The organism is Lacibacter sp. MH-610, from assembly GCF_045780045.1.
Lineage (GTDB): Bacteria > Bacteroidota > Bacteroidia > Chitinophagales > Chitinophagaceae > Lacibacter.
In genome coordinates, this window is sequence record NZ_CP116002.1 from 2,303,958 (window position 1) to 2,765,330 (window position 461,373).

The window sequence follows — 461,373 nt, forward strand, 5'->3', positions numbered from 1 at the left end:
GCGGTGTTTTCAGGAGACAGGAGCCCCTGTACGTTTCCAACAAATACGAGGTTGTTGGGGTCTTGTGCCCGGAAAGCGTACACATCTGTAATATCAGTAGAAGCACCTGTTACAGCCGGTGCATCCACGTGATCGGCAGCGTACATAAAACCTCCTGTTACAACTGCTGCCACGGCAAGTGTTGCCAGAATCATTTTTGTCTTTTTCATTTTTGTTCTTTTTAAGTTTTGGAAAAAATGGTGTATGCGCTTTTTGGATCCGGTGTTTTTGTACCCTTGTAAAACACATACCCTACTATCTACGTAAACTGAAAGTGCCCGGATCTGTGGTTGGAATAAATTGTTTTTAAGCAGTACTGTTGCTGGCGGAAAAGGATGGAAATGCTTTCAGAAAATCTTTTTATAAAATACCATCCCGCAGGTATTGCAGTTTTGCAGAAGTTTTGTAATTCGCAGTAAATTGATTGTATGACCCGAAAAACGATGCTTGTTTTACTCCTGGCTTTGGGCCTTTGTACCCATGCACAAAAAAGAAATGCGGCCAATGCTTTAATTACTGCAGCAGGTGAACCCGCCAACACAGACAGGAATAACAAAGGAGAGACTACGTTCCGGTTTGTAAATGCCCGTAAAGTAATGGAAGTAAAAATTCCGGAAGGCGGTGCCAACGGGGCATCTGTTGTTTATCACCCCAAAGAAAAACTCTATTATGCAGCACAGGCCGGCAATGCTTCATTTCCGCTGGTGATTTTTGATGAAAGCGGAAATGTGGTTTCCCCAGTTGAGCAATCAACCTTGATTGATATCCGTGGTTTGTGGTATAACCCAAGAACCAAAGACATTGGCGGAAACGGGTATGCACAAAACGGATGGTTTAGTTATGAACTGGACAAGAAAGGAATGGTGGAGTCTATTAATATTTTTAAGAAAGGCCGGTATCAGCCTGATGATCACAGTCCCGGCGTATTGAACACGGAGGAGAATGAAGTGCTGTTCTTAAACGGATTGAATATTGACTGCTATACAACGGATGGTGAAGAAAAACGAAAGACAATTCAATTGTACATCGGAAAGAAAACACCGGCTGATGCGGGAACAGGAAACAGTTTTGAAAGTAACTACAACACACGCTCTCTTATTTATACCGGTAAACAGGGTGCTGAAATCGGTTTATTGAATGTTACCGAAAAGCAGGTGGAACTTTATAATATTAAAACAGGATACATGACCAGGATTGTAAAACTGCCATTGAGCTTTAAACCGGAATCCTTCTTTAATTTCTCTTACAGCAATGATACGTACTGGGTTTTTAATAAGAACACCCGATATTGGATAGGATTCAGGGAGGAGTGAGGCGGGAGGTAGCAAGTAAGAAGTAAGAAGTAGGAAGTAAGATGTTGAATGGGTTTGATAATAATTAAATATAAGAACCAGTTGACTTGAAGACTATATGAAAAAACCCCGCAATTAGCGGGGTTTTTTATTTAAAGTGATTCGATTAACTGATCGAATGTCTGGCTTTAGCCAATGTTTTATCTTTTTCAGGCTCACCCAAAGGCTTGTCTTTTGCAAAGTCAATAAGGATGGGGGCAGCTACAAAGATAGAAGAGTAGGTACCGGTAACCACACCAATCAACATCGCAAAGGCGAAACCTCTTGTTACTTCACCACCAAAGATGAAGAGGATTAACAGTGTTAAGAACACCGTTAAAGAGGTCATGATAGTACGGGCCAGGGTATCATTAATAGCTTTATTCAGAATGGTTGTTTTGCTTTGACCAAACATGGTGCGGCTGTATTCACGCACACGGTCAAATACAATCACCGTATCGTTCATAGAGAAACCAATCACCGTTAACACCGCTGCAATAAAGTGTTGATCAATTTCGAGAGGGAACGGTACCACGCCTTTAAGGAACGAGAATACTGCCAGCGTTACCAATACGTCGTGCAACAACGCCACAATTGTACCAACTGAATATCTCCAGTCACGGAAACGGATGAAGATATAAGCCGTAATTACCAGCAGTGATACAATGGTTGCCCAGAGAGCACCTTTTTTCAGGTCATCAGAAATGGTAGGTAATACCGTTTGTGAACTCTTCTTATAAACTTTATCAAACTGCTCAGCCGTAGTTCCTGCGGGCAGGAATTTCTGCAATCCTTCAAACAATTTCTGCTGTACTTCTGAAGTAACAGTTTGTCCGGGTTTATCAATCAAGTAGTCCGTTGTGATATTTAATTGATCAGGACCACCCACTGTTTTAATAACAGGGTAGTGACCAAAAGAAGTTTTAAGAGCTTCACGTACTTCATCACTGTTCATGTTTTTATCAAACTTCACTGTAAAGCTGCGGCCTCCTTTAAATTCCACACCGTAATCAAAGCCGTTGAACACAGAGGCAATACCTAAGATCAGTACTACCACAGAAATACCATAAGCAATCTTTCTGTACTCAATGAATTTGTAAGCTGCATGTTTAAAGATGCGGCGGCTGATAGGCGTGAAATATTCAAAGTGACGCTTCTTATTTGTCCAGAAATCTGTAATCAATCTTGATACAAGAATTCCGCAGAACAAAGAAAGAAGAATACCAATAATCTGCGTAGTTGCAAAACCAAGTACAGGACCCAAACCAAAATAGAAAAGGATGATGGCCGTTAACAAGGTAGTTACATGCGCATCCAGTACAGGAGCGAGTGAACGTTTATAACCATCTTCTACTGCTAACTGGTAGCTCTTACCCTTGGTTAATTCTTCTTTGATACGCTCAAAGATGATTACGTTCGTATCTACCGCCATACCGATGGTTAATACCAAACCGGCAATACCTGCAGCAGTTAAAGTGGCACCGAGTGAACTTAGTACACCTACTGTAAACAATAAGTTTAAGATCAAGGCAATATTGGCAACCCATCCGCCGGTATTATAATAGATGAGCATGAGGATGAAGATCACCACAAATGAAATAACGAAGGACATGGTTCCACCTTTGATGGCTTCAGCACCAAGCGTAGGACCTACTACCTGTTCCTGAACAATTTTAGCAGGTGCAGGCAGTTTACCTGTTTTAAGGATATTCGCTAAGTCCTGTGCTTCCTGAATTGTAAAGCTTCCGCTGATAACAGAGTTACCACCGGCAATAGCCTGGTTTACACGGGGAGCAGAGTACACATAGTTATCTAATACAATAGCAACAGCACGACCGGTATTATCACCTGTTAACTTTTCCCATGCTTTTGCACCTTTATTATCCATACCCATGGTAACCTGTACTTCACCATTTCTTTGATCCACATCCTGGCCAGCTTGAATTACTGATTCACCACTTAATTTAGGTTTATCGCTTCCGGCAATGGTTTTGATAGCGAAAACTTCCAGCAAACTTTCGCCAGCTTTATTCTTTATTGGTTTGGCACCAAAATAAAAACGTAAATCAGAAGGAAGTACAGAACGTACAGTTTCCAAATTAGTATAAGTAGAAAATTTGCCGGTATCTCTTACTAATACAAATCCCAAAGTAGCCATGGAACTGGGGTTAACCGTTCCGCCGGGCTGCTGCAACAAACTGGTAAACGCATTGTCGTTACCGGTTAAACCCGTCTTTGGCAACTGTGTTTTAGCAGTAGTGTCATTTGCTTTGGCTGTGGTATCAACAGTTGTAGTATCAGTTGATTTAACACCGTTAAGAAAATCTTTTACTTTGGCATCAATGGGAGCAATGTATTGCACAAAGAAATTCTGATCTACTGTATAGGTTTCCCAGAACTCCAGGTTGGCTGTTGCCTGTAAGTATTTACGCACACGCTCAGGATTATCCTGAACACCGGCTAATTCCACGTTAATGATTCCTTTATTCTGATCCAGGTTGATATTAGGCTGGGCTACACCAAACTGATCAATACGGGCACTTAAACGGTCGTAGGTACGTTTTACCGCCAGGTTCGCTTCTTCACGAATTACAGCAATAACATCTGCATCAGAAGAAGTAACTTTTATACGGCTGTTTTGCGAAGCTCCTGCAAAGAAACCGGCTAACTTACCATTCGGATTCTGTTCTTTAAAAGCATTGAGGAACAGTGTTACATAATCTGCATCGCTGTTTGCTTTTAATTGAGTAGCTCTTTCAAGCGCCTTATTCAGAACAGGATCTTTCGGGTTGTTGCTCATGGAACGGATCAAACCATCCAGACCAACTTCCAGCGTTACGTTGATACCGCCCTGCAAATCCAGACCAAGATTCAATTCCTGCTCAATTGCTTTTTGATAAGTAAGCTTTGAGTACAGGATCGGGATATTCATGATCTGCTTTTCCTTGAGGCTGTCAAGATACCTGCGGTACACAGCGTTCAAAGCAGAGTCCTGTGTTTCCTTAGAAGCAGTTCCAAAGTTGGTTTTTACAAACCGTTTTGCTTTGTCTAACTGTTTGTTTTCAAAATTCTTTACAATCCAGGTAAAGCTTAATTGGTAAAGCGATATCAGAATCAGCATAATCGCAAAAAACCTTACCAAACCTTTCAGTGCCATAATTAATAAATTGAATTTGGGTTTCGTTTAAATACGTATTTCCTGCAAAGCACCCCGCTTCGCAAGGCGGGCAAAGATAGGGGAAATGGGCTGAAAGCGAACAGCCGAAAAGCACCGGTTATCCTCTATTTTAAACCCATGAAGGATAGCCTGAAACGCTTATTTTTGGGCATGTTCCGATTCTCCTTTTTAGCCGCCTGTACACTCATGGTTTTATCGTTAGTTCAAAGTTGTAAAACAAGCCGGACGGCTGTTTCCAAAGAGCCGTTCCTGGAACAGCTCATGAGCGGGAATCCTGCTTTTGCCAATGCTTTAAAAAGCCGGGACAGCCTGCGCATCCAGATCATTTACACCCAGATTGACAGGGATGCCAAAAACCGTCCCCGGTTTACAGACCATTATTTTAATGTGGATAAGAACCTGTATTTCTATCCGGCTTCCACTGTAAAAATGCCCATCGCTTTCCTGGCGCTGGAGCGACTGAACGAACTCAAAATCAACCGTAGTGCTACCATGATTACCGAAAAAGGATATGCTGGTCAAACGGCGGTTTACAACGATCCTACCAGCGCTGATGGCCGGCCTACAGCAGAGCACTATATTAAAAAGTTGTTCCTTGTAAGTGATAATGACGCCAGTAACCGGCTGTATGAATTGCTGGGGCAGCAGTATATGAATGACCGGTTAAAAAGCAAAGGATATAAAGAAGCACAGATTCTTCATCGTCTCGGTATCAGTATGCCGGAAGAGCAGCACCGCAATACAAATCCCGTAAGTTTCCGTGACAGCAGTGGTGCCATCCTGTATCAGCAACCTAATATCGCCAGCAATTATGTGTATCAACCCCGTACTGATTTTGTAGGGAAGGGTTATATGAGTGGCGATAAGCTGGTAAACGAGCCGTTCAACTTCAGCCGTAAGAACAGGTTTTATTTAACGGATCTGCACCAGCTGCTCCGTTCAGTTATTTTCCCTGAGTCAGTACCCAAGCAACAACGGTTTAATTTTACAGAAGATGATTACCGTTTTCTCTATCAATACATGAGCCAGTTGCCAAGTGAAACAAAATATCCTGATTATGATTTGGCGGAGCATTACGATGGTTATGTGAAGTTCTTTATGTACGGCACTCAAAAGAAAACTTCCATCCCAAAGAACATCCGCATCTTCAATAAAGTAGGTTGGGCTTATGGGTTCTTAACGGATGTGGCTTACATTGCAGATTTTGAAAAGAATATTGAGTTTATGCTCAGTGCTACCATCTATTGTAATGAAGATGGTATTTTAAATGATGACCGTTATGATTTTGACACCGTAGGCATGCCTTTCCTGGAAACATTGGGCAAGCTGGTATATGATTATGAAACGAAACGTCAGCGAAAAGTAGTTCCGGATTTAAGCAGGTTTAAACTCACTTATGAAAAGTAATTTATTTACAGGTATATATCATTTTTGTGAATTGTTCATTTTAAAGAAGTCCTTTCTCATGAGGTTTTTTAGTTTATTACTTGTGATGTTTGTTTTGATAGCCTGTAAAAAGGATAAAGTAAGCAGTACTACGGTGCGTTTGCTGGTTGTAAACGCATCACCCAACACCAATGGTCTTTCATTACAACAGAATTTAAAACCATTGGGCACTTTTAATTACATCAACGGCATTACACCATCAGCTTCATTTGTTACTATAGACAGCGGGTTTCAAAACTATAAACTCTTTAATGGGACAGCCGAAATAGCTTCCTGGGTGTATGCTAATGATGGTTTGAACTATAGTTTTTTCATGTATGATTCTGCCGTTGCAGGCCGCATCAAATATTTTTTTGTAAAGGATAATCTGGATACAGCCGGGCTTGGTACAAGGGCTTATATCCGATTGATTCATCTGAGTCCGGATATTGATTCAGTAGAATTGGTCACCAATAAAAAAAACAACTCTGCTGAAGATTCTTTACTACTTACAAATCCTGTTGTTTACTATGGAACCTATAGTCAATCCGTATTAAGTGGATCGGGTGCTTTTACACCTGTTTCAGGAGATACTACACTTACTGTAAAAATTAAGCGGCGGCAAAATAACACTGTAGCCAAAACTTATCAGATACGATTTTCAAAACAAAAAATATATTCATTGGTGTTAAAAGGTTATCAGGCAAGAGGCGGAAAAGATTCATTAAGTCTTTCTGTAGTGCCGCACAACTAACAAGCAATAGCAGTGAATCCAGTATTTTGCATGCAAGGACTACAACACAAATAAAACAGTAACAACCGCAATGAAATTTTCTTCTTTACTCGACAGGTTTGCAGAACCTGAAACATTGAAAATGGCCAAGCTCGGCCGTGAATTGAGAGCCAAAGGCATTGATGTAATTGATCTGAGTTTGGGCGAACCTGATTTTGATACGCCTCAACACATTAAAGACGCTGCTAAAAAAGCTGTTGATGATAACTTCAGTCACTATACTCCTGTTGCCGGTTATTTAGATTTAAGAGAAGCAGTATGTATAAAGCTGAAGCGAGACAATAACCTGGATTATAAACCTGAAAACATAGTTGTATCCACCGGTGCCAAGCAAAGCCTGGCGAATATTATTTTATCCGTAGTGGATGCAGGTGATGAAGTAATTATTCCGGCACCCTTCTGGGTTACTTATTCTGAACTGGTGAAGATTGCTGGTGGTGTTCCTGTGATTCTCACTACCAAACTTGAAAATAAATACAAGATTACCGGTGCTGAACTGGAAGCAGCCATCACACCTAAATCCAAACTGTTTTTGTTTTCATCACCCTGTAATCCTTCCGGTTCTGTTTATACAAAAGAAGAATTAAAAGCATTGGCGGATGTGTTTACAAAATACCGGGAGATATTTATTATTTCAGATGAAATTTATGAGTACATCAACTTTGTTGGTAAACATGAAAGCATTGCACAGTTTGATGCCATCAAAGACCAGGTGATTATTGTAAATGGATTGAGTAAAGGTTTTGCAATGACGGGTTATCGTTTGGGTTATATCGCAGCACATGCAGATGTAGCGAAAGCCTGTGAAAAAATACAAGGTCAATTTACCAGTGGTGCCAATGCGGTAACACAACGTGCAGCGATTGTAGCATTAACCGCTGATTTGAAACCTACCTATGAAATGACAAAGGAATTTGAACGTCGCCGGGCAAGGGTATTGCAGTTGATTGATGAAATTCCGGGTTGGACCTGTGCTGAACCCGATGGTGCTTTTTATGTGTTTCCGAATGTGAGTAGTTATTTTGGTAAAGCAAACGGAACAGAAACGATTCATAATGCAGATGATCTTTGCATGTACTTGCTCAACACGGCTCACGTATCCACAGTTACCGGCAGGGCTTTTGGTACACCGGATTGTATTCGTTTGTCCTTTGCTAATAGTTTAGAAAAAATTGAAGAGGCGTATAAGCGTATTAAAACAGCCCTGGCAGCGTTGAAATAAAATTCTATGCAGTTTGAATTGCTCCGTTACTTGTGTTGCCCCGTTTCCAAAACGGAACTGGAGTTTCAACTGATTGAAGAATTTGATAAAGTTTATGACAGCAGCACGGTGAGAGAAATCAAATCCGGGCTGCTTTTTTCTTCCCTTGGTTTTATTTTTCCTGTGATCGATGGTGTTCCAAGGATGCTGGTGGAAGCTGTGTATGATTACAGCAGCTTTTTGCAGCAGCATGTTCCCGATTTATCTAACAGGCTGCAGCAACTTGAAGCTGCATATGGACAACTCCTGAAAGAATGTGTGACTAAAAACAAGAAGACAAAAAAGAGTTTTGAATGGGAATGGAACTTCCTGGATGCGGAGAAGAAAGATAAAATCTGGGAGAAGGATATTACATCGCTGAAAGATGTTTTTTTGAGTGAAACCGGGTTAACGGCGGAATTGGCAGTTCATCAATTTTCGATTGATGTGGGAAGCGGTCATGGATTCATGACAAAAGCAATAGCTGATACAACTCAAATGCACACAATAGGGGTGGAGTTGAGTAAAGCTGTTGAAGCTGCTTATTCGCACAACCAAAATTCCAAAGCCTGGTTTGTGCAGGCCGATCTGCAGTATTTGCCCTTTGCTGCCAATACCTTTGATTTGCTGTATTCAAGCGGTGTGATTCACCATACCAATAACACTTTTGAATCATTGAAACGTATTGAAACTACGTTGAAACAAAACGGGTTGCTCTGCATCTGGCTCTATCACCCTCAAAAAAACCTCTACCATAGAATCGCATTATGGTTACGAAAGTTCATCAGCAAATTGCCCATTCAACTGGGATTCATCACTATTACTCTGTTTATTTTCCCTTTTACATTCTTGATAAAAAAAATCAGGAAGAAACGTCCTGTGAATTACCGGGAAGAGTTGATTTATTTATTTGATTCGTTTACACCAGAGTTCAGGGATGAAGTGCCGAAGGAGAAAGCGATTGGTTGGTTCAATGAACTGAAGTATAAAGAGGTGAAAGTAACTACAACAGATCAGTACGGGTATTCTTTAGCTGCCAGGAAAGATTAGTAAGGTTATTAATTCAACAGATTCCGGGAATTTGATGGAGGTTCAGGGATTTGATTTCCAAATTCATCAAAGAAAATATTTGTATCATTAAGACTATTCCAATACCTCAAATATTCAGCCCCTCCAGCAATATCAGCAGCAAATTTTGCTTTTTTGACCAGGTATTCAATTCGTTCGTTATCGGATTTAAATTCTTTGTCGATTGAATGAATTCCTCCGATTAAAAAAGCTTTCATAAACTGTTCGCTTGAAGCAGCACAAACAAAAGTTTTTCTCCCGTAAACAGCATAGTCTATAGCAATAATTTCGCCGCTTGCTTTATCAATTACTAATAAATCTTCTCTGGACCATCCAAAGTGAATGTAATTGTCATCTTCAATCACTTCATTATTAAATGAAATGTGACTGATCAAATTAAACGCAGAATCGTATTCATCTATGAACTGAAGAATTAAATCATTGCTTTTAGATATACTTTCCTTTTTGTTCGGAAAAAAGATGGAGATATAATCTTCCGCTTCTTCCTGAAGTTCTTCAGATAAATCCTCTAACTTAAATGCAGTTTTGTTTAATTCAAGAATAAAATCTTGCAGCGTCATCTTAATGAAGATTGATTTTACTTCTTCTTCGCCGCCTTCTTCTTAACCGCTGCTTTCTTTTTCACCGCTGTCTTAGCAGGGGCTTTCTTCGCTGCGGCCTTCGTCTTTTTATCAAAAGCGCCGGGCATTTGCACCACAATCATTTTCTTGATATCATCCACCGGCATCATGGCCAGTTCATCAGCCGTATATTTTTCGCCATCCTTTTTCTTATCCACCTTCAGCATTTTTTTACCAAAGCGGATGAAAGGTCCCCAGCGTCCATTTTCTACTGCAATATTTTCATCGGGCCAGCGTATGATAAAGCGGTTGGCTTCCTTCGCCACCTTGGCTTCAATCAACTCGTTGATATCATTTTCACTCAGCTTGTCAAAATTATACCGCTTGGGTACATTAATAAACATGCCATCCCACTTAATAAACGGACCAAAACGTCCCTTGCCCTTGGTTACCGGTTTGCTTTCATAAAAGGCAACCGGTGCATCGGCGTTTTGTTTTTCTTTAATTAACTCAACTGCACGCTCCAGTGTTACTTCCATCACATCTTCACCACGGGGAATGGAAATAAACTGATCGTCCAGTTTTACATACGGACCAAAGCGACCCACATTCACACTTACTTCTTTGCCTTCAAACACACCAAGCGTTCTGGGCAACTCAAACAACTTCATCGCTTCTTCCAGCGTAATGGTTTCAATGCTTTGATCTTTACGTAATGCTGCAAAGCGTGGTTTTTCCTCATCATTCACATCGCCAATCTGTACCATCGGGCCAAAACGACCCATCCTAGCCACAATTTTTTTACCGCTGCTTTCTTCTGTACCCAATTCCCGTTCACCTTTAATACGCTCTGCGGTTTCTATGGTTTTTTCTACATCCTTTTTAAACGGTTTGTAGAAATCTTTCAGCATCTTATTCCACTTCAGCTTTCCTTCCGCCACTTCATCAAACTCTTCTTCAATACGTGCCGTAAAGCTGTAATCCATAATATCATCAAAATACTGCTTCAGGAAATCCGTCACTACCAAACCCAGATCGCTCGGAAACAGTTTCGCCTTTTCAGCACCGGTAGTTTCCTGTTCCATGCCCTTGCTCACCACATTGTTCTTTAACTGCAGCACACGGAAATCTCTCAACACACCTTCTTTATCCCGTTTTTCCACATAACCACGTTTTAAGATGGTGGAAATAGTAGGAGCGTAGGTACTTGGTCTGCCGATACCGAGTTCTTCAAGTTTCTTTACCAGTGAAGCTTCCGTATATCTTGGCAGCGGACGGGTAAAACGTTCTGTGGCATTCATTTCTACCAATGGTAATTTTTGTCCCACACTCAATTGAGGCAACATACCTTCCATGGCTTCCTCTTCCAGGTCATCATCATCCCGGTCTTCACGGTACACCTTTAAGAAGCCATCAAACTTCAATACTTCACCTTCTGCTTTCAGTTCTTCTTTATTGGTAGAGACTTCAATCGTTGCGGTGGTGCGTTCCAGTTCAGCATCTGCCATCTGGCAAGCCATGGTACGCTTCCAGATCAGTTCATAAAGGCGACGCAAATCTTCATCTTCCACACTTGTATTTTCCATGTAGGTGGGACGAATAGCTTCATGCGCTTCCTGTGCACTTTCGTTCTTGTTTTTGTACTTGCGGAACTGATGATACTTATCGCCATACATACCTTTAATCGTACGTGTTAAATCGCCAAGTGCAGTATCACTCAGGTTCACACTATCCGTACGCATGTAGGTGATCTTACCGCTTTCATATAATTTCTGTGCCAGCGTCATGGTACGGCTTACACTGTAGCCGAGTTTACGACTGGCTTCCTGTTGTAAGGTAGAAGTTGTAAAAGGAGGAGCCGGTGATTTTTTGCCGGGCCGAACTGCAATATCGGTAACAGTGTAGTCAGCGCCTTTGCAACTGTTCAAAAATTTCTCCGCATCATCCGCCGTGTTTGCTTTTTTACCTTCTGCTTTAAAAGTGACGTTGCGGTCGCCCATGTCTTTGGCAGTGAACAACGCTTCTATTTTAAAGGTCGAGGATGCAACAAAGGCGTTGATTTCTCTTTCACGCTCCGCAATTAATCGTACGGCCACACTTTGTACACGGCCGGCACTTAAATTGTTGCGCATACTCATCTTGCGCCATAACACAGGGCTGAGTTCAAAACCAACAATACGATCTAATATGCGGCGTGCCTGCTGTGCTTCCACCAGGTTCATATCCACAAAACGAGGATTGTTCACGGCTTTTTGAATGGCAGGTTTGGTTATTTCATGAAACACGATGCGTTTGGTATTGCGTGGATCAAGACCCAGTACTTCACATAAATGCCAACTGATGGCTTCTCCTTCACGGTCCTCATCCGTTGCCAGCCATACTTCATCACTTTTTTTAGCCAGGCTTTTTAAATCGCTCACCACTTTCTTTTTTTCATCGGGAACGATGTAACGTGGTTCAAATTCATTCTCTACATCAATACCCATTTCATCTTTTTCGAGGTCACGGATATGGCCATAGCAACTCTTCACCTCAAAATCTTTTCCAAGGATTTTTTCGATGGTTTTTGCTTTTGCAGGGCTCTCAACGATCAATAAATTCTTTGCCATAATTAGTTGTTGCAAACCGGTTTTTTGGAGGACATCGGCGATGCAATATTATAAAATCATTCATAAATCAAAGAAAAAGGAGGAATTATGGATAATGAGTTAATGGATAAATGATAATGTTTCAGACATTTTTTGAAACAAAAAGCAAGGCTTAAAAAGTGAAATATTTTTTTTTATAACGGGCATTTGTACAAATGGCATCGTTCCTTGCCACGCTCGTTTCACAGCATGTGCATGTGGCATCTATGGTTTCAATTACAGCATTGCTTAGTAAAAGATGCAGGTTAAAGTTCATGGTTCACTATCAACTATCATCTAACCAATTATCCATTTACAAGAACTCCATCACCGCTTTCTTCACCTTATTATCCCTGTAAATTTTCCGGTGACCTAAACCTTTGGTTACCATAAATTGAAAATTAGGATGTGCATCCTGCATTACTTTCTCCGCATCTGCCCACGGCGTTTGTAAATCGTCTTCATCATGAATCCACAACACTTCAGCTTTAATATTGTGAGCTGCTCTGCGGATGGAGTACCATTCCGGCCACTCCTTTCTTTTTTCATAAATCACCTGCCTCATTTCTTCTTTTACGTCTGCATCAATGCGCAGCAGTTCACAAAATGAATCTAATGCGGAGGAGGTTTCTGTAGCCGGTGCAATTACTACCATCTTTTTATGATCCTGGTAGCGTTGCCGTTCCATAAATAATGCCAGCGCTAAACCGCCAAAAGAATGTGCCGTAAAGCTTTGAAACGGACCAAATTTTTCATACACCGTTTCAATCATCTGCATATAACTGAGTACATTAATCCGTTTACCTTCGCTTTCACCATGCGCCGGCGCATCAAAAGCCACCACTTCATATCCTTTCTTAACTAATGGCATTACAAAATGATCAAACTTCTTAATGGTGCTGGAAAATCCATGCAGTATCAGCACTTTTTTGGGTTGCGGATGGTTCCAACGATAACCCACCAGTTTCAAACCATCCATACGCACATGCAGTTTTTCAGCTTTTTCAAAGATGGCCGGTGTCTTTCGTGGAGCAGAGGGAACAGGCTTGCAAAAAAGATCAAATGCTGTCTCAGCTGCTTTGCGTTTGGATAGCTTACTCCAAAGTTTAAACTTGGTGCTGTAATAACCGATCACTAATTTTTGTGCAAAGTTCATGGGTTGATTATCTTGTGGCTGCAAGTTACTTGATTCCCCTTTCATGAATATAGTGATACTCGGCAGCGGGCATGCAGCAACCGTACTGGCACAACTCATGCACTCCAAAGGCCACACCATCTTACAGGTGTGGAGCAGAAACACTGTGCATGCACAGGAGCTTGCGTTAAAAGTGAATGCCAAGGTTCTTACTGATTTGCAGGAGATCGACAGATCTGCTGATCTCTGTGTTTTATCAGTAACCGATGATGCCGTTGCAGGTATTGCTGCTCAACTGTCCCTTCAAAAAAAAATACTGGTGCATACAGCAGGTGCTGTAAGCATGAATGTTTTAAAAGGCGCTTCACCTAACTATGGAGTGTTGTATCCTTTACAGAGTTTGCGGAAGGAGCTTCGTACAATTCCTGAAATCCCTTTTTTGGTTGATGGAAATTCGGAAGAAGTAAAAGTGTTACTGGCTGATTTTGCAGCCACACTTTCTACGCAAGTTCTGGTGGCGGGTGATGATGAACGCATGCAGTTACACCTTGCTGCGGTAGTCGTTAATAATTTTACCAATCATCTGTATGCTGTAACAGAGCAGTATTGCAACGGGCATCAATTGTCTTTTCAAATGCTGCATCCTTTAATTATGGAAACAGCCGAACGATTAAAGACTGAAGCTGCACGGCAACTGCAAACCGGCCCGGCCCGCAGGGGAGATGAACAAACCATCCAGAAACATCTGCAACTGCTCAACAATGAACCGGAGCTGCAGGATCTGTACAAAACAATTTCAAACAGCATTTTAAAAATGTATCATAAAAACAAGGAACTTCGTTAAATATTGATACGTATGAATTTATTAGAGCAGTTTCAAAACATAAAAGCATTTGTTTTTGACCTTGATGGTGTTCTTACGGATGGTTCGCTGCTTATTTTGCCGGGCCAGGAGTTTGTACGTACCATGGATATTAAAGATGGCTATGCATTACAGCATGCGGTAAAAAAAGGATATCATGTTGTAGTCATCAGCGGCAGCAGTTCAAAAGCCTGTGCAGAAAGACTGGAATACCTGGGCATCCGTAATGTGTACATGAAGGTAAAAGATAAAGAAGAAGTGCTGGCTCAATACCTCTTAGCTCACAACCTGCTGTGGAACCAGGTGTTGTTTATGGGTGATGATATTCCTGATCTGGAAGTAATGAAGCAGGTAGGGTTGCCCTGTTGCCCGAATGATGCTGTCAATGATATCAAGACTGTTTCAAAATTTATTTCCACCAAAAGCGGGGGCAAGGGTTGTGTAAGGGAAGTGATTGAAAAAGTATTGCGGCTTAATGATGATTGGGTACTATCCTCAACGGATACAGCCGCTGTATAATTATAAATATGTTTCATGAGTGCATTGCTTGGTTTTCTGAAGTTGGTTCGCTGGCCTAACCTGCTGTTCATACTGCTCACACAGGTATTGTTTTTTTATGGCGTAGTAGAACCGGTTTTGTTTAATGGTATTTACATGCCCCGTGAATTCAGAATTCTGTTTTACCTCTTATGTCTTGCTTCTATTCTTATTGCAGCTGCCGGTTATATTATCAATGATTACTTTGACCTGAACATTGACCTTGTGAATAAGCCTTCACGCATGGTGGTAGATAAAACAGTAAGCCGCCGCTGGGCTATTTTTCTGCATATGTTTTTTTCCATGGCCGGTATTCTTATCAGTTTTTACATCGGCCTGCAGAGTAATAACTGGTTTATCGGGTTTGCCAATATTGTTTGTGTTGTGGTGCTTTGGTTTTACAGTACTACGTTTAAGAAAAAACTGCTGAGCGGAAATATTCTCATCTCTATGCTCACAGCATGGACGGTACTGGTAGTTTATTTTTTTGCGCATAATTATATGGGCGGACTTTTCAGGGAGCAAACAACAGAAGCCGCTTCGCACAAGTTGTTAAGACTTGCTTTACTTTATACTTCTTTTGCTTTCATCATTACACTCATCCGTGAAGTAGTAAAGGATGTAGAAGATATGGAAGGCGACCGGAAATATGGCTGCCGTACGATGCCTATTGTGTGGGGTGTTGAGTTTTCGAAAGTGTTTGTAAGTATCTGGATGATTATCCTGCTGGCATTATTGCTCATCGTTCTTTTTTATATTCTCCAGTTTTCAATGTGGGTGCCAGCAGCCTATAATTTTTTGCTGATCATCGTACCCGCTGCTTATGCACTCTTTCTTTTAATGAAAAGTAAAACGCCCCTTGAATTCGGAAAGTTGAGTACCTGGATTAAAGTGGTGATTTTTACCGGCATTTTATCAATGATACTTTTTAAATTTTTCGGATGATGGAACGCATCATACTGGCATCACAATCTCCCCGCCGAAAGCAATTGCTGGAATGGGCTGAAGTTCCTTTTGATGTGATAGTAAAAGAAACAGATGAACTCTATCCTTCAACACTTGCAATTGAAAAGGTGCCCGTTTATATTGCCCGCAATAAAGCACTGGCTGTAAAAGATGAGTTGAGTCATGACCGCATCATACTTGCTGCGGATACCGTGGTGGTGCTGAAAGATGAAATCATCGGCAAGCCATCTAACAGGGAAATGGCGATTGAAACACTGGCCAAACTTTCAGGACAAACCCACCGGGTTATTACTGGTGTGGTGCTACTAAACGGAACAGAAGAACTTTCTTTTGAAGATATTACAGAAGTAGAGTTTCATCATCTCACCAATGAGCAGATTGAATATTATGTAGATCATTATCAACCATACGATAAAGCCGGCGCTTATGCCATCCAGGAATGGATAGGTGTGGTGGGTATTAAAAAAGTGGCAGGTGATTTTTACAATGTAATGGGTTTACCCGTGAGCAGGGTAATAAAAGCATTACGTCAATTTGAAGACTAAGCAGTTGAAGACCTGTCTACCAACAGGCAGGTTTGATAACAGAGTTTGCATTTTTATAATCTCTTTCTTAATTTGAAGCAGGTTGTAGTCGCATCTTCTGATTTCCAAATCTTCAATTCCAATTTATGAACGAACGCCTGCTGCAATTTATCTGGCAACACCAGTACTTCAACAAAGACCATCTGCTTACAACCACCGGCGAAACAGTGGAAGTACTCTTTGCCGGCACACACAATACCAACCAGGGCCCTGATTTCACCAATGCACGCATCCGCATCAATCAACTTCAACTGGCAGGTACAGTAGAACTGCATCTCCGCACCAGCGATTGGCAATTACACGGACATACAAACGATGTGCATTATAAAAATGTAATTCTCCATGTTGTTTGGCAGCATGATGGCCCGGCTAATGAAACCGTACTGGAGTTAAAAAGCAGGGTAGCACAAAGTTTATTGAACCGATATGCTGCATTGATGCAGCAGCAGGAGCAGATTCCCTGCAGTTCCTTCATCAGTTCCGTACCTGATCTTGTATGGCTGAGTTGGAAAGAGCGGTTGATTGCAGAACGCATACAACAAAAATCCCAACATATCTATCAATTGCTGGAGAAAACCAACCGTCATTGGGAAGAAGTGTTCTGGCGGCTGATTGCCCGTAATTTCGGGATGCCGCATAACACTGATGCCTTAGAAGCAGTGGCACAATCAGTACCCATTACCTTACTGGCAAAACATAAAAACCAGATTCATCAGTTAGAAGCATTATTGCTGGGGCAGGCAGGTTTGCTGGAACAAACATTTACAGATGATTATTCGGTGTTGCTGCAAAAAGAATATCAGTATCTCAAAAAGAAACACAGCTTGCAACCCATCCATTTTCCACTTCACTTTTTAAGAATGCGGCCTTCCAATTTTCCAACTCTTCGTCTGGCACAGTTGGCCATGTTGGTGCATGAAAGCAGTCATTTATTTTCAAAAGTGCTGGAAGCTGCTTCTATTGCGCTAATTAAAAAGATGCTCAATGTTACCGCCAATGATTTCTGGCACACGCATTATACATTGCAGGAGCCATCACCTTATAAAGTAAAAAACCTGGGTGAAGTAATGGTGAACAACCTGCTCATCAATACCATTATTCCTTTATTGTTTGTGTACGCAGCAGAACATACACGGCCGCAGGTGCAGCAAAAAGCTTTGGAATGGCTAAGGCAGCTGCCCAAAGAAAACAACCGTATAACCCGGTTGTGGCAGGATACACAGGTGCCGCATAACAATGCGCTGGACTCACAGGCATTGCTTTATCTTAAAAAACAATATTGTGATGTAAAGCGTTGCCTTGAATGTGCAGCCGGTAATGCACTCTTAAAACGCAACTGATATTTACCAGTTAAACACAACCTTTTGCTCAATATCCGGATGAATGCTTTTGGCAACCGGGCAGGTAAGTGCAGCATTTTGCAGGATGGTTTTTTGTTTTTCATCCAATGCCAGGGTTGCCGGAAAATGAAAGGTTACTTCCACGCCGCCCACTCTGCGGGGATCAGCTTTCATGTGTTTCTGAATGTCGATGGTTACGCCTGTTAAATCAATATTCATATCCCTTGCCTTAATGCCCATTAGGGTCATCATACAACTGCCCAGCGATGTTGCCAGCAGATCAGTAGGGGAGAACCGTTCACCTTTGCCCTGGTTATCTACCGGTGCATCTGTTTCTATGGGGGTATTACTTTGCAGGTGAGTAGCTGTTGTTCTTAATTCGCCATTATACACAATACGGGATGTCATATGAGAGTTATTAGTTTGATAAAATTCCTGAATCCTGAAACTCAGTGGAGTCTCTTTGGTTTAATTCTGTAAATTTACTTTCGAATGCAAATAAAATTACTTGTGAAGCGACTATTTCTTTTTATAACTGTTTTTTCTTTTGCCGTATTTGCCTCCGCCCAGGAAAAAAAACAAAGCCCGAGGCAAATGGCAAAAGATGAAAAGCGCCAGGATCGCAGACAGAAAATTGATAATCTTATCCGTCAGCAGGAAGAAGGGGCACTTGTGTTTAACAAGCAAAATGTATTCGGCATCCGCTTGAATACTGACGGTTGGGGAATGTTTTTTGAAAAAGGATATATGAAGAGCCCCAAAGTAGCCAATCTCTTTGCATTGGAATTTTCTGAAAAGAAACATCCTAAGGAAAAGAAGCTTAGCTATGGAGTAAATAATGGACCGTTCCTGCAATTCTCCACACCTTATGTTTATGGCAAGCAAAATATTTTTTACCAGTTAAAACCCACTTTCGGTCAGCAGCGGATGATTGGTGGTAAAACCAACAAGAACGGGATATCTGTTCACGCCATCTATGCCGGAGGTATTTCATTAGGTATTGAACGGCCCTATTATATTACTGTTGCAGTTTCTCAAAATCAAACTAAAAACTTAAAGTATTCAGTGGCTGATAGTGCTGCTTTCTTATCACCCGGCAATATTATCCAGGGTACCGGTTTCCGTTACGGATGGAGAGACATGAAATTTGTACCGGGTGTACATGGTAAACTGGCGCTTCGTTTTGACTACGGTCGTTTTAATGAAATGGTTTCTGCCATTGAAATAGGCGTAAATGCAGAAGTTTATTCCCGTGATATCAATCAAATGGTAAATGTTCAGGGTTTTATCGCTCCCAGCCGTACTTTCTTTAACAGCTATGTGGCGATTCTTTTTGGTAAAAGAAAGTGACCTACATTTGCACTTTAATTCTTACGCATGAGTTGTTCCGGAGGCAGTAGTACTGATATTTCCACTACCGATAAAGTAAAAAAACCAGATTGGTTACGTGTACGCTTACCCATTGGCGAAAACTACCGTCACGTTCGTAACCTGGTAGATACCCATAAACTTCATACGATTTGCGAAAGCGGTAATTGCCCCAATATGGGTGAATGCTGGGGCGAAGGCACCGCAACTTTTATGATACTGGGTAATACCTGCACCCGTAGCTGCGGCTTTTGTGCAGTAGCTACCGGCAAGCCCGATGCTGTTGATTGGGATGAGCCACAACGGGTGGCAGAAGCGATTCATCTTATGAAAGTGAAACATGCTGTTTTAACTTCAGTTGACAGAGACGAATTAAAAGATGGAGGCAGTACTATTTGGTATAACACCATCAAAGCAGTGAAAACCCTCAACCCTGATACTACACTGGAAACATTAATACCTGATTTTAAAGGGCAGATGGAAAATGTACAACGTGTTGTAGAAGCTCATCCGGAAGTTGTTTCTCATAACATAGAAACGGTTGAGCGGTTAACACGCCAGGTTCGTATCCAGGCTAAATACTGGAGAAGTATGGATGTGCTGCGTTATTTGAAAGAAAACGGCATGAGGGTGAAGAGTGGTATTATGTTGGGCTTAGGTGAAACAAAAGAAGAAGTAGTGCAAACTTTGCATGACTTATATAACAATGGTGTTGATGTAGTAACAATCGGTCAGTATTTGCAGCCTACAAAAAAGCATTTATCCGTTCAGCGTTTTGTACATCCTGATGAGTTTGCTGAATACCGGGAGATCGGATACAGTATCGGTTTGGATTATGTAGAAAGCGGACCACTTGTTCGTTCTTCCTATCATAGTGAAAAACATGTGATTCCCGGGTATGGTAAACAAAAATGGGAAGCTGAAAAAGCAAATATGGTAATGTAATGACAGGCATAAAAAAAATAGTTACAGGAGTAATGTTGTTTTTCAGCATTTCTCCTTTTTGTTTGGCGCAATTGCGATGGGTAAATGTGGATTCATTGTATGCGCCATTGCCATCATCCATTCATGTGTATAAAACAACTGACAGTGTAGATGGTAAACCCAATATTGCCTTTTATGTAATTGCGGATTTAAACGATAAGCGTCTTGATTTTACAGTGGATACAACCCGCAACAGACGCATCACACCTTCAGCATTTTATGAACGTAATCAGCAGCCATTACTGGTGGTGAATTGTACGTTCTTTTCATTTGAAACTAATAACAGTATTAATGTGGTGGTGAAAGATGGAAAGATGGTGAATTACAACATTCATACTATTCCCTTAAGAGGTAAGGATACATTCATGTATGCCCATCCGTTTCGCTCCGCTATTGGTATCAACAAAAAAAGAGCAGCCGATATTGGCTGGGTATATGCTGATACATCAAAGCGAATTCCTTTTATATCTCAATCCAGTCGTAATTATTATAAAGATTCTTTCCATGTATTTAAATATGTCATTCAATCTATCAGATGCTCAAATGCTTTGCACCAAAACCCTTTAAAAAAGAAAAGTTATGAGCGTGTTTTTAAGAAGTGGAAAGTGGAAACTGCAGTAGGCGGAGGTCCTGTTCTATTGCAAAATGGGCAAATTCAAATAACTAATAATGAAGAAATGATGTTTGCCGGTAAAGCAAAAGAGAATCTGGAGCCACGCACCGCCATGGGCTATACCGCTGATGGTAAATTGATTATTCTTATGGTGCAGGGCCGTTACCCCGGAGTAGCGGAGGGTATGTCATTACCCCAAATGGCTAAGCTATTTCAGGACTTAGGTTGTGTAGAAGCGCTTAACCTTGATGGAGGCGGGAGCAGCTGTATGCTGGTGAATGGTAAAGAAACCATTACTCCAAGTTCAAAGGGAGAGCAACGGCCCGTGCCAGCCGTTTTTATAATTCAGCAGAAAAAGAAATAATTTGCATAAATCTATCAACGGGATGTAGCGCAGTCCGGTAGCGTGCTTCGTTCGGGACGAAGAGGTCGCTGGTTCGAATCCAGTCATCCCGACAGAACAGGACAAATTGGTTTCATTACTGGTTTGTCCTGTTTCATTTTCACCTGAACTGCTGTTTAGTACTGCAATACAGCGAAATACTTCATTAACTTTTTCTGTTCGAAATGCTTCTTTTTTCCTGTCGTAGATTACGCCATCAGGAAAGATTAGATTTTGGATAATTTCTTTTTGATTGACATCTGCAGAACCCCACAGGGACGGGAGTTTCAGGGAAAATTGCAATGCTTTTTCCAGTGCTTCAGTTGTGTTCGAAATACTTGAACCAGCCTGGTCAATATTTCGGAGGATTTGCGCCTTTTCTTCGGTGAGCTTAGCCTGAAACTTTTGATAAGTTTCGTCAGGCATGGACTTCAGAATGAAGTATTGTTCCTCTATTGTATCTATCTTTTTCTGCACTTCATTCAGGTTATTTTTTAAGAGTTTTTCTTCGTCCACTTTTGCTGTTTCCAGTTTGGCAACTTCGTGTTTCATGGCAAATAAAAAAGGCTGCACCAAGTGTGGGACAATGGCGTACTTTGTAAGATAATTAATGAAATGGGTATTGGCTTTTTCAGCGCTCTTGTTATTGCAGCAACCTTTAGAACGGCATTTATAATACCAGCGGTTCCGGCTCTTTACGATATAGCCGGTATAGGGGCTACTACAATCGGAACATTTCATGAAAACCTTTAGAGGAACGTTTTCATGATGCTTTTGATGAAGGATGCCATATTTACCTTTGGCTTCAGCACGGACATTATTTACTTTTAAAAATAGTTCCTGCGAAACAAGTTTCTCATGTTTACCCACAATCAATTTACCTTCCAGCATTTTATTGGAGATTATACCACAGTAAAAGGGATTGGAGAAGATGGCACTTATTTTTTGCTTATAAATTTTTAGCCCTAATGCTTTAAGACGGCTGAGGATTTCTTCGTTTTTCATGCCTTGTGCTTTCCATTCAAAAGCTCTGCGAAGTTTCTTTCCGGTATCATTCACTATAATCTTTCTTTCCCCTTTGCTTCTTTCGTCACTGAAACCTGTTTTATCATAAACAATATCATAACCCATTGGCGGTTTCACGCACCAGATACCCCGCTGTAATTTTTCTCTGATACCCGCCATTGCCCTTTGTCTTCTTAACTGGTTATCGTATTCGCTAAAAAGGAACTGGATATTCTGTTGGAATACGCCACCTGGGTTGCTGGTATCAATGGGCTGGGTAACCGCAATGATGGTGATGCCATATTTTTCCCGCAAGTCTTTAGCCAGTTTAATCGCACCACCACCGGTACGGGAAAAGCGGTCGAGCAGGTACACGAAAATGTGTGTTACCTTTTTATTCTTGCGGGCATAATCCAGCATACGCTGGAACTCTTTACGCCCATCCGTTTTTGCACTTTCATATACACCACCAAAATATTCCAACAATTCAAAATTTTGACGGGTTGCGTATTCTTCAATGGTTTTACGCTGCCACTCTAAAGAGAGGTTAGTATCAAATTGTTCTTTGCTGGAAACCCTGGTATAAACAATGGCTTTACGTTCACCTGATTTTACAATAGCAAGCGAAGGCTTTTTAGCCCATTTTGAAAATAAATCAATACTTGTATTCATGCGGCTTTTGATTTAGTTCGTTTTGTTGGATTCAAATATACAACTTGTTGATTATCAATTATATCTATTTCTTTCGCCTTAATGATCTGGTGGCAGACAGTACTCAGTTTTTCTAGGGTTTTGATAATATTATTAGCCTCGGTTTCTGAGTAATGTTCACAACCGGGGAAGGAGTGAAGGATTTCGGGGTTTAATGGAATGATACAGGGGTTTATATCAACCGCACAAACGCCCAGCTTGTTTTGCTTAGTTTTCATTGGATATGGATTTATTAATTGAAAAATCCGGTTGAGAGGAACCGGATTTTTATGATTGTTAGTCGTTAAAAATATCTATTTCCCCTCCCTGATTAAACCTTCCCATTTGCACAGCCTTTCCTTTCTCCGGCACTTCAATCACCACATCCACATCATGCTGGAAACTTTGAGAGCCTTTAAAATTCCCAAATTTTGTAGATTGAAAAATGTAAATGAAAGATTTGGTTGGGTTAAAGGCTTTCAGCCGGTTCAGGTCTTCAGGTAATAAGCCAAGCCGGTTTACGCTATCCAGGAAAATAAAATCATAAGGGGATAAGCCTTCCGGCAATACAGCCGCAACAAATAAATTCGGGTGTGCCACATCTTTATCATTCAGTTTCTTTTGCAATGTCATATCCAACCCTTCTTCTTTTGCCACATACAGCACTTTTCCATGATTCCTTGCCAGGTAACCGGCGAAGTCAATGCAGAGATATGACTTACCCATTTTGGGTTTGCCAAATACCATTGCGGTAAAGTTGGAGGATGGGTCGCCGATGAGGTCAAACCATTTCCCTTTAAGACCGATGGTTTCAAATTGCATATTGGCAAAATCCATGCTGTTCATAATGGCCGGCATTTCTTCAAAACCGTTTAACGGATTGCAGGCACAGCCCAAAACTCCTTCAATACCATTAAGCTCTCTTTGCTCTATGAGTAATGTCTTTTGCTTTTTATCACTAATAAATTCCCGCAGGTTTTTATATGCCTGCTGCAAAGGGGCTTCATACATATCACCCTTCCTCACTTTTCGCTTTTTAGCCGCTGTTTCCATTTGTTTTACCAGTTTAATGGCTTTTTCTTTCATCCCGGCTTTACCATTCAGGTTGATGTACTTCTTCAATAACTGTATAGAAGGATATATTTTTTCTCCACCTAATAAATCAGTAAACTCTTTTAATGTTTTCGCATTTACTTCCAGCTTTATTTTAGCCTTCATGGTATTGAAAGTCTTAACAAGACTATCCTGGATATATTTTACCTGCACGGCATACGGAGAAGTTTTACGGATGCGTTTTTCCAAAATTGCTTTTTGAAGGCCGTTGATAAAGCGGAGTAAATCATCCTTTGTTTTTGTCTTGCCATTCAGGTTTACAAAGCGGCGGATAAACCGAAGCTCTTCTGGAATCCTTTCCACCAACTGCGGACCATCTTCAGCAGGCATATCTTCATCACTTTTTTTAGACTTGGTAGGCTTTGTAATACCTTGCCTCCGCATAGTTTCTTTGATGACTTCATCATGCTGTTTTCTTTCGCCCTCTTTCTTCGCCTGTTTCTTTTGGGCTTTTGAAGTATTGCTGACAAACTCGTTCAGTTTTGCCAGGTACATATCCACCGTTTTCTTAATCGGCTCACTGGAATGATACGACACCCAGCTTGACCCATTACTGGTTGCCTTTAAAATAAATTCATGGCCTTTTCTTAATGCTTCCGGTAATGATTTTAAATCTAATGAATTGACCTTATTAAAGTAGTTATCTATTGTTATCATAGGATGGATTGTTTTTATGCTGCTAATAATTCAAGTTCAAGTGCCAGGGCTTCTGCTTCCAGTTCAAGGATGGCTACATTGTCCGGAAGTTCTTCTTCCTCATCATCGGGCGGTAGTTTTATTTTTTTCCGGTTGCTGTATCTTCCTGTATCAGACTTGATATTTTTTAGGTCAGATGAATGAATAGTTATAGAACATCCATGAGTAGTCTGTAAAATCTCCAGCAGTTTATCAATATTCTTCTCTGGCAACATGGCCACCATTTTGTCAGATACTTTTTCAAAATTGGTTTTCTCCACCAGCTCAAGGATATTCTTATCTAAATAAATATCGCCGCCCCTTGCCCTGGACGCTGATATTATCAGTTTGAAGTGATTACCTGTCCTGAAAAATGATAAGCCATTATTGGTAATGATTTGAGAGTTCTGCACCAATGATTTTACAATCGGTGCAGCTTTCAGTATTGGCACTACTACTTTATCCTGCACCTGTTCACCAGAGTTCCAGTTCTCCGGCATCAGGATTCCCTTTTTGGTTTCTTGCTTAATTGTTGTATAACTTACCAACTTGCCCTTAAAATCAGAAAAGGCTTGCAGCAGGTTACCGGTGATGATGTGGCGGATACGTCGGTCAGTGTTGTTTTCCTTAGTGTATTTCTCCCACTCATGCAGTAAAACATTCATGCTGGGCTGAGATATATCTGCACTTGCACCAATGATTGTCATTATATCTTCTGAGTAAGATGCCGGGATGGCCAGGTATTTAGAACTGTTGGCAATAGCAATACGCAGTTTGATTGCTGAAGGAGCATAAGGGTTCTTCTTTTTCTTATCAATTACAAATCCTAAAAACACGGCTGGCACCAACTCATTACCGCCATTGTAAGTTTCAATGGGATAACGGATATTACGGCTGATATAGAAAAACCGGAAGGCTTTTTCTATATACTGCTTTCGGTTATCAAAGGTCTTTTTGAGATTTTGTAATTGCAGTTCTTTTGCGCCAGTCAATTCTTTTTCTCTTTCTGCGACAGCCTGCCGCCATGCTCCCTCGCCCTGCTTTTCCAATATCTTCTGAATCTTCTTTTCACCGGGGACATTTTTTATCAGCTCATCATACTTGGCTTCGGTTTCAGCTTCTTCCTCTTTCAATCTTTCCGCCACAGATGCTTCATAATCTTCCACCAGTTTATCCTGTAGTTTATGAGGGTCATTACCTTTTAATGATTCATTGATAAGATTTTCCAGTTCTGTTTTGGAAAAAGGCTTTTTCAACACATTGGCACGGACGGTCTCCAGCGTACTGTCATCGCCAAAGGCGCTGTCACTGCCTTTGCCCATTTTTATTACCTTAGAAGAAACCGTTTCAGCTTCCAGGTTCATGGCTTCCACTTCCAAATCATAATCACCGGTTTGTTTCAGGTACTCTACATAATCATTATAGCGTTCCGCAATCTCATTATAAAAATCCTGCTGCATTTTAGTAGATAAAACAGCTACCCGGCCAGAAACTTTATGTGCCGCATCTTCCAATGTTTGCGATTCACTACTGCCGCTATCAGCCTTGGAATCTTTCAAATGCAATGGGTCGTCCAGTAATTCATTTACATCCTTATTCTCCATTAGGTAGTCCTTCACAATCTTGTCGCCGTATTTATTTAAGAAATCTGGCACATCTAAAATCTTCGTGGATTGCTTTTGATTGGAGGTAGTGTTTGCATCTAATGACTTCAGTTTTTTCTGTAACATCATCATCAACCTTTTTTCAGCCGGGATGGCGGACGTTACATAGTCATAAATCGGTTTTAAGATTTGCCCGGTTCGGTTGACGCGGCCTCTTTTTTGCACTTCCGTATTAATGTCCAGCTCTGCCTGCAGCACAATCATTACCCTTTGCTTTACCTGCTCTTTGGAAACTTTAGCCGTAGGTATGGCATGTGCAGATGCGCCGGTACTGCCGGACTGGTTAATCATCAGCACATCCACTTCATTATTATTGAACTGCCGGAAAGCATCATTGGTATTGATACGTTTTCTTGCCAGTATCAAAGCCTTACTGCCCTTCCAGTTGAGTTGCAGTTCATACTTACGGCCTGTTACTTCGGCGACACTGTAGCCGGCGTCTTTTATTTTCTTGATGATAATATCAATCGGGGAAATAGTAATACCCGTTGAGACGTTATTTATCTTTCCCAGTATTCGGTGGTATTCGGTTTGAGCTTCCGGCGGCAGTTCACTTAATTCAAATTTTTTGTGAATAGCATTGCCGTCCACATCTTTTTCGGAATAACGTAAAATACCATCTAACCCTCTTTTAAGAACTTCACTAAAATCAGCATTGATAGTATCGCCATCACCAACCGGAACGCCCTGTTCATTTTCCATTGATTCAATAAAGCTGCCCATTGTAGAAGCGAAGGCAATCACCGGCTTTTTTCCCTCCTTTAATCTTTTAATTGCCTGGTCAGCGACTGCTTCCGCCTTTAAAGAAAAAAGCATCTGGTTAATTACCTGGAACACTTTGGAAAAATAAGGTTGATTATCAACGCCAGCTTGTGAAGTACCTTCACGCAGTGCAACTTCTTTGCCTTCAGCTACTGCAATTTTATCCAGTTCCTCTACCTGTGCATCCACGAAGTTTGTTTGGAAGGCAATAATATCACGGAGTATATCAGTAATGTTATCTGCAATGGCACGGTGTTCTTCTGACTTAGTATCTAAAGACAAATAATTTACTTCCACTCCTTCAAAACTTCTTTCCCTGCGCACCATTTGTCCCTCAGCAACCAATTGTGAGGATAACACTTCCTGCAATGCCACGCCGCCTCTTGTAATAGCTTCCACCAAATCATCCCTGCTCATATTGCAATCGGCAATGGAAGTTTTCATAGCATAGATGGGCATGTTGTCGGGTCGCTTCGCAAATGTGGCTGACAGGAATACAACACCTTTGGTTTTTGAAACAACACCTTGCAGAAATTCACCCGTATTGGATGAGCCACTGGAATTATGTGCTTCATCCATGATAAAAATATTATCATCAGCAATAGCCCGGAGAAAGTTTGGTTTTTCGGGTTTCTTTTCTGGAGAATTAAACTGCGAATAGGTAGCCAGTACAAAATCATATTGCGCAGATACGGTTCTCGAACTGATAATACTTTGCTGCTCGGTGGGAGACGGTGCCTGGTATATAACTTCACCATCCTCATCTTTTATATCTGTCTTGGATTCCTTGCTGTTTACAATCAGTGGCTTTAAATGTCCTGAACCAATGGCTGATAAATCACGGTAAATGTCAGAGAACAGGTTTGCTTTTTCTGTAAGAAATACCGGCTTGACACCCTGGTTCACTGCATAGCGTATCATAGCAGCAGCAACCCGTCCTTTCCCAATACCCGTCTGGTCGCCGATAATCATGCCCTGGCTTCTTGCTTCAATATTATAAATAGTCATTGCCACCGCATCAATCTGTTCAGCAGATAAAACTTTACACAGCGCAGCTTTATTAGGATATTTTAAGCGGTGGCGAACAAAGTTGTCAATATCTCCGCCAACTTCTTCTTTTATACTTAGTACAGCCTGTCTTGTTTCAAAAGCCATACTGTCGGGCACTTGTGTATTTAATACGACACAACTTTCGGATGCTGGTTCGTAAGGCGCTCCGAGAGCCTCCCCCAACCCCTCCGAAGGAGGGGCTTTAAACAGCTTCATTAAATTCTGTGCTTCCTGTTCTAATGAAGAAATATTTTTTTTCATAGGTTCTGTTTTTATTCCTTCTCCTTTGGAGAGGGTAAGGGAGAGGCTTTCCATCACTCTTTGAAAAAGCTCATCAAAGGCTTTTACTTCATGGTCTTTATCGGGATTGTAAACAGGTGCTGCACCAGATGCTGTTTGTTTTCTGCCATTAATCAAAATCAGGCGGACATCAAAAGATGTTCCCTGTCTTGAATAAAGTTTTGCGCCATCAATATTGATTACATCAGCCACATGATAGCGACTGTATAGGTAGTTAAAGAAAATCCTGTTTTTACCTGCTGTGATTCTGCCTTTGTCATCCCAGGTAGTATGGCCACCAATGATGATGGCTGCCTTACCAGTATCAACCATGCAGTCTAAGGCCCTTAAAGCCATCACATGCTCTAAGGGTTTAATCGGAAAAGTATCAAACATAACTTCCGTTTCCATTTTGCCAAATGGTGGGTTTGTCATTACTGCCATAAATGTGCGTTGCACATCAAAGAAAGGTTTTGTGGCATCTCTTTGCCAGACGTTTGCAAAACCTTGCGTTTTCAGGTTGCGGTTACGAAAACTATCCAGTTCATTTACATATACTCTTTCAGGTTTGGCAGCAATAGTCAATAAGCCATTGCCTGCTGATGGTTCAAAAGCAAAGCCTCCATTGAACTGAAGTTTATCAATCTCACAAAACACACCTGCTAAATAACCAATGGGCGCAGGTGTAGAATATTGCTGCAGTAAAATACTTTGTGAAGTGCGGTGTGATAGATTTACCTGGCTTTGATAGAGTTCAACTATCTGGTCAAATCTTTGCTTCACTGTCCCCCCGCTATGCCCCAGCAATCTTGCCCGGTTTACAATGGCAAGCTCTGTCAGTTCTTTTACGTCATTTTTATCAATGATACCAAATGAAGCAGCCAGCTTTTCTACGGATATTTTATTGTGTGACTTCTTAGTAGCTAAATCAAATTCAATCGCAGCAACAAACTGTTCCTCTTTATTATTTAAGCCATCCAATCCTAATAAACCATCATCGGCAAAAGAATAATAACTGTCCCTTGTTACAATCACATGGTCAAGCAACCGCACTTCCATCATGGCAGCACTTTCTTTAATCTTTGCTGTTAATTGTTCATCTGCTCTTGAAGGTTTTAGGTTGCCGGACGGATGATTATGTGCAATTACCATTGACACTGCTAAACTTTTTAAAGCAGTGGCAAGAATAATGCGAATGTCGGCTACTGTTGCATTAATAGCCCCTTTAGAGTGTTTATAATAACCGATGATTTCATTTGCCTGGTTGAGATAAAGAACGATGAACTGTTCCTGCAATTCTACTTCACCTTCATTGAAAGTATTTCTGATAAAATCAGCCGCATCTTTTGATGAAGTGATTTTACCAAAATCTTTCTGCCTGCTCCTTGTATAAGAAACAGCTAACTCCGGAACATTAACTTCCGGAGTTTCGCCAAGCACAATTTCAGGTATGGTTTGGTATTTCATGGTTTCTTAATGGATGGTTATTCCCTGATAATACCGATACCGGAGTAGTCCAGCATGTAGCGATTTTCCCAAACATTATCATAGTTTTCATTTCCGTCAGCCCACTCATACACAATAATATCATTGGCTCTTGTAACACGCTGGATTGCCCAAACTGGCGCATCAATGGCAGAGCCGATGGCAGCATATCCGTAATAAACCACATTAGGTGTGGATTCATCTATGCGGACAGGCTGCTTAATACCCCCACCTCCGCCGGTATTCATAATTCCTTTCAGGTCGTTCAGCGCACCAAGGATACCGTTCAAAATACCTATTTCGGTGTCCTGTTTTATTTCAGTTGCCCCACCTGCCACATTGCTTAACAGCATGGCGTTAATAGCATCTCTTAACTGGCCTGCATCAGCCAGACCTGCCGGAGTTGTTACATCAGCGAACCTGACATAAATGTTTTTCAATGCCCCTTCACCAATGTCCAGCCGTATCACATCATTACGGATGGTTTCAATAGTCTTAATTTGAATTTTGCTTACCAGGATTACACTGCCTCCGTTTACAATTTTCAGTGAAGGCCCGTTGTTATATATTTCTATTGGCATCTGAATTATTTTTATTGTCCGAACTGTTCTTTTTTATAGCCTCTGCTATACCTTCTCCAAGAAGGGAACCGATAAAACCGCCCACCATCACATAGGCCACTGAGTCTTTATCCGCTTCCTTTGCATAGAGGTAGGATAAAAGGGATGTAACAAATGTGGCAGTAGCTACAATTGTCTTTTCTTTCGCAGCCATGTAAACATTTTGGATTAGTGAATAAGTTGGGAGGCAGCAAACCCGGATATAATAAGCAGCCCCAGGTTTTTTAATTTGCTGCCGAGCCGTTGTCGTTTATATTTTTTCTTGTAGAATTTTGCCTGTTGCTCCAGCAGTTTCTGCTGTTCGATGCTCTGCTCAAATGATTTGTTCAGTTGCTGGTACAGCGAATCTTTCAGCAGGATAACAGAATCTTTTTGCAGAAGCTGCTCATGCAGATTGTCTGTGATTGCGGTTTGTATGCTGTCCTGTAGATTTGTTTCGGTAATTAGTTCTTCAACCCTGTTTTGCAGCGAATCACACCCGGTAATAAAGCTGGCTGTATCAAGCACCTCTTTATAAACTCTCTGCCTGTCAATTAAATCATATACCTGTGTTTGCAACTCAATGTTTTTTCTTTTGGTTTTATCCAATGCGTTTTTTGTTTTTTTAAGGGATTCGTTCAGGGCTTGTGTACGCTGCTGGACAGAATCTATCTTTTGCAGGTACTTTGCTTCTGTATCCTGTGCTTTCTTTTCCAGTTCTGAAGCCTTGCTGTCAGCAATCTTAACCGGAGGATAAACATCGGGGCAGTTTCGGTGAAAGAACTGGCAAAAGGAAAAGCCGATAACGGCACCAATTAAAAGGGTAAGTATTGTTTTTAAGTTTTTCATATCAGATTGTAGGATTGTTATTGTCAATATTTGATTTGCGTTCAATAGAGTAACCAAAGCAACCGGCACCAATCAGGCTTGCAAAAGAGTAAAACATAAATTCAGGAACAGCTTTATTGAAAAACTGCTGTGCTATCCAGCTTGCTATCAGTGCCAGGAGAAGCAATGCGATTGCCAGTTCCCTTAAACTGTAGCAGCCGTTTTTATCTTTAAATAATTCTGCTATAAACTTTCTCATTACGGGTCTTTTACAAGCTGATAAGTAGCGAAGCCCAGGGCTGTGGCAATACCCAGCCCCACCAGGTCAAACATTAATTTTTTTTTGCTTCACGGACTAAAGCCCTCTCATCAATCAGTGTGTAGGTAAAATCATTACCATAAAGCTGTTTATGGCGCTGCGCCAACTGCATCATCAGGTTGAAGTCATTGATATTGGCAAACACCTGGCAACCGGCGGAATGCTTCTCCACAAACTTTGTTGTACCGTTAATGGATGCCCGGTGAATATTGATACCGAATATGCCGGTCTGTTCTTTGCCATTATTAAAGTCAAGTATAGCATCACGGTCATAATCCCGGATTACAGTCAAAGGCCTTTTCTGCGTAAGGGCTAAGTATTTGCCCCGGTGCATACCGATACCGTGTGAGCCGATATACTGTCCCTGCTTCAATATAGCCGTACCCTGGGGGTTCATCAGGTTACGCAGCCAGAACGTGCCAGGGTCAGTTGTTGCCGGGCAGCGGTGGTGCTGCCAGTCACCGGATGAGTTTTTATAAAAGATATTGAGGGTGTCGTCAAAACTATTAGGCACGGTGCTGTTGGCACGAATGCCCACAATATTGAGTTCAAAAGGGCGGCTGTAAATTTTATAGCCTCTTTCAGTCATGGTTTTTAATATAGATTGTAACATAGGGTTGGATTTAAAATGGATTAATTGGTTAACTGGCTTTGGAAAGGTTAAGGTCTGGCTCATAATTTTTTATCCATTCCTTCACACTGAAGCCAGGTGAGATGGAACCCGGTTCCAGTTCATCATGCCCCACAATAGCAGCACCTGGATATTTAATGGAGAGTGCCACAATTTTATTAAAGAGGGCTTCTTCCTGGTTGGGTGTTTTGGTGTCGCCAAGTGTACCGGTTTTATTTCTGCCGCCTGCATAGGCGATATGGATGGCTTCATTATCCACCTTCTCCACATTCTTTATGATAGCGGTATCGCCATGTACTTTTTTTATTTCGCCGGTTCTTTCCACCACATAATGATAGTGGCCATAGAACTGGGAAACCTTTGGGTCAAATGTTGCGGTACTGTGTACAACGATGTAGCGGATATGTCTTTTCATAAATTGAGTTTTATAGTTGTGTTACTGATTTTGTTTGCACTAAAAAATGCTTGCCGTTGTTTTCAAAGAGAGTGTAGTCAAGCCGTTTGGTTACTTCATTGCCGAGTACCATTTTAGCGGGAACTTTTATTGCCTGGTTAGCATTCACCCAAACAGTTGCGGGTTCAATGGTTACGATACTCACCCCGTCAAATCCGTCTAAACTCCATTTCTTGCCATCAAACTGCAGCCCCATCCGCAGGAACTCAAAACGGATAGTCTGCTTCTGGTCTTCTTTGCTGAATGTATTGAGCAGTGCATTAACAAGTGTCTGCCGAACTCCGCCGCCAATACGGTAGTTTTTAAATTCACCGCTTACTTCTTTATAATCATCTTTTGATTTAAGCCGCTTGAGTAACTGAATGGTCTGGTTAAAATCTTTTTTGGTTGCTGCTGCAATAAATTGTTGAGCGAGACTGCCGCTTCCATTTCCACTGCTTATTTTCTGTCCCTGCATCAGTACATTGTAGGTGCTCTGTTCAATCGTTGCAGGAAGTTTCAGTTTCTTTAGTGCAGCGGACATTTCTGGTCCAAAATCACCGTCAGCGCCATAGCGGGGCAATATTTGTTTACCATGTTTTGCAATCAATACTTCCTGTAATGCCCTTACCTTTTCACCCTTGCTTCCCCGCTTGAGTGGAAAACCGTCCTTGCTCACCGGTGGTACTTCCAGGAAAGGGTTATCATAAATTACTTGCGGCTTTGGTCTTGGTTTAATTTTGGGTTTTATCGCCGGGGTATAAGCAGGTGTATCAACATAAACCGGTTTAATATCCTCCGGTTCTTTCTTTTTGAATGATACATCGGGCTCATCGCTGTTCTTCCCTTTTTTCTTTTTGTAATACTGCCAGCCAAAATAACCCAGGATACCTGCTGCTCCCACCGCCAGGGTCGTAATCACAATCCGCTTCCTTTTCTGCTTTTTATTGTGTTGATTCGTTTTCATAGTTTACATCTTCGGTTTTTTGGTAAGGATGCCCATCATATCAGCATACTCAAACACAGTGAGTTCATCTTTTAAGTCGGCCATCAGGTCATCATTATACTCCTTTTTGTATGCTGCCGCCACTTGTGCAAATGCCGACTGTGTAGGTATTTCCTGGAACACTGCTTTTATTGCATCTTCATCCGTTCCATACGGCAAAAATCCCCAGGTGTTCTCATTAAACGCCGACCTTAACCTTTTTGCCCAGGATAGTATCTGTTCACTGGTCAGTTTGGGCTGCTGCAATGTTTTTCCTCTTTCCGGTTTTACCGAAAGGATAGCCAGCATCTCATTGTACTCAGCGGATGTCAGTTCATCCTGCATGTCCTTCATCAGACTTCTTGCATACAGTTTTTGATAGGAATTAATAACTTTTCTGAAATACTCCTTGCTTGGTATTGCCCTTAACACTTTGCGAATAGCTTCTTCGTCAGTTCCCCAGCCAAACCACATATCATTGTCAAAAGCCATTTTCAGTTGTTTGGCATAAGTCGCTTCATTACCTTCCTCATAAGTTTTCTTTTCTTCCGAATAGGACTTAGCCCGGCGTACCAGCTTTCTGCCAATAAAGAAACTCCCACCCAGCACAATCACGCCGAGTATGCCATACTTGATTTTTTCCTCAAGGGTAAATTCGTCCTGTTGGTGGATGGGAGTTTCCTGGTTCATAGGATATTGGATTTCTTATTCCCCCTTTAGGGGGTTAGGGGGCTTAAACGCCGAGATACTTTTTTGCCAAAGCTGTTTTTATCGGGTCATTCATAATGGTATGTGCCAGCTTAGTCAATTCTTTCTGACTGAGTTTTGAAGCCAATGTTATGAGTGCTGTCATCTTTGCATCGGCCTCTGCTTCTGTTTTGGCTTCAATGGAAATGTCGTACTGATATTTTTTCATAGTTATTAAGTTTTTGCGTTAAGTAAATCCGCCACAGGCTCCACCTGTGACGGGTCGACCATCAGTTGATTGAGTATGCCAATCACCGCAACCATTTGTGGTTCATCAAAGCAGTTCTGTAGTTGCTTTAAGGTGGCAATGTATTGCTGTTCTTCTTCTGTTACTGCTGCGGTATCAGTTTTCTTTTGAAAACTGACTTCACCTTGTGGTTGCGGAGTATCTAATTGTTTTTGTTCCTTATTACCGATACCTGATAAACCTAAACCGCTTAACACATCAGCATTCTTTTCAGCCAACCTGCCCAGCACGGCAGAACCGAGTTCTACCAGGTCAATATTTTTTAATTTGTGCTTATCGTTAGCAGACAACTCCAATTTTTCTTCCAGTTCATCAATATATTCTTCCGCTTCTTCCAGCTTTTGTTTGGTCTCCGTCAGTTCCTCCTGCATCCGTTTCACTTCATGTTCTTTATCCCTTGCAGTCAGTTTTTCCTGGATGATGTTTTCTATATCACCGAGGCCGTTCAATCCTTTGTCCTGTTTATGCTGTTTTACATAAAAACAATACTGGTCATTGCGTGGTGATAGGTTAGAGTTATAAATAACAATTCGGATTTTTTCCGTATCATCATTCATGTAATACTCATAGTTTTCAAAATCTTTCGGGTCTTCCGTTTTGGGAACAACTTTCAGGCTGTCCACAAAAACTTCGTAAGGTTTGGCATGTCCTTTTGCTGTCATGTCTTCCAGGTAATGCCGCAGCTTATCAATTTTCAGTTGGTCGTAATTATCGTGTGTTATGGGCATGGTTTGTTTTCGTTTGGTATTACCTGAATAAATCTTGCATGTTGGGTAATGACGGTATAGTTTCTTATCCGTATCTCTCCCCGGTGTTCATAATGCAGTTCATTTACATTTTCGGTTGTAACATCAAATACGCCGCTATCACTTCTTACAGCAATGCTCTCTGATGGTTCAATCAGGATAAACAACTGGCTTCCGGCATGTATTTTCAGCTTTGCTTTTGAAGACAATACAAAATGCCTGAACTGGATGCTGTAATCATCCCCGTAACCAAGCTCCCTCATCCGCCTTGCTATATATTCCAGTGCCAGGTTAATTGTCATTGCTGCTGATTTGTCTTTCTTTCAATCCAGATATAGAGCATTATTTTATAGCTGACATCCATATAAAAATATTCACCAATGGCATCTTTATATTGCCCGTTGATAAAAGCACAGCCACAAATGTTCAAAGGGTCTTCTTCCCGTTTTGCTCCGTGTGTCCAGTGAGTGAAATAATCAAAGCTGTTGCCATCTGGTTGCTCATCCAGTTTTCTTAAGGGGGTTCTTTCTTCTGAAACTACCGGTGGAGGAACAATTTTCATTTCACCAGCACTGATATTAATGTCCCTTTCAAACACCTCCTTTGAATAAAATACATCTGGTTTTCCGTTTGCCCGAAGTTTAACCACACCCATCAGGTTATTTCTTCGCATCAGCATTGATTGCTCGGATGCCGGTATAACATAACCCGGTACATTCAGCAGGTACAAGCCTGTTTCAATACCAATGATTCTATGCGTATCCCTGGGCAGTTTTACCTGGAAGAAGTTTTGCTGACCTCTCTTGCTGATACTTATTGGTTGTATGATAACCTGCTCCTTCATCATTGCAACACACATTCTACATACAGTGAAACACGGTAAGGAGTAAACAGGGCACGGCTATCATTGCTGTCTTTGTATTCTACTTTGATAGCACCGTTGCCTGCTGGCTGATTGCCTAAATCATAGTAGCGGTTGTTGGGTGAAACATTGATACCGGACAAAAGCAACTTGCTCTCATAGTTCTCAGGGAAAATCTCCTCTTTGTTGATTTCTACCTTTTGTGAACCCCTGTAGTACAGCAAATCATCTTTATCAGATGTAAACAATATGCCTTTTACGGCTGTAATGTTTTTATCCAGTTCAAATGTTTTGCTGAATGTTTTACCAGCTTCGGTTACAGCAATGTCAAATCGTTTCTTTACAGTTTGCATAGGGTACGGATTAGTACGGATTATTCAGATTCCTTTTTTAAAAATCAGCTACTACCGGCGGAGAGTTATTACCCATCCCTCTCCGCCGTTTTAACTTTCAGCTTTCGCCTCAAGTTAGTAGTAACTGAAACTCTTAATTACTTTTACGGAGTGGTAATCGTTCCGTGCATGGCCGCATAGATATAGGTGTTCTGCGGTATGCCCTCCATTGTGCCGAGTTCCACTGTCATTTCAATCAGCACATCATCGTGGATGAGGCGTGGATTGGCCAGTTTGTAATAACCCAGCGGTACATTGCGGTTGCTGCCTGTTTTAAAAACAGCATTGCTGGTTTCCGGTACAATTTGTTTCTTGTTGCTTTTCAGGTTGAACTCACCATTTGCAATGGCAGGAAATTCTTCCAGCCCTTTGTAATTAGTGGCAATCACTTTGTCTTTGCTTGCATCGGCAGATGTACCGGCCAGCAGGATAATGCCGCTTGCCAGGAATGCCTGGTTCTTGGGCAATTTGGAATTGCTGATATTACGCAAACCGATTTCTTTATCATCCTGCGTTTCAAACAGCTTGATTGTTTTGGAAGTAACCGGCTTGATGGAATAGATTATACTATCCGCTAAACGCAGGTCGCCTTTTACCAATGCTTCTTTGATATGCACCGGCAGTTCGCCGAAGAATTTTTCCATTTCCGCCCTTGAGCCTTTGCTGGGCGAGCCGGTGTTGGATAATTTGGAAACCATACGCAAACGCTGCACAGGGTTCATCTTACGCAATGCGCCGAGCAGTTCGCCGTCATCTACACCTTCCAGTCCGAGTAATGCGCCCTGGTTATTGTATTCTTCAATACCTTCTAAGAGTCCTAACATAAAATTTGAGTTTACCCCCTAACCCCTGAAGGGGAGTTAGGCGTGATTATTAAATAATTGTTTGTTTAAGTGTTTTTGTTTTACCCCTCTTTAGGGGCGGGGTTAATACAACCTTTCTTCCCACTGGTCATCTTCCTCCATTTCAGGAAGTGCTGCGCCTGTCATTTGCTGAAACTGCATACCGCTTTCTATAAGCTGGTTCTCTATGCTCTCCAAAGCATTCAATCCACCACTCAGGTCATTGTTGTAATTGAAGTATTGCAGTTCACCTATACCGTTGGTTGCTGCTGCGGCTGATTTTTGTTTGATGATTTTGTCTAAGTAGAGCTTTTCAGAAAAGTTTTCTTTGTAAGCCATCAGCCTTTCTTTTACGCCATCCAAACCTTCCAGGCCATTAACGGCTTTGCTTTTCTGAAAACCATTGGCTGCCATCATTCCTATGCCCAGCAAGGTGAGCAAACGGTTTTGCGTGTAGTGACCGGTTCCGGTTGTTACCAAACCAATGGCCAGTGATGGCCTTCCGATAGCAGAGCCTATCAGCCCGCCGCCGAGTACGGCTACCAGTAAATCCTTGCCGGTTTCCAGTACCGTGTTTTTTACATTGCCTTTGGTAGGCAATTCTTCATTCATGCCTTTCAGGAAATTTTTCTTCCGGGCATTTTTCTTGTATGAGTTTTTCGCTTTAGCCATATTGAATTTTGTTTTAAAAGTGTACGGATTGAATCAGAGCAGGGCTACTGATTTTTTCTTTTGTTGTTTGGATTTATTTCGTTTGTGGTTCTTTCGTTTTTTGTAATTGGGTGCGCCTGATAAACCACCACCTTGTGGTGAGGATTTGTTTTGTGTTTTACCGCCTTTCATCATGGCATAGCCAATCCCGATAATGGTTAAGCCTCCCACACCAATAGCAACCGGCTTCAGCCATTTCTTATTCTTTTCCCAAAAACCAGGATTGTCATTGTTGTTGCCAGGATTATCCGTGTTTTGGTTTGTTGTTACATTAGCCTCAGATGTATTGACAGGGACTGTTTCTGATTTAGTCTCCACCATTTGTTGCTCAGTGTTAAACTTTACAACTTCAGTATTACCGGATTCGGACCCTGGTGTTGCTGTTTTCACAATTACTCCCGGAGTTTCTGAATTTTCTTTTACTGTAACCGTTGGTACTATTCCCGGTGTGGCAGTGGTTGGAACTGGCACTGGATTTTCTTTATCTGCCTGTTCATTTTTTGTTTCGTCAAAATCTTCAGATCCTTTTGTTTTCTTCTGAAAAATATTGCCCACATCTTTCAGCATGGCAACAATACCTGCTATCACACCCGCTGCCGCCGCTATGGTGCTCATGGTAATGGGTTCACCGAGTTCACCAAATCCTTCCATGCCATTTACATTTTCATTATAGTAAATCTCAGTACCTAACAGTTCGCTTATGGGTGTGTAAGCATTCATGTATTCCACACCTTCCAGTTCAATCATGCCAAATCCATCCAGCCCATTCACTGCTTTGTCTTTGTTGCCCTTTCCACCGAGGATGGCTTTCTTTAGATTTTTCGGATTGCCGCCTGCACCGAAAAATATCTTTTCTAATTTCTGTCTTGCTGCAATCAGCTTTTGAAATTTTACCGGGTCAATACTTTTTGCCGATGCCTGCTGTGGTGAAAGGTAACTCCAGCGAAGACGGCCTGCTGCATTGCGGATATTCAGTTTCATGCTGGCAAGAATGCCATTACGCAGCAGCACCGTAGCAGGGTTAGCCTTATTCACCACATTCAGCATCTTGCCCAGGAACTTTTTCTTCTTGGGTTTTGGATTTCCGGCAGTTACGGGAGTTGGAGTTTCCACAGGATTGAGGTTGCTCCCTTTGGTAAGCAGCGCCGCTTTCTTTTTCATAAACGGCATTGACTTTTTAACCGGTACTGGTGATTTGGCTTTCAATGGTGAGGGCTTTTTACCACCACCCATTTTACGCTGGATAAGTTTGCCCAGCTCGGCCATGCCATCACCGGCACCATTTATTTCAAAACCATCATCAAAGCCACTGAGATATTGTAAATCCATAGGATAATCTTTTTTTTCACTAAATGGTACTTCATAATTAAAGCGGTCAGTCACACAATCAATGGTGATATAACCATTTTGAAAAGGCACGATGGGGTAGATGTGCTGAAAGTAGTCACGGTGATATTTGGTAATACGCAACGTATGGGCTATGCCGAGATTGGAAAGGATACTGGATATGAAAACCGAGTAACAGTCACAATCTACCCCACTAAAACGGTCGTGCCAGGCTCTTGCCGGGTTTCTTATTTGCTCATAACCCGGTGCATCTTTTTTGTAGTTAATGTGTTCATATACGAAGTGCCAGATATTTTTACAGGTTTCATAGGTATTGTTTGTTTTTAGTTGTTCAGCTAATGATTTGGTTTGATAAAGTGTTTCGTTCACCACTCTCGGTATAAAATCAACCGTATGATAGACATTCGCATTTTTGCGGATGGTGGAATTGCTGCCCTCTGCTATGGGAAACAGGTGGTCATATTCCTTTCCGCTTTTGATATGTCTTTTTTTAGTTGCTTCCACACTTTACTTTTTAATAGTTACTTCATTATTGCTCTCATAAGGAAGTTCTGTCCATCCCAGGTTTACCGTTGTCATCACTTTGATGGTCAGCTTCACCGGCTTTTTGTTCTGCAGGTTTTTCAATACATCACTTGCCACGGAAAAGAAACTGCTGACCGGTATTGTTACCAGTAGTTTACTGATAACCACTTCACCATAAGGGGGAATTTTTATATCCTTGTTCACTGCCTGGCTGCTGCCTACCGTTGTACCATTGCTGATAAGTTTAACAAAGGGGAACTTTATAGAGAAAGTCCCCTTTGTCGGGTTTTTCAACAGGACATCAACACGGACAACGATGGCGTTCCAGGTTAGCTGGTACAGGTTAGCAGTAGGAATGATTTCCAGTTCAGCCTGTGTTTTCTTTAGCTTCTTTACATAGCCATACACAGCTACTACACCTGCGCCTACGAGTGTGCCGGTTAATATTTTTGCAGCAGCACTCATTACTTGCTCTTTCTTTTTCTTTCTAAATAATCAGCGGTAAGTTTAAATCCCAGCCAGATGGCTCCGCCAATTCCAGCTTTTAAGGCATAGTCCAATAGCCCTACAAAGTCAAGGTTGGCTAAGAACACTATCCCCGTGAGCAGTATGCTGCTGGATGTGGTTTCGCTTGTTGTTTTAGTTTCCATAGGAAATATTTTAAACTGCTTGTTTTAATTCTTTTAGTGGTACTACAAGTGCAATTTTTTGTGGTACGCCAAGTGCTGTGAATATGCCCGTTACCTGTTCTATGGTAAAGAACATTTTTGTTTTGTTACTGTAAGCAGGGGCTTTGCTATCAATCCACCGCTTCATGGTTTTGGTACTTACACAGTAAATAGCTGCTAAATCCTTCATGCGGTAGGGACGGATTATCAAATGGCCCTGCTCATCGTAATATGGTTTTGGGGTACGGGTCATTGCTTAGTTGTTGCACAGTTGCTGAATAGCTACTACCTGGAACAGGTTCAAAAGTCCCGGCGTTTGCTTGTCTATAAAATATTTTCTCCAGTATTGATAATTCTGAATCGTTGGTTCTTCGCTGAACTCCAGCACGGCTTCAGCCATTGCTTTCAATTCGTTTTTGTAATTGGGCAATGATTCCCTTACAGATTTGATTTCATCATACCAGGCTTTTGTACCGGCAAAACCGTTTTCGTTTGTGCGGTCAAGCCATACGGATGGCAGGGGAACATAGCGGCTGCTGTTCTTACTGATATAATACCGGGTAAGCAGTACCCGCTGGCAGAAAATGGAAAATGCTTTTTCAGGATGCTTTGCCAGCCGCAGGTATTCTTCAATTTTTTCTTTGGCAGTATCAATTTCCTTTTGAGAGAATTGGGTACAGTTCCAGAGGCTGCTGTAAGCAAAATTCCATGCTGTGTTTACGAGTGGAGCTAATTCGGTTTGTGTGTCTTTCAGCCCTTTTACAACCCTCATCGTGGGTCTTGTTGTTCTTTCTTTTCGTAGTGCCTGTTGTCTCATCTTTTTTATTTTTTAGTTTGTTAATTCCGATTGACAACACAAACATACTATGGGGCAAAGGGGTCACTTTCCACTTTGAGCAAGTTTCAGCAAGTTGTTGAAAGAAGTTGTAAGTATTTGTAAGTTTCGGATGATTTTGTCCGATTCTGTCTAATGAAAGTTTTGCGTGGAACGGGTATAAAAAAAAGCCGCTTTGTAAAAGCGGTGATTAATTACTTCAAAGATTAAACTATGTTGCTTTACGAACTCATTACCTGTAAATCCTGAAATGTAACAATACCTGATTTATAATTTTCAACGAAATAGTATCTGCCGGTATCATTTTTTACGCAGCCAGATAATTCTTTTATTAATGGATACTTTGTAGGCTTGGTAGCAGTAGCAATAATAAAATCATAACTACTTAATTCTTCACTTTTGCGAGGGTCAATAGTAGAAGGCCAGGGAATATCTAAAACACCATTACTCTTTAAACAAGGCTTTTCTTTACCAATCCTAAAAAGTTTCTCATCAAATGCTTTATTCAATGAATTATTCCAAAGTGCAACAAGATTTCTTTTAACTTTTGCCCCATTATGTTTTGGGTTTATCAAGATGCCTAATACACTCCACACATCATCGCCTGCTACGAATTTCTTTTTCATTCCTTCGGCTTCTGATAATTTTTCCGCTTCGTTAATTAGTTGTTTATTACTTTGTATTTGGGATAAAAAAGGTACTACGAAAGCTGTACCCGACTTTCGTTTGCAAGCATTTGAAAATACCATTGTATAAATCTGGCTCTTTTCTGAAAACCTGCCATACCTGATTGGTATTCTGACCTGAATTTTATTAGTAATTGACAACGAATTTGCTCTCCAATTTTTGCGTATATCATCACCTGGTTTATCCAAATAGTCTTGCCACAGCAATGAACCAATAATAAGTACACCGCCTTTTAAGTCAATTTCTTTTTTTGTCATAACTCAAAATTATTTTAATATTCCACTGCTTTCCCTGGCAGTCCCAACCTGTCAAAGATAATTGCTACTTGTTTGGCATTATACAACCTGCCTACCTTTTCACCTATTGCCTCATTATGCCTGACAATCCAGCTTTTCATAGTACGATTGGTTATGCCATAAATGTTTGCCAGTTCTGTCAGGCTGTAGGGCTTTACTTCAATTGTGTTTTCTGTAATACTCATCGTGGTTCGTTTTGTCTGTTAATAAATCCGGGTCAGTAGTTTATTTCCTTTCTTAGCCGTAGTAAGCTAAATAATCTTCATGTTCAATAGCAAGTACCGTACACAATTGTATTACGCCCAACTTTGTTTTACTCATAAAATCAGCCAGTAGCCTTTGCATCAGTTGCGGATTTTCTTTGGGTACGTCTAATTGTTGCGGTTCCCTTCTTCTTATTTTCTGGTCGTTAAACTGTTGCACCAGGTATCTTTTTTGATTCGTGGTAAGCAACCCTAAATCATCAGCCCGGTATAATAATGCAATCATGCTCACTTTCCATTTGCGTTTCAGTTCGCCTAAGAGCGAAAGGGTAACACCGTCTTTAAAGTCTTTCAGAATATCCTTTGCAGGCATTAAGAACTCAGCAGCAAACAGGTTGGCTTCATGGCTTATATCCCGGTCATGCGGCACGGTACAAAAGGTGTGCATGATTAAATGCCCCAATTCAAAAGCCAGTGAAAACCGCTGCCTGTCACCCAGCAGGTTTTTGTTGAGGAAGATGATAGGGTAATTATCATCTGTAAGCATACTGCGGCTGTCCACCCTGTCTGTTCCAAAATCAAAACTGCTGATGATGATTCCTTTTTCTTCCAATATTTTACTAAGGTTCTCAACGGCACCGGCAGGTATATTCCATTTCTTTCTTACCAGAGCCGCTATTTTCTCCGGGGTATTGGTTTCATCCACTTTATACAAAGGCAGTTCAGGAACTAATTGCTCCATAGCACGGGTTACCGTTTGCACATGGCGGCGGATGATGTTCATTTGTGCTTCAATGGGTGTTATAAGTTTGGCGGGTACATTTTTCCGCTTGCGGTAGCTCAGGTTCACCGGCATAATCTCGCCTTTTTGCAAAAAGAAATGCGGGGGATAGTTGGTGGCTTCTGAAAGTGCTGCCAATACTTCCTCATCAACAGCAGTATCGCCATGCTCCAGCCTGGAGATATTGGCCTTGTAACTGTTCAGCTTCTCAGCCAGCACCGATTGGCTGAAGCCTCTGGCTTCCCTGGCTAATAAAATCATGTTTGGATTAATCGTCTGTATCATAGTTCCTTTCTTTTGTTGGGCGACAAACATAAAAATAAATTCTGCATTTTTTTAAAATAAATCTCAAAATGTGAATAAGTTTAGCTAAAAATAGTAGTCTTACGATTGAGAAATAATTAAGGAGCGATTGAGGATTATTTAGGGATGGATTAAGACTGCTTACGGAGGTGTTGTATTAAATTAAGCCATATTTTCGTGTGTAAATGCGATATATAGAGAATCAAAATCAAATACTGTTTATTGGGTCCATTGTACCCGAAAGGGCTTATATGTTTAGGGAAGAATTAAAGACCAGCCTCAGCGTAATCTGGAATACAAAGAAAAATGCAGATTTTGTTATAGATAATCAAAAGATAAGCCTGGGCAAAAATTGTATCTTATTCCTTACCGAATTTCATAAGGTAAAAGAATACAACTTTGATGAACTAAACATTATACAATTTAACCGGGATTTTTATTGTATTGAACAAAACGATAACGACTTAGGTTGTAAAGGTCTTCTGTTTTTTGGAGCATCCTCTATACCCAAAATCATCATACCGCAAAAGAAAATTGAACATTTTTCTATGCTATGGCAAATACTGATGATGGAAATGGAAGAAAATGACAGTTACAAAATGGAAATGCTTGGCGCCCTTTTAAAAAGGTTTCTTATTCTGTGTGCACGGATTTACCGGCAAAAAAATTTCAATATAAGACAAGATGATGCAGGTATAGCTATAATCAGGGAATATAGCTATCTTGTTGAGCAACATTATAAAAAGTACACAAAGGTTTCTGATTACGCCAGGCTGTTGTTTAAATCCCCTAAAACCATCTCAAACATTTTTGCAAAATATATTGATAAAACGCCACTTCAGATAATTAATGACAGAAGGCTTATTGAAGCAAAAAGGCAATTGCTTTATACAGATGAGCCTGTAAGCACTATTGCAGACGACCTTGGGTTTACCGATATACAGGCGTTTAGTAATTTCTTTAAGAAAAGCACAAAACAAAGCCCACTCAAATTCCGCTCCAAACGCAAATGAGTTTCTGCTGCCTTGTAAAATTAAGTGAGCCTTCAATTAAGTAGTGTTTACCCGGCGTCAGGAATAATTTACAAATAACCGTGACCTATGTGCTATCATTCCGTAGCTGCTGTAAAATATCTTTGCAAACAAAAAAGGAGATATTATGCTTAACTGGAATGATGTACTCAACTTTAGCTCTAAAGCTAACCCTGTACCAGATAAAAGGGTGGAAAAAACAGAAGAAGAATGGAAGGAACTTCTAACCCCAGGGCAATTCCGTATTACCCGTAAACACGGCACAGAACCCAGCTTTTCAGGAGAGTATTGCGAAAGTCACTCCCCCGGAAAGTATCACTGTGTATGTTGCGATACCCTGCTGTTTGATAGTGGTGAAAAGTTTGATTCGGGTACCGGCTGGCCCAGCTTTACACAGCCTGCAAAAGAAAATGCTATTAAATACATCAAAGATAAATCATGGGGCATGACACGGATTGAAGTGCAGTGTAATGTATGTGATTCACATCTTGGGCATGTGTTTCCTGATGGCCCTGCGCCAAGTGGCCTGCGGTATTGTATTAACTCACTCTCTTTAGATAAGGAAGTTACCGGTAAGGAATAATTTACAAATAGTAGTGTGCTATGAATTACCCGTTGAGCACTACGGTAAACGAACTTTACACAATAAAAAAAATTGAATAATTGAAAACGGAGTTTGCAACTTTTGGCAAAGGGTGTTACAGTGAGGTTAAAGAATACTTTATTCAAATTCCAGGTGTTATTAAAGTAATAACTGGTTTTGCCGGGGGCATTTGGATTAATCCGGATTATGATGATGTCTGCAGTGGAAGGTCCGGGCATGCAGAGGTGGTAAACGTAGAGTTTGACCCGGAGGTTATATCTTTTGCAACGTTGGTAGATATGTTTTTAAGAGAGTATGGTACTACAGATAGCAGCAATAACTGGAATCCAAAATCACCAACCCGGTCAATTATTTTATTCAGAAACGAACAACAAGAACTGGTGGTAAGAAATAAGGTTAAAGAAAAAATGGAACAGGCAGGTATTGATATTACTACAGAGGTCACTGCATTAGATACCTTTTACAAAGCAGAAGATTATCATTAGTGCTATTGACAGTGGCCCGTTAATTAAAAAACAAAAAAAGAAATGAATACACAATTAGCAACATTTGGTGGAGGATGTTTCTGGGGAGTTGAAAATTATTTTCAAGCTATCCCCGGGGTGATAGATGCTGTGTCTGGTTATGCAGGCGGCACATCTGTAAATCCTACTTACCATGATGTATGCGGAGGAAAAACCGGGCATGCAGAAGTGGTGAATGTAGAGTTTAATGCAGAGAAAATTTCATATAGAGAACTGGTAGAGCTTTTCTTAAAAAAATATGGGACAACTGGAAATGACAATAAAATCTATCCCAAATCCCAGTACCGCTCAATTATTTTATATAGAAACGATGAACAGTATGATGCAGTGAAAGATGTTTACAGCAAAATAAAAGAACAAAAAAACAAAACAATTACAACTGAGGTTGAACCTTTAGAAACATTTTATAAAGCAGAAGAATACCATCAGGATTATTACGGTAACTGCAGAGTACAAGAATAAAAATTTAAAACAATGAAAAATATTGAAATGGCTACATTTGGCGGCGGGTGTTTTTGGTGCGTTGAAGCTGTTTTACAGCGTTTGGAAGGCGTAGAGAAAGTAGTTTCTGGCTATTCCGGCGGCAGTATGCCTAATCCCGATTATCGCTCAGTATGCAATGGCAATACTGGCCATGCAGAAGTAGTACAGGTAAGTTTTGATAAGGACGTAATCAGTTACGAAGACCTGGTTATAGTTTTTATGAGCAGCCACGACCCCACATCCTTAAACAAACAAGGTGCTGATGCAGGTACACAATACCGTTCGGTTATTTATTACCACAACGATGAGCAAAAGCAAATTGCGGAAGCTGTAATAGACGGGTTTCAAACTCATCTTAATAAGAAAGTAGTAACGGAACTTAGCCCGTTAGATACTTTTTATGCGGCGGAAATGTATCACCAGGATTATTATAACCGAAACCCTTATACCGGGTATTGTTATGCGGTTATTAACCCTAAAGTAGCCAAATTAAAAAAGATGTTTCCGGAAAAATTAAAAGAACATGCACATTAAGCATAAAAAAATCTTTGCTGTGTTGCTTGCTCTTAGCTTTTTTGTTACTGAAGCATGTACACAAAAACAAAAAAAAATAAAAGGAGATACAATGACATCTACAAAAAATACTTACGGAATTGGTGGCGCCAAAGCGCCTGAATGGAATGTACCATTATGGGTAAATGGAGAAGGTGAAAAAATTAACCCCATAAAACTTTCAGATTATGACGGAAAGTTTAAAGTGGTGTATTGCTTTCAAAGCTGGTGCCCCGGCTGCCATAGCGTTGGTCTGCCATCGCTGCAACAAATGGTAAAAGCGCTTGAAGGAAATGACAAAATTGTATTCCTTGCTGTGCAAACTGTGTTTGAAGGCAAGGAGGCTAACACTTTTGAAAAAATGCTGGAAGTGCAGAAGAAATACAATCTGCATATCCCGTTCGGCCAGGATAATGGCGATGCAAGTACCCGTAACATTTCCAACATCATGTATAACTACCGTACAGGCGGTACGCCATGGTTCATTTTTATTGATGAGGAAAACAATGTGGTGTTTAATGATTTTCATTTAAACACTGAAAAGGCAATTGAGTATTTACAAACTATTAAATAAATTAATTGTGAAAAGAATAATATTGAAAAACCAGGTAGTTGCCGTTGTGCTGCTTGCCAGCACATTGGCCTCCTGTGGTCAAAACAATGCACAGCAACAAAGTAAGGCAGAAGAAGTAAAAAATATTTTCAGCTTTGCTAAAACAGATTCAGAATGGAAGAAGCAACTTTCGCCAGAGCAATATTATGTATTGAGGCAAAAAGGCACCGAGAGGCCATTTACGGGTAAGCTCCTTTTAAATAAAGAAAAGGGAGTGTATAAATGTGCCGCTTGTGGTAATGAACTTTTTACAGACGATATGAAGTTTAATAGCGAGTGTGGCTGGCCCAGTTTTGACAAAGAAATTGCCGGAGGTAAAATAATAAAGAAAGATGACAACAGCCTGGGTATGCATCGTACAGAGATAATGTGTGCAAAATGCGGCGGTCATTTGGGGCATTTGTTTGATGATGGCCCTACTGCCACGGGTCAGCGATACTGTGTTAATTCCCTCTCTCTTGAATTTGCACCGGTAAATAAAGCTGCCGGAACAGCAGCAGAAAAAGTGTCAAACATTGATACTGTCACCTTAGGAGGCGGTTGTTTTTGGTGTACAGAAGCTGTTTATGAAGAATTGAAAGGTGTTATTTCCGTTGAAAGCGGGTATAGCGGTGGCAAGGTTTCTAACCCATCCTATCATGATGTAAGCAGTGGAGAAACTGGCCATGCTGAAGTGGCTCAAATTGTTTATGACAATACAAAAGTATCATTAGAAGAAATACTGAAAGTTTTTTTTGCAACGCATAACCCTACTACTTTAAACAGGCAGGGAGCTGATGCAGGTACGCAATACAGAAGTGTTATTTTTTACCGTACACCAGAACAAAAAAAGGCGGCTGATGATATAGTATCTGCCCTGAACAAAGAAGTGTATGATGGCAAAATAGTTACAGTCGTAGAACCATTTGTTGCTTTCTATAAGGCCGAAGACTATCACCAGGACTATTATGCAAATAACAAAAACCAGGCTTATTGCCAGATGGTGATACAACCCAAGCTGGAAAAATTTGAAAAAGTGTTTAAAGATAAACTGAAAAAACACCAGTAAGGGCTTTAATAAAAAACTTAAAAAAGAAAGGAATAAATAAATGAAAAAGATAAATGAAGCTGAAGCAAAAGCAATGATTAGTTTGCTTGATGACCCAAGTGAAGCTATATATGAACAAGTGAAAGATAATTTGAAAAAAGCAGGTGCCGAAATTATGCCCCTGCTGCAAACAGCATACGATGAAAGTAACAATGACCTGCAGAAACATCGCCTTAAGGCTCTTATCAATAGCGTAAGGTTAAGAAAACTCAAAAAGGAAATAGATGGCTGGAAAAACTTGAAATCAGATGACCTGCTTGAGGGTATTTTAATAATAGCCAGGTATGCTTACCCAGGCCTGGATGTTGATGCTGTAAAACATTTTATCAGCAAGATGGAAAAAGAGGTGGCAGAAATGATAAAAAACAAATCCGGCGCCGAAGCAGTGGAAGCTATGAATGAAGTGATTTTGCATAAGTATGGCTTTTCGGGAAATACAGAAGACTATTCCGGGGTGCAAAACTCTTATATCAATAAGGTGATTGAAAATAAAATGGGCAACCCTATTATGTTGTGTGTTTTATATTTATTAGTGGCAAGGCGCCTCAATATTCCTTTAATAGGCATTAACTCGCCAAGGCATTTTGTGCTGGCGTTTATTAATGATAAGGAAGATGTTGCTGATATTACCGGCAACGAAATGGATAAAATTGGCTTTTTTGTTGACCCCTTTCACCAGGGTACCACCTATAGTGAAGCTGATTTTATAAAAATGCTGAAATCTGTGGAGTTCTATGACATTTATAAGAAAGCATTGCCTGCTTCAAACATCACCATAATAAAACGGGTATTAAATAATGTCATCTACGCAATTCACCAGGAAGGAAAAGAAAACAGGGCAAAAAACCTGTTGAGGATTGCAGAATCATTGTAACTATTTCAAGTAATGTTAATAGAGAAGCAGGTTAAAATAAATGCAAATTGCTGTTTAAAATATTGTATAATGAATTTTAGAAAAGGAGAAATAAAATGTTCCGCATTAATGAAAAAGAAAAAAAGTTTGAATGGACACAGGATGGTGTAACATCCTTTGTAAGTTATTACATTAAAAACAACAAATATGTACTCTGGCATAGTGAGGTGCCGATGAGTGAAAGAGGGAAGGGAATCGGCAGGAACTTAGTTACAAACACATTTAAATACCTGCAGGATAATAACCTGAAAGCAGGAATTTCGTGCAGCTATATTAATATGGTTGCAATGAGAAACCCTGAGTACAGGTCAATATTTATTCAGGAGGAAGAAAAAAATGAAGCTTAATATAAACGACACTTTCAGCAAGCAATTACCTGCCGACACAAATACAGATAATAAAGTACGGCAGGTAAATGATGCATGCTTTTCTTACGTAAAGCCTACAGCCTCATCCAGCCCTTCATTAATTCATGTGTCTGACGAAATGCTGGAAGAAGCTGGCATCACCAGGGAGAATGCGGCTTCTGAAGAATTTGTAAAAGTTTTTTCAGGCAATTCCATCTACCCAAATACACAGCCTTATGCTATGCGTTATGGCGGGCACCAGTTTGGTTCATGGGCAGGACAGTTGGGCGATGGCCGTGCAATTAATCTTTTTGAAGTTAACAATAACAACCAGCAATGGGCATTTCAAATAAAGGGCGCAGGCAAAACTCCCTATTCCCGTTCAGCTGATGGATTAGCAGTATTAAGGTCTTCTATCAGGGAGTACTTATGTAGCGAAGCCATGCACCATTTAGGGGTACCTACTACAAGGGCTCTCTCAATAATACTCTCAGGCGATGAAGTGTTAAGAGATGTTTTGTATAACGGAAATGCGGCTTACGAAAAAGGGGCAATAGTATGCAGGGTGGCTCCCAGCTTCATCCGTTTTGGAAATTTTCAAATATTAGCCGCACATAAAGAGTTAGAAAACCTGAAAAAATTAACGGATTATACCATAACGCAGTTCTTACCTCACTTGGGCTCACCAGGTAAAAAGACGTACCTGAAATTTCTAAAGGAAGTAGCAGAAAGAACAATGGATATGGTTTTAGATTGGGAGAGAGTAGGCTTTGTACATGGTGTGATGAATACAGATAATATGTCCGTGCTTGGTCTTACAATTGACTATGGTCCGTACGGTTGGTTGGAAGATTATGACCCCAACTGGACACCAAATACAACTGATGCTGGCCGTGGCCGTTACCGGTTTGGTAACCAGGGGCAAATAGCTTTATGGAATTTATACCAGTTTGCAAATGCTTTGGTGCCCCTGATAAATGATGTAGATGCAATGGAACAATTACTGTTAGCAGCCGAGGTGCGATATGAAGAAATGAGATTGAGTATGAAGCTGGCAAAACTTGGGTTAAGCGCTGGTATTGAAAAGGCAGAAAGCTTTATTCAGGAATTGGAAAGGCTGTTACATAAGAGTGAAATGGATATGACGTTGTTTTTCAGAAACCTTTCCTCTTACGATGGAATAGTTTCAGATGCATATATCAAATCCCTGGCAGTAATGAGCTACGCAGATGATTTTTCCAGGTTTGAAAAGGATTGGAAAAAATGGTTTACCATGTACTCCTTATATATTTCCAAAGAAGATAACAGTAACAGAAAAGAGATGATGAACAGTGTAAATCCGAAGTATGTATTGAGAAACTATATGGCACAGTTAGCAATTGATGCGGCTGACAACGGAGACTACAGTGTGGTGGATGAATTATTTCAATTACTGAAAAAGCCTTATGATGAGCAGCCCGAAAATGAAAAATGGTTTGCTAAAAGACCAGATTGGGCGAAACATAAAGTTGGTTGCTCTCAGTTAAGTTGCAGCTCGTAATTTTCTTTTACTGGTACAAGTATTATTAGGCTGATTCATATATCTTTAAACAATAAAAACAAAAAATCATGACACACGAAGAAATCAAGACTGCTGCAAACGGGCTTATCAGTATGGCCCACAATGGAAAAATACTGGAAGCTATTGACAAATATTCCGATGACAACATTGTAACTCAGGAAGGGGTAACCGGAAAGCCAAGTGAAGGTGGCAAAAAAAAGTTACTGGAAAACTATAAAATTTTTCTGGATAACATGACCGAGGTAAACACCTACAAAGGTAAACTTGTGTCTGTTGGCGAAAATGTGTCGGCCATAGAGTGGGAATTAGATTTTAAAAATAACCTGCCCGGTTGGGAAGTAATAAAGCTTACCGAAATAGCCGTACAGGAATGGAAAGATGGAAAGATTACAAGGGAAACTTTTTTCTATAACCCACAATAATTTTAAATATCGCTATGAATAAAATTGGATTAGACACAAAAAAAGCAGACGAAATAGCAGGCAGGCTAAATATTCTTTTAGCAAACTACCAGTTACTGTACACAAATACAAGAGGCTTTCACTGGAATGTAAAGGGAAAAGATTTTTTTGAACTTCATTTAAAGTTTGAAGAAATATATAACGACCTGCAGGTTAAAATAGATGAAGTTGCGGAACGTATTTTGACGCTTGGCAATGCCCCAAAGAACAGTTTTTCAGATTATCTGAAAATTGCTTCTATCAAGGAGGTGAGCAACGAAGCTAACGGGGCCGCAGGCTTACAATATATACTGGATGGCTTTATTATTATTTTGAAAATAGAAAGAGAACTGCTGCAGCTAAGCGGAGAAATTAATGACGAAGGCACCAATGCTTTAATGAGCGGATACATTACCGAACATGAAAAAAGTGTTTGGATGTTCAATTCCTATTTAAATAAATAATTGTAGTATGAAAGAATGGAAAGAAATAACATCTGAAAAAGATGTACAGGAGATTATTGCCGCCTCGGAAACCAGGCCGCAGGTAATTTTTAAGCATAGTGTTAGTTGCGGCATCAGTGCTTTTGCAAAAGAAAAACTGGAAGATGGCAGCCACCAGATAGTGGCCAAAGCAGATTTTAATTATCTGAACCTGTTACGGTACAGGAGCATTTCTAATTTAATTGCTTCTGCACTAAAAGTAACACACCAATCGCCCCAGGTAATTGTATTAAAAAATAAAGAAGTGGTTTACCACAGCTCTCATCATTCAATTGATGCGGATAAAATTGCAGAGAAATTGTAACTTCCCGGGAATATCTTTTTATATTTTTTATTGGGCAGTTAACATTTGCCTTGGAATAAACATTAATATCATGTCATTATCTGAAGTTGCCTTTTGGGGGTTCATCTCTGTTACCGGAATAATAATAGGGTCAGTAATCGGTATAAAACTAAACCTTCAGCACTCTGTTATTTCAAAAATTGTTGCCGTAGCTTCAGGTTTACTGGTGGCTACAGCAACAGTTGAGTTATTTCATAATGCAATCAAAAATATTAACCTGTACTATGGGTTAGTTGCTTTATTTACCGGTGCATTTGCATTTAGTTATGTAAATTCAATTATTGCTAACCTTGGCGCTAAAAACAGGAAACGATGTGGTGTATGTGTGGAACAACCAACAGAACAGGCGCAGCCGGGCAGTGGTCTTGCAATAATGGTAGGCACTGCTATGGATGCTATTCCCGAAGCGCTGGTGCTTGGCCTTTCCTTATGGTCTCAGGGAGTTGATTATGCCTTACTGCTTGCTATTGCATTGGGCAATTTGCCCGAAGCCATTTCAAGCTCTTCTGGCATGAAGGAAGCCGGCCGTAGTGAAAAATGGATTTATACAGTTTGGGGTTTAGTGTCAGTAGGTACTATTGTATTAACTGTTTTAGGATTTTTACTGGCCGAGCAATTATCGCACGAATTTATTGCAGTTTTAGAATTATTTGGTGCAGGAGCTTTAATTGCAATGGTTGCAGAAACGCTTATTCCTGAAGCAACACATGGTACTCCAAAATTCGCAGGAGTTCTTATTGCACTTGGTTTTATTATTTTGCTGTTATTTTAAATGGTGTAGTTGGTATTGAATATTGCAGGTTATCCACTTCATTCTAAACCTAAATACTTGCTAAATTGAAAATTATCGCAACTGCCAAAATTGATGGGCCTGAAGCTAAAGGCACCGCAGAATTAATTCGCAATAATAATAGCTTACTGTTAAGGTTTGCAAAAGGCTTCTGGGTGGAAACCGGCGCACCCGATGTAACGGTTGCCCTTAGCCCAAACCCATTAGGGAAGATTGATATTAAGAATACTGATATTGGAAGATATGAGTATTCTAAAGCTGTAAACGAGTTTACTGTGCCTCTTACTCTTGACCTTGCAAAAAATAATATTGTAGTAGTTTATTGTAAACAATACCAGGCCTATTTTGGGCATGGGGTGTTGTCTTTCACCGGAGATTAAGCAGCTATTTATAGCATCCGTATAATCATTCAATGGCAAACAACTATTATGGCTTTTCAAAAGGTATTAGAATTAAGTGAGCTGCCGGCCGGCACATCAAAAGTGGTAAAGTTGGGTAATAAAAAAGTTGCCCTGTTTAATTACAATGGTAAAATTACAGCACTTGGTAACGCCTGCCTTCATCGTGGCGGCCCATTGGGGCTGGGTTGTGTAGAAAAAAAAAACGATGGCTACTATGTAACATGCCCCTGGCATGGCTGGGAATATAATATTGAATCTGGGGCTGCTCCGCCGGGCTACCACGACCAACAATCTGTTTTTGAAGTAAAAGTAGAAGGCAATGATATTTTACTAAACGATAAAGAACTTGTTGCTGCTAAAAAAGCCAATCATGATTCTCCCTTACTGGAAGATTTGGTAAAGCTTAAGTATCAAACCACACCGGATTCATTGAACATATTGGGCATTTCTGCTACCAATATGAATAATGGATTGCCCCGTTATTCCACATCAGAAGCTGCTTTAGAAGATGTATTGGAATATGCAAAAGAGAAACATAATGCCGCTACAAAGACTTTGAAATTGAGAAATTTGAATTTCAGGCATTGCGAGGGCTACTATTCACAACATGCCCAGGCATGTAACTGGCCGTGCAGTATTACCGAGGCAGAACCTGCCGATGGAATGACACAAATTTATACCGACATGGTATTGTGGGCCGATATTGTATTGCTGGCTACACCTATCCGGTGGGGGCAGGCCTCCTCCCTATATTATAAAATGTGTGAACGGTTAAATACAGTACAAAATCAAATAACCATTAAAGATAAAATCCTTATTAAAAACAAAGTGGCCTCATTTATTATTACTGGCGGGCAGGATAATATTCAACAGGTGTCGGGTCAAATGATGAGCTTCTTTACAAGTCTCGGTTTTGTTATTCCGCCTTTTAGTTTTGTAGGATGGAGCCGTGGGTGGACGGCTGAGGATATGGACAAAAACGTATTACAGTTTAAAAAGAACGAATATGTAAAACGAAGCAGCCGGGAAATGCTGGATAACACCGTGGAATTATTAATGAATATTAAAAAGATGGATTACAAAAAAATTACCGCACCGTTGCCGCACAAAAAAGATTCATTTACCGGCGATATGGAAAACCCTGATATGAATCTATAATGTAATGAAGACGTAGAGAAACGGTGCATTGTCAAATTGTACACCCGATATAATTTAGAAACTACCGCTGCCGATGTATCCTTCCCTGATTTTTTAGCAACATTCCGTCACACTTATTTTACGCAAACGCCGTGATGGACGTTCGTTTCATTTGTCAAATTTGAATTTTAATTATGGTCTTATCGTCGGTTCTAATGCCTTGTTCAATTTCAAGTTGTTCGGCTAACAGTATTATATTTTCAACTGTATTTTCTAAAATGTAATTTGATAATTTAGGGTTTACAAACATTTCTAATCCATCTGAAAAAATGCAAATAGTGTCGTTACTTTCAATATCAAATTCACCACTTTCCATAAAAAAGTCAGCGTTTGCATTGCCATTTAATACTCCATATGCTAACGGATGATTGGGGTTGTTACATATCTCTGTTCTGATTGTTTTACTGTCAAATTTTTGGTTGGATTTTCGTAGCCGCTCTGTCTGCTTGTTATTGAAAATTTTCACATGGGTTTTTCTAAACAATAAGCCAAAGCAGTCGCCTACTGAAACCCACTCTGCCCTGCTTTTCTGAATACGGATTATTAGGGCAACTAAGCCAGGCTTAAAATAACCGGTATAGCCTTTGTTTATTTGTTCTATTTCCTTGTTAGCTTTTTGAAATAAAGTTTTGAGATTGCTTTTGCTGTCGTAGCGCAGCTTACAAAAATTAACAAAGGCTTCTGTCAATGCAACAGAAGGGCTTGGATTAGGATAAACACCATCTTCTCTGTCTCTTGAAACGCCATCAACTACAAGGAAAACATTTTCTCCAATATCAACCCAAATATTGTCTTCATTTGGTTTGTCAGGTAGTTTGTTCTTAACAGTGCTTGAAGTTACTCTCATTTGGTTGTTCTAAAATGATACACAATAAACATGATTTTGTAATCAGCAAAAATATTAACAGGCAATATTTACAAATAACAAGGTGCATTTTGAACAAAACGTTTACTATATTATCTGCAACTTGCGAATTATTATTTAACTTCCGTTTTATAATATAAAACCTTTAAAGTTTATGTTTTTTGTATGCAAAAATAATCTAAATGCCAAACGCAATATTTAACCCCAAAAAGCCTGTTAACGAGCCGGTAAAAGATTACCTGCCGGGCAGTAAAGAAAGAGAAGACCTAAAAGCAGCGCTGCAAAAACTAAAAGCATCGGTTGTTGAAATTCCCATGTACATCAATAACCAGGAAGTAAAAAGCAGCGAAAAAGTCAATATCTATTCTCCACACAATCATAGCCAATTGCTTGGCCATTATTACATGGGCGAAAAGAAGCATGTTACAATGGCTATTGATGCTGCTTTGGCAGCCCGTAAAAAGTGGGCTGATATGCCTTGGGAACAAAGAGCCTCTGTTTTTTTAAAAGCGGCCGACCTCATGACCGGCAAGTACCGGGCAAAGCTTAATGCTGCATCCATATTGGGGCAAGGCAAAACCATTCACCAATCAGAAATTGACAGCATTTGTGAATCGGCCGATTTTTTAAGGTTTAATGTAGATTACATGTCCGAAATCTATAAAGACCAACCCGAATCCCCGGATGGGGTTTGGAACAGGATGGAATACCGTCCTTTGGAAGGTTTTATTTTTGCTCTTACCCCATTCAATTTTACCTCAATAGCCTGTAACCTGCCTACAAGCTGTGCCATGATGGGTAATGTGGTAGTGTGGAAGCCCAGCAATAACCAGATTTACAGCGCCATAGTTCTTATGGAAATTTATATGGAAGCAGGATTACCTGAAGGGGTTATCAACTTAATATATCCCTCCGGGCCTGATGCTGCAGAAGTTGTTTTTGAGCATCCTGATTTTGCAGGCATCCACTTTACCGGCAGTACAGGTGTATTTCAAAATATTTGGCAAAAAATCGGTAACAATATTCACAAGTACAAGGCATACCCCCGAATTGTTGGCGAAACAGGTGGTAAAGACTTTATTATGGCACACAGCAGCGCCAATGTGGATGCATTGGTTACAGCAATAATCAGGGGGGCTTTTGAGTACCAGGGCCAGAAATGTTCAGCAGCATCAAGAGCATATGTACCAGCCAGTTTGTGGCCACAGGTAAAAGAAAAACTAACCCAGCAGGTAAACGATATTAAAATAGGCTCGCCGGAAGATTTGGGTAATTTTATGGGAGCTGTTATTGATGAAAAAAGTTTTGATAAACTAAATGGATATATTAATGCAGCCAAAGCAGACCCTGATGTGGAATTACTAACCGGGGGCGACAACAGCAAGGATGTTGGCTATTTTATTAAACCCACTATAATCAAAACAAACAATCCAAAATACATAACCATGTGTGAAGAACTGTTTGGCCCTGTTCTTACATTATATGTTTACGGGGATAATGAATTTGAAGCTATTTTGGATTTAGTGGATTCCACTTCCATCTATGCACTCACAGGTTCTTTTTTTGCAGATGACCGTGATATTATTAATTATGCAACTAAAAAACTAAATCAATCGGCCGGTAATTTTTATATCAATGATAAGCCTACAGGAGCAGTGGTGGGCCAGCAGCCATTTGGTGGCGCCAGGGGTAGCGGAACAAATGATAAAGCAGGCTCTAAGATAAATCTGATGCGCTGGGTTTCTGCCAGAACAATTAAAGAAAACTTTATACCACCTATAGATTACAAGTATCCTTTTATGAAACCTGAATAGTCAATAATTACATCAAACGCTTAAATAAATTAAAAATGATACAGTTAAGTTTTAAATCATCCCTACCTCTTTTGGCAGTAACTTTCTTAATGTTCACTGCCTGTAATAACTCTGGTAGTAATGAAAAGGCCACTAACCATTCAGCACATCAACCAGACAGCAGCAGCCAAGCACCTGTTGGGTATATTTATACTACTACAAATGGTGAAGGCGAAAACCAGGTGGTAGGTTTTGAACGATATGCTGATGGCAATTTAGGTAATGAAAAAGTGTATGGCACACAAAGCAATGGCGGTTCAAAAAGTACCGACCCTGTATTTGGCGATTACGATTACCAGGGGTCAATACAAATAATAGATAACTACCTGCTTACAGTAAATACAGGCGGTAATACAGTATCGGTTTTTGATTTGAATAAAAAAGATGGCAGCTTAAAATGGAAATCAAATTTTGACAGTAAGGGCCAGCGGCCGGTAAGTATTGGCTATACAAAAGTAGCCGGTAGCGAAACGGAATACTGGGTTACTGTTGCCAACCAGTGGGGCATTCCTACGGCTTTATATGAAGGTGAAAAATTTGTAAGGTTGCCAAATGATGCGTTTTTCAAACAAGACCTGGCTAAGCCGGATGCTTCCGATGAAGTGCGTAACGTTCAGCTGTATAAGTTTGATACAAAAACCGGCACTGTCACTTACAGTGGCCTGGTAGATAAATACACAAGAAAATGGGGTGGCCCGGTGCAGGTGGCATTTAGCCCCGATGGAAAAAAAATAGCTGTTACACTTTGGGGCATTCCTCATTTCTTAACCGAGCACCCTATTTTGAAAGAAACACAACCCAGCCGTGTATATGTGTATGATTTTGTAGATGGCAAGGCTATTAATCCCCGTTATTTTGAAGAAGACGGTGTAATAGGCGCAGTTGGTTTTAATTGGGGAAATGATAACAGCACATTATTTGTGTCTTACTTTAATCTGATAGATACAAAAACAGACCACGGGTTGGTCGTATTGCGGGATGATAATAAAAAACTCATCAAACAAAGCAATCATACTACCAGTGCCACAGGCGATGTAGATGAAGCCTGCTGGACAGCTATGAATGCTGATAAAAGCATGCTGTACGTAGTGAGTTTTTATTCAAACGTAATTACACCTTTTAAAATTGAAAACAACAAGGTGGTGAAAACATTGCCGTATGAAGGGGTGAAAAAGGATAACCCTGTGAATGACTTAAAAGATGTGTACGTTGCACCAGATAATAAAATGCTGTATTGCATTGGGGCTTTAAACAGTTACTCCATCAAGCATTTTATGATTGCAGCCGATGGCAGCCTCAAATTTCATGATGAAAAAGTATTAGATATAACAAAATCAGCCTTAGGCAAACCTGGTGTATACGATTTGTGTGGGTTAGCAGGTTATGATGTTCAATAGCTAATTTTTTATATCTTACGGTAATAATTATTTACAACTCTTGCTTCTGAGTAATGGAAATAGAAAAATTCATTAAATCTGAACATAGTGTTCATAATATGGCACGGATTCTTGGAGCTATTGGCAAGGCGTATATTAATCCCGTTTCAGACTATAGCCATACAAATCTCCGCTGGTGCGAAATAAATCACCACTTAGAAACAAGAAGTTTTACTTTACCCGGAGGTGATACGGTTTGGGTAAGTTATCATCCTGCTCATTTACATTTTCATGTATATGTGAATGATGAAAAAGATAACAAAAAGATGGTGCTGGTTAAGAATAATTCTATTGAATTTGTAAAACAGAAATTTGTAAAAATCCTCAATGACCTTGCTTTGGACGCAAATAAATTTTTGCCGAACCTCAGGTTCAGGCATCTTGAATTGCTGGATGATAATGGAAAATTATTTTTACCTGATAAACCCAGCCTGCACCAGTTTGAAACAATACGCAGCGAAGCAAACCGTATTTTGCAGGAGTATCTTTTGCAGAGTGGATTACAAAGTGAGATACGGGTATGGGAAAATAATTTTGATACAGGTATTTATTGTCAATTCGCAAATGGAACAGACCAATATGCAGGTTATGCCCAGGCAGATAAGGAAGCATACGATAAACCTTATTTTTACAATAGTTTTTTTGTAAACGGAAAAAAAATTATTCCCATTAATTTCAAACAGGCTAAAAACACTATTTGGGAAACCGAAAATTGGGGTGGCGCCATTTTACCAATGGACAGGTTTGAAACTATGGAAGAATTTTTAGCGGCCGCCCCCGCCTTTTTAAATGAAACAACTGAAATATTTTTATCATCAATAAAACAACAATAACACAAAATGAAATTAACAGAAAACAACTTGGTTGGAGCAGTAAAAGAATTAATTGGAAAGGGCTATTCTGATGATTTCAGGATTAAAGAAAATAAACTGGCAGCTACCCAATCGGGTATTGAGTTACAACCAAAAGATTTTTCCATTGATGCAGCCTATAAGTTTGAGGGTGCAGAATCAGAGCTGGATACACAATATTTATTTGCAATTTCATCAACCGATGGAAAAACCAAAGGTTTGCTGATTGATGCACTTGATATTTATCAGGAATTAGAGGATGCTGACATTACTCAAAAACTTAATGTGCAATTTGAAACCTATGTGTTTGACGATAATAAAGCCGAACAGAAATATGGTCTGCCCAAAGTATATAAAACGAAATTTGATGAAAATCCTCACCGCTATGAATTACGTTTGGGTTATCCTGATTTTCCACCATGCCCCTTTGGAAATTCCTTTAGCATGCTGGGATTTGATAAAGACACCAATCAATATGTATGGTTAGTTACAAGCATCATTAAAGATAAAAGGCTTAGCAAAGTAGGATTTAACAAATAATGGACTGGTATCTTCCTATAACAATAATTCCAGGAGTTGGTGTACTGATTGTTTCAACAACCAACCAGATTATTGCTTTGAATATAGATATTGCACAGATGATATCCAATAAGAGTTGTATGGAGCAAATGCGGATTTTTGATAAAAAAAATAACCAGTTAAAAAAGCTGGCAAGAGCTACGGTATTATTTTATATCTCCAGCGCTTTATATGTTTTTTCCGGCTTGTCAGGCGCTTTTATGAGCAGCAGGGGTGTTTCTGAAGTTGTGTTAATTGCTGCAACGGCCTGCCTCTTTGCTGCCTTGGGTTATTTAATCTTTTATGGGCACGACTTAATAAAAATTCAGAAAATACAAGTAGAACAGATTAAAAACACAAAACAATGATTGTAGGAGTATTTAAAAGCAGGGTAAACCCTGATTTTGCTGATGAGTTTTAAGAGACTGTATGCTGAAATGAGCAACCACATTGCCAGAATAGATGGTTATAAAGGCCACAAAATGTATAAAGCAGATGATGGTGAAGCTGTAGTAGTAGTGGAGTTTGAAGATGATGTATCCTTTGAAGCCTGGGACAAACATCCGGCGCATAAAAAAGCAAAAGAAAGAGGCAAGCTTGAAGTATTTGATTTTTATGATGTAATGGTGGGCAAAGTCTTTGAAAGGCATACTAAACCAGAGCAAGAACCTTTTATTCCTCCTTTTTTTATATAGAATATGGCAACAACAGTAAATATTAAAAACATACCCGAGGGTTATCAATCCATTATTACCAATGGCAGGCACAGCATCGTTGGCGATGAACCCGTAAACAGCAAAGGCACAGATTTGGGCCTCAGTCCAAGTGAATTAGTATTAAGTGGCCTGGCCATGTGCAAGGTTGGAACGGTTAGGTACATTGCAAGAAAAAACAACTGGGAAATAGGCAATGTGGAAGCCACACTGGAGCAGGAAGTAAAAAGAGACAGCAGTGGAACACGTACCGTGGTGAAGGTAAATTTAAAAATTGAGGGTGATATTACCGAAGAACAAAGAGCCGAACTTTTAAAGCAGGCTGATAACTGCTATATACACCGCCTGCTAAATGGAGAATGGGATATTCAGCCAATTCAAACAGTGTTAGAAAAATAACCGGGTTTTATTACAGGAAATATATCTATGACAGGATTAACAAAAGCAGAGCTTATTAAGGGTTGGAAGCTGAAAACGATTACCGGTACTGATATACCTGATATAACCGCATTTGCCGGAAAGCCGCTGCTGATTTTATTTTTTAACCTGGGGTGCCCTGGATGTAAAGGAAGGGCCCTGCCTTTTGCCAATAGTATAGTAGTTGATTATGGTAATTTGGTAAATGTTTGCGGCATACACACAAATTTTGAGGGGCTTGACTACTCCGATGAGGAATTAATAAAGGCAAAGGAAACTTATTATATCAGGTTTCCTTATTACAGAGATTTTAATTTCAATACAACCTTTATCAATTATGAAGCAGGAGGAACTCCGCACTGGATACTTACAGACAAAGAGTTAAACCCCGTTTATTCTATATTTGGCTCTGACCCTAATAATGCTTTACTTAGACTTGAATTAAAAATTAAAGAACTATTACAATAACAAATTATGACAAAAGAAGAACTCATTAAAAAAGTTTCATCAGAAGGATACGCTGTAGACCTTACACTTCAGGATGATTGCCTGTATTGCTCTGCCACAGAGGAGAGCTATTTTTTGCAAAATTTTGATGTAGTTATGGAATACGATTTTGATGAAAACGGGCAAACAAAAAAACTCAGAACTGTAGTATCAACCGAGTACGACCTTTCGGGATTTTATATAATCTAAATAAATAAATATTATGCTTAAATGGAATGATGTATTAAAGATTGCCAACAACGGCAACCCTGCTCCCGATAAAAGGGTAGAAAAAACAGAAGAAGAATGGAAAGAACTCTTAACAGAAGAACAATTTTTTGTAACAAGGAATAAGGGAACAGAGCGGCCGCACAGTTCAGAAATGTGCAACCTGTTTGAGCCCGGCAAGTATGCTTGTATTTGCTGTGACACAGAACTTTTTGACAGTGGGGAGAAATTTCAAAGCGGAACGGGCTGGCCTTCGTTTACACAACCATTAAAGGAAAACGCAGTGGCATATCATAAAGACGGCAGCTATGGAATGATCCGCATAGAAGCGCTTTGCAATACCTGTGATGCACATTTGGGTCATGTATTTCAGGATGGACCTGCCCCCTCCGGCCTCAGATATTGTATAAATGCCGTTTCACTAAAAAAAATTAAAGAATAAGTAGGGCTGGGAAGAATTTACAAATTGGAGTGTTCTTTTGTTAATTAGCTATTATCATAAGGAGATATATTTGTAATATCGGGATTAAAATACTAAAAAGCGAAATATAGAGGCATAATAGCTTAATGCCTCCAAATAAACACTTTTGATATGGATAAACTTTTATTGAAAAATAAACTACTTGAGAATGAACGAAACAAAGTAAAATCGTTCAAGGTTAATCTAACTGATTTTATCAATAATACACATATTGACTATCATGAAACCCGTGATAATGACGACCACTCACATCATCACCAGGCTACAACAGATAGTAATATCGGGCATAAACATTTGCATGTTCATGAAGACCATATTGAAGCAATTGAAGCCATTGATTTTTCACCAAGTGCAGTAGTAGAACCCGGCGCCCTGGTGCAGGTAAATGACAGGTATATAGTGGTAGCCGTAGCAGAATCAGCTTTTCAGTTTGATGGTAAGGATATATTATCCATTTCTCCTGAAGCGCCATTATATCAATGTATGAAAGGGAAAAAAACCGGCGATACCTGTACTATCAACAACAATAATTTTGTTATAAAAAATATTTATTAATCATGAAAGCGATATTCAATAAAACAGTAATCGCAGAAAGCGATAATACCATAAGCCTGGAAGGGAATACCTACTTCCCTCCTGACAGCCTGAAAAAGGAGTATTTTAAAGAAACCAATCATCACACCACCTGCCCGTGGAAAGGGGTTGCTTCTTACTATACCATTGAAGTAAAGGGGGAGATATGCGACAACGCAGGCTGGTTTTATAAAAACCCTACAGATGCCGCCAAAGAAATTAAAGACCATGTGGCATTTTGGAGAGGTGTAAGGGTTTCCCAATAGTTTACAGTTATAAGATTCGTATTTTTTGCAATACAGAAAAATCTAATAATGTCTTAAAACATTTTTTTAATAAAAACAGGAGATTAATGAATGACAGCTTTCTCAAAAATAGGATTTGGTGGCAGCTGTCACTGGTGTACCGAAGGCATTTTTGCTTCAGTAATTGGCGTACAAAAAGTGGAGCAGGGATGGATAGCCTCTGAAAACGAGAATGCTTATTTCTCCGAAGCAGTAATCGTTCATTTTGATGAATCTCTTGTGTCGCTTCAAAACCTGATTGAAATTCACCTGCACACACATTCCAGCACTTCCAACCACTCCATGCGGAAGAAATACAGGTCGGCAGTATATACATTTACGGAAGAGCAGTTTCATCAATGTTCGCCCCTTATTAAAACACTCCAATATAGTTTTGACGAATCGCTTATAACAACAGTTTTAAGGTTTGCAGCGTACAAACCAAATACTGACGATTACCAGGATTATTATTATAGCGACCCCCGGAAACCTTTTTGCCAAACAAGCATCTATCCAAAATTACAGCTACTGGCAAAAAAGTTCAGTTCTAATATTAACAGAGATAAACTAAAAGAATATAATATCACTTTATAGATGACAACAATAGGATTAGGTACAGCAGCAATAGGCCGTCCGCAATACATTAATATTAAACAAAAAACCGGTGCAGAAGATGAGCCATTTCAGTTAAGCCAATTCAAGCAGCAAGGCATTGCATTGCTTGAAACTGCTTACCAATCCGGCATTCGTTATTTTGATACAGCTGCCGGTTATGGTATTGCAGAGGAAATGTTGACAGACTGGTTGTCTGGCAAACAGATTTCCGATATTACTGTAGCAACAAAATGGGGCTATACCTATGTAGCGGGGTTTGACCCGAATGCAAAAGTTCATGAAATAAAGGAGCACAGCCTTAAAAAACTTAATGCACAGTGGGAACATTCAAAAAAACTATTGCCCTATCTGTCGGTTTATCAAATACACTCTGCCACACTGGAAAGCGGGGTGCTGGATAACATGGAAGTTTTGAGCAGGCTGGCAGAACTTAAAAATGAGTACCAAATAAAAATTGGTTTAACCACAAGTGGAAGCAGGCAAAAAGAAGCGCTGCTTAAAGCCCTGGATATTGAGGTGGATGGCAAACCGCTTTTTGATGCCTGCCAGCTTACTTATAATGTGTATGAGCAAAGTATTTACGACATTGTCGCTAAAATAAAAAAAGCAAACATCAAAGTTATAGTAAAAGAAGCGCTGGCGAATGGCCGTGTTTTTGCCAATAAAAAATATCCGCATTATCTACCACACTATACCCTGCTCTACGAGCTTGCAGAAAAATATAATACCGGGGTTGATGCGGTAGCAATACGGTATTGCATGGATAGTATTCAACCCAATGTTGTTTTAAGCGGGGCATATAATGAAGAAACCTTAATGCAGAACCTGGAGGCGTTAAACTTTAAATTAGAACCAGAAGAGTTAGAAGACATTAGGACAATGAATATAATGCCTGAATTTTATTGGAATGAACGAACTGCATTAACGTATAATTAGCAATGATAAAAGCAAAATTTAAAAATACAAGATATAGTGCAGAAGGTGCACCGCTGTTGCATATTGCAGAAGAGATGGCAAAAGCGTATGGATATACAGCCAACTTAAAAACTGATAAAGAACTGGCCCAGCTCATCCGCCTGCGGATAGCCACTCTTAACCAATGCAGCTATTGCAGTATTCTCCATCATAATGTTTGCAGGGAGCTGGGTATTAACCAGGAAAAAACAGATTGCCTTGGTAGTTATTGGGAAAGCGAACTGTATTCAGAAAAAGAGAAAGCTGCTTTACTATATGCAGATGCCTTGAATATTGGAAAGGGAAAAACATTTGATGATGCACATCAGCAAATGCTTCGTTTTTTTACTGTTGATGAAATTGCCGAGGTTGCTGCCATTGTTATTAATATGAATTTGTGGACAAGAATAAAACTGGCACAGGGGGTTGTTCCTTATTAAACAAGAAATTTATTTACATTTTGAAAAATCAACTTGCAAAAAAAATTCTGGCTTGCGAAACCTGTATTCAGTTTTTACCCAATAAACCAAAGCCAATATTTCAGTTTAATGAAAACAGCAGGATACTGATTATTGGACAGGCACCCGGGCAAAAAGTGCATGATGCCGGTATTCCTTTTCTTGACAAAAGCGGTGAAACGTTAAGGAGATGGCTGGGAGTAACTGAAGAGCAGTTTTACACCCCATCATTATTTGCCATTGTACCTATGGGCTTTTGTTTTCCAGGAAAGGGAAAAACCGGAGACCTGCCACCACGGCCGGAATGTGCCCCGCAATGGCATGAAAAAATTTTAAAGCAATTTAAACATTTGCAGCTTACGCTTCTTATCGGCACTTATGCACAGAATTATTACTTGCAGGGCAATAGAGATAATTTAACCGATACCGTAAAGAACTATAAGAAATATCTGCCCGCCTATTTTCCATTGGTACATCCATCGCCACTCAACTTCAGGTGGCAGGCAAAAAACCCATGGTTTGAAAGTGAGGTGATACCCGTTCTTCAAAAAAAAGTAAAAAAAATATTAATCAAATAGCAACATTGATTGCATCACTAAAAAATATCAACCTGAGTTTTTCCGGTAAAAAAATACTGGATAACTTTTCTATTGATTTTAATGAAAAAAAAATTACCGGGCTGCTTGGGTATAGCGGTAGCGGAAAATCAACCATCCTTAAAATAATAAACGGGATGGTGATGCCGGATGCAGGCAGTGTGCAGGTTTTTGGTAAGTCCTTTGATTATGCGATGGGAAATAAACTGCGTTTACAAATTGGGTATGCAGTGCAGCATGTAGGTATATTTCCGCACATGACCGTGAAAGAGAATATTACTTTGCTGGCAAATATTACACAGCAGGACAAAAGTAAAATTGATGCAAGACTGAAAAGATTGTTGGAAATGGTACAGTTGCCTCAGAGTTATTTTTCCAAAAAGCCACATCAATTGTCAGGCGGAGAGCAACAACGGGTGGGCCTTTGCCGTGCATTTTTTTTAGAACCTCCTTTAGTTCTGATGGATGAGCCTTTTGCAAGCCTTGACTATCGCACCAAATCCGGCATTTATCACCACCTGCTGCATATTCAGCAAGAAGAACCTACCTCCATAATAATAGTTACACACCAGTTTGAAGAAGCACAAATATTATGCGATGAGTTTGTATGGCTAAATGAAGGTAAAATTTACAAGCAGGGGGCAAAGTCGTTATTAACTACCATTCAAAACGAGTTTAAAGAACAGCACATTTGAAAAGGCTGATTTTAAATATCACTTTTTTGCTATTGGCATTTAATAGCGTAGCTCAACAAAAAATTGTGGTGGGGGCAAAGCATTTTAATGAAGGCTATATACTCAGCGAAATAATTTCGCAGCTTTTAGAACAGGAAGGCTTTACGGTTGAAAGAAAATTTAACCTGGGAGGCACATCTGTAGCCTTTGAAGCATTGCGAACAAAACAAATAGATGTGTACCCGGAGTATAGCGGCACTATCTCATCTGAAATATTAAAGCACACAGAAAGGATTTCTTTAGATAGCATAAAATCAGAACTAGAAAAAAAATATTCACTTGCTGCATCAAGGCCATTCGGCTTTAATAATACCTATGCTGTTGTTGTAAATGCAGTAACAGCCGAAAAATACAGCCTTTCAAAAATTTCTGATTTGGCTTTGCAAAAAAATTTATCCGGGGCAATCAGTTATGAGTTTTTGGAAAGGCAGGATGGATGGAAAAACCTTGCTGCTGCTTATGGTATTACAAATTCGGTAAAGGGTATTGAGCATGGGCTGGCTTACACAGCTTTGAACAGTAACAAAATTGATTTTACCGATGCATATTCTACTGACGGGGAAATAAAAAAGTATAACCTGAGGGTATTACAGGATGATAAACATTTTTTTCCTGACTATGCTGCCCTGGGTTTTTATTCATCATCATTACCGGATAAAGCAAAACTGGCAATAGATAAACTGGGTAACCTTATTACTGAAAATGAAATGCAGGAAATGAATGCCCTGGCCTTATATGCCCAAAAAGATTTTTCAATAATAGCCAATGATTTTCTTAACAAGAAAGGGCTAACTAAAGTTGCAAAAAAACAAACTTCAGGTTATTGGGGCGATTTATTGAAACATCTTTCGCAACATTTGTTTCTCACATTTCTGTCGGTGTTTATAGCTGTTATTATTGCCTTGCCATTAGGATTGTTTTTGTATAGGCGCAAGTTGTTATTAAAGCCGGTACTATACCTTACCGGAATTTTACAAACCATCCCTTCAATTGCGCTGCTGGCTTTGCTTATTCCCCTGTTAGGTATTGGTTCAAAGCCTGCAATTTTAGCCTTGTGTATTTATGCATTGCTACCAATACTTCGCAGCACAATTACCGGGCTTGAAACTGTGGACCCACAACTAAAAAATGTAGCTACTGCTATTGGATTAAATCAAAAACAAAAACTGAGGCTGGTAGAGTTACCACTTGCGTTGCCTACTATTCTTTCAGGTATTAGGATAGCTTCAGTTATCAATGTAGGTACAGCTACGCTGGCTGCATTTATAGGCGCAGGCGGCCTTGGAGAGTATATTGTAACCGGGCTGGCATTAAACAATACTGAATTGATATTGAAAGGCGCCATACCTGCTGCTGTACTTGCTGTTGTAATAGAGCTTTTATTTGAATTGATTACCAAATTGCTTACTAAAAAAACAAATTACAAGTAGATGGAGAGTATTAAAGACAGATTTATACGGATTAGAAAGTACAGTGAGGCTTTGGTAAAGCCAATCATCACCGAAGATTTTTCGGTGCAGCCCGTTGCATTTGTATCGCCACCCAAGTGGCACCTTGCACATATTACATGGTTTTGGGAGCAGTTTGTTTTGCTTGTTTACAAAAATGGTTACAAAGTATATAATGATGATTTTTCTTACCTGTTTAACAGCTATTATAATAATATCGGGAAAAGGGTATTCCGGCCCAATCGTGGGTTAATGACAAGGCCATCGGTAGCAGAAGTGTTTGCGTACCGTGCCTATGTAGATGAACAAATGAATGAATTACTGAGCCAGCCTGTATCTCATGAGGCATTGCAAATTATTGAGATTGGTATTAACCATGAAGAGCAGCACCAGGAGTTATTGGCTTATGATATTAAATTTATTTTAGGGCATCAGCCAACTTTTCCTGTATACGCCGATAGATTCACATTAAAGCCCATTACTGCTCCGCAAAAATTTATCCCTGTAAGTGAAGGTATTTATGAGATAGGGAGCGATGGAAAAAGTTTTTGTTTTGATAATGAACTGGGCAAACACAAAGTATATATCAATGAATTTGAAATAGCAGCTAATCCTGTTTCCAATGGCGAATACCTTGAATTTATAAACGCTGGCGGTTACTCCAACTTCAATTACTGGCATGATGATGGGTGGCACTGGGTTAACAACAATAAAATAACCGCCCCGCTATATTGGCATTTGATAGAGGGAAAATGGCATGAGTATGATTTACATGGTCTGCAGGAACTAAACCTTAATGAACCGGTAAAGCATATTAGTTTTTATGAAGCCTTTGCCTTTGCAGAATGGAAAGGCATGCGCCTTCCTACAGAGTTTGAATGGGAAGTAGCCTCGGCCCATTTTCAATGGGGGCAATTGTGGGAATGGACAAATAGTGCTTATCTGCCATACCCTGGTTTTAATAAGGCTCCCGGTGCGTTGGGTGAGTACAACGGGAAGTTTATGGTGAATACAATGGTGATGAGAGGAGCTTCTGTTGTTACACCGCTTAATCACAGCAGAAATACATACCGTAATTTTTTTCATCCTGATATGAGATGGATGTATGGTGGAATTAGATTAGTAAAATAAAATCGGGTTGCTTTTAGATGAATACAATTAATATCAATATCAAAAATAGAAATGGTGAGACGTTGTCGGCTCACATGGTAAAGCCTTTACAAGGAGCTGTAAAGAACATCGCCATCTTTGCACACTGCTTTACCTGCTCATCAAGCCTGGCTATTGTAAAAAATATATCTAATGCACTTACAAGTAAAGACATCAGTGTTCTTAATTTTGATTTTACAGGGCTTGGCCATAGCGAAGGTGATTTTAGCGAGACAAATTTTTCCAACAATATTTCTGATATTGAAGACATCAACTCTTTTCTTACAGAAAACTATGTAGCCCCCACTATTTTAATAGGACATTCATTGGGTGGGGCTGCTGCAATAATAGCTGCCAACCGCTTACCCAATATACAAGCTGTAATAAGTATTGCGGCCCCATCTTATGCAAGGCATGTAACAAAACATTTTGGAAACCTGGAGGAAACAATTGATAAAAGAGGTTATGCAATGCTTGCTATTGGTGGCAGGCCATTTACAATTAGAAAGCAATTCATAGACGATTTAGAAACCCATCATGTGGAAGATGAAGTGGCGAGGTTAAGAAAACCATTGCTCATATTACATTCGCCACAAGACAAAATTGTAGAAATTGAAAATGCAGCATCCCTCTATCACAAAGCCAAACATCCAAAAAGCTTTATTAGCCTTGATGGTGCAGACCATTTACTTACCAATAAGGATGATGCATTTTATGTGGCAGATGTGATTGGCACCTGGGTAAAACGTTATGTTGCTATTGAAGAAAGCGCCTCATTAAACCAGAAAGATACAAATGGCGAGCAGGTACTTGTTTATCATGAAACGATGGTGCCTTACACCAATCATATCTATACATCATCGCATCATATTATTGGGGATGAGCCCATAGATTTTGGCGGCAATAATTTAGGTGTATCACCTTACGAACTATTAGTTGCTTCTATCGGCTCTTGTACTGCCCTTACCTTAAAACTATATGCACAAAGAAGCAAATGGGATTTACAGGAAGTATTCGTCTATCTCACCTATGCCAAAAAACATGCAGAAGAGATTGGGCTGGATATTGAAGAGATGGGTAAGATTGACCACATCACTAAAAAAATAAAACTGGTAGGTAATCTTACTGAAGAGCAACAATTGAAGTTAAAAGAAATTGCTTCAAAATGCCCGGTGCATAAAACAGTAAGTGGCCCGGTATATTTTACAACACATTTAATAATGGAAAATGAAAACAATTAAATTTAACAGTGCAGACAATGTGGAGGTAACAGCGGATTTATATCAGCATGAGAATAAATCTGCTCCTGTACTATTACTTTGCCACCAGGCAGGATATAGCAGGGGTGAGTATATTGAAACAGCGCCAAAATTGTTATCATTAGGATTTTCTTGTTTAGCACTTGACCAGCGAAGTGGCAACGAAGTAAATGGAGTTCAAAATCAAACTGCTCGTTTTGCACATAGCAAAAATTTCCCATTAAAGTATGTTGATGCGGTGCCAGATATTGAAGCAGGTATCCATTACTTAACACAGCAATTCCCTGCTTCTAAAAAAATCATTTTAGGCAGTTCTTATTCAGCATCGGTTGCATTAGTAATGGCTGCTAAATATGGCGATATATTTTCAGGTGCAATATCTTTTTCACCGGGAGAATATTTTGTGTACGATAAAAAAATTGTATCCGAATGGGCTGCACAAATAACAATTCCTGTATTATGTACCTCATCAAAAGGGGAAGTGCATAGTTGGGAAAAAATATTTAACGCTATACCACATGGGCTGGGTCAGCTATTTATTCCCAAAAATGAAGGACGGCATGGTAGTAAATCACTTTGGGAGGCTACACCCAACTATACAGAATATTGGCATGCGCTTACAATCTTTTTAAACAATCAATCAAATAAATAAAAATGGAAAATCTTAAAAAAGCGTACATCGCAGGTGGCTGTTTCTGGGGTATGGAAGAACTCTTCAGGGTAAGGCCGGGTATTAAGGATACCGAAGTAGGTTATATTGGCGGGCAAAACGAAAACCCTACCTACCGAAATCATCCGGGGCATGCAGAGGGTATTGAACTTACTTACGATGCATCGGTAACAAATTTCAGGGAAATATTAGATTACTTCTTTCGTATTCATAATCCCACAACGGTTAACAGGCAGGGCAATGATATTGGCTCAAGCTATCGTTCTGCTGTCTTTTTTCAGAACGATGAAGAAAAACAAACAGCGGCAGAAATAATAAAAATTGTAGATGACTCAAAGCGTTGGGAAGGCGAAGTAGTAACCACATTGGAGCCCTACTCTACTTTTTGGCCGGCAGAACCAGAGCATCAGGATTATTTGAAGAGAAGGCCTAATGGCTATACCTGCCACTTTGAACGGTTTGGAAGTTTTATTTAATTAGCGTTTTTGTATAAAAATGGATTTACTAAACAAGAATGTACACAAGCTAGCAGGGCTTCTTATTCTAATAGGTCTTACTGCTTGCAGCTTTCAAAATAACAGGGTAATTACAGCAGAAAATATGGAAAAAACAAATCCGCAAAAACAGAATATAGAACTGGGAAAAGTAAGTTGGCACAGGAATTACAAGGATGCTTTGCAAAAAAGTAAAGAAACCGGTAAGCCTGTTTTATTATTTTTTCAGGAAATACCCGGCTGTGCTACTTGCGTTAATTATGGCAGAAATGTTCTCAGCCATCCTTTGATGGTTGATTTAATTGAGAATGAATTTATACCGCTAGCCATATATAACAACCGGCCAGGTAGTGATGCGGAAATTTTAAAACTGTATAATGAACCTTCCTGGAATAATCCGGTGGCACGTTTTGTAGATGAAACGGGGAAAGACATTATTCCCAAACTGGAGGATAACTATGAGCCGGTATCAATGCTTTTTAAAATAAAGGAGACGTTGGCTAATAAAAATATCAAAGAACCGAAATATATTAACCTGCTTGAAAAGGACATTAACCTTTTGTTTGGCTATACAAAAACAAAAATTTATGAAACGCCTTGCTTTTGGTCAGGCGAAACTTCATTAGCACAGCAAAAATCGGTTATCAGTACAGAAGCTGGCTTTGTTGATTCAAAAGAAGTGGTAAAAATTGTATATGACCCAACCATAAGTACAGAAAAGGAACTTGACGAATATGCGAATCAGCAAGGGTTTTATACTATTGAATCTTCAACAGGATTCAGAACTGATAAAGACCCCCAATATTACCTGAAGCAAACAGCATTTCGTTACCTGCCGCTTTCGCCAGCACAGCGTACTAAAATAAACCAGGCAATACCATATGGTGAAAATGTAGAACAATATTTAAGCCCTACACAGTTAGGCTGGTTTAAAAATGATAAGCTGAAAGAATCGGCTGCGCCTGATAATTACACAAAGGACATTATTACCACCTGGGGTAAGCTTAATGAATCTTTACAACAAAAACAGTAGCATAAAAAATTATATAACATGGTTACATACGCAACACTTACACAAGCCATTACTGATTTGAACAAACGGGGCTTTGAATATGATTTCAATTTGCAGGAAAACAGTATTTACTGCCCGGCATTACAAAAGGCATTTGATGCAGAAAACTTTAATGTAGTGGAGTACCACCGTTTTGACGGGGATTCTAACTACGAAGATTTGGCGGAAGCTTTTGCAATAGAAACTACCTGTGGCATAAAAGGGGTGCTTACAGACAGTGCAGGCTATGCTGCAGCATTATCCCCCGCTATCATTGCCAAATTAAAATTCAGGTCATAATATTCTTGAAAATAAAATTTTAAAATAGATACTCAGTATGAAATTATTTGATTCAATAATTATTGGCTCCGGGCAGGCAGGCACTCCATTAGTTTTTTCTTTAGCAGCAAAAGGGAAAAAAGTAGCATTTATCGAAAAAAAGCAAGTAGGCGGCACCTGCCTCAATGTAGGTTGCACACCTACAAAAACCTACGTAGCATCTGCAAGAAGAATGTGGGATTTACAACATGCAGGTGATATGGGGGTAAATTTTGAAGGCAGCTTTACTGCAAATATAAATGCCATAAAAAAACGTAAAGATGACCTGATAGCAAAATCAGTTACTGGCATACGTTCAGGCTTATCAGATAATGAAAACATTACCTTCATTGAAGGGGAAGCTAAGTTTATTTCCAATTACCAGGTTGAAGTAAATGGTGAACAATTAACGGCTCAGCAAATATTTATTAATGTGGGCGGCAGGGCCATTATACCTGAAGAATACCAGGGTATGAATGTGCTTACCAATGAAAACATTTTGGACCTTACTGAATTGCCTGAACATTTAATAATAATAGGCGGCAGTTATATCGGTTTGGAGTTTGGGCAAATGTTCAGGCGTTTTGGCAGCAAGATTACCATTATTGAAAGAGGAGAAAATATTATTAGCCGGGAAGATGAGGAGGTAAGCAAAACCATTCAAACATTTATGGAAGCTGATGGTGTAGAGTTTATTTTAAATGCAACATCAATAGCCCCGGCTTATGACAGCAATACTTATACAGTAACCATAAACAATTCGCAGAAAATTAAAGGCACACATTTGCTCCTCGCTATTGGCAGGTTGCCCAATACTGATTTATTACAGTTGCAAAATACATCCCTGCAAACAGACCAAAGAGGATTTATTACTGTAAACGATTTTTGCCAAACAAGTGTAGAAGGGATTTTTGCTTTGGGCGATTGCAATGGCAAGGGTGCATTTACACATACTGCCTATAACGATTACCAGGTAGTGGAAAATTTTTTATTTGGTGATGGCAGCAGAAAAATATCTGACCGCATTATGACATATGGACTATTTGTTGACCCGCCACTCGGCAGGGCCGGAATGACGAAAAAAGATGCATTAGCCAAAGGTATTAAACTGTTAGAAGGTAAAAGAGAGATGAGTAGAATTGCAAGGGCAAAGGAAAAAGGAGAAACCTATGGCTTTATACAAGTTTTGGTAAACGCTGATACCAATAAAATTATTGGGGCATGTGTGCTGGGTACCGGTGGCGATGAGATAATAACCAGCCTTCTCAACATAATGAGTGCCGGTGTAGATTATACATTAATCAGGGATACGATGGTGCTGCACCCAACCATATCTGAATTAATACCCACAACATTAGAAAATTTAAAGGAGATAAGTTAAAATGCAATTAGAAAGAGAGATATGGATAGCTACAGGGTTAAGAACGCCTTTTGCAAAAGCAGGACAGCAATTAGCCCAATACGATAGCCTCTATTTATCCAGAGAAGTATTGAATGAAATGCACAAAAAGGAAAGCATCAACCCTGATTATGTAATATGGGGTACGGTTATACAAAATGTAAAGTACAGCAATATCGCAAGAGAAGCAGTAATGGATTCTATGCTGGATGAAAAAACTATATCATTCACTACCATCCTGGCCTGTAGCAGTTCTTTAGTTGCTGCTATACAGGCGGCATCTATGATTACAAACCATGAAATTGCAATTGCCGGAGGTGTAGAAAGCCCCAGTAATTTACAGGTTGCAGTTAATGCAAAATTTTCTGCATGGTTAAAAAAATGGAGTACTGCAAAATCTTTTTTTGCAAAACTTAAATTACTTGGCGGTATATTTTCTTTTGGCATTGACTATGTTCCGAGGGTAAACCGCAGTACCGGAAAAAGTATGGGGCAACATGCCCAAATTACCGATTACCGGCTGCATATTTCAAAACAAAAGCAGGATGAATTGGCTGTAGATAGCCATAGGAAATATTTTGCTGCAAAAGAAAAAGGGTTTTATGATGATTTGGTATTTCCAGTTAACAATATTAAAGAAGATAAGATACCCAGAAAAAACACATCGGTGCAATCCATTGCCCATTTAAAACCGGCATTTGACATTGCAGATAAAGGAACAATAACAGCAGGCAATTCATCATTATATACAGATGGCGCTGCCGGAGTATGGGTGGCTGGAAAAAATGCTGTGGGTAAATTAAGCACACCCTATAAGGCAAGATTAATTGATTGGGAAATGGCTGGTGTAAATATTGAGGAAGAAGGAATATTAATGGCTCCCACATTTGCTATACCCCGGCTGTTACATAGGCATGGGTTAAAATATGATGATATAGATATTTGGGAAATACACGAGGCATTTGCTTCACAGGTGTTGGCCACCATTCAAAACTTAGAAGATGCAACCCATCTAAAAAAAGCAGGAACAGATTTTAGTTTTGGAAAATTTCCTATGGAAAAATTAAACCCTAACGGAAGCAGCATTGCCATTGGGCACCCATTTGGTGCCACAGGTGCAAGAATACTTAGCCAGACGGTAAAGTCGCTTCATTTATTGGGCAAAGGAAAAAAAGCAGTAATAAGCGTATGTGCCGATGGGGGCCTGGGTGCTGTAGTGTTAATAGAAAATTGATTAAAGAAATAATAATGCAGGAAAATTTCAGAAAAGATGTGCTTGAAGGGTTAAGCAACAAGCCTCAAAAAAAACTATCATCAAAATATTTTTATGATGCCACAGGCGATGAACTCTTTGTAAAAATAATGGCGCTGCCGGAGTATTATCTCACCAGGGCCGAGATGGATATTTTTCAAGACAAAACCAGTGAACTCATTGCTGCAATGCAGTTAGAAAAGGAGGAAAAATATGATATTATAGAATTGGGAGCAGGAGATGGAACAAAGACAATTCACTTGTTAAGGGAGTTACAGTTACGCAAATTTAGCTTTGAGTATTATCCCGTTGATATTTCTTTAAATGCGTTAGAGGGTTTAGAAAACATGCTTTTAAAAGAGCTGCCTGAACTAAAGGTTAAGCCCATGCACATGGAATATTTTCAGTCATTGAGCAGGCTTAAACAGGATGGTAATAAAAAGATTATTTTATTCCTTGGTTCAAACATCGGGAATATGCCCGATGATGAAGCTACAGAGTTTATTTACCAGTTGGGCGCAAATATGTATCCCGGAGATAAACTTATTTTAGGTGTTGATTTAACAAAACCCAAAGAATTAATATTACCTGCGTATAATGATGCTCAGGGTATAACAGCAGCATTTAACCTTAACCTGCTGCATAGGATAAACAGGGAGTTAGATGGAAATTTTGATGTAAAGGAGTTTGAACATTACCCTGTTTATGATGAAAATGAGGGGATAGCAAAAAGCTATTTACGAAGTAAAAGGTCTCAAGAAGTAAACGTAAGCGGCCATACTTTTTTCTTTACAGAAGGAGAGCTGATACATACAGAAGTATCCAGGAAATATAACGATAGTATTATTAAAAAGATATTATCCAAAACAGATATTACCTGGGTAGAAAAAGTTACAGACAGCAACAATTTGTTTGCTGATTATATACTTCTCAGACATTAGTAATGGAAGAAATTAAGACAGGTATTTTAGGATTGGGTGCTGTTTCAACGCTGCACTACTTAAAAAGGCTTAATGAAGAGTATAGTAAAAAGAAAGGTGGATACAGTACTTTCCCTTCTATTTTAGTAAATGCTGATTTTAATAAAATCAACCCATATCTGCCCAATCAGTTTAAAAAACTTGAAGATGCACTGATGCCATACCTCAATTATTTTGAAGAGGCAGGCGTACTAAATTTGTTGATGCCCAATATCACCATACATGAGACATTGGATAAAATATTGGAACATTCAGTCTTCAGTTTTTCTATTGTACATCCGCTACAGCTAATGGCTGCTCAGTTGCTTCGTCATTCGGTAAAAGAAATATATCTTTTAGGTACAATGTATACAATGGAATCAATGTATATTGCTGATTATTTTAACAAAGCAGGTATTAGCTGCTTGTCAATTAATTCTGAAATAAAACTGATGATTGATAAGTTGAGAACTAAAGTGTATGCAGGTGAGGCAATTGATACAATAGAAACAGAAAAGTATATGACGGCCTGCTTTGGGAGTAAAAAAAAGTTAGTAATAGCATGTACTGAGCTATCTGTGCTATTCTCATTGTTTAAGTCTCTTTCTTTTTATGATATGGCTGAAGAGCAAATCAATTTTCTAATATACACAAAGCAATAAAAATGAACCTTCAGCTTTCCATTACGCAAAGTGTACTGTTGTTCCTCTTTTCCGGGGCAGTAATTTGGTATTTTAGTAACAAGCTTTCGGCTATTGTAGAATTTATTGCAGATGAGTTCAACCTGGGCGATGCTTTTGGTGGTACTATAATGCTTGCCATTGTCACAAACCTTCCCGAAATTGTTATTGTAGTTATAGGTGTTCAAAAAGGTGATACATCATTAGCCTTAGGGAATATTTTGGGTGGCATTGCGATACAGACTGTGTTGCTTGTTTTGTTTGATTTTGCTTCAAGAAAGAATGAAGATAAGCCGCTGTCAACACTTACATCAAACAGAAACTCTATTGCTCAGGGTCTTTTCTTATGTGCTATTTTAGCATTGGTTATTATGGGGTCACGGTTTGATGAAAAATTTGTTATGCAGAATGTCTCCCCTATTGAAGCAATGATATTAGGCTCCTGGATATTAAGCCTTTTCGTTATTAAACAGTGTGAAGCACAAAAGATGCTGCCCAAAATCGAATGTGAAATGATTCATAGAACAAAGCTGACAAAGAAAAGTGCTTTAATACAACTTATAATTGTTGCTCTAATTATTCTGTTTTTTGGTGTACTACTTGCTAATACAGGTGAAAAAATTGCTGCTCATTATAATATATCCGGAGTTGTATTTGGGGCCACCATACTCTCATTAATTACGGCAACACCTGAAATATCAGGTGGCCTGGCTTTTGTAAAACATAAAAGATATCCGCCACTTATCAGTGATATTTTTGGGGGTAATTCTTTTTTGCCTACATTGTTTTTTGTGGCTAATATTTTGGCCGGGAGGTCCATCTTAACAGATGCTCATAATTCAGATATTTATCTAACCTCTCTGTCCATAGTGCTTACGGCAGTTTATCTGCTGGGTATGATAATTCAATCCCCAAAACGAAAATGGGGAATGGGAATTGATTCCTGGATTGCTGTGCTTATTTATATTGGGGGAGTAATCGGATTGTTGTTAATATAAAAATTTAAATATGTTTTGTAAATAACATATCTTCAATGTGATATTAAAAAAATGTCCAATGTTTAAAGTTTATCAATATTTGTAAGATTATAATGACTTTATTAATTTCTGTATCGTTAAATAATTATGTCTTTATTTTATGTTGTAAACTATAATTTAATTTGTTCAAATCTGTAAAAAAATTGTTCGAAATTTGTCTTATTGCCCCGACTTCTTTACAAATAATCTCACTCAATCACTAGCATAATATTAGAACTTAGTTCGTTCCGGATCCCGCAGTGGTGGACTGGTTCGAATCCAATCATCCCGACATTTTACTACCTTTCCCCGCCCATTTTTACACCCGTTTATCCTAAATCTCCTGTTAAAAGCCAATAAATACACGAACGGGTTCGTTATCCCTCCGCATTTATTGCTATTTTTACTCTTATTCATTTATGTCAAAACTCATATCCTATATGTTTAGTAAAAAGAGTTTATTTATACTGTTACTGTTGGTAGTTGGAGGTGGAATTTTTTACGCAGTACAGTCATCCGCAACCCGTAAAATTCCTACGAACCGCTATGAGCGTATTCTTGTACTTGTAGGTGAAATGCTGGAAGAAGGACATTTCAGCCCCAAGAAAATTGACGACGCTTTTTCAAAAGAAGTGTTTCAGCAATTCCTCAAATCACTGGATCCGGATAAAAACTATTTCCTCGCAGCTGATGTGGAGCAATTCAAAAAGTTTGAAACAAAAATTGATGATGAAATTCATGGTGCCCGCCTGGAGTCCTTTTATGCCATCAATGAAGCGTATAAAAAAAGGGTAGAAGAAGTGGCAGCGCTCTACAAGGAACTTTTACAAAAGCCTTTTGATTTTAATGTGGATGAAACGTATGTAGATGATTACGACAAACAGGTGTTTCCAAAAACTGAAGCGGCCCGTAAAGAAGTATGGCGTAAGAAAATAAAATACGAAGTACTCAACCGTTATGTAGATGCCCTGGAAAACCAGGAGAAAAATAAAGGCAAAGAAAACTTTGTTGTAAAAACCACAGCAGAACTTGAAAAAGAGGCCCGTGAAAAAGTGCTGAAGGCTTACGACAAAATGTTTGACCGTTTCAGAAATCGTTTCAAAGATGATGATCGTTTCAGCTTATTGGTAAATACCATTGCCGGAAGTATGGATCCTCATACCAACTATTTTCCACCGGTTGAAAAACGTTCGTTTGATGAAAGCATGAGCGGCGAGTTCTTTGGAATCGGTGCTTCGCTTACTGAAGATGAAAACAACAATATCAAAATTGCAACCATTGTTACCGGTGGCCCTGCTTACAAAAGCGGTGTTATACAAATTGGTGACATTGTATTAAAAGTAGGACAAGGAATTGAAGAACCACAGGATCTTACCGGTTTTGAAGTGCCCGATGCCGTTCGTCTTATTCGTGGTAAAAAAGGTACTGAAGTTCGTTTGACGATTAAAAAGCCCGACGGCTCCATCAAAGTTGTTGTAATGATCCGGGAAAAAATTAACCTGGATGAAACATTTGCTAAAAGTGCAGTGATTACCGGCAGCGGTAACTCAAAAATCGGCTATATCTATCTGCCCGAGTTTTATGCCAACTTCAACGATCCCAATGGCGCCCGTTGTGCAGCCGATGTGGCCCGTGAAATTTCGAAGCTGAAAGCAGAAAGCGTTTCAGGAATCATTCTTGATCTTCGTAATAACGGAGGTGGTTCCCTGATGGATGTTGTGCAAATGGTGGGTTTGTTTATTGAGAACGGCCCTATTGTTCAGGTGAAAAGCCGTGATGAAGCCCCAACTGTATTGCGTGACAGAGATAATAACGTACTCTGGAACGGGCCTTTAGTAGTAATGGTAAACGAGTTCAGTGCCTCAGCTTCCGAAATATTTGCAGCAGCCATACAAGATTACAAAAGAGGATTGGTAGTTGGAAGTACTACTACTTATGGTAAAGGAACTGTTCAACGCAGCATTGACCTGGAGCGTACCAGTTGGACGAGTAATAATCCATCTGAATTGGGCTCTCTGAAATTATCATTACAGAAATTTTACCGCATCAATGGTGGCAGTACACAATTGAAAGGTGTAGCCTCTGATATTGTGTTACCAGATCAATATGAGTATCTCAAACTCCGTGAAAAAGATGAGCCTGCTGCATTACCTTGGGATGAAATTGCAAGCACTCAATACAAAGCATGGAGCAATGGTTACAGCTTTACGGAGATTATTGAACGCAGCAATGAACGCATTAAGCAAAATAAAGCATACACCTCTATCAAAGAATACAGCAACTGGCTTGAAAAGTATAACGACAAAGTATTTTCATTAAAGCTGGATAAATTCCGCCAGGAAAAACAGCAGCTGAATAATACGATCCGAGCTATTGATATATTAACCAAGCTTCCTGCTGAATTAAATATCAGTAATCTCAATGCCGATCTTGCAGCTATTGGGGAAGATGTACAAAAGAAAGAACGTAATACTGCATTCTTAAGAGTACGTAAAACCGATCTGAATCTTGGTGAAACCATCAATATTATGAGTGATATGATTCTGCAGTATCAGTTAGCAATGAACCGTCTTTCAGACAAGGCACAGAATTAATCATTTGTTTTTTGAAATAACTGAACGGGCTCTATTCCACGGATAGAGCCCGTTGTTTTTAATACCTTAAAGCGAACAAACATATCTTCACTATACCATTTTTCTTCTCGTGTTTTTTGAATAATCTCTTTATGATTCTTCATTTTATAAGCAAAGTTTTTCATTTGTTCTTTGCTTTGCCAGAATGATAAAGTGGCTTGCCTTACCCACAGCCATTCACCAATACCCTGCGAAAAAAGAAAGCCATCAGCCCGGGTCATTTCTTCTGCAGCTCCTTCTACATGTGCCCAAAAGCGATGGAGTTTGTTGATACGAATAGAAGCCCTGGTAAGAATAGCAATCGGCCCTTCATAACTGCTTTTAGGCGGCAGGTTGCCAAAAGCTTTTTTACCGTTCCAGGTACCGTGGCCTTCAATCGGTTCCAGTATCACCGTCCAGAGTTCACAACCAAACAAACGATACCAGTCCGCAATAAAGGAACCATAGAGTTCTTTAATCAGTTGCAGGTGATTGATATCTTTTTCAACAAAACGGGAAAGATCTTCCTTTACAACCAGCAAACCCCATTGCTGCCAATCAGGAGCTTTACTGAACGTGCCGCCTTTGCCGCAGCCTAATGTTTTATGAAAAAGAACTGATTTTTTAAACCACAGGTACAGGCTATGGATGCCCATCGCAGATACAGCAAAATAGATAAATCTTTTTTTATAGCGTACAATGGTAATAGCAGCATGCATGGGCTCAAGTTAAAGCAAACAATACAACCAATAACCTTGTATTTTGTTGACGATTATAAATGTTTTTGTAAGTGTCTGCTGAAAGAACAACAATAGTACCTTTGCCCGCATTATAAACGAGATTTGAGTATGCGGGTGTTTCCTGAATCGGCATTGGTTCAATTAGAATTTGAAAAGGTGAAAGCATTATTGCTGGCTCATTGCAGAACGGAGTATGCAAAAGAGAAAGCAGCTCAATTACGCATCCATACCAAAAAGGAGTTCATACAACTGGAATTGCAGCAGAGCTATGAAATGAAACTCCTGCTGGAGCAAAGCCAGTATTTCCCTACTGATTATGTTTTGAATTTATCAAGGGAATTAAAGCTGTTATCTATTCCCGGTGCTGTTTTAAGCGAAGATCAATTAGTAAACATCCGCAAGCTGGCAGAGAATGCGAAAAGTATTTTTCATTGGTTTGATGCAGAGCGGCGAACAGCTTATCCTGCCCTGAGTAATGTAATTGAAGGCAGCTATTATGAAAAAGTGATACTGGAACTGATCAATGATGTGCTGGATGAGAGTGGTATTGTAAAAGATGATGCCAGTGAAGCATTGGGCAGTATTCGTATGAACCTGTATCGCAAACGCAATGAATTGCGTAGAGAGTTTGAAAAGGTGCTTAAAAAATTACAGAAGCAGGGTTATGTAGCAGATATTGAAGAGTCATTTTTAAACGGGCGCAGGGTAGTGGCGCTGTTTGCAGAACAGAAGCGGCAGGTAAAAGGTATTCTGCATGGCGAAAGTGAAACACGCAGAACAGTGTTTGTGGAGCCCGAAGAAACCATTGAGTTGAACAATGATATTTTCAGTCTTGAAAACGAAGAACGCCGGGAAGTGTATCGCATCCTTAGAGAACTTACAGCTTCATTATCTATTTATGCTGCCTTACTATCTACGTATCACAGTATTTTAGGTGAATATGATTTTATCCGTGCTAAAGCAAGGCTGGGTATTGAAATGCAGGCGAATTACCCCATGTTATCTGATGCATCGGTGGTGGAGCTGAAGCAGGCTTATCATCCTTTGCTCAAACTATATAATCAAAAAAATAACAAACCCACCATTCCCACTACCATCTCACTGAATGAAAAAAACAGGATACTCGTTATTTCCGGCCCTAACGCAGGAGGTAAAACAGTTACCTTAAAAACAGTGGGGCTATTACAACTCATGGTGCAGAGTGGTTTGCTGGTGCCCGTACATCCTGAATCAACTTTTGGGCTTTTCAAACAGCTGATGATTCATATTGGTGATACACAAAGCCTGGAATACGACCTCAGCACCTACAGCAGTCATTTGCTGCACATGAAGTATTTCATGGAAAATGCCAATGGCCGTACTTTGTTTTTTATAGATGAGCTGGGTAGTGGCAGCGATCCTAATCTTGGTGGCGCCTTTGCTGAAGTTATTTTGCAGGAACTGGTTAAAAAACATTCGCTCGGGATTGTTACTACGCATTACCTCAATCTTAAAGTAATGGCCAATCATACACCGGGAGTCATCAACGGTGCTATGAGTTTTGATGAAGTGAGTTTGATGCCTTTATACAAACTGTTGATAGGAAAGCCCGGCAGTTCTTATACGTTTGCCATTGCTGAACGTATCGGTCTGGATAAAAAGCTGATTGAACGTGCCCGGCAACTGGTAGATGAAGATCATTTCCGTTTGGATAAACTGCTGAACACAGCTGAAAATGATTTACGACATATTGAGAAGAAAGAAAAAGACCTCAACAGGTTAATCCGTGAAAATGAAAAGCTGAAAAAAGAAATGCAGCAGGTGATGGATAAGGAAAAGCATCAGCAACAGGTAGAACTGTTGAAGCATCAGAATAAAATCACCGAAGAAAAAATGGCTTATTTAAAAGATACAGAGCGAAAGCTCAAAGCCATTGTGCAGGAATGGAAGCGGAATGATAATAAACAGGAAGTAATGAAACAGGTGAATGCATTACTGTTTCATGAGCGGCAAAAACAGGTAGCTGAAAAAAAAGATAAGAAGATCAACGAAAAGTTTGAGGAAGTGGGAGGTGCAGTTAAAGTAGGTGATAAAGTAAAGATGACCAGGAACCGACAGGTGGGTACTGTAAAAGAAATAAAAGGTAAAAATGCAGTGGTGCAGTTAGGTGCCATACCTATTACAGTAAGCTTAAACGATCTAATTGTAGTAATTGATAAACCGGTTGAAGAAAAATAAAAGCCCCGCAGTTGCGGGGCTTTATTTATTTGACGGTTATTTTTCCCAGTTTGATACTTGATTTGCCAAGCATGCTGTTGCGGAAGGCAATTAAAAATAATTCATTATTGCTGAGCATACCATGACGAACCATGGCAATCGGTTCATCATCATTGGTAAAGAGCATTTTCCTGGTAACGGCACCGGTTTCAAGATCTAATGTTACAGTATAGCAACTTGATTTTCTGAAATTATAAACTGCTTTTGCAGTTTGGGATGTTTTAGTAACGGCAATATTTTTGTCATTGTCATTAAAGTAAAACACAAGTTTGTTTTTGTACGGCACACAATTAAAAGAGCTGTAAAATGGAAGGCCGCCACTGATGAAAAGTTGACTTGAAAAGCCAGCCCCGCCACTCATATACGGCCCTGCTCCACGTATCGTCTCAATCTGGCTCTTGGGAATTACATTAATGAATTTAATATTGCCCTGGTTATCAAGTTTGGTAGTCATTATATCGCCGCAGGTATAGCGGTAAACAGTTACGGTTCTGTAAGTCCAGCGGCCATTTACATAGTTTGACTCTGTGTATGTGTAAACATCAAAGCGTTACTTTTCAGCAATTAGCAGAATTGAATTATCCTGTCCTATATAAGCTCTTCTGAAACGGTAATCGGATGAAAAACCATCCAGTTCATCATCATCCGCCGCTTTTTTGGAAGCTGCTTTTGACTGCTTTGTTTCTTTATCGTTGTCATCATCATTGTCATCAATAAAATTTCCGATAAGGGTAGGGTCTATAATTTTTTCAGTAGTCATGATGATGTTGCCGTTTTCAGGATTGATCCTGTTTACAACAATACCATTTACTTCTTTTGAACGGGCATCATTGGAGTAGTAGCCGCAAACAAATAATTCGCCTGATTTATTGGATACAATTTTAGCGCTCAGCATAATCTTGCCTGCACTGGTTGTTGGCAGATCAAATAATTTCTTTCCGGTGGCATCAAATTTTTCAATCGCCAGCTTCTTGAACATTAGCCGGGTTCTTTTCTTCTTTACCTGTACTTCTTCAAACACTTTACCGCTTACTACAATTTTATTGTCAGCCGTTACAAGTATATCATCCAGTTCATAGGTGTTTTTGGCAAACTCGAGGTTGATTATGGTAGATGACTTTTGCTGGAGTGCTTCATTCATCACCAAAACTTTAATGGATGCCTGTTCTTTGTTACTGATATCTGCCACCAATACCATGGCTGATGAATCGGCACTTGGAATAATGCCAAACTCATAATCATCATTTTTGCTTTCACGCTCAAATGATGCAATCTCTTTCCAATCGCCTTTTAGCTTTCCTGAGTTTTTATCTATTTCTGCGGCAAATGTGATGTATCGTTTCTCTTTTTTATCATAGTCATCAGCAAAAATGAAGAGCTTATCTTTAAAGGGAATAATACGGTTGAGCTCTTTACCTTTAAGTTCCTGTTTGAAGTCTTCTTCATATACTTCGTTATAAAACTTATCAAACTTCCTGAATTTCACGCCGGTCATATTGCGTCTGCCGATGGTAAAATACCTTACGCCGCCTTCCTGTACATAAACACCGGTTTTATCTGCAGTAATTATATTCAGTTCGGTAGTGCCCCGTTTGATCTTCATATCATCGCCCCAGAAAATGGAGGAGGATTGGGAATGGGTTAAAACGGATAGTGTTGTTAAAAGGGTAACAAGAAAGAGTTTTTTCATTTGTTTTTTTGCCAAATCTATTATACCAAGTGATTCAAAGTTCAATTGGATATTTTTTTGGAGTAAAAAACTTGTACCCTTACTTTTGCGCCGGAGAGATGGCAGAGCGGTCGAATGCGGCGGTCTTGAAAACCGTTGAAGTGAAAGCTTCCGGGGGTTCGAATCCCTCTCTCTCCGCTGAAACACTATTCAAAAAGTATTAAATCCTTGCAAACTCAATGGTGGCAAGGGTTTTTTATTTTGGGTACTCCCCAAATCATTCAAAAACTCTCAAAGAAAATGGTCTAAATCGAGACCTTTTCACTCCACTTTTCAAGGTCTCGCCAAAACGCTGAAATCCTTTACCAGTCTGCATTTTGTGGATATTTCGTTGGCTTAAAATCCCAATGTTTTTAGTAAATTTATAACCATAAATCGGACGAAAAATGAACAACGCAATGCACCTGTCTTTTCAGGTAAAATCTTCAAAAAAGAACGAGTTTGGCAAGGCTCCTATCTATGCCAGGATTACCATCAATGAGGTAAGAACTGAGTTTTCCCTGAAGCGGTTTATTGAACCGGATAAATGGATAAACAAGGCAGGAGTAGCAAAAGGAAATACGGAAGAAATCCGTGGATTGAATGCCCACATCATGGCAGTTCGTACATCACTTTTTCAACACTACAATCGGTTACTGGAAACCGGCAAAACAATAACTGCTGATACAGTTAAAAACTCCTACTTCGGTATTACTGAGAAAAGTAAAACTATCATGGAAGTTTTTCAGTATCACAACAGCCAGATGAAATCTTTAATCGGCAAGGAATATTCTTTTGGTACACATGAACGTTATGCAACTGCATTAAATCACACCAAAGAATTTATTGAATACAAGTATAACGTTTCCGACTATCCTATTAAGCAGGTTAATCATGAGTTCATTACCGAGTATGAATATTTCTTAAAAGCTGTCCGCAAGTGTTCACACAATACTGCCATTAAGTATCTCACCAACTTTAAAAAGATAATGCGTATATGTCTCGGCAATGGCTGGATAGATAAAGACCCTTTCATTAATTATCGTTTTCGTTTGAATGAAGTTGAAAGAGAAATTTTACATGAGCATGAAATCCAGGCAATCGCTGATAAAGAGTTTGCCACATCAAGATTAGAACAGGTAAGGGATGTATTTCTTTTCTGTTGCTTTACTGGCCTTGCTTACAGCGATGTAAAGAAGCTCACAAGGGACCATGTTATCATTGGTATTGATGGCGAAAGATGGATAAAAGTAAACCGTACAAAAACAGATACCCGTTCCAGTATTCCAATCTTACCATCTGCCCAGGCAATTTTAGATAAGTATGCCAGCCATCCAAAATGCTGTGCAGAAAAAAAATTACTACCGGTAAACTCCAATCAAAAGATGAATGATTACTTAAAAGAAATTGCTGCGGTGTGTGAAATAGAAAAGAACATCACATTTCATATTGCCCGTCATTCATTCGCTACTACTGTAACACTGCAAAATGATGTGCCGATTGAAAGTGTTTCAAAAATGTTAGGGCATAAATCAATTCGTACTACACAACATTATGCAAAAGTGTTAGATAAAAAAGTAAGTAACGATATGGCATTGCTGAAAGAAAAAATGAACCTGGTCAACAGTACAGTTAAAATAAAAATTGCTTAACTATTACTAAATATTTTGTCTAAAATATCAGATATGCCAATTTGTGGAAAAATGCCCGGTTTTATTGGGGAATAGTGAATATTGTGTGGATAAATACTAATAATATTAGCGTCAAAATTGGGTAAATTTGTCTTATCCTTATTAGAGAGGAATTATTGTAACTAAATGATAAAAAACAATGCAGTTAGAGTTAGTCACAAAAAAGGATTTTCAGGATTTAAAGGTAGAGCTTATTGATGAACTCAAAAAGTTTTTAAGCCCTGCTACGGAACAAAAAGAATGGTTGAAAAGCGCCGATGTAATGAACATGTTAGCTTGCTCACCCGGCACATTACAAAACCTGAGAGTAAATGGAACTTTGCCATTTACAAAAATGGGTGGCACTATCTACTATTCAAGAAAGGATGTGATGAAGGTGCTGGAAGGAAACAAGCAGAACGCTGCTTAATAACCTCGCCGTAAGAACCAACAATGATTGCTTCTGCTCAGAAGCCATCCTTTGAAAACTGAAATCAAACCAAAACTGCTGTATGAAGAATGAACAAATTTTGCTTTTAAAAAAGCAAGCGGACGAATAATTTATATACTGACAGTAAAGAAAGAATGAACACGGACTTTAAAAGGACATATCAGCAAGTACCCACAGAATTTGCTACCTACGTTTTCCATCATAAATTGGTAAAACCTTTTCAGGTTTACATGTACCTCAAATGCTGTAATGACGGCATCGTTAATAGAAGCTCAGACGCATTCAAGCAAATGCCCGAATTTTTAGGCTTTAAATCTCACAATACAGTTAATAAACATCTCAGGCAGGCCATCCGCTTAAACTGGATTGGTTATAACGTCATATCCGAAAATTACTTTGTAAGAGGCATGGATAAACTGAGGGCCAGGTATGGTTTTTACAAAAGGCAGTCAGCTTTGTTTCACCTGAAAGATATTCAGGTGATGGAGCCATTTTTGGCATCGGTAATAGTTTGCAGTAATATTCAACACCAGAAATATCATTTTGAAGTAGGATTAAAGAAGAGGTTCAAAACCGCAGTGAAAACAACCGGAGCTGCATTACAAGTTGCGGCCTCTTCTGATTCTACTCAAACTTGGGTTCCACGTAGGGTAATAAATCAAAAAGCTGTAACTAATTCAAAAAAGCAAAAAATTGATAAGCCCGATTATTATGGCTATTGCAATCGTAAAATAGCTGGTTTATTGCAACGTAGCAAAACAACAGCAACAGAACTAAAACAGAAGATGGAGCTATTGGGTTTTATTGAAACAATTCCACACACTCAGGTTATTGCGACCCTTGAAAAAAGAGATTATTCTTACCGCCGCAATTTATACAAAGCGATGCCGGAACTAACAGGTAAGGTGTTTTTCAGGGTGGGCTTATTGAAGAGCAGAAAAAATGTTCGTCCGAAAAAAGTTGTTGAAGTAGTGCAGCAGTTGTATGATGAAATTGTTCCAAAAATTAAATTCACAAGAGTTGCCACAAGGCCGTCCTGGTATGCTAAACAGAAGGTGGCGTAAATTTTTCCAAATTCAAGTTTGAGTTAGTACAGTGCAACGATTTTTCGTCAAATTTTTTGCATGATAAAACGCATGGGCAAAAATTTTTATTTGTGTGCCAATTTTGCACCATTTTTATATTGATTTTGAATAAATTCTATCTTAATGGCTGTTTTTATCGCTACAAAGCAGTAGCTATTGTGCTTATAAATAGCAACCCTCCGGGATTACTAAGTGTCGGATTTTTGACATCAAGTTAGGTATTACAGTATTCGTTAGGTATTACAGTATTCGCAATTGTGGGGAAAACTACATACGAGTTCTGAAAAAATTGTTCAATATATTGCAACATTATATTGCTAAATACATTAGCTTCATAATTCTTAAAGCGGGGGCAACGCTATACAAACTGCACATTGATTATGACAACACAATTCAGTAAGTCAATTAAGGTCGGGGACAAAGTAACTTTCGACAACGACCAAATCGAAGTTTTCAAAGCCGAAACCAGCAGCACTGATAAAGCGGTAAGGCAATATCAACAATTAGTTTTAGGGGGTATAGACCAAGTGGGTGTGGTTAAGGAATTAGGCGGCAACTTAACCACAGTTTCTTATCCTGATGGATGGGACTTACCAGTTCCAACGAAATACCTCATTGTATTGCCGTCAGAATAGAACAAGTATTTTAAAGGCATTAAATATTTATGAATAAAAAGTCCAGGCCAACCGAGCAATATATCCAGGAGAATCGGGAAGTGATTGGCAAACAAATCCGGACGTTCCGGGAAAAGAAAGGATTTAGTCAGGATGAACTGGCAGAGATAATGGAAGTAAACCGTTCCACTATTTCAAAAGTTGAAACTGGCAAATTTGCTATTACCATTGATTATCTGGTAAAGTTTGCCTGGTATTTGGATTTTAATATTTCGGTACTGGAAAAGCAAGGCAAGTAGCATGGCTGATGTACATACAAAAGAAGTCAGGAGCTATAATATGAGTCAAATCCGGTCAAAGAACACAAAGCCGGAGTTAGTAGTTCGTAAATATTTATTTGCAAATGGGTTTAGATACAGGCTGCACAGTAAAGACTTACCCGGCAAGCCGGATATAGTGCTGTCAAAGTATAGAACCGTCATATTTGTTCATGGTTGTTTTTGGCATGGGCATGAGGGGTGTAAATATTTCGTTGTGCCTAAAACAAAAACAGAATGGTGGTTAAATAAAATTGCCAGAAACAAACAACTGGACACTGAGCATATTAAAAAACTGAGGTTGGACAAGTGGAATGTAATAACCCTCTTTGAGTGTAAATTAAAGAAAGGTAATATTGATTCTACTTTGAACACTCTTATTAAAAAACTTAATAAAACATTATCAAAATGATTACTAAAATAGAAACAGCAGATGATGTAAAAGCATTTGCAAAACAACTAATAGCTGAAGGGGTTAGTTTTCACCCTGATGATAATTTCAATGACTATGTAAATTTTAAAGAGAACACACCAACTTATACAAAAGAGGAAGCTGATTTAAGGAACGACTTGATGAATAAGTGTTTTGAAGTTTGTGAAAAAGAAGGAATTGATATTTATGATGTGATGCTTGAAGTATCATTAATTGAAACGGGAATGGATAAGTATATTCCTTTACCATCACAGCCATATCCAGAGAATAACTAAGATGAATTATATAGACCTATTTGCGGGGGCTGGTGGACTTTCCGAAGGATTTATTCGGGAGGGCTTCAATCCTATTGCCCATGTTGAAATGAATAAAGAAGCTGCTGATACTTTAAAAACAAGGCTGGCGTTTCATTATCTGAATGATAGTAACAAAGTCAGCAAATACTACTCGTATTTGAAAAGTGAAATTAGTAGAGATGAATTGTGGAATAGTATTCCAGAGGAAATCATTTCATCAGTTATTAATAGTGAAATCACAAAAAAAACAATTGAGAACATTTTTGATACTATAGACGAACAACTTGGCTCTAAAAAGGTCGATGCAATAATCGGAGGCCCACCTTGTCAGGCTTATTCATTAGTTGGCAGAAGCCGTGACCCCAACAGAATGAGTGGCGACAAGAGAAATTATCTGTTCAGGCATTATGCGGAATTTCTTGTGCGATATAAACCCAAATACTTTGTTTTTGAAAATGTATTGGGTCTTCTTACCGCAGGTAATAAAAAATACCTGAATGAGATGCTTTCTTTATTTGAGGAAATTGGGTATTCGGCAGATTACAAGGTATTAAATGCTGAAGAATACGGCGTGTTGCAAAGAAGGCGACGAGTAATTATTATTGGTCGAAAGGGGAAAACAAAATTTGAGTTCCCAGAACTTGAAACAATTGAAAACCACTGGCAAGTAAAGAAAGATTTATTTGCAGACCTGCCGAATTTACTTCCAGGGCAGGAAATGAATATTGCTAAATACACTAAAAAAATTAATCAGTACCAGCAGGCAATGGAAACAAGGAATGGTATTGACTTTACAACGCAGCATATTACGAGACAGCATAACGAAAGAGATTTAGAAATCTATTCAATTGCAATTGATAAGTGGCTCAACAAAAAAGAACGGTTGAAGTATAATGACTTGCCCAAAAGATTGCAAAGCCATAACAATACAGAAGCATTTCTTGACAGATATAAAGTTGTTGACCCACTTGGACATTCACACACAGTAGTGGCACACATTTCTAAAGATGGTCATTACTATATATATCCTGATGCAAAGCAGATACGTTCGATTTCTGTTCGTGAAGCTGCAAGAATACAATCCTTCCCGGATGACTATTTCTTTGAAGGAGGCAGAACGGCAGCATTTAAACAAATAGGAAATGCTGTACCACCATTAATGGCTCAAGCACTTGCAGTAACCCTTAAAGAACTTCTCTAAACCATGCCGCCACCTATAGATTATTCAAAATACCAAACCGCCCAGGCTATCCCTGAAGCATCTTCAATGATTGAAACTTTCAGGGCTATAGGATATAACATAGAGACTGCTATTGCTGATATTATTGACAATTCAATTTCTGCAAATGCAAAAAATATTTGGGTAAATTTTGAATGGAACGGAGAAGATACTTGGCTGTCAGTAAAAGATGATGGTAACGGAATGAATAATGAAGAACTTATTCAGGCCATGCGCCCTGGTAGCAAAAATCCATTAGACGATAGAAGTTCAAAAGATTTAGGACGGTTTGGCTTAGGTCTTAAAACTGCTTCTTTTTCACAAGCCCGCCGATTAACTGTTTTATCCAAAAAACAAGATTATGCCAGTGTGTACTGGACATGGGATTTAGATTATGTCAATCAAACAGGCAGTTGGGATTTAATTAAATATTTACCGGAAAATTTCAATGAAAATATTTTATCAAATCTCCCATCAGGCACTCTTGTTATCTGGAATGACATTGACAGAGTGGTAAAACATTTCAGGCAGAACGACAATGCAGCACTCGATAAATTTCTATTTATAATGGAGCAAGTGAAAAAACATCTGGCAATGGTTTTTCACAGATTCATTGAAAGCAAAAGAATTAAAATTTTCTTTCAGGATAATGAAATAAAACCTTGGAATCCTTTTTTGCCAACAGAACCGGCCACTCAATCATTTGGTGAAGAACAGTTGCATAATGGTAAAGTAATTATAAAAGGATATGTATTGCCTCACAAATCGAAGATAGATGAAGAAACTTACAGATATGCCGAAGGAACAAAAGGCTGGAATGAGCATCAGGGCTTTTACATATACAGAAACGAAAGATTGTTGTTAGCAGGAGATTGGTTAGGATTGTTTAGAAAAGAAGAACACTACAAGTTAATCAGGATTCTGATTGATTTGCCTAATTTTTTGGACGCTGACTGGCAGATTGATATAAAAAAATCAGTTGCCCGTCCGCCACTTATTTACAGAGACCAGATAAAAAATTATGCCTCTAAAGTCAGGTCACAAGGCATTGAAGTATATCGGCACAGAGGAAAAACAGTAACACATTCCAATGGGCAAAAGTTTGTTCCTTTATGGATTGACCATAAAAGAGGCGACAAATGGTTTTATAAGATAAACAGAGAACATCCTTTACTTGATATTATTCGAAACCAGGTAAAGACAGACCCTGATAAATCAATTGAAACTTTAATCAGATTTATAGAAGAGAATATCCCATCAAAATCAATTTACATTAAGGAAGCAGAAGAACCAGAAGGTCAGGGAAAACCTTTTGAAGGGATAGACCAGGAACCAATCAGGAAGACAATGCAAACTATGTTTGAATCCTTGATAAAGAAAGGGAAGTCTGAACACGAGGCAAAATCCATAATTGCAAACATTGACCCTTTCAATCAGTTCACTCATTTTCTTGAATTTTTATAAACGATTTATTTATGCTTCAACAAGCAATCAAAACTGTCAGAACTTTTTTGCCTCAAACTGGAAGTGTTAGTAGAGCAGAGATAGATACTGCCGTAGATATGGCACTGTCTTTACCATTATACTCCTCTGTAGATAAAGATGCTTTAATGAGAGAGATTGAATCAATCTACAATGTTCGTATTGAGGACTTCAGGGTTATAGAAGATAGTGAAAGGAGGTTACCTTGGATTAATGCAAAGAAAGCTGGAATTGATTTTAAATTTTGGAACAGATACAGGGACTACTTGCAATACGAAAAGAATTTTGCTGATACAGTCTTAAATCAACTTGATAGATTAACTGACCGCACTTTAGATGGATTATTTGACCCGGAAATAAACGCAATCATAAGCAAATATGGTCTTGTCGTTGGACAAGTGCAATCTGGCAAGACTGCTAATTATACAGGGCTTATCTGTAAAGGAGCGGATGCTGGATTTAATTTAATTATTGTACTGGCTGGCATACACAACAATCTAAGAAGTCAGACGCAACTCCGAATTGATGAAGGTTTTCTTGGCTTTGATACACAGCATGAGAGAGCATTCAGAGAAAATAACACCTGGATTGGCGTTGGCCGCTTTAATCAAAATGCAATTGCTCACTCATTAACAACAAGCATCTCTGACTTTAATACTGCTGCTGCAAATTCATCTGGAATTAATTTTGGAATGAAAGACCCTTTGGTTCTGGTTGTAAAAAAGAATGCGACAATATTAAACAGGTTACTGCAATGGCTAAGTTCCAAGGCAATAGACGTAGATGGTCGCAGGGTTATCAGAAGCAAATCATTATTGTTAATAGACGACGAAGCAGACAATGCTTCAATTAATACTAATCGGGACAACGACCCGGCTACAAGAATTAATGATTTAATCCGGAATATTTTACGACTGTTTGATAAAAGCGGCTATGTCGGTTATACTGCTACTCCATTTGCAAACATTTTCATTCCCATAGAAGAAGATAATTTGTTCCCAAGAGATTTTATAATTAATCTGCCTGCACCCTCAAACTACATTGGCCCTGATAAAGTTTTTGGATTCAGGCTTGTGGAAGATGATGAGGAATCTGATGATGTATTACCAATAGTAAGAAGAATAGATGACCATCACAATTTTGTTGACGATTCAAATACACCGACTGAAGTGCCGGAATCACTTAAAACGGCAATCAAATGCTTTATACTAAGCTGTTCAATAAGAAGGTTAAGAGGTCAAGTTGATGTACACAACTCAATGCTTGTTCATGTTTCCAGATTAAGAGCCTGGCAGCACGAACTAAAGTCGCTGGTTGAAAATGTTTTTGACTTTTACCGGCGAGGTATCGAAATGAAAATTGCATCAGTGCTGGAAGAGTTCAGAGAAGTTTTTGAAGAAGACCAGGGAAATTATAAATCTTACACTACAATTAGCTCACAGATTTTAAATTCTCAATTAGCAGGAATTGACGGCCAGATTCAGATACATACTTGGGAAGATGTAAAACAACACCTTCATGAGGCGGCATCAAGAATAATAGTTAAGGAGATAAATATGGGCTCTGCTGATGCTCTGAATTACTATGACCATCCAAATGGCTTATCAGTTATTGCAGTTGGTGGCAATAAACTTTCCAGAGGCTTAACTCTTGAGGGTCTTTCTGTGAGCTACTATTTGCGTACATCCAGAATGTATGATTCTCTTATGCAAATGGGAAGATGGTTTGGCTACAGACCAGGATATGTGGATTTATGCAGATTATTTACAAGCAGACAACTCAATGAATGGTTCTGCCATATTACCCATGCTTCAGAAGAACTAAGAAATGAGTTTGATTACATGAGTGATACTGTAGGAGCAACACCCGAGCAATACGCATTAAAAGTAAGAACTCACCCTGGCGTACTTCAAATTTCGGCAAGTAATAAAATCAGAAGAGCAACAACCGTAACTGTTTCATGGGCGGGCAGACTTGTTGAATCTTATGAGTTTCAAAAAAAGGCAGATGTTATTTCTTCTAACCTGCAAGCAGCAATAGCGTTTATTGACCAACTTAACGGTAGGCCAGTAATAAGAAAAGACAATTATTTATGGTTTGATGTGAACGTTGAAAACATTAAATCTTTACTTCAAGGATTTAGGCTTTCAGAAAATTTAAAACGGGCTGACCCTACTAATCTTATCAGGTTTATCAACTTACAGGTAGCAAATAATGAGCTAACGCAATGGAGAGTGGCTGTTATGTCAAAAAAGAAGGCTGATTTGCGTTACACAATTCAAAAGGGAGAAGATGAACTGGATATTGGGTTATTTAACAGGCGACAAGATGAAAGAAATTCTTCTACTGATAATTACTATATAAAACGTTCACATATTATTAGTCCGGGAGATGAAGTAATAGACTTAACGGATGAAGAACGAAATACTGCATGGGCCAGAACAATTGAATATTGGAGGCAAAGGGGGAAAGATGGTGAGCCGAGTTATATAAGTGGAGAAATAGTTCGAAATGAAATTCGAGACCCTAAAAAGCCTTTATTACTTATCTATTTTTTAAACCCCGAAGAAGCAGGATTGGCATTTGACGGTAATCCAATAGTAGGTTACGCAATAAGTTTCCCTTCCAGCAGGTTTAACGCAACCGTAAGTTACGCTGTTCATGAACAGTTATTATCAATCTTCAATCAGGAAGACAATTTAGAAGAGGAGGACGAGGATGAAGATTAATCAAATATGGGATGAATTGGCAGATGACACTTCATTTGCAAAAGGCCTGCTATTAAGAAGGTTCTCCGGCTCAGTATTACCTGATGTGTTTGTTGCAATACAACAACCAGAAAAGCAACTATGCATTGCCAGTTCAATAAGCGAATCAATTGATGTTAATATTTCTCAATTTGATAATCTACAGGAAATACAAATTGAACTTATTCCTGACCCTAACAAACAAGAAAAACGAATACTAATATTTAAACTCACGAACAATCAACACAGGGATATTTTTTCTGTACTATGTGAAGACCTGATTGCAAATATTGCCACTGAGACCAATGAAAAGCAGTTGGTGAAAACCTTATTAAACAGGTTTGAAAAATGGAAATCTTTATTTACTAAAATTGCATCCGAAGGATTATCACCCGAAGAACAACGAGGTTTGTTTGGTGAATTATATTTCATTCGGAAGTTTATGCAGCATAACCACAATTACTCTGCTGTATTGAATACATGGGTTGGTCCTGCAAGTGAAGTGAGAGACTTTCAGATGGGCAATTGGGCATTAGAAGTAAAAACAACTCATGGCAATAATCATCAAAAAATTCAAATTAGCAGCGAAAGGCAGTTAGATATAACGCATCTTGAAAAGTTGTACATCTATCATGTTTCGTTGGAAAAAGCACAAGAAAGTGGAGAAACGTTAAATCAAATCGTTTCCTCAATAAGCAATTTGCTTGCATCTGATACCATTGCATTAAACCGGTTCCGGTCTAAACTCTATGAAGCCGGATATTTTGAACAACATCTACTACTTTATGATACGATTGGTTATTTTATAAGGCAGGATACATTTTATTCAGTGGAAGCTGCCTTTCCAAGAATACAGGAGAATGAACTCCGAAATGGTGTAGGCGATGTGAAATATTCAATTATTCTTTCGCAATGCGAGGAATTTATTCAAACAGAAGAATCAGTTTTTCAAACCCTAATAATACGATGAGCCTATCTTTTGAAAATATTGAATTAAATAAATTTTATGTTTCACTAATGCAGGACATTGCTGCCATTCAGTCAACAGATGAAGAAGGGGCAATTTCAGAACAGATTTTTACTCAACAGGCAGTTGATTTGCTGGCTGCATCTGGAGAGTCTGAAAATATAGTTGTCAGGTATGATGAAAAAGGATTAGGAACACAGAAACAGCATAAAATAAATGCCTATGCCATATCAGAGAATTACGAAACAGTAGATTTGTTCGTCACAATCTTTAACGGAACGGAAGAAATTTCAAAAGTATCGGGGCAGGAAATAGATACAGCAACCAAAAGAATTTCAAATTTTTTCAGAAAAGCAATCTACGCCGCAGACGATGAGAAGAATAAATATTTCAGAAGTGAATATGCAGATGAAATTGAAGAGACTTCCGAGATATTTCAATTTGCTTATACACTGGCAAAGTCGCAGGATATAAAAGATAACCTTGTTAGAGTGAATGCTTTCATACTCACCAATGGCTCTTATAAAGGAGAATTTCCATCAAGCACAACTATCGCTGGTTATAATTTTTATTACAAAGTATTTGATATTGAAAGTCTTTTCAATATAAGTAACAAGCCACATCTTCCAAATGATATTGATTTCAAATCGTATGGCTTTTCTATTCCGTGTATTCAGTCTCCATCTATTACTGACGACTACCAATCATATTTAGCGATTATTCCAGGGGAAGCTTTGGCTTTTATTTATGAGCAATATGGTGCAAGGCTTTTAGAACAAAATGTTCGTTCATTTTTGCAGGTTGGAGGAAAAAAGTCAACAAATTTTGGCATTAGAAAAACGATAATAGAAAGTCCCGAAATGTTCCTTGCATATAATAACGGACTAACAACTACTGCTGATGAAATTATATTTGAGGAAAATGGCAGTTCGCTGAATATAGCAGCAGTAAAGGATTTTCAAATAGTGAATGGTGGCCAAACCACAGCTTCAATTTATCATACTTTTAAAAAGGACAAGGCTGATATTTCCAAAATCTTTGTCCAAATGAAAATATCATTAATCAAGAATAAAGAAAAATTTAGTGATATTGTTTCTAATATATCTGCGTTCGCCAATACTCAAAATAAAGTATCAGTTTCAGATTTAAGTAGTAACAGGCCATATCATATTGAATTTGAAAAGCTGTCAAGAAGTATTTTCACTCCTTTAACGGACAGCCAGCCAATACAAACTAAATGGTTTTATGAAAGGGCAAGAGGGCAGTATAAAAATGCACGATTGAAGGAGAGTTTGCCAAAGTCCAGATTAAAGGCATTTGATTTAAAGAATCCGAAGAATCAAATGTTCACCAAAGAGGAATTGGCTAAATACATTAACGCTTATCAGGAAATAGCAGATGGAAAAAAAATACCTGTCGGTCCACATTATGTTGTAAGAGGAAATCAAAAAAATTATGTCCAGTTTATAAATTATAACCTTGAGAAGAAACTAAACAATGTTTATTATGAAGATACTATAGCAAAAGCAATATTGTATCGGGCTTCTGAGAAAGTTTATGGTGTAAAACCAAATGCTATTGGTGATTTGCGTTACATTACTGTACCCTACACCATCAGTTTATTAAATTATTTAACTAAAAACCAGTTAGACTTATACAAAATCTGGAAAGCTCAGGATATATCCAGTTCACTTAAACAACTGCTCCATTCAATGATGACACAAGTTGAAGCATTTATTAAGGATATTCCCGGCGGACTTTATGGTGAGTGGGCAAAAAAAGAAGAATGCTGGTTAAAAGTCAAATCACATGGATTCGACTTTGATTTATCAGCGATAGTGCAGGATTTAATTGATAAGAAAAATCCGCCAAAGAGAATAATCATTTCTGAAGATGAAACAGAATTACAAAAGCGGCAGGAGGAACTTGAAAAAATAAAATCCATTCCAACGAGTGTTTGGAAGAAAATTGAAGATTGGGGGCGAGAAACAAAAGCCTTGTCAGATATGCAACAGAATATTGCCTGGAATCTGGCATTGAAAGTTAGAAATGGTTCAAACATTTTGCCAAATGAAATTTCAAATGGAATATCCATAATTGAAAAAGTAATTGTCAATTCACCAGAACTTCTGTTTGAAATTGACGAGTTACTTGAAAGCACTGAGATGAATAATTCTAACCACCCTGAAATAACTTTGGAACTTATCAAGAAAATGGTTGAATGGGATAGAGTGAAAAAACGTTTAAAGCCACATCATTTCAGAATGATGTTCGATATTGTGAATGGCAAAGAACAATTAACATCCCAAACCAAGAAATACTGCTTGATGAATTATCATTTTATTTCAAAGTATGGGTTTAAAGTTTAGTATTATTAGTAAAATAGTTTTAAAATAATTGCAAAAACAGAGAAAACATAATTGCCAACTTTTCAATCTATAGAAGCATTAGATAAAGCGAATATTATTGCGACGAACAATAGGCCAATAATAATTCATGCCTCTGATTTGAATTTCTATTACTGTAAGTATCACTCTAATGTTGGTACTGCTAATAGGTTATTCAAGGAATGGCTTATTGCATCTTTTTTAAGTGATTGGCAATTCAATCGTTCCTCAATCAATTTTATTCAAGCATTACCCGAACATATTCCCAATGATTTAGGAATACCCCGAAACCAATTTGATGTACCTTGTTTTGGATTACAAAAAATTGATGATGCAATTGACCTAACTCAAATATCAGAAGATGCGGTTGTTCGTTCAAGGAATAAAAACAACCTAAAAGCGGATTTATTGAAACTTGCTTTTTTTGATATTTGGACAGCTAATGAGGATAGAAATTCAAATAACTATAATATCATATACAAGCAAGTTGGTGGTGAATACTTGGGTTACCCTATTGACCATGAAGCCTGTTTTAATTTCCAGAATTTTGAAAATGGTTTGGTACAAATTACCTATCAAGACAGTTTGATATATTCCTCATTCTTTGCTAAATTGTTTAAAACCAGCGAATTTAAGAGCAAAGAAAGGGTTGAAAACCTCAAAGATTCTTTCTACCTTTGCAGCCGAAATTGCAGGCAGAATGTTAATGCCTACTTACAAAACATTCCGGCAGGTTGGAACGTTAATATAGTAGCAAAAGAAGCGGAATTGAACCAATTTTTACTTAATGATGAGTGGTTTGAGGAGTGTTGGCATACTTTTTTGGAGTTTTTACAATATTTTACAGGCGAATAAATCAAATGATAACTCAATACAGCATATTATCAGTATTAATTAGACCTGAAATCCAGGAAAAGATTTCAATAGGGCTGTTATTGTTTGATACCAACGATGTTTATTTCAGTTTTTCAAAAAATAAATTACAGGTTTCAAAAGAATTACTTTCAAATTCATCTTATAAAATTCTTAGAGAAATTTTGGAGAGCATTGAGAGAAAAGTTGAAACTGATAATTTGAAGCTGTCTGATAAGAAAAAATTCAAGATATACAAGAACAGGATTACAGATAACACTTTTTCTACTTCCTACATTTCATATTTGAGCAAGTATTCAAATAATGTTATTTCGTTTACAAATCCTAAAGAGATTTATTTGGAAATTAATAGCCAGAATTTCTCATCATTATTCAAGAAGTATATAGATGATATTATTGAAACAGCAGAAGTAGAACCGAAACAAAAGCCGGTTGAATATATCAAAACACAATTTGGTGAGAAGATTAAGGAGCATTACGATTTCAATAAAGAGGTTACACATGAACAAGTTCAAAATCTAATTGCACCTGTTCGTATAGACTTTGCTGGCAGAAATGAAATTGATGTTTATGCTCAAACTGTTGATATGGAAGCAGGGGCTGGAACTGTTGCAAATCATATCAATGCTTTTGTTCAGCTTAAAACGACTTACACAAAAAATAATATCGCAATGAAAGACTTTTTTATTGCGAAAGAACCTGCAAGAGAGTTGTTTCCTAAACAACATGATATGTGGAATCAGTTAAGGAACTCTGATATTTTGAACTATCTTGACTTATCTGAATGTGAAGCTATCATTACTTATGCCGAACAACATGGCGTTGTTCCTATTACAAAATCTGCTGAATAATATTCTCCCTCACAGACCCCACACTGCAAGGTAATAAGGTGTTCCTCATGCCTATTCGGCAAGCAGATGTGCCAAACCAATGCAGCAGCAGCAATGAATCTGTTTATAAACTTTTATGGTATTGCTGCACCTGCATTGCCCTTCGGGTGCTTCGCTACGCTACGCAGTTTGTCACACTTCTTGCAGCTCATACGGCATTCGTCACGGCAGCTACTGTGTCCTTCACGCCACTTCGTTCATTACTTCCTTCGTTCCGCTTCATTACACCTCGTTCGCAGCCCGACCATTTGCTGCAAGGCAGGGCATTCTTGCCTGCACACATAGCCTGATACGAAAGTATGCACCTGCCTTTCCGCAAGCCATCCCTACAATACTCACTGGGTTCCATTTCGCTTCACTACGTCATTCATTCACTTTAGTAGCGTTCAGTCCACCCGCTGCCAATTATTTGGCTCGCCTTGCGTACCCATTTCGGCTGCGTTCACCTTGCGACTGCTAATTGCTCATGTCGTACCTCCATTTCGCAAAGCATCGCTAAGGTTCACTTGCATAGTTCAGCCGCCTTCGTACCCTGACGGGAAATTTACTGCGGCGGCTTCCTATGGAGGCAGCATCGTTGTCAGCCCCTTGGCTTGGCTTCTTTACATTGGCCTGAAAAGGGGCTGCCACTTTACTGCTGCCCCCTCATGGGTGCTCGCAGGCACTTCCGTTCGTTCCTCTCTCCAGTGCCTTATGGCGGCTCGCCACCCACGCTACAGTGTGGACAAGTGTGCCACACGGCCATGCTTCTTTTTTGCCGCAGGCGCTATTACCTTTTGCCAACGCACAGGAATACGTTTCCACAATCAGCATCTGTTTGGAAGAAAACAAATCTTAGAACAAATACAAAAAAAGTACAGCAAGTTAGTCGGCTGGCACAGCCCCATCCTCTAAAAAAACAAGGAACTACGGCATAAACACAGACCCATCGCACAAAGCCATCATTTATTCCGTTCCTCCTTGTTTTTTTAGCCACGCCGCCTGATGTGATTGCTTTCTTTTTTTTCCTTTTTTCTTTTAAAATAAATTTTATTACAATGAAAAATGCAAATCACTTCTTCGGTTCTCACAATGGTTCAGAAAATTTCTATTGCCACAAACCTTCCTTGATTCTTTATACTGATGGTGTGAAAGAGTTAGCTGAAGGCTGCGGTGCTTACTGGCTGATAGATTTAATTGTTAGCTATCAATGCCACAGAGAAATTAATCTTGAACGATTCCAGGTATGGGATTTAAAAAGAGTGCAGGATAATGTTTTTACAATCCTTGCAACAGATGGGAACCATAACAAAGTAACAAGTCAGGAAATTCCTTTCAGTGATTTTCCTTATGACCTTGCAACAATTTGGCTGGTAGATGGATGCCTGATGCTTCCAAGTGAATACTAATCAAAGGCGGTCAGCAATGGCCGCTTTCTTAACATACTTACCGACCTGTTGAATTGATACAGCTTTTGCCAATGTGTTTTTTATACAGCAAAAATAGCTACGGCAGCCTACCGCACAGACCTGACAAAAAAAAACCAAAAGCTTACGGCATAAACACAGACCCGACACACAGAGCCATCTTTTATTCCGTTTCCTTTTGGTTTTTTTATCTGCCTTCGCTGAGAGATGCTTATAAAAATTCACAGTTATGCAAAAGCAGCTTCGTATCATCACCAGTCGTCGTTTGGCAGTTTGTCCTTTCAGCCTTTCATTGGGGCCAGTTCCTCCGTTGCCTGCATGGGTTTTCGGTAAGCATCTCGGCAGGCGTCCCGTTTATTATCGTTACAGTGGCTCCAGGGTTTTCGTTGTGGGTTCGTCAGGCTGGTATCTTCATTGTTCTCCATCAGGCCGTCGTTGGCTGTCAGCATTGCCCTTTTAGGGCTTTGCTGAAATGAAATGCCCCGCCAGGAATGACAGGGCTTTATCGGACTGAAAGAATGAACAATTTTTATTACACGCCACTTACCTTAACAACTGCAAGAGGGTTAAATGCACCATTTTTCAATGAATACATTTGCCCGTTTACTTCTTGGTAAAATTCAATTCCAAGTACAAGAAATAAAGGATGTGTACTGTTTGCAGTAACTGCATTTGAAAGATTAAGTGCGGCAGTTGCAGTTACATCCCAAGGTAATATTGCACTTGCCTGGCTATCCAAAACAAATGTTTCATTTTCAAAATCAACTTCAGCACCAGCAGAAACAATTTTGAAATGTGTAGAACCACCGGGAGCTGCAATCATATTCAAAGGAACAAAAGCAGGAATACTAACAGCAAGTGTACCAGCAACCCTATCTATGGTTGAAGTATAAGGAGCATAAAGGGTAGTGCCCAATTTGCCGCTGATATTAAATTCAAAACCTTCCAGTAATTCGGCTTCGCCATCAATTACATTCCGTTGCCCACGAGGGTTAGTTGCATCTTCCTGGATTACTTCAACCATCTTTTGAGTAAGACGGCTTACCATCCGGCTATCAGAAGCATTTTGCAACATTGCACGAATTGAATTGCGAAGCAGCTTACCAGCTTTACCAGCCCTTCCAAATTCTTCGCCGTTTTCACGGGTTCTTTGAAAGTTCGGGTCATTTGCAATACGGTCACCAGACACACCGCCTTTCTCTCTTGCCAGGTATCCGTCCTGAGATTTATAGAAGGTAATACCGCCGATAGTACCGTCTAATTTGATAATTCCTTTTTGCTTTGCCATTGTAAAAAATTATGAGTTAGTAAAATAATATCATCATTGATACCCGAAATTATAATAGGTTTCTATTGCTTTAAATTCAGCACTACCATTCCTGCCGATATGTGCAGATTATTCCATTATGAGAGCTTATTTCCTCTCTTAAAATGAAGTAAATTTGTGCATAACAACTCTATACATAAAGCATAGATGAAGTATGGATAGAGTATTAAAATGTTAAATGAAATGGAAAGAGTTTGTATTTATCCAAAGGATGTGCAGATTGTTACCGGCAAAAGCGAAAGATGGGGAAGGGAAGTAATCAAAAAGATTAAATCTCATTTCTCAAAGCAACCTCACCAATTAGTTTCTATTGATGAGTTTTGCCAGTACACCGGGCTATCTGTAAACACCGTTATTGAGAAGCTGAGAGCATAATTTTATTGGCATAAATGCCTCTGAAATCCGTATCTTAGCATAGCAGAAAAGTAAAGGAAATGTGAGATTGAAAAGTTGTTTGAAGTGAGACTTTACCGAGACCTGCAAGGACTGAAACTTTGAAATAGTTATTAATAAAGGAGTTAGGAGAATGGTTCGAATCCCTCTCTCTCCGCCCTTAACCGGCATTGCAATCAATGCCGGTTTTTTTATTCTGAGACACATCAACTTTTCTCTTGATTTCAATCATTCAGCATTCTCTGCACTTAGTTTAGCTTGAGCCATCAAAATTCTGGTTATGGTACCGATTGCAGGCGATCAACTAAAGCAGGTGATGGATGCGGTGCACTATCGCCCGGCTGTTTCTGTTATACTACCTTTTCATACAAAATCTAGTCTCAATTCAGAATTTAAACAAACGCTGAAGTTTTCGCTGGATGAAGTGGAACGGAAACTTTTCAGTGAATATCCCCCGGAATTAAGCAGGATTGTAATGCGTAAACTGCATCATCTTTCTGATGGCTTGCCTGTAAATACTACTAAAAAAGGAATAGCTCTGTTTGCATCGCCTGTTTTTGAAAAACTGGTGTACCTGGATGTAGAAGTGGAGCCTAAAATTGTGATTGATGAATCTTTTGAAATCAGAGACCTCGTCTACAACCGTAAAGAGTTGCAACTGCATTACCTGTTATTGCTGATCAGTGTCGAGGAATGCCGTCTCTTTTTGGGCGATCATCACCATTTGTTGCCTGTTAAAATGCAGGTGCCGGCAAAACTGGCTGACTATATACATGATGCACCGGAACGGGTTACTAATTTCTCTGATCCCGGAATGTTTAAAGAGATTCAGGTTGAAAAAATGTTGCGGAGTGTAGATAAAGAACTTACTGATTTGCTGCACGAACATCATTTGCCCGTATTTGTAATGGGTTCAACTCCTGTACTTGGATTGTACCGTACCATTACACATAATCCCAAAGCGATTTTTGAGTTTATTGAAGGCAATTATATTGACCGAAATGCGCATCAGTTGCATCAACTCCTTCAGCCTCACCTGGCAGAATGGAAACACCAACTCCAACTTCAGTTGCTGCGTCAAATTGAAAATGCAGCCAATCAAAAAAAACTGGCAGCAGGTATTAAACAGGTATGGCAACACATTTTTGATAAAAACGGTCGTTTGCTCATTGTAGAAAAAGAATTTATGGTGAGCTGTGAACAGGTGCTGGACGGCAAACTTGTATTTAAAGAAAGGTCAAAAGAACCCGTATTTTCACATGCCCATGATGCTGTGGATGATGCTATTGAACTGATTCTTAAAAACGGGGGAGATGTGGCTTTTGTTGAAAAAGGACTTTTAACCCCTTACGATCATATCGCCCTCATAAAATTCTATGCCTGATAAACAAATTCTTGAGGCTGCTGCTGATCAGTGTAAATCACACTGAAATAAAAGGTTTTGAGAGGCGGAATTATCTTCTGTTGCTTTCTCTTAAATTCCTGCAAGCCTAAGCCATTTTTTGTTTATTTTGCCCCTTCAAGACAATTGATTTATGACTCATCCCTCCCGGCATCAGCAACTCAAGTAAAACCGGGGAAGAACGAAACGGTTACAAATGAAGATTCAATTCTACCTGCGGTTCAGTACTGCTTATGGTGAAAGTTTATATGTATGCGGCAATTACAGCAAATTGGGTAATGAAGATCCGGCAGCAGCATTGCCTATGCAATATCTTAACAATGATTACTGGACGGTGGCCGTTGAACTGGAACATACTGAAACTCCTCTCCGCTATAATTACATTCTTAAAACTGCAGCCGGTGAACAGGTGATTGAATGGGGTGATGATCGTATCCTGCAGTTCCAGGAAATGAAGGCTGAGGAATACACTTTATACGATACCTGGAATCATGCAGGCGAATTTGAGAATGCCTTTTTTACGCAACCGTTTACGCAGGTATTGCTTCCCAAACCTAAAGCGCTCAAAGTAAAATCTTATAAAAATGTAACGCACCTGCTCAAAGCAAAAGCTCCGCTGCTGCTGGAAGATGAAGTGCTTTGCATTGCCGGCAGTAACGATGCGTTTGGCAATTGGGATGAATCTAAATCCCAACTCATGCAACGGGAAGGAAACTGGTGGGTAGCCCGTTTAAACCTGAGCAAAGAAAATTTTCCGGCGGCATATAAATATGGCGTGTTTAATACCAAAACAAAATCTTTTGTACGGTATGAAAGCGGTAACAACCGTATGTTGTATGATGCAGCAGGTGCCAAAAAAATAACTATTCTGCATGATGGCTTTGCTCAACTGCCCAACACCACCTGGCATGGTGCCGGTATTTCTGTTCCGGTGTTCAGTCTGCGTTCCAATAAAAGTTTTGGTGTAGGTGAGTTTACAGATATGAGATTACTGGTAGACTGGGCTGTGAAATTAAAAATGAAACTCATCCAGATTCTGCCCATCAATGATACTACAGCTACTCATACATGGATGGATTCTTATCCTTATGCACCTATTTCTGTTTTTGCCATGCATCCGCAATACCTCAACCTGGAAGCTGTTGCCGGTGATGCCAAACATAAGGTGATCAAATCCATGGCTAAGAAGCAAAAAGAACTCAATGCGCTTTCTGAAATTGACTATGAAGCGGTGATGAAATATAAATGGGAAGCCATTAACGAATTATATGCTGAGCAAAAAGCAGCCATGCATGAAGATGCAATCTTCTTTGAGTTTTTTGAACTCAACCGTTACTGGCTCGTACCTTATGCCGCTTTCTGCTACCTGCGGGATAAATACAAAACGGCCGATTTTACAAAGTGGAAAACCTACAGCTCCTTTAACGAACATGATTTGATTGAACTGGCTGATCCTGCTCAAAAGCATTATGATGAAATTGCTATTCATTATTTTGTTCAGTATCATCTGCACCTGCAATTAAAAGCGGCGGTGGATTATGCACATGCACAGGGTATTATTTTAAAAGGTGATATTCCCATTGGTATTTACAGGAACAGTGTGGATGCATGGATGGCGCCTGAACTGTATAACATGAACATGCAGGCCGGCGCACCGCCTGATGATTTTGCCATTAAAGGACAGAACTGGGGTTTCCCTACTTACAACTGGCAACGTATGGCTGAAGATGGTTTTGCATGGTGGCGTAAACGTTTTGAACAGATGAGCGTGTACTTTGATGCCTTCCGTATTGATCATATTCTTGGTTTCTTCCGTATCTGGAGTATTCCCCTGCATGCTGTAGAAGGCATTATGGGACATTTTGTTCCTGCATTACCGGTACACATCAATGAGTTTGGTCAGCGTGGGTTGTGGTTTGATTATGCCCGGCTTTGCAAGCCTTATATCACTGATGCAGTGTTAAAAGAATTGATGGGCAATGAAGATTACTGGCTGCATTCTTACTTAGATCCAAAAGGTGATGGCAGTTACGAACTCAAAGAAGCATTCAATACGCAACGGAAAGCAGAAGCTGTTTTTGATGCACTGGAAGATACAGCCAATCACCAACGCATTCGTCATGCTTTATATGATCTCATCAGCAATGTGATTTTATTTGAAGAAGAAGGAAGCCAGGCACAGCAGTTTCATTTCCGCATCAGCATGATGAGTACACTTTCTTTCAAGTACCTTGATGATGCTACGAAACGTAACCTGGAAGATTTGTACGTAAACTATTTCTTCCGCAGGCAGGATGAATTCTGGCGCAAACAGGCAATGGACAAACTGCCGCAATTAAAACGCAGCACCAATATGTTGATCTGTGGTGAAGATTTAGGAATGGTGCCGGATTGTGTGCCTGATGTTATGAAGCAATTGGGTTTGTTGAGTTTGGAAATTCAACGGATGCCGAAAGATCCCAAACGAAAATTCTTTCACCCGGCTGATGCTCCTTATATGAGCGTAGTTACACCCAGCACCCATGACATGAGTACCATCCGTGGCTGGTGGGAGGAAGACCGTGCTGCCACACAAAGTTTCTATAATACAGAGTTGAGTCAATGGGGTGAAGCTCCTTACTACTGTGAGCCCAATATTGTACGCAGTATTATCAGTCAGCATGTTTATTCACCTGCCATGTGGAGTATTTTCCAGGTGCAGGAATTGCTGGGGATGAGTGCAGCGTTGAGAAGAGAAAATCCAAATGATGAAAGGATCAACGTGCCGGCTAATCCCAAACATTACTGGCGCTACCGCATGCATCTCAATCTCGAAGATTTAATTGCTAATGATGCTTTTAATGAAGATGTGGGCATGATGGTGCAGTTGAGCGGAAGAGGGTAGAGGATTGCAGATTTGATTCGTATAGATTTATTATTAAACTCTGTTTATTTACACATAATTAAACGTGTCTGACTGCCGAATTATATAAATTCATGATAAGTTAGTAATTTAGAGTTGAAAATAAGTTTCTATGCAATATCTGATTGAAGTAGAAAAGGAAAAAGAAAAATTTATAATTGAAATGTTAAGGCATTTCAGTTTTATAAAAACGCACAAGCTTACCAAAAAAAATCTTCAATTTCTTTACGAATTGCAATCTTCAGCAGAGCAGGTAAAGAAAGCCAAATCCGGAAAATTAAAACTCCAAAGTGTAAAAGAATTTCTGAATGAGTTATAATATTGAGCTCACAGATTATTTTAAACGTCAATTTAAAAGGCTGCTCCGCAAATACCCTTCACTTAAGAAGGAATTGTTAGAATTATCAAATAAGTTGGAACAAAATCCTGAATATGGCACCCCAATCGGGAATAATTGCTATAAAATCCGATTAGCTGTTTCGTCAAAGGGCAAAGGAAAATCAGGAGGAGCACGAGTGATTACTCATGTCTATATAATAAAACGAAAGGTATATCTGCTTTCCATCTACGATAAATCTGAACAGGAAAACATTTCTCAATCCACAATTGATTCAATTTTGAGTTCTATTTGAAATCACTATCAACTGTTAATTTTTCATGCCTTTAACCATCCGCTATAAAAAAATTGAACTCCCGTTTCGTTATCCGTTCACTATTTCTAAAGGAACCAAAACACATCAGCCTGCATTGATTGTGGTACTGGAACACCGAGGTAAAGTGGGCTATGGTGAAGCGCCTGCAATTACTTACTACAATATTCCGGTAGAAAAGATGATGGAAGACCTCGAAGCAAAGAAAAAATTTGTGGAGAAGTTTGCCTTCACTGATCCTGATCGTTACTGGCATTACCTGCATCACCTGTTTCCTCAAAACAATTTCCTCGTTTGTGCTTTGGATATTGCCACCTGGGATATGTATGGTAAGTTGAGAGGAAAACCCCTGTACCAACTCTGGAATTTAGATTACAGCAAAGCTCCTGTTTGTGATTATACCATTGGTATTGACACCGTAGAAAAAATGGTGGAAAAGATGAAAGAAAAGCCATGGCCTATCTATAAAATAAAAGTAGGCGTAGAAGGTGATGTAGAATTGGTAGCTGAATTACGCAAACATACAGATGCAGTTTTTCGTGTAGATGCTAATGCCGGATGGACCTTAGAAGAAGCGCTTGTAAAAATTCCGCAGTTGAAAGAATTGGGAGTAGAATTGGTGGAGCAGCCATTGGCAAAAGATAATTGGGAAGGAATGAAAACTTTGTACAAAGAATCACCTTTGCCTTTGCTGGCTGATGAAGCTTGTGTGTATGAACAGGATGTAGAAAAATGCAGGGATCATTTTCATGGTATCAATATCAAACTCACCAAGTGCAGCGGCATTACACCTGCGTTGCGGATGATTAAAAAAGCAAGAGAGTTGAACATGAGCATTATGATCGGTTGTATGAATGAAACCACCATCGGTTCTGCTGCGATTGCTCATTTGGCTCCATTGGTGGATTATATTGATATGGACGGGCCCTTACTGCTGGCAGAAGATATTGCCACCGGTCTTACTTATGATAACGGAAAAGTAGGAGTGAGCGGTGGATCAGGTTTGGGAATCACAACCAATTTGTTTGATTAAGTAAATCATTAACTGGTCTCACGGTTTGCAACCATACCGACCAGGTGCTTTATTGGTCGGTACGGCCCTAAGGCCGTCAGACCAAATCTCTTCAATAAAAAAGTCAGGCAACAAGTCCTGACTTTTTCTTTATCTGCATAGTTGTGTTTACACTAATGATCCGTTTCCCATACCAATGCACTGGCACCGAGGATAGCGGCATCCGCTTCTTTCAAATCACTGAAGATTACTTTCACTTTGTTTTTGAAAACCTGGATCAGGTTGGCTTCCATCGCCTGTACGGTGGGTTTCAAAATCAGATCACCGGCCTTGGTTAAACCCCCAAAGAGTACAATAGCTTCCGGAGATGAGAACATTACAAAATTGGCAAGTGCTTCACCTAAAATTTCACCGGTAAATTCAAAAATACGGTTGGCAATCGCATCGCCTTGTATGGCACAGTTGTAAACTGTTTCACTGGTGAGTTCATCAATCGTATAGTTGCGTAGCAAACTGGGTGCATCCGGTTCCGCTGTTAAAAATTCAATAGCTGTTTCCCGCACACCCGTTGCACTGGCATAAGCTTCTAAGGAACCATAGGCGCCAGTTCCTTTATGCAGTCTTCCGCCATGACGAACAATCACATGACCCAGTTCTCCTGCAAATCCATCATGACCTACAACGATCTTTCCATCAATCACAATACCGCTTCCTACACCTGTACCAAGTGTAATGGTGATAAAATGTTTCATTCCTTTGGCCACGCCATACATCATTTCGCCCATGGCAGCCGCATTGGCATCATTGGTAAGACGTGTAGGCAATCCAAATTTTTTCTCCACCATATCCGCCATCGGAATAATGCCTTTCCATTTCAGGTTGGGTGCATATTCAATAGTTCCGGTATAAATATTTCCGTTTGGAGCGCCCATGCCAATGCCTTTAAATTTATCAGTACCACCATGATTGGCAATTAAAGGCCAGAGGTTTTTATATAGCTCATCAATAAATTCTTCTGCATTGTCGTGCGCATCCGTACGCATACGACCTTGCTCCAGGATATTTCCTTTGCGGTCAACAATTCCAAACTTGGTATTGGTACCTCCAATATCAATACCAACTGCAAAATCCTTTGTCATAATCATTCAATTATTTTATTCAAATGTATTTCGTACTTATTATTAATGTCCACCGCCGCTCACTTGTGCATCATAATCAATTCCCTGGTTCTTTAAAATTCCTTTCACCGCAAATGCAAAGAACGCTAAGTAAGCAAAACAAACCACAGCTACCCAATAAGAAGAGTGAATACCTACCAGGTCAGCTAACTTTCCTTGAATGGGAGGAATAATACCGCCACCCAAAATCATCATGATCAAAAAGGCTGAGCCTTGTGTTGTGTACTTACCCAGTCCGGCAATGGACAATGAGAAAATACAAGGCCACATAATAGAGCAGCACAAACCTCCACTCAAGAATGCATAAATAGATACGGTTCCTGTTGTCATAATACCAATGATCATTGCCGCAACACCCAAAATACTGAATATTAAAAGTGTTCTTGCAGGTCTGTCCTTACTTAAAAAGAAGGCACCGATCTGTACCGCTACACATACAATATAGAAATACAACGGACTCATATCATATTGTGCAATGGAATTAACACCGATTATAATTCCGAAGGCTACTATCGGTACTATTACCAATAAAAGTTTTTTGGTACTGCTGCTGAATTCAAAGGCACTGATGGCACCTGCCCATCTTCCGATCATTAAACTTCCCCAATACATGGAAATAAATGGCGCTATTTGTGAAGACTGATAACCGCCAAAATCTTTTTGCTTCAACAATTCACCCAGGTTACTGCCTATAGCTACTTCTACACCTACATATGTAAAGATGCCCAGCATCCCCAGCACCAGTTGCGGATATTGCATAGCACCCCATCCTTCACTCTTACGTTTAGCACTTATATTGGCAAACAACAAACCAATCACTACAATTGCTAATGCACCGAATAACCATTTCATCCGGTATTGTTCTAATGGATGACGGATTTCAGCTATTTCATTTTTCTTTTGTTCTATTGAATTGGTAAGTGCAGAAACATCGCCCATTGTAGCAGCTACTTGCTTTTCAATTGCAGCTACTTCATCACCCAAACTCACAATCTTCATAGCTGCTTCACTTTTATAACTTTGAAAAACAGGAGTGAAACATACTGCTAACAATACAGTTATCACCAGCATAGTCAACAGTGATTTATTTTCCCGTTCAATCTTTTCATCATTAATACCGGGCGGTACTTTTTTGGAAAAACCAAATAAGGCAGCGGCAGCAATAAACAAACCACCCACCGCTACATACAGTATAATTACTTTACTTAATGGCAATGCTTTGATTTGTTCATCCGTAATAGCGGCTGCAGAACCAAACAAGGCTAACGCTACCACAATAGGGCCGATGGTTGTACCAAAAGAGTTTACACCACCACCAAGATTTACACGACTGGTGCCGGTGGCAGGATCACCCAAAGAAATAGCAAATGGTTGTGCACTTGTTTGCTGTAATGAAAAACCAAGCGCCACAATAAACAAGCCAAGCAACATACCGTAAAACGAATTGCCATTCACCGTAACAATCATCACCGCTGCACCAATGGCACTGAAAAGCAATCCATACACAATACTTTTTTTGTACCCCCATTTACCCACGGGGTCTTTTCCGGCAAAAGCACCATAAGTAAACAAAATTAATGCGCCGATATAGTACGCTAAATAGAAAGCAAAATCTACAAGCTGGCTTTGAAACTGATCCAGCCCGAACTTATGTTTACAGAAAGGAATAAAGACACTGTTACCTGCTGCAATAAATCCCCAGAAAAAAAAGACGGTGACAAGTGTGCTTAAAGCGCCATAGTTGGTTGGTTGTGTGGTTTTGTTCATAACAATCGTTTAGCTTGTTTGAACGCCCAAAATAAAAAGAAATGCCCTTACTAAAAATTATTTGTTGTTTTTTGGCGTATCAAACATCCTTCCTATATTCAGGCATAATTCCTTCAAACCCAGTTTCATGGAAATAATACACGTTAGTGCCGAATGTTACCCGGTAGCCAAAGCCGGTGGTTTGGGAGATGTGGTGGGAGCGTTGCCGAAATATCTGAACGGAGCAGGACATGTTGCCAAAGTAGTAATGCCCATGTACCGCACAAAATTCTTAGCGGCTAACGATTGGGAGGTAGTGCATAAAGGTCGTACCAACCTCGGCGATTATTTTTTTGATTACACCGTAATTAAAGAAGCTACTAATAAACTCGGTTTTGATTTATACCTCATTGATATTTATGGCCTGCTGGACAGGGAAAAGATCTATGGATATGATGATGATGCCCAGCGGTTCACTGCTTTTCAAATAGCATTTGTAGATTGGTTGAGTGCGTGGCAGCATCGTCCGGATGTAGTGCATGTGCACGACTATCATGCAGGTTTAATTCCTTTCATGATGCAGTATTGTTACCGTTACAATCATCTTGCATCTATCCCTACTGTATTAACCATTCATAATGCACAATACCAGGGCTGGATGGGCTGGGATAAAAGTGTGTGGATTCCTCCTTATGACAGTTGGAAAACAGGTATGATGGATTGGGCTGATACGATTAATCCTCTAGCTAGTGCCATCAAATGTGCAGCAAAAGTTACAACCGTAAGCTGGAGTTATCTCGATGAACTCCGTTATATGAGTAATGGATTAGAAGCTTTGTTTGAATATGAAAGAGGTAAATGCAGCGGCATCCTTAATGGTATTGATGCTGATGTATGGGATCCTGCAAAAGACAGCTACATAAAAGATGATTACGATCTTAAAACTGTAACGGAAGGCAAGGCTAAAAACAAAGCAAGATTGTGTGAGCAATTTGGTCTTGATGTAAACAAACCTCTATTTGTTTTCATTGGCAGATTGGTAGGAGAGAAAGCGGCTGATATATTACCGGCATTGATCGGTGATTCTTTTTATTACATCGGAAGAAGAATGAACTTTCTCATTCTGGGTAGCGGAGAGCCGCAGGTGGAAGCCCAACTAAATGGACTTGCTCCCGTTTCGCAGGGAGATTACAGTTGTTATATCGGTTATAATGAAGCGCTCAGCCATTTAATGTATGCCGGTGCTGATTTCCTGTTAATGCCCAGCAGGGTAGAACCTTGCGGTTTAAACCAGATGTATGCCATGCGTTACGGAACCGTTCCCATGGTGCGAAATACCGGCGGTTTAAGAGATACTGTAAAAGATATTAATATGCCGGATGGTTATGGGCTGGTGTTTGACAATGCATCAGTAGGTGATGTAAGCCATTCTGTGTGGAGGGCGGTGCAACTGTACCAGGATAAAGAAAGGTTTGCACATTGCCGTGAAGTAATGATGAAACTGGATTTCAGTTGGGAGAAAAGTATTCAACAATACATAACTTTATACAAGTCACTCAAATAAATTCTTTACCAAACAATCTACGATTATGAGCATCTCAAGAAGCACACTTGCCATTATTCTCGGAGGCGGAGCAGGAACCAGGTTGTATCTATTAACAGCAAGTCGCAGCAAACCGGCAGTACCCATTGCAGGTAAGTACCGTTTGGTGGATATCCCCATCAGTAACTGTATCAACAGCAACATCAACCGCATGTTTGTGTTAACACAGTTCAACAGTGCATCACTCAACAAGCATATTAAAAACACGTACCACTTCAGTGCGTTCAGTACCGGTTTTGTTGACATTCTTGCGGCAGAACAAACTCCTGATAATCCAGGTTGGTACCAGGGCACGGCAGATGCAGTACGTCAATGTATGCGGCATGTACAGCAGCATGATGCGGATTATGTTTTGATTCTGAGTGGTGATCAGTTATACCAGATGGATTTTCAAAAAATGATTGACGATCATGTGCAACGTGGTGCAGACATCAGCATTGCAACCATTCCTGTAGGTGATCGTGAAGCACCTGAGTTTGGTATATTGAAGAGTGATGAACAAAGCATGATCACTTCCTTTATTGAAAAACCGAAAAAAGATATCCTGGGTGATTGGGTAAGTGATACGGGTGCTGACATGCAGCGTATGGGCCGTATTTACCTGGCAAGCATGGGTATTTATATTTTCAACAGGAAGTTATTGCTGGATCTTTTGATGGAAGAGCATAAAGACGCTACTGATTTTGGTAAAGAAATCATTCCATCTTCTATTGGTAAATACAAAGTAGCCAGTTATCAATATGATGGTTACTGGACAGATATCGGAAATATCTACTCCTTCTTTGAAGCCAACCTTGCGTTAACAGCAGAGATTCCGGATTTCAATTTGTTTGATAACAGCAAGCCTGTGTACACACGTGCACGCATGCTGCCTCCTGCTAAAATCAGCGGAACTACTCTGGAAAGAACCATCATTGCAGAAGGTTCCATCATCTTAGCGAGCAGGGTGGAGAACAGTGTAATTGGTATCCGTACACGAATCGGTCATGGCACTACGGTGGTGAGCAGTTATATTATGGGTACTGATTATTATGAAACGCTGGAAGAAATGCTGCACGCTGCTGAACGTGGTATTCCAAAAGTAGGTATTGGCGAACGTTGTTATATCAAGAATGCCATCATTGATAAAAATTGCCGTATTGGTAATGATGTGCGTATCAACGGCGGTGCTCATTTGCCCAATACAGATCATGCATTATACTCCGTAAAAGATGGAATTGTGGTAGTGAAGAAAGGAGCAATCTTACCGGATGGATTTGTGATATAAACTTTACAAGCCTCGTTCCCTGTAGAGGTTTCGATTATTTTTCATTTAACATCCCCCATCAGGGAAAGGGGTTAACTATCGATTATGGCCGGAGGTTCTTCCATAAGTTCTGCATCATCTGCAGGGCTTGTACCTAAACCACATTTATCTTTCTGGCAAATCTTTAATATGAGTTTCGGCTTTCTCGGAATTCAGTTTGGATTTGCATTACAAAACGGAAACGCATCACGCATTTTACGAACTTTTGGTGCAGATGTTGAACATCTGTCCTGGTTCTGGCTGGCAGCACCAGTCGTAGGTATGATTGTTCAGCCCATTGTTGGTCATTACAGCGATCGCACCTGGAATCGTTTAGGAAGAAGAAGACCTTATTTTTTATCAGGTGCAATTCTTTCTTCCATTGCATTGTGTTTAATGCCCAATGCATCATTGTTTACTGCCATTGCACCTGCCTTATTCATTGGTGCAGGTATGTTAATGATCATGGATGCCTGCTTTAATCTCGCAATGGAACCGTTCCGTGCATTGGTAGCAGATAACCTTCCTGATTCACAACGTACCACCGGATTTTCAATTCAAACATTTTTAATTGGTGTGGGAGCCATTGTTGGTTCAGCATTTCCATGGATACTTACCAACTGGTTTGGTATTTCTAATAAAGCTGATGAAGGTGTTGTGGCAGATAATGTGAAGTGGGCTTTTTACCTGGGAGCATTGGTTTTTATCATTGCCATTTTAATTACTGTTTTTAAAACAAAAGAATATCCGCCCGATGAGTATGAGAAGTATCATGGTAAAAATGAAGATCATGGTGCCGGTTTAAGCAGCATCTTTAAAGACTTTGCCAATATGCCCAAAACCATGAAGCAGCTGGGGCTCGTACAATTCTTCAGCTGGTTTGCTTTGTTTGGAATGTGGGTGTTTACCAATGATGCAGTGGCTACGCATACTTATGGCTTATCCATTGACGATAAAAGTTCAGATGCTTACCGTGAAGCCGGTGACTGGGTAGGAATTTTATTCAGTGTGTACAATTTTGTATCTGCTATCTGGGCTTTGTGTCTTCCGTTTATTGCAGGAAAAATTGGCCGTAAGCGTACTCATTCACTATCGTTAATCTGCGGAGGATTGGGATTGATTTCATTTTATTTCTTTAAAGATCCGCAATTGCTTGTATTATCCATGGTGGGAGTGGGCATTGCATGGGCGAGTATTTTGGCCATGCCTTATGTGATTCTTTCAAGTTCCATTCCTGCAGGTAAGATGGGAATTTACATGGGCATTTTTAATTTCTTTATTACCCTTCCTCAAATCTTAAACGGAATTGTAGGTGGCCCGCTTGTAAAGAATGTTTATAATAATCAACCGATTTATGCCATTGTACTGGCAGGTATATTTATGTTATGTGCTGCGGTGAGTGTGATTTATGTTTATGACCCCGGAGCCATCAAAATCAAAGAAGAAAAAGTATAATCATGAAAAAATTATTGATTACGTTCAAGTTACTATGCCTTGCAGTAACTTTTTCATCTGCACAAATCATGTACAATACCTATCCGGCTAACTGGTGGATTGGTATGAAGTATAATAAAATTCAATTGATGATCCGTGGAGAAGGAGTGGGCAACCATACAGGATTTACTACTACTTATCCGGGTGTAACAATTTCCAAAGTAAACAGGTTTGCTAATAAAAATTATGTGATCCTCGATATGACTATTGCACCCACTGCAAAACCGGGCACTATTGGCATCCGTACACGTAAGGGAAATGATCCTGTCAATTTTGAATTTAACATCAGTAGCAGAAGACCGGGCCGTGGTACCGAGTTTGCACAAGGTGTTACATCGGCTGATCTCATGTATCTCATCATGCCGGATCGTTTCAGCAATGGTGATAAAATGAATGATAAAGTTCCTGGCATGCGGGATCAAACGCTCCGTCGTGATACCGTATTCAACCGTCATGGTGGTGATTTAAAAGGCATTCAAAATCATCTCGACTATTTAAAAGACCTCGGCGTTACATCGCTGTGGCTGAATCCTGTTTGGGAAAATGATATGCCCGAACGTACAGAGCATGGTTATGCATTTACAGATCATTATAAAGTTGATCCTCGCCTCGGTGGTTATATGGGTTTAAAAAACCTGGTGCAGGCCATGCATCAAAAAGGAATGAAGTATGTGAGTGATGCGGTGTACAATCATGTGGGTATTGAACATGTTTTGTACCGTGATATGCCGGACAGCACCTGGTTCCATCGCTGGCCCACATTTACTCAAACCAATTATAAAGACCAGGCCTTGTTTGATCCCTATGCTTCTATGGTGGATAAGAAACTTATGAGTGATGGTTGGTTTGTGAAATCAATGCCTGATTGGGATCACAGCAATAAATTTGTTCAGAACTTTTTAATACAACACGCCATCTGGAGCGTAGAGGAGTTTGGTATTGATGGTTTTCGTATTGATACCTATGCGTACAATGATCTGGATTTTATGAATCGTTGTAACAAGGCACTGTATGATGAATATCCTAAAATCACCATTTTTGGTGAAACCTGGGTACATGGGGTGATTAACCAGGCTTACTTCTGCGAAAATGTATTTAACATCAAATACAAGAGTAACATGCAGGCGACTACAGATTTTCAAACCTTGTTTTATGGTATTACGCCTGCCTGTAATGAAAAATTCGGATGGACAGAAGGAGTGAATAAACTGTACACCACACTGGCACAGGATGTAGTGTATAAAGATCCTATGCGCCAGGTGATCTTTTTAGATAATCATGATATCAGCCGTTTTTATTCCACCGTAGGAGAAGATACGGCTAAATACAAGATGGCCTTTGCATGGTTGCTCACCTGCAGAGGTATTCCGCAAATGTATTATGGTAATGAAATACTGATGACAGGTGTAACATCGCCCAACGATGGTTATGTGCGTTGGGGTTTCCCCGGCGGATGGGAAGGTGATGCTGCCAATAAGTTTACAGCAGCAGGAAGAACAGAAAAAGAAAATTCTATCTTCAACTACATTAAAACACTCGCCAATTTCCGTTTACAATCAAGCGCTATCAAAACAGGTAAGTTTATGCAATACCTGCCCATAGATGGTGTGTATGTGTATTTCCGTTATGATGGTAAGCAAACGGTAATGTGCATCATGAATACAAATGCAGAACCTAAAACCATTGATCTGGCAAGATTTGAAGAACGAATAAAAGGCTATACTGCAGCGCTGGATGTAGCAGCAGGGCAGGTGTTTAAACTGGAGAAAACAATTACGTTGCTGCCGGTGAGTAATTTGGTATTAGAACTGCGTTAAATAATTGAAATTCTTTAAATCAGGATAAATTCAGAACGAAATTATACCGTTCAGTTAGTTTGATTTAATTCATAGAAAGGCGACAGCAATGTCGCCTTTTTCATTTACTTTTAAACAAATGCATTCCCAATGGCAAAAGCATCGAAAAAGACCGGCTCGTCTGAGGAAGTTTTATCATCAAACTCGACTCTACCTCAACGTTACGAAGACTATCACTTTGTAGATACCTCCAAACCCGTCTGGAATTATTCCCGCTTTGAAGGAGATGATATTGCCAATTTTCAAAACGGCACCAATTACCGTTGCTATGAATTGTTTGGTTCTCATGCCATGAAAGTGCTGGACACGGATGGTTATTACTTTGCAGTGTGGGCACCCAATGCATCCTTTGTTTCAGTGATCGGAAATTTTAATCACTGGAATCCTATAAGTCATCCGTTATATGTTCGCCTTGATAACAGCGGCATCTGGGAAGGGTTTATTCCCAATATTGCCAAAGGTGAATCATATAAATATCATATTCATGGTTATGCCGGCTTGAAATTAGACAAAGGCGATCCCTATGCGCACTTTTGGGAAGTGCGTCCTAAAACAGCGTCCATCACATGGGAGTTGAATTATAACTGGCGGGATGAAGCATGGATGAAAAAACGCAAAGACCATAACAAACTGGATGCGCCATGGAGTGTGTATGAAGTACACCTGGCCAGTTGGATGCGGCCCGACCGAAATAATGAAGAAGTCTACCACAGTTATGATTATTTTGCTGATCGGTTGGTGAACTATGTAAAAGAAATGGGATTTACACATGTAGAACTCATGCCTGTAATGGAACATCCGTTTGATGGCAGTTGGGGTTACCAGGGCACCGGTTACTTTGCACCTACATCCCGTTATGGAAATCCACAACAATTCATGAACCTGGTAGATCGTTTTCATGAAGAAGGAATCGGGGTGATACTGGATTGGGTGCCTTCTCATTTTCCTTATGATGCACATGGCCTGTTTATGTTTGATGGTACGCATACCTATGAGTATGCTGATATGCGCAAGGGGTATCACCCTGACTGGAACAGTTATATTTTCAACTACAAAAGGGGAGAAGTAAAATCATTTCTCATCAGCAGCGCTATGCACTGGTTGAAAAATTTTCATGTTGATGGGTTACGGGTAGATGCAGTTTCATCCATGCTCAAACTCAACTATTCAAGAACTGCCGGGCAATGGGAGCCCAATGAGTTTGGCGGTGATGGCAACCTCGAAGCAATTGCTTTCATAAAAGATTTAAACGAAACTATCTTCCGTGATTTGCCCGATGTGCAAACCATTGCCGAAGAAGCCACAGACTGGCCCGGTGTTTCCAAACCTACTTTTGAAGATGGTCTTGGCTTTGGCATGAAATGGATGATGGGCTGGATGCATGATACATTGAAGTATTTTAAACAGGATCCCTTGTACCGTCAGCACCAACAGGATCAATTCACTTTCAGTATGATGTATTACTATGATGAGAATTTCATGTTACCGCTCAGTCATGATGAAGTAGTACATGGCAAGAGTCCTATGCTGTATAAAATGCCCGGCGATGAATGGCAGAAATTTGCCAACCTGCGTTTGATGTACAGTTATATGTTTACACATCCCGGCGGAAAATTTTTGTTTATGGGTGATGAGTTTGGAGCTACCAGTGAATGGAATTACAAGAGTGAGTTACAATGGGAACTGCTTCAATACGATTCCCACAAAGGCATGCGTGAATGTGTGAAGCAGCTTTGTCACCTCCTCAAATCAGAACCGGCTTTGTATGAAAACCAATTCAACCAATTTGGTTTTGAATGGGTGGATTTAAATCACAGAAGCGAATCAGTGATGGTGTATAAGCGTAAAGGCAAAAAGCCTGAAGATGATGTACTGGTAGTTTTAAACATGACTCCGGTAGTTCGTGAAAACTGGGAAGTGCATGTGCAGGGGAAAGATAAATGGCAGGAATTATTTAACAGTGATGATAAACAATTCTGGGGCTCCGGAAACGTTACTAACCCGGAAGTAAAGGTTACTGTAACAGACAAAGAAGAAAACTGGTATAAGTTGAGTCTGAATTTGCCACCTTTAGGAGCTTTAATCCTCAGATAAACACCTAAAAAGCAAAAAACGGCAGGGTTTTAGCTCGTTGTAATTACAGGAATCTTAATTTTAGATACCAACAGTTCTATATCCATGAAATCCTCATTTTCCATTCTCGTTATTTTAGTCCTGGGTCTTTCAGCAAAGGCACAAAACAGGGACAGTTCTGATTTTTATTTATCAAAAGCAAACCAGGCTGTTCAGGAACGCCGCATTCAGCAGGCGCTCAACCTGTTTGAAAAATCCATTCAGTTTGATTCCACCAATGTTGCTGCCTTGCAGGCCATGGGAGCTTATGCCGTGGAAACACGTAATTACCGCCAGGCCGTTGTAGCCTATACAAAATGGCATCAGTTGGAACCGGATAATGAAGCCACTTTTCAGCAATTAGCACAACTCTATTACAATCTTGGCCGCCATAAGGAAGCACTTTCATTTACGGAGCGTTGGGAATCAAAACATAAAGACCAGCCTTTGCACCAGATAGCAGGTATGTGTCATTACTATCTTGAAAATTATCCTTTCGCCATCAATCGTCTTTTGTACGCCATTGAAAAAGACTCGGCAAATGCCATGTTGTTTTACACGATTGGCCGCAGTTATGTAGAAATGGAGCGCTACAAACAAGCCATTCCTTTTTACAAAAAAGCAGCAACTCTTGATACCACCAATGCCCGTTATGTGTATGAAGCAGGAATGGTGTATTACTCCATTCCTGATGATAAAAACGCCATTGCCATGTTTGAACTGGCGGCACAAAGAGGATGGGTGCAAAACGCTGATTTTTATGAGAACCTGGCATACAGCTATATGAACACCGGCAATTTTATAAAAGCAACGGAGCTCTTGCAAAAGTCGCTGGAAAAAAGGCCTTATAGTGTTGCGGTAACCTATGCCCTGGCAGAAGCTTATTATAAAAGCGGTCAATACCAGGCGGCCATTGACAATTGGGATAAAGTATTGCAGTTAGATACTAAAAGCGCCCGTTCCCTCTACATGATCGGCATGTCCTACCAGAAAATGGGGCAAAAAGAAAAGGGCATGGCGTTATGTGATAAAGCCATTGAAATGGACCCTTCGCTGGGCGGTTTAAAGCAAAAGAAAATGGATATCGGCATGTAATTCAAGTCGGTTTCTATCAAATTATACCAGGCTGCCCCTTAAGGCAGCCTTTTTTACTAAAATAAGACGGCACGGGCAGCGTTAAATAGTTGACCCGAATCTCGTAACCAGAACAATGCTATAATCTGACACTCACAGAACAACAACTGATCCAGGGCTGCATCCGGAATGATGTGCAATGCCAGCGGCTGCTGTTTGAGCGGTTTGCCGGCAAAATGCTTACCGTTTGCCTGAGGTATGCTGTGGATAGCATGGAGGCGGAAGATCTGCTGCAGGAGTCGTTTGTAAAAGTTTACCGCAATCTTTCTCAATTCAAATTTGAAGGCTCTTTTGAAGGATGGATCCGCCGCATAGTGGTGAATACGGCTTTGAAACATTGCCAGAAGAAAAAAATACGGTTTGATGAAATAAAGCCGGATGTAACTGTGCAGCAGGGCAGTAGCCTGGAACCGGCTGCTTATACCCATTTAGGCGAGAATGATTTGCTGAGGCTCATTCATAATATGCCGGAAGGATATAAAATTGTTTTTAACCTGCATGTAATTGAAGGTTACAGTCATGAAGAGATTGCTGAAATGCTTAATATAAAAGACAGTACCAGCCGCTCCCAATTGGTTAAGGCGAGAAGATACCTCCAAAACGAAATTTCTAAACTGCAAAAACCGGTGGCAGTATGACGGATAAATTATTTGATGAATTCATTAAATCCAAACTGGAGCGGTACGACTCCGGGGCACCCATGCATGTATGGGAACGGATGCAAAAAGAAAAAGATGACCGTCGTGGTTTCTTTTTCCTGAATAAACGTTATTGGTTCCTGGCCATTGGCGTATTGCTCATGATCAGCACGGGGGTGATTTTGCTGGAAATAAAATCAAAGCAAATCAATCAAACACTTGTTCAAAAAAATACAATTGCTGATGAGCATAAACTTAAAGTTGTTCCGGTTACAACAACTGATGGATCAGTATCCGATAAAACAGCAACTTCATCCAATCAATCTGTAAATACAACTTCAACTGTAACTGCATCAGCAAATGAAACATTGGTACCTGCCTCATCCACCAAAACAGATTTTGTTTCAACTGACAAAGCAAAAAATAAACTATTCAGCAAATCATCAACAGTACAACCCTTTTATTCGAATAAGCGTTTCAATCAATCAACATCAGTTGCCAATACATCTGCAACATCTAATCAGGCATCAACACCTCAATCAGTGCAGGAGCCATCTTCTGATGCGACCAATACGTTACAGCTTACCGGCAGCAGTTTACGCAATCAAAAAAAACCAATATTAAAGCTTGGTGCTATTGCATTGCCGCAAAACAAACCTTCCTGTCCCACCATTAACGGACCCAGAAGAAGAGATTTATATTTTGAATTCTATATTGCTCCGGATTATAATGTAAGAAGTATCAATGCCTCTAACACATCACCATCGTATTTAGCAGAGCGAAAAAACACTGAAGATTACCGCACCAGTTACAGCGCAGGAGTGCGGCTTGTAAAAAACCTGGGTGAAAAGACCTTGATTAAAACAGGCGTAAATTATAGTCAAATCAACGAACGTTTAAAATTAGTTACTGAAAACTCAAGGCAGTTAACCCAAATCATTACTATCCGAACCGTAGTACGTTCGCCCGGCGATACACTGTTTATCCGTGATACCATGTATTATGAGCAAACAGGTACCCGTTACCGCACTACGTATAACCGTTACCGGTTTATTGATTTGCCGGTTATTTTCTCTTATGAATTCGGCAACCCGGAGCTCATGCATTTTGCCATTAATGCCGGGCCTGTTTTTAATATCACTTCTATGTACAGCGGTGAAGTGCTGGACTCTGCATATAAACCCGTTCGTATTTCAACAGCATCAGGCAGCAATGCCAATCACTGGCGGAGCAATATCGGAATCGGCATGTTTGCCAGTGTAAGTATTTATAAACGATTGAATGATCGTGTTCATTTGTTTGGCGAACCTTATATGCGTTACAACTTTAACCCTGTAACACAATCAACCAATTACGTAAAACAACGCTATATCATAACCGGTATGCAATTAGGTATTCGTTATAATTTATTACCGAAAGGGCAGCGTTACCGTTGATACCGGCATCAAATAGTTACGGAAGTTTCAACACCTGGAAAAACACCTTTTTAAATTGATTACACATGAAAACGTATTTTATAACACTTGGCGTTATTCTGTTTCTCCTGGTTTCCTGCCAGAAGGATACAGACATTTTTATTCCTGATCCGGGACAGCAACTGGATAGTGCATGGGTTAATACTTTAAACAGTAATGCCCAGGTGATACAGTTATCTGAAAAAATTTCCGGGAGCTTTACTGTACAGCAGGTAAGCGCTTCTACTGATACTTCAATCCGTACCTCTGCTGGTTTTGTTATTGAAATTCCAAGAACAGCTTTACTTGCTACAGGTGCTGAATATACAGGAATCGTACGTGCTGAATTTGTATTGGTACAAAAGAAAGGTGATTTTATCCGTTATAATATTCCCACCAGTTCCAATCGCTTTCCTTTGGAATCAGGTGGCGCCTTCTTTGTGAAACTTGTAACATCAACAGGTACTGCTCTTACTGTTAACCCCAATAAAAACATTTACATCAAATACCCTGATGAAGCCCCTAAAACAGGAATGAGTTTGTATTATAACAGCATTGCGCCAACCGTTAACGGCTTATTTAACTGGCTGCCTGCTAATGATGGCTCACAGGTGGGTATATGGTCTTCCAATACGGCGCCGTTTTTAAAAGGTTATGCAGTGTCAACAACAAGAACCGGTTGGTTAAATGTAGATCGTCTTTTGGAACCTACAGCACCAAAAACAGAAGTAAATGTGGTATTGCCCAATCTTTTTTCCAATGCTAATACAGCGGTGTACCTCGTGTTTAAATCATTCCGTTCCGTTGTACAGTTAAGTGGCAACAGCAGCCTGCGTACTTTTTCATTCCCGAATATTCCCGTGAACAGTGACGTAAAAATTGTAACCATTTCAAAAGTGGCCGACAGTTATTACCTCGGTGTAAAAGATGAAAAAGTGATTGCCAATTTCAGCACGTTTGTAAAACCGGAACTTTCAAGTCTTGATAAAATTCATCAATTCCTGTCCGCCCTCTGATGAGTTGAGTTTTGTATAAAGCCTGTTTGCATAAAACAGGCTTTTTTATTACCTATCCACAGTTGTGGAAACTGTAGTAATCTTTCTAACTGTTGTTTTTCGGTACATTTGCGGCTATGAGTTTGGCAAAAAGAAAGCCTGTAAAAGTTGCTGTTCTGGATCTGTACAATGGCGTTGCCAACCAGGGCATGCGATGTATCCGTGAAATTCTTAATCTCTTTGGCGAAGAACATCACATTGACCTGAGTTGGGATGAATTTGATGTGCGTGGTAAAAACGAAATACCTGATCTCAGTTATGATATGTTCATTTCATCAGGTGGGCCGGGCAGTCCGTTTGATGGGGAAGGTCAACTCTGGGAAGAACAATATTTCAACTGGTTGCAACAGGTGCTGGATTGGAATCAAAAAGAAGAAGCGGAACATAAAAAGCATGTATTCTTTATCTGCCACTCGTTCCAGATTGCCTGCCGCTATTTTAATGTAGGTACTGTTTCCAAAAGAAAATCAACTGCCTTTGGAGTATTTCCTGTTCATCTCATGCAAACGCTGGTTACAGAACCTGTATTTGATGGATTGAAAGATCCTTTCTATGCTGTTGACAGCAGGGATTACCAGGTGATACAGCCTGATATTAAAGATTTAACACAAAGAGGCATCCGGCTGCTTTGTATTGAAAAAGATCGCCCACATGTACCTTACGAGCGTGCAATCATGGCCGTTCGTTTTAACGAGTATATGATCGGCACACAGTTTCACCCGGAGGCGGATGCACCCGGTATGAGTATGTACCTGCAAACAGATGAAAAGAAAAAAACAGTGATTGATAACCACGGTTTTGATAAATGGCAAAGCATGATTGAGCACCTGGGCGATCCGGATAAAATTATGTGGACCTATGCACATATACTTCCTAATTTCCTGTTCCGTGCCGTTTTTGCACCAGTGCCTGAAACTGTATAATTCTCCGTTACGTTTCAAAGAAACCATCTATTTTTAGAAAGCAAAACAGCGATCTATGGTTTCCAATCTGCGTACACAGTTTAATGAACAATTTACAGTAGAAAAATACAAGGCATTCCTGGCTGATCTTGACAGTAAGCATCCGGGAGATATTGAATTCAGGGTGAGCGAAACGCCGGTATTTGTTGATAAGGCTTTTAAAGAAAAACTTCTGAATGCCTGTGAAAGTATTGTGGATGTGATTTGCGATCCGGATTTTGAAAAGCTTACGGAGAATGCGATCCCACAAGGCGAAAAAGTGCCGCATGAGTCCGGTATTTCACATATGATTTCGTTTGATTTTGGTGTATGTCTCAACGACCAGGGCGAACTGGAACCACAGCTCATTGAAATGCAGGGCTTCCCCACACTGTATGCCTTCCAGGTATATTATCCTGAAATGCTGGGGCGGCATTTTTCCATTCCATCCAGCTACAGTCATTATCTTAACGGTTATACAAAAGAAACCTATCTGCAAATGCTGCGGGAGTTGATTGTGGGTGATTTGCCGAAAGAACAGGTGATACTGTTGGAAATAAATCCAGATGAACAGAAAACAAGAATTGATTTTCGCTGCACCAAAGATTACACCGGAATTGAAACCGTAAATCTTACTGATTTAATACAGGAAGGCCGTGAATTGTTTTATATCAACAACGGTGTTAAAACAAAAGTAAAACGCATTTATAACCGTATCATTTTTGATGACTTTAAAGCCAACCGTGCTTCCCTTGGAAGTGTTGTGGATATTACTGCTGATCTTGATGTGGAATGGTTACCGCATCCTAACTGGTTTTACCGCATAAGCAAATACACCTTGCCGTACATCAATCATCAGTTTGTACCGCAAACATTTTTCTTAAATGAAGTAAAACAACTGCCCGATGATTTAAGCCGCTATGTATTGAAGCCTTTGTTTTCTTTTGCCGGCCAGGGTGTAAAGATTGATGTAACGAGGGAGGATATTGATGCCATCGAAGATCCTGAAAACTATATATTGCAACGTAAGGTAAATTATGCGGATGTGATTGAAACACCTGATGGACCGGCTAAAGTAGAAATAAGAATGATGTATGTATGGAAGGAAGGAGATAAACGTCCGCATGCTGCTATTAACCTGGCACGTATGAGTAAAGGAAAAATGATTGGTGTACGTTATAATAAAGATAAGGAATGGGTAGGAGGGACGGTGGCGTATTTTGAGAAATAAATAGTAATTATGAAGAAGTCTAGCTTAAACTTTTTGAAAATCCTAAAGACCCTTAATAAAAAAATTAGTTATATAGATTCGATTGCCAAGAAGTCTTCTGAAAGTTTAATTAAAATTGAATCTACCATTAGCGAGAATAAATCTAAAAAAGGGTTATCGCTTTGGTTTCAAAGACTTACAGGTTGGGCTTCTATATTATTAGCAATAGCTGCTGTTTATTTTAGCGCTTGGTCAATAAAATTAACATATGAAAATCGTGATATTGTCACAAAAATTGACAATATGGAAGAACTGCTAAGGAAGCAAGACTTGCAAATAAATGTTCTTACAAAATTAGCCGAGAACTCTGAAAATCAAATAGGTGAATTACAAAATTTAATTAAACAAAATAATCAGTTGGTCTCTTCTGCGCAGTCACAAATTTCAATTTCAAATGAAAATTTGAAGACAAATAATGATTTACTTGGTTTACAAGTTAATGACCAAAACAATTTATTGGTATCCAGTTTTTTTGAAATGATAATGTTATCCAATAATCTAAAAATTTCAAATTTAACCTATCGATATTTTTCAACAAGTGCCGGACCTTCAAATGATACCATGTATAACTTAGTAAATTCATTCTTGCCAATACTTGAAAAGGGCAACTCTAATCGTTATTTACTATATGATTCTTTATGTCAAACCAAATGGAACCTACTTTATCAAACTTGCATAGAATTGAAAAAAAATATAAATATTGTTGAAGGTTATGATAAACCGGGATATACAGGAGATTATCCACCAGATAATTCACAGCTAAATAACTATCGAATCAAAATTTACAATCAAAAAATATTATTCAGAAACCAATATGATGACCTGAAGAAATATTTAGAATCAGCGAAAATAAAAATGCCACTTAAAAAATAAACACCCGGTTACCTTTTCGGAAAAATAATTTGAATACCAATCTTACTCATATCCCCGCTAAAAACTGGCTTCCGATATAATCAACCACGGTTGGTAAATGTTTGGTTTGTTCATATACTTTCAACTGTCGGTCAGCACCGGTGCCCTGCTCCAGCATTTTGGGTATAAAATTGATGGCATAACGACAACCTAACTCATCCACCACATCATCTACAAAGTCAAGCAGCTCATAAATCAAACTACGGGTATTGGTTTCTTCTTCCTTGCCAAAATCAATCAGGTATCCATCAATACCATAACGGCTGGCTCTCCATTTATTTTCATTCACCAATGCACGTTGGTATTGAATAAAGTTCATGTTCTTGTTACGCAGTTTGTACAGCTTGGCGGTAATAGCCTGGAACAATGCCGTAATAGCAATGGTTTCCATTACCGTCATGGGCACATCACAAATACGGAACTCAATGGTGTTGAAGAATGGATGTACTCTTAAATCCCACCAGATCTTCTTGGCATTATCAATACAATTGGTTTTAATCAGCAGTGCTACATAATTATCATAAGCTTCAATACTGTCAAAGTATTCAGGAATGCCGGTGCGTGGAAACTTATCAAACACTTTGGTGCGGAAACTCTTGTAACCGGTTAATCTTCCTTCCCAAAAAGGTGAGTTGGTACTAAGTGCATACACATGCGGCAGAAAATAACGGGCGCTGTTAGCTAAATGAATGGCCATCTTTCTGTCCTGCATACCCACATGTACATGCAACCCAAAAATGAGATTGCTTCTTGCAGCTTCCTGCAGTTCATTTACAAGCTGATTATAACGAACATGATCGGTAATCAACTGATCCTGCCAATGGCTGAAAGGATGTGTACCGCTGGCGCCAACTGCTAATCCAATTTCACCGGCAATACCACTGATAGTGCGGCGGAGTGTTGCAACATCAGCGTAGGCTTCATCAATATTGGCACAAATATCGGTGCCCACTTCCACCACGGCCTGGTGCATTTCAGCTTTTACTTTATCCTTGATTACTTTTTGTCCTTCGGTTACAATGCGTTGCTCATGGCTTTTGAGTTCTCTTGTAGCAGGATCATACACCATGTATTCTTCCTCTACACCCAGTGTAAATTGTTTATAGTTAATAGAGCCCATAATGTGTTTTTAAGTTGAAAAAATATCATTGGTATTAACAGCAAACCCAGGAACCGCAACAGAAGGAATCATATCTCCGCTGCCATACAACCGGGCACCATCGTATTTACCGTCTTTATTCAGAATGAAAACAGCTGCATTTTCCTCCACAGGATTTACAATCCAGTATTCTTTTACGCCTGCTTCTTCATACAACTCATGTTTGATGCGAATTTCTTTTTTTGAATTACCAGGTGAAAGAATCTCCACTACGAGATCAGGAGCACCCATACAACCCTTATCATCTAATTTCTGCTCATCGCAAACAACACAGATATCCGGTTGCACTACAGTGTAGATATTAGTGTCATTTGTTTCAGCTCTTTTAGGAAGACGAACATCAAATGGAGCTACATAAACTTTACAGCTTTTTCCTTTCAGATAATTCTTAAACTGAGTGAATAATTCTCCTGCAACCTCCTGATGCTTTCTGTTAGGAGCGGTCATTTTCATGATCCTTCCTCTTATTAATTCTACCCGTTCTTCAAACTTCCATTTCAGGTAATCAGCATAAGAATATTCTAAGGAAGGATCCGGTTCCTCCACCATACTGTATTCATTCTTATCAGGATCGTATTGCGTAAACATATAAACGGCTTAGTACAACTGCTGTTTATTAGCACCTCTTTTTACATATTCACCCCAGGTTAAATTATCCTGTCCGTCTTTTTGCTCCATCGCCCGTTCTATGGCATAAGTAGCAGCTGCTTCCACCACCCAGTCAAAATTTTCCTGTCCCACACTGGCCAGGTCAGCATCAGGAGCGGGGTTACAGAAATCAATGGCATAAGGAACACCATTGCGTAACGCAAGCTCTACTGTATTAAAATCATAACCGAGGTAGTTGTTGATGCGGAGTACAATGTCAGTCATCATCTGCAGTTTTTCAGCACTGGGTTTAAAGTCGGCTACATAACGCAGATGATGCGGGTTGCGTGGTTCATAACTCATTATTCGAACATACTTGCGGCCGATGCAATAACAACGATAATATTCTTCAAACTGAATTTCTTCCTGCAGCAGCATTACCAGTTGACCCGTTTCCGCATGCTTTTCAAAAAACTCTTCCGCATTACGAAGCTTGTATACATTCTTCCAGCCGCCCCCTGCAAATGGTTTCATATAAGCAGGAAAGCCGATGTAGTTAAACATGCCTTCCCAATCCATTGGGTAAGCAAGGTTGGTGAAGGATTCTTCACCGGTATCATCCGGGCGGTCTTTGGAAGGAAGAATCACGGTTTTAGGAACCGGTACATTGATTTTTGTAGCAAGGCAGTTATTGAAAAACTTATCATCTGCACTCCACCAAAAAGGATTGTTGATTACTGCACATCCGGCAATGGCTTCGTTCTTAAGCATGGCACGGTAATGTGGCACATCCTGCGATATACGGTCCACAATAACAGCATAGCCATTTCCTTCACCCTGTACTACTTTTTCAATGCGTACGGGTTCAGCCATGATGCCATCTATTTTTTTACTGTTAATACGCTCAACAAATGCCAACGGAAAGGAGCGTTCTTTACCATGCAGGATGCCGATTTTTTTCATAACAATACAATTTGAGGAGTGAAGGATGTTATTCTTATTTGCTATAATGTTGCATCAATATAGTGCACATTTTGTAAACCCCGTTCACTCCCTCCAAATTTATTTTGCCCTTTTCCTTATTTTTGAAACTATGCATAAGGAAAAGAGTTTGAGTATTCTGGTGGAAGAAAAAGAACTGGAATCAGAGCACCTGGAAAGGGATGTGAAAATTGATTTTTACCTGCCCACACATGTAAAGCATCCTGAGAACATGAGCCTGCTGTTAATTAATGATGGGCAGGATTTACCTAAAATGCCTTTTGAATCCATCCTGGAAGACCTCTATTACTATCATGAAATAGAACCCTTGCTCTGTGTAGGTATTCATTGCGGACCTGATCGGAAAAATGAATATGGTGTAGCCGCTCAAACCGATTATTTAGGAAGAGGGGCCAAAGCAGAAGCCTACACTCATTTTGTTTTTGAAGAATTACTTCCGTTTATCAGGAAAAAATATCATGTACCTCATTTTAAGGAAAAAGCATTTGCCGGTTTTTCGTTAGGCGGATTAATGGCATTGGATATAGTTTGGAATCATCCGCATGAGTTCACCAAGGTGGGTGTATTTTCCGGTTCGTTATGGTGGCGTCAAAAAGCGTATGAAGATGGGTATACGGATGAAGCCGACCGGATCATGCACAATCAAATCCGGAATACAAAAACGATTGCTCCCTGGTTAGAGTTTTTTATACAAACTGGAGCGTTGGATGAAAAGAAAGACCGTAACAACAATGGCATTATTGATTCCATTGATGATGCGCTGGATCTTATTAAAGAATTAAAAGCAAAAGGATATAATGACGATGCCATTGAATATCTTGAACTGGCAGATGGGAAGCATGATGTGCCTACATGGGCTAAGGCTTTTCCTGATTTTTTGAAATGGGGATGGGGAGAGTAGAAGAAACTGATAGTCTATAACCGATAGTTGTTCATAATAAAAAACTCCGCTTTTAAGCGGAGTTTTTATTTTGATAAGAACTTATGTTTTTAGAACAGGTAACGAACACCCACCTGCATACCCCAAACACTCGCAATACTGCGGTTGATCTGGAATGGTTTGGTAGGTAATTGACCTGATACAGTTTGCATACGATAACGGGGAGCACCGGTTGTAGGATCAACACTGTCAAAAATCAACGGTGTTAAATTACCGGTTTGACCGAGGTAGCTAAAGTATCTAACACCCCAATCCCTGTTAATCATATTGGCAAAATTGATGATATCTGCCTGTAAACGGAGCGTATGAGTAGTACCACCTTTTGTTTTAACATAAAAATCCTGTTGTAGCTGGAAGTTTACGTTATGGAGCCAGGGATACAACGCTTCGTTACGGGTTACATACTGACCTCTTCTTTTCTTAAGCGGGCTGTTATCAATAAACTTATTGAAGGCATCCCATTGTGCCTGTGCACTATAGGGAGTTGCACCGGTTATCGGAACAAAAATGATTTCAGACTGGTTACGTGGAACGTACATCAAATCAGCAGCATTACCATCGCCATTCATATCATTCTGATAAACAAAACTGAAGTTGTTTTGAGGACTTCCTTCGTAGAACAGTGAGAAACTGGTAGCAAAATGCTTGGCATACTTTACTGTATAACTAACATTGGCTATGAAGCGGTGAGGAATAGCATTAGAAGCCATACCAAGTTCCAATGTATTTTGAGTATTTGTTGTAGCGTTTGCATTCCATACAGATACTGCTGTGGTTCCCGGGTTAGAGGTTACATCCATCATAGCTGTATAAGTATAGGCAGCTGTTGCAGACCATCCTTTAGCAAATGCTTTTGTTACCTGTGCTGATAACTGTACACCACCACCTTTGTTTGTATTCTCAAGAACTACTGCTGAAGGCAATTCGTTGTAAATACGTCTTGTTGTACTGGCAGTAGAAGAGAAGCGTGGTCTTGTGTCTGCACCATTAAATCTTGCATCAGTAGCTTTCTGGTTGGCATTACGCATTACAATAGCGTTCAGGTCCTTGTTCACCAAACCTTCTAATGTAATTGACCATCCCTTACCTAAACGCTTATCAACTGCAATGTTGAAACGGGCAACCTGCGGAAACACAAAATCAGGATCAATCAACACAGGTTGAGCACCTGTAGGAAGAGGACCACCTGCTACAGATGGGAAGTTACCTCTATAAGCATTTGGATTCGGGTTAAAGAGATAGTTGTTTAAGCCGGAAGTAACTGTTACGTTACCTTGATACATCTGGCTGTTAGACGGCATATTGGTGAGGAATACAAACGGGAAGCGACCGGTAAATAAACCCGCACCACCACGGATGATCATGTTTTTGTCGCCATATACATCCCAACGGAAACCAACTCTCGGACTAAACAGAAATTTCTGAGAAGGCCACTGACCGGTACTGTAGTTAATAGGATTTCCTTCCTGATCAGAGAAAGTATACGCTTTGATAGTTGGGTTTTCAAGAGGTCTTTCAAGATAAATAGCCTTATCAACTCTTAAACCTACTGTTAATTTAAAGCGATCGTTCACAGCAATTTCATCCTGTGCATACAGGCCTAACTGACCTACACGAAGATTGGCAGAATAAACACCACCATTTGCATCTGTTTTACCGGGAACAAGAGAATAAGTGTAGCTGTACGCTGCCGGTGCTGCTCCGTTGATAAAGTCACTTATGTTGCGGAACATGTAATAACTTTGAGAACCAGGCATAAACATGTTACCAACAAACTGTTGCTCATACGTACCTCCAAATGTGAAGGTATGCTTACCGGCAAAAAGATTAAAGTTGTTAGTAATGTTAAAGATGTTATTGGTTACATCATTATTATTAGAAAAAGGTTCACGTCCGAAACTGATATAGTTGTTTCCGGCACCATCAAAGATGTCAACAAAAGGAAACAAAGTGCTGGGAGTTGTACGTGTAGTTTTATTTTGAGTATAAGTTGCAATTAACTTATTAGCCCATACACCGCCTTTAGAACTGTTGATTTCAATAGCACCATTGCGAACGATGTTTCTGAAAGCATACAATGAGTTCTCATAGCTCATTGCAAATGCGCTCCAACGGCCCTGGGGCAGGTTAGTTCTTGTGCCTGTACCACCGGGAACTGAATAGTTCGGGTTATTGGGAATTGAAGTAGCGTTTGTAATGATATCCTGGTCGCCTATCATTTCATTATAACGAACTGTTACACGGTGTACCTTATTAAGGTTCCAGTCAATACGTCCGAAAATTTTGTAGTTCTTGGTTTCAAAATTGCGGAAGTTATCATAACCACCTGTTTCATAACCGTAACGTGAACGGAGGAAGTCAGAAACGGTTTTCAAATCAGAAACAGTAACTCTTGAAATGTTATTTAAACCGGATCCTCCTGCAGGAGTCCAGTTAACACCCAGACGGCTTTCAACTTCATACTCACCACCGGCAAAAAAGAATAACTTGTTCTTGATGATCGGACCACCAAAAGTTCCGCCAAAAATTTTATTGGTTCTGGCAGTAGCGGCAGGCAATTTTGTAGAGGCTACTTTTTCTCCGTTGAAAGATTCATCACGGTAGAACGTGTAAGCGCTTCCACGAAAACGGTTAGTACCACTTTTTGTAACTACGTTGATACCGGCACCGGTAAAGTTACCCTGTGTAACATCATACGGAGCAACGTTTACAGAAATCTCCTCAATGATATCCAACGATACAGGCTGATTACCACCACCGGGAAGGGGGTCGTTACTCAAACCAAAGTTGTTATTAAGGTTGGCACCGTCAATCTGTGTGTTGTTTAAACGGGCATCACGACCGGCAAAGCTGGTTCCGTTTGCCTGGGGAGTTAATCTTGTAAAATCAGCAATTGAACGGTTGATAGAAGGGATGGTAGTAATCAAGCGGTTGTTGATATTGGTGGAAGCACCTGTTTTTTCAACAGTACCTCTTCTTTTACCACCTGTTACCACAACTTCTGTGATTTGTTTTACATCATCACCCATTTCTACTTTAAGGTCATAAGGTTCACCGAGTGACAAATTGAAACCTTCTACTTCGTAGGTTTTCTGGCCCACAAACACTACGGTAAGTTTGTAAGGACCTCCAATGCGGGCATTCGGGATGGTAAATACACCACCTTTCTTGGAAAGTGTTTGATAAACAGTTCCGGTAGGCGTGTGCGTTGCGGTAATGGTAGCACCTTCCAGTGCGTTACCGCCTTTGTCTTTAACTGTACCTGAAATGCTACTGGTAGTAACCTGGGCAACTGCGGCCATCGATACAAACATAGCAAGTACGGGCAGCAGTAATTTTCTGAGTTTTGGCATACAAATTATTATTTACGGGTGCAAAGAAACAACAATCTCCCCTTACAAAGTGCAGGAAATATTAACAATTCTTAAAGTTTCAAGACAGGGTTGCAGCAGCCTATGCTGCAATGGTTTAAAATAAAATGAATCAGCTTGTTACGGGCTGAGAAACATGGCTTTCAACTACCTTTGCGCAAAAAACAGAGATGCTGGATACTATTGAAAGTGCAATTGAAGATATAAGAAACGGAAAAATGCTGATTGTTGTGGATGATGAAGACCGTGAAAATGAAGGTGATTTTATCATTGCAGCCCGCTTTGCCACCCCGGAAGTGATCAATTTTATGAGCAAGTACGGCAGGGGACTCATCTGTACCGCATTGACTGATCAGCGCTGTAAAGAGCTGGAACTTAACGCAATGGTGAGCAGTAACACCTCTCTTCATGAAACCGCTTTTACTGTTTCCGTTGATTTAATTGGCAGGGGAACCACCACCGGCATATCGGCACAGGACCGTTCTAAAACCATCCAGGCCCTCATTGAACCGGAAACAAAACCGGAAGACCTGGCCAGACCCGGACATATTTTTCCGTTAAGAGCTATGAACGGAGGCGTACTCCGCCGGGCAGGCCACACAGAAGCTACTGTTGACCTTGCAAGGCTGGCCGGACTGGAACCGGCCGGTGTACTTGTGGAAATCATGAACGAAGATGGCACCATGGCCCGTTTGCCCCAACTGGAAGAAATAGCCAAACAGTTTAATCTCAAGATCATCTCCATCAAAGACCTGATTGAATACCGTTTGAAAACGGATTCACTGATTGAGGAAATGGTAAGAGTAGATATGCCCACCGCCTTTGGTCATTTTCAACTGGTGGCTTTTAAAGAAAAGGAAACTGCCCAAGAGCACCTGGCACTCATTAAAGGAAACTGGCAACAGGGAGAGCCTGTGTTGGTGAGGGTGCATTCTTCCTGTTTTACGGGTGATATACTTGGTTCCCTTCGTTGCGATTGTGGCGAACAATTGCACAGCGCTCTTCAAATGGTGGAAGAAGCAGGAAAGGGTGTTGTGCTGTATATGAACCAGGAGGGCAGGGGTATTGGCCTGTTTAACAAGCTTAAGGCTTACAAGCTGCAGGAGCAGGGACTGGATACTGTTGAAGCCAATGTACATCTTGGCTTACCTATGGATGCAAGAGACTATGGAGTTGGCGCCCAGATTCTGCGTTACCTCGGCATTACCAAGCTGAAATTAATGAGCAATAATCCTAAGAAGAGAGCAGGTTTGCTGGGTTATGGTTTAGAAATTACCGAAACAGTTCCCATTGCTGTTCAACCCAATGCTCATAATCTCCGCTACCTGGAAACAAAAAGAGATAAGATGGGGCATGATATTCTGAAGTAATCTGTCGCTACTTAAAAATATCTTCAAAGTCTTTTACATAGCTGAAGCTGAGACCGGAACGATTACTTCTGCGTTGCAAATCAAAAATGGTTCTGTAAAAACCAATCAAACGGAGTTTGCCATCAGGGCTCAACAACCACTCAATAGACAAGTCGGGTGTTAAGAGGTTATTACCGTAGAGTGAAGTTGCCTGGCCGGATGTAACCAGGTAAGAACCTCCAGCTTTCAACAATAATTTTCCGTTCAATAATCTGCGGGTAAAACCAAAACCTCCCGTACCCTGAAAGCCCAGTCCCTGCGCCTGTGCTCCAGTAATCATACCAGGTGTAAATGTTACGTAAGGATCGAGTTTAAGTTTATTAACACCGGGAATACTTTTCAAAACCGCATCAAGACCTACGGTTACCTGCTGGGCAATAAACTCAGAAAGTGTTCCTGCAGCACTGGTTAATATGGAAGAAGTGATAGAGTTACTTTGTACACCGGAAGCACTGGAGTTAAATGAACCCAGCAGCAATAATGAAAATACCTGGCGGTTTAATTCGTCCGGGTTATTATACAATTGATTTAAGCCATTAATAGTTACAGGATTGTTACGGCAGGGGTGCCCCTGTGGTAATTCAAAACGGAACGTAATGAGTGGATTATTTAAGGAACCTTTCAGCTTACTGATAACACTCAAATTATAACGTTCATTACTGCAGCCGGTAGTTAACTCAGGCAGCAAGGCAACATTTTCAACAAGATAAGCGGCATCAATATCAATTCTTGCATTGTAAGGATCTCCGGTCCACTGAATGGAACCGCTGTTAATAAGAAATGGCTTTTTAAACAGTGATTGCCAGTTAAAGTTATAGCGCCCTTTTGTTATCTGAAAGTTTCCGTTGATAGTTGTCTTTTCATTAGTACCCACACGTAAATTGATAGCTCCGGTTCCCTGGCCTTCAATAATATCATTGGTGAGTTCATCGAGTATGAGGTACACTTTCGCAAAGGGATTGGCAATTACATTCAGTTCTACATTCAAGGAGCTCAGATCTTTTATTTCCGTTTCAGCCTTCATCTCTTTACCATACTTTCTGAACACAATAAAATCAGCCGTACCGGTAACTCTTGAATCAGAAGTAGGAATGTAAAGTGAAGAACTATCTGTTGGCTCGCCATTCAGCTCCAGCTTCAGTTTGTTAGATGGGCCGCTGATGCTGCCGCTGGCATTGGCCACCACTTTACCATAAAACAAATCATTATCTCTCCGTGTGGTATTTAGTACCAGTAACCCTTTGGCCGGATCGTCTGTTACAAACGACATATCAAAAGACATATTCTTAAAGAACCGGTGATTGAGCGTTCCGCTGAAAGTGGCTTTTCTTCCGGCTGTATCGGAGAGATGAATATCACCAAAATCAATCTGTCCCTCTTTAAAGTTTAATAAAGTACCCTCGGCAATATTGTACCTGCACTTGGTATAATCCAGAATAAAGGAAGCTTTGGATAGTGTGACTGAACCGATGATCTCCGGCGACTCTCCTTTACCTTTTACACGCAATATTCCATTACCTGATCCCTTGAGGTCACTCATAATAACTGACAGGTAGTTATCTAACAGGCTCAATTGTGTATTATCAATTTTAATGATATTATCGGTGACTATGTTTTTAAGATCGGCAATATTGGTGTTACCGTTGATGAGAAATTCATGGCCTTCGTTCTTTGATTCAACGGTGTAATTGATGATACCATTATCCTGGTTGTAGTTAGAGGTAATCATTACTTTCCCGATGGAATCGTTGTTAAAACGGAACTGATCGGCTCTGAGATCAGCATCCACATGAATTTTACCCAGCGGGTTCATCAGATCAATTCTTCCGGTTACAGTTCCTTCCAGCCTCGGATCCGTTAAGAAATAAGGTAAAAGATCGCCAACTTCAAACTTCTTTAATTCAATCACAAGGTCATTATCAGTACCAATGCCCGATGGCTCCGTATAGGCCAGCAATTCTTCATTACCGCTGCTGAGTTTTATACCATTGGAATGAATTTTTCCTTTTCCCACAAACAGATCACTTTCATTTTCAATGACCCATTTCTTTTCATTGAGCAACAATGTTGATGGCTGAAAGGTGATGGTAATTCCATCCTGCGCCGCTTTAAAACGGGCACGCAGATCAGCATCTTTTAAAGTTTGTGTAGCGCTGGTTTTAATTACCACAGAGCCGGTATCATTAGCGGCAGAAATGTTGAAACTTGTATTGGGCAGCCGCAAGCTATCTGTTAATCTTATTTCACTGATAGTGCCAGTTAGACCAACATTGCCGAAGTTTCCGGAGCCTGTAATATTTACCCGGTCAAACAAAACATTTTTATAAGCAAATGCCGGAACATTTACATCCAGTTTGAATTGATTCTGAATGGTATTGATTGTTCCTTTGATTACTGACTGATCAAAACCTTTTACAGGTATATCAAGTATATCAATAAACTCACTGATGTTAAACGTGGTGATATCAAATTCAAAATCCTGGTTGGCCATTTTTACTCCCGGCCGTGGAATATAAGAGGGAAGATAGTTGTGTAAAAAAGCAAGCGCTGCATCCGGTAAATAACGCAGGTTGTAATTACCGGTTAGCCGGGCATCTATTTCATTGCTGCGTATAATGAGTTGTTTTATTGCAGGGGAAAGATTGGTATTACTCAGGTACAGAGAATCAAAAGACAAGCGTTTGCCATTACTCATCAGTTGAGCATTCTGTATAAAAGCTGTACCCGTAAAATCATCAATTGTTTTTACTTTGAAATTAAAGTCAATATCACCGCTGAAGCTGATGTCTTTATTTGTAAGACCCAATGCTTTAAAATCAGACTTGTAAACCATGCCATTTACTTTGTAAACAGGGGTGTCTTTACCAAAATCAATCAGGCCTGTGATATTGAGTGTGAGATTACTGTCATTAATGGCAAGAGCACCATCAAATTTTTTCCTTTCCACAATTCCTTTAGCAGTTATGTTATGATAGTTATAACCATAAACGTAAAATTGACTGATGTTACCATCAATTTCTGCAAAGAGTTTATTCAGATCAAAACTCCTGCCTTTTAAGGAGCCATCCATGGCGATACGGCCAATGGAACTTTCATTGAGGAAACGTCCTAATTCAAAACCGGTGGTTTTAAGTTTACCGGAGTAAATAGGCTGGGCGCCATCCGGTAACTTGAGATTAATATCTGTAACTAAAGTGCCGAGATTCGTTTGAATGGTGCCATACGTAACAAAGTCTTTTATGAAACCTGTAAATGAACCTTTGAAAAATAAATTACTGATTTGTGAAAGTGCCGGCTTCTTTATCTTTTTTAAGTCAGGATAAATGAGCACTGCATCTCCGTAAGTTGTTTTAAACTGATCCGCTTTTATATCTAAAAAAGTATTATTGATATCGGGCAATCCATCCATTACAAAATCACCTTCAAATAAAGTATTGCGTCCGGTTGTTATGGTAATCTTATTTCCTTTAAGATGATCTACGCTTCCGCTTGCTTTACCGGTGATATAGATTACATCATTCCAGTTTTTGAGTTCAGGAGCAAAAAAAGCAATATCGTTTGTATGCACTTTACTGTTTACAAAATCACCCTGCATTCTTACATGGGTGATAAACGATGCCATGTCATGATTGAAGTGATTGTACCTCATGGCAAAGGAATTTCCTAACCTGCTGAAGGGGGTTTCAATCAACATATCAGTAAACTCCATGCCTGTGGGATGGAAAAGAAGATGCGCCTGCATGTTGTTCACTGTAAAGCCACTGCGTTCTTTGGTTTTGAGTTGCAGATCTGCATGAAGTGAATCGCCCTGCAAGGCTACATTTTTGAACCCACCGTTAATACCATAAAAGCGAAGATGTGCTCCATCAAAATAAGTAAACGCTTCCCGTTCTGTTTGAACATCGTTCCTGAATTCTCCGTTTTTGATTTGAATATCAGTTGCAAGAAATTTCCATTTTTCGGGGTTCCACTGTTCTACAGTATCATTTGCCTGGTGCACATCCGGGCTTGGTTTCCTGGGAGGTCTCAACCCGGGATAATTTGAAATAGCAAAGAAGGGATCTTCCAGCAAAAGTTGTTTGATGCGTATTTCTTTGTTGCTGAGATCCATTTTTTCCAACTCCGCATTGAGATAACCGATATTACCCTGCTCAGTAACACCCCGCCATTCATCCTTGCGGATAAACTGAATTTGCTGCAGTGTTAATTTTTTGAGCGTTAGTTCCAGTCCTTTCTTTTTTGAGGAGCCGGAAGAAGGAGAGGAAAAGTAATCAATGAGAAACTGGTAATTCCACACACTGTCTTTCCGGTGCAGGTACACCTGTGTTTGCTCCAGGGATAAATAGCTGATTTCTGCTTTATCTTTTAAAAAAAACCAATCAGTAATGGCTACTCCCAACCTGCCTGCATATAGAAGTGTATCCTTTTGCCGGTCTTTTACCAGCACACCTTCCAGCAGCATTTTATTAAAGAGTGAAAAATCAACATGCTTTACCCGTACTTCCGTGTTTAACTCACGGCTCAGCTTACGTGCCGTTTGCTTTACCAGCCAGTTTTGAACAGGCGTGAATTGAATAAGTATCCATACTGTTATGAGCAATAACAGCAGGGTAAGCAGAATGCGGGATAGTATTTTAACAATGCGGCGCAGCAAAACAGAGATTGTAAAATTAACCAATCAGGTCTTTATGACAAATTCAATACCAAAGTGTTTTATTGCAGCAGGATTGTTAAAGAAGCTTTGGATGATTGCTATCACAGGAAGCTGAACTTTGTTCTGCAACCGTTTACTTGCCAAACCAATAACCAATACCAAGGCTGATGGTTCTGTATTTTAAACGGCCGCCCTGCTCCGTATTGATCATATTGCCCAACCCATGTGCATAGTCCAGCAGAATCCTCAAACCATTTGTTGTTTCATAACCCAGCCCTGCATGAAAATTAGCATCATAGCGGCCATAAGACTGGAAACCATATTTGAGATTACCTTTAACAGGCACATTGTTACCGTCCTGTTTTACCTGTGTTCCCTTCATACCAAAACCAACAGAAGGGCCTAACTGCAGAAAAAAAGTATTATTGCTGCCTTCAGCTTTATTAAACTCTACCTGGAGTAACGGCATTACCCTGATGTGTAGTTCTTTTACACTGCTGAGTTCGTTTTTTTGAAGAGAGTCTGTTTTGGTGCCCCTGTAACTCGCATCTATCTGCGGCACAAAGTAAACACCTTTATCAAAGGGAATTTTTAACATCACACCACCGTAACCACCATGAACGCCTGTAACAGGCAGTTGTTTATTGGTTTTAAAACTACTGAGGTTATAGTTGTAACCGAGTTTTAAACCCCATAGCACGTGACCCATCTCCTGGGCAGTGGTTTGGTAAGAAATAAAACAGCCAACTAAAGTGTAAAAGAATAATTTTTGCATGTAAGCAGTTAGTTTAAGTGGTTAATAAGATTTGTAAGAGGCGGTTGAAATCTTCATTTGTGTGAAGTGCATTTACAACTACCCGGTTTACTTTATCATTTTCCGGTTTTGGATATCCAAATGAAGAAATAAGTATTTGCCGTTCCAGCAGCTTCTCTGCTACTGATGGTTTATGTACTACGAATACGGGTGTTTCTTCATTAGTAACAAATGTATAGGCTGCAATTAACTTACGCAAGTAATTAATATTTGCATTTAGTTTTTTTCGTTGTTCAGCAAACACAGCGCTTCCGTTAACAAAAGCATGTGCCAGTGCCGGCATGGGTGGGGTAGAAGTAGTGAAGTTCACATGCTGTTTGGCTTTCTGTATCCAATAATCGCTACCGCAGATGGCACCTGCATTGAGATGAAAGGCTTTACTCAGCGAAAAGTTCAGCAATAACTCCACATGATCGGGCAGAGAAAGTCTTGAAATAATTCCTTCACCATTTATTCCCAGCCAGCCAATGCCGTGTGAATCATCGAGGATCAATACAATTTTAAACTCCTTTGGTAATGATTGCAGAAAATTGAAATCAGTAAATGCGCCGGGAGTAGGATTGATACTGTCTGCCATCAAACCAAAAGTCCATTCATTGTTTTGTTTGCGTTGCTGGAGAAAATCATCCCAGCTTTCTTCTATAAGGATGGCTTTATGATGATGCGAAGAAGCAGGATGGGCCGGATACTGGTAATACACATTCATTTCTTCGGCCACAACTTCTGTGGCGGTTCTTGCACTTAAGAAACCGGAAGAAAAAACGGCAGCCGATTCATTCGAAGTAAGCAGAACCAATCTTTCTTCAAACTGTGCATACAAATTCAAAGGTGTATTGGAGATGCGTGAGGAAGGATAAACAACCCCATATTGTTGAATTCCTTCGTTGATCAAACGGAGAAATTCTTCATGACAGCCTAATCCCAAATACGAGTAGCCTGAAAAAAACAAATATTCTTTTCCATCAATAATCGTCGTACGTCCCGGCTTTTGTTCTAATTGTATCATCAGGGTTTGTGGTTCATCTTTTCGTTAAACTGCTGCGACTGTCCTTTGGGAATGGAAAGATTCTTCCAGGTTTTACTTTTAATCATCCTTCCGAGGTACACAATTTGACCAATATGATAAGGATAATGTGCCATTTGCCTGTTCAATGCATCTGTAACTGTGTGCTGCTCTGAACGGATGGTGATGAACTTTTCAAGATCAACCTCAGTTAATGATTGTACTGCACCTAAATAACAATCCCAACCTTTTTGCCAGAGTTGCAATAGTTCTTCTTTGCTCATGTGCTGCTCTTCAAATTCAGCATCTCTTTGCCGCCATTCTTTTTCGCCATCTTCCGTTAAAAAGTTGGTGAAGCGGCTGAGCATATTCCCTGCAAGGTGCTGAATAATCATGGCAATACTGTTGCTCTCTTCATTGGGCTGGTAATGAAAATCCAACTTATCCAACTGTGCAAAGGTTTGTTCACCCAACGTTTTATAATACGTAATGCGTTTGATATAAGAACTTAGAAATGAACTCATGTGTAAAGAAATGATCAATTATAAATTTTCAAATTATCAATACTCAGTAACCTTCTGCATGATCATCGCCCCGTTTGTCTCCCACAGCTTCAATACGACCATTAACGATTTTAATTGCTTCAAAGCGACCAATGTTTCCACGCTCCACAATTTCATAACCCATTTCTTTCAGTTTCGTTCTTGTGGCTTGCGGAAAATCTTTTTCTATATAAATCACATCGGGCAACCATTGATGATGAAACCGTGGCCACCAAACTGCATCCTGCAAACTCAAATTAAAATCAACCACATTCAGCAAAACCTGGAATACTTGTGTGGTAATCGTTGTGCCACCGGGCGAACCCAATACCAAATAGGGTTTGCCATCTTTCAACACGATTGTTGGGCTCATGGAACTCAACATACGTTTGCCCGGTGCAATAGCATTGGCTTCGGTACCCAATGCACCGTACATGTTGGGAGTGCCGGGTTTAATGCTGAAATCATCCATTTCATCATTCAATAAAAAACCTGCACCACCCACAACGGTTCTGCTGCCGTAAGTATCATTAAGCGTTGTGGTTACTGCTACTGCATTACCATTTTTATCATACACACTCAAATGGGTGGTTTCTTCACTTTCAGGATTGATAGTACCATGTGTTACAGTTGAACTCCTGCCTGCTTTTTCAGGCACATAATCAGCCATGCGTTGTTGTAAATAATCAGGAGCAGTTAATTTCTTCACGGGGACTTTTACAAAATCAACATCACCTAAAAATTCGGCACGGTCAGCATAAGCACGGCGGATCACTTCCACCATCAACTGTACAGCTTGTGGTGAATGAAAACCCATGGCCCCAATATTATAATCTTTCAGCATGCCCGTCATTTGCTGAATCAACAAACCACCGCTGCTGATGAGTGGCATTCCCACAATGGTATAACCACGATAGTTAGAAAGCATGGCTGTACGCACTGCTGTTTGATAATTTTTTAAATCAGCCAGAGTAAGCATTCCTTTACCACGCTTGATTTCTTCTACAATCAATCGGGCTGTTTCACCTTCGTAAAAACCTTTTTGGCCAAAATCACGAATGCGGATAAGTGTTTTGGCTAAATCTTTTTGAATAAGCGTATCGCCTGCTTTCCATCCACCATACTTTATAAATGCAGATGGCTTGGTGCTGTATTGCACAAAACTTCCCATGGCGTTGTTTAAACCTCTTGCCTCAGCTTCAGTAATTACAAAACCTTTTTCTGCTAAATCAATGGCAGGTTGTATCAATACTTTAAATGGAAGTTTGGCATATTGATGCGTAGTAAACAATCCGGCTACTGTGCCGGGCACACCTGCTGAAAGATGACCCTTTTGACTGAGATTGGTTTGGGCATTACCATTTGCATCCAAATACATATCTCTATGTGCAGAAGAAGGTGCTTTCTCTCTGTAATCCAATGCCACCGTTTTGCCATCGCTCATCACACCCAATAAAAAACCACCGCCACCAATATTGCCGGCACCCGGATATACAACAGCCAATGCCAACTGCGTAGCAATTGCTGCATCAAAAGCATTACCGCCTTTCTTCATGATTTCAACACCCACTTTACTGGCCAATGGGTGAGCGCTTACTACGGCACCATTGGTACATTCCACTCTTTTTTGAATACTGTACTGATACGGATTGATCTGGGCCTGCAGTGATAAAGGAACAAGTAATAACAGTAACCACTTCATACATGAAATTTTGCCGAAATTAAATTTTTAAAATGAAATCCCCTTATCTTCGGAGCGCAATCAAAACCAACTGTATAGCGGCTCTGTAATCAGGGCCGTTTTTTATTTATGTAATATGACCTGCCGCTGATCAAAATTTCTTTACATCCGCCTGCGAATACTTATTTTCGGCATCTCAAATTACAGTATGAAGAAACTATTTGCCATCACCTTTTTGATGATCAGCAGTATCATCGCTGCTGCACAAGTTCAAAGTCCTGAACAGTTTTTAGGTTACAAATTAGGCAGTAAGTACACGCCGCATTGGAAAGTGCTTACTTATTTTCAGCATGTAGCGTCGGCATTGCCTAAGAATGTAAAACTGCAACCATACGGTCAAACCAATGAAGGCCGTGTGTTAATGGTGGCGTTTATTGCTACCGAAGAAAACCTGGCCAACCTGGAAAATATCCGGTTGAACAATCTTCGTTTGGCCAATCTTTCCAGGGACAGGATGGCGCCGCAGGAAAATGCCCCCACCATCACCTGGCTCAGCTACAATGTACATGGCAATGAAACCAACAGTACGGAAGCAGCTATGCTCACCTTGTATAAATTGGTGGATCCTTCCAATACTCAATCCAAAGATTGGTTAAAGAATTCAGTGGTAGTGATTGACCCCTGTATCAATCCTGATGGCCGTGACCGTTACGTAAACTGGTATAATTCTGTGGTGGGTAAAAAGCCCAATGCAAGAATGGACACACGTGAGCACCGTGAACCCTGGCCCGGCGGCAGAACCAATCATTACAATTTTGATTTAAACCGTGACTGGGCCTGGCAAACACAGGTGGAAAGTCAGCAACGTATGAAATTGTACAATGAGTGGATGCCGCATATCCATGTTGATTTTCATGAACAGGGTATTAATGAACCCTACTATTTTGCCCCGGCTGCTGAACCCTATCATGAAGTGATCACACCGTGGCAGCGTGATTTCCAAAACATCATTGGCCGTAACAATGCCAAATATTTTGATGCCAATGGCTGGCTCTATTTCACCAAACTCCGTTTTGATCTGTTTTATCCATCGTATGGAGATACTTATCCCACTTACAACGGTGCCATCGGTATGACCTTTGAACAAGGTGGCGGGGGAGGAAGCGGTGCTGCTGCTATTACCGAAGAAGGTGATACCCTCACTTTGTATGATCGTTTAATTCATCATACAACAACAGGTCTTAGTACTGTTGAAATGGGAAGTGTGCACAACAAAAAACTCATTACAGAATTCCGTAGCTTTTTTAATAAAGGCGTTAGTACCGGTTTTGGTGAATACAAAACTTATGTGATCAAAAACAATCCGAAAGATGCTCAACGCATCAATGCCTTGATTGCTGTATTGGAGAAGAATGGTATCCAGTACGGAACAGCATCCGGTGCATCTAAAGGTTATAATTATCATACAGGCAAAGAAGAAGCCTTCACTGTTGGCAATGGTGATTTAGTGATCAGTGCGGTGCAGCCACGTTCTGCTATGACACAGGCTTTGCTGGAACCGAAATCAAAACTCAGCGACAGTGCTACTTATGATATCACTGCCTGGAGTTTGCCTTATGCCTACGGACTATCTGCTTATGCTACAAAAGATAAACTGGCGGTAACTGCTTACAATAAACCTGCAGCTAATCAAAATAGCCCTGCTGATGTATATGCTTATGTGATTAAGTGGGAGGGATTACAAAGTGCCAAAGCTGCCGGCGAATTATTGCAGCAGGGGGTTGTGTTGCGATACAGTGAATTGCCATTTGATGTAGACGGTCAAAAGTTTGACCGTGGAAGTATTATTGTGATGAAAACAAGTAATAGTGCTGTAAGCAATTTATGGAAACGTGTTACGGATGCCTGCAATAAAGCTGATGTAAAAGCTCATCCTGTTAGCACCGGTTTTGTAAACAGCGGTGGAGATTTTGGAAGTGATGTGGTTCATCCGTTCAAACACAAGCGTATTGTGTTATTGACCGGCGAAGGAGTAAATGGAAATGCAGCAGGTGCTATCTGGCATTTCTTTGATCAGCAATTGGAATACCCGGTGAATCTTGTGAATGTGAATGATATCGGCCGTATCAAATGGAATGAAACAGATGTGATTATTATGCCCGATGGTAATTATCGTTTCCTCAATGATAAAACACAGACCGATCTTTTGAAAGAATGGATCAACAAAGGGGGTAAAGTAGTTGCACTGGAAAATGCAGTGGGTGCTTTTGCAAGATTGGAATGGGGATTGAAATCAAAGAAAGCAGAGGAAGATAAAAGCAAAGACTTGTATGATCCGCTCAAATCTTTTGAAAACCGTGAGCGTGATTTTATTTCATCATTTACTCCCGGCAGTATTTACAGAGTAGAATTAGATAATTCACATCCCCTTGCATTTGGTTATCCCAAATATTATTACACCCTCAAACAGGACGATACTATTTATGAGTTCTTCCAGCCCGGCAGCGGATGGAATGTTGGGGTGGTGAAGAAAGAAGCACAACTGGCAGGATTTGTCGGTACCAAATTGAAAGAGCGTTTGAAAGATGGGTTACTTTTCGGTGCACAGGACATGGGCAATGGTGGTATTGTTTACATCACTGATGATATCATGTTCCGCAGCTTTTGGGAAAACGGAAAGCTGATGTTGTGTAATGCGGTGTTCTTCTAAGACTCACCTGAACAAAACGTTAAACTCTCAATCCCCCGTTTGTACGGGGGATTTTTTATGTAAATGGCTCAAACGCTTCTGTTCATTCCTTTATCTTCGCCTTTACTGATATGAACATGAAGAAATTTTGTTTATTGCCTGCCATCCTGCTTGCTGCATTTGCAGGCATTTCCCAAACCCCGGCCTCACTGAGCAGTTCAGAAATTTTATTGGGACTGAAGAAATTAAAAGTCACCGGTAGTGTGCTGTATGTAGCGGCACATCCTGATGATGAGAATACACGTTTGCTGGCTTACATGAGTAAGGAACGCTTGTACCGCACCGGTTATTTAAGCATGACCCGTGGTGATGGCGGACAAAATTTGATTGGTGATGAACAGGGAATTGAACTTGGCCTCATCCGTACACAGGAGTTATTAGCAGCCAGGCGTATTGACGGAGCCGAGCAGTTTTTTACAAGGGCTTATGATTTTGGTTTTTCCAAAAGTACCGATGAGGCACTGAAAATTTGGGACAAAGAAAAAATATTGAGCGATGTGGTGTGGGTGATCCGTAAGTTTCAACCGGATGTCATCATCACCCGTTTCCCGCCGGATAACAGGGCAGGGCATGGGCATCATTCTGCATCTGCGGTGCTTGCACAGGAAGCGTACATTGCAGCAGCCGACCTCAATCGTTTTCCTGAGCAATTTGCTTACGGTGTAAAACCGTGGAAGGCCAAACGCATTCTATGGAATACATTCAACTTTGGCGGTGGTGCTAATACCACATCCGAAAATCAAATGAGATTAGATGTGGGCGTTTTTAATCCATTGCTTGGAAAAGGTTATGGTGAACTTGCCAGTGAAAGCCGTAGTCAGCATAAAAGCCAGGGTTTTGGTGTACCCAGACAAAGAGGTCAATCCTTTGAATATTTTACACATGTGAATGGAGAAACTGCCACTGCCGATGTAATGGAAGGTGTAGAAACAAGCTGGATAAAATTTCCGGGTGGTGAAACAATTGATTTGATGATTGATCAATTGGTAAAAAAAATATTCTATCACTCATCCTTCAGCATCAGTAAAAGGCTTGGTGGAATTATATAAAGCCATTGAAAAAGTAAAAGATGGTGATTGGAAAATTAAAAAGCTGGAAGAAGTAAAAATGCTGATAGAAGCCTGTGCAGGTTTGTTCATGGAAGCCGTTGCTACAGAACAATATGCGGTACAGGGAGATTCATTGCATGTAAACCTGTTTGCAGTCAACAGGAATACAGCCACTGTACAGTTAATCAGCGCAACACTCAACAACGAACAGGATGCAGTTGTAAAAAATACAAAACTGTCAAAAGATATGTTGTATCGTGACAGAATCAATTTTGTAGTACCCAACAATAAACCGCTTTCACAACCTTATTGGTTAAGTAATACCAACCCGAAAGGAGCTTTTGAAGTGGCCGATCAAAGATTGATTGGTAAAGCGGAGAACGAAGCTTCTTACATGGCAACGTTTATTTTAAACATTGAAGGCGAAGTGTTTCAATTTGAAAAACCGGTGATGTACAAGTTTACTGACCCTGTAAAAGGTGAAATTTATTGGCCGTTGAGTGTTGTGCCTAAAATCTCATTGGAGATAGAGCCGAAAGTTTTTGTATCGAATGGTACAGGATCCAAAACAGCTTCTGTGCATCTCCGTTCCTTTACAACATTTAATACAGATGGTAAATCAGTACAGGGTCAGGGCAGCAATGGAGCCGTAAAAGCAATAGTACCTAAAGGTGAATCGGGTGCAGTAATGACGGTGAATTCCGAAAAAACGGTTCCGTTGGTCATCAACAAAGAGAATCTTTCAAAAGATGTACAGTTTTGGGTAGAAGATAACAAGATTAAGAATGATGAGAGCTATCATGAGATCAGTTATGATCATATCCCACGTATCAATTATTTTGATAAGCCGGTTATTCGCTCGTTTGTAACAGATATGAAGATCACCGGTAAGAAAGTAGGATACATTAAAGGGGCTGGTGATAAGGTGGCAGAAGCGATTCAGCAAATGGGATATGCAGTAGAGTTCCTGGAGGAAAAAGACCTGATAACCTCCAACCTCAAACAATATGATGCCATCGTTACCGGTATCCGTGCATACAATGTACATGCCTGGCTCAGTAATTCGTACGATGCGTTGATGCAATATGTAAAAGGAGGTGGCGTATTGATTGTTCAATACAATACCAGCAATCAAATCGGCCCTGTACGTTCTAAAATTTCTCCTTATCCCTTTACTATTTCCAGGAACCGTGTAACAGAAGAAGATACCAAAGTAACATTCCTCCAACGCAATCATCCTGTATTGAATTATCCTAACAAGATTACTGAAAAAGATTTTGAAGGATGGGTGCAGGAGCGAAGTGTTTATGAAGCAGATAATTTAGACAGCAACTATGTTTCCATCCTCGGCATGAATGATGCCGGCGAACCACAACGCAAAGGAAGTTTGATTGTGGCTGATTATGGTAAGGGACGTTTCGTATATTCGGCTGTGGCATTTTTCCGTCAGTTACCTGCCGGTGTACCGGGAGCTTACAGGTTGTTTGCAAACCTGCTTGCCAAACCATCCGCAACAATGATTTATGACAAAGTAGATAAAGAACCCAGATAAAACCTCACCCTCATTCCCTCTCCTAAAGGCGAGGGAGGCCGAGCTGGAAAGTTTTAATTAAACAAAGGAATTAAGCATTTCAACTGTTACGCAGTCATGAGCAACCAAAATAGAAAACAAACAAGCATCGAAAAAACATTACTCATCGGTTTGGGTTTAGGGCTGCTGATTGGCTTTTTAAGTAAACGGATTGCCTATGGTTTGTTGCTGGGAATCGGTTTAACCTTTCTCATCAGTTATGTAATGAAACCAAAGGCAGACGATCAGCAATGAGTCATCAAAAGGAACATAGCAACTGGAATAACTGGTACATTGCTGTAGCAGTGGTACTGGTACTGCTCATTATATTCTTTTATTTCTTCACCCAACATTTTGCATGAATTTTCAAACTGCAGACTGGATTGTATTATGTGTTACACTGTTGGGTGTAATTGCTTACGGTATTTATAAAAGTAAAGCCTCCCGTAATCTTGAAGGCTATTTCCTGAGCAACCGGCAAATGCCATGGTATCTTGTTTTGTTAGGCATTATGGGTACACAAGCCAGTGCCATAACGTTCTTAACTGCTCCGGGACAGGCCTATACAGATGGGATGCGTTTTGTGCAATATTATTTTGGTTTGCCACTGGCAATGATCGTTATCTGCATCAGCTTTGTTCCCATATTTCAAAAATTGAAAGTTTATACAGCTTATGAATACCTGGAAAACAGGTTTGATCTCAAAACAAGAACACTTACTTCGTTTCTGTTTCTGCTTTCAAGGGGATTGAGTACCGGCATCAGCATATTTGCACCATCGCTCATTTTGCACAGTATGATGGGCTGGGATATTTACATCACCAATATTGTAATGGGCGGGCTGTTGATCATCTATACAGTAACCGGCGGTGCAAGAGCCGTAGCCTATACACAACAGTTACAGTTTGTAATTATTTATGGAGCCATGTTCCTGGCGGCGTGGTATGCCTTAAAGTCATTGCCGGAGGGTGTTGGTTTAACAGATGCGTTACATATTGCCGGCAAAAGCGGAAAGCTGAATGTAATTACCACAGGTGTTACTGAAAAAGGATTTGACTGGAACGACCGTTACAATATCTGGAGTGGTGTAATAGGAGGATTCTTCCTGGCATTAAGTTATTTCGGAACAGATCAAAGCCAGGTGGGTCGTTACATCACCGCCAAAGACACAAGGGAAAGCAGGCTTGGATTATTATTGAACGGATTGGTGAAAGTGCCTTTGCAGTTTGGTATTCTGTTGATCGGTTGTTTGGTGTTTGCATTTTATTGTTTCTTCCAGGCTCCTGTATTTTTTAATAAAGCACAGGAACAGTCGGTGCTCAAAAGCAATTATGCCGGCGCTTATTCTGCGGCTGAAAGTGAATACACATTACTGCAGAAAAACAAATTAAAAACGGTGCAGGAACTGGCTGTAGCGGTAAAAGAAAAGAACGAAGTCATCATTAATGAAAAACGTGCTTCCCTGCAGCAATTAGAACAGGAAAGCATCAGCATTCGCAAAAAAGTAAAAGATATTGTAAGCAAGGCAAACCCCGGCAGTGATGTTAATGATACCAATTACATCTTTCTCTACTTTGTGGGGCAAGTACTGCCAACCGGTCTGGTGGGTTTGATTATTGCCATTATCTTCCTGGCAGCATGGGGCAGTATTGCAGCAGCGCTCAACTCACTGGCTTCCTGCACCATGGTGGATTTTCATAAAAAGTTCTCGAAAAAAGAATTGACAGCAGAACAGGATTACAAATGGAGCAAATTCTATACGTTACTTTGGGGTGTGTTCTGTATTGTGATTGCTTTTTTTGCGTACAACCTGGGCAATAGTTTGATTGAAGCGGTTAACGTATTGGGTAGTTGGTTTTACGGCACTATTCTCGGTATATTCCTGGTTGCTTTTTACCTGAAGCATGTAAAAGGCAATGCTGTTTTCTGGTCAGCCATCATTGCGGAAGTGATTGTGATAACGGTATACCGTATGAACATCATGTCTTTTTTATGGCTGAATCTTATCGGCGCTGCAGCGGTTATCCTTTTTTCGTTGTTATTACAGCAACTGCTGCAAAAGAAATTGGCATAACAGTTGCCCGTTCTGATTGCATTAACATTTTACCTGAACTCAAAATGATGAAAGCTGTTACCTTCGCAGCAGGAAACACCTGCAAAACAGAGAACTGATGCTATTAACAGCAAAATCATTTTGCAGCAGCGGTATAACACTTAACAATTAAGTACATGAAGAATAAAGTTTTAACCCTTGGTTTATTATCTGCACTTGTTTTAATGTGGGGATGCGGAAAAAACTGCAGAGATGCATCCTGTCCTACAGTGGTGCCGGCATTTTTTGCGTTCCGTTTAACCAACAGTGCCGATAAAGATCTTTTAGCAGGCCCGGCAAAAATATATGATACGGCGCAGTTAAGAATCAGGGCCAAACGTAGCAGTACCGGGAATCTGGAACTCATTAACCGTGTGTTTACACAATCCGGCGATACACTGGTACTTACAGGTTTTAACGTGAGCCAGGATTTTTCAGTTTATTACCTGCAGTTAAATGGTGTAACCACTGATTCACTTTTCTTTCAGTATAATAAAAATGTTACAGCCTGTTGCGATCTGAGCAATTTTACATTCAACAGGTTTAATACTACTTCAATAACACCTGCTAAACTTCCGGCAAGTTTTGTTATTAAGAAATAAATGAAAAGACCCGCTTCAATTGAAGCGGGTCTTTTAAAATACAATCATTCAATCTTATTTCAGATCCTTCTGCAGCTTTTCATTCAGTGCTACGTAGTCATCATTCTTTGCTTCACGGGCCAGTTCCATTGATTTTTGAGAAACAGCCATTGCATCTGCTTTCTTACCCAGCTTTGCAAGTGTTCTTGCTTTTTGATAATATACCCAGAACGCTTTAGGGTTCTGCTCAATCGCTTTGTCAAACCATGCTACTGCCTGGTTCAGATCTTTTCCGTTTTCAAGATAATAAACAGCAGCATTGAAATAAGGACGGCTGTCGTTTTTCATAACACCCTCAATCTGCTTCATCACCTTGCTGTCCACATCTGTAGTAATGGGAAGCGCCACCATTGTTTTATCCCAGCCAATCATCAGTTCACAACTATTGTCTTTAATATTTTCAAAAGACATTCCGAAAGTTTCAAAACTCCAGGGTAAATCCATGGGTTTTACTTTAACACGAACTACATCCATCTCCTGTTTGTAAGCAGCCGGGCTGGTTACATCAGTTTGCTTTGTAATGATAATTGTCCATTCTGCCTGACCGGGGATAGATAATAAACCATACTTGCCGGGTTTGATGGCTACGCCACCAATTGTTACTTCATCACTGAATGTTAATGTAGTGGCCTGGTTAGCACCGGTACGCCATACTTTATCAAAAGGTACCAGGTCGCCAAAAATTTTACGGCCTTTCATATTAGGACGGCTGTAGGAAAGTTCAATTGTTCCCAATCCAAAATCCTGTTTTACGAGGGTTGTAGTGGAGGGTTGTGGTGTTCTGAGCTGTTGTGCATCGGTAAAGAGTGCAGCGCTTAAAAAGCAGGCTGCCAAAACAATTTTCTTCATATGACTTATAGTTTAGGGGGCAAAGGTAGGGAAGGCGGGTAAGTGACAAAGAAAGATTTACAAACGGCTAAAACCGGATGGTGAACCTGCTGGTTTCTTTCTTTCCTGATCTTGATTTCCAACGGGGCCCTTCCTTTAGTAAACGGATGGCTTCTTCGTTACAGGATTTACAGTTAGATTCCAGCACTTTGATATTGGTGATGGTTCCGTCAGGATTTACGTCAAAACTGAGTTGTACTTCTTTTGTTGATTGTTGCTTCCGGTTAGTAAATCCTGCACCGGTACCTGTATTCCGCTGATTATTGTAAACGTAGGTATTGTAATTACTCCAACCATCAAGTGGTTCAGCCATCACTTCATCAGTGGTATCCCTGTTTTCATTTTCAAGACGTTTTTTGGAACGTTCATAAAGCGTTTCCTTGGTTGGTGCATTAGCCACAACAGCTTCATCTTTTAATACAATCTTTTGATTGCTGTTACCTTTCAGCATTGCCGTAGCGCCAAGATAACCTAAGGATCTTGTCTGCACATTCAAAACAGTATCTGAAGAGAGCAATACGAAATTTCCATTCACATCAGCATAGGTACCTACGCCACTGTTTTTTTCTGTGATATTGGCAAAGGGCAGTGGGTTGTTGTTTTCATCTACAACCCTTCCCGTAAACTTATTAAGTTTAAGCATTTCATTTGATTGCCGCTGCGCCATCCCTTCCTGCTTAACCGGTTCCTTGATCATTGTTTGATCCCTGGCTTCTGTTGCTACAGGAGGAGGTGCAGCTACTGCAGCCTGGTCTTTTGAACTGTTTGCTGCAGGTTCCTGCATCAGTACCGGCTTTGAGTTTTTTGCAGCGGGTGGAATGATTACAGGTCTTGGAGGTGTTGCATTAATTACAGGAGCTTCGTTAACGGCAATTGTTTGTGAATCCACTTTTGTTTCAGTGGTGGCAGCAGAAGGTTGTTGATCAGGTTCTTTAACAACGGTCAAAGTATTATTTTCAGATACCGGTGCTACATAGAAAATGCGATACAGTACAACAGCGGCACTCAGTAACACTACCAGCACAGCGGCAATCTGCAACCATTGTCTGAAACTGCCTTTCACCACTTTTGCCGGAGCTGATTTTAATTCCTGCGCAAGTGTGGTTAATTGCTGATGCGCCGCTGTTCCGGAATCACGGTAACCATCCACCGCATCGCTGAGCATAGGATCATCCATCATGGCTTTTTCAAAAGCATGCATTTCGGCAGGAGTCATCCCGCCGTTGAGGTAACGTTCAATATCGTGGTACTGATAGTTTATGCGTTCTTCAATTTAGAATCCATACAAAGTTTCAAATTTCTTCTTGCATTTTGAATATAGCTCCGCACTTTGTTCCAGTCATAACCGGTTTCCTCGCAAATTTCATTGTAACATTTACCTTGCAGGTAAAAGAGTTCTACACATCGTTTCTGCTCCTTAATCAACTGCTGCATACAATCTTCCATGGTACTGAGCTGCTCTTCTTTTTGCAACACATCCTCCTGATGCCATAAATCACTGTTTTGCATAACCGGCTCTGTAATTTCTACCGGAATTTTTCCTTTTTGCCGGCGTAACTGCATGAGGCAATGGTTACGGGCCAATGTGTACAGCCAGCTTTTGAAATGTTCTACTTCATGTTTACGGAGTTTTTCCACCAGTTCTTCATAAATACGCATCACAGCGTCTTTACTTTCTTCCGCATCCTTCAGGTACTTGAGACATACCCCATAAATCAATTCCATGTATCGCTGGTAAAGAGTGCCCAGCACCTGCACATCGCCATCCCGGTGGTAAAGGGCCACCAGTTCTGCATCACTCATTGCCTGTTTCTCTTTTTCACGAATAAAATTCAAGTAAAAAATTTATGGCGGGTAAGATAATTAAAAAAAAGTTTACGGGCAGTTATGTAATTCAAAAAAGCTACGCATCAAGCTATAAAATCAAAACTCTATGCGTTACCTTTTTTTTGCATGTGTCGTAATTATTGCGTTTACTTCACAAACTACAACTAAAGAAATTCAAATTACCGGAACTGTAACTGATGAAAAAGGAGCTCCCCTTATTCATGTATCTGTTATGGAAAAAGGAACCAAAAACGGAACATCAACTGATGCAAATGGTTTGTTTCAATTGAAAGTATCTAAGCCAAATGCAGTACTTCAATTCAGCTTTGTTGGTCTTGAAACGGTAGAAGTTAAATTAGGCGGTAAAGTTTCTGTGAGCATTAAAATGAAACCAACTGAACATCATTTGTCTGAAGTTGTGGTTATTGGTTATAGTTCACCAAGATATAAGAAAGATTTGAGCTATCCTTCACCAAAAATATATGGCTATCAATCAGGTGTTCCCGGCAGCAGTGTTGACTATTTACTACAGGGCAGGGTTGCAGGAGTTTCTATTGCCGGAAAAAGAAAGAGAGTGCAAACTGATAAAGAAATGAATACTGAAGATTATGACGGGATTATTGAAAACCGTTTTCACCGTGTTACTGATGAACCGCTTTCAACTTTTTCAATTGATGTAGACGGTGCCTCCTACAGTAATGTACGACGTATGATCAACGCAGGACAATTACCACCTGCTGATGCGGTTCGTATTGAAGAGTTTATTAATTACTTCAAGTATAAGTATCCGCAACCACAGGGCAATGATCCGTTCAGTATTACAACAGAAATGAGTAATTGCCCCTGGAATGAAAAGCATAAACTCGTAATGGTAGGATTGCAGGGAAAACAGATGAGCACAGAGAATCTGCCACCTTCTAACCTTGTTTTTTTAATTGATGTAAGCGGTTCCATGGAAGACCCCAACAAACTGCCGCTTGTAAAAGCATCGCTGCGTTTATTGGTGAATCAATTAAGGGAGCAGGATCATGTTGCGATAGTTGTATATGCAGGTGCAGCCGGTTTGGTTTTGCCTTCAACATCCGGCATGAATAAAGAGAAAATTCTTGCCGCTATCGACAACCTGTCAGCCGGAGGTTCTACAGCAGGTGGTGCCGGTATTCAACTGGCTTACAGAACTGCCAAAGAAAATTTTAAAAAGCAGGGAAACAACCGTGTAATTCTTTGTACAGATGGTGATTTTAATGTGGGTATTTCAAGTGATGGTGAACTGGAACGTATGATTGAAGAAGAACGTAAATCAGGTGTGTTCTTAACTGTGCTTGGCTATGGCATGGGTAATTACAAAGACAATAAAATGCAAAAACTGGCAGATAAAGGCAATGGCAATCATGCATACATCGATGGTATGAATGAAGCAAAGAAAGTTTTAGTGAATGAATTTGGTGGCACCTTGTTTACCATTGCAAAAGATGTAAAACTTCAAATTGAATTTAATCCTTCCATTGTTGCCGGATACAGATTGATTGGCTATGAAAACAGAATGCTTAATAAGGAAGATTTTAATAACGATAAAAAAGATGCAGGTGATCTGGGTAGCGGGCATACGGTAACAGCCATTTATGAAATTATTCCTGCAGGAGTGGAAGATGAATTCCTGGAAGACGTGGATGAATTGAAATATCAACAGCATAAGAAAACTAAAAAAGGAAGTGCTCGTGAAATGATGACTATAAAGTTCCGGTATAAATCACCTGAAGCGGAAACCAGCAAACTGATAGTACATACAGTTGCTGATACCATCACAGCTTTGCAAAATACATCAGAGAATTTCCGTTTTGCCTGTGCGGTGGTACAGTTTGGAATGCTTTTACGCAACTCTGAGTTTAAAGGAAATGCCAGTTATGAACGAGTCATACAGCTTGCAAACAGTTCACTGGGCAAAGATGAAGAAGGATACAGGAAAGAATTTGTAAAGTTAGTACACTTCGTATCGAGCATTTCAAAGAAATAAAACTCCAACAAGGCGGAAAAATTAACGCCGGCATTTATTACCATCAAGCATTTAGTATGAAAGAAAAAATCATTCTCAGCATCCCCGAACCATGTCATGAAGATTGGAATAAAATGACACCGGTTGAGCAAGGTCGGCATTGTGCTGTTTGCGCAAAGAACGTAATTGATTTTACTAACGATACAGATGAAGCTATCTTAGATTTTTTTAAAAATTATAATGGTTCAACCTGCGGACGGTTTAGTGATGAGCAATTAAACAGGCCGTTGTCAACTTATGAAATTAAACCGGCTTCGCTTTTCCTGAAATATGCTGCGGGGTTATTATTGCCATTCACTTTTTTCAGTATAAAATCAAATGCACAAAAAGGAAAAGTTGCGGTTACGGGTGATACGACAGTTGCCATTCCCAAATTAAAAACAATGCCGGGATTTAATTCTTCCTCGAATCCGGAATTGAATGATAAAAGAATCGTAATTGGTGGAGCAGTAAGTATATCAAATTACAAAAAGTCAATAAAGGATTTTATTTTCATTACAGGTAAAGTTTTGGATTCGGAAGATGGTTCCCCAATTGCCGGCGCCACAGTCAGCATAAATATAAAACAGACTGTAATCACCAGTGAAGATGGAACGTTTGTACTTCAAATCACCAAAAACCAAAAACAAGAAATACTCAGTATTACATCTATAGGCTATCAAAAAACAGAATTAGATATTTCAAATAAGAAAGTTAAAAACAACCTGGTACAATTATCAGATATTGATTTATCGAGAAATATCCTTGGTCTGAGTGAAGTAGTGGTAACCGGAGAGTTCTACAGCAGAAGATTAGGAGGCCTCACAGGAGCTGTTTCCATTGTCAGTTATTCTTTCCGTGATTCAGTAATGAACTTTTTAAAACCACATGCAATTAAAGCTTTCCCAAACCCCATAAAAAATAATGGAACACTTCAACTCAACTTCGGTACCACAAAGCCCGGTTTTTATCAAATCCGTTTACTGAATGCTGCCGGTCAACTCTTTTATTCTTTTCAGAAACAAATCAATTCACCTAATGAAACTGAACAAATTCATTTGAATGAGCGAATGAGTGCAGGAATCTATTTATTACAGATTACGGATGAAAAGAAGAGATTGGTTCAAACAAGTAAAATAATGGTGCAGTAATTCAGCATTTTGATATCATCTTCTGTCAAATCACGCCTGAGGACGTGGGCCGACCGAAGGTGGGTTATTCTTTTCTTCCAAAACCAGGATGGTATTGCTCCAGTGTTTTACGAAGGTATTCACGGTCTAAATGCGTGTAAATTTCAGTGGTTGTGATGCTTTCATGTCCCAGCATTTGCTGCACCGCTCTTAAATCAGCACCGCCTTCCACCAGGTGGGTTGCAAATGAATGCCTGAATGTATGCGGAGAAATATTTTTTTGAATGCCTGCTTTCAGCGCCAGTTCCTTGATAATTAAAAAGATCATCACTCTTGTAAGTGCAGCACCTCTCCGGTTTAAAAATAAAAAGTCTTCAAATCCTTTTTGGGGTTGCAGATGTACCCGGATATCATTACGGTAAATGTTGATGTACTTTACAGCACTGCTGCCGATGGGTACCAAACGTTCTTTATCTCCTTTACCAATCACTCTCACAAATCCTACATCAAGATAAAGATTGGAAAGTTTCAGGTTCACAACTTCACTTACACGCAAGCCGCAACTGTACATGGTTTCAAGGATCGCTTTATTACGCCCGCCTTCCGGTTTACTTAGATCAATTTCATGGATGATACTTTCTATTTCATCATAACTCAATGTATCCGGAAGTTTACGTTTGAGTTTGGGAGCTTCCAGTAAAACAGTAGGATCGTTCCGGGTAATTTGTTCCAGCACACAAAATTTGTAGAACTGCCGTAATCCGCTGATGATGCGTGCCTGGCTGCCGGCACTCATACCCAGTTCTGCAATGTACTTTACAAATTGCTGCAGATCGTGCAGTTCCAGTGCATCCGGCGTTTTTAAATCCTGTACTGTTTGAAGGTATTGTGTAAGTAACTCTACATCGTGCAGGTAAGCTTCAACCGAGTTCTCGCTCAGTGATTTTTCTAATTGCAAATAGGCTTTAAATCCTTTTTTATACGGTTCCCACATTTATCGGATTCGCTTGAAGTTTGAAAGATAAGAACATTTATATTCGTTGCTAAAACAAATTCTACATGCAAGTTGAAAAGCCTCGTTTTTTACCGCTGTATAAAAGGCTCATGAATACGTACCGTAGTAAATTCCGCTATTTTCTTACCCGTTTGGAAACAGTAAAACCAAGAGGATTAGATAAACTGGCGCTGGAAGCCGATAAGGAAGTATGGCAGGAAACAGATTGCCTGGCCTGTGCTAACTGCTGTAAAACCATGACGCCTACATTTACGCCACAGGATATTAAACGCATCTCGGCCCATTTTAATCAAACACCGGAAGAGTTTAAAGAAAAATGGTTGTACAAAGAAAGAGGCAGCGGCGACTGGATGAATAAAAAACAACCCTGCCAGTTCCTGGATTTAAAAACCAATATGTGTAATATTTATGAAATCCGCCCTGCCGACTGTGCCGGTTTTCCGCATCACACCAAAAAGCATTTTACAGAATGGGTGCATGTATATAAGCAGAATGTAGAATATTGCCCGGCAACATTTAAGCTGGTGGAGAAAATGATGGAAAAGGTAGGTAAGGTATAAAACAGTTAACAACCATCGGGAATAAATTCATTTATTTTCAAACTGTTTTAAATGGCGTTCTTAAATCTGACATTTTATCAATGGTTGATGGTTGGTATGGGTGCAGGATGGATTGTTACCTACCTGCTCATTGTTTTTCGTTCCTTTAAAAATCAATATTGCGGAATGCCCTTCCCTGCATTAGCACTTAACATCAGTTGGGAGTTCCTGTATGGTTTTGTTTTTACAGAATCACAACCGTTTAATTTGATCCGATTTTACCAAGCCTGGTTTTTGCTGGATGTGCTCATTCTAATTTCATACATTTTATACGGTCGGAAAGAATGGAAGCTTTTCAAGAGTAATAAGATGTTTTACGGGTATATCCTTCTGTTAATAGGAATATCCATGCTGCTTCTTTCTGTACTGGAAAAAGCAATAGGTGTAATGGCTATTACTTATTCAGCATTTCTTATGAATATTGTAATATCAGCTCTTTTCATTTATATGCTGAAACAAAGAAAAAACATTGCCGGTCAATCAACCGGGATTGCCTCATTCAAATTAGCAGGATCGGTTTGTGCAACTATTTATTTGTTGAAGGGTTTTGGTTTGTTGCTGCAGTTAATGGGAGTTATTGCATTTATACTTGATGTAATTTATATGATACAACTTGCAGCTGCTTATAAGAAAGAAGGCCGCTCTTTATTGACGAGAAAAATAATGACTTGATCAAACTCCGGAAAGAGGGAAATGAATACTTAAATATTAGCTTTTTCTCTTTGTAACTCAAACACCATTACATCATCGCCACTATGCACCATTGTATGAGTGAATCTGAAACCACACTTTAATAATACTTTGATTGAAGCTGTATTTTCTGCTACCGTTAACGCATGAACCGTTTCTTTTTGAATGGTACTGAAAACATAAGGTAGTGATGCACGAACCAATTCTGTGGCCAGTCCCTTTCCTTGAAAGGGTTTAAGAAACGCATAGCCGAGGTGAATATCATCTGAATCATTAATAGAAAGCAGTGAAAAAGTGCCTGCAAACTTATGCGTATCGTTCGTAAAAGCAGCAAAACGCCCAAGGCCGGGATGTGTTTGATAAAACTCCAGGTTCTCCTTTAAAAACAAATCACTTTGTTCCCTGGTTTTTGGCTCACGGATGTATTGCATCACTTCTGCATCACCGGTGAGTACGAAGAAGTTATCTTCATCATCGGCAGTGAATGGCCTGACATATAAGCGTGGGGTGGAAAACAGAATCATCGTTTTTCAATTTATGCTGAGAGTAATTTTCAAACGCAGAGTAATTCGTACTTCTTACTTCGATTCCCGTACTTCTGTTATATGTGCCCGTCGGCAAGAACCTGAGGTCGTCATATGAAAAGATTATTCTAATTAACCTGGTCTGACGGTTTTCAACCGTACCGACCAATTTTACCCTTCCTTATGAATCTCACTGGTAAAGTGAAACTCAATATCCGGATTATTTTGCCGTTCAGTATTTAAAAACCATTCACTTTGTGCCAGGTATACTAAATGACCATCTTTATCTGCCGCAATATTGTTGGTCTTGAAACGGGTAAAATCATCCAGCTTTTTCTGATCCTTACTGGTAATCCAGCAGGCTTTGTAATAAGGAAGTGTTCTGAACTCACAACTGGCGCCATATTCCTGCAGTAAACGATATTGAATTACTTCAAACTGAAGTTCACCCACACAACCGATGATTTTTTTATTACCTCCAAACTGTGTAAATAACTGGGCTACTCCTTCATCAGTAAGTTGCAGCAATCCTTTCTCCAGTTGCTTTGTTTTCATCGGGTCTTTATTCACCACTTCTTTAAATAATTCAGGTGAAAAAGAAGGGATGCCTGTGAAATAAAAACTTTCTCCTTCAGTAAGCGTATCGCCAATTTTAAAATTGCCTGTATCAAACAAACCTACTACATCACCGGGGTAAGCTTCTTCAATCACATCTTTTTGCCGAGCCATAAAGGAATAGGGGTTGCTGAAACGCACATCTTTATCTAATCGTACATGATGAAAATATTTATTACGTTCAAATTTTCCGCTACACACCCGTAAGAATGCAATACGATCCCTATGCTTGGGATCAAGATTGGCATGTATTTTAAAGATGAAGCCACTGAATTTGTCTTCATTCACATCTAAGTGACGAACTGAAGTTTCCCTGCTTTGGGGAGTAGGCGATATACGAACAAAGGTTTCCAGCAGTTCTTTAACACCAAAGTTGTTTACAGCACTTCCAAAAAACACAGGCGCCACTTTTGCTTTCAGGTAATCATTAGCGTTTAAAGCTCCGTATACACCTTCCACCAGTTCCACATCATCTCTCAATATTTTCGCATCAGCATCACCTATTTTTTCATCCAGTACTACATCGCCCAGATCATTTATGTTCACCACATCTTCTTCATTGGCCTTTGTATTGGCAGTAAACAAAACCAGGCTTTTATTATGAAGATCATATACACCTTTAAAATCTTTACCGCTGTTGATAGGCCAGGTCATTGGGTGCAGATGAATATTCAGTTCCTTTTCAATTTCTTCCAGCAAGTCAAAACGGTTCTTACCATCACGGTCCATTTTGTTAATGAAAACAATTACCGGTGTATCACGCATGCGGCACACTTCCATCAAACGGCGGGTTTGTTCTTCCACACCATTCACACTATCCACCACAAGAATTACGCTGTCCACAGCCGTTAAAGTGCGGTACGTATCTTCTGCAAAGTCTTTGTGACCGGGTGTGTCCAAAAGGTTAATTAATGTATCGCCATATTGAAATGTCATTACGCTGGTAGCAACGGAGATACCACGCTGCCGTTCAATTTCCATAAAGTCGCTGGTAGCATGCTTTTTAATCTTATTGCTTTTCACCGCACCGGCCACCTGGATAGCGCCTCCAAATAACAAGAGCTTCTCCGTAAGTGTGGTTTTACCGGCATCAGGGTGGGAGATAATGGCAAAAGTTCTGCGTTTCTGTATTTCGTTTGCGTATTTCATGTTTCTTTAGTTCACCGTTCACAGCAAATGGTTCATAGCCTTGACCATTCAACCATCAACCGTTTAAAGCCCGCAAAGGTACGTTTCGGCAGGTTTCCATTGGTAACATTTTTAGAGCAACTTTCCACGGAAAGATTAATTTTGGAGTATGCGTAAAACGTTTGAAATCTTTTACAACAGTTTGCAGTTTGCCGTTCAGGAGCTCCAAAAGAATAAGCTGCGTACTTTTTTAAGTCTGCTGGGTATTACGTTCGGTATTTTCTGCATTATCAGTGTGATGGCTACGGTAAGCAGCCTGGAACGAAACGTACGCAACTCTTTCAAATCCTTTGGAAACAATACTGTTTATATTCAGAAATGGCCCTGGGGTGGTGGTGGCGAATATCCATGGTGGAAATATATGGGTAGACCTGTGCCCCGTTACCGGGAAATGGCGCCTGTAAAAGATAAAGTAACTCTTGCCGCACATGTGGCTTATACATTTGCCAGTACGGCGAGTATTGATTATGATGATGAATCACTTACAGGTGTGCGTTGGTTTGGAGTAACTGATGAATTTGAAAGAATTCAACCTGTTGAAATGGGGCAGGGACGCTTTATTACCCCTGCTGAGTTTTCAAACGGAAGTTCAGTGATGGTAATGGGCTATGTGGTGGCTGAAAAGTTATTTGACAAAGCTGACAATGCACTTGGCAAATGGGTTACAATTAAAGGAAAAAAAGCGCTTGTAATTGGTATTGTAAAAAAGCAGGGGCAAAGCTTAATCGGCGGATGGGATTTTGACAATTCCATTTTACTGCCTTATTTATTTGCCGGACAGATTGGTGATGAACTTAACAGTGATCCTTTTATACTTGTAAAGGGAAGAGAAAATATTCCGGTTGAAGATTTAAAAAACGAGTTGCGTGGTGTGATGCGGGGCGTAAGACGACTCAGTCCTAAACAGGAAGATAATTTTGCACTGAACGATGTTAATACCGGCACCGCTCAGTTATCATCTATTTTTAATGGTATTACCATCGGAGGTATTGCAATTACCATCCTATCGTTTATTGTTGGGATTTTTGGAGTAGCGAATATTATGTTTGTAACGGTTCGGGAACGCACCAGCATCATCGGTCTTAAAAAAGCAATAGGTGCGAAACAACGTACCATACTTTCAGAGTTTTTAATGGAAAGTGCTTTCCTCTGTGTGCTTGGTGGTGTTATCGGTTTGTTATTGGTGTTCCTGCTTACATTCTTTTTAACTGCTGTTTTAAAATTTGAAGTTGCCATTTCATGGGGATTATTTTTGGGTGCTGTGTTTACCTGTATTATCACGGGAATTCTTGCAGGCCTCATTCCTGCGTTTATTGCAGCAAGGATGGATCCTGTAGTAGCTATACGCAGTAAATAATTTCATCAAACCCAATGTTCTGTTACTTTTGCAGCAAATCTTAAAGGCAAATTGAGCATTACCATTCTTGCAATTGAATCTTCCTGCGATGAAACATCGGCTTCGATATGCCGTGATGGAAAAATTTTGAGCAATATCATTGCATCACAATCGGTACATGAGCAATATGGTGGTGTGGTACCTGAACTTGCCAGTCGTGCACATATGGAGAATATTGTACCGGTGGTTGATGCTGCGCTGTCTTCTGCCAACTGTCAATTATCATCTGTTTCAGCCATTGCATTTACACAAGCTCCGGGTTTAATCGGTAGTTTGTTAGTGGGCGCTCAGTTTGCCAAATCATTGGCTTTATCACTTGATATACCATTGATTGGAGTACATCATATGCAGGCGCATGTAATTGCAAACCTGGTTGCAGATGATAAACCTGAATTTCCATTTTTATGTCTCACGGTGAGTGGCGGTCATACTCAAATTGTATTATGTGAGAACCCTGTTAAGATGAGTGTTTTGGGTGAAACTATTGATGATGCAGCAGGAGAAGCATTTGATAAAACAGCGAAATTACTTGGACTGCCTTATCCCGGTGGCCCGTTAATTGATAAATATGCTCAATTGGGCAATCCGGATCGTTTTCACTTTCCAGAACCACAAATTCCGGGACTTGACTTTAGTTTCAGCGGATTAAAAACTTCCATACTATATTTTTTAAGAAACGCCGGTAAGAGTCTGGTGTATAAAGATGAGTTCCTTGCTACTGAAGAAGACCAAAAGAAGTTCATTGAGGAAAACATCAATGATATCTGTGCATCTGTTCAGCAAAGAATTGTTTCAATTTTACTCAACAAACTTAAAAAAGCCTCTGTTCAAACAGGCATAAAAACAATTTGTTTGGCCGGCGGCGTAAGTGCAAACAGTGGTTTGCGGAATAGATTTTTGGAAATGGGAGCTACGTACAAATGGAAAACATTTATTCCTGCATTTGAGTATTGTACTGATAATGCAGCCATGATTGCCTTAACAGCCTACTATAAATTCCTGGAGAGTGATTTTGAAAGCTTAAGTGCTGTACCCAGTGCCCGGGCTGCCTGGACTTGAACTTCAATTCACAATTAATAACAAAAATGCCCAACACTTTTTTCCGTTTCAAACAATTTACAATTCATCAGCAACATGCTGCGTTGAAAGTGAGCACAGATAGTTGTTTGTTTGGTGCATGGGTTGGAAACAAAGAAGGACATAAGAAACTTGAAGCATACACGGTGCTTGATATAGGAGCAGGTACAGGGTTGCTAATGTTGATGCTTGCACAGCAGTGTAATGCGTTGATTGAAGGTATTGAAATAGATAAGTCTTCCTATGAACAAGCGTTGGAAAATCTAAAAGCATCTCCATGGGCTAATCGTTTGCAAGTATATTTTGGTGATGTTAAAGAATTTGTATTTGATAAGAAATATGATTTAATCATCTCTAATCCGCCGTTTTATGAAAATGATTTAAAAAGTGATCTTGCTAACAGGAATGTAGCTATGCATGATGAAGGTTTGAAATTAGATGAGTTGATCAGGATTGCTGAAATGAATTTAAATACTGCGGGAAAATTAGCAGTGCTGATTCCTTATTTCAGAGCAGAGAGATTTATTGAAACTGCAAACGAACATAATTTGTATTTAGATAGCCGGATGGATGTAAAGCAAACACCGGGTCATTCTTTTTTTAGAACGATGTTGCTTTTAGGAAAAAAGAAATCAGAATCAGAAATTCAATCGATGGTTATCAAAGATAAAAACAATCAATACAGTTCTGATTTTGTAGCATTACTGAAAGATTATTATTTGTATATCTGATTGGTGATACCAAATAGTTACTTCAAATCCCGGCATATTCTTTCAAATAGCTATATGCATCTGTAAGTGTTCCGCTTTTTAATATCGTTGCCCTTTCCAGTATGGGTGATCCCCCTTTTACAAGATCTTCCAGAACATATTTTATTAATTGCTCGCCAAAGTAACGGCTTGCATCTCTTGGCAGTTCATTGGGTAAATTGCCAATTGCCATCAAATCAACAGAGCCGGGTAAATAGGCTACTGTTTTCTGCATAGTTTTCCGATCCACTCCGTAAATAGGGTCTTCAATGGTGGAATCGCCAAGGTTTACAGGTACTGAGCCATTTGTATCATTCGTAATATCAGCAATGGTTTGAATGGAAAAATCAGGGCTGCTGAATTCATCCACGGTGAATAAATGCGGAATGGTTTTATCCCAATAAACACCGTTTAATAAAACATCTGCTTTTTTAGCAAAAGGAGAGAAGGTGCATTTGTATTCTTCCGGGTGATGATGAAAATTTTCACGGTTATAGGTACCATCATCTTTCCGTTCGTACAAATCTCTTCCCTTGAGATGTACATAAACGGGGTAGTCAAATTGCTTATGCAAAAAATCGAAAGGCTCTACTTCATGAATACCCATAAGGTTCATGATTTCAAGAACACCATGTGCCACTCTGCCGCTGCCGGTAACTGCAATTTTTATTTTCGGAAGTTTTAATCCAAAATAAGTATGGATGAGTTCCCGGTAATCCTCCACATCACTTACACGGCTGAGATGAAAACTACCGGTACGTTTTCCGTACGCCATCATTCCGTTATGAGCTCCTACAATACCTGCAAAAAAACCAAACCCAATAATTCGTTGACCATCATCATGCGTTAAACATTCGTAATCAATCAACGTAATTTTTTTAGCAATCATTTCACGCATTAATTGTTGATTATGCGGTTGTGCTTTTTTTGTATGTGAAAAAAACAGGTAGGTTTTTTGAGGTATTAATTGCTCCTTCGGCACTTCTTTAATACCCAGTAAAATATCACATTCGCTGACGTCTTCTTTTACTTCTGCACCGGCTATTGAATATTCCCTGTCCTTAAAACAACGGTTGGGTGAAGACTGTACAAGTACTTTAATGTCATTACTGTTTTTGTGTATCCATTTACACTGGGCAGGAGTGAGTGCCACACGGTTATCAGCCGGAATTTTTCCTTCCCGAATAAGTCCAATCTTTAGCATGCAATCAATTTAAGGGTCAGCAAATTTAGGTTTTGCGCAATGGAAGCAATAGAAAAATTTCAACGGGAAACAAAGTTTCTGTAATATTGCAGCCCCAAAGCCCAGATGGCGGAACTGGTAGACGCGTCAGACTCAAAATCTGGTATCAGCAATGATGTGCAGGTTCGATTCCTGTTCTGGGCACAAGGTCAATAAGCTTTCGATTTAATGTCGAAGGCTTTTTTGTTAGGTGTATTGCAGATTAACTGAGTGGAATTTTTACTAGCACTTTACATCCCATACCGGGTGAAGATTGAATAACTGCTTCTCCACCCAAAACGGAAGCACGACGTTTAATGTTTTCAAGACCAATTCCATTTTTGGCCGTTTCTACCCGGAAGCCTATACCATTATCAGTTACTTTTAATACCACATTATTGTTTTCCTTTTGTATATCAATACTGATAGCGCTGGCCCTGGCATGCTTGTAAATATTATTCAACTGCTCCTGAATGATTCTGTATATGCCTGTTTGAATATCGTCTGATAGGGGAGGATCGAAATCATGAATGTGTACAGCTACATCAATATACCCGGTTTTTTTAATGGTATAAATCAAAGACTCAATTTTATCTGAAAGTGATTGCTTCGCAGAAATTGTGGGTGTTAATTGATGCGATAGACGCCTGAGTTCATCTACTGTTTCATTTAAATGCTTTTTAATTTCAGAAATTGCAGAAGTGATTTCTGTATTTTCTTTGTTTCGAAACTGCAGGTAATCAATATTAATCAATGAGGCAGCAATAATCTGCAATACGTTATCGTGCAATTCCATACCGATCTGCTGTCGTTCATTTTCCTGTGCATTCATTACTGCTTTATTGATACGGGCATCTTCTTTAACCCTGAAACTTACATCGAGCACGGTACCCATGAAAGCAGGCTGCTGATTGTACATGATCTCTGAAAGAATCAGTTCTACATAAACCGGTTCAGTTGTTGCTTTTGAAGCCTTTAGTAAAACAGGCTTTCCAAGTGCAGCCATTATAAAATTCTGCCAGGGATCTTTTTCAGATGTTTCATGAAGAAGATCGGCAAAACTTAATTGATCAATAACTTCCTGGTTTGTATAGCCAAATATTTTATTAAAGCCGGGATTTAAATAAACTATTTTATTATTTTGTTCTATAAACACACCTGTTTGCACATTTTCTACCAACGCTCTGAATTTCTGTTCACTTTCTCTTACTTCATAGATTTTTTGATCAACCAATCTTCTGAGGAGATATGGTTGTTTTACAATATAATAAACAAACGAGCTGCTGATAAGCGTAAGCAAAAGGCCCATAATTACAATTGGCGCCATCCACTTGATTGTAAGTTTGTTTTTACGTTTTACATAGATCATCCAGTTACCTGATTCAATATTTACTTTTACGATGGTGCCTTTTTTATTTAAATGCTTCGAATAGGGTAAATAAAAAACCTCCTGACCTGTGTTTGGATCTATTTTTGAAAATTGATAACTAAAATCACTACTGTTAGAATCCAGTCCCGCTGCAGTTAAAAAAGTAGAAAGGCGGATTAAAACAACTGAAAAGCCCCAGAATTTATCCCCATTGAAAATTGGTAAACGCCCCACAATTGCAGGGTAACCCTGCCTTAGTTGAATGGGCCCTGCAAAAAACAACTCATTCCGCTCAATTGCCTCAAGTGCCTCTTTATTTCGCAAAGGATCTTCAATGATGTTATATCCGATAGCACTTTCATTTCCCTCTAAAGGGTAAATTTTTGCAATGACACCGCCTTTAACCAGTTCTACAGCATCAATATAATCATAAGTACTTATGAGTTGAGAAGCAATCGAATCAAAATTGTTTTCTCCATTATACTTTGTAATAAAAAGACTCAACGTTTTGGTGGCAGCATAACTTTGACTGTTAACATCAAGTATCCGGTCTTTAATGTTTTGAGCCTGCTGCTCCGTAAGACGAGCCTGTTCTGATTCAAATAAAAGATAACGCTGGAACGAGAATGATGCGGCTAACAACAGCATGAGCAGCCCTGTGAGCAGACCGGCTATTAATGGTGGATTTTTTTTAAGTAGTTCTCTCAATTTTCTCAGAATGTTCTTTTGGTTTTTTTCAAATATTGTTCCAAATTCAATCCGGGAACAGTAATCAGCATAGCAGAAAGATAAATAATTTGCATTACTGTAAAATAAATTTTTCGTTTTATTTTAATATCTGCAACATGAAGAAGAAATTAGTGGTGCTCACAGGAGCAGGCATCAGTGCGGAGAGTGGCTTAAAAACCTTTCGGGATTCAGACGGTCTTTGGGAGGGATATGACATAGAAGATGTAGCTACACCAGGTGCCTGGCATAAAAATCCGGGATTGGTTTTGGAATTCTATAATTACAGGAGAAAGAATGTTCTGGATGCAAAACCCAATGCAGCTCATTATGGTGTTGCAGAGCTGGAAAAAGATTTTGATGTTACCATCATTACTCAAAATATTGATGATTTACATGAACGTGCAGGCAGTTCCAACGTTCTGCATTTACATGGAGAGATTTTTAAAATGCGGAGTGAAAAGAATGAAGCACTGATTTATGAAATAAAAGGTGATATATCATTAGGCGATAAAGCTGATGATGGAGCCCAGCTAAGACCGCACATTGTATGGTTTGGCGAAGCGGTACCGATGATTGAGGAGGCATTACCTATTGTACAAAGTGCTGATCTGTTTGTTGTAGCAGGAACTTCTTTAGTGGTTTATCCGGCTGCAGGCCTGGTGAATTATGCACCAAGGCCGATTCCAAAGTTTATTGTAGATAAACAAATACCTTATACTTCTGAAGTTCATAATCTGATAACGATTGAAAAACCGGCAACAGAAGGCGTGAAGGAACTGCAGCAGATTTTGAAGCAGTTTTTATAATTCATTTTCACCACCTTTTGCACCATAAAAAATGACCCATGTTGCAAAATCATCAGTAAAATGAATAAACCTGTGTTCCATACCTGCAGGAACAAATAATACATCGCCTTTTTCGCAATCAATAAATTCATTGCCGCACATGAAATTGCTTTTGCCTGATGCAATTACATAAAGTTCGTCCTGTAAATGCGGCTGCTGTGTATCTTCCCCTTTCGGTGCAAAATATTCAATGCTCATAGTGCCATGCTGCAAAAGAACTGTAAATGGAAGTTTTGCTTCCATCTTTAATTTCTGTTTTGCCTCATCTAACGAAATTTTATGTTTCATCATTGCATTGTTTCGTGAAACAGAATATTATGCAAGGCTAACTCTTCCAGCACAGGTTCATAAATTTCTTTACGTGTTGGTATATGTAAACCTTTCAGTTTAATTTTTTCATCCAGTATGAGTTTTGCTGCAATACCCAGCGGCAATCCCACTGTTTTGGCCATGGCAGTACGCAGGTTGTCTTCACCGGTTACAATTAAACTGCTTTTTACAGAGTGTGGTTGTTGATGAACTGTATAATCAATTTCGTGCAGCATCACAATCATATCCTTGTCGGCTGTATGCAGTTTCAGCTTTTGTTCTAACCTGTATTGCAGAATATCTGCACTGCAGGTTACATGATGCGGCAACAGTTCTACACTATTAAGCTCTAAATAATCAAACTGCCGGAGTATTTTATCATGCGCCGTTTCTTCCACGTATAACTCCAGGTACATTCTGAAACTTATATCTCTTTGCTCCGCTTTGAACAGTTTCTGTTCCATCCAGTCAGCAAAGGTTTTACAGGAAGCTACAAGTGATTGATCTTTTTCATCCGTAAGCTCAAGGTCTACAATTACATCCCAGCCTTTGCAAAAATCAGCATATCGTAAAGTTGTTCGTATAAATGTGGCAGCATCCTGCAGATTGTACAACGGAATATAGCTGAGTGAATCCCTGTTAGGATACCATGCCAATGGAGACAAAGCACCTATTTGTAATTCCTCACAGTTTTCAAATACCTGCTGATAAGGTGTTTGAATGATTTCATTATTGAGCTTGTAAACTGCACCCGCACTTCCGGCCATTACAATATTCCGGGGGTTCCAGCTGATTTTATAATGCCAGGGATTGTCATCGCTTTCAGGAGCTACCAAACCTCCGCAATGTGATTTAAAAGAAGTGATAGTGCCTCCTTTTGCCTGTATTCCATCAATCAACTGCATGGCGCTCATATGATCAATGCCTGGGTCAAGCCCCATTTCACATAAAAACAACAACTCCTTACTTTTTATTTCAGCTTCGAGGTTCCTGATATCTGCATCCACATAAGAAGCAGTGAGTAATGAACGACCAATAGCTACACAATCTTTTGCAACCATGATGTGCAGATGCGGCGGTAAGAGAGAAATAACAATGCTTGCATCTGTTATCAGCATTCTGCGTTCATCAGCATCCGTTACATTTACTTCTACAGCTTTTGCAAACGGATGATTATTGGTTTTACTTTGTGCTGTAAGCAGGTGTGCATCTGCTACAACCAGTTGCCAATGACTGGCAGCACAAACATCTTTTAAATAATCAATCAACACTGTGGCTGACTTACCCGCACCGAAGACAAGAATCGTTTTCAAAAAAATGAAGTTTGGTGCAAGATAAACAGCCGGGTTGAAGATTCAGGATTTGATGATTTGAAAATTAATCAATTTGATTCGCCGGCTTGTTTGTTCGGCTTTATTGATTTGCTGCTGATAGCCCCGGGTGAAACGGAAAGCCCGCTGAAGGTTTTGTGCAGGGATTTGTGGCGTACTTGCAGTGAAACACGGGAAACAACTGACCGGCCCTGTACAACTGTTTCTGCTCCTCATCTTTTTCTGCATAAACTGCTTTTGGGGTTTTGACCATCTTCCAATATTTTTGCTGCTCTTAAAAAACAGTCAATGAGAACAATCGCTATGCGTGAAGCCCTGCGGGAAGCTATGCAGGAAGAAATGAGAGCTGATGAACGTGTTTACCTGATGGGAGAGGAGGTTGCAGAGTACAACGGTGCTTATAAAGTGAGCCAGGGCATGCTGGATGAGTTTGGCCCCAAGCGTGTTATTGATACCCCCATTTCTGAATTAGGTTTTGCTGCAGTAGCTGTGGGTTCTGCTCAAAATGGTTTGCGCCCGATTGTAGAATTCATGACCTGGAATTTTGCTGTATTGGCATTGGATCAGATTTTGAACACAGCTTCTAAAATGCTGGCCATGAGTGGTGGGCAGGTGGGTTGCCCCATCGTTTTTCGTGGGCCTAACGGAAGCGCCGGTCAGTTAGGTGCGCAACACTCTACTGCATTTGAAAGTTATTACGCTAATATCCCCGGCTTAAAAGTAATTTCTCCTTCCAATCCTTATGATGCGAAAGGTTTGCTGAAAGCTGCTATCCGTGATGACGATCCGGTTGTATTTATGGAAGCGGAAGTTGGTTATGGTGATAAAGGAGAAGTGCCGGAAGGTGAATATGTAATTGAAATTGGTAAGGCTGATATTAAACGTCCGGGTCGTGATGTAACGATTGTTTCTTTTAATAAAATGATGAAAGTGGCTTTAGCTGCTGCTGAAGAACTGGCCAAGGAAGGAATAGAAGCTGAGGTGATTGATTTGAGAACCATCCGTCCGCTGGACTGGTTTACCATTCTGGAAAGTGTGAAGAAAACCAACCGACTGGTTATTGTAGAAGAGCAATGGCCATTTGCGTCTGTTTCATCAGAAATTGCGTACAGAATCCAGAAAGAGGGATTTGATTACCTGGATGCTCCTATCCGCCGTATTACGAGTGTAGATGCCCCTATGCACTACGCACCTAACCTGGTTGCCGGTTATTTGCCGGATGTGCCACGAACGGTAAAACTGGTAAAAGAGGTCATGTACCTGAAGAAATAAATTTCAAACCGCCCCTAAAAGGCGGTTTTTTGTTAACCATCAATAAAAATCTGATTCTAAAATTTGCTTTTTAGAGTATAATGCCGCATCTTCGTTACGGTTTTTCATAGGATATTGGATTTTAAACGAAGCTGGATTTCTATCCGGCTTTTTTATTATGTGCAAACGAAGCATTGATCTGTTTGACTATCAATCAATTATGCCTTCCATAAACAGCCGTAAAGTGCTGAGCAAAATCCAAACAAGAGAATAGGTAGCTAAAACAAGTGAAAGGCCAATGGCGGTTACTTTTGCAGCCAATACCCAAAGAGATTGCGAATTGCTTGTATTTACCTTCATAGGATTCGGTTTTTATAATTCAAATGTACTTTTAACATTTCTGAAAGTCAATCGAAGAAAAACCCTATTTATGTTTTAGTATTTTCCTCAATCCGGCTTAGGCCAAGTATGTAATTGAGAGGAAGAAAAGGTCCATTCAGGAGTTATTAACAATTCGGAAGGCACAGAATACCAGGGATTTAGACTTCTTTCATTCTTATTTAACAGCACATGTATCATTTGAGCGGGCATATAGCTTTGCGCCAGTAAAAAAATGAAGTTCCCGTTTGTTTTATGTCGGGCCATGTCTACAATTATTACAGCGTGCCCCGGGCTTCCACCCTTAATTATCACATCTCCCGGCTTTACTTTTTGCCAGGAAATGGGCATCAGCTCTTTTTGTAAAGAGAGTGTGCCACACCAGCTAAATACAAGATTTAAATAGTTTTGCCAGCCTTTTGAGTAGTGATAGGCCCAGCAGTATTTTTTTCCTGCATTATCAGTAAAGCAGATAGGTTTCTGTTGCTGCTTCAGGTGTTCTGCCCTTAAACGCATGACGGCATCTGCACATTGCTGAAGATCCTTGTTGCCAACCGAGATATCTAAAACAGCATAATGAGCATTTTGGTTAGCCTTAGGCATACCATTGTACAAATACACAGTATTGTCATTCTTGAGTTGGATCGTGCGGAGATAAGCACCAAATGAATGCTCCGGCACCGGTATTCTCACATAACCATCCGGTAATGGTATGTCTTTTATCATTTTACTCTGTGCTTTTACATCCGTTAATGGAATAAGTGTAATTGCTGAAATAAAAGAGGTGATACAAAAAGTAAGTTTCATGTATGCAGGTTTTGGTTAGCTTTGAAGCGAAGCATTTATTTTTCCATAACCAGATCTGTTAAAGAAATGAGTACGATCCTGATTATTGACGATGAAAAGGCCATCCGCAAAACACTCTCTGAAATTCTTTCTTATGAAGGATACAAAATTGACGATGCTGAAAACGGGGAAGAAGGTTTAAAGAAGCTGAAAGAAAAAAATTATGATGCGGTTTTGTGTGATATTAAAATGCCCAAGGTAGATGGCATTGAGTTTCTTGAAAAGTCAAAAGAAATCAATCCTGATGTACCCATCATCATGATATCAGGTCATGGTACCATTGAAACGGCTGTAGAGGCAGTTAAAAAAGGTGCTTTTGATTATGTAGCCAAACCTCCGGATCTTAACCGCTTACTCATCACCATCCGTAATGCCTTAGACCGGCAAACACTGGTAACTGAAACCAAAGTATTAAAGCGCAAAGTGAGCCGAGTACAGGAAATGATTGGAGATAGTGCTGCTTTGAAAAAAATTAAAGACACAATTGAAAAAGTAGCCCCTACTGATGCCCGTGTTTTAATTACCGGTGAAAACGGAAGTGGTAAAGAATTGGTGGCCCGTTGGATTCATGAAAAAAGCAACAGGGCAGCGGGTCCTATTATTGAAGTAAACTGTGCAGCTATTCCCGGCGAGTTGATTGAAAGTGAATTGTTTGGTCATGAAAAGGGTTCCTTTACTTCTGCCATCAAGCAACGTATCGGCAAATTTGAACAGGCTAACGGAGGCACTTTGTTCCTGGATGAAATTGGTGATATGAGTTTAACGGCACAGGCTAAAGTACTGCGGGCGCTCCAGGAAAACAAAATAACAAGGGTAGGAGGTGAAAAAGATATAACAGTGGACGTTCGTGTAATAGCCGCCACTAACAAAGATTTATTGAAAGAAGTAGATGCCAAAAACTTCCGGCTGGATTTGTACCATCGTTTAAGCGTTATCATCATTCATGTTCCATCGCTCAACGAACGTAAAGAAGATATACCATTACTGGCAGATCACTTCCTGAAACAGGTGGCTGATGAATATGGCCAGGCGCCTAAACTAATTGACCAGGCGGCCATTGAAGCACTGCAGCAGCACCATTGGAGCGGAAACATAAGAGAATTCAGAAATGTGATGGAACGATTGGTTATTTTATCAGGCAAAACAATAACGGCTGAAGATGTAAATACATTTGTTTTTCCGAGAACTTAACCAATAGAAGTGTTACACAGATCCAGCAACTGATCCAATGAATTAATCAATTGCAAACGGGGATTACGGATGTTGATATGCTGCACCTGTGGCCCTGAAACAATAATGGTTTGAGATGTAAACCTTTTTAAGATTTCTTCCACCATTTCATCCATGCTTCGGTTAGAGAAATTAGTAATTACATGCAGGTGCAGTTTATCCACTTTTTGCAGGCGGGTATATTCTTCAATAGCATCTAACGAAACATTCGCCCCGAATAAACGGGAACGCTTGCCGTTTTTCTTTAAAAGATAATGCGTAAACAAAAGAGGAATTTCATGATTCTCACCTTCCGGATTAAACAAAACAGTTACCTCACCTGATGGAGGCACATCCAACGAATGAATGGCGACCATCATTTTTTTAATGATCATGTGACTGGCAAAATGTTCCTGTACAGGCCGTGTCTGATCCGTCATCCAATACAGGCCGATGCGTTGCAGCATCGGATAGAAAACATGCAGAACGGTGCGTTCAAAACCAATATGCATGTAAACAGCATGAAAAATTTTATTGAAACGCTCTTCATCAAAATCCTTGCTGGCCTGCAGTAACTGGTTAATGAAGTTTTCGTGTAAAGAAACAACCAGCCCTTTTTCAGAAGCCATCTCCCTGATTTGCTCTGCACTCAACCTTGCAATTTTGGAAATTTTATAACCTGCTTTATTTAACTGGGCAATCTGCAGAATCTGTTTCAAATCTTCATTGCTGTAAAAACGATGTTTACTTTCTCTCCTTTGCGGGCGAAGGATGTTATATCGTTGTTCCCAGATGCGAAGCGTATGCGCTTTTATACCGGATAGATTTTCAATGTCGCTGATGGTGAAAAGATCCATTTCAGTTGAATAGAGTTAAAGTGCTATGAAAGTAACATTTTTATTTTTTGAACTACTAATAATGTACAGGTTTTGATGTAGCAGGTTAAACATTATGCCCTTTTCAATTCAGCCAAATTGGTTGATTGAAAGGCGTAAGGTGTTAAAACCTATTGAATCTTGTAAGCACTGGTGGTGCTCATCCTGAAAAGCTTATTTTTGCTCTCCTTAAACAATAGTACATGGGTTGGATCATTTTTATTGCAGGAACCATCGGATTTCATATCGGTTTATACGGCATGTTTAAAAAAGCAGGTATTGAGCCTTGGAAAGCCCTGGTGCCTTTTTATAACACCTGGCTGATGGTTGAAAAATTACAGGTAAAGCCTCTTTGGTTCTGGTTACAGTTGATTCCCGTGGTGGGACAGTTTGTAACCATTTCTCTTACGATTGATTTCATCAAACAGTTCAATAAATTTTCACTCCTGCACCACACTTTGGCTGTGTTGGTTCCGTTTGCCTACCTGCCGTACCTTGGTTATGCACCGCAGGTACGGTACATTGGTCATGACGAAGCAAAGAAGCATCGTAAAACAGCCGCCCGTGAATGGATTGATGCAGCGGTTTTTGCAATTGTTGCTGCTACCATCATCCGCACATTTGTATTTGAAGCTTACACCATACCCACACCTTCCATGGAAAAATCCCTGATGGTGAATGATTTTCTGTTTGTAAGTAAACTCAGCTATGGCCCCCGTATCCCCAATACACCACTTGCTGTTCCATTTGTGCATCATTCATTACCCGTTACCGGCGGTCAATCCTACCTGGAGTGGATTAAACTTCCTTACAAGAGATTATTTGCTGCCGATGTAAAACGCAATGATGTGGTTGTTTTTAATTTGCCCGTGGGTGATACGGTTATTAATGATGAAGAAAACTTTGGTTCAAAGGTTACTTACTACGATGCATTACGGCAGGCGGGAGGTAACAGGGATGTTATCTGGAACCAGTATGAAAGTATTATTGTAACAAGACCGGTTGATAAAAGGGAAAATTTCATCAAGCGTTGTGTAGCCATCGCAGGCGACACTCTTGAAATAAGAAATGGAGTTGTTTACATTAACGGTAAACAAAATGAAATACCTCCCCGTTCTGAAACCAATTATTTGCTCACCACCAAAGGCCAGTCACTGGACATGACCATGCTGGAAGAAACATATGGCATCAGGTCAGAGCAGGGAGAATTGCGTTCCATTGGCACCAATCAATATGAAATTTATTTAACGGCTGAGCAAGTGCCCGTGTTTCAAAAGTTAGCTTTTGTTGCTGATTTAAAACCGATCAATTATTCTTACGAGCAATTCAACTATGGTGTTGCCGGTGCAGATATTTTTCCGAACGACACTATCAACTGCAGGTGGACCATTGATAACTATGGCCCTCTTTACATACCTAAAAAAGGCGCCACTATTGAATTAACAGCCGCTAATTATAAGCGTTACGAAAGAGTTATCCGGGCTTATGAAGGAAACAGTTTTGAATACCAAAACGGTCAATTCATTATTAACGGGACAGCAACCAACAAGTACACTTTTAAAATGAATTATTATTGGTTGATGGGGGATAACCGTCATAATTCACTGGACAGCCGTTACTGGGGATTTGTGCCTGAAGACCATGTGGTAGGCGAGGCCTGGATGATTTTCTTTAGCTGGGAAAATGGCAAACCCCGCTGGAACCGCTTGTTCAGGTTAATAAAATAATTTATATTTGATACCGAACTTTTATGATGGAATCCCCCGGCTTGGTTCGGGGGATTTTTTGTCTGCTTACTTTTGAAACACCCGATGCAAAATCCAATTGACCACCTAATAACATCTTTATGACCAAAGAACATTTTCAGTTTGAATATGAAGTGTACAATTCAATTGACGAATTAACGGAAGATGACAAATGGCTGCTGGATGAGGCCAGGGAAGTAACCCAACAGGCCTATGCACCCTACAGCCGCTTTCATGTAGGTGCGGTAGCCAAACTAAACAATGGCGAAACTGTAAAAGGAACCAACCAGGAAAACGCCTCTTTCCCGGCAGGTCTGTGTGCTGAAAGAGTGCTGCTGGCTGCTGTTTCTTCATTACATCCCAAAGCAGCAATTGAAACAATGGCTATCAGTTATTTCAACCACAACGGAGAAAGTAATAAGCCCATTACTCCCTGCGGTATTTGCCGGCAATCCTTACAGGAGCATATGGAAAAAACAAAAACACCCATCCGCCTTATTCTCGGAGGTATGTACGGAGAAGTATATGTAATACCGCATGCTGAAATGCTCTTGCCTATGTCCTTTACCAGTAAGGATCTGAAACAATAAACGGAGAAGATAAAATCAGGATTCTGGAAAAAGAACGGGGCTTCCGCAAACCCTCGCTTCATGTTCCAATAACCATTGTTTACGATGAAGCCCACCCGCATAACCGGTTAATTTACCATCAGCACCAATTACACGATGGCAGGGTATTATTATGGCAAGTGGATTTTTTCCATTAGCTGAAGCTGCTGCACGAATTGATTTTACATTACCAAGTCTTTTTGCCAGTTGCAGGTAAGTGATGGTTGTGCCAAATGATAATTGTACTAATTCCTTCCAAACAGATTGCTGAAAATCTGTACCTGCCGGTGCTAATGGCAATTCAAAATGCCTGCGGGTGCCTCTGAAATACTCATCCAGCTGTTGTACTGCATTTTGAAGAAGTGATGAATTACTGTAAACTATAGAAGCAGGTTCTGCGTCCTGAAAAGAGACAATAGTAATTGCTTCCTTATTCGCCTTAAGAAGAATAATGCCAAGAGGCGATTGATAGTATGCTACATCTTCCACTTCATTCATTCAGCGTCGGTTTCATCAGGTTCAGCATCATCCAATAAGCCGGAAAGATTCAGGAGATCATCCTGTTTGTAGCGCTTTGATTCATCCATAAAACATTTGGCGTATTCTTCTAAAAGTAATTGTACAAGGTTACGGTTACTCATCGGCCGGAAATAGGAGGCAGAAGGTGGCACACTGATGCGCTTGAAATAAGTTTCTACATCCTGGTGAGAATAAATTTGTCCGCTGGCAGCATCCAGGTAAAACTGTATTTGCTCCGGCGGATAAGTGGCTCTCTGCTTAATACGTAACCAATCATCAAAATATCCAAGGATAAACTGACGGGGAATATTAATCACCTGCAGGTTAATATCCAGCATGCGGCTGAGCACCATTACTAAAAGACCGATACTTATGGCATTGCCCTTTTTTGATTCAACAAGTTTGGGCAATAAGAACTCATCGGGTTTAAGATAGTTTACTTCGCTGCCTTTAAACTTGTAATAATTGTAAAGAATATTGCTCAGCACATTCACCTGCTCCAGCGGGGTTAAAAAGCTGTTGAGCTCCAGCCACACGTTTCTGCGGATTTTCTCCAACTCCTGTAATGTAGCCGTTAAGTTAAGATCGGGGTATTGATAGCGGCTGAGCAGTAACACACCAGTAAGCAGATCCTGTTCTTTTTCCTGCGACCAGTCTCTCAAATCTGTTCTTAAATCCTGCAGGTGTAAACGGTGAATGAGCATTTCAATGCGTTCCTGTACGGGTTCATCGGGGGTGGTTTCCCATAAATGTTCCAGGTTGGGAATGATTCCGCTGCCCAAGGCAATGATGCGGGAACTTACTGATGAATACACTTCTTCATCAGGATCATCAATGAGGTGGAGCAGGGCATGTATTTCTTTTGTTTCTTCCATGATAAGGGTTAGGAATCAGTAAAGATGTAAATCTGGATTTTAAATTGCAAAATCAATCACAGAGGGCATAAAAAAGTTGTTCACAATGATGTGGAAAGATGAGTTGCAGAGCGGGGTTTTCATACTGATCCAAAATTTGCCACGCATGGAGATTCATGTATGTAACGATCTTGATTTTATTGTCTGATAACACAGGTTATTTTAAATAATCCCTCAATAATGGATAAAGCATGGTTCCTGATTTAGGGTGAGTCTGTGAGAAAAAATTCAGGATTATTATTTTCTATTTAACTACAACACCCTATATTCGAACAGTAATTTTATCTAAACCTTTTCATTTCCATCGGTTATATCCACTTTAAACCAGTTTCATAGCCTAATCTTTTTCAGATAACCCCTATACCTGTTCCGTATCCGGTATTAACCAAACTGCAGAACCTCCACAGTAACATTATTGGCAAAAATTATTGATTATGTACCAGAACAGCTGTTGGCATTCTCATGCTTATCAATGTGTTTATACTAAAACGCATTCGTTTCCTCTTTTAGTTCTCTGCATTTTTCAATCTGTCTTGTTCAGTAAAAGAGAAGGTTTAAAACTTCTTTGTTATAACCACATATAAATCTGAATCGATCTGCATTCTTCATCCCAACTACTGCAAAAATCATCTTATGAGTCATTTTTACACGAGCTACCGAAAATTTTTGAATGTATTTGTATTGGCGATTAGTTGTTTGATTTTGAATTCCGAAGCTTTCGGACAAATTACGATCACAACGAATAATTTGAATTATTCTCAAAATTTCAATACACTTTCATCCCCAGCATCAACCACAACTGGTTTAAGCTGGACGAATAATTCAACTATTGTCGGTTGGTATTTATTTAATAAAGACAATACAGCAATTACGACATATGGAGCAGAAAATGGAAATAGTGGTAATGCTACATACAATAGTTATGGGGCAAGTTCTAATACTGAAAGAGCTCTTGGAAGTTTAGGTTCAGGAGGTACTTATTGGGGAAGTCCCTCATCTGGTTCAGTAGCAGGCTACATGGCTTTAGCTTTAACCAATGCAACAGGAAGTACGATTAATTCAATTACTGTAAGATTCAATGGTGAACAATGGCGAAATGGAGGAAATACAACTGCACAATCAATGTCAGTACAATATGGGTTTGGTGCAACTTTTTCAAGTGTTACGACCTGGAACAATACACCCGCTGGTTTTAGCTTCACTTCACCGGTTGCAACTGCTACCGCTGCTGCAGTAGATGGAAATGTAGCTGGAAGAGTAAATAATTTAGGAGGAAGTTTGAATTCAATAGGTTGGACAAGTGGTTCTACACTTTGGATACGTTGGGTTGAAAATAATGATGCTGGGAACGACCATGCTTTAGCCATTGATGACCTTACTTTTAGCGCATACATTGGTGGAGGTGCTATCGTTGATGGGGGCGTAAATTTTGTTGGACGAATTAATGGCTATAGTCAACCTATCAATTGTACTGGTGGCGATTACAGGGTATTAAACTATCGAAGAGTATCGGCAACCAGTGGCAACCCTGTTGACGGACGTGGTCAATGGTTTACAACAGTTAATGTTCAATCAAGCGGTGGAAACGTAACACCAGATAATATGCCCGGCGGAGGCGGAGCAGGCTTTTTGTTTACAAGTGGTGGCGGATGCGGAAATACAGGAACTTATTTAAATAAATGGAATTTTGGAGGTGTAGGCCAGGCATCATTGGATGCGGTGAATTTAACATCGTTGAATAACTCCACTGACATGGGGCTTAACATGGGCACAGCAGGCCGTTACACATTTGTAATGAAAGATGTGTATAATACAAATGGCCCTGCTTTTTATGTAGGTTTTACAACAAATGACCCGGTAACATTAACTCATAATACGGCAACCCAACAGCCAACCATAGGTTCCGGATCAGCAACCATAACTGCTACACTTAGTACAACACCATCAACCCAGGAAAAATTTTATTTACGTTACCGGGCTACAACAAATGACCTCAGTACTTCTACATCACAAGTGTTAGGAACAGTATCAGGTACCACCGTTACGTTTAATTTAAGCGGCTTATCAAGCAGCACAACTTATTATTATTATGTACTAAGTACAACTAATAACAGCTATACCAGTTTATCAGAAGTAGATAAATCTCTTTGTATTTTAAACTTTGCTGATAATGCCGGTAGTAATTATTCATTTACAACAGCTGTACAGCAGTACACCATTACTGCATCGGCCGGTGCCAACGGCAGCATCAGTCCCAGCGGTACAACTACATTAAACAGTGGTGGGAATCAAACATATACAATTGCCCCGGGCTCCTCCTGTTACCGAATTTCCAGTTTAACTGTTAATGGTAATCCTGCTTCCTTAACTACTGGAAGTTTTGATAATGGAGGCACTTATGTATTCAACAATGTTACAGCCAATCAAACGATTGATGTTACGTTTGCATTGAAAACATACACTGTTACTGTAAGTGCCGGCGCCAATGGAAGTATTAGTCCGGGTACAGGTTCTGTGAATTGCGGAGACAATGCAACTTACACCATCACACCGAACGCAGGTTTTTATATTTCAGATGTTCAGATCAATGGAGTAAGCAACGCAACGGCGAAAGCGAATGGTTCTTATACATTCTCCAACGTTACATCTAATCAAACTATTTCAGCAAGCTTTGCCCCGTTAATTAATTATATCTATCACGAGGCAACAACCAATAATCCCGGTTGTGGTCCTGATTACAGAAGTGTTCTTACGCCCAACTCAACACAAAGCCTGAGCCTTGCCTGGAAGATTGAGTATCAAAATCTCTGGAATCAATCACGTATATATTATACTACAGATGGAAGCACCCCTTCCGGTGCTTTTGGTGCGGGGAGCGGTACAACGCAGGTTGTTAACGGAATTTATAATTGTGGAATCGGCGGAAGTCCTAATCCCGAGGTTGTAACCGGAACTATACCGGCACAACCTGCAGGTACAACTGTGAAATACATTATCAGTGCATGGAATAGTAATGGCGGAACAGAATTATTTGCCAATTCAGGCAACTGTAACGGTTGCGGTGCCAAGACAAGTTCAACTGATGCAACTGTGTTTTCATACACTGTACTTCCTGCTACCTATACAATTGCAGCTAGTGCAGGTGCAGGTGGATCGATCAGTCCAAGTGGTTCTGTATCTGTAACTGAAAATAACAACCAGAATTTTACCATTACTGCCAACAGTGGCTTTGTAATTGGTGATGTTTTGGTAAATGGTTCTTCTGTAGGAGCAGTTGGCACCTACACATTTACTAATGTAACGGCTAATCAAACGATCAGTGCCGGTTTCTTGCCAACTACATTTGGCTTTTACAACCTTCAGTTTCCGGGTTCAGCTACCATCTCGCAGGGAAATAATATAACTGCCTTTGCCCAATATTATATTGCTGGAGTTACTGATGTTTCTTCTGATGCTGCTCCTGGAGTAAATGTCTGGATAGGTTATAGCACAACGAATACCGATCCTTCATCAGGAGGATTTACATGGGTGCCTGCAACATTCAATCCCTCCTCCGGCACAAATAACAATGACGAATACCAGGCAAGTTTTGGATCCTCATTAGCGCCGGGTACTTATTATTATGCCAGCCGTTTTCAACGTAATGGTGGCGATTACTACTATGGAGGTTTTAACGGAGGCCCATGGAATGGTACTACCAATGTAAATGGTGTGTTAACCATTAATCCGGCAGGGTTTAACATTGTTTCCAGTGCAGGTGCAGGAGGAACTATCAGTCCGAATGGTACAACTCTTGTTGGAGCAGGAACGGATCAATCCTACACGATCACTCCTAATTCCGGTTTCATTATTGGCGATGTATTAGTGAATGGAGTTTCACAGGGTGCTATCAGCAGCTATACATTTACTAATGTTCAAACCACGCATACCATAAGTGCCAGCTTTTTACCAACCACCATTGATTATGCCAATCTGCAATTCCCGGGTTCGGCTACTGTTACCCGTGGTACTAATATCAATGTATTTGCACAGGTGTATAAAGCCGGAATAACTGACGCCCCGGGTGCAGGCAGTGGTTTGAGTGCCTGGATCGGTTACAGCAGTACTAATGAAAATCCAAATTCAACTTCATTTACATGGATACCGGCCAATTTCAATACACAAGTTGGCAATAATGATGAATTCATTGGAACATTTGGTGCTTCATTACCGGCCGGGACTTATTATTACGCCAGCCGCTTCCAGTTAAACGGTGGTGCATTTTATTATGGAGGATTTAATGGAGGTTTCTGGAATGGAACCGGTAATGTAAATGGCGTTTTAACTATTAATCCTGTAACTTATACTATTACTGCAACTGCCGGAACAGGGGGTTCTATCAGCCCGAGCGGAAGTGTTACCGTTAATGAAAATACCAACCAGTCTTTTTCTATCACAGCCGCCAGCGGTTATGAGATTAATGATGTTCTTGTGAATAATGTATCACAAGGTGCTATCAGTTCTTATACATTTAATAATGTTACGGCAAATCAATCCATCAGTGCTATCTTCAAAAAAGTAGCCATTGAATATGCTAACCTGCAATTCCCTGCCAATGCAACTATTAATACAGGCGGCAGTATGACTGCATATGCCAGAGTATATGTGGCGGGTGTTACAGATGCTGTAAATGGTCAGGGTCCCGGCATAAGTGCATGGATTGGCTACAGCTCTAATAATACAGATCCTTCCGGATCCGGATGGACATGGGTGCCTGCTACTTTTAATCAACAATTTGGTAATGATGATGAATACCAGGCAAGTTTTGGTTCTGATTTGCCGGCCGGAACTTATTATTATGCAAGTCGTTTCCAGATAAACGGAGGTGCTTATTATTACGGAGGCTATACAAATTCAGGTGGTGGTTTCTGGGGCGGACCGAATGTGAGTGGCGTGTTAACTGTAAACTGTACCGTACCAACTGCACCTTCAATCAGTGCCAATGGTGTGACTACATTCTGTGCAGGAGGCAGTGTAACTTTAACTTCTACCAGCGCAACAGGTAATACATGGAGCACAGGCGCTACCACACAAAGTATTACCGTTTCAGGTTCAGGAACCTACTCAGTAACCTTTACGGATGGATTTGGATGTGTGTCTGTTCCAAGCAACGCTATAACAGTTACGGTGAATCCTATTCCTGCCAAACCCACTATTTCAGCATCGGGTTCAACTACTATCTGCTCAGGAAATAGTGTTACGCTTACCTCAAGCAGTACTACCGGTAATTTGTGGAGTACTGGTGAAACCACACAAAGTATTGTTGTTACTACAGCAGGAAGTTATACAGTAAAAGTTACTTTGAACAATTGTGAATCTCCTGTTTCTGATGCAACAACAGTAACTGTAAATAGTTTTGGTGGCTCAAGTGGCACGGAGGTTTTTGCTGAAACAATGGGTACTACAACTGCAAGTTCGATAGCAGCATATGAAACTGCAAATAGTTTTGACAATGACAATCATACGATGAGCGGTTCCACCGGTGTGGATATCAGAACAACTGTTTCTTCCGCCGGTTTATATACAGGCGCATCCGGCAGCTCCAATGTATTTATTACTTCAACATCTGGTTTAAATTTCCAGATTGCCGGCATCAATACCTTAGGCGCAAGTAATCTGGCTCTAAGCTTCGGAATCTACAAGAGTACTACTTCCAGCAATGGATCAGATTTTGTAGTAGAGGTTAGCAGTGATGGAATCAATTATACACCGTTAACTTATGCGGCATTGCCTACAGGCAGTGGTACCGCTACATGGTATTTAAGAACAGCTTCAGGCAGTATACCGTCCACTGCTAATTTGCGGATCAGGTTCAGACAAACCGGTTCAACGACTCAATACAGAATTGATGATGTTGTACTAACTAAATCAACAGGCGCAAGCGCTTCTATCGGTGCTGATGGTCCAATTACATTCTGTACACCCGGCAGTGTAGTGTTAACTGCTACACCGGCAGCCTCCTACTTATGGAGTAATGGTGCTACAACTCAAAGTATTACTGTTACAACCTCAGGCAGCTTTAGTTGTATATTGACTGATGCCAATGGATGTACAGCAACTTCCAATACTATCGTTACAAATGCTGTTGTAAGCCCAACCGTAACGATTACCAATCCCTCAGCTGTATGTGCTCCGGCAACTGTTGATTTAACTGCAGCTGCTATTACAAATGGCTCCGGTAGTAATTTAAGTTTTACTTATTTTACCAATGCAGGTGCAACAACTATTTTAAATAATCCAGACCAGGTTGCGGCAAGCGGAACCTATTATATCAAAGGCACTGATAATACAACAGGTTGTTTCGATATCAAACCTGTTATTGTAATTGTAAATCCAAGACCTGCAATTACAACAGGAGCTAATCCAGCCGTATGTATTGGAACCGGCACTGCTTCTATTTCTTACTCTGCGCCTTTAAATACACCGGATAAATACAGCATTGTGTGGAGCAGTTCTGCAACAAATGCCGGATTTACTGATATAACACTTGAAAACCTGCCTGCAAGTCCAATTTCCGTAACGATACCCGGCAGTGCTGCTCCGGGAGCATATACGGGAACATTGACAGTAACAAACAGTGCTACAGGTTGCACAAGTGTTGACTATCCTGTAAGTATTACCATTAACACTGTAACTGCAGTTGCTTCCAATAATGGCCCATTATGCGAAGGACAATCATTACAATTAACAGCACTACCAGGTAGCCAGTCTAAATATGTATGGAGCGGCCCCAATGGTTTCAGCAACATAGCCACAGGTACTACTTTTTCTGAAAGTTTTGCCACCACCTCAGCGACAGGATGGTCCTTAAATAGTGTGCCTGTAAGTGCATCACAGGCATGTGCATCTAATGGACTTCTGTTTAATGGAACAGGTGATTTTGCAATCACACCTGCCATTACAAATCCCAATAAACTTAATTTCAAAATAAGACGTAGTGGTGATGCTACAACATGGTCAGTAAACGTACAGATCAGTAGTGAATCACCGGTTAGTCAAACTTCCGGTCCATGGACAACAGTTGCTACTGTTGGTTCAACTGTTACTACCACCTGTACCTCTGTAAGTGAAATCGATTTAAGTGCATACCCGGGTACAAGATATATTCGATTCATAGATACAAGAGCGTCGGGTGCTAATGAAAGAGGTATTGATGAAATAAGTGTTTCAACGTTTACATACACTCAGAATCCTGTTATCAACAATGTAACTGCTGCAAACGCAGGCACGTATTCATTAACGGTTACAGGAACGAATAGTTGTACTTCAACAACAACCACAGAAGTAGTGATCAAAACAGCGCCGGTAATCAGTAATTATGAAAATATTACTGTAAATGCTGATCCCGGAAATTGTAATGCTGTGGTGAGCTATCTTCCTGCAACTGTAACAGGAAGTCCAACGCCTGCTGTAAGTTATAGTCACGTATCAGGTTCCACTTTCCCTGTAGGTACTACAACAGTAACCATTAATGCAACAAATGATTGTGGTAATGTTTCAAAAACATTTACAGTTACAGTGGTGGATAATCAGGATCCTGTAATTACGTTGCCAACAGTTGCACCATCTTACAACACCGATAATGGCACCTGCTCAAGCAGTCAAACATTTGCAGCTTCAGCAACAGATAATTGCACAGTTGCAACTATTAAATACTACATTAATTACGGAACAAGTTCACAGGCAGAAATAAACTTCCCGTATAATTTCCCGGTTGGTTCGACTTCTGTAACAGTGGTGGCAACAGATGTAAATGGACGTTCAGCTACCAATGCATTTACGGTAAATATTACTGATACCGAAGCTCCTGTACTTGTTGATCCTGCTGATGTAACAGGTACTAACGATGCAGGTAAGTGTTACAAAGTAGTGGTGTTAACAGCACCGGTTGCTTCTGATAACTGCGGCATTGCAGTTGCAGGTGTAACCGCTACAGGCATCCCTGCTGATAATAAGTTCCCTGTAGGTACAACTACGGTAACATGGAGTGTAACTGATATTCATGGTAACACTACCACACAATCACAGGATGTAACCATTACTGATACCGAAGCTCCTGTACTTGTTGATCCTGCTGATGTAACAGGTACCAATGATGCCGGTAAATGTTATAAAGTAGTGGTGTTAACAGCACCGGTTGCTTCTGATAACTGCGGCATTGCAGTAGCAGGTGTAACAGCTACAGGCATCCCTGCTGATAACAAGTTCCCTGTGGGTACTACTACTGTAACATGGAGTGTAACTGATATTCATGGTAACACTACCACACAATCACAGGATGTAACCATTACTGATACCGAAGCTCCTGTACTTGTTGATCCTGCTGATGTAACAGGTACTAACGATGCAGGTAAATGTTATAAAGTAGTGGTGTTAACAGCTCCGGTTGCTTCTGATAACTGTGGTATTGCAGTTGCAGGTGTAACAGCTACAGGTATCCCTGCTGATAATAAGTTCCCTGTTGGTACAACTACGGTAACATGGAGTGTAACTGATATTCATGGTAACACTACCACACAATCACAGGATGTAACGATTACTGATACCGAAGCTCCTGTACTTGTTGATCCTGCTGATGTAACAGGTACTAACGATGCAGGTAAGTGTTATAAAGTAGTGGTGTTAACAGCACCGGTTGCTTCTGATAACTGCGGCATTGCAGTAGCAGGTGTAACCGCTACAGGCATCCCTGCTGATAATAAGTTCCCTGTTGGTACTACCACTGTAACATGGAGTGTGACTGATATTCATGGTAACACTACCACACAATCACAGGATGTAACGATTACTGATACCGAAGCTCCAAATGTTATTACAAGGCCTGTTACTATTTATCTCAACGCTTCAGGTATTGCCACAACTACTGCAGCAGCTGTGAATAATGGTTCAACAGATAATTGCGGAATTGCAACTATTACGCTGTCAAAAACAAGTTTTAACTGCAGTAATGTTGGAACCAATAATGTGGTCTTAATAATTACAGATATTCATGGTAATACTGCATCTGCAAACGCAGTTGTAACAGTTGTTGATAATATACCACCAACAGCTGTCTGCAAAAACATAATAGTATTTCTTGGCGCATCGGGCTCTGTATCTATTGCCGGCAACGCTTTGGAAAACGGAAGTACTGACAACTGCAGTATTCCTGTAAACGGATACAGTTTATCACAAAATGTGTTTACTGCAGCAGGTGTATACAATGTTACTATGACAGTAACTGATGTAAACGGTAACAGTTCTACCTGTACCGCTACAGTAAGTGTAAATAAACGTCCTGTTACTGTTACTTATACCGGTGATGCTTCAGAACAATATTCTGATGTACAAACGCTTACTGCAAGACTTACGGATAACCTGGCAGGAGGTGCCGGTATTGCAGGCAGAACGGTAACATTTACGATTGGTAGCCAAACAGTTTCTGCTGTCACCAATACATCCGGAATTGCCACAGCTTCATTAACCTTGAATCAGAATCCTGATCTTGCTTATACTGTTGCCGTTTCTTTTGCGGGAGATGGTACTTACCTGCAGGGTTCAGATTCCGATCCATTTGATATTCTTGATGAAGACGCAAGAGTTGATTATACAGGAACACAGTTTGCTGCAACAGCCAATGTATCATCCTCTACTGCAACCGTATTACTCAGTGCAACTGTATCTGATATAACTGCTATTACAAATGATGCAGCTTACGATGCATTTGCAGGCGATATCCGGAATGCAAGGGTTCGTTTTGTAGTTGTAGAAACCGGACAAACCAGCAATTGGCTCACACCGGTTCTTGTAAACAATGCAGATACGAAGACAGGTACCGTTTCAAGTTCTATAACGCTAAATATTGGTAATGCCAATTCACAATCCTATACAGTCCGTATAGAAGTTGATGGGTACTATACTCAATATCCACCTGAAAACGGTATCGTAACAGTTTACAAACCACTTAGTGATTTTGTAACAGGAGGTGGCCATATTATACCAACAGCTTCTGCAGGTACTTATGCATCTACACCCGGATTGAAGATGAACTTTGGATTAAATGTGAAATACAATAAGCAGGGTACTAACCTGCAAGGCGGTGTTAACATGATCTTCAGAAGATTGGTGAACGGAACAATACGTACCTATCAGATCAAATCGAATTCAATGACCTCCTTAGGTACCAGCGGCACCACCGGAACAACAACAGACCGTTATGCAGAATTCCTTTCTAAAGCAAATCTCACAGACATTACTGATCCGTTAAATACCATTTCGCTCGGAGGTAACCTGGATCTGAGAGTAAGTATGCGTGACAGAGGTGAACCCGGTTCATCTGATGAGATAGGAGTTACCTTGTTTAATCCAAGTGGCGGCCTGTTGTTCTCAAGTAACTGGGTAAGCTCTCGTACCGTACGTTTGCTCTTAAGAGGCGGTAACATTGTAATAAGCGGAGGTAATGTGGGTACACCTATTGTGCGGGTTGACGGCCCGGGAGTTTCAGTAACGCCACCTGTAACTTCGGCTCCATTAAATCAACACTTCAATGTAAAAGTACTGGGCAATCCAACCTTTAATAAGTTTGTTTTAAAACTGGAAAGCAGTGATGTAAACAGCAACATCACATTGAAAGTGGTGGATGCAGCCGGAAGGATTGTTGAAGTAAAACAAAACCTCAGAGCAGGCCAGGTAATTGAACTGGGTGATGATTACAGGTTGGGTACCTACTTTGTTGAAGCGGTACAGGGTACAGAGCGAAGAACAGTAAAACTGATGAAAGTAGAACGTTAAACGTTTCAATGAAAAACTTCATATCAAGATCGGTCAGTTGACCGATCTTTTTTTATTCAAATAAAAACGCTGCACTGAATTAACAGTGCAGCGTTTTACTTTATGAGATTAAAGTTTAATTCTTACCTGCTGTCAGCCTCATTCATACGGATGCTTCTGCCTTTGAACTTCTTACCGTTGATGGATTTGATCATTTGCGAAGCTGCTTTCTTATCTACTTCAACCCAACTGTTCAGTTCACGCATATCAATTCTTCCTAAAGAATCTTTACGTAAATCACTTAAGTCGAGAATAAACTGCAAAAAGCTTGCTTTGTAAAAACCATCCTTGGTACCAAGGTTTACAAAAAGCTTGGTATAGCTGCCGCTTCCGCCTTTAAAATCACGGCCCTGTGTATCACGAAACTGTTCACGTTCCCGGGTGCGACCACCGCTATTTCGTTCACTGCCTCTGCCATCTCTGCTGAATTTCTCAAATGTTCTGCTGCGTTCACGAACGTTGAGGTCTTCTGCATTTTCATAATACTTGAGAAAACGATCAAACTCCATCGCTGCCACACGTTTCAGTATTTCTTCTTTGCTCATTTCAGCAAACTTTTCCTGCAGCATAGGTACATAGGTTTCATACTCTTCGTTGCTTACATCCTGGCGGATGATTTTATCCATAAACGAAAAGAACTGTTTGCGGCATACATCTTTACCACTTGGTATTTCCAGTTTATGAAAAGGAGCTTTTACAATGCGTTCAATCTGTCTTACTTTGCCCACTTCACGGCTGTGTACAATACTCATACAAATACCGGTTTTGCCGGCACGTCCTGTTCGTCCGCTTCTGTGCGTGTACACTTCAATATCATCCGGCAACTCATAGTTGATAACATGGGTAATATCCTTCACGTCAATACCACGTGCTGCTACGTCAGTCGCAATTAGCAATTGCAATGTTTTATCACGGAACTGGCCCATCACTGTATCACGCTGGGCCTGAGTTAAATCACCATGCAGTGCATCAATATCATAACCTTCACGGGTGAGCTTTTCAGCAATCTGCTGTGCATCCACCTTAGTACGGGTAAAGATGATTCCGTATATACCGGGATTGAAATCAATCAATCTCTTCAAAGCTTCATAACGGTGTTGTGATGAAACAACAAAATATTGATGATCGATATTTTTGTTGGCCGTATTTACCTGTCCAACTGTTACTTCAACCGGCTCCTTCATGTAACGCTTGCTTACCTTACGGATTTCCGGAGGCATAGTAGCGCTGAACAACCAGGTGCTTTCTTTCTTAGGAGTATTCTGCAGGATAAATTCAATATCTTCCTGGAAACCCATATTCAGCATTTCATCTGCTTCGTCAAGTACTACGTATTCAATTTCGCCGAGATTGATGGCTTTCCGTTCAATCAAATCAATTAAACGGCCGGGCGTGGCTACTACAATCTGCACACCCCTTTTAATATCACGGATTTGCATACCGATGGATGCACCGCCATAAACGGCCACCACGTTCATGCCTTTCATGTTCTTCTTAAACCGTTCTACTTCTGTAACAATCTGCAAACAAAGTTCACGGGTGGGGCATACCACCAATGCCTGGGGGTATTTCTTTTGCTCATCTAAAAGTTGCAGCAGGGGTAAACCAAAGGCGGCTGTTTTACCGGTTCCTGTCTGGGCCAGGCCAATAAAATCTTTTGTTCCGCTTAATAAGACCGGGATGGCTTTTTCCTGAATGGGAGTGGGGTTCGTAAAACCGAGTTCTGTAATTGCTTTCATCAACCGATCCTCAAGTCCTAACGCTTCAAATGTGATCATTCTTCTTACTTTAAAATTAGCGGCAAAGGTAAGGAATTGTGAGGGGATGACGGTTAAATACTCTCTTATAAGGGCTCAGATATGAACCCTGAGAGTAATACAACTCATTTTTATGATGATAAAACGACAGATTCACTAATCCATAAAAAAATGTATAACACATTGACGTGGATGGCTCTGCAAATGAAAAAGTCCTGCAAACTGCAAGACTTTTTTTTGAAGTGCCCAGAACTGGATTCGAACCAGCACATCCTTGCGGACGCTGCGACCTGAACACAGTGCGTCTACCAATTTCGCCATCTGGGCATTTCGTGTTCGGGGCAGCAAATATAAGCGTATGATATGAAATATGAAAATCTGTAAATCACGTTTCATCCTTTTAAATAATTTATTTTAAAGGAACTGTTTGGAGGGTGCATCGATGTTTTGATGACACTATGCCCATAAATATGCATTTTTGTACTTGTTAAATGTTTGCATGATTATAGGATTTGATGCCAAACGTGCATTTCACAATCAAACCGGCCTGGGTCATTACAGTCGAACACTTATAAGTTCGCTGGCAACTTATTATACAGAAAATGAATACCTGCTTTTTAATCCAAAGCCGGGTATGCTCTTTTCTAATAATCATCTGAAACGAGTAAAAGAAATACTTCCTTCAGGTATATTGAGTAGTACATTTTCTGCTGCCTGGCGAAGCAACTGGATCAAAAAAGATCTTAAAAAATATAAAGTGGATATTTTTCATGGCCTGAGCCATGAGCTCCCGGTCAATCTGCACAGAACAAAAATAAGGTCTGTGGTTACTATTCATGATCTTATTCATGAACGCTATCCTCATCAATACCCGGCTATTGACCGTTACATTTACTCAAAAAAATTTAAATACGCCTGTAATTATGCTGATGTTATTATTGCCATTAGTGAACAAACCAAACAGGATATAATCGATTTTTATAACATCGATGCTTCTAAAATTAAAGTTTGCTATCAAAGCTGTAATGAATTATTCGGCAACACTGTTTCAGCATCAGAAAAACAAAGAATTAAAGAATTGTATAACCTCCCGGATGATTACTTTTTATATGTTGGCTCTTTAATTGAACGCAAAAATTTATTGGGTATTTGCAAGGCCATACAAAACTTGAAAAACAAATTAAACATTCCATTGGTGGTAATAGGTAAGGGAGGAGCTTACAAACAATTGGTAAAACAATACATTAAAGAACATCATATTGAAAACCAAATCATATTTCTTTCAGATACTGCCGGAATCAAATCCAACCAGGGATTTATAAGTACTAACGATTTTCCTGCCATTTATCAACAGGCAATAGCAATGATCTATCCCTCATTTTTTGAAGGCTTTGGTATTCCTGTGCTGGAGGCTTTGTGGAGCCGTTTACCGGTTATAACCTCTTCTGTTTCCTGTTTACCGGAAGCCGGAGGTCCCGGAGCCTTTTATGTAAATCCTCAAGTACCGGAAGAAATTGCTGATCAAATGATAAGAATAGTTTCAGATAAGGAATTGGTGCAACTTCAGGTAGAAAAAGGATGGCAATATGCACAGCAATTTTCTACTTTTCATACTGCTTCAAAAGTGATAGAGGTTTACAAGACAGTATTATAATTATTCAAACAATTTATTGGCTAATGAATTTGGAGTGATAGAGTATCCTTTTCATTCACCTTTGTGGCCAGTACTTATTTTTTTACTCCATCAATTACTTTCAGAATTTTATCAAAGGTGAAAAGAGTGAAGAGTTAAACCTCTTCACCCAATTTTTTATTTTTTGGCAACCTTTTACACACTCACATTAAAATCTCTTAAAGCATCATTCAAACTGGTTTTGAGATCAGTACTTGGTTTGCGTTTACCAATAATCAATGCACATCCAACACCGTATTCACCGGCAGGGAATTTTTTGGTATAACTGCCGGGGATCACCACACTGCGTTCCGGTACACGTCCTTTCATTTCAATGGGTTCAGGTCCGCTTACATCAATGATCTTGGTTGATTGCGTCAGCACCACATTCGCACCTAACACGGCCTCTTTTTCCACCACAACACCTTCCACTACAATACAGCGGCTGCCGATGAAACATCCATCTTCTACAATAACCGGGCTGGCCTGTAAAGGTTCCAGTACACCGCCGATACCTACACCACCGCTCAGGTGAACACCTTTTCCAATCTGCGCACAACTACCTACGGTAGCCCATGTATCAACCATGGTTCCTTCATCTACATAAGCACCGATGTTTACATAGCTGGGCATCAAAACAACATTTTTTGCAAGATAGGCGCCGTAACGGGCAACTGCATGCGGCACAGCACGAACACCCAACTCTTTATAATTTTTCTTAAGCAGCATTTTATCATAAAACTCAAAAGGTGCTACATCCCATGTTTGCATTTGCTGAATGCCGAAATACATTAAAATAGCCTGCTTCACCCATTCATTCACCTGCCATCCGCCCTTGGCACCAGTCGAAGGATCAGCAGGTGCTGCGGTACGAAGTCTTCCCTTATCTACTTCTTCAATCACGGCACGAACAGCATCACTGTATTTTACTTCTTTCAATAAGTCACGGTTGCTCCATGCCTCTAAAATCAACGATTGTAATTCCATTGTTTCAATTTTTTGCAAACATAAATGAATTTAAAAAAGCATCTGCGGAAGGGTAGTCGTAATCTTGCATAGAAATATTTCTTTATCATGAACTGGAAAACAATTTCAAGTGAACCGCTTTTCTCACATCCACCTTACTTCATTGCACGCAAAGATGTTTGTGAACGTCCGGATGGTGTGTTGATCCCTGAATATTATGTAGTGGAATTGCCTGAATCTGTAATCACCTTCGGACTCACGACCGAAAATGAAGTGCTTGTAACGGAGCAATACCGTCATCCTGTTGCACAGGTTTCTATTGAATTTCCGGGTGGCTTTATTGATGACGGTGAAGAACCTTTACAAGCTGCTAAAAGAGAAACAGAAGAAGAAACCGGCTATGTGTTTAAGGAGTACACTTACCTGGGCAAAGTGGCCGGCAACCCAGGCATCTTGAATAACTTCACGCATCTATTCCTGGCAACGGGCGGTAAAAAAGAAGAACAGACCAAGCTGGATGCACAGGAAGATATAAGGGTGCAATTAATTTCATTGGACGCACTCAAACAATTGATTACCAACAGGAAAATCATACAATCTCTGCATCTCAATGCTGCCTTTTATGCGTTGCAGCACATGGAACATGAGTTGGGTGAAAGTAATAACGGCTCCGTCTAAATTTATTTGCGGTAATTTTAAAATAACATAACTTGTTGAACCTTTTTGAGCCAGAATTGTCATTACGTTCAACAATACTCTATTGCCTTATAAACGTGATATTGAAATGGCTCTTCCCGTTTTAAAAAACGGCGGGCTAATATTGCTTCCTACGGATACAGTATGGGCCATCGGCTGCGATGCTTCGAACAAAAAAGCAGTTGAAAAACTCTACCATCTCAAAAACAAACGAAGCCCTGAGAATCTTGTGGTGCTGCTTGCTAATGAAAAAGATATTTCAAAGTATACCGCCCAGAAAAACCTGCGTATTTTCGATTACATAAAAGGAGTACATAAACCTACCACCGTTGTATATGAACAGCCACGTGGTTTACCGGAAAATATTCCTGATGATGATGGTACCATTGCAATCAGGGTTATTAAAGATCTTTTCTTATCGGCTCTTATACGTGAAATGGGCCAGCCCTTACTGAGTGCTACCGCCAACATCAGCGGAGACCGAACACCTTCTCTTTATTCTGAAATCAGCAATACAGTTGTAAAAGGAGTTGATTATGTAGTTAAATACCGCCAGGAAGAAACCATTTATCACGAACCTTCTTCTATTATCCGGTGGAACAATGACGGCACTCTTACTATTCTCCGTGCCTGAACTTTTTGAATAAAAGCGAATTCGTAACCCTGCCATCTATCCGTTATTTTTGCGGTTCATGCTGATTGATTTTACTACAAAAGAAAAAGAACTTATTGCATTAACAGGTGCATGTTCGGATGCTATGCAACTGGAAACATGGCTTATAGGAGGCTTTGTAAGAGATAAATTACTGAACCGTACCTGTAAAGATTTAGATTTTGTATGCACCGGCAATGCTATTGAACTGGCACATAAAGTAGCAGCATCATTACCAGGCAAACCAGCCGTTTCTTTTTTTAAAACCTTTGGCACAGCACAGGTAAAAACAGAAGGTTTTGAAATGGAATTTGTTGGGGCCCGTAAAGAAAGCTATGCCGCTCACAGCCGTAAACCGGAAGTGGCTGCCGGAACCATTGAAGACGATCAGCTCCGACGGGACTTTACCATTAATGCGCTGGCGGTAGGAGTGAATGAGCAAAATTTCGGGCAACTTACTGATCCGTTTAATGGATTGGAAGACCTTCGTTTAAAAATCATCCGTACACCGCTTGATCCTGTTCAAACGTTCAGTGATGATCCGCTTCGAATGCTGCGGGCAATACGTTTTGCAACACAACTTGAATTTGAAATTCACCCGGAAACATGGGCCGGCATTTTGCAAACGGCACAGCGTATCCGCATCATATCCAAAGAACGCATTGCCGATGAATTAAATAAGATTGTACTCAGCAAAAAACCATCCATCGGATTTGATTTATTGTATAAAAGCGGACTACTGGAACTTGTATTTCCGCAAATGGTGGAACTTGCAGGTGCTGAATATATTGATGGCAAGGGTCATAAAGATAATTTCTATCACACTTTACAGGTACTGGATAATATTGCAGCAAACACCAATGATTTGTGGTTACGGTGGGCCGCCATCCTGCATGATATTGGCAAGCCGGCCACCAAACGTTTTGAAGAAGGGCATGGATGGACATTTCACGGGCATGAAGTAGTAGGGGCAAGGATGGTGCCCAGGATATTTGGCCAGTTGAAATTGCCGCTCAATGAAAAAATGAAATTTGTTCAGAAGCTGGTAGAGATGCACCTGCGCCCCATCAGCTTAACAAAAGAAAACATCACAGATTCGGCCATCAGGCGTTTGCTGTTTGATGCCGGTGATGATTTTGAGGCTTTGATGACCCTGTGCGAAGCTGATATTACTTCGAAAAACAAACAAAAAGTACAACGGTACCTTCAGAATTTTGAATTGGTACGTAAACGTTGCAGGGAAGTAGAAGAAAAAGATCACATCCGAAACTGGCAGCCACCTATTACCGGTGAAATAATAATGCAAACATTCGGAGTACCTCCATCAAAAGTAGTGGGCATTTTAAAAAGCGCTGTGAAAGATGCAATTCTCGACGGTGAAATTGAAAACAATTATGAAGCCGCACATGCATTTATGATTCAAAAAGCCCGTGAATTAAATCTTGCACCACTGGTGTAATGTATTTATTTTTGCTTCTATTCATTATCAAAGGAATTATTCATAATCTATGGCCGTTTTACGATTCAGAGTTTACTGGGAAGAAGATGACGCTACGTACAGGGATGTTGCGGTAAAACACACGCAATCATTCACTGATTTACATACAGTGATACTGAAAGCTTACGAATTTGATTCTAAACATAAAGCTACATTTTACAGAAGCAATGATCACTGGCAGCGAGGCCGTGAAATAACACTGGAGAAATACGATAAGGAATACAAAGCGCCTCCGTTGCTCATGCATGAAACAACGGTTGGCAGCGAAATCAAAGAACCAAACCAGCGTTTTGTATATGTTTACGATTTCAATAAAAACTGGACGTTCCTGCTGGAACTGATTAATGTGAGTAAAGATGAAAATCCCAAGTTGAGTTATCCGGCTATTGTACGCACTGAAGGAATTGCTCCGAGCCAATACGGTACCAAAGGATTGGTGGGCGATAAATTAGCTGAGGTAGAAGAGAAGTATGATTTAAATGCAGGTGCAGAAGGTTTTGGTGAAGAAGGAGAGGAGGGAGAAAGTGATTTTGCTGATGATGCGGGAACGGAAGAAGATGAAGCAGCTTTCTGATTGAAACAAAATAAAGTTTCAATTCATTGTACTTAAAACAAACTGAGTTTTTCACAAACTCATTTTGATTCATGAATAAAACAGTCATTTTAATTGCCGGCCCCACCGCCTCCGGTAAAACCTCACTGGCTATACATTTAGCACAGCATTTTCGTACAGCTATTATTTCTGCTGATTCCAGGCAATGCTTTAAAGAAATTTCAATTGGTGTAGCAAAACCAACTGTTGAAGAGTTGAAAGTTGTTCCGCATTACTTTATCAATACACATTCCGTACATGATACAGTTACTGCTGCGGGTTTTGAGGCTTATGCACTGGACTGTGCGGAAAAATTATTCAGGGAACATGATGCACTTATAATGGCAGGCGGTACCGGTTTGTACATCAACGCTTTTTTAAATGGTATGGATGAGATACCTGCAGTAGATGAAACCATTAGGATGCAGCTCACTGCGTTGTATGAAGCAAATGGTATTTCATGGCTTCAAAAGGAACTGCAGCGGAGAGATCCTTTATTTGCAGCAAGCGGGGCCATGCAAAATCCACAGCGGATGTTGCGTGCACTCGAAGTGCTGGAGTCAACAGGCCAATCCATTGTGCATTACCAAAAAGGAATTAAAAAAAAGAGGCCCTTTCACACAATAAAAATCGGTCTTGATTTACCCAGGGAGGAATTATATGACCGCATCAATCATAGAGTTGATATTATGATAAAAGATGGTTTGTTGCAGGAAGTGCAAGGTCTGCTTCATTTGCAACATCTCAACGCTTTACAAACCGTTGGCTACAGGGAACTGTTTGATTATTTCAAGGGAGAAATTAACCTGGATACAGCAATCTCAAAAATAAAACAAAACACAAGGCATTATGCCAAACGCCAGTTAACCTGGTTTAAACGGGATGAGGAAATAAAGTGGTTTCATCCGCAGGAACTGCATGACATTGAAACATACATTCAGCAACAATTAAAAAGCCCCGCTTGATAAACGGAGCTTTTGTATAAAAGATAAATGTGTTTTAGAATTTAAACCCAACAGTTGCTACTACCTGTCCGTTCGAGAACCTGTTATTTGCAAGGGGATACCTGTTACCGGTAAGTTGATAAGGCACATGAAAATCACGGGCGATGGTATGAGCATACGTAAGATCAACAAAATATCCTTTATCCCTGTAACCAAGCCCGAAGCTGGGTGTTATTCTGCTGGCTTTGGTACCTTCGGGTAAAATGTCTTTCTGATAGGGACTGCCCATATAATTAAAACCACCACGCACCATAAAGGTTTTAAATTTCAGCTCACCGCCAATGCGTGCATTAATCGCCATACGGTACAATTCATCAATAGCATCATTAAGACCTCTGAAGTATTGCTTTTCGCCTTCACTTGGCACAGAAGCTGAACTGCTGAATGAATTGGCCTTGTAATTTACCAGCTCCACATCAGCCGTAATAAATGCTTTTTGTTTGGTAACATCTTTTATTTCACGGAATACGTAGGCTAATGAAACAGCAGCACGCCAGGGAGTTACCAATTGATATTCGTAATTGTAATCCTCTCCGCCGGTTATATCATGTGTAGATAAAGTATAGGTAGTGGGCCTTGAATTATCATTGCGGATGCGGCGTGCATAATTTTCAACATTGGCCGTTAATGTTGCATTGGTCCGGTCAGTTAAAATCAGCAGCGAAGGTGTATGAAATGTAAGACCGATTCTGAAATATTCAACAGGTTTATAAATCAAGCCCAGTTTTGCATTGACACCTGCACCTCTTGTTGAAAAGCTTTCAGTAAAATTGAAACTGGCGAAATCATTATTGGTATTACCACTGGCATCTTTTTCTTCCACATAAGTATTGCGGCTGTACCGTACAATCGGCACACCTATTGTGATGCCATACAATAATTTTTCATTGTTATTCCAGGCCACACCAAAAGCAGCTTCATACATGCCTCCTCTTGTTTCATAACGGAAATTCTGATCCAGCGGCATTCGTAATGTTTCGGCATTGGTTCTGTAACCAACAATATTACCATTGGAAAGTATCGTATCCACCAGGTAGTTTTCTACGGCTAAACTTGCTCCATTAGGAAAACGGCTTAAAGCATCGTCAAAATTTGAAACCTCATTAGCTGCAAGTTCTTCTACCCATTTTTCTGAATAGCTGCTGAAGTTATTACGGCCACGGTAAGAAAAATCAGAATTGAAATTAGCAGTTTGAGTAATTGCAATTCCAATCGTTGTATTCTTTACTTTATTACTGCGCCACCTGTTAGTAGTGCTGAACACAAAACCAATATTCCCGATATTGAGATTACTGCGGTTTCCTTTAAAGATGCTGTCGTTATAATTCATCTTATTCCGGTTCATAAAAAAACCGGGAGTAAATACAAACTCGTTTGTTTTAAACTGTGCAAGACCGGCAGGGTTAATAAATATAGAACTGAAATCGCCACCCAAGGATACTCCTGCGTTACCAATAGCCTGGCTACGGGCTGTACCAACCGGATTGATGTAGGAAAGGCGTAAGGCATCTGCAGGCTCCTGTGCAAAAAGAGATTGCGTAGAAAGCGCTATAGTGGCGGTTACTATAAATTTTTTCATGACTGAAAATTGGGTAATAAATCTGAATATTTTCATTGGTATATGTACAGGAGTGCCCTAACCGTAACGGTTATAAAACATGACACTCCTTAAATAGTTTGAGAATTAATTTCTGCGGCCACCACCACCGGAACTGCCACCGCTCTTACTGCCACCACTGCTTCCACCTGAACTACCGCCGCTGCTGAAAGTTCTGCTGCCACCGCTGCTGCCATTATTATAACTACCACCGTTTCCAAAAGTGCGGCTGCCACCGTAGTTACTGTTGTTGTAAGAACCATTACTATTGCCACCACCAAAAAAGTCGTTGAAGAAACTGCTTCTTCGGCCACTGTTATTATTACTGCTGCCACCAAAGTAACGGCTGCCACCATTTGTATTCATGTAGTTACCGCCTTTGCCTCCACCGAAATTACGTGTACCGGCATTGGTATAGTTTTGAACGGCAGGTGAGTAGCGGATACCCTGACTGTTTTTAGGCGCTCCGGGTCCGGGAACAATAATGGTAGTACCGGGGATGCACACAAAAGGAGAGTTCCAGGTATTCCAGCCCCAGGGATTATTCCAGGTATTCCACGTATTCCAACCAAGGCTCCATGTATTCCAATTGCTGCCCCATGAATTCCAACCCCAGGGATTGTTCCAGGTGTTCCAGCCCCATGAAGTACTGAAACGGGGATTGTTCCAGTAAAAGTCATCATCAAAATTGCGGAAACGCTGATCTCTTATTTGCTGACGGATACGTTGATCTTCAAGGTTACCATAGGAAACACGGCCATCATCATCCCTTCTTGTTTCAACATAAGCTTCCGTTTCACGGGCGGGAGAATAATACACATCATCAGGAGTTTGACCTGAACGATACGTAGCACAGGAACTGAAACCTGCAATGGCAGCGGCTAAAAGTACAATTCTTGTTGTCATGGCCTTGTGTTTTAGATGTTTGTAGTGTGAAGTTACTACTTTTGCAACTTCAAAAAGAATGACATCCATACTTTAACAAAAAACAAGCCGCACCTCTAATTTGATTGTGTGAAGCCTGTTAAATTAAATCTAAGAATAGTTCATGGCATCGGTTATTACATCCAGAGAAAAAGACTACAGTCAATGGTATAATGATTTAGTATTAAAAGGTGGTCTGGCAGACTATTCTGCTGTAAGAGGTTGCATGGTAATTAAGCCCTACGGATTTGCGTTATGGGAAAACATGCGGGATCAACTGGATCGTATGTTTAAAGATACCGGTCATGTGAATGCTTATTTTCCTCTTTTTATTCCCAAGAGTTTTTTAAGTAAGGAAGCCGCCCATGTGGAAGGTTTTGCAAAAGAATGTGCGGTGGTTACGCATTATCGTTTAAAAAATGATCCTAATGGAGGCGGGGTAGTGGTAGATCCGGAAGCTAAGCTGGAAGAAGAACTCATTGTTCGCCCAACCTCCGAAACAATAATCTGGAATACCTATAAAGATTGGATTCAATCCTACCGTGATCTTCCGATTCTTGTGAACCAATGGGCCAATGTGGTACGTTGGGAAATGCGTACCCGTTTGTTTTTACGCACTGCTGAATTTCTGTGGCAGGAAGGTCACACAGCACATGCAACTGCTGAAGAAGCCGTAGCCGAAACCAGGCAGATGCTGGATGTGTATGCACAATTTGCTGAAGAATGGATGGCGGTGCCGGTAATTAAAGGTGTAAAAACTGCCAATGAACGTTTTGCCGGTGCTGAAGACACTTATTGTATTGAAGCATTGATGCAGGATGGTAAAGCACTGCAGGCAGGCACATCTCACTTCTTAGGTCAGAATTTTGCCAAAGCATTTGATGTAAAGTTCAGTAATAAAAACAATGAGCTGGAATACGTTTGGGCTACCAGTTGGGGAGTGAGCACAAGATTGATCGGCGGGCTGGTAATGGCACATAGTGATGATGATGGATTAATACTGCCGCCCCGTATTGCACCTTTACAGGTGGTGATAGTACCTATTTATAAAGGTGAAGAACAACTCAAGGCCATCAGTGAGAAAGTACAGGTGCTGGTGAATGAATTAAAAGCACTGGGCATCCGTGTAAAATATGACAATACGGATAATGCAAGACCGGGATGGAAATTTGCTGAATACGAAATGAAAGGTGTGCCGGTACGTATTGCCATTGGCGGAAGAGATCTTGAAAATAATACAGCTGAAGTAGCAAGACGTGATGAAAAAACAAAGCAAACCATCAGCATGGATGGCTTGTCAACAACAATAAAAAATCTGCTGGAAGAAATTCAGCAGAATATGTTTAATAAAGCAAAAGCTTATCGTGACAGTCATATAACCAAGGCTGATACCTGGGATGAATTTGTTGACATCCTCAATAACAAAGGTGGTTTTGTAAGTGCTCATTGGGATGGCACTGCTGAAACGGAAGATGCGATCAAGGAAAAAACAAAAGCCACTATCCGTTGTATTCCGTTAAATAATGAAGCAGAAGAAGGATCCTGTATTTTAACCGGCAAACCCTCGTCGCAAAGAGTACTCTTTGCCGTTGCTTATTAAAGAATGTATATTTAATGTTGGTGCGCTCCACCAACATTTTTTTTATTCAATGATTTTATCAGGCTTTTATAGCAACCTTATTCACTGGCTGGAACAACATATGCTCCGCTGTCCCAGTAAAATGCTCATGCATATTGATTGCCCTGGTTGTGGTTTGCAGAGAGGCATTCTTAATTTATTAAAAGGAAATATCAGGGAAAGTTTACAGGTTTATCCGGCTACCATTCCTGTTTTGCTGCTTTTCAGTTATTTATTGCTGCATTTAATTTTCAGGTTCAAGAAAGGGAACAGGAATCTTATTTTTCTTTACATAGTTTGTGCGGGCATCATTCTGGTGCATTATATTTACAAAGTTATCAACCAGCAACTGTATTAACCGATATGAACAGTAGTGAACAACGTGATTATTTAACACAGAATACAGGTTATCTGCCTGCATTGCCAAACGCTACTGTGTCGCTTGTAATGGGCATCTTATCAATTGTTGTATGTGGTATAGGCCTGGTACTTGGTATAATCGGACTGGTAATGGCAAATAAAGACCTGGCTTTGTATAATAACCAACCGGGTGGTTACAGCATTGCTTCTTACAATCACACCAAAACAGGAAAAACCTGTGCCATCATCGGTATTGTGTTGAATGCTTTGTTTGTACTGGTGTATGCCGCTATTTTCATTTTTGCTTTTTCTTCCAATCTTAACGATTTTAAATAAAGATTTCTTAACCAAACCAACTTTTCAAATGGAACAATCACAACAACCGCAACTGCAACCACAGCAACCTTTACCAAACGCCACCATGATCCTGGTACTGGGTATCTTATCCATTGTAGTATGTTTCATTACCGGCATTATTGCACTGGTAATGGCCAAGAAAGAAACTGAATTGTATAACAACAACCCGGGTGTTTATTCAGAATCCTCTTTCAGCAGTGTAAAGGCAGGCAAAATCTGCTCAATCATTGGTCTGATATTATGGGGTATCGGCATTCTTGTTTATGTTGCTATTATTGCATTCTTTGTATCTGCAGCAGGTGCAGCCGGAGGTTTCAATTAATTCTTACTTTATAAAAAAACCCGGAGTATTCCGGGTTTTTTATTCTTTGGTTGCCATAAAATTATAATCTGCAATCAATCTTTCGAGGAACATATCTACTTCCAGGTCAGTATCAATTTTTAAAACAGTTTTTATACGATCAGCAATTCGGTGTGCTGTTTCATAACGGCGGGTTTTGTACAAATCATTCAACACTGTTTTAATCGTATTAATATCCCGGTCGCTCAGTTTCATTACTCCCGGAAACATCACTTCATAATTCTTATTGGTTACCTCCATAAAAATAGTATCATGAATGGAGCTTTGAATTTTTGAGTTTACTACCACCGTATTGGCAGCAAGGTCACCCAGCCGCTGACTTTTATTAGTTACAGCAATTATAATCACTACAATCAACCCTGAAAAACCAACAGAGAACAATTGCAATATCACCCAAAAATCAGGTAGTACAAATGAAAACACAAGCGGCCATTCCCATACTCTGAAAAACCAACGCAGTAGATATTGGCTGATGGAAGGATCACCACCTTCCAGGCTCATCACACGAATACCAGTTGCCATTTTTCCCAGGCTCTGTCCATGAAACCCAATCTCAAAAACAAGATGATACAGAAACAAGGGAACGGTTACAAATATTACATCCAGTGCTATCCTGTCTTCCCGCTCCATCACTACCATTGAAGAAAGAAAAAATTTAACTGCATTGGCATAGAGGATCATAATAAGCAAATCCAGGAGGGAAGCAAGCACCCGTTTGAAGAAAGGAGCAATTTCGAAATCAAGTGAAATATTAAACGGTGTACTGATTGGAACTGATGACATAAGATTGAATACGATGTAAATTAAAGGAAAGATTCGTAAAAAACATATCGGTTCTCTTTTCATAAACAAAAAATGCAACAGTCTGTTTCTAATTAAAAATTAGTTCCTATTTTCAGGTATCGGATATGAGAGAAGCCCTGTTCATAAAGAAAAACGCTCAGAAATGGAATGAATACCAGTACCTGCAAACGGAAGATCCGGATCAACTGGCTGATCGTTTTATAACCCTGATGGATGACTTATCGTACTCTAAAACATTTTACCCGCACAGCAAGGTTACAAAGTGGATTAACAGTATTGCCGTAAGTATTTACCAAACGGTGTACCAGAATAAAAAACAACGTTATTCCCGTTTAATTACGTTTTGGAGATATGAGTTGCCGCTGGTGTTCAGGAAATATCACCGTCTCTTATTAATCACCTTCCTGTTCTTTTTGCTCTTTTGTATGATGGCTATTTTTTCATCCATGAAACAGGATGATTTTGTGGAAGGCATACTGGGCCGGGAGTATGTAAGCATGACGGAAGATAATATTGATAAAGGCGACCCCTTTGGTGTGTACAGAAGTGATAGCCGTTTTTTAATGTTTGTGGCCATTGCATTAAATAATATACGTGTCGGCTTTTTGATGGTGATTGGCGGTTTGCTTGGCGGGTTGGGCACTTTGTATCTGCTCTTCAGCAATTCGATGATGCTGGGAAGTTTTCAGTATATGTTTTTTGCCAAAGGTCTTGGTTTGGAATCAGTGCTGGTGATATGGGTACACGGCACATTGGAAATTTCAGGAATGATCATTGAAGCCTGCGCCGGTTTTATTATCGGTAAAAGCATCTTGTTTCCTGCAACCTATACCAGGTGGCATTCCTTTAGAAAGGGAGTGAAGGATGCCATGAAAATCTGTATTGCTGTTGTACCTATAACTATTACGGCTGCCTTTCTTGAAAGTTATATTACCTATCTCAGCTCCAATGCTTATGACAAGAGTAATAATACTTCATTGCCGGCGGCAATAAGTGGTACCATCCTTTTTCTTTCGCTCAGCTTTATGATCTGGTACTTTGTTATTTATCCTGTAATAGTGGAACGAAGAATGAAACGCAACCCGGAACTGGCTCAAAAAATAAATGCAAAATGAAAAGAAACCGCCTGCATTTATTTCTGTTCGTTTTTCTTTTCTTATGTACCGGTTTCTCCTTACATGCACAGGTTACTGATACGGTTGCAGTAGAAGCATTTCAAACAGATACAAGCTCTGTTGTTGATGAATCATTTGAAACAGATGAAGAGGAAGCAATTCTTCAGCCGGATACCTTAGTTTCATCTACAGTAATTTTCTATAATCGTGATAGTCTTCGCAGGTTAAAAGATGATAAGAATTTAAAATACATTCAGCGGCTGGATACATTATTACTGCAATGGCAAAATGAACAAAAAAAAGAGAAGCCTTCTTCTAATATTTGGATACTGGTAATTCAGTTGATCAAACTCTTACTGTGGGTACCCGTTATTGGCGGGGTCTTGTATTTAATTTTCCGTCTGTTCCTTTCTGAAAAAGGTTTGTTTGCTGCTTCTGCAAGAAAAAAGCAATTACTGCAGCATGAAGATGAAGTTACAGATGAAGATACGCTCACAGCCCGCATTCGTGAAGCAGAGAAAGCAGGACAGTTCAGACTGGCTGTACGTTATTCTTTCTTACTTGCATTGCATATAATAGCAGGTAAAGGATGGTTGCATTTATCACCCGATAAAACAAATTACCAATACCTCAGGGAGTTGAGTAATAAATCCATCCGAAATGATTTTGCCCGCATTACGCTGCATTACGAATATGCATGGTATGGCAATTTTGAGGTAGACACAGCCACTTATCAAACCATTCAAAAAGAATTTCAGCAATTCCAATCCAGACTCAAAAGTTGAAAAAGGTTATTTACCATATCATCCTGCTTTCAGGTCTGGGCCTAATGCTTTCGAGTTGCGGTCGCAAAGGAGTAGCGCTTCCTGACATGAGCCGCAATTTTTACATGAACAGCAAAAAGCCGATGGGCACTTATACAGCCTATAAACTTTTTGAAGCACAATTTCAATCGTATTATATCCATGAAATCAAACAATCTTTTTCTAAAGTTAACAACGATCTTGAGGGGCAAAGGAATCTTTATTTCATTGTAGCTGATGAGTTAATTGTAACACCCCAGGAAATTGATGATATGCTGGAATATGTAAACAAAGGCAACCGCCTGTTTATTGCTGCACGATATTTTGATGAACGTATACTGGATACCTTGGGTGTTCATGCCCGTTTTAATGGCAATGAATTCAGTATGTTTCAAACTAATGCACTGTTTAGTCAACTGCGGCCTACAAAAGTGAGTATGAATGATACATTGGTATCAGGCAATAAAACTTATGGCTTCTTTTATTATGGAATGATGGATTATTTTACAAGGTACGATTCCGTTACAACAAGAGTACTGGGACTGAATGAAAAAAAACAACCCAACTTTATTGCAGTTACTTATGGCAACGGAGTTATATATTTTCATCTGCATCCTGAAACCTTCAGCAACTATTTTTTACTGAAAGGAAATAATAAGGAATATTTTGAGCAGGTGCTCAGCTATATGAATAGCAACCGGCAAACCGTATATTGGGATGATTATTACAGAAGAGGCATTTACCCGCAAAAGAATTTTTCTTTTTTCAGTGTATTTCTTAAATACCCGCCGCTTAAATGGGCACTCTACGTGGCATTGGCCGGTCTTGCTCTTTTTGTGCTCATGGGCATGAAGCGCAGGCAAAGAGCCATTCCTCTTACAGTACCTAATACCAACAGCAGTGTAAACTTTGTAGAAACAATCGGTCGGTTGTACCTGCAGCGTAAAGACCATCATAACATCGTACATAAGATGGTTACTTATTTCCTTGAAAAAATAAGAACGAAATATTATCTCAACACTACTCATATTAATGCCGAGTTTATTTCATCGCTGGCCAAGAAGAGCAGTGTACCGGAAGAACATGTAAAATCAACTTTTCAATACATTCAACAATTACAGGAAGCACCCGTCATCAGCGATGCTGAGTTACTGGAACTTCATAACAGGCTACTTCCTTTCTTTAAATCGTAATATATGGAGCAGGAAATTTTTCAACAAAGAACAGATCTTTCGCAACTGAACCAGGCTGTGAATTCTATCAGGGAAATGGCCGGTAAAATCATTGTAGGGCAGGAGCAGATGATTGACTTAATGATTGCCGGTATTTTAGCCGATGGTCATATTTTAATTGAAGGTGTACCCGGTGTAGCTAAAACGCTGGCAGCAAAACTCATGTCGAAACTGATTGATGCTGAGTTTTCACGCATACAGTTTACACCTGATCTGATGCCGAGTGATGTACTTGGCACTTCTGTATTTAATCCCAAAGAAGCAAGCTTCCAGTTTAAAGCAGGTCCGTTGTTCAGCAATATTGTTTTAATTGATGAAATTAACCGGGCGCCTGCAAAAACACAATCCGCTTTGTTTGAAGTGATGGAGGAACGGCAGGTAACAGTAGATGGCGTGACTTATATTATGAAACAACCTTTTATGGTTTTGGCAACACAAAATCCGATTGACCAGGAAGGAACTTATCGACTGCCGGAAGCTCAGTTAGATCGTTTTCTTTTTAAGATTGAAGTAAGCTATCCCACGCTGGAGCAGGAAATTTCCATCTTACAAAATCAACATGGAAGTGACAACCGTCATCTCTTGAATGAAGTAACCAAACTCATCAGCACATCTGAGCTGGAGCAATTCCGCAGCAGTGTGCGGCAGTTGTTAATTGAACCCAAGCTGCTTGAGTTTGTTGCACGCATTGTAAATGAAACAAGAAACAATCCTTCCCTGTTCCTCGGAGCTTCTCCACGTGCATCACTGGCCATTGTAAAAGCAGCCAAAGCTTTTGCAGCTATGATGGGTCGTGATTTTGTAACACCGGAAGATGTAGTGGAAATGGCACCGCATGTGTTACGTCATCGTATCATTCTTACACCTGAAAAAGAAATGGAAGGATTAACAGCCGATGAATTGATTGACCGCATCATCAAATCCGTTGAAATACCAAGATAAAAGATGAGGCCCTTACAATTGATAACACAGTTATTTGTAACCCGTAGATTGTACTTTCTGCTGGGTATAAGTGTGGCATTGTTTGTATTGCGTTTCTTTTTTGAATTGTTGGCACAATTACCATGGATCTTCCTTGGAGCCTTAGTTATTGCATTTGTTGCTGATTTTTTCTTTTTGTTTATCCTGAACCGTGAGCCGGTGATGGAGCGCCACCTGCCCGAACGTTTCAGTAACGGAGATGAGAATGAAGTAAACATTACACTGCAAAACCTGTATCCGTTTTCGGTAAACGCAATGCTGATAGATGAGCTACCGGTACAATTTCAAAACAGAAACTTTGCGATTCATACCAGATTAAAACCCGGTGAAGAGCAAAGTATTTCTTATAAAGTAAGACCCGTAGAACGTGGTGCTTATTATTTTGGCGTACTTAATGTGTATATACAATCACTGCTGGGTCTTGCAGAACGACGCTTTAAGCACGAAGCAGGAGCGATGGTTCCTGTGTATCCGTCTTTTTTGCGGATGCGGCAATATCAATTGATTGCGGAAGCTGCACAGGTTGCACAAACCGGCAACCGGCGCATCCGTAAGATCGGACACAGTATGGAGTTTGAGCAAATCAAAGAATATGTGCAGGGAGATGATGTGCGAAACATTAACTGGAAAGCCACGGCCCGTAAAGGAGGATTGATGGTGAACAGTTTTACTGATGAAAAAAGTCAACAGGTTTATTGTGTTATTGATAAAGGTCGTTTGATGAAAATGCCTTTTCATGATCTTACACTGTTAGATTATGCTATTAATGCCAGTCTGGTGCTTTGTAATGTAGCGTTACACCGGCAGGATAAATTCGGTTTGATCAGTTTTGATCATAAGGCGGGCTCAGCACTGGCGGCTGATCGCAAACCGGTGCAGTTGGAAAAAGTATTGCAACTGTTGTACAACCAGCAAACTTCTTTCCTCGAAAGTGATTTTGAATTACTCTATACAAGAACAAGGGCGCTTGTAAAACAGCGAAGCCTGCTTATCATCTTTACCAATTTTGAAAGCTTAAGCGGTTTGCACCGGCAGTTGCCTTACTTAAAACGACTCGCTAAATATCATTTGCTGCTGGTTGTATTTTTTGAAAACACAGAGCTTAGCGCAAAAGCAGAAGAAGATATTAATGACCTGGAAGGATTATATATAAAAACTATTGCCGGAAAATTTGTACACGAAAAACAATTGATTGTAAAAGAGCTTCAGAATGCAGGTATCCTCAGTATCCTTTCACCGCCTGAAAAAGTTACGGTGAATGCAATCAACAAATACATTGAAATAAAAACAAGACAGGCAATTTAAAAGCCTGATAGCTTACTTTAATTTCACCTTACTATTCGGTGTTTCGCCCGTTAATCTGTTGTAAAACATGATAAAGGCTTTAACTTATCTTTGCAGCCTTCATGAAAGAACCCATTCAAAATAAGTTTACAGAAGGCCAGGTATTGCTCATTAACAAACCGCTGGAGTGGACATCACATGACGTGGTGGCCAAAGTGCGGAATACCATCAAAATAAAAAAAGTAGGTCATGCAGGCACGCTTGATCCGCTGGCAACAGGATTATTAATTCTCTGCACGGGAAAATTTACCAAGCGTATAAATGAATACATGGCCCGTGAAAAAGAATATACGGGAACATTTACACTCGGCGCTATAACACCCACTTATGACCTGGAAAGTGAACCACAGGATTTTAAACCTTTCGATTTTGTCACCCCTGAATTAATAGAACAAACGCTTTCATCTTTTCGTGGAGTGATACAACAAGTACCGCCTATACACTCAGCCATTAAAAAAGACGGCAAACCGGTTTACCTGCTGGCCCGTAAAGGAAAAGATGTGGAACTGGAACCAAGGACCATTACAATTTCTTCTTTTGAAATTACAAAGATGGAACTTCCTATACTGCATTTTCGTGTAGTATGCAGTACAGGTACTTATATCAGAAGTCTTGCACATGATGTGGGCAAAGCATTAGGCTGTGGCGCTTATCTCAGCAGTTTATGCCGCACCCGCATCGGAGAGTTTACATTGGAACAGGCAAGAGATTTACCACAAACGCTGCAATGGATTCAGGAAGAAAAAGCATCAGAACGGATAGTTGATTCCGATTGAGAAATTAAAATTCTCATACCGCCATTGCCTGTTTTCTTCATTGGCGCTGAAAATATTTTTCCAACTGATTTCCGGTAATCGCCACCCATTGTTTTTTTCTGAAAAGGGAAGCGACGGGTTTTTAAGACGGAAAGCAAAGTCAAAACGTATCACAAATAATCCTACAAAGTCTAACCGCACACCGGTACCGGCACTCACACCTAAGTCACGCACAAAATTTTTAAGCCGCACAACTACCGTATCATTTCCTAGATTACTTCTGTTACGGAAGTTCCACACATTTCCTACATCAGTAAACAAAGCGCCCCTGATGACAGCCGTATTGGGTATGATGGTAAAAATATTGTAACGGTATTCTGCATTGGCTTCAAAAATAAAATCACCGCTGCGACTGAAAAACTGTCCACGTGCACCTCTTGGGTCCAAAGGTCTTGAACCCGGACCGATGCTTCTCAAAGGCCAGCCACGCATACTGTTAGGGCCGCCACCGGTAAATTGTTTGAAGAAAGGCATGGAGGCAGTATCAGAAAAATTATAACCAGCACCGGCTATGGTACGAAATACCCAGGTGGTTTTATTGGCATTTACTTTTGAATATTTCAACTCCACATCGCCTTTGAGATAAGTAAATAACTGGTTGCGTATTGTTGGAAAAGAACGTAAAGCACGACCCCATGTTAAACCTGATTCCTCGAGGCCAATACGGAAGTACAAGGTTTTAAATTCAGATAGCTTACGTGTACGCAGGTAAGAACCGGCAAGACCCATCACCAAACCTTGCTGAAATGAAAAACGCAGAAACGGATTTTTATCAAGCGTGTCTTTAAACGGTTTTGAAAGATCATACAGTTTTACAAACTCAACGTTAACAGGCTGCAATGTAAAAGTTGTAGTGCGTACGGGTTTGTTGATAGAAGCCTGCCATCCTGCACTGATGTTGATGTTATTTAAACTGTATAATCCATTTGCATTAATGTTCCGATCAATATAAGAAGCAGTGGCAGTAACAAAACTTCTTTTTTGATTGAACCTGCTTTGGATACCTTGCTTTAAAAATACCAGCTTGGGAATACTTAAACTGGAACTGTAAGTAAGTTCAATGGCCTGTAAACCGGGGTTAAAATTGCCGATACCACTTTCAACACCAAAACGTAGTGTATTGCTGAACTGAATTCCCCGGTGAAGAAAATTCCTGTTTCGGATGCCGAGATTTAAACCAAAACCAATGAGGTTACCTGCCACACCCACTGCTGCCTGTTGTACCTGGTTAAACACACTTTCAAGATCAGCGCTGAACGTGTAGCGTTTGAAAGGTACGAGTTGAAAATCAAAATCAATCTCACCTGTATCTTTCCCTGCTAAAGAAGAAGGCTTTTCAATCGGTTCAATTTTTATGAGTTGCCAGGTTCCGAGGCTGTTTAAATCATCGAGCGTTCGGTTAAGATCATTCAGCTTGTAAACCTTACCCGGCCTCAGGTAAACATGAGAACTTACAAAAGAAGGCCGGAACCGGTTTGCTTTATTTTTCAAAACCAGTTGATCATATTCAACGGTTTGATAACGGGTGGTATCAAATGCAGCATTGGAATACTCAGGATAAATAGTAACTTTTCCTGTTGTGTAGGGCATGATTACCGTAGAATCTGTAACCGGCCTGAGACGGACAAACACATTAAAAACAGGCTTTTCTTTTCGCTTTTGTGCTTCCCGCAAAACACGAATACGTTCAAAAGGATCGAGAAAGGGATTGAGTAAAGGCAAATAAAAAGAATCTGCTTCTGCTATTAGTTGCTCTCTTGAAAATTTATAATAACCATTGTTGCGGTATAGTTCTACCAATCGTTCCAGTTCACTTAGAATAAGATCTTCAGTAAACGCTGCATCTTTTTTCAACAGACTTTTATCTCTGTGAGCATCTGCCAGTTGCTGCAATGCTGCAGTTTGCTTGGGATAAGCAGAATCAAAAAGGAGAAAATTGATAGAGTCAATTTTTACAAGCGGCCCTGTATTTACGGTAAACACCGTTGCTGCTCTTATTTCTTTTTTACCAGGATTGGCAGCATGAAATGTATCGATTGTTGATTGATGTGCAACTGTTCCGTAATAATAACCGATTGTTTTGAGATAGATTTCCATATTACGGGCACTCTCTGCAGCATTAACGGAATCAAACACAGGCGGATCAACCAGTTTCTTAAACACAAGGAAAGATTCCTTTACTTTCACCTGCATACTGTCGTTCAACTGGGTAGTAAGGCTGGAGTTTAGGATTGTCTTTTCTTCCTTATTCAGCTCTTTATTATTAATCTCAATTTTGTTGTAATAAACAAAGGGTTTTTCTTTGGGGTAATTCTTAACCTTGTATCTTGTTTGGGTTAATTTTTCAGAGCCGCCGCAGGCACTCAACAGGATGGCTGTTGCTGTGATCAAAACAAAGTGGGCGGCCCGGGTTAAGTTCATAAATGTTGTACAATGCTCAGTAAAAAAGAAATCAAATATATTCAAAGTTCAGGCCACAAAAAAACGAGAGATGAAGAAGGCATCTTTATTGCTGAAGGCACCAAGATCATTCAGGAAATTTTAACGGAATATCCGCAGCAGTTAATCAAACTGTATGCTGTAGCTTCTTTTTATGAGACTGCGGGTTTGCAACCTGATGGCGAGCAGCTCATTGAAGTTTCTGAAACAGAACTGGAACGTATTTCTCAATTACAAACGCCGCAACAGGCTGTAGCATTGATGCGTAAGCCGCAACCGGCATCTGTAGCCGAAACAGGCGCTGAATGGGTGATAGCATTAGATGCCATCCGTGATCCCGGCAATATGGGTACGATCATAAGGCTGGCAGACTGGTTTGGCATTACGCATATTATATGCTCTGATGATTGCGTGGATGTGTACAATCCCAAAGTAGTGCAGGCGAGTATGGGCAGTGTGCTGCGTATAAAGGTTATTGAAGGAAAACTGGATCAGTTGCTGCCGCAATGTCCGCAGCCGGTATATGCCGCTACTTTGCAGGGAAGCAAAATTTCAGGAATAAGTTGGGGAACGCAGGGAACATTGTTAATTGGCAATGAATCAAAAGGCGTGGCAAAAGACTTATTGCCTTTAACGGCACAACAGATATCTATTCCTTCTTTTGGAGCTGCTGAATCATTGAATGCGGCCGTTGCAACAGGCATTCTGCTTTGGGAAATCAAACGCAGCTAAACAGCGCTGATTCCAACTCTTGCTTTTACATATTCATTTTTCTCCAACTCATTCAGCATGAATTGCGCCAGGTCGCCTGCGTTAATTTTATAACGATTTGGCGCCGGTGGATAGTTATGACTGGTGATGTAATTTCCGGTAGGGCCATCATTGATAATATCCGGGCTGCAAACAAAGGTACAGTCAAGATCAGAATCACGCAGGTATTCATAAGCCTTCCGATGTTCATTACCCACCGGAATATATTCAGCCGGGTAGGAGGGTGTATCCATCAGCAATGTATCTTCATCAGCATTGAGAATACCCATACCACCCAATGCAATAATCCGCCTGATGCCGGCTTTTTTCATTTGGGCAATGATTGTCTTTATACCAAGTGAGCGTGCTTTATCTGAACCATCAAAAGCACCGCCGATAGCACTTATTACAGCGTTAGAATCCTGCAATACCGCTGCAACATCCTCTTCGTCAAACAATGCACCTTTAAACAAGTGAAGATTCGGGTCATCCATTTTAATGTCAAATACATTTCTGCCAAATGCGGTTACTTCATGCTGCTGCCACAAAGCCTGTTTGATGACTTGCAAACCCACCTGCCCGGTGGCGCCGAAAACGGTAAGTTTCATCCTGTTGATTTTTGGTAAATTTAAATAATAGGAGGCATGCTTTTGGATAGGAAACAAGCGGCGCAACTAAATACCGCAAAAGAATGTCTGTACAACTTATGAAATATACTTTGATCTTTATTCTATTCCTGATTGGTAAAACAGGAGCAGCACAGCAGGTTGACAGTCTTTTTTTCAATCTTTATACGGATAGTTTGAAAAAAGGAAGCTGGAACTATATTAATGTGGATGCAAAGCTGAGCAACGGAAAATATATGCCGCTCACTTCAAAACAACTGGTACTAACAACTACCGGCGGCAAACTGGAAGGCAACAGCATCTGGATAGACTGGAATTTCAATCTGGAGAAAATTACAGTGGAAGTGTATTTGAAAGATCGTCCGCATATAAAACAACAAAAAACAATCTGGGTTAAAAAGCACGACCTTGAGTTGAATGCGCCCGCAGGCGACAGCTTATTACAACAACTCAACCAGCGTAACAGAAAATCAACCAACGGAAAACGAAAGAAAAATTAGATGTCTTTTTCCTTCTGCAAACTTTTTTCAATTCCCTTATCTTTGCGCCGGCAGGTCTTGCACGACCAGCTCCTGCTGAACTCCCCCAGGGTGGGAACGCAGCAAGGGTAGGCGGTTGTAGCGGTGCGATGTAAGTAACCTGCCATTTTTTTTGCTCCTATCCCCTCAAGGGGAATTTTTAATTTTTATAACATGAAGTTTTTTATTGACACGGCCGACCTGGCACAAATCAAAGAAGCAAACGAATTAGGTATCCTGGATGGTGTAACTACCAATCCTTCACTCATGGCTAAAGTGGGTGTTAAAGGAACTGAAGCGGTAATGCAGCATTACAAAACCATTTGTGAAATGGTGGATGGCGACATCAGTGCCGAAGTGATCAGTACTGATTTTGACGGCATTGTGGAAGAAGGTAAAAAACTGGCGGCCATTCATCCAAACATTGTGGTGAAAGTGCCCATGATCAAAGATGGTATTAAGGCATTAAAATGGTTTAGTGATAACGGTATAAAAACAAATTGCACATTGGTTTTCAGTGCAGGTCAGGCTATTCTGGCTGCCAAAGCAGGCGCCACTTATGTTTCTCCTTTCATCGGTCGTATTGATGATGGAGGGTGGGATGGAATGGAATTAATTGCACAGATTGCCAATATCTATTCATTGCAGGGATTTGAAACAGAAATCCTGGCCGCTTCTATCCGTAACCCGCTGCACATTATCAAAGCTGCAGAGTTAGGAGCTGATGTTTGTACTTGTCCGCTGGATTCCATTCTCGGCTTGCTGAAACATCCATTAACGGATATTGGCCTTGCCAAATTCCTGGAAGATGCAAAAAAGTTTCAATAACTGATTACTCTCAATAAAAAAGCGACTGCATCTGCAGTCGCTTTTTTTTATGTGTATAGTTGCGTATTGACTTTATAATATTCTTGTTTCATTCCGGTTATTCATATTGGGGCGACCAGCGAGTGAGTTAACTACATTAATACCCACCAACTCATCTGCCCTTGCACCCAGCGGACGATAATAAACCAGGATGGTATAATTATTTTCACCTTCCCACCAACTGCCTTCAGTTATTTCTGAACTCAGCTCACGGGTCTTTTTATCTGCTGTTACATAGATGTAATCATAATTACCCTGCTTCAGAAATAATTTTTGTTCATACAATCCCTTCTCAGCATTGAACTGGAGTTTGTACTCCTCTTTAATTTCATAATTCGTGAGCTCACCAAATACATACACATCTTTATCCTGATAGGGCAGCCTGCTCCCTGTAAAGTATTGAAACCAAACGGTAGCATAATCACCTTGCCAGTAAGGGTTATTGTTTTCAAGATTTCCCAGTTCATACATACCATTCAGATCACGGTAAAACATATAACGCAATGCATTACGTTCACTCTCCGGCTTGATCCAGAGTGTTTGGCCCCGGTTGGTATAATCGCCTTTTTCAATGCGATCTGTTTGCAATCGCAAAGCTGTAAGATTTACCCAGCGCCATTCTTTCTGAGCCCTGAACAAACCTTCATTTTCAGTATTGTACTCCAGCACATTCTGGCGTACAAAAGTGGGCTGTAGATTGGTAACACAATTATCCCAACGGTTATTTTGCAGCAATACCACTTTCACCTGTTGAAAAACATTCGTGGGTTTTATATTCTGCACATTCACACTGAACTGCAGCTTCTGATGTGTTTTTAATACAGAAGGATTAAAGGCCTGTACCACAGCAGCAGCAGCATTTACTTTTACATCCACTACCAGGAAACGTTTTGTAAAAACGGTTTGTGATGTATCACCATTGGTAAACACTTTTAAAATATAGTTTCCGCTGCGGGTAGGTGTGGTATTACGGTCGGGCAGCATGGCCATATAATGTGTGTAGCGGGTAAGTGCAATGGATGAGTTGCGGTAGGTATTAATCCGCACATTGGAAAAACCACGCATGTAATCAAACTGCGAGAGAAGAGCCGGCGTCCAGTCAGCATTACAAAGTACAAATGTGTAAGAATAATATTTTACATCTGCATCCAGGTCATCAAAATGAAGCTCCAGTTGATCGCCACCGTTTAAACGGATAACAGGATAGCCGAGTTGATTACCGGCGGTATGCAGTTTAACAGAGTGAATATTTTGTTTGAACACATGATCACCCATCTGGGCATAACCTGCAAAGCAGATTAACATTGCAAGGAGTAAATAAACCGTCTTTCGCTTCATAATTCAGAATCCATTAGTTTTACAACCAATCAAAGTTAGTTTGTTTGAATATCGCTTCCTTCATAGCCCGCAGAATCGTATGGCAGAAAAGCCATTCCTTTTCTCGTTTTATCATTCGCTTGTCTGCAGCCGCTACCGCCATCAGTGTAGCCATCATGATCCTGGCCCTTGCATTTGTAGCCGGTTTCCAGGAAGCTGTTGCTGATAAGGTTTTCAGTTTTTGGGGACATATCCGTGTGCAGCAAGAAGTACCATCTGTATCAGGTCTTGCAGAAGAATTGCCCACGTTTAAGAACGATACCATTGAAAAAAAGTTGCAGGCAACCAATCAAATTAAATGGGTGGATGTGTTTGCTACCAAAAGTGCTATGCTAAAAACAACAGAATCCATTGAAGGGGTTTTGTTAAAAGGTGTTGATGCTGCTTTTCATAAAGAGCGGATTATGCCCTACCTGGTGGAAGGCAACTGGCTCCACTTTGATACCACTGCTGAGCAATATCCCATATTGATATCTGCTTACACAGCGAAACAGTTACAACTTAAAACCGGCGATAAAGCGTTTCTGTATTTTATTGAGAACGAAGAATCCATGCCCCGTGTACGCTCCGTTAAAGTTTGCGGCATTTACAAAACAGCGATCGAAGAATATGATAAAACCTTTGCAATCGTCAACCTGGAATTGATTCAAAAAATTAATGGCTGGAGCCGCAACCAGGTAGCAGGCTATGAAGTAACGATGTTTGATTATAATGATGATAAATCCATCAGTAATTATTTACTCGATGAAATTCCTACCAGTTGGTATGCAACACCGGTACGGGATATTTATCCGAATATATTTGACTGGCTCAACCTGCAAAACACCAACCGCAGAATCATTATCATCATCATGTGCATTGTGGCTTTAATGAATCTTATTACCTGCCTGCTCATACTGGTGCTGGAAAGAAGCAGAATGGTGGGCTTATTAAAAGCAACGGGTGCGATGGATCAACAGGTGCAGGCCATTTTCTGGCAGCAGGGTATCTTTATTACACTGGCAGGTGTAATTATTGGTACTATTTTAGGAACAGGACTTTGCTGGCTGCAGCAAGCTACGGGCTTCATTCATCTGGATGAAGCTGCTTATTATGTAAAAGAAGCCCCTGTAAAGCTCATTGGCTGGCAGGTGGTATTAGTAGTTGTTGCCACCTTCATCATCAGTTTATTAGTGTTGCTGATACCTTCCTTACTGGTACGTAAGATCAGTCCGGTTAAGGCTTTACGTTTTGAATAACTCTTTGATTTTTATTCATGCATCACCAGAACAGGAACCCTGCTGTGGAAGACTAATTCCTTTGTATGACTACCCGCAAGTAATTTTTGTAAGAGATTATGTTTTTTGGGGATGGTAATCAACAACTCAATGCTATGCTGTAATGCATAATCACTCAAGCCATCCGCCATATTTTCATTCTCAATAAAATGATAAGTTGGGTGATAGTGTTCAAACATTGTTTCCACTAATCCGCTCTGGAACGGAACATCATTATCCCAGTTCCGTTGTGCAAAATCAACATTCAATACATGCAGCCTTGCTCCGAAAATATGAATGAGCTCTTTTATTTTCTTTTCCGGAATGGTTTCTACCACTTCTCTGAAATCGGTTGTGAGACCGATATCATTGATGCCCGCATAATTTGCCCGTTCAGGAATAATTAATACAGGTACTTTATTACTGCGTGCCACATCCAGCGTATTACTGCCAATGAATGTTTCTTTTAACTTACCGGCACCGGTAATACCCATCACAATCAGAAACACCTCCATCGCATCAGTTAAAGTATGCATCACCTGTTTTAAACTGCCATCCATGATCATGGCTTCTACTTTAATAATGGGATGTTCTTTTTCAAGATCCACTGCTAACTGTTCCAGTTTATCTTTCATCAGCTGCCTCAATGAATCATCAGTGTACAGCATTCCTTCCACCATAGGAAAAGAGGGTGGTGGCTCGTAAGCATGTATTAAAATAATTTTTGCGCCTACCTGCTCCGCCAATTGCTGGGCATAACGGGCTGCATGAACAGCGGTAGCAGAGAAATCGATGGGAACCAGAATTGTTTTCATATCAGCGTGTTTCTGTAAAACTAACCTGCTATGAAAACATAAAGGATGATGGCAGTCAAGTTGCAGCCCTATTCAAATCATTACAGCACACCTTTCGTGGAAGGCAGCTGATTGCTCATAGGATCCCTTTTTACAGCCATCCGGATGGCTTTGGCAAATGCTTTGAAGATGGCTTCAATCTTATGGTGTTCATTATCACCACGACATTCTATATTGAGATTGCATTTAGCAGCATCACTGAAGGATTTAAAGAAATGAAAAAACATTTCCGTAGGCATCTCACCAATTTTCTCACGGGTGAATAAGGCATTCCACACAATCCAGTTACGCCCGCCAAAATCAATAAGCACTTTCGCCTCTGCCTCATCCATCGGCAAGGCAAAGCCATAACGCTCCATACCTCTTTTATCAGCCAATGCTTTGGCAAATGCTTCGCCAAGGGCAATGCCCGTATCTTCAATGGTATGATGTTCGTCAATATGCAGATCGCCTTTGGTAACGATGGTTAAATCAAGATGACCATGCCGGGCAATCTGCTCCAGCATATGATCAAAAAAACCAAGTCCTGTTGAAACAGAAGCCTTACCGCTTCCATCCAGGTTTAAATCAATACTGATTTTTGTTTCATTGGTATTACGTTCATGATGTACGGTGCGCAATCCAAGCTTGAGAAATTCGTAGATTTTTTTCCATTCCGTTGTTTCCAATGCAATGGTTGTTGCCCGCAACTCCGTTACCTGGTCCTGTATTTCAGCAGCGCCAAGATTTGCATCATTGTTAATCCAAATGCCTTTGCAATCAAGATTTTTTGCTAACTGAATATCCGTAATACGATCTCCGATAACATACGAGTTAACTAAATCATATGCAGGATTATTTATGTATTTGCCAAACATACCCGTGCCCGGCTTACGGGTTGGTTTGTTTTCATGCGGAAAGCTGCGGTCAATCAATACATCGCTGAAATGCACTCCTTCGTTTTCAAAGCTTTTCAGTACAAAATTGTGCAGCGGCCAAAAAGTATCTTCCGGAAAAGAAGAAGTGCCTAAACCGTCCTGGTTCGTTGGCATCACCAACTCATAATCAAATTCTGCTGCTATTTTGCGCAGGTAAAAAAACACATCAGGGTAAAACGTTAATTTATCGAATGAATCCAATTGATACGTAGGAGGCGCTTCGTTAATTAAAGTACCATCTCTGTCAATAAATAAAACTCGCTTGCCCTTAACCCCTGAAGGGGGATTGTTAACAGCGCTATTTTCATTTGTCATCACTTAGGTTATTACTTTTTTAATTTGGCCCTTTCTGCTTTTACTTCTGCCAAGGTTATTGCTGTTCCTTTATTTCCAAAACTGTTTCTTACATAAGTTAACACATCCGCCACCTGCTGATCCGTTAACTGTGGTTGTGCCGGCATGGGATTATCATAATAATCACCATTGATTTCAACCGACTCATTAAAGCCTTTTAAAACAATATTGATTAATCTTTTTTTATCACCCAATACATATGTTGTTTTAATTAACGGAGGATTCATACGGGGTACACCGGCACCATCTGCCTGGTGGCAGGTGAGGCAATAGGTATCATATACTTTTTTACCACGCTGCATAATGGGCTGCAAACCCGGTTGTGAAAATGTAAAAGACATGAACAACACACATGCAAGCATACATCCGGTTAGTAAAATCTTATTCATGTTCTTTATTTTCCGGTATAAACAATTTTCCAAACAGTTCCTGCCTGGTCATCAGAAATATATAAAGCACCATTTTTATCCATAGCTAAACCACAAGGACGGTGCTTTGCTTTTGCGGGAGTTAAATTTTCTTCACCACCGGCAAAGTCATCAGCAAATATTTCGTACATACCTGTTGGTTTACCATCTTTCATAGGCAGGAACACTACATTATAACCTCCCTGTTTTAAAGGAGCCCTGTTCCAGCTTCCGTGAAAGGCAATGAAAGCGCCATTCTGATATTTAGAACCGAATTGATTGCTATTATAAAACAGTAAAGCATTAGGTCCCCAGTGTGCGGGAAATGCATAAAGTGGTTTTTCCTTGTTTTCACACAATCCTTCTTTCTTACCATCACCACCATACTCAGGCGCTAATACTTTCTTTTTCTGAACAGGATCATAATAACAGTAAGGCCATCCAAAGTCCATTCCTTTTTTAACCACAAAGAATTCTTCGGCAGGCAGTTCAGCACTTTGTTCATTATTGTAAAGAGAAGGATGCAAAGTATTTAACTGATCACGGCCATGCTGTGTTACAAACAAATCATTTGTAACGGTGTTCCAATCTAATCCAACCACATTCCGCAGACCAGTTGCATAACGAACTCCATCAGCATAGGTTTGGTTGAGTTTATCAATCTTAAATTGCCAGATACCGCCTGCTGTTTCTAAAATAGGGCAGGGCATCTGACCGGGAGAACCTGCGGTACGATCTGTTTCCTGGCAGGCATTACTTGGGGCACCGATGTTTACATAAATAAAGCCTTTACCATCAAGTGTGATGGATTTTGAAGCATGTTGACGTTTATCTACCAGTCCTGTAACAATAATTTCAGGGTTATCAGGATTTTCAATTTCGTTTTTTGCGTTGAATTTATATCGGTACACTTCTGAGTTAGAAGAGGCATATAAATAACCGTTACTGATAGCGATGCCGGTTCCTGCATAATTGCAGAAGGCAAACTGCTCATCAGCCACTCCATCGCCATTGGTATCACGCAGACGGATGATGCCTTTTCCATCTTTCAGTCGTTCCAGTTTTACATAAACATCACCATTGCTGTTAACGGCAATATGACGGGCCCTGCCCAGTTTATCAGCCACAACAGTAGCGGTAAAACCTGCGGGCAACTTCAGTTGATTATCTGCTGTTACACCTGTTTTTTGTTGGGTGCTGTCATTAGCACAAGCCTGCAGTACGCCTGTCAATAAAAATAAACCTGCAATCAGAATTTTATTCATATATACAATTTAGAAGTGGTAAAGTTATGCTTAAACAATAAAAGAGCGTAAGGCGTTGAGCAGCTCATCATTTTCTCTTACCGTTCCTACCGTGATGCGTAAACATCCTTCACAAAGTTCTACTTTACTCCGGTCTCTCACCACAATCTGTTGTGTAAGCAGGTATTGATAAATAGCTTTAGCATCAACAGTTTTTACCAGTAAAGAGTTGGAATCTGAAGGATATACTTTCACCACACAGGGGAGAGAAGGCAGTTCCTGTTCCAGTCTTTTCCGTTCTTCCACAATGATCTGAATCATGGCATTTACATCCTGCACATTATCCAGCGCTTTTATAACCAGTTCCTGTACTGCCTGGCTGATGTTATAAGGCGGTTTTACTTTGTTATACACTTCAATAATCGCTTCACTTGCAAAAGCCATTCCCAATCGCAAGCCGGCAAGCCCCCATGCTTTGCTGAGCGTTTGCAGAATTACCAGGTTGGGATATTCTTTGAGTTCAGGAATAAAGGAACGCTGCCGTGAAAAATTAATATATGCCTCATCAATCACCACTAACCCGTCAAAATTATTCAATACCATTTCTATGTCTTCCCGGTTAAGTGAATTACCGGTTGGATTATTGGGCGAACACAGCCAGATGATTTTAGTATGTTCATCTACCAGTGTTTCCATATGCACAAGGTCTAATTGAAAATGATCCAGCAGCCGGGCTTTGCGTACTTCCACATCATTAATATTGGCACTCACTTCATACATACCATAGGTAGGAGGGCAAATGATTACATTGTCTTTACCGGGGTTGCAAAAAGCACGGTAGAGAATATCAATACACTCATCACTGCCATTGCCAATGAAAATCTGAGAAGCAGGCACTCCTTTAATAGCAGCAAGCTTTTCTTTGATTTGTTTCTGATGCGGATCCGGGTAGCGGTTGTACCATTTGGTTAATGGAGAACCGATACTGTTTTCATTGGCATCCAGAAAGATCTTTGCTTCACCATGAAATTCATCACGGGCTGAAGAGTAGGGGACGAGGCTTTGAATATTACTCCTGATGAGACTTTGCAAATTGAATGACATAAATGTTGTTTATCAGCTTTACTGCTATTTTAATTCGTTTGTGTTATTTACTCTCCATTCGTTTTTTAATCGCATTGGCATGCGCCTGCAATCCTTCCGCTTCTGCCATCGTTACAACTGCTTTACCGATATTCTTCAATCCTTCCAGGCTCAGCTTTTGAACAGTGATTTTCTTTACAAAACTATCTACACTCACACCACTGTAAGCACGGGCATAACCATTGGTGGGCAATGTATGATTAGTACCACTTGCATAATCACCGGCACTTTCCGGCGAATAATTGCCAAGAAACATAGAACCGGCATTTGTAATACGTTCAGCAATCACCTCATCATTACTGCAACTAATGATAAGATGCTCCGCTGCATAGGTATTCACCAGTTCAATCATTTCATCCACATTGTTAACTAAAACAGCTTTACTGTTTTCCAGAGCTTTTGCAGCCAGTTCTTTACGGGGCAGTGCACCTAACTGTTTATCCATTTCTGCTGCGGTATTATTAATGAGCTGCTCAGAGGTACTAACCAGCAACACCTGCGAATCCACCCCATGTTCTGCCTGGCTTAACAAATCAGCCGCAACAAAAACGGGATTGGCCGTTTCATCAGCCATTACACAAACTTCACTGGGACCTGCAGGCATATCAATGGCAACCCCATCTTTTTGTACCAGTTGCTTGGCAGCAGTTACATATTGATTACCGGGTCCGAAAATTTTATACACCTGCGGAATGGTTTCTGTACCATATGCCATAGCTGCAATGGCTTGAGCGCCTCCCGTTTTATAAATCTTAGTGATGCCGCACAGTTGAGCTGTGTACAATATTGCTGCATTAATGCTTCCGTCTTTTGCAGGTGGCGTACATAAGATAATTTCTTTACAACCTGCAATCTTTGCCGGCACTGCCAGCATGAGAATAGTTGAAAACAGGGGAGCTGTTCCACCGGGAATATACAAACCCACTTTTTCAATAGCCACTGCCTTACGCCAGCAAACAACACCGGGCATGGTTTCAATTTTTGCTGCTGCTGTGGTTTGAATGGCATGAAAGGTTTCAATATTTTTCTTAGCCAGTTGAATGGCTTCTTTCAATTCATTGCTCACCAATGCAAGAGCCGATGTAATTTCTGCTTCTGTAACCTGCAGTTCAGGAACACTTACTTTATCAAAAATGGTGGCAAAGCGTTTCAAGGCCTCATCACCATTCGCTTTTACTTCAAACAAAATGTTTTTCACACTTGCTTCCAACGATGATGAATCCATCACAGGGCGTTGTAACAACTTTGCCCATTCTACTTTCTTTGGATGTTTTACAATCTGCATCATTATCTAATTTTCAAATCATCAAATTTTCAAATTTCTACATCACCATCTTTTCAATGGGCACCACCAATATTCCTTCAGCACCTGCTGCTTTTAATTGTTCAATTTTTTCCCAGAACTCATCTTCACTCAATACACTGTGTACACTGCTCCAGCCTGTTTCAGCAAGCGGCAGAACAGTAGGACTTTTCATACCGGGTAATAAAGCAATAATACGTTGCAGTTTATCATTAGGAGCATTCATGAGTACATACTTATTACGCTTTGCTTTTTTAACAGCTTTGATGCGGAATAACAGTTTTTCTAACAAAATCTCCTGCTGCTTGTTCAGCGTTTTGTTTTTGATGAGTACGGCCTGCGATTGGAGAATGGTTTCTACTTCTTTCAGTCCGTTCATTAATAAAGTAGAACCACTGCTTACAAGGTCCACCACCACATCTGCTAGTCCGATACCCGGGGCAATTTCAACGGAACCGCTGATTTCATGAATCTCAGCAATGATATTTTGCTTCTTCAGGAACTCACTTACCAAAAAAGGATAACTGGTAGCAATGCGTTTGCCATCAAGATTCTGAACGCCTTCATAAGTTTGACTGCGTTGTACTGCAATGCTGAGTCTGCATTTACCAAAGCCCAGTTTTTCAACTACATCTGCCGCTTTATTTTTTTCGTACAAAACATTTTCGCCAACAATACCGATATCGGCCACTCCGTCTTCTACATATTGAGGTATATCATCATCCCTCAAAAAAAAGACTTCCATCGGAAAAGTGTCACTCACCGTTTTTAAACGGTCTTTTACATTGCGGAGTTCAATACCACATTCGTTAAGCAGTTTTACGCTTTCATCGTACAGACGTCCGCTTTTCTGAACAGCAATACGCAGCTTTGTTTCTGAGGCACCGCCACCGCTTAAATCACTGAGGGGTGTGTATTTCATTTCTGTGTTCATATCGTTTGTTTAAACTTGCTTTAAATAAAAAAAGGCCTACGTATGTAAGCCTCCGTTATTTATGTATAGCACATAGCGCATCAGGCTTACCTTAGGGGCAAGTAGGATGATGATGCATATGTGTGTTGAAATTCATGCTGCGAAGATAAGGGCTGTAAATGATTCAGCAAATATTTTGTTGAACGGTTGTACAGGAAACCGCCTCCTGCTTTACATTCGTAGCAACAGAACAGCATGAGATTCCTGATTTTATTTTCTTTCTTAATGACACCGTTTTTTGCCGGTGCACAACAAAAACCATGGCAACTGGTTTGGGCTGATGAATTTAAGTACAAAGGTTTGCCTGATACCTCTAAATGGAATTATGATATTGGAGGCCATGGGTGGGGCAACAATGAATTACAGTACTACACCAAAAACCAACTAAAGAACGCAAGGGTTGAAAAAGGTTTCCTGATTATTGAAGCGCATAAAGAAAAAAAAGAGCAAAGTAATTACACCTCTGCAAGATTAGTCACCAAAGGAAAAGGAGACTGGAGCCATGGCAGGATTGAAGTACGTGCCAAACTTCCACGAGGCAGGGGTACCTGGCCGGCTATCTGGATGCTTGCTTCCACCCATCCGCTCAAATGGCCCGATGATGGTGAAATTGATATTATGGAGCATGTAGGATTCAATCCCGGCTTTATCCATTTCTCCATTCACACTAAAAAATTCAATCATATTATCGGTACACAGAAAACAGATACCTTACTTGTAAAAAATGTCATGGATGCCTTTCATGTATATGCCATAGAATGGAACGAACAAAGCATGCAATGGTTTGTTGACGGTAAAAAGGCTTTTGAAGTAACAAATGATGGTGGAGGTTATGAAGCATGGCCCTTTAATCAACCTTTTCATTTATTACTCAATATTGCAGTGGGCGGCAACTGGGGCGGACAGAAAGGTGTAAATGACAGCATTTTTCCGCAACGGATGCTTATTGATTATGTAAGGGTATATCAACGCAGGTAGCAATATTTTTAATCAATACTTTTCACATCACATAAAACCATAAGTATGAGACAACTGCTATTTTTAATTTTCAGTTTTATTACTGTTTATGCTGCAGCACAGGATGCTGTTGGCTATCAAACGCCGCCACAGGTAATTATGGATCTGGCACTGGCCAAACCCACTCCGCAAATAAGTGTTGACAATAAAGGAGAGTGGATGTTGATCATTGAACGCAACAGCTATCCCACTGTAGAAGAACTGGGGCAGCCGGAAGTTCGTGTGGCCGGTATGCGCATCAACCCTAACAATTTTTCATTGAGCCGTCAAAACTTCGTCAACAATTTTACGCTTAAAAACATCAAAACAAATAAAGAATACAAAATAAGCGGACTGCCTGCCAACCTTCTTTCCACCACAGCACAATGGAATGAAAAGCAGAACAAGATAGCTGTTACGAATGTAACCGCCTCACAAGTAGATCTGTATGTAATTGATGTGGCTACCCAAAAAGCAACAAAGGTGAATAAAGCTCCCCTTAATATTGTAATGGGTGGTGCCTTTTCATGGATAGATGATAATACATTATTGTATAAAACAACTATTGCTGCTCCTGCCTCAATGCCTAAAAAACCAATTACACCCAAAGGACCTACCGTACAGGAAAATTATGGCAGTGCTTCACCACGACCCACATTCCAGGATTTAATCAAAAGTCCCTATGACGAAAGTTTGTTTGAGTTTTTCACCAAGGCCCAACTGGTGAAAAATGTAAATGGCGTTGAAACAAAAATCAATACACCTGCTATTTATGCTTCTTTCAATTCATCGCCTGATAAGAAGTATTTATTGGTACGTACTATCAACAAACCTTATTCTTATGCCGTGCCTGCCGGTGGATTTAATTCAACGGTAACCATTCATGATGCCAATGGTAAGTTAATTAAAGAACTTGCAAAACTTCCTTCAGCCGAAACAGCACCTGCCGGAAATGATAATGTACAGGATGTGCCCCGCAGCATTCAATGGAGAGATGATGAGGCAGCAACAGTAGTGTGGTGCAAACCATTGGATGGTGGCTTGATCAAAAACAATGCAGAATTCAGGGATGCAGTATATACTTTGAGTGCACCTTTTACAGGTGAAGCTAAACTGTTGTTTAAAACAAAAAACCGTTATGGAGGAACCGAATGGGGCAACAGCAATTTTGCACTGGTGTATGAAGCATTGAGAGGCAAAGCCAGAACATGGATGAACCGTTTAAACCCATCTACGGGCGAAATGGAGCTATTGATGGAAAGAAGTTTAAATGATCAGTACAACAATCCCGGTTCTCCTGTTACTGTAAAAAATCAATTTGGCAGAGACGTTGTAATTCCAGAAAACAATCAACTGCTCATGAATAATACTACAGGTGCTTCACCCAAAGGTGATTTACCTTTCCTTGCCCGTTTTGATTTAGCTACCCGTAAAAACGAAATCATCTGGCGCTGCAGTGAAGATGTATATGAAATGGTAATTGATGTGCTGGATGCCAATCAACTGAAAGTTGTAACACGTAAAGAAACACAGACGGTTGTTCCTAATTATTATATCCGCAATCTCAAAACAAAAATGGCGGATGTACAAATCACTTCTTTTAGCAATCCTTATCCCGCACTGGAAGGCATCACCAAACAAAAAATTTCTTACAAACGTGCTGACGGTGTGGATTTAACCGGTGACTTATACCTGCCCAAAGGTTATGATGTAAAAAGAGATGGTGCCTTACCTATATTGATGTGGGCTTATCCAAGAGAATTCACCAATGCCGGTGATGCTGCACAGGTACGTGGCTCCAGGAATGCATTTGTACGAATCAACTGGGGTTCACCCATCTTTTGGGTAACACAGGGTTATGCTGTATTAGACAATGCAGAAATGCCGATTGTAAGTACCAGTGCTGATAAAAAACCAAACGATGATTTTGTACAACAGCTAAAACTCAATGCAAGAGCTGCCATTGATAAACTTACAGAAATGGGTGTGGGCGACAGTACAAGAGTGGGAGTAGGTGGTCATAGCTATGGAGCATTTATGACGGCTAATCTGCTGGCACATACCAGTTGGTTTAAAGCAGGTATTGCACGCAGCGGCGCTTATAACAGAACGCTGACACCGTTCAGTTTTCAAAATGAAGACAGAACCTATTGGCAGGTACCGCAGTTGTATTATGATATGAGTCCGTTCAGCTTTGCACACCAGCTTAAAACGCCCATTCTCCTGGTACATGGTGAAGCAGATGATAATACAGGAACCTTCCCTGTTCAGAGTGAGCGTATGTTCCAGGCATTAAAAGGAAACGGAGGTAGTGTGCGTTATGTGGTAATGCCTTATGAAGCACATGGCTATCGTGGAAAAGAAAACATTCTTCATTTATTGTGGGAAGAACATATGTGGCTGGAAAAATATGTAAAAGCCAAAAAATAAAAGCCCTCGTATAAAATGAACAAAGCCGTTCGTTTGAACGGCTTTTTTATTATCTGTTGAGGAAAAACATTCACTTTAAAAAAAAGGGCCAATCCTAAAAAGAATCGGCCGTTGCTAACTTATGAAAAACACCTAAGCGCAAGTTAGGAATCTCTTTGATAATTCAAAATCATTTTTTCCGCAAATGGCAAAAATTTTACGAACGGCTTTTAATTGCCGGTTAAAAAGAACAAAAAAGCGCCGGTTTAAAACCGACGCCTTCCCTATAAAAAAAGTCTAAGCTGAATTACTTAGCCATGGCCGCACTAATGGGCGCTCTGTCGAGGTATTGAATCACTCTGTCAATTTTATCATTGGCATCCATGTGCTGTACTGTATGAATCCATTGCATCATGCGTTTGCCGGTTTTATATTTGGCATTCACAGCATACCAACTCAGCAGCCATACGCCTGCTGCTTCATTTTGCTGCGGCTGATTAACTTTTACAGGCAGCCAAATGTCTTGTGCAAAAGTTATGGAATCGATCACATTGGCTCTTCTGTCTTTCCAATAAGCTACAACCGCTGCTTTACCGGCAACGCTATCACCATTGTTCCACTGCCAAACAATATTATCAGCCCAGTTGGCGCTCCACTTATCAATATCACCGGAGCTTAAAGCAGCCAGGCCATCTTTTCCCAACTGGGCATATTTTGCATCAGCAAATTCAGCGGGCTGAGCTTTGGTTTCACCGGCAGCAGGTTCTGTAGCAGTGGTTTCTTTTTTTGTCTCATCCTTGCAGGCAGTAAGAAACAAGAGGAATGCAATCATTCCAAGCAAAAGTTTACGCATAGTTTTTTGTTTTTTAAATGTGAAGAATGGATAGATAGATGCTTCCTGCTGATAAACAACCGTTGTGGCAGTGGAGGTAAGAATAACACAACCTATGTAAAAGAAAACAGAAAGTCAATAATCCGTTTAATTGCAATTACTACTGCAATAAATCTTTTTTCAAAAACAACCCACGCTCATTCATCCTGCTGACCGTAGTTAGCAATACCTGTGTTACCAGTCATTTCTCACCATTACTGATGCTTCTACTTTTACTCCGTTTAAAAACGGAGGCACTGTTTCAAAACTCCGTTCTATTATCTCTCAAAATCAAGAACCATGGCAACTAAGAAAGCAATCAAGTATGTTTATTTTTTCGGTGGAGGCAAAGCCGATGGCAATGAATCCATGAAAAATCTGCTGGGTGGTAAAGGAGCCAACCTGGCTGAAATGGCCGGTCACCCGGCCTTACGTTTACCGGTACCTCCCGGCTTTACTGTTACAACAGATGTATGTACTTACTATTATGCTAATAAACGAACCTATCCTAAAATTTTAACCGCACAGGTAAATGCATCACTTGCAAAAATGGAACAGCTTACCGGTAAAAAGTTTGGCGATGTAAACAATCCTTTACTCTTATCTGTACGCTCCGGCGCACGCAAGAGTATGCCCGGTATGATGGAAACCATTTTGAACGTTGGTTTAAATGAACAAACCATTAAAGGGTTGATTGCTCAAAGCGGTGATGAACGATTTGCATATGATGCCTACCGGCGTTTAATTATGATGTATGCAGATGTAGTGATGGAAAAAGCAGCCGGCATTGAACCAAAAGGTGGCAAGGGCATCCGCAAAGTACTGGATGAACAATTGGAACACATCAAAAAACAATACGATTATAAAAGTGATACCGACCTCACTGCCGATCAGTTAAAAGAACTGGTGAAGAGTTATAAAAAAACAGTCAGGAAAATTCTGGGCAAAGAGTTTCCTGATGATCCTGCTGAGCAACTCTGGGGTGGCATTGGTGCCGTATTTGCCAGCTGGAACGGTAAACGGGCAATTGAATACCGCCGTATTGAAAAAATTCCGCATGAGTGGGGCACTGCTGTAAACGTTCAGGCCATGGTGTTCGGTAATATGGGCGATGATAGTTGTACCGGCGTAGCATTTACCCGAAATCCGGGCAACGGAGAAAATCAATTCTATGGTGAGTATCTCGTAAACGCACAGGGAGAAGATGTGGTAGCCGGGATCAGAACACCTGCACCGGTAAATGAATACTCCATGAATGAGCAAAGCAAACATTATACATCGCTGGAAAAATTAATGCCTGCTTTATATAAAGAATTATACAGCTATCAGAAAAGACTGGAGAAACATTATAAAGACATGCAGGATATTGAGTTTACCATTGAAAAAGGAAAACTCTACATGCTTCAATGCCGTGTGGGTAAACGTAATGGCGTGGCAGCGGTACGCATGGCTACTGAAATGTATAAAGAACGCTTGATTGATGCCAAAACAGCCATCATGAGAGTGGCACCTAATCAACTCGTTGAATTATTACTGCCCATGCTGGATCCTAAAGCTGAATTAACACAGATTGTTATTGCAAAAGGATTACCTGCCGGACCCGGTGGCGCCAAAGGTCGTGTTGTATTTTCAAGTGCTGAGGCTGTGGAATGGGCTTCAAGAGGAGAGAAGGTAATTCTGGTACGTGAAGAAACAAGTCCTGAAGATGTGGATGGTATGCATAAAGCACAAGCTATTTTAACTACGAAAGGCGGTATGACCTCACACGCCGCTCTTGTAGCACGTGGCTGGGGCAAATGCTGTATCGTTGGTTGTAATGATATTGAAATACACCAGGAGGCAAAATATTTCAAAGCCAAGAATGATACCATCATAAAAGAAGGAGAGTGGATCAGTCTAAACGGTACCAAGGGTTTAGTGTATGAAGGACAAATGCCATTGGTAGATATTGATATTGAAAAAAATCAGAGCTATAAAGATTTGATGAAGCTGGTTGATGGCGTCAAACAAATTGGTGTGCGTGCTAATGCTGAAACACCCGAAGATGCAGCGGCTGCTGTAAAATTCGGAGCTGAAGGCATCGGTCTCTTCCGTACAGAGCACATGTTTTATGGTGAAGGTAGCGAGGCACCTCTCTTTGAATTGCGTAAAATGATTGTGAGCAAAACAGAGAAAGAACGCCGGGCCGCATTGAATGGCTTGTTCAAATATGTAAAGCAGGATGTAAAAGCCACCTTGAAAGTAATGAGTGGTCATCCCGTAACCATTCGTTTGCTGGATCCTCCACTGCACGAGTTTGTTCCACATGATAAAGAAAAGCTCCGCCAGCTCAGTAAAGAGTTAGGTATAAGTATGAGTATGCTCAACCGCAGGGTACTGGCCTTGCATGAAAACAACCCGATGCTGGGTCATCGTGGTGTGCGTTTGGGTATCAGTTATCCAGAAATTACAGAAATGCAGGTGCGTGCCATTTTTGAAGCAACCGCCGAACTGGTAAAAGCCGGTAAAAAAGCAATGCCTGAAATTATGGTGCCGGTAACTGTAATTGCACACGAACTCCGCCACCAGAAAGAAATTGTGGATAAAGTATATGCTGAGGTTTGTGCTAAATATAAAATGAAGAGGATTCCTTACCTGTATGGCACTATGATTGAAACACCACGTGCAGCACTGCGTGCAGATTATATGGCCAAAGTAGCTGACTTCTTCAGTTTCGGTACCAATGATCTAACACAGATGAGTTTTGGTTTCAGCCGGGATGATATCGGAGGCTTCTTGCCCAAATATCTTGATCTCAAAATTTTGCCCGATGATCCGTTCCAGACGATTGACCAGGATGGAATTGGGCAGCTTATTAAAGCAGGAACTGATAATGGCCGCAAAACTAAACCCAATTTGAAAGTGGGTATTTGCGGCGAACATGGGGGAGATCCCGCCAGTGTTAAGTTCTGTCACCGTATTGGTATGAACTATGTAAGCTGTTCACCGTTCCGTGTGCCTATTGCAAGATTGGCAGCGGCACAAGCGGCTATTGAACATCCCAGAAGAAAGAAATAACCGACTTTTCAATACTTGCTATTGATGATGACCGGAAACAAAAAGGCCACTGTTGAGTGGCCTTTCTTTATAAATACCAGTGAGATTAATTCTTTGATGCTTTTTCCAGTATCTCATCCATATGAATACCGGTATGGCTTTCTGTATAAACACATTTGCCGCTTTTAATTACCAGTACCTGTGGTGATTCATGCTCCACGGAAAACAGTTCAGCAATTTTATTGGAAATAGGACGGTGACTTAATAAATCCAGATAATAAAAAGGAACATGACCCGGTAAGCCTGCACGCTCCAGCCGGCCTTTTGCCATAGTACTGATGTTGCAACGGGTGCTATGCTTAAAAATTACCTGGGGTTGGCTATCAGACGCACGGATGATTTCATCCAATTGATGATCAGAGTTTAATTGAATCCAGTTCATAAAATTATTTCTCTGCTAACAAATCAAGAACGGAAAGGTTTGCCGGAACCAACATTGGTAGGACATCCCATCTTTCCTGTACTCATACAGGAAACAGCGATGAACGAAACAGTGAAAAGAAGAATTACTGCAAGAAGTAGCTTTTTCATTTTAAAGGATTTTGGTTGCTCAAAACTAACCTTTTTACCTCAATCAGCCATAGTTTGGCTCATTTACAGCCCTATAACGTTCCAAAGAGCTGTTTTAGTACATTTGCGCATGACAGAACAGCTACCCCTCGATTTTTCAAACGAACCTTCATCACCTCAACCTGGATCTATGAGTTTAGAATTAAAGAAACCCCTTGCCATTTTTGACCTGGAAACTACCGGGGTAAACATCAGTACCGACCGTATCCTGGAAATTGCCATCATCAAAATTATGCCCGACGGAAGCCGTTTGGTAAAACGGAAACTGCTGAATCCCGAAATGCCTATTCCGCCCGGAGCTACTGAAGTACACGGTATTACCAATGAAATGGTGAAAGATGCGCCTACTTTTAAGCAGGCGGCAAATGAAATCAAACAGTTTATTGAAGGCTGCGACCTGGCCGGTTATAACAGCAACCGCTTTGATGTGCCTATTCTTATGGAAGAGTTTTTAAGGGTGGGTATAGAAATTGATTTGAAAACAACAAAGCTGGTGGATGTGCAACGTATTTTTCATCAAATGGAACAACGCACTTTATCAGCCGCTTATAAATTTTATTGCAATAAAAACCTGGATGGAGCACATAGTGCAGAAATAGATGCTTCCGCTACTTGGGAAGTATTACAGGCTCAAATTCAACGTTATCCGCAATTAGGCACTACGGTTGAAACGATACTCAAAACAGTTGGTGAGGAAGAGATTGTGGATTTTGCCCGAAGACTTGTGATGGAAAACGGTAAAGAAGTTTTTAATTTCGGAAAACATAAAGGCAGACCTGTAGCGGATGTATTAAAACAGGAGCCGCAGTATTATGATTGGATGATGAAGGGAGACTTTCCATTACACACCAAACAAAAACTAACCGAAATTTTAAACCGCACCCTGTTAAAGAAGAACTAAACGTTTTCTGGTTTGTAATTTGCTTTTTGAACATTGTCAGTATTATCAATAATATTGCATCTACAGAATTACTGATTTGGAAAAAATTGTAATTATACCTACTTACAATGAGAAAGATAATGTTGAAAGCATTATCAGGGCTGTTTTTGACCTGCAGTCAGGTTTTCATGTATTGATTATTGACGATGGATCTCCTGATGGCACAGCTGCCATTGTAAAACAATTGCAACAGGAATTTCCCAACCGGCTTTTCCTGGAAGAACGGAAAGGAAAATTAGGATTAGGCACTGCTTATATCCACGGTTTCAGATGGTGTATTGAAAAAGGATATGATTTCATTTTTGAAATGGATGCGGATTTCAGTCACAACCCCATAGATCTGAACCGTTTGTATGATGCCTGCAAAACAGGCGGTGCTGATGTTGCTATTGGCAGCCGCTATACCCAAGGTGGTGCTGTGGCCAACTGGCCCTGGGGCAGAATTTTTCTTTCCAAAGGTGCTTCGTATTACACCAGAATGATTTTATGGATGCCGGTAAAAGATCCCACGGCCGGTTTTGTTTGTTATAAAAGAGAGGTACTGGAAACCATCAATCTTGATGAAATTTCCTTTGTGGGTTATGCCTTCCAGATTGAAATGAAATTTGCCGCCTGGAAGCTGCATTTTAAAATAGCCGAAGTACCCATTACGTTTGTAGATCGTAAACTGGGTGTAAGTAAAATGAACAAAGGCATTGTGAAAGAAGGTATCCTGGGTGTACTCAACCTCCGCTGGCAAAGTATTTTCAAAAACTACCGCAGCCGCATGAAGAGCAGCGGTGTTTCCCGCATCAGCACTGTTACAACTGCCGATATGATGAGCAGTAAATAATCATTTCTTCTTTTCTTCATTCTTTTTATTTCTTTGTAACCAACAGGTGTAACATCAACCTCAATAAAATGGAGTGCCTTACGGTATTCAAAATGATGTTGCTTACCTGATGATGGTAACGCATTACAATGAAAAAAGCATTCCTCCAACTGCATCTTTCCATTTTCCTCGCCGGTTTTACCGGTGTACTGGGCAAACTTATTACGCTCAATGAAGGATTGCTGGTATGGTGGCGTTTGTTATTAACGGCGGCAACGATGTGGGTTTTGTTTTCGCTTACCAGGAAGTTGCAAAAAGTAAGTTGGCGTACTGCTCTCGAGCTGAGTGGTGTTGGATTTTTAGCGGCCATGCACTGGGTAACGTTTTACGGCAGCATTAAAACCGCCAATGTTTCTGTAGCACTGGTTTGCTTTTCATCCGTTGGATTCTTCACTTCTTTAACGGAACCTTTGCTGGAAAAGAAACCGGTGGATTTTAAAGAAGTATTGCTGGGACTGCTGGTAATGGCGGGCATCAGCATCATCTTTCATTTTGATGCCAGGTATAAAACGGGCATTATACTGGGTGTACTCTGTGCAGTGTTGCTTGCTTTTTCCATGGTGTTATTACGCCGGTATTTAAAAACGCTGAACAGTGAAACAGTGTTGACTTATCAATTGAGTGGCGGGTTTCTGTGGTTGAGTTTATTACTACCGCTATATCTGTATTATTTTCCAGGAAAGCTTTTGCCCGGCTGGAGCAATTTAGGATGGTTGTTGTTCCTCGCCTGGTTTTGTTCTGTATGGGCTTTTACACTTACAGGTAATGCGTTGAAAAAACTATCTGCTTACACGGTCAATCTCAGTTTTAATTTAGAGCCGCTGTATGGAATTATTCTTGCTTTTGTTTTATATAGCGAACAGCAGGAGTTAGGGTTAAGTTTTTTAGTGGGCAGCAGTTTGATCCTGTTAAGTGTTTTGATTCATACATGGTTGGTGTGGAGGAGAGGGAAGAGATAGGAGGTACGAAGTTCGAATTATGAGCGTTTGATTAATCTTATGATAAGTTTATTAAAGAATTTGTATTACAGGTTTTATAAACTTCTAAAGTATTGGGGACATGAAGATACACCCAGGTATAATGCCGTGCTGTTATTATCAATTTTTATGAGTTTAAATTTCATTACAGGAGTTGCTGTATTAATGATCATCACAAATAGGATATTGATTGTAGACGGGCCACGCATCTGGTTATTTATTATCGGGATGTTGATCATTGCAATCAACAGTTATATTGTTTTTGGAAAGAAGCGCTATCTTGAAATTGAAGCCGGGTATGCTAATGAAAGCGAAACAAACAAGCTAAAAAATAATTTGATAGTCCTATTATATATCGCTCTTAGCATCACTTTATTGATTTTGTCATTAAAATATTTAAATGAGCATCCAATAAAATAGACTGACTTTGGTTTATCATTAAGAGTTTCATAGCTGAAATACTTTACCTCACCCCAACAGAATTTCATTTACATGTTTGGTAATGCCATCCGCAATTTTATCAGTCGGTAAATCATTGGCATCGCCGTCAAAGGGGTCTTCAATTTCTTCTGCAATCAATTCAAGACTTGCCAGTACATAAAAAATAAACGCAACTACCGGAATCACATAATACCCGAGGTTGAATACAAAGCCAAACGGCAAGGTCATCACATAAAAAAAGATAAACTTCTTTACAAAGGCACTGTAAGAATAGGGGATGGGTGTATTCTTAATGCGTTCACAGGCTCCGCAGATATCAGCAAATGACATCAGCTCGAGGTTGAGGGCCAGCAACTGATCACCGGAAATTTTTCCTTCTTTGTACAACCGGTTTATTTTTTTATTGATGAGTGCTGCCACCTGGTTGGGTGCATGATGATGCTTTTTAATAATTTCCAACTCCGGATGTTCATTACTGTCCAGTTCAAATGTTACCTGTTCGCCCCGCAAATGTTTGCTTAGCGTGTGTGCATACGTGGTGATCAATCTTGCCGCCTGCCGGCGGGTAGTAGCATCATCAATACTTAAATAAGCATTCAGCTTCATGGCCATATTGCGGCTGTTGTTTACCAGTGCACCCCAGAGTTTACGGCCTTCCCACCAACGATCGTAGGCACTGTTGGTACGAAATACAAGGAGCATGGAGAGTACAAATCCAAGCAGGTTATGCAGCAGGGTGAGATTTTTTACATTGCTGTCTTTAGACAGTTCCCACACTTCCAGTTCCAGGTAAGCAATGAGGCCACTGTAAGCACACATTACCAGGATCATGGGCAATAACACCCGTACCGTATCTGCTTTGTGAAAATGAAAAATAAAAGTGAGCCAGTCTTTCGGTTTATAACTGATCATGTTGCTAAAATAGGAAACCCAAGGTATCTTCTGAAATTTCAGGTGGATACTTCTTTCACCGCCATTGCTCCCAAGGAAATAGCAGTTCATCATAATATTGAGCCGGCTTTTCTGTGATCATTTACATTTACCTTTATAAACCAACTTCGTACAGAAGATCTCAGAACTAAATGTAACAGGTATGAGAAAAGCAATGCTTTATTCCCTTCTTTTGATTTTTTCCCAAACCCTTTCCGCACAATCCAAAAAGCCATTAGATCATACGGTGTATGACGGCTGGCAATCAGCAACACAACCACTCATCAGCAATGATGGTAAATGGGTAGTGTACATGGTGAATCCGCAGGAAGGTGATGGAGAACTGGTGATTCAATCTACTGACGGCCGCTATAAAAAAGTAATTGAGCGGGGTTATAGTCAATTGATCACAGAAGATAACCGTTATGTGATTTTTAAGATCCGGCCTTTCTTTAAAGACACACGTGATGCACGTATTAAAAAGAAACGTCCGGATGATATGCCCAAGGATAGTTTGGGCATGATTGAGTTAGGCAAAAATGATGTTTGGAAAACAGCCCGTGTAAAATCATTCAAAACTCCTGAAAAAGGAAACGGATGGTTGGCTTATCATATGGAGAAAGCATTACCGGCTCCACCTGCGCCGGCTCCCAAACCCGACTCATTAACACAGATCAACAGAATGATGAACATGGCAGATAGCTTGATGCGTGTGGCAGACAGTTTGAAACTAAAAGCCAATGAAGCAAAAACAAAAGGCTTAAATGTTTTACAAACTGCAAGGCCCAGCAGACCGGCTGCACGACCAGCAGAAGATCCTGTAGAAGAAGGAACAGAATTGGTAGTACGTAATACCGCAACCGGTGAAGAAAAGAAATTCAAACTGGTGAGTGATTATTATTTCAGCAAGAATGGTAATGCTTTATTGATTGAAACCACTAAGAAGAATGGTGATACCCTGAGTAAAGCAATGGTATTATGGATGAATACGGCCACCGGAAAAATTGATACCGTACTGAAAGGATTTAATGATGCCAAAAACTTTGCATTTGATGAAGCAGGAGAGCAACTGGCATTTGTAGCCGAAAGAGACAGCAGCACCAAGGCATTGAAAAAGTTTTATAAGCTCTGGTATTACAAACCCGGTATGAATGAAGCTACCCTGAAAGCTGACAAAACAACGGCCGGTATTAAAACAGGTTATACCATCAGCCCCGATTATTCCAACAAATTCAGTAAAAGCGGACAGCGTTTGTTCTTTGGTTTAGCGCCCATTCGCAAACCAAAAGATACCACGCTGGTGGAGTTTGAAACTGCCAGACTGGATATCTGGCACTATAAAGAAGATTACCTGCAAACACAGCAACTCTATCAACTCAATAATGAATTACGGAGAAGTTACCTGGCAGTGATAAACAATGGTTCTGATGCTGCATTGATGCTGGCTGATAATGATCTGGAGCGTATTGAAACAACTGATGATGATGATGCAACCCTTGCCTTGGGCGAAACCAACAAACCTTACCGTGTGCAAAGCCAGTGGGAGCAAAGCAACTGGAACGATGTGTATCTTGTAAATACCGGTAATGGTGAACGCAAACTGGTAGCCAAAAAATTAAGAGGCGGTGCCATGCTTTCACCCAAAGCAAAGTTTGTGGTTTGGTACGACTGGAAGGCGAAACATTATTTTGCTTATAACATCGCCACGGCTAAAAGCATCAACATGACGAAAGACATCACTGTTCCGTTATGGGATGAAACCGATGAGCATCCTGATGATCCTCCGCCGTATGGCATGATGGGCTGGCAGGAAAATGATGCGTTCTTTTATGTGTACGACCGTTATGATATCTGGAAAGTAGATCCTTCCGGTGCTGCAAAACCTGTTTGCATTACCAATGGTGCCGGAAGAAAACAAAAACTTACATTCCGTTACATCCGTACTGACCGTGAAGAACAATTTGTAAAAGAAGGGCAGGAAGTAATGCTGAGTGTTTTTGATGAAAAGCAAAAAGGCAGCGGCATCAAACTTCATCAACTGGGAGAAGCTTTTACCTTACAAACAGGCAGTCAACTTACTTTTCCTGTTTCAATGGTTGGCTATTTCAAAGCTAAGAACAGTCCTGTGTTTGGTTATTTGAAAGGCAATTACAAAGAAAGCTATAATGTAACTGTCGTTAACAATAAAGATATCAGCACTGCACTGCAGTTGAGCACTATCAATCCGCAGCAGGCGCAATACAACTGGGGAACTGCAGAACTGTTTCAATGGAAAGCATATAATGGCAAAATAAGTGAGGGAATTATTTACAAGCCTGAGGATTTTGATCCAAAGAAAAAATATCCCATGATCTGTTATTTCTATGAAACACATTCTGAAACATTACATCAATACCAGGCTCCTTCGCCTACACCCAGCCGTTTGAATATTCCGTTCTTTGTGAGCCGTGGTTATATTGTTTTCTCACCGGATATTCATTACACGGTTGGGCATCCTGCCAAAGATTGTTACGATCATGTGGTGAGTGGTGCAAGAGCCATTGTAAAAATGGGTTATGTGGATAGTACCAAGATCGGCATCCAGGGACAAAGCTGGGGCGGTATTCAGGTAGCTCAGTTAGTTACCATGACCAATTTGTTTTCAGCTGCATGGGCCGGTGCACCGGTGGCCAATATGACGAGCGCTTACGGTGGAATCCGCTGGGAGAGTGGTGTAAACCGCCAGTTCCAGTACGAAAAATCACAAAGCAGAATTGGCGCTACACTGTGGGAGAAGTTGCCGTTGTATCTTGAAAACTCTCCATTATTTCATTTACCCAAAGTAAAAACGCCGATAGTGATAATGGCGAATGATGCGGATGGTGCTGTACCGTGGTACCAGGGCATTGAATTGTTTACAGGATTACGCCGCCTGGGTAAACCATCATGGATGCTCAATTATAACGGTGAAGCACACAATCTTGTAGAACGCAGAAACCGTAAAGACATCCAGGTAAGAGAGCAACAATTCTTTGATCATTATTTAAAAGGAGCACCCATGCCGAAATGGATGAAAGAAGGTGTTCCTGCTACTGAGAAAGGAATTGAGTGGGGATTGGAAGTGGAGTAATTTTTAAATGTATAGACCTATAAGGTTTGCCGGGATTGAATACAGCGCAGCAAACCTTATAGGTCTTTTTTATGCAGCTAAGAATTTTACAAAGCTGCGTTTGGCAATTGGTAAAAAAGTTTCATCAACCGGGTAAGAAAGATCGGTTTCAATACTATACACAGCCGGGTTCGGTAATGCTGTTTTATTTCGGATGAGTTCACTTTTTATACTTTCATAGGTGTTCACAAAGTTGCTAACCCAATCATCAATGAAATTGGTTTTCAGGGCCCGGTACTGTGAATCGTGCCGTTCAAAAAAACTCAGCCGGTATTGATACACTTTGGTTTGTTTATTGTTTTTATTGCGGAGAAATAGATAGCCTTCCGTAGTGTCTAACGGAATTAATCCAACCGGGTTGATGCTCAAACTTTGTTCTACCATTTCATAAATTTCTGTACCGCTGCTGATGGTGGATTTGATGGTATCAATGGAATAGTGGATGATGCTTTCCAGTTCCTGCATCAGTTCATCATCTTCAATCATCTGTTCATAGAGTAACTGCAGTTTTTCAAGCTGTATGCCTGTGAGTTTTTTTGGAAACTGTTCCTGCAGATACTTTTTGTTTTCACGAAAAGCAACGAGGTTGTTGTAGTGGAAGATCACATCTGCCAGTTGCGGATAGAGTTTTGATTCGTTGAAGTATTTGTCCACTTCCTGCAGGTAGGCGAGAAGTGTGTACTTCTTCAATTCAAAATCAATATAACCGTCGGCAAACCAGGTTTCAGATAAAGTCTTCATGAGTTATAATTTTAATGGATTGCGTTGACTTAAATTTACAAAGAAGACGGTATTTTTAAAAACGGTGTTTCATTTTTTAAACGTAAACTTTTAACATGAAGTATTTTTTAACAACTATCATCATCCTGAGCTTGTTCGGCTGCAGTAGCAAAACCATTTATATTGTAAGACATGCGGAGAAAGCAACACAAGGCCCTAATATGACCAGCGATGTTCCATTGAGTGAGCAGGGAATACAACGTGCAGAAAAATTAAAAGAGGAGCTGCAGCAAAAAAACATCGGCTTCATTTTTTCTACCCAAACTATTCGTACTACCACAACCGCTAAGCCTTTAAGTGATGCCATCGGCGTGCCGGTACAATTTTATAATCACCGGGATACATTAGATAAATTTATTGCAAGGGTTAAAGAAAGCGGCAAAAAGAATGTATTGATAGTGGGGCATTCCAATACGGTGGATGATCTTGTAAACAAACTCATGAATCAACAACTGCTGTCAGATTTGCCTGATACAGCATACAATAATCTTTTTATAGTAACACGTAAAGGAAAGAAGTACAAATTCACACGAAAAACTTACTAAACTAATTACCACCTCCCGGCTTTTTCTTAACAGGAGGCTTTGGAGGGGTTTGTTTGGGTGGCAGTTTATCTTCAGTAAAGGGAGTGGGCACCGGTGCTTCACCGTCTTTTAATTTAAAGTCGAACACTTTATCAATATGAATCCATTGGCCGTTTTTCCAAACGAAACCTTCATAATCGCCATCAGGTATTAAAGTATATTTCTTTTGCGGCTCATTGCTTTCAGAAATCAGGTGGTCATAAATAATCATTCCTGCTTCTTCATCATATTGCACACGGGCCCTTCCATCTTTTTTATACTCTACTAAAAAGCGATTGGTTGGAGGTTTGGGTATAGAATCGGTGGCATATGAAAATGCATTTTTTAAACCAAAAACAGGTGCTCCTGTTTCATCAAACCATAAAACATCCATCCATTTTTTAGTGGAACGTGCATTGTTCTCGTCATAGCCAAAAAGGGTATGATATTTTTTTCCGGCATGTTCTGTAGTTACAATTCTGTAATACACAGCGCCTATCCATCCAAAGTGATTGGCAATCGTATCAACAGGAGCTTTTGTAAACTCACTTTGATCTATAAGGGGAAACAATCTTAAACTGCCATCTTGTGTTTTCTTTTGTATAAACCCACGTTGCCGGCAGTAGTTATCATCTCTTACTACCTGCCAGGTAAAAATGCGAAACGTGCTGTCTTCATCATAAAGTTTAGAAATGGTAACCAGCGAATCAAAAGGGAATAAAAACGAATTCTTTTTTACGAGTGCCCGCACCAGTATTTTGGTGAATGTGCTATCGCTTCGGAATCGTACTGCAGCACTTTCATCATTAATGATTTTATACGCCAGATGTTTGAGAGAATCCTGGCGGGTACGGAAATCTTTTAGCTCAGCAGGTGTAAGCTTTTGCGCCTGCAACTGCAGTCCCGCCAATAAGAGTATATAAAAGAAGAATTGTTTCATTCGTTTCATTAACAGTCTTGACGGCAAATTTATTGTACAGGATGCATGGAAATCATGGCTTCTGCAAAGGCTAACAAAGTTTTAAATACGGCATCCACCGTTTCCGGCTCAGGATTACCATCTGCACGGGTTGGAATATACACTGTATATGCTCCGATATTACGGCCAAACCGCATATCGCTTGACATATTGCCTACCATGATGCTTTTTTCAAAATCAATCTCCGGAAAATCAGCTTGCGCCTGTAATGCCATACCCCGGTTGGGTTTACGGTTGATATCAGCATTATCTGTTGATGTACAGTAATAAGCTTTATCAATACGTCCACCGGCATTTTTTACTTCCTGCAGCATATTGTTGGTGATGATGTCAAGTGTTTCCTGTGTCATCAATCCACGACCCACACCACGTTGATTACTCACCACGATTATACGGACAAATAAAGGCGACAGGATTTTTAAAGCCTCTAAACAACCTTCAGTAAATACAAATTTATCCCAGCTTTTTATGTAATCATCAATAACGTCTGTATTGATGATGCCATCACGATCAAGGAATAAGGTCCAGCTGTTATTGATAGCCGGCAGTTGATTAACGGGAATGGAAGGATGCATCATGTTAAGCAAGTTCTTTTTGTGCACGTTGGTAATCGGCGGGTATTCCGATATCAATAAAATAAGCGTTACTTATAAAACCGAAAAAGTTTCGTTGTGTATACAATCGTTCGAGGTATTCTTTTTCAAATGAAAACACAGGCTTAAAATCTTCCTGCAAAAAGGAAGGCACATTTAATGCATAAACACCTCCGTTAATAAGTCCCGTTTCATAAAACTGCTTTTCTTTAAACTGCAGAATTTTTTGTTCATTATTTAACTCCACCACACCATAACGATCAAACTGTTGCATTGGCTTGAGAGAAAGCGTACAATCTGCTTTTTTAAGATAATGCAGATCGCTTAACTGCTGCAGGTTTACTTTAAACAATGTATCGCCGTTAAGTACAAACACATTCTTTTCTGTTGCAAGGGCTGCAGCAGTACGTATGCCGCCGCCGGTGCCTAAAGGCTCCTGTTCCACTGCAAATTGAACCTGTAACTGTGGAAATGCGTCATGCAGATACTCAATAATCGGCTCCCGTTTGTAGCCTACTGAAAAAATAAAATGTGTAACACCCTGTTTCAGCAATTCATCAACCACATATTTCAGGAAAGGATTGCCGTTTACCGGCGCAATGCACTTGGGTAAATCAGGAACTTCAGATCGTAATCTTGTTCCCAAACCTCCGGCTAATATGATGGCAGTTGAAATCATGTACGTTAAGCACCGAAATATTGTTCTTCTACCAATTGACAGATAATATGGCCGAGCATGATATGACTTTCCTGGATGCGGGGCGTGTCTTTAGAAGGTACATTAAAGAGATGATCACTCAATTCTTTCATTTGACCACCTGTTTCGCCTGTAAAACCAATCGTAACCATCTGCTTTTCCCGGGCTACTTTAAAGGCTTCGATAATATTTTTTGAATTTCCGGAAGTGGACAAACCGATCAGCACATCACCTTTATGACCAAGCCCTTTCACCAGTCGTGCATACACTACATCATAACTGTAATCATTAGCTACAGCTGTTAAATAGCTGGTATTTACATGCAGTGCTTCAGCAGGAAGTGCATCTCTGTCTGTGTAAAAACGACCGCTGAATTCTGCTGCGAGGTGCTGTGCATCTGCTGCACTACCGCCATTGCCGCAGAATAATACTTTATTTCCATTTTTGAATGCCGTAGTAATCAGTTGAGAAACAGTTGCCAGTTGCTGAATCATAATTTCATCAGCCAGGATGGATTGCTTTACCTCAATACTGGATTGAATAATGGATTTGATTTGTTCGCTCATGTTGCAAAAGTAATTGTTTCAGTGCAAGTGTTACTGAGCAGTCCAGCTGGTCATTCCCTGTTTGGTGAACTGGTAGGTTCTGAAACGGCCCCCGTATTGTTGCAGTGATTCCATAACTGCAAAACGGCTGATACCCGGACAATAAAAAATCATAAAACCACCTCCGCCGGCACCTGAAATTTTACCGCCGGTAGCACCGGCTTTTATGGCCGCATTGTACAGTTCATCCATACGGGAGTTAGAAATATTTGCAGCCATCTTTCGCTTTTGCTGAAAACCGAAATCCAGAATTTCACCAATGGTGGGCAATTCGCCTTTCAGCAACGCTTCTTTCATGCGTTTTGCCTGTTCTTTCAATTGGTGCATGGCTTCTATACTTTGTGTATTACCTGCACTTACATTCTTTTGCTGCTCTTTAATAATCGAAGCACTTTCACGGCTGGTATCAGTAAAATATAAAAGCAGGTTATGTTCCAATTCATTTAAGTATTCCTGTTTAATACGGAGCGGATTTACAATTACTTTATCTCCTGCATAAAACTCCATATAGTTGACACCGCCAAAAGTAGCTGCATATTGATCCTGTTTGCCACCGGCTAATTGCAGATCATTCCGCTCAATATCAAATGCATAACGGGCCAGGTCATATTCGCCCAGCGGTAACCGTAACATTTCAGTAAAAGCACCTAATATGGCTACAACCAGTGTAGAAGAGGTACCAAGACCGCTACCGGCAGGAGCATCTACAAAAGTGGTTAAACGGAAACCTTTACAAGGGATGCCATAATCTTTCTGAATGCGGTTGTAAACCCCTTTAAGCAAATCAAGTTTACCATTTACAGGCAAAGAAGTACTGAATGGATATGTTTCTGTTTCATTACGATCCAGCGCCTGCAGAATAATTGTCTCTTCCTCCAGCAATTCAATACTGGCATGTGCATACAGAGAAATCGTTGCATTTAAAATGGCACCGCCAAATTCATCGCTGTACGGGCTTACATCTGTACCACCACCGGCAAGACCGATCCGTAATGGAGCTTTACTTCTGAAAATCATAGAAACGAAAATAGGTAATTACTGCTTGTATCCCGCCAATGAACAAATGGCCCTTGTGATATTACTCCAGGCATACTTTTTCTTTTCTTCCTGCAGGCCCGGGAGGAATCCGGTTGTTCCGAGTTGCTGCATCTGCAGCATGGTTTGAGCAATGGCTTCAGCATTGGGTTCGCACACCAGGCCTACTTTGTTATGCGGAACGAGGGCAGGAAGACCTCCCACATTGGTTACAATCATAGGTACTTCAAAATGATAGGCGAGGGGGGTAACGCCGCTTTGAGTTGCGTTACGGTAAGGTTGTACAACAGCATCGGCTGCACACAAATAGTATTTAACTTCACTATCACGAATGAAGTCTGTTTTTAAAATCAATTGTTCATGAATACTCAATTGCCCGATCAATTCATCATACACTTTTCGGTCTTCATAAAACTCTCCTGCAATTAACACCTTAAAGTTTTGATTTTGTTTTTTCAAATGCGCAACTGCTTCGAGTAAAAGATCCAATCCTTTATACTTACGGATGAATCCGAAAAATAAGAAGAGGAAGCTATCAGGCGGAAGATTTAAATGAGCTCTTGCTTCCGTGCGGCTGATTTTTTCTCCAAAATTATCATAGAGCGGATGCGGAACAAACTGTGCCGGAGCATCTGTTGCAAATTGTTGTAAGTCGTTCAGCACTTTATCACTCATGGTCACAAAACCATCTACAGCTTTTACAAAATACCGGGTAAATGGAACATCGCCAATCCGCTTTTCATGAGGAATGATGTTATCAGCAATGCAGATGATCTTAGTATTTTGATTCTTTTTTACTCTGCGTAAAATAGTTCCCAAAGCCGGGCCCATAAAAGGAAGCCAGTAACGAACAACAATGATATCAGGTTTTATTTCTTTAAGTTCATTACCAACAGCCAACCAATTAAAAGGATTGATTGAGTTGATCTTTATCTCAATCTTCAGATCTGAAGGTTTGGGTTCAGACGAATATTGTGTGGTACCGGGAAAAAGAAACCCGGGGTACTGCAGTGAAAAAGTATAAATGGTTACATCATGCCCTTCGTTTTGAAACTGCCTTGCAAGTCGTTCGTTATAGGAAGCAAGACCGCCACGCAAAGGATGAGCCGGGCCAATGATGATGATTCTCATAACCCTGCTTTTTCCTCAATCAGATAATTATTTCTTTCCGGTGCATTACGGGCAATCAACTCCCCAAGAAAACCAGCCAGGAAAAGTTGTGTACCAATCAACATAATCGTTAAAGCAATAAAGAATGCCGGACGATTGGTAATAGCAAATTCTGTATTGATGATTTTAGAAACAATCAGGTAAATACTGATACCCAAACCAATTGCAAATGCCAAGGTGCCCCATAAACCAAAAAAGTGCATGGGTCTTTTACCAAACCTGCCAACAAATGAAATAGTTGTTAAATCAAGAAAACCATTCACAAAACGACTCCATCCGAACTTAGTAGTGCCATATTTACGTTTGCGGTGTTCCACTACTTTTTCTCCAATATTGCGGAAGCCCGCCCACTTGGCCAGTACCGGAATATAACGATGCATTTCGCCATACACTTCAATGCTCTTTACTACTTTATGATGGTAGGCCTTTAAACCACAGTTAAAATCATGCAGCTTAATACCACTCATGCTACGGGTGGCCGCATTAAAAAATTTTGAAGGGATGTTTTTAGTGAATGTATTATCATACCGTTTCTTCTTCCATCCGCTGATGAGATGATACCCCTCTTTTGCAATGAGATCATAGAGTTCAGGAATTTCATCCGGACTATCCTGCAAATCAGCATCCATGGTAATAACCACGTTACCGGCAGCCGCTTTAAAACCCTCATTCAAAGCTGCACTCTTACCGTAATTTCTTTGAAAACGGATGCCTTTAATGTTGGGATTAGCAGAACGCAACTGCTGAATTACTTTCCAGGAATCGTCTATGCTGCCATCATCAATTAAAATTACTTCATACGTATATTGACGGGCTGTAACTACACGTTCAATCCATGCACAAAGTTCGGGCAGGGATTCGGCTTCATCTTTTAATGGTATAACAATACTTAGATTCATGAATTACATGGATTGGGGCATTCCCTCTTTATTTTCTTTACGCACAATCAGAGATATAATTAAAGAAATGACAAACCAGAAAATACATCCGAATGAAAAGCCAAGCAGCATACTGCCCAGCGAAAATTGATCTTTTTCAGAAGCTTTTTTGACAGCTTCATCAATTTGAGTTTGAGATGCACCAAATTTCTTCATCATATTCTCCGTCACTTCCATTGTATAAGATTTCATAGATGTTGCAAACTCAGTGTCAATATAGTTCATAAGAATATATGTAAATAGAGTCGAAAGCAATGATGTAATGACAAAAACTCCAAAGCTTGTTTTTAGCGCTTCACCAAATTTCAAAAAACCGCCTTTCGCTTTTTTCTCCTTAACGCATGCAAGAACAGCGAAAATGATAGGAATAAGATAACCTGCATAAGCTATCGGGCTTGTAAATAATTTAGTACCACCTAAGTACAAAATGAGGAACATAATTATGCCTAATAAACCGCTTAACAAGCCATATTGAATCATGGGGCTGTTTGTTTTCTTTTCCATAATCGTTTAGTTGATTTGAATTTGATTGTTATTGATAACCGCTACCGCTTTACCTTTTAACTCTTTTCCAATAAAGGCAGAGTTACGGCTTTTGGAGCGGATATCTGTTTCCTGAAATACATAAGTAGCTTCAGGATCAAAGATTGTTACATTAGCAGCTGCACCTTCTTTGATGGTAGGCACCTGTAATCCTGTTATCTTACGTGGATTAATGCTGATGAGCTCTACCCATTTCTCCGGTGTTAATTGTGTACCCAATGCTGCGACTGTAGCGCCATAGCAGGTTTCCAATCCAATCATCCCGGCTTTGGCTTCCTGGAACTCACAAACCTTACTGTCGTATTCATGCGGACGGTGGTGGGATGTAATACAATCAACCGATCCGTTCAATACTGCCTGCTTCAAAGCATCCCGTTCAGCGGCGGTACGCAAATGCGGATACAATTTGAGATTGGTATCGTAACTGCGTAGGTCTTCATCGCAAAAAAACAAATGAGCCGGTGTAACAGAGCAAGATACTCCGGCACCTCCTTCTTTTCCACGTTTGATGTATTCAATACTTTTAGGTGTTGTAACGCCGGTAAAATGCAGTTGACTTTCAGCATACCTTGTCAACTTGATATCCCTTGCCACCTGAATTTCTTCGGCCAGTACAGGCTTGCCCGGCAATCCCAATTGTGTGCTTACAATTCCTTCATTCATCAGTCCATACATTCCGATGGTTTTATCATCGGGTATTTGTAAAATCACACCATTGAATGCTCTTACATATTGCAATGCTTTAAGCAAAAGGCCGGCGCTTTGAACGGGGTTAATACCATCGGTAAAAGCAACTGCACCTGCCGCTTTCATATCATACATTTCGGCCAGTTCTTTACCTTCTGTTTGTTTAGTTACAGCACCTAGGGGATAGACCGTTACAACTCTGTGTTTTGCTTTTTGAAGGATGTATTCAACCTGGCTCTTACCATCCGCTACCGGTTTGGTATTGGGCAACACCATTACTTCAGTAAATCCTCCTTTGGCAGCAGCAGCAATTCCTGTTTCTATGGTTTCTTTATACTCTAAACCAGGATCACAGAAATGGGCAAACAAATCGACCCAGCCCGGAGAAATACATAGCCCCTTGGCCTCAATCACCTGATCAGCAGATGCGGTAACCGTACCAATCTGTTTAAAAATGCCTTTTTCAATCAATAAATCCTGTTGTGATAAATGAAACGGAGAAGTAGGATCAACAATTTTTGCCTGCCGGATGAGAATGGTCATGTAAGGAATCAAATGTTGGGTGCTAAGATAGGTTTTTGTTGGTTAATTGTTCAAGCATAAAAAAGAATAAGGCTCACCGCAGTGAGCCTTATGATGTCGGGACGACTAGATTCGAACTAGTCCCGCCCTAAGCGGGACACCCCATACAAGTGTGTTACCACTTAAGAAAATCAGGATGTTCCTCCAGCCACCTCTTAACACCTCGTTTTTTAATGGTTGTTTCCAGTTTCATACTTTCAGCCCGGGTATCACAATTGATAATTGTGATCAACTTCCATGGAACTCCATGTTTAGTGCTTTTCACCTCAGCTGAATTATGACGTTTCAGGCGTTGCTTTATATCATCAGTTTGTCCACAGTAATACCGCTCCGTAACTTCCGATTGTAATATGTAAACAGTGAATGACATAAAATGTATAAGGCTCACAGCAGTGAGCCTTATTATGTCGGGACGACTAGATTCGAACTAGCGACCCCTTGCACCCCATACAAGTGCGCTACCGGGCTGCGCCACGTCCCGAACATTTGGGGCTGCAAATTTAGGGGATTCAGGCTTTTACACAAAATTACAAGTTCCGGAAGCTCAAAACTTTGATTTTAAAATCAGGAAACAAAGAATCGTTTAAATAATTACATTTAAAATGAAAATCATGGTTTTATGAAGACATTACTTTTTTTTACTTTCTCGTTGCTTGTAAATTCATTATCGGCTCAAATTGGTTTTTTTAATGGATTGAATACAAACCAGTTTCAGAAAATTAATTTGAGTAATGCACTTACCGGCGGTTTACCCTTTACCACTGAAGACAATTTAAATATACAAGGATCGCCTTTTTTATTTGATGAATTTAATGATGCATTTGTACAATTAAGAGATGATAAGTTTTACAGCGGTATAAAAATCAGATTCAATCTTGAAACCAATAAAATTCACTACCTCAACCAGGATAAAAAAGAAATGGTTGCTGATAATGGAATCATTAAACGCTTATACTTCAAGAGTTTTGACGGCACAGATTCTATAGCTTACAGTTATGGATGTGGCTATCCTGAATCGCCCGGAACAACCGTTTACACCTATTTCCAGGAGTACAACTCAGGTGTTGCTTCATTTCTGAGATTGCATAGTAAAATGATTGTAGAACGTAAAACGCTGGCTACTGTTGATCCTGCAAAACAGTACGATGAAAAAGAAAGTTACTATGTGTATAATTCTAACTATAAAAAGATGGTGAAATGGAAAAAAGGAAAAGATTTTATACTTGATATGCTTGCAGATAAGTCTGTAGAAGTAGGCAATTATATGAAACAAAACAGAATGGAATGTAAATCAACTGATGATGCGATACGTATTATTCAATTTTACAATCAGCTTTTTACCAAATAAATTTGCGGCATTACAACTGATCATACAATGACTCCCGAACGCCGCAACCGACTTATTTCTGTACTCAATAAAAGACAACCGGACTTAACCGTTGTACTTGAAAACGTATTTGATCCTCATAACATATCTGCCGTTATGCGAACCTGCGATGCCGTAGGCATTCAGGATATATATGTGCTTACTACAAAAATTCCACGTCATAAAAAATGGGGAGCCAGGAGTTCTTCCAGTGCTGCCAAATGGTTAACGGTTCACCAGTTTGATAACCTGGATGCATGCATGGTTGAAGTGCGGAAAAAATATGCAAAGGTTTTTACGACGCATCTCAGCAGTGATGCGGTAAGTTTATATTCTATCAACTTCACCGAAAGCGTAGCACTTGTATTTGGTAATGAGCATGCAGGAGTAAGTGAAGAAATGATTGCAAAAGCTGATGGCAATTTTATTATTCCCCAGATGGGTATTATTCAATCGCTTAATATATCTGTGGCTTGTGCTGTGAGCATCTATGAAGCCATGCGTCAAAAAACAAATGCCGGGCACTATGAACAAGCCCGTTTAGAGCCGCCAGTTTATCAGCAACTTTTACAGGAGTGGGGGTTTAAGGCTGATGATTTAGAAACAATGAATGAGTAATTTTAAGCGATGAAAAAAATTGTCTTCTTCTCTCTTTTATTGATTGCCTGCCTTCAATTACAGGCACAATCCGTCAAACGGTGGAAGATGGATGATTTACTGCAATACATTGACAAAAGCGATTCAGCCTTGGTAATTAACTTCTGGGCTACCTTTTGCGGGCCATGCATCGAAGAAATTCCTTACTTCCAGACTACAGCAGCCAAATACAAAGATCAAAAATTAAAATTGCTGCTGGTAAGTCTTGATTTTAAAGAATACTATCCGCAAAAAATTGAAGCTTTTGCCAAACGCTTTGGATTTACAGCAGAAATTATATGGCTGGATGAAGAAAAACCGGATGATTTTTGTCCGAAAATAGACAGCGCCTGGAGCGGTGCCATGCCGGCTACCTTGTTTGTAAATAACAAAACAGGTTACAGAAGATTTATTGAGGCGCAACTTTCGCCTGTCATATTCGAAACAAATCTTGTTAAACTTATTTCTGAAGGATGCCCTGATACCCTTCCTGTAAGCTCAGGATTCATAAATGACTTTGAAGATATTTTATCAAAAGAGCAAGAAGATGCACTTTCTGATTACATAAATAAAATAAATAACGAAAAAATCGCCCAGATTGCAGTTGTAACTACTGATAATTTTTACCCTTATGACTCCATTTTTATTTATGCTTTTATGCTGGGTAACTGTTGGGGCGTTGGTGATAAGAACACAAATAACGGCATGGTAATCGTATTATCAGAGAGCAAACGGAAAGTATGGATCAGCAATGGTTATGGAATTGAAACAAAACTGTCCAATGAGGTTACAAAAGAAATTATCGATTTTGAAATGATTCCTCAATTTAAAAATCAGAAATACTACGAAGGCTTAATGAATGGAATAAAGGCAATAGAAAATAAACTTAAAATTAAAGAGGAATGATAAAATCATTCCTCTTTAAAAAGATATTTATGATTTCCGTTTAATTGAACATCCCATTGCTTTGGAAGTATTCATACTTACGGATTTTCCTTCTATCATTTCATCAATCGCAACTTTAAGATGGCCTCTTGTACTTTCTGAGGGCGTTTTAGGATTATCAGTGATGGCGCCATGATACACCAGCTTCATATCCTTATCAAACAAATAACATTCAGGAGTAACTTTTGCACCAAAAGCATTAGCCATAGCTGAATTTTCATCAATCACATAAGGCCATTTATACTGCTGATCCTTAGCATACTGAGTCATCGCTTCTTTTGAATCTGCATCACTGCGCTGTCCTTCATTAGAGTTTAAAACAATTACTCCCACATTCTTACTGAGTGCATAAGAATAACCTTCTGTTGCCACCTGCTGGTTTTTGATGACCCATGGACAGGTATTACAACTGAACACAACCAGCAAACCGTTTTTCTTTTTTACATCGTTAAAAGAATAAGATTTACCGCTGATGTCGACCATTTTCGTATCCGGAGAGGGGGCTTTTTCTCCGATACTCAATTCGGCAGGCTTTATCACAAGTGACGACAAAGCCAGAAAAACAAGGGAAGAGATGAAAAGCTTTTTCATACCAATCAAATTTTGTTGTATAAAGTTAACAACGGAAACTGTCTTTTGTTATTCCGCCGGTGAATTAATGCAGCCTTTTGTCAGAATGCGCCTTTAGAGACTTGATGCTCACATTGAGTTCAAAACCTATAAGCATCACCAGTGAGTTTACATAAATGAGGATCATAATTACCATAATGGTTCCGATAGGGCCATACACTTTATTGTAGGTAGCAAAATTGTTAATCCAGTAAGAAAACAAAAATGTAAAAAGGATGAGCAGGGTACAGGCAACAATAGATCCGGGGGAAATGAGCTTCCACTTTTTTTCAACTGTTGGTGCATGACGGTAAATAAAGGCAATTGAATAAAAAAACATAGCAATTATCACCACCCATCGCAAGGATTTAATCAACAACTTTACAAATTCATTTTCAATTTCAAGTACAGCCATCAACCATTTGAAAATGGCACCCTGGGTCATTAAAATAACCATACTGGCAATAAACAACAGCATGATCATAAATGTAAGCCGTATTGCTTTCCAGCGATACACCATAAAACCTTTGGATTCTTTTTCATGTATGGAACGGTTAAAACTGTGAATGATTCCCAATACAGCATTGGAAGAATAAAATACAGCAATCAAAAAACCAAAACTGAGCAGACTGCTCCTGGGGCGTCCAAAAAAATCATTTAAAAAATCCTGCACCACCCGGCGGGTTGCTACATCAGGCGTCAGATCTTTTACAAAACTCATCACCTCTTTATTAAAGGAATCAGCAATGGGAAAAAGAGGAACCAATGAAAACAAAAAAATACAGGCGGGCGGAATGGCCATAATAAAATTGAAAGAAATGGCTGCGGCCCGTTCATTCAATCCTACCTTTTGAGTTTGCTTGAAAAAGAAACGGATCACATCATAAAGCGGCACGCCTTCAAAACCGGGAAGCTTTGCCTTTTTGCTGAACGCAATGGCATGACTTATGCCCGGTGTTTCCGTTATAATGCGAACAATCTTGATCATTACTCCGAAAATAATCCTTTTTGGCTATTGTATTTTATTCGCATTTAACCAATCCTGGTAAGCTTTCGCATTTTTAAAATGCTCTGTTTCGTTTTCGGCAAATGCATGATAGCCGTTTCCGTTTGGCTTGGCACAAAAGAACAGATAGTTAGAAGGCTTCGTATTCAAAACGGCATCAATCGTAACAGCCTGCGGTGTACAAATAGGGCCGGGAGGCAGTCCTTTATTTTTATATGTATTGTAGGGATTAGAAGCAGTAGAATTGATATGCCCGAAGTAAATCCGTTTTAAAGTGAAATCACCTACCGCAAACTTTACAGTAGGATCTGCACCCAGGTACATATTCTTCCGTAACCTGTTTACATAAACACTGCTGATGAGTGGCTTTTCATCGTTCCTCAATGTTTCTTCTTCTACAATTGATGCAAGTGTGTACACCTGTTCCGGGGTGAGGCCCAATGCCGCTGCCTTGTTTTTACGTTCTGCTGTCCAGAATTTCTGATGCTGCTGCTGAAGTTTTTGAAGTATCCGGGCCGGTGTTGTGCTCCAGTAATAAGCATAAGTATCCGGAATCACCAGGCTCATTATAGTTGATGTATCCAGACCGAATTTTTTAATGGAATCAGGATTGTTGACGTAATCCAAGAAAGAATTCGCAGAGGTTTCAAATTTCTTACCCACCAGTTGTGCCAGGTCTTTTTTGGTTCGCAGTTTGGTAATAACCAGGTTTACCTGCACCTGCCTGTTATTGCGTAGCTTTCGCACCAATGAAAAAACAGACTCGCTCTTACTGATTTCATATTTACCGGGACGGAGTTTTTGCCAGATGTTCAGACGATTACCCAACCATTCAAATGCGCCGGTATGTTTTATAAGCGAACTGTCTTTTAACAATTGAAGTACCGCTTCTTTATCTGCTGCTCCTGTACGGATATATAAATAAGGATTAGTTCCTTCGTAAGCAGAAGCAGGTGCAAAAAACAACCATGCAAAGTATAGTGCGGCTGATACAAACAGCACAGCAAGGATTTTAAAAAGTCTTTTCATGAACAGGAAACAATCAATTGAAAAACAAATGTAGGAGTAGAAGGCTGAATGATATCATGCTGCCTTAGATTTAAAACCTTAGTTACTAAAATAATGCCACAAAGAAGCAGCAAAGCAAACAAACTAACTCCTCATTGCAGATGCTATAGTCTTTTGGATGATGGAGCACAAAAAAACCTCCGTAGTGCGGAGGTTTTATTCAAGTATTTTTTTAATTCTTTATTTGTTAGGCTGGGGAGCAGGAAGAACAGGAGTGTTCTGCTGCTGTGGCTGTGATTGTACAGGTTGGTTGGTAGGCACCTGCTCTACACCGGGTCCTTCACTCACCACTGTATTTTTTGAAATGAAAAAGCTGGAGAAAAGGCAAAGCAGACCAACGATTGCTGCAAACAGCCAGGTTCCTTTTTCCAGAACATCTGTTGTTTGTTTTACACCCATAAACTGAGTATTAAAACCACCGATGCTGCCGCTCAAACCACCACCTTTCGGATTTTGAACCAACACTACGAAACCTAATAAAGCACTGGCCAATAATACCAGTATGATGAATAAAATAGTCATTTCTATTTGTTTAATCGTTCAATTTGGGCAGCAAAATAAGCGCTTTTTTCGGGATGCAACAAACTTAATTTACGGTACAACTCAATGGCTTTGGTGGTTTTACCCTGCTGCTCCAGCACACTGGCCATGGTTTCTGTAATAATTTCTTCCCCGGTATTGCTCTCTACTGCTTTTAGAAGGACTTCTTTTTCAGCTTTTGCATCCAGCTCTTTATGCTCTTCTACATAAACTTTTTTCATGGTTTTGAGCCATTGGGTAAAAGTTTTGAGTTGCTTTCCCAGCTGGTCTTTCTGTAATAACTCTTCTTTTAACTTAATTCCCTGTGAGGCAAAGTAATCTACCGTGTGCAGGGGCTCAAAGGAAAGCTTTATATCTCCTTCCATCAATGGTTCTTTTAAAACTTTTGAAAGCGGGGCAAATTCTTCTATAGCAGGTTCTGTTGATGCTTCTACAATTGCCTCTGCATTGATAGCTGCTTCTGTTTCCACATCCGGATCGGCTACAAGGTTATCAGTTGCTTCTACAAGAGCTGCAGCGTCTAATGCAGCATCTGTATCCTCATCTACCGTTGTAACAAGGGTATCAGCAGCTTCAACAGTTACAGCCGCATTGAGCTGGATATCTTCTTCCTCATTGATTGCGGGCATAGATAATTCATCTGAATCTGCAGCGTTGTGTTTCCGGATGATATACTGCAACCATAAAGGATTTTGCACATAAAGAAGTGCTTTTTGTACCTGCGTTGACGAACGCTCTTCATTGCGATGCTGCAATTGAACAGCACTTAAAACCTGCGCTGCTCCAAACCATGGATAATCGCCGGTTAGATGTAACAATTCTTCAGGATCTGTTTGGGCAAGCAGTTCCGGTTCTTGCAAAAGGCGGTTGAATTGTTGAGCGTTCATTAAAACAAAGTAAGGGAGAATTACCAGCTTGAAAAAATACGGTTGAAAATTTCATCTGTTAAGTTTTGTACAATCTGATCCGTTAACCCGGCTTCCGCCTGGCTCAATGATTGGGAAGCAGAAAAATCAAATGTGCGGCTGAGATCGGCTTCAAAGCTTTTTTTATCATCCAACCTGTTTTTGAAAATAAGATGAACAGTTACATTTAAACGATTACTGGCAGCCTGTTGGTTGGATATACCGGAAGTGGTTACATAATAATCTGTGATTTGCCCGCTGATATCGTAATGTGCATATTCATTATTTGTTTGCGATAATCGGGTTTGATTAATGATTTTCTGACGCAACTTATCCGTTAAACGCTGGCTCAACTGCGGATTTACAATCCTTGCCCTGTTTTCAATATAATTTACCCGAACAGTTTTTACTTCCGGCGGAATAGAAACATCTTTGAATGAGTAGCAAGAAGAGAAGAAGAAAGAGGCAAGAAAAAAGAGGTAAGAAATGACAGCTACAGGAAACGTACCTCTAATTATCAAAGGTTCCCCATTCGTACTTCGTACTTTGTATTTCGTATTTTCTTTAAAGGTCTTCAATATCATACTCCTTCAATTTACGGTATAAGGTTCGTTCGCTGATGCCCAGGTCAAGGGCTGCATCACGTCGTTTACTTTTGTGTTTTTTTAGTGCCTTAATAATGAGTTCTTTTTCCTTGTCCATGATGTTGAGACTTTCCTCTACTTCAATATGATCATGAATCTCATCATTATTCATAAGTACAGGTTGTACATTGGCAGAAGAATGTACCGGCGCATGTACTTCCAATGGTTTGGGTTCATGCAGCACCTGTTCATTGAAAAAATGGGTGGGCATTTGTACAGAGCCGCCGCCGTTTTGCAATACTTCCAGGAACATTTTCTTGAGCTCGGTTACATCCCGCTTCATATCAAAAAAGAGCTTGTACAGAATCTCCCGTTCATTGCTGAAATCATTTGCTGCCGCTGCACCGTTTGGATGTGCCAGTACCGGTAATCGGTTAAAACTTCTTTCCGGAAGGAATGGTGCCAGTTCTTTAGCCGTGATTTTTTTATTCGTAGAAAGAACTGAAATCTGTTCTGCAATATTCTTCAATTCACGCACATTGCCGGGGAAGGGATAAGTGATTAACAGATTTTTCGCATCTTCTTCCAGTTGCACAGGAGCTGTTTTGTAACGCTCGGCAAAATCAACGGTGAATTTTCTAAACAACAACGGAATATCTTCTTTTCTGTCTCTTAACGCTGGTACACGTATGGGCACAGTGTTTAAGCGATAGTATAAATCTTCACGAAACTTATTGTTCTGGGTATATTCCAACAGTTCTTTATTGGTAGCAGCAATCACCCGCACATCTGTCTTTTGTACTTTGCTGGAACCTACACGAATGAATTCACCTGTTTCCAGTACACGTAGCAAACGGGCCTGCGTACCAAGGGGCATTTCACCAATTTCATCAAGAAAAATGGTACCGCCGTTCACTGTTTCAAAATAGCCTTTACGGGCATCTACGGCTCCGGTGAAAGAACCTTTTTCATGACCGAACAATTCTGAATCGATGGTTCCTTCCGGAATGGCGCCGCAGTTCACCGCAATAAACGGGTTATGCTTGCGGGCACTGAGTGCATGAATGATTTGTGAAAACACTTCTTTACCCACACCGCTCTCACCGTTGATGAGAACAGTAAGATCGGTTGCCGCCACCTGCACGGCTGTATTCAACGCATGGTTGAGGGCAGGGGAGTTGCCGATGATTCCAAACCTGTTTTTAATACTTTGTATGTCCATTTACCGATTCAAATATTTTTTTACTTCCTGTTCTAAAACAGGGATATTTACTTTAACTATTTTCCAGATGATATCAGGTGTTACTAAATCATAATCATGGGTTACAATATGCCTGAATCCGATAATTTTTTTCTTATCTGTAAAATCAATTTTGGGATCAATTGCATCTATCTGCCACACAGCTTCTCCTATAATCCCCAATCTTCGTTCTACAGCATCATATACCAGCTGGTTTTCTTTAAATTCAGAATAGCTGCCTGTATTACTTATATGCGAATAAATAATTTCAATTGAAGACTCAATATCAAGCAGATATTTCTTGATCTCAAGCTGCATACAAAAGCACTTTTTGTTCGTCCAGTTTCTGTTTAAAAAAAGGATTTCTCACAGCTCCATTCACAACCAGGTCAATTTTTCTTCCTGTAATCTGTTCCAGTGAAAAAAGTACATCAAAATAATCAAAACCATTTGCGGCTATCCCTTCTTCATCCCTGTAGTATTCCACCAGAAAATCAATGTCGCTTTGGTCATTAAAATCACCGTTTGTAGCAGAACCAAATAGGTAAAGTGATTTTACCCCATATTGTTTACATACGGAATTGATCTTATCCAGATTATTTTTTACCACATCTACCATATCAAACAATTTTACCCATGAGTGTTGCTTTATTACAACTGTGCACATGAACATTCACATAATCACCTTTCTTCAGATCATATTGCTCTTTAGGGAATACAATCACTTTGTTTTGTGAGTTACGGCCCATCCATTCCAGATCGCTTTTCTTACTTTCACCTTCAATCAAAACTTTAAAGGTTTTGCCCACATCTCTTTGATTACTTTCCAGTGAAAGTTGATATTGCTTATCAACAATTTCCTGCAATCTTCTTTTCTTTACTTCTTCAGGCACATCATCCGCATAACGTCTTGCAGCCAGCGTTCCCGGTCTTTCACTATAGAAAAACATGTAGCTGTAGTCATACTTGCTGTAATCCATGATGCTCAAGGTATCCTGGTGTTCTTCTTCTGTTTCACTGCAAAAACCGGCAATGATATCTGAACTGATGCCGCAGTCCGGAATGATTTCACGGATGCGATCTACCTTCTTCATATACCATTCCCTGGTGTAAGTACGGTTCATCAACTGTAATACTCTTGTGTTACCGCTTTGCACCGGCAGATGAATATAGTTACAGATGTTTTCATACTTCGCCATGGTATGCAATACTTCATCTGTAATATCCTTGGGATGTGAAGTAGAAAAACGAATACGCAATTCCGGTGAAATCAATGCCACCATTTCCAGCAACTGTGCAAACGTTACATTGGTATTATCTGCTTCATTGTTCCAATAATAGCTATCAACATTCTGACCCAGCAGTGTAACTTCTTTATAACCTCTTTCAAATAAATCTCTTGCTTCAGCCACAATGGAAAATGCATCACGACTTCTTTCTCTTCCTCTTGTAAACGGCACCACACAGAAGGTACACATATTGTTACATCCACGCATAATGGAAATAAACGCACTCACTCCATTGCTCTCCAAACGCACCGGCGAAATATCAGCATAGGTTTCATCACGGCTCAGCAAAACGTTTACCGCTTTTTGCCCGCCTTCCGCTTCTTCCACCAATCCGGGCAGGGTTCTGTAAGCATCAGGGCCCACCACCATGTCCACCAGTTTCTCTTCTTCCAGCAGTTTGGCTTTCAAACGCTCGGCCATACATCCCAATACACCTACCAGCATGCCTGGTTTTGTATCTTTTACTTTTCTGAATTCTGTTAAACGCTTGCGAACAGTTTGCTCTGCTTTTTCACGAATCGAGCAGGTGTTGAGTAATACTAAGTCTGCTTCTTCAAAGTTGCGTGTAGCACCAAAGCCGGCATCATTAAGAATGCTGGCCACAATTTCACTATCGCTGAAATTCATCTGGCAGCCATAGCTTTCAATATAAAAACGTTTTTTGTACTGATTGGGGTCGTGGGCAAAAGGGGCATAAGCCTCGCCCTGCCTCGCTTCATCATGTACTTTATTGTCAGTCAAGAGGTCCATCATTTCAAAACAAATTGGTCTGCAAAGATAGTTGATTCGGGATGATTTGGTGACAGGTTGGCAGCATTTACCGCTGATGGAAAATCAAAACTTAACAAGTGCTCTATGCTTTAGTTTTGCAGCCTTAACCCAAAGCAGTTTGAAATTTTTCTTATCCTATACTTTCCTCTTTCTCTTTGTTTTTCAACAAACTAAAGCACAGGACTCCAAAAAAGAATCCGGTACCATCATTGGCAATGTGCTGGATGGCAGCAATCAAAAAGCCATCATCGCCGCTACCGTTTCCGTCATCCCTTTTACAGACTCAACCCGATCTCAACACTTTTTGACGGATAAAAACGGGAGCTTTCAATTCAACCAACTGGGCTTTGGTTATTACCGCATCCGTATTTCGGCGGTTGGATTCAGACCCAAACAAATTGACAGCATTCACCTGCGGGCCGAGCGCTATGATTTTAACCTGAACGATATTCTGCTCAGCAACCAGTCAGTTGAATTAACAGAAGTGATTATTTATGCTGAAAAGCCACTGATCGAAAACAAGGACGGTAATATCACTTTCAACGTGGGCGAAAGTGCTTTGAGCAACGGAAGCTCTGCCACAGAACTTCTGAAACAAACGCCCCTTGTGACTACTGACCCTAACGGAAAAATTTTAGTTCGTGGAAAAGAACCTAAGATTTTAATTGATGATAAACCTGTTGAGCTCAACATGCAGCAGCTACAGGATCTGCTGGAAAGCATGCCCGGCAGTACCATTGAAAAGATTGAAGTGCTTACCAATCCGCCGCCACAATTTGCCAATGAGCAGGGCGGCGTAATTAATATCGTTACCAAAAAAGGAAGGGTAGGCTTTGGCGGAAGGGTAAATGTATACGGTGGTACCAGGGGTGAGTTGGGCACCAGCGCCAACTTCAACTATCGTAAACAGGGCTTTGCCATAAACCTCAATGCAGGCGCCGGTTATAACCGTTTTCAGAGTGAAGGGTACAGTTACCGCACCAATCTTTACAAAGACTCCAGCAACCAGCTCAACATTAATAACCGTTCTGACAATGAAAATATCCGACCCAACTTCCGGTTGAATATGGATTATGATATTAACAAACGTAACATCATCAACCTGGTTGCCCAATACAATCAAAACGGTTATGATAATGAAGGCTTCAACCGTTTTACCAATATCAATCGCTTTAATGCCATTTCAAGACTGAGTGAGCGACTGATTAATACCGAAGGTTATAACCGTAACCCGAATATCAATTTTACATATACCCGCAAAGGGAAACAGGCCGGAGAACAGTTCCGCATCATCACCGGCATCAGCCGGGGCTGGAACCGTAACACACGGAATTTTTTCCAAAGCTTTTTTAATCCGGATAACGGGTTGCCCAATGGCATTGACTCCACCCAAAAGCAAATAAACCAAACCCGCACTAGCGGTTATACGGTGAATGTGGCTTATGATAAAATGCTGAAGAATAAGAAAACAAGCATTTCAGTTGGGGCATTATACAACAGAAGCAACAGCGATGTTTTGCTCACCACCGAATTTTTAAAGAAACCTGAAAACAGTTTTTTAAAAGTAGATCTGCTGAGTAATGATTTTCAGTTTCACCAGGATGTGATCAATGCCAGGGCATCTGCCAAACATATTTTTAAGCCCGGCTTTTCCATCAGTGCCGGTGCTGCCGTGGAGCAAACCAATATTTATTTTGAATTCCCCATTACCAAACAAACCGCTTTTAACCGTTACTATAATTTCTTACCCTTTGCCAACTTGAACCGGAGTTGGTCTAATAAAACCAATCTAACCTTTGCGTACAGGCGAACCATCCGCAGACCGGGTATTGGAGAACTAAATCCTGCGATTGATTACAGCGATCCATATAATCTCCGTTACGGGAATCCTTCTTTGTTACCAACGCTCTCTCATACGTTTGATGTAGTGGCCGGAAAAACAAAAGAAAAGTTTTTCTTCAACATCGGAGCCGGGTATAATCTGGTGGAAGATGTGTTTGCACAAATCAGAACACTGCAAACGGATGGTAAAACGATTGTTACCTGGGATAATGTAAGTGCCCGGCAGGAATATGAACTGAGCAGCTGGAGTGGACTTACTTTTTCCAAAAAGCTTCGTGCCAATTTCAGCGCCAGTTATATCTACAGTAAATACGGGGCCTTTGATAAAATCAACCGCAAGTTCCGTGATGGCGGATCGTTTACTTCCAACATCAACACCAATTTCAATCCCACCGATTTGTGGACGTTTACCGGCAACTTCACCTTTAACCGTTTTGCCAATCCACAAGGAACCGTACGGAGTAATGTGAATATGAACATCGGCATTCAACGAAAAATCTTAAAAAAGAAATTCATCATTACCCTTAATGCCGTTGACCCGTTTGTACAGCAGCAGAACAGAACTTTTACGTTTGGTCCCAACTTCAACCTTGAAAGTTTCAATCAAACACAAACAAGGAATTACCGCCTGACACTGAGCTATGTGTTTAATAAAACGACGGTGAAGAAACCAACCTTCAATCTTCCGGGAAAGAAGTAAATGTGTAACTTCAATGATGCAACAACCAGAAATGAATTTTCATACCCGTAAATGGGTAAAGCCGGAAGATCTGAACCCAAACAGTACTTTATTTGGCGGAAGATTATTACAATGGATTGATGAAGAAGCCGCTTTGTATGCAGTAGTTCAACTGGAGAACCCACATGTGGTGACCAAGTTTATTTCTGAAATCAATTTCATTTCTGCACCTAAGCAGGGCGATATAATTGAGATTGGCATTTTAGCCACTCATTTCGGTAATACCTCACTTACCATGCGTTGCGAAGTGCGGAACAAACTTACCCATGAACCCATTCTCACCATTGAGCGGATTGTTTTTGTAAATGTAAATGCAGAAGGAAAACCCACGCCTCATGGTAAAACGAAAATTACCTATGTGAAAGACCGGTTGGCTAATCAATAGAACTTACTTTCACATTCTTTCCATCAAAATCAAGAAACAATACTTTGGCCGATTTTACGGGCTGACCGTTTTGCAGGGCAGGCGACCATGTTGTTTGATCCAATAACCGTTTCAGTTCATTAAAATCAGGACGCACATTACTATTAGGTTGCGCTTTGTAAAAACAGCAGCGTCCTTCTTTATTAATGAGTAAGCTCAATGTTACTCGTCCGCCGGCCCTTTTTTGAAGATAGGGTTTGAAGAAGGTTTCAAAAAAATCGTTCATGCTGGTTTTACTGTTGTTCCATTTGGCAGGCTGCTCCACCCGGATAAACATTTCATCAAACGCATCACTGTAAGAGGTACTGAATTGTTTGCAGCTATCAAGCTGAATGCTTTCCACCTGTTGCTGAGCAGAGGCTGCAGCTGAAACAAAGAAAAGGATAGAGGATAAGAGGTATTTCATTGCATAAAAATAAGAGTTGCCATGGAAACATTAATAACAAGGAAGATTTTTTATAAAAGTCGATTTATTAAAAAGATTATCACTCTCCGTGTATTTCCATTATTACTATTTTATAACCAACATACAACATCAGCAAAAAGAAACAAAAGGAAATAAAACGATTAAGCCGTTTTACTCGTTGCTGATATTTCATATATACGCTGTAGCTCTCAGGAAATGGCGGTAACTCTTTGACTAATATATAGCTTTGAATATTAAAGGATACACGGCGACCAAATACAGATTCAAAAGCTACTCTTCCTTTTGCATCCTTATCACCTTTAAGTTTGCGATAATACACATCAACAATACTTACTTTAGTAATTACAGCTATCGTTATCAACGTAAGTAATATGATGGCAGGTAATGGCATCATAATTTAAAACCCTGTGGCCCGGGCTTTTTATTCGCCTCACTCATCAGCACCGTTTGTGCTAATCGTTTGTTTCTTGTTTCTTCTGTTTTGGCACTCTCAATCCAAAACATAAATTGCCGGCGGATGGAAGGAGAGAAAGCTTTAAAATTTTTCAGCGCTGCTGCTTTGCCTTTGAAGGCTTTGAGAAAATCGTTAGGAAGTTCGTTTGTATCAGCAGCATAGTTGGAAGCGCTTAAGGTATCCCAACTTCCGTTTTGTTTGGCTATTTCAACGGCTTTTAAACCGGGAGCTGCCATAAGTTTATTGGCAATGAGTTTTTCAATACGTTGTTTATTGATATCGCTCCACACACTTTTGGGTTTGCGGGGTGTAAGGAGTAGCATACTTCGCTCTTCATCCAGCTTACGGGGTAGACTGTCAATCCAGCCAAAACACAAGGCTTCTTCTACCACATCACTATACGGAAGCCGTGGTTTGCTCTTGCCCGTTTTATAATAAATGAGCCAGATGCCGGGATATTTGTCAAAATTTCTGGAAAGCCAGTTGCGCCAGGCTTTCCTGTCCTTGGGATAAAATTGTTCGTAGCTGTCTATGGCCCTTGCCATGCAGGGGGATTAACCTTCGTTTTTACGATTAAGCACCCAAATCATGAAGGCGCCTAAGAAAAGCACAATTCCTAAACCGCCAAAAATAAGAGCAGTTAATACTTTTTGTGCACCGGGAAACAGCGACATAGAAACGGCTGTAACAAAGTAAATAATGAAAATAGTGAGGAGTGTATAAATCTTCTTATCCATGCTGTAAAGATTGTGCTGCGAAATTGCATAATAATTAGTTACAGGCCAAAAATTATTCACATGGGTGTGTAAAAGTAATGCTGCTGAGAGGGAGAGGCGTTTTGTTATATTTGCCCGATTTGAGAACAATGCTCAATGTATAGATAGTGGTTATGCTGCCACGGAGAACGGAACCATGAAACGAGCGTGGCAAAACCGTTGCCATGAAATACAAGAGCCCGTAACCAAAAAATCCTCCTTTGCTGCTGCCTTCGCTTAAGCTATGGCAGTTAACAAAAAGCAACGGCGGATAAACAAGAAACTACAAACCAGAAACATCCAATATGGCTGAAGAAAAAAAGAACCTGTTTAACTACGATGAAGATTCCATCCGAACGCTGGACTGGCAGGAGCATATTCGCCTGCGCCCGGGTATGTACATCGGAAAACTGGGCGATGGAAGCAGTGCCGATGATGGCATTTACGTGTTGCTTAAAGAAGTGATTGATAACTGCATTGATGAACACACAATGGGTTATGGTAAACAAGTAGATGTTACCATTGAAAAAGGTGTGGTGCGTGTGCGTGACTATGGCCGTGGGATTCCCCTCGGTAAAGTGGTGGATGTGGTGAGCAAGATTAACACAGGCGCCAAGTATGACAGCAATGTGTTTCAAAAAAGTGTGGGATTGAACGGTGTGGGTACAAAAGCGGTAAATGCTTTGAGCAATTATTTTAAAGTAACCGCTTTTCGTGACGGTAAACAAAAAACGGCCGAGTTTGAAAAAGGAATTTTAAAGAAAGAACACAAAGAAGAAAAAACAACGGAAAGTAATGGCACTGAAGTTGAGTTTATTCCTGATGATTCCGTATTTAAGAATTATCATTTCATTCATGAGTACTTGGATAATCAATTCTGGAATTATTGTTATCTCAATGCAGGATTGATTGTCAACTTCAACGGCAAGAAATATGTTTCCAAAAACGGCCTGCTTGATTTGCTGCAACGCAAAACGAATGAAGATGAACTGCGTTATCCCATCATACATTTAAAGGGTGATGATATTGAAGTGGCTATAACGCATGAAAACCAGTATGGCGAAGAATATTATTCGTTTGTAAACGGTCAGTTTACCACACAGGGCGGTACACATCTTGCCGCATTCCGTGAAGCCTTTGTAAAAACCATCCGTGATTTTTATAAGAAGGATTATGATGCGGCTGATATTCGTGGAAGTATTTGTGCTGCTGTAAGTGTGCGTGTACAGGAGCCTGTGTTTGAAAGTCAGACCAAAACCAAATTAGGCTCAACCGTGGTGTATCCTGATGGGCCTACGATGAAAAACTTTGTGGGTGATTTTTTAGGAAGGGATTTGGATTTGTATCTGCACAAAAATCCATCCGTTGCCGAAGCGTTGAAGAAACGTATTGAGCAGAATGAAAAAGAACGCAAGGAACTGGCGGGTATTAAAAAGCTGGCGAATGAACGGGCCAAGAAAGCCAACCTGCACAACAAGAAATTGAGAGATTGCCGTTTTCATTACAACGATGAACCAAGTGGTAAAGACAAAGATGCCATCCTGGAAAAACAAAAAGAAACCACCATCTTCATTACTGAGGGTGACAGTGCCAGCGGAAGTATTACCAAAAGTCGCAATGTAGAAACACAGGCGGTATTCAGTCTGCGTGGAAAGCCGTTGAACTGTTATGGTCTCACGAAAAAAGTGGTGTATGAAAACGAAGAGTTCAACCTTTTGCAACATGCGTTGAATATTGAAGACAGTTATGAAGATCTCCGCTATAACAATATTGTAATTGCAACGGATGCTGATGTGGATGGTATGCATATCCGTTTGCTGCTGATGACCTTCTTCCTGCAGTTCTTTCCTGATTTAGTGAAGAATGGTCATGTATACATTTTGGAAACGCCTCTGTTCCGTGTGCGGAACAAACAGGAAACGATTTATTGTTATGATGAAGCAGAGAAACAAGCTGCGGTTAAAAAACTCGGTAGCAAACCGGAGATTACACGATTTAAAGGGTTAGGCGAAATAAGCCCTGATGAGTTTGCACGTTTCATTGGTCCTGAAATGCGCAAGCAACCGGTGATGTTGTTACCTGAAACTCATATTCAACAAGTGCTGGAATATTATATGGGTAAGAACACGCAGGAGCGACAGGAGTTTATTATCGGGAATTTGAAAGTGGAACTGGATTTGGTGGAAGAGGTGGCTAATTGATAATCGAATAATTGATAATGGAGAATTTGTTTGAGCGGCGACCATTATCACTTATCCATTACTAAATTATAAATTAAATTATGATACACATAGTATTTAACGAAGCTGATGTTACGATTCTGCAACAGGCAATTGAACTGGATGAAACGTTACAAGGTGAAGTGTTATTGGTAAGAGATGATTATGCGGTGGGGCCCATCAAAGATATTTACACCGAAGAAGGGATTGAAGCCCGCAAAAACTGGTGGCGGGAAGTATTGAGCGGAGGAGATGGTGATGGTGGCGTAGATAAAGGCTTAGTAGATGATAACCAACTCGTAGCTGAGTTGATAGAGAAACTCACTGCTGATGAAGAAGAGAAGGTATGGATATGGTCTGCACAAAACAAACATGATGTGAGCGGTTATTACTGGCTCATGAGTCAGTTAAAAGCATACCAGGGCAGGATTTATATTTTGTATTTAAACAATCTGCCGTTTATTAATGAGAAGGGGCAGCTTTTTTATCCGCAATGGATCAGTGAAATACAGCCAAAGGAAATGCTCAAGGCAAAACGCCTGGCACGGCCCATCACTACGAGTGAGTTTGAAGTGGATCCTGATGAATGGACAAAACTATGCAATGAAGAAAAAGGAGTTCGTTTGCTGGAAGGCGGTAAGAAACTGGTTCAGAAAGAAGTGAGTTTTTATGACAGTGAATTAAAAAGCTACATCAGCGGTGATTGGCAAAAAGCCAGCAAAATCATTCATACATTTTTAAACAAAGCCAAACACACTACTGGTGATCTATTTTTGTTATGGCGATTGAAGCAGTTAATTGCAACCGATGTGTACGATGTGCAGGGCAATGTAAAAAACATGAAAGATTTTGAAGTGAAGAAAAAGGCGGGGGTGTTGTTTGAAAGCTAATCACCTCACCCTTAATCCCTCTCCAAAGGAGAGGGAAAATCAACACACAGCCCTTGCTTATTAAAGATGATGATTAAAATTGGAGAGGTTGAAATGTGATGAGTAATAGACGAAAGACGAAGTGGTAATTAAAATGCTTGAGAAAGAAAAACAGCGCCGCTCCCTCTTCCTTTGGAGAGGGAGAAGGAGGGTGAGGTGAAAAATAAAAAACATGAAACTTATTTTAAAGTTAGAAGAGTTGGCGATGTGGATTTTATCCATTTTGCTTTTATATTTTGCTAAAGCTGAATGGTGGTGGTATGCATTAATGTTTTTAGGGCCTGATGTAAGTATGCTCGGTTATTTGGTAAACAATAAAGTAGGAGCGTGGAGCTATAATTTATTTCATCATAAAGGTGTAGCAGCAGTATTAATAATTGCAGGAATCATAATCGTAGATAACAATATTTTTTCTGATTTGATATGGATTGGGTACCTCGGTCTGATGCTATTCGGCCATTCCAGTATGGACCGATTTTTTGGTTATGGGTTGAAATATGAAAACGGATTTAAGTTTACGCATTTGGGCAAAATTGGAAAGTCTGCAAAAGATGAGTAGCAGCATGTTTATCCCCTCCCGGGAGGGGTGGCTGGGTGATAAACATTAAATATGATTAATAGGGGTGGGTTGCCGAATAGAATTAATAACGTACAAGAGTGCGACGCAACAGAAGCTCAATAGCAGCACTTGCGCCGACTACATAAAATTGAATTTTAGAAAATGAGTGCAGCAAAAAAGAAAGAAAGTGTTTTTGAACAGGATGGTGGTATCCAGGGCCAGTATAAAACATGGTTCCTTGATTATGCATCGTATGTAATTCTTGAACGTGCCGTGCCGGCCATTGAAGATGGATTGAAGCCGGTGCAACGCCGCATCCTTCATGCCATGAAAGAAATGGATGATGGACGTTACAATAAAGTGGCGAACATCATTGGGCAGGCTATGCAATACCACCCCCATGGTGATGCAAGTATTGGTGATGCATTGGTAAACCTGGGCCAAAAAGATTTATTAATTGATACACAGGGTAACTGGGGCGATGTGCGTACAGGTGATGATGCAGCAGCACCACGTTACATTGAAGCACGTCTCAGCAAGTTTGCATTGGAGGTAGCGTTCAATAATAAAACCACAGACTGGCAATTGAGTTATGACGGTCGTAAGAATGAACCTGTTGTTTTGCCAATGAAATTTCCGTTGCTGCTGGCGCAGGGTGCTGATGGTATTGCTGTTGGTCTGTCTACAAAAATTTTACCGCATAACTTTTGTGAACTCATTGAAGCCTCTATCAAATATTTAAGAGGCAAGCGTTTTGAACTGCTTCCTGATTTTCAGACAGGAGGCATGATTGATACGGAAAATTACAATGATGGTAAGCGTGGCGGCAAAGTACGTGTGCGTGCACACATTGAAGAGCTGGATAAGAAAACATTGTTGATTAAAGATGTTCCCTACGGTGTTACGACTACACAACTCATGGAGAGTATTGTAAAGGCCAACGACCAGGGGAAAATTAAAATCAAAAAAGTAACAGACAACACCGCTGCCAATGTAGAAATACAGGTAGACTTAGCGCCCGGCATTTCACCTGATATCACCATTGACGCCTTATATGCATTTACAGATTGTGAAATTTCCATTTCACCCAACGCCTGTGTGATTGTGGATCAAAAACCGCAGTTCCTGGGTGTGAGTGAATTGCTCAAGTACAGTGCTGATCAAACCAAAGAGCTGCTGAAGAAAGAACTGGAAATCAAGCTGGGTGAATTACAGGAGAAGTGGCATTATACTTCGCTTGAAAAAATATTCTTTGAAGAAAAGATATACAAAGAGCTGGAGAAAAAGCATGAAACATGGGATAAAGTAATAGAAGCGATTGACAAAGCCTTTGTGCCTTTCAAAAAACAATTACGCCGAGATATTACAAGAGAAGACATTTTAAAGCTTACTGAAAAACCTGTACGTCGTATTTATCGTTTGGATATTGATGAACTCAATGAACAAATCAAAGGCTTGGAAGCTGATATCAAACAGGTGAAACATGATTTGGACAATCTGGTTGACTTTGCCGTAGCCTATTATGAAAATCTGTTGAAAAAATACGGCAAGGGCCGTGAGCGTAAAACCGAAATCAAACCCTTTGAAACCATCCAGGTGAAACAAGTGGCGATTGCCAATACCAAACTGTATGTAAACCGTGAAGATGGTTTTATCGGTACCAGCATCAAGAAAGATGAGTACCTGTTTGACTGCAGTGATTATGATGACATCATCGTCTTCACCAAGCGCGGCATCATGAAAGTGGTGAAGGTGGGTGACAAAGTGTATATCGGCAAAGACATTATTCATGCAGCTGTGTTTCAAAAGAATGATGAACGCACTACGTATAATATGATTTATGCGGATGGTAAAGGCGGTGTGAGCTATGCCAAGCGTTTCAACGTAACAGGCGTAACACGAGATAAGGAATATGATTTAACCAAGGGTGATGATAAAAGCCGTGTGCATTATTTCAGCGTAAACCCCAATGGTGAAGCAGAAGTTGTGAAGATTGCATTAAGTCCCAGCTGCAGTGCGAGAATTAAAGAGTTTGATTTTTATTTTGAAGAACTGGATATCAAAGGTCGCAGCAGTATGGGTAATCAGGTAACGAAGTATCCTGTAAAGAGTGTGAAGTTTAAAGAGAAAGGGAAAGCCACACTGAGCGGCAAGAGAATGTGGTTTGATGATAAGTTCGGTCGCTTGAATACTGAAGAGAAGGGAATGTACCTCGGTATGTTTGAAGCAGATGACCGCATTCTGGTGATTTATAAAGATGGGAATTATGAAATCACTGACCAGGAATTAACGCAACGCTTCGATCCTGAAAACGTATTACTCATTGAGCGTTTCAAACCGGAAAGCATTGTTACTGCTGTTTATCTTGATAATGATAAATACCAATACAATGTAAAACGCTTCAAGATTGAAACGACGACGCTTAAAAATAAATTCTTCTTTATTAAGGAAGGCGATGGTAATTATGTAGAAGCGGTTACCACAGATGAAGAACCTGTATTGGCCATGCAAAGTGGCCGTGGCACACAGGTGCGTAAAGCAAAAATTAAATTAGCCAAAGTTGCTGAAGTGATGGGCTGGAAAGCAGTAGGAGCTAAACTCACAGATTTTAATAAGAGCATTGAAATGGAATGGGTGAAGGAAGAGAAGACGAACCAGGGGGAACTCTTTGAATAGAAATTTTGCAATATGAAAAACACTTCAATATTCATTCTTGGGTGGCTTATAACAAAAGCAGTAATATACATTTTTATAAATATTGCTTTTGTTGATTTCACAGCCTTTTTGAAAACCATTTCGTTTTATGAACAGGTTTTCATACTAAACTATTTAATTTTTGCAATTTTAAAATTCTTTTTACGTAATGATTTCCTATTATCATTACGACTTCAAAAATCAGAAATATTTTTTCTTTTTATTACTGGTATAGCGTCTAAAAATTCGATGTTACTTGTCTTACCAATACTTTCTTTAGTTGAGTATTTTCATTTTTATGAACAATTCTGCTTGACACTTCCTTCCGAAAAATGGGATGGAAACGAAGTTGCTGAAGAAACTGAAGATTAAAATTCCTTAACAAAATCTTTTCAACCTTGCTGAAACCGTCAGCAAGGTTTTTACTTCTTGGTTGGTAACAGGAAATAAAGAACCTGTTGCCAATAGTATGAAAGCAAGATTTTTACCAACTGTAATTGTATTTACACTCTTCAGTTCCTTCAGCTTTGCACAAGTGAAACCTGTTATTAAAGCAGGTGTAATCAAATCCACCTGGAAAGGTGATGCACAGCAAACCTTCGGTTCACTCATTGATAAAACAGATGGCTACCTCACCGAAAGAAACAGAACAGGCTTTTATGCAGGTGCTGCAGTTGATATTCCTGTTGCTGATGGTATAAGCATTGAGCCCGGTTTGATTTACACACAAAGAGGTTATGGTGTAAGAGGTAATCTCACCATCAATGCCCTAAAGATTGATGCATTGAATGCACGTGCCACTTCACAAATGCATTATGTAGATATGCCTGTGCTGCTCAAAGTAAAACCTGCCGGTGGGTTTACCGTTTTTGCAGGTCCGCAAGTAAGTTACCTGGTGAATAATAATTTAAGAGCGGATGTTAACGTGTTGGGCTTTTCACTCCTTAATACCAATCTGGATATTACCAATCAGTTCAACCGTTTGGATGTGGGTGTAACTGGCGGTATTGGTTATGAATCAGAAAGTGGCATTGGTGTGAGTGCAGCATTTGAAAGAGGTTTCAACAGGCTGGATAAGAATCAAAATTTCCGTGTATTTAATCAAAGTGTGAAAGTAGGATTGACTTATAAATTCTAAAACCCTATGACCTAAGTTGACATATACCATAAAACTATCCACAATGTGAAAACAAGAATGGCGCCTGCGGCGCCATTCACTTTATTTCAAATACCGTTTCATCTCCCGCTGCACATCTCTGCTCTTAATCGTTTCCCGTTTATCATAAAGCTTTTTACCACGACCTAAACCGATTTCCATTTTAGCAAGGTTCTTTTCAGTAAAGAAAATTTTCAACGGAATAATGGTGTATCCTTTTTCTTTCAGCTTGGCTTCCCACTTTTTCAGTTCACGTTTGTTCAATAATAATTTACGGTCGTGCACCGCCATATGGTTGTTGGTGGTGCCGAATTTATACTCAGCAATATGCAAACCTTTCACCCATAATTCACCTTTATGAAAAAAACAATAGGCATCTGCAAAACTTACTTTGCCTTCACGTATGGATTTTACTTCCGTGCCGGCCAATACCATTCCTGCAACGAGTGTATCGTCGAAAAAATATTCATGAAAGGCGGAACGGTTTTTTAATTCCATATTACAAAGTTGTAAAAACTCTTTACATTATTTCCCACAAAGGCACAAAGTACACAAAGTAAAATCCTGGTGTTCTCCGTTAGCTTTGTGGGATCAAAGTAATTAATTGAAGCAACATAAAAATAAAAAAGCAATCAGCCCTGTGCAAAACAAAAGCTGATTGCAATATCAAGATTCATTCAATTAACTTCTGAACAATACCAATATCTTACTCAGCTTCTCTTTCAGCTCTTTGCGGTTGATGATCAGATCCAGGAAACCATGCTCCAGCAAAAATTCACTTCGTTGAAAACCTTCGGGCAAATCTTTCTTAATGGTTTCTTTAATTACACGGGGCCCTGCAAACCCGATCAATGCTCCCGGTTCACCAATATTCAAATCGCCCAGCATACCAAAGCTGGCAGTTACACCACCAAAGGTAGGATCGGTGAGTAATGTAAGATAGGGGAGTTGTGCATTACTCATCTGTGTGAGTTTACCACTGATTTTTGCCAGCTGCATCAGTGAAAAAGCACTCTCCATCATTCGGGCACCACCGCTTTTGCAAATCATCAGCATCGGGAGTTTGTGCTGCAGACAATAATCAACGCCTCTTGCAATTTTTTCTCCCATCACACTGCCGAGTGAACCTCCGATGAAATCAAAATCCATACAGCACACAACAATTTCTTCGCCATTGACTTTTCCAACTGCTACACGGATGGAATCATGGAGATCACTTTTCTTCCAGATTTCTTCCAATCGTTTACCATAAGGTTTGAGATCAGTAAAACCCAGATAATCTTTGGAGCGGATATTATCAAACAACTCGGTAAACTCATCACCATCAAACAAAATATCATAATACTCTGCACTGCCGATCCGGTGGTGATAATTACATTGCGGACATACAAACTTATTCTCAGCCAGCTCCTGTGTAGTGGACGTGTACTTACACTCAGGACATTTACTCCACAATCCCTCCTGGATCTCTTTCTTATCAGTCGATTTTGTTAAGATTCCTTTCTGAACACGTTTAAACCAGCTTGATTTTAATTCATGTTCAGGCAAGTCTTCACCTGTCAAGTTCTTTTCAATATCTTCTTCTCTTTTTGCCATTCGTTTTTGTTTGAATGAAAAGATGTTATTTATGCATTACGATTCACACAGTTCAAATCTTCAAACGCAACTTCCAGTCGCTTGATAAAACTTTCTTCACCTTTACGTAACCACACACGAGGATCATAATATTTTTTATTCGGACTGTCCGGTCCTTCCGGATTGCCTAACTGGCCCTGCAGGTAGCCTTCGTTCTTTTTATAATTATTCAACACACCTTCCCAGAACGCCCATTGCAGATCCGTATCAATATTCATTTTAATAGCACCATAGCTGATGGCTTCACGAATCTGGTGTTGTGGCGAACCACTTCCGCCATGAAATACAAAGAACACCGGCTTTGGTCCGGTACCTAATGTTTTCTCAATATGTACCTGGCTGTTGTGCAAAATGATGGGTGTTAACTGCACATTTCCTGATTTATAAACACCATGCACATTTCCAAATGCTGCTGCTACTGTAAAGAGTTTGCCCACTTTGCTTAACTCAGAATAAGCATATTCAACATGCGCAGGTTGTGTATAAAGCTTATCATTTTCAATATCACTGTTATCCACGCCGTCTTCTTCACCACCAGTTACACCAAGCTCAATTTCAATACCCATACCTAAGGGCTGCATGCGTTTGAAAAACTCAACAGATGTATGGATATTTTCTTCCAGCGGTTCTTCACTCAGATCCAGCATGTGTGAAGAAAACAAAGGCTGACCTTTTTCTTTATTGAATTCCACACCCGCATCAATCAATCCGCTGATCCAGGGTAACCATTTTTTAGCAGCATGGTCAGTATGCAGTACAACAGGAACACCATAATATTTAGCCACGTTGTGAATATGTAAAGCACCACTGATGGCGCCACGGATATTTCCCTGTAACTGATCATTTGGCATTCCTTTACCGGCAATAAACTGAGCACCTCCGTTAGAAAACTGGATGATAACAGGAGAGTTTACTTTAGCAGCTGTTTCAAGTGTTGCATTGATTGTATTGGTACCAATTGTATTTACTGCAGGCAAAGCAAACTGGTTGTCTTTTGCATCATTGAGTAATGCTTCCAGTTCTGCTCCGTATAATACGCCTGCTCTGTATTTGCCCATGATCGTTTGTTTTTAAGAGTGTACAATTTCAATTTTAAGAGCCGCTAAGATAGTTAAACTGTGAAAATGAGCAATTTTAGCGTTTACCCTGTTAAAAAAACCTGCATCAGGGTATAGAAAAAATCAAAACGCCTGTTTTCACTTCTGCAGCCCGGTATCCTTTCTGTTGGTATAAGTGGATGACGGCTTCTTTTTCCTGCACAGAATCATAATAAAAAAGTAAATAGTTGATGTGATTGTTGCCCATGGCTGTATGAAGTTCTTCAAAGGATACATCCGGTTTTGTTAAATGATAAAAAGAAGTCTTACTGAGATAAGCAATTACCTGCGACTCGGAGGATTTTTTATTCGCCGTAAAATTGCCGGATATCTTATTAGTTGTAAAATAAGCAGCCAGCTCTCTTATTTCTTTCCATTGCTCACTTACGGCATAATCTTTTAAAATATTTACCGGTTGTAACAGAAAACTCAAACTATAAATAAGAAACAGAAAATTGACGAACAATTTCCTGAGTTGAAAAAAAGTTATAACAGATTGTAACATCCACCAACCAACCGGCAATAAGGCTAACTGAAAAATCCAGAGATAGCGCCCGTCAACATAAGTTAATAAATAACCGGCCGGAAAAATCAGAACAAACAAAGCAAGCTTTTGCATCTGCGTTTCCTCTTTTCTGAATAGAAACAGTACAAAACCTGAGATGACCGCAGGCATAAAAGCTGAAAACTCAGCTAAGGTTTTGATATAAACGGTGATATTGTAAAAGAAAACCCGAACCTGTTTGAGAAACAGTTCAGTTGAAGAAAAAAGATGCACTACTGTTCCTTTGAAATACGAAGGATCTTCCCACCAACCCGGGCTGTCGGCAGCAATGGGTTGGTGAAATAATTCACCTTCTACAGATGTACCTTTTAAAAACCAACTCAGGTTTAACCGGGATGCATTACCGATAGTAAACATTCCATACTTTGAACTGATGAGGATAATCCACGGAGTAATAACAAGCAGCAGCGGAAAGATGAAACACAAAAAAGATTTTACTGCAACAATTCTTAACCGATAGTATTGCCACATAAACAATAACAGATGAATAAGCACAATAAACGGTAAGGCATATGTTTTTGCCAGATAAGCAAAACCGGTAAGCAACCCGCAGGCTATCTGCACTTTGTAATTGCTGAAAAAATCAGCTCGTACTACAAGCAATAAATAGCCCAATAAAAAAGGAAGCAGTAATAAATCAGCTGCCAGCTCAAAAAAACTGAATTGCAAAAGCATCACTACGGATGTGAGTAAAAGAAAGGTTGAAACTTCATCCGTAAATTGAAAATGACGGAAGAGCTTTTTCAATTGCCATAACAGCACCAATGAAATAACTGCATTGGAATAAAAGAAAAGCAATTCAACCGGAATCCCTGTTTTTATAAAAGGAGCAATAAGCCATGAATGTAAAGGACTCCAGAAACCATTGATAGCTCTTGTAAAATTCCCCTCCGCTACATGTTGCGCCACAAGACTGTAACCAACTCCATCTACATCAAATACATGTTTGTAAAAGGGCAGGAGCAACGTAAACAGCAGCAGATAAATACCACCTGCCAATAATAAATTATACCTGTACAACAGTTTCATCGTTTAAAAATAAGGTTTCCCTGAGTTTGGCAAAATAGGAAGGAGCATGCAGCATCCGGCTGCCGTACCAGCTGAACATTTCTCCATCCACCAGCGCTGCTTTTTTTATGCCGGTGAGCTGTGCTAATTCCGTTGCATGATGCCGCTTAAAAGGAAATGGCTCGGACGACAGTAGTATGACATCCGGGTTCAACTCCTGTATTTCATCAACCGTAACAACAGGATAACGGGTTTGATGGGCAAGTACATTCTCAAAACCGGCGGCTTCAAGCATGGCATCAATAAATGTATCACCGCCTGCGCTCATGTAAGGATTTTTCCAGATGAGATAAAGTGCCCGTACTTTTTTTGAAACCTTCAGTTGTAAAAAATTGGATTGAATCTGCTGTACAATTACTTCAGCCTGTTGAGATGTCCCGGTAAGCTTTCCTGTTTCAGTGATCATTGTAATAGCTGATGCAAGATCCGTTACATCGCCAAGGTATGTAGGAAAGGAGAGAGCCAGTTCATCAACCTGCTCTTTTACATTTTCTTCCTTATTAGCCAGAATCAACGTGGGCTGTAATTCTTTTACTTTTTGAATGGAAACATTTTTGGTTCCTCCAATTCTTGGTTTGGAACGAAACCATTCCCGGGGATGTACACAAAATTTGGTAATGCCCACCACTTCATTCTCCAGGCCCAGGAGGTGTAGCAACTCGGTTACTGAGGGAACCAGCGATACAATCCGCTGCGGTGCGGAGGTATTAAAAATGAATTTGCCTGTTTGATTTTGAACAATCATGCTCATTTCAAACAGGCAATTTAATTCAATTTAAGCGGTTCCGGGTGTTAGGTAATAAACAGTTAGGTTTTGCAAAATCGAACCGGATTTTTATCTCTTTTCAAATTATTCAGGACACTTGGATTGGATTCGAATAAAAAGAAAAAAGATCTGGATTTCACGGACATGGATATTCAGGTTTTTCGGTTTTTCGTAGGATCCAGATCTTTTTCAGCCTTTTTGGTTCTCTTGGTTCCGTGTTCAGATGAATCTGATGCGGTTGGCTTTTGGTGGTCTTTCAGGATATTTGGCAATTTTCAAGGTCTACAACTTTTCTTAGGACATTTTGGATTTTCAACGATACTGGTTTCTTATAGGTACGGATTTAAAAGTAATTTTAAAATTTGGAAGTTGACCGATATTGGATTTTTCTTTCTGGCATTTCAATGGATTTGGATATTGTTTCTAAGTGTTTTTCTTTCAGTTAGTCGTTGATTGTGTTATCAATCAACTTCCGATACAAAAGTAGCCCCGCTCTATATTGTGGACAAGAGCACAAATTCTCAATTTTAACGTATCAGTATTTACCACCCAAAACGTAATGATGCGAAAAGCAAACTCGTAGTTCTACGTATTCCAAAACGGGTAATCTCCCGTAAAAAAGTAAATGCCCCCGCTATTGCAGGGGCATTCTTACGATAAAATCATCCTGGTTTTACCTCGTTAATGATTGTATAAGATCATATTTGGTTACAATATGAAAATTGCCGGCCTCATCTTTACTCAGTACCGCACCATTTTCTTTTGTAATCATGGTACTCAAACGCTCAACCGGTGTATCAAATGCCACAACAGGAAACGTATGCTCCATTACAGAACTGATCTTTTCATTTTTTAATTCAGGGTTTGAAAAAATCTTACTGAATAAACCACTCTCCGAAATAGATCCAACCATTCCGGAACCATTCATTACTGGTATCTGGTCAATATCATATTTCTTCATCAGTTCTACCGCTTCTGCTACAGTATGTTCAGGTGCTACGGTTATTTATTTATTATGTGCTCTTGATGAAACAATATCTTTAAATGTTTTTACATCCAGGAAACCACGCTCCATCATCCACTGATCATTATATACTTTGCCTACATAACGGCTTCCGTGATCATGCAGAATACACACCACTAAATCATCTTTCTTTAAACTGCCTTTTAACTGCATCAAACCCTGCAAACAACTGCCGGCACTGTATCCGCAAAATAAACCTTCTTCTTTAGCTAAACGACGGGCCATGATGGCTCCGTCTTTATCTGTTACCTGTTCAAATTGATCAATCACACTCATATCATAATTCTTAGGCACAAAATCTTCCCCAAATCCTTCGCTGATGTAAGGATGCACTTCATTCATATCAATTTCCCCGGTACGGAAATACTTTGTAAGGAGTGAACCATATACATCAATCGCCCATATTTTAATGTTGGGATTTTTTTCTTTTAAATACATGGCTGTTCCGGTAATGGTACCACCGGTTCCGGCGGTGCACACAAGGTGTGTGATTTTACCATCCGTTTGTTCCCATATTTCAGGGCCGGTGGTTTCGTAATGCGCCAACCTGTTAGCCAGGTTATCATATTGATTCATATGAAAGGAATTGGGAATTTCCTTTGCCAGCCTTGCGGCAACGCTGTAGTAACTGCGTGGATCTTCAGGCATTACGTTGGTGGGACAAACAATTACTTCTGCACCCACCGCTTTCAGAATATCAACTTTTTCTTTGGATTGCTTATCAGTAGTAACAAAAATGCATTTATAACCTTTTACTACGGCAGCTAATGCTAAACCCATTCCTGTATTACCACTGGTACCTTCAATAATGGTTCCGCCGGGTTTGAGTTTGCCTTCTTTTTCTGCCACTTCAACCATCTTTAAAGCCATGCGGTCTTTAATGGAATTGCCGGGATTGAAATAATCCACCTTGGCAGCAACTGTACAGGGAAGTTCTCTGGTGATTTTGTTTAAACGAATCAATGGCGTATTGCCGATTGTTTCAAGGATGTTGTTTTTTATGTCCATAACCTTTGTTGTGCCGCAAAGTTACGGTTTCAAAACAAGCGTTAGGTTAGGCTGCTGACTTTTTCCGTCTTAAAATACCGTCAAAAACCATCAGCCCAAGTACAATGGAGGTCATCAATACAATGTTTAAAACCCGGTTACTGAAGAGTTTTGAAAAATCAACCTGGGGAATTTTTAAATCCTGTGTAGTAAAAGAAATAATATCGGAAGTTCCAGATGCGGCTCCCCAGTTTACCTGTGAAAGGGAGTAAATCAACAATCCGCCGATAGTAATAATAAAGAAAGCAGCAATAGAGCGGATGATGTATTTGTTGATGTAAGTACGGGTGGCAGCCTTGGGTTCCATACCTGCAATACTATCCATTACATTTTTAGTGAAACGCATAGAAGGCTGCTCTAACTCTGTTTCATTCAGCAGCAACTGATGCAAGTCTAACTGTTCTTTGTACTTGGCTTTCCACTCCTCATCAGTGGCCAGCATTTTTTCAACAAACAGTTTTTCAGAGGCAGTAGCGCTGCCATCAATATAACTCCACAATTGCTCTTCCATTTGCTGTTTCATATAAATGAAATTTAAAATTAAAAGATTTCCTGCACCTCCTGTGCAAAATGTTTTTCCATGGTTTCCTTCAACCGTTGTCTTGCCCGGTGCAGTTTTACTTTGGCATTATTCGGTTCTATGTGCAGGATTTTGGCGATTTCTTCCAGGCTTTGCTCTGCTTTGTAAAACAGGGTAAGCAGTTTTGCATCATCCGGGTGCAGCAATTCCATCGCTCTGTTCAGCAACTGTAACTTTGAACGTTGTTCAATGTAATCAGCTTTTAAACTGCTTTCCTGGGCATCAGCCCTTTCAAACACATATTCCTGGTCCAGCGAATGAACTTCTAACTTTTTCTTACGCAAAAAACTCAAACATAAAGAACTTACTATGGTATATAACCAGGTGCTGAATTTAGCATCGCCTCTGTAATCTCTCAGATTGAGATAGGCTTTTACAAAAGCACTTTGTGCCAGCTCTTCCGCATCTTCCCGGTTTTTAGTGTAACGCAGGGCAATGGTAAAAGCAAAAGCCTGGTATTTTTTTACCAGCAGCTCATACTTTTGCTGATTGCCTTTTAAAACCTGGTCAATCACTTCAAGATCAGATGGAACAGTCTGCATCATTCGGTTTATGAGACTACATATATATGCAGCAGGTTACAAAATGACAAGTTTTTCCCGAAAAAAGATTTTTATCTGAAATTCTGTAACCTGTCAACACCTGCCGTAGTCATAGGTTGCAGAAACCATTTTATACAACCATAAAAAATTAAAATTATGAGCGATGAATTAGCATTAGTAATGGTCTTTATAAGTGCATTTGCGGCCATTTTCGGTTTGTTTTACCTGCGCAACAAAGAAAACATGAGCTTAATTGAAAAAGGATTAAATCCGAGAGAATACACCCAACGTCCTGCACCTTACCGCAGTTTAAAATGGGGTTTGTTGCTCATGGGCGCCGGTCTTGGGTTGTTTTTGGGTTATGTATTAAGTGAGCAGGTTATGCACCTGGATGATGATAACCCTGTTATGTATTTTTCCATGCTGGCAATTTGCGGTGGCTTGGGTTTATTCCTTTCTTACAAAATAGAAAAGAAAGAAACTATAGATAATAAACCGGAAAACTAAGCATACTTCTAAAACCTGTCATCACAAAAAGGCCTTCGCTATAACGAAGGCCTTTTTATATAGATCATTTTATTTCCTGATTTCTTCCAATCCTTTCTGCACCATTGGATCAGAGAGGTTGATCATTTTATAATAACCCTCCCGTCCCCAGAGAAAATGCGCCAGCCTTGCACCTAAATAACGAAGAAGTACATTTTTATGTGCTGCCGAAAATTCAGAAAGGCTCATATCTTTTTTCAAAGCCCGCTCATTATAAACAGCCCATATAGCCGCATCGTTCTGCAGTTCCTGTTGCAACTGCTGAGGTGTAGTAATGGCTTTGAGTTTTGCCTGGTTACGCATGTAATAAACAAATGCTGCTTCCTCAATAATTTCTTTCACCATTTCATGATGTTTGAACATGAGGAATTCTGCTGAGTCAGCGGGCACAAAAACATCCGGACTGATACCGCCGCCGCCATAAACTTTACGGCCACCTTTTGTTTTATAAGTACGGCCGGTATGATTTGCTGAATCGTTGCGGAACATGGCTCCGTTGTTAAAGCGATTCATGATTTCTTCATTGTAATCTTCAGTAGCTCCACGGGAATAGGGCTTTTGAATGCTGCGGCCGATGGGGGTGAAATATCTTGAAATGGTTAACCTTAAGGCACTGCCATCACTCAACTGAAACTGCTCCTGCACCAATCCTTTTCCAAAAGAACGGCGGCCAACAATGGTACCACGGTCCCAATCCTGCAATGCGCCTGTTAACACTTCACTGGCACTGGCGCTTCCTTCATCAATTAAAACCACCACTTTGCCTTCTTCAAACATGCCGGGTCGCCGGGCAGTAAATACCTGCCGGGGAGATGCTTTACCTTCTGTATAAACAATTTCTTTGGCATCAGACAAAAACTCATCCGCCATTTGAATAGCATCATCCAGCATACCACCACCATTATCTCTTAAGTCAAGAATAAGTTTTGCCATCCCTTCTTTTTTCAATCGCTCCAGGTTTTGCATAAACTCCTCATAGGAATCATTGGTAAACTTATTCACTCTTATAAAACCAACTCCGGGTTCTATCATGTATGCAACATCTACAGGACTCAGCGGAATAACTCCCCGCTGTATCACCAATGTTTGCGGTTGACCATTACGGAGCAACTTTACTTTTACTTCACTTCCTTTTTCACCTCTGAACAATTTGCGGATACGATCAGCCCTTGAACGAATACCGGAAACAAGGGAGTCATTGGCAGAAAGAATTTGATCGGCCGGTTTGATACCTGCTTTTTCTGCCGGGCCTTTGGGAAACAATTTCAAAACAGTAACCGTGTCATCAATCATTCCAAACTCAATACCTACACCTTCAAAGCTTCCCTTTAAATCATCGTTTACTGTTTTTAAAAAATCAGCAGGGATATACACAGAGTGGGGATCTAACTGACTGATGACATTCTTAATCGCCATCTGCCCCAGCGAATCTGTATTAACTGTATCAACATATTTGGTACGAACCAGTTCCAGTATCTCCTGCAGGGATGTTTTCTTTTCTTTACCAAAAAAAGAAGGACTGTATTGACCCATATTGGATTTGAGCTTATACCCAAATACCATTCCGAGGAAAACAGCTATTGCAAGGAGAAGGGGTAACCAGATTTGAAGTTTCTTTTGATTCATGCATGGATTTTATAAAAACCGCTGCAATTTCATGAAAATAAACCATATTGTGCAGAGTATTGCCCCGATTTTGATAAATTAGAACTAAAGGACCAAACAACCTGAATCACCATGGCTGCATTTCAACTACTTGCCGATAGCGGCGCCACCAAAGCGGAGTGGTGCCTCGTTCAAGGAAAGAAGCAAAAGATTTTTTTTACCACCGGCATCAGTCCCTATTTAATGAACACGGAGCAAATGGTAAAAATGCTCAACAAGGAACTTAAGCCTGCCATCAAAAAAGAAACGATTTCGGCCATTCATTACTACGGTACCGGCTGCGGCAATCCGGAGAATGTAAAAAGCATCCGCAAAGCGTTGAAGGAAGTTTTTCCAACCGCCAAAAAAGTAGATGTTGATACGGATATTATGGGTGCGGCAAGAGCCGTTTGCGGCAGTTCAAAAGGTATTGCCTGCATCCTGGGCACGGGATCCAATGCCTGTTATTTCAACGGTAAACGGATTGCCAAAAGCAGCCCCGGACTTGGTTATATTCTGGGGGATGAAGGCAGTGGTGCTTTTATGGGCCGCAAAGTGATTCAGCATTTTCTGTACAATACTTTTGAAGGTGATCTTATGACCAAGTTTGAGCAGAAGTTCAAAACTGATCGTTTGGAAATCCTGGATAAAGTATACCGGCAACCTTTGCCTAATAAATACATGGCTTCTTTTGCCCTTTTCCTTTCAGAAAACAGGGGTCATTACATGATTGAAAATATTATTGAGGACAGCTTTAATGACTTCTTCTTCAACCACATTTATAAGTTTAAAGAAAGCTGGCTGTATCCTGTGAATTTTGTGGGAGGAGTTGCATTTGCTTTCAAAGATGTTTTAAAGGAACTTTGCAACTCCTATGGTCTTCAACTGGGGCGTATTATGAAAAACCCCATGGAAGGATTGGTTGAATATCACCGTTAAAAAGAAACTATGAGCGAATTTATAAGAATCACAGAACAGGAGTCAAATTATCATCACCTGGAAGATATGAGTGTGGCCGAATTGCTGCACAACATTAATAAAGAAGACAGTATTGTACCGGCAGCTGTTGCTAAAGCCATCCCGCAGATAGAACCGCTGGTAACCATCATCAGCGATAAAATGCTGATGGGCGGAAGGCTTTTTTACATTGGTGCCGGCACCAGCGGACGTTTAGGTATCGTAGATGCCAGCGAGTGCCCGCCCACTTACGGAGTACCATATGGTTTAGTACTAGGTATTATTGCCGGTGGCGAAAAAGCCATTACCAGCGCTGTTGAATTTGCAGAAGACAGTAAAGAGCAGGGCTGGGCTGATTTGCAGATACACAATGTTTCAGAAAAAGATGTGGTGATTGGTATTGCAGCCAGTGGTACCACACCTTACGTTATTGGAGCGCTGGAAGAATGCCGCAAAAGAAATATTGTTACCGGCAGCATCAGTTGCAACCCCAATTCACCGGTTTCACAGGCAGCAGATTTTCCGATAGAAGTGGTGGTGGGGCCGGAGTTTGTTACCGGCAGCACCCGTATGAAAAGCGGTACTGCACAAAAACTGGTTTTGAATATGATTTCCACTTCTGTTATGATTCAGTTAGGCTGGGTAGAAGATAACCGCATGGTAAATATGCAACTGAGCAATGAAAAACTGGTAGACAGGGGCGTTAAAATGCTGATGCTCCGCAGCGGGCTTTCCAATTATGAACAGGCCAGGGATTTATTGTTGAAACATGGTTCTGTAAAGAAAGCACTCACCAGTTTGCAATCATAGAACGAATATTATTTTTTTTTAGTCCCGCTGTTACGGGACTTTTTTTTTGCTGCAAAATGCAGTAACTTTTGAAGTCAATAAAAACAGGTTACGCCATGAAAAAAAATCTACTCGTTTATGGCCTTTTAATTGGTACAGTATCTGCAAAGGCCCAACAAGCTTTACCGATGTATGCGGTTACTGCAGAGAACCAGAATTTTCAATGGATACATCTCAAACAGGTAGACGCTGCAAAAGGAGCTGCTGTACGTACACTGTTTGATGGTAATAATCAAAACACCCCTGTTTGGAATGCCCTTACAAAACAGGTTATGCCGCAAAGAGCAGAAGGTGAATTTCCTACTACTACGATGGTTGCTGCTCTTGCCTATGCAAGGTCAGCCCAAAAACTGTTTTTTATACCGATGCGTGTTCCGGAACTACTCTGGACAAAACCTCAGAGCAAGGAACTTGTTTTTTACAGTTTCCGTTCAGAACTATTAAGCACCCTAAATTTTAATGATGATGCCAATCACATCACCCGTATGTGCATGGGATCTGATGGGATGGGTTATGCAATTACTAATGATGGTATGCATCTGTTCCGTTTCAGTACCGGGGATGAACCGGAGCTGATTGACCTTGGCTCATTAGCTGATGCACCGGCCAATAAAGAAATTTCCATTCATAGCCGCTGCACCAGCTGGGGTGGTGATATGGTTGCAGGAACGGATGGAAATCTTTACCTCATCACACAACGGAATTATGTGTATCGTATCAATCCTACACAAAGGATGGCTACTTTGCTTGGACTGATAAAAAATCTGCCAGAATCCTTTACTACCAATGGAGCTGCTGTTAATGAAAAGGGCGAATTGCTTATTGCCTGCAGTAACGGAAACCAGTTGTATTACAAAGTGGATATTGATGGTTTAACTGCCAGTCCTGCCTTTACACAAACACCCTCCGGTCTTAATACCTCTGACCTGGCGAGTGCTTACCTGCTGCCCCGTGCGGCAAAAAATAACGGCACTTACCAGCAGCGTTCACCAAAAACAACCAGCGAACTAATAAGCATTTATCCCAACCCGGTAACTGAAAATAAATTTCAAATTCAGTTTGATAATACAGGAACGGGTATTCATACGTTGCAGGTAGTGGAGCTTTCCAGAAAAATCATTCTTAACCGAAAAGTAAACATCAGCGGAACAGGCCAATTAGAAACGATTGAACTGAACCCTGAAATGGCAAGAGGTGTGTACCTCGTAAAAGTGATTAACAGTGAATTAAAAACAGTTTATTCCAATAAGGTGATGGTGCAGTAGGAGAGAGAGTACTGTAAAAGATTAGAAGCGATGACGGAAGTTGTCGCTTTTTTTGCTTTTGGGGTGATTTGATTTTATGAAGAACTGAAGATAACTTAGCGATTGGTTATCTATTATTCAATATTTTACAATCAGCAAAAATGAATTTTGAACTTTTGGGAGAGATAAGTTTATTAATAAAAGAGGACAAGCTGGATGAAGCAATTGTACTTACAGAAAAAAAATTAATTGAATGCCCTCCGACAGCATTTAATAAACTTTTGGGTAAAAACTTATTACATGAAACTGATAGGCTAGTTGAATATTTCTCACACTTTTATAATAAGGTAAAAGATAATCTTCAAATAAATGCCATGTATGCTGAAATGAATGGCTTTACAATAAACTATGATTTATGGTTCCTTCATTTATTTGCATACGATAAAGTTGGCGATACAGACGATACAGATTGGCTAGCTGATTGGGAAGAGGAAAATTCAACAAAAGAAATTTTTCCTATAACTGGTTTTGAAGAATTACAGATGGTTTATAAAGATTATATGGAAAATCAAAAGTATAATGATGATAAAATGGAATCAGCTAGTGATGTTGCTGAGTTTTTAATTGTTCTGCGTTTTCAGGAGTTAATCCGAGCTGTTAAACTCGAAGGAAAAAAAAGAAACTTGTCATATTCAAGTTGCCCGGTATTTGCAACTGCTCATGATTATTATGATATGATTTTACGTTTAGGATGAAGCATGGGCTTTTAGTTGGCGGTGCCTTCTTTAAAAGTTCAATAATGATTTTCAGTACAAATGTGCGACGCCACCCCAAGCTCCATAGCAGTACCAACCTCTGCTACCCAAAAATATTTCTTCTAAAAAACTTTCAACCTAACACTTGTTCTGTGAAAGGGCTTCATTATCTTGTGCCCACATGCAACAGGTAGTACATATCACATCTTCATCGTTGTCCTTTACAGGAACAACTATTATTACAACTACCACAACCCGTTAAGGGTTGCACAATTTCATATTACCCCTCGGGCATTTTGCTGTACTTCATTTCAACACTTATTTATTCAATTTATTTATGTTTCAGGTTTTAAAATTCGGCGGTACTTCTATGGGAAGCGCCAAAGCTATACAACAGGTAGCTGACATTGTTAAAGAAAAAAGTAAACAACAAACCGTATTGCTGGTGGTGAGCGCCATGAGCGGCACCACAGATCAATTACTCAACTGCGGTACCCTGGCCAGCACTGGCAATGAAGAGTATAAAACAATTCTCAAACAAATTGAAACACGCCACCTGGATACAGTAAAGGAATTGATTCCTGTGCAGCAGCAAAGCAGCGTGTTGAGCCTGGTTAAAAAATACTGCAATGAAATTGAAGATATCTGCAATGGTATTTTTCTGTTGGGTGAGTGCAGTGCCCGCACAAAAGATAAATTAGTGAGCTATGGCGAACTGCTCTCCTCACAGATCATCCATGCAGCTTTCAGTCATAATGGTGTGCTTAGTGTTTGGAAAGATTCGAGAGAAGTGATTCAAACCAACAGCAATTTCGGAAATGCCGCCGTAAACTTTTTTGTCACCAATAATTTCATCAATGAATTTGTGCAGCAGCAATCGGCCAATATCATTGTATTTCCCGGCTTTGTTGCAAGTGATGAACATAAAGTAACAACCACACTCGGCCGGGGTGGAAGTGATTACACTGCAGCCATACTTGCGGCTGCTGTTGATGCTGTTTCCGTTGAAATCTGGACGGATGTAAGCGGTATGATGACTGCCGACCCACGCTGGGTACCCAATGCTAAAATCATTCCTTCTATTTCATACCAGGAAGCGATGGAACTTTCACACTTTGGTGCGAAAGTCATTTATCCACCAACGATTCAACCTGTGTTGAATAAAAATATTCCCATTTGGATTAAAAATACTTTTGCGCCTGCTGACAATGGAACAATAATTAAAAAATCTGAGAGTGTGCATTACCCCCCTTTAGGGGATGGGGGCATCATTACCGGTATTTCAAGCATCAGTTCATTGGCGTTATTGAGCTTGGAAGGAAGTGGTATGGTGGGCATCCCGGGTTTCAGCAGCAGATTGTTTGCAGCATTAGCCAATGCACAGGTGAATGTTATTTTGATTACACAAGGATCATCTGAACATTCTATTTGTGTGGGTGTGGATGCAGCCAATGCAGAAAAAGCAAAGAAAGCAGTTGATAAAGCATTTGAATTTGAAATTGCATCTGATAAAGTAGAGCCGCTCAAAATTGAATCAGAGCTTTCCATTGTTGCTTTGGTGGGCGACCAGATGCGTCATCATACAGGTGTGAGCGGTAGAATGTTTGCAGCACTTGGACGTAATGGTGTAAACATACGTGCTATTGCACAAGGCTCAACCGAACGGAATATTTCTGCTGTTGTTGCATCAACAGATGTGCGCAAAGCAGTAAACGTATTGCATGAAGAATTTTTTGAAACAGTTAAAAAACAAATTAATCTGTTTATAGTAGGAACCGGTAATGTGGGCAAACGTTTATTGGCACAATTAAAACAACAACTTTCATTTTTAGAAGAAAACCTGCACTTGCAGGTGAATATTGCAGGATTAAGCAACAGCCGTAAAATGCTGCTGAATGAAAACGGAATTGATATCAACAGTTGGGAAGATGCATTGCAAAATGGCGAAGTCGCCAATCTGAAAAACTTTGTACAGTCCATCATTCAAAAAAACCTACGCAACTCTGTGTTTGTGGATGTAACAGCGAATGGTGCCATTGCCGAAGTGTATGCTTCTTTGCTGGAAAAAAGTATTGCTGTTGTAGCTTGTAACAAAGTTGCCGCATCCAGTGCTTACAGCAATTATAAAAAACTCAAAAAGCTTTCAGCCGAGTTCAATGCGCCGTTTTTATTTGAAACAAATGTAGGTGCCGGGCTACCTGTTATTGGTACACTCAATGATTTAATGCGCAGTGGTGATGTGGTGCGAAGTATGCAGGCTGTATTAAGTGGTACACTCAATTTTGTATTCAATAATTATGATGGCACCCGTTTGTTTGCTGATGTGGTTAAGCAGGCACAGGAGGAAGGTTATACTGAGCCCGACCCACGATTGGATTTAAGCGGCACGGATGTAATGCGTAAAATTTTAATTCTTGCACGTGAAGCAGGTGTGACCATGGAAATGGAAGAAATCAAATGCAATGGCTTTCTACCTGAAAGCTGTATGCAGGGAAGCGTAGATGATTTTTATGAAGCGATGAAAAAAGAAGAAGCACATTTTAAGAAGTTGTATGAAGATGCAAAAGCAGCAGGATGTAAATTAAAATTTGTCGCAAGCTATTCTTACTCCCCTTCAGGGGATGGGGGTGCAGAAGTAGGTTTGCAACATATTCCTCCGCAGTATGATTTGTATCATTTGTACGGAAAGGATAATGTGGTGTTATTTTATACCGACCGTTACAAAGAACAACCAATGGTGATTAAAGGTGCAGGCGCTGGTGCCGAGGTTACAGCAAGTGGTGTGTTTGCGGATATTATGAGAACGGCCCCCTAAATCCCCCGAAGGGGGACTTCTTGCGTGTTATAATTTATAAAGCATGATTAATTTCTGACATGAGCAAATTAAAAAATAATCAACCTGGTAATCAATCGGAGGCTAAGTCCTCCCCCTTCGGGGGAGTTAGAGGGGGCTGTGTTGTAAAGAGTCCGGCCACTGTTGCCAATCTCGTCTGCGGATTTGATATTCTCGGCATGGCTTTGCAGGAACCCTATGATATTATGAAGCTGAAGTTGATTGATGAACCAAAAGTTATCATCATCAATAAAGATGAATACAACCTGCCAACAGAAGCTGAGAAAAACGTAGCAGGTGTGGTGTTGCTTGAAATCATTAAACATTGCAATAATGAATTTGGCTTTGAAGTAGAGATTGAAAAACGAATTAAACCAGGCAGTGGATTAGGTTCCAGTTCAGCCAGTGCAGCAGGAGCAGCAGTAGGAGCCAATCTTTTATTAAACAATCAATACAATAATGATGAACTGGTACAGTTTGCCATGTTTGGTGAAAAACTGGCGAGTGGAGTAAAACATGCTGATAATATTACACCTTGTATTCTGGGTGGTGTTACGTTGATTCGTTCTATTCATCCATTAGATATTGTAAAGTTGAATGCACCTTCTTTGTTTGTTACCGTCGTTCATCCTCAAATAGAAGTGAAGACGAGTGATGCACGACAGATTCTGCGTAAAGAAGTTTTGCTGAAAGATGCCATTAAACAATGGGGCAATATTGCAGGACTTGTTGCTGGTTTCGAAAAAAATGATACAGCGTTGATTGGAAGAAGTCTGGAAGACGTTATCATTGAACCTGTACGCAGCATTTTAATTCCCGGCTTTGATGCCATAAAATCAAAAAGCAAAGAAGCAGGTGCACTCGGCGGCGGCATCAGCGGCAGCGGCCCCAGTATTTTTATGCTGAGTGAAACAGAACAAACTGCAAAAGAAGTAGAACAGATTATGCAGGAAACATTTACTCAATTAGGAATTGAATTTAAAACGTATGTAACAAGAATTGCAGAGCGTGGCGTAGAGGCGACACCTTTTGTATTTTAAGGTGTTGTCTCTATGAAGCATCAATTAGCATATTAGCAAATTATCACATCAGCACATTATTCATGAACTACTACAGTCTCAACAAACAATCACCATCTGTTTCTTTCAGCGAAGCAACCATACTCGGGCAAGCGCCTGATAAAGGATTGTACTTTCCTGAAATCATTCCGCAGGTTGATAAAGACCTTATTGAAAACATAGAACACATCAGCAATGAAGAAATTGCTTATCGTGTTATCAAACCATACATCGGCAATGAAATTCCAGATGAGGAGCTGTTTCGCATTGTAAGTGAAACGGTGAATTTTGAAATTCCGTTAGTCCCCATCAATGAATCTATTTCATCTTTAGAATTATTTCACGGACCTACGCTTGCATTTAAAGATGTGGGCGCACGGTTTATGAGCAGGTGCTTGAGTGACTTTATAAAGAACGGTATTTCGACTTCGCTCAATACCTCCGTACAACACCCTTCGACTTCGCTCAGGGTTGTTGTTCTCGTTGCCACCAGCGGTGATACTGGTGGCGCTGTAGCCAATGGCTTTTACAATGTTGATGGAGTAGAAGTAGTAATTCTTTACCCCAGCGGCAAAGTAAGCAGTGTGCAGGAAAAACAATTAACAACACTCGGCAAAAACATTCATGCATTAGAAGTAAACGGAACATTTGATGATTGTCAGCAATTGGTGAAACAAGCTTTTGCCGATGAAGCATTGAACAAAGAATTATTTCTCACCTCAGCCAACAGCATCAATGTAGCACGCTGGTTGCCCCAGCAGTTTTATTATTTCTTTGCGTATAAACAATGGAAAGAAAGGGGGGCTTCACCCATCATTTGTGTACCCAGTGGCAACTTCGGTAATATCTGTGCAGGCATTCTTGCACACATCAGCGGATTACCCGTTCAGCATTTCATTGCTGCCTGCAATACCAATGATACAGTGCCGCAGTTTATGCTCACGCAAAGCTATCAACCCAAGTCAGCAGTGGCAACTATCTCCAATGCGATGGATGTAGGCAACCCCAGCAACTTCATTCGCATACTCGAATTATTTCATCACCAGTTTCCGCAGTTGAAAGAAAAATTATCTGCTTACAGTATTACCGATGATGAAACCAAAACAACCATGAAGCGTGTGTATGATGAATACGGCTATATACTTGACCCGCATGGTGCAGTAGGCTACCTGGCATTGGAAAAATATTTGCAAACTCATCCTTCTTCAAAAGGAATGATTTTGGAAACCGCACATCCTGTAAAGTTTTATGATGTGGTGGAGCCTGTGTTGAATCAAACAATCGAATTTCCCCCATCTGTTCAGCAAATCATCAATTTACAAAAGCAATCAACAATTATCAACACCAACTATCAACAACTGACCGAATTTCTAATGGAACTATAAAAATTAAATCTGGCAGTTCAAGTTTCTATCTCTTTCTTCCTTATCTTCATTGCAAGAGTTGCTTGCTCAACATTCCGTTGAAGTGCAACTCTTTTTTATTACCTTCCACTGTCTATGAGCGTTGAGCAATTAATACAACAATACGCACCCAAACCACACCAGTTTGATGAAATGCTGTACAACCACAGCATCCGTGAACCATATACTAAACTTGTACAAACAGTGCAGGAAACCAGCATTGAAAACCTGCAGCTGAAAGATAAACTGGCAAGCGAACTCTTCATGAACCAGGGCATCACCTTCACCGTGTACAGTGATGATGCAGGCATTGAACGCATTTTTCCGTTCGACATTCTGCCACGCATCATCACCGCTGCAGAGTGGGCGCATGTGGAAAAAGGAATTCAGCAACGTCTCAAAGCACTCAACTTATTTCTCAAAGACATTTATCACGAACAGCAAATCTTAAAAGATAACATCATTCCTGCAGAACTCATTGCTACCTGTCCGCATTACCTGCGGGAGGCAGCAGGTATTAAAGTGCCGCATGATATTTATGTGCACATTTCAGGTATTGATTTAATACGTGGCGAAGATGGAACCTTTTATATTTTGGAAGATAACCTGCGCACACCAAGCGGCGTTAGTTATATGCTGGAAAATCGGGAAGTAACAAAACGTCTCTTTCCAGAACTGTTGGCACAAGCCAATGTACGCATGGTCAACAATTATCCTTTGCTGCTGCATAATAATTTAAATGCGTTATCGCCAAGAGCTATATCAAATCCTACGGTCGTTTTATTAACGCCTGGCATTTACAACTCGGCGTATTATGAGCATACATTCCTTGCACGTCAAATGGGTATTCAGTTGGTGGAAGGTCGTGACCTGCTCATCCAGAATCATAAAGTGTATATGAAAACCACATCGGGTTTGCAGCAGGTAGATGTTATTTACCGCCGCATTGATGATGAGTATATGGACCCGATGTTGTTTCGTCCTGATAGTATTCTCGGCATCCCCGGTATTATGAGTGCCTACAGAAAAGGAACCGTTGCTCTTGCAAATGCTTTTGGAAATGGTGTAGCTGATGATAAAGCGGTGTATGCATATGTGCCGCACATGATAAAATATTATCTCAATGAAGAACCCATTTTGCCCAACGTTCCTACTTATCAAATGAGTAATGAAGAGGAACGCAGGCATGTGTTTGAAAATATGCATCGCATGGTGGTGAAGCGCACCAATCAAAGTGGCGGTTATGGCATGCTCATGGGTAACAAAGCCAATGATGAAGAATTCCAGAAGTTCAAAGATGAAATCAATAAACATCCACGTGAGTTTATTGCGCAGCCCATCATTCAGTTGTCCACCGTGCCTTGTTTTATCAATGGCACGTTGCAACCACGCCATGTTGATTTGCGGCCCTATGCACTCTGCGGCCCTGATGGTGTGCAGATAGTGCCTGGTGGTTTAACACGTGTGGCCTTGCGTGAAGGTTCGCTTGTTGTCAACTCATCGCAGGGTGGCGGAAGTAAAGATACTTGGGTGGTGGATTGAAGAAATACAGAGCTAAGAGATAAAGGAGGAAAAGAGGAAAGGAGATGAGATGAAATACATTTTTTGGAACCAGCAATTGTATTTCATGGCGCCGTTCCTTGCGTCGCACACATCATAGCATATGCAAATAGCATCATCCTATGTGTAACAGTATCACAAACTACAGAGAGTTTAAATGTTCAAGATGTATCAAATAAAATTAGTCACTTCGAAAAGTATGGCTTGTGCCATGGTGGCTTCCCCGCTTCAGGGGGAAGTCGGAAGGGGGTTCTATGCTTAGCCGTGTTGCCGATTCAATGTTCTGGATGAACCGTTATATGGAACGGGCAGAAGGACTCCTGCGTGTACTTCACACCAACTATGTGCTCAGTTTAGATAAAGGGCCCTACGGTGTACACACCTGGAAACCTGTGCTGCAAATCTTTGGCGCTTTGAATGAAGATGAAATCCATCAACTTCAATTCAATACCGCAGATGTATTAAAATATCATATCACCGATGCAAAAAATAACAACTCCATACGTTCCCTGGTGAACAAAGCAAGAGAAAATGCAAGAGGCATGCAGGACCATATCACCAAAGAAGTGTGGGAAGAAGTGAATTTTATTTATCACACTGTCAACAATCCCTTGCTGGAAAAACATTTGAGCGGTGAACATGCACTCGCTACACTCACCAATCTGCTCAAACATTGTCTCACCTATGTAGGTGTAACAGATACCACCATGCCACGTGGACAAGGCTGGTGTTTTATGAGTGTGGGTCGTTTTATTGAACGAGGTATTATTACTGCCGATGTTACTTTAAAACAATTTGAGCAAATTGATTTCCAGATTGAAGACCATAAAGATATTTTGTACTGGCGCAATCTATTGTTATCGCTTAGCGGTTATGAACTGTATTTAAAAACATACCGCAGTACAACTACCAACAGCAACGTGTTGAATGAAGTGATTTTTAATAATGATTTCCCCCGTTCTGTCTTTTACACACTCAGTCGCTTAGAAAAATATGTAAAAGATATTCTGGAAGAAAACAATCCGCCTAATAAAGAAACCATTTACCGTGAGTTCGGACGTATCCACAGCCGTGTAAAATTTGCTGATGAAAACTTTATCAAACAGGTTACATTGCGGCGGTTCCTGGAAGAAACAAAAATTGATTTATTAAAATTTTCGCATCTGCTTGGACAACAGTTCTTTTCGTATGCGTAACACGTACACGCCATGGTTCGTGTCTAACGAACCGCATTAGAAAAACATAACGCTCTTTAAAAATGAAACACGTCCGTCTGACGCCCTCGTCTGACGGAATTGCAATCAGAATACAACACGTCATCAGACGAGGACGTCAGATGACAACAGTAGAATAACTCTTTAGCTCTATGCCCGTTTTTAAAATACATCACGTTACAAAATATACTTACAACCGACCTGTTATTGAAAGTGTGAACCAAGTACGTATCTATCCCGTGGCATCACCACAGCAGGAAATACTCAATCATGAAATCACTATCAGCGATGCACCTGAACTGTTTTTCTTTCTTGATTACTGGGGCAATCGTTGTGCAGATTTCAGCATACCTGAACCGCACAAAGAATTGCAGATTGACAGTCGCCTCATCGTTCGCACTACAGGTGTTGATAAACTGCCCGATGACAACAGCACATTAGCTGATATGCAAACAGTCATCGCATCTAACTTTCAACTGCTGGAACTTTCCAAGCCAGAAGAAATTAAATCCACAGATGCTATTCATCACATCATCAGCAGTATAACAGCAGATGATAAAACAGTGATGCAGTTGGTAGAACATTGTTCAGCTTATATTTTTCAAAACTTCAAATACATCAAGGGCATTACCACTATTGAAACAACTGTTGACGAAATATTGGAACACCGCAGTGGTGTATGTCAGGATTTTGCACATGTGTTGTTGCAATTGCTTCGCACCATCGGTATTCCTGCACGGTATGTAAGCGGTTATATCTGTCCTAATAAAAACGGCATGAGGGGAGAGGGCGCCACACACGCCTGGGTGGAAGCCTTTATTCCGCACTATGGCTGGATGGGTATTGACCCTACCAATAATGTGTGGGTAAGCACACATCATGTAAAACTGGCGGTGGGCAGAAACTTTAATGATTGCAGTCCCATGAAAGGAACTTTTAAAGGCATTTCAAGACAAACCCTTTCGGTTTATGTATCCGTCGGCTATGAAGATGGCCATGTGTTTGAAGAAATCAATGATGTGCAAATGGAAGTAACGGAAATGGCCGTTACGGCAGATTTATTGGCGGCAGAGGAAGCGCAGCAGCAACAATAGCCTTATAGATTTGCTTATTTGCAGATTTTTTCTTTATTTTTGAATCGGAATCCAATTTTGATAAAACCAAATCCATGTCTATGAATCCCTTAACCGCAAATGACACAGCAGAAATTGCTGCACAATTTGAAATCCGGGAAGCCCATCTTCAACAAGCTTCTTTCATTGCCTTCAGTAAAATTCAGCTTTACAAATTATCACGGGTACAGGCTGCGTATTGCAAAAGCAAAGCAGAAATGGAGGAATTAGTTTTCTCTTCTTTATTCCGTTTTGTACAACCTCATCGTCTCTTGCTGATTTCGGCTTTTGCAGAAGGTGAACTGGATAATTAATTTGTTTTTAACTGCTCAAACTTGAACTTTGCACTTACGTCATTAACGATGTTTGTGTATGCAGGATATTGAACCTTTCTACAACTGGCGGCATATTTATACCAGCGAAGAAGACGAACGTTCTCCCTTCTTTGGCCGAACCTACTCTGAGTTTGAATTTTCTCAAACTGTTTACAACTACTATATCCATCCGCAATGGGATGAATTTGGCAGCCGTACCATGTACCTCAAAGTACTTATTGCAGATTATGAAGAAAAATATGCGGTAATTGAATTGATAGGCGAGTGGAACGATGCTATTGAAAACGACATCATGACGTTGAAAAGGGATGTTATTGATAAAATGATGGATGAAGGTATTTTCAAGTTTATCCTCATTGCTGAAAACATCCTCAACTTTCACAGCAGCGAACGGGATTATTATGAGGAATGGTATGAAAACACCGCCGATGAAAATGGCTGGACGGTGATTCTGAATATGCCCGAACAAAGTCAGTATGATTTCAAAAAACTTAAACTCAATCGCTACCTGGAACTGATGGAACTGCTGAACTGGCGTACCTACAAACCCTTCCACCTGTACCGGATGATTGATGGCCTCTTGATGAACCGTATTGCCGGTTAATTTTGATAGTCCATAAATCCGAAATATGCCACACATCGTAATTTAGAATACCCAAAAACATATCAAATGAAAACAATCATGAAACAGTTGCTTTGTCTTTTTTTCCTTTGCTCATCACTCCATCTTGCCGCCCAGCAGATTGATGAAAATACCGGCAGCGGAAAAGAGCCGTCAAACAGCACTCAAAAAATGAACATTTTTAAACTGAACGTTTCAGCATTGCCTTTCAGAAACTTCAGCTTTCAATATGAACGGGTGCTGCAAAAAAATATCTCACTGGCATTAGGTATCCGTTTTATGCCTGAAGGAAACCTCCCGTTTAAAAACTCGCTTAATGATGCTGCCAATGGCGACCGGGATATTGAAAACGCCATCAACAATGCACAGTTGAGCAATTTTTCCATTACACCGGAATTCCGATTTTATGTAGGCAAAAAAGGATATGGCCGTGGCTTTTACCTGGCACCTTATTACCGTTTTGCCAGTTTTAATGTTTCTACCATTCCCATTGAATATAACGGAGGCACAGGAACAAAGTCCATCAACCTTACAGGTGATATGAAAACGCACAGCGGTGGTTTAATGCTGGGGGCACAGTGGTTTCTCGGCAAATCAGTAACACTCGACTGGTGGATCCTTGGTGCTCATTATGGTGCAGGTAAAGGAAGTTTATTCGGAACGCCATCTACACCTTTTACACAGTTGGAGCAAAACGATATCCGTAAAACCATTGAAGATATTGACCTGCCGGTTGGCAACATCAAAGCAGAAGTAACTTCTACATCAGCTAAAGCCATATTCGATGGGCCCTGGGCCGGTGTAAGAGGAGCCATTACCTTGGGTATCCGTTTTTAATGCTTCTTCATAAAAAATTTCAAAGCTGCTGAACAAGCAGCTTTTTTTATTGTCATTTAGCAAGCGCTGAATTTTGAGAGCATCCGATGCTTAAATTTGCAGCGGCTTTCCAAAACCATTCTATCATGACGTTTGCTCAAATGTTTACTTCCTCCATCGGCAGGAAATTAGTGATGGGTCTTACAGGCCTTTTCCTGGTAACTTTCTTGATTGTTCATGCCGGCATTAACGCCTGCATTTTTGCAGATCTTTCCATTTTTAATCCTGAAGATAACGGTGATATGTTTAACCGTGCTGCTCATTTCATGGGTTCAACGGTGTTGATTCGCATTATGGAGATAGGATTGTTTGCCGGTTTTATTCTGCACATCATCCAGGGCTATATGCTGGAAGCACAAAACCGTGCTGCCCGTGGCGTGGGTTATGCCAAACCAATGGGCAATAACGGCAGCAAATGGTACAGCCGCAGCATGGGTTTATTAGGAACACTTATTTTATTATTTCTCATTTTGCACTTAACGCATTTTTGGGTGCCCGCCCGTTTTACACATGCAGGATTAGAGCCTTTACCTACTGCTACAGGTATGATGCATGATATGTTTGGCTTAATGAAAATCACCTTCAGTGAACTGTGGGTGGTAATTGCTTATTTGCTGGGAGTATTTTCTTTATTCTGGCATTTGATGCATGGTTTTCAAAGTGCGTTCAGAACGGTGGGTGTGCATAATAATAAATTTTTAAAACTGCTGGCAAGTGCCGGTGTTTGGTATTCAGTTATCATCTGCTTGTTATTTGCTGCTATGCCGGTAGCGATGTATTTGAAGTGGGTGGAGTAGAAAACCAAATACGAAGTAAGAGGTACGAGGTACGAATTGCATTGCACAGCCCACGCTTGATATAGAGTTTGGTAATAAGTTGAGTGATTGAAATGTGTTGCAAGTTGTATATCCCCTCCTTGGAGGGGTGGCAAGATGATAAACAGAGGAGTAATAGAAAGGGGTGGGTTGTCCAATAGTGTTAAGGACGATGAAGAGTGCGACGCAACAGAAGTTGAACAGAGCTGCAAAAGCTCACGAACAAAAAATAATTTCGATTCAAACGAACGATATGCTCAATTCAAAAATTCCTGCAGGTCCTTTAGACAAGAAGTGGACAACGTATAAATCAACTTGTAAGCTGGTAAACCCGGCGAACAAACGCAAACTGGAAGTAATTGTAGTGGGTACCGGTTTGGCCGGCGCCAGTGCGGCTGCTTCATTGGGTGAATTAGGTTATAAAGTAAAAGCATTCTGTTTCCAGGATAGTCCACGCCGGGCACACTCGATTGCGGCGCAGGGTGGTATTAATGCCGCCAAAAACTATCAGAACGATGGTGACAGTATTTACCGTTTGTTTTATGATACCATTAAAGGTGGCGACTACCGTGCACGTGAAGGAAATGTGCATCGTTTAGCGGAAGTGAGCGGTAACATTATTGACCAATGTGTGGCGCAGGGTGTTCCTTTTGCACGTGAGTATGGTGGATTGCTGAGCAACCGTTCTTTTGGTGGTACACAGGTACAACGTACATTTTATGCTGCGGGCCAAACGGGTCAGCAGTTATTGATAGGTGCTTACCAGGCATTGGAAAGACAAGTAGCGCTGGGCAATGTAGAAATGCTCAGTCGCCATGAAATGCTGGATATTGTAATGATTGATGGCAAAGCACGTGGCATTATTGCCCGTAACCTTGTAACAGGTGAACTGGAGCGTCACTTCGGCCATGCCGTACTGTTGTGCAGCGGTGGTTATGGTAATGTGTTTTATTTAAGTACGAATGCGATGGGCAGTAACGTAACGGCTGCATGGAAAGCACACCGCAAGGGTGCTTTGTTTGCAAACCCTTGCTTTACACAAATTCATCCCACTTGTATTCCGGTGAGCGGTGATCATCAAAGTAAATTGACTTTGATGAGTGAGAGCTTGAGGAACGATGGACGCATTTGGGTACCGAAAGCAAAAGGTGATACACGTAAGCCCAATGAAATTCCGGAAGAAGAAAGAGATTATTATTTGGAGAGAAGATATCCGGCATTTGGCAACCTCGTTCCCCGTGATGTGGCGAGCCGTGCCGCCAAAGAACGTTGTGATGCAGGTTATGGTGTAGGTACCAGTAAGCAAGCTGTTTACTTAGACTATGCTGATGCCATTAAACGTTACGGAAAAATTGAAGCTAATAAACAAGGCTTAACGAATGCTGATGAAGCAACCATTATCAAACTTGGTAAAGATGTGGTGAAAGAAAAGTATGGTAACCTGTTTGATATGTATGAAAAAATTACCGGTGAAAATCCATATGAAGTGCCGATGCGGATTTATCCTGCCGTTCACTATACCATGGGTGGTTTGTGGGTAGATTATGAGTTGATGACCACTATCCCCGGCTTGTATGCTTTGGGTGAAGCGAACTTCAGCGACCATGGTGCCAACCGTTTGGGTGCAAGTGCCCTGATGCAGGGTTTGGCTGACGGATACTTTGTGATTCCTTATACCATCGGAAACTATTTAGCTGATGAAATTCATGTGAAGCCGATTCCAACCGATCATCCTGCGTTTGTAGAAGCAGAGAGCGCTGTTCGGGATCGCATTCATATGCTCATGAATATTAAAGGAACGAAAACGGTGGAGAGTTTTCATAAGCGTTTGGGTAAGATCATCTGGGATAAATGCGGCATGGCCCGTAATGCAGAAGGTTTGAAACAAGCCATTAAAGAAGTACAACAGTTGAAGCAGGAGTTCTGGAGTGATGTGCGTATACCCGGCGACATCAATGAAATGAATCCTGAATTAGACAAAGCCAATCGTGTTGCTGACTTTATTGAACTGGGTGAATTGATGTGTATTGATGCTTTGAACCGTGAAGAAAGTTGCGGCGGTCATTTCCGTGAAGAACATCAAACAGAAGAAGGTGAAGCATTACGTCATGATGATAAATTCATGTACGTAGCTGCCTGGGAAATGAAAGCAGAACATGAGTGGACATTGCATAAAGAGAATTTAGATTATGAAGTGGTGAAGCCGAGTCAGCGTTCGTATAAATAGATAATTTGAAAATTTGAAGATTTGAAAATTGTTAAGCTCATAGCGTTTATATTTTGCTTTCAATTTTCGTCTTTAGCACAAGAAGTTCTTTTAAAGATTCCTGTTTCAGGAAAGAAAGTGATTGATTTTATTCCTGCAAAGTATAAGATGAAAGATTCTGTGAATGGTGATTTAAACAAAGATGGAATAAAGGATTTGGTATTGGTTCTTCATCATCAAGATGAAGATACCTTTCAAATGGATGAAGAGCCAAAAAGATTGCTTCTTGTTCTTTTCAGAAACAAAGCTGGATTCAGTCTCGCAGGCAAATCAACGGGAGTTTTAATGTGTGTGCATTGCGGAGGCGTATTTGGAGAACCGTATAATGGGATAGAAATTGATAAAGGGATCTTGATTGTTAGACATTATGGAGGTAGTGCCTGGAGGTGGGTTGAGTCAAGAAAATTCAGATATCAGAATAGTGGTTTTTATCTGATAGGTTCAACATCCGACTATTTCTGGAACGCAACTGATTGTGATGGGATAGGAGTTGGAGAAGCAGGAAGAAAATATAAAGACATCAATTATATCACAGGCGATGAAGAAGTAATTGAAAAAACAGAAGATTGCAAACTCATTAAACACACCAAACAAAAACAACCAAAAAAGCCTCTTGTTAAACTCGAAGCTTTTAAATACGAATACTAAAACAGGTTCAGATGGAGCACAAGAACATAAATGTAAAACTCAAAGTTTGGCGTCAAAAAAACTCGAAAGAAAAAGGTTCTTTTGAAACCTACGATGCAAACAACATCTCCCAGGAAATGAGTTTTCTGGAGATGTTTGATGTATTGAACGAAGAGTTGATTAAAGAAGGCAAAGACCCGATTGCTTTTGACCATGATTGCCGTGAAGGTATTTGCGGTATGTGCAGTATGTACATCAATGGCCGTCCGCATGGTCCTTGGGAAGCAAACACAACTTGCCAGCTTCACATGCGTGCCTTCAACGATGGAGATACGATTGTAGTAGAACCCTGGAGAGCAAAAGCATTTCCTGTAATTAAGGATTTGATGGTGGACCGTTCTGCATTTGACCGTATTGTGCAGGCTGGTGGTTATATCTCGGTGAATACAGGTAACGCAGTTGACGGTAATGCCATTCCCATCGAAAAAGAAAAAGCAGATGCATCGTTTGCTGCAGCTATGTGCATCGGTTGCGGTGCTTGTGTAGCAGCTTGTAAAAACAGCAGTGCTATGCTCTTCACCAGTGCAAAAGTTTCACACCTGGCCTTATTGCCTCAAGGTGATCCAGAACGTAAAACCCGTGTCATGAACATGGTGGCACAAATGGATAAAGAAGGTTTTGGTGCCTGTACCAATACCGGCGCCTGTGAAGCTGTTTGTCCTAAAGAAATTTCCATCAGCAATATTGCCCGCCTGAATGCTGAGTATGCAACAGCAAGCCTGGTAACTGAATAATTTTTAGTTGTATCATTTTTAAAACCTCCCTCAGCGGAGGTTTTTTATTGCCCTTAAGTTTTGTAACTTCAAACCATGTACGAAGTGCGTGAACCGATACCGGCTTATGGCAAGAACAAACTTACAGTTGAAGAATATCTTCAATTTGAAAAAGAGTCATCTGAGAAACATGAGTATTACAAAGGGGAAATATTTGCCATGTCGGGAGCAGGTGCAAGGCATAATATTATACAAATGAATCTCGCTGCTATTTTGGTCATGAAACTTAAAGGAAAGCCTTGCCAACCTTACGGAAGCGACATGCGTATTCATATCCCTGAAAATACATTGTTCACCTATCCTGATATTTCCATCATTTGCGGAGATATTATTCCTTCAGCAGAAGATGATGATACCGCAACCTTGCCATCAGTAATTATTGAAATACTTTCGCCTTCTACGAGGCAATATGACCAGGGAACAAAGTTTAAATTATACCGTCAAATTCCTTCATTGCAGCAATATATTCTTGTTGAATCAGAGTCGGTTCATGTGGAGTCCTTTGAGTTAAATGAACGCAATCATTGGGAACTTAAAGAATACAAACTACCGGAACATGAATTAGCTTTCCCTTCATTAAAATTTTCTGTTCCTTTATCTGAAATCTACGACCGAACCAAATTACTGTAACATGATTTTCTGTTTACTTTGCTGAGTATTGAAACCTGTAAGCATCATATTATTCTTCCTGATTTTCTCCCTTACAGCAATTGCCCAAAAAAAAATTCCTGTGGTAGAAATGAAACAGGGCAAAGTATTTATGAAAACGGGTAAACTGAAACTGCAATCAGTTACCATTTATGATCCAACCGGTGCTATTGCTGCTGAAAAAATATTTGAGCGATTCAACAATGCTGAACTGCCACCCGTATTTCAAAAACAGGGTGAATACACCCTCATTTTTACCCTCCGGACAGGTGAAAAAATATCCCGTAAACTGCTGGTTCTGTAAATAGCGGCTTTACAGGTGCACATTTAAGCTCCGTCCGCACAATAAATTGTACTTTTATTCATTCTTATCCTTAAAAACCACTGCTTTATCCGCCGGCTTGTTGGAACCATAATACTGCTGCTGCTTTGTGTCCTTGGAAAAGGGCAACAAAAGAATATTTTATCCAACCTGCGCACCAAAAAAATTGCCACACAAACCCGCTTACTTACGATTGATACGGTAAGTATTGTACCCGGCACCTTTCTCATTCCCGGCATTTCACCCGCTGCTTATCAGGTGGATGAACTGAATGCAAAACTCACCTGGCTGCAGCCACTGGCTATGGACTCTGTTACTATTTCCTACCGGGTGTTTCCTTACAAACTGAACGTTGTTGCCCAGCGTCTGAATTACCAGGAAGTGATGAACAATTTTGTAACCAAACCCATCACGTTTGATAACGGTGCGGCCGGTAAAAATTTATTCGACTTTGGGAATGTAAACTATAACGGAAGTTTCGGTCGGGGCATCAGCTTTGGTAATAACCAGGATGCGGTGGTGAATGGTGTATTAAACATGCAGATCAATGGTATGATTGGTGACAGCATGATGCTGAGCGCTGCACTAACTGATAATAACATTCCCATACAAGCAGAAGGAAATACCCAACAGTTGAATGAATTTGACCAGGTTTGGATTCAACTCAAAAAGAAAGGCTGGCAATTAAACCTGGGTGATATTGACATCCGTCGCAACCAGGCATACTTCCTTAACTTTTTCAAAAGACTGCAGGGCGCTGCCTTTCAAACAGAGAATAAAGTATTTAAAGCAGGTACTAATAAAGCCATCATAAGCGGTGCCATCGCCAAAGGAAAATTCAACCGTTATATTTTCCAGGGACAGGAAGGTAACCAGGGGCCTTATCGTTTGCAAGGTCCCAACGGTGAATTATTCTTTATTGTACTGGCGGGAACAGAACGTGTATTTATTGACGGAGAACTGATGCAGCGTGGCGAAGACCAGGACTATGTAATCAACTACAATACAGCAGAGATAACGTTCACCCCCAGGCGAATGATCAACAAAGACCGACGTATCCAGGTGGAGTTTGAATATAACGACCGTAACTTCTTAAACTCACAGTTTATTTTTGGTGATGATCTTGCCGTGAATAAAAACCTCAGCTTTCATATCAATGGTTTTTCCAATGCTGATTCCAAGAACTCATCGCTTACACAACAGTTAGATCCTGCACAGAAACAATTCCTGGCCGATGCGGGTGATGTGCCCAATGGCGCCTTCTTTCCCTCCGTTGTAAGAGATACATTTTCTACCCGGCAAATTCTTTACAGAAAAGTGGATACGGTTGTGAATACTGTTTTGTATCCCGGTGTGCTGGTATATACTTCCTTCCCGCTAAATGAAATGTACAACGCTGTTTTTACAGAAGTAGGGCAGGGCAATGGTGATTATGTGCAGGTAGCTGCCGGGGCTAACGGCAGAACCTTTCAATGGGTGGCGCCGGTGAACGGAGTAAAACAGGGACGCTTTGAGCCGGTGGTTCGCTTGATTGCGCCACGTACACAACAGATGGCCACATTCGGCACCACTTATAAATTCAACAGTAAGCTTTCTGTAAACAGCGAAGTAGCGCTGTCAAGATTTGATGTAAATACACTTTCAACAAAAGATAAAGACAATGATTTAGGTTGGGCCGGCAGAATTCAACTGCAGTACACTGATCAGTTTTCAAAACAGAAAAATGCCCTGCAGTACAAACTCAATGCAGACTATGAATATGTGCAGGAACGTTTCCGTGCACTGGAACGTTTACGGCCGGTGGAATTTACAAGGGAATGGGGCTTACCTATTTTTCTACAACAGGAAGAAGAACGACTAACCAATGCAGGATTTGAATTATTCCGCAGCCGTGATAACCGTATGAGCTACACCTTGCAACGGTATGAACGTGGTACTAATTTCAAAGGGGTGCGTCATGTACTGGAGCATTATGTACAACAAAAAGGATGGGTGTGGAATACAAGAGTTAATTACTCTTCTATTGACAGTAATACAAACAGTGGCTTTTTCCTGCGGCCATTGGTGGAATTAAAAAAGAAACTCAGCTTTTTGAAACAGGCAGAGTTAGGAGGCAGTTATTACCTGGAGCATAACGAAAACCGTAAAAAAGCAAACGACTCATTAGCGCTCAGCAGTTTTAGCTGGGATACATGGACTTTGTTTTTACGCTCACCTGAAAACAGTAATAAATGGGGCTTGAACTTTTTTACAAGAAGAGATCAGTTGCCTATTGCCAAAGACTTTCAGCAGGTGGACCGCAGTTTTAACTACAATGCGTATGTAGAACTGATGAGCAGTGAAAAACACCAGTTCCGGTTAAATGCTACACTACGGGAACTGAAAGTGTATAATAACAGTTTAACCAATTTAAAACCGGAACGCACTTTACTCAGCCGTGCAGAATATTTCATCAATGAATGGAAAGGATTTGTTACCGGTAATCTTTTATATGAAATAGGAAGCGGCCAGGAACAGCGGCGTGACTTCTCTTATTTTGAAGTACCTGCCGGGCAGGGTGAATATACCTGGAATGATTATAACAGTGATGGTATTCCACAGTTGAATGAATTTGAAATTGCACAGTTCCGTGACCAGGCCCGGTACATAAGAGTGTTTACACCTACACTGGATTTTATAAGAGCCAATTACAACCAGTTTAACTACAGTTTAAACCTCAATCCCAAAGCCATCATCAACAGTAATAAAGCAAACAGGTTTCAGAAATTTGCAGCAAGACTTTCCTCACAAAGCAGTATGCAGGTGTTTAAGAAAGAAATTTCTGATAAAGATGTTACACTGGATCCTTTTTCCAAACCAAAAGCAGACACCAGTTTGATTTCCTTATCCTCCGTTATTTCCAATACACTTTTTTACAACCGCACCAGCAGTGTATGGGGGTTTGAAGTAACACATCTCCGCAATGTAAACCGCTCCATTCTTACTTATGGCCTGGAAACAAGAACCTTACGGGAACTTACCTATCGGCTCCGTTTAAATCTCAATAAAAGGTTTGCTACTTCACTTAATGTACGGTTTATAAAGAATCAACTGGAAACACCCAGCTTTGGCAACCGTAACTTTCATTTAAACCAGTTAACCGGCGAACCCACCGTAAGCTATCAGCAGGGCACCAAATACCGGTTTTCATTCAGTTATAAATATGAGAACAAAGACAACCTGGAAGGAGCAAAAGAACGTGCTGCGGTGCACTCACTCATTATGGATGCCCGTTACAATGTACTCAGCAGCAGTACCATTAACGGAAGATTCCAGTTCAGCAATATTGATTTTACCGGGCAAACCAATACCACTGTTGCGTTTATTATGCTGGATGCATTATTACCCGGTAAAAACTTTTTATGGAATTTTGATTTTACCAAACGCCTGGCCAACAATATGGAAATTAATTTTCAATATGAAGGCCGCAAGCCCGGCACCGGCAGAACGATTCATACAGGAAGGGCAGGAGTGAGGGCTTTGTTTTGATGAAAGTTTTGTGCTGTTCTAGACTTAATTTCCAAGCAACGTCTCTCGATGCCATTTGTTTAATTACTGTACAAAGCCGAGGAGGACGTTGCGATCAAGTTACAAAACCAACTCAGGAACGCAACATCCCCGTTAAATTATGTGCATATTAGCTGCTGATTAATTTGGGATACGTCGCTGGGAGGCAATGTCTACAAACTCCTTTGCGAAATATTTTTTCATAAGTGAGAATCCGATTAAATATTCAGGTGAATATATCTTGCTGTCTATTGTGAAAGGCTTAGCATTTTTCAATTCCACCTCTGTCGCATGATAGTCTTTTATAAACTTCTGCTTTTGATGTTCAGGAACAATAAAGTAAAAATTGTCAACCTTGAAGAAGTAATAACTTTTTGTTGTATTTACAGATGTCAGTAAGAGTTTATTTCCGTCTTTTAGTTGCCAGAATCCACTGTCAATTTGAGAGCGACTAACACAATCAAACCCTGTTTTGAGGAATGTGCCACTGCAGTTAAGAGCTAATCTATATCCTGTAAAACCATTTGAAGTAATGTATATTCCTGCTACCTCAAATCCTTTCATACTATCAATAAAAAACAGCTTAGTATAATGAGATTTTGTCGCTGAAGTGATGTCAGTCGAAAGTGTTTTTTGTCCCCATAAAAGTGTTGAACAAAATAAAATAGATATGGAAAATACTTGCCGCATTAGGGTATGTCAATTTATTGGCAAATAACATTTTGATTAACGCAATACTCCGCTTAAAATTTCATTTATTTCCAACTCCACCAATCCTATTCCTCCTCTCGCTCCACATCATTCACATCTTCCGGAATTTTTACCAGCACTTTATCAATGCGGTGGCCATCCATATCAATGATTTCAAATGTAAAGCCTTTCCATTCAAAATGTTCTCCTGCATGCGGAATACGTTCTAATTCATGCAAGATAAAACCGGCCATGGTATCAAACTCCTGTTCACCTTCGTTCATCCATTCTGTTTTTTCAAACCTGGCGAGGAAATTATAAAATTGAATCTGGGCATCTACAAGGTAGGTACCATCTTCCCGCTGTACAATTTCGTATTCATCAATATGCGGTTCAGGAATATCGCCTACAATGGCTTCCAGGATATCATTGAGCGTAATCATGCCCTGCACACTTCCGTATTCATCTACAATAAAAGCGCTGTGTATTTTCTTTTCTTTAAACTTTTCAAGCAACTGGTAAGCGCTGTTATTTTCCGGTACAAACAAAGCAGGTTTCATTAAATCTTTAAACAGCATAAAATCATCGGCTACATAAAGGTCTTTAATGGATACGATTCCTTTTATGGCATCGAGGTCGCCTTCACAAATAGGATAGATAGAATGCGGCTCGGTAATGATTTTTTCTTTGATGCTGTTTTCATTATCATTTAAATCAAACCAGATGATATCGTTCCGGTGTGTCATGAGCGATGTAATGTTCCGGTCGCCCAAATGAAACACCCGTTCAATAATTTCCTGCTCCGCTTCTTCAATGGTGCCCTGCTCGGTTCCTTCACTGATGATGGCTTTGATTTCTTCTTCCGTTACCTGGTTATCAGTAGCGGCTTTAATATTAAATACCGTAAATAGTACTTTAGGAATAATATTGAGCAACCACACAAAGGGATGCGTAAGCCATGCAAAAGCCTTCATAGGAACTGCTACAATGGTGGCCACCCGCTCTGCATTCATCAAACCCAAACGTTTAGGAATGAGTTCACCCAGCACAATGGAGAGAAAAGTAACGATCACAACAATTACACCGGTAGCAAGAGATTCTGCATACGGTTTCAATACTCCCACCTGTTCAAATACAGGTTGCAGGTAGTTCCCGAATTTTTCCCCTGAATACACACCCGTTAAAATAGCGATGAGCGTAATGCCTATCTGCGCAGCAGAAAGAAAAATCTCCGGATTTTCAGCTAACTGTAATGCAATTTTCGCATTCTTATTGCCTTTATTGGCCCATGCCTCCAGCCGGCTTTTACGGGCAGAAACAAGGGAAATTTCAGCAATTACAAACAAACCGTTGAGTACGATCAGTAAGAATAATATAAATATCTCTGTCATGATTGGTAGTGCAAATCTACAAAGCTTTGCTTAAGCGGGGTTTGTTACCCATTTTAACCCGCCAAATTGTTTGATGTATTGAGAAGAAGAAAACCATCCCAGTAAAATACCCAGCAGGGCGCCACCTGTAACATCCAATGGAAAATGGGCACCCACATATACCTGTGCGTAACAAACGGCAAAGGCCCATACAAATACCAGCCGGATCCACGGCTTTGCAAAATGCTTCATGGTTTGAAATAAAAACATGGCCATACCAAAATGATTGGTGGCATGCGTGGAAACAAATCCATAACCGGTAGAGCAGGGTACCAGCATACGTGCAGACTGTGCTGTAAACGGGTCAATGCACGGACGGGGCCTTTCAAAGAACTGTTTTACCAATTGCTGGCTGATGAGATCCGTTAATGCAAATGTTGCCAGGAAAAAAAGAATCCACCACCATGTTTTTTGTTTGAAATTGATGCTTACAAAAACGAGTAAAAAAAAGTAAAGAGGTACCCAGGTGTATTGATTGCGGATAAAAGGCATCAATGCATCCAGCCAGTTGGTATGGCCGGCCTGGTTTACCAGTTGAAATAAATAACGGTCAAAACGGAGTATAGGTTCTATCATCCTTCTCAAATATAATTGCCGTTCCTGTATTTATACCATTCAGCGGTAAAAAGTTTTTAATTTAGCGGCCTTGCTTAGGAAAATATGGGAAAACAATTACGCTTAACGCCTGTAGCCCGCTGGGTTCTACAGTTATTTGTTATACTGCTGGCCGCTTTTACGTTGCTGCGTATCATCACCTTTCTTGTATTTAAACCGGCGCAGCTTGAATGGGCAGAAGCTATTCCTTCTTTTTTACTGGGAGCACGCTATGATATCCGCTGGATATGTATTGCACTGGCGCCGCTGCTTTTAATCGGCAGTATTCCTTCTTTATCGCCTTTTACTTCCGCCAAAGCAAAAAAGATCTGGCTCATTTACCTGGTAAGCATCACCTCGTTGATCCTGCTTTTTTTTGGAGCTGATTTCGGGCATTTTGATTATGTAGAAACAAGACTCAATGCCAGCGCTCTTAATTTTATTGAAGACTTTGCCATATCCATGAAAATGCTCTGGCAGTCTTATCCGCTGTTCTGGATTTTTACAGCGCTCTCCATTATCGTTTATTCCATTTACCGCCTGTACACCTGGACACATCGAAAACTGGACGGGATCCGGGAAGACGCTGTTTATTTTAAACCTTTACGAACCATCTGGTTAACCGCTTTTATTTTTATCGGTATCTGTGGTAACAATCCCGCCAAACCTTTAAAGTGGAGCGATGCTTTTCAACTGGGTGATAATTTTAAAGCCTACCTGGCTTTAAATCCGTTACAGAATTTTTTTACAACGCTCAAGTTCCGTGAACCTTTTGCAGATGATGGAAGAGCACGTGAGCACAGCTCCCGCATCAAACAAATGCTGGGTATGAATACCGTAACGGCTGACCTGGATTTTAAAAGAAAAGTTACTTATCCGCAGCCTGCAAAACCAATGAATGTAGTGCTGGTTGTTTGTGAATCTTTCAGCATGTACAAAAGCAGCATGAGCGGCAACCCGTTAAACACCACTCCTTATTTTCAGCAGTTGAGTAATGAAGGGTTATTTTTCAACCACTGCTTTTCTCCGCATTTTGGCACCGCAAGAGGAGTGTTTACGCTGCTCACCGGAATTCCTGATGTGCAACTGAGCAAATTTTCAACCCGTAATGAAAGGGCGCTCAATCAACATACTATCATTAACGATTTTACCAAGCACAGTAAGTTTTATTTTATTGGCGGCAACAGTGAGTTCAACAACTTTAAAGGTTTGCTGGTGAAAAATATTGACGGGCTGAACCTGTTTGAAGAAGGCATGTACAAAAGCAAGCCTTTTAATGTGTGGGGCATCAGTGATAAAGATTTGTTTGATGAAGCGCAGGAAGTATTAAGCAAAGAACAACAGCCCTTTTTTGCAATTATTCAAACGGCTGATAACCACCGGCCCTTTGTAGTTCCTGAAGAAGACAAGCCTTTTGTTGACAACAGAAAATTTACTGAAGAAGAATTGAAGCGGAATGGGTTTGCATCCCAGGATGAGTTTACTGCCTTTGCTTATACAGATTATTGTTTGCGTAAATTTATGGAGCAGGCAAAACAACAATCCTGGTTTGAAAATACGCTCTTTGTTTTTGTAGGTGATCATGGTGTAAAAGGTGATGCAGGAAATTTGTATCCATCTGCATGGACGAATGAACGTTTAACAGATGAACATATTCCTTTGCTTTTTTATGCACCTGCCATTATTAAACCCGAATTAAGAAGCGAAGCAGTAAGCCAGGCAGATGTGCTGCCTACCATTGCCGGACTTTTGCAGCAGCCGCACAGCAATACTACCTTGGGCAGGGATTTATTACGCAAACAATCAGATGATTTTTCATTTATCATTCACCATGATGAAGCAAAAATCGGAATTGTAAATAACGAGTTTTATTACATCCTCAATACCAATCTGCAGAAAGATACTTTGGTGCCGGTTCGTTTCAACAGTCCGGTACTTTCAACAGAAGAGTATGAACGCCTGAAGCAGAAAATGTCTGCTGAAACAATTGCTTTTTATGAAACAGCACGCTGGATGCTGCTGAATAATCAGAAACAGAAGGTTGCTGCTGGTCGGCACGGCCCTTAGGCCGTCAGACCAAAAAAGAGTAGATTTAGCTGATGGACTTTTTGAGCAATCATACTTATCACATTTATAACCAGGGAAACAGACGGCAGGAAATTTTCTATAAAAAAAATGATTACCTCCGCTTTCTTACGCTTACAAGAAAATATATTCTTCCCTATTGTAATATTCTTTCCTACTGCCTGATGCCGAATCATTTTCATTTTTTGATTCATACTACTGAAGACAGTATTTCACCTAAAAAAATTGGCAATATCATGAGTACTCAGCTTTCAAATGGTTTCAGAATGCTGCAAAGCTCTTATGCACAGGTAATAAATACAGAGCTGGGTGAATATGGTTCGCTCTTTAAACAAAAGGCCAAGGCAAAACTGATTGATGAAACTTCAGACCATTTGTTTCATGCATTTACTTATGTGCATCAAAATCCATTAGTGGCAGGTTTAGTAACATTAATCGAAGAATGGGAGTATTCTTCTTACCCCGATTTTGCAGGGCTTCGCAATGGTACATTGTGTAATATTGAGTTAGCCATGCAGCTTCTGGGATTGACCAGGGAAGAATTATTTGTTGAAGTACAGAAGCCATTGTCTGAAAAAATCATTCAATCATTCTACTAAAATAAAATTGGTCTGACGGCCTAAGGGCCGTACCGACCAATTTTATTTAATCTTCTTCGCTTCAATAATCAAACGGGGAGAATTCTTTACATCATAACCCGCAAACTGATAATCACCATATACGTTTTGCACCTGCAGACCATGAAAAGCAAACATATCATTAAAATCACCCAATGAAAATTTGGCTACTTTTTCTGTAAATACCAATGGTTCTTCCAAATGGTGTTCATCTTCTACCACAATTTTTTTGTAGAAATGAGTTTCGTCCAGCCAGCGGGTGATATCAAAGTTGATCCCTTCTTTTTCAATTTCACTTTTATATATTAAATGTGTTTCCACATAATGAGCGTTGAGATAATCAATTACAAAAGTTCCACCTGTTTTTAAAGATTGTGCAATGGTGCGGATGCCATTATCATGCTCACGTCTGGTGCGGAAATAACCAAAGCTGGTAAAGAAATTGAACGCATAATCATAATAGTTCATGCGAAAGGGCAAACGCATATCATGTACAAAAAACTCCAGGTGATCATTTTGATGCTCCAATGCGTCTTCAATACTTTCCGGACTTATGTCAATACCTGTAACAAAAAAACCTTTTGAGGCCAGTTGGATGCTATGACGACCACGTCCACAGGCCACATCCAGCATTCTGGAGTTTGCAGCCGGGTTAAGCTTGTGAACCAGCGCATCAATAAAATCTGCTGCTTCACGCTCATCACGTTTAAAATAAAGAAGATGGTAATAAGGTGAGTTAAACCAGTTTCTGTACCAGGAGTTTTGTTGAGCGGGGGCTGCTTCCATAATCTAAAAGTATAAAAGAGAGTTGATGACAGGTGCAAATTTATACACCTATATTTTACTGATGGGTTTTGAACATAGCGACAAGTTCTTCTGTTTCCACTACTCCGTTTTTACGCCATACTTCTGTTCCGTTCTTTAAAAAAAGCAGGGTAGGAATTCCTTCCACCTGTAATTGCTTCATCAGGTTGGTATGAATGCCGCCATCAATTTTCAATAAGCTTACCTGCGGATGTGCAGCTATAAAAGATTGAATAAAGGGTTCCATCTTACGGCAGGGCGGGCACCATTCTGCACCAAAATCAACCAGTACATAGGACTTTCCCGCAAGTTGCTGCTTGTATGCTTCAAGCGTAAGTTGTTGTACATCGGCTGTTCCTTCTACAGGTTTGCCTTTGCGTTTCCAGGTACTGAAACCACCTTCCAGCTCCACCACATTATTAAAGCCGTTACTCCTTAACCAGGATGCAGCCGCATTGCTGCGGGGGCCGGATAAACAATAAACATAAACAGGTCTGTTTTTATCCAATGCTGCAGTTCTTGCAGTAAACTCAGACTGCTCATTCCAGTTCGCCTGCAAAGCACCTTTCAAATGTCCATTTCTGTATTCACCGGCTGTGCGTACATCCAGCAGCTGAACATTTTTATCAGCCAGCGCTGCTTCAAATGCATCAGCATTTATTACACTGCCTTTTTGAGCCTGAGAATCACAACTGAACATCAAAGCCATCAATCCAATCCATAACAACCGCATAGCAAGATTTTTTGCAAAGTTAGGAACAGGAGCTTTAAACTTTATGATGAAAGGTATAGAAATACGCAGGCTTAACTTTTTTCTTGCTTAAATTCGGCACTTTAAAAACCAATTGTATGAACCGTTTGCTTTTTGCTGTATTTCTTTTGTGCAGTTCACTGAGCCATGCACAAACACTTTCTTACTATTTACCCAATAGTGTTACTTACAATCAAAACATTCCCACGCCCAAACAAATTGTGGGGCATGAACCGGGTGAGTGGCATATTACACACGACCGTTTAGTATTGTACATGAAAACGATTGATGCGGTGAGCGACCGTGTGAGTTCTGTAGTTACCGGTACTACGCATGAAGGGCGTCAGCAAATGGCTTTATTCATTACATCTCCGGCTAATCATGCCCGCCTGGAAGAAATAAGAAAACAACATTTACAATTATCTGATGCGGGGCAAAGTGCCGCACTCAACACGGAGCAAATGCCACTGGTGGTGTGGATCGGTTGCAGCATCCATGGCAATGAACCCAGCGGTGCTAATATGAGTTTAGTACTGGCTTATTATTTAGCTGCAGCACAAGGTTCGCAGATAGATGAACTGCTCAACAATACCGTTATTATTCTGGACCCTTCTTTTAATCCTGATGGATTGAACCGTTTTGCCAATTGGGTAAACACCAATAAAAGTGCAGTAACCATCACTGATAACAACAACAGGGAATTGAATGAACCATGGCCCGGCGGCAGAACCAATCATTATCTTTTTGATTTAAACCGTGACTGGCTGCCGGCACAACAACCGGAAAGTCAGAACCGCTTGAAAATATTTCATGACTGGAGACCTAACATCTTAACAGATCATCATGAAATGGGCAGTAACGCTACGTTCTTTTTTCAACCCGGTGTGCCAAGCCGTGTCAATCCCAATACACCCAAAAAGAACCAGCAGCTTACCGGTGAAATTGCTAAATATCATGCTAAGTTTTTAGACAGTATCGGTTCTATGTATTTTACCAAGGAAGGTTATGATGATTTTTATTATGGTAAAGGAAGTACGTTTCCTGATATACATGGCAGTGTAGGTATTTTGTTTGAACAGGCCAGCAGCCGTGGGCACGCACAGCAAACAGAAAACGGTGTGCTTACTTTTCCATTCACCATCCGCAACCAGTTTACAACAGCACTGTCTACTTTAGAAGCAGGAAGAAACCTGCGTAAAGATTTATTAAACTATCAGCGTGAATTTTATACCAACGTAAAAACAGAAGCTGCTGCTTTTCCTGTAAAAGCATATGTTTTTGGTGATGCTTATGACCAGAGCCGGAATGCATTATTTGTAGAAATGATGAAACGTCATCGTATTGAAGTGTATGAAAACAAACAAAGCATTGATGCAGATGGTAAAACTTTTGCCGCCGGGAGTAGTTGGATTGTACCCACCAATCAAAGTCAGTTTAAACTGGTGAAAACAATCTTTGAAAAAACGCTCAGCTATGAAGACAGTTTGTTTTATGATATCACCAGCTGGACTTTTCCTTTAGCAATGGGTATTCCATCAGCTGAGTTAAAAACAATGCCACAGTTAGGCACTGCAGTAGAAGAAGTAAAGAAGCCAGCCGGTAAAATAATTGGTACCAGCAATTATGCTTTTGCTTTTGAGTGGGATGATTTTTATGCACCTAAAGTTTTGTATGCATTACAGTCAAGAGGTGTAATTACAAAAGTTGCCACACAGCTATTTGAATCAGCCACCGCTAACGGTAATAAAATATTCACTTATGGCACCATTGTGATTCCTGTAAAGATTCAAAGCAGGAATGCAGAGGAACTGGTAAGATTGATTGACAATGCCATTGCAGGCACCGGTGTACAGGTGTATGGCCTCAGCAGCGGTTTAAGTGTAAGCGGTATTGATTTGGGCAGCGGCAGCCTGGTAAATGTTCGCACGCCCCGAATTTTGTTGCTCGGCGGTAATGGTACCAGCAGTAACGATGCAGGTGAAATCTGGCACATGCTGGATCAGCGCATGAGGATTCCTGCTACTATTATGGAAGTGGACCGTTTTTCATCAGCCAATATAAATGGTTACAATGTGATCATCATGCCCGAAGGTGGATATAACAACATGGAAAAGTCTGCACAGGAAAAACTCCGTGGATGGGTGGCTGCAGGCGGAACAGTTTTGGCCTTTGAAGGTGCAGGAAAGTTTTTAGCCGCTTCAGGAATTACTAAGACGATTTATAAATCTGATGACGCAAAGTATGACAGCACGGCTGTATATCCTTACTTCCTGCGCTCAGACGAAGTGAGAGCAAGAGAAATGCCGGGCTCCATCTTTGAAGCAAAGATTGATAATACACATCCTTTGTGTTATGGTTACCGTGGTAAAACCATGAGCATCTTTAAAGCAAACACCTTGTTTATGGATCAGAATAACAATCCATACGATTCGCCTGTGCTGCTTACTGATAATCCTTTGCAGAGTGGTTATCTCTTCAGAGAGTATAAAGAAAAAGTAAAAGGAGCTGCGGTTGCTAATATTGAAAATATCGGTCGTGGTAAAGTAATTACCTACAGCGACAATATGAATTTCCGTGCATTTTGGTTTGGAACCAGCAAGCTATTTTTGAACGGCGTATTTTTTTGATAGGGCAGAAGGTGTATGGTTGAAGATAGAGGGCTGAATACAAATCTCCTTTTGCCTCAACTATACACCTTATCCCTTACACCTTAATAACATGATCAATACCATCATACATTTTATACACGCAATCATCGACTGGTTTTATCCGCCATTCAAAAAACTCATGCCCATACAAACATTCCGTTATGCGGCCTGTGGCGGAGGAAACACGGTGCTGGACATCAGTTTGTTTTTTGTGAGCTATAACTACATTCTGAAAAAGCAAATGGTGGAAACGCCTTTTGTAACATTGAGTCCGCACATCGCTGCCTTTCTCATGGCTTTTGCTGTTACATTTCCGATCGGTTATTTTCTGAGCAGGTATATTGTGTTTGACGGAGCTGCTGTACGCAAACGGGAACAACTTCCTAAATACATGGCCGTTGTTGTTGGTGCCATCATACTCAATTACTTTTTCCTGAAAATTTTTGTAGAGGGTTTTGGCATCTATCCAACACCGGCTAAAATACTCACCACCATTTTTGTAGTAGCCTTCAGCTATCTTTCACAAAAGTATTTTACGTTTAAAGTAAAATAAATCAGATGCTGGCAATAACGTAGTACAGCATAAAAAAGCAAACCACCAGTTTTAAAAAGCTGCCCAGCAAGAAGCCCACAAAAGAACCAAAGGCAGCCCGCATGGCTTTGGTTGAATTATTCTGGGCAATCATTTCGCCGATGAAAGCACCCAGCAACGGCCCGATGATAACACCCCAGGGCCCCAGCCAGAAAGCTGCAATAAAACCCAGCGTACAACCCCAAACGCCATACTTGGTACCACCGAATTTTTTAGTACCCCAGATAGGAATCAGGTAATCCAGCAAGAGGGAAACGACAACAATCGCAAACCAGAAAATAAGAAAGTGTGTGGTAAAAGGTTTTTCTATCCGCAACTGTTGTAAGAGCAAACCGATATAAGCTATGGGTGGTCCGGGTAATAAAGGCAACACACTGCCGGCAATTGCTACCACACAAAGTACAATACCAAGAATTATCCAGAACCATTCCATCTTCAAATGTAAAAAACATTGAGAATAACAACTGCACACTCTTACCCCCGGCATTTTTGATTTCCCTTACTTTTGCCTGAACGATTTGCTTAAAACAACTATATGAGTATTGATAGAAAAATTTTAACGCTGGATGAGTTTACCATTCAGCAGTTGAGGGCTTTTCCGCAGGCAACCGGTGAACTCAGCAGCCTGTTGAGAGACCTGGGACTTGCGGCCAAACGTGTTAATGTTGAAGTAAACAAGGCCGGTCTTGTAGATATATTGGGTGATGCAGGCACAACGAATGTTCAGGGTGAAGATGTAAAGAAACTGGATGTTTTTGCCAATAACCAGTTTATGAAAGTGTTGCAGCATGGCATCAGTTGCGCCGGTATTGCCAGTGAAGAACTGGATGATATTGTAGTGTTTGATGATGAAATAAGTAAGAATGCCAAATATGTGGTGATGTTTGATCCGCTGGATGGCAGCGGTAATATTGATGTGAACATTTCCATCGGAACCATTTTTGGTGTTTACAGGAGGGTAAGTGAACGAGGAACGCTTTGCTCCAAAGAAGATTTTTTACAACAGGGGAGAAACCAGGTAGCTGCCGGTTACATAGTGTACGGAAGCAGTACGATGATGGTATATGCTACCAAAAGAGGAGTAAACGGTTTTACATTGGATCCCAGCATTGGTGAGTTTTGCCTGAGTCATCCTGATATCAAATGCCCTGATTTCGGAAATATTTACAGTGTTAATCATGGTAATTTTTTCCGTTATGAAAAAGGAGTGCAGGATTATATCACTGCCTGTCAAAAGAAAAACAAAACAAATGGAGGACCCTATACACAACGTTACATTGGCAGCATGGTGGCAGATGTACACAGGAGTTTAATCAAAGGAGGCATCTTCATGTATCCCGGTACCACGGATAAACCGAAAGGCAAATTACGTTTGATGTATGAATGTAATCCTTTTGCTTATTTAGTAGAGATGGCGGGAGGCAAAGCTACCAACGGCAAAATTCCGATACTGGATGTACAACCCACAGAACTGCACCAGCGTGAGCCTTTGTTTATCGGCAGTAAAGGAATGATGGAAGAACTGGAAACCTATCATAAACTTTGATAGAAATTGTAAACTATAAAAGTGAATGGAAAGAAGCGTTCAAACAGCTCAACCTTTCCTGGCTCACAAAATACAATTTGTGTGAAGAGGCTGATTTGTTGGTGTTGAATAACCCTGAGCAAACAATATTGGAAAAGGGTGGTACTATCTTCCTAGCCTTGTCAGGTATTGAAGTGGTGGGTACAGCCGCAATGATTCCTGAGCATGAAGGTATTTATGAATTGGCAAAAATGAGTGTGGCTGAGAATTGGCAGGGCAGGGGAATCAGCAAACTGCTTCTTGAAAAATGTTTGGAATGGGCAAAAGAAAAATCAGCAGTGAAAATTGAGTTGTTCAGCAATTCACAATTAATAAATGCATTGGCGTTGTATAAGAAGTATGGATTTGCAGATGTGGAAGTAAAAGATTCACCGTTTGTAACGGCTGATATTAAAATGGAACTGGTGTTATGACAAAAAATATCATTGAAGTTAAAAATCTTGTAAAGCATTACGGCAGTTTTGAAGCAGTAAAAGGCATCAGCTTTGAAGTGAAAGAAGGTGAGATCTTTGGATTGCTGGGACCAAACGGAGCCGGTAAAAGTACCACACTTGAAATTATTGAAACGCTCCGCACAAAAACAGGCGGAGAAGTTTTAGTAGATGGTATGAGTATCGACAAAGATGCTGCTGAAATCAAAAAAATTATCGGTGTGCAGTTACAAACCAGTGGTTATTACCCGGGTTTGAACTTAACTGAACTCATTCATCTTTTTGCAGGCCTGTACAACCGTAGTGTGAACGCCTTGGATTTACTCAAGATGGTGAACCTGGAAGAGAAAGCTAAAGCCAGGTACAAAGAATTAAGCGGCGGACAGAAACAACGTTTTTCAGTTGCCACCACCTTAATCAATGAACCCAGAATCGTGTTTCTGGATGAGCCTACCACCGGTCTTGATCCACAGGCAAGGAGAAATTTATGGGAACTGGTTCGCAGCATTCAAAAAAGAGGCGCTACTGTTATCATTACCACACATTACATGGATGAAGCAGAATATCTTTGCGACCGTGTAGCAATTATTGACAGTGGTAAAATTGTTGCACTTGATTCGCCCGGCAATCTCATAGACCAGTTGCTGGATACAGGTTTTGAGCGTCCCAAACAAATGAAACAAGCCAATCTCGAAGATGTATTTATATCTTTAACCGGTCATGCACTGCGTGACGACTAAATTTTAATTTATATACAAATGCAAAAATTAATGATGTTCCTGGCAGTAATCTTTCTCACTGCCAACGTGAAAAGCCAAACAAAAAAGCCTGCCCCTAAACCTGTTTCAAAACCTGTAGCTGCAAAACCTGCTGTTCCAAAGCCTTTGCTGAAAAACGGAGTGGACAGTTTAAGTTATGCCATCGGCATCAATATAGGGATGAATATGAAGATGCAGGGAGTTGAGAATATCAGCTATATCACTCTCAATAAAGGTATTGCAGATGCAATCAAGGGCAACCAGCCATTAATGGATGAAAATACATGCAATATGACCATACAGCAAAAATTACAGGAGTACATGAGTAAAAAATCAGGTGCCGTTAAAGAAGAAGGCCGCAAGTTTCTTGAAAAAAACAAAACACAACCCGGAGTTGTAGTTCTCCCGAGCGGTATTCAATATAAAATTATTACACAGGGCTCCGGACCTAAACCAACACTGGAGGATACGATTAAAGTACATTACAAAGGCACCACTATTGACGGAAACATATTTGATGATTCTTACAGCCGTGGCGAACCGATTGAATTTCCTTTAGGCGGATTAATTGAAGGCTGGAAACAAACTCTGGTACTCATGCCCACCGGCAGTAAATGGCAATTGTTTATTCCCAGCGATTATGCTTATGGCGACAGAGGTGCGGGAGGAAGTATTCCCGGCGGTGCTACTTTGATTTTTGAATTGGAGTTACTGGAAGTAAAACCGGCAAAGAAATAATTTTTTTACGGTTCATAGTTGATGGTTCATAGCTTATTGATGAATGTCTGTTTTTGCTGAACAATTGACATGAACTATTAACCATCAATTATGAACTCAACAGATCTTCGTTATCCCATCGGTCAATACGAGCCGCAACCGTTCAGCGAATCCTTGCTGGCAGAACGTTTGGCAGATATTCAGTTCCTGCCCGGTCTTTTAGAAAAAGCAATAGAAAATTTAGATGCGCATCAGCTCAACACTCCTTACCGTGAAGGTGGATGGACGGTGAAGCAGGTGGTTCATCATGTGGCAGACAGTCATATGAATGCGCTCAGCCGGCTCAAGTTTACATTAACTGAAGACAACCCCACCATCATGGGTTATGATGAAGGAGCATGGGCACAAACGGCGGAGTATGAACAATTGCCCATTAATGTTTCTTTAACCATGATTCATACCATTCATGCAAAACTTTATTGCCTTTTTTCAAATGTAAAAGGAGCAGGATGGGAGCGTACCTATATTCATTCGCACAGTAAAAAGCAGTTCAATTTATGGTACCTGCTGGGTATGTATGCATGGCATGGTAAACATCATGCAGCACATATCAGTAGTTTGAGAGAACGTATGGGCTGGTAAAAACAGTTATTGGCTTATAGTTCTTATTATGAAGATGAAACCTGTTACGGAACTATAACCCATAAACAACAAACAAGAAACATACATGAACTGGAAAACCCTCACTTCTACTTATCTTTTTAAAGACGATTGGTTAACGGTACGTGCCGATAAATGTGAAAAGCCGGACGGTAAAATCATTGATCCTTATTATGTGTACGAATTTCCTGATTGGGTAACGGCTGTGGCGGTAACCTCTGATGATGAAATCATACTTGTTCGTCAATACCGGCAGGCCTTAGGCGAAACGCTGATTGAAATTCCCGGTGGATGCGTAGACCCAAGTGATGAAAACCTGCAGGCGGCGGCTGCCCGTGAACTGCTGGAAGAAACAGGTTATGCTTTTGAAAGCTATACCTACCTTGGAAAAACTTCAGCCAATCCATCCACCAATAATAATCTCATGCACATGTTCCTGGCTACCGGTGGCCAAAAAATAAAAGAACAAATGCTGGACGAAGGAGAAGATATTGAAGTGCTCCTGGTGAGCAGGGAAGAAGTTAAACAACTGATCCGGGAAAATAAGTTTATGCAGAGCATGCATGTAACAGCACTTTTATATGCACTCGAAAAATTAGGGGAGCTCAGCTATTAATCAATTCCTCCCGGCACATGCTCCCGCTTCTTTTTTGCAATAGCCAGTTCATACAAAAACGAGACTTGTAAAAAATTTCTGCCCGTTTCATCATTCAGGTTATAATCAAACTGGTTCAGAAACCCTGTTTGTACAGCAAGATCTTCGCTCAATTCATAACCGCATCCAATAAAAAAACGGTTCCGTTCAAAATAAGGTGCCCGGTTGGTAAGAAAAATTTCATTCCACACCGCCGTATAAAACGTTCCTTTTTCCAGTTTGCTTTTATTAACAGGTATGATGGATTGAAAACGGTAACGGAACCGGTTACGGAACCCATTGATCGTCCATCTTTGTTCTGCACGGTAACGGTGTTCAAACTTTACACGTTGCAGATTCTGGCTCATATTCAGTTGCAGCCAGCTGCGGAACTCATCATTCACCATCGGTGTTTTAAAATTGCCGCCTTCCGCATAGGTATCATAATTTCCAGCACCGCCCTGTACTGAAAAATTCTTATTAATGGTAAAAGCCGCACCACCTTTAAACTCGTAATAATGAAACCGTTTATAAAACCCGAGGGAACGTATTTGTGCTTCACCAAACAAACTCCACCGTTCGTTGAGGTTTGTTTTAATGTTTACAATATTCCAGGATCCTAATTGTGCCTGTGCTGTAACAGAAATAAAAAGAAGACAAAAACCTGCAAGTATTCTCATTTCCAAAGAAACAAAAAAGCCTGAATCATGTTCAGGCTTTGAATGCTATGAAGATGTTAAACAGTCATTTTATAATTCACGGTCGCTATTAAAATTCTGCAACTCATTGGCCACCGCTGTTAAGAAAGTAGCACCTAAACTACCATCTACAATACGATGGTCATAACTCATGCTCAGGTACATCATATGGCGGATGGCAATACTGTCGCCATGCGGAGTTTCAATTACTACAGGTCTTTTCTTAATAGCGCCTACAGCCAAAATTGCTACCTGTGGTTGATTGATGATGGGCGTGCCCATTAAGCTGCCGAAAGTTCCCACATTGGTTAAAGTAAAAGTGCCGCCGGTAGTATCATCAGCTTTGAGTTTACCATTACGGGCTGCATCTGCCAGGTTATTTACCTGTTTGGTTAAACCAACAAGGTTCAATTGATCGGCATTTTTTATTACAGGTACAATAAGGTTACCGCTGGGCAATGCAGTAGCCATGCCGATGTTGATATCTTTTTTTACAATAATCTTATCTCCATCAACTGAAGAATTAATCAACGGATATTTTTTGATGCAACGTACAATGGCTTCAATAAACAAAGGAGTAAATGTTATTTTAGTGCCTTCCCGTTTTTCAAATTCTTTTTTCATTTTATCACGCCATTGCACCAGGTTTGTTACATCTGCTTCCGTAAAACTGGTTACATGCGGACTGGTTGCTTTGCTGCGCACCATATGATCAGCAATCAGTTTACGCATCCGGTCCATTTCAATAATCTCCACATTACCGCTGTAAACAGTGGGAGCCATAGATGGAGCATGAGCGGGGGTAGGTTGTTCCACTTTCTGCATCGGAATCACCATTACTTCTTCGCTTGCAGCTTGTGGCTTGATGCCCGGAGCTGTTTTTCTTGAACCCACATATTGTAAAATATCCTTTTTGGTAACACGACCTTCATTACCTGTACCGGGAATGGTTTCTAACTCACTCATGCTGATGCCTTCCTGTGCGGCTATATTCAACACAAGCGGAGAATAAAAACGAATACCGTTTGAAGATGCAGGCACTTTAGCACCGGCAGGTTGGTAAGGAATTTCTTCAGTTGGCGTTTCCACTTCTTTTGCAGGGGTGTACACAGGCTGGGGTGCGGGTGCCGTAGTTGCTGCTGCGCCGGTTTGTATCCGTGCTATCACAGCACCAATCGGCACCACATCATTTTCATTGAACAAAATCTCAGCAAGTGTGCCGGCGCTGGTACTGGGCACTTCACTATCCACTTTATCTGTTGCAATATCTAATACGGTTTCATCCATCTGCACGGTGTCGCCCGGTTTTTTATGCCAGCGCAAAATGGTTGCTTCCATAATACTTTCACCAAGCTTGGGCATTACTAAATCAACTAAAGCCATAATAAGAGTTTGATTTTTTGGTTTGACCGGCGATAATGCAAATGGCATCGTCCCTTGCGTCGCACACTTCAGGGTTTAGTACTCAATGCAACAGGAGATGGCAGCAAATCGCTAATCGGCGTCAAAGGTAAAGATTTGGGGCTAATATGAACACTATGGGAAATGTTTGTAAATGTCTTTCCGGTGAGCAAATGCAGCAAAGGTTACAGTATTATTCTCAATTTTTAAACCAATCCTGTAATCACCCAAACGGATTCTGTAAAAGTTTTTGTAACCTGTGAGCTTTTTAAGATTCTTTATACGTGTACTGTTTTCAGCAGCTTCAATTTCCTCAATAACAGACAGGAGTTCTTCTTTGAGTCTTTTATCCTTGATTTTTCCAAGGTTTCGGGTAAATTCATTTTTAAAGATGGTTATCATCCTTTCAAAGCTTTCATTACCTTTTCCCTTGATGAGTTTCCGGATTTCAATCCTTTTTTAATGGCCTGAGCCATAAAAAAATCCTCCATATCTTCAAGAGTAACCTTTTTATGTTTAAGCTTTAATTGCTTGCTAAGCTCTACAAAAAGCCGGGTCGTTTCTTTTGATTTTGTCTCTATAATCAGAGTTTCCATTATTTCCCTTTTTTCAAATTTAACCATTCTCCTTCACAAACTGAAACAACATCAGCAAAGCATGAGCTGCTGTTAACTCAATATTTTTTGCACGGTCAAAGCGAAAATGCAATCGCTTAGCTACCATTTTCGCACGGCTACCTACGGCTACCCAAACTGTACCAACGGGTTTATCATCAGTGCCCCCGCCCGGTCCCATAATACCACTGGTAGCGATACCGTAATCAGCAGTAGTTACCTTCATCAACCCATTGAACATTTCAGTGATAGTTTCTTCACTTACAGCACCTTTACTTTCTAATGTGGAATGATTCACTCCAAGAATGGTTTCTTTGGCATCATAACTATAAGCAACTACTGTTCCTTTAAAATAAGCAGAAGAACCCGGCACCGAGGTGAGGAGATGGGCAATATACCCGCCGCTGCAACTTTCAGCAGTTGCAATGGTTTTATTACGGGCCAATAGTAAATCGCCCAATGCTTTTTCCAAGGGCTCATCTTTATCTGCCACCAGCCATTCCTGCACCAGTTCCTGTAACTCTTTAAACAAATGATCGATTTCGGCTTGTAAAGCCTTTTCATCAGTACCCTGTGTTGTTAAACGCAACCGAACCATTCCGTAATTGGGCAGATAAGCCAGTTTAATATGCCCTGGCAATGCTTCTTCCCACAATTGTATTTTTTCTGCAATAAAGGATTCACCCACACCGGCCGTTAAAAGTGTACGATGCAGGATTACCGGCATATTGAATTCTTTTAGGAGAAGCGGTACTACTTTTTTACTCATGAGACCCTTCATTTCATGCGGAACACCCGGCATGGAAACAATGATTTTTTCCTGCCGGCGAAACAACATGCCCGGTGCAGTACCACGTTCGTTCATCAATACTTCACATACATCCGGCACTTCTGCCTGTTTTAAGTTCCGTTCCAGCAAAGGGCGTTTTAAACGGAGGAAGATATTTTTTACATGCTCCAGTACCTGCTCATTCACTACCATCTTTCCGCCAAAATAATCACAGAGCAGTGGTTTGGTAATATCATCTGCAGTGGGACCTAAACCACCGGTGAGCAATACAATATCGGATTGCTTTAATTCTTCGTCCAATGATTGCCATATATCTTCCCGGCTATCACCTACGGCTACACGTCTTTTTACCCATACACCAATTTTGTTGAGCTCCTGCGCCATCCATGCGCTGTTGGTATCAATCGTTTGTCCTATCAGTAATTCATCACCAATGGTAATGATGGAAGCGTATATGTTAGTTGTTTGCATGAGGAGTAAAATAAGGTTCCAGGTGTTTTTTTAATGCCTCGGGCATCACCGTTCTTGCTTTTGTTTGAGCATCGAGAAAATATAAAACAATACGTCCGATGGTGAGCAGCTTTCCTTCTGCATTAAACACTTCATGATGAAATTCAATACGGTGATCTTTAGGAAGCTCTCTCAACTGCGTTTTAATGGTAAGTAAATCATCATACACCGCCGGGCGCAAAAACTTGGTGTGCAGTTCTACAATAGGCATCACAATACCCATTTCTTCCATTTCCTTATACGTAATACCCATTTCACGGATCGCTTCGGCTCTTGCTACTTCAAAATACTGAGCATAGTTACCATGGTACACCACATTCATCTGGTCAGTTTCAGAATAACGTACCCGTATTTGAGTGGAAGAACTAAACATTTTTATCAGGATTCTTTTTTCTGAAATATAGCATATCAGCTAATTTATCTTTCATTATAACTGCCAGTAAAGGTATAAGAACCAATAAAAAGGGTTCTGTAAACTCAAAATCCAAATACTCGTTTCCGGCACGGCTTTTAAAAAAGAAAATTATGTTTTTTAATAAATCCGGGAGATTTTGAAAAAATAATGCAAGAGAAACGATTACAATTCCTGTTTCTAGTATATCTCTTTTACTTATACGGTTATCTGAGAGCAGGGTTTCTTCTTCAGATTGAAGTTGGGTATTTTGAATAAGCCAATCACTCTTTTTAAAGCAAATAAACATGCCTGTTAAATAACTCAATGTAAAAATAAAATTCACCATTATGTACCGGCCCACCTGTTCACTATAATCGTTGAAAAAGAAATCAAATGAAACATTTATTGCCATTACAGCAAAAGTAGAAACACCCATATAAAGAAACCATAAACCGAGCAATAAGATACATGTCTCAACTAAATCTTTCTTTTTCATTTAATTTTGTTATTTAATCATACCGTCAACACTAACCTTGCCCGGACCGCATAAAAGAATAGCAAGATAGGCTGAAAGAAATAAAGCAGCATGTTCTCCATCGCCAAACAAATCTGCATGATGCGATTTAAAAAAAGCATAGCCCATACAAAGTACCAGCGGTAATACCGTAAAGCGTGTAAAAAGACCAATGGTAACAAAAATGACACAAAAGAATTCAGCAAAAACTACTAAGGCAAGTGTGGTGGCACTGCCAATGCCAAAGAGATTTACAAACTGATCTTTCTTATCAGCAAAATGCACCAGTTTATCATACCCATGGTTTATACACATGGTAATACCGGCTATCACCCGAAGAACTAAGAAAGAAATGTTAAAAGAAGTGTTGGTGTAATTAATGGACAAAAGTTTTTTCATGTGTAATGGACGGTTGATTTGGTTTGATTGGTTTTCAATTTTTCATTGACAAATGACAGCGCAAACAATAAGTCATTGTGCATTGAAACTGCGAAATTAACGGAACCTGCAGTTTTATCCACAAAAAAATGGAACGGTGTTTGAACCAAGCAACTCCAATTACCTTTAACCCATCAGAGAAATTAAGAAGATCCTTAAAATAATTGATGATGATGCACGTTAAACCGCCAATGAAATCCCTTTTAATCATCGCTGCAGGTTTTCTTTTTGTTTGCCTTCATACCGCAAACGTTCAGGCACAGGCCACTGCTGTTAACAGAGACCCCGATTCAAAATTTAAACAGGCACAGGAATATTTTCTCAATGATCAGTACAGTCTTGCACTTCCGCTATTACTGGAATTAAAGCAAAATGTTCAGACAGCCACGGTTGGCAATCAGTACCTGCAAACAGAAGAAATTGACTTTTACATCCTGGCCTGCCGCTTACAGCAAAACGATGAACGTGCTGTGTTACCGGCCACTGATTACATACGTTTTGCATTCAATCATCCAAGAACACAACAACTCAGCTATCATCTTGCCAACTATTATTTCAGGAAACAACAATTTGCCGATGCTTTGGAGTTTTATGAAAAAGCAGAAATCGGTAGTCTGAATAATGAACAGATTGCTGAAGCAAAATTCCGTACTGCTTACAGTTTGTTTTATTTAAAGCGCTTTGCACAGGCTAAGCCTTTGTTCAATACCATCCGCCAGTTACCGATGGATCCGCATTACCTGGACGCCAATTATTACTATGGATTTTTAGCTTATGCAGATAAAGAATATAACGAAGCACTCACCTGTTTTGAAAAAGTAGAAAACCATCCTCAATACGGACAGATTGTTCCTTTTTACATGGCTTCCATTTATTACTTCCGTGGACAGAAAGAAAAAGCCATCAGTATTGCCGAACAGGCAGCTAAACGCAAGGATGTTTTGTATGAAGTAGAGATTAAACAACTGCTGGGTCATGCCTGGTTTGAAAAAAAGGAATACAAAAAAGCTTTGCCTTACCTGGAAGAATATGTAAACCGTTCCGAAAAAGTAAGCAGGGATGATTTGTATAAACTCAGTTTCTGTTACTATCAAAATAATCAACTGCCAAAAGCAATTGAAGGATTTAAACAATTGAGCGGCGGGCAGGATTCCCTCAGTCAGACAGCCATGTACCTGCTGGGCGATTCCTATCTCAAAACCAATCAAAAAGAAAATGCAAGAAATGCCTTTGCTTTTTGTGCCGGCAACAGCAGTAACCAGCAGCAGCGGGAGGTATCACTTTTTAATTATGCTAAACTTTCTTACGAACTGGGTTACCAGGGTGTTGCCATCAGCGAATTCAAAAAGTTTCTGAATCAATACCCTAACAGCACTTATACAAAAGAAGCCAAAGAACTACTGGTTGGCTTATTAGCAGGCACCAGCAATTTTAAAGATGCTCTTACACTCATTGAATCGTTAGACGAGAGGAGCGAGGCTACAAAAAAGCTTTATCCCCGCATTTTGTATGGACGTGCTGCCGAACTCATCAATGACGGACAATTAAACCAGGCTGATGAACTGCTCAATAAAATCTTCAAAGATCCCTACAACGCACCTGTTTTACAACTCACTAATTATTGGAAAGGTGAAATTGCTTACCGTAACAACAACCTGGATGATGCTACACTATTCTATCATAAGTTTTTAAACAGCGGCAATCCCGGTATAGGCGAAGCTACGGTAAAAGAAGCCAGTTATAACCTGGGCTATTGTTACCTGCGCCGTGAAAATTTTGCACAGGCGCTCAGCTTTTTTCAAAAAGCAACGGGTAGGATTTCATTAAGCTCACCTTACATTGACCAGGATGCTTACACACGCCAGGCTGATTGTTATTTTATGCAGCGTAATTACAAACAGGCCTTAACTATGTACCAGCAGGTGATTGATTACAGCTGGAAAAATGCAGATTATGCATTGTATCAAAAGGCCATGATTACCGGCATCAACAGCAGTAAAGGAAAAATCGATTTGCTTAACACCATGCAGCGTGTTTATCCCGGCAGTGTGCTTGTTACTGATGCGCAGATGGAAATTGCAAAAACTTATATGGCTGATGAAAAGTTCAGAGATGCGATTCCTTACCTCAACAATATCATCAATACACCGCAAAGCAATGCTTTTAAACCAAATGCATTGTTACAATTGGGTATTGCCAATGCCAATATTGAAAAAAATGAAGAAGCTATTGCTGCTTATAAAAAATTAATTCAGCAATACCCCAATACCGAAGAAGCAGATGAAGCGCTGGATAATATCAAACTTCTTTACATTGAAACCGGTCGGCCTGAAGCCTATGAAGAATTTGTGCGTAACAGCGGCAAAACCATTTCGGCCAGCGAAGCAGATTCATTGGCTTATGCAGCAGTTGAAGTAAAGCTGGGTAATAATGATTGTAAAGGTGCTGTTCAGCAAATCAATAATTACTTATCCCGTTTTCCGAACGGAGCCTACAGCATACAGGCTAATTACTACCGCAGTGAATGTTATATGCAGAACAAAGACTGGAAAAATGCATTACCGGGTTATGAATTTGTTGCCAATGCCGGTATGAGCCGCTTTACAGAACGCTCTGCTTTTGTAGCTGCCCGCACTTATTACTTTGAGTTGAAAGATTATGCAAAGGCAGGACCTTACTATGAAATACTGGAGAATGCAGCTACTACAGATGAAAACAGGTTAGAGGCCTTGAGGGGTGCTTTACGTTGTTATTACATGTTAAAGGATTATAAAAAAGCAAGTGAAGCTGCTAAAGATTTATTAGCCAATAAAAACGCAGGTAATGATGATAAAGCATTGAGCAACCTGGTTACCGCAACCAATCATCAACTCAATGGTCAGTACGATCTGGCAATTACATCTTTCCGTGGAGTGATCAGTCTTAACAAAGGTGAGTGGGCTGCAGAAGCAAGATACCAGGTGGCGAAATGTTATTTTGATCTCAACAATCTTACACAGGCAGAAAAAGCAGCCTTTGAGGTAATTAACAAAAGCGGCAGTTATGATTTCTGGGTTACCAAGTCTTATATTTTGCTGGGCGATGTTTATTATAAGCAGAAAGATTATTTCAATGCCAAGGCTACTTACCAGAGTGTAAGTGAAAATGCCACAAACCCGCAGTTGAAGCAGGAAGCCACTGAAAAACTGCAACGGCTGATTGAAGAAGAAAAGAAAAATTCAAAGATTGACGGATAAACAAACTGCACGATTGAAGATTTAAAAACGAATGCACATGTTGAACAAACGAATCATATTTTTCCTTGGTTTCTGTTGCTGGGGTTTTGTACTCTCCGCTCAGGATACTTCCAAAAAGCAACGGGTGGAAATTACATCTGCCTTTAAACCGGTTTTAAAAAATGCAGTAAAGATCAACTTTAATGCAACACCTCCGGCTCCGGAAACTGCCAATCCCAACCTCAGCTATAACATTCCGTTGCAGAATCTTTTGTTTTCGCTGCAGCCGGTTGCATTAAAACCAATGGCTTTGCAGATTGACTCAGCAGGTGTGGCGCATAACAGCAATTATATTAAACTGGGCTATGGCAATTTCAATACACCATTAGCAGAAGCAGGTATTACTATAGGTGATGGAAAGAAAACCAACTTCAATCTTTTTGCCGGTCATCTTTCGCAAAAAGGCGATTTGCGTTTACAACAGTGGAATCAAACAGCCATCAATGCACATTTAAACACTGTTGCCGGACAAGTGGAAGTATATGGCAAAGCGGGCTACGAACAGAAAACCTTTTTTCTCTACGGTTTAGATACCGCTTTCAATAACAGTAAGGATGATTCACTCAAAAAACCGTATCAAACATTTTCCGTTAAAGCCGGTTTCCGTAATGCGTATGTAAACCGATTTGGTTTAACCTACAATCCTGATGTAGATATTAAAGTATTCAGCGATTCAAGAGCCAGTGAAACCAATGCCATCCTCAATCTTCCTGTAGAAATAAGAGCCGGTAATGTAGTAAGAGCTGCCCTTGCAGTGAATGCCGATCTTACAAGTTTTAAACCTACCGGCGGAACCTCTTATACAAACAATGTGTTCTTTGTAAATCCTGCCGTTATTTTTAAAACTGAAAAAATAAGATTGCGTGCCGGTATTCGTCCCACCTGGGATAATGGTTCGTTACGGGTGCTGCCGGATGTGTTACTCGATATTCCTACAAAAGATGGGAAAGCGGTATTTATTGCCGGATGGACAGGTCATGTTCGTAAAAACAATTACCAGTATCTCGTTTCACAAAATCCATGGATCAACCAGCCGCAATCACAATTCAATACAAGAATTACAGAATTGTTTGGTGGTGTGAAGGGTAGTGTTGCCAGCAGTTTCAATTACCGCTTACAGGCAGGTTTTTTTGAATTTTTAAATCAACCCTTGTTTGTAAATTATTTAAAACCAAGAGCTGTGTTTAATGTGGTACAGGAGGGAAAGTTGCAAGGTTTGCATGCACAGGCAGAACTGGGTTATGTAATCACAGACCAGTTAAACCTGAGTGCCAAACTGGATATTTACAGTTTTACCGGCCAGGAAACAGAACCGGAGCCCTGGCATTTTATTCCCACTCAAATTACAGCAGCCTTACGCTGGCAACCCATTAAAAAACTCATGATTAAAAGTGATCTTTTTGCATGGCAGGGACCTGTTTACAGGGTGAATGCAGCAGGAGATGCAGCTACTTTACCATCCGTTGCAGATTTAAATGCCGGCATTGAGTTCAGGGCTACCAAAATGATTTCAGTGTGGACGCAATTCAATAACATTTTCAACAATACCTATCGCCGCTGGAATCTGTATCCGCAACTCGGTTTTCAGTTTGTTGGAGGAATTAGAGTTACCTTTGACCAAAAGTTATAGGAACTTGCAGCATCTTATTTTAAAATATCTATCCACACATGGTTTTGTTTCCATAAAAGGGTGGGGAAGTATGCAATTGAAAGAAACAACGGCAAGAGTTGATTTTCCCAATAAATTAATACATGCCCCGGTTTCCTCTGTTGAGTTTTCTGTCAACACCACAGATGAAACTTCTTTTATTGACTGGCTCATACAGGAGCAACACCTCTCAACACAGGAAGCTCAACAACAGGTGCTTTCTTTCATCAGCCGTTTCCGGGAACAAGTGGAAAAAGGTACCGTACAATGGAATGGATTGGGCAGTTTTAAAAAATCCGGTCATTCGTTCTCATTTGAACCTGAAACAAATCCGTCAGTTTCCCATCAGTCCGTGGCGGCAGAAAAGATCATCCGCTCCGGCGCCACACACCAGGTGCTGGTGGGCAATGAAGAACATACGAACCTGCAAATGGAAGAGTTGCTGCATAGCACATCTACGAAGCAAAAGTACTCAAGATTGATTCCGGCCTTGTTTTTAGCTATTACTGGCATTATCTTAGCTGTGATATTTGCCAAAAATCACAATATCCAATGGAAGAATTACACCAACTATCAGCCATTACAGCCAAAAGAACCGCCGGTTTTACACAAAACACCTTAACGCCACCTGTAAAACAAGAAGCAACAGCCATGCCGCATACGGTTCATTATACACATTGCCCTGCCTGTAACAGCACAACCATTCAAAACGCATTTACTGCCCGTGATTTTTCTGTGAGTAAAGAAAGCTTTCCCATTGCTGAGTGCAGGGAATGCGGATGCCGTTTTACACAGGATATTCCCTGCGAAACTGCTATTGGCCGCTATTATCAAAGCGCTGATTATGTTTCGCATTCTGATACAAAAAAGGGACTCATCAATCAACTATACCATATTGCCCGTTCTTATACGTTGAAACAGAAAGTAGCGCTGGTACAAAAAGTAAGTGGCAAGAAAGTGGGTATGCACCTGGATGTTGGAAGTGGTACCGGGGCCTTTGTACATGCCATGACGGAAGAAGGATGGCTGAGCACAGGTGTGGAGCCGGATGAACAGGCAAGGGAGATTGCAGCCAAGCGTTACAAAGCAGATGTATTTCCGGCTGAGCATTTCTTCAGCCTGCCCGCAGGTACTTATGATGCCGTTACTCTATGGCATGTACTGGAGCATGTACACCGGCTGGATGAATATATGACCCAACTGAAGACAGTTATTTCTGCCAATGGAAAAATCATTATTGCCGTGCCTAACTACACCAGCTATGATGCAAAAACTTACGGTGCCGGATGGGCGGCTTATGATGTGCCGAGGCATTTGTATCACTTCAGCCCCACAGCAATGAAAAAGCTGGCGGAGCGTCATGGCTTGCGTATTAAAACCATACTGCCCATGTGGCTGGATAGTTTTTATGTAAGTATGCTCAGTGAAAAATACAAGAAAGGATCGCTGCTGAAAGCGGTTGTTATCGGTTTTATCTCCAACCTCAAAACGCTTTTTAATAAACAGCGCTGCAGTTCTTTGATCTATGTGTTGGAAATTCCTAAATAAAACGAGGATTATACCAATAAAAAATGCGGATGAGTTTCATCCGCATTTTTTTGATTCAGGGTGTCCTTTTTATTTTAATGACTTACTGGCTTCACCAATTTTAAACCCGTTATTATAAATGGAAATTTTGTAAGAACCACCTGTAAACTTGGTACCTGGCTTCCATTCTAAAGATACAGGAGCTGATTTGCCGGCACTGAAGTTAACAGAAGCTTTTTTAGTGAATACTTTTTCACCTTCATCACGGGTTGTAAAACGGCCACTGCCCAATGCTTCATTACTGATAACAGTTCCTGAAGGATCAACGATTACCACATATACATCTTTAGTAGCATCATCACCTACACGGTTAAACACATCAAAAGTAACACGTATTTTATCTACACGCTTGGCACGCTCTTTCTCCACTTCCTTTCCGCTTCTACGCTCATCAATAGTAACAATATTGATGTTTGAAGCATTAAGGGTAGATGCAACATCCAGTTTTTCTTCCACTGCTTTCTTTTCCTGGATGGTTTGATCTTTTTCACGGATCAAAGTTTCTTTTTGTGTAATAAGTTCATCTTTTTCAGTTTTCAGTTGCAGGTTTTCACCTCGTAACACTTCTATTTCCTGAACATAACCGCTGATTTTGTCATTCAGATCTTTAATCATGCTTTTAAGCTGTGCATTTTCTGCCTCGGTTCTGTTTTGCTTCTTGAGTAAACCACTGATTCTTGATTTTAAATTCTCTACTTCAGAGTTTCTTGATTTTACAAGACTATCCAGGCTGGAGTTCATAGAAGTCAATTCATCCAAACGCTGTAAAGCGGCGTTGTACTCATTCTGAACAGCATTCTTGCTGCTGTCAGATGTAGTTAATTGAGATTGCAACTGTGTGGTTAATTCTTTTGTTTTTGATTTATCCCAGATGATATATCCCCAGGTGCCCAAAAGAGCGGCGATCAATAAACCGTAAATTAAACTGCGGCTGTCTTTACGGGGTGGTTGAGGATTTTCCTGTGGACCTGCTGAAGGGTAATTTGAGTAAGTCATATGTTGTTTTTTTGATTGCTAAATGTAGGAATTATCTGCTGAACTATCCAATGATACATGTCATTACGTGTATAAAGATTCATAAAACAAGCAGCAGGAAAACACCGGGATGTTTTCCTGCTGATGATCTATTTTATATTAGCTGAACAGACCGCCTTTCTTCAAACTTTTGCTGGATTCACCTATTTTGAAACCATTGTTGTAGATGGCAATTTTATAGTTGCCTTCCACAAAACGGGTACCCGGTTTCCACTCAACAGTTACCGGCACTACCTGCCCGGAAGTAAAGTTTACATTCGATTTTTGTGTAAACATTTTTTCACCTTCTTCACGGGTAACAAAACGACCACTGCCCAATGCTTCATTGCTGATGATATTACCGGCAGGGTCCATTACTACCACAAATACATCTTTAGTACTTTGCTCACCCACACGGTTAAACACGTTAAAAGAAACACGGATTTTATCTACACGCTTTGCTACTGTTTTTTCTACTTCTTTACCGTTTTTACGTTCATCAATTGTAACTACGTTGATGTCAGAAGCGTTGAGTGTGCTGGCAACATCCAGTTTTTCTTCAGCTTGTTGTTTCAATACTTTGGTTGAATCATGTTCCCGCTGCAACACTGCTTTCTGCACAATGATTTCTTCTTTTTCAGTTTTCAATTGTAAATTTTCACCACGAAGGGTTTCAATTTCGTTGAGGTATTCAGAAATTTTACCGTTCAGTTCATCAATCAAACGTTTGGCTTCTGCAATTTCTGCTGCTGTTTTATTTTGCTTTTTCAGCAAAGCACTGATGCGTGCTTTTAATCCGCTGATTTCTGTGTTTCTTGATTTAACAAGACTGTCCAGCGAACTGTTCATAGATGTTAATTCATCCAAACGTTGCAGTGCCGAGTTGTATTCTGTTTCCAGGTTATTGCGGCTGCTGTCTGTTTGCAGTAACTGTGCCTGCAGCTTTTGTGTTACCTGTTTTGACTTTGACTGATCATAAAAAAAGTAAGCCCAGGTACCCAGCAGGGCTACGATTAACAACCCGTAAATAAGCATACGGTTGTCTTTACCATTACTTGTTGGTTTTTCCTGCACACCGGAGGAAGGATAATTTGAATAAGTCATAATGTTTGTTTTATTTAGTGATTAAATAAGTTGCTTTGACACCATCAACACCATACAACCTGCAACACCTGCTGCTGTTGGATATTGAAACGGTTCCTCAGTATCAACATTTTGAAGAGCTTCCTGAAGAATGGAAAGCACTCTGGGCAGACAAAATTTCCAAAACCATGCCAGAAAATTTTTCAGCGGCAGAATGGTATCCACATCGTGCCGGTATTATGGCTGAATTCGGGAAAATTATCTGCATCAGTACGGGCTTCTTTTATTATGATAAAGCCAACCGTTTGTGCTTTCGAATCAAAAGTTATCATCATGCTGATGAAAAAAAACTGCTGAGTGAGTTTGCCCAAAAGCTGGAATCATTTCATCAATCCATACCGGGTTTTCATTTTGCCGGCCATAACATCAAAGAGTTTGATATACCGTATATCAGCCGCCGTTTTCTCATCAACGAATTACCCTTACCCGGCTTTATGCAGTTCAGCGGTAAGAAACCATGGGAAACAAATATGATTGACACAATGCAGCTCTGGAAATTCGGAGATTTTAAAAACTATACTTCTTTAAAATTATTAGCCGCCTGTCTTGGTATTGAAACTCCCAAAGATGATATGGATGGCAGCCAGGTAAAGGATGTTTACTACGTGGAAAAAAACATGGACCGTATTGTTACTTATTGCCGGAAAGATGTGGTAACGGTGGCGCAAATCATTCTCCGCTTCTTAAATCAACCATTATTACCGCCTGCGAATATTTTTATTGCCGACTGAACGCTGCTGCATCAAACCAACCCTGTTCCGCTTATTTTTGCGCAACTGTATGAGCGCTGAAAAAATTCTGAACGACTGGAAGAAAAAAAAATACAAACCCGTTTACTGGCTGGAAGGGGAGGAGGATTATTATATTGATCAATTAGTGAATGCGGCAGAAAAAGAAATCCTCACTCCTGAAGAAGCCGGTTTTAACCTGAGTATTTTTTACGGTAAAGATTCCACCTGGGCTGATGTGGTAAATGCCTGCATGAAATACCCCATGTTCAGCGATAAACAGGTGGTGATTTTAAAAGAAGCGCAACAATTAAAAGAACTGGACAAGTTGGAAGCCTATATTGAAAAACCACTAAGCTCCACCATTTTTATTGTAGCCCATAAAGAAAAGAAAGTAGATGGCAGAAGCAAACTGGCCAAACTCCTGAAAGAAAAAGCTGAGTTGCTTACCACCAAAAAAATGTATGATAATGAGTTGCCTGCCTGGACCCAACAGATGATTGAAAACAAGGGCTATCAACCCACACAAAAAGCCATTCATTTGCTGGTAGATCATATCGGCAATGATCTTTCAAGATTAGCCAATGAAGTAGATAAAGTGATTTTGAACCTGGGCGATAAAAAGACCATCAATGAAGATGATATTGAAAACTTTGTAGGCATCAGTAAGGAGTACAATGTGTTTGAGCTGCAGAATGCTGTAGGCAAGAAAAACCTGAGCAAAGCTTTGCAGATTGTGCAGTATTTTGAAAGCAATCCCAAGGCAGCACCGATACAATTGATTCTTCCTTCGCTTTACAGTTATTTTTCAAAAGTGTTTATGTTATTTGGTGCACAAGGTGATGATAAAACTGTAGCGGCGCAAACAGGCATCAACCAATGGTTCATGAAAGATTATAAAGCCAGTGCCTCTGTTTACGGGTACGAAGGTGTGCAGGCAGCCCTGCTGCTGATGCATGAATACAACCTGCGTAGTGTTGGTGTGGGTGATGCGGGAACAGAAGATGCATCACTGTTGAAAGAGATGATTTATAAAATGATGAACTAAGAGATAAAAGGAGTGAAAGGAGTAAAGGAGGTCCTCATTGGTCGGTACGGCCCCTAAGCCTTCAGACCAAAGAAAAGAACTGAGAAATTATAAATTTTCAAATTTTAAATCTTCATATAATTTATGGCATTAATGAAATCAATCTCCGGCATTCGTGGTACCATTGGCGGTAAACCCGGTGATAATTTAACGCCGATTGATATTGTAAAGTTTACCGCAGCTTATGGCTCTATCATCAGAAACAATGGCGGCAAAAAAATTATTGTAGGTCGTGATGGAAGAATGAGTGGCGAAATGGTGCGTAGCCTTGTAGTGAATACTTTGATTGGATTAGGACTGAATGTAATTGATTTAGGCTTAAGCACAACGCCCACCGTAGAAATGGCGGTGGTATTTGAAGGAGCTGATGGCGGTATTATCCTCACCGCTTCCCACAATCCTAAGCAATGGAATGCCTTGAAGTTGCTGAATAATAAAGGTGAATTCATCAGTGCAGAAATTGGCAAGCAGGTGTTAGTACTGGCAGAAAAAGAAGCGATTGATTTTGCAGGTGTGGATGAACTGGGGAATTATGAAACAGATGATACCCTGCTGCAAACACATATAGATGCCATACTCGCTCATCCATTGGTGAATAAAGAATTGATCGCCGCTAAAAAATTTAAAGTAGTAGTAGATGCCATCAATAGTTCAGGCGCTGTAGCAGTACCACAATTATTAAAAGCTTTAGGTGTAAATGATATTACCGTTCTAAATGCTGAAATGCACGGCAACTTTGTACATAATCCGGAACCATTAGCTGAAAACTTAGTAGAGCTGTGCAACCAAGTGGTGCAGCAGAAAGCACATCTCGGTATTGCTGTTGATCCTGATGTGGACCGTTTGTGTTTTGTAAGTGATGATGGCAATTTGTTTGGTGAAGAATATACCTTGGTGGCGGTGGCTGATTACGTACTCTCTAACAAAAAAGGAAATACGGTTTCTAATCTTTCATCTACAAGAGCGCTGAGAGATGTAACAGAAAAACATGGCGGTAAATATTATGCAAGTGCCGTAGGTGAGGTGAATGTGGTAACCAAGATGAAAGAAGTGAATGCCGTGATGGGAGGTGAAGGTAATGGCGGCATCATTGATCCGCAGTTACATTATGGCCGGGATGCGATGATTGGCATTGCATTGTTTTTAACACACCTGGCACAAAGCAATCTGAGTTGTGCAGCTTTGCGCAAGGCCTATCCTGATTACTTCATGAGCAAGAACAAAATTGATTTACCCAAAGGGACCAATGTGCCCGCCATTCTTGCCAAAGTAAAAGAGCAGTATGCTGCTTTCCCTGTAAATACGGAAGATGGCGTAAAGATTGAGTTTGAAAAAAGCTGGGTGCATCTGCGGGCAAGTAACACTGAGCCCATCATCCGGGTGTATTCCGAAGCACCGAGTGTGGAAGAAGCGGATAAAGTGGCAAAGGATGTGATGGAGAAGATTGAAGGGTTGATGTAATAATTAAAATATTCCTTAACTCGGCTGAGAAATGAGTAATCAAAATTATCAAATTACATTAAAAAATCATCTTACTTTTTTGTGGCCTTGTATTATTGCCAATTGTTTAATTATTTATTTCTACTATTTAATATTTGAAAAATCAGAGATTAACTTATTAATAATTCTTCTCTTCCTATCCATTTTCATTGTTAATATTCTTCCTGTCTTATTGATACATATACAATACTTTTTAACAAACAGGAATATGCTATTTAAGATTGATTCATTAAATAAAAAAATTGAATACAGCCAAAATGGAATAATCAAAAAGCTTGACTTTTCAGAAATTAATCGTCTTATTTCGTTTCGGTCATATGGGTATAGATCATGGTACCTATTTGAAGCATATGAATATCTTAAGATCATTACAAATGAAGGCGATGAAATTTTGATCACATGCTTGTTGATTCCTGATGCAAGGGATCGTTTTGAAGGGTTACTTAAAATAAGAGCAGAAGAAAAATTTCGATTATTGCCGTTTGCCAAATGATTTTGTATGTAAATATGTGTAGTTGGTAACAGAAAATCCCATGGTTATCTATCTTTTCTGTTTAAGGAACATTTCTTTCTATCTTTGCGCCTCTCAACGTTTGCTGATGAACAGATTATATTTTGACAGCGCTGCTACTACTGCTCTTGATCCACAGGTGTTGGAAGCCATGATGCCTTATTTTCAAAACAAATACGGCAATCCATCTTCTATTTACAGTTATGGAAGGGAAACCCGGCTGGCGATTGAAAATGCCCGTAAAAGCGTAGGCAAAATTTTAAACGCTCATCCGGCTGAAATCTTTTTCACCAGTTGCGGTACAGAAAGCAGCAATACCGCCATCACCGGCTCGGTTCGTGATCTCGGTTGCAAACGTATCATTACTTCGCCTATTGAACATCATGCAACACTCCATACCGTTGAATATTTAGATCATCGTGATGAAGCCAAAGTGAGCTATGTAAATATTCTGCCTGATGGACATATTGATATGGATCACCTGGCTGAACTGCTTGCTGCATCTGATGAAAAAACATTAGTCACTTTAATGCATGCCAATAATGAAATTGGTAATATCACGGATATCCATGCAGTAGGTGAGTTGTGTGTGCAGCATGGTGCCATCTTTCATTCTGACTGTGTGCAAACCGTCGGGCATTTCCATTTTGACCTTCGCAATACACCCGTACATTTTATCAGCGGCAGTGCGCATAAATTTCATGGGCCAAAAGGTGCCGGGCTTTTATACATTAATGAAAATGTACACATCAAACCTTATGTACACGGAGGCGGACAGGAACGCAACATGCGTGCAGGTACGGAAAATGTGTATGGCATTGTAGGTTTTGCCAAAGCACTGGAACTGGCTACTACCCATTTTGAAACAGAAAGCAATTACATCCGTGGTTTGAAATATTATTTGATGGAGCAATTGCAACAACATTTAAGTGATGTAAGTTTTAATGGCGATGCAGCGGGCAGAAGTAACTACACGGTACTGAATGTAAGTTTCCCCAAATCAGAAAAAAGTGAAATGCTGTTGATGAACCTTGATATGGCCGGTATTTGTGCCAGCGGCGGCAGCGCCTGTACCAGCGGTGCACAGCAAGGTTCGCATGTAATCCGTGCATTCAACAATGATCCCAATCGTATTCCTGTACGATTCAGTTTTTCTAAGTTTAATACAAAAGAAGAAGTAGATGTATTGGTAGCCAAACTCAAAGAGTTGGTTTGATGAATCTGTACCGATACGTTTGGCCGGATGCCACGGAGAGCGGAACGATGAAGTGAGTGACACAACATGGCTCCCTCGTTGGTACAAAAGCCCGTACCAAAAATGTATTTTCTTCATTCATTTACGGTGCTATCTCATCTTAAATTCTGATACCCGTCATTTCTTAACAACTGTTTGCTTGCCAACTTAGCTGCAAAATTCATGCTATGGCAACCCGCAGACAATTCGTTAAAGATGGCTTGCTCAGTACTGCAGGCATCTTACTGGCAACAGACAGTATTTCGGCATTCGGAATAAGTGCCACACCGAAAGTTGTAATCATTGGTGCGGGGTTTTCAGGATTAGCGGCGGCCTATGCCTTACAAAAAAGAGGAATTGATGTGGTGGTACTGGAAGCAAGAAACAGGGTGGGAGGCAGAGTTTATACCTATAACATAGATGCTAAAGAAAATCTGAATGTAGAGTTGGGAGGCGAATGGATTTCCAAATCACAAAAACGTATTTTGGGATTATGCGATGAGTTGGGTTTATTGCTGCAGGATAACCTCTTACAGGCGCATCTGCATTATAAAAATCAATACTTCAAACCATTTGAATGGAGCCAGGGCCAGGATTGGCAAAAGAAACTGGCCAAACTGAAAATGGATTTTGTTGATCTTACACAGGAAGATAAAAATGAACTGGATAAATTAGACTGGTGGCGTTACTTACTCAATAACGGATGTGATGGCAGAGATTTAGATATTCAAAACCTTGTGGATAGTATTGATTTTGGTGAAAGCATACGCCAGGTATCAGCTTATGCTGCATTGCAGCATTTCACTACGGTGGCACAACGTAAAGAACTTCCATATAAAATTGTAGGTGGTAATGGTAAACTGGCCGATGCTCTTGCTAAAAAAATAGGAGCGGAAAAAATAAAACTTAATCACCAGGTGTTACGTATTGAACAAAGTAACCGTGTAAAAATTACCTGTAGCAATGGTGAAGTTTTTGAAGCAGATAAACTCATTTGTACCACACCCACACAGGCCATGAAAAAAATAGAATGGCTGCCGAAATTACCCGTTGATAAAATAGATGCGATTAATGAACTGCAGTACGGACGTGTTAATAAGAACCTTATGCTTTTTACTAACCGTTTCTGGAAAGATGAACGCTTTGATATTGTTACCGATTCCACCGCACATTTTATTTATCACGGCAGTAAGGATCAGAAATCAGTAAAAGGCGTCTTGATCTCTTATGCTATTGGTGATAAAGCTGATGTGGTAGCCAAACAAAATGATACAGGCCGGGCTGTTTTAATGCAACAGGCTTTATTGCCGGCATTTGGAAATATTCGTCCGGCACTGGAAAAACAATTCAACTACTATTGGGGCGATGATGAATTTTCAAAAGGCGCTTACTCTGTGTACCGCCCGGGTCAATGGTTCCGTTTACGACCGGCTTTGAAAAAAGCATTCATCAATACCTATTTTGCCGGCGAGCATATTGCCGATTTACAGGCAAGTATGGAAGGAGCCGTAGTAAGTGGCGAAGAGGCCGCAGCCATGATTTAAATAACTGATGCAGAAAATGAAAATGCCGGTTTGCAGACCGGCATTTTTTATACAACATATTGCAGGATGATGAACAGTTAATACACTACAATCTGTCGTTTGAGGGTTCCTTCATTGGTTCGCATTAACAAATAATAGGTTCCTTTAGATAAAGCAACGGTAGAAAACGGAAGTGTTATTTCACCCGGTTGCATTTTAAATTTTACTACTTGCTGTACCACACGGCCCGAAGCATCATATAACATAATGCTGATATCAGAAATTTTCCTGGTACTGATGTTGATGCGGGATGCCGGTGTAACAGGATTGGGAAATACTGTAAAGTTGAAATCAAGAACCCTGTTTTCATCAATTGAAGAAGTTACATTCACCCGTATCCTTCCTTTCATGCCTACAAATGCATGTGCTGCACAAACATAGTAGATGGTAGCACCTGCCATACCTGCTGTAATGGTAAGCGTAAAAGGTGTGGTTGAAGAAAAACCGCCGGGCAAGGCTGTATTACCATTCACATTCCAGGTAGCTTCACTCACCTGTTGCAGCGGATGAAAACTCTGGGCATCTATTACCACCACATCACCCACATTTACCACTAAATCATCCGGCGTATAAGTAAAGCCGTTGATATCAATATTAAAATTTGCAGCGCTTAATGAACGGGACACACAAAGTGCCAAAGAAACCAGGAGTAAAAATTTCTTCATAAACATTTTTGATGCTATAATTTACTCAAAGCATCAGATAATCGATTTTATTTTTGATTGAACGGGAAATTTTACGTGCCGAACCGGAAATGTTTAATAATTTCCCAGCTCAAATATTGATTATGACCATTCAAAAACTCTTGTACGCCGCCACAGCGCTCAGCCTTATGTGGAGTTCCTGTAAAGAAATGCCCAACGCAGAAAACAAGCAGGATGCTGCCGGTAATTTTCCCGCCTATATTGCTCAATCAAATATTTATGAAGTGAATGTGCGGCAATACACGCCTGAAGGAACTTTTAAAGCCTTTGAAGCGCATTTGCCAAGGTTGAAAGAAATGGGAGTGGAGATATTGTGGTTTATGCCCATTACACCCATCAGCGAAGTGGACCGTAAAGGAAAGCTGGGCAGTTATTATGCGGTGCAGGATTATACCGCAGTGAATCCTGAGTTTGGAACATTGGAGGATTGGAAGAACCTGGTAAACAAAGCACATGAGCTGGGCTTTAAAGTAATTACGGACTGGGTGGCCAATCATACCGGTGCTGATAACCGCTGGATCAAAAGCAATCCTGATTTTTTTGTAAAGAAAGCGGATGGCACACTGGCTTATGCGTTTGACTGGAGTGATACGAGAGATCTGAATTTTGAAAATCCATTGTTGCACGACAGCATGATCAATGCCATGAAGTATTGGTTAACGGAAACAAAGATTGATGGTTTCCGTTGCGATGTGGCAGGCGAAGTGCCAAGAAGTTTTTGGCAGCATTGCATTGCTGAATTGAAAAAAGTAAAGCCCGATATTTTCATGCTGGCAGAAGCAGATGTAGCATGGATTCATGATGCCGGCTTTAATGCCAGTTATGGGTGGGATGGTTTTGCCAAGATGAAGAAAGTAGCCAGAGGTGAAGCCAGTGCTAAACTGCTGGACACTTCATTGATGAAACTGGAAGAAACCTTTGTACCCGGCGCCATTAAAATGTATTTTACCAGCAACCATGATGAGAACAGCTGGAACAAAGCAGATTATGAAACCATGCCCGGCGCTGTTCATGCACCCTTTGCTGTATTGAGCCAGACATGGAAAAACACATTGCCCCTCATCTACAGCGGCCAGGAAGAACCGTTCTTAGATAGTATTTCCTTTTTCTATAAAGACACCATCACCTTTGCTAAGTTTGAACGTAGTGCTTTTTACAAAACACTGTTAGGGTTACGTAAAAGCAATCCGGCATTGGCGGTAGATGCTGCTTATAAAAAGTTAGTTTCTTCCAATGATGATGCGGTATATGCATACATAAGAGAAAAGAATGGCAGAAAAGTATTGGTAGTATTAAATCTTTCTGCCAATCCTCAAACAGTAACCATCAAAGGAGAGTTTAGTGGTGAAGCTGATAATGTATTTGGAGGTAAGAAAGAAAAATTAACGGATGGGCAACAATTTGCATTGGCGCCTTGGGGCTATGCGGTGTATAGTTATTAGGCTAAGAGATAAAAGAGTGAAATGAGATAATAAAGAGAGGGCGTAAAAAAATAAGCCCTCTCTTTATTATAAATATTTAAACAATCAGCAACTCTTTTTATCTCCTTTCATCTCCTAGCTCACAAATCCCAACGCCTTCACCAACTCCTCCGGCAACTTCGGCAACTTTCTACGTTCAATCAAATACGTTGAAAGCGAAGCCAATTCTTTAAAAATATAATGTTGCTGCACAGCACCATCTAAATACCCGGCACCGCTGGTGTTACCCGTACCTACACGCATACCAATCATTCGTCGCACCATCACATAATGTTTATGGCGCCAGCCCGCCAACCAATGATCGATCTCAATGAGTGTATCTAAAATCTGAAATGATGTTTGAAACACCGGAAAATCACGATAGAGCATAATAAACAAAGCACTCCGCATGGCTTTATCACTCATGCCCGCCTCAATATGTAATTCATCCAGGAATTGTGTATCAAAATCTTTCAGCTTGTGCAATTCCCGTTCTGTTAAGCTTTGCTGATACAGGTACCGGTAATCATTCCAGAAAGGATAAAGGCTTACAGCTTCATTGCTGAGTTTTTTATAATCAGTCCAATACTTTTCATCAAAAAAAGGCATACGCTCCAGCCAGCGGTTTACCAACTGAAGAATGCTTTCAGTATGTTCAGTAGATTCTATTTCATTAAAATCTTTTTGAGTGAAACCACCTTCATTGGTGCGTTTGTAATAATCATGATGATGACGCTTTTCCATCTGCAAACCCAGCGTAGCTTCTATCAAACGGAACTGCTTGCTTTGAAAACCGGAAGCAGGCGTGAGCAGGTTGCGGAACTCCAGGAAGTCCAGCGGCGTCATCGTATTAAGAATGGTTATCTGCTGATTCAGCAATTCCAAAATCCGCACCACCCGCTGCAGACGGTGACGGCAGAGGTTGAGATCCTCACTGTTATCATCCACCTTTTCTTTACTGAACACTTTTTTCACAAACTCCAGTTCAAACAAAATCTGTTTAAACCATAATTCATAAGCCTGGTGAATGATGATGAAGAGCATTTCATCATGTGCCGGTGTTTGCCCTTCTGCAAAACTTAAAGGAGCTTGTGCTTCCAATATTTTTTCTAACTGTAAGTAGGAAGGATAGTATTGGCCGTTACCTGTATTCATATCGCAATCATTAAGTGCGGCAATGTAAATCATTTTTCAATGTTTGCCTTCTGTTGACGTATGATGTTGGTTATGGCGTTATTTTTGTTTATCATCTTACTATGAGAAAATTCAAACTTCTGATTCTTGCCTTTTGGTTGTCAGCACAATTAAATGCGCAGGATGTACATCTTTCGCTTTTTGGCGGTACTGCTAATTATGCCGGTGATTTGCAAAGCAGGCGTTTTACGTTTGACCAGGCATTGTTCACCGTAGGCCTGTGGGGCAGTTATGAATATAGTAACAAACTGATGCTGCGGGCAGGTTTGCATTATGCCCAGGTGAATGCACAGGATAAATATCAATCTAATACATTACGTCGTTTGCGCAACCTGAGTTTTGCATCCGATATATGGGAAGGGCACCTGGCAGCTGAATTTCATTTCCTCGGAATGCAGGATCGCATCTTTTCACCTTATGTAATGGGTGGTGTGGCCGTGTTTCATTTCAACCCTTATGCATATGCACCGGTGAGTGCCGGCGGACAAAAAGTATTTCTCCGTCCCTTATCAACAGAAGGGCAGGGCTTAACAGGCTTTCCGGATAGAAAGCCTTATCAACTTACACAGGTGGCAGTTCCGTTGGGAGCAGGTGTGCGGATGAAGTTAACAGATCGTATTACCGCAGGTGCTGAAATAAGTTACCGCATAACATTTACAGACTATATTGATGATGTAAGTGGCCGTTATGTAGATCAGAATGCTTTGCTTACACAGAGAGGTCCGTTAGCCGTTCAAATGGCATTCCGTACACCGGAGTTGCCGGATCATACCACAGATCCTTATCCCATCAACAATACCATCAGGGGCGGCAGTGCTAAAGACAATTACTATTTCATGGGACTGAGCATCAGTTACCGTCTTTCACAAGGTGGGGGAAGTAATTTTTCAGGAGGTGGGGCCGCCGGTAGAAAATACCGCTCTAAGCTTGGTTGTCCTACAAATGTGTGGTGATAAACAGCTCCTTTTTGCAAGAAAAAACAGGACCCTAACCGGCCTGTCTTTCTCTTTCTGATGCCTCCCATTTATTGCCCCATTTCTTTTCCACAACAGCCCTTTTTTTGTTGAAAAAACAGGCTAAATAAACCGCTGTTTTCAAGGGTTTTCCCTGCTCATTTCGGTATCTTTGGCGGCCTTCAAAAAATAATATGGATCAAACTGAAAATACAATGGAAAACGGTCAGAATAACCAGGGCCGTATCATTCCCGTAAACATTGAAGAACAAATGAAAACGGCGTACATCGATTACTCCATGAGTGTAATCGTTGGACGTGCTTTGCCTGATGTAAGAGATGGTTTAAAACCCGTACACCGCCGCATCCTTTTCGCCATGAATGAACTGGATCTCCAGTACAATAAGGCTTATAAAAAGAGTGCAAGGGTGGTGGGTGAAGTGTTAGGTAAATATCACCCGCATGGTGATAGCTCTGTATATGATGCCATGGTACGTATGGCGCAGGAATGGAGCATGCGTTATACACTCATTGATGGTCAGGGTAACTTTGGTAACCAGGATGGAGATGGACCTGCCGCCATGCGTTACACAGAGGTACGCATGGATCGTATTGCGGAGAGTATGATGGATGATATTGATAAAGAAACAGTGGACTTTCAGCTCAACTTTGATGATTCTGAAAAAGAACCTACTGTACTGCCCACCCGCATTCCCCAGCTTTTAGTAAATGGCTCCAGTGGTATTGCCGTAGGTATGGCTACCAATATGATGCCGCATAACCTCAGCGAAGTGCTGGATGGTTGTGTTGCGTACATTGACAACCGGGAGATTACCATTGATGAATTGATGAAGCATGTAAAAGCACCAGACTTTCCAACTGCCGGAACTATCTATGGAATGGAAGGTATAAAAGCCGGGTATCATTTCGGACGTGGAAGGGTAGTGCTCCGTGGTAAAATGCAGGTGGAAACCAAAACCAGCGGTCGTGAACAAATCATTATCACAGAAGTTCCCTACCAGGTAAACCGTGATGCGTTAACTGATAAGATTGGTCAGCTGGTAAATGATAAAGTGATTGATGGTATTGTGCATGTAAACAATGAAAGTAACCAGAAAGAAGGAACACGTATTGTGGTTGATCTGAGACGTGATGCTGTAGCAAACGTTATCATCAATCAACTTTACAAATACACGGAGTTGCAAACTTCGTTTGGTATCAATAACGTAGCGCTGGTAAAAGGTCGACCCAAAATTCTCAACCTGAAAGATATGATTTCAGAGTTTGTAGAATTCCGTCATGAGGTGGTGGTTCGCAGGGCGAAATATGAATTACGTAAAGCACAGGAGCGTGCTCATATTTTACAGGGTTATTTAATTGCACTGGATCATCTGGATGAAGTGATTGCTCTCATCCGCAGTTCTGCCACACCTGATATTGCAAAAGAAAGTTTGATCAATGCAGGATGGGGATTGGATGAAATTCAGGCCAAAGCAATTTTAGAATTACGTCTTCAGCGCCTTACCGGCATGGAGCGTGAAAAAATAAAGCAGGAGTATGATGAGTTGATGCAGTTGATTGCACACCTCAACGAATTACTCAATAATGAACAGATGCGTTTTGACCTCATCAAAACAGAATTACTGGAGATCAAAGCAAAGTTTGGCGATGAGCGTAAAACAGAAATCACCTACCTCGATGATGAAGTACGCATTGAAGACCTCATCAAAGAAGAAGATGTAGTGATCACCATTTCGCATCATGGCTATGTAAAACGTACTTCTTTAACAGAGTACCGGCAGCAGCGTCGTGGCGGCAGGGGAGCTGTGGGCAGCAAAACAAGAGAAGAAGATTTTATTGAGCATCTGTTTGTAGCATCTACCCACCACACCCTCCTGTTCTTTACAGAAAAAGGAAGATGTTACTGGCTTAAGAGTTACGAAATTCCGGAAGGAGATAAAACAAGTAAGGGTCGTGCTATTCAAAACCTGATGCAGCTGGCGCCCGATGATAAAGTAAGAGCCATCATTGATGTACCCAACCTGGATGACGAGGAATTTGTAAAGAATCATTACATTGTACTTTGCACCCGTAAAGGCATCATCAAGAAAACAAGTTTGGAAGATTTTAGCAGACGTCGTGCAACCGGTGTGAACGCAATTACCATCGTAGAAGGCGATCAATTGCTGGAAGCCAAGATGACGGACGGTCAAAGTGAAATCATGATGGCAGTAAAGAGTGGCCGTGCCATCCGTTTCCCTGAAGAAAAAGTAAGACCTACCGGTCGGGGTGCTATCGGAGTTGCGGGTATTGAAGTGGATGACGCTAATGATGAAGTGGTTGGTATGATTTGTGTAAAAGCAGAAGACACGTCCAGAACCGTGCTGGTAGTAAGTGAAAAAGGATATGGTAAGCGAACTGCTGTAAGCGAATACCGTTTTACCAACCGTGGTGGAAAGGGTGTTAAAACCATCAACGTAACAGATAAAACAGGAGCACTGGTGGGTATTCTGGATGTTACGGAGAAAGAAGACCTGATGATCAGCAGCCGCAATGGAATCACCATCCGTATGAGTGTGGCACAGATCAGCGAACAGGGAAGAGCCACACAGGGAGTTAAATTGATTCGGGTAGATGAAGGTGATGAAATTGCAGCCATTACAAAGGTGGCAGAAGAAGAAGAGGTAGAGTCTGTAAATGGCAGTAATGAAGAACAACAACCGGGAGATGCCCCAGGTGGAGAAAGTCCCGGCGAAGGAAATGAACCGACTGAAAATCAATAAATAAAAATTATTCTCTTACATTAAACAACAAAGATGAAACAGATTCTTTTTGCAGCGATTGCGTTTGTTTTTGCCTTAAATGTTTCAGGGCAGGACATTAAAAAAGTTCGTAACTATTATGACAAGAAAGACTGGCCTAAAGCAAAAGAGGCCGTTGAACTGATGCTGGCAAATGAAAAAGAACAAAAGAACTGGGAAGCATGGTACTACAAGGGACTTGTTTACAGTCAATTTGGTAAAGATGCTGCTTTAAAAGGAAGCATTCAGGATGTTTGGATTCAAGCTTATGAAGCTTTTCAAAAAGCAATGGAACTGGATCCCAAACAAACTGAAACTTATATGACGCTTCGCAGCTATCCCGTTTTTGATAGCTACCTGGAGTTACAAAGAGAAGGTAACGACTTTTATAACAAACAGGATTATGTAAATGCGCTTGAAAAATATAAAGCAGCCGATAAAGTGGGTCGCTTTATTTTCAAAAATAAATGGGCGCTGAGCGAAGTGGACACTGTTTTATACTACTATGCAGGCGCTGCCGCCATGCAGGCTGAAAAAATGGATGAAGCCATCAGCTTTTTCCAGAAAATATGTGATGCTGAAATAGGCGGTGAAGGTTATGATGTTTGCTACCGTTATGTAACTTATCATTACGATTCCAAGAAAGATTTTGAGAAAGCACAGAAGTATGCCAACACAGGCCGTCGTTTGTATCCCAATGATACTTACTATGATAAACTGGATCTTGACCGTGAGCGTAAGAATGGCGTAGGACCGGAGTTGTTTAAGAAATATGAAGCTGTTTTATCTAAAGACGCTAAGGACTACGATATGCGTTTTGACTATGCCGCTGAAATGTTTAACTGGTTGTTTATGGACCAGAAAGCGCCGGCTGATCAAAAAGGAACCTACTTTGATAAAATCATTTCAGAGTTAAAGACATGCATCCAAACAGATAGCAAGAAGCCGGATGCGTTCCTGCTCTTAGGTAAAGTTTATTTTAACGACGCAGCTAATATGCAGGATGAACTCAAAACCATCAAGGGTACTACACCGGCTGATACACAGAAGAAAAATGATCTGAAAGCCAAAATGGAGACCCGTATGAAGGAGAGCATTCCTAACCTGGAAAGTGCACTTGCTCTTTTTGAAGGAATGAACCAGGCAGAATTAATGAAAGACCGTCGCCAGAAGAATGAGTATAAAAACACGCTGTACCTCTTAACAGAAGCTTACCGTTTTATTGGTAACACTGAAAAAGAAAAAGCTTATCAAAAGAAATATGATGCCCTAAACGGATAATTTTTAAAATCATTCAATTGCGAAAGGTTGCTTCAGTTGAAGCAACCTTTCTTTTTGTACATTCGGTTTTTTTGAACAACCGCAATCAATTGAAGAACTATGAGTTTACAACTGAACAGAACTGAATTTGGTAACCCTCAAAACAAAGGAATTGTTTTAAGCCGTGAGGAAGCTTATGGGCTTATGACGGAATGGGTAAAAAATGAACGGCTGCAATTGCACATGCGCCAGGTAGCTCATTTAATGAAATGTTGGGCGGCTGAAAAAGAAGGACTCAAGGAGACCGATCAATGGCGTTGGGAAATGGCCGGGCTGCTGCATGATGCAGATTGGGACCAATGGCCCGAGCTGCACTGCAAAAAGATTATCGAAGAACTGGAAGCCCGGAATGTAGACCCGGAAATCATAAGGGCCATTGCCAGCCATGGGCCGAATCATTTTGGAGTAGAGCCGGTTACCAGGATGGACCGGATGCTGTATGCCTTTGATGAGCTGAGCGGACTCATTCATGCTTACAGTTTAATGCGCCCGGAAGGTTATGCAGGTATGGAGCTGAAAGGCGTGAAGAAACGTTTTAAAGAAAAAAGCTTTGCAGCAGGCGTGAACAGAGAAGAAGTGATGGATGCACTGAACAGGGCAGGTCTGCAGTTTGATGAACTGGTTCCGTATATCATTAACAGGCAAGCGGAACTGAAATAGAAAATACTCTATTTAACATAAGGTTAATTATACGATAAATTATTCAACCTTAAAGTAACTCAACTCAGCGCTCAGGTCAAGAGCCGGATGGGCTTTCGACAGCGCCTCTGCCTTTGCATAATGTTGCTTCAGAAACTGCTGATGCTGATTCGATCCCGGGTGAAAGGGCTTGTGATTTCTTGCGGTAACCAACTGTTTAATTTCTTTCATCAAATTTTGCGTAGGTTCATCAAAAGCATAGGCGGCAAAATGTTCCATCACAAATTGTGTAGCTGCATAATTGGGATGCGCCAGGTCAATATCATAAAAGCGGTAATCTCTTAACACGTCTATTACCAGTTCATAAGCCGGGAAATAAAACAGCCGGTCAAATTTGTTCACCAGGTGATGCACGGTTTCAATCAACCGGGCCTTGCTGCGGTTATTATCCACCACGCCATCCCTTAAATGCCGCACCGGGCTGATGGTGAAAATGATCTTGAGCTTGGGATTGCTGTAAAACAAACGGTGAATGGTATTATCCAGCAATTCTATTTGCTCTGAAATCGGGATCAGGTATTTTTCAAACCAGGTTCCCGGGGCTTTATGGCAGTTGGCCACAAACGAGTTACTTTCTTTTAAACGATATACAAAGGATGAACCCAGTGTAATGATGAGCCAGTCTGCCTCCTTTATAAACGCATGTGCCTGCTGCTGCGATTGATTAATGCCATTCAAAGACTGCTCTGGTTGAGGATGGCTGAAACGGCTGTGATGATCCCAGCTCAACCACAACTCATTGAACTGCTGTAAATCTTCCGCTTTATATTGTTTATTATCAAGATAATTGTTCAGACTCCGGCACACACTTGCTGTTTCAAATAAAATACCGTTTGGATTTTGCAACACATTGAATTTCAAATCCTGCAGTTTGTTGCCAATATGCTCTGTAAAGCAACTTCCCATAAGCATAATCGTGTCCTTATAGCTAATGGATTGAGGTAAAGGCTTGATATCAATATTGCTGAAAAAGTTCATGACACAAAGATACGGGCCGCAAGTTGCAGACTTTGGGCAAGGGCTTCTTTATTGATGTGCTGAAGGAGATTCTGTTTATCAAAATAAGCAATCATTATTTCGGTGTTCATATTACCCACCAGTTCATCATCGGCCATGGGGCAACCGCCAATGCCTTTTAAGGCGCCGTCAAACCGAAGGCAACCGCTGTTGAGCGCTGCCTCTAACTTTTCAATGCGGTTGGCAGCTGAAGAATGTAAATGAACACCTACTTCCACACCTTTTAATTCCTTTACCAGGTAAGAGGTAATTTCATTTACCTGTTCAGGTGTAGCCAAGCCAACAGTATCAGCAATGGAAATGATTTTAATATCCATCGCTGCCAGTTTCTTTGCCCAATTAAAAACAATCTCCCTGGTCCACTCATCTCCATAAGGATTACCAAAACCCATGGACAGATAAACGACGAGCTGCTTTTGATTTTTAACGCAAAGCTCCTGTATACTCTCTACACGTTTTAAAGATTCAGTAATACTGCTGTTGGTATTACGTTGCTGAAAGGTTTCAGAAACAGAAAACGGAAAGCCGAGATAAGTGATTTCATCATACACTACGGCATCATCAGCCCCACGCTCATTAGCAATAATGGCAAGTAGTTTACTTCTTGAATCTTGTACCTTAAGCCTTGATATCACTTCTTTGGTATCCGCCATTTGCGGAATAGCCTTAGGCGAAACAAAACTGCCGAAATCAATCGTATCAAATCCTACCTGCAACAAACTATTGATATATTCAACTTTCTGTTCTGTTGGTATAAATGTTTTCCACCCCTGCATAGCATCACGGGGGCATTCAATAAGTTTTAGTTGCTTTTCAGACTTCATACTTCAAAGTTAGGACAGCCATTCCTCCTTTTTTGGAATTTTCCTAACAGACGAGACATTAAAGTTAAATTCATTTAAAAAAAGTTATGAATTGGATTAGGATTTTTTTAGATTTATCTATACTAAAATCAAAAATACGCAGCAAAATGACTATTTTTTAGCACAATATGTAATTTACCTCTGCCTCAAAAAAGAAGATACCCTTCCTAATTATAAACCGATTGAATTACAACTCTAAAAAAAGATGTAATCAGTACTATAAAAAAATATTCAAATCAACATCGGGTATCATACTGTTCTTGAGTTAACCGACTGATTTTTTAATGCTTATTAAGTTATCTTAAAACTTACAAAAATGAAAAGAATCATTTTTATTTTATTCATTTTGGTTTCACTAAATACATTTGCCCAAACTGATACTTCAATCAAGAAAAGTTTTATACAGGAACAATTGAAATTAAAAAAAGCTAAAACTTACAATGCGATTTCATGGACTGTTTTTGGAGTTGGATTAACTACTGTTGCAATTTCTGCTGCTTCTTATCCAAAGGATATGACTACATATATATTCAGAACACCAACACAAGAAGAAATTGAAAATCGAAGAAAACAGGACAATGCAATTAAGTTTGCTCTTGGAGGATTAGCTGCTGTAGCAGCCAGTATTCCAATGATACTTAATTCCAGTTCTAAACTTAAAAAAGTAAAATTAATATACCGTTCAGAAACGGTTTTATTTGATGAAAGATTTCAGTCAAATATTACGCTAAACTCTTTTGGGGTTTCAATCAAGTTTTAAGAAAGCATTTTCTATCCTCTTTGTTTCATCGCTTCATACAAAATCATTCCGGTTGCTACAGATACGTTTAAACTTTCAAAGTCCCCCTTCATGGGTATTTTAATTTTGTCATCACATATTTTCATTAGTGCCGGATAAATACCGTTCTCCTCTCCGCCCATTACAACACAACAAGGTTCTGCAAAATCAACTTTATCAATCGTGGTTGAAGCAGTCATTTCACTGGCATAAACTTTAATGCCATTCAAATGCAGATCATCAACTGCTTTCATTAAACTATTAACTCTGCATACGGCTATTTTCTCCAACGCACCTGCACTTGTAAGAATGGCATCTTCATTTAAAGCCCCCACTCCTTTTTCAGGAATGATAATGGCATGCACGCCGCAGCAGTAAGCCGTACGGGCAATACCACCAATATTGCGGATATCTGTGATTCCATCCAGCATCAGCAATAACGGCGCATCCCCTTTTTCAGTAATAAAGGAAATCACATTCTGCAAATCCTGGTATTGTACTTTGGAAATCAGCGCCACCACACCTTCATGATTGGCCACATTGAAGGAATTCAATTTTTCAACCGGCACTTTGTTTACCGGCACATTATGCTTTAAGGCTGCTCTTTTAATTTCTTCCGCTACATCACCATGCAGGTTATTCTGTATAAAAATCCGTTCCAACTCCTTGCCTTCCTGCAAGGCAGTGAGCACTGGAATTTTGCCAATAATAAGTGATGATTTTTTGGGCCTTGACTGTTTTTGCCGGAACTGCTTCATTGCTGCAAAGAAACATAAAAAAGAAAACCCGCACTTACAAGTACGGGCTTCTCTTTTCTCATGCTCGGTTTATTTTAAACCAAACGCTTTTTTTACTTTGTTTACGTAATCCAGTTTTTCCCAGGTAAACAATTCCACTTTCACTTTCTTCTCTTTACCATCGGGGCTTCTGAATGTTTTTTCAACTACCTGCGGTACACGGCCCATATGTCCATATGCTGCTGTTTCACTATAGATTGGGTTACGCAATTTCAGGCGTTGCTCAATAAAGTAAGGACGCATATCAAAAATGCCTTCTACAATTCTTGCAATTTCACCATCAGTCATATCCACTTTAGCAGTACCATACGTATTTACGTTGATAGAGGTTGGTTTTGCTACACCGATGGCATAAGAAACCTGTACCAACACCTCATCACACAGTCCGGCAGCAACCAGGTTCTTTGCAATATGACGGGTAGCATAAGCAGCACTACGGTCAACTTTTGAAGGATCTTTACCGCTGAAAGCGCCACCGCCATGTGCACCTTTACCACCATAAGTATCCACAATGATCTTACGGCCGGTTAAGCCTGTATCACCGTGCGGACCACCAATTACAAACTTACCGGTGGGATTAATATGATATTTAATATCGCTGTTAAACAGCTTTGCGTATTTCTTATACTTTGATTTGATGCGTGGGATAAGGATGTTGATCACATCAGCCTTAATCTTCGCCAGCATTTTTGCTTCAGAATCAAAATCGTCGTGCTGGGTAGAGATTACAATCGCATCAATACGAACAGGGCGGTTATTATCATCATATTCCAATGTTACCTGGCTCTTTGCATCCGGACGCAAGTAAGGCATTTTGGAATTCTTTTCACGACGGATAGCAGCCAACTCTATCAAGAGGTTGTGAGCTAAATCCAATGCCAGCGGCATGTAATGCTCTGTTTCATTAGTAGCATAGCCAAACATCATACCCTGGTCGCCGGCACCCTGTTCTTCTTTCTTCTTACGGTCAACACCCTGGTTGATATCAGCGCTCTGCTCATGAATAGCACTGAGTACACCACAGGAGTTGGCTTCAAACATATATTCACTCTTGGTATAACCGATTTTCTTAATTACACCACGTGCAATATCCTGCACGTCTAAATAAGCTTTTGATTTTACTTCACCGGCTAAAACTACCTGGCCGGTAGTAACCAATGTTTCGCAGGCTACTTTTGATTGGGGATCGAACGCAAGGAAATTATCAATTAATGCATCACTGATCAGGTCAGCTACTTTATCAGGATGTCCTTCAGAAACACTTTCTGATGTAAATAAATAAGGCATAGTATTGATTTAGGGTTTTTTAACAGGCGCAAAGATAAGGGCCTGACTCATTCAATCTTTATTGTTTGGAGTAATAAATACGAACAAACATAGGGTATTGCGGGTGAGAGCCCCCTCCTACCTGTAACCTTCCGTAACTGATAGGATTGATACTAACGGAACTTGAAACGTTAAAGGTAAAATTTTCAGGTGCTCTGAATTGTGCAAAATAAGGAGCAGCTAATCTGAAATCCCGTAAGGTAGCTTTTCCATTTGCAATATTCTGGATGAACCTTGTAATGTTCATACGATATTCGCCTACCCGGTTTCCGGAAGCATCATTGAAGAAATTAGGTTCACCTCCGGTATAAGTTTCAAGAATGTTGTGTGCAAAAACATTACGGTTGAAATCAAAAGAAGATGGAATGTAATAACTGGCGCTATCAAACGGAATAGGCGCATTTTTTCCATCGGCTCCAACGGTGTACAAATGCAGATTGGGTTGTACAAACGCATTTTCAATGGAAAGCGGACCGGCATAAACCTGGCGAACTACCAGTTCTGCACGGTGAATGATATAGTTCTTTCCTGCTACGGTATTAATGCCGGGGGCTTTTACAGTAACAGCCGTACCCGGTGCTGTTTGCAAATAAGCTAAAGAATTAGGGCTTGAACTGAGCAAAACAGGCTGTGCCGTGCTGCCGTTATAATTACGGTGAATTTTATTGGCACTGGCACTACGGATGGTATCAGGCACAAAAGTAAATACAGTACCTGTTGTATCAAGTGTACCATCTGTTTTACGGTAACGGTAGTAAAGATTCAATCTTGAATTAGGATGATTGAGCAGGAAATAATTTAACACACTGCCGGAGGTAGTGGAATCAGCCACCAATGCAATACCGTTAAGGTATGCTTTGAAAGCGGAATCATTTCTTAAAAAGCCTGTGGTTGTACTTTCTTTCAAAAGTGCGGTACCCAAAGCATCATCCAAACGGATTCTTAACTGATTAAACACACTGTCGCCTTTAAACGCAAGCTTATAACCTCTGCGTATCTGTGTAGGCTTTACTGTTGTGCTGCCTAAAAAATCTGCCGGTGAAAACTGAACAGATTCACTCACACGGTAACGACGGGCCGGTTTAAAATTAGGATCCGTAATACGGTAAGCGTTAATGGTGGTAGATGCTGTTGTATCACCATAAGCGCCATTATAAGAAAGTGATAATACCAAAGAATCTAAAAACAAACTGTCTTTACCTACCGGGTAAGAAAAGGGGTAAATCGTGGGCAGCATTTGAAAATACATAGCTGCAGTAGTGGTACCAAACATGGGATCATTGACATAACCCAATACATGCTGTACCGTTTTATCAATGATGGTAGTATCATTTTCAATAAATGATGTGGTGGTAACCGGCACCATCAATGTATCAGTAGCCAGGCGGTCAGAGCCGGGAATTAAATCGCCGCCCAGCGTGGTGCTGTCCAGCTTGGTGCAACTATTAATAGCAAAAACAACAATAATTAAAATGGATAAAAAGCTGAAGCGGTTCAACATTTCCTTACTGAAACAATGCATCATGCGGTCGCAATATTATTTTGACGAAAGGTCGGTATATAATTGTATATAGTCTGTTAAATCAACATCGGGCTTAAAGGGTAACACTTTTTTACCACGCACTTTTGAAAACTCCTCTAACAATTTTTTATCTGTCTTTTCAGCACCAAAAGTAATGGCATCCGCATAGGTGGCGCCACCACGGAACATGGCGGTGTTAGTAGTCTCCTTGTAAGGTTCCAGGTCTTTGTCTTTAATATTGGCGTGAATATTTGCCAGCTTCAAAAACTTTGCACCCAGCTTTTCTTTAAAGGTATTCTGTCCGACTGTGAAAACCAGTTTACTGTTTCCGAAAACAGGTTCCTTTTTATAAGCCGTTTTGAGATAAAGAGGAATAAGCCCTGTCATCCAGCCGCTGCAATGAATGATATCCGGAGGCCATCCGAATTTCTTAACTGTTTCAAGAGCGCCTTTGCAAAAGAAAATGGTACGGAGATCATTGTCTTCAAACCACTTTTCATTTTCATCATGATAAATGAATTTGCGTTTGAAGAAATCTTCGTTCTCCAGGAAATAAACCTGCAGTCTTGCATTGGGCAGCGAAGCTACTTTTATCTGCAAGGGATAATCATCATTATCAACTGACACATTAATACCGCTCAAACGTACTACTTCGTGTAAACGATGTCTGCGTTCATTGATCACGCCAAAACGGGGCATGATACAGCGAACTTCCAATCCACTGTCGTTTGATTTGATGGCTAACTGGTTGATGATTGATGAGAACTCCGTTTCTTCCAGGTAGGGCGACATTTCGCCGGCTATGAATAAAATTCTTTTCTTTGCTGCTACCATTACTTGTTGTTAAGAAATCATTACCCTGTTAAAGAGGTGTGCAAAGGTAGTGGAATTTAACGAAAAGGCCGACTGTAAAGCCTTTCAATTACCCACAAAACAGGGTTCTATGCTCATATTTCATACGGTTGATCAGCTTTCGGGCTACCTGCTTCATTTGAAACACAAGGGCCAAACCATTGGTTTTGCTCCCACCATGGGTGCCTTGCACCGGGGCCACTTATCCCTGCTGGAGGCTGCAAAGAAACACTGTGATAAAACCCTGTCCAGCATTTTTGTAAACCCTACCCAGTTTAACAACCCTTCCGATTTTGAAAAATATCCCATCACCATTGCTGCCGACATCAAAATGCTGGAACTGGCCGGTTGCGATATCCTGTTCCTGCCCTCAGTAGCAGAGATGTATCCATCGGGAACAGAACAGCGAACTGATTACGATCTTGGTTTCCTGGAAACGGTATTGGAAGGCAGTTCAAGACCCGGCCATTTCCAGGGCGTTTGTATGGTGATGGACCGTCTGCTTTCGATAGTATTGCCCAACCATTTGTTTATGGGCTTGAAAGATTATCAGCAGTGCATGGTGGTAAAACGGTTGCTTGAACTGAAAGGATGGAAACAAACAATTCAATTTAATGCCTGTCCTACCCTTCGTGAAGCGGATGGGTTGGCCATGAGCAGCCGTAACCTCCGGCTAACTGAAGAACAACGTAAAACAGCCCCTGCTATTTATGAGTGTCTTCAGTTTATAAAACAAAATCTTCAACCCGGGCCACTTCAACCAATAAAACAACAAGCTTCTGAACTGCTGGCGCAAAAAGGTTTCAAAATTGATTATGTAGAAATTGCTGATACTTCTTCACTTGAACTCATCCATACCTGGAACGGAAGGCAAAGTCTTACTGCTTTGATTGCTGCTTTTCTGGGAGAGATCCGGCTTATTGATAATACAATACTTACACCTTAACAATTGCATTCGTTGAATGCATTTACATTTGCAGCATGGAAATAGAAGTTTTAAAATCAAAAATTCACCGGGCTACTATTACAGAAGCTAACCTGCATTATGTTGGCAGTTTAACCCTTGATGAAGACCTGATGGATGCAGCTAATATTATTGAACATGAAAAAGTGCAGGTGGTAAACGTAAACAACGGCAACCGCCTGGAAACTTATGTGATCAAAGGAAAACGTGGCAGTGGTGTTTGTTGTTTAAATGGTCCTGCTGCAAGACAAGGCGCTGTAGGAGATGTAGTCATCATTATTTCGTATGCCACCATGCATTTTGAAGAAGCAAAACAGTTTAAACCCTGGCTGGTATTTCCAAAAGAATTGAATAAACTGTAGATTGCAATCTGCACATATGCTCCGTAAACGCATTCTCACCATTCTGCAAGTTGCCCTGTTCCTTTCGTTAGGCTTATTACTCGTATGGTGGATGGCCCGGAAAATAACTCCTGAGCAATGGATACAGATTGAGCAATCGTTACAAAATGCAAAATTCTGGTTATTGATTCCTGTGTTCGGCGTACTGGTGCTGAGCCATTACCTGCGGGCACTCCGCTGGCGTATTTTAATGGAACCGCTCGGTTATCATCCTTCTACGTTTAATGTGTTTAATGCCGTTATGATCGGTTACCTGGCTAACCTGGCTGTACCAAGGCTGGGCGAAGTATTAAAATGCACCATCCTTGCCCGTTATGAAAAAGTAGCACCGGATAAACTCATTGGTACCATTGTTGCAGAACGTGCTGTAGATGTAGTTTGTTTGATGCTCACCATTACCATCACCATTTTATTACAGGTAGATACCGTGGGCGAATACGCATGGAATGCACTGCAGAACATTGCACAAAGCAACTCCGGGCAATTTTCTGTTACAAAGTTACTCCTGTTCATTGGTGCAGTTGTGATTGGAGGATGGCTGCTGTTGTTCCTGTTTAAAAAATTCAGGCATAATGTGGTGATTGCAAAAATTGAAACCCTTGTCAAAGGTATCTGGAGCGGCCTCATAAGCATCCGTTATATTAAAAACAGAACCAATTTTATTATTTACTCAGTTTTAATCTGGACGATGTACTGGCTGGGTTGTCGTATTGGTTTTTATGCGTTGCAGGAAGTAAGTCATCTCGGAGTAAAGGAAGCATTTTCCATTCTGTCGTTCGGCAGCATTGGTATGCTGGCGCCTACACAAGGAGGTATTGGCGCCTATCATTACATCGTACAGCAGATACTCATGTTATACAATATTAACGAAGCCATCTCTTTTGCTTTTGGATGGATTTTATGGATTGCTCAAACTATTGTGTTGCTGGCGGGAGGTTTGTTCAGCATTATCATTTTACCGGTTTATAATCGTAAAAGAGCCGCAGGAATTTCTTAATTTGAAGCATATGAAGGCCGTTCAGTTTATTGAAACAAAAATCTTAGATAATGCCGGGTTACAGGCGCAATTGCTTCGCTGGCGCTTACAAAGTAAAACCATTGCTTTTACCAACGGATGTTTTGATATTGTGCATGCAGGGCATATTCATTCTTTATCACAGGCTGCAACATTTGCTGATGTATTGATTGTTGGTCTTAACTCCGATGCCGGCACCCGTGGATTGAAAGGCGAAGGACGACCCATTAATAAAGAACAGGACCGGGCACTGCTCCTCGCCTCATTAGTAATGGTAGATGCAGTGGTTTTGTTTGATGAGCCAACACCGCTGCGATTGATACAATCTGTTATGCCCGATGTGTTGGTAAAGGGTGGTGATTATACCGTTGATACCATTGTTGGAGCCAAAGAAGTCATAGCCAATGGCGGCAGCGTTGAAATCATTCCGTTGATTCCCGGACTATCAACCACAGGTCTGGCAGAAAAGATCAGTAAGTTGTAATACCCGGCAATCAAAACTTAATATTGCTGTAACACTCCCCTTCCTTATTTTACAGCCATAGTAATAGTATGACGAAGCTTTCCATGAAACGTAAAACCATTGCAAGAGATATCAGCTGGCTTTCCTTTAATGCCCGTGTACTCCAGGAAGCCAATGACCCTACTGTTTCCTTAAGAGACCGTGTGCGTTTTCTCGGTATTTTTTCCAATAATCTTGATGAGTTTTTCCGGGTACGAGTGGCCACGCTCAAACGTATGGCAGAACTGGGCAGTAAGATCAAGGGCAAAATACATCTCGAAAAAAATCCACAGCAAATACTGGAGCAGATACAGGAAACCGTACTGCAGCAGCAAAATGAATTCAACCGCATCTGGAAACAGGTGCAGCAGGAACTCAAACGGGAAAAGATTTTTCTCATCACTGAAAAACAACTTTCCCGGGAACAGAAAAAATTTGTGGAGCTGTTCTTTGATGAACAACTGCGGCAGGAAGTGGTACCACTCATGATTGAAAGTAATCCGCAACCACCTTACCTGCGGGAGCGTTCTTTGTATTTAGCAGTAGCCATGAGCAGCAGTTCCAATGCGTATAAAAAGAAATATGCATTGATTGAAATACCGGCACGCAATAAACACCGCTTTGTAAAACTTCCTTCACCTGCCGGCACGCATCATATTATTCTTATGGAAGATGTGATCCGTCATTGTTTGCCTAAACTGTTTGCATTTATGGGCTACAATGAATACAGTGCTCATATCATTAAAGTAACCAAGGATGCGGAGATTGATATGGATAGTGATGTGAGTACAGGATTGGTACAAAAAATTCAAAAAGGATTAAAGAACCGCAGAAAAGGAAAACCTACCCGTTTTATTTACGATAAAGAAATTGATGCAGGTTTGCTGGAGTACTTAATCCGCCGTTTGAATTTATCCAGAAGAGACACTACGATTCCCGGTGGCCGTATTCACAACTTCCGCCACTTTATGGATTTTCCTGCTGATGTGTTTACCGTAAAACATGAACGGAAAAAACCATTTCAGCACCCGGTACTTAAAAAAACCATTCGGGTAAGTGATGAAGTACTACGACAGGATATTCTCTTACACTTCCCTTATCACTCCTTTGATCCGGTAATTGAACTACTGCGGGAAGCAGCAATGGATGAACATGTACAGGAAATAAAAATCACTGCTTACCGGCTGGCTGATAATTCAAAAGTGATTAATGCATTGGTGAATGCAGCACGCAATGGCAAGAAAGTAACAGTGATGCTGGAACTCCGTGCCCGTTTTGATGAAGAAGCCAACCTGGAGTGGAAAGAAAAACTGGAAGAAGAAGGTGTGCGGGTACTCATCGGAGTGAATAATATGAAAGTTCATGCCAAAATCTGTTCCATTAAAAAACGGGTGAAGAACAAAACGATTCAGTATGGTTTTGTAAGTACGGGTAACCTCAATGAAGATACAGCAAGAGTATATGCAGATCATTGCCTGCTAACGGCCAACCGTAATGTAATGGCCGACATCAACCGTATTTTCAGTTACCTGGAGCATCCCATTATCAGCCGTATGAAGTTGTTGCGGCAATGTAAAACGCTGGTGGTATGCCCCACAGGAATGCGTACTCATTTTAAAAAGCTGGTGCTTGAAGAAATCAAACAGGCCATGAAAGGCCACCCTGCTTCTATTACTGTAAAAATGAACAGCCTCAGTGATCAACAGATGATTGATATGCTGGCCGGCGCCGCCAAAGCAGGAGTGAATGTTCAAATAGTAGTTCGTGGTATTTATTGTTTGTACAGCGATAATAAAAAATATAAGACACCGGTAAAAGCCATCAGCATTGTGGACCAATACCTGGAACACAGCCGGGTGTTGATATTTCACAACAAAGGCAAAGAGAAAGTTTATTTATCTTCGGCGGACTGGATGGTACGGAACCTGGATCATCGTATTGAAGCAGCCATTGAAATTACCAATGCGGCCATTAAACAGGAGTTGATTGATTACCTCAATATTCAGCTCCTGGATAATGAAAAAGCAAGGATACTGGATAACGAACTGCAAAATCAATACGTACGTAAAAAAGGAAAATCAGTACGCAGCCAGGTAGAAATTTATAATTACCTGCATCAAAAAACGCTGAAGCAACTTGAAACTGGCCGCCATTGATATTGGAAGTAACGCTGCAAGATTACTCATTACTGAAGTTACAGAAGAAGCAAAAGGTGAACTCACTTTTAATAAACTCAACCTTGTACGTGTACCCCTGCGTTTAGGTTTTGATGTATTTGAAACCGGTGAAATTTCAAAAACCAAAATCAATAAGGTTGTTGAAACCATCAAGGCTTACAAACATCTCTTAAGCATCTATGATGTAAAATACCTTAAGGCATGTGCCACATCTGCCATGCGGGATGCAAAAAATGCAACTGACATTATCCGCAAGGTAAAACTGGAAACAGGTGTGGATATAAAAATCATCAGTGGTGATGAAGAAGCATCCTTTATTTACGAAAATCATATTGCTGAAAATTTAGATAAGGAACACTCCTACCTGTACATTGATGTGGGAGGCGGCAGTACTGAACTTACTTTTTTTGCAGAAGGAAAACTCAAATTCAAAGAATCATTTAATATCGGCACCATCCGTTTGCTGAAAGGATTAGTGGAAGAAAAGCAATGGGATGAAATGAAGGATTATATAAAGCTTGGCACCAAGGGCCATAGTGATGTAATTGCAATCGGCTCCGGTGGTAATATCAACAAAGTGTTTTCCTTATCCAAGCGTAAAGAAGGAAAACCTCTTTATCTTGAAATGCTGAGAGATTACCTGCGGGAAATGAGCAGTTTTTCAGTAGAAGAACGGATGAAACAATACAAACTGAGAGAAGACCGTGCTGATGTAATTGTACCGGCCCTTCAGATTTATGTGAACGTAATGCGATGGGCTTCTATTGATGAAATCTATGTTCCTAAAATAGGTTTAGCCGATGGCCTGGTGCATATGTTGTATGAAGAAGTAAAAGCCAAAAAAGCAGAAGTTGTTTAGCCATTAATCATTCAATCACTAACTACCATGTCTATACATAAAGAAGTAAAAAAAGTAACGACGAATACCTTGCAGAAAATGAAAGCTGCCGGTGAACCCATTTCCATGATCACCGCTTATGATTTTTCATTTGCAAAAATTTTTGATGCAGCAGGTATTGATGTAATACTTGTGGGCGATAGTGCAAGCAATGTAATGGCCGGGCATGAAACCACCTTACCCATTACACTGGAGCAGATGATTTATCATGCACAGAGTGTGGTGCGTGGCGTTAACAGAAGTTTGGTAGTGGTGGATCTTCCGTTTGGTACTTACCAGTCAAACAGCGATGTAGCGCTTGCTTCCGCTATTCGTATTATGAAAGAAACAGGAGCCCATTCCGTTAAAATGGAAGGCGGTGAAGAAATTATTGATTCCATTAAAAAAATTGTAGCTGCGGGTATTCCGGTAATGGGACATCTTGGTCTTACTCCACAAAGCATCTACAAATTCGGAACCTATACGGTACGGGCCAAAGAAGAAGCGGAAGCTGCCAAATTAAAAAATGATGCATTACTGTTGCAGCAGGCAGGTTGTTTTGGAATGGTACTGGAAAAAATTCCGGCCCAACTTGCAAAGGAAGTTTCAGAAAGCTTGTTGATACCTACAATTGGAATTGGGGCAGGTGTTTTTTGCAACGGCCAGGTATTGGTAATGCATGATATGCTGGGCATCAACACAGAATTTAAGCCGAGATTTCTCCGTCAGTATTTAAATCTTCATGAACAGATTACCGGTGCGGTGCAGCAGTACATCAGCGATGTAAAGCGTAAAGATTTCCCGAACGCTGAGGAGCAGTACTGAAAAAAGCATCCGTACGAAGCACACTCCATAACTGGGGTTGGTAATAATCTTTTTTCAAACGTTGCAGCAAAGCACTTACATCTGTAACAACATTGATACGCTCCAGCACTTCCACTTCGGCAAAAAACACGGTGCGGAGATACATACGTTCACGTTTAAAAAGATAATTGCTGCGGAGTTGGTTCCGGTGCATTTTCTCTTCGCCTTTCTCCACTAATACAATCATAATGCCCGTGCTTCTGTTTTGATTGGTGAGTTGCAGCACTTCGCATTCATAATTTCCTTTAGTAAAAGATGAATCTGCTTTTAGGGTAGGTACATACCGCAATTGCTTTGTTTTTTGTGCCGGTATCAGTTGGCAGAAAAGCAAAATGTAAAAGAAACAGAGTATTATTTTTTTCATACGCTGTAGTTTTCAGGATTTGGAATAGAGTCGCTGTTAATAAGACGCATTTCCCTGCACTGATGCTGCCCGGTTTGGCATGAATCATTACCTGCAAAAAGCGTTGCTCCCTGCATCAATTACGGTACTGTAATCCCCGTATATCAGCAAAGTATTTTCAAAAGCCTATCTTTGCGGCAAAGAAAAAAAGAATGATTCGCTTAATACTCTTTAACCTGTTATTATTACCTGTACTTTTTACGAATGCACAGGACGATAAAGAACTTGACCCCATTACTGTAACAGCTACCTTAACACCGATCAGCGCTTCTAAAACAGGACGTAATATTCTGATTATAAAAGGTGAGCAGATTCAAAAATTACCTGTTCAATCTATTGATGAATTGATCCGTTATATACCTGGTGTGGAAGTACAAAGCCGTGGTCCTATGGGTGCACAAAGTAATATCACCATCCGTGGAGGAACATTTCAGCAGGTGTTGATTATTCTGGATGGCATCCGTTTAAATGATCCGCTTACTGGACATTTCAATTCCTATATTCCGATTGCGCCTGCAGAGATTGAGCGTATTGAAATTTTGAAAGGTGCTTCTTCTGCAGTGTACGGTACAGAAGCTGTTGGTGGCGTGGTTCACATCATTACCAAAACATTTGCCGGAAAAAAACTGAAAGATGGTTATAAAGCCAATGCCCAACTCACAGCAGGTGAATTCGGTTTGTTGAACATACAGGCAGGTGCCGGATTTCATAAAAACAAAACAACGGCTTCAGCCGGTATCATCACTAACAATGCAAACGGGCAACAACTCCGTGGCACGAAAGGTTATCTTAACTTAACCACGGTATCAGCTTCTATCAAACAGGAAATTGGTGACAAGTGGAGTGTAGCTTACCGCTTTGGATTAGATGACCGTGATTTTAATGCACAAAATTTTTATACCTCCTTCCTGAGTGATACTGCCACTGAAACTGTAAAGAGCAAATGGCATCATCTCAAAACTGAATTTCAAAACAAGAAACATTCGTTTTCACTTGACCTTGGTGCTAAATCCGCCAGAGACGTATATCGTTTTAATAAAAACCTGAACCCCAACATCAACAATTCAGAAATGCTGCAGGCGCTGGGTATCTATAACTACAGCATTAATGAACATACACAGGTTACTTTCGGATCACAAGTGATCAAGCGTTCCATTACATCAAACGATCGTGGTAATCACGCTGTAAGCAATGCCGGATTTTTTGCGTTGTACAATACTAAAATCGGCAAGTCTTTTTATTTAAATCCCGGTTTAAGAGCAGAATGGAATGAGCGCAGCGGCTGGGAATTATTACCACAACTCAATGCCAACTACCGTTATGAAATGTTTTTATTCCGTGCTAATATCGGCCGTACGGCACGTGATGCTGATTTTACAGAACGGTTCAATAACTATCAGCGAACCAATGTGCCCGGCGGCAGCCGTATCGGCAACCCGGATTTAGCTGCAGAAACATCCATCAACTATGAATTTGGTGTTGATTATTTTCTTACAAAAAATCTGAAAGTATCTACTACCTGGTTTGAACGTTTTCATACAGATTTGATAGACTGGATCAGAACACCTTATGCTTCTATGCCCCGTAAGGTAAACTTAATACCCAATGCATTTTACAACCTTGCTTCCAACATTACGAAAGTAAACACAACAGGTATAGAAACAGATATTCAATACACGCATACTTTTGCTGAAAAACATACCATCAACGGAGGAGTAGGTTTTATTTGGATGCGCAGCAGAAGCAGTGATTCCATTCCCTCTTTATATGTATCAAACCATGCAAAAGAATTCGTGAACTTTTTTACCAGTTACCGTTATAAAAGTTTTGGTATAAACATCAATGGTTTGTATAAAGCAAGAAACAAGACCACTGCACCGGCAGGTATTGTACCATTAACCACTTCTTACTTTTTGCTCAATGTTCGTGCAGATGCGTTCATTAATGAGAAAGTGAGTTTATTTGTACAGGCTGATAATGTATTCAATAAAAGTTATAGCGATATCCTTGGCAGCATTATGCCTGACCGCTGGCTAATGGCTGGTGTACGTATCAATTTTCAATAAATACTTTAAAAGATAAAACGATTGTATGCAGGACTTTTTAAAACAACTTGACATTGCTTCAATCAATCATGGTGCTTCAACAGGAGTGCATGATACAGCAAGCAAAGGAAAAACAATTACTTCCGCTTCTCCTGTTGACGGAAAGCAAATAGCTTCTGTTGTATGTGCTGATAAAGAAGCGTATGAAGCGACTGTTCAAAAAGCACAGGAAGCATTTCTTGAATGGCGCACATGGCCGGCACCTAAACGAGGTGAAATTGTGAGGCAGATTGGAGAAGCACTGCGTGCCAAAAAACAGGCACTCGGTCAATTGGTGAGTTATGAAATGGGCAAAAGCCTGCAGGAAGGTTATGGTGAAGTGCAGGAGATGATTGACATCTGTGATTTTGCAGTCGGTCTCAGTCGTCAGTTACACGGTTTAACGATGCACAGCGAACGTCCCTTGCATCGTATGTATGAACAATGGCATCCGTTGGGATTGGTTGGAATTATTTCTGCTTTCAACTTTCCGGTAGCAGTGTGGAGTTGGAACAGTATGCTGGCATGGGTATGTGGTGATGTGTGTATCTGGAAACCATCAGAAAAAACACCTCTTTGTGCTGTAGCCTGTCAAAAAATTATTGCAGAAGTGTTTGCAAAAAATAATGTGCCTGAAGGTGTAAGTTGTTTGGTAGTGGGTGAACGTGAAGTAGGTGAATGGTTGAGTCATGACATACGTATTCCATTAGTATCAGCAACAGGAAGCACACGTATGGGAAAAGCGGTAGGTGCTGCTGTTGGAGAACGATTGGGAAGAAGTTTATTAGAACTGGGTGGTAACAATGCCATCATCATCAGCGAACACGCTGATTTGAATATTGCCATTCGTGGTGCTTTGTTTGGAGCAGTAGGTACCGCCGGTCAGCGTTGTACTACTACCCGTCGTTTAATCATTCATGAAAGTATTTATGACACCGTAAAAGAAAAACTGGTAGCTGCATATGCACAGTTGCAGATCGGTAATCCGTTGGATGAAAAATATCATGTAGGTCCGTTGATTGATACAGATGCAGTAGCGGCTTATGAAAAAGCCATTGCACAGTGCAAAACAGAAGGCGGAAGATTTGTAGTGGAAGGTGAAGTACTCCAGGGAACCGGTTATGAAAGCGGCTGTTATGTGCGCCCCTGTATTGCGGAGGCGCAACCGCATTACAAAATTGTACAGCATGAAACTTTTGCACCTGTTTTGTATTTGCTGAAATATAAAACGATGGATGAAGCGATAGCCATACAGAATGGTGTGCCACAGGGACTTTCCTCTTCTATTATGACGCTGAACATGCGTGAAGCAGAACAGTTTCTTTCAAGTGCAGGAAGTGATTGCGGTATTGCTAATGTAAACATCGGCACCAGCGGTGCCGAAATTGGTGGTGCATTTGGTGGAGAAAAAGAAACAGGCGGCGGCCGTGAAAGCGGCAGCGATGCTTGGAAAAATTATATGCGCAGGCAAACGAATACCATTAATTATTCCACCAATCTTCCATTGGCACAGGGGATACAGTTTGATTTGTAAAAAGTAAATCAGGGCTAAAGCCAATACGTTTTTGTAATAGACCCCGACTTGAAAGTCGGGGTTATGTTTTTTATAACCGTCGCTTTTAAGCGGCTGGTTAAAATAGAAATGAATTGGCTTTAGCCATGATTTTTCAAATGAATACCGAGAGTTGACATTAATGGGTTTACAATCACTTTAAACTTTACAACTGTGCAGCAATCTCATTTACTGATGGCCGTTTTCTATAGTCCTTGTCAAAATAACGCCAAACAATCTTCCCGTTTTTAATAATGTACACAGCAGGCACAGGAAGGTTTGCACCATTGACCCCATTGGCTTTGTCAAAATCAATTCCGTATTTTTTGTATCGCTCAATTGTTTCAGCATCTACCGCAAATGCTACCTTGTAATCACTCATTACTTTCAAGCCCGAATCTGAAAGTATTAGAAAGGAAGCTTTCGTTTTTTCAATTGTTTTTGCTACGTTTTCAGGTACCTCAGGAGTAACAGCAACAACTGTTGCTCCTTTTTCAGAAATTAACTGCATAGAATCATTCAATCCTTTTAGTTGTTTACTGCAATAAGGGCACCATTGACCACGATAAAAAATGAGGATAACTGTTTTATCTTTACTTTCTTTTTTGAGTTGAAAGGAATTTCCTGATTGGTCATTCAACGTAAAGTCAGGAGCTTTTGAACCAACCAATAAACCCTCGGGCTGCTGTGCAATAGAAAATATACTGATAAATAAAGCGGAACAGATGATAAGAATTCTTTTCATGTTAATAATTTCACCGAAAGTAAATCTTGAAGTTGATGAAGATTGTCAGAGCAATGACAGAGTGAAAAGTTGCTAAAGAAAAAAAACTACATCAACCCTCTGCCCTCTTACCCGCAAGCAAATACAACACCGCCATCCGAACAGCTACACCATTTTCTACCTGTTGAAGGATGATGGATTGTTTGCTATCAGCCACATCACTATCTAATTCCACTCCACGATTAATAGGGCCGGGGTGCATGATCACTACTTCTTTTTGCAGTGAGTCTAACAATTTGCGGCTGATGCCAAAAGCAAGATTATATTCACGAAGAGAAGAGAATAAAGGTTGATTCTGTCGTTCTAACTGTATACGCAGCACATTGGCTACATCACACCACTTCAATGTTTCTTCGATATTGTAAGAAACGTTTACACCAAAGGACTGTTGCAGATATTTTGGGATGAGTGTAGGCGGACCGGCTACGGTTACTTCTGCTCCCATTTTTTTCAACAAATAAATATTGCTCAGCGCCACACGGCTGTGCATAATATCTCCAATGATGGCTACTTTCTTTCCTTCTAAAGTTCCGAGCTTTTCACGAATGGAGAACGCATCCAGCAATGCCTGTGTGGGATGTTCATTAATACCGTCACCGGCATTTACAATGGCTGCGGGTATATGTTGTGCTAAGAAATGCGGAGCTCCACTGGCGCTGTGACGCATCACCACCATATCCACTTTCATGCTCAAAATATTATTCACCGTATCTAAAAGTGTTTCACCTTTAGCCGCACTGGAACCGGAAGCCGTAAAGTTGATGGTATCAGCACTTAAACGTTTCTCAGCCAGTTCAAAGGAAATACGGGTACGGGTGGAATTTTCGTAAAACAAGTTCACAATCGTAACATCACGTAGTGACGGGACTTTCTTAATGGGTCGCTGTAAAACTTCTTTAAACTGAGTGGCTGTGTCGAGAATTAATTGAATATCCGATGCCTGTAGATCTTTAATGCCGAGGAGATGACGAGTGGATAGTTGCATTAAAAATCAAAGATAAAGGGTTTATCAATACAAGACAACTTGAGGTGTTGCCCAGTCCACCGTTACTTTCTGGCTTAAGATGGAATCAATCGCCTTGCCCGTATAATCCGGCTGAATGGGCAACTGGCGGTTAAACCGGCGGTCAATAAGTACACAAAGCTCAACTTTGGCCGGGCGGCCAAAATCAAGCAAAGCATCCATGGCAGCACGAATGGTGCGGCCGGTGTACAATACATCATCAATCAAAATCACATGTTTGTTTTCAATGCTGAAGTTGATGGTGGTTTGATTGGCAATATGCAATTCTTTATGCACATCATCACGGTAAAAGGTGATATCGAGCAAACCGTAAGGCAGCTGCAGTTGCGGGTGCTCCGCTTTGATTTGCGCTACAATCGCATCGCTTAAATGAACACCTCTTGGTTGCACACCAATGATCACTGTATTGGTGAACGGATAATGCTGTTCAATGAGCTGATGGCTCAAACGCTTTATGGTGAGATGTAATTGATCTTTGGAAAGAATGGTTTTCAACTGCTTTAAATTTTGATAAAAATAAACAGTTCGGTTCAAATTCCTATCTTAAGGAACAAATGATATTTCTACGTTTGATATATTCTGTTGCCGTAAGAGTAGTACAGTTATTTTTCGATGTGGTGATTCTTTTTTTCCTTTTTGCCATCATTGGTGCATTCTGGGGCAGAAATACAAATGAAGTTTTGCATATGGAAGGCGTTTCGTTATACATTCACGGCGATGGGTTTCACACTGAATTGTACTTGCCGGTGAAAGATTCACTGGGAATCATCAACTGGATGGATTGGTTTGATGACAGTACCATCCGGAACAAACACACCAATACTACACTCATTAATTTTGCATGGGCCGAATATGACTGGACCCTTGCAGGAGTGGAGCAAAAGCCCAAAGGAATCCGAACAACACTGGAAATCTTTTTTTCGCCCCGGAACAAAAGTGTAATGCATGTGCAGTGGATGAATGAGCTATGGCCACTGAAGCACCCGGTAACTGTGAAACGATACCTCAGCAAAGAACAATACCTCCAACTCATTGCATTCCTCAAAAATGGCTTTGTCATCAATAACGATAAGCCGGCGATCCGTTCCTACAATGGATATTATGGTTGGGATTATTTGTATTTGAGCAATCGTAATTATAATTCCTTCAATACCTGTAACCAATTTACCAGTGATGCTTTGAATGCCTGTGGTGTGCGGAATGCAACGTTCAGTCCGTTTGGGTGGGGAGTGTTTTATCAACTAAAACGCCATCTTCGTTCTCCTTCTACCACCTCATCCTCTTATCCTTCTCCGAAAGAGAAGGACGGCGCCGTATTACCAATCCAAACAAATGAACTACCACTTTATCATTAGTTCTTTAGTCAACACATTTCAAACTTTATAATAATAATAAAGCCCTCCAAAAAGCGAGGGCTGTGCATTGATTTTCCCTCTCCCTGGGAGAGGGATTAAGGGTGAGGTGGTTGTTATTCCTCTCCCATAAATGGATATCTGTAATCCGTTGGAGGATTGAATGTTTCTTTAATGGTACGTGCACTCAACCAACGATATAAGTTTAATATGCTTCCTGCTTTGTCATTGGTGCCACTGGCTCTTGCACCACCAAATGGCTGCTGACCAACAACAGCACCTGTAGGTTTATCATTAATATAAAAGTTACCGGCTGCATTACGCAATCTGGAAGTAGCTAACTCAACCGCATCTCTGTCCTGTGCAATGATGGAACCGGTGAGTGCATAAGGTGAAGTAGTATCAACCAGCTCCAATGCTTTTTCAAAGCTGTTAGCAGGATAAATGTAAACCGTCAGCACGGGACCGAAGATCTCTTCGCACATGGTTACATAATCAGGCTTTTTGGCTTCAATGATGGTGGGTTGTACAAAGTATCCTTCTTTCTTATCACACTTACCTCCTACCCATATCTCAGCCTTGGGATCTTTCTTAGCGTTATCAATATAGTTTTTGATATTGTTGAAACTCTTTTCATCTATCACCGCATTGATAAAGTTGGTGAAGTCTTCTACTGATCCCATCTTCATACTCTTAACACCGGCGATCAATTTCTTCTTTACTTCTTCTGCCATGTTAGAGGGAATGTAGGCACGTGAAGCAGCGGAACATTTTTGTCCCTGGAACTCAAACGCACCACGCAGCAAAGCGGTCACCACTACATCAGGATTCGCACTCTTATGTGCCAACACAAAATCTTTACCGCCTGTTTCACCTACAATTCGAGGGTAAGAGCGGTACATGCTCATGTTCTTTCCAATGGTTTCCCACATATTGTTGAACACACCTGTACTTCCTGTAAAATGTACGCCCGCAAACTCCCTGTGATTGAAACATACACGACCAATGGTAGGACCATCCACATAGATCAAATTGATCACACCATCCGGCAATCCTGCTTCTTTCAAAATACGCATGAACATCTGTGCACTGTACACCTGAGTGTTGGCAGGCTTCCACACTACCACATTACCGCACATGGCCGCACTGGTGGGAAGATTACCACCGATTGCTGTAAAGTTGAACGGTGTTACGGCCAGTACAAATCCTTCCAGCGGACGATACTCCATACGGTTATGCATGCCCGGACCACTGATGGGCTGCTGACGATAAATTTCACTTAAGAAATGCACATTGAAACGGAGAAAGTCAATGATTTCACAAGCCGCATCAATCTCTGCCTGATATGCATTCTTACTTTGTCCAAGCATGGTGGTACCATTCATATACGGACGATACTTGGTAGCAATCAAATCAGCTGCACGTAGGAAAATATTGGCCCTGCTTTCCCAACTCATATTAGCCCAGCTTTCTTTTGCTGCCAATGCCGCTTCAATGGCCTGGTGTACATGCTTTTCTTCGCCCGCATGAAAATGGCCCAGTGTATGTGCAATTTCATGCGGCGGATGCATGGCAACTTTTTTATTGGTACGCACTTCTTTATTGCCGATGTACATAGGTACATCAACCGTTGTGCTTTTTAATTCAGCCAGCACTTCTTTCAAACGCTTACGTTCAGGCGAACCGGGTGCATAGTTGAGCACGGGCTCATTAACAGGCATGGGGTAATTGAAATATCCGAGGTTCATAAGAGATAATTTGAAAATTTATGAATTTGAAGATTTGAAAATTAATTAAACGAGTAATCTGATAATTTTCAAATTAACTCATTTTCAAATTTTCAAATTGTTTTACTTCGCCTCCGCTTCTTTCTCATTCATCAGGTACGCTTTAATAAATCCATCCAGCTCACCATCCATCACCGGCTGCACATTGCCCACTTCAAACTCAGTACGGTGGTCTTTAATCATCTTGTACGGATGAAATACATACGAACGTATCTGGCTGCCCCACTCAATTTTTTTCTTATTGGCATTATTGGCATCACGTATTTCATTGCGTTTGCGAAGTTCTTCTTCATACAAACGGCTTTTGAGCATCGTCATCGCTTTTTCACGGTTGCCCAACTGTGAACGTTCTGTTTGACAAACCACCGTAATACCCGTTGGAATATGCGTTAAGAAAACTTTGGTTTCTACTTTGTTTACGTTTTGTCCGCCGGCGCCACCGCTTCTTGCCGTTTCCATTTTTACATCAGCGTCTTTGATTTCAATATCAATGCTGTCATCCACCAACGGATAAACATATACACTGGCAAAGGACGTATGACGGCGTGCATTACTGTCAAACGGTGAAATACGAACCAAACGATGCACTCCGCTCTCCGCTTTTAAAAAGCCATATGCAAACGGACCATCAAACTGGTAGGTACAGGTTTTAATACCGGCGCCATCCCCATCCTGCCAATCCACTTCCGTTACTTTCCATCCCTGCTTTTCACCATACATGCGGTACATACGTGCAAGGATCTGTGCCCAGTCCTGGCTTTCCGTACCACCTGCACCGGAGTTGATTTGCAACACAGCACTCAACTCATCTTCCGGCTGATTCAATGTACTCTTGAACTCTGCATCTTCAATAGCAGCAATGGATTTTTCGTATGCTTCTTTGGTTTCTTCCTCGGTGGCATCACCACCCTTCCAAAACTCAAACAATACGGCAAAATCTTCCACTGCTGTATTGGTTTGTTCATACAGGTTGATCCAGTACTCGTTGTTCTTGATTTCTTTGAGAATTTCTGTAGCCCGCTTGTTATCGTCCCAGAAACCGGGGCTCAGTGAGAGTTGTTTGTCTTCGGCTATCTTATATTGTCGGTTCTCGACGTCAAAGAAACCTCCTCAGGACCAGAATGCGTTCCCTTATATCGTTCAATTTTTCGATTGTCATAGCGTTGCAAAAGTAAGGGAAAACATCGTTTTACATGCTATTGTATTTCATGGCATCTTCGTTGTGTCACTCACTTCATCTTTCAGTTATAATGGCGGCAAATGACCTCAAAAGTCGTAATTTGCCCGCCCGTGATCAGCCAGGATACCATACAGCAAATTCTCAACCGCTCCGATATTATTGAAGTCATCGGCGGGTTTGTAAAATTGAAGAAACGGGGCGCCAATTACCTGGGCCTCTGTCCTTTTCATAATGAGAAATCACCTTCCTTCACGGTTTCATCTTCCAAAGAAATTTACAAGTGTTTCGGTTGCGGCCGCAGTGGCAACACGGTGAGCTTTTTGATGGAGCATGAAAAGTATTCCTATGTAGATGCACTCAGGTGGCTGGCTGCTAAATACAATGTGGAGATTGAAGAAACTTATTCTTCTCCGGAGCAACTGCAGGTAAAGCAAACGGCAGACAGTCTTTACATCATCAACAATTTTGCACAGCAGTTTTTCAGCCGCCAGTTGTTTGAAACAGAAGAAGGAAAGGCCATTGGTTTGAGTTACTTAAAAGAGCGTGGCTTCCGGGAAGATATCATCAAAAAATTTCAACTCGGCTACTCACCGCAGGAACGTACTGCTTTTACAAAAGAAGCGCTTCAGCAACAATACAATCCTGAACTCTTAACCAAAACAGGCATCGTTACAGAACGTAATGGTGAATTGCAGGATAACTACCGGGAACGTATCATCTTTCCGGTACACAATGCCACCGGTAAAGTGATTGGCTTTGGTGCACGTGTCATTGGCAAAAAAGAAAATGCACCCAAGTACATCAACACACCGGAGAATGAAATTTATATCAAGAGTAAAATTCTCTACGGTACCTATTTCGCACGACAGGCCATTGATAAAAATGATGAATGCTTACTGGTAGAAGGATATACAGATGTGATTTCACTGCACCAGGCGGGTATTGAAAATGTAGTGGCCAGCGGTGGTACTTCGCTTACGCCGGATCAGTTACGGCTTATCAAAAAATACAGCAACAACTTAACCATACTGTATGATGGTGATGCTGCCGGTGTAAAAGCAGCCATGCGTGGTTTGGACCTGGCATTGGAAGAAGGTTTGAATGTGCAGCTGGTATTGATTCCGGATAATGAAGACCCGGACAGCTATGTAAATAAAGTAGGTGCTTCAGGTTTTATTGACTTCATCAAGCAGAATAAAAAAGATGTGATCCTCTTTCAGTTGGAAGTAATGCTGAAAGATGCCGGCAATGATTCTACCAAAAAAGCAGGAGCTGTTAATACGATTGCAGAAAGCATCAGCCGTATTAATAAAGTTGAAGACTTTACACGTCAGCAGGATTACATCAAACAAAGTGCACAGCTCTTAAAGATTGATGAAGCAGGTTTGCATGCACTGGTAAACAAATTCATTCGTGAGCGGGTAAACAAGCTGGAACAAAAACAACCCGTTGAGCCTTTGCCGGATGCACAAACAACTACTTCGCCGGAGGAAGAACTCACAGAATTCTTTAACCGGGATGAACAACATGAACGGGCGCTGGTGCGCTGTTTACTGGATTTTGGTTTGCTGCCCTGGGATGAAACAAGAACGGTAGCCCAATATATTTTAGCCGAAGGTGAAGAATGGGGCATGATTGAAAATGCAGACCTGGTTGAAATTATCAATCTGTATCAGCAATGGTACAATGATGGACTGGAACCGGTGATGAAGAATTTCCTCTTTCATGAAAACCAGAACATCAGCAAGAATGTGGTATCGCTGGCAGATATCAAACATGAAATAAGTCCCAACTGGAAGGAAGCGCCTTATGAAGTACTGGTACCTTCACGGGAAGATCTGTACAAAGAAGAAATTTACTCTGTGCTCACTTATCTGAAACTCCGCAAGATCAAAGCGATGATTGATGAGAACCAGCGTGATCTTGAAAAGCCGCATACAGATGAGGAGTTATTTACACTCATCAAAACGCATCAGCATTTAAAACAACTGGAAACAGAACTGGTGAAAACTTTGGGAACGGTAATTGTACGTTAAGAGTTCATCAGCATATCACTATAACTTTCCGTAAGCAATTCTTCTTCTTTTATCTGTAATGCAGCTACATAAAAATCACATTGTTGCTTTATGAAGTCCAATCCTTTGCTGCCATCCACATCAATTGCTTCGATCTCCACAAAAGAGCCAAGGCCTTCCACTTCATCAATATGAAATTTTACATTTTCAATAAAATAGATTTCCCGTTTCTTCCTTACAGCTACTTTCACTCCGTTGGCCTGTGTTAAAGCTTTTTTAAGCAGTTCGCTTTCTTCTTTTACTTTAAACAAAGTCACTTCGCTCAGTTTGGGTCCTGCTTTGTCTTCCCGTTGGTAAAAGATCAATGAGTTTTCAATATTCCCCTGCCGCAGTTTTAAACGACCGTGGTGAACGTTAAAATAAGTATCTGTCTGGAAGTCGGTTCCTTTAAAATCCGCACTATGTTGCTGTAGATAATTTCTGATGAAGGCGGCATCTGCACAGCGGGCCTTGATTTCAATATTGTTATGGTTCATAGTAAACTAAAAGGCCGTCTTAACAGACGGCCAGTAAAAAATTTAAATCCGATGTGTTAAGCTTCAGCCGGGCTTAAACGGGAAGCACGGTTGGTACGTGTACTTTTGGGTGGCAATGCAATAGCTCTTTCAAAACGCATGGCAGTCCATACGTGATCCAGTTCTACTTCATCGCAGGTATCAAATCCGCACTGGCACACAAACTGCCAGCTTCCGTCACGGTTCAGGTCACTTACAATTTTAGAAGTGGCCTTGGGAGAAGCAATCCAGAACTTAGCCTTGGGAGATAATGCCGGTAACACTTCCTTCAGGATTCCATTTAACTGGTTTTGATTTACCGCAAATACAAGGGCAAAATCAATTTTTTTGGTGCGAAGGAGAGGCGTTACGTTCTTAGCAAAGGAAAGTTTTACAAAATGCTTCTCGATGGAGGAAGGAAGACCCTGGATAAGTAAGTTTTTTTCTTCATTAAACTGGAGCTTTTCCAACAGAGAAATAGACATACTGTAATTTTTGGTGAGAACTAAAAAAGAGAGGGCAAAATTAAGCATTTTACCCTCTACGAAACGGCTTTTGATAAACTTATTTGTATGTTTTATTAAACAAAACCAAGGTTTTCTTTCATTTTCTGGCTAACCGGTTATTTTCCAATGGGTTTATAGTAGTTCATGGCCTCCGGAATGAACTTTTGCATATTGGCAATACGGGTTTCGTCGCTGGGGTGTGTACTCAAAAATTCAGGTGGTTTTTGACCGCCGCCCACCTGCGCCATCCGTTGCCAGAAAGGAATCGCTTCATTGGGATTATAGCCGGCCATGGCTGAAAAAATCAACCCGAAACGGTCTGCTTCTGTTTCCTGCTTACGGCTGAAGGGAAGTGTTCCCAACACGGTGGAACCAATACCGTACGACTGCAGGAAAAGATTCTGAGTTTCAGAAGGCTTGTTAGCTACCGCTACTGATAAGGCTACGCCGCCTAATTGCTGCATTACACCCTGGCTCATCCGTTCATTTCCATGGCGGGCAATAGCATGTGCAATTTCATGACCCATTACCACAGCAAGCGCCGCTTCATTCTGTGTTACCGGCAACAACCCGGTATAAACCACTACTTTGCCACCGGGCATACACCAGGCGTTTACATCCTTACTGTCAATCAAATTAAATTCCCATTGATAACCGTTCAGAATATCACCCTTACCCTGCTGCTCATAATACTTTCCTATGGCATAGGCAATCCTTGTTCCTACACGGCGCACCATTTCTGCATCCTTGTTAACATTGGTAGCTACCACTTTATTTTCAGTAAGAAACTGTTTGTATTGCTGCGACGCCATGTTCTGCAATTCCGTTTCGGGCAAAAGAATTAACTGCTTACGGCCTGTAACCTGGTTCTTGGCGCAACCAATAAAAAGAACTGCTACTGTGCTGATGGTTAGAAGTATTCTGTTCATAATGTGAGTTTTTCAATATATTTCAATTAACGTACCATTCTTTTGGATGTTTCTTAAATAAAGTTAATCCTGTTTTTTTCTTTTCCGGAAGATGAGTTTATTCTCTGTTCCTTTTAACAATCGTTTGATATTGGGCAGGTGCAATACAAATACCAGCACGGCCGACAGTATAGCAAACCATTTGAAATAAATATTTTCTTCTTTGATGGCAAACAAAACCGAACCCGCAAATACACATACTGCTGTTAACGAACCAAGCGAAATATATTTTGTAAGCACCACCACCAGTATAAATGCCCCAACGCTGATTAAAGCCGTCCACGGCTGAATAGCTATTACCACACCAAATAAAGATGCCACACCCTTTCCACCTCTGAACCCTGCAAATACAGGAAACAGATGCCCCACAACAGCAAGCAAACCTAACAGCAGTTGCCAGAACATTGTTTCAGAACCCAGCCATACGGATGCATCAATCCAACGGGCCAATTGAACAGCAGCAGCTGCCTTACCCATATCCACCAGTAATACAAAGATGCCCCAACCGGTACCCAATACCCGAAAGGTATTAGATGCGCCCATGTTTTTACTGCCATGCTCCCTGATGTCGATACCAAAGAAGGTTTTACTCACCCATACCGCTGTGGGTATGGAACCGAGCAAATAAGCTGCTATCATAAGCCACAACCAGGTCATGAAGTTGTTTTTTGCAACATCAAACAACTCCAGTTTTGACGTTGAGATGAAGTAATGCGTTGCAAGTTGTATTTGGCTGCTTCGTTTAACAGCAATTCATCTTCCTCTGCATAAAATCCACTGATGAATAAATAACCTTTTGGTTGAAGTAGCGAAGAAAGTTGCTGCATAAACTGCAGGAGAATATGACGGTTGATATTGGCAAGAATGATATCAAATATTTCATTCGATGGCGGCACATCACTTTGAACAGCCTGAATATGGATGCATTGATTCATGACTGCATTTTCAACGGTATTATCAATACACCAGTCATCAATATCGGTGGCAAGTATATGAGAAGCACCCATTTTTTCAGCAAGTATGGCCAGTATACCCGTACCGCATCCAAAGTCAAAAACAGTTTTGTTATTGAAATCAACCTGCTGCATCAATTTCATCATTTGCCAGGTGGTGGCGTGATGTCCCGTACCAAAACTCATTTTGGGTGTGATGATGATTTCATACTTCACATTACTGATGGTCGTATGAAAGTGGGCACGTACGGCAGCAATATCTTCTACCACTACCGGTTGATAACTGCTCTCCCACTCTGCATTCCAGTTCCTTGGAGCGATGAGTTGCTGCTGATAGCTGAGTTCAAAGGGTTGTAATAAATCGGTGAGTATTTCCTTGCTGAATGCCGTTTCAGGAATACAGGCTTTTAAAACAGCATCTGTTTCTTCAAACCCATCATAGCCTTCATGGGAAAGAAGTGCAATAAGGATTTCCTTTTGCGCTGTATCAGTTGTGTTGATGGTAATTTCTATAACGTTTTCCATTATTGATTGCTGTTAATAAAAAGTCCTGCTTCATCAGCAGGACTCAAAGTTATCTCTGTTCATTCAGATATTACAAACGCTCTTCACCATCTTCCTGTTTGGGAGGTGCAGGCTGTTGTGGTTTGGGGGCACTCTCCGGCTTTGGCATCAGCACTTTACGGCTGAGTTTGAATTTGCCGGTGCGTGGGTCAAGACCAATCAACTTTACTTTTACCACATCACCTACTTTCAATACACCTTCCATACTTTCCAAACGCTTCCAACTGATTTCGCTGATGTGCAATAAACCTTCTTTCTTGGGCAGGAACTCCACAAAAGCACCAAACTCTTTAATGCCTTTTACTGTTGCTTCATAAACAGCACCTACCTCAGGAACAGCTACAATACCTTTCACCCATGCTACAGCTTTCTCCAGTCCTTCTTTTGCAGGTGAGAAGATGCTCACTTCACCATAATTACCGATTTCTTCAATGGTAATGGTGGTTCCGGTTTCACGCTGAATTTCCTGGATCACCTTGCCTTGGGGCCCGATAACCGCTCCGATAAATTCTTTATCAATAAAGAGTTTCTCCATTCTTGGTGCATGTGGTTTCACCTCAGGTCTTGGTTCTGCTACACACTCATACATGGCATCCAGAATATGTAAACGACCTGCTTTAGCCTGGTTCAATGCTTCACGCATTACATCCATACTCAAACCATCTACTTTAATATCCATCTGCACACCGCAAATACCTTCACGGGTACCGGTTACTTTAAAGTCCATATCACCTAAATGATCTTCATCACCAAGGATATCCGTAAGAATGGCATACTTACCATCACCACGTGTAATCAATCCCATTGCCACACCACTTACGTGTTTTTGAACAGGAACACCTGCATCCATCAACGCCAGTGAACCGGCACAAACAGTAGCCATAGAGGAAGAACCATTTGACTCCAGAATATCACTCACTACACGTACGGTATAAGGATATTCACCTCCAGGCATCATTTGCTTAAGTGAACGCATAGCCAGGTTACCATGGCCTACTTCACGACGGCCTGGACCACGCATCATTTTCACTTCACCGGTTGAATACGGTGGGAAATTATAGTGTAAAAAGAATTTTGTGTAGTTGCTGTTAGCAGCGCTTTCTATTAACAACTCATCCAGTTTGGTACCCAACGTTACGGTAGTTAAAGATTGGGTTTCGCCACGGGTAAACAGTGAAGAACCATGCGGTGTTGGCAAGGGTTCAATTTCCATTGCCAGCGGACGAACTTCATCCAGCTTACGGCCATCCAAACGGATGCGGTCATTCAGAATCATATCCCGAACTACTTCCCATTTCAGGTCTTCGTAGTACTTACCTGCTAATTTCTTATCAGCATCAGTGATTTCAGTACCAAGACTTTCGATGAGTTCGTCTTTTAATTTTTTATAAGCGTCTGTACGCTCTGCTTTGCTGCTGCCGCTTTTAGAGATTTCGTACACTTTATCTTTTGCAAAAGCAGTTACTTTTTGTTGCAGTTCATCATTCGTTACAGGTTTGGTGTAGTCTCTTTTACCAGTTACACCTTTTGCTTCACGAAGTTCCTGCTGTGCTTTGATTTGAATACGGATGGCATCATGTGCTACTTCCAGTGCACGTACCAGTTCTTCTTCGCTGCACTCTTTGGCTTCGCCTTCCACCATCATCAGGTTCTTTTCAGTAGCAGCAATAATGAAATCAGAAGTAGCTTTTGCCAATTCACTGCGGCCGGGGTTTACCACAAACTCGCCATCAATCATGGCTACTCTTACTTCAGAAATAATTTCTTTAATAGGAATATCTGAAACAGCCAGTGCAGCGGATGCAGCTAAACAAGCCAATGCATCGGGCATCACTTCTTCATCACTGGAAACAAGATTGATAAGCACCTGTACATCGCAGAAATAATCTTCCGGAAACAGGGGACGCAAAGCACGGTCAACGAGACGGCTTACAAGTACTTCGTAATCGCTCAGCCTTGCTTCACGCTTGAAAAATGAACCGGGAATACGTCCGGCAGATGCAAATTTTTCCTGGTAATCTACAGAAAGTGGAAAGAATTCCTGACCTTCCCTGGGTTCTTTATTGGCAACAACTGTGGCAAGCAGGATGCAGTTGCCCTGGCGAACGGTTACAGCACCATCTGCCTGGCGGGCCAGTTTACCGGTTTCAATGGTAACAATACGGCCACCGCCCAAATCGAATGATTTACTGATTGGTTGTGATAACATGTTTCAACGTTTTAAGGAACCCTTTTGAGGGAAAGCAAGTGCAATCTCGGGTTCATAATGAGAAAATAGAATTGAAAAACAATTGTGCTTAAAGAACAAAATCCCAACCGTGATAAAAACAGTTGGGAATGTTCATTTATAAGCTCATAAGGATTATTTACGTAATCCGAGTTTTTCAATTAATTGACGGTAACCGGTAAGGTTGTGTTTGCTGAGGTAAGTTAATAAGCGCTTACGCTTACCTACCAGTTGCATCAAACCACGGTTTGAAGAGAAATCTTTTTTGTTCTGCTTCAAATGACCGGAAATGTGGTTGATACGCTCTGTAAGAAGGGCAATTTGACCTTCAATAGAGCCGGTGTTTTCAGCTTTACCGCCGAAATTGGTGAAGATTGTTGCTTTTTTTTCTTTTGTAATTGCTGACATCTCAAAATTTTTTAAATGACATCCAAATGTTTACATCTTTATTTTGTGGCGGCAAAGGTAAGGGGAAAACGTGGAAGAGAGAAGATTTTAGGCAGGAATATTTGATAAAACGCATTGACTCAGCCTCTGTTTTCTATAAACCGGTCCAGAGCCTTCCGGGCATTTTGCCGCACCTTTTTCCTGAAAAAACCAAAACCGCCCAACAACCAACCTTTGAGCCCCATGGCCTGCCGGGCCCATTTATGCAGGTCAAACCGATCTGTATGCCGGTAAATAAGACCGTCTTTAAACTCAAATTCTGCATGAATATGGTTGATGACCTTGCGGCCAGTGACTGAAAATTTATAAGTTGCCACCCAATCAGCACTGCCCTTTTCCGAAGAAGCCTGCACATTGCTGAAACTGATTTTCAGCTCCCCTTTGCTTTGTTCAATCAACATCTTCCACATCTGAGCCGGCTCTTTTCCACGAAGGTTTACAAAAGCCTCATCATTAAAAACAGCCTCAGGGTGGTAGCAGGTAGCCATTGTTTCGGCATCCAGCCCGGCAAATGCTGTGTAAAATTTTGTTATGAGCTGCTCCATGAAATCAAATGATGGGTAAGATAAGTAATGCATTTGATTTATACAGTTTGGGAAAGAATGAGATTTACAACAACTCACAAGCGGTATCATAAGAGCATGGTTTTTTTGAAATACTTTTTTCAATGAAGAATCTATATAATTGGTATTATATTGCCGCCGAAAAAGAATAACCATTGCCCCGTATCATCTTTACTATAACCAACGATCTCAATTTTGACCAGCGCATGATCCGCATCTGCAGTTCATTGGCCAAAAACGGTTATGAAGTGACGCTCACAGGCAGAAAAATGCCGGGCTCACGCCCTCTGGCACCGCAACCATTTCAGCAAAAAAGATTGAGCTGTTTTTTCAGTAAAGGTTTTGGATTTTATGCGGAATACAATATCCGGTTATTCCTTTGGCTCTTGTTTCAGAAAGCCGATGCCCTTTGTGCCATTGACCTTGATACGATACTGCCTGTTTATTTTGTTTCCAAACTGAAGGGATCTAAACGTATTTATGATGCTCATGAATTGTTTTGCGAAATGAAAGAGGTGGTAAGCAGACCTCGTGTTTATAAATGCTGGAAATGGATAGAACGATTCACCGTTCCTGCATTTAAACATGGTTATACTGTTTGCAAACCCATTGCTGATGAATTTGAAAAAATGTATGGGGTGAAATATGAGGTGATCAGAAATGTACCGGTGAAAATAGTCCACAGTCCACGGTCAACAGTCAACAGTAGTGGAAATGGAAAGCTCCTTCTCTATCAAGGAGCTGTGAATGAGGGGCGGAGTTTTGAAACGCTCATTCCTGCCATGAAAGAAGTAAAAGCTCCATTGCACATTTATGGTGATGGCAATTTTTATACGCAAACGCAACAACTGATTCATCAACTCCGGTTGGAAGATAAAGTAATACTGAAAGGAAAATTAAAACCGGATGAATTAAAAGAAATTACGGCTTCAGCATATGCCGGTCTTACGCTGTTTGAAAATAATGGCCGAAATAATTACCTGAGCCTGGCAAATCGTTTCTTTGATTACATCATGGCAGGAATACCGCAGGTAGCTATGGATTACCCCGCTTACAGTCAAATCAATGAAGCGTTTGAAGTAGCTGTATTAATTCCTGATACATCGCCGCAAACAATTGCCAAAGCACTCAACCTTTTAGTTGATGATGTTGTTTTATTTGAGCGGCTGCAAAGCAATTGTGCAAAAGCCAGGCAGGTACTTAACTGGCAGGAAGAAGAAAAAAAATTAATCGCCTTTTATTCCCGGATTCTTGAATAACCATCTCCATATCGTTTGCCTGGATGTGCCCTACCCTGTTGATTATGGGGGTGTATTTGATTTATTTTATAAGATCAAAGAACTGCACAGCCTGGGTGTAAAAATTCATCTGCATTGTTTTGATTACGGCCGTGGAGAACAACCTGAGTTAAACAAGTATTGTGAAGAAGTATTTTATTACAGTCGTAATGAAGGGCATAAAGGATTTTCATTTAAGCTTCCCTATATTGTAGCCTCCAGGAATAATCCTGAATTATGGAGCAGATTGCAACAGGATCAGCATCCCGTTTTGCTGGAAGGCATTCATTGCACCTATGGTTTGCACCAAGGTTTGCTTAACAACAGAAAAGTAATTCTTCGTCTGCATAATGTGGAATATGAATATTACCGACAGCTTTCAAACTGGGAGCGCTCTTTAGTAAAGAAAGCCTACCTGCATCATGAAAGCCGTTTATTAGAACGTTATGAAAAACAAATTGCCAATAAAGCAATGATCTTTACTGTATCAGAAAAAGATGCAACACATTACCGTAAAAGTTTTGGTGCTCGTGAAGTTGAATACCTGCCCGTTTTCATTCCCGGCCAGATGGTAACAGCCAAAGAAGGTCTGGGTACATTTGCGTTGTATCATGGCAATCTTTCCGTTGCTGAAAATGAAAAAGCTGCTACCTGGTTGCTGGAAAAAGTTTTTGATGAACTGGAAATTCCATTTGTAGTTGCGGGAAAGAATCCTCCCAAACGATTGGTAGACCTGGCACATGAGCGGCCACATACCTGCATTGTTCAAAACCCATCTGAAGCGGAGATGCATGATCTGATTGCAAAAGCCCAGGTACATGTAATGCCTTCTTTTACCAGCAGCGGCATTAAGCTTAAACTATTAAATGCTCTCTTTAACGGTAGACATATTGTAACCAATGAAGACATGGTGAAAGGCACGGGACTGGAAAAAGCCTGCCATATTGCTGACAACCCGGCCATGATTAAATACACCGTATACAGGTTATTTCATACCGCATTTTCCAATGATGATAAAGAAATGAGACAGGGGTTGCTGCAAAAACATTTCAACAACAAAGCAAATGCGGAGCGGCTTATGCGTGCTCTACAGTAGCGTTATCAATTACTTTACCGCCTTCTGTTTTTACTAGTCTTGCAGGGAATTTTTTGATCACCATAAAATCATGGGTCGCCATTACAACAGCAGTGTTATAATCTTTTGAAACCTGGAACAGCAGATTCATGATTTCATCGCTGGTTTCCGGATCCAGGTTACCGGTGGGTTCATCTGCTAAAATCAATTTAGGGCTGTTGAGTAAGGCACGGGCAATATCTACACGTTGCTGTTCGCCTCCACTCATTTCAAAAGGCATTTTAAATCCTTTTGATTTGAGACCTACTTTATCCAGTACATCGTTAATTTTTTCTTCCATCAGGTTTTCATCTTTCCAACCGGTTGCTTTCAGAACAAAACGTAAGTTTTCATGCACCGTTCTGTCAGTAAGCAATTGAAAATCCTGGAATACTACACCCAGGCTGCGGCGCAGGAAAGGCACTTTCTTCCAGTCCATATCACGCAGGTTAAAACCATTCACGGTTCCTTCTCCCTGTGTTAATGGTAATTCTCCATACAATGTTTTCAATAAAGAAGATTTACCGGTTCCGGTTTTACCAACTAGGTAAACAAACTCACCCTGATCCACATTGAGATTAACATTATTGAGAATAAGATTACCGCTTTGGTAAATATTGGCGTTGGCGATATGTACAATAGAAGCCATTATATTTGTGTTTCAGCAAAAATATGTAATTCACCTTCTTCAAAACACATTGATGAAAATTTATGAAAAAGATGATCCTTCCGCTTTTGTTATTCTTCTCACTCATTTCAAATGCACAACCAAAGGACAGCATAGCAGGTCAATCACAACAACCAGACACCACCTTATTTCAAAAGGTAGAAATAGAGGCTGAATTTCCCGGTGGCGATGCGGCATGGATAAAATATATACAGGGAGTTCTGGAACGAAATATTGATAAGCTTTCCAGAAATAAAGCAAGTGTAGGCACCTGCGAAGTACAGTTTATAGTTGATAAAGATGGAAGTGTAACTAACGTAGAAGCCCTAACAATGAAAAAATCGTTATTAGCTAAACTATTGATAGAAGCCATAAAAGACGGTCCCCGCTGGAAACCAGCTATTCAATTCGGCAAAAAAGTGAAAGCATGGAGAAGACAAAAAGTAACTTTCAGAGCACCCGAATAAACATATCTTGAACTAATAAGAAATCTATTAAATGAAAAGCATTCATTCTTTATTCGTAGTAATTGGTTTATGCGCCATTAGTAAAGTTTCAGCACAAATTACAGATAGCAGTTTTATCAAAAGCAGCTTAGTTAATACGGATTCAGTTTATACAAAACCGGATGTATACCCCCAATTTCCTGGCGGAGAAAAGAAATGGAATGAATACATTCAAAAGCAAATTGTTGATCACCTGCCCTATCTGATTGATGATCCATTTAGCAATGGTGTTTGTGTTTTTAAGTTCATTATCGGAACGGACGGTTCAGTTATTGCAGCAGAACCACAAAATATGCATAACTCAGAATTAGCTAAGATTTTCAAAAAAGCATTACTGAAAGGTCCTAAGTGGATTCCGGCACAAGTAAACGGCATAAATGTGAAGTGTGTAAGAATGCAAAACGTAACATTTTATAAGCCTCAATAACCAATCATCTGACCCCCCACTCTCAACTCAACTTCTTTCTTATTACTCTCTTCTACCCTTCCAATCACCTGTGCCTCTACTCCAAAAGATTGGGCTATAGAAATAAACTGCTGTGCATTTGCCTCATTGGTATAAATTTCCAAACGGGTGCCCATGTTAAACACCTGGTACATTTCCCGTGCGTCAGCCCCACTGGCCTCCTGGATCAAATCAAAAATAACAGGAGGTGTAAAGAGGTTATCCTTTACCACTTTCATATTTGCAGGCAGGTATTTCAAACACTTGGTTTGCCCGCCGCCACTGCAATGAATCAATCCGTGTACCGCATCAAAATGATTCACCAGAATTTCTTTAAGCACCGGAGCAAAAGTTCTGGTGGGAGATAAAATAAGTTGGCCGATGGATGTTGCCTGTTGGCCGATTTGAATTTCTTCAGTCAATCGATGCTTGCCAATATACACTACCTCATCTTTCAAACCGGGTTCAAAAGTTTCAGGAAAATGTTGCGCATAATATTTACTCAGCACATCATGCCGTGCGCTGGTAAGACCATTACTGGCAATGCCGCTGTTGTAATTGCTTTCATAATTGGCCTGACCGAACGAAGCCAATCCAACAATCATATCACCCGGCTTTATTTTTTCATTGGTGATGATTTTATTCTTGGGCCAACGTGCTCCCATGGTGCCATTTACTGCAATGGTACGTACCACATCCCCCACATCAGCCGTTTCGCCGCCGAGGTAATGAATGTTTACACCAAACTGTTTCAGGTTATCAAACAGTTCCTGTGTACCGTTGATGATTTGTTCCAGCACTTCACCGGGAATCACGGCTTTGTTTCTGTCAATGGTTGAAGAAAACAACAGGTTGTCATAAATACCTACACAGAGCAAATCATCCAGGTTCATTACAACAGCATCCTGGGCAATACCCTTCCACACACTTGCATCGCCGGTTTCTTTCCAGTACAGGTAAGCAAGAATACTCTTGGTACCTGCCCCATCTGCATGCATCACACTCACCCAATCAGCATCACCTGTAAAATAATCAGGGTAAATTTTGCAAAAGGCATGGGGAAACAATCCCTTATCCAAATGCTGAATTGCTTTGTGTACATCTTCTTTTTGTGCACTAACGCCACGCTGGTTGTAAAGTGAGTTGCTCATATATAAAATCGCTGCAAATCTATGCCTTCCATCTTACATGAAATGAATTTGGAGCTTGATTTATACTAACAGTCAATACACCTTCCTTTTGTACATTTGCCCCACTTTATGAAAGTTTACAGGAACCTGGATACGTTGCCGGTTTTTACAAAAGCGGTTATTACCATTGGTACGTTTGATGGTGTGCACCTCGGTCATCAGAAAATCATTCATCAATTGCTGGCTGAAAGCGAACGTACCGGTGGCGAATCGGTGCTCATTACTTTTCACCCGCATCCCCGCAAGATTGTAAAACCTAACGAAAGCCTCATGCAGTTAACCACCATGGAAGAACGCATTGAGCTGCTGAAAAAGCTGGGCATTAACAATATGGTGATTGTACCTTTTACCAAAGATTTTTCACAGCAAACAGCATTGGAATATGTACATCATTTTTTAGTAGATAAATTCAGCCCGGCTACTATCATCATTGGTTACGATCATAAGTTTGGCAATAACCGGGAAGGTGATTTTAAGCTGCTGGAACAATATGCAGCACAATTTCACTACACCGTTCAGGAAATTGATGAAGAACTGATTAACAACGCCATCATCAGTTCTACTAAAATCAGAGAGGCACTGCTGCGGGGTGATGTTACTCTGGCAAGAGCCTTTTTGGGTTATGATTATTTCTTTAAAGGAGAAGTAATTGAGGGTAACAAATTGGGACGAACCATAGGCTATCCCACTGCTAATTTACAAATGGATAATCCGGACAAGCTGATTCCCGGCAATGGTGTGTATGCCGTAACCTGTCAGTTAGAAGGAGAAACAAGATTGCTGAAGGGAATGATGAACATCGGCACCCGGCCTACGGTGGATGGCATTAACAGAATGATTGAAGTAAACATTTTTGATTTTGATGAAGATATTTACGGCCGTCATCTGAGAGTGTGGCTCAAACATCATTTACGAAGTGAAGTGAAATTCAGCGGCATTGATGCACTAAAAGAGCAATTGAAAAAAGATAAAGAAGTAAGCATTAAGTTGCTGAATGAAGAATGAAAAAAACATGAAGTAAGAGGTAAGAAATAACAATAAACTACAAATTATAAATTTCCCATGCTCCCTGCTATTAACCCCACATCAACCAATGCCTGGCAACTTTTAGAAGCACATGCGCAGGAAATGAAAAAGCTGCACATGAAAGATCTGTTTGCTGCTGACGCACATCGTTTTTCCCGTTTCAGCACCTGTGCAGAGGATATTGTGTTTGATTATTCCAAAAACCTTATCACTGAACAAACGATTCAACTGTTGATTCAACTGTCAAGTGAATGTGGAATCAAGGAAGCCATTGTAAGCATGTTTGCCGGTGAAAAAATCAATGAAACCGAGGGCCGTGCCGTATTGCATACTGCTTTGAGAAACTTCAGCGGCCATCCGGTATTGAGCGAAGGAAAAGATATTATGCCCGATGTACGAAACGTATTATCACAAATGAAATCTTTTTGTGCTAATATCCACAGTGGTGCATGGAAAGGTTATACGGGTAAGAAAATCAAATACATTGTAAACATTGGTATTGGCGGAAGTGATCTGGGACCGGTGATGGTAACGGAAGCATTAAAACCTTATTGGGCAGAGGGCATCGAAACTTTTTTTGTAAGCAATGTAGATGGAACGCATATTGCAGAAACCCTGAAGAAAGTAACGCCTGATGAAACGCTGTTTTTGATTGCTTCCAAAACATTTACTACCCAGGAAACCATGACCAATGCCCATACGGCACGCAACTGGTTCCTGCAACATGCCCAAGATGAATCGTTGATCGCCAAACATTTTGCAGCCCTCAGCACCAATGAAAAAGAGGTAGTAAAGTTTGGTATTGACAAAGCCAATATGTTTGAGTTCTGGGATTGGGTGGGCGGTCGTTACAGTTTATGGAGCGCCATTGGTTTATCCATAGCACTAACAATTGGCTATGATAATTTTGAACAATTGCTGAAAGGTGCTTACGCCGCCGATGAGCATTTCAAAAAAGAACCATTTGATAAAAATATTCCGGTGCTTATGGCCTTGATTGGTTTATGGTACACCAATTTCTTTGATGCAATAAGCGAAGCCATTCTCCCCTACGATCAATACCTGCACCGCTTTGCTGCTTACTTTCAACAGGGTAATATGGAAAGTAACGGTAAATATGTAAGCCGTAATGGCGAAAAAGTAAACTACAGTACAGGACCCATCATCTGGGGCGAGCCGGGCACTAATGGTCAGCATAGTTTTTATCAACTGATTCACCAGGGCACACATTTGATTCCCTGTGATTTTATTGCACCGGCCATCAGTCATAATCCTGTTGGTGATCATCATGAAAAGCTGCTCAGCAATTTTTTTGCACAAACAGAAGCGCTTATGAACGGTAAGTCAAAAGAAGAAGTGGTGGCTGAAGGTGTGAAGGAAGAATTAATTCCATTTAAAGTATTTGAAGGCAACCGTCCTTCCAATTCTATTCTTATCAAAAAAATCACTCCGTTTACATTAGGCGAGCTGATTGCATTATATGAGCACAAAATATTTGTGCAGGGTATTATCTGGAATATTTACAGCTTTGATCAATGGGGTGTGGAATTAGGCAAACAGTTAGCGAATAAAATTCTGCCGGAATTGAAAGGCGATGAAAAAGTTACGACACACGACAGCAGCACCAATGCATTGATCAATCTGTATAAGGAGATGCGCAAAAGCTGATTGGAAAATGAACGATGAAGTGAGTGACACAATATTGCCGCCATACGTACAATAGCTCGTTAAATAAAATTACAAAGCCCCGCAAAAGCGGGGCTTCTTAGTTGTTATAAGGGTGTATGAGAAAACTTAATATAAATAGTTTAATGCAATTTTATCATTGGCATTAAACGGACGGTTTACACCACTACCGATACAAGCCAGCATCCAGCTGTTAGGATCAGCACTTGTAGGTGTACCGGGAATATGGATGGCGCCAACTCCGGCAGTACCTTCGTTGTAGCGACGGCCACCGCAGCTGTAAGCACGGTTCATATAATCTGTATGACGGAAACCGATGCAATGCCCCATCTCATGTGCAATGATGGTTGCGAGATAATTAATATTTGTATTGGCATTGTACCAGTACGTGTTCATACGGATTTGATTGTATGGATTACCGCCACTGGGGAAACCTGCAGAGCCAAGTGTATTACTTACTTCATAATACGTAACAATATTAATATCGCCTGTACCTGTTACACGTTGAAATTGAAGTGTAAGATTTTCAGCATTGTAACGGGCAATCGCTTCATCCAGTGCACTTACAAAATAAGAAGCAGTTGTATTGAGTGATACGTTGATAGTTCTGGTACCACCGCTTACACTTACAAGATTGGTAGTGCGGTACTGTTCCTCACTTGCAACAAGCAATGAAGGACTGTTTACTTTCTTGCCAAGGTCTGAGGCAGGAATGAAAATATCACCTTCTACAATATAACCACCATCGGCAGCAATAACACCTTCATTGTTAAAGCCCATGGCTGCAACCTGGTTTAATACTTCCAGAGATACAGCTTCATTGTTTACTGTTTCAGCTTTTTTCTGGCAGGAATAAACAACTGCAGTTAATGTGAGCAGCATCACAAGATTTAAAAATTGTCTTCTCATGTTTGTCGGATTTAAGTTTCAGAAAATAGTTAGTGTTAAGGATTAATAAACATAATTCAATGCCGTTTGATCAGCTGATGTAAACGGACGGTTGAAAGATGATGAGGTACTTCCGCAAGCCAGCATCCAGGATCCTGCACTTGGTCCTGTAGGTGTACCGGGAATATAAACAGCACCTACTCCGGCGCTTCCTTCATTTACAGCAGAACCACCGCAACTGTAAGAGCGGTTCATATAATCTGTATGACGGAATCCGATGCAGTGACCCATTTCATGCGCAATGGTTGTAGCCAATGCATTAACTGCAATGCCTGATGTATACCAGTATGTATTCATATTGATAGTACCATAAGGATTACCACCTGAAGGGAATCCGGCAGAACCTAATGTATTGCTCACCTGGTAGTAAGTAACAATATTAATGTTAGCAGTACCGCTTGTAATACGTTGAAAACGTAAACGAAGATTTAAAGCGTTGTAACGGCGGATGGCTTCATCAGTAGCCGAAACAAAATTAGCCTGCGTCGTGTTGAGCTTTACAGTAAGCGTACGAGTACTGGTACCGGTATTTACCAGGTTAGTGGTACGGTAATGTTCCTCGTTGGCATAAATTAATTCATGCGACTGGGAAAGATTCTGCAGGTTTTCAGGAGTTAGAATGATATCACCTTCAACTAAGTAACCGCCATCAACAGCTGTAACACCTTCCGGTGAAAAACCCAGTTGTTTGATCTGGCTTAATACTTCCTGGGATACCGTAGCATCTTCAGTAGTGCTTTTCTTTTGGCAAGACCATACTGCAGCCGTAACTGTCAGCAGTAGCAATGCATTGGTTAAATGCTTTCTCATGTTTTTTTGTTTTGAGTGTGATTAAAAAAAATACCGATTTCTGAAAGCAATGGCTGATAGCTTTCAATAAGTTTACAGGTAATAACGATGAAGAAGATGGGTATAAAGAAAATTGATTACTAAAAAATAAACGGCCATTAATAAAGGATAACAAGCTCCTTCTTTTTCTCATGCTGGTTGATTTATTTCCGGAATCAATTATTTTCCGTCCTTTAAAATATTTACTTTTATGATTCCTGTAAAAGAAAAAATTGCAAGCCTGTTTCAAAAATGCAGAATCTAATTACCTTTCGTGAAAACTCCCGTAGAATTACGAATCGTTGTTTAAGGTTTGTTATTCAAACAATCATCAGCCTTACTGCGTTTTCCACATTTCCACAATTCAAATCAGTTGCACAGGTAAGTTCAAGGGAACAATTTCAAAAAACAACTTCTGCATTCAGGCAAAAACTGGAACAATGGAAGACAGATACTAATTTACTTTTTACTGTTCAGGCCCAATCAATCAATGATTGGAAAAACTGTACAGACTCACTTAAAGAAATGACTGTTATCCGTTTTTATGAGCCCACCAATACGTTTATTATTAAAACCAAACCTTCTGTTCTTAAAAACTTACTTCAATGCAAAGGGGTTCTTTTTGCAGATGATATAAAACAACCAAAAGAAGAATTGCTGCTTGGTTTTGTAGACTATGCAGTTAATGGCATTTCATTACTGCAAAGCAATCATCCCCAGTTTAACGGGAACGGATTCAATGTTTCAGTAAAAGAAAACAGGTTTGATACCAGTGATATAGATTTTAAAGGAAGAATTTTAAATGCTCCGTTTGCATCCACTATTGTTTCAGGGCATGCAAGCGCTATGGCTACAATTATTGCAGGAGGCGGTAATAACTGGAATTATACAAAAGGTGCTGCCTGGAATGCTTCCGTATCTTCCGCCGGCTTTCAAAACCTCTTACCGGAAACACCTTCTTACTACCAGCAGACACCCATACATGTACAAAATCATTCTTACGGTACTCTGGTTGAACATTTTTATGGTGCTGAGGCTGCAGCTTATGATGCATCCGTAACAACGCTGCCGCATTTGCTGCATGTTTTTTCTGTTGGCAATTCCGGAACACTTACTCCTTTAGCAGGCACTTTTACCGGTATCAGTGGTTATGCAACTATTACAGGCAATTTTAAACAGGCTAAAAACATCATCACAGTTGGTCATATTGATTCGTTCTATAATGTATTAGCTCCAAGTTCAAAAGGTCCTGCGTTTGATGGACGTATCAAACCGGAGTTAGTAGCTTTTGGTGAAGACGGCAGCAGTGGTGCAGCAGCCTTGGTTTCGGGAATTGCATTAACCTTACAACAGGCTTATCAACAAAAATCAGGATCACTACCTCCTGCTTCACTCATAAAAGCTGTATTACTCAACAGTGCAGATGATGTGGGTGTTACGGGTATTGACTTTGCATCAGGTTATGGAAATGCAAATGGATACAAAGCCATGCAAACCATTCTGAATGGCCGTTTAATGAATGGCAGTGTTGCTTCCAATACCACGCAAACATTCAACATCACGATTCCGGCAGGCATCAAACAATTAAAAATCACTTTGGCATGGACGGATCCGGCTGCTTTACCCAATACCAACAAAGCATTGATCAATGATCTTGATCTTTTACTCGAACAGAATACAGGTGGTCAAACCTGGCAACCATGGGTGCTAAGCACTTTTCCTCATAAAGATTCCATTGAAAAAGCAGCAGTACGGAAAAAAGATACGTTGAATACAGTGGAACAGATCAGCATCAACGATCCGCAACCCGGCAGTTATACCATTCGTGTGAGCAGCGGCGCTTTGAGAACCGCTTCACAGAATTTTTCAATTGCCTGGCAACTGGATTCAGTTGAAACATTTCAATGGTACTACCCTTCTAAAAATGATCATTTGCTTCTGCCCGATGCCAATGTGTTACGCTGGCAAACTTCTTATTCCGGCACCGGTCAATTACAACTGAGTACAGACAATGGAAACAACTGGCAAACCATCAGCACAAATGTTGATTTAAGTAAAGGTTATTTCAGGTATACACCACCCCGTCTTTTTACAAGGGCATTGCTGCGTATGCAAACAGGTGCTGCTGTACACACCAGTGATACGTTTACAATATCACAAAGACCGGTTACATCTGTAGGGTTTAATTGTGCAGATTCTGTAATGCTTAACTGGCAGGCATTGCCGGGTGTTACGCAATACCGTGTTGTAAAACTGGGGAATTTTTACCTGGAGCCTTTCAGGATTACCTCTGATACCTTTCTTGTTTTCAGTAAAAGAAACGAAGCTTCGGTACATTATGCAGTAGAACCGCTCATAGCTTCAAAGCCTTTAGTACGTTCTTATACTTTTGATTATAATCTACAGGGAACCGGTTGTTATATCCGCACTTTGCTGGCAGATCTTACTCTTTCCAATCAAGCGCTGTTACAATTACAACTCTCTACCATTGCAGGTGTCCGATCAGTTGCATTTGAAAAGAAAAAGAAAAATGGCTATGAACGCATCAACACCAGTTCAATCAATAACACAAATCTTCTTTATACATTTACGGATGTGCAACTCAACAACGGCCCCAACGTGTACAGGGCTGCAGTTATCTTAAATGACGGCAGAACGTTTTATAGTGATGAAGCGGTGCTGTTATTTAACGGTACCGAACCGGCTATTGTATTTCCCAATCCTGTTACACGATCACAGCCTTTGTATGTATTAGCAAAACCGGAAGATGAATTAATCATTCAGTTGGTTAACAGCAACGGTATGATCATACTCGAACAAAAGCTGAATGATATACCTGAACAAATCAATATCCATTTTCTTTCCAAAGGAATTTATTACTACCGTATCCTGAACAAACAAAATCAACGGGTGAAAAGCGGTGCAGTTATTGTAAATTAACGGCTCAGTTTAATCAAACATAACTCCTCAAAAAAGAGCCGCCGGTAAACCGGCGGCTCTCGTATTTAAATTTCAGTTTCAATTTTACCACAGACTTTGAGGATATTCTCCGCTTGCAACCAATGCATCAATGCTGCTTTGTACACCGGGAGCATCTTCTTTATACGTAACTCCAAACCACTGTGAAGAAGTGGGAATTACTTTAATCAAACCCAATTCCTCTTTAATAAACTCATCTGCCACAATAGGAATAAAAAATTCAGATTTTTCTTCGTTACCGTGTTCCTTAAGAAATTTTGAAAACAACTTAGAAGTAAGATAAAAGATGGAATCATCAAAACACCAGAAGTTCATGCTTACACTGGAGTGTACCGGTACATTGTGTTTGCCTTGTGCATCTTCATAAACAATGGCATCACCTTCTGCATAAATTTTAGTACGTTCTGCAATACTCACCAGGTTTTGATCATCATCCACCACACAAACTCCACGACTTACAGTACCGTTGGCACTAAGCGTTTTGGCGAGTTCATAACCAATGATAGCATGTTGCTCCGGGTTACAATCAGTTTTTAAAAAAGCGGCTGCTTTTTCAAAAGCATCTCTGCCATAAAAATCATCTGCGTTAATAACAGCAAATGGTTCTTTAATAGCATCTTTTGCACAAAGAACGGCATGTGCTGTACCCCATGGTTTAGTACGTGTTGCCGGCACTGTAAAATCTCCGGTTAAGGACTGAAGGGATTGATAGACGTAAGCCGTTTCAATTTTTCCCTGCAGCTTTGGTTCAAAGCTTGCTTTAAAAGCTTCTGCAAAATCTTCACGGATGATAAATACTACTTTACCAAAACCCGCTCTTATGGCATCATATATGGAATAGTCCATAATGGTTTCACCATTAGGACCAAAACCTTCCGTCTGCTTCATACTTCCGTACCGACTGGCCATGCCTGCCGCTAAAATCAATAATGTTGGTTGCATGCAATGCTTATTTTTGAGCAGGGCAAAGATAAGGAGGGAATGATTGAAAGTTTGATGCAGAACAATTAATTATCAACAGGTTGCTGTATGCAGATTGCGGAACAAATTCTCACACAACAAATACAATGGACTGCATCAACCGGTGCCATACTCCGGGCAACTGTTGCAAGGCTTGATCTTTTACATCCTGTAGTGAGCGGTAACAAATTTTTCAAACTGAAATACAACCTGGAGCAGGCGGTTAAGCAAAATAAAGGAATCATTACCATGGGCGGTGCTTATTCCAATCATCTTGCAGCAACTGCTTATGCATGTGCCATCAATCAAATTCCATCAATCGGAGTTGTTCGTGGTGAAATTGCAGAACCACTCTCTCCTACTTTTGCTTTTTGTACTTCGCAAAAGATGCAGCTTGTTTCTGTAAGCAGGTCGGGTTATCAAAGAAATTCAGCTGAGATCATTCAACTGCTGCAGCAATACCCTGATTATTTTTTTGTACCGGAAGGCGGTGATAATGACTACGGTGAAAAAGGTTGTACTGAAATACCATCACTCATTCCTCATTATGAAACCTTCACACATATAGCCTGTGCCGTGGGAACAGGAACCACCGTAAGAGGTATTGCAAAACAATCGCACCCTCATCAGCAAATCATTGCAATACCTGTACTTAAAATAAAAACGGATGAGCAGGAACAATTTGCAGAACGACATCTGAATACAAACAATTTCAAAAATATTCATCCGCTTTTTAACCATGCCGGTAAAGGCTATGCAAAATTTGATGAAACGTTGCTCCGTTTCTGCAACCGCTTTTTTGAACAAACACAAATTCCGCTGGATATTGTTTATACCGCTAAACTTTTTATGGCTGCTGAAGACCTGCTTCAAAACCTTTTACAGCCAACGCACCGTTTGCTGCTGCTTCATACAGGTGGCTTACAGGGTAATCAATCATTACCACAAGATGCGTTGTGTTATTGAGTACGGCATTATCTTTGAAGCCTGAATAGATTCAAACACCCGCAAAACATGAAGAGATCGTTGCTGTTTGTACTGGTTATCAGTTGTTGTACCCTTGCTCATGCACAAATGGATACATTACCTAATTTTTCTGTTAAGAAAAAAGCAGGTGTCATTACCGTAAGCTGGGCCAGTAATTATAAAAACGCTTCTCAAATTAATATTCAACGTTCCAAAGACAGCAACCGCAATTTCATTACCATTCACTCCACGCCTAACCCCAATGCCCGTTCTTATTCCTTTGAAGATAAACTGGCTAAGTATGACACCGGTTATTACCGTGTCTTCGTTTTGTTTGAAGGCACTAACTACTTTTTTACAAAACCCAAACGAGCCATTGAAGAAACCGGGACTGTTGTTACCGCCATTCCGGTAAAGCCGAACGAAACGGTCAAAGAAAAACCGAAGCCTGTTACCTATAATAAACCGGCAACGGAAACAAAAGAAAAACCAGAAGTAGAAATAAACAGCACCGGGCCGGTAAGTACATCCGGCAGGGAAACAAAAAAGACCATCAAAATTCCATTGCCAGCTTCCACAATACCGGTAAAAAAGGCATGGGAGCCATCTGTTTATGTTTACACAGCTGATGATGGCAATGTTGAAATCAATTTGCCGGATGCTTTGAAAAAAAACTATTCTGTTACGTTTTTAAGGGAAGAAGGCAGACCTGTATTCGCCTTACCACAAATCAAACAAACCCGTTTAAAACTGGATAAAGCAAGTTTTCTGAAATCCGGTTGGTATTATTTTGAGCTGAGAGAAAACGGCAAAGTAGTAGAGCGTAACAAGTTTCTTATAACAAGGGATAATTAATCATTCAGCCAGTTTTACATCAAATACTTCTTCAAAATAGTATTTCACTTTCTGTTTGGCTTCTTCAAAATCAATTTTACGTCCCAACTCTCTTTCAAGTGAAGTCACTTGCTTGTTTTCAATACCGCAGGGAATGATATTATTGAAGTAATTCAAATCGGTATTAACATTAAAAGCAAACCCATGCATGGTAATCCAGCGGCTGCAACGAACACCCATGGCACAGATTTTACGTTCGTTTCCTTTTTTGTCGGGATCCAGCCAAACACCTGTTTCTCCGCTGCTGCGTTCGCCTTTCAGCCCGAAGCTTTTCATAGTTAAAATAATTACCTCTTCCAGTTTACGAAGATATTTACCGATATCGGTTTCAAACTTTTCGAGGTCAAGGATGGGATAACCTACAATTTGCTGTGGCCCGTGAAAAGTGATATCGCCGCCCCTGTTGGTTGGATAATATTCAATACCACGTTCGTTCATTTCAGCTTCACTGATGAGTATGTTTTTTACATCCCCGCTTTTGCCCAAGGTATAAACAGGCGGATGCTCCACAAACAAAAGATGATGTGTGGTGCTAAGAAGCTCAGGTACAGGCTCACTTTCCCCGGAAGCCAGTTGAAGCTTTCGTTGTTCGCTCTTTACCTGCAGGTTGTTACGCAATAATTCTTCCTGGTAGTCCCAGGCTTCTTTGTAACGCATATTGCCTAAATCCTGAAAGTAAACTTGTTGCTGCATTTTGATACACGTCTGACGCAGGCGTCCTGACGAGGTTGCAAAGCTACAAGTATTTGAATGGAAATACCGCATCGCTTATTTTTGCAGGTATGGCCAACGATGAATTGCTTAATGAAGAAGAATTAGAAAATAAAGAGCTTGACAATGGAGATGGTGCCGAGGAACTTTACGAACGCAAACGCTTTATAGTAAGTGGCGGGCAGGAACCTTTGCGCATTGATAAATACCTGATGTCAAAAATTGAAGGTGCTACCCGTAATAAAATTCAACGTGGCATTGAAACGGGATTTGTTACCGTTAACGCCGGTTTTGTAAAAGCGAACTACAAAGTGAAACCCGGAGATGAGATTGTTTGTTTTTCTGATACGTCGCCTGATGAAACAGCTGTTGTGGCAGAAGAACTTCCGCTCAATATTGTGTATGAGGATGATTCAGTAATTGTTATTAATAAAGTGGCGGGCATGGTGATGCATCCCGGCAGCGGCAATTATAACGGCACATTGGTAAACGGCGTACTCTGGCATTTAAAACTGCAACAACCAGATTTAACAGAAGAGCAACTGCCACGCTTTGGTATGGTACACCGGATTGACAAGAACACCAGCGGACTGGTGGTACTGGCCAAAGATGAAAAAAGCAGTCTGCACCTGGCCAAGCAATTTTTTAATCATACAGTTCAGCGTAAATATATTGCCCTGGTTTGGGGAGATATTAAAGAAGATGCAGGAACTATTACCGGACATGTTGGTCGTCATCAACGCTTCCGTAAAATCATGGATGTATATCCTGATGGTGAATATGGTAAAGAAGCCGTTACTCATTATAAAGTGCTTGAACGATTTGGCTATACCACCTTGGTAGAATGTAAACTGGAAACAGGGCGCACACACCAGATACGTGTACACATGCAGCATATAGGACATTCGCTGTTTAATGATGACACTTATGGTGGCGACCGGATTCTGAAGGGGACGATTTATACCAAGTACAAACAGTTTGTAGAAAACTGTTTTGCCATTTGCCCCCGTCATGCACTGCATGCACAAACATTGGGTTTTGTGCATCCTAAAACGCAACAGCCCATTTTATTTGAAAGCGAACTGGCGGCTGATATGAAAGCCGTAATTGAAAAATGGAGGGTTTATACGAAAGCTAAGAATTTGCTGGATGAGTGATTACTTCACAAACATCATCTTATAATCCACATTTACTTTCCCTTTTGAAATATCATCCAGTTTGCCTTTAAGTAATTTCCTCTTTAAAGGTTTGAGATAATCAATGAACAGCTTGCCTTCAATATGGTCGTACTCGTGCAGAATTACACGGGCCGTAATGCCATCAAAGGTTTTTACATGCTCGGTAAAGTTCTCATCCATAAAGCGGATAGTAACTTCCTCAGCCCGGTAAATATCTTCACGTATTTTGGGAATACTTAAACAGCCTTCGTTATAAGCCCAGTCATCGCCCAGCAATTCTTCAACCTGTGCATTGATGAACACCTGCTTAATGCCCGGCCGGTCAGGATATAAAAGCGTTTCCTCTTCATCCATGTTGGCAAACATCTGCTGGCTGTCCACCACAAACAAACGGATATCACGGTTGATTTGTGGGGCTGCCAAACCTACCCCATTACTGGCATACATGGTTTCCCACATATCTGCAATCAGTTTTTGAAGCTCAGGATAATCTGCAGAAATATCTTTCCCCGTTTTTCTTAAAACATCAGCTCCGTATGCTACGATTGGTAAAATCATTTGATTTCAGATTGGCGATTTCAGATTGCAGATTAACTCAACATTCATAAACCGCTTATTTAATTTAAACTGCAAATATAACAGGCAGTGATGGATTTTCCTGTACTTCGTACCTCGTACTTCTTACCTCGTACTTCTTCCCATATATTCCTGCAGCATAATAGTGGCTGCAATTTCATCCACCAGTTTTTTATCTCTTCGTTGCTTTTTCTTTAACCCCATTTCCAGCATGGCATCCTTGGCCATTTTGGAAGTAAAACGTTCATCCACTGTTTCAACAGGCATATTGGGGAAATGTTTTCTGAGTTGTTTGATGGCATTTTCCACTAATGGAGTGGCGTGCGTGGCGCTATCATCCATATTCAGCGGCATGCCGATGATGATTTTTTCTACCTGTTCTTTACTGAAATAATCTTTCAGGAATTTGATGAAGTCTTTCGTGTCAATAGTAGTTAATCCTGTTGCAATAATCTGCAGAGGATCCGTAACAGCGATGCCGGTGCGTTTGCCGCCGTAGTCTATGCAAAGGATTCGTGCCATTCAAAGACGAAGTTAATGGTTCATGGGAAATGGTTCATAGACGCCGCTCAGAGTGAGTCTCTCAGCTTTGTAATCATTTTACAAAGGGTTTCATAATTGTCATACATCTGCTTAAAAATTTCTTGAGATATATAATTTCTTTTGATGGCCAGAAATAAACACGCCACTACTTCAATTGCCGACCTCAGTGCAATAGAAAGAAACCGCCTGAACTCAGGTTTCGATTGACCTGTACTGCCTTCTGCAATATTTAATACAACTGAATCGGCGGCACGTTTAATTTGAGAAGCAAGACTGAATCGCTCTTCTATTGGAAATTGCTTTGCAAGCTTATCGACTTCATTTGAAAGATCAACAGCATTATTCCAAACTTTAAGATCTTCGAAACGAAACGCCAGATAGAGATGATTAAAGTATGTACGATACTATGAACTATTTTCCATGAACCATTACCCTTATAATAAAATATCAGTTATCACAAACACCGCAAACACTACACTTGCTATGCCATTCGTTGTAAAGAAAGCCATGTTCACTTTGCTTAAATCATCCGGCTTTACCAGCAGGTGCTGATAAATCAATAATCCGATAAACAAACAAACTCCAATCCAGTAGGATGTTCCAAAGCTTCCATACCAACCTGCAGCAATAATGCACAATGCACTTAACACATGCAATACTTCACTCACCCGCAATGCTTTTGATTTACCGAGCCATGCCGGAATGGATTTGAGTTTATACTTCTTATCAAACTCTTCATCCTGCAAGGCATAAATAATATCAAAGCCGCTTACCCAAAACAAAACGGTGAAAGAAAACAAGATGGGTAATACCTCAAACTTTCCTGTAACGGCGAGATAAGCTCCAATGGGTGCCAAACTCAAACCTAAACCCAATACCAAATGACAAAGCGGTGTAAAGCGTTTTGTGAAGCTATAACCCAGCACTACCAATAAAGCCACAGGCGATAATGCAAAGCATAATGTATTGATGAAAAAAGTAGTTATAATGAATAACGCACTCATGATGATGGTGAAGAGCAATGCACTGTTGGCACTGATGATGCCTGCAGGAATTTCACGGATGGCAGTACGTGGATTCTGTGTATCAAAGCTTCTGTCTAAATAGCGGTTAAAGGCCATGGCTGCACTGCGGGCGAAGACCATGCAGAGAAGGACATAAAGGAGTTTTGGTAATATGTCCTCCCATTCAATAGTAATTTGCATACTATTAAAAAACTCCTTTTCAAATTTTATATTTTGAAATGGAATAACAATTTCAACACCTTCAGGGTAATAAAATAATCCAATGAAAAATCCAATCAACGCAAACGGCAATGCAAATACAGTATGAGAAAATTTAATGAGGGAGAGATAGTTTTTTACTGCGGACATGCTGCAAATATAGGAGTGTTTCAAAACTCCACTTTAGGGCTTGAGGTTACATGCATTCTCACCATTTCCCACAACACCACTCCTGCCGCCACACTTATGTTTAATGAATGCTTCATACCCAACTGCGGTATTTCAATACAACCGTCGCACTGCGCCAAGGTGCTTTGCTCCACACCCATGGCCTCATTGCCAAAGATGAGCGCCAGTTTATCATCCGCTTTTCTGCTGAACTGTTCCAGCGAAATACTTTTCTCCACCTGTTCAATGCCATACACTTGATAGCCATCAGCTTTGAGCAATTGAATAGCTTCATCTGTAGTACTGAAATAATTCCATTGAACCGTTTCAGTAGCGCCTAATGCTGTTTTATGAATATCCCTGTGCGGTGGTTGCGGTGTATAGCCAATCAAATAGATAGCTTCGATCAAAAACGCATCTGCTGTGCGGAATACCGAGCCCACATTCTGCATGCTGCGGATATTTTCCAGCACCACGATGATTTTATTCTTTTCAGCCTGTTTGAATTCATCAATGGATTTGCGGTTGAGTTCATCCATTTCTAATTTTCGCATCGGGCAAAGATAGTTGACGGCTGGCAGATGAAAGTTAACAGCGCTTCAATTGACGGGTATGCTGAGCAATAAACAGTTGTTGAAAGGCTGCGGGATTGAAGCGTATACCCCGCTGAGGCTATTGTGCCTGGCTTTGTGGCGGAGTAGCAGCGAAAAGCCCGATAACTGCTCACAACAGCATCTCCGCCCACAGCCCCACAGGCTTTTGCCAATTACCCTGTTTCAACTACCTTCGCATCCGATTTTCAATTTAAAAATTTCAAATTTTCAAATATTATGGCTTACGACGTTATTGTTCTCGGCAGCGGTCCCGGTGGTTATCCGGCTGCAATCCGTGCTTCACAGCTTGGTTTTAAAGTTGCAATTGTTGAAAAAGAAAGTCTGGGTGGTGTGTGCTTGAACTGGGGTTGTATTCCTACCAAAGCATTGTTGAAAAGTGCGCAGGTGTATGAATACATGAAGCACAGTGCTGATTACGGTATCAATGCCAATGGAGTGCAGCATGATTTTGGTGCGGTGGTAAAACGCAGCCGTGGTGTGGCTGATAAGATGAGCAAGGGCGTGCAGTTCCTGATGAAGAAGAATAAGATTGATGTGATTATGGGTTACGGAAAAATTGCCGGCAAAGGCAAACTGGAAGTGACTGCAGCAGACGGTAAAAAACAGATTGTAGAAGGAAAATATATTGTAATTGCTACCGGCGGTCGCAGTCGTGTATTGCCCAGCATGCCGCAGGATGGTAAAAAAATCATCGGTTACCGTGAAGCAATGGTATTGCCCACACAACCCAAGAGCATGATCATTGTAGGAAGTGGTGCTATTGGTGTTGAGTTTGCTGATTTCTATAACAGCATGGGTACGAAAGTAACCATCGTTGAATTTATGCCTCGTGTTGTACCTGTGGAAGATGAAGACATTTCCAAAGAACTGGAAAAGCAATTCAAGAAAAAAGGAATTGCCATCATGACTAGTGCTGAAGTAACAAAAGTTGATACCAGCGGCGCCGGTGTAAAAGCAACAGTGAAAACGGCAAGCGGTGAACAGGTATTGGAAGCCGATATTTTATTGAGTGCTGCAGGTGTAGTGGCCAATATTGAAAACATTGGTTTGGAAGAGAACGGCATTAAAACAGAAAAAGGAAAAATCGTAGTAGATAAGTTTGGTCAAACTTCAATGCCGGGCATTTATGCCATTGGTGATGTGGCTCCCGGACAAGCATTGGCACACGTAGCAGGTAAAGAAGGTATTAATGCTGCAGAGTATATTGGTTACCTGGAAAAGAAATATCATCATACGCCCGAAGCAATGGATTACAACAACATTCCCGGTTGTACCTATTGCACACCGGAGATTGCGAGTGTTGGTTATACAGAGAAAGCAGCCAAAGAAGCTGGTTATGAAGTGAAAGTGGGTAAGTTTCCTTTTATGGCCAGTGGTAAAGCAAGTGCTGCCGGTAGTACGGAGGGTTTTGTAAAAGTAATTTTTGATGCTAAGTACGGTGAGTTTCTTGGTGCACACATGATTGGCAGCAATGTAACAGAGATGATTGCTGAAGTGGTAGTAGCTCGTAAACTGGAGACAACTTATCATGAAATCCTGAACGGTGTACACCCCCATCCTACTATGAGTGAAGCGGTAAAAGAAGCTACTGCTGCTGCTTATGGCGAAGCGATTGATATTTAAACCATCCAAAAAGATTTTTTTAAAAGTCCTGTAACAATACAGGACTTTTTATTTGGGGGATACTGACCGGAAGCTCATTTTAAGTATGGGTGTTACATTTTCAAACATTCATTCAGTTTAAGTTCTTTTCACCGGTTTTGGGAATTGTTAAACAAGAGTGAGCCTTCAAACGTTAAAGCATCTGTAAAAACGGGTTATTGTCAGCAGCAATACATCCACCGCCTTGTTTTAAGTACAATTTTGAGTGTAAATTGCAAGACTACTGATAAAAACGAAAAACCATGTGGAGTAAACTGATTACCGGTGTATTTTCTCTGAGCAGCATGTTCCAGGTACTATCCTGTGCTTCGGGCGAAGGCAAACAAATAAGTATGAACAAAATGGATAATAATCTTACAACAGCCGCCGTTGGTATGAACGACGATGTGCAGAAAACCGATACCGCCACTTTTGGCGCCGGTTGTTTCTGGTGTGTGGAAGCCATCTTTCAACAGGTGGAAGGTGTATTGAAAGTAAAAAGCGGTTATTGCGGCGGGCATGTTAAAAACCCTACTTATGAAGAAGTGTGCAGCAAAACTACCGGGCATGCAGAAGTGGCGCAGATTGTATTTGACCCAAAGGTTATAAGCTATGATGAATTGCTGGAAATATTCTGGAAGACCCATGACCCTACTACTTTAAACCGACAGGGCAACGATGTGGGTCCACAATACAGAAGCGCTGTATTTTATCACAACGAAGAACAAAAAAAGAAAGCATCTTATTACAAAGCGGAGCTTGAAAAAAACAAAGTATTTGACAAACCGATTGTAACTACGATTGAGCCCTATAAAAATTACAGTGAGGCTGAAAACTATCATCAGAACTATTACAATCTCAATAAGAACAATAATCCTTACTGTTACTATGTAATTAAACCAAAGCTTGAAAAATTTGAGCAGGTGTTTAAAAACAAAATGAGGAAGAATTAACTTCCTCATTTGCGGTATCCAGTCAACATTTAAACAGTTATTGCTTGATGATTTTCTGCTGCATCGCTCCGGAACTGTTCTTTAAAACAGCTATATAATTACCGGGCATAACAGCAGAGAGTCCTTCCACGCTTGTATTATTCATACCCGGCTGTATTTCCACTGGTTTGGTAAAAATCAAACGACCATTGTAATCGTAAAGATTTAAAGCTGCTTTTTCTTTTTTATCGGAATAATACTGCATCTGAATCTGGTCATTAACAAGACTTGGATAAATCTTAAACGATTCCTTTCCGCCTGCAGCGGAATTAAATTTTAAAACTGAACTATAAACAGTACTTCCCCCTGCATAGCTGATTCGTAAACGATAATAAGACAGTTCAACAAAATCATGATCTGTATATGTGTATCGTAAAACACCGGGAGAAGTTTGTATTTCATTCAAAGCTTCAAACTTCATATCGCCGTTTGCCTTTTCCAGAATTACTGATTGGAATTTTTCAGGCTCTGAAAGTTCATACTGCAAACGAACCTGTCTATCTGATGCGGTTCCGTTAAAATTAACAACAGGGTTACCCGGTAAAATACCATTTTGATAAGTAAATCTTTTAAAATACACAGAACGATAACGTACTTCTGAAACTGTGGAAGAATTGTTTGCCCCGATACGCACCCGTATTGTATTAACACCGGTATTTACAACTGTAAACATTACATTTTTGGCTGCCGTATCAATACCGGGATAAGACCAACCGGAGATATTTCTGCCTCTTATCCATCCGGGTACCTGGTTAACACTTATTTCGCTGGTGGAGGTTGAATGATTGTAATAACCATTTAACATCTGGATCTGGTCTGTTTCATACAATACACCTGATGCATAAGTAACACCATCCACATCAATGGGAGACATGGGTACGCTTGCCTGGTTCATAAGAGTACTTGTACCTGCCGTGTAAAAACGAAACTCAAATTCTATATAGCCATTAGCTCCGGGGTTTACTAAAATAAATGGTTGAAAGGCATCATCAAATCCCGTCCAGCCTTCATCAAGTTTATCTAATGAAACACCACCGGTGAAATTGATGATCTCAACCCTTGCGTCAACCCCGGGTTTTACATTTTGAAACCTGTAAATAGCACCGGGCTGTAAGTCTGTGCCGGAAAGAAGTGTTGCGTTTTTGAAAACGTAATCAGGTTGTGCAAATCCTGAAAATGTAAGGAGTAAACAAATCAAAGCAAAAACTGCCTTGTACAGGTGTAAAAAAGTTTTCATCTGGGTACTGTTTGGTTAATTAAGTAGGTACGTAGGCTTCCCAGGATAAGATATTCGTGCTTTTCAGAGGATCAGGATCTGAGAATAAAAATAAATAGTAACACTTAGCTTTGCAAGTAAAAGTCTTATTTATTTTCGGAAAATACTGTTTTAAGGAATTGCAACACGTAATGTTACGATAAAACACCTCGTACTATTACTTAAATCGAACTCTTCTTAACTCAAGCCAGTTTAATGCATTGGGCTTAAAGTTTTGCACCTGTGGCTGCACCAAATGTATTACCATATCATACCAAACAGGTACCACCGGTGCATCATTGATGATGATTTGATCCATTTGCTGATAGAGTTTGTAACGAATGGAATCATTGGGCTCTTTTGTACTTTGTTCATACAAAGCATCAAATGCCGGATTGTTGTAACGGGTATAGTTTGGCGGTGATGGATTCTTAGAATAGAAGACAGAAAAATAATTCTCAGCATCGGGATAATCTGCTATCCAACTGGCACGAAAAAACAATGCCTGATTCTTGGCTGTTTGTGTGAGCAATAAACTTTTTTGAATCGCTTCTACCTGTACAACGAATCCAATATCCTGAAGTTCTCTTGCAATATAACCGGCAAGATCCGCATAAATCGGAATGGTTAATAGCTTGATGGCAGGCGGCGGATGCTGTTCATCAAACCCAGCTTCTTTCAATAATGCCTTTGCTTTTTGTGGATCATAGTTATATCCCTTCACAATATTGGTATCAAAGCTGGGCAACCCCATGGGCACAAAACCACTTTCAGCCGGTGTACCAATTGAATTGCGCAAGTACAACATCAACTTTCGTTTGTCAAACCCATAGTTAATAGCCTGCCGAATGGCTTTTAACCGTAAGGGAGAATTTTTTACTAACGGATTACTTCCATCAACCAATATGCCGAGGTATTCAATATTGAGATAAGGATGTTTGTTGAGTACAATCTTTCCTTCCCACTCTTTTCTGAGTTCACCGTTACGGGTTAGAATTTCATCTTTGAACGAAGCTTCAATATCATTCACAAAATCCAGCCGCTTTTGCCGGAACTCTAAAAACTCCGTAGCCTTACTGTCAAGAAAAGAAACTTTGATGCCATCCAGGTAAGGCAGTCGCTTACCCTTTTCATCCCGCTCAAAATAATTTTCATGCTTGGTGAGAATCAACGCTTGCCCCTCTTCCCATGCTTTGAACCGGAAGGGTCCGCTACCAACCGGATTACGTCGGAAATCAGTTTTGTATTTTTCAACTGCTTCCTTTGGCACAATGGAACAATACACATTGCTTAACACACCTAAAATCTGCACAAAAGGCTTTAGTAAGTTTAATTGAAAAGTAGAATCGTTCAAGGCTATAAAACCGGTGGCGGCATCCACACGGTTATTGAAAATCCAGGCACCGGGGCTGGCCGTATTTTTATCCATCAACCGTTGAAAGCTGTACACCACATCGTTGGCTACCACTTTTCGGCCTTTACCATTTGCAAAGCAACTGTTATCATGAAAAAAAACATCTGTACGAAGATGAAAGGTAATGTGCAACCTGTCAGTACTGATGTCCCAGCTTTTGGAAAGTGAAGGAACAATGTGCAGTTGCTCATCTGTTTCCACCAATGTACTGAACAATTGATGTACCGCCCATATATTGGATTGGTTTTTAGCAAAAGCAGGATCTAAGGAACTGATACCGGTGGTTTCATTATAGTGAAAAAAGTTTTGTTCTTTACGCTTGGAATTGGAACAGGAGATGTTGAATGAACAATAAAAAAGAAAAAATGCTGCATGAAGAAGTGATGGCCAATGCCTGAATAATTGTATTGTATTTTTAACCAACTTCATACTGAATTAGCACTAAATTTATAACCTAAATATATCCAGTGAAAATTTATTTATCAGCGATTGGGCTTTGCTTTAATGTGTTGTTTACACAGGCACAGATTTTTAAAAAGACGGATCAGTTTACAAAACAGGATACCCTGCGTGGCAGCATTACACCTGAACGTGCCTGGTGGGATGTGGTGATGTATGACTTACAGGTGAAACCGGATTTCACCAGGTTTACACTAAGCGGCACCAATACCATCTACTTTAAAATTGTAAAAAGTCCTGCAGCAAAAATGCAGATTGATTTACAGGACCCGTTAACCATTGACAGTGCATGGCTGAACGATATTCCAGTTACATTTTCACGTGAGGGCAATGCATGGTTTATTGATTTACCAAAAGGGAAAATGCCAAAATCATTACCTCAAAACCAATACAAAAATGGTCCGCTGCAACAATTAAAGCTTGTTTATCATGGGGTACCCAAACCGGCATTGAATGCACCTTGGGATGGAGGTGTGGTTTGGAAGAAAGATGAAAAAGGAAATCCATGGATCAATGTGGCCTGCCAGGGCTTGGGAGCCAGTGTATGGTGGCCTTGTAAAGATCATCAAAGTGATGAGCCCGACAGTACACAAATAAGCATCATAACACCGGATACGTTGATGAATATATCTAACGGAAGATTGCGTAACACATCAGCATCTGTAAATGGTTTTAAAACATGGACCTGGTTTGTGAGTAAGCCCATCAACATCTATAACATCACCATGAACATTGGAAAGTATGCACATTTCAAAGATACCTTGATGGGAGAAAATGGTAAGCTTGACCTGGATTACTATGTAATGGAATACAATCTTGAAAAAGCAAAAAAGCAATTTGAAATTGTAAAACCCATGCTCCGTGCATTTGAATACTGGTTTGGCCGCTACCCTTTTTATGAAGATGGTTACAAACTGGTAGAGAGCCATCATCTGGGTATGGAACACCAAAGTGCAGTTGCATATGGTAATAAATTTCAGAACGGATACCGTGGCAGAGATTTAAGTGGTACAGGCTGGGGTATGAAATGGGATTTTATCGTAGTGCATGAAACAGGGCATGAATGGTTTGGCAATAACATCTCCGCTAAAGATGTGGCCGATATGTGGGTGCACGAAGGATTTACGAACTACAGTGAAACCTTATTCCTCGATTATGTTTATGGTACAGAAGCGGGAAATGCATATGTACAGGGCATTCGCCGAAATATTCAAAACGAAAAACCCATCATCGGCACATACAATGTAAACAGTGAAGGCAGTGGCGATATGTATTACAAAGCCAGTAACATGATTCATATGATCCGTCAAATCATTGGCGATAAAAGCACCTTTCGGTTACTGCTGCGTGATATGAATGAAAAGTACCGGCATAAAACAGTAACAGGAGCAGAAATTGAAGACTTCATCAGTAAGCGAACCGGGTTTAATCTTTCTAAAGTATTTGATCAATACCTGCGCACCACTCAAATTCCGGTATTGGAATATTATCTTGAAACAAGCAGCGGTATGCAGACACTTTATTACCGCTGGGCCAACTGTATCAAAGGTTTTAATATGCCCATTAATCTGCCCGGCAACAGTAACGGTAAATATGGTTTGATGCTGGCCACCGAGCAATGGCAAAAAATGCGAACCAACTTTAAAGAAGGGGAAGATTTGCAGAAGCTGATGGATAAGAATTTCTACGTCACCTATAAAAAAGTAAAGTAATATCTTCGGCACTGTATGGGCACAATCAGAAAACAGGCTATTTATTCCAGCATCGTTATTTATATCGGTTTCCTGGTTGGTGCCATCAATACATGGTTGTTCATAAAAAGCGGTTCCGGCGCTTTTACACCTGCACAATATGGTTTAACACGTTTGTTTTTTGATGTAGGTCACCTGATGTTTACCGTAGCATCCTTAGGAATGTTGCCGGCGGTGTATAAATTTTTTCCTTACTACAACGACAATCTTTCCCTGAAACAAAATGATTTATATACATGGGGCATGGTAATTCCCCTGCTCGGTTTTGTATTGGTAATTGCAGGAGGACTAATATTTGAACCGTTGATTGTACAAAAGTTCAGCGAAAAATCATTGCTGTTTGTTGATTACTACCACTGGGTGTTTTTATTTGGATTTGGCATTCTTGTGTTTACTGTTCTGGAAACTTATTCCAATATTTTCAGAAGAACTGTGCTACCCAATTTTTTAAAAGAAGCGATGTTTCGCTTTTTAACATTGGTATTGATCCTGCTTTTTTATTTTTCCGCTATCAGCTATGATGGTTTCATAAAATTATTTGCCATCCTGTACATCATAATTGCAGTAGTACTCGGTTTTATTTTACTCAGGAGCAAACACTTTTCGTTTACGTTTTCCATCAGTCATGTTACCAGGAAATTCAAAAAAAAGATGGCCACACTGGCAGCCTATATCTATGGTGGTACCATCATCCTCATTTTATCACAGGTAGCAGATAGCATTATGATTGCCAGCATCAGTGAAAAAGGAATTATCGACGCCGGTATTTACAGCCTTGCCGCTTATGTTGCTAACCTGATACAGGTGCCGCAACGAAGTATGATTGCGATTACCATTCCTGTTTTATCGCAGGCCTGGAAAGATAAAAATATGAGTGAGATTAACAGGATCTATCAAAGGACTTCCATCAACCTGTTACTTATCGGTTTATTCATTTTCGGTGGCATCTGGCTAAGTATTAACGATGCCTTTACCGTATTGCAGGTACAAAAAGATTATGAAGCAGGATTGCAGGTTATTTTCTTCCTGGGTATAGCCCGGCTCATTGATGCCGGTACCGGTGTAAATGCCCAGATCATCGGCACCTCTACTCAATGGCGGTTTGAATTTTTAACAGGCGTTATTCTCTTGACCTTATTTCTGCCGCTGAATTATATCCTCATCAAGCAATTCGGAATTGTTGGTTCAGCATACAGCAATGTTATTTCATTTGCTGTATACAACGCCATTCGCATCTGGTTTCTCTGGTATAAATACAAACTCCAGCCTTTCAATTCAAAAACAATTTTAAGTTTATTGCTCACAATTACTGCCTACTTTATCTGCTATTACCTGTTTCAGAATATGGAAGGATGGACCGGAATTATTTTACGCAGTTCATTATTTGGATTGTTGTTCATAGCCGGTGTATTTGCCATGAAACTAACGCCTGATGCATTACAGTTATTAGAAGTTGTAAAAAAACGCTGGAGTAACCGTTAAGCAAATTTCTTCAAATCATTCAACGTTACTCTGCCTTCATAAATCGCTTTACCAACAATTACGCCTGTACAACCGATCTCTGCTAATTCATCCAGGTCTTGCATTGAACTTACTCCACCGCTTGCAATGAAATGCAGCTGAGGAAATTTTTGCAGAATGTTTTTGTAGAGTTCAGTTGATGGGCCTTCCAGACGACCATCTTTACTTACATCGGTGCAGAAGATTTGCTGCACACCGTAATTGATATATTTTTCGATAAAGTCATAGATCCAGACATCCGTTGTTTCCAACCAGCCACCTACAGCAATCTTTTCATTCTTTACATCAGCACCTAACAAAAATTTCGCTGCGCCAAACTGTTGCAACCAGCTTACAAAAGTTGCTTCATCTTTTACCGCAATACTTCCTACTGTTGCCAATGCAGCACCGGAGTTGAACACAATGTTTACATCTTCGGCTTTTTTAATACCGCCGCCAAAGTCAATCACCAGTGAAGTTTTTGCGGCGATCGTCTCCAGCACTTTCCAGTTTTTAACCGCACCGGCTTTTGCACCATCCAGATCAACCAAGTGCAAACGTTGCAATTCTGCATCTTCAAATTCCTTGGCAACTTCCAAAGGATGTTCGTTGTAAATTTTTTTTTGTGCATAGTCGCCTTCAGTAAGTCTAACACACTTCCCATCTATTATATCTATCGCTGGAATAATCTGCATTATCAATTATCAATTAAAGAATTATCAATTCAATATACGTTTCTATAGGCTCAGAAAATTAGAAAGTATCAACTCTCCCACCTTTGCACTTTTCTCGGTATGAAACTGCACGCCGTAGAAATTATCTTTTTGTACTGCACCGCAATAGTCAATACCGTAATTGGATGTACCAATGCAGAACGGATTCATCTCTGCATAATAACTGTGCACATAGTATACATAGCTTTGTTCGGGAACGTTTTTAAACAGCGTTGTTTTTAGATTGTATAAATTATTCCAGCCAATTTGTGGCACTTTAATCGGAATATCAGGGCTTACAATTTCACTTTGAAACAATTTCACCTTTGCAGGAATGATCCCCAAACACTCTGTATCACTTTCTTCCGAATGTTCAAACAGCAACTGCATGCCTACGCAAATGCCCAGCACCGGTTGCTTCAGCTGTTTAATGATCGCATCCAGTCCTTTCTCCTTCAAACTATCCATGGCACTGCGTGCAGCACCCACTCCGGGAAAGATCACTTTATCAGCAGCAAACAATTCGTCTTGATCATCCGTCACTTTTGCATCAACGCCCAAGCGCTCCAATGCAAACAGCACCGACTGAATGTTTCCTGCGTTGTATTTTACAATTGCTAAATTCATTTCAACACTCCTTCTAAAAATGCTTTTGTTGCTGCTGCCACATTATTCGTGCCTTCTAATGCTTTGATATAAGCTGTACCGATGATAGCACCGTTTGCATGCGCACAAGCCGTATCAAATGTTTGCTTGTCTTTAATACCAAAACCCACCAGCACCGGATTGTTCAACTGCATGGCCTTTAGTTTTTGCAGGTATGCATTTACATCGGTCATATTCTTATCGCTGCCTGTTGTAGAAGAGGATGAAACGGCATATAAAAAGCCCGTACTTAAACTGTCGAGTTTTTTGATTCGCTCTTGGCTTGTTTCCGGCGTGACAAGAAAAATAAAATCCAATCCATTTGCTTTGATGATGGCACCATACTCTGTTTCAAATTCATATTCCGGCAAATCAGGCAAGATCAAACCATCTACACCAACGGCCGCTGCCTCTTTACAAAAACGTTCGAAACCATATTGCAACACCGGGTTCATGTAGCCCATTAAAATAATGGGAACATTAATTTCTTTTCGTGCATCTTTCAATTGTGCAAACAGTGTTTCAATGGTCATACCATTTGCAAGAGCAATAGTGCTGCTGTGCTGTATCACCGGACCATCAGCCAACGGATCACTGTACGGCATACCCAACTCAATTAAATCTGCACCGTTTTCCTGCAATGCTTTCATTACATCCAATGTACTGTTCAACTGCGGATAACCTGCGGTGCAGTATACGTTTAGGACACGATTCGTCTTGATCTCAAATAATGATCTAATCCTGCTCATCTTTTTTCAATAGTTTATTTATTCTCTTTGCAGTGCTATTCTGAATTCGTCCAAAAAAATATTGAGCCAATGCACCAACAAATGCAATACTCCAAATTACTTTGTTGAAAATAGATGCATTGAAATAAAATACAGCTATAGCTCCAATACCGCCAATTACAACCCAAAGTAACCCATCAGTAACATTTCTGCTACCCTCAACAATGCTCTCGACTTCTATGGACTTTAACTCATACCACCTGTTGGCAACATAACTAATAAGCTCTTCATCCTTTTCAATTAATCGCAAGTTTTCAACCACTTCAGCATACGTTTTTCCTTCCCCAAAAAGTTTTCTAGCCGTTTCATAAAGCTTATCCCATTCTTCATCTAATCCTTTTTGAGCAATATATTCTGCCTCTTCGTTACCGCATGACTCAGAAAGTAATTCTATGACCTGCGGATAAGACTTTCCATTATTAAACATGTCTCTTGCAAAAGAATACAATTCTATCTTTTTCTCTATTGCTAATTTTTCATTTGGCATTTATAGCTGTTTCAATGGTTTCACAATTTTTAAGCACTGTTATTTAAACCTTTACTTCAGTTCATATTCAATAAACGATTGCCTTTGTCGAATAATTCTTTTATCTTACTCATAACACTTTTTATCTTCTTTATTCTAAATTCTACATTCTTTATTCCATCGCTTTCATATACGTCGCCAGATCCTTATCACCTCTTCCACTCAAACAAATGATTACCTGGTCGTCTGCTTTAAATTTATAAGTATGCAACACGGCAAACGCATGTGCTGTTTCCAACGCCGGAATAATTCCTTCCAGCTTACTTACCTCAAAAGCAGCAGCCAAGGCTTCTTCATCGGTTGCACTCAAGAAAATACCACGACCGCTGTCAAATAAATTCGCATGCATGGGACCAATACCGGGATAATCCAAACCCGCCGAAATACTATGCGGCTCCACCACCTGTCCATCTGCTGTTTGCATCAACAAACTTTTACTGCCATGCAAAATACCCGGCTTGCCCAGTTGTGTCGTTGCTGCACTCATGCCGCTGTTTACACCATGCCCCGCCGCTTCCACTGCAATCAACTGCACACTTAACTCATCTAAAAAATGATAGAACGCACCGGCTGCATTACTGCCGCCACCTACGCAAGCCATTACATGCGTTGGCAAATCGTTGCCCGTGTGTTCTTTCAACTGCCAGCGCATTTCTTCACTGATGACACTCTGGAACTTTGCCACCATATCCGGATATGGATGCGGCCCCACCACACTGCCGATGATGTAATGCGTATCGTTGGGATTATTGATCCAGTCACGAATGGCTTCATTCGTTGCATCTTTTAATGTTTTGCTGCCGCTTGTTGCAGGAATCACTTTTGCACCCAGCATTTTCATACGGGCCACATTCGGCGCCTGGCGTTCAATATCTTTTTCGCCCATGTACACAATGCACTCCACACCTTTCAAGGCACATACGGTTGCCGTTGCCACACCATGTTGCCCGGCACCTGTTTCTGCAATGATGCGTTTCTTTCCCAATCGTTCGGCCAACAGAATTTGTCCCACCGTATTGTTGATCTTATGTGCACCGGTATGACAAAGATCTTCCCGCTTCAACCAGATATTGGTGTTGAATTGTTTGCTCAACCGCTTGGCATAAAATAACGGCGTGGGACGACCGACATAATCTTTCAGCAACGCTCTGAACTCTTTTTGAAAAGCAGCATCGCTCATAATATCGAGGTAACGGCTCTGCAGTTCCTCCACATTCCGATGCAGCATTTCAGGAATATACGCTCCACCAAACTTTCCGTAATAACCTTGCGCAGAAGGTTTTTGATATGTTGTTTCCATCATTTTCTATTTTAATGATACCTGCTTTTGTTTTCCATGGCATCAACTGTTGCGTCGCAATCCTTTCATCGGTAATACAGATGGCAGCAATTTATCTGACCTACAAATACGATTTGTATTTTTTAAACTCTATATTTTTCTCTTTTAAGATATCCACTTTTCCATCTAAAATCTCTACACCAATGTAGGCATACTTGAGATTAATTGCATTTCGTAAGAATTCAACATTCTCAATTGGAGTGCTTTTCGCTAATAATAATGACTCCAAACTGGTAATTGAATTAAGTACACTATAACTTTCTATCTTAGGGCACTTTTCAAAAAGTAAAAACCTAATTGACTCTGCTATAAAAAGCAAGTCATCAATACTTTTTAAATTTGGAGCAGAATATATATCTATCCTTTTCAGAGAAGTAATTTTTTCTACTCCTTTTAGAGATAACAGTTTACGTGGATAATCAAGCTTTAAAATTTTCAATTTTTCATTCTTTGAGATTGTCATTAAATTCTCAAAAGGCCAACGACTACAATGCAAGAACTCTAAGTTCTCCAAAGTCTCAATATTCTTTAAACCATTAGCATATTGAAAAGATAAATATTTTAATTTTTCAAAATTCGAAAAATCAATTTCTCCTTTTGTTAGTTTTGAAAAATTAACACTCAAAACTTCCAAATCCTTCAACCCTGCAATTATATCAAGATTAAAATTATCATCAACAATACACAATCCTTTAATCTTGTTTCCCGACTTTAAAAGATCTAATATGTAATTAACATCCCAATTAAACTCTGTATTTATTAAAATGTGATCACACTTTTTGTTTATAATTTCAACCAGAGTGTTCTGAAAATCATCCGTTGTAAGGTTTACGAATTCACGTCCTGAATCAGTATCCTTTGTATATGTCAAACTAACCTGGCCCATAACATTCTACTGTCATTTTTATATTATCTATCAATTTTAATCAGAGTGCCATCATGCCGAGGAACGAGGCATCTCCCTCTGGCGCAAGTCTCTGACTTGTGCCTTTCCATTACTTGTCTCCAACACTCCTGTTATACAAAATTTAGTAACACTTGGCATCAGGTCAGAGGCCTGCGCCAGAAAAGTATTTTAATCACTCAAACAACTTCAAACTTTAGAGATGCCTCCTTCCTCGATATGACGATTAAAACTACCTTACAAAATTAAACTATCAACCTCTGTGTCTCCGTGTCTCTGTGTTGAAAACTCATCCTCTCACTTCCTCCACAAACTTCCTCACCATTCCCATATCCTTCACTCCGGGCGATACTTCAAACTTGCTATTTACATCCAGTGCAAATAAATTCCTGGCTGCTTCGTCCTTTGCAAACAGTTTAATAGCTGCTGCATCACCCGACTCAATCCCACCGCTCAAAAAATAAGGTTTGTTGATAGCCGCTTCTTTCAACATCTCCCAATTAAACTTTTTACCCGTACCACCATATCCAGCTCCAAGCGTATCGAAGAGATACATGTCACAGCTATCATAATAATCCTTCACCTTCCAGGGTATGTTTTCATCCTCTCCAATCCGAAAGGCTTTTATGGTTTGAATATAATCGCTCACTTTTTCACAAAACCTCGGCGTTTCATCGCCATGCAGTTGTACCATATCCAATCCGAAATTCTCCACATGATTCAGAATTTCATCATAAGACGCATTCACAAATACACCCACTTTGTACACTTTCAGTTTGGCACGCTTCACCATTTCACCATTCAAATGCTTCAACACAAAGCGTGGACTCTTATGATAAAAAATCATTCCTGCAAACTCTACACCCATTTCCCCTAACTGGTGCATTTGCCGGAGATCTGTCATACCGCAAACTTTAACTCTCATACGCATTGCTTTTTAGTTGTACAACTCAGCAAATGCAATCGTTATTAATAATCCATTAAGCAACAATCCATCGCTTATTTAAAAGCTACTTTCAACTGCAACACCTTTGCCATGTCTTTCACGCCAGGTTCTGTTTCAAATTTGCTGTTCACATCAACACCGTAAAAATCAGGATGCTTAAACGCTTTGATTTTTGCAATATCATCTACTCCAATACCACCACTCAGAAAAAATGGTTTTTCAATTTTTGCTTTTGCAATAATGCTCCAGTCAAATTGTTTTCCTGTTCCTCCTTTGGCAGACGAGGTTTTGGTATCGAATAAATAATAATCACAAGCCATATCATAAGGCGCCACCAATTCATCAATGGATGTAACTGTTTCATCAATATGAAACACCTTGATCACTTCTACACTATCACTCAAATCTTCACACATCTCCGGGCTTTCTTCACCATGCAATTGCACTACATCCAAACCATAATCTTCAATGGCATCCAGCAAATCAGAATAAGATGGATTTACAAACACACCCACTTTTTTTAAATCATAATCAGCGCCTTTGATTTGTTTTTTATCCAGTTTATCACCAACATATCGTGGCGAGTTGGGGTCAAAGATGAACCCTACAAAATCAATATTCAAACTTTCCAATTGCTGCAACTGCTTTATCTGTGTGATACCGCAAACTTTTATGTTCATGTTTTCTGTTTTTACCACCAAGTTGCAAAGACATCAAGAAGACCACTTTGTGCCTTCATGCCTTCGTGGTTATTTCTTTTTTAAATTAGTTACAAAATCTTCAAATGCCTTACCCGGATTTTCTTCCTTCATAAAATTCTCGCCAATCAAAAATCCTCTAAATCCGTTTTGCTGAAACAGTAAAATATTTTCTACTGAACTGATACCACTCTCCGCCACTTTAATTTTATCATCCGGAATTTGTGCCGCCATGCGCAAACTCCGTTCAATATCTACCTTGAATGTTTTTAAATCCCGGTTGTTAATACCCACAATTTCTGTTTCATCGCAAATATGTTCCAGATCTTCTTCAGCGTGAAGTTCCAGCAATACTTCCAACCCCAACTGTTTTGCATAAGCAGCCAGACGTTGTACTTCATCAGGGGTTAAACAAGCGGCAATCAGCAAAATCACATCAGCACCCATGGCTTTGGCTTCTTCAATCTGGTATTCATCAATCATAAAGTCTTTACGAAGGATGGGGATTGCATTTACTCTTGCCTGTATCAAATCTTCTGTACTGCCGCCAAAAAACAGTTCATCCGTCAATACGCTTAATGCACTGGCTCCATTATTGGCATAAGCGCTTGTTACTTCTACAACATCTGCATGCTCATTAATGCTTCCCTTGCTGGGTGAGCGACGTTTAAACTCGGCAATAATGCCTGTTCTGGTTTCATCCAGCAGAAATTGTTTTAACGAAAGCCTTGGTCGTTTATACAAAACTGATTGGCGTAATACTTCTACAGGTATTGTTGCTTTTCGCTCTTCCACTTCTACTTTCTTTCGTTCTATTATCGCTTCCAGTATGTTCATGCTGTTTTCTCTTTGTGTAACTCTGTGTGTTCCTTTGTATACTCTGTGGTTAAAATTTTACCACAGAGAAAGTCTGAGGTTTTAACAGAGATGCACAGAGTTGATTTAGTTTAATTTGATTAATTTTTTCAACACTCCATTTGCTCTTCCGCTTTCCAAACTTTCCACGGCTGCACGATACGCATCATCATAGCTTGCATAAATCCCGGTACAAAATAATCCCATTGCTGCATTAGAAAGCACCACGGCATTTTGAGCCCATGTTCCTTCTCCACCTAAAATTTTTGTAAAGATCTTTGCTGATTCTTCAACAGTCGCTCCGCCATAAATATCTGATTGCTGAACCATGCGCTTGCCCAACTGCTCAGGTGTTTTAATACTTTCACCTTTATTAGTAATGACTTTGGTATCGTTCGTCAAAGAAATTTCATCATAACCATCCAGGCTGTGAATGATGGTGAATGCTTTTTCTGTTTGTTGCAATAAATAATTATAAATACGAGCCATTTCCAGGTTAAACACACCAACCAACTGATAAGCCGGATTAGCAGGATTCACCATTGGGCCCAGCATGTTGAAGAAAGTACGCATCCCCAAATTTTTTCTGATAGGCGCAACAGTCTTCAATGCAGGATGAAACAACGGCGCATGCATAAAACAAATACCTGCTTCTTCCACTTCACGTTTCAACTTATCATTATCATTGGAGAATTTGTAACCTAATTGCTCCATCACATTACTTGCACCACTGATGCTGGATGCACCATAGTTGCCATGCTTGGCTACTTTTTGTCCTGCACCTGCCACAATAAAACAGGCAAGCGTTGAAATGTTGAATGTGTTTTTACCATCACCACCCGTGCCTACAATGTCGAGCACTGCATGTCCGTTCAAATCTACTTTCACACACAGTTCCAGCAATGCATCACGAAAGCCCTGCAATTCTTCAATGGTAATGCTCCGCATGAGATACACGGTCATGAAAGCGGTGATTTCATATTCATTGTACACGCCTTTGCCGATGTTGAGCAACACATCATACGCCTGCTCACGTGACAAGGTTTTATGTTCAAATAAGAGTTGTAAAATCTTTTTCATATCAATTCTCAATTATCCATTAACCAATTATCAATTTTCAATTATTGCTTCAACCAATTCTTCAAAATTTCTTCCCCCATCGGCGTCAATACACTTTCCGGATGAAACTGCACACCTTGCACATCAAACGTTTTGTGCTGCAAAGCCATGATCATTCCGTTTTCATCTTCTGCTGTAATTTCCAGATCTGCAGGAAATCCTTCTTTACTCACCACCCAACTGTGATAACGCCCCACTTCAATCTCATCAGGCAACCCTTCGAATAAACGACTTCGTACTTCGTACTTCGTACCTCCTACTTCAATCTTTGTGGCTACTCCATGATACACTGTACTTAAATTCACCAATGTACCTCCAAATGCCTGCCCAATTGCCTGATGACCTAAGCACACTCCAAGAATTGATTTTGTTGCTGCATATTCTTTGATCAACGGTAATAATAATCCAGCTTCTTCAGGAATACCCGGACCGGGTGATAAAATAATTTTATCGTATTCCTTTACTTTTTCCAACGGAATCTGGTCATTACGATGTACTTCCACTTTTATATGCGTGATCTTCTCCACTAAGTGAACAAGATTGTAAGTGAAGCTGTCGTAGTTATCAAATACAAGTATTTTCATTATAATTTGGTTCATTGGATATGGTTGATAGTTCATAGCTGATTCTACCATGAACTATGAACCATTAACTATTAACTAATTTTTTCCGCAAACTGTATTGCCTTTTTAAGAGCTCCTAACTTATTATTCACTTCCTGCAATTCACTCTCCGGCTTACTGGCTGCCACAACACCAGCACCCGCCTGGTACACCAATGTATTATCCTTACTCAGGAACGTACGTATCATGATGGCGTGATTGCAACTACCATTAAAACCCATAAAGCCGATTGCGCCACCGTAGTAACTTCTTGCAGTAGGCTCATAAGTATCAATTAACTGCATGGCTTTTATTTTAGGTGCACCACTTAGTGTGCCGGCGGGAAATGTTTTAGCTAACAACTCAAACGGATTACTTCCTTCCCGTACCTTGGCATTTACCTCACTCACCAAATGAATAACATGACTGTAATATTGCACCTGACGATAATGCGCCACACTCACTTCATCACACACCCGACTCAAATCATTGCGGGCCAAATCCACCAGCATCACATGTTCTGCATTTTCTTTTGCATCCTTTAATAAACGTTCTGCCTCACGCTCATCCACTTCATCATCACCCGTGCGTTTAAATGTTCCGGCGATAGGATGCACTACAGCCTTCCCATTCTGGATGACCAGTTGTGATTCAGGACTTGAACCCATCAACTTATAATCACCATAATCAAAAAAGAATAAATAAGGAGAAGGATTGATGCTGCGTAAAGCTCTGTACACATTCAATTCATCACCGCTGAACTCCTGTTGAAATCTTCTGCTTAGCACAATCTGAAACACATCGCCTCGCAAACAACCGGCAATTCCTTTCTTCACCATTTCCATATATTCATCATCTGTAACATTGGAAGTTTCTGCACCTTTCACAGCAAATGGAAAGGCAGGCACATCTTTACTGCGGATCAAACTTTCTACGAGCGGCATTTCGCTTTCAATACCATGGAGCAGGTTTTCACAAATAAACAATTCATCCCGATGATGATTGATGGCAATCACATATTGGTACAACCGGTAACGCAACTCTCCTACTCCGTTTACTTTTTCTTTGCTTATCTGTACCTCTTCAAAAAATTCTACAGCATCATAAGTTGTATATCCATATAAACCTTGAGCAAATTTTGCTTCTTTGCAATCATCAGCGGAGGTTTCAAAACGTTTCATGAAATCCCACAACAGAGTGGGCACTTCTTTTTTGTTTTTAATTTGTAACCGTTCCGGTTTTTGTGCCGGCAATTTATACTCGAGGGTGGATGCATCAATCATTTCAATACCGGCAATAGCGTTCACGCATATAAAACTCCAGGAGTTTTCAGCCGCATGATGATCTGTACTTTCCAGCAGAATCGTATCCCGAAAACGATCCCGCAGCCGCATGTAGATGCCTACAGGTGTGTATACATCCGCCAGCATTTGTTTGCAGCGTGTTTGTAATTCCATTTTTTTCATCTTTTTTTATTTGTGATACAAGCTGCAGCAACATTCTTCATCGTCAGTTGCGTCGCACTCTTGTACGTTCTTAATTCTATTCAGCACCCACCCCTTTCAATCATTACTATTTTCTAAGTCGCCCCCACCCCTCCAAGGAGGGGATAAACAACTTCAATTTCTTGTCTTACTCTCCTTTATGGGACGAGGCAATAAAAAAACCCCGAATTACTTCGGGGTCTTAATATGATTGTACAATCACAGTAACAGCGTTACAGACCCCGTAGAGTTGTATGCCACCACCATGTATTGTTTGTAATTGCGTTCATTGCTCTGCAAATATGTTTCATCAAATTCAAAGTACCAAAAAAAATCCTTTCAACTTCTTTCGCCAACGTTTGTTATTGATTTTGCTGATGGTGCAAACCTCTTCTTTATCTTTACCGTCTAACGAAAAAAATTGCTATGCGTAAACTTTCTTTTACACTGATTCTTTGCCTGGGAGCACTGTTATTTACTGCTTTTACAACCACCCAGGATAACCCGGATGCCATTGTGGGCGTGTGGAAAAACGGCGAAGGAACCGGTATGATCCGTATTACCAAAAACGGTGAAAAATACCAGGGCCGTATCGTTTGGCTCAAGGAACCCAATGATCCTGATACCGGCAAACCGAAGCTGGACAAAAATCACCCGGAAGCAGAAAACCATTCCCGGCCTGTATTGGGGTTGACCAATCTCTGGGGCTTTGAATACAAAGGCAAAAACGTATGGGACGGTGGAAAAATTTATGATCCCAAAAACGGGAACACCTATGATTGCACGATTAAGATGAAAGATGCCAACACACTGGATGTTCGTGGTTATATCGGCGTATCGCTCATCGGCAGAACCGATGTGTGGACCAGGCAGGTAGCTAAGTAAAGATATTTCCCTATGGAAAGAAGAAACCCCGCTTTTGGCGGGGCTTTTTCATTTATGGACTCACAAAGTTGATTCCTACACTGAAATAAAATGGATTAGTCAAAGCACTTCTGAAAAATAACTTTTCATCTTTTCGTGCATCATATTCATTCATTACATCAAAGCGCCAGTTGTAACGAAAGCCTGCCTGAACATTGAGCCAGAAAAAACCGCTGAGTTTTTTATCCCACATCACTCTTGGTTTGAATTCGCCCCGTTGAATAAACACTTGTCCGTTGGTACTGGGCGTACGCATCCAGTACTGATTGCCTTCCAGTTCATAACCCAACTGCAGGATATTGGAAGTAGAAAAATTGCGGCGCAGGTGCCCACGGGCAGGCAATAATAATTCCATACCCCATTGATCATTGAAGGTCTTATTCCATAACAGAACAGGCACATAGATAATTTGTCCGGCACGGTAGGTTCTGGCTACACCTACACCATACATATTCTGTTCTGATTTTTTCCAACCATAGATAGCAGTAGCACTAACAGTAAGTGCTTTTGAGTTCACATCACTGAATTTCTCAAATACACCATTCACATCAGCACTTGCCTGAAAAATCAAAAAGTTTTTTTCATTGAGTGGTTTGAAGATCGTGGTGTTGATACCTGCCGTGTGCATGCCATTGGCGTTAAGCTTTGAGATAAAAACATTATTCACTGATTCAAAAGCGTAACCGCTTCTCCAATAGTTGGCTCCTAATTGCCAGATGAGTTTCGTGTTAGATACTACAGGAATGTTTAACTGCCCCCTGATTCCAGCGATTCTGTTAACTCTATACGTTTGATTGGGAAAAGAAGGAACACCCGGCATGTCAAATGCGGCCTGGTATTCATAGGCCAAACTCACAATACGGTTGGGGGTTTGGTTCAATACTTTTTGTGTGGCATATCGTTTCACTCCTGCTGCATCACCAAACTTGCTGTAATCAAAATCATCAACAGCAGCTGTATCGGTTACCTGGGCAATAAGCGTTTGGGCAATAAACAAAAAAGAAAAAGCAAGCAAGTACGTTCGCATAAAAGAAAGTTTGGTGGTATTACAAAAATAGAGGGAAGGCGGTTCAGTTGTTGAAATAAAAATCACAACCAGTTCACCGTTTCCGGTTGCTCAATTGCATAACGGTTGATGAGGCTTCGTACAAACTGGTATTCCTGGTATTGCTGCAGATGATTTTTTAAACTATTTGTATCCGTCCAGTCTGCGTCTGCAGGTACATAGCCCATTCCATAAAACTTCCCGTTTTCCATTAAAATACACGCATCGGAATTATTAAAATAAGAACGTTCCTTTATGATATAGCTGGGCGATTCATCTTTTACCTGCTCCAATGCTTTTTGTACCCGATGGTTATAATCAGCTGCTGCCTCTTCTTCCCTGCAGGCACCTTTACAATATTCATTACTGCAAGCTGCATCGGCTGACCGGTCAATAAAGCAAAGTTTATGACAAAGTTCAAACTCCTTTGCAATGCGTTTCAGTTCTGCCATGGCTTCCATTCTGCTGTAGAACACCTGTATGGGCTGAAGGGTTTTGTGCTTTCGATCCACTACCAATCGATGAAATCCTTTACCATCTTCAAACAAATAGAAGCCATAACCGGCTTCAAATCCTTTGATCGCCCTGTTGTATTTTGGCCAGAGACGTTTGATTTCAATGGTTTCCAGCACGGATGCCATTAACTCAGTACCGCATTGCTGGTAGGAAATACGGTGGATATTTCTCAGAAATTCCTGCCTTTGTAAGCCAGGGCGGTTGCCACTGAAATGACTTACAACCCTCTTCTTCAACATTTTAGCTTTGCCCACGTACACGATTTTGTCCTTGCCATCATGAAAATAGTAAACACCTGGCGTGAGCGGAAGTGCATCAATCTGCTCCCTGTCCAGGTTCATGGGCAGCATCTGATCCCGGCTCTGCCTTTTGAGCATGGTAAACAGGTGATTGTTTACATCCTTTTTCCGGAGCAGTTGCAGGAGTTCTGCCGTAGCAGCCGCATCGCCCCCGGCACGGTGACGGTTGTACACGGGTATTTCAAAGTGAGCACACAGCTTGCCCAGGCTGTAGGAACTGAGCTTAGGTGTAACCTTTCGGGCATAACGAACCGTACAAAGTTTAGGGCAATGGAGCTCGTAACCCAAGACCGATAAATGGTGATGAATAAAGGAAAAATCGAAGTTAACGTTATGAGCTACAAACACTTTATCCTGCAACAGCTCATAAACACGGGGAGCAATTTCTTCAAAAGAAGGGGCCAGCTGCACCATCTCATCCGTAATGCCGGTAAGCTTCTGGATGTAATAAGGAATGGACTGATGCGGATTCACCAGGGTTTCAAAACGCTCCAGCACCTGTTCACCATCGTGAATAACGATTCCTATCTCCGTAATGCCGTGGGCCGAAGCATGCCCTCCCGTAGTTTCTATATCTGTAACCGCAAACAACATAGTGCCTTTGTTAAAAAATGACCCGAAAACTTGCCAAATTTATAAAACAAGACTACCTTTACAATACCCTACGAACTATTTGTTGAACCAGAGCAGTTAATCCGATACCACTGAATTCTACTTCCGTACCTACAGGAACACCGGTATTTCTAACTTTTAAATGGTATCATATGTCAACAAATCAGTATCACATCAGCGAATCAACCAAGCAGGTATTATTTGTAGTAGTTTTCTTTACTACCGTTGCGTTGGTAACTTATTTCTTCTTTAACTAAAGTTGCCTATGCAGTGATTTTTACTCATTTCACACCTACGGGTGAGCAATACCTCTTTCGCAAAAAATCTTAAGTCACGTTACAAGCGTGACTTTTTTATTTTTGCCATATGCACACTGAAACCATTGATGTAAAGAATATCCTGGGGCTGCAATTACCCACAGATCCCCGCTGGGTGGATTTAACGGCCATTTCACTGGAAGCTATTTTAACGGATCATGCTTACTGTGAGCAGAAAGCAGCCACCAGTTGTATTTCACTAATCCAGCGGTACAGCAGCTATGAAAAATTAGTGGAAGAACTGGCTCCGATTGTAACGGAAGAATGGGGCCATTTCAGAGCTGTATTGGCAGAGTTAAACAAACGAAACTTAAAATTGGGCAAGCAACGGAAAGACGAATATGTGAATGCTTTACTGGCTTTTCAAACCAAGGGAGGTCATCTTGATGACCGGTTTCTGGATCAATTGCTGACCATGGCGCTGATAGAAGCCCGCAGCTGTGAACGGTTCAAACGCCTGAGCGAAGGGCTTGAAGATGCTTACCTGCGTAAATTCTACAGAAAATTCATGGAAAGCGAAGCAGGGCATTATACTCTTTTTATTACACTGGCTGAACATTATTTGCCTAAACCCAAGGTTCGTAAACGGTGGAAAGAATGGCTGGAATACGAAAAGGAATTGATGAAGCAAATGCAAATAAGGGGCGATCGTATTCATTAAAAAGCCTCTGCCATTTCGGGCAGAGGCGGGTACGCTTTTCCAGTTTTCGTTTATAAGGGAATAAATCAGATTCCGTTTTTACGATCTCTGCGATCTTCACGGCGGTCACGACGGTTTTCTTTACGGTCACGCACGTCTTCACGCCTGTCTCTTACATCTTCTCTTTTATCAAAACGATCTTCAATTTTATCAAGTCGTCCGCCATCGTGTTTTGCATCCCGCACATCTTCTCTTTTATCTCTAACATCTTCTCTGCGGTCACGACGGTTTTCTTTACGGTCACGCACATCTTCACGGCGGTCAACACGGTTTTCAATACGATCGGCTTTTTTACGGGCTGTTTGAGCATTAGCGCTTGTATGAACAGCCAGCATGAGTGCCAGGGTAACGGAGGTAAGTACAAGTAATTTTTTCATGAGTATTTATTTTTTATGAAGAATAGACGGGCAATGACGTACCGGGTTTAATCATCACAAAAAAATTTTACATTCACCACCTAATCCTTCCACAAATGAACAGAAAGAGGTTTCTGCAACTCACAGGTCTTTCCGGACTTATAATAAGTACAAAGGGCATAAAGGCAGCAACAACGCAAGGTCCGCAGCCGATTGTTGTATCCACCTGGGCACCCAATATCAAAGCCAATAAAGCGGCCTGGGATATTTTAAGCAAAGGAGGTGCAGCCCTGGATGCAGTAGAAGCCGGCGTAATGATTCCGGAAGCTGACCCAACTGACAACAGCGTAGGTTACGGCGGATTACCGGACAGAGACGGGAAAGTAACGGTTGATTCATGTATCATGAATCACCTGGGGCAGTGTGGTAGTGTAATGTGCCTTGAAGAAATACTCCACCCTATAAAAGTTGCAAGATTAGTGATGGAGCAAACACCTCATGTGCAGCTCGTGGGCGAAGGAGCGCTGCATTTTGCATTGAGCAAAGGTTTTCAAAAACAAAACCTATTGACACCGGAAAGTGAAAAAGCATGGAAAGAATGGTTAAAAACTTCTAAGTATGACCCCAACAGAAGTGTGAAAGAATTAGAAGAAAAAATAAAGCGTGAAAAAAACAGTCATGAGCCGTGGCCTGTGGCTTTGTTAAATCATGATACCATCGGCATGGTGGCACTAGATGCGGAGGGCAACTTAAGTGGTGCCTGCACCACCAGTGGCATGGCATTTAAAATGAGAGGACGTGTAGGAGACTCGCCGATCATCGGTGCCGGTTTGTTTGTAGATAATGAAGTAGGAGCTGCTACCGCCACAGGTGTAGGCGAAGAAGTTGTAAAAATCTGCGGCGCACATACTGTAGTAGAAATGATGCGGCAGGGCGCTTCGCCTGAGGATGCCTGTAAGGAAGCTGTAAGAAGAATCATCCGCAACAACGGAGCAAAAGCAAATACAGTACAGGTAGGTTTTTTGGCTATCAACAAAAAGGGTGAATATGGCGGCTACTCTGTAATGAAGAATTTTACGATGGCAGTAAGACATCCGCAACTGGAAACTTCTGTAGAAACGAAAAGCTGGTTTTGATTATGTACAAACTGGAAGTAATTGCATTTACGATTGAAAGTTGTTTGTTGATAGAACAGGCAGGTGCTCACCGTATTGAACTGTGTGATAATCCTGCTGATGGCGGTACTACGCCTTCCTATGGTTTTTTAAAACAAGCCAGGGAAAAAACAAGTCTTGACTTGTACCCGATGATTCGCCCAAGGGGCGGTGATTTTTTGTACAGTGATGAAGAGTTTTACAGCATGAAAAAAGATGTACAGCTGTGCAAAGAATTAGGCTGTGAGGGCATCGTTACTGGTTTACTGAACAGTGACGGTACCGTTGATCAAAAAAGAACAGCAGAGCTGGTGGAGCTTGCTTATCCGCTGGGTGTAACCTTTCATCGTGCATTTGACCGGGTGCGGGACGGAATGGAAGCATTGGAAACCTTGATTAACATCGGGTGTGAACGTATTCTCACTTCCGGTTTAACACCCAATGTAACGGAAGGTATTTCTTTCTTAACCGAGTTGGTAAGAACTGCAGATGACCGTATCATCATTATGCCGGGCAGTGGTGTGCGCAGCAGCAATATTGCAGCACTGGCACAGCAAACAGGAGCAAAAGAATTTCATACTTCAGCAAGAACAACGATAGCATCACGGATGAATTATCTGAACCCGGCGATGAATGAAGAATTAAAATCATTAATAGTAGATGAAGAAGAAGTTAAGAAAACAATTGAAGCGCTCAAAACAGTAAGCCGGTAATTTGTTTTCAATAGAATCAATTACAGTTAACAGTTGAACTTTGCAGTTACGATCAGAAATATTGAAGGAACATTCCAAAGCCCAGGCACAAAAAATTATTGATTGGGTGGGTCATTCGCAGCAACGGTTTGATGCCTTGGTGCAATTATTCCTGGGTGATGAGTACCGTGTAACTCAAAGAGCTGCTTGGCCGCTGAGTTATATTGCAATTGAACATCCCACATTAGCAAAAAAACATTTACCGGTTTTTGTAAAATTATTAGGCAATGCCAAATTGCATAAAGCCGTTCGTAGAAATGTGGTGCGGTTGCTGCAGTTTGTAGAGATTCCTGAAGAACAGCATGGAGAACTCATGAATTACTGTTTCGATTTTATTGCTGATGTAAATGAAGCAGCAGCAGTAAAAGCCTTTTCATTAACCATTCTTGAAAAGCTGAGCAAACAATACCCCGATATTCAATCAGAAATCAAAACCATTGTGCAGGAACGATGGGATTATGAAACACCCGCCTTTCATGTAAGAGCGAGGAAATGGAAGTGATACTACTTACTTCAACTGATGGTTTTTCCATCATACACCGCTACAGGCGAACCTTCAGCCACCACTACAGAAGCAGGTTGCAAATGATTTAAGAAGCTAAACGTTTTACCGTACAGTGTTTCAAAATTTACATTCACTTTATAATCAAGCACCGGGTAAATATTCCACGATGGATGTGCCACCCTGTACTCTGATGTAGCTCCGTTTCTTAGACTTGTGTAACCCCAGTAATGCTCCAATATAAATTGAGCTTCACTCCCCTCTTCAAGCGGAACTGCTTTCTTTTCCATATCTATAAAAAGTGAATACTCCGCATCTCTTCCCCAAGAAAATTGTAAGCTCCGTATATCTGTTTCCTTAACTGAGGAATGAATGGGAGCATACCCGTATTTTTCACCATATAATAATCTTGCCACAAACGCAATCATCCGCTTCGGCACTAACTCACTTATGAATACAACACCCCGTTTCCATTCCCGGCCCTCTTTATATTTTACATAGAAACGAAGATTCACTTCTTCAAAGTCACGGTGAAAAGGAACCGCAATTCCTTTCACTTTGGTATTCAGAAAATGAAATGCAACAAGACTTACATACACTTTACCATTAAAAGTATCCAACTCCGTATGCAAAGGCAGATAAGGAGTAAGAACTTCCGCATCCACTTCATAATTCACCATAACCAGGTTACGCCACTCAGCTGTTAAGAAAGGTTTCATTCGTTTTATTTCTTCTGTTGATCATTCCTGTAAAACTCTTTAAAGATGAGCCTTAGGTTTTGATCATAAGTAATATAATTGTACAACCAGTTCACAAACACAAAGAACCTGTTTTTTACACCCAGTATCAGCATCAGGTGTAATCCCATCCACACCAACCAGGCAAAGAAACCACCAAAATGCAGTTTGGGTTTAGGCATATCAACAACCGCTAAATTTCTGCCCACTGTTGCCATCGCTCCTTTATCCTTATACACAAATGGTTTCAAATTGTTGGGACTACTGTGAATGTTTTGCAAATTGGTTACCAACAAATCTGCCTGTTGAATCGCAACCGGTGCTACCTGCGGATGACCTTTGTACACACCTGCTTCCATATACGCAATATCTCCAATAGCAAATACATTACTCAACCCTTCTACCCTGTTATATTCATCCACTTTAATACGGTTACCTTTTGCAATAAGCGTACTGTCAATCCCCGCCGGAATATTTCCTTTAATACCTGCGGCCCAAATCACCAATGAAGAAGGTATCTGCTCACCGTTCTTTAGATACACAGTTTTACCATCATAATCACTCATAAGAGTTTCAGTCAATACGGTTACACCTAATCGTTGGAGATAGGCAGCACTTTGTTTGCTGCTGTCTTCGCTCATGGCCCCCAATGTTTTACCGGTACCTTCCAGCAGGTAAATATTCATCTTTGAAAATTCCAGTTCGGGATAATCTTTTGGCAGCACATATTTTTTCATTTCGGCAATAGCACCACTCAATTCCACACCGGTGGGACCGCCGCCTACTACCACCACGTTCATCAATCGTTTCAACTCTTCATCATTTGATGCGTGTAATGCATCTTCAAAGTTGTGAATGAGTTTATGACGCAACTGCAACGCTTCCACAGTTGACTTCATGGGGAATGCATACTTTTCCAGGTTGGCGTTGTTGAAGAAGTTGGTAGTAGCGCCCATGGCAATTACCAATACATCGTAGGCATGATTTCCTTCTGAAGTGATGACCAATTTCGCAGTTGTATCAATAGCTTCTACTTCCGCCATTCTGAAACGTACGTTCTTACTTTTCTGAAACACTTTCCGTAAAGGAAATGAAATATTGCTGGCATCCAGGCCTGCCGTTGCCACCTGGTAAAACAAGGGTTGAAACTGGTGATAGTTAAACCGGTCAATTAAAGTGATGTCGAACCCTTTTTGATTGCTGAGTTTCCTTGCTAACCGAAGCCCTCCGAATCCTCCGCCGAGTATGATTAGTTTCATGATTGGGTGTTTGAATACCCAAATTTACATAATTTTCAATATTTTTTGAAAATTTAGGAAAGTATTTGAAAAATAAATCCCGTCATGCGACGGGATTGAGATTATTAATAAACCATCCGCACCTTAATCGTCTCCTTCACTTCCTTAAGCAGTTGCACTGCTTTTTTAGAAAGTGCTTTATCTACGTCCAATACTACATAACCAATCTGTTCATTGGTTTTTAAATACTGCCCCAGGATGTTGATTTTATGTTTGCTCAACTCCGTATTGATTTCGCTCAACACGCCGGGCACATTCCGGTGAATGTGGAGGATGCGGTGAGTGCCCTCCTGCTGGGGTAATGCCAGTTCCGGTACGGTATGAGAACCGATGGTGATGCCCCGCTCCAGGTACTGCACCAGTTTATTACTTACATCTTCACCAATATTTTCCTGTGCTTCCTCCGTACTGCCGCCGATGTGTGGTGTGAGAATGACGTTAGGCAAATCCTGCAGCGGCGTTTGAAAACGATCGCCATTCTTCTCCGGCTCCCAGGGAAACACATCCACAGCCGCACCACTTACATGACCATCCAGTAATGCCTTGCGCAACACATCCAGGTCTACCACTTCGCCCCTTGCATAATTGAGCAGGATAGCGCCTTTTTTAAAATGCTTGATCGTTGTTTTATTAATGAGATTTTTGGTTTGTGCTGTTTCAGGTACATGCAAGGTCACTACATCCGATTGTGCCAGCAGGTCTTTGAGGCTTCGTACCTGTTGCGCATTACCCAAGGGCAGTTTCGTTACCACATCATAGTAAATTACTTTCATGCCAAGAGATTCTGCCAATACACTAACCTGGCTACCGATATTACCATACCCCACAATACCCAATGTTTTTCCACGAAGTTCATAACTGCCTTTGGCTTCCTTCATCCAGATGCCTTCATGAGCAGCTTTGTTTTTATCAATGATGCGGCGGATAAGCAGAATACTTAAACCAATCACCAGTTCTGCCACACTTCTTGTATTACTGTAAGGTGCGTTAAATACAACAACGCCTTTGGAAGTAGCAGCTTTCAGGTTTACCTGGTTCACTCCAATACAAAAGCAACCGATGGCCTGCAGTTTATTAGCAGCATCCAATACATTTTGTGTGATTTGTGTTTTGGAACGGATACCCAACAAGTGTACATCTTTAATCTCTCTCATTAACTCTTCTTCACTCAAAGCGCCACTTAACTTTTTTACACTTACATAACCATGTTCCTTAATATTGGCTACTGCTTTTTCGCTGATGTTTTCCAGCAGAAGAATGTTTATTTTCTCTTTGGGATAACTGGTTGATTTTTTTTCTGCCATTGCCGATTGTTTGCTATTTTGCGAATGCAAATATAGTTGAGCCAAACATCAATTGAAAAACCATTATGCGTAACCAATATCTACGGATACTTGCAATTGTTATTTTTCTGTATGCCTGCGGCTCCGTATCCGCACCGGAAGCAATTACTGAAGACTCCTTAGAATATTATCCGCCCACACCGCAAAAGATCTCCAAATCTGAATTCAGGGAACTGTTCAGAAATGCAAAAGGCTTTTACGATACTACCCTGCTGCGTACCGGGTTTAATGGAGGATTCCTCGTGGCCAAAGGCGGGAATATTGTGTATGAAGCCTATAATGGTATGGCAAGATTGAATACAACTGACACGATTAAGCCCAATACACCTTTTCATATTGCATCAACCAGTAAAACATTTACATCTGCTGCTGTTTTGTACCTCGTTGATAAAAAACAGCTGTCTCTGAACGACAGTATTCAAACCTTTTTCCCGGGTTTCCCTTACAAAAATATCTCTGTTAAAACTCTTCTTTCGCAACGCAGCGGCCTGCCCAATTATATGAATGCCATGGAAGAAAGCGGCTGGGACAGAAAAAAGATTGCTACCAACAATGATGTGCTGCAATTTTTTATGAAGGGAGAAGCAAAACTGTATTATCCATCTGGCACCCGCTTTAACTATTCCAATACCAACTTTGTTCTACTGGCTTTAATTATTGAAAAAGTGACTGGTAAATCCTATGCCTCTTTTCTGAAAGAAATCTTTTTTACGCCTTTACAAATGATCGATACCTATGTGTACACGCATGCAGATAGCGCCAGGGCTACACCCTCCTATCGCTGGAATGGTGTAATGGAAGGTTACACCTGGATGGATGAAACTGTAGGCGATAAAAATATTTACAGTACGCCCCGTGATCTCTTGAAGTGGGACCAGTCTTTGTACAGCCATCAAATTCTTTCGGCTGCAATAAAAGATTCAGCTTTCAAACCATACAGTTTTGAAAAACCCGGTATTCATAATTACGGATTGGGATGGCGTATGTACACATTGCCGCAAAACAAAACCATCGTGTATCACAATGGATGGTGGCATGGAAACAACTCCTGCTTTTACAGAGTTACCAGCGATTCATTAACCATTATTGTGCTCGGCAATAAAATGAATCAAAATATCTACCGGGTTAAACCATTGATTGAGAAATTAACTGACCTGCGTTTCAGTTATGATGATGAATAAAATTCAGGCGGGGAATTGATGTTTCCTGTTAGGCAATAAGTTATCGCTGTTCCATTCAATTTTACCGGCAAACGGTTTCCTACGCACAGCACATTCCGATAAAAGACAATGTGCACAGCTGAGTTCAATACAGGGATCAGTATGTATAAAAAACTCAATGGTTCCTTTTTCAAAATTGCGGTTAAGCAATTCATCCATATCCGAAATTTCTTTGTGCACCTGTTCCAATGAAAAATAGTAAGGAAGGGTAACATGACAATCCACATGAAAATTATTGCCATAACGCTGTACACGAAGATTATGCACATCAATCCAGTCGGGTCTTCTGTTTTGAATCAAAATACCGGTAATTTCTTCCACCACATTCATATCCATTTCATCCATCAATCCACGGATGGCTTTACGCACCAGTCTGGCACCTGTATAAATAAGTACAACAGCGGCAATAACAGATGCCAAAGGATCAATCCACTTATAACCTGTTAACCAAATAAGCCCAAGTGCAAGTATCACCCCAAGGCTGGTATATCCATCACTTAATATATGATGACCGTTACCTTTCAGTGTTATGCTGTTGTATTGTTTGCCTTTGAGCAACAGCACAGAGCCCAAAATAAAATTAGCAAGCCCGGCTGCTATACTCAGCCAGATACCTGTTTGCAGTTGCACCAATTCCTTTGGTTCAATAAAATAAAGCACCGCCTGTACTGCAATACCAATACCGGCTAAAAAAATCATCCCGCCTTCAAAACCAATGGAGAAAAACTCAATTTTCCCGTGCCCGTAAGGATGGTCTAAGTCTTTGGGTTTACCGGCCAGGTAAATGCTGTACCAGGCAAAAGCCGCACCGGCCACGTTGATGATGGATTCCAAAGCATCAGATAAGATTACCAATGAACCTGTTATCAAATATGCCCAGAACTTAACCCCGCAAATAAGGGCACTGATGATAAATGAAATACGGATGTATGGCAAAACAGATGGCTGCACAGTTGAGCTAAGTTGAGATTAAGTGCAGCAAATTAACCAATTGTTTGCTCTAATTGAATTGAAGTACTTACCGATTAAAAAAGATTATTTAAATCATCGGTTCTTCTTAAATTATTTTATTAATTTGACCTCGAAACTAATAACGTTTGATTATGAGAAAAATTAAAAGCCTGCTGCTGGCAGGGCTGGTTCTGTTATTGAATCTTGCCACCTATGCTCAGGACCTTACAATTACAGGTGTTATCAAAGATGCTGCTGATAACACTCCTTTACCCGGAGTTTCTGTTCGTTTAAAAGGTGCCCGTACCGGTACGGTCACTAATGCTTCCGGGGCCTTTACTATTACCGCTCAAAAAGGTAAAATCCTTGTGTTTTCATTTGTTGGTTACAAAACGATTGAAGTAACCATTGGCGAATCCACAAGTATCAACCTCAATCTTGTAGAAACGTCGGAAAAGCAACAATTAAGTGAAGTCGTGGTAACTGCCATGGATATTAAGCGTACCAAAAGAGAGGTGGGCTATGCCACCCAATCGGTGGAAGGTAAAGAGATCCAGGAAACACAGCGTGAAAACTTTGTAAATGCATTACAGGGCCGAATTGCCGGTGTAACTGTTACTCCTACCAATGGTATTGCAGGTGCCTCTTCTTCTATTGTCATCCGTGGTTTTAACTCACTTGCGTTGAGCAATCAGCCGTTATTTGTTGTAGATGGTGTAATTCTGGATAATCAAACTATCAATGAATCCGGTGGTACGGGTACAGTTGGTTTAGCATCAGATCGTCCAAACAGAGATAATGACTATACCAACAGGATTGCTGATATTAACCCAAATGATATTGAGTCCATCACTGTTTTGAAAGGACCTGAGGCCACAGCACTCTATGGTAGCCAGGCCAGTTCCGGAGCCATCATTATCACTACCAAAAAAGCTGCTGTTGGCAAAAAAGTAAACATAAACTACGATAACAGCTTCCGTTTTTCTGAATTAACCCGCTTCCCCAGTGTAACTGATGATTTTTATGGAGGCTCCAATGGCCTTTCCTTTAACAGCTTTACTTATTTCGGAGGTAAGAATCCTAACCCGGACAGGGCTACCATTTACCGCCAGATTGATCAGTTCTTCAGAACCGGTATTTCACAAACACATAACCTGAGTGCTGATTATGGACAGAAAAATTATTCTTTCCGTGTAAGCGGTAGTTTAAATGATATCCAGGGTGTTGTTCCTTTTAATGACTATAGACGATATAATCTCAGAATTGCCAATACAACCAATATTGGTAAAAAGATATCGATACAACCGTCTGTTTCCTATATAAGAACAGACTTCACCAGGCCACTGCGTGGTGCCAATAGCTACCTACTGAACCTGCTTCGCTGGCCCACTGAACTCAACCTGAAAAATATTGAAGATGCTAATGGCAACAAGGTAACAGCTTACGCTGCAGATCCGTTGCTTGAAATCGATAATCCATTGTGGAATGCTAAAAACGTACGAGCAAGCGATGCTACAGACCGTTTCATTTATACATTGGGAGCTAATATCAACCCTGCAGATTGGGTGAGCATCCAGGGTCGCTTTGGATATGATACCTATAAAATGGAGGGTTACCGTTTTGTACATCCGCAATCGTTTTTAACTACAGCTGCTTTGCGTGGCTCACTTGATAACTTCTACCGCAAGTACACCGGTTATAATCATACCATTAATGCTACGTTCAAAAAATCAATCGGCAAATTCAATGGACGATTGATGGTAGGTAATATGTGGCAGGATTATAACACCCAGATGTATGCAGTATTTGGAAACCGATTGGTGGATAAAAACAGAACAGACAGTTCTAACACTGATCCCGCCAGCAGACAACGTCTTTACAGGGCGCTCTTTGGTGATTACAACCAGGTGCTGGTACGGCAAATGGCCTATTTCGGGGAATTTGCTCTTAGTTATAAGAACATGATTTTCCTGAACTACACCCATCGTTTTGAAACAGCCTCCACACTTCCTGAACAAAACAGAAATTATAACTATCCCGGCGGAAGTCTTTCTTTTATCATGACGGATATGTTACCCTTCCTCAAAAAAGGAGATATCCTCAGTTATTGGAAACTCAGAACTTCATTAGCACAAACTGCACGTCTTAATGGCGCTTACAGTAACCAATCTGTATTTGAACAGAGATTCAGTAGCGGTGGCGGTTTTTCTTACGGTTTTACCAATAACAATTTTGATTTAAGACCCGAAAGACAGGAAACCTACGAAATCGGTTCTGAGTTCCGTTTATTTAAAAGCAAACTGAATTTTGACATTACTTATTATAATACGCTTAACAAAGATCAGATCGTTGAATTATTCCGCTCCAGTTACGGAACCGGCTATGTACTCAATACCTTAAACGTGGGTACTACCAGGAACCAGGGCGTTGAAGTTGCATTTAACGCTACCCCGATTCAAAATAAAAATTTCAGATGGAGCATCGGTTTCAACTTTAACCGTATGTGGAATAAAGTGCTCTCACTCCCAAGTAATGTTCCGGAGTTTTATGTATCTGATACATGGCTTTATCTCAACGCACGTGGTGGTTTGATACAGGGTGGCCCAACAACGACTATTACAGCACATGGTTATGCCCGCAACAATGCAGGTCAAATCCTCATTAATCCTACTTCAGGTCTACCTGTGCTTGACGCAAATTTCAGGGTAAGAGGAGATCGTAATCCTGATTTCACAATGGGTATCAACAACAGTTTCCGCTGGAAGAATCTCTCCATTACGATGCTTTGGGATTGGCGAATGGGTGGTGATGTATTTAACGGCACCAATATGTTCTTAACGCTGAATGGCAGAAGTTTGAAAACAGAAGACCGTATGACTCCACGTGTAATAGATGGTGTGCTCAATGACGGCTTGCAAAACAGTGCCAATCCCACAAGGAATAACATTGTAGTAATTCCTTATTTTCAACAGGACTACTATACAACCACAATGCCTGAAGAAGAGTTCATTGAAAAAAATATAAACTGGCTCCGTTTAAGGGATGTAACACTTACTTATAACCTGAACAATGTTATCTCTAAAAAACAGAAATTCTTTAAAACATTGAGTGTATTTGTTACAGGCAACGACCTGATCATGTTTACCAATTACAGCGGTGCTGACCCGATGGTGAACGGTAACACTGCCGGTACCAGGGGTGTAGGCGCAGCCGGTTTTGATTTTGGAAACATTGCAGTTCCTATAAGTTTTAATGTTGGTTTCAGAACATCCTTCTAATCTTAAACTCATTTTGAATATGAAACGTAATTATCAAATAGTATTGCTGGCGTTAATGATGACGGGTGTTTTCAGTGCCTGTACTAAAAAAATTGAAGAGGCCTACCTTAATCCTAACGCCCCCATTCGTGTACCGGTGGAAGAACTGTTACCACAGATTACTTCAACCATGACTGCAAACTATGCCGGCCACGGACCATTGCATGATGCAAGAGTTATAAGTTTATACACTCAATATTTTGCTACACATACTTTAAGTGCTGCTACAAATACTTCTACCCACTATGAACGTATGGGAGGTGTAAGTGGTGGTAGTGACAATGCCGGTTCTATCTGGAGAACGCATTATTTTGATGTAGGCCAGAACAATATAAAAATGATTGAGTGGGCCACTGAAGAAAAGAAATGGGACTATGTAGGTGTGGGACAAGCTATTTTTGCCTGGAGTTGGTTACAGTTAACCGATTATCATGGTGAAGTGATTTTGAAAGAAGCTTTTAACACCAACCTCTTAACCTTTAAGTTTGATAAAGAGGAAGATGTTTATACGTATGTTCGCCAATTATGTTTTGAAGCATTGGCCAATCTGAATAAAACAGGTGATAATGTAAGCCAGGCTAACTTGGCAAAAGGTGATGCGTTTTTATACAAAGGAGACGTAAACAAATGGAAAAAATTTGTGTATGCTGTTTTAGCACGCTCCTATCACCACCTCAGTAACAAATCCATTTACAAGCCTGATTCCGTTATTTATTATTGTGACCGTTCATTAAGTTCAAATGATGATAATGCCTATGTTACCGTAGTGGGTACGCCCGGTGTAACTGCAGCAAATAACTATTTTGGCCCGCTGAGGAATACAGCAATCGGTGGCCCTGCAATGGCTACCTTACGCCAGGGTAAATACATTACTGATTTGATGAAAGGAGCCAACGCCCAGTTTCCGGGAGTACTTGACCCCCGCATCTGGTACATGCTTCGCCCATCCATCAACGAAAGTTTTAATGGCATCCCTGTAAACCGTGGCGCCGGTTTTTATACTGCTACCGCCGATCGTCCGGAAGGTTTCTGGGGACAACGTCATGATTCTCTTGTGGCCCCTTTAAGCGATGTAAGAGCCAGGTACATTTTCAGAAATGCGTCACCTGTTCCTGTAATTACAGCATCAGAAATATTCTTTATGAAAGCTGAAGCCGCTTACCGTAAAGGCGATAAAGGAACAGCACTTACTGCTTACAGAAGAGCGATTGAACTTCATTTTGATATGTTGCAGAATGCTTACTCAACCAATGTACCGGATTCCAAGCTTATAACTGCCTCCATCAGGGATACTTATTTATCAAATCCTCTTGTTGTACCAACAGCAGCGAATCTTACCTTGTCACATATCATGTTACAGAAATATATTGCGCTGTTTGGCTATGGTGCACAGGAAACATGGGTTGATATGCGCCGCTATCATTATACTGACCAGGAGAATGGCCTACAGGTGTACAGGGATTTTGTGCCTCCCACAGGTGCTGATTTGTGGCCTGAAAATAATAGTAAACTGGTGTACAGGGTTCGTTACCGTTTCAACTCAGAATATGTTTGGAACATTGTTGAACTGCAAAAATTAGGTGCCGACGCTGTTGACTGGCACACCAAAGAAACCTGGTTTTCTAAGCCATAAACTAACAACAACGAATTATGAAATGCCCGTTTACAATTTAGCAAACTATGCAAGATGTTTCATTGGGCATACTATGTGGTAATAATTTAAAAACTAAAAAGAATCACATGAAAAAAATAGTCTTCGTATTTATAGCTGCTTTATCACTACTGTATGGGTGTGATAAAGAGCCCGCTGTTACTGCGTCCTTTGTTGAAATTGATTCCAACCAATATGCGCATGTAAAATTTGTGAATGCCTTTCCCTTTGCCACTCCTGTTTTTTCCGGGCAAACAAGTGCTTCTTTCCGTGTATCGTATAATGGTTTTGAGTTTTCGTCTGCTGCGCCTGTTGGTGTAGGTGGTGTTTATCCTGCCTCCGCCAATTATGCAGCGGTAATTCCTGATGTAAATGCCGGTGCTGACTTTGGTGTTCGTCTTGCCTTAGGCACGCCTCCAGCAGCAACAAGAGATTCCTTGTTATTCAATTTCAAACCCGTATTGCAACGTAAAAAGTATTATACATTTTTTCTTTGCGATTCTATCAGCCGTCCTAATTCCCGCATTCTTGCAGTGGAAGATGATATTAAAATTCCGGCGGCAGATATTGTTCGGGTACGTTTTGTAAACCTGATTCCCAACCCACCAACTGCTACTCCGGCTATTGATGTGTATTCATCACTCAATAATACGCTTGTATTTCAGGCGGTTCCGTTCCGTGGAGTAACACAGTTCCTGGAGTTAACCCGTAACTCAGGATCTTCCACTGTAACAGATACCTATACCTTGCGTTGGGCAGGTACTACTACAACTATTGGATCTGTAGCAGTAGTAATGCAAAACCAGGGTTCTTATACTGTTTTTGCACGTGGATTTGTAGGTGCTACAGGTGCAAGAGCACCCGGAGCGTCTGCGTATAGAAATCGTTAAAATCATTCGCTGTAAAAAAACCTTCTGTTGTATAAATAACAGAAGGTTTTTTATTTAAGTACATTTGAAAAAACATTCAATTGAAACGTACACTTATCATTTCTTTTATTCTTTTTTTTTCGCTCAATTGTTTTTCCCAGCAAACAGATACTTTACTCGCCAGGCTTATTACTAACCTGCGCACCTTCTATGAAATGAACCCAGATGAAAAATGCTATGCTCATCTTGACAAATCATTTTATCAACCCGGCGAAACAGTTTTTCTCAAAGCCTATCTTACACTTAACAATGGTTTTTCAACGCTCAGCAATGTTCTTTACACAGATATGAGTGATGCAGGCGGCAGGCTCTTGCACAAAGCCATGTGGAATACAGAAAACGGCATGGCGAACGCCAGCATCTTTTTACCGGATACACTCTCCACCGGTTTGTACCGCATCCGCTGCTATAGTTTATGGATGCTCAACCAACCACATACTATCAACGATCAATACATTTTTGTACAAGGCAGAAAAGATCAATCCAAATCATACATAACTACTCCCGGAGCATTACAGGCAAAATTTTTTCCGGAGGGTGGACAACTTATTCAAAATGTTGTGAACAGGGTTGCGTTTCGTGTACATGATGCGCATCAATTACAGCCTGTTGGTGCAAAAGCAGTACTCATTGATGAAGCCGGTTCAACGATTGCAGAACCGTTGGTATTTGAAAACGGAATCGGTTTGGTGGAGTTTACACCTATGGCCGGAAAAAAATACCGTCTTCAAATAACATCTGATAAAATTGCAGGGCAACAATTTTCCTTACCGCCGGCAAGTAGCATGGGAATCAATCTGAAAGCAGAAAACCTCTCACCTACTAAAGTATTTATTCAGGCTAATGCTACGGATCAGTTTATTGATCAGAACAAAACGGTTTATATGCTGGCCCAGCAAAACGGCAAAACAGTAGCCTTGCAGCAACTCAATCTTGCTGATATGCAGAATGCAACTGTTATCAACAAAAAAAATCTGCAGCAGGGCATGATGCAGGTAACTCTTTTCAGTGAGCAGTTGCAACCCTTAACCGAACGATGGATTTGGGTGCAATTACCTTCCACCGGCAGCCTGGAGTTAAATACATCTTCTCTTTCGTTTACACCCAAATCAAAAAATACATTCAGCATCAGTTTCACTGGCGTAGATACGCCGCAACTTTCAGTTTCAGTAGTGCCGGCTGATCTTCCAACTTATTCGTTTATCAATACACCGGATATCCAAACCTACCAGATGCTGCACAGTAATGAAACAGGACCACATTTTGTGTTGCCCTCTTTACAAAAAATTAAAGCAGAAGACTATTCAAAATTTATAGATGCGGTTACATTAACAATGCAGCCATCAAGATTCAACTGGCAACAAATAAAGAAAGGTACCTTAGAGCCTCTAACCTATTTTTTTGAAACAGCTATTTCGTTACGTGGCATGGTGAAGAAAGACAAAGAGCGGATGGAGTTTGATTCAAGCAAAATTGATTTGATTACAAAAGCCGCTGATTCAAGTACCATCTTTTCTGCTTCCCGTATTGATGAACGGGGTGCATTTGCGGTGAATGATCTGCACTTTTCAAAATTTGCAAGTGTTTCCGGCCTGGCAACTACCAAAGAAAAGAAACGGCGAAAAGTAGAGTTTGATTTACTACCCTCTTACATTGATACACTGCAGGGGCCGCTCTCCAAACCAAACTATCAACCGGTTTATACTGTTAACACAGCACCGAAAGCCATTAACGAAACCTTTGTGAAATATTACAGTGTGGCAGATATAGGGAAAGAACTTCAGGAAATTGTTGTAAAAGGAAAAACAAAACAGGAACGCTATATTGATTCGCTCAACAAAGCACTTAGTTCTGAAAGTTTCCGTACCTCTGAATTTACCAGGGTACCTGACACTAATTTTACCTACATCAGCTTTGCACAATTGTTTGAACAGGAGTTTTTTGGTTTTCGTTTTAACACCGGTTATGATCGTGTAGCGGGTATGGATGGTTCTGCTTCAACAGGTATGGCCAGTGCCGATGTGGTGAGTTATTATTTAAACGAAGTACCTATTGATGCTACAGAATTGAATTTTATAAACCCGGCTGATGTAGTGCTTATTAAAGTGAACAGAAATGCTAACCTGCACCTGGGAGTGATGGGACCCGGCCCAAGTGTTTTGATTTATACCAAAAATAAAAGAGGAAGCGGCCGTTTCGGTCTTTCCACCAGTTATATCACGGGTTATTCAATTCCGCTTTTGTTCAGAAGCCCGGAATACAGTAGTGCTGATACAATAAAATCAGAAGACCGCAGAACAACTTTGCTGTGGCAGCCACAGGTGCAGTTTGGTGCTGATGGAAAAGCCGTTATCAATTTCTTTAATAACAGTTATACCACCAGGTATAAAATCATTATACAGGGAATTGATAAAAAAGGGAATATCTATTTTATTGAAAAAACAGTTGAGTAATCAGGCAACCGCTCCAAAAAATAAATAAGCCAATAATATAGAAGTGATAATTCCTACCAGGTCAGCCAGCAGCATGGCTCCTACTGCATAGCGTGTATTCTTTACAGCAACAGAGCCAAAATAAACAGCAATCACATAAAACGTAGTATCACTGCTTCCCTGTAAAATACAGGCGAGTCTTCCTGCAAAAGAATCTGGGCCATGAGCAGTCATGGTATCAATCATCATTCCACGGGCACCACTGCCGCTGAGTGGTTTAATGAGTGCTGTGGGCAAGCCATCAACAAAACGTGTATCAGCACCCAGCCACATGAATAATGTTTTCATACCATCAATAATCACTTCAAACGTACCGCTGGTGCGTAATAAACTGATGGCAACAAGCATACCTACCAAATACGGAATAATGCGTACAGCTGTTTCAAATCCTCCTTTGGCTCCTTCAATAAACGCATCAAACACATTTATTTTTTTATACAAAGCGCCCAGTACAATCGCAATGAAAATAAAAAGAATCAACCCATTGCTTAACACACCGGAGAAAGATTGCAATCCTTTGGTATCAAGATTTACTAAATACAAAACCAGGGCAGCAATCACCGCAGAAATACCAAGCACCCAGCCAAGTATTACCGGTTGAAATACATTGATCTTTTGTTTAAAGGAAACAATGAACATAGCCGCCATGGTAGCAGCAAACGTAGCCACCATACAGGGCACAAAAATATCAGTGGGGTTTTGAGCTTTTAAAGCAGCACGTGCGGCAATAATGGTTACAGGAATTAATGTAAGTCCGCTGGCATGCAAACACAAAAACATCAGCTGCGAATTACTGGCAGTAGCTTTATTGGGATTCAGCTCCTGCAAACTTTCCATTGCTTTTAAACCAAATGGTGTGGCCGCATTATCCAGATTGAGCAGGTTAGCACTGAAGTTCATCATCATATGACCAAAAGCAGGATGTCCTTTAGGAACTTCAGGAAAAATGCGGGTGAAGAAAGGACTGATGATTCTTGACAGTACATTGATGCCACCGGCCTTTTCTGCAATGCTCATAAATCCCATGAAAAGCGCAAGTATTCCTATCAAGCCAATACAGATATTAATAGCATCTTTACAGGTATCAATGATGCCGTTGGCACTTTGTACTTTCAGCACCACTAACTCCTCTCCTGCTTTTTTGTAGGTGATTTTGTTTTGAGTAACCCGTGCAACAGTATCAAGCGCCCGAACAATTCCTGCATCCGCAGCGGCGAGGGGCACTTTTTTCACTTCAAGTGTGTCGCCGTTCTTACCGATGACCATGGAAGAAAAGATCTGCTTTTCGCCATTAGAGGGAAGATACTTGAACAATGCCACCAGTACAGCGACTATAATAAAGGCACTCCAGATTCTGCTTAACGCCATAATGTATTTTGAATTTGAAGAATTGAGATTTGAAAATTGAAGATTGCAGATTTTTTGCGAATTGCCAAAAGCATTTTACCGCTTTTGCCACCAACTGCTGAACACTTATCTTTGCGCCTCAAAAAATGAGTGGTTTCATTCATTCGTAAATCTGAAATCTAAAATCTTCAATCAGTCATGGGTTTAAAAGCAGGAATTGTAGGGTTACCAAACGTAGGAAAATCAACTTTATTCAATGCAGTAAGCAACAGCGCCAAAGCACAGGCCAGCAATTACCGCTTCTGTACCATTGAACCCAATGTGGGACTGGTGGATGTACCGGATGACCGTTTGGCTAAATTGTCGGAATTAGTACAACCGGAACGTATAGTGCCCACACAAATTGAAATTGTAGATATTGCCGGTTTGGTACGTGGCGCCAGTAAAGGTGAAGGGCTGGGTAATAAATTCCTGGCAAACATCCGTGAAGTGGATGCCATTATACATGTAATCCGTTGTTTTGAAGATGAAAATGTATTGCGGGAAGAAGGCGCTATTAATCCCGTGAGCGATAAAGAAATCATTGATACAGAACTGCAATTGAAAGACCTGGAGACCGTAGAAAAGAAAATTCAACGGATTGAAAAAGCTGCCCGTGCCGGTGATGCAAAAGGCAAAGCAGAGTTGGAAGCATTGCTCCAATGCAAAGCCCACCTGGAGCAAGGCAAGAGCATCCGTTCTCTGGATCTGAACAGTGCTGAGTTACCGGCCATTGCTGATTGTTTTCTGCTCACAGCAAAACCCGTGTTGTATGTAGCCAATGTAGATGAAGCAAGCATGCATACAGGCAACAAATTTTCAGAAGCGCTTAAAGCGGCTGTTAAAGATGAAGAAGCAGAAGTGATTGTGATGAATAACAGCATTGAAGCACAGATCAGCGAAATGGAAGACCCGGCAGATAAGGAGTTGTTCATGGATGAATATAAAATGACGGAGCCTGCATTAAACCGCTTGATCCGTTCTACCTATCACCTGCTCAACTTACAAACCTATTTTACTGCCGGTGTACAGGAAGTACGTGCCTGGACTTTTCATAAAGGCTGGAAGGCACCGCAATGTGCCGGTGTTATTCATACTGATTTTGAAAAAGGTTTTATTAAAGCTGAAGTAATTGGTTACGATGATTACATCACCTTTAAAAGCGAAGCAGCAGCCCGTGAAAACGGAAAACTGCGTATTGAAGGGAAAGAATATTTAGTGAAAGATGGCGATGTGATGCATTTCCGTTTCAACGTGTAATCCTGCATCAATAAGAAATGAAAAGCCATGCTTTGTGCATGGCTTTTTTATTTTATAATTTCAGGCCGTACCGGCTATCTGTTCTGCCGGCAACGGCAATTCAATTTTCAATACACTCTTACCCGGTTTGTGGTGAAAGGAAAGGGAACCTTCTTCCATTTGTACCCGCTCCTGGATAATGCCGATCCGCTCCTGTTGTTTCTGAGTAAAACCATTCACCAGTTTGCCATCATCTTCGATAGTGAGTTGAATATGATCGTTTTCACAAATAACTTCTACTTGCACCAAACGAATCTGTTGTTTTTTGAGCAACAAACGGAACCATTCTTCCATCATGCGGATAATGCTGAGAGAAACCCTTGGATTAAAACATTCATCCGCATTCGATTTTTTCAGCACTAACTGAAAAGGGAATGTAACAGCTACCCTGTTAATGAAATCATCAATCAATTCCCCCGGGGCAAAATGATGATCTGTAACGGGTGAAATGGAATATGTAAGTTCCCTTAAATCTGTAAGAATCCGGTTCATTTCATCCCGGATAACATGAATATGCATGGCAGCCGATTTTGCACCCAATGCATGAATACAATAGGCCATCCTTTGTGCCAGGTCTTCATGCAGGTTATTGGCAATGGTACGCTTATGATTTTCGTTATCAATTAAGACACGGCTGATAAGTTGCGATTTAAACGCAATACTTTCCTCAGCTTTTTTATGGATGAGTATATTTTTTTGTCTCAGTTCCAATAGCTTGGTTACCTGTTTGGAAATCAGTTCAAGTACCTTTTTCTGTTCATTGGTAAACTTTTGAGGCTCATGATCAAGCACACAAACAGTACCGAGCTTATACCCCTCCGGTGAAACAATGGGAGTACCCGCATAGAAACGAATACCATGACCTGTAACAAGTGGATTATCGGAGAAGCGGATATCATTTGCAGCATCTTCCACCACCATTACTCCATCGGTAAGTATTGCATGAGAACAAAATGAAATACTTCTTTCTGTTTCATTTACATCAATACCCTTTTTGGCTTTAAACCACTGCCTTTCTTTGTCTAAAAGAGTAATAAGAGAAATAGGAGTTTTACAGATTACAGAAGCCAGTTGAACAAGGTCATTAAATTCTTCTTCCGGCGCAGAATCCAGCAAGTCATAACTGAGTAAATCCTGCAAGCGCTGATCTTCATTCAAAGGGAATGGAGCAATAATCATAGTTTCGGATATTTTGATTTTATAATTGCCAAACGCCTCTATTCATTACTATCCGTAAATTTTCCAAAGCTGATGATCCTTTTTACACATTCGGCATCGTAAAATTATCAAGGCTTTTGCTCCTGCAATCAAATCATCCTATCACATTTTCAATTTTACAAGTAACCAGATATACTGCATCAAATCTTTTCTACCTACTGTTGGTATTAATTCAAAATAAAAAACCACCCATGAGGGTGGTTCAATATCGCTTACCAGGAAGTTATTACTTCTTAGCGTATTTCTTTTTGAACTTATCAATACGTCCTGCAGTATCTACCAATACGTTCTGACCGGTAAAGAAGGGATGGCTCGTATTAGAAATCTCTAATTTAATAAGAGGGTATTCGTTACCATCTTCCCACTTAACTGTTTCTTTTGAAGGAGCGGTAGAGCGGGTTAAAAAAGAATAACCATTACTCATGTCCTTAAACACTACAAAACGATAATTTTCGGGATGTAAACCTTTTTTCATGACTTTCGGGATTTTTCAGCACGGTTCCAACCGTACATTTTATTAAGGGTGCAAAAGTAGGGCTATTTTCGGTTCAGGCAAAATCAATTTTAGCCTTTCCGGGGCAGTTGGAACATAAAAAAAGAAGCACCGAATTCTCTCATATACTTGCTTTCGCTCCTATACTTACTAACCCAGTGCTTCCGGATTCAGTTTCCGGTCTTTTTACGTACCGTTTCTGACTCCGCCACCAAATCATTTATTTCTAAACGTTCCGGTGACTTTTGTAGAACTAATGTACGGTACCACAGATGCCTTTTCCAAATTTCCGGCCCGTTTACTTCGCACCTGTTCTGCACAATACAATGCACAAAAAAAGCCCGGTTTTTGGGCTCTTTGCACAGTTTATGAACGCATATTCTCGTATTGTAAAGGAATGCCCAGCTCCCAGCCTTTACTGGCCTGGATTACGGCTTGCAGATCATCAATTTTCTTGCCGGTAACCCGAACAATATCATCATTAATGGAGGCTTGTACTTTCAAACCACTGTCTTTAATCTGCTTTACAATCTTTTTGGCATCTTCCTGCTTTAATCCGTTCCGTACCTGCACTTCCTGTTTTACCAACTTCCCGCTTTGGTAAGGTTCTTTGCTCAGGTCAAACGCTTCGGGTGCTATCCCCTGCTTATGAGCCCGGTTAATCAACACATCAATCAACTGCCGCATCTTCATTTCATCTTCTACCTCAATATTGATTTTGAATTCTTTTTTATCCAGCTTTATTTCTACATGACTGCCTTTAAAGTCAAACCGGTTAGTGATTTCTTTGGTAGTTACATTCACTGCATTATCCAGCGCCTGTGCGTCTACTTTGCTAACAATATCAAATGAAGGCATAGAAAAAAATTGAGGTATAAAGTATAAAGTAAGAACATGCAAATGTAAATGATTGAAAATATAAAAAGACAGATGATGTTACAGGCATTAGTGCCAATGGCCTCGTATTTGCGGCGCTCCGTTCATGGTTCCGTTTCCATAGCATCTGTAGTTTCAATGCTCAACCTGCTTCATAAAATGCAGCCGCAAAAAATTTTATGTGCTTAAGGGTCTCTCTTTAGGGGCGGAGGAGTAAAAAGAAACCCCCGTAAAAACGGGGGTCGGTCTATCAACATGAGAAATATAGAGAGAAACTTAATTAATTGTCGCCGCCTTTCACACGGTTTTGCTCATCGCCTGCTCCACCGGTTTTACGCTTACCGTTACCATTTACTTTTCCTTTGCTGAGGCGATACGTAAAGTTGAGGCCCACAGTACGGGAATCATTGATGTTCTGGAACGCTGCATCAATATCACCATAACGAATGCTTCCTTTAGGTTGTTGTGTCCAGAACATATCTCTTACACTTAAACGTAAGGTTCCTTTGGTCTTGAGCATCGGTACACTTACACCCCAGTTGAAAGCACCCAACGGTTGAATATTGAATACACCTTCAAAACCGGGAGTTCTGTAAAAGCCATTCACCTCTACTGAAATGCCTTTCTTGAAGCGGTAGTTAGCAGATGCGCTGAATACGGCTGTAGTAGCGCCTAATTTTACATTGGTATTATTTACTAAACCTTTAAACTGGTTGTTATAAACGTTTACATAAATGTTACCACCAAAACTTTTGATTTGTTTAAAAGCACTAACTGCTACACCATATTGACGCTGGCTGGCAATATTGGCCTGCTTTACAAATGTTTCCTGCTGATCTGTATTCTGTTCCAATACCTGCTGAATAATATTGTTAGTATTAGTATAGTTCAAAGTGGTAGTTAAAAATCCTTTGAATGTATGACTCAACTCTACGTTATGACTGAACTGAGGACGCAGGTTGGGATTGCCTTGCTCAAATGTGTAACGATCCAGGAACTCAACAAAAGGATTTAAACTTTCATAATCAGGACGGCGGATACGACGGCCATAATTAATAACCCAGCTATGTTTTTCGCTGGCTGCATACTGCAGGTAAACAGTGGGGAATAATTGAGTGTAATTGAGACGGAAGGTTGTATCAAAATTTACCCATGCATTATTCCTGAATACTTTACCGATGGAATTACCATGTGCTGTTGTATTCTCCACACGCAAGCCGAGTTGTGCACTCAATTTCTTAGATATCGGGCGGCTGTAGCTTGCATACGCAGCATTGATTTGCTCATCATAAATAAAATGATTGCTGCGTCCGAAATCACGGCTGAGTACATTGTTATTCAAACTGTCATACACCGCATTGGCATCTGATTTTACATAAGCTACTTTAACACCTGCTTCCAGCTTGGCACCTTTTTTCAAAGGATGTACATAATCAGCCTTGGCAGAATAAATGTTAATTAACTGCGGCAGGTTACCATACAAGGTATCTGCTTTACGTGTAGGCACACCTGAAGGACTGAAATAATAGTTACTCAGGTTTTGTGTGTTAGAAGCATTGTAATGGATATAATCAATATCAGCTGTTAATTCCTTTCCGGTACTGTCAAACACATGACGGAAGTTTCCATTGGCGCTGAAGTTTTGCCAAAGACTACGGCTCAATGAATTGGCAAATGTTTTTGCCTGTGGTGTATTACCGGCATCAGCAATAGAAATATCACTTGTATTACCAAACTTACCCGGATTGTAAAAACCGTTTACAACTGCGCCGAAAGTGGTTTTCTTGGATGCATAAAGATCAGCACCCAGTTTCAAACTGTTACCTGAATTCCAGTTACGCATTTGAGATGTTTGATTGAAATGAAAACGCACATCTTTCGTATTAGGTTCGAGGAATTTCCGCTGAATAGAAAGCGTTTGTTTACGGTTGTTTTCATTACGGCTGAGTGTACCAAACAGGTTCAGTTTGTTCTTGCGGTAGTTGAACGTAATGTTCTGGTTATTGCGTGCATAAATACCTTGTGTATAGCCCGCCTGTGCTGTAATGTTATAGCCCAGTTGTTTTGATTTTTTTGTTTTGATATTAATGATACCACTGTTACCGGCTGCATCGTATTTAGCAGGCGGGTTGGTCATAATTTCAATCTGATCCAGTTGGGCACCACTTACATTGCGGAGATAGTTTACTAAATCAGCGCCTGATAAATAAGCAGGTTTACCATCAATAAATACCTGTACACCTGCTTTTCCTTTTAAGCTGATGTTACCATCTTTATCAACAGTAATACCCGGAGATTTTTCCAGCACTTCCAATGCATTGGCGCCGGCATTGCTGGGGCTTGCGTCTACATTCACTACCATTCTGTCGGGCTTTTGTTCAAACAGGGGCTTACGACCTGTTACTGTTACTTCTTTCAAGCCCTTTACTTCAGGACTGAGGCTAACCGCAGGCACAACAACATCAGTACTGGTATATTCAAATACCTCACTAAAAGCCTTCTTATGACCGGTAGCTGTAACCCCGATCAAGTATTGGCCTGGTTTAACTGATTCAAAGCTGTATTCACCGTTTGCGTTGGTAAAAGCGGCTTTTACCAGTACGGTGTCTTTTGCACGGTAAAGTGAAACGGTTGCGCCGGCATGAGGTTGCTGATTGGCGTCTTTAACAATACCACTGATGGTGGCGGTTTTTTCTGCAAAACTGCTGAACGATACGAAAAATAGCAAAGCAGCCAGAAAAGTTGCGAACTTTTTCATGATGATAAGGTTTGATGATGAGGTTTAATAGTTAATGAATACCTTTTTATATTACTTGTCAAAAGTAGGTTCTATGTTTTGCATAGTACATTGTTTTGTGATGTATGGTAATTATGATACATGTTTGGTTAATTTCCTGCAATGTGAGACGATGCTTCAACAATTATGTTACAGTTGAAAACAGTTCCATTGATAAATGGAAAAAAAGCGCAGACGGATGGAAAAAGCGGCTTATGCTGTGGCGGCAGCCCTTTTCTTACAAAAGAAATAGAGCACAATGCCGGCCACAATCAATCCTAGGGAAATCAGTTCAGCCTGGGTTGGCTGAAAAGGCAGATCATGATATTTTGTATTCACCCTTATTTTTTCTACAAAGAAGCGTTCAGCACCATTGAGTACGAGATAGAGACTGCACAAAGCCCCGGCAACTTTGATCCGCTTCCTCGCCAGTAGAAGTACTCCAAATAAAATCAAACAAATAACCGTTTCATAAAATGGCGTGGGAAAAACAGGAACGGGCAGGTAACTGCAATGCTCCTCTCCTTCACAACCGGCAAGTCTGGCGCCCATGCTGTTTACGTTATGAGGATAGGTATAAGCCACCATCCACACCGGTAAAAAAGAAGGAGCTTTAAACGACTTATGAGGAATTTCAGCTAATGTGCTTCCTTTAAACTCCTGCTGCAGGTAATAGGTTTGATTTTTTTGTAATGCAGTTTGCAGGTCACCGGGAACAGCAAGTGTTACAGCACCGGTTGAATCAGCTTTGTAAGCACTGTTTAAAATGCCCCAATCACCATCGCCTGCCACCTGGCAACCAATACGTCCAACTGCATAGGCGATCATCAAGGCAGGACCAAAACAATCGGCCAGGTGCCTGATGGAAATTCCTTTTCGCTTGGCAAAAACAATTATGGCAATACCGGCACAAATCAATCCACCATAAAAAGTAAGTCCGCTGAAGGAAATTAATGAGCCGATAGGATCTGCAACAAATTCATCCCAGTTTTCGAGGTTATGAAAAATCTTGGCGCCGCCAAAACCAAAGAGGGCTGCCAGCACCGTCATATCTCCTACCCGCTCGTGCGGCCAAACTCTAACAATTCTTTCTTCGGGCTTAGCTGCTTTGTCTTTATTTTTTTCATACCATTTCAATCCTGCAAACAACAAGGCCAGTAAAATACCGGCACCCCAATTACCTTCTGCAGAAAATATATATGACTGTGGATCTACCGTAGAATCTCCCGCCTGTAAAAAAGCACCTAAAATCTTATACCCCATCAAAAAGCCAAGTAAACCATTCAGCAATAATTCACTAACAGTTGCCGGCTGCCCAAACATCCGCTTCTCTTCTTTGGGATGCAGGAATCCTTTCTTTTCTTTTAACTGTAATCCTTTTGTAAGTACTACAGCAGCAGCAATAAATGCAAGGGCCACAAAAAAACCAAACGAGTTCAAATAACGTGTCCATGCGGGCGCTGCACCAAATACATCTACAAAAAAAGAATACAGGTTGGGATACATGCAAAAGATTTAAGTTGCAATGATACTTTAAATAATTATTGCTTGTGTTGGCATTTTCACAAATAAAAAATCCTCCCGCCGGGGAGGATTTCTACAATTTGTTGAAAGAATCAGTTGCAATATTGCTCAAACGCACCAATCAGGTTCTGCGCAATCATTTGTGCCGGACGACCTTCAATATTATGACGTTCGATAAAATGTACCAACTCACCATCTTTAAACAGCGCAATAGCGGGTGAACTGGGTGGGTAAGGCATTAAATGTTCACGGATTTTTTTTACAGCATCTGTATCAAAACCTGCAAAACTGGTAAGCAGGTGATCCGGACGCTTGGTGCTGTTATTCACGGCCATCAATACACCGGGTCTTGCACTGCCGGCTGCACAACCGCAAACTGAATTAATAAAGACCAAACTGGTTCCTTTTTGCGTAAGTGCTGCATCAACTGAGTCTGAAGTTAAAAGCTCTTCAAAACCTCCTTCCGTCATTTCTGCCTTCATGGGCATTACTATTTCTGAGGGATACATAGTTATTTGATTTTTTGTTTTGAACTGCAAAGTTAGTCCAATTCAGTTCTGAATATTCAAATGCGGAAATTTTGTCGCAAGCCGTGCATAAAATCTGACTTTATTTCAGAACAGATAGATCATTCAGGAACTCTTGTCGCTAAAAAATGGATGGAACGGGATTTGAGAAATTGCTTTCAAACAAAATTTTTAAAGCTATGACCATGATAAAAGTAAATCACCCCGTTCAGCGCAACCTGAATTCATTCATTGATGAGTTCTTTAATGAGTTGCCCACATTCGGCAGAAACATCAACAACCTGTTTACTCCTGCTGTAAACATTGTTGAAAACAATGAAGCCTATCACATGGAGCTGATGGCACCCGGACGTAACAAAGAAGATTTTTCAATTGCGGTTGATAAGAATCTTCTCACCATCAGCTATGAAAAGAAAGAAGAAGTGAAGAAGGAAGATGTAAAAACTGTTCGCAGGGAGTTCAGCTTCCAGAGTTTTAAACGCAGCTTCAACCTCGATGAAAAAATTAATGCTGATGGTATCCAGGCCCGTTATGAAAACGGAATACTCAAAGTGTTTCTTCCTAAAAAAGCAGAAGTGACACAGCCTGTTAAAAGTATTACGATTGAATAAGATTTAAACTCGCTTGTTTATAGCAGTTGGTTTTGGTTTATCCCCCGTTGTTTTTACAACGGGGTTCTTTTTATAACAATTCTGATGCATAATGCTCACAGCC

433 protein-coding genes, 5 tRNA genes, 1 other RNA gene and 1 pseudogene (1 of these 440 cut by a window edge) are annotated in these 461,373 nt (G+C 40.5%); 243 read left to right on the forward strand and 197 right to left on the reverse strand.

What is annotated here, in order from left to right:
* A protein-coding gene (locus tag PDL71_RS10585; RefSeq protein WP_407520761.1) for a DUF4331 family protein crosses the window boundary here: on the reverse strand, positions 1 to 209 show its 5' end (the start). 448 nt of this gene lie to the left of the window's left edge; the window shows 209 of its 657 coding nt (coding positions 1-209); it begins with the start codon at positions 207 to 209; its stop codon lies beyond the left edge, outside the window.
* A 258-nt stretch (positions 210 to 467) separates the two neighbouring features.
* Between PDL71_RS10585 and PDL71_RS10590 the strand changes: the two genes are divergently transcribed.
* A complete protein-coding gene (locus tag PDL71_RS10590) occupies positions 468 to 1,352 on the forward strand; it encodes a hypothetical protein (RefSeq protein ID WP_407520763.1) in 885 nt (294 codons plus the stop codon).
* Positions 1,353 to 1,497: 145 nt separating this feature from the next.
* Here PDL71_RS10590 and secDF read toward each other — a convergent pair whose 3' ends face one another.
* A complete protein-coding gene (secDF, locus tag PDL71_RS10595) occupies positions 1,498 to 4,527 on the reverse strand; it encodes a protein translocase subunit SecDF (RefSeq protein WP_407520765.1) in 3,030 nt (1,009 codons plus the stop codon).
* A gap of 171 nt (positions 4,528 to 4,698) precedes the next feature.
* On the opposite strand from secDF, the gene PDL71_RS10600 reads away from it, so the two are divergent.
* The 4 genes from PDL71_RS10600 to PDL71_RS10615 all read left to right on the forward strand — a co-directional run bounded on the left by PDL71_RS10600 (position 4,699) and on the right by PDL71_RS10615 (position 9,056).
* Complete coding sequence (locus PDL71_RS10600) at positions 4,699 to 5,955, forward strand: serine hydrolase (protein WP_407520767.1); 1,257 nt, start codon at positions 4,699 to 4,701, stop codon at positions 5,953 to 5,955.
* Positions 5,956 to 6,013: 58 nt separating this feature from the next.
* Positions 6,014 to 6,727, forward strand: a complete 714-nt coding sequence (locus PDL71_RS10605; protein WP_407520769.1) for a DUF4397 domain-containing protein — start codon at positions 6,014 to 6,016, stop codon at positions 6,725 to 6,727.
* A gap of 70 nt (positions 6,728 to 6,797) precedes the next feature.
* Positions 6,798 to 7,988 carry a pyridoxal phosphate-dependent aminotransferase gene (locus tag PDL71_RS10610; RefSeq protein ID WP_407520771.1) on the forward strand — a complete coding sequence of 397 codons (1,191 nt, stop codon included), beginning with the start codon at positions 6,798 to 6,800 and terminating at the stop codon, positions 7,986 to 7,988.
* A gap of 6 nt (positions 7,989 to 7,994) precedes the next feature.
* Positions 7,995 to 9,056: a methyltransferase domain-containing protein gene (locus tag PDL71_RS10615; RefSeq protein WP_407520773.1), complete on the forward strand. Its 1,062-nt coding sequence runs from the start codon at positions 7,995 to 7,997 to the stop codon at positions 9,054 to 9,056.
* Positions 9,057 to 9,064: 8 nt separating this feature from the next.
* Here PDL71_RS10615 and PDL71_RS10620 read toward each other — a convergent pair whose 3' ends face one another.
* From PDL71_RS10620 to PDL71_RS10630, 3 genes are all read right to left on the reverse strand, one after another.
* Positions 9,065 to 9,655, reverse strand: a complete 591-nt coding sequence (locus tag PDL71_RS10620; protein ID WP_407520775.1) for a hypothetical protein — start codon at positions 9,653 to 9,655, stop codon at positions 9,065 to 9,067.
* 17 nt (positions 9,656 to 9,672) lie between these two features.
* Positions 9,673 to 12,264, reverse strand: coding sequence for a type I DNA topoisomerase (topA, locus tag PDL71_RS10625; protein WP_407520777.1), 2,592 nt, complete (start codon positions 12,262 to 12,264; stop codon positions 9,673 to 9,675).
* 331 nt (positions 12,265 to 12,595) lie between these two features.
* Positions 12,596 to 13,462, reverse strand: coding sequence for an alpha/beta hydrolase (locus PDL71_RS10630; protein ID WP_407520779.1), 867 nt, complete (start codon positions 13,460 to 13,462; stop codon positions 12,596 to 12,598).
* A gap of 19 nt (positions 13,463 to 13,481) precedes the next feature.
* On the opposite strand from PDL71_RS10630, the gene PDL71_RS10635 reads away from it, so the two are divergent.
* From PDL71_RS10635 to PDL71_RS10655, 5 genes are all read left to right on the forward strand, one after another.
* The gene (locus PDL71_RS10635) at positions 13,482 to 14,261 is read left to right on the forward strand and encodes a Rossmann-like and DUF2520 domain-containing protein (protein ID WP_407520781.1); all 780 of its coding nucleotides are present in this window, start codon (positions 13,482 to 13,484) and stop codon (positions 14,259 to 14,261) included.
* Between the two features lie 12 nt (positions 14,262 to 14,273).
* Positions 14,274 to 14,798: a KdsC family phosphatase gene (locus tag PDL71_RS10640; RefSeq protein WP_407520783.1), complete on the forward strand. Its 525-nt coding sequence runs from the start codon at positions 14,274 to 14,276 to the stop codon at positions 14,796 to 14,798.
* A gap of 15 nt (positions 14,799 to 14,813) precedes the next feature.
* Positions 14,814 to 15,761, forward strand: coding sequence for a geranylgeranylglycerol-phosphate geranylgeranyltransferase (locus PDL71_RS10645; protein WP_407520785.1), 948 nt, complete (start codon positions 14,814 to 14,816; stop codon positions 15,759 to 15,761).
* Positions 15,758 to 16,327 carry a Maf family nucleotide pyrophosphatase gene (locus tag PDL71_RS10650; protein WP_407520787.1) on the forward strand — a complete coding sequence of 190 codons (570 nt, stop codon included), beginning with the start codon at positions 15,758 to 15,760 and terminating at the stop codon, positions 16,325 to 16,327. Before PDL71_RS10645 ends, PDL71_RS10650 begins: the two co-directional genes overlap by 4 nt.
* Positions 16,328 to 16,452: 125 nt before the next feature.
* Positions 16,453 to 17,706, forward strand: coding sequence for a DUF2851 family protein (locus PDL71_RS10655; RefSeq protein WP_407520789.1), 1,254 nt, complete (start codon positions 16,453 to 16,455; stop codon positions 17,704 to 17,706).
* A 3-nt stretch (positions 17,707 to 17,709) separates the two neighbouring features.
* Here the strand turns inward: PDL71_RS10655 and PDL71_RS10660 are convergent, their stop codons facing one another.
* The gene (locus tag PDL71_RS10660) at positions 17,710 to 18,114 is read right to left on the reverse strand and encodes an OsmC family protein (RefSeq protein WP_407520791.1); all 405 of its coding nucleotides are present in this window, start codon (positions 18,112 to 18,114) and stop codon (positions 17,710 to 17,712) included.
* Positions 18,115 to 18,198: 84 nt separating this feature from the next.
* Between PDL71_RS10660 and PDL71_RS10665 the strand changes: the two genes are divergently transcribed.
* The 4 genes from PDL71_RS10665 (at position 18,199) to PDL71_RS10680 (ending at position 21,127) form a co-directional block, all read left to right on the forward strand.
* Positions 18,199 to 19,056 carry a hypothetical protein gene (locus PDL71_RS10665; protein WP_407520793.1) on the forward strand — a complete coding sequence of 286 codons (858 nt, stop codon included), beginning with the start codon at positions 18,199 to 18,201 and terminating at the stop codon, positions 19,054 to 19,056.
* A 27-nt stretch (positions 19,057 to 19,083) separates the two neighbouring features.
* Positions 19,084 to 20,019, forward strand: coding sequence for a lipoyl synthase (lipA, locus tag PDL71_RS10670; RefSeq protein WP_407520795.1), 936 nt, complete (start codon positions 19,084 to 19,086; stop codon positions 20,017 to 20,019).
* Positions 20,019 to 21,035 carry a phosphodiester glycosidase family protein gene (locus tag PDL71_RS10675; RefSeq protein WP_407520797.1) on the forward strand — a complete coding sequence of 339 codons (1,017 nt, stop codon included), beginning with the start codon at positions 20,019 to 20,021 and terminating at the stop codon, positions 21,033 to 21,035. Before lipA ends, PDL71_RS10675 begins: the two co-directional genes overlap by 1 nt.
* Positions 21,036 to 21,053: 18 nt before the next feature.
* Positions 21,054 to 21,127: transfer RNA gene (locus PDL71_RS10680), tRNA-Pro, on the forward strand.
* Positions 21,128 to 21,917: 790 nt separating this feature from the next.
* Here PDL71_RS10680 and PDL71_RS10685 read toward each other — a convergent pair.
* The 27 genes and pseudogenes from PDL71_RS10685 to PDL71_RS10815 all read right to left on the reverse strand — a co-directional run.
* Positions 21,918 to 22,730 (reverse strand): annotated as a pseudogene (locus tag PDL71_RS10685) (recombinase family protein); the annotation flags it as partial.
* A complete protein-coding gene (locus PDL71_RS10690) occupies positions 22,727 to 22,987 on the reverse strand; it encodes a hypothetical protein (RefSeq protein ID WP_407520799.1) in 261 nt (86 codons plus the stop codon). The gene PDL71_RS10690 and the pseudogene PDL71_RS10685, both read right to left, overlap by 4 nt.
* A gap of 58 nt (positions 22,988 to 23,045) precedes the next feature.
* Positions 23,046 to 24,518, reverse strand: coding sequence for a hypothetical protein (locus tag PDL71_RS10695; RefSeq protein WP_407520801.1), 1,473 nt, complete (start codon positions 24,516 to 24,518; stop codon positions 23,046 to 23,048).
* Positions 24,519 to 24,532: 14 nt separating this feature from the next.
* A complete protein-coding gene (locus PDL71_RS10700; protein WP_407520803.1) occupies positions 24,533 to 29,758 on the reverse strand; it encodes a JAB domain-containing protein in 5,226 nt (1,741 codons plus the stop codon).
* Positions 29,759 to 29,775: 17 nt separating this feature from the next.
* Positions 29,776 to 30,357: a hypothetical protein gene (locus PDL71_RS10705; protein ID WP_407520805.1), complete on the reverse strand. Its 582-nt coding sequence runs from the start codon at positions 30,355 to 30,357 to the stop codon at positions 29,776 to 29,778.
* Positions 30,338 to 30,550, reverse strand: coding sequence for a hypothetical protein (locus tag PDL71_RS10710; protein ID WP_407520807.1), 213 nt, complete (start codon positions 30,548 to 30,550; stop codon positions 30,338 to 30,340). Before PDL71_RS10710 ends, PDL71_RS10705 begins: the two co-directional genes overlap by 20 nt.
* Positions 30,551 to 30,564: 14 nt before the next feature.
* A complete protein-coding gene (locus tag PDL71_RS10715; RefSeq protein WP_407520809.1) occupies positions 30,565 to 31,224 on the reverse strand; it encodes a hypothetical protein in 660 nt (219 codons plus the stop codon).
* Between the two features lies 1 nt (position 31,225).
* On the reverse strand, positions 31,226 to 31,462 hold the full coding sequence (locus PDL71_RS10720) for a hypothetical protein (protein WP_407520811.1): 237 nt from the start codon (positions 31,460 to 31,462) through the stop codon (positions 31,226 to 31,228).
* A gap of 73 nt (positions 31,463 to 31,535) precedes the next feature.
* On the reverse strand, positions 31,536 to 32,135 hold the full coding sequence (locus PDL71_RS10725) for a hypothetical protein (RefSeq protein ID WP_407520813.1): 600 nt from the start codon (positions 32,133 to 32,135) through the stop codon (positions 31,536 to 31,538).
* Between the two features lie 28 nt (positions 32,136 to 32,163).
* Entirely contained in the window at positions 32,164 to 32,568 is a 405-nt protein-coding gene (locus tag PDL71_RS10730; protein WP_407520815.1) for an N-acetylmuramoyl-L-alanine amidase, read from the reverse strand.
* Between the two features lie 10 nt (positions 32,569 to 32,578).
* Positions 32,579 to 33,553 (reverse strand): peptidoglycan-binding protein, encoded by a 975-nt coding sequence (locus PDL71_RS10735; RefSeq protein ID WP_407520817.1) that lies wholly within the window; start codon positions 33,551 to 33,553, stop codon positions 32,579 to 32,581.
* A gap of 3 nt (positions 33,554 to 33,556) precedes the next feature.
* Positions 33,557 to 34,261 carry a hypothetical protein gene (locus PDL71_RS10740; RefSeq protein ID WP_407520819.1) on the reverse strand — a complete coding sequence of 235 codons (705 nt, stop codon included), beginning with the start codon at positions 34,259 to 34,261 and terminating at the stop codon, positions 33,557 to 33,559.
* Positions 34,262 to 34,304: 43 nt separating this feature from the next.
* Entirely contained in the window at positions 34,305 to 34,487 is a 183-nt protein-coding gene (locus tag PDL71_RS10745) for a hypothetical protein (RefSeq protein ID WP_407520821.1), read from the reverse strand.
* A gap of 5 nt (positions 34,488 to 34,492) precedes the next feature.
* Positions 34,493 to 35,293 carry a hypothetical protein gene (locus tag PDL71_RS10750; protein WP_407520823.1) on the reverse strand — a complete coding sequence of 267 codons (801 nt, stop codon included), beginning with the start codon at positions 35,291 to 35,293 and terminating at the stop codon, positions 34,493 to 34,495.
* The gene (locus PDL71_RS10755; protein WP_407520825.1) at positions 35,284 to 35,613 is read right to left on the reverse strand and encodes a hypothetical protein; all 330 of its coding nucleotides are present in this window, start codon (positions 35,611 to 35,613) and stop codon (positions 35,284 to 35,286) included. The genes PDL71_RS10750 and PDL71_RS10755 overlap by 10 nt, the downstream gene beginning before the upstream one ends.
* Positions 35,610 to 36,158 carry a hypothetical protein gene (locus PDL71_RS10760; RefSeq protein ID WP_407520827.1) on the reverse strand — a complete coding sequence of 183 codons (549 nt, stop codon included), beginning with the start codon at positions 36,156 to 36,158 and terminating at the stop codon, positions 35,610 to 35,612. The genes PDL71_RS10755 and PDL71_RS10760 overlap by 4 nt, the downstream gene beginning before the upstream one ends.
* On the reverse strand, positions 36,155 to 36,526 hold the full coding sequence (locus PDL71_RS10765; protein WP_407520829.1) for a hypothetical protein: 372 nt from the start codon (positions 36,524 to 36,526) through the stop codon (positions 36,155 to 36,157). Before PDL71_RS10765 ends, PDL71_RS10760 begins: the two co-directional genes overlap by 4 nt.
* Before the next feature lie 143 nt (positions 36,527 to 36,669).
* A complete protein-coding gene (locus tag PDL71_RS10770; RefSeq protein WP_407520831.1) occupies positions 36,670 to 37,389 on the reverse strand; it encodes a hypothetical protein in 720 nt (239 codons plus the stop codon).
* A 102-nt stretch (positions 37,390 to 37,491) separates the two neighbouring features.
* Positions 37,492 to 38,079 carry a hypothetical protein gene (locus tag PDL71_RS10775; RefSeq protein WP_407520833.1) on the reverse strand — a complete coding sequence of 196 codons (588 nt, stop codon included), beginning with the start codon at positions 38,077 to 38,079 and terminating at the stop codon, positions 37,492 to 37,494.
* Between the two features lie 33 nt (positions 38,080 to 38,112).
* Positions 38,113 to 39,969, reverse strand: coding sequence for a hypothetical protein (locus PDL71_RS10780; protein WP_407520835.1), 1,857 nt, complete (start codon positions 39,967 to 39,969; stop codon positions 38,113 to 38,115).
* A gap of 3 nt (positions 39,970 to 39,972) precedes the next feature.
* A complete protein-coding gene (locus PDL71_RS10785) occupies positions 39,973 to 40,455 on the reverse strand; it encodes a hypothetical protein (protein WP_407520837.1) in 483 nt (160 codons plus the stop codon).
* The gene (locus PDL71_RS10790; RefSeq protein ID WP_407520839.1) at positions 40,455 to 40,640 is read right to left on the reverse strand and encodes a hypothetical protein; all 186 of its coding nucleotides are present in this window, start codon (positions 40,638 to 40,640) and stop codon (positions 40,455 to 40,457) included. Before PDL71_RS10790 ends, PDL71_RS10785 begins: the two co-directional genes overlap by 1 nt.
* A 10-nt stretch (positions 40,641 to 40,650) precedes the next feature.
* Positions 40,651 to 40,911: a hypothetical protein gene (locus PDL71_RS10795; RefSeq protein WP_407520840.1), complete on the reverse strand. Its 261-nt coding sequence runs from the start codon at positions 40,909 to 40,911 to the stop codon at positions 40,651 to 40,653.
* Between the two features lie 3 nt (positions 40,912 to 40,914).
* On the reverse strand, positions 40,915 to 41,475 hold the full coding sequence (locus PDL71_RS10800) for a hypothetical protein (protein WP_407520842.1): 561 nt from the start codon (positions 41,473 to 41,475) through the stop codon (positions 40,915 to 40,917).
* Between the two features lie 239 nt (positions 41,476 to 41,714).
* Positions 41,715 to 42,437, reverse strand: a complete 723-nt coding sequence (locus tag PDL71_RS10805) for a hypothetical protein (RefSeq protein ID WP_407520844.1) — start codon at positions 42,435 to 42,437, stop codon at positions 41,715 to 41,717.
* Between the two features lie 14 nt (positions 42,438 to 42,451).
* Positions 42,452 to 42,661 (reverse strand): hypothetical protein, encoded by a 210-nt coding sequence (locus PDL71_RS10810; RefSeq protein ID WP_407520846.1) that lies wholly within the window; start codon positions 42,659 to 42,661, stop codon positions 42,452 to 42,454.
* Positions 42,662 to 42,713: 52 nt separating this feature from the next.
* Entirely contained in the window at positions 42,714 to 43,745 is a 1,032-nt protein-coding gene (locus PDL71_RS10815; RefSeq protein ID WP_407520848.1) for a helix-turn-helix domain-containing protein, read from the reverse strand.
* Between the two features lie 269 nt (positions 43,746 to 44,014).
* Here PDL71_RS10815 and PDL71_RS10820 point away from each other — a divergent pair, with 269 nt between their 5' ends.
* From PDL71_RS10820 to PDL71_RS10895, 16 genes are all read left to right on the forward strand, one after another.
* Positions 44,015 to 44,776 (forward strand): helix-turn-helix domain-containing protein, encoded by a 762-nt coding sequence (locus tag PDL71_RS10820; protein WP_407520850.1) that lies wholly within the window; start codon positions 44,015 to 44,017, stop codon positions 44,774 to 44,776.
* A 145-nt stretch (positions 44,777 to 44,921) separates the two neighbouring features.
* Entirely contained in the window at positions 44,922 to 45,377 is a 456-nt protein-coding gene (gene msrB / locus PDL71_RS10825) for a peptide-methionine (R)-S-oxide reductase MsrB (RefSeq protein ID WP_407520852.1), read from the forward strand.
* A gap of 80 nt (positions 45,378 to 45,457) precedes the next feature.
* Entirely contained in the window at positions 45,458 to 45,883 is a 426-nt protein-coding gene (gene msrA / locus PDL71_RS10830) for a peptide-methionine (S)-S-oxide reductase MsrA (protein ID WP_407520854.1), read from the forward strand.
* 42 nt (positions 45,884 to 45,925) lie between these two features.
* A complete protein-coding gene (gene msrA / locus PDL71_RS10835) occupies positions 45,926 to 46,384 on the forward strand; it encodes a peptide-methionine (S)-S-oxide reductase MsrA (protein ID WP_407520856.1) in 459 nt (152 codons plus the stop codon).
* Positions 46,385 to 46,396: 12 nt separating this feature from the next.
* The gene (gene msrA / locus PDL71_RS10840) at positions 46,397 to 46,939 is read left to right on the forward strand and encodes a peptide-methionine (S)-S-oxide reductase MsrA (RefSeq protein WP_407520858.1); all 543 of its coding nucleotides are present in this window, start codon (positions 46,397 to 46,399) and stop codon (positions 46,937 to 46,939) included.
* A gap of 91 nt (positions 46,940 to 47,030) precedes the next feature.
* Positions 47,031 to 47,531, forward strand: coding sequence for a peroxiredoxin family protein (locus PDL71_RS10845; protein WP_407520860.1), 501 nt, complete (start codon positions 47,031 to 47,033; stop codon positions 47,529 to 47,531).
* A 7-nt stretch (positions 47,532 to 47,538) separates the two neighbouring features.
* Positions 47,539 to 48,618, forward strand: a complete 1,080-nt coding sequence (locus PDL71_RS10850) for a bifunctional methionine sulfoxide reductase B/A protein (protein WP_407520862.1) — start codon at positions 47,539 to 47,541, stop codon at positions 48,616 to 48,618.
* A 40-nt stretch (positions 48,619 to 48,658) separates the two neighbouring features.
* Positions 48,659 to 49,531, forward strand: coding sequence for a transglutaminase family protein (locus PDL71_RS10855; protein ID WP_407520864.1), 873 nt, complete (start codon positions 48,659 to 48,661; stop codon positions 49,529 to 49,531).
* Positions 49,532 to 49,626: 95 nt separating this feature from the next.
* On the forward strand, positions 49,627 to 49,917 hold the full coding sequence (locus tag PDL71_RS10860; RefSeq protein WP_407520866.1) for a GNAT family N-acetyltransferase: 291 nt from the start codon (positions 49,627 to 49,629) through the stop codon (positions 49,915 to 49,917).
* Positions 49,907 to 51,457 (forward strand): protein adenylyltransferase SelO, encoded by a 1,551-nt coding sequence (locus PDL71_RS10865; RefSeq protein ID WP_407520868.1) that lies wholly within the window; start codon positions 49,907 to 49,909, stop codon positions 51,455 to 51,457. The genes PDL71_RS10860 and PDL71_RS10865 overlap by 11 nt, the downstream gene beginning before the upstream one ends.
* 68 nt (positions 51,458 to 51,525) lie before the next feature.
* The gene (locus PDL71_RS10870) at positions 51,526 to 51,900 is read left to right on the forward strand and encodes a SnoaL-like domain-containing protein (protein ID WP_407520870.1); all 375 of its coding nucleotides are present in this window, start codon (positions 51,526 to 51,528) and stop codon (positions 51,898 to 51,900) included.
* Positions 51,901 to 51,914: 14 nt separating this feature from the next.
* Positions 51,915 to 52,382 (forward strand): Dps family protein, encoded by a 468-nt coding sequence (locus PDL71_RS10875; protein ID WP_407520872.1) that lies wholly within the window; start codon positions 51,915 to 51,917, stop codon positions 52,380 to 52,382.
* A gap of 7 nt (positions 52,383 to 52,389) precedes the next feature.
* Positions 52,390 to 52,725 carry a bacillithiol system redox-active protein YtxJ gene (ytxJ, locus tag PDL71_RS10880; RefSeq protein ID WP_407520874.1) on the forward strand — a complete coding sequence of 112 codons (336 nt, stop codon included), beginning with the start codon at positions 52,390 to 52,392 and terminating at the stop codon, positions 52,723 to 52,725.
* Between the two features lie 70 nt (positions 52,726 to 52,795).
* Positions 52,796 to 53,536 (forward strand): ZIP family metal transporter, encoded by a 741-nt coding sequence (locus PDL71_RS10885; protein ID WP_407520876.1) that lies wholly within the window; start codon positions 52,796 to 52,798, stop codon positions 53,534 to 53,536.
* 65 nt (positions 53,537 to 53,601) lie between these two features.
* Positions 53,602 to 53,934: a DM13 domain-containing protein gene (locus PDL71_RS10890; protein ID WP_407520878.1), complete on the forward strand. Its 333-nt coding sequence runs from the start codon at positions 53,602 to 53,604 to the stop codon at positions 53,932 to 53,934.
* 48 nt (positions 53,935 to 53,982) lie between these two features.
* Positions 53,983 to 55,113 (forward strand): Rieske 2Fe-2S domain-containing protein, encoded by a 1,131-nt coding sequence (locus PDL71_RS10895; protein WP_407520880.1) that lies wholly within the window; start codon positions 53,983 to 53,985, stop codon positions 55,111 to 55,113.
* Between the two features lie 154 nt (positions 55,114 to 55,267).
* Here the strand turns inward: PDL71_RS10895 and PDL71_RS10900 are convergent, their stop codons facing one another.
* Positions 55,268 to 55,999 carry a hypothetical protein gene (locus tag PDL71_RS10900; protein ID WP_407520882.1) on the reverse strand — a complete coding sequence of 244 codons (732 nt, stop codon included), beginning with the start codon at positions 55,997 to 55,999 and terminating at the stop codon, positions 55,268 to 55,270.
* A gap of 200 nt (positions 56,000 to 56,199) precedes the next feature.
* On the opposite strand from PDL71_RS10900, the gene pruA (PDL71_RS10905) reads away from it, so the two are divergent.
* The 30 genes from pruA (PDL71_RS10905) to PDL71_RS11050 all read left to right on the forward strand — a co-directional run bounded on the left by pruA (PDL71_RS10905) (position 56,200) and on the right by PDL71_RS11050 (position 81,543).
* Complete coding sequence (gene pruA, locus PDL71_RS10905) at positions 56,200 to 57,831, forward strand: L-glutamate gamma-semialdehyde dehydrogenase (protein WP_407520884.1); 1,632 nt, start codon at positions 56,200 to 56,202, stop codon at positions 57,829 to 57,831.
* Positions 57,832 to 57,866: 35 nt separating this feature from the next.
* Entirely contained in the window at positions 57,867 to 59,267 is a 1,401-nt protein-coding gene (locus tag PDL71_RS10910) for a hypothetical protein (RefSeq protein WP_407520886.1), read from the forward strand.
* Positions 59,268 to 59,365: 98 nt separating this feature from the next.
* Entirely contained in the window at positions 59,366 to 60,139 is a 774-nt protein-coding gene (locus tag PDL71_RS10915; protein ID WP_407520888.1) for a hypothetical protein, read from the forward strand.
* A 6-nt stretch (positions 60,140 to 60,145) separates the two neighbouring features.
* Positions 60,146 to 60,697, forward strand: a complete 552-nt coding sequence (locus PDL71_RS10920; RefSeq protein WP_407520890.1) for a hypothetical protein — start codon at positions 60,146 to 60,148, stop codon at positions 60,695 to 60,697.
* Positions 60,697 to 61,083: a hypothetical protein gene (locus PDL71_RS10925; RefSeq protein WP_407520892.1), complete on the forward strand. Its 387-nt coding sequence runs from the start codon at positions 60,697 to 60,699 to the stop codon at positions 61,081 to 61,083. Before PDL71_RS10920 ends, PDL71_RS10925 begins: the two co-directional genes overlap by 1 nt.
* 42 nt (positions 61,084 to 61,125) lie before the next feature.
* Complete coding sequence (locus tag PDL71_RS10930; RefSeq protein WP_407520894.1) at positions 61,126 to 61,410, forward strand: antibiotic biosynthesis monooxygenase; 285 nt, start codon at positions 61,126 to 61,128, stop codon at positions 61,408 to 61,410.
* 3 nt (positions 61,411 to 61,413) lie between these two features.
* Positions 61,414 to 61,827: an OsmC family protein gene (locus tag PDL71_RS10935; protein WP_407520896.1), complete on the forward strand. Its 414-nt coding sequence runs from the start codon at positions 61,414 to 61,416 to the stop codon at positions 61,825 to 61,827.
* Between the two features lie 27 nt (positions 61,828 to 61,854).
* Positions 61,855 to 62,313: a TlpA family protein disulfide reductase gene (locus PDL71_RS10940; RefSeq protein WP_407520898.1), complete on the forward strand. Its 459-nt coding sequence runs from the start codon at positions 61,855 to 61,857 to the stop codon at positions 62,311 to 62,313.
* A gap of 6 nt (positions 62,314 to 62,319) precedes the next feature.
* Positions 62,320 to 62,541 carry a hypothetical protein gene (locus PDL71_RS10945; RefSeq protein WP_407520900.1) on the forward strand — a complete coding sequence of 74 codons (222 nt, stop codon included), beginning with the start codon at positions 62,320 to 62,322 and terminating at the stop codon, positions 62,539 to 62,541.
* A gap of 13 nt (positions 62,542 to 62,554) precedes the next feature.
* Entirely contained in the window at positions 62,555 to 63,001 is a 447-nt protein-coding gene (gene msrB / locus PDL71_RS10950; RefSeq protein ID WP_407520902.1) for a peptide-methionine (R)-S-oxide reductase MsrB, read from the forward strand.
* Between the two features lie 150 nt (positions 63,002 to 63,151).
* A complete protein-coding gene (locus tag PDL71_RS10955; protein ID WP_407520904.1) occupies positions 63,152 to 63,595 on the forward strand; it encodes a hypothetical protein in 444 nt (147 codons plus the stop codon).
* A gap of 2 nt (positions 63,596 to 63,597) precedes the next feature.
* A complete protein-coding gene (locus PDL71_RS10960; RefSeq protein WP_407520906.1) occupies positions 63,598 to 63,879 on the forward strand; it encodes a DUF427 domain-containing protein in 282 nt (93 codons plus the stop codon).
* 90 nt (positions 63,880 to 63,969) lie between these two features.
* Positions 63,970 to 64,491, forward strand: a complete 522-nt coding sequence (locus PDL71_RS10965; protein ID WP_407520908.1) for a peptide-methionine (S)-S-oxide reductase — start codon at positions 63,970 to 63,972, stop codon at positions 64,489 to 64,491.
* On the forward strand, positions 64,492 to 65,448 hold the full coding sequence (locus PDL71_RS10970; RefSeq protein ID WP_407520910.1) for an aldo/keto reductase: 957 nt from the start codon (positions 64,492 to 64,494) through the stop codon (positions 65,446 to 65,448). It begins immediately after the preceding gene.
* A 2-nt stretch (positions 65,449 to 65,450) separates the two neighbouring features.
* Positions 65,451 to 65,906, forward strand: a complete 456-nt coding sequence (locus PDL71_RS10975; protein WP_407520912.1) for a carboxymuconolactone decarboxylase family protein — start codon at positions 65,451 to 65,453, stop codon at positions 65,904 to 65,906.
* A 20-nt stretch (positions 65,907 to 65,926) separates the two neighbouring features.
* Positions 65,927 to 66,502: a uracil-DNA glycosylase family protein gene (locus PDL71_RS10980; protein WP_407520914.1), complete on the forward strand. Its 576-nt coding sequence runs from the start codon at positions 65,927 to 65,929 to the stop codon at positions 66,500 to 66,502.
* A gap of 5 nt (positions 66,503 to 66,507) precedes the next feature.
* Entirely contained in the window at positions 66,508 to 67,215 is a 708-nt protein-coding gene (locus PDL71_RS10985; RefSeq protein WP_407520916.1) for an ATP-binding cassette domain-containing protein, read from the forward strand.
* Between the two features lie 32 nt (positions 67,216 to 67,247).
* Positions 67,248 to 68,684, forward strand: coding sequence for a glycine betaine ABC transporter substrate-binding protein (locus tag PDL71_RS10990; RefSeq protein ID WP_407520918.1), 1,437 nt, complete (start codon positions 67,248 to 67,250; stop codon positions 68,682 to 68,684).
* Complete coding sequence (gene egtB, locus PDL71_RS10995; protein WP_407520920.1) at positions 68,685 to 69,833, forward strand: ergothioneine biosynthesis protein EgtB; 1,149 nt, start codon at positions 68,685 to 68,687, stop codon at positions 69,831 to 69,833.
* Between the two features lie 17 nt (positions 69,834 to 69,850).
* A complete protein-coding gene (locus tag PDL71_RS11000) occupies positions 69,851 to 71,092 on the forward strand; it encodes an alpha/beta fold hydrolase (protein WP_407520922.1) in 1,242 nt (413 codons plus the stop codon).
* Entirely contained in the window at positions 71,079 to 71,762 is a 684-nt protein-coding gene (locus PDL71_RS11005; RefSeq protein ID WP_407520924.1) for an alpha/beta hydrolase, read from the forward strand. The genes PDL71_RS11000 and PDL71_RS11005 overlap by 14 nt, the downstream gene beginning before the upstream one ends.
* Before the next feature lie 2 nt (positions 71,763 to 71,764).
* Entirely contained in the window at positions 71,765 to 72,256 is a 492-nt protein-coding gene (gene msrA / locus PDL71_RS11010; RefSeq protein ID WP_407520926.1) for a peptide-methionine (S)-S-oxide reductase MsrA, read from the forward strand.
* Positions 72,257 to 72,380: 124 nt separating this feature from the next.
* Positions 72,381 to 73,307 carry a VPGUxxT family thioredoxin-like (seleno)protein, type 2 gene (locus PDL71_RS11015; RefSeq protein ID WP_407520928.1) on the forward strand — a complete coding sequence of 309 codons (927 nt, stop codon included), beginning with the start codon at positions 72,381 to 72,383 and terminating at the stop codon, positions 73,305 to 73,307.
* An 18-nt stretch (positions 73,308 to 73,325) separates the two neighbouring features.
* Positions 73,326 to 73,625 (forward strand): phosphoribosylpyrophosphate synthetase, encoded by a 300-nt coding sequence (locus tag PDL71_RS11020; RefSeq protein WP_407520930.1) that lies wholly within the window; start codon positions 73,326 to 73,328, stop codon positions 73,623 to 73,625.
* A 37-nt stretch (positions 73,626 to 73,662) separates the two neighbouring features.
* The gene (locus PDL71_RS11025; RefSeq protein WP_407520932.1) at positions 73,663 to 75,024 is read left to right on the forward strand and encodes a mercuric reductase; all 1,362 of its coding nucleotides are present in this window, start codon (positions 73,663 to 73,665) and stop codon (positions 75,022 to 75,024) included.
* 1 nt (position 75,025) lies between these two features.
* Complete coding sequence (locus PDL71_RS11030; RefSeq protein WP_407520934.1) at positions 75,026 to 76,276, forward strand: acetyl-CoA C-acyltransferase; 1,251 nt, start codon at positions 75,026 to 75,028, stop codon at positions 76,274 to 76,276.
* Entirely contained in the window at positions 76,273 to 77,235 is a 963-nt protein-coding gene (egtD, locus tag PDL71_RS11035) for an L-histidine N(alpha)-methyltransferase (RefSeq protein ID WP_407520936.1), read from the forward strand. The genes PDL71_RS11030 and egtD overlap by 4 nt, the downstream gene beginning before the upstream one ends.
* A gap of 2 nt (positions 77,236 to 77,237) precedes the next feature.
* Complete coding sequence (locus PDL71_RS11040; protein ID WP_407520938.1) at positions 77,238 to 77,915, forward strand: aspartate/glutamate racemase family protein; 678 nt, start codon at positions 77,238 to 77,240, stop codon at positions 77,913 to 77,915.
* A gap of 2 nt (positions 77,916 to 77,917) precedes the next feature.
* Positions 77,918 to 78,931 carry a sodium:calcium antiporter gene (locus tag PDL71_RS11045; protein ID WP_407520940.1) on the forward strand — a complete coding sequence of 338 codons (1,014 nt, stop codon included), beginning with the start codon at positions 77,918 to 77,920 and terminating at the stop codon, positions 78,929 to 78,931.
* A 458-nt stretch (positions 78,932 to 79,389) separates the two neighbouring features.
* Positions 79,390 to 81,543, forward strand: coding sequence for a carboxy terminal-processing peptidase (locus tag PDL71_RS11050; protein ID WP_407520942.1), 2,154 nt, complete (start codon positions 79,390 to 79,392; stop codon positions 81,541 to 81,543).
* Here the strand turns inward: PDL71_RS11050 and PDL71_RS11055 are convergent.
* On the reverse strand, positions 81,540 to 82,280 hold the full coding sequence (locus PDL71_RS11055) for a spheroidene monooxygenase (RefSeq protein WP_407520944.1): 741 nt from the start codon (positions 82,278 to 82,280) through the stop codon (positions 81,540 to 81,542). The genes PDL71_RS11050 and PDL71_RS11055 overlap by 4 nt on opposite strands.
* Before the next feature lie 129 nt (positions 82,281 to 82,409).
* Between PDL71_RS11055 and PDL71_RS11060 the strand changes: the two genes are divergently transcribed.
* The gene (locus PDL71_RS11060) at positions 82,410 to 84,518 is read left to right on the forward strand and encodes an endonuclease MutS2 (protein WP_407520946.1); all 2,109 of its coding nucleotides are present in this window, start codon (positions 82,410 to 82,412) and stop codon (positions 84,516 to 84,518) included.
* A gap of 25 nt (positions 84,519 to 84,543) precedes the next feature.
* Here PDL71_RS11060 and PDL71_RS11065 read toward each other — a convergent pair whose 3' ends face one another.
* Together PDL71_RS11065 and PDL71_RS11070 are read right to left on the reverse strand one after the other, a co-directional pair.
* Positions 84,544 to 85,011, reverse strand: coding sequence for a hypothetical protein (locus PDL71_RS11065; RefSeq protein WP_407520948.1), 468 nt, complete (start codon positions 85,009 to 85,011; stop codon positions 84,544 to 84,546).
* A 96-nt stretch (positions 85,012 to 85,107) separates the two neighbouring features.
* Complete coding sequence (locus PDL71_RS11070) at positions 85,108 to 86,247, reverse strand: hypothetical protein (protein ID WP_407520950.1); 1,140 nt, start codon at positions 86,245 to 86,247, stop codon at positions 85,108 to 85,110.
* Positions 86,248 to 86,339: 92 nt separating this feature from the next.
* Here PDL71_RS11070 and PDL71_RS11075 point away from each other — a divergent pair.
* The 17 genes from PDL71_RS11075 to PDL71_RS11155 all read left to right on the forward strand — a co-directional run bounded on the left by PDL71_RS11075 (position 86,340) and on the right by PDL71_RS11155 (position 103,562).
* Positions 86,340 to 86,424 (forward strand) — tRNA-Ser (locus tag PDL71_RS11075).
* Between the two features lie 260 nt (positions 86,425 to 86,684).
* Positions 86,685 to 87,917, forward strand: a complete 1,233-nt coding sequence (locus PDL71_RS11080; protein WP_407520952.1) for a site-specific integrase — start codon at positions 86,685 to 86,687, stop codon at positions 87,915 to 87,917.
* A gap of 178 nt (positions 87,918 to 88,095) precedes the next feature.
* Positions 88,096 to 88,365 (forward strand): helix-turn-helix domain-containing protein, encoded by a 270-nt coding sequence (locus PDL71_RS11085; protein WP_407520954.1) that lies wholly within the window; start codon positions 88,096 to 88,098, stop codon positions 88,363 to 88,365.
* A gap of 599 nt (positions 88,366 to 88,964) precedes the next feature.
* Complete coding sequence (locus tag PDL71_RS11090; RefSeq protein WP_407520956.1) at positions 88,965 to 89,450, forward strand: hypothetical protein; 486 nt, start codon at positions 88,965 to 88,967, stop codon at positions 89,448 to 89,450.
* Positions 89,451 to 89,851: 401 nt separating this feature from the next.
* Complete coding sequence (locus PDL71_RS11095; protein WP_407520958.1) at positions 89,852 to 90,106, forward strand: hypothetical protein; 255 nt, start codon at positions 89,852 to 89,854, stop codon at positions 90,104 to 90,106.
* Positions 90,107 to 90,135: 29 nt separating this feature from the next.
* A complete protein-coding gene (locus PDL71_RS11100; RefSeq protein WP_407520960.1) occupies positions 90,136 to 90,384 on the forward strand; it encodes a helix-turn-helix domain-containing protein in 249 nt (82 codons plus the stop codon).
* Position 90,385: 1 nt separating this feature from the next.
* On the forward strand, positions 90,386 to 90,814 hold the full coding sequence (locus PDL71_RS11105) for a very short patch repair endonuclease (RefSeq protein WP_407520962.1): 429 nt from the start codon (positions 90,386 to 90,388) through the stop codon (positions 90,812 to 90,814).
* The gene (locus PDL71_RS11110) at positions 90,811 to 91,110 is read left to right on the forward strand and encodes a hypothetical protein (RefSeq protein ID WP_407520964.1); all 300 of its coding nucleotides are present in this window, start codon (positions 90,811 to 90,813) and stop codon (positions 91,108 to 91,110) included. Before PDL71_RS11105 ends, PDL71_RS11110 begins: the two co-directional genes overlap by 4 nt.
* Before the next feature lies 1 nt (position 91,111).
* Positions 91,112 to 92,332, forward strand: coding sequence for a DNA cytosine methyltransferase (locus PDL71_RS11115; protein ID WP_407520966.1), 1,221 nt, complete (start codon positions 91,112 to 91,114; stop codon positions 92,330 to 92,332).
* Between the two features lie 3 nt (positions 92,333 to 92,335).
* Positions 92,336 to 93,814: an ATP-binding protein gene (locus PDL71_RS11120; RefSeq protein ID WP_407520968.1), complete on the forward strand. Its 1,479-nt coding sequence runs from the start codon at positions 92,336 to 92,338 to the stop codon at positions 93,812 to 93,814.
* A gap of 11 nt (positions 93,815 to 93,825) precedes the next feature.
* Entirely contained in the window at positions 93,826 to 96,561 is a 2,736-nt protein-coding gene (locus PDL71_RS11125) for a Z1 domain-containing protein (protein ID WP_407520970.1), read from the forward strand.
* Positions 96,551 to 97,549: a PD-(D/E)XK motif protein gene (locus PDL71_RS11130; RefSeq protein WP_407520972.1), complete on the forward strand. Its 999-nt coding sequence runs from the start codon at positions 96,551 to 96,553 to the stop codon at positions 97,547 to 97,549. The genes PDL71_RS11125 and PDL71_RS11130 overlap by 11 nt, the downstream gene beginning before the upstream one ends.
* On the forward strand, positions 97,546 to 99,915 hold the full coding sequence (locus PDL71_RS11135; RefSeq protein ID WP_407520974.1) for an AIPR family protein: 2,370 nt from the start codon (positions 97,546 to 97,548) through the stop codon (positions 99,913 to 99,915). Before PDL71_RS11130 ends, PDL71_RS11135 begins: the two co-directional genes overlap by 4 nt.
* Positions 99,916 to 99,966: 51 nt before the next feature.
* Positions 99,967 to 100,788, forward strand: coding sequence for a HipA family kinase (locus PDL71_RS11140; protein WP_407520976.1), 822 nt, complete (start codon positions 99,967 to 99,969; stop codon positions 100,786 to 100,788).
* Positions 100,789 to 100,793: 5 nt separating this feature from the next.
* Positions 100,794 to 101,657 (forward strand): hypothetical protein, encoded by an 864-nt coding sequence (locus PDL71_RS11145; RefSeq protein ID WP_407520978.1) that lies wholly within the window; start codon positions 100,794 to 100,796, stop codon positions 101,655 to 101,657.
* Between the two features lie 1,076 nt (positions 101,658 to 102,733).
* Positions 102,734 to 103,084, forward strand: coding sequence for a DUF6876 family protein (locus PDL71_RS11150; RefSeq protein ID WP_407520980.1), 351 nt, complete (start codon positions 102,734 to 102,736; stop codon positions 103,082 to 103,084).
* A gap of 247 nt (positions 103,085 to 103,331) precedes the next feature.
* On the forward strand, positions 103,332 to 103,562 hold the full coding sequence (locus PDL71_RS11155) for a hypothetical protein (RefSeq protein ID WP_407520982.1): 231 nt from the start codon (positions 103,332 to 103,334) through the stop codon (positions 103,560 to 103,562).
* 72 nt (positions 103,563 to 103,634) lie between these two features.
* On the opposite strand, the gene PDL71_RS11160 is transcribed toward PDL71_RS11155, so the two are convergent.
* Complete coding sequence (locus tag PDL71_RS11160; protein ID WP_407520983.1) at positions 103,635 to 104,390, reverse strand: hypothetical protein; 756 nt, start codon at positions 104,388 to 104,390, stop codon at positions 103,635 to 103,637.
* Positions 104,391 to 104,612: 222 nt separating this feature from the next.
* On the opposite strand from PDL71_RS11160, the gene PDL71_RS11165 reads away from it, so the two are divergent.
* The 6 genes from PDL71_RS11165 (at position 104,613) to PDL71_RS11190 (ending at position 110,809) form a co-directional block, all read left to right on the forward strand.
* Entirely contained in the window at positions 104,613 to 104,804 is a 192-nt protein-coding gene (locus PDL71_RS11165) for a hypothetical protein (RefSeq protein ID WP_407520986.1), read from the forward strand.
* A 298-nt stretch (positions 104,805 to 105,102) separates the two neighbouring features.
* Positions 105,103 to 106,206, forward strand: a complete 1,104-nt coding sequence (locus tag PDL71_RS11170) for a hypothetical protein (RefSeq protein WP_407520988.1) — start codon at positions 105,103 to 105,105, stop codon at positions 106,204 to 106,206.
* 214 nt (positions 106,207 to 106,420) lie between these two features.
* The gene (locus PDL71_RS11175) at positions 106,421 to 109,108 is read left to right on the forward strand and encodes a 4-alpha-glucanotransferase (protein WP_407520990.1); all 2,688 of its coding nucleotides are present in this window, start codon (positions 106,421 to 106,423) and stop codon (positions 109,106 to 109,108) included.
* A 130-nt stretch (positions 109,109 to 109,238) separates the two neighbouring features.
* Entirely contained in the window at positions 109,239 to 109,445 is a 207-nt protein-coding gene (locus PDL71_RS11180; protein ID WP_407520991.1) for a hypothetical protein, read from the forward strand.
* Positions 109,435 to 109,758 carry a type II toxin-antitoxin system RelE/ParE family toxin gene (locus tag PDL71_RS11185; protein ID WP_407520993.1) on the forward strand — a complete coding sequence of 108 codons (324 nt, stop codon included), beginning with the start codon at positions 109,435 to 109,437 and terminating at the stop codon, positions 109,756 to 109,758. The genes PDL71_RS11180 and PDL71_RS11185 overlap by 11 nt, the downstream gene beginning before the upstream one ends.
* A gap of 25 nt (positions 109,759 to 109,783) precedes the next feature.
* Positions 109,784 to 110,809 (forward strand): dipeptide epimerase, encoded by a 1,026-nt coding sequence (locus PDL71_RS11190; protein ID WP_407520995.1) that lies wholly within the window; start codon positions 109,784 to 109,786, stop codon positions 110,807 to 110,809.
* Between the two features lie 152 nt (positions 110,810 to 110,961).
* Here the strand turns inward: PDL71_RS11190 and PDL71_RS11195 are convergent, their stop codons facing one another.
* Together PDL71_RS11195 and PDL71_RS11200 are read right to left on the reverse strand one after the other, a co-directional pair.
* Positions 110,962 to 111,927, reverse strand: a complete 966-nt coding sequence (locus PDL71_RS11195) for an ROK family protein (protein ID WP_407520997.1) — start codon at positions 111,925 to 111,927, stop codon at positions 110,962 to 110,964.
* A gap of 42 nt (positions 111,928 to 111,969) precedes the next feature.
* On the reverse strand, positions 111,970 to 113,733 hold the full coding sequence (locus tag PDL71_RS11200; RefSeq protein ID WP_407520999.1) for an MFS transporter: 1,764 nt from the start codon (positions 113,731 to 113,733) through the stop codon (positions 111,970 to 111,972).
* Between the two features lie 127 nt (positions 113,734 to 113,860).
* Here PDL71_RS11200 and PDL71_RS11205 point away from each other — a divergent pair, with 127 nt between their 5' ends.
* From PDL71_RS11205 to PDL71_RS11260, 12 genes are all read left to right on the forward strand, one after another.
* Positions 113,861 to 115,276 (forward strand): glycogen synthase, encoded by a 1,416-nt coding sequence (locus PDL71_RS11205; RefSeq protein ID WP_407521001.1) that lies wholly within the window; start codon positions 113,861 to 113,863, stop codon positions 115,274 to 115,276.
* A 25-nt stretch (positions 115,277 to 115,301) separates the two neighbouring features.
* The gene (locus tag PDL71_RS11210; RefSeq protein WP_407521003.1) at positions 115,302 to 116,582 is read left to right on the forward strand and encodes a glucose-1-phosphate adenylyltransferase; all 1,281 of its coding nucleotides are present in this window, start codon (positions 115,302 to 115,304) and stop codon (positions 116,580 to 116,582) included.
* A gap of 168 nt (positions 116,583 to 116,750) precedes the next feature.
* Positions 116,751 to 118,055 (forward strand): MFS transporter, encoded by a 1,305-nt coding sequence (locus tag PDL71_RS11215; protein WP_407521005.1) that lies wholly within the window; start codon positions 116,751 to 116,753, stop codon positions 118,053 to 118,055.
* 2 nt (positions 118,056 to 118,057) lie between these two features.
* A complete protein-coding gene (locus PDL71_RS11220; RefSeq protein WP_407521007.1) occupies positions 118,058 to 119,911 on the forward strand; it encodes an alpha-amylase family glycosyl hydrolase in 1,854 nt (617 codons plus the stop codon).
* A 129-nt stretch (positions 119,912 to 120,040) separates the two neighbouring features.
* Positions 120,041 to 122,044, forward strand: coding sequence for a 1,4-alpha-glucan branching protein GlgB (glgB, locus tag PDL71_RS11225; protein ID WP_407521009.1), 2,004 nt, complete (start codon positions 120,041 to 120,043; stop codon positions 122,042 to 122,044).
* 84 nt (positions 122,045 to 122,128) lie between these two features.
* Positions 122,129 to 123,157, forward strand: coding sequence for a tetratricopeptide repeat protein (locus PDL71_RS11230; protein ID WP_407521011.1), 1,029 nt, complete (start codon positions 122,129 to 122,131; stop codon positions 123,155 to 123,157).
* A 173-nt stretch (positions 123,158 to 123,330) separates the two neighbouring features.
* Positions 123,331 to 123,834: an RNA polymerase sigma factor gene (locus PDL71_RS11235; protein ID WP_407521013.1), complete on the forward strand. Its 504-nt coding sequence runs from the start codon at positions 123,331 to 123,333 to the stop codon at positions 123,832 to 123,834.
* Positions 123,831 to 125,270 carry a hypothetical protein gene (locus tag PDL71_RS11240; protein WP_407521015.1) on the forward strand — a complete coding sequence of 480 codons (1,440 nt, stop codon included), beginning with the start codon at positions 123,831 to 123,833 and terminating at the stop codon, positions 125,268 to 125,270. Before PDL71_RS11235 ends, PDL71_RS11240 begins: the two co-directional genes overlap by 4 nt.
* A 65-nt stretch (positions 125,271 to 125,335) precedes the next feature.
* Positions 125,336 to 126,304 (forward strand): hypothetical protein, encoded by a 969-nt coding sequence (locus PDL71_RS11245; protein ID WP_407521017.1) that lies wholly within the window; start codon positions 125,336 to 125,338, stop codon positions 126,302 to 126,304.
* Positions 126,305 to 126,420: 116 nt separating this feature from the next.
* Entirely contained in the window at positions 126,421 to 127,266 is an 846-nt protein-coding gene (locus PDL71_RS11250) for a type 1 glutamine amidotransferase (RefSeq protein WP_407521019.1), read from the forward strand.
* A gap of 55 nt (positions 127,267 to 127,321) precedes the next feature.
* On the forward strand, positions 127,322 to 128,515 hold the full coding sequence (locus tag PDL71_RS11255) for a hypothetical protein (protein WP_407521021.1): 1,194 nt from the start codon (positions 127,322 to 127,324) through the stop codon (positions 128,513 to 128,515).
* A gap of 9 nt (positions 128,516 to 128,524) precedes the next feature.
* Positions 128,525 to 129,427 (forward strand): hypothetical protein, encoded by a 903-nt coding sequence (locus tag PDL71_RS11260; RefSeq protein WP_407521023.1) that lies wholly within the window; start codon positions 128,525 to 128,527, stop codon positions 129,425 to 129,427.
* A gap of 46 nt (positions 129,428 to 129,473) precedes the next feature.
* Here the strand turns inward: PDL71_RS11260 and PDL71_RS11265 are convergent, their stop codons facing one another.
* From PDL71_RS11265 to PDL71_RS11275, 3 genes are read right to left on the reverse strand one after another with little or no spacing between them, the layout of a single operon-like run.
* The gene (locus PDL71_RS11265) at positions 129,474 to 130,586 is read right to left on the reverse strand and encodes a carboxylate-amine ligase (protein WP_407521025.1); all 1,113 of its coding nucleotides are present in this window, start codon (positions 130,584 to 130,586) and stop codon (positions 129,474 to 129,476) included.
* Between the two features lie 9 nt (positions 130,587 to 130,595).
* Positions 130,596 to 131,213: a Uma2 family endonuclease gene (locus PDL71_RS11270; protein ID WP_407521027.1), complete on the reverse strand. Its 618-nt coding sequence runs from the start codon at positions 131,211 to 131,213 to the stop codon at positions 130,596 to 130,598.
* A gap of 9 nt (positions 131,214 to 131,222) precedes the next feature.
* Positions 131,223 to 132,176: a RimK family alpha-L-glutamate ligase gene (locus tag PDL71_RS11275; protein ID WP_407521029.1), complete on the reverse strand. Its 954-nt coding sequence runs from the start codon at positions 132,174 to 132,176 to the stop codon at positions 131,223 to 131,225.
* 130 nt (positions 132,177 to 132,306) lie between these two features.
* On the opposite strand from PDL71_RS11275, the gene PDL71_RS11280 reads away from it, so the two are divergent.
* Positions 132,307 to 133,116: an alpha/beta hydrolase gene (locus PDL71_RS11280; protein WP_407521031.1), complete on the forward strand. Its 810-nt coding sequence runs from the start codon at positions 132,307 to 132,309 to the stop codon at positions 133,114 to 133,116.
* An 89-nt stretch (positions 133,117 to 133,205) separates the two neighbouring features.
* On the opposite strand, the gene PDL71_RS11285 is transcribed toward PDL71_RS11280, so the two are convergent.
* The gene (locus PDL71_RS11285) at positions 133,206 to 136,508 is read right to left on the reverse strand and encodes a TonB-dependent receptor domain-containing protein (RefSeq protein WP_407521033.1); all 3,303 of its coding nucleotides are present in this window, start codon (positions 136,506 to 136,508) and stop codon (positions 133,206 to 133,208) included.
* A gap of 188 nt (positions 136,509 to 136,696) precedes the next feature.
* Here PDL71_RS11285 and PDL71_RS11290 point away from each other — a divergent pair, with 188 nt between their 5' ends.
* Entirely contained in the window at positions 136,697 to 137,896 is a 1,200-nt protein-coding gene (locus tag PDL71_RS11290; protein ID WP_407521035.1) for a bifunctional 3,4-dihydroxy-2-butanone-4-phosphate synthase/GTP cyclohydrolase II, read from the forward strand.
* Positions 137,897 to 137,903: 7 nt separating this feature from the next.
* Here PDL71_RS11290 and PDL71_RS11295 read toward each other — a convergent pair whose 3' ends face one another.
* From PDL71_RS11295 to ggt, 5 genes are all read right to left on the reverse strand, one after another.
* Entirely contained in the window at positions 137,904 to 142,589 is a 4,686-nt protein-coding gene (locus PDL71_RS11295) for a translocation/assembly module TamB domain-containing protein (RefSeq protein WP_407521037.1), read from the reverse strand.
* 133 nt (positions 142,590 to 142,722) lie between these two features.
* Positions 142,723 to 143,364 (reverse strand): porin family protein, encoded by a 642-nt coding sequence (locus tag PDL71_RS11300; RefSeq protein WP_407521039.1) that lies wholly within the window; start codon positions 143,362 to 143,364, stop codon positions 142,723 to 142,725.
* A 13-nt stretch (positions 143,365 to 143,377) separates the two neighbouring features.
* The gene (locus PDL71_RS11305; protein WP_407521041.1) at positions 143,378 to 144,409 is read right to left on the reverse strand and encodes an aminotransferase class I/II-fold pyridoxal phosphate-dependent enzyme; all 1,032 of its coding nucleotides are present in this window, start codon (positions 144,407 to 144,409) and stop codon (positions 143,378 to 143,380) included.
* Complete coding sequence (locus PDL71_RS11310) at positions 144,409 to 144,930, reverse strand: DUF1572 family protein (protein WP_407521043.1); 522 nt, start codon at positions 144,928 to 144,930, stop codon at positions 144,409 to 144,411. The genes PDL71_RS11305 and PDL71_RS11310 overlap by 1 nt, the downstream gene beginning before the upstream one ends.
* Before the next feature lie 43 nt (positions 144,931 to 144,973).
* Positions 144,974 to 146,650: a gamma-glutamyltransferase gene (gene ggt, locus PDL71_RS11315; protein WP_407521045.1), complete on the reverse strand. Its 1,677-nt coding sequence runs from the start codon at positions 146,648 to 146,650 to the stop codon at positions 144,974 to 144,976.
* A gap of 187 nt (positions 146,651 to 146,837) precedes the next feature.
* Here ggt and PDL71_RS11320 point away from each other — a divergent pair, with 187 nt between their 5' ends.
* From PDL71_RS11320 to PDL71_RS11345, 6 genes are all read left to right on the forward strand, one after another.
* Positions 146,838 to 149,339, forward strand: a complete 2,502-nt coding sequence (locus tag PDL71_RS11320) for a M14 metallopeptidase family protein (RefSeq protein WP_407521047.1) — start codon at positions 146,838 to 146,840, stop codon at positions 149,337 to 149,339.
* Positions 149,340 to 149,455: 116 nt separating this feature from the next.
* Positions 149,456 to 150,427 carry a PIG-L family deacetylase gene (locus tag PDL71_RS11325; RefSeq protein WP_407521049.1) on the forward strand — a complete coding sequence of 324 codons (972 nt, stop codon included), beginning with the start codon at positions 149,456 to 149,458 and terminating at the stop codon, positions 150,425 to 150,427.
* On the forward strand, positions 150,414 to 151,979 hold the full coding sequence (locus PDL71_RS11330) for a hypothetical protein (RefSeq protein WP_407521051.1): 1,566 nt from the start codon (positions 150,414 to 150,416) through the stop codon (positions 151,977 to 151,979). Before PDL71_RS11325 ends, PDL71_RS11330 begins: the two co-directional genes overlap by 14 nt.
* Positions 151,980 to 152,075: 96 nt before the next feature.
* Positions 152,076 to 152,252, forward strand: a complete 177-nt coding sequence (locus PDL71_RS11335) for a hypothetical protein (RefSeq protein ID WP_407521053.1) — start codon at positions 152,076 to 152,078, stop codon at positions 152,250 to 152,252.
* A 103-nt stretch (positions 152,253 to 152,355) separates the two neighbouring features.
* Positions 152,356 to 154,071 carry a sodium:solute symporter gene (locus PDL71_RS11340; RefSeq protein WP_407521055.1) on the forward strand — a complete coding sequence of 572 codons (1,716 nt, stop codon included), beginning with the start codon at positions 152,356 to 152,358 and terminating at the stop codon, positions 154,069 to 154,071.
* 155 nt (positions 154,072 to 154,226) lie between these two features.
* Positions 154,227 to 154,691, forward strand: coding sequence for a hypothetical protein (locus PDL71_RS11345; RefSeq protein WP_407521056.1), 465 nt, complete (start codon positions 154,227 to 154,229; stop codon positions 154,689 to 154,691).
* Between the two features lie 54 nt (positions 154,692 to 154,745).
* Here the strand turns inward: PDL71_RS11345 and PDL71_RS11350 are convergent, their stop codons facing one another.
* From PDL71_RS11350 to PDL71_RS11360, 3 genes are all read right to left on the reverse strand, one after another.
* A complete protein-coding gene (locus tag PDL71_RS11350) occupies positions 154,746 to 155,579 on the reverse strand; it encodes a DUF2911 domain-containing protein (RefSeq protein ID WP_407521058.1) in 834 nt (277 codons plus the stop codon).
* A 67-nt stretch (positions 155,580 to 155,646) separates the two neighbouring features.
* Complete coding sequence (locus tag PDL71_RS11355) at positions 155,647 to 156,834, reverse strand: carboxypeptidase-like regulatory domain-containing protein (protein ID WP_407521060.1); 1,188 nt, start codon at positions 156,832 to 156,834, stop codon at positions 155,647 to 155,649.
* A 41-nt stretch (positions 156,835 to 156,875) separates the two neighbouring features.
* Positions 156,876 to 157,454: an RNA polymerase sigma factor gene (locus PDL71_RS11360; RefSeq protein WP_407521062.1), complete on the reverse strand. Its 579-nt coding sequence runs from the start codon at positions 157,452 to 157,454 to the stop codon at positions 156,876 to 156,878.
* 97 nt (positions 157,455 to 157,551) lie between these two features.
* On the opposite strand from PDL71_RS11360, the gene PDL71_RS11365 reads away from it, so the two are divergent.
* Together PDL71_RS11365 and PDL71_RS11370 are read left to right on the forward strand one after the other, a co-directional pair.
* Positions 157,552 to 159,459, forward strand: coding sequence for a von Willebrand factor type A domain-containing protein (locus PDL71_RS11365; protein WP_407521064.1), 1,908 nt, complete (start codon positions 157,552 to 157,554; stop codon positions 159,457 to 159,459).
* Positions 159,460 to 159,515: 56 nt separating this feature from the next.
* A complete protein-coding gene (locus PDL71_RS11370; RefSeq protein WP_407521066.1) occupies positions 159,516 to 160,628 on the forward strand; it encodes a carboxypeptidase-like regulatory domain-containing protein in 1,113 nt (370 codons plus the stop codon).
* Between the two features lie 64 nt (positions 160,629 to 160,692).
* Here PDL71_RS11370 and xerD read toward each other — a convergent pair whose 3' ends face one another.
* Positions 160,693 to 161,601, reverse strand: coding sequence for a site-specific tyrosine recombinase XerD (gene xerD / locus PDL71_RS11375; RefSeq protein ID WP_407521068.1), 909 nt, complete (start codon positions 161,599 to 161,601; stop codon positions 160,693 to 160,695).
* Between the two features lie 110 nt (positions 161,602 to 161,711).
* Here xerD and PDL71_RS11380 point away from each other — a divergent pair, with 110 nt between their 5' ends.
* Both PDL71_RS11380 and PDL71_RS11385 read left to right on the forward strand, forming a co-directional pair.
* Positions 161,712 to 162,182 (forward strand): YkgJ family cysteine cluster protein, encoded by a 471-nt coding sequence (locus PDL71_RS11380; protein WP_407521070.1) that lies wholly within the window; start codon positions 161,712 to 161,714, stop codon positions 162,180 to 162,182.
* 51 nt (positions 162,183 to 162,233) lie between these two features.
* On the forward strand, positions 162,234 to 162,893 hold the full coding sequence (locus PDL71_RS11385; protein ID WP_407521072.1) for a hypothetical protein: 660 nt from the start codon (positions 162,234 to 162,236) through the stop codon (positions 162,891 to 162,893).
* 29 nt (positions 162,894 to 162,922) lie between these two features.
* Here PDL71_RS11385 and PDL71_RS11390 read toward each other — a convergent pair whose 3' ends face one another.
* Both PDL71_RS11390 and PDL71_RS11395 read right to left on the reverse strand, forming a co-directional pair.
* Positions 162,923 to 163,435, reverse strand: a complete 513-nt coding sequence (locus PDL71_RS11390) for a GNAT family N-acetyltransferase (RefSeq protein ID WP_407521074.1) — start codon at positions 163,433 to 163,435, stop codon at positions 162,923 to 162,925.
* 171 nt (positions 163,436 to 163,606) lie between these two features.
* Positions 163,607 to 165,199, reverse strand: a complete 1,593-nt coding sequence (locus PDL71_RS11395; RefSeq protein WP_407521076.1) for a peptide chain release factor 3 — start codon at positions 165,197 to 165,199, stop codon at positions 163,607 to 163,609.
* Positions 165,200 to 165,347: 148 nt separating this feature from the next.
* Between PDL71_RS11395 and PDL71_RS11400 the strand changes: the two genes are divergently transcribed.
* From PDL71_RS11400 to PDL71_RS11410, 3 genes are all read left to right on the forward strand, one after another.
* Positions 165,348 to 166,595 carry an ABC transporter permease gene (locus tag PDL71_RS11400; protein ID WP_407521078.1) on the forward strand — a complete coding sequence of 416 codons (1,248 nt, stop codon included), beginning with the start codon at positions 165,348 to 165,350 and terminating at the stop codon, positions 166,593 to 166,595.
* Positions 166,596 to 166,646: 51 nt separating this feature from the next.
* Positions 166,647 to 167,693, forward strand: coding sequence for a tRNA (adenosine(37)-N6)-threonylcarbamoyltransferase complex transferase subunit TsaD (gene tsaD, locus PDL71_RS11405; RefSeq protein ID WP_407521080.1), 1,047 nt, complete (start codon positions 166,647 to 166,649; stop codon positions 167,691 to 167,693).
* Positions 167,694 to 167,782: 89 nt separating this feature from the next.
* A complete protein-coding gene (locus PDL71_RS11410; RefSeq protein WP_407521082.1) occupies positions 167,783 to 168,442 on the forward strand; it encodes a tRNA1(Val) (adenine(37)-N6)-methyltransferase in 660 nt (219 codons plus the stop codon).
* Between the two features lie 22 nt (positions 168,443 to 168,464).
* Here PDL71_RS11410 and PDL71_RS11415 read toward each other — a convergent pair whose 3' ends face one another.
* Entirely contained in the window at positions 168,465 to 169,664 is a 1,200-nt protein-coding gene (locus PDL71_RS11415) for an NAD(P)-dependent oxidoreductase (RefSeq protein WP_407521084.1), read from the reverse strand.
* Between the two features lie 99 nt (positions 169,665 to 169,763).
* Between PDL71_RS11415 and PDL71_RS11420 the strand changes: the two genes are divergently transcribed.
* A tRNA-Leu gene (locus PDL71_RS11420) sits at positions 169,764 to 169,847 on the forward strand.
* 58 nt (positions 169,848 to 169,905) lie between these two features.
* Here PDL71_RS11420 and PDL71_RS11425 read toward each other — a convergent pair.
* Positions 169,906 to 171,759, reverse strand: coding sequence for a PAS domain S-box protein (locus tag PDL71_RS11425; RefSeq protein ID WP_407521086.1), 1,854 nt, complete (start codon positions 171,757 to 171,759; stop codon positions 169,906 to 169,908).
* Positions 171,760 to 171,896: 137 nt separating this feature from the next.
* On the opposite strand from PDL71_RS11425, the gene PDL71_RS11430 reads away from it, so the two are divergent.
* Complete coding sequence (locus PDL71_RS11430) at positions 171,897 to 172,586, forward strand: SIR2 family NAD-dependent protein deacylase (protein ID WP_407521088.1); 690 nt, start codon at positions 171,897 to 171,899, stop codon at positions 172,584 to 172,586.
* Here PDL71_RS11430 and PDL71_RS11435 read toward each other — a convergent pair.
* Positions 172,581 to 172,913 (reverse strand): cupin domain-containing protein, encoded by a 333-nt coding sequence (locus tag PDL71_RS11435; RefSeq protein ID WP_407521090.1) that lies wholly within the window; start codon positions 172,911 to 172,913, stop codon positions 172,581 to 172,583. The genes PDL71_RS11430 and PDL71_RS11435 overlap by 6 nt on opposite strands.
* Positions 172,913 to 174,247: a saccharopine dehydrogenase C-terminal domain-containing protein gene (locus PDL71_RS11440; RefSeq protein WP_407521092.1), complete on the reverse strand. Its 1,335-nt coding sequence runs from the start codon at positions 174,245 to 174,247 to the stop codon at positions 172,913 to 172,915. Before PDL71_RS11440 ends, PDL71_RS11435 begins: the two co-directional genes overlap by 1 nt.
* 306 nt (positions 174,248 to 174,553) lie before the next feature.
* Here PDL71_RS11440 and PDL71_RS11445 point away from each other — a divergent pair, with 306 nt between their 5' ends.
* Entirely contained in the window at positions 174,554 to 175,537 is a 984-nt protein-coding gene (locus PDL71_RS11445) for a pyruvate dehydrogenase complex E1 component subunit beta (RefSeq protein ID WP_407521094.1), read from the forward strand.
* Positions 175,538 to 175,726: 189 nt separating this feature from the next.
* Here PDL71_RS11445 and PDL71_RS11450 read toward each other — a convergent pair whose 3' ends face one another.
* Together PDL71_RS11450 and PDL71_RS11455 are read right to left on the reverse strand one after the other, a co-directional pair.
* Complete coding sequence (locus tag PDL71_RS11450) at positions 175,727 to 175,876, reverse strand: hypothetical protein (protein ID WP_407521096.1); 150 nt, start codon at positions 175,874 to 175,876, stop codon at positions 175,727 to 175,729.
* An 87-nt stretch (positions 175,877 to 175,963) separates the two neighbouring features.
* Positions 175,964 to 176,701, reverse strand: a complete 738-nt coding sequence (locus PDL71_RS11455; protein WP_407521098.1) for a DUF4846 domain-containing protein — start codon at positions 176,699 to 176,701, stop codon at positions 175,964 to 175,966.
* Positions 176,702 to 176,767: 66 nt separating this feature from the next.
* On the opposite strand from PDL71_RS11455, the gene PDL71_RS11460 reads away from it, so the two are divergent.
* The gene (locus PDL71_RS11460) at positions 176,768 to 177,931 is read left to right on the forward strand and encodes a sigma-54-dependent transcriptional regulator (RefSeq protein ID WP_407521100.1); all 1,164 of its coding nucleotides are present in this window, start codon (positions 176,768 to 176,770) and stop codon (positions 177,929 to 177,931) included.
* Here PDL71_RS11460 and PDL71_RS11465 read toward each other — a convergent pair.
* The gene (locus tag PDL71_RS11465; protein WP_407521102.1) at positions 177,928 to 178,806 is read right to left on the reverse strand and encodes a MerR family transcriptional regulator; all 879 of its coding nucleotides are present in this window, start codon (positions 178,804 to 178,806) and stop codon (positions 177,928 to 177,930) included. The two genes, PDL71_RS11460 and PDL71_RS11465, sit on opposite strands and share 4 nt — an antisense overlap.
* A gap of 221 nt (positions 178,807 to 179,027) precedes the next feature.
* On the opposite strand from PDL71_RS11465, the gene lepB reads away from it, so the two are divergent.
* Positions 179,028 to 180,551, forward strand: a complete 1,524-nt coding sequence (gene lepB / locus PDL71_RS11470) for a signal peptidase I (protein WP_407521104.1) — start codon at positions 179,028 to 179,030, stop codon at positions 180,549 to 180,551.
* A 119-nt stretch (positions 180,552 to 180,670) separates the two neighbouring features.
* Entirely contained in the window at positions 180,671 to 181,159 is a 489-nt protein-coding gene (locus PDL71_RS11475) for a cytidine deaminase (RefSeq protein WP_407521106.1), read from the forward strand.
* A gap of 15 nt (positions 181,160 to 181,174) precedes the next feature.
* On the opposite strand, the gene PDL71_RS11480 is transcribed toward PDL71_RS11475, so the two are convergent.
* Together PDL71_RS11480 and PDL71_RS11485 are read right to left on the reverse strand one after the other, a co-directional pair.
* Positions 181,175 to 181,675 carry a methylated-DNA--[protein]-cysteine S-methyltransferase gene (locus PDL71_RS11480; RefSeq protein WP_407521108.1) on the reverse strand — a complete coding sequence of 167 codons (501 nt, stop codon included), beginning with the start codon at positions 181,673 to 181,675 and terminating at the stop codon, positions 181,175 to 181,177.
* Positions 181,672 to 182,571, reverse strand: coding sequence for a transglutaminase-like domain-containing protein (locus PDL71_RS11485; protein ID WP_407521110.1), 900 nt, complete (start codon positions 182,569 to 182,571; stop codon positions 181,672 to 181,674). Before PDL71_RS11485 ends, PDL71_RS11480 begins: the two co-directional genes overlap by 4 nt.
* A 786-nt stretch (positions 182,572 to 183,357) precedes the next feature.
* On the opposite strand from PDL71_RS11485, the gene PDL71_RS11490 reads away from it, so the two are divergent.
* Positions 183,358 to 193,419, forward strand: a complete 10,062-nt coding sequence (locus PDL71_RS11490) for a beta strand repeat-containing protein (RefSeq protein ID WP_407521112.1) — start codon at positions 183,358 to 183,360, stop codon at positions 193,417 to 193,419.
* A gap of 122 nt (positions 193,420 to 193,541) precedes the next feature.
* On the opposite strand, the gene PDL71_RS11495 is transcribed toward PDL71_RS11490, so the two are convergent.
* Together PDL71_RS11495 and PDL71_RS11500 are read right to left on the reverse strand one after the other, a co-directional pair.
* Complete coding sequence (locus tag PDL71_RS11495) at positions 193,542 to 195,236, reverse strand: DEAD/DEAH box helicase (protein WP_407521114.1); 1,695 nt, start codon at positions 195,234 to 195,236, stop codon at positions 193,542 to 193,544.
* A gap of 222 nt (positions 195,237 to 195,458) precedes the next feature.
* A tRNA-Leu gene (locus tag PDL71_RS11500) sits at positions 195,459 to 195,542 on the reverse strand.
* Positions 195,543 to 195,714: 172 nt separating this feature from the next.
* Between PDL71_RS11500 and PDL71_RS11505 the strand changes: the two genes are divergently transcribed.
* The gene (locus PDL71_RS11505) at positions 195,715 to 196,869 is read left to right on the forward strand and encodes a glycosyltransferase family 4 protein (RefSeq protein ID WP_407521116.1); all 1,155 of its coding nucleotides are present in this window, start codon (positions 195,715 to 195,717) and stop codon (positions 196,867 to 196,869) included.
* A gap of 174 nt (positions 196,870 to 197,043) precedes the next feature.
* On the opposite strand, the gene PDL71_RS11510 is transcribed toward PDL71_RS11505, so the two are convergent.
* Entirely contained in the window at positions 197,044 to 197,874 is an 831-nt protein-coding gene (locus tag PDL71_RS11510) for a 2,3,4,5-tetrahydropyridine-2,6-dicarboxylate N-succinyltransferase (protein WP_407521118.1), read from the reverse strand.
* 87 nt (positions 197,875 to 197,961) lie between these two features.
* Between PDL71_RS11510 and PDL71_RS11515 the strand changes: the two genes are divergently transcribed.
* The 5 genes from PDL71_RS11515 to miaA all read left to right on the forward strand — a co-directional run bounded on the left by PDL71_RS11515 (position 197,962) and on the right by miaA (position 202,256).
* Positions 197,962 to 198,531: an NUDIX hydrolase gene (locus PDL71_RS11515; RefSeq protein ID WP_407521120.1), complete on the forward strand. Its 570-nt coding sequence runs from the start codon at positions 197,962 to 197,964 to the stop codon at positions 198,529 to 198,531.
* 82 nt (positions 198,532 to 198,613) lie between these two features.
* On the forward strand, positions 198,614 to 199,183 hold the full coding sequence (locus PDL71_RS11520; protein WP_407521122.1) for an L-threonylcarbamoyladenylate synthase: 570 nt from the start codon (positions 198,614 to 198,616) through the stop codon (positions 199,181 to 199,183).
* Between the two features lie 58 nt (positions 199,184 to 199,241).
* Complete coding sequence (locus PDL71_RS11525) at positions 199,242 to 200,660, forward strand: CCA tRNA nucleotidyltransferase (RefSeq protein WP_407521124.1); 1,419 nt, start codon at positions 199,242 to 199,244, stop codon at positions 200,658 to 200,660.
* 49 nt (positions 200,661 to 200,709) lie between these two features.
* Positions 200,710 to 201,273, forward strand: coding sequence for an IS1096 element passenger TnpR family protein (locus PDL71_RS11530; protein ID WP_407521126.1), 564 nt, complete (start codon positions 200,710 to 200,712; stop codon positions 201,271 to 201,273).
* A 71-nt stretch (positions 201,274 to 201,344) separates the two neighbouring features.
* Positions 201,345 to 202,256, forward strand: coding sequence for a tRNA (adenosine(37)-N6)-dimethylallyltransferase MiaA (miaA, locus tag PDL71_RS11535; RefSeq protein WP_407521128.1), 912 nt, complete (start codon positions 201,345 to 201,347; stop codon positions 202,254 to 202,256).
* Between the two features lie 34 nt (positions 202,257 to 202,290).
* Here miaA and PDL71_RS11540 read toward each other — a convergent pair whose 3' ends face one another.
* Both PDL71_RS11540 and PDL71_RS11545 read right to left on the reverse strand, forming a co-directional pair.
* Positions 202,291 to 203,874 (reverse strand): OmpP1/FadL family transporter, encoded by a 1,584-nt coding sequence (locus PDL71_RS11540; protein ID WP_407521130.1) that lies wholly within the window; start codon positions 203,872 to 203,874, stop codon positions 202,291 to 202,293.
* 105 nt (positions 203,875 to 203,979) lie between these two features.
* Complete coding sequence (locus tag PDL71_RS11545) at positions 203,980 to 204,798, reverse strand: hypothetical protein (RefSeq protein WP_407521132.1); 819 nt, start codon at positions 204,796 to 204,798, stop codon at positions 203,980 to 203,982.
* A 142-nt stretch (positions 204,799 to 204,940) separates the two neighbouring features.
* On the opposite strand from PDL71_RS11545, the gene proS reads away from it, so the two are divergent.
* Genes proS through PDL71_RS11565 form a run of 4 tightly spaced genes read left to right on the forward strand, consistent with a single transcriptional unit; the run spans position 204,941 to position 207,473 of the window.
* Entirely contained in the window at positions 204,941 to 206,416 is a 1,476-nt protein-coding gene (proS, locus tag PDL71_RS11550; protein WP_407521134.1) for a proline--tRNA ligase, read from the forward strand.
* A gap of 49 nt (positions 206,417 to 206,465) precedes the next feature.
* Positions 206,466 to 206,792: a DUF2752 domain-containing protein gene (locus PDL71_RS11555; RefSeq protein WP_407521136.1), complete on the forward strand. Its 327-nt coding sequence runs from the start codon at positions 206,466 to 206,468 to the stop codon at positions 206,790 to 206,792.
* A 5-nt stretch (positions 206,793 to 206,797) separates the two neighbouring features.
* Positions 206,798 to 207,130, forward strand: coding sequence for a CCC motif membrane protein (locus tag PDL71_RS11560; protein ID WP_407521138.1), 333 nt, complete (start codon positions 206,798 to 206,800; stop codon positions 207,128 to 207,130).
* Between the two features lie 28 nt (positions 207,131 to 207,158).
* Positions 207,159 to 207,473, forward strand: a complete 315-nt coding sequence (locus PDL71_RS11565) for a CCC motif membrane protein (RefSeq protein ID WP_407521140.1) — start codon at positions 207,159 to 207,161, stop codon at positions 207,471 to 207,473.
* Between the two features lie 39 nt (positions 207,474 to 207,512).
* Here PDL71_RS11565 and PDL71_RS11570 read toward each other — a convergent pair whose 3' ends face one another.
* On the reverse strand, positions 207,513 to 208,295 hold the full coding sequence (locus PDL71_RS11570) for an RDD family protein (protein WP_407521142.1): 783 nt from the start codon (positions 208,293 to 208,295) through the stop codon (positions 207,513 to 207,515).
* A gap of 125 nt (positions 208,296 to 208,420) precedes the next feature.
* Between PDL71_RS11570 and PDL71_RS11575 the strand changes: the two genes are divergently transcribed.
* The 6 genes from PDL71_RS11575 to truB all read left to right on the forward strand — a co-directional run bounded on the left by PDL71_RS11575 (position 208,421) and on the right by truB (position 214,567).
* Positions 208,421 to 209,431, forward strand: coding sequence for a stage II sporulation protein M (locus PDL71_RS11575; protein ID WP_407521144.1), 1,011 nt, complete (start codon positions 208,421 to 208,423; stop codon positions 209,429 to 209,431).
* Positions 209,428 to 210,216, forward strand: coding sequence for a DUF4129 domain-containing protein (locus PDL71_RS11580; protein ID WP_407521146.1), 789 nt, complete (start codon positions 209,428 to 209,430; stop codon positions 210,214 to 210,216). The genes PDL71_RS11575 and PDL71_RS11580 overlap by 4 nt, the downstream gene beginning before the upstream one ends.
* On the forward strand, positions 210,213 to 211,427 hold the full coding sequence (locus PDL71_RS11585) for a DUF4350 domain-containing protein (RefSeq protein ID WP_407521148.1): 1,215 nt from the start codon (positions 210,213 to 210,215) through the stop codon (positions 211,425 to 211,427). The genes PDL71_RS11580 and PDL71_RS11585 overlap by 4 nt, the downstream gene beginning before the upstream one ends.
* Before the next feature lie 3 nt (positions 211,428 to 211,430).
* Entirely contained in the window at positions 211,431 to 212,408 is a 978-nt protein-coding gene (locus tag PDL71_RS11590; protein WP_407521150.1) for an AAA family ATPase, read from the forward strand.
* Positions 212,409 to 212,411: 3 nt separating this feature from the next.
* On the forward strand, positions 212,412 to 213,752 hold the full coding sequence (locus tag PDL71_RS11595) for a DUF58 domain-containing protein (RefSeq protein WP_407521152.1): 1,341 nt from the start codon (positions 212,412 to 212,414) through the stop codon (positions 213,750 to 213,752).
* Positions 213,753 to 213,853: 101 nt separating this feature from the next.
* Entirely contained in the window at positions 213,854 to 214,567 is a 714-nt protein-coding gene (gene truB / locus PDL71_RS11600) for a tRNA pseudouridine(55) synthase TruB (RefSeq protein ID WP_407521154.1), read from the forward strand.
* On the opposite strand, the gene PDL71_RS11605 is transcribed toward truB, so the two are convergent.
* Positions 214,541 to 217,027: a BamA/TamA family outer membrane protein gene (locus PDL71_RS11605; RefSeq protein WP_407521156.1), complete on the reverse strand. Its 2,487-nt coding sequence runs from the start codon at positions 217,025 to 217,027 to the stop codon at positions 214,541 to 214,543. The genes truB and PDL71_RS11605 overlap by 27 nt on opposite strands.
* Before the next feature lie 12 nt (positions 217,028 to 217,039).
* Here PDL71_RS11605 and PDL71_RS11610 point away from each other — a divergent pair, with 12 nt between their 5' ends.
* Positions 217,040 to 217,777 (forward strand): TrmH family RNA methyltransferase, encoded by a 738-nt coding sequence (locus PDL71_RS11610; RefSeq protein ID WP_407521157.1) that lies wholly within the window; start codon positions 217,040 to 217,042, stop codon positions 217,775 to 217,777.
* On the opposite strand, the gene PDL71_RS11615 is transcribed toward PDL71_RS11610, so the two are convergent.
* Entirely contained in the window at positions 217,774 to 218,403 is a 630-nt protein-coding gene (locus PDL71_RS11615; RefSeq protein ID WP_407521159.1) for an NAD(P)-dependent oxidoreductase, read from the reverse strand. The genes PDL71_RS11610 and PDL71_RS11615 overlap by 4 nt on opposite strands.
* A gap of 98 nt (positions 218,404 to 218,501) precedes the next feature.
* On the opposite strand from PDL71_RS11615, the gene PDL71_RS11620 reads away from it, so the two are divergent.
* The 3 genes from PDL71_RS11620 to fsa all read left to right on the forward strand — a co-directional run bounded on the left by PDL71_RS11620 (position 218,502) and on the right by fsa (position 219,767).
* Positions 218,502 to 218,921 (forward strand): hypothetical protein, encoded by a 420-nt coding sequence (locus PDL71_RS11620; protein WP_407521161.1) that lies wholly within the window; start codon positions 218,502 to 218,504, stop codon positions 218,919 to 218,921.
* A 48-nt stretch (positions 218,922 to 218,969) separates the two neighbouring features.
* An RNA gene (ffs, locus tag PDL71_RS11625) (signal recognition particle sRNA small type) lies at positions 218,970 to 219,069 on the forward strand.
* 44 nt (positions 219,070 to 219,113) lie between these two features.
* Positions 219,114 to 219,767, forward strand: a complete 654-nt coding sequence (fsa, locus tag PDL71_RS11630) for a fructose-6-phosphate aldolase (RefSeq protein ID WP_407521163.1) — start codon at positions 219,114 to 219,116, stop codon at positions 219,765 to 219,767.
* 72 nt (positions 219,768 to 219,839) lie between these two features.
* On the opposite strand, the gene PDL71_RS11635 is transcribed toward fsa, so the two are convergent.
* Positions 219,840 to 221,144 (reverse strand): DUF5103 domain-containing protein, encoded by a 1,305-nt coding sequence (locus PDL71_RS11635; RefSeq protein WP_407521165.1) that lies wholly within the window; start codon positions 221,142 to 221,144, stop codon positions 219,840 to 219,842.
* A 44-nt stretch (positions 221,145 to 221,188) separates the two neighbouring features.
* Here PDL71_RS11635 and PDL71_RS11640 point away from each other — a divergent pair, with 44 nt between their 5' ends.
* Positions 221,189 to 222,421, forward strand: a complete 1,233-nt coding sequence (locus tag PDL71_RS11640) for an ABC transporter permease (RefSeq protein WP_407521167.1) — start codon at positions 221,189 to 221,191, stop codon at positions 222,419 to 222,421.
* 11 nt (positions 222,422 to 222,432) lie between these two features.
* On the opposite strand, the gene PDL71_RS11645 is transcribed toward PDL71_RS11640, so the two are convergent.
* The 7 genes from PDL71_RS11645 to hisG form a co-directional block, all read right to left on the reverse strand.
* A complete protein-coding gene (locus tag PDL71_RS11645) occupies positions 222,433 to 223,254 on the reverse strand; it encodes a universal stress protein (RefSeq protein ID WP_407521169.1) in 822 nt (273 codons plus the stop codon).
* 80 nt (positions 223,255 to 223,334) lie between these two features.
* Positions 223,335 to 224,525 carry a bifunctional histidinol-phosphatase/imidazoleglycerol-phosphate dehydratase HisB gene (hisB, locus tag PDL71_RS11650; RefSeq protein WP_407521171.1) on the reverse strand — a complete coding sequence of 397 codons (1,191 nt, stop codon included), beginning with the start codon at positions 224,523 to 224,525 and terminating at the stop codon, positions 223,335 to 223,337.
* A gap of 11 nt (positions 224,526 to 224,536) precedes the next feature.
* Entirely contained in the window at positions 224,537 to 224,953 is a 417-nt protein-coding gene (locus tag PDL71_RS11655; protein WP_407521173.1) for a c-type cytochrome, read from the reverse strand.
* Positions 224,954 to 224,958: 5 nt separating this feature from the next.
* On the reverse strand, positions 224,959 to 226,236 hold the full coding sequence (locus PDL71_RS11660; protein ID WP_407521175.1) for a PQQ-dependent sugar dehydrogenase: 1,278 nt from the start codon (positions 226,234 to 226,236) through the stop codon (positions 224,959 to 224,961).
* Positions 226,237 to 226,266: 30 nt separating this feature from the next.
* Positions 226,267 to 227,319, reverse strand: coding sequence for a histidinol-phosphate transaminase (hisC, locus tag PDL71_RS11665; protein WP_407521177.1), 1,053 nt, complete (start codon positions 227,317 to 227,319; stop codon positions 226,267 to 226,269).
* Between the two features lie 43 nt (positions 227,320 to 227,362).
* Positions 227,363 to 228,646, reverse strand: a complete 1,284-nt coding sequence (gene hisD / locus PDL71_RS11670; RefSeq protein WP_407521179.1) for a histidinol dehydrogenase — start codon at positions 228,644 to 228,646, stop codon at positions 227,363 to 227,365.
* A 34-nt stretch (positions 228,647 to 228,680) separates the two neighbouring features.
* A complete protein-coding gene (gene hisG / locus PDL71_RS11675; RefSeq protein ID WP_407521181.1) occupies positions 228,681 to 229,595 on the reverse strand; it encodes an ATP phosphoribosyltransferase in 915 nt (304 codons plus the stop codon).
* Between the two features lie 234 nt (positions 229,596 to 229,829).
* Between hisG and PDL71_RS11680 the strand changes: the two genes are divergently transcribed.
* Both PDL71_RS11680 and PDL71_RS11685 read left to right on the forward strand, forming a co-directional pair.
* Positions 229,830 to 230,612 carry a family 16 glycosylhydrolase gene (locus tag PDL71_RS11680; RefSeq protein WP_407521183.1) on the forward strand — a complete coding sequence of 261 codons (783 nt, stop codon included), beginning with the start codon at positions 229,830 to 229,832 and terminating at the stop codon, positions 230,610 to 230,612.
* 45 nt (positions 230,613 to 230,657) lie between these two features.
* On the forward strand, positions 230,658 to 233,060 hold the full coding sequence (locus tag PDL71_RS11685; protein WP_407521185.1) for an alpha/beta hydrolase family protein: 2,403 nt from the start codon (positions 230,658 to 230,660) through the stop codon (positions 233,058 to 233,060).
* Positions 233,061 to 233,346: 286 nt separating this feature from the next.
* Here the strand turns inward: PDL71_RS11685 and PDL71_RS11690 are convergent, their stop codons facing one another.
* On the reverse strand, positions 233,347 to 233,892 hold the full coding sequence (locus PDL71_RS11690; protein WP_407521187.1) for a nuclear transport factor 2 family protein: 546 nt from the start codon (positions 233,890 to 233,892) through the stop codon (positions 233,347 to 233,349).
* A 318-nt stretch (positions 233,893 to 234,210) separates the two neighbouring features.
* Between PDL71_RS11690 and ppdK the strand changes: the two genes are divergently transcribed.
* Positions 234,211 to 236,967, forward strand: coding sequence for a pyruvate, phosphate dikinase (gene ppdK / locus PDL71_RS11695; protein WP_407521189.1), 2,757 nt, complete (start codon positions 234,211 to 234,213; stop codon positions 236,965 to 236,967).
* Between the two features lie 85 nt (positions 236,968 to 237,052).
* On the opposite strand, the gene ytxJ (PDL71_RS11700) is transcribed toward ppdK, so the two are convergent.
* Together ytxJ (PDL71_RS11700) and PDL71_RS11705 are read right to left on the reverse strand one after the other, a co-directional pair.
* Positions 237,053 to 237,388, reverse strand: coding sequence for a bacillithiol system redox-active protein YtxJ (ytxJ, locus tag PDL71_RS11700; protein ID WP_407521191.1), 336 nt, complete (start codon positions 237,386 to 237,388; stop codon positions 237,053 to 237,055).
* 23 nt (positions 237,389 to 237,411) lie between these two features.
* Positions 237,412 to 237,537: a hypothetical protein gene (locus PDL71_RS11705; RefSeq protein WP_407521193.1), complete on the reverse strand. Its 126-nt coding sequence runs from the start codon at positions 237,535 to 237,537 to the stop codon at positions 237,412 to 237,414.
* A gap of 169 nt (positions 237,538 to 237,706) precedes the next feature.
* Between PDL71_RS11705 and PDL71_RS11710 the strand changes: the two genes are divergently transcribed.
* The 4 genes from PDL71_RS11710 (at position 237,707) to PDL71_RS11725 (ending at position 240,784) form a co-directional block, all read left to right on the forward strand.
* Complete coding sequence (locus tag PDL71_RS11710) at positions 237,707 to 238,477, forward strand: exonuclease domain-containing protein (RefSeq protein WP_407521195.1); 771 nt, start codon at positions 237,707 to 237,709, stop codon at positions 238,475 to 238,477.
* Between the two features lie 76 nt (positions 238,478 to 238,553).
* Complete coding sequence (locus PDL71_RS11715; RefSeq protein WP_407521197.1) at positions 238,554 to 239,348, forward strand: polyprenol monophosphomannose synthase; 795 nt, start codon at positions 238,554 to 238,556, stop codon at positions 239,346 to 239,348.
* Positions 239,349 to 239,476: 128 nt separating this feature from the next.
* Entirely contained in the window at positions 239,477 to 240,346 is an 870-nt protein-coding gene (locus tag PDL71_RS11720) for a DMT family transporter (protein WP_407521199.1), read from the forward strand.
* A gap of 147 nt (positions 240,347 to 240,493) precedes the next feature.
* Complete coding sequence (locus PDL71_RS11725; RefSeq protein WP_407521201.1) at positions 240,494 to 240,784, forward strand: hypothetical protein; 291 nt, start codon at positions 240,494 to 240,496, stop codon at positions 240,782 to 240,784.
* Positions 240,785 to 240,832: 48 nt separating this feature from the next.
* Here PDL71_RS11725 and PDL71_RS11730 read toward each other — a convergent pair whose 3' ends face one another.
* Positions 240,833 to 241,717, reverse strand: coding sequence for a bestrophin family protein (locus PDL71_RS11730; protein WP_407521203.1), 885 nt, complete (start codon positions 241,715 to 241,717; stop codon positions 240,833 to 240,835).
* Between the two features lie 181 nt (positions 241,718 to 241,898).
* On the opposite strand from PDL71_RS11730, the gene PDL71_RS11735 reads away from it, so the two are divergent.
* Positions 241,899 to 244,844, forward strand: a complete 2,946-nt coding sequence (locus PDL71_RS11735) for an alpha/beta hydrolase family protein (protein ID WP_407521205.1) — start codon at positions 241,899 to 241,901, stop codon at positions 244,842 to 244,844.
* Between the two features lie 69 nt (positions 244,845 to 244,913).
* Here the strand turns inward: PDL71_RS11735 and PDL71_RS11740 are convergent, their stop codons facing one another.
* The gene (locus PDL71_RS11740) at positions 244,914 to 245,624 is read right to left on the reverse strand and encodes a hypothetical protein (protein WP_407521207.1); all 711 of its coding nucleotides are present in this window, start codon (positions 245,622 to 245,624) and stop codon (positions 244,914 to 244,916) included.
* Positions 245,625 to 245,719: 95 nt separating this feature from the next.
* Between PDL71_RS11740 and PDL71_RS11745 the strand changes: the two genes are divergently transcribed.
* A complete protein-coding gene (locus PDL71_RS11745; protein ID WP_407521209.1) occupies positions 245,720 to 246,208 on the forward strand; it encodes a SixA phosphatase family protein in 489 nt (162 codons plus the stop codon).
* A gap of 1 nt (position 246,209) precedes the next feature.
* On the opposite strand, the gene PDL71_RS11750 is transcribed toward PDL71_RS11745, so the two are convergent.
* The 11 genes from PDL71_RS11750 to PDL71_RS11800 form a co-directional block, all read right to left on the reverse strand.
* Complete coding sequence (locus PDL71_RS11750) at positions 246,210 to 247,166, reverse strand: hypothetical protein (protein ID WP_407521210.1); 957 nt, start codon at positions 247,164 to 247,166, stop codon at positions 246,210 to 246,212.
* Between the two features lie 29 nt (positions 247,167 to 247,195).
* Positions 247,196 to 247,783: a D-glycero-alpha-D-manno-heptose-1,7-bisphosphate 7-phosphatase gene (locus PDL71_RS11755; RefSeq protein ID WP_407521212.1), complete on the reverse strand. Its 588-nt coding sequence runs from the start codon at positions 247,781 to 247,783 to the stop codon at positions 247,196 to 247,198.
* Position 247,784: 1 nt separating this feature from the next.
* Complete coding sequence (locus PDL71_RS11760) at positions 247,785 to 248,477, reverse strand: nucleotidyltransferase family protein (RefSeq protein WP_407521215.1); 693 nt, start codon at positions 248,475 to 248,477, stop codon at positions 247,785 to 247,787.
* Between the two features lie 5 nt (positions 248,478 to 248,482).
* On the reverse strand, positions 248,483 to 249,061 hold the full coding sequence (gmhA, locus tag PDL71_RS11765; protein ID WP_407521217.1) for a D-sedoheptulose 7-phosphate isomerase: 579 nt from the start codon (positions 249,059 to 249,061) through the stop codon (positions 248,483 to 248,485).
* Positions 249,062 to 249,091: 30 nt separating this feature from the next.
* Positions 249,092 to 250,117, reverse strand: a complete 1,026-nt coding sequence (locus PDL71_RS11770; RefSeq protein WP_407521219.1) for a dehydrogenase — start codon at positions 250,115 to 250,117, stop codon at positions 249,092 to 249,094.
* 18 nt (positions 250,118 to 250,135) lie between these two features.
* Positions 250,136 to 251,266, reverse strand: a complete 1,131-nt coding sequence (locus tag PDL71_RS11775; RefSeq protein WP_407521221.1) for a glycosyltransferase family 4 protein — start codon at positions 251,264 to 251,266, stop codon at positions 250,136 to 250,138.
* A complete protein-coding gene (locus tag PDL71_RS11780; RefSeq protein ID WP_407521223.1) occupies positions 251,263 to 252,204 on the reverse strand; it encodes a glycosyltransferase family 2 protein in 942 nt (313 codons plus the stop codon). The genes PDL71_RS11775 and PDL71_RS11780 overlap by 4 nt, the downstream gene beginning before the upstream one ends.
* A 3-nt stretch (positions 252,205 to 252,207) precedes the next feature.
* A complete protein-coding gene (locus PDL71_RS11785; protein WP_407521225.1) occupies positions 252,208 to 252,747 on the reverse strand; it encodes a DUF4199 domain-containing protein in 540 nt (179 codons plus the stop codon).
* A gap of 6 nt (positions 252,748 to 252,753) precedes the next feature.
* Positions 252,754 to 254,016: a dihydroorotase gene (locus tag PDL71_RS11790; RefSeq protein ID WP_407521227.1), complete on the reverse strand. Its 1,263-nt coding sequence runs from the start codon at positions 254,014 to 254,016 to the stop codon at positions 252,754 to 252,756.
* 154 nt (positions 254,017 to 254,170) lie between these two features.
* Positions 254,171 to 254,425, reverse strand: coding sequence for a GIY-YIG nuclease family protein (locus tag PDL71_RS11795; protein ID WP_407521229.1), 255 nt, complete (start codon positions 254,423 to 254,425; stop codon positions 254,171 to 254,173).
* A gap of 37 nt (positions 254,426 to 254,462) precedes the next feature.
* Positions 254,463 to 254,536, reverse strand: a tRNA-Pro gene (locus PDL71_RS11800).
* A 138-nt stretch (positions 254,537 to 254,674) separates the two neighbouring features.
* On the opposite strand from PDL71_RS11800, the gene PDL71_RS11805 reads away from it, so the two are divergent.
* Genes PDL71_RS11805 through PDL71_RS11815 form a run of 3 tightly spaced genes read left to right on the forward strand, consistent with a single transcriptional unit; the run spans position 254,675 to position 256,963 of the window.
* Complete coding sequence (locus tag PDL71_RS11805; protein ID WP_407521231.1) at positions 254,675 to 255,403, forward strand: hypothetical protein; 729 nt, start codon at positions 254,675 to 254,677, stop codon at positions 255,401 to 255,403.
* Positions 255,404 to 255,430: 27 nt separating this feature from the next.
* Entirely contained in the window at positions 255,431 to 256,039 is a 609-nt protein-coding gene (locus PDL71_RS11810) for a TrmH family RNA methyltransferase (RefSeq protein WP_407521233.1), read from the forward strand.
* A 9-nt stretch (positions 256,040 to 256,048) separates the two neighbouring features.
* Positions 256,049 to 256,963, forward strand: coding sequence for a TPM domain-containing protein (locus PDL71_RS11815; protein WP_407521235.1), 915 nt, complete (start codon positions 256,049 to 256,051; stop codon positions 256,961 to 256,963).
* Between the two features lie 27 nt (positions 256,964 to 256,990).
* Here the strand turns inward: PDL71_RS11815 and PDL71_RS11820 are convergent, their stop codons facing one another.
* The 10 genes from PDL71_RS11820 to miaB form a co-directional block, all read right to left on the reverse strand.
* On the reverse strand, positions 256,991 to 257,593 hold the full coding sequence (locus tag PDL71_RS11820; RefSeq protein WP_407521237.1) for a redoxin family protein: 603 nt from the start codon (positions 257,591 to 257,593) through the stop codon (positions 256,991 to 256,993).
* Positions 257,594 to 257,657: 64 nt separating this feature from the next.
* On the reverse strand, positions 257,658 to 258,599 hold the full coding sequence (locus PDL71_RS11825; protein ID WP_407521239.1) for a YihY/virulence factor BrkB family protein: 942 nt from the start codon (positions 258,597 to 258,599) through the stop codon (positions 257,658 to 257,660).
* 24 nt (positions 258,600 to 258,623) lie between these two features.
* Positions 258,624 to 259,646 carry an endolytic transglycosylase MltG gene (mltG, locus tag PDL71_RS11830; RefSeq protein ID WP_407521241.1) on the reverse strand — a complete coding sequence of 341 codons (1,023 nt, stop codon included), beginning with the start codon at positions 259,644 to 259,646 and terminating at the stop codon, positions 258,624 to 258,626.
* A 219-nt stretch (positions 259,647 to 259,865) separates the two neighbouring features.
* Positions 259,866 to 260,207: a preprotein translocase subunit SecG gene (gene secG, locus PDL71_RS11835; protein ID WP_407521243.1), complete on the reverse strand. Its 342-nt coding sequence runs from the start codon at positions 260,205 to 260,207 to the stop codon at positions 259,866 to 259,868.
* Between the two features lie 2 nt (positions 260,208 to 260,209).
* Entirely contained in the window at positions 260,210 to 261,112 is a 903-nt protein-coding gene (locus PDL71_RS11840; protein WP_407521245.1) for a hypothetical protein, read from the reverse strand.
* Positions 261,113 to 261,132: 20 nt separating this feature from the next.
* Entirely contained in the window at positions 261,133 to 261,714 is a 582-nt protein-coding gene (gene lptE, locus PDL71_RS11845) for an LPS assembly lipoprotein LptE (RefSeq protein WP_407521247.1), read from the reverse strand.
* Positions 261,695 to 262,936: a sigma-54 interaction domain-containing protein gene (locus tag PDL71_RS11850; RefSeq protein ID WP_407521248.1), complete on the reverse strand. Its 1,242-nt coding sequence runs from the start codon at positions 262,934 to 262,936 to the stop codon at positions 261,695 to 261,697. The genes lptE and PDL71_RS11850 overlap by 20 nt, the downstream gene beginning before the upstream one ends.
* Positions 262,937 to 263,272 carry a DUF86 domain-containing protein gene (locus PDL71_RS11855; RefSeq protein ID WP_407521250.1) on the reverse strand — a complete coding sequence of 112 codons (336 nt, stop codon included), beginning with the start codon at positions 263,270 to 263,272 and terminating at the stop codon, positions 262,937 to 262,939.
* Positions 263,262 to 263,573, reverse strand: a complete 312-nt coding sequence (locus PDL71_RS11860) for a nucleotidyltransferase family protein (protein WP_407521252.1) — start codon at positions 263,571 to 263,573, stop codon at positions 263,262 to 263,264. The genes PDL71_RS11855 and PDL71_RS11860 overlap by 11 nt, the downstream gene beginning before the upstream one ends.
* Position 263,574: 1 nt before the next feature.
* Positions 263,575 to 264,996, reverse strand: a complete 1,422-nt coding sequence (gene miaB / locus PDL71_RS11865) for a tRNA (N6-isopentenyl adenosine(37)-C2)-methylthiotransferase MiaB (protein WP_407521254.1) — start codon at positions 264,994 to 264,996, stop codon at positions 263,575 to 263,577.
* Between the two features lie 136 nt (positions 264,997 to 265,132).
* On the opposite strand from miaB, the gene PDL71_RS11870 reads away from it, so the two are divergent.
* Complete coding sequence (locus tag PDL71_RS11870; protein ID WP_407521256.1) at positions 265,133 to 267,556, forward strand: outer membrane beta-barrel protein; 2,424 nt, start codon at positions 265,133 to 265,135, stop codon at positions 267,554 to 267,556.
* Between the two features lie 31 nt (positions 267,557 to 267,587).
* On the forward strand, positions 267,588 to 267,980 hold the full coding sequence (locus PDL71_RS11875) for an acyl-CoA thioesterase (protein WP_407521258.1): 393 nt from the start codon (positions 267,588 to 267,590) through the stop codon (positions 267,978 to 267,980).
* Here PDL71_RS11875 and PDL71_RS11880 read toward each other — a convergent pair.
* The 4 genes from PDL71_RS11880 to PDL71_RS11895 form a co-directional block, all read right to left on the reverse strand.
* A complete protein-coding gene (locus PDL71_RS11880) occupies positions 267,970 to 268,425 on the reverse strand; it encodes an energy transducer TonB (protein ID WP_407521260.1) in 456 nt (151 codons plus the stop codon). The genes PDL71_RS11875 and PDL71_RS11880 overlap by 11 nt on opposite strands.
* A 79-nt stretch (positions 268,426 to 268,504) precedes the next feature.
* Positions 268,505 to 268,840 (reverse strand): hypothetical protein, encoded by a 336-nt coding sequence (locus tag PDL71_RS11885; RefSeq protein ID WP_407521262.1) that lies wholly within the window; start codon positions 268,838 to 268,840, stop codon positions 268,505 to 268,507.
* Entirely contained in the window at positions 268,837 to 269,445 is a 609-nt protein-coding gene (locus PDL71_RS11890) for a YdeI/OmpD-associated family protein (protein WP_407521264.1), read from the reverse strand. The genes PDL71_RS11885 and PDL71_RS11890 overlap by 4 nt, the downstream gene beginning before the upstream one ends.
* Positions 269,446 to 269,454: 9 nt before the next feature.
* Positions 269,455 to 269,637, reverse strand: a complete 183-nt coding sequence (locus tag PDL71_RS11895) for a hypothetical protein (RefSeq protein WP_407521266.1) — start codon at positions 269,635 to 269,637, stop codon at positions 269,455 to 269,457.
* A 323-nt stretch (positions 269,638 to 269,960) separates the two neighbouring features.
* Between PDL71_RS11895 and PDL71_RS11900 the strand changes: the two genes are divergently transcribed.
* The 6 genes from PDL71_RS11900 (at position 269,961) to PDL71_RS11925 (ending at position 277,194) form a co-directional block, all read left to right on the forward strand.
* Entirely contained in the window at positions 269,961 to 271,856 is a 1,896-nt protein-coding gene (locus PDL71_RS11900; protein WP_407521268.1) for a DNA topoisomerase IV subunit B, read from the forward strand.
* Positions 271,857 to 271,936: 80 nt separating this feature from the next.
* Positions 271,937 to 272,764 carry a DUF1835 domain-containing protein gene (locus PDL71_RS11905; protein WP_407521270.1) on the forward strand — a complete coding sequence of 276 codons (828 nt, stop codon included), beginning with the start codon at positions 271,937 to 271,939 and terminating at the stop codon, positions 272,762 to 272,764.
* 211 nt (positions 272,765 to 272,975) lie between these two features.
* A complete protein-coding gene (locus PDL71_RS11910) occupies positions 272,976 to 273,362 on the forward strand; it encodes a DUF4260 domain-containing protein (protein WP_407521272.1) in 387 nt (128 codons plus the stop codon).
* Positions 273,363 to 273,524: 162 nt separating this feature from the next.
* Positions 273,525 to 276,038 (forward strand): DNA gyrase/topoisomerase IV subunit A, encoded by a 2,514-nt coding sequence (locus PDL71_RS11915; RefSeq protein ID WP_407521274.1) that lies wholly within the window; start codon positions 273,525 to 273,527, stop codon positions 276,036 to 276,038.
* A gap of 12 nt (positions 276,039 to 276,050) precedes the next feature.
* On the forward strand, positions 276,051 to 276,428 hold the full coding sequence (locus PDL71_RS11920; protein ID WP_407521276.1) for a hypothetical protein: 378 nt from the start codon (positions 276,051 to 276,053) through the stop codon (positions 276,426 to 276,428).
* A 97-nt stretch (positions 276,429 to 276,525) separates the two neighbouring features.
* The gene (locus PDL71_RS11925) at positions 276,526 to 277,194 is read left to right on the forward strand and encodes a porin family protein (protein WP_407521278.1); all 669 of its coding nucleotides are present in this window, start codon (positions 276,526 to 276,528) and stop codon (positions 277,192 to 277,194) included.
* 81 nt (positions 277,195 to 277,275) lie between these two features.
* On the opposite strand, the gene smpB is transcribed toward PDL71_RS11925, so the two are convergent.
* The 9 genes from smpB to PDL71_RS11970 all read right to left on the reverse strand — a co-directional run bounded on the left by smpB (position 277,276) and on the right by PDL71_RS11970 (position 285,539).
* The gene (gene smpB, locus PDL71_RS11930) at positions 277,276 to 277,710 is read right to left on the reverse strand and encodes an SsrA-binding protein SmpB (protein ID WP_407521280.1); all 435 of its coding nucleotides are present in this window, start codon (positions 277,708 to 277,710) and stop codon (positions 277,276 to 277,278) included.
* 183 nt (positions 277,711 to 277,893) lie between these two features.
* Entirely contained in the window at positions 277,894 to 278,808 is a 915-nt protein-coding gene (accD, locus tag PDL71_RS11935) for an acetyl-CoA carboxylase, carboxyltransferase subunit beta (protein WP_407521282.1), read from the reverse strand.
* Between the two features lie 29 nt (positions 278,809 to 278,837).
* The gene (fbaA, locus tag PDL71_RS11940) at positions 278,838 to 279,905 is read right to left on the reverse strand and encodes a class II fructose-bisphosphate aldolase (protein WP_407521283.1); all 1,068 of its coding nucleotides are present in this window, start codon (positions 279,903 to 279,905) and stop codon (positions 278,838 to 278,840) included.
* Positions 279,906 to 280,011: 106 nt separating this feature from the next.
* Positions 280,012 to 281,538: a hypothetical protein gene (locus PDL71_RS11945; RefSeq protein ID WP_407521284.1), complete on the reverse strand. Its 1,527-nt coding sequence runs from the start codon at positions 281,536 to 281,538 to the stop codon at positions 280,012 to 280,014.
* Positions 281,516 to 282,328, reverse strand: coding sequence for an ABC transporter substrate-binding protein (locus tag PDL71_RS11950; RefSeq protein ID WP_407521286.1), 813 nt, complete (start codon positions 282,326 to 282,328; stop codon positions 281,516 to 281,518). The genes PDL71_RS11945 and PDL71_RS11950 overlap by 23 nt, the downstream gene beginning before the upstream one ends.
* A gap of 688 nt (positions 282,329 to 283,016) precedes the next feature.
* The gene (locus PDL71_RS11955; protein ID WP_407521288.1) at positions 283,017 to 283,304 is read right to left on the reverse strand and encodes a hypothetical protein; all 288 of its coding nucleotides are present in this window, start codon (positions 283,302 to 283,304) and stop codon (positions 283,017 to 283,019) included.
* Positions 283,305 to 283,349: 45 nt separating this feature from the next.
* Positions 283,350 to 284,375 (reverse strand): PLP-dependent cysteine synthase family protein, encoded by a 1,026-nt coding sequence (locus PDL71_RS11960; RefSeq protein ID WP_407521290.1) that lies wholly within the window; start codon positions 284,373 to 284,375, stop codon positions 283,350 to 283,352.
* A gap of 46 nt (positions 284,376 to 284,421) precedes the next feature.
* Positions 284,422 to 284,937 carry an anti-sigma factor family protein gene (locus PDL71_RS11965; protein ID WP_407521292.1) on the reverse strand — a complete coding sequence of 172 codons (516 nt, stop codon included), beginning with the start codon at positions 284,935 to 284,937 and terminating at the stop codon, positions 284,422 to 284,424.
* Positions 284,938 to 284,954: 17 nt separating this feature from the next.
* Positions 284,955 to 285,539, reverse strand: a complete 585-nt coding sequence (locus PDL71_RS11970; RefSeq protein WP_407521294.1) for an RNA polymerase sigma factor — start codon at positions 285,537 to 285,539, stop codon at positions 284,955 to 284,957.
* Positions 285,540 to 285,692: 153 nt separating this feature from the next.
* On the opposite strand from PDL71_RS11970, the gene PDL71_RS11975 reads away from it, so the two are divergent.
* Positions 285,693 to 286,043 carry a DUF6249 domain-containing protein gene (locus PDL71_RS11975; protein WP_407521296.1) on the forward strand — a complete coding sequence of 117 codons (351 nt, stop codon included), beginning with the start codon at positions 285,693 to 285,695 and terminating at the stop codon, positions 286,041 to 286,043.
* Between the two features lie 69 nt (positions 286,044 to 286,112).
* Here the strand turns inward: PDL71_RS11975 and PDL71_RS11980 are convergent, their stop codons facing one another.
* Complete coding sequence (locus PDL71_RS11980) at positions 286,113 to 287,708, reverse strand: S41 family peptidase (RefSeq protein ID WP_407521297.1); 1,596 nt, start codon at positions 287,706 to 287,708, stop codon at positions 286,113 to 286,115.
* A gap of 111 nt (positions 287,709 to 287,819) precedes the next feature.
* Here PDL71_RS11980 and PDL71_RS11985 point away from each other — a divergent pair, with 111 nt between their 5' ends.
* The 20 genes from PDL71_RS11985 to PDL71_RS12080 all read left to right on the forward strand — a co-directional run bounded on the left by PDL71_RS11985 (position 287,820) and on the right by PDL71_RS12080 (position 311,583).
* Positions 287,820 to 288,665: an N-acetylglucosamine kinase gene (locus tag PDL71_RS11985; RefSeq protein ID WP_407521299.1), complete on the forward strand. Its 846-nt coding sequence runs from the start codon at positions 287,820 to 287,822 to the stop codon at positions 288,663 to 288,665.
* A gap of 9 nt (positions 288,666 to 288,674) precedes the next feature.
* Positions 288,675 to 289,493, forward strand: a complete 819-nt coding sequence (gene murQ, locus PDL71_RS11990) for an N-acetylmuramic acid 6-phosphate etherase (RefSeq protein ID WP_407521301.1) — start codon at positions 288,675 to 288,677, stop codon at positions 289,491 to 289,493.
* 95 nt (positions 289,494 to 289,588) lie between these two features.
* Positions 289,589 to 290,797 carry a T9SS type A sorting domain-containing protein gene (locus PDL71_RS11995; RefSeq protein WP_407521303.1) on the forward strand — a complete coding sequence of 403 codons (1,209 nt, stop codon included), beginning with the start codon at positions 289,589 to 289,591 and terminating at the stop codon, positions 290,795 to 290,797.
* Between the two features lie 140 nt (positions 290,798 to 290,937).
* Entirely contained in the window at positions 290,938 to 291,531 is a 594-nt protein-coding gene (locus tag PDL71_RS12000; RefSeq protein WP_407521305.1) for a hypothetical protein, read from the forward strand.
* Between the two features lie 337 nt (positions 291,532 to 291,868).
* A complete protein-coding gene (gene thrA, locus PDL71_RS12005; protein ID WP_407521307.1) occupies positions 291,869 to 294,346 on the forward strand; it encodes a bifunctional aspartate kinase/homoserine dehydrogenase I in 2,478 nt (825 codons plus the stop codon).
* Positions 294,347 to 294,405: 59 nt separating this feature from the next.
* Positions 294,406 to 295,404: a homoserine kinase gene (locus PDL71_RS12010; RefSeq protein ID WP_407521309.1), complete on the forward strand. Its 999-nt coding sequence runs from the start codon at positions 294,406 to 294,408 to the stop codon at positions 295,402 to 295,404.
* Positions 295,405 to 295,466: 62 nt separating this feature from the next.
* The gene (gene thrC / locus PDL71_RS12015; protein ID WP_407521311.1) at positions 295,467 to 296,807 is read left to right on the forward strand and encodes a threonine synthase; all 1,341 of its coding nucleotides are present in this window, start codon (positions 295,467 to 295,469) and stop codon (positions 296,805 to 296,807) included.
* Between the two features lie 114 nt (positions 296,808 to 296,921).
* Positions 296,922 to 298,367 (forward strand): circularly permuted type 2 ATP-grasp protein, encoded by a 1,446-nt coding sequence (locus PDL71_RS12020; RefSeq protein ID WP_407521313.1) that lies wholly within the window; start codon positions 296,922 to 296,924, stop codon positions 298,365 to 298,367.
* A 272-nt stretch (positions 298,368 to 298,639) separates the two neighbouring features.
* Entirely contained in the window at positions 298,640 to 299,581 is a 942-nt protein-coding gene (locus tag PDL71_RS12025; RefSeq protein WP_407521315.1) for an alpha-E domain-containing protein, read from the forward strand.
* Positions 299,582 to 299,751: 170 nt separating this feature from the next.
* Positions 299,752 to 300,693 carry a transglutaminase domain-containing protein gene (locus PDL71_RS12030; RefSeq protein WP_407521317.1) on the forward strand — a complete coding sequence of 314 codons (942 nt, stop codon included), beginning with the start codon at positions 299,752 to 299,754 and terminating at the stop codon, positions 300,691 to 300,693.
* 80 nt (positions 300,694 to 300,773) lie between these two features.
* Positions 300,774 to 301,025, forward strand: a complete 252-nt coding sequence (locus PDL71_RS12035) for a hypothetical protein (protein WP_407521319.1) — start codon at positions 300,774 to 300,776, stop codon at positions 301,023 to 301,025.
* A gap of 58 nt (positions 301,026 to 301,083) precedes the next feature.
* The gene (locus PDL71_RS12040) at positions 301,084 to 301,650 is read left to right on the forward strand and encodes a hypothetical protein (protein ID WP_407521321.1); all 567 of its coding nucleotides are present in this window, start codon (positions 301,084 to 301,086) and stop codon (positions 301,648 to 301,650) included.
* Between the two features lie 66 nt (positions 301,651 to 301,716).
* Positions 301,717 to 302,505 (forward strand): DUF3575 domain-containing protein, encoded by a 789-nt coding sequence (locus PDL71_RS12045; protein ID WP_407521323.1) that lies wholly within the window; start codon positions 301,717 to 301,719, stop codon positions 302,503 to 302,505.
* A 125-nt stretch (positions 302,506 to 302,630) separates the two neighbouring features.
* Positions 302,631 to 303,341, forward strand: a complete 711-nt coding sequence (locus tag PDL71_RS12050; protein WP_407521324.1) for a succinate dehydrogenase — start codon at positions 302,631 to 302,633, stop codon at positions 303,339 to 303,341.
* A gap of 271 nt (positions 303,342 to 303,612) precedes the next feature.
* Entirely contained in the window at positions 303,613 to 305,586 is a 1,974-nt protein-coding gene (locus PDL71_RS12055) for a fumarate reductase/succinate dehydrogenase flavoprotein subunit (protein WP_407521326.1), read from the forward strand.
* Between the two features lie 21 nt (positions 305,587 to 305,607).
* Positions 305,608 to 306,273 (forward strand): hypothetical protein, encoded by a 666-nt coding sequence (locus PDL71_RS12060; RefSeq protein ID WP_407521328.1) that lies wholly within the window; start codon positions 305,608 to 305,610, stop codon positions 306,271 to 306,273.
* Positions 306,274 to 306,284: 11 nt separating this feature from the next.
* A complete protein-coding gene (locus PDL71_RS12065) occupies positions 306,285 to 307,046 on the forward strand; it encodes a succinate dehydrogenase/fumarate reductase iron-sulfur subunit (protein ID WP_407521330.1) in 762 nt (253 codons plus the stop codon).
* 75 nt (positions 307,047 to 307,121) lie between these two features.
* A complete protein-coding gene (locus PDL71_RS12070; protein WP_407521332.1) occupies positions 307,122 to 307,715 on the forward strand; it encodes a Uma2 family endonuclease in 594 nt (197 codons plus the stop codon).
* Between the two features lie 109 nt (positions 307,716 to 307,824).
* Positions 307,825 to 308,037, forward strand: a complete 213-nt coding sequence (locus tag PDL71_RS12075; protein WP_407521334.1) for a hypothetical protein — start codon at positions 307,825 to 307,827, stop codon at positions 308,035 to 308,037.
* Positions 308,038 to 308,313: 276 nt separating this feature from the next.
* Positions 308,314 to 311,583: a hypothetical protein gene (locus PDL71_RS12080; protein ID WP_407521336.1), complete on the forward strand. Its 3,270-nt coding sequence runs from the start codon at positions 308,314 to 308,316 to the stop codon at positions 311,581 to 311,583.
* A gap of 159 nt (positions 311,584 to 311,742) precedes the next feature.
* On the opposite strand, the gene PDL71_RS12085 is transcribed toward PDL71_RS12080, so the two are convergent.
* From PDL71_RS12085 to PDL71_RS12095, 3 genes are all read right to left on the reverse strand, one after another.
* Complete coding sequence (locus PDL71_RS12085; protein ID WP_407521338.1) at positions 311,743 to 312,291, reverse strand: hypothetical protein; 549 nt, start codon at positions 312,289 to 312,291, stop codon at positions 311,743 to 311,745.
* Between the two features lie 86 nt (positions 312,292 to 312,377).
* Complete coding sequence (locus PDL71_RS12090) at positions 312,378 to 313,682, reverse strand: hemolysin family protein (protein ID WP_407521339.1); 1,305 nt, start codon at positions 313,680 to 313,682, stop codon at positions 312,378 to 312,380.
* A 30-nt stretch (positions 313,683 to 313,712) separates the two neighbouring features.
* Positions 313,713 to 314,297: a phosphatase PAP2 family protein gene (locus PDL71_RS12095; RefSeq protein WP_407521341.1), complete on the reverse strand. Its 585-nt coding sequence runs from the start codon at positions 314,295 to 314,297 to the stop codon at positions 313,713 to 313,715.
* A gap of 84 nt (positions 314,298 to 314,381) precedes the next feature.
* Here PDL71_RS12095 and PDL71_RS12100 point away from each other — a divergent pair, with 84 nt between their 5' ends.
* Together PDL71_RS12100 and PDL71_RS12105 are read left to right on the forward strand one after the other, a co-directional pair.
* On the forward strand, positions 314,382 to 316,382 hold the full coding sequence (locus tag PDL71_RS12100; RefSeq protein WP_407521343.1) for an LTA synthase family protein: 2,001 nt from the start codon (positions 314,382 to 314,384) through the stop codon (positions 316,380 to 316,382).
* A gap of 32 nt (positions 316,383 to 316,414) precedes the next feature.
* On the forward strand, positions 316,415 to 316,999 hold the full coding sequence (locus tag PDL71_RS12105; RefSeq protein WP_407521345.1) for a transposase: 585 nt from the start codon (positions 316,415 to 316,417) through the stop codon (positions 316,997 to 316,999).
* 42 nt (positions 317,000 to 317,041) lie between these two features.
* On the opposite strand, the gene PDL71_RS12110 is transcribed toward PDL71_RS12105, so the two are convergent.
* Both PDL71_RS12110 and PDL71_RS12115 read right to left on the reverse strand, forming a co-directional pair.
* Positions 317,042 to 317,803, reverse strand: a complete 762-nt coding sequence (locus tag PDL71_RS12110; RefSeq protein WP_407521347.1) for a class I SAM-dependent methyltransferase — start codon at positions 317,801 to 317,803, stop codon at positions 317,042 to 317,044.
* A 55-nt stretch (positions 317,804 to 317,858) separates the two neighbouring features.
* Positions 317,859 to 318,554: a rhodanese-like domain-containing protein gene (locus tag PDL71_RS12115; protein WP_407521349.1), complete on the reverse strand. Its 696-nt coding sequence runs from the start codon at positions 318,552 to 318,554 to the stop codon at positions 317,859 to 317,861.
* Between the two features lie 116 nt (positions 318,555 to 318,670).
* Here PDL71_RS12115 and PDL71_RS12120 point away from each other — a divergent pair, with 116 nt between their 5' ends.
* Both PDL71_RS12120 and PDL71_RS12125 read left to right on the forward strand, forming a co-directional pair.
* On the forward strand, positions 318,671 to 321,199 hold the full coding sequence (locus tag PDL71_RS12120; protein ID WP_407521351.1) for a M14 family metallopeptidase: 2,529 nt from the start codon (positions 318,671 to 318,673) through the stop codon (positions 321,197 to 321,199).
* Between the two features lie 91 nt (positions 321,200 to 321,290).
* A complete protein-coding gene (locus tag PDL71_RS12125; protein WP_407521353.1) occupies positions 321,291 to 321,773 on the forward strand; it encodes a GtrA family protein in 483 nt (160 codons plus the stop codon).
* A gap of 1 nt (position 321,774) precedes the next feature.
* Here PDL71_RS12125 and PDL71_RS12130 read toward each other — a convergent pair whose 3' ends face one another.
* Positions 321,775 to 322,245 carry a DUF456 domain-containing protein gene (locus PDL71_RS12130; RefSeq protein ID WP_407521355.1) on the reverse strand — a complete coding sequence of 157 codons (471 nt, stop codon included), beginning with the start codon at positions 322,243 to 322,245 and terminating at the stop codon, positions 321,775 to 321,777.
* 102 nt (positions 322,246 to 322,347) lie between these two features.
* Between PDL71_RS12130 and fbp the strand changes: the two genes are divergently transcribed.
* The 6 genes from fbp (at position 322,348) to PDL71_RS12160 (ending at position 326,579) form a co-directional block, all read left to right on the forward strand.
* Positions 322,348 to 323,358, forward strand: a complete 1,011-nt coding sequence (gene fbp, locus PDL71_RS12135) for a class 1 fructose-bisphosphatase (RefSeq protein ID WP_407521356.1) — start codon at positions 322,348 to 322,350, stop codon at positions 323,356 to 323,358.
* Positions 323,355 to 323,810 carry a GNAT family N-acetyltransferase gene (locus PDL71_RS12140; protein WP_407521358.1) on the forward strand — a complete coding sequence of 152 codons (456 nt, stop codon included), beginning with the start codon at positions 323,355 to 323,357 and terminating at the stop codon, positions 323,808 to 323,810. The genes fbp and PDL71_RS12140 overlap by 4 nt, the downstream gene beginning before the upstream one ends.
* Complete coding sequence (locus PDL71_RS12145) at positions 323,807 to 324,568, forward strand: ABC transporter ATP-binding protein (protein ID WP_407521360.1); 762 nt, start codon at positions 323,807 to 323,809, stop codon at positions 324,566 to 324,568. Before PDL71_RS12140 ends, PDL71_RS12145 begins: the two co-directional genes overlap by 4 nt.
* Before the next feature lie 18 nt (positions 324,569 to 324,586).
* Positions 324,587 to 325,324, forward strand: coding sequence for an FKBP-type peptidyl-prolyl cis-trans isomerase (locus PDL71_RS12150; protein ID WP_407521362.1), 738 nt, complete (start codon positions 324,587 to 324,589; stop codon positions 325,322 to 325,324).
* 90 nt (positions 325,325 to 325,414) lie between these two features.
* A complete protein-coding gene (locus PDL71_RS12155) occupies positions 325,415 to 325,945 on the forward strand; it encodes a YfiT family bacillithiol transferase (RefSeq protein ID WP_407521364.1) in 531 nt (176 codons plus the stop codon).
* Between the two features lie 85 nt (positions 325,946 to 326,030).
* Positions 326,031 to 326,579, forward strand: coding sequence for an NUDIX hydrolase (locus tag PDL71_RS12160; protein ID WP_407521366.1), 549 nt, complete (start codon positions 326,031 to 326,033; stop codon positions 326,577 to 326,579).
* On the opposite strand, the gene PDL71_RS12165 is transcribed toward PDL71_RS12160, so the two are convergent.
* The 8 genes from PDL71_RS12165 to PDL71_RS12200 form a co-directional block, all read right to left on the reverse strand.
* On the reverse strand, positions 326,576 to 327,277 hold the full coding sequence (locus tag PDL71_RS12165) for a DUF2490 domain-containing protein (RefSeq protein ID WP_407521368.1): 702 nt from the start codon (positions 327,275 to 327,277) through the stop codon (positions 326,576 to 326,578). The two genes, PDL71_RS12160 and PDL71_RS12165, sit on opposite strands and share 4 nt — an antisense overlap.
* Before the next feature lie 69 nt (positions 327,278 to 327,346).
* Positions 327,347 to 328,678, reverse strand: coding sequence for a dihydrolipoamide acetyltransferase family protein (locus PDL71_RS12170; protein ID WP_407521370.1), 1,332 nt, complete (start codon positions 328,676 to 328,678; stop codon positions 327,347 to 327,349).
* Positions 328,679 to 328,831: 153 nt separating this feature from the next.
* A complete protein-coding gene (locus PDL71_RS12175) occupies positions 328,832 to 329,098 on the reverse strand; it encodes a type II toxin-antitoxin system RelE family toxin (RefSeq protein ID WP_407521372.1) in 267 nt (88 codons plus the stop codon).
* Positions 329,095 to 329,292: a hypothetical protein gene (locus PDL71_RS12180; RefSeq protein WP_407521374.1), complete on the reverse strand. Its 198-nt coding sequence runs from the start codon at positions 329,290 to 329,292 to the stop codon at positions 329,095 to 329,097. Before PDL71_RS12180 ends, PDL71_RS12175 begins: the two co-directional genes overlap by 4 nt.
* 19 nt (positions 329,293 to 329,311) lie before the next feature.
* Positions 329,312 to 330,571, reverse strand: coding sequence for a CinA family nicotinamide mononucleotide deamidase-related protein (locus tag PDL71_RS12185; protein ID WP_407521376.1), 1,260 nt, complete (start codon positions 330,569 to 330,571; stop codon positions 329,312 to 329,314).
* Positions 330,558 to 330,983, reverse strand: coding sequence for an acyl-CoA thioesterase (locus PDL71_RS12190; protein WP_407521378.1), 426 nt, complete (start codon positions 330,981 to 330,983; stop codon positions 330,558 to 330,560). The genes PDL71_RS12185 and PDL71_RS12190 overlap by 14 nt, the downstream gene beginning before the upstream one ends.
* Positions 330,976 to 331,500, reverse strand: coding sequence for a hypothetical protein (locus PDL71_RS12195; protein WP_407521380.1), 525 nt, complete (start codon positions 331,498 to 331,500; stop codon positions 330,976 to 330,978). Before PDL71_RS12195 ends, PDL71_RS12190 begins: the two co-directional genes overlap by 8 nt.
* Positions 331,501 to 331,509: 9 nt before the next feature.
* On the reverse strand, positions 331,510 to 331,917 hold the full coding sequence (locus PDL71_RS12200; RefSeq protein ID WP_407521382.1) for a DoxX family protein: 408 nt from the start codon (positions 331,915 to 331,917) through the stop codon (positions 331,510 to 331,512).
* Positions 331,918 to 332,147: 230 nt separating this feature from the next.
* Here PDL71_RS12200 and PDL71_RS12205 point away from each other — a divergent pair, with 230 nt between their 5' ends.
* The 4 genes from PDL71_RS12205 to PDL71_RS12220 are packed head-to-tail and all read left to right on the forward strand — an operon-like array spanning position 332,148 to position 338,427.
* The gene (locus PDL71_RS12205; protein ID WP_407521383.1) at positions 332,148 to 335,192 is read left to right on the forward strand and encodes a tetratricopeptide repeat protein; all 3,045 of its coding nucleotides are present in this window, start codon (positions 332,148 to 332,150) and stop codon (positions 335,190 to 335,192) included.
* A gap of 37 nt (positions 335,193 to 335,229) precedes the next feature.
* Positions 335,230 to 336,861 carry a hypothetical protein gene (locus PDL71_RS12210; RefSeq protein WP_407521385.1) on the forward strand — a complete coding sequence of 544 codons (1,632 nt, stop codon included), beginning with the start codon at positions 335,230 to 335,232 and terminating at the stop codon, positions 336,859 to 336,861.
* A gap of 4 nt (positions 336,862 to 336,865) precedes the next feature.
* Positions 336,866 to 337,501 carry a hypothetical protein gene (locus PDL71_RS12215; RefSeq protein WP_407521387.1) on the forward strand — a complete coding sequence of 212 codons (636 nt, stop codon included), beginning with the start codon at positions 336,866 to 336,868 and terminating at the stop codon, positions 337,499 to 337,501.
* The gene (locus tag PDL71_RS12220; protein ID WP_407521389.1) at positions 337,432 to 338,427 is read left to right on the forward strand and encodes a class I SAM-dependent methyltransferase; all 996 of its coding nucleotides are present in this window, start codon (positions 337,432 to 337,434) and stop codon (positions 338,425 to 338,427) included. Before PDL71_RS12215 ends, PDL71_RS12220 begins: the two co-directional genes overlap by 70 nt.
* A gap of 69 nt (positions 338,428 to 338,496) precedes the next feature.
* Here the strand turns inward: PDL71_RS12220 and PDL71_RS12225 are convergent, their stop codons facing one another.
* Both PDL71_RS12225 and PDL71_RS12230 read right to left on the reverse strand, forming a co-directional pair.
* The gene (locus tag PDL71_RS12225; RefSeq protein ID WP_407521391.1) at positions 338,497 to 339,462 is read right to left on the reverse strand and encodes a hypothetical protein; all 966 of its coding nucleotides are present in this window, start codon (positions 339,460 to 339,462) and stop codon (positions 338,497 to 338,499) included.
* A 138-nt stretch (positions 339,463 to 339,600) separates the two neighbouring features.
* A complete protein-coding gene (locus PDL71_RS12230) occupies positions 339,601 to 340,584 on the reverse strand; it encodes a hypothetical protein (RefSeq protein WP_407521393.1) in 984 nt (327 codons plus the stop codon).
* A 35-nt stretch (positions 340,585 to 340,619) separates the two neighbouring features.
* Between PDL71_RS12230 and PDL71_RS12235 the strand changes: the two genes are divergently transcribed.
* The 6 genes from PDL71_RS12235 (at position 340,620) to PDL71_RS12260 (ending at position 347,227) form a co-directional block, all read left to right on the forward strand.
* The gene (locus tag PDL71_RS12235) at positions 340,620 to 341,354 is read left to right on the forward strand and encodes a ribonuclease H-like domain-containing protein (RefSeq protein ID WP_407521395.1); all 735 of its coding nucleotides are present in this window, start codon (positions 340,620 to 340,622) and stop codon (positions 341,352 to 341,354) included.
* A 49-nt stretch (positions 341,355 to 341,403) separates the two neighbouring features.
* Positions 341,404 to 342,399 carry a DNA polymerase III subunit delta gene (holA, locus tag PDL71_RS12240; RefSeq protein ID WP_407521397.1) on the forward strand — a complete coding sequence of 332 codons (996 nt, stop codon included), beginning with the start codon at positions 341,404 to 341,406 and terminating at the stop codon, positions 342,397 to 342,399.
* A gap of 132 nt (positions 342,400 to 342,531) precedes the next feature.
* The gene (gene glmM / locus PDL71_RS12245; RefSeq protein ID WP_407521399.1) at positions 342,532 to 343,899 is read left to right on the forward strand and encodes a phosphoglucosamine mutase; all 1,368 of its coding nucleotides are present in this window, start codon (positions 342,532 to 342,534) and stop codon (positions 343,897 to 343,899) included.
* A gap of 31 nt (positions 343,900 to 343,930) precedes the next feature.
* Positions 343,931 to 344,431, forward strand: a complete 501-nt coding sequence (locus tag PDL71_RS12250; RefSeq protein ID WP_407521401.1) for a hypothetical protein — start codon at positions 343,931 to 343,933, stop codon at positions 344,429 to 344,431.
* 106 nt (positions 344,432 to 344,537) lie between these two features.
* Positions 344,538 to 345,665, forward strand: coding sequence for a cysteine desulfurase family protein (locus PDL71_RS12255; protein ID WP_407521403.1), 1,128 nt, complete (start codon positions 344,538 to 344,540; stop codon positions 345,663 to 345,665).
* Between the two features lie 206 nt (positions 345,666 to 345,871).
* Positions 345,872 to 347,227, forward strand: coding sequence for a flavin monoamine oxidase family protein (locus PDL71_RS12260; protein ID WP_407521405.1), 1,356 nt, complete (start codon positions 345,872 to 345,874; stop codon positions 347,225 to 347,227).
* A 77-nt stretch (positions 347,228 to 347,304) separates the two neighbouring features.
* Here the strand turns inward: PDL71_RS12260 and PDL71_RS12265 are convergent, their stop codons facing one another.
* Positions 347,305 to 347,931, reverse strand: coding sequence for a T9SS type A sorting domain-containing protein (locus PDL71_RS12265; RefSeq protein ID WP_407521407.1), 627 nt, complete (start codon positions 347,929 to 347,931; stop codon positions 347,305 to 347,307).
* Positions 347,932 to 348,053: 122 nt separating this feature from the next.
* Between PDL71_RS12265 and PDL71_RS12270 the strand changes: the two genes are divergently transcribed.
* Complete coding sequence (locus PDL71_RS12270) at positions 348,054 to 349,412, forward strand: alpha-amylase family glycosyl hydrolase (RefSeq protein WP_407521409.1); 1,359 nt, start codon at positions 348,054 to 348,056, stop codon at positions 349,410 to 349,412.
* A 114-nt stretch (positions 349,413 to 349,526) separates the two neighbouring features.
* Here PDL71_RS12270 and PDL71_RS12275 read toward each other — a convergent pair whose 3' ends face one another.
* A complete protein-coding gene (locus PDL71_RS12275; protein ID WP_407521411.1) occupies positions 349,527 to 350,618 on the reverse strand; it encodes a tryptophan 2,3-dioxygenase family protein in 1,092 nt (363 codons plus the stop codon).
* A gap of 68 nt (positions 350,619 to 350,686) precedes the next feature.
* Here PDL71_RS12275 and PDL71_RS12280 point away from each other — a divergent pair, with 68 nt between their 5' ends.
* From PDL71_RS12280 to PDL71_RS12295, 4 genes are all read left to right on the forward strand, one after another.
* Complete coding sequence (locus PDL71_RS12280; RefSeq protein WP_407521413.1) at positions 350,687 to 351,577, forward strand: DUF6089 family protein; 891 nt, start codon at positions 350,687 to 350,689, stop codon at positions 351,575 to 351,577.
* 194 nt (positions 351,578 to 351,771) lie between these two features.
* A complete protein-coding gene (gyrA, locus tag PDL71_RS12285) occupies positions 351,772 to 354,360 on the forward strand; it encodes a DNA gyrase subunit A (RefSeq protein WP_407521415.1) in 2,589 nt (862 codons plus the stop codon).
* Positions 354,361 to 354,393: 33 nt separating this feature from the next.
* Entirely contained in the window at positions 354,394 to 355,659 is a 1,266-nt protein-coding gene (locus PDL71_RS12290; protein ID WP_407521417.1) for a tetratricopeptide repeat protein, read from the forward strand.
* 99 nt (positions 355,660 to 355,758) lie between these two features.
* Positions 355,759 to 356,358 carry an HD domain-containing protein gene (locus PDL71_RS12295; RefSeq protein WP_407521419.1) on the forward strand — a complete coding sequence of 200 codons (600 nt, stop codon included), beginning with the start codon at positions 355,759 to 355,761 and terminating at the stop codon, positions 356,356 to 356,358.
* 39 nt (positions 356,359 to 356,397) lie between these two features.
* On the opposite strand, the gene PDL71_RS12300 is transcribed toward PDL71_RS12295, so the two are convergent.
* A complete protein-coding gene (locus PDL71_RS12300; protein ID WP_407521421.1) occupies positions 356,398 to 357,375 on the reverse strand; it encodes a GSCFA domain-containing protein in 978 nt (325 codons plus the stop codon).
* Entirely contained in the window at positions 357,372 to 358,238 is an 867-nt protein-coding gene (locus PDL71_RS12305) for a hydroxymethylglutaryl-CoA lyase (protein WP_407521423.1), read from the reverse strand. Before PDL71_RS12305 ends, PDL71_RS12300 begins: the two co-directional genes overlap by 4 nt.
* 355 nt (positions 358,239 to 358,593) lie before the next feature.
* Here PDL71_RS12305 and PDL71_RS12310 point away from each other — a divergent pair, with 355 nt between their 5' ends.
* A complete protein-coding gene (locus PDL71_RS12310) occupies positions 358,594 to 359,037 on the forward strand; it encodes a hypothetical protein (RefSeq protein ID WP_407521425.1) in 444 nt (147 codons plus the stop codon).
* A gap of 11 nt (positions 359,038 to 359,048) precedes the next feature.
* Here the strand turns inward: PDL71_RS12310 and rlmB are convergent, their stop codons facing one another.
* The 4 genes from rlmB to PDL71_RS12330 all read right to left on the reverse strand — a co-directional run bounded on the left by rlmB (position 359,049) and on the right by PDL71_RS12330 (position 363,534).
* Positions 359,049 to 359,813: a 23S rRNA (guanosine(2251)-2'-O)-methyltransferase RlmB gene (gene rlmB / locus PDL71_RS12315; protein WP_407521427.1), complete on the reverse strand. Its 765-nt coding sequence runs from the start codon at positions 359,811 to 359,813 to the stop codon at positions 359,049 to 359,051.
* A 69-nt stretch (positions 359,814 to 359,882) separates the two neighbouring features.
* Complete coding sequence (gene metK / locus PDL71_RS12320) at positions 359,883 to 361,139, reverse strand: methionine adenosyltransferase (RefSeq protein WP_407521429.1); 1,257 nt, start codon at positions 361,137 to 361,139, stop codon at positions 359,883 to 359,885.
* Positions 361,140 to 361,197: 58 nt separating this feature from the next.
* Positions 361,198 to 362,703: a DUF4270 family protein gene (locus tag PDL71_RS12325; RefSeq protein WP_407521431.1), complete on the reverse strand. Its 1,506-nt coding sequence runs from the start codon at positions 362,701 to 362,703 to the stop codon at positions 361,198 to 361,200.
* A gap of 12 nt (positions 362,704 to 362,715) precedes the next feature.
* Positions 362,716 to 363,534, reverse strand: a complete 819-nt coding sequence (locus PDL71_RS12330; protein WP_407521433.1) for a glycogen/starch synthase — start codon at positions 363,532 to 363,534, stop codon at positions 362,716 to 362,718.
* A 109-nt stretch (positions 363,535 to 363,643) separates the two neighbouring features.
* On the opposite strand from PDL71_RS12330, the gene panC reads away from it, so the two are divergent.
* From panC to panB, 7 genes are all read left to right on the forward strand, one after another.
* Positions 363,644 to 364,498 carry a pantoate--beta-alanine ligase gene (gene panC / locus PDL71_RS12335; protein WP_407521435.1) on the forward strand — a complete coding sequence of 285 codons (855 nt, stop codon included), beginning with the start codon at positions 363,644 to 363,646 and terminating at the stop codon, positions 364,496 to 364,498.
* Between the two features lie 35 nt (positions 364,499 to 364,533).
* Positions 364,534 to 364,878: an aspartate 1-decarboxylase gene (gene panD / locus PDL71_RS12340; RefSeq protein ID WP_407521437.1), complete on the forward strand. Its 345-nt coding sequence runs from the start codon at positions 364,534 to 364,536 to the stop codon at positions 364,876 to 364,878.
* A 16-nt stretch (positions 364,879 to 364,894) separates the two neighbouring features.
* Complete coding sequence (locus PDL71_RS12345) at positions 364,895 to 365,914, forward strand: lysylphosphatidylglycerol synthase transmembrane domain-containing protein (RefSeq protein WP_407521439.1); 1,020 nt, start codon at positions 364,895 to 364,897, stop codon at positions 365,912 to 365,914.
* 10 nt (positions 365,915 to 365,924) lie between these two features.
* Positions 365,925 to 366,416, forward strand: a complete 492-nt coding sequence (gene rfaE2 / locus PDL71_RS12350; protein WP_407521441.1) for a D-glycero-beta-D-manno-heptose 1-phosphate adenylyltransferase — start codon at positions 365,925 to 365,927, stop codon at positions 366,414 to 366,416.
* Positions 366,417 to 366,484: 68 nt separating this feature from the next.
* Entirely contained in the window at positions 366,485 to 368,590 is a 2,106-nt protein-coding gene (gene ppk1 / locus PDL71_RS12355) for a polyphosphate kinase 1 (protein ID WP_407521443.1), read from the forward strand.
* The gene (locus PDL71_RS12360; protein ID WP_407521445.1) at positions 368,571 to 369,470 is read left to right on the forward strand and encodes an exopolyphosphatase; all 900 of its coding nucleotides are present in this window, start codon (positions 368,571 to 368,573) and stop codon (positions 369,468 to 369,470) included. The genes ppk1 and PDL71_RS12360 overlap by 20 nt, the downstream gene beginning before the upstream one ends.
* A 27-nt stretch (positions 369,471 to 369,497) precedes the next feature.
* Positions 369,498 to 370,313 carry a 3-methyl-2-oxobutanoate hydroxymethyltransferase gene (gene panB, locus PDL71_RS12365; RefSeq protein ID WP_407521447.1) on the forward strand — a complete coding sequence of 272 codons (816 nt, stop codon included), beginning with the start codon at positions 369,498 to 369,500 and terminating at the stop codon, positions 370,311 to 370,313.
* Here the strand turns inward: panB and PDL71_RS12370 are convergent.
* Entirely contained in the window at positions 370,264 to 370,716 is a 453-nt protein-coding gene (locus tag PDL71_RS12370; RefSeq protein ID WP_407521449.1) for a hypothetical protein, read from the reverse strand. The two genes, panB and PDL71_RS12370, sit on opposite strands and share 50 nt — an antisense overlap.
* Positions 370,717 to 370,907: 191 nt before the next feature.
* Here PDL71_RS12370 and PDL71_RS12375 point away from each other — a divergent pair, with 191 nt between their 5' ends.
* Together PDL71_RS12375 and PDL71_RS12380 are read left to right on the forward strand one after the other, a co-directional pair.
* A complete protein-coding gene (locus PDL71_RS12375; protein WP_407521451.1) occupies positions 370,908 to 372,821 on the forward strand; it encodes a TonB-dependent receptor plug domain-containing protein in 1,914 nt (637 codons plus the stop codon).
* Between the two features lie 25 nt (positions 372,822 to 372,846).
* Positions 372,847 to 374,373, forward strand: coding sequence for an aldehyde dehydrogenase family protein (locus PDL71_RS12380; protein WP_407521453.1), 1,527 nt, complete (start codon positions 372,847 to 372,849; stop codon positions 374,371 to 374,373).
* A gap of 184 nt (positions 374,374 to 374,557) precedes the next feature.
* On the opposite strand, the gene PDL71_RS12385 is transcribed toward PDL71_RS12380, so the two are convergent.
* The 3 genes from PDL71_RS12385 to pyrR all read right to left on the reverse strand — a co-directional run bounded on the left by PDL71_RS12385 (position 374,558) and on the right by pyrR (position 376,733).
* Positions 374,558 to 375,136, reverse strand: a complete 579-nt coding sequence (locus PDL71_RS12385; protein ID WP_407521455.1) for a peroxiredoxin-like family protein — start codon at positions 375,134 to 375,136, stop codon at positions 374,558 to 374,560.
* 91 nt (positions 375,137 to 375,227) lie between these two features.
* Positions 375,228 to 376,160, reverse strand: a complete 933-nt coding sequence (locus PDL71_RS12390; protein ID WP_407521457.1) for an aspartate carbamoyltransferase catalytic subunit — start codon at positions 376,158 to 376,160, stop codon at positions 375,228 to 375,230.
* 24 nt (positions 376,161 to 376,184) lie between these two features.
* Positions 376,185 to 376,733, reverse strand: a complete 549-nt coding sequence (gene pyrR, locus PDL71_RS12395; protein WP_407521459.1) for a bifunctional pyr operon transcriptional regulator/uracil phosphoribosyltransferase PyrR — start codon at positions 376,731 to 376,733, stop codon at positions 376,185 to 376,187.
* A 35-nt stretch (positions 376,734 to 376,768) separates the two neighbouring features.
* Between pyrR and PDL71_RS12400 the strand changes: the two genes are divergently transcribed.
* The gene (locus PDL71_RS12400; RefSeq protein ID WP_407521461.1) at positions 376,769 to 377,554 is read left to right on the forward strand and encodes a DUF2459 domain-containing protein; all 786 of its coding nucleotides are present in this window, start codon (positions 376,769 to 376,771) and stop codon (positions 377,552 to 377,554) included.
* Positions 377,555 to 377,667: 113 nt separating this feature from the next.
* On the opposite strand, the gene pruA (PDL71_RS12405) is transcribed toward PDL71_RS12400, so the two are convergent.
* On the reverse strand, positions 377,668 to 379,299 hold the full coding sequence (gene pruA / locus PDL71_RS12405) for an L-glutamate gamma-semialdehyde dehydrogenase (RefSeq protein ID WP_407521463.1): 1,632 nt from the start codon (positions 379,297 to 379,299) through the stop codon (positions 377,668 to 377,670).
* Positions 379,300 to 379,401: 102 nt separating this feature from the next.
* A protein-coding gene (gene prfB, locus PDL71_RS12410) for a peptide chain release factor 2 (protein ID WP_407521465.1) occupies positions 379,402 to 380,497 on the reverse strand; the annotation gives its coding sequence in 2 pieces (ribosomal slippage) (positions 379,402 to 380,436 and positions 380,438 to 380,497; 1,095 coding nt in all).
* 101 nt (positions 380,498 to 380,598) lie between these two features.
* Here prfB and dnaG point away from each other — a divergent pair.
* Positions 380,599 to 382,554, forward strand: coding sequence for a DNA primase (gene dnaG / locus PDL71_RS12415; protein WP_407521467.1), 1,956 nt, complete (start codon positions 380,599 to 380,601; stop codon positions 382,552 to 382,554).
* Here dnaG and PDL71_RS12420 read toward each other — a convergent pair.
* The 8 genes from PDL71_RS12420 to PDL71_RS12455 all read right to left on the reverse strand — a co-directional run bounded on the left by PDL71_RS12420 (position 382,551) and on the right by PDL71_RS12455 (position 389,330).
* Positions 382,551 to 383,069, reverse strand: coding sequence for a class IV adenylate cyclase (locus tag PDL71_RS12420; RefSeq protein ID WP_407521469.1), 519 nt, complete (start codon positions 383,067 to 383,069; stop codon positions 382,551 to 382,553). The genes dnaG and PDL71_RS12420 overlap by 4 nt on opposite strands.
* Before the next feature lie 56 nt (positions 383,070 to 383,125).
* Positions 383,126 to 383,572, reverse strand: coding sequence for a hypothetical protein (locus PDL71_RS12425; RefSeq protein ID WP_407521471.1), 447 nt, complete (start codon positions 383,570 to 383,572; stop codon positions 383,126 to 383,128).
* Between the two features lie 137 nt (positions 383,573 to 383,709).
* Positions 383,710 to 384,522 (reverse strand): M48 family metallopeptidase, encoded by an 813-nt coding sequence (locus tag PDL71_RS12430; protein ID WP_407521473.1) that lies wholly within the window; start codon positions 384,520 to 384,522, stop codon positions 383,710 to 383,712.
* Between the two features lie 63 nt (positions 384,523 to 384,585).
* Positions 384,586 to 385,218, reverse strand: a complete 633-nt coding sequence (gene plsY, locus PDL71_RS12435) for a glycerol-3-phosphate 1-O-acyltransferase PlsY (RefSeq protein WP_407521474.1) — start codon at positions 385,216 to 385,218, stop codon at positions 384,586 to 384,588.
* Positions 385,215 to 386,039 (reverse strand): 50S ribosomal protein L11 methyltransferase, encoded by an 825-nt coding sequence (gene prmA, locus PDL71_RS12440; protein ID WP_407521476.1) that lies wholly within the window; start codon positions 386,037 to 386,039, stop codon positions 385,215 to 385,217. Before prmA ends, plsY begins: the two co-directional genes overlap by 4 nt.
* Before the next feature lie 70 nt (positions 386,040 to 386,109).
* Positions 386,110 to 388,287 carry a polyribonucleotide nucleotidyltransferase gene (pnp, locus tag PDL71_RS12445; protein WP_407521478.1) on the reverse strand — a complete coding sequence of 726 codons (2,178 nt, stop codon included), beginning with the start codon at positions 388,285 to 388,287 and terminating at the stop codon, positions 386,110 to 386,112.
* Positions 388,288 to 388,440: 153 nt separating this feature from the next.
* Positions 388,441 to 388,713, reverse strand: coding sequence for a 30S ribosomal protein S15 (gene rpsO / locus PDL71_RS12450; RefSeq protein WP_407521480.1), 273 nt, complete (start codon positions 388,711 to 388,713; stop codon positions 388,441 to 388,443).
* 119 nt (positions 388,714 to 388,832) lie between these two features.
* Positions 388,833 to 389,330, reverse strand: coding sequence for a nuclear transport factor 2 family protein (locus tag PDL71_RS12455; RefSeq protein WP_407521482.1), 498 nt, complete (start codon positions 389,328 to 389,330; stop codon positions 388,833 to 388,835).
* A 140-nt stretch (positions 389,331 to 389,470) separates the two neighbouring features.
* Here PDL71_RS12455 and PDL71_RS12460 point away from each other — a divergent pair, with 140 nt between their 5' ends.
* Positions 389,471 to 390,574 (forward strand): glycosyltransferase, encoded by a 1,104-nt coding sequence (locus PDL71_RS12460; RefSeq protein ID WP_407521484.1) that lies wholly within the window; start codon positions 389,471 to 389,473, stop codon positions 390,572 to 390,574.
* The gene (locus PDL71_RS12465; protein WP_407521486.1) at positions 390,567 to 391,688 is read left to right on the forward strand and encodes a glycosyltransferase; all 1,122 of its coding nucleotides are present in this window, start codon (positions 390,567 to 390,569) and stop codon (positions 391,686 to 391,688) included. Before PDL71_RS12460 ends, PDL71_RS12465 begins: the two co-directional genes overlap by 8 nt.
* Here PDL71_RS12465 and PDL71_RS12470 read toward each other — a convergent pair.
* Complete coding sequence (locus PDL71_RS12470; protein ID WP_407521488.1) at positions 391,669 to 392,355, reverse strand: cell division ATP-binding protein FtsE; 687 nt, start codon at positions 392,353 to 392,355, stop codon at positions 391,669 to 391,671. The two genes, PDL71_RS12465 and PDL71_RS12470, sit on opposite strands and share 20 nt — an antisense overlap.
* A 62-nt stretch (positions 392,356 to 392,417) precedes the next feature.
* Between PDL71_RS12470 and PDL71_RS12475 the strand changes: the two genes are divergently transcribed.
* Together PDL71_RS12475 and PDL71_RS12480 are read left to right on the forward strand one after the other, a co-directional pair.
* Positions 392,418 to 392,840 carry an energy transducer TonB gene (locus tag PDL71_RS12475; protein WP_407521490.1) on the forward strand — a complete coding sequence of 141 codons (423 nt, stop codon included), beginning with the start codon at positions 392,418 to 392,420 and terminating at the stop codon, positions 392,838 to 392,840.
* A gap of 31 nt (positions 392,841 to 392,871) precedes the next feature.
* On the forward strand, positions 392,872 to 393,306 hold the full coding sequence (locus PDL71_RS12480; protein WP_407521492.1) for a hypothetical protein: 435 nt from the start codon (positions 392,872 to 392,874) through the stop codon (positions 393,304 to 393,306).
* On the opposite strand, the gene PDL71_RS12485 is transcribed toward PDL71_RS12480, so the two are convergent.
* Positions 393,300 to 394,475, reverse strand: a complete 1,176-nt coding sequence (locus tag PDL71_RS12485) for an AIR synthase related protein (RefSeq protein ID WP_407521494.1) — start codon at positions 394,473 to 394,475, stop codon at positions 393,300 to 393,302. The two genes, PDL71_RS12480 and PDL71_RS12485, sit on opposite strands and share 7 nt — an antisense overlap.
* 108 nt (positions 394,476 to 394,583) lie before the next feature.
* On the opposite strand from PDL71_RS12485, the gene PDL71_RS12490 reads away from it, so the two are divergent.
* Positions 394,584 to 395,519, forward strand: a complete 936-nt coding sequence (locus PDL71_RS12490) for a bifunctional riboflavin kinase/FAD synthetase (protein WP_407521496.1) — start codon at positions 394,584 to 394,586, stop codon at positions 395,517 to 395,519.
* A gap of 57 nt (positions 395,520 to 395,576) precedes the next feature.
* On the forward strand, positions 395,577 to 397,208 hold the full coding sequence (gene pgi, locus PDL71_RS12495) for a glucose-6-phosphate isomerase (protein ID WP_407521498.1): 1,632 nt from the start codon (positions 395,577 to 395,579) through the stop codon (positions 397,206 to 397,208).
* 126 nt (positions 397,209 to 397,334) lie between these two features.
* Here the strand turns inward: pgi and PDL71_RS12500 are convergent, their stop codons facing one another.
* Together PDL71_RS12500 and PDL71_RS12505 are read right to left on the reverse strand one after the other, a co-directional pair.
* Positions 397,335 to 398,135, reverse strand: a complete 801-nt coding sequence (locus PDL71_RS12500; RefSeq protein ID WP_407521500.1) for a M57 family metalloprotease — start codon at positions 398,133 to 398,135, stop codon at positions 397,335 to 397,337.
* A gap of 42 nt (positions 398,136 to 398,177) precedes the next feature.
* Entirely contained in the window at positions 398,178 to 398,984 is an 807-nt protein-coding gene (locus PDL71_RS12505; protein WP_407521502.1) for a M57 family metalloprotease, read from the reverse strand.
* A 270-nt stretch (positions 398,985 to 399,254) separates the two neighbouring features.
* Between PDL71_RS12505 and PDL71_RS12510 the strand changes: the two genes are divergently transcribed.
* The gene (locus PDL71_RS12510) at positions 399,255 to 401,942 is read left to right on the forward strand and encodes a S8 family peptidase (protein WP_407521504.1); all 2,688 of its coding nucleotides are present in this window, start codon (positions 399,255 to 399,257) and stop codon (positions 401,940 to 401,942) included.
* Between the two features lie 84 nt (positions 401,943 to 402,026).
* Here PDL71_RS12510 and PDL71_RS12515 read toward each other — a convergent pair whose 3' ends face one another.
* On the reverse strand, positions 402,027 to 402,923 hold the full coding sequence (locus PDL71_RS12515; protein WP_407521506.1) for a sugar phosphate nucleotidyltransferase: 897 nt from the start codon (positions 402,921 to 402,923) through the stop codon (positions 402,027 to 402,029).
* Between the two features lie 87 nt (positions 402,924 to 403,010).
* Here PDL71_RS12515 and PDL71_RS12520 point away from each other — a divergent pair, with 87 nt between their 5' ends.
* Both PDL71_RS12520 and PDL71_RS12525 read left to right on the forward strand, forming a co-directional pair.
* Positions 403,011 to 403,907 (forward strand): 1-aminocyclopropane-1-carboxylate deaminase/D-cysteine desulfhydrase, encoded by an 897-nt coding sequence (locus PDL71_RS12520; protein WP_407521508.1) that lies wholly within the window; start codon positions 403,011 to 403,013, stop codon positions 403,905 to 403,907.
* A 48-nt stretch (positions 403,908 to 403,955) separates the two neighbouring features.
* A complete protein-coding gene (locus PDL71_RS12525; protein ID WP_407521510.1) occupies positions 403,956 to 404,762 on the forward strand; it encodes a hypothetical protein in 807 nt (268 codons plus the stop codon).
* Here the strand turns inward: PDL71_RS12525 and lipB are convergent, their stop codons facing one another.
* The gene (lipB, locus tag PDL71_RS12530) at positions 404,763 to 405,494 is read right to left on the reverse strand and encodes a lipoyl(octanoyl) transferase LipB (RefSeq protein WP_407521512.1); all 732 of its coding nucleotides are present in this window, start codon (positions 405,492 to 405,494) and stop codon (positions 404,763 to 404,765) included. It lies immediately after the preceding gene.
* 89 nt (positions 405,495 to 405,583) lie between these two features.
* On the opposite strand from lipB, the gene PDL71_RS12535 reads away from it, so the two are divergent.
* The gene (locus PDL71_RS12535; RefSeq protein WP_407528404.1) at positions 405,584 to 406,669 is read left to right on the forward strand and encodes an RluA family pseudouridine synthase; all 1,086 of its coding nucleotides are present in this window, start codon (positions 405,584 to 405,586) and stop codon (positions 406,667 to 406,669) included.
* On the opposite strand, the gene def is transcribed toward PDL71_RS12535, so the two are convergent.
* The 5 genes from def to PDL71_RS12560 all read right to left on the reverse strand — a co-directional run bounded on the left by def (position 406,670) and on the right by PDL71_RS12560 (position 409,754).
* On the reverse strand, positions 406,670 to 407,248 hold the full coding sequence (def, locus tag PDL71_RS12540; RefSeq protein ID WP_407521514.1) for a peptide deformylase: 579 nt from the start codon (positions 407,246 to 407,248) through the stop codon (positions 406,670 to 406,672).
* 123 nt (positions 407,249 to 407,371) lie between these two features.
* Positions 407,372 to 407,788, reverse strand: coding sequence for a Holliday junction resolvase RuvX (gene ruvX, locus PDL71_RS12545; RefSeq protein ID WP_407521516.1), 417 nt, complete (start codon positions 407,786 to 407,788; stop codon positions 407,372 to 407,374).
* A 47-nt stretch (positions 407,789 to 407,835) separates the two neighbouring features.
* On the reverse strand, positions 407,836 to 408,186 hold the full coding sequence (locus PDL71_RS12550) for a four helix bundle protein (RefSeq protein WP_407528406.1): 351 nt from the start codon (positions 408,184 to 408,186) through the stop codon (positions 407,836 to 407,838).
* Positions 408,187 to 408,243: 57 nt separating this feature from the next.
* Entirely contained in the window at positions 408,244 to 409,182 is a 939-nt protein-coding gene (locus PDL71_RS12555) for a UbiA-like polyprenyltransferase (protein WP_407521518.1), read from the reverse strand.
* A gap of 20 nt (positions 409,183 to 409,202) precedes the next feature.
* Complete coding sequence (locus PDL71_RS12560; protein WP_407521520.1) at positions 409,203 to 409,754, reverse strand: RNA methyltransferase; 552 nt, start codon at positions 409,752 to 409,754, stop codon at positions 409,203 to 409,205.
* Positions 409,755 to 410,030: 276 nt separating this feature from the next.
* On the opposite strand from PDL71_RS12560, the gene lpdA reads away from it, so the two are divergent.
* Together lpdA and msrA (PDL71_RS12570) are read left to right on the forward strand one after the other, a co-directional pair.
* Positions 410,031 to 411,437: a dihydrolipoyl dehydrogenase gene (lpdA, locus tag PDL71_RS12565; protein ID WP_407521522.1), complete on the forward strand. Its 1,407-nt coding sequence runs from the start codon at positions 410,031 to 410,033 to the stop codon at positions 411,435 to 411,437.
* Positions 411,438 to 411,718: 281 nt separating this feature from the next.
* Positions 411,719 to 412,408 carry a peptide-methionine (S)-S-oxide reductase MsrA gene (gene msrA / locus PDL71_RS12570; RefSeq protein WP_407521524.1) on the forward strand — a complete coding sequence of 230 codons (690 nt, stop codon included), beginning with the start codon at positions 411,719 to 411,721 and terminating at the stop codon, positions 412,406 to 412,408.
* A gap of 37 nt (positions 412,409 to 412,445) precedes the next feature.
* Here the strand turns inward: msrA (PDL71_RS12570) and PDL71_RS12575 are convergent, their stop codons facing one another.
* Both PDL71_RS12575 and PDL71_RS12580 read right to left on the reverse strand, forming a co-directional pair.
* Complete coding sequence (locus tag PDL71_RS12575; RefSeq protein ID WP_407521526.1) at positions 412,446 to 413,684, reverse strand: T9SS type A sorting domain-containing protein; 1,239 nt, start codon at positions 413,682 to 413,684, stop codon at positions 412,446 to 412,448.
* 196 nt (positions 413,685 to 413,880) lie between these two features.
* Positions 413,881 to 415,545, reverse strand: a complete 1,665-nt coding sequence (locus tag PDL71_RS12580; protein ID WP_407521528.1) for an ABC transporter substrate-binding protein — start codon at positions 415,543 to 415,545, stop codon at positions 413,881 to 413,883.
* Positions 415,546 to 415,583: 38 nt separating this feature from the next.
* On the opposite strand from PDL71_RS12580, the gene PDL71_RS12585 reads away from it, so the two are divergent.
* Positions 415,584 to 417,287, forward strand: coding sequence for a M1 family metallopeptidase (locus PDL71_RS12585; protein WP_407521530.1), 1,704 nt, complete (start codon positions 415,584 to 415,586; stop codon positions 417,285 to 417,287).
* 15 nt (positions 417,288 to 417,302) lie between these two features.
* On the forward strand, positions 417,303 to 418,808 hold the full coding sequence (locus PDL71_RS12590) for a lipopolysaccharide biosynthesis protein (protein ID WP_407521532.1): 1,506 nt from the start codon (positions 417,303 to 417,305) through the stop codon (positions 418,806 to 418,808).
* On the opposite strand, the gene hisA is transcribed toward PDL71_RS12590, so the two are convergent.
* From hisA to PDL71_RS12650, 12 genes are all read right to left on the reverse strand, one after another.
* Entirely contained in the window at positions 418,805 to 419,521 is a 717-nt protein-coding gene (gene hisA / locus PDL71_RS12595; protein WP_407521534.1) for a 1-(5-phosphoribosyl)-5-[(5-phosphoribosylamino)methylideneamino]imidazole-4-carboxamide isomerase, read from the reverse strand. The genes PDL71_RS12590 and hisA overlap by 4 nt on opposite strands.
* Positions 419,522 to 419,563: 42 nt before the next feature.
* Positions 419,564 to 420,166, reverse strand: coding sequence for an imidazole glycerol phosphate synthase subunit HisH (hisH, locus tag PDL71_RS12600; protein WP_407521536.1), 603 nt, complete (start codon positions 420,164 to 420,166; stop codon positions 419,564 to 419,566).
* Positions 420,163 to 420,933 carry a tryptophan synthase subunit alpha gene (trpA, locus tag PDL71_RS12605; RefSeq protein ID WP_407521538.1) on the reverse strand — a complete coding sequence of 257 codons (771 nt, stop codon included), beginning with the start codon at positions 420,931 to 420,933 and terminating at the stop codon, positions 420,163 to 420,165. The genes hisH and trpA overlap by 4 nt, the downstream gene beginning before the upstream one ends.
* Positions 420,920 to 421,459 carry a hypothetical protein gene (locus PDL71_RS12610; RefSeq protein WP_407521540.1) on the reverse strand — a complete coding sequence of 180 codons (540 nt, stop codon included), beginning with the start codon at positions 421,457 to 421,459 and terminating at the stop codon, positions 420,920 to 420,922. The genes trpA and PDL71_RS12610 overlap by 14 nt, the downstream gene beginning before the upstream one ends.
* 151 nt (positions 421,460 to 421,610) lie before the next feature.
* Positions 421,611 to 422,798, reverse strand: coding sequence for a tryptophan synthase subunit beta (gene trpB, locus PDL71_RS12615; protein ID WP_407521542.1), 1,188 nt, complete (start codon positions 422,796 to 422,798; stop codon positions 421,611 to 421,613).
* Positions 422,799 to 422,898: 100 nt separating this feature from the next.
* Positions 422,899 to 423,723 (reverse strand): hypothetical protein, encoded by an 825-nt coding sequence (locus tag PDL71_RS12620; protein WP_407521544.1) that lies wholly within the window; start codon positions 423,721 to 423,723, stop codon positions 422,899 to 422,901.
* A gap of 307 nt (positions 423,724 to 424,030) precedes the next feature.
* Positions 424,031 to 424,666, reverse strand: coding sequence for a phosphoribosylanthranilate isomerase (locus PDL71_RS12625; protein ID WP_407521546.1), 636 nt, complete (start codon positions 424,664 to 424,666; stop codon positions 424,031 to 424,033).
* Between the two features lie 74 nt (positions 424,667 to 424,740).
* Positions 424,741 to 425,367, reverse strand: a complete 627-nt coding sequence (locus PDL71_RS12630; protein WP_407521548.1) for a phosphoribosylanthranilate isomerase — start codon at positions 425,365 to 425,367, stop codon at positions 424,741 to 424,743.
* A 69-nt stretch (positions 425,368 to 425,436) separates the two neighbouring features.
* Positions 425,437 to 426,222: an indole-3-glycerol phosphate synthase TrpC gene (trpC, locus tag PDL71_RS12635; protein WP_407521550.1), complete on the reverse strand. Its 786-nt coding sequence runs from the start codon at positions 426,220 to 426,222 to the stop codon at positions 425,437 to 425,439.
* A 105-nt stretch (positions 426,223 to 426,327) separates the two neighbouring features.
* Positions 426,328 to 427,320 carry an anthranilate phosphoribosyltransferase gene (gene trpD / locus PDL71_RS12640; protein WP_407521552.1) on the reverse strand — a complete coding sequence of 331 codons (993 nt, stop codon included), beginning with the start codon at positions 427,318 to 427,320 and terminating at the stop codon, positions 426,328 to 426,330.
* A 41-nt stretch (positions 427,321 to 427,361) separates the two neighbouring features.
* On the reverse strand, positions 427,362 to 427,958 hold the full coding sequence (locus tag PDL71_RS12645) for an anthranilate synthase component II (RefSeq protein ID WP_407521554.1): 597 nt from the start codon (positions 427,956 to 427,958) through the stop codon (positions 427,362 to 427,364).
* A 56-nt stretch (positions 427,959 to 428,014) separates the two neighbouring features.
* The gene (locus tag PDL71_RS12650) at positions 428,015 to 429,427 is read right to left on the reverse strand and encodes an anthranilate synthase component I family protein (protein ID WP_407521556.1); all 1,413 of its coding nucleotides are present in this window, start codon (positions 429,425 to 429,427) and stop codon (positions 428,015 to 428,017) included.
* Between the two features lie 444 nt (positions 429,428 to 429,871).
* Here PDL71_RS12650 and PDL71_RS12655 point away from each other — a divergent pair, with 444 nt between their 5' ends.
* Positions 429,872 to 430,330 carry a DUF2147 domain-containing protein gene (locus tag PDL71_RS12655; RefSeq protein ID WP_407521558.1) on the forward strand — a complete coding sequence of 153 codons (459 nt, stop codon included), beginning with the start codon at positions 429,872 to 429,874 and terminating at the stop codon, positions 430,328 to 430,330.
* 52 nt (positions 430,331 to 430,382) lie between these two features.
* Here PDL71_RS12655 and PDL71_RS12660 read toward each other — a convergent pair whose 3' ends face one another.
* Together PDL71_RS12660 and PDL71_RS12665 are read right to left on the reverse strand one after the other, a co-directional pair.
* Positions 430,383 to 431,396: a DUF6268 family outer membrane beta-barrel protein gene (locus PDL71_RS12660; protein ID WP_407521560.1), complete on the reverse strand. Its 1,014-nt coding sequence runs from the start codon at positions 431,394 to 431,396 to the stop codon at positions 430,383 to 430,385.
* Positions 431,397 to 431,458: 62 nt separating this feature from the next.
* Positions 431,459 to 432,823 carry an exonuclease domain-containing protein gene (locus PDL71_RS12665; RefSeq protein ID WP_407521562.1) on the reverse strand — a complete coding sequence of 455 codons (1,365 nt, stop codon included), beginning with the start codon at positions 432,821 to 432,823 and terminating at the stop codon, positions 431,459 to 431,461.
* A 384-nt stretch (positions 432,824 to 433,207) separates the two neighbouring features.
* Here PDL71_RS12665 and PDL71_RS12670 point away from each other — a divergent pair, with 384 nt between their 5' ends.
* Positions 433,208 to 433,819, forward strand: a complete 612-nt coding sequence (locus PDL71_RS12670) for a tRNA-(ms[2]io[6]A)-hydroxylase (RefSeq protein WP_407521564.1) — start codon at positions 433,208 to 433,210, stop codon at positions 433,817 to 433,819.
* 65 nt (positions 433,820 to 433,884) lie between these two features.
* Here the strand turns inward: PDL71_RS12670 and PDL71_RS12675 are convergent, their stop codons facing one another.
* Positions 433,885 to 434,235, reverse strand: a complete 351-nt coding sequence (locus tag PDL71_RS12675) for a hypothetical protein (protein ID WP_407521567.1) — start codon at positions 434,233 to 434,235, stop codon at positions 433,885 to 433,887.
* A 95-nt stretch (positions 434,236 to 434,330) separates the two neighbouring features.
* Between PDL71_RS12675 and PDL71_RS12680 the strand changes: the two genes are divergently transcribed.
* From PDL71_RS12680 to PDL71_RS12690, 3 genes are read left to right on the forward strand one after another with little or no spacing between them, the layout of a single operon-like run.
* Entirely contained in the window at positions 434,331 to 435,350 is a 1,020-nt protein-coding gene (locus tag PDL71_RS12680) for a N(4)-(beta-N-acetylglucosaminyl)-L-asparaginase (RefSeq protein WP_407521569.1), read from the forward strand.
* 2 nt (positions 435,351 to 435,352) lie between these two features.
* Entirely contained in the window at positions 435,353 to 436,081 is a 729-nt protein-coding gene (locus PDL71_RS12685) for a copper homeostasis protein CutC (protein WP_407521572.1), read from the forward strand.
* A 40-nt stretch (positions 436,082 to 436,121) separates the two neighbouring features.
* On the forward strand, positions 436,122 to 436,622 hold the full coding sequence (locus PDL71_RS12690) for a hypothetical protein (RefSeq protein WP_407521574.1): 501 nt from the start codon (positions 436,122 to 436,124) through the stop codon (positions 436,620 to 436,622).
* 11 nt (positions 436,623 to 436,633) lie between these two features.
* On the opposite strand, the gene PDL71_RS12695 is transcribed toward PDL71_RS12690, so the two are convergent.
* The 3 genes from PDL71_RS12695 to serA form a co-directional block, all read right to left on the reverse strand.
* Positions 436,634 to 437,341 carry a YqjF family protein gene (locus PDL71_RS12695; protein WP_407521577.1) on the reverse strand — a complete coding sequence of 236 codons (708 nt, stop codon included), beginning with the start codon at positions 437,339 to 437,341 and terminating at the stop codon, positions 436,634 to 436,636.
* 5 nt (positions 437,342 to 437,346) lie between these two features.
* Positions 437,347 to 438,618, reverse strand: a complete 1,272-nt coding sequence (locus PDL71_RS12700; RefSeq protein WP_407521579.1) for an NAD(P)/FAD-dependent oxidoreductase — start codon at positions 438,616 to 438,618, stop codon at positions 437,347 to 437,349.
* A 104-nt stretch (positions 438,619 to 438,722) separates the two neighbouring features.
* Positions 438,723 to 439,961, reverse strand: a complete 1,239-nt coding sequence (gene serA / locus PDL71_RS12705; RefSeq protein WP_407521582.1) for a phosphoglycerate dehydrogenase — start codon at positions 439,959 to 439,961, stop codon at positions 438,723 to 438,725.
* A gap of 65 nt (positions 439,962 to 440,026) precedes the next feature.
* Between serA and PDL71_RS12710 the strand changes: the two genes are divergently transcribed.
* Positions 440,027 to 441,181, forward strand: a complete 1,155-nt coding sequence (locus tag PDL71_RS12710; protein WP_407521585.1) for a serine hydrolase domain-containing protein — start codon at positions 440,027 to 440,029, stop codon at positions 441,179 to 441,181.
* A 3-nt stretch (positions 441,182 to 441,184) separates the two neighbouring features.
* Here the strand turns inward: PDL71_RS12710 and PDL71_RS12715 are convergent, their stop codons facing one another.
* Positions 441,185 to 442,171, reverse strand: a complete 987-nt coding sequence (locus PDL71_RS12715) for a cation diffusion facilitator family transporter (RefSeq protein ID WP_407521588.1) — start codon at positions 442,169 to 442,171, stop codon at positions 441,185 to 441,187.
* A 152-nt stretch (positions 442,172 to 442,323) separates the two neighbouring features.
* Here PDL71_RS12715 and PDL71_RS12720 point away from each other — a divergent pair, with 152 nt between their 5' ends.
* The 4 genes from PDL71_RS12720 to PDL71_RS12735 all read left to right on the forward strand — a co-directional run bounded on the left by PDL71_RS12720 (position 442,324) and on the right by PDL71_RS12735 (position 450,521).
* Positions 442,324 to 445,449, forward strand: coding sequence for a SusC/RagA family TonB-linked outer membrane protein (locus PDL71_RS12720; protein ID WP_407521590.1), 3,126 nt, complete (start codon positions 442,324 to 442,326; stop codon positions 445,447 to 445,449).
* Positions 445,450 to 445,468: 19 nt separating this feature from the next.
* Complete coding sequence (locus PDL71_RS12725) at positions 445,469 to 447,121, forward strand: SusD/RagB family nutrient-binding outer membrane lipoprotein (RefSeq protein ID WP_407521592.1); 1,653 nt, start codon at positions 445,469 to 445,471, stop codon at positions 447,119 to 447,121.
* Between the two features lie 107 nt (positions 447,122 to 447,228).
* A complete protein-coding gene (locus PDL71_RS12730; protein ID WP_407521595.1) occupies positions 447,229 to 448,029 on the forward strand; it encodes a hypothetical protein in 801 nt (266 codons plus the stop codon).
* Positions 448,030 to 448,109: 80 nt separating this feature from the next.
* Positions 448,110 to 450,521 (forward strand): hypothetical protein, encoded by a 2,412-nt coding sequence (locus PDL71_RS12735; RefSeq protein ID WP_407521597.1) that lies wholly within the window; start codon positions 448,110 to 448,112, stop codon positions 450,519 to 450,521.
* Here PDL71_RS12735 and PDL71_RS12740 read toward each other — a convergent pair whose 3' ends face one another.
* The gene (locus PDL71_RS12740) at positions 450,522 to 451,928 is read right to left on the reverse strand and encodes a nucleoside recognition domain-containing protein (RefSeq protein WP_407521599.1); all 1,407 of its coding nucleotides are present in this window, start codon (positions 451,926 to 451,928) and stop codon (positions 450,522 to 450,524) included. It lies immediately after the preceding gene.
* A 177-nt stretch (positions 451,929 to 452,105) separates the two neighbouring features.
* Here PDL71_RS12740 and ychF point away from each other — a divergent pair, with 177 nt between their 5' ends.
* Positions 452,106 to 453,206, forward strand: coding sequence for a redox-regulated ATPase YchF (gene ychF, locus PDL71_RS12745; protein WP_407521602.1), 1,101 nt, complete (start codon positions 452,106 to 452,108; stop codon positions 453,204 to 453,206).
* 60 nt (positions 453,207 to 453,266) lie between these two features.
* Here ychF and PDL71_RS12750 read toward each other — a convergent pair whose 3' ends face one another.
* The 6 genes from PDL71_RS12750 to PDL71_RS12775 all read right to left on the reverse strand — a co-directional run bounded on the left by PDL71_RS12750 (position 453,267) and on the right by PDL71_RS12775 (position 460,641).
* Complete coding sequence (locus PDL71_RS12750; protein ID WP_407521605.1) at positions 453,267 to 454,424, reverse strand: GAF domain-containing protein; 1,158 nt, start codon at positions 454,422 to 454,424, stop codon at positions 453,267 to 453,269.
* Between the two features lie 265 nt (positions 454,425 to 454,689).
* On the reverse strand, positions 454,690 to 454,938 hold the full coding sequence (locus PDL71_RS12755) for a type B 50S ribosomal protein L31 (protein ID WP_407521608.1): 249 nt from the start codon (positions 454,936 to 454,938) through the stop codon (positions 454,690 to 454,692).
* 384 nt (positions 454,939 to 455,322) lie between these two features.
* Positions 455,323 to 455,814 carry a YajQ family cyclic di-GMP-binding protein gene (locus PDL71_RS12760; protein WP_407521611.1) on the reverse strand — a complete coding sequence of 164 codons (492 nt, stop codon included), beginning with the start codon at positions 455,812 to 455,814 and terminating at the stop codon, positions 455,323 to 455,325.
* Positions 455,815 to 456,112: 298 nt separating this feature from the next.
* Entirely contained in the window at positions 456,113 to 458,590 is a 2,478-nt protein-coding gene (locus PDL71_RS12765; protein WP_407521613.1) for a TonB-dependent receptor domain-containing protein, read from the reverse strand.
* A gap of 231 nt (positions 458,591 to 458,821) precedes the next feature.
* Positions 458,822 to 460,114, reverse strand: coding sequence for a prolipoprotein diacylglyceryl transferase (locus tag PDL71_RS12770; protein ID WP_407521616.1), 1,293 nt, complete (start codon positions 460,112 to 460,114; stop codon positions 458,822 to 458,824).
* 110 nt (positions 460,115 to 460,224) lie between these two features.
* The gene (locus PDL71_RS12775; RefSeq protein WP_407521618.1) at positions 460,225 to 460,641 is read right to left on the reverse strand and encodes a BrxA/BrxB family bacilliredoxin; all 417 of its coding nucleotides are present in this window, start codon (positions 460,639 to 460,641) and stop codon (positions 460,225 to 460,227) included.
* 197 nt (positions 460,642 to 460,838) lie between these two features.
* Here PDL71_RS12775 and PDL71_RS12780 point away from each other — a divergent pair, with 197 nt between their 5' ends.
* Positions 460,839 to 461,270, forward strand: a complete 432-nt coding sequence (locus tag PDL71_RS12780) for an Hsp20/alpha crystallin family protein (protein ID WP_407521620.1) — start codon at positions 460,839 to 460,841, stop codon at positions 461,268 to 461,270.
* Positions 461,271 to 461,373: the final 103 nt, after the last annotated feature.

What these genes read in the sequence shown, in the direction of transcription:
- PDL71_RS12710 (WP_407521585.1), top strand. Translation starts at nt 440,027, where the DNA reads ATGCGTAACCAATATCTACGGATACTTGCAATTGTTATTTTTCTGTAT.
- rlmB (WP_407521427.1), bottom strand. Translation starts at nt 359,813, where the DNA reads ATGAAGCAGTTCCGGCAAAAACAGTCAAGGCCCAAAAAATCATCACTT.
- PDL71_RS11980 (WP_407521297.1), bottom strand. Translation starts at nt 287,708, where the DNA reads ATGAATCAAAAGAAACTTCAAATCTGGTTACCCCTTCTCCTTGCAATA.
- PDL71_RS12375 (WP_407521451.1), top strand. Translation starts at nt 370,908, where the DNA reads ATGATTCGCTTAATACTCTTTAACCTGTTATTATTACCTGTACTTTTT.
- PDL71_RS12145 (WP_407521360.1), top strand. Translation starts at nt 323,807, where the DNA reads ATGACAAAAAATATCATTGAAGTTAAAAATCTTGTAAAGCATTACGGC.
- PDL71_RS11365 (WP_407521064.1), top strand. Translation starts at nt 157,552, where the DNA reads ATGCGTTACCTTTTTTTTGCATGTGTCGTAATTATTGCGTTTACTTCA.
- PDL71_RS11795 (WP_407521229.1), bottom strand. Translation starts at nt 254,425, where the DNA reads ATGTCATTCACTGTTTACATATTACAATCGGAAGTTACGGAGCGGTAT.
- PDL71_RS11195 (WP_407520997.1), bottom strand. Translation starts at nt 111,927, where the DNA reads ATGACAAAGGATTTTGCAGTTGGTATTGATATTGGAGGTACCAATACC.
- PDL71_RS11860 (WP_407521252.1), bottom strand. Translation starts at nt 263,573, where the DNA reads ATGGTAGATGTGGTAAAAAATAATCTGGATAAGATCAATTCCGTATGT.
- PDL71_RS11110 (WP_407520964.1), top strand. Translation starts at nt 90,811, where the DNA reads ATGATTACTAAAATAGAAACAGCAGATGATGTAAAAGCATTTGCAAAA.
- PDL71_RS11265 (WP_407521025.1), bottom strand. Translation starts at nt 130,586, where the DNA reads ATGGGCTCTATTAACTATAAACAATTTACACTGGGTGTAGAGGAAGAA.
- fsa (WP_407521163.1), top strand. Translation starts at nt 219,114, where the DNA reads ATGAAGTTTTTTATTGACACGGCCGACCTGGCACAAATCAAAGAAGCA.
- PDL71_RS11530 (WP_407521126.1), top strand. Translation starts at nt 200,710, where the DNA reads ATGGCCGTTTTACGATTCAGAGTTTACTGGGAAGAAGATGACGCTACG.
- PDL71_RS12625 (WP_407521546.1), bottom strand. Translation starts at nt 424,666, where the DNA reads ATGAGAGTTAAAGTTTGCGGTATGACAGATCTCCGGCAAATGCACCAG.
- PDL71_RS12255 (WP_407521403.1), top strand. Translation starts at nt 344,538, where the DNA reads ATGAACAGATTATATTTTGACAGCGCTGCTACTACTGCTCTTGATCCA.
- PDL71_RS11965 (WP_407521292.1), bottom strand. Translation starts at nt 284,937, where the DNA reads ATGAAACAGCAAATGGAAGAGCAATTGTGGAGTTATATTGATGGCAGC.
- PDL71_RS10845 (WP_407520860.1), top strand. Translation starts at nt 47,031, where the DNA reads ATGACATCTACAAAAAATACTTACGGAATTGGTGGCGCCAAAGCGCCT.
- PDL71_RS10860 (WP_407520866.1), top strand. Translation starts at nt 49,627, where the DNA reads ATGTTCCGCATTAATGAAAAAGAAAAAAAGTTTGAATGGACACAGGAT.
- rfaE2 (WP_407521441.1), top strand. Translation starts at nt 365,925, where the DNA reads ATGAAGGCCGTTCAGTTTATTGAAACAAAAATCTTAGATAATGCCGGG.
- PDL71_RS10615 (WP_407520773.1), top strand. Translation starts at nt 7,995, where the DNA reads ATGCAGTTTGAATTGCTCCGTTACTTGTGTTGCCCCGTTTCCAAAACG.
- PDL71_RS12520 (WP_407521508.1), top strand. Translation starts at nt 403,011, where the DNA reads ATGCAGATTGCGGAACAAATTCTCACACAACAAATACAATGGACTGCA.
- PDL71_RS10795 (WP_407520840.1), bottom strand. Translation starts at nt 40,911, where the DNA reads ATGACCCGTACCCCAAAACCATATTACGATGAGCAGGGCCATTTGATA.
- PDL71_RS10700 (WP_407520803.1), bottom strand. Translation starts at nt 29,758, where the DNA reads ATGAAATACCAAACCATACCTGAAATTGTGCTTGGCGAAACTCCGGAA.
- PDL71_RS12500 (WP_407521500.1), bottom strand. Translation starts at nt 398,135, where the DNA reads ATGAGAAGACAATTTTTAAATCTTGTGATGCTGCTCACATTAACTGCA.
- PDL71_RS12580 (WP_407521528.1), bottom strand. Translation starts at nt 415,545, where the DNA reads ATGAAGTTGGTTAAAAATACAATACAATTATTCAGGCATTGGCCATCA.
- PDL71_RS11275 (WP_407521029.1), bottom strand. Translation starts at nt 132,176, where the DNA reads ATGAAAAAAATCGGCATCCTGCATGGTAAAGAACGCTCCTTTCCGTTG.
- lipA (WP_407520795.1), top strand. Translation starts at nt 19,084, where the DNA reads ATGAGTTGTTCCGGAGGCAGTAGTACTGATATTTCCACTACCGATAAA.
- PDL71_RS12105 (WP_407521345.1), top strand. Translation starts at nt 316,415, where the DNA reads ATGGACTTTTTGAGCAATCATACTTATCACATTTATAACCAGGGAAAC.
- PDL71_RS11525 (WP_407521124.1), top strand. Translation starts at nt 199,242, where the DNA reads ATGCTGATTGATTTTACTACAAAAGAAAAAGAACTTATTGCATTAACA.
- PDL71_RS12610 (WP_407521540.1), bottom strand. Translation starts at nt 421,459, where the DNA reads ATGCCAAATGAAAAATTAGCAATAGAGAAAAAGATAGAATTGTATTCT.
- PDL71_RS12280 (WP_407521413.1), top strand. Translation starts at nt 350,687, where the DNA reads ATGAGAAAATTCAAACTTCTGATTCTTGCCTTTTGGTTGTCAGCACAA.
- PDL71_RS12740 (WP_407521599.1), bottom strand. Translation starts at nt 451,928, where the DNA reads ATGGCGTTAAGCAGAATCTGGAGTGCCTTTATTATAGTCGCTGTACTG.
- glmM (WP_407521399.1), top strand. Translation starts at nt 342,532, where the DNA reads ATGAAATCAATCTCCGGCATTCGTGGTACCATTGGCGGTAAACCCGGT.
- PDL71_RS11215 (WP_407521005.1), top strand. Translation starts at nt 116,751, where the DNA reads ATGAGTTTCGGCTTTCTCGGAATTCAGTTTGGATTTGCATTACAAAAC.
- PDL71_RS12765 (WP_407521613.1), bottom strand. Translation starts at nt 458,590, where the DNA reads ATGAAAAAGTTCGCAACTTTTCTGGCTGCTTTGCTATTTTTCGTATCG.
- PDL71_RS10875 (WP_407520872.1), top strand. Translation starts at nt 51,915, where the DNA reads ATGAATAAAATTGGATTAGACACAAAAAAAGCAGACGAAATAGCAGGC.
- holA (WP_407521397.1), top strand. Translation starts at nt 341,404, where the DNA reads ATGAGCGCTGAAAAAATTCTGAACGACTGGAAGAAAAAAAAATACAAA.
- PDL71_RS10925 (WP_407520892.1), top strand. Translation starts at nt 60,697, where the DNA reads ATGGACTGGTATCTTCCTATAACAATAATTCCAGGAGTTGGTGTACTG.
- PDL71_RS10635 (WP_407520781.1), top strand. Translation starts at nt 13,482, where the DNA reads ATGAATATAGTGATACTCGGCAGCGGGCATGCAGCAACCGTACTGGCA.
- PDL71_RS12025 (WP_407521315.1), top strand. Translation starts at nt 298,640, where the DNA reads ATGCTTAGCCGTGTTGCCGATTCAATGTTCTGGATGAACCGTTATATG.
- PDL71_RS11030 (WP_407520934.1), top strand. Translation starts at nt 75,026, where the DNA reads ATGCAATTAGAAAGAGAGATATGGATAGCTACAGGGTTAAGAACGCCT.
- PDL71_RS11205 (WP_407521001.1), top strand. Translation starts at nt 113,861, where the DNA reads ATGGAAATAATACACGTTAGTGCCGAATGTTACCCGGTAGCCAAAGCC.
- thrC (WP_407521311.1), top strand. Translation starts at nt 295,467, where the DNA reads ATGAACTACTACAGTCTCAACAAACAATCACCATCTGTTTCTTTCAGC.
- hisC (WP_407521177.1), bottom strand. Translation starts at nt 227,319, where the DNA reads ATGTCATTCAATTTGCAAAGTCTCATCAGGAGTAATATTCAAAGCCTC.
- PDL71_RS10945 (WP_407520900.1), top strand. Translation starts at nt 62,320, where the DNA reads ATGACAAAAGAAGAACTCATTAAAAAAGTTTCATCAGAAGGATACGCT.
- PDL71_RS10735 (WP_407520817.1), bottom strand. Translation starts at nt 33,553, where the DNA reads ATGAAAACGAATCAACACAATAAAAAGCAGAAAAGGAAGCGGATTGTG.
- PDL71_RS12535 (WP_407528404.1), top strand. Translation starts at nt 405,584, where the DNA reads ATGGCCAACGATGAATTGCTTAATGAAGAAGAATTAGAAAATAAAGAG.
- PDL71_RS12195 (WP_407521380.1), bottom strand. Translation starts at nt 331,500, where the DNA reads ATGAAAAAGAAAGATTTAGTTGAGACATGTATCTTATTGCTCGGTTTA.
- PDL71_RS10785 (WP_407520837.1), bottom strand. Translation starts at nt 40,455, where the DNA reads ATGAGTGCTGCTGCAAAAATATTAACCGGCACACTCGTAGGCGCAGGT.
- PDL71_RS11895 (WP_407521266.1), bottom strand. Translation starts at nt 269,637, where the DNA reads ATGGATAAGAAGATTTATACACTCCTCACTATTTTCATTATTTACTTT.
- PDL71_RS12040 (WP_407521321.1), top strand. Translation starts at nt 301,084, where the DNA reads ATGCAGGATATTGAACCTTTCTACAACTGGCGGCATATTTATACCAGC.
- PDL71_RS12120 (WP_407521351.1), top strand. Translation starts at nt 318,671, where the DNA reads ATGAACCGTTTGCTTTTTGCTGTATTTCTTTTGTGCAGTTCACTGAGC.
- PDL71_RS11395 (WP_407521076.1), bottom strand. Translation starts at nt 165,199, where the DNA reads ATGAAATACGCAAACGAAATACAGAAACGCAGAACTTTTGCCATTATC.
- PDL71_RS12505 (WP_407521502.1), bottom strand. Translation starts at nt 398,984, where the DNA reads ATGAGAAAGCATTTAACCAATGCATTGCTACTGCTGACAGTTACGGCT.
- PDL71_RS10695 (WP_407520801.1), bottom strand. Translation starts at nt 24,518, where the DNA reads ATGATAACAATAGATAACTACTTTAATAAGGTCAATTCATTAGATTTA.
- PDL71_RS10955 (WP_407520904.1), top strand. Translation starts at nt 63,152, where the DNA reads ATGGATAAACTTTTATTGAAAAATAAACTACTTGAGAATGAACGAAAC.
- PDL71_RS11560 (WP_407521138.1), top strand. Translation starts at nt 206,798, where the DNA reads ATGAACAGTAGTGAACAACGTGATTATTTAACACAGAATACAGGTTAT.
- PDL71_RS12185 (WP_407521376.1), bottom strand. Translation starts at nt 330,571, where the DNA reads ATGCAAACAACTAACATATACGCTTCCATCATTACCATTGGTGATGAA.
- PDL71_RS12050 (WP_407521324.1), top strand. Translation starts at nt 302,631, where the DNA reads ATGACGTTTGCTCAAATGTTTACTTCCTCCATCGGCAGGAAATTAGTG.
- lpdA (WP_407521522.1), top strand. Translation starts at nt 410,031, where the DNA reads ATGGCTTACGACGTTATTGTTCTCGGCAGCGGTCCCGGTGGTTATCCG.
- PDL71_RS11705 (WP_407521193.1), bottom strand. Translation starts at nt 237,537, where the DNA reads ATGAAAAAGCTACTTCTTGCAGTAATTCTTCTTTTCACTGTTTCGTTC.
- PDL71_RS12030 (WP_407521317.1), top strand. Translation starts at nt 299,752, where the DNA reads ATGCCCGTTTTTAAAATACATCACGTTACAAAATATACTTACAACCGA.
- PDL71_RS11515 (WP_407521120.1), top strand. Translation starts at nt 197,962, where the DNA reads ATGAACTGGAAAACAATTTCAAGTGAACCGCTTTTCTCACATCCACCT.
- PDL71_RS11280 (WP_407521031.1), top strand. Translation starts at nt 132,307, where the DNA reads ATGCATAAGGAAAAGAGTTTGAGTATTCTGGTGGAAGAAAAAGAACTG.
- PDL71_RS11985 (WP_407521299.1), top strand. Translation starts at nt 287,820, where the DNA reads ATGGCTGCATTTCAACTACTTGCCGATAGCGGCGCCACCAAAGCGGAG.
- PDL71_RS10620 (WP_407520775.1), bottom strand. Translation starts at nt 9,655, where the DNA reads ATGACGCTGCAAGATTTTATTCTTGAATTAAACAAAACTGCATTTAAG.
- PDL71_RS12755 (WP_407521608.1), bottom strand. Translation starts at nt 454,938, where the DNA reads ATGAAAAAAGGTTTACATCCCGAAAATTATCGTTTTGTAGTGTTTAAG.
- murQ (WP_407521301.1), top strand. Translation starts at nt 288,675, where the DNA reads ATGAGCGAATTTATAAGAATCACAGAACAGGAGTCAAATTATCATCAC.
- PDL71_RS12125 (WP_407521353.1), top strand. Translation starts at nt 321,291, where the DNA reads ATGATCAATACCATCATACATTTTATACACGCAATCATCGACTGGTTT.
- PDL71_RS12750 (WP_407521605.1), bottom strand. Translation starts at nt 454,424, where the DNA reads ATGATTATTGCTCCATTCCCTTTGAATGAAGATCAGCGCTTGCAGGAT.
- PDL71_RS11185 (WP_407520993.1), top strand. Translation starts at nt 109,435, where the DNA reads ATGAGTTATAATATTGAGCTCACAGATTATTTTAAACGTCAATTTAAA.
- PDL71_RS11150 (WP_407520980.1), top strand. Translation starts at nt 102,734, where the DNA reads ATGAAAAATGCAAATCACTTCTTCGGTTCTCACAATGGTTCAGAAAAT.
- PDL71_RS10655 (WP_407520789.1), top strand. Translation starts at nt 16,453, where the DNA reads ATGAACGAACGCCTGCTGCAATTTATCTGGCAACACCAGTACTTCAAC.
- PDL71_RS12210 (WP_407521385.1), top strand. Translation starts at nt 335,230, where the DNA reads ATGTTGAACAAACGAATCATATTTTTCCTTGGTTTCTGTTGCTGGGGT.
- PDL71_RS11805 (WP_407521231.1), top strand. Translation starts at nt 254,675, where the DNA reads ATGAAGACATTACTTTTTTTTACTTTCTCGTTGCTTGTAAATTCATTA.
- ppdK (WP_407521189.1), top strand. Translation starts at nt 234,211, where the DNA reads ATGGCAACTAAGAAAGCAATCAAGTATGTTTATTTTTTCGGTGGAGGC.
- lepB (WP_407521104.1), top strand. Translation starts at nt 179,028, where the DNA reads ATGGGTTGGATCATTTTTATTGCAGGAACCATCGGATTTCATATCGGT.
- glgB (WP_407521009.1), top strand. Translation starts at nt 120,041, where the DNA reads ATGGCAAAAGCATCGAAAAAGACCGGCTCGTCTGAGGAAGTTTTATCA.
- PDL71_RS11385 (WP_407521072.1), top strand. Translation starts at nt 162,234, where the DNA reads ATGGCGTTCTTAAATCTGACATTTTATCAATGGTTGATGGTTGGTATG.
- PDL71_RS11890 (WP_407521264.1), bottom strand. Translation starts at nt 269,445, where the DNA reads ATGGCAAGGGCCATAGACAGCTACGAACAATTTTATCCCAAGGACAGG.
- PDL71_RS11080 (WP_407520952.1), top strand. Translation starts at nt 86,685, where the DNA reads ATGCACCTGTCTTTTCAGGTAAAATCTTCAAAAAAGAACGAGTTTGGC.
- PDL71_RS11875 (WP_407521258.1), top strand. Translation starts at nt 267,588, where the DNA reads ATGAATTTTCATACCCGTAAATGGGTAAAGCCGGAAGATCTGAACCCA.
- PDL71_RS11455 (WP_407521098.1), bottom strand. Translation starts at nt 176,701, where the DNA reads ATGAAACTTACTTTTTGTATCACCTCTTTTATTTCAGCAATTACACTT.
- PDL71_RS11615 (WP_407521159.1), bottom strand. Translation starts at nt 218,403, where the DNA reads ATGAAACTTACCGTTTTCGGCGCCACCGGGCAGGTGGGTTTGCAAGTC.
- PDL71_RS10810 (WP_407520846.1), bottom strand. Translation starts at nt 42,661, where the DNA reads ATGAGTATTACAGAAAACACAATTGAAGTAAAGCCCTACAGCCTGACA.
- PDL71_RS11480 (WP_407521108.1), bottom strand. Translation starts at nt 181,675, where the DNA reads ATGAATGAAGTGGAAGATGTAGCATACTATCAATCGCCTCTTGGCATT.
- PDL71_RS11445 (WP_407521094.1), top strand. Translation starts at nt 174,554, where the DNA reads ATGAGAACAATCGCTATGCGTGAAGCCCTGCGGGAAGCTATGCAGGAA.
- PDL71_RS12760 (WP_407521611.1), bottom strand. Translation starts at nt 455,814, where the DNA reads ATGCCTTCATTTGATATTGTTAGCAAAGTAGACGCACAGGCGCTGGAT.
- PDL71_RS12075 (WP_407521334.1), top strand. Translation starts at nt 307,825, where the DNA reads ATGAAACAGGGCAAAGTATTTATGAAAACGGGTAAACTGAAACTGCAA.
- PDL71_RS12325 (WP_407521431.1), bottom strand. Translation starts at nt 362,703, where the DNA reads ATGATGCATTGTTTCAGTAAGGAAATGTTGAACCGCTTCAGCTTTTTA.
- PDL71_RS10920 (WP_407520890.1), top strand. Translation starts at nt 60,146, where the DNA reads ATGAAATTAACAGAAAACAACTTGGTTGGAGCAGTAAAAGAATTAATT.
- PDL71_RS11495 (WP_407521114.1), bottom strand. Translation starts at nt 195,236, where the DNA reads ATGATCACATTTGAAGCGTTAGGACTTGAGGATCGGTTGATGAAAGCA.
- PDL71_RS11270 (WP_407521027.1), bottom strand. Translation starts at nt 131,213, where the DNA reads ATGTTTACGCAATACGATCCTGATAAGAATGAATACAGTATGGTGGAG.
- PDL71_RS12345 (WP_407521439.1), top strand. Translation starts at nt 364,895, where the DNA reads ATGCTCCGTAAACGCATTCTCACCATTCTGCAAGTTGCCCTGTTCCTT.
- PDL71_RS10870 (WP_407520870.1), top strand. Translation starts at nt 51,526, where the DNA reads ATGACACACGAAGAAATCAAGACTGCTGCAAACGGGCTTATCAGTATG.
- PDL71_RS11055 (WP_407520944.1), bottom strand. Translation starts at nt 82,280, where the DNA reads ATGCATGCTGCTATTACCATTGTACGCTATAAAAAAAGATTTATCTAT.
- gyrA (WP_407521415.1), top strand. Translation starts at nt 351,772, where the DNA reads ATGGATCAAACTGAAAATACAATGGAAAACGGTCAGAATAACCAGGGC.
- lipB (WP_407521512.1), bottom strand. Translation starts at nt 405,494, where the DNA reads ATGCAGCAACAAGTTTACTTTCAGGATTTAGGCAATATGCGTTACAAA.
- msrA (WP_407521524.1), top strand. Translation starts at nt 411,719, where the DNA reads ATGTGGAGTAAACTGATTACCGGTGTATTTTCTCTGAGCAGCATGTTC.
- PDL71_RS10725 (WP_407520813.1), bottom strand. Translation starts at nt 32,135, where the DNA reads ATGTTACAATCTATATTAAAAACCATGACTGAAAGAGGCTATAAAATT.
- PDL71_RS11115 (WP_407520966.1), top strand. Translation starts at nt 91,112, where the DNA reads ATGAATTATATAGACCTATTTGCGGGGGCTGGTGGACTTTCCGAAGGA.
- PDL71_RS12650 (WP_407521556.1), bottom strand. Translation starts at nt 429,427, where the DNA reads ATGAAAAAAATGGAATTACAAACACGCTGCAAACAAATGCTGGCGGAT.
- PDL71_RS11190 (WP_407520995.1), top strand. Translation starts at nt 109,784, where the DNA reads ATGCCTTTAACCATCCGCTATAAAAAAATTGAACTCCCGTTTCGTTAT.
- fbaA (WP_407521283.1), bottom strand. Translation starts at nt 279,905, where the DNA reads ATGGGCAAATACAGAGCAGGCGTATTATACGGAGCAGAACTGGAAGCA.
- PDL71_RS10755 (WP_407520825.1), bottom strand. Translation starts at nt 35,613, where the DNA reads ATGACAATTAACCTGGCACTGGAATATATAGCAAGGCGGATGAGGGAG.
- PDL71_RS12720 (WP_407521590.1), top strand. Translation starts at nt 442,324, where the DNA reads ATGAGAAAAATTAAAAGCCTGCTGCTGGCAGGGCTGGTTCTGTTATTG.
- msrA (WP_407520926.1), top strand. Translation starts at nt 71,765, where the DNA reads ATGGAAAATCTTAAAAAAGCGTACATCGCAGGTGGCTGTTTCTGGGGT.
- PDL71_RS11130 (WP_407520972.1), top strand. Translation starts at nt 96,551, where the DNA reads ATGAAGATTAATCAAATATGGGATGAATTGGCAGATGACACTTCATTT.
- ychF (WP_407521602.1), top strand. Translation starts at nt 452,106, where the DNA reads ATGGGTTTAAAAGCAGGAATTGTAGGGTTACCAAACGTAGGAAAATCA.
- PDL71_RS12155 (WP_407521364.1), top strand. Translation starts at nt 325,415, where the DNA reads ATGAACTCAACAGATCTTCGTTATCCCATCGGTCAATACGAGCCGCAA.
- PDL71_RS12175 (WP_407521372.1), bottom strand. Translation starts at nt 329,098, where the DNA reads ATGATAACCATCTTTAAAAATGAATTTACCCGAAACCTTGGAAAAATC.
- PDL71_RS10900 (WP_407520882.1), bottom strand. Translation starts at nt 55,999, where the DNA reads ATGAGAGTAACTTCAAGCACTGTTAAGAACAAACTACCTGACAAACCA.
- PDL71_RS11950 (WP_407521286.1), bottom strand. Translation starts at nt 282,328, where the DNA reads ATGAGCATGATTGTTCAAAATCAAACAGGCAAATTCATTTTTAATACC.
- PDL71_RS11250 (WP_407521019.1), top strand. Translation starts at nt 126,421, where the DNA reads ATGAGTTTGGCAAAAAGAAAGCCTGTAAAAGTTGCTGTTCTGGATCTG.
- PDL71_RS11465 (WP_407521102.1), bottom strand. Translation starts at nt 178,806, where the DNA reads ATGGATCTTTTCACCATCAGCGACATTGAAAATCTATCCGGTATAAAA.
- PDL71_RS12090 (WP_407521339.1), bottom strand. Translation starts at nt 313,682, where the DNA reads ATGACAGAGATATTTATATTATTCTTACTGATCGTACTCAACGGTTTG.
- PDL71_RS11785 (WP_407521225.1), bottom strand. Translation starts at nt 252,747, where the DNA reads ATGGAAAAGAAAACAAACAGCCCCATGATTCAATATGGCTTGTTAAGC.
- PDL71_RS11105 (WP_407520962.1), top strand. Translation starts at nt 90,386, where the DNA reads ATGGCTGATGTACATACAAAAGAAGTCAGGAGCTATAATATGAGTCAA.
- PDL71_RS11880 (WP_407521260.1), bottom strand. Translation starts at nt 268,425, where the DNA reads ATGAAATACCTCTTATCCTCTATCCTTTTCTTTGTTTCAGCTGCAGCC.
- PDL71_RS11655 (WP_407521173.1), bottom strand. Translation starts at nt 224,953, where the DNA reads ATGAATAAGATTTTACTAACCGGATGTATGCTTGCATGTGTGTTGTTC.
- PDL71_RS10820 (WP_407520850.1), top strand. Translation starts at nt 44,015, where the DNA reads ATGTTTAGGGAAGAATTAAAGACCAGCCTCAGCGTAATCTGGAATACA.
- PDL71_RS11565 (WP_407521140.1), top strand. Translation starts at nt 207,159, where the DNA reads ATGGAACAATCACAACAACCGCAACTGCAACCACAGCAACCTTTACCA.
- panC (WP_407521435.1), top strand. Translation starts at nt 363,644, where the DNA reads ATGCTCATATTTCATACGGTTGATCAGCTTTCGGGCTACCTGCTTCAT.
- PDL71_RS10960 (WP_407520906.1), top strand. Translation starts at nt 63,598, where the DNA reads ATGAAAGCGATATTCAATAAAACAGTAATCGCAGAAAGCGATAATACC.
- PDL71_RS11545 (WP_407521132.1), bottom strand. Translation starts at nt 204,798, where the DNA reads ATGACAACAAGAATTGTACTTTTAGCCGCTGCCATTGCAGGTTTCAGT.
- PDL71_RS12020 (WP_407521313.1), top strand. Translation starts at nt 296,922, where the DNA reads ATGAGCGTTGAGCAATTAATACAACAATACGCACCCAAACCACACCAG.
- PDL71_RS12425 (WP_407521471.1), bottom strand. Translation starts at nt 383,572, where the DNA reads ATGTCTATTTCTCTGTTGGAAAAGCTCCAGTTTAATGAAGAAAAAAAC.
- PDL71_RS12130 (WP_407521355.1), bottom strand. Translation starts at nt 322,245, where the DNA reads ATGGAATGGTTCTGGATAATTCTTGGTATTGTACTTTGTGTGGTAGCA.
- PDL71_RS12070 (WP_407521332.1), top strand. Translation starts at nt 307,122, where the DNA reads ATGTACGAAGTGCGTGAACCGATACCGGCTTATGGCAAGAACAAACTT.
- PDL71_RS10885 (WP_407520876.1), top strand. Translation starts at nt 52,796, where the DNA reads ATGTCATTATCTGAAGTTGCCTTTTGGGGGTTCATCTCTGTTACCGGA.
- PDL71_RS11590 (WP_407521150.1), top strand. Translation starts at nt 211,431, where the DNA reads ATGGAGCAGGAAATTTTTCAACAAAGAACAGATCTTTCGCAACTGAAC.
- PDL71_RS11370 (WP_407521066.1), top strand. Translation starts at nt 159,516, where the DNA reads ATGAAAGAAAAAATCATTCTCAGCATCCCCGAACCATGTCATGAAGAT.
- PDL71_RS11885 (WP_407521262.1), bottom strand. Translation starts at nt 268,840, where the DNA reads ATGATGCCATTACCTGCCATCATATTACTTACGTTGATAACGATAGCT.
- PDL71_RS12010 (WP_407521309.1), top strand. Translation starts at nt 294,406, where the DNA reads ATGAGCAAATTAAAAAATAATCAACCTGGTAATCAATCGGAGGCTAAG.
- miaB (WP_407521254.1), bottom strand. Translation starts at nt 264,996, where the DNA reads ATGATGGACCTCTTGACTGACAATAAAGTACATGATGAAGCGAGGCAG.
- PDL71_RS11755 (WP_407521212.1), bottom strand. Translation starts at nt 247,783, where the DNA reads ATGATGCATCCTTCCATTCCCGTTAATCAACTGCCGGCTATCAATAAC.
- PDL71_RS11390 (WP_407521074.1), bottom strand. Translation starts at nt 163,435, where the DNA reads ATGATTCTGTTTTCCACCCCACGCTTATATGTCAGGCCATTCACTGCC.
- PDL71_RS11595 (WP_407521152.1), top strand. Translation starts at nt 212,412, where the DNA reads ATGAGGCCCTTACAATTGATAACACAGTTATTTGTAACCCGTAGATTG.
- PDL71_RS10650 (WP_407520787.1), top strand. Translation starts at nt 15,758, where the DNA reads ATGATGGAACGCATCATACTGGCATCACAATCTCCCCGCCGAAAGCAA.
- PDL71_RS11000 (WP_407520922.1), top strand. Translation starts at nt 69,851, where the DNA reads ATGAATACAATTAATATCAATATCAAAAATAGAAATGGTGAGACGTTG.
- PDL71_RS12100 (WP_407521343.1), top strand. Translation starts at nt 314,382, where the DNA reads ATGGGAAAACAATTACGCTTAACGCCTGTAGCCCGCTGGGTTCTACAG.
- PDL71_RS10930 (WP_407520894.1), top strand. Translation starts at nt 61,126, where the DNA reads ATGAGTTTTAAGAGACTGTATGCTGAAATGAGCAACCACATTGCCAGA.
- lptE (WP_407521247.1), bottom strand. Translation starts at nt 261,714, where the DNA reads ATGATATTGAAGACCTTTAAAGAAAATACGAAATACAAAGTACGAAGT.
- PDL71_RS11210 (WP_407521003.1), top strand. Translation starts at nt 115,302, where the DNA reads ATGAGCATCTCAAGAAGCACACTTGCCATTATTCTCGGAGGCGGAGCA.
- PDL71_RS12290 (WP_407521417.1), top strand. Translation starts at nt 354,394, where the DNA reads ATGAAACAGATTCTTTTTGCAGCGATTGCGTTTGTTTTTGCCTTAAAT.
- PDL71_RS10740 (WP_407520819.1), bottom strand. Translation starts at nt 34,261, where the DNA reads ATGAACCAGGAAACTCCCATCCACCAACAGGACGAATTTACCCTTGAG.
- PDL71_RS12150 (WP_407521362.1), top strand. Translation starts at nt 324,587, where the DNA reads ATGCAAAAATTAATGATGTTCCTGGCAGTAATCTTTCTCACTGCCAAC.
- PDL71_RS11485 (WP_407521110.1), bottom strand. Translation starts at nt 182,571, where the DNA reads ATGGAAGAAACAAAAGAAATACATGCCCTGCTCCACCTCATTGATGAT.
- PDL71_RS12260 (WP_407521405.1), top strand. Translation starts at nt 345,872, where the DNA reads ATGGCAACCCGCAGACAATTCGTTAAAGATGGCTTGCTCAGTACTGCA.
- PDL71_RS11945 (WP_407521284.1), bottom strand. Translation starts at nt 281,538, where the DNA reads ATGAAACTGTTGTACAGGTATAATTTATTATTGGCAGGTGGTATTTAT.
- PDL71_RS11345 (WP_407521056.1), top strand. Translation starts at nt 154,227, where the DNA reads ATGAAGAATAAAGTTTTAACCCTTGGTTTATTATCTGCACTTGTTTTA.
- PDL71_RS12480 (WP_407521492.1), top strand. Translation starts at nt 392,872, where the DNA reads ATGAAAAGCATTCATTCTTTATTCGTAGTAATTGGTTTATGCGCCATT.
- PDL71_RS11975 (WP_407521296.1), top strand. Translation starts at nt 285,693, where the DNA reads ATGAGCGATGAATTAGCATTAGTAATGGTCTTTATAAGTGCATTTGCG.
- accD (WP_407521282.1), bottom strand. Translation starts at nt 278,808, where the DNA reads ATGGCAAAAAGAGAAGAAGATATTGAAAAGAACTTGACAGGTGAAGAC.
- PDL71_RS12305 (WP_407521423.1), bottom strand. Translation starts at nt 358,238, where the DNA reads ATGAAGTCTGAAAAGCAACTAAAACTTATTGAATGCCCCCGTGATGCT.
- PDL71_RS11735 (WP_407521205.1), top strand. Translation starts at nt 241,899, where the DNA reads ATGAGAAAAGCAATGCTTTATTCCCTTCTTTTGATTTTTTCCCAAACC.
- PDL71_RS12160 (WP_407521366.1), top strand. Translation starts at nt 326,031, where the DNA reads ATGAACTGGAAAACCCTCACTTCTACTTATCTTTTTAAAGACGATTGG.
- PDL71_RS12115 (WP_407521349.1), bottom strand. Translation starts at nt 318,554, where the DNA reads ATGCGGTTGTTATGGATTGGATTGATGGCTTTGATGTTCAGTTGTGAT.
- miaA (WP_407521128.1), top strand. Translation starts at nt 201,345, where the DNA reads ATGAATAAAACAGTCATTTTAATTGCCGGCCCCACCGCCTCCGGTAAA.
- PDL71_RS12265 (WP_407521407.1), bottom strand. Translation starts at nt 347,931, where the DNA reads ATGAAGAAATTTTTACTCCTGGTTTCTTTGGCACTTTGTGTGTCCCGT.
- PDL71_RS10745 (WP_407520821.1), bottom strand. Translation starts at nt 34,487, where the DNA reads ATGAAAAAATATCAGTACGACATTTCCATTGAAGCCAAAACAGAAGCA.
- PDL71_RS12370 (WP_407521449.1), bottom strand. Translation starts at nt 370,716, where the DNA reads ATGAAAAAAATAATACTCTGTTTCTTTTACATTTTGCTTTTCTGCCAA.
- PDL71_RS11430 (WP_407521088.1), top strand. Translation starts at nt 171,897, where the DNA reads ATGAAGAAGAAATTAGTGGTGCTCACAGGAGCAGGCATCAGTGCGGAG.
- PDL71_RS11355 (WP_407521060.1), bottom strand. Translation starts at nt 156,834, where the DNA reads ATGACTCCTGCCGAAATGCATGCTTTTGAAAAAGCCATGATGGATGAT.
- PDL71_RS11820 (WP_407521237.1), bottom strand. Translation starts at nt 257,593, where the DNA reads ATGAAAAAGCTTTTCATCTCTTCCCTTGTTTTTCTGGCTTTGTCGTCA.
- PDL71_RS12590 (WP_407521532.1), top strand. Translation starts at nt 417,303, where the DNA reads ATGGGCACAATCAGAAAACAGGCTATTTATTCCAGCATCGTTATTTAT.
- PDL71_RS10705 (WP_407520805.1), bottom strand. Translation starts at nt 30,357, where the DNA reads ATGCCAATAGAAATATATAACAACGGGCCTTCACTGAAAATTGTAAAC.
- PDL71_RS11175 (WP_407520990.1), top strand. Translation starts at nt 106,421, where the DNA reads ATGAAGATTCAATTCTACCTGCGGTTCAGTACTGCTTATGGTGAAAGT.
- PDL71_RS12645 (WP_407521554.1), bottom strand. Translation starts at nt 427,958, where the DNA reads ATGAACCAAATTATAATGAAAATACTTGTATTTGATAACTACGACAGC.
- PDL71_RS11925 (WP_407521278.1), top strand. Translation starts at nt 276,526, where the DNA reads ATGAAAGCAAGATTTTTACCAACTGTAATTGTATTTACACTCTTCAGT.
- PDL71_RS11760 (WP_407521215.1), bottom strand. Translation starts at nt 248,477, where the DNA reads ATGATTTCAACTGCCATCATATTAGCCGGAGGTTTGGGAACAAGATTA.
- PDL71_RS12385 (WP_407521455.1), bottom strand. Translation starts at nt 375,136, where the DNA reads ATGAAAAGAATTCTTATCATCTGTTCCGCTTTATTTATCAGTATATTT.
- PDL71_RS11510 (WP_407521118.1), bottom strand. Translation starts at nt 197,874, where the DNA reads ATGGAATTACAATCGTTGATTTTAGAGGCATGGAGCAACCGTGACTTA.
- PDL71_RS12555 (WP_407521518.1), bottom strand. Translation starts at nt 409,182, where the DNA reads ATGTCCGCAGTAAAAAACTATCTCTCCCTCATTAAATTTTCTCATACT.
- PDL71_RS12680 (WP_407521569.1), top strand. Translation starts at nt 434,331, where the DNA reads ATGAACAGAAAGAGGTTTCTGCAACTCACAGGTCTTTCCGGACTTATA.
- PDL71_RS11165 (WP_407520986.1), top strand. Translation starts at nt 104,613, where the DNA reads ATGGAAAGAGTTTGTATTTATCCAAAGGATGTGCAGATTGTTACCGGC.
- PDL71_RS10965 (WP_407520908.1), top strand. Translation starts at nt 63,970, where the DNA reads ATGACAGCTTTCTCAAAAATAGGATTTGGTGGCAGCTGTCACTGGTGT.
- PDL71_RS12560 (WP_407521520.1), bottom strand. Translation starts at nt 409,754, where the DNA reads ATGCGAAAATTAGAAATGGATGAACTCAACCGCAAATCCATTGATGAA.
- PDL71_RS11300 (WP_407521039.1), bottom strand. Translation starts at nt 143,364, where the DNA reads ATGCAAAAATTATTCTTTTACACTTTAGTTGGCTGTTTTATTTCTTAC.
- PDL71_RS12270 (WP_407521409.1), top strand. Translation starts at nt 348,054, where the DNA reads ATGACCATTCAAAAACTCTTGTACGCCGCCACAGCGCTCAGCCTTATG.
- PDL71_RS12695 (WP_407521577.1), bottom strand. Translation starts at nt 437,341, where the DNA reads ATGAAACCTTTCTTAACAGCTGAGTGGCGTAACCTGGTTATGGTGAAT.
- PDL71_RS11995 (WP_407521303.1), top strand. Translation starts at nt 289,589, where the DNA reads ATGAAAAAAAATCTACTCGTTTATGGCCTTTTAATTGGTACAGTATCT.
- PDL71_RS11260 (WP_407521023.1), top strand. Translation starts at nt 128,525, where the DNA reads ATGAAGAAGTCTAGCTTAAACTTTTTGAAAATCCTAAAGACCCTTAAT.
- PDL71_RS10720 (WP_407520811.1), bottom strand. Translation starts at nt 31,462, where the DNA reads ATGAGAAAGTTTATAGCAGAATTATTTAAAGATAAAAACGGCTGCTAC.
- truB (WP_407521154.1), top strand. Translation starts at nt 213,854, where the DNA reads ATGAAAGAACCCATTCAAAATAAGTTTACAGAAGGCCAGGTATTGCTC.
- PDL71_RS11570 (WP_407521142.1), bottom strand. Translation starts at nt 208,295, where the DNA reads ATGTCATCAGTTCCAATCAGTACACCGTTTAATATTTCACTTGATTTC.
- topA (WP_407520777.1), bottom strand. Translation starts at nt 12,264, where the DNA reads ATGGCAAAGAATTTATTGATCGTTGAGAGCCCTGCAAAAGCAAAAACC.
- PDL71_RS11230 (WP_407521011.1), top strand. Translation starts at nt 122,129, where the DNA reads ATGAAATCCTCATTTTCCATTCTCGTTATTTTAGTCCTGGGTCTTTCA.
- PDL71_RS12630 (WP_407521548.1), bottom strand. Translation starts at nt 425,367, where the DNA reads ATGAACATAAAAGTTTGCGGTATCACACAGATAAAGCAGTTGCAGCAA.
- smpB (WP_407521280.1), bottom strand. Translation starts at nt 277,710, where the DNA reads ATGGAATTAAAAAACCGTTCCGCCTTTCATGAATATTTTTTCGACGAT.
- PDL71_RS12770 (WP_407521616.1), bottom strand. Translation starts at nt 460,114, where the DNA reads ATGTATCCCAACCTGTATTCTTTTTTTGTAGATGTATTTGGTGCAGCG.
- hisA (WP_407521534.1), bottom strand. Translation starts at nt 419,521, where the DNA reads ATGCAGATTATTCCAGCGATAGATATAATAGATGGGAAGTGTGTTAGA.
- PDL71_RS12110 (WP_407521347.1), bottom strand. Translation starts at nt 317,803, where the DNA reads ATGGAAGCAGCCCCCGCTCAACAAAACTCCTGGTACAGAAACTGGTTT.
- PDL71_RS11255 (WP_407521021.1), top strand. Translation starts at nt 127,322, where the DNA reads ATGGTTTCCAATCTGCGTACACAGTTTAATGAACAATTTACAGTAGAA.
- PDL71_RS10915 (WP_407520888.1), top strand. Translation starts at nt 59,366, where the DNA reads ATGGCACGGATTCTTGGAGCTATTGGCAAGGCGTATATTAATCCCGTT.
- PDL71_RS12660 (WP_407521560.1), bottom strand. Translation starts at nt 431,396, where the DNA reads ATGCGAACGTACTTGCTTGCTTTTTCTTTTTTGTTTATTGCCCAAACG.
- PDL71_RS11145 (WP_407520978.1), top strand. Translation starts at nt 100,794, where the DNA reads ATGATAACTCAATACAGCATATTATCAGTATTAATTAGACCTGAAATC.
- PDL71_RS11690 (WP_407521187.1), bottom strand. Translation starts at nt 233,892, where the DNA reads ATGCGTAAACTTTTGCTTGGAATGATTGCATTCCTCTTGTTTCTTACT.
- PDL71_RS12310 (WP_407521425.1), top strand. Translation starts at nt 358,594, where the DNA reads ATGAAAAGAATCATTTTTATTTTATTCATTTTGGTTTCACTAAATACA.
- ppk1 (WP_407521443.1), top strand. Translation starts at nt 366,485, where the DNA reads ATGACGAAGCTTTCCATGAAACGTAAAACCATTGCAAGAGATATCAGC.
- PDL71_RS11575 (WP_407521144.1), top strand. Translation starts at nt 208,421, where the DNA reads ATGAGAGAAGCCCTGTTCATAAAGAAAAACGCTCAGAAATGGAATGAA.
- PDL71_RS10775 (WP_407520833.1), bottom strand. Translation starts at nt 38,079, where the DNA reads ATGGCTAAAGCGAAAAACTCATACAAGAAAAATGCCCGGAAGAAAAAT.
- PDL71_RS11920 (WP_407521276.1), top strand. Translation starts at nt 276,051, where the DNA reads ATGAAAAACACTTCAATATTCATTCTTGGGTGGCTTATAACAAAAGCA.
- trpC (WP_407521550.1), bottom strand. Translation starts at nt 426,222, where the DNA reads ATGAACATACTGGAAGCGATAATAGAACGAAAGAAAGTAGAAGTGGAA.
- PDL71_RS12525 (WP_407521510.1), top strand. Translation starts at nt 403,956, where the DNA reads ATGAAGAGATCGTTGCTGTTTGTACTGGTTATCAGTTGTTGTACCCTT.
- PDL71_RS11730 (WP_407521203.1), bottom strand. Translation starts at nt 241,717, where the DNA reads ATGATCAGTTATAAACCGAAAGACTGGCTCACTTTTATTTTTCATTTT.
- PDL71_RS11840 (WP_407521245.1), bottom strand. Translation starts at nt 261,112, where the DNA reads ATGAACGCTCAACAATTCAACCGCCTTTTGCAAGAACCGGAACTGCTT.
- PDL71_RS12165 (WP_407521368.1), bottom strand. Translation starts at nt 327,277, where the DNA reads ATGAGAATACTTGCAGGTTTTTGTCTTCTTTTTATTTCTGTTACAGCA.
- PDL71_RS11580 (WP_407521146.1), top strand. Translation starts at nt 209,428, where the DNA reads ATGAAAAGAAACCGCCTGCATTTATTTCTGTTCGTTTTTCTTTTCTTA.
- fbp (WP_407521356.1), top strand. Translation starts at nt 322,348, where the DNA reads ATGAGTATTGATAGAAAAATTTTAACGCTGGATGAGTTTACCATTCAG.
- PDL71_RS12655 (WP_407521558.1), top strand. Translation starts at nt 429,872, where the DNA reads ATGCGTAAACTTTCTTTTACACTGATTCTTTGCCTGGGAGCACTGTTA.
- PDL71_RS12330 (WP_407521433.1), bottom strand. Translation starts at nt 363,534, where the DNA reads ATGGTAGCAGCAAAGAAAAGAATTTTATTCATAGCCGGCGAAATGTCG.
- PDL71_RS11180 (WP_407520991.1), top strand. Translation starts at nt 109,239, where the DNA reads ATGCAATATCTGATTGAAGTAGAAAAGGAAAAAGAAAAATTTATAATT.
- ruvX (WP_407521516.1), bottom strand. Translation starts at nt 407,788, where the DNA reads ATGGCACGAATCCTTTGCATAGACTACGGCGGCAAACGCACCGGCATC.
- PDL71_RS11095 (WP_407520958.1), top strand. Translation starts at nt 89,852, where the DNA reads ATGACAACACAATTCAGTAAGTCAATTAAGGTCGGGGACAAAGTAACT.
- PDL71_RS12225 (WP_407521391.1), bottom strand. Translation starts at nt 339,462, where the DNA reads ATGACTTACTCAAATTACCCTTCAGCAGGTCCACAGGAAAATCCTCAA.
- PDL71_RS11555 (WP_407521136.1), top strand. Translation starts at nt 206,466, where the DNA reads ATGATTTTATCAGGCTTTTATAGCAACCTTATTCACTGGCTGGAACAA.
- PDL71_RS12775 (WP_407521618.1), bottom strand. Translation starts at nt 460,641, where the DNA reads ATGTATCCCTCAGAAATAGTAATGCCCATGAAGGCAGAAATGACGGAA.
- PDL71_RS11810 (WP_407521233.1), top strand. Translation starts at nt 255,431, where the DNA reads ATGACTCCCGAACGCCGCAACCGACTTATTTCTGTACTCAATAAAAGA.
- PDL71_RS11085 (WP_407520954.1), top strand. Translation starts at nt 88,096, where the DNA reads ATGCAGTTAGAGTTAGTCACAAAAAAGGATTTTCAGGATTTAAAGGTA.
- PDL71_RS12095 (WP_407521341.1), bottom strand. Translation starts at nt 314,297, where the DNA reads ATGATAGAACCTATACTCCGTTTTGACCGTTATTTATTTCAACTGGTA.
- PDL71_RS10790 (WP_407520839.1), bottom strand. Translation starts at nt 40,640, where the DNA reads ATGGAAACTAAAACAACAAGCGAAACCACATCCAGCAGCATACTGCTC.
- PDL71_RS12250 (WP_407521401.1), top strand. Translation starts at nt 343,931, where the DNA reads ATGAGTAATCAAAATTATCAAATTACATTAAAAAATCATCTTACTTTT.
- msrB (WP_407520902.1), top strand. Translation starts at nt 62,555, where the DNA reads ATGCTTAAATGGAATGATGTATTAAAGATTGCCAACAACGGCAACCCT.
- PDL71_RS11320 (WP_407521047.1), top strand. Translation starts at nt 146,838, where the DNA reads ATGAAGAAACTATTTGCCATCACCTTTTTGATGATCAGCAGTATCATC.
- PDL71_RS11070 (WP_407520950.1), bottom strand. Translation starts at nt 86,247, where the DNA reads ATGAAAAAACTCTTTCTTGTTACCCTTTTAACAACACTATCCGTTTTA.
- PDL71_RS11015 (WP_407520928.1), top strand. Translation starts at nt 72,381, where the DNA reads ATGGAAAAAACAAATCCGCAAAAACAGAATATAGAACTGGGAAAAGTA.
- xerD (WP_407521068.1), bottom strand. Translation starts at nt 161,601, where the DNA reads ATGTGGGAACCGTATAAAAAAGGATTTAAAGCCTATTTGCAATTAGAA.
- PDL71_RS10660 (WP_407520791.1), bottom strand. Translation starts at nt 18,114, where the DNA reads ATGACATCCCGTATTGTGTATAATGGCGAATTAAGAACAACAGCTACT.
- PDL71_RS12510 (WP_407521504.1), top strand. Translation starts at nt 399,255, where the DNA reads ATGCAGAATCTAATTACCTTTCGTGAAAACTCCCGTAGAATTACGAAT.
- PDL71_RS12200 (WP_407521382.1), bottom strand. Translation starts at nt 331,917, where the DNA reads ATGAAAAAACTTTTGTCCATTAATTACACCAACACTTCTTTTAACATT.
- PDL71_RS11970 (WP_407521294.1), bottom strand. Translation starts at nt 285,539, where the DNA reads ATGATGCAGACTGTTCCATCTGATCTTGAAGTGATTGACCAGGTTTTA.
- PDL71_RS11955 (WP_407521288.1), bottom strand. Translation starts at nt 283,304, where the DNA reads ATGAAGAAATATGATATTGACCAGATACCAGTAATGAATGGTTCCGGA.
- hisH (WP_407521536.1), bottom strand. Translation starts at nt 420,166, where the DNA reads ATGAATTTAGCAATTGTAAAATACAACGCAGGAAACATTCAGTCGGTG.
- PDL71_RS12665 (WP_407521562.1), bottom strand. Translation starts at nt 432,823, where the DNA reads ATGTTGTTTGCGGTTACAGATATAGAAACTACGGGAGGGCATGCTTCG.
- PDL71_RS10710 (WP_407520807.1), bottom strand. Translation starts at nt 30,550, where the DNA reads ATGGCTGCGAAAGAAAAGACAATTGTAGCTACTGCCACATTTGTTACA.
- PDL71_RS11240 (WP_407521015.1), top strand. Translation starts at nt 123,831, where the DNA reads ATGACGGATAAATTATTTGATGAATTCATTAAATCCAAACTGGAGCGG.
- PDL71_RS12470 (WP_407521488.1), bottom strand. Translation starts at nt 392,355, where the DNA reads ATGGCTTCTATTGTACATATCGCCAACGCCAATATTTACCAAAGCGGT.
- PDL71_RS12170 (WP_407521370.1), bottom strand. Translation starts at nt 328,678, where the DNA reads ATGGCTTTAGTTGATTTAGTAATGCCCAAGCTTGGTGAAAGTATTATG.
- PDL71_RS12230 (WP_407521393.1), bottom strand. Translation starts at nt 340,584, where the DNA reads ATGACTTATTCAAATTATCCTTCCTCCGGTGTGCAGGAAAAACCAACA.
- PDL71_RS12670 (WP_407521564.1), top strand. Translation starts at nt 433,208, where the DNA reads ATGCACACTGAAACCATTGATGTAAAGAATATCCTGGGGCTGCAATTA.
- ggt (WP_407521045.1), bottom strand. Translation starts at nt 146,650, where the DNA reads ATGAAGTGGTTACTGTTATTACTTGTTCCTTTATCACTGCAGGCCCAG.
- PDL71_RS11915 (WP_407521274.1), top strand. Translation starts at nt 273,525, where the DNA reads ATGAGTGCAGCAAAAAAGAAAGAAAGTGTTTTTGAACAGGATGGTGGT.
- PDL71_RS11605 (WP_407521156.1), bottom strand. Translation starts at nt 217,027, where the DNA reads ATGAACTTAACCCGGGCCGCCCACTTTGTTTTGATCACAGCAACAGCC.
- PDL71_RS11775 (WP_407521221.1), bottom strand. Translation starts at nt 251,266, where the DNA reads ATGAGAATCATCATCATTGGCCCGGCTCATCCTTTGCGTGGCGGTCTT.
- PDL71_RS11335 (WP_407521053.1), top strand. Translation starts at nt 152,076, where the DNA reads ATGAGCAACCAAAATAGAAAACAAACAAGCATCGAAAAAACATTACTC.
- PDL71_RS12190 (WP_407521378.1), bottom strand. Translation starts at nt 330,983, where the DNA reads ATGTTTAGTTCTTCCACTCAAATACGGGTACGTTATTCTGAAACTGAC.
- trpB (WP_407521542.1), bottom strand. Translation starts at nt 422,798, where the DNA reads ATGGAAACAACATATCAAAAACCTTCTGCGCAAGGTTATTACGGAAAG.
- PDL71_RS10715 (WP_407520809.1), bottom strand. Translation starts at nt 31,224, where the DNA reads ATGAAAAACTTAAAAACAATACTTACCCTTTTAATTGGTGCCGTTATC.
- PDL71_RS12725 (WP_407521592.1), top strand. Translation starts at nt 445,469, where the DNA reads ATGAAACGTAATTATCAAATAGTATTGCTGGCGTTAATGATGACGGGT.
- PDL71_RS11340 (WP_407521055.1), top strand. Translation starts at nt 152,356, where the DNA reads ATGAATTTTCAAACTGCAGACTGGATTGTATTATGTGTTACACTGTTG.
- trpA (WP_407521538.1), bottom strand. Translation starts at nt 420,933, where the DNA reads ATGAGCAGGATTAGATCATTATTTGAGATCAAGACGAATCGTGTCCTA.
- PDL71_RS11135 (WP_407520974.1), top strand. Translation starts at nt 97,546, where the DNA reads ATGAGCCTATCTTTTGAAAATATTGAATTAAATAAATTTTATGTTTCA.
- PDL71_RS11910 (WP_407521272.1), top strand. Translation starts at nt 272,976, where the DNA reads ATGAAACTTATTTTAAAGTTAGAAGAGTTGGCGATGTGGATTTTATCC.
- PDL71_RS11450 (WP_407521096.1), bottom strand. Translation starts at nt 175,876, where the DNA reads ATGAAGGTAAATACAAGCAATTCGCAATCTCTTTGGGTATTGGCTGCA.
- PDL71_RS11680 (WP_407521183.1), top strand. Translation starts at nt 229,830, where the DNA reads ATGAGATTCCTGATTTTATTTTCTTTCTTAATGACACCGTTTTTTGCC.
- PDL71_RS10605 (WP_407520769.1), top strand. Translation starts at nt 6,014, where the DNA reads ATGAGGTTTTTTAGTTTATTACTTGTGATGTTTGTTTTGATAGCCTGT.
- PDL71_RS10910 (WP_407520886.1), top strand. Translation starts at nt 57,867, where the DNA reads ATGATACAGTTAAGTTTTAAATCATCCCTACCTCTTTTGGCAGTAACT.
- PDL71_RS12455 (WP_407521482.1), bottom strand. Translation starts at nt 389,330, where the DNA reads ATGCATTACTTATCTTACCCATCATTTGATTTCATGGAGCAGCTCATA.
- dnaG (WP_407521467.1), top strand. Translation starts at nt 380,599, where the DNA reads ATGACCTCAAAAGTCGTAATTTGCCCGCCCGTGATCAGCCAGGATACC.
- hisG (WP_407521181.1), bottom strand. Translation starts at nt 229,595, where the DNA reads ATGAACACAGAAATGAAATACACACCCCTCAGTGATTTAAGCGGTGGC.
- PDL71_RS11170 (WP_407520988.1), top strand. Translation starts at nt 105,103, where the DNA reads ATGGTACCGATTGCAGGCGATCAACTAAAGCAGGTGATGGATGCGGTG.
- PDL71_RS11815 (WP_407521235.1), top strand. Translation starts at nt 256,049, where the DNA reads ATGAAAAAAATTGTCTTCTTCTCTCTTTTATTGATTGCCTGCCTTCAA.
- PDL71_RS11245 (WP_407521017.1), top strand. Translation starts at nt 125,336, where the DNA reads ATGAAAACGTATTTTATAACACTTGGCGTTATTCTGTTTCTCCTGGTT.
- PDL71_RS11720 (WP_407521199.1), top strand. Translation starts at nt 239,477, where the DNA reads ATGAAAAAAGCATTCCTCCAACTGCATCTTTCCATTTTCCTCGCCGGT.
- PDL71_RS11155 (WP_407520982.1), top strand. Translation starts at nt 103,332, where the DNA reads ATGCAAAAGCAGCTTCGTATCATCACCAGTCGTCGTTTGGCAGTTTGT.
- PDL71_RS11540 (WP_407521130.1), bottom strand. Translation starts at nt 203,874, where the DNA reads ATGAAAAAATTTATAGTAACCGCCACTATAGCGCTTTCTACGCAATCT.
- PDL71_RS11350 (WP_407521058.1), bottom strand. Translation starts at nt 155,579, where the DNA reads ATGAAGAAAATTGTTTTGGCAGCCTGCTTTTTAAGCGCTGCACTCTTT.
- PDL71_RS11790 (WP_407521227.1), bottom strand. Translation starts at nt 254,016, where the DNA reads ATGACCATTCTCATCCGGCAGGCAAAAATTGTTGATCCTACTTCTCCG.
- PDL71_RS11065 (WP_407520948.1), bottom strand. Translation starts at nt 85,011, where the DNA reads ATGACTACCAAACTTGATAACCAGGGCAATATTAAATTCATTAATGTA.
- PDL71_RS10610 (WP_407520771.1), top strand. Translation starts at nt 6,798, where the DNA reads ATGAAATTTTCTTCTTTACTCGACAGGTTTGCAGAACCTGAAACATTG.
- PDL71_RS10665 (WP_407520793.1), top strand. Translation starts at nt 18,199, where the DNA reads ATGCAAATAAAATTACTTGTGAAGCGACTATTTCTTTTTATAACTGTT.
- pruA (WP_407520884.1), top strand. Translation starts at nt 56,200, where the DNA reads ATGCCAAACGCAATATTTAACCCCAAAAAGCCTGTTAACGAGCCGGTA.
- PDL71_RS11400 (WP_407521078.1), top strand. Translation starts at nt 165,348, where the DNA reads ATGCGTAAAACGTTTGAAATCTTTTACAACAGTTTGCAGTTTGCCGTT.
- trpD (WP_407521552.1), bottom strand. Translation starts at nt 427,320, where the DNA reads ATGAAAAAGATTTTACAACTCTTATTTGAACATAAAACCTTGTCACGT.
- PDL71_RS12575 (WP_407521526.1), bottom strand. Translation starts at nt 413,684, where the DNA reads ATGAAAACTTTTTTACACCTGTACAAGGCAGTTTTTGCTTTGATTTGT.
- secDF (WP_407520765.1), bottom strand. Translation starts at nt 4,527, where the DNA reads ATGGCACTGAAAGGTTTGGTAAGGTTTTTTGCGATTATGCTGATTCTG.
- PDL71_RS10730 (WP_407520815.1), bottom strand. Translation starts at nt 32,568, where the DNA reads ATGAAAAGACATATCCGCTACATCGTTGTACACAGTACCGCAACATTT.
- PDL71_RS12085 (WP_407521338.1), bottom strand. Translation starts at nt 312,291, where the DNA reads ATGCGGCAAGTATTTTCCATATCTATTTTATTTTGTTCAACACTTTTA.
- ytxJ (WP_407521191.1), bottom strand. Translation starts at nt 237,388, where the DNA reads ATGAACTGGATTCAATTAAACTCTGATCATCAATTGGATGAAATCATC.
- PDL71_RS10865 (WP_407520868.1), top strand. Translation starts at nt 49,907, where the DNA reads ATGAAGCTTAATATAAACGACACTTTCAGCAAGCAATTACCTGCCGAC.
- PDL71_RS12675 (WP_407521567.1), bottom strand. Translation starts at nt 434,235, where the DNA reads ATGAAAAAATTACTTGTACTTACCTCCGTTACCCTGGCACTCATGCTG.
- PDL71_RS12000 (WP_407521305.1), top strand. Translation starts at nt 290,938, where the DNA reads ATGAATTTTGAACTTTTGGGAGAGATAAGTTTATTAATAAAAGAGGAC.
- PDL71_RS11120 (WP_407520968.1), top strand. Translation starts at nt 92,336, where the DNA reads ATGCCGCCACCTATAGATTATTCAAAATACCAAACCGCCCAGGCTATC.
- PDL71_RS10815 (WP_407520848.1), bottom strand. Translation starts at nt 43,745, where the DNA reads ATGATACAGACGATTAATCCAAACATGATTTTATTAGCCAGGGAAGCC.
- PDL71_RS11635 (WP_407521165.1), bottom strand. Translation starts at nt 221,144, where the DNA reads ATGAAGCGAAAGACGGTTTATTTACTCCTTGCAATGTTAATCTGCTTT.
- PDL71_RS11645 (WP_407521169.1), bottom strand. Translation starts at nt 223,254, where the DNA reads ATGAAAACAATTCTGGTTCCCATCGATTTCTCTGCTACCGCTGTTCAT.
- pgi (WP_407521498.1), top strand. Translation starts at nt 395,577, where the DNA reads ATGCTCCCTGCTATTAACCCCACATCAACCAATGCCTGGCAACTTTTA.
- PDL71_RS11025 (WP_407520932.1), top strand. Translation starts at nt 73,663, where the DNA reads ATGAAATTATTTGATTCAATAATTATTGGCTCCGGGCAGGCAGGCACT.
- PDL71_RS11505 (WP_407521116.1), top strand. Translation starts at nt 195,715, where the DNA reads ATGATTATAGGATTTGATGCCAAACGTGCATTTCACAATCAAACCGGC.
- msrA (WP_407520858.1), top strand. Translation starts at nt 46,397, where the DNA reads ATGAAAAATATTGAAATGGCTACATTTGGCGGCGGGTGTTTTTGGTGC.
- proS (WP_407521134.1), top strand. Translation starts at nt 204,941, where the DNA reads ATGGCATCGGTTATTACATCCAGAGAAAAAGACTACAGTCAATGGTAT.
- ytxJ (WP_407520874.1), top strand. Translation starts at nt 52,390, where the DNA reads ATGAAAGAATGGAAAGAAATAACATCTGAAAAAGATGTACAGGAGATT.
- PDL71_RS10640 (WP_407520783.1), top strand. Translation starts at nt 14,274, where the DNA reads ATGAATTTATTAGAGCAGTTTCAAAACATAAAAGCATTTGTTTTTGAC.
- PDL71_RS11220 (WP_407521007.1), top strand. Translation starts at nt 118,058, where the DNA reads ATGAAAAAATTATTGATTACGTTCAAGTTACTATGCCTTGCAGTAACT.
- metK (WP_407521429.1), bottom strand. Translation starts at nt 361,139, where the DNA reads ATGCCTTATTTATTTACATCAGAAAGTGTTTCTGAAGGACATCCTGAT.
- PDL71_RS10940 (WP_407520898.1), top strand. Translation starts at nt 61,855, where the DNA reads ATGACAGGATTAACAAAAGCAGAGCTTATTAAGGGTTGGAAGCTGAAA.
- PDL71_RS12475 (WP_407521490.1), top strand. Translation starts at nt 392,418, where the DNA reads ATGAAAAAGATGATCCTTCCGCTTTTGTTATTCTTCTCACTCATTTCA.
- PDL71_RS11745 (WP_407521209.1), top strand. Translation starts at nt 245,720, where the DNA reads ATGAAGTATTTTTTAACAACTATCATCATCCTGAGCTTGTTCGGCTGC.
- secG (WP_407521243.1), bottom strand. Translation starts at nt 260,207, where the DNA reads ATGACTATTTTATTCATCATACTGGTATTATTGGCCAGTGCTTTATTA.
- PDL71_RS11725 (WP_407521201.1), top strand. Translation starts at nt 240,494, where the DNA reads ATGAGTTTAAATTTCATTACAGGAGTTGCTGTATTAATGATCATCACA.
- PDL71_RS11200 (WP_407520999.1), bottom strand. Translation starts at nt 113,733, where the DNA reads ATGAACAAAACCACACAACCAACCAACTATGGCGCTTTAAGCACACTT.
- PDL71_RS11825 (WP_407521239.1), bottom strand. Translation starts at nt 258,599, where the DNA reads ATGATCAAGATTGTTCGCATTATAACGGAAACACCGGGCATAAGTCAT.
- PDL71_RS11325 (WP_407521049.1), top strand. Translation starts at nt 149,456, where the DNA reads ATGAAGAAATTTTGTTTATTGCCTGCCATCCTGCTTGCTGCATTTGCA.
- PDL71_RS12515 (WP_407521506.1), bottom strand. Translation starts at nt 402,923, where the DNA reads ATGCAACCAACATTATTGATTTTAGCGGCAGGCATGGCCAGTCGGTAC.
- def (WP_407521514.1), bottom strand. Translation starts at nt 407,248, where the DNA reads ATGATTTTACCAATCGTAGCATACGGAGCTGATGTTTTAAGAAAAACG.
- PDL71_RS11685 (WP_407521185.1), top strand. Translation starts at nt 230,658, where the DNA reads ATGAGACAACTGCTATTTTTAATTTTCAGTTTTATTACTGTTTATGCT.
- PDL71_RS11290 (WP_407521035.1), top strand. Translation starts at nt 136,697, where the DNA reads ATGCTGGATACTATTGAAAGTGCAATTGAAGATATAAGAAACGGAAAA.
- PDL71_RS12780 (WP_407521620.1), top strand. Translation starts at nt 460,839, where the DNA reads ATGACCATGATAAAAGTAAATCACCCCGTTCAGCGCAACCTGAATTCA.
- PDL71_RS10760 (WP_407520827.1), bottom strand. Translation starts at nt 36,158, where the DNA reads ATGATGAAGGAGCAGGTTATCATACAACCAATAAGTATCAGCAAGAGA.
- mltG (WP_407521241.1), bottom strand. Translation starts at nt 259,646, where the DNA reads ATGAAAAGACTTTTTAAAATCCTTGCTGTGCTGTTTGTATCAGCCGCA.
- panB (WP_407521447.1), top strand. Translation starts at nt 369,498, where the DNA reads ATGTCTATACATAAAGAAGTAAAAAAAGTAACGACGAATACCTTGCAG.
- PDL71_RS10975 (WP_407520912.1), top strand. Translation starts at nt 65,451, where the DNA reads ATGATAAAAGCAAAATTTAAAAATACAAGATATAGTGCAGAAGGTGCA.
- PDL71_RS11620 (WP_407521161.1), top strand. Translation starts at nt 218,502, where the DNA reads ATGAAATATACTTTGATCTTTATTCTATTCCTGATTGGTAAAACAGGA.
- PDL71_RS11475 (WP_407521106.1), top strand. Translation starts at nt 180,671, where the DNA reads ATGACCAAAGAACATTTTCAGTTTGAATATGAAGTGTACAATTCAATT.
- PDL71_RS12620 (WP_407521544.1), bottom strand. Translation starts at nt 423,723, where the DNA reads ATGGGCCAGGTTAGTTTGACATATACAAAGGATACTGATTCAGGACGT.
- PDL71_RS11050 (WP_407520942.1), top strand. Translation starts at nt 79,390, where the DNA reads ATGTTTAGTAAAAAGAGTTTATTTATACTGTTACTGTTGGTAGTTGGA.
- PDL71_RS11160 (WP_407520983.1), bottom strand. Translation starts at nt 104,390, where the DNA reads ATGGCAAAGCAAAAAGGAATTATCAAATTAGACGGTACTATCGGCGGT.
- PDL71_RS10690 (WP_407520799.1), bottom strand. Translation starts at nt 22,987, where the DNA reads ATGAAAACTAAGCAAAACAAGCTGGGCGTTTGTGCGGTTGATATAAAC.
- PDL71_RS12055 (WP_407521326.1), top strand. Translation starts at nt 303,613, where the DNA reads ATGCTCAATTCAAAAATTCCTGCAGGTCCTTTAGACAAGAAGTGGACA.
- PDL71_RS11045 (WP_407520940.1), top strand. Translation starts at nt 77,918, where the DNA reads ATGAACCTTCAGCTTTCCATTACGCAAAGTGTACTGTTGTTCCTCTTT.
- PDL71_RS12035 (WP_407521319.1), top strand. Translation starts at nt 300,774, where the DNA reads ATGAATCCCTTAACCGCAAATGACACAGCAGAAATTGCTGCACAATTT.
- PDL71_RS12430 (WP_407521473.1), bottom strand. Translation starts at nt 384,522, where the DNA reads ATGAACAGAATACTTCTAACCATCAGCACAGTAGCAGTTCTTTTTATT.
- PDL71_RS11310 (WP_407521043.1), bottom strand. Translation starts at nt 144,930, where the DNA reads ATGAGTTCATTTCTAAGTTCTTATATCAAACGCATTACGTATTATAAA.
- PDL71_RS12685 (WP_407521572.1), top strand. Translation starts at nt 435,353, where the DNA reads ATGTACAAACTGGAAGTAATTGCATTTACGATTGAAAGTTGTTTGTTG.
- PDL71_RS11305 (WP_407521041.1), bottom strand. Translation starts at nt 144,409, where the DNA reads ATGATACAATTAGAACAAAAGCCGGGACGTACGACGATTATTGATGGA.
- PDL71_RS11005 (WP_407520924.1), top strand. Translation starts at nt 71,079, where the DNA reads ATGAAAACAATTAAATTTAACAGTGCAGACAATGTGGAGGTAACAGCG.
- PDL71_RS12295 (WP_407521419.1), top strand. Translation starts at nt 355,759, where the DNA reads ATGAGTTTACAACTGAACAGAACTGAATTTGGTAACCCTCAAAACAAA.
- PDL71_RS12700 (WP_407521579.1), bottom strand. Translation starts at nt 438,618, where the DNA reads ATGAAACTAATCATACTCGGCGGAGGATTCGGAGGGCTTCGGTTAGCA.
- PDL71_RS11905 (WP_407521270.1), top strand. Translation starts at nt 271,937, where the DNA reads ATGATACACATAGTATTTAACGAAGCTGATGTTACGATTCTGCAACAG.
- panD (WP_407521437.1), top strand. Translation starts at nt 364,534, where the DNA reads ATGGAAATAGAAGTTTTAAAATCAAAAATTCACCGGGCTACTATTACA.
- PDL71_RS11060 (WP_407520946.1), top strand. Translation starts at nt 82,410, where the DNA reads ATGCGGGTGTTTCCTGAATCGGCATTGGTTCAATTAGAATTTGAAAAG.
- rpsO (WP_407521480.1), bottom strand. Translation starts at nt 388,713, where the DNA reads ATGTCAGCAATTACAAAAGAAAAAAAAGCAACAATCTTCACCAATTTC.
- plsY (WP_407521474.1), bottom strand. Translation starts at nt 385,218, where the DNA reads ATGACCTGGTTGTGGCTTATGATAGCAGCTTATTTGCTCGGTTCCATA.
- PDL71_RS12730 (WP_407521595.1), top strand. Translation starts at nt 447,229, where the DNA reads ATGAAAAAAATAGTCTTCGTATTTATAGCTGCTTTATCACTACTGTAT.
- PDL71_RS12485 (WP_407521494.1), bottom strand. Translation starts at nt 394,475, where the DNA reads ATGAGCAACTCACTTTACAACCAGCGTGGCGTTAGTGCACAAAAAGAA.
- hisB (WP_407521171.1), bottom strand. Translation starts at nt 224,525, where the DNA reads ATGACAAATGAAAATAGCGCTGTTAACAATCCCCCTTCAGGGGTTAAG.
- PDL71_RS11710 (WP_407521195.1), top strand. Translation starts at nt 237,707, where the DNA reads ATGAGTTTAGAATTAAAGAAACCCCTTGCCATTTTTGACCTGGAAACT.
- PDL71_RS12380 (WP_407521453.1), top strand. Translation starts at nt 372,847, where the DNA reads ATGCAGGACTTTTTAAAACAACTTGACATTGCTTCAATCAATCATGGT.
- msrA (WP_407520856.1), top strand. Translation starts at nt 45,926, where the DNA reads ATGAATACACAATTAGCAACATTTGGTGGAGGATGTTTCTGGGGAGTT.
- PDL71_RS11040 (WP_407520938.1), top strand. Translation starts at nt 77,238, where the DNA reads ATGGAAGAAATTAAGACAGGTATTTTAGGATTGGGTGCTGTTTCAACG.
- serA (WP_407521582.1), bottom strand. Translation starts at nt 439,961, where the DNA reads ATGGCAGAAAAAAAATCAACCAGTTATCCCAAAGAGAAAATAAACATT.
- PDL71_RS10765 (WP_407520829.1), bottom strand. Translation starts at nt 36,526, where the DNA reads ATGCAAACTGTAAAGAAACGATTTGACATTGCTGTAACCGAAGCTGGT.
- PDL71_RS12205 (WP_407521383.1), top strand. Translation starts at nt 332,148, where the DNA reads ATGAAATCCCTTTTAATCATCGCTGCAGGTTTTCTTTTTGTTTGCCTT.
- PDL71_RS12180 (WP_407521374.1), bottom strand. Translation starts at nt 329,292, where the DNA reads ATGGAAACTCTGATTATAGAGACAAAATCAAAAGAAACGACCCGGCTT.
- PDL71_RS10590 (WP_407520763.1), top strand. Translation starts at nt 468, where the DNA reads ATGACCCGAAAAACGATGCTTGTTTTACTCCTGGCTTTGGGCCTTTGT.
- PDL71_RS11770 (WP_407521219.1), bottom strand. Translation starts at nt 250,117, where the DNA reads ATGATTTTCAGAAGTAAAGCTCCATTACGGATCGGTCTTGCCGGTGGT.
- pruA (WP_407521463.1), bottom strand. Translation starts at nt 379,299, where the DNA reads ATGAACCTCGGATATTTCAATTACCCCATGCCTGTTAATGAGCCCGTG.
- PDL71_RS10855 (WP_407520864.1), top strand. Translation starts at nt 48,659, where the DNA reads ATGAAAAAGATAAATGAAGCTGAAGCAAAAGCAATGATTAGTTTGCTT.
- PDL71_RS11380 (WP_407521070.1), top strand. Translation starts at nt 161,712, where the DNA reads ATGAATACGTACCGTAGTAAATTCCGCTATTTTCTTACCCGTTTGGAA.
- PDL71_RS11125 (WP_407520970.1), top strand. Translation starts at nt 93,826, where the DNA reads ATGCTTCAACAAGCAATCAAAACTGTCAGAACTTTTTTGCCTCAAACT.
- PDL71_RS12300 (WP_407521421.1), bottom strand. Translation starts at nt 357,375, where the DNA reads ATGAACTTTTTCAGCAATATTGATATCAAGCCTTTACCTCAATCCATT.
- PDL71_RS11610 (WP_407521157.1), top strand. Translation starts at nt 217,040, where the DNA reads ATGCTCAGTAAAAAAGAAATCAAATATATTCAAAGTTCAGGCCACAAA.
- gmhA (WP_407521217.1), bottom strand. Translation starts at nt 249,061, where the DNA reads ATGAGCGAACAAATCAAATCCATTATTCAATCCAGTATTGAGGTAAAG.
- PDL71_RS10805 (WP_407520844.1), bottom strand. Translation starts at nt 42,437, where the DNA reads ATGACAAAAAAAGAAATTGACTTAAAAGGCGGTGTACTTATTATTGGT.
- PDL71_RS10645 (WP_407520785.1), top strand. Translation starts at nt 14,814, where the DNA reads ATGAGTGCATTGCTTGGTTTTCTGAAGTTGGTTCGCTGGCCTAACCTG.
- PDL71_RS10770 (WP_407520831.1), bottom strand. Translation starts at nt 37,389, where the DNA reads ATGTTAGGACTCTTAGAAGGTATTGAAGAATACAATAACCAGGGCGCA.
- PDL71_RS11100 (WP_407520960.1), top strand. Translation starts at nt 90,136, where the DNA reads ATGAATAAAAAGTCCAGGCCAACCGAGCAATATATCCAGGAGAATCGG.
- PDL71_RS10675 (WP_407520797.1), top strand. Translation starts at nt 20,019, where the DNA reads ATGACAGGCATAAAAAAAATAGTTACAGGAGTAATGTTGTTTTTCAGC.
- PDL71_RS10750 (WP_407520823.1), bottom strand. Translation starts at nt 35,293, where the DNA reads ATGCCCATAACACACGATAATTACGACCAACTGAAAATTGATAAGCTG.
- PDL71_RS10600 (WP_407520767.1), top strand. Translation starts at nt 4,699, where the DNA reads ATGTTCCGATTCTCCTTTTTAGCCGCCTGTACACTCATGGTTTTATCG.
- hisD (WP_407521179.1), bottom strand. Translation starts at nt 228,646, where the DNA reads ATGATGCAGATTGTAAAACATCCAAAGAAAGTAGAATGGGCAAAGTTG.
- PDL71_RS12390 (WP_407521457.1), bottom strand. Translation starts at nt 376,160, where the DNA reads ATGCAACTATCCACTCGTCATCTCCTCGGCATTAAAGATCTACAGGCA.
- PDL71_RS11660 (WP_407521175.1), bottom strand. Translation starts at nt 226,236, where the DNA reads ATGAATAAAATTCTGATTGCAGGTTTATTTTTATTGACAGGCGTACTG.
- PDL71_RS10970 (WP_407520910.1), top strand. Translation starts at nt 64,492, where the DNA reads ATGACAACAATAGGATTAGGTACAGCAGCAATAGGCCGTCCGCAATAC.
- egtB (WP_407520920.1), top strand. Translation starts at nt 68,685, where the DNA reads ATGGAGAGTATTAAAGACAGATTTATACGGATTAGAAAGTACAGTGAG.
- PDL71_RS12065 (WP_407521330.1), top strand. Translation starts at nt 306,285, where the DNA reads ATGGAGCACAAGAACATAAATGTAAAACTCAAAGTTTGGCGTCAAAAA.
- PDL71_RS11285 (WP_407521033.1), bottom strand. Translation starts at nt 136,508, where the DNA reads ATGCCAAAACTCAGAAAATTACTGCTGCCCGTACTTGCTATGTTTGTA.
- PDL71_RS11435 (WP_407521090.1), bottom strand. Translation starts at nt 172,913, where the DNA reads ATGAAACATAAAATTTCGTTAGATGAGGCAAAACAGAAATTAAAGATG.
- PDL71_RS11020 (WP_407520930.1), top strand. Translation starts at nt 73,326, where the DNA reads ATGGTTACATACGCAACACTTACACAAGCCATTACTGATTTGAACAAA.
- msrB (WP_407520852.1), top strand. Translation starts at nt 44,922, where the DNA reads ATGCTTAACTGGAATGATGTACTCAACTTTAGCTCTAAAGCTAACCCT.
- PDL71_RS12220 (WP_407521389.1), top strand. Translation starts at nt 337,432, where the DNA reads ATGGAAGAATTACACCAACTATCAGCCATTACAGCCAAAAGAACCGCC.
- PDL71_RS12045 (WP_407521323.1), top strand. Translation starts at nt 301,717, where the DNA reads ATGAAAACAATCATGAAACAGTTGCTTTGTCTTTTTTTCCTTTGCTCA.
- PDL71_RS11740 (WP_407521207.1), bottom strand. Translation starts at nt 245,624, where the DNA reads ATGAAGACTTTATCTGAAACCTGGTTTGCCGACGGTTATATTGATTTT.
- PDL71_RS10935 (WP_407520896.1), top strand. Translation starts at nt 61,414, where the DNA reads ATGGCAACAACAGTAAATATTAAAAACATACCCGAGGGTTATCAATCC.
- PDL71_RS11780 (WP_407521223.1), bottom strand. Translation starts at nt 252,204, where the DNA reads ATGAATCTAAGTATTGTTATACCATTAAAAGATGAAGCCGAATCCCTG.
- PDL71_RS11960 (WP_407521290.1), bottom strand. Translation starts at nt 284,375, where the DNA reads ATGGACATAAAAAACAACATCCTTGAAACAATCGGCAATACGCCATTG.
- PDL71_RS11460 (WP_407521100.1), top strand. Translation starts at nt 176,768, where the DNA reads ATGAGTACGATCCTGATTATTGACGATGAAAAGGCCATCCGCAAAACA.
- PDL71_RS11850 (WP_407521248.1), bottom strand. Translation starts at nt 262,936, where the DNA reads ATGGACATACAAAGTATTAAAAACAGGTTTGGAATCATCGGCAACTCC.
- PDL71_RS12490 (WP_407521496.1), top strand. Translation starts at nt 394,584, where the DNA reads ATGAAAGTTTACAGGAACCTGGATACGTTGCCGGTTTTTACAAAAGCG.
- PDL71_RS11750 (WP_407521210.1), bottom strand. Translation starts at nt 247,166, where the DNA reads ATGAAACAATTCTTCTTTTATATACTCTTATTGGCGGGACTGCAGTTG.
- PDL71_RS10800 (WP_407520842.1), bottom strand. Translation starts at nt 41,475, where the DNA reads ATGAGACAACAGGCACTACGAAAAGAAAGAACAACAAGACCCACGATG.
- PDL71_RS11415 (WP_407521084.1), bottom strand. Translation starts at nt 169,664, where the DNA reads ATGCTAAAGATTGGACTTATTCGGGAAGGAAAAATTCCGGCTGATAAC.
- PDL71_RS11900 (WP_407521268.1), top strand. Translation starts at nt 269,961, where the DNA reads ATGGCTGAAGAAAAAAAGAACCTGTTTAACTACGATGAAGATTCCATC.
- PDL71_RS12420 (WP_407521469.1), bottom strand. Translation starts at nt 383,069, where the DNA reads ATGAACCATAACAATATTGAAATCAAGGCCCGCTGTGCAGATGCCGCC.
- thrA (WP_407521307.1), top strand. Translation starts at nt 291,869, where the DNA reads ATGTTTCAGGTTTTAAAATTCGGCGGTACTTCTATGGGAAGCGCCAAA.
- pnp (WP_407521478.1), bottom strand. Translation starts at nt 388,287, where the DNA reads ATGTTATCACAACCAATCAGTAAATCATTCGATTTGGGCGGTGGCCGT.
- PDL71_RS10895 (WP_407520880.1), top strand. Translation starts at nt 53,983, where the DNA reads ATGGCTTTTCAAAAGGTATTAGAATTAAGTGAGCTGCCGGCCGGCACA.
- PDL71_RS11855 (WP_407521250.1), bottom strand. Translation starts at nt 263,272, where the DNA reads ATGCAGCTTGAGATCAAGAAATATCTGCTTGATATTGAGTCTTCAATT.
- PDL71_RS12275 (WP_407521411.1), bottom strand. Translation starts at nt 350,618, where the DNA reads ATGATTTACATTGCCGCACTTAATGATTGCGATATGAATACAGGTAAC.
- prmA (WP_407521476.1), bottom strand. Translation starts at nt 386,039, where the DNA reads ATGGAAAACGTTATAGAAATTACCATCAACACAACTGATACAGCGCAA.